406 protein-coding genes, 7 tRNA genes, 1 pseudogene and 1 riboswitch (2 of these 415 running past the window's edge) are annotated in these 461,373 nt (G+C 62.1%); of the genes and pseudogenes, 162 read left to right on the plus strand and 252 right to left on the minus strand.

From position 1 onward, the window contains the following. From M1D97_RS11040 to M1D97_RS11070, 7 genes are all read right to left on the minus strand, one after another. A protein-coding gene (locus M1D97_RS11040) for an ABC transporter permease (protein ID WP_456267780.1) crosses the window boundary here: on the minus strand, positions 1-354 show its 5' portion. Its footprint begins 420 nt before the window's first position; only the first 354 of its 774 coding nucleotides appear in the window; it begins with the start codon at positions 352-354; its stop codon lies off the left edge, out of view. Beyond that, a complete protein-coding gene (locus M1D97_RS11045; protein ID WP_456270215.1) occupies positions 354-1,307 on the minus strand; it encodes an ABC transporter ATP-binding protein in 954 nt (317 codons plus the stop codon). Before M1D97_RS11045 ends, M1D97_RS11040 begins: the two co-directional genes overlap by 1 nt. Positions 1,308-1,626: 319 nt before the next feature. Continuing rightward, positions 1,627-1,702: transfer RNA gene (locus tag M1D97_RS11050), tRNA-Glu, on the minus strand. 80 nt (positions 1,703-1,782) lie between these two features. Then, positions 1,783-1,857, minus strand: a tRNA-Gly gene (locus tag M1D97_RS11055). A gap of 13 nt (positions 1,858-1,870) precedes the next feature. Next, positions 1,871-1,946: transfer RNA gene (locus M1D97_RS11060), tRNA-Glu, on the minus strand. Between the two features lie 79 nt (positions 1,947-2,025). Further along, positions 2,026-2,100 (minus strand) — tRNA-Gly (locus M1D97_RS11065). 24 nt (positions 2,101-2,124) lie between these two features. Continuing rightward, positions 2,125-2,200 (minus strand) — tRNA-Glu (locus M1D97_RS11070). A 287-nt stretch (positions 2,201-2,487) separates the two neighbouring features. Here M1D97_RS11070 and M1D97_RS11075 point away from each other — a divergent pair. The 7 genes from M1D97_RS11075 (at position 2,488) to M1D97_RS11105 (ending at position 10,075) form a co-directional block, all read left to right on the plus strand. Further along, a complete protein-coding gene (locus M1D97_RS11075; protein WP_456267781.1) occupies positions 2,488-4,143 on the plus strand; it encodes a gamma-glutamyltransferase family protein in 1,656 nt (551 codons plus the stop codon). A 147-nt stretch (positions 4,144-4,290) separates the two neighbouring features. Continuing rightward, positions 4,291-4,689 (plus strand): peptide-methionine (R)-S-oxide reductase MsrB, encoded by a 399-nt coding sequence (gene msrB / locus M1D97_RS11080; protein ID WP_456267782.1) that lies wholly within the window; start codon positions 4,291-4,293, stop codon positions 4,687-4,689. A gap of 125 nt (positions 4,690-4,814) precedes the next feature. Next, positions 4,815-5,741, plus strand: a complete 927-nt coding sequence (ylqF, locus tag M1D97_RS11085) for a ribosome biogenesis GTPase YlqF (RefSeq protein WP_456267783.1) — start codon at positions 4,815-4,817, stop codon at positions 5,739-5,741. A 153-nt stretch (positions 5,742-5,894) separates the two neighbouring features. Beyond that, on the plus strand, positions 5,895-7,115 hold the full coding sequence (locus tag M1D97_RS11090) for a pyridoxal phosphate-dependent aminotransferase (protein WP_456267784.1): 1,221 nt from the start codon (positions 5,895-5,897) through the stop codon (positions 7,113-7,115). Between the two features lie 134 nt (positions 7,116-7,249). Next, on the plus strand, positions 7,250-8,152 hold the full coding sequence (htpX, locus tag M1D97_RS11095) for a protease HtpX (protein ID WP_456267785.1): 903 nt from the start codon (positions 7,250-7,252) through the stop codon (positions 8,150-8,152). 199 nt (positions 8,153-8,351) lie between these two features. Then, a complete protein-coding gene (locus tag M1D97_RS11100; protein ID WP_456267786.1) occupies positions 8,352-8,918 on the plus strand; it encodes a TetR/AcrR family transcriptional regulator in 567 nt (188 codons plus the stop codon). Next, on the plus strand, positions 8,915-10,075 hold the full coding sequence (locus M1D97_RS11105; RefSeq protein WP_456267787.1) for an MFS transporter: 1,161 nt from the start codon (positions 8,915-8,917) through the stop codon (positions 10,073-10,075). Before M1D97_RS11100 ends, M1D97_RS11105 begins: the two co-directional genes overlap by 4 nt. 171 nt (positions 10,076-10,246) lie before the next feature. Here the strand turns inward: M1D97_RS11105 and pdxB are convergent, their stop codons facing one another. Beyond that, entirely contained in the window at positions 10,247-11,401 is a 1,155-nt protein-coding gene (gene pdxB, locus M1D97_RS11110) for a 4-phosphoerythronate dehydrogenase PdxB (RefSeq protein ID WP_456267788.1), read from the minus strand. A gap of 174 nt (positions 11,402-11,575) precedes the next feature. Here pdxB and M1D97_RS11115 point away from each other — a divergent pair, with 174 nt between their 5' ends. Continuing rightward, entirely contained in the window at positions 11,576-11,860 is a 285-nt protein-coding gene (locus tag M1D97_RS11115) for a hypothetical protein (protein WP_456267789.1), read from the plus strand. Here M1D97_RS11115 and rlmKL read toward each other — a convergent pair. Next, positions 11,857-14,064, minus strand: coding sequence for a bifunctional 23S rRNA (guanine(2069)-N(7))-methyltransferase RlmK/23S rRNA (guanine(2445)-N(2))-methyltransferase RlmL (gene rlmKL, locus M1D97_RS11120; protein ID WP_456267790.1), 2,208 nt, complete (start codon positions 14,062-14,064; stop codon positions 11,857-11,859). The genes M1D97_RS11115 and rlmKL overlap by 4 nt on opposite strands. Before the next feature lie 199 nt (positions 14,065-14,263). Here rlmKL and rmf point away from each other — a divergent pair, with 199 nt between their 5' ends. Further along, on the plus strand, positions 14,264-14,473 hold the full coding sequence (gene rmf / locus M1D97_RS11125) for a ribosome modulation factor (RefSeq protein WP_456267791.1): 210 nt from the start codon (positions 14,264-14,266) through the stop codon (positions 14,471-14,473). A gap of 70 nt (positions 14,474-14,543) precedes the next feature. Here the strand turns inward: rmf and M1D97_RS11130 are convergent, their stop codons facing one another. From M1D97_RS11130 to trmA, 5 genes are all read right to left on the minus strand, one after another. Beyond that, the gene (locus M1D97_RS11130) at positions 14,544-15,593 is read right to left on the minus strand and encodes a quinone-dependent dihydroorotate dehydrogenase (RefSeq protein ID WP_456267792.1); all 1,050 of its coding nucleotides are present in this window, start codon (positions 15,591-15,593) and stop codon (positions 14,544-14,546) included. A gap of 65 nt (positions 15,594-15,658) precedes the next feature. Next, positions 15,659-16,834 (minus strand): hypothetical protein, encoded by a 1,176-nt coding sequence (locus tag M1D97_RS11135; protein ID WP_456267793.1) that lies wholly within the window; start codon positions 16,832-16,834, stop codon positions 15,659-15,661. Positions 16,835-16,949: 115 nt separating this feature from the next. After that, the gene (locus M1D97_RS11140) at positions 16,950-17,774 is read right to left on the minus strand and encodes an MOSC domain-containing protein (RefSeq protein ID WP_456267794.1); all 825 of its coding nucleotides are present in this window, start codon (positions 17,772-17,774) and stop codon (positions 16,950-16,952) included. 113 nt (positions 17,775-17,887) lie between these two features. After that, the gene (locus M1D97_RS11145; protein WP_456267795.1) at positions 17,888-22,732 is read right to left on the minus strand and encodes an NAD-glutamate dehydrogenase; all 4,845 of its coding nucleotides are present in this window, start codon (positions 22,730-22,732) and stop codon (positions 17,888-17,890) included. Positions 22,733-22,955: 223 nt separating this feature from the next. Next, on the minus strand, positions 22,956-24,065 hold the full coding sequence (gene trmA, locus M1D97_RS11150) for a tRNA (uridine(54)-C5)-methyltransferase TrmA (RefSeq protein WP_456267796.1): 1,110 nt from the start codon (positions 24,063-24,065) through the stop codon (positions 22,956-22,958). A 244-nt stretch (positions 24,066-24,309) separates the two neighbouring features. On the opposite strand from trmA, the gene M1D97_RS11155 reads away from it, so the two are divergent. After that, positions 24,310-24,894 carry a DsrE family protein gene (locus M1D97_RS11155; protein ID WP_456267797.1) on the plus strand — a complete coding sequence of 195 codons (585 nt, stop codon included), beginning with the start codon at positions 24,310-24,312 and terminating at the stop codon, positions 24,892-24,894. A gap of 107 nt (positions 24,895-25,001) precedes the next feature. Here the strand turns inward: M1D97_RS11155 and M1D97_RS11160 are convergent, their stop codons facing one another. The 5 genes from M1D97_RS11160 to M1D97_RS11180 form a co-directional block, all read right to left on the minus strand. Then, complete coding sequence (locus tag M1D97_RS11160) at positions 25,002-25,514, minus strand: hemerythrin domain-containing protein (protein WP_456267798.1); 513 nt, start codon at positions 25,512-25,514, stop codon at positions 25,002-25,004. A 233-nt stretch (positions 25,515-25,747) separates the two neighbouring features. Beyond that, positions 25,748-27,097: a replication-associated recombination protein A gene (locus M1D97_RS11165; protein ID WP_456267799.1), complete on the minus strand. Its 1,350-nt coding sequence runs from the start codon at positions 27,095-27,097 to the stop codon at positions 25,748-25,750. A gap of 57 nt (positions 27,098-27,154) precedes the next feature. After that, the gene (gene lolA, locus M1D97_RS11170) at positions 27,155-27,817 is read right to left on the minus strand and encodes an outer membrane lipoprotein chaperone LolA (RefSeq protein WP_456267800.1); all 663 of its coding nucleotides are present in this window, start codon (positions 27,815-27,817) and stop codon (positions 27,155-27,157) included. A 124-nt stretch (positions 27,818-27,941) separates the two neighbouring features. Beyond that, entirely contained in the window at positions 27,942-31,538 is a 3,597-nt protein-coding gene (locus tag M1D97_RS11175; RefSeq protein ID WP_456267801.1) for a DNA translocase FtsK 4TM domain-containing protein, read from the minus strand. Between the two features lie 275 nt (positions 31,539-31,813). Further along, positions 31,814-33,757 carry a methyl-accepting chemotaxis protein gene (locus M1D97_RS11180; protein WP_456267802.1) on the minus strand — a complete coding sequence of 648 codons (1,944 nt, stop codon included), beginning with the start codon at positions 33,755-33,757 and terminating at the stop codon, positions 31,814-31,816. A 164-nt stretch (positions 33,758-33,921) separates the two neighbouring features. Here M1D97_RS11180 and aat point away from each other — a divergent pair, with 164 nt between their 5' ends. From aat to infA, 3 genes are all read left to right on the plus strand, one after another. Continuing rightward, positions 33,922-34,611 (plus strand): leucyl/phenylalanyl-tRNA--protein transferase, encoded by a 690-nt coding sequence (aat, locus tag M1D97_RS11185; protein WP_456267803.1) that lies wholly within the window; start codon positions 33,922-33,924, stop codon positions 34,609-34,611. Positions 34,612-34,684: 73 nt separating this feature from the next. After that, positions 34,685-35,422, plus strand: coding sequence for an arginyltransferase (locus tag M1D97_RS11190; RefSeq protein ID WP_456267804.1), 738 nt, complete (start codon positions 34,685-34,687; stop codon positions 35,420-35,422). A gap of 153 nt (positions 35,423-35,575) precedes the next feature. Beyond that, positions 35,576-35,794, plus strand: a complete 219-nt coding sequence (infA, locus tag M1D97_RS11195; RefSeq protein ID WP_007111068.1) for a translation initiation factor IF-1 — start codon at positions 35,576-35,578, stop codon at positions 35,792-35,794. Positions 35,795-35,977: 183 nt separating this feature from the next. Here the strand turns inward: infA and clpA are convergent, their stop codons facing one another. The 3 genes from clpA to icd all read right to left on the minus strand — a co-directional run bounded on the left by clpA (position 35,978) and on the right by icd (position 40,185). Next, a complete protein-coding gene (clpA, locus tag M1D97_RS11200) occupies positions 35,978-38,251 on the minus strand; it encodes an ATP-dependent Clp protease ATP-binding subunit ClpA (RefSeq protein WP_456267805.1) in 2,274 nt (757 codons plus the stop codon). Positions 38,252-38,281: 30 nt separating this feature from the next. Then, a complete protein-coding gene (gene clpS / locus M1D97_RS11205) occupies positions 38,282-38,680 on the minus strand; it encodes an ATP-dependent Clp protease adapter ClpS (RefSeq protein ID WP_456267806.1) in 399 nt (132 codons plus the stop codon). A gap of 242 nt (positions 38,681-38,922) precedes the next feature. Beyond that, positions 38,923-40,185: an NADP-dependent isocitrate dehydrogenase gene (icd, locus tag M1D97_RS11210; protein ID WP_456267807.1), complete on the minus strand. Its 1,263-nt coding sequence runs from the start codon at positions 40,183-40,185 to the stop codon at positions 38,923-38,925. Between the two features lie 111 nt (positions 40,186-40,296). Between icd and M1D97_RS11215 the strand changes: the two genes are divergently transcribed. The 10 genes from M1D97_RS11215 to M1D97_RS11260 all read left to right on the plus strand — a co-directional run bounded on the left by M1D97_RS11215 (position 40,297) and on the right by M1D97_RS11260 (position 48,927). Continuing rightward, positions 40,297-40,905, plus strand: coding sequence for a pseudouridine synthase (locus M1D97_RS11215; RefSeq protein WP_456267808.1), 609 nt, complete (start codon positions 40,297-40,299; stop codon positions 40,903-40,905). Further along, entirely contained in the window at positions 40,902-41,384 is a 483-nt protein-coding gene (locus M1D97_RS11220; RefSeq protein WP_456267809.1) for an NUDIX domain-containing protein, read from the plus strand. Before M1D97_RS11215 ends, M1D97_RS11220 begins: the two co-directional genes overlap by 4 nt. A 105-nt stretch (positions 41,385-41,489) precedes the next feature. Next, positions 41,490-42,632, plus strand: a complete 1,143-nt coding sequence (gene mnmA / locus M1D97_RS11225) for a tRNA 2-thiouridine(34) synthase MnmA (RefSeq protein WP_456267810.1) — start codon at positions 41,490-41,492, stop codon at positions 42,630-42,632. Next, a complete protein-coding gene (gene hflD, locus M1D97_RS11230) occupies positions 42,629-43,240 on the plus strand; it encodes a high frequency lysogenization protein HflD (RefSeq protein ID WP_456267811.1) in 612 nt (203 codons plus the stop codon). The genes mnmA and hflD overlap by 4 nt, the downstream gene beginning before the upstream one ends. A 72-nt stretch (positions 43,241-43,312) precedes the next feature. Continuing rightward, a complete protein-coding gene (purB, locus tag M1D97_RS11235; protein ID WP_456267812.1) occupies positions 43,313-44,719 on the plus strand; it encodes an adenylosuccinate lyase in 1,407 nt (468 codons plus the stop codon). Next, a complete protein-coding gene (locus M1D97_RS11240) occupies positions 44,716-45,915 on the plus strand; it encodes a JmjC domain-containing protein (protein WP_456267813.1) in 1,200 nt (399 codons plus the stop codon). Before purB ends, M1D97_RS11240 begins: the two co-directional genes overlap by 4 nt. Before the next feature lie 2 nt (positions 45,916-45,917). Beyond that, positions 45,918-46,349 (plus strand): GNAT family N-acetyltransferase, encoded by a 432-nt coding sequence (locus tag M1D97_RS11245; protein ID WP_456267814.1) that lies wholly within the window; start codon positions 45,918-45,920, stop codon positions 46,347-46,349. A 191-nt stretch (positions 46,350-46,540) separates the two neighbouring features. Beyond that, a complete protein-coding gene (locus M1D97_RS11250; RefSeq protein ID WP_456267815.1) occupies positions 46,541-47,008 on the plus strand; it encodes a glycine zipper 2TM domain-containing protein in 468 nt (155 codons plus the stop codon). Between the two features lie 149 nt (positions 47,009-47,157). Further along, positions 47,158-48,135: a lipid A deacylase LpxR family protein gene (locus tag M1D97_RS11255; RefSeq protein WP_456267816.1), complete on the plus strand. Its 978-nt coding sequence runs from the start codon at positions 47,158-47,160 to the stop codon at positions 48,133-48,135. A gap of 219 nt (positions 48,136-48,354) precedes the next feature. Next, positions 48,355-48,927 (plus strand): OmpW/AlkL family protein, encoded by a 573-nt coding sequence (locus M1D97_RS11260; protein WP_456267817.1) that lies wholly within the window; start codon positions 48,355-48,357, stop codon positions 48,925-48,927. Between the two features lie 101 nt (positions 48,928-49,028). On the opposite strand, the gene M1D97_RS11265 is transcribed toward M1D97_RS11260, so the two are convergent. Next, a complete protein-coding gene (locus tag M1D97_RS11265) occupies positions 49,029-49,562 on the minus strand; it encodes a gamma-glutamylcyclotransferase family protein (protein WP_456267818.1) in 534 nt (177 codons plus the stop codon). Then, on the minus strand, positions 49,559-49,912 hold the full coding sequence (locus M1D97_RS11270) for a YqcC family protein (protein ID WP_456267819.1): 354 nt from the start codon (positions 49,910-49,912) through the stop codon (positions 49,559-49,561). The genes M1D97_RS11265 and M1D97_RS11270 overlap by 4 nt, the downstream gene beginning before the upstream one ends. A 284-nt stretch (positions 49,913-50,196) precedes the next feature. On the opposite strand from M1D97_RS11270, the gene M1D97_RS11275 reads away from it, so the two are divergent. The 4 genes from M1D97_RS11275 to M1D97_RS11290 all read left to right on the plus strand — a co-directional run bounded on the left by M1D97_RS11275 (position 50,197) and on the right by M1D97_RS11290 (position 53,179). Further along, the gene (locus tag M1D97_RS11275; RefSeq protein WP_456267820.1) at positions 50,197-51,216 is read left to right on the plus strand and encodes a DUF3549 family protein; all 1,020 of its coding nucleotides are present in this window, start codon (positions 50,197-50,199) and stop codon (positions 51,214-51,216) included. Beyond that, positions 51,209-51,646 carry an ATP-dependent zinc protease family protein gene (locus tag M1D97_RS11280; RefSeq protein ID WP_456267821.1) on the plus strand — a complete coding sequence of 146 codons (438 nt, stop codon included), beginning with the start codon at positions 51,209-51,211 and terminating at the stop codon, positions 51,644-51,646. Before M1D97_RS11275 ends, M1D97_RS11280 begins: the two co-directional genes overlap by 8 nt. 23 nt (positions 51,647-51,669) lie before the next feature. Further along, a complete protein-coding gene (gene rimK, locus M1D97_RS11285; protein ID WP_456267822.1) occupies positions 51,670-52,578 on the plus strand; it encodes a 30S ribosomal protein S6--L-glutamate ligase in 909 nt (302 codons plus the stop codon). A 157-nt stretch (positions 52,579-52,735) separates the two neighbouring features. Continuing rightward, a complete protein-coding gene (locus tag M1D97_RS11290) occupies positions 52,736-53,179 on the plus strand; it encodes a hypothetical protein (protein ID WP_456267823.1) in 444 nt (147 codons plus the stop codon). On the opposite strand, the gene M1D97_RS11295 is transcribed toward M1D97_RS11290, so the two are convergent. From M1D97_RS11295 to M1D97_RS11380, 18 genes are all read right to left on the minus strand, one after another. Further along, positions 53,164-53,976, minus strand: a complete 813-nt coding sequence (locus tag M1D97_RS11295; protein ID WP_456267824.1) for a SanA/YdcF family protein — start codon at positions 53,974-53,976, stop codon at positions 53,164-53,166. The two genes, M1D97_RS11290 and M1D97_RS11295, sit on opposite strands and share 16 nt — an antisense overlap. Positions 53,977-54,114: 138 nt before the next feature. After that, complete coding sequence (gene sufT / locus M1D97_RS11300) at positions 54,115-54,678, minus strand: putative Fe-S cluster assembly protein SufT (protein ID WP_456267825.1); 564 nt, start codon at positions 54,676-54,678, stop codon at positions 54,115-54,117. A gap of 22 nt (positions 54,679-54,700) precedes the next feature. Continuing rightward, positions 54,701-55,948: an aminotransferase class V-fold PLP-dependent enzyme gene (locus tag M1D97_RS11305; protein WP_456267826.1), complete on the minus strand. Its 1,248-nt coding sequence runs from the start codon at positions 55,946-55,948 to the stop codon at positions 54,701-54,703. After that, a complete protein-coding gene (sufD, locus tag M1D97_RS11310; protein WP_456267827.1) occupies positions 55,945-57,270 on the minus strand; it encodes a Fe-S cluster assembly protein SufD in 1,326 nt (441 codons plus the stop codon). The genes M1D97_RS11305 and sufD overlap by 4 nt, the downstream gene beginning before the upstream one ends. Beyond that, complete coding sequence (sufC, locus tag M1D97_RS11315) at positions 57,267-58,019, minus strand: Fe-S cluster assembly ATPase SufC (protein ID WP_456267828.1); 753 nt, start codon at positions 58,017-58,019, stop codon at positions 57,267-57,269. The genes sufD and sufC overlap by 4 nt, the downstream gene beginning before the upstream one ends. Positions 58,020-58,113: 94 nt before the next feature. Further along, positions 58,114-59,556 carry a Fe-S cluster assembly protein SufB gene (sufB, locus tag M1D97_RS11320; protein WP_456267829.1) on the minus strand — a complete coding sequence of 481 codons (1,443 nt, stop codon included), beginning with the start codon at positions 59,554-59,556 and terminating at the stop codon, positions 58,114-58,116. 79 nt (positions 59,557-59,635) lie between these two features. Beyond that, a complete protein-coding gene (locus M1D97_RS11325; protein WP_456267830.1) occupies positions 59,636-60,103 on the minus strand; it encodes an SUF system Fe-S cluster assembly regulator in 468 nt (155 codons plus the stop codon). Positions 60,104-60,271: 168 nt separating this feature from the next. Continuing rightward, positions 60,272-61,567, minus strand: a complete 1,296-nt coding sequence (locus tag M1D97_RS11330; RefSeq protein ID WP_456267831.1) for an adenylosuccinate synthase — start codon at positions 61,565-61,567, stop codon at positions 60,272-60,274. 50 nt (positions 61,568-61,617) lie between these two features. Then, complete coding sequence (locus M1D97_RS11335; RefSeq protein WP_456267832.1) at positions 61,618-62,808, minus strand: ATP phosphoribosyltransferase regulatory subunit; 1,191 nt, start codon at positions 62,806-62,808, stop codon at positions 61,618-61,620. 170 nt (positions 62,809-62,978) lie between these two features. Beyond that, a complete protein-coding gene (gene hflC / locus M1D97_RS11340) occupies positions 62,979-63,944 on the minus strand; it encodes a protease modulator HflC (protein ID WP_456267833.1) in 966 nt (321 codons plus the stop codon). Continuing rightward, positions 63,944-65,194 (minus strand): FtsH protease activity modulator HflK, encoded by a 1,251-nt coding sequence (gene hflK / locus M1D97_RS11345; RefSeq protein ID WP_456267834.1) that lies wholly within the window; start codon positions 65,192-65,194, stop codon positions 63,944-63,946. The genes hflC and hflK overlap by 1 nt, the downstream gene beginning before the upstream one ends. Before the next feature lie 177 nt (positions 65,195-65,371). Continuing rightward, positions 65,372-66,688, minus strand: a complete 1,317-nt coding sequence (gene hflX / locus M1D97_RS11350; protein ID WP_456267835.1) for a ribosome rescue GTPase HflX — start codon at positions 66,686-66,688, stop codon at positions 65,372-65,374. Positions 66,689-66,699: 11 nt separating this feature from the next. Further along, positions 66,700-66,951 (minus strand): RNA chaperone Hfq, encoded by a 252-nt coding sequence (hfq, locus tag M1D97_RS11355; RefSeq protein ID WP_456267836.1) that lies wholly within the window; start codon positions 66,949-66,951, stop codon positions 66,700-66,702. Positions 66,952-67,071: 120 nt separating this feature from the next. Then, positions 67,072-68,016, minus strand: coding sequence for a tRNA (adenosine(37)-N6)-dimethylallyltransferase MiaA (gene miaA / locus M1D97_RS11360; RefSeq protein ID WP_456267837.1), 945 nt, complete (start codon positions 68,014-68,016; stop codon positions 67,072-67,074). A gap of 12 nt (positions 68,017-68,028) precedes the next feature. Next, entirely contained in the window at positions 68,029-70,014 is a 1,986-nt protein-coding gene (mutL, locus tag M1D97_RS11365; protein WP_456267838.1) for a DNA mismatch repair endonuclease MutL, read from the minus strand. A gap of 34 nt (positions 70,015-70,048) precedes the next feature. Continuing rightward, positions 70,049-71,503: an N-acetylmuramoyl-L-alanine amidase gene (locus tag M1D97_RS11370; protein ID WP_456270216.1), complete on the minus strand. Its 1,455-nt coding sequence runs from the start codon at positions 71,501-71,503 to the stop codon at positions 70,049-70,051. Between the two features lie 70 nt (positions 71,504-71,573). Continuing rightward, the gene (gene tsaE / locus M1D97_RS11375; protein ID WP_456267839.1) at positions 71,574-72,059 is read right to left on the minus strand and encodes a tRNA (adenosine(37)-N6)-threonylcarbamoyltransferase complex ATPase subunit type 1 TsaE; all 486 of its coding nucleotides are present in this window, start codon (positions 72,057-72,059) and stop codon (positions 71,574-71,576) included. Between the two features lie 68 nt (positions 72,060-72,127). Beyond that, positions 72,128-73,627, minus strand: coding sequence for an NAD(P)H-hydrate dehydratase (locus M1D97_RS11380; protein WP_456267840.1), 1,500 nt, complete (start codon positions 73,625-73,627; stop codon positions 72,128-72,130). A 350-nt stretch (positions 73,628-73,977) separates the two neighbouring features. Between M1D97_RS11380 and queG the strand changes: the two genes are divergently transcribed. After that, positions 73,978-75,090, plus strand: coding sequence for a tRNA epoxyqueuosine(34) reductase QueG (gene queG / locus M1D97_RS11385; protein WP_456270217.1), 1,113 nt, complete (start codon positions 73,978-73,980; stop codon positions 75,088-75,090). A 10-nt stretch (positions 75,091-75,100) separates the two neighbouring features. On the opposite strand, the gene orn is transcribed toward queG, so the two are convergent. Next, entirely contained in the window at positions 75,101-75,646 is a 546-nt protein-coding gene (gene orn, locus M1D97_RS11390; RefSeq protein ID WP_456267841.1) for an oligoribonuclease, read from the minus strand. Between the two features lie 154 nt (positions 75,647-75,800). On the opposite strand from orn, the gene rsgA reads away from it, so the two are divergent. After that, on the plus strand, positions 75,801-76,817 hold the full coding sequence (gene rsgA / locus M1D97_RS11395; RefSeq protein WP_456267842.1) for a small ribosomal subunit biogenesis GTPase RsgA: 1,017 nt from the start codon (positions 75,801-75,803) through the stop codon (positions 76,815-76,817). Positions 76,818-76,872: 55 nt separating this feature from the next. Here rsgA and M1D97_RS11400 read toward each other — a convergent pair whose 3' ends face one another. Together M1D97_RS11400 and M1D97_RS11405 are read right to left on the minus strand one after the other, a co-directional pair. Next, positions 76,873-78,192: an IS4 family transposase gene (locus tag M1D97_RS11400; protein ID WP_456267629.1), complete on the minus strand. Its 1,320-nt coding sequence runs from the start codon at positions 78,190-78,192 to the stop codon at positions 76,873-76,875. A 126-nt stretch (positions 78,193-78,318) separates the two neighbouring features. After that, positions 78,319-79,647: an NCS2 family permease gene (locus M1D97_RS11405; RefSeq protein ID WP_456267843.1), complete on the minus strand. Its 1,329-nt coding sequence runs from the start codon at positions 79,645-79,647 to the stop codon at positions 78,319-78,321. A gap of 186 nt (positions 79,648-79,833) precedes the next feature. Here M1D97_RS11405 and M1D97_RS11410 point away from each other — a divergent pair, with 186 nt between their 5' ends. The 3 genes from M1D97_RS11410 to M1D97_RS11420 all read left to right on the plus strand — a co-directional run bounded on the left by M1D97_RS11410 (position 79,834) and on the right by M1D97_RS11420 (position 82,033). Beyond that, entirely contained in the window at positions 79,834-80,661 is an 828-nt protein-coding gene (locus M1D97_RS11410) for a sulfurtransferase (RefSeq protein ID WP_456267844.1), read from the plus strand. 87 nt (positions 80,662-80,748) lie between these two features. Continuing rightward, positions 80,749-81,627, plus strand: coding sequence for an archaetidylserine decarboxylase (gene asd, locus M1D97_RS11415; RefSeq protein ID WP_456267845.1), 879 nt, complete (start codon positions 80,749-80,751; stop codon positions 81,625-81,627). A 109-nt stretch (positions 81,628-81,736) separates the two neighbouring features. Further along, a complete protein-coding gene (locus tag M1D97_RS11420; RefSeq protein WP_456267846.1) occupies positions 81,737-82,033 on the plus strand; it encodes a YciI family protein in 297 nt (98 codons plus the stop codon). Between the two features lie 94 nt (positions 82,034-82,127). Here the strand turns inward: M1D97_RS11420 and epmA are convergent, their stop codons facing one another. Together epmA and efp are read right to left on the minus strand one after the other, a co-directional pair. Beyond that, positions 82,128-83,111, minus strand: a complete 984-nt coding sequence (gene epmA / locus M1D97_RS11425) for an EF-P lysine aminoacylase EpmA (RefSeq protein WP_456267847.1) — start codon at positions 83,109-83,111, stop codon at positions 82,128-82,130. A gap of 82 nt (positions 83,112-83,193) precedes the next feature. Beyond that, the gene (efp, locus tag M1D97_RS11430; RefSeq protein WP_456267848.1) at positions 83,194-83,760 is read right to left on the minus strand and encodes an elongation factor P; all 567 of its coding nucleotides are present in this window, start codon (positions 83,758-83,760) and stop codon (positions 83,194-83,196) included. Positions 83,761-83,878: 118 nt separating this feature from the next. Between efp and epmB the strand changes: the two genes are divergently transcribed. Continuing rightward, positions 83,879-84,925, plus strand: coding sequence for an EF-P beta-lysylation protein EpmB (gene epmB, locus M1D97_RS11435; RefSeq protein WP_456267849.1), 1,047 nt, complete (start codon positions 83,879-83,881; stop codon positions 84,923-84,925). A gap of 14 nt (positions 84,926-84,939) precedes the next feature. Here epmB and M1D97_RS11440 read toward each other — a convergent pair whose 3' ends face one another. The 3 genes from M1D97_RS11440 to M1D97_RS11450 all read right to left on the minus strand — a co-directional run bounded on the left by M1D97_RS11440 (position 84,940) and on the right by M1D97_RS11450 (position 87,850). After that, positions 84,940-85,266 (minus strand): protealysin inhibitor emfourin, encoded by a 327-nt coding sequence (locus M1D97_RS11440; protein ID WP_456267850.1) that lies wholly within the window; start codon positions 85,264-85,266, stop codon positions 84,940-84,942. Then, the gene (locus M1D97_RS11445) at positions 85,263-86,306 is read right to left on the minus strand and encodes a M4 family metallopeptidase (protein WP_456267851.1); all 1,044 of its coding nucleotides are present in this window, start codon (positions 86,304-86,306) and stop codon (positions 85,263-85,265) included. The genes M1D97_RS11440 and M1D97_RS11445 overlap by 4 nt, the downstream gene beginning before the upstream one ends. 161 nt (positions 86,307-86,467) lie before the next feature. After that, a complete protein-coding gene (locus M1D97_RS11450) occupies positions 86,468-87,850 on the minus strand; it encodes a lytic murein transglycosylase (RefSeq protein ID WP_456267852.1) in 1,383 nt (460 codons plus the stop codon). A 145-nt stretch (positions 87,851-87,995) separates the two neighbouring features. Here M1D97_RS11450 and M1D97_RS11455 point away from each other — a divergent pair, with 145 nt between their 5' ends. After that, entirely contained in the window at positions 87,996-88,466 is a 471-nt protein-coding gene (locus tag M1D97_RS11455; protein ID WP_456267853.1) for a DUF4385 domain-containing protein, read from the plus strand. Positions 88,467-88,487: 21 nt separating this feature from the next. Here the strand turns inward: M1D97_RS11455 and M1D97_RS11460 are convergent, their stop codons facing one another. The 6 genes from M1D97_RS11460 to pgi form a co-directional block, all read right to left on the minus strand. After that, a complete protein-coding gene (locus tag M1D97_RS11460) occupies positions 88,488-90,218 on the minus strand; it encodes an HD domain-containing phosphohydrolase (RefSeq protein ID WP_456267854.1) in 1,731 nt (576 codons plus the stop codon). An 89-nt stretch (positions 90,219-90,307) separates the two neighbouring features. Next, entirely contained in the window at positions 90,308-91,534 is a 1,227-nt protein-coding gene (gene serB / locus M1D97_RS11465; RefSeq protein WP_456267855.1) for a phosphoserine phosphatase SerB, read from the minus strand. Positions 91,535-91,622: 88 nt separating this feature from the next. Beyond that, entirely contained in the window at positions 91,623-93,869 is a 2,247-nt protein-coding gene (parC, locus tag M1D97_RS11470; protein ID WP_456267856.1) for a DNA topoisomerase IV subunit A, read from the minus strand. A gap of 2 nt (positions 93,870-93,871) precedes the next feature. Next, positions 93,872-95,752 carry a DNA topoisomerase IV subunit B gene (parE, locus tag M1D97_RS11475; protein WP_456267857.1) on the minus strand — a complete coding sequence of 627 codons (1,881 nt, stop codon included), beginning with the start codon at positions 95,750-95,752 and terminating at the stop codon, positions 93,872-93,874. A 136-nt stretch (positions 95,753-95,888) separates the two neighbouring features. Beyond that, positions 95,889-96,542: a YqiA/YcfP family alpha/beta fold hydrolase gene (locus tag M1D97_RS11480; protein WP_456267858.1), complete on the minus strand. Its 654-nt coding sequence runs from the start codon at positions 96,540-96,542 to the stop codon at positions 95,889-95,891. Positions 96,543-96,585: 43 nt separating this feature from the next. Continuing rightward, on the minus strand, positions 96,586-98,229 hold the full coding sequence (pgi, locus tag M1D97_RS11485; RefSeq protein WP_456267859.1) for a glucose-6-phosphate isomerase: 1,644 nt from the start codon (positions 98,227-98,229) through the stop codon (positions 96,586-96,588). Between the two features lie 191 nt (positions 98,230-98,420). On the opposite strand from pgi, the gene cmoA reads away from it, so the two are divergent. From cmoA to M1D97_RS11500, 3 genes are all read left to right on the plus strand, one after another. After that, positions 98,421-99,155, plus strand: coding sequence for a carboxy-S-adenosyl-L-methionine synthase CmoA (gene cmoA, locus M1D97_RS11490; RefSeq protein WP_456267860.1), 735 nt, complete (start codon positions 98,421-98,423; stop codon positions 99,153-99,155). A 34-nt stretch (positions 99,156-99,189) separates the two neighbouring features. Continuing rightward, positions 99,190-100,173 (plus strand): tRNA 5-methoxyuridine(34)/uridine 5-oxyacetic acid(34) synthase CmoB, encoded by a 984-nt coding sequence (cmoB, locus tag M1D97_RS11495; RefSeq protein ID WP_456267861.1) that lies wholly within the window; start codon positions 99,190-99,192, stop codon positions 100,171-100,173. A gap of 149 nt (positions 100,174-100,322) precedes the next feature. Further along, positions 100,323-101,297: a hypothetical protein gene (locus M1D97_RS11500; RefSeq protein ID WP_456267862.1), complete on the plus strand. Its 975-nt coding sequence runs from the start codon at positions 100,323-100,325 to the stop codon at positions 101,295-101,297. Here M1D97_RS11500 and M1D97_RS11505 read toward each other — a convergent pair. The 8 genes from M1D97_RS11505 to M1D97_RS11540 form a co-directional block, all read right to left on the minus strand. Further along, the gene (locus M1D97_RS11505; protein ID WP_456267863.1) at positions 101,232-101,792 is read right to left on the minus strand and encodes a methylated-DNA--[protein]-cysteine S-methyltransferase; all 561 of its coding nucleotides are present in this window, start codon (positions 101,790-101,792) and stop codon (positions 101,232-101,234) included. The two genes, M1D97_RS11500 and M1D97_RS11505, sit on opposite strands and share 66 nt — an antisense overlap. After that, entirely contained in the window at positions 101,789-103,282 is a 1,494-nt protein-coding gene (locus tag M1D97_RS11510) for an Ada metal-binding domain-containing protein (protein ID WP_456267864.1), read from the minus strand. Before M1D97_RS11510 ends, M1D97_RS11505 begins: the two co-directional genes overlap by 4 nt. Positions 103,283-103,358: 76 nt before the next feature. Next, on the minus strand, positions 103,359-104,513 hold the full coding sequence (locus M1D97_RS11515; RefSeq protein ID WP_456267865.1) for a porin: 1,155 nt from the start codon (positions 104,511-104,513) through the stop codon (positions 103,359-103,361). A 350-nt stretch (positions 104,514-104,863) separates the two neighbouring features. Beyond that, positions 104,864-106,288 carry a sulfate adenylyltransferase subunit CysN gene (gene cysN, locus M1D97_RS11520; RefSeq protein ID WP_456267866.1) on the minus strand — a complete coding sequence of 475 codons (1,425 nt, stop codon included), beginning with the start codon at positions 106,286-106,288 and terminating at the stop codon, positions 104,864-104,866. 7 nt (positions 106,289-106,295) lie between these two features. Further along, complete coding sequence (cysD, locus tag M1D97_RS11525; RefSeq protein ID WP_456270218.1) at positions 106,296-107,207, minus strand: sulfate adenylyltransferase subunit CysD; 912 nt, start codon at positions 107,205-107,207, stop codon at positions 106,296-106,298. Between the two features lie 209 nt (positions 107,208-107,416). After that, entirely contained in the window at positions 107,417-108,154 is a 738-nt protein-coding gene (locus M1D97_RS11530; RefSeq protein WP_456267867.1) for a phosphodiesterase, read from the minus strand. 106 nt (positions 108,155-108,260) lie between these two features. Then, positions 108,261-108,710: a DUF1249 domain-containing protein gene (locus tag M1D97_RS11535; protein WP_456267868.1), complete on the minus strand. Its 450-nt coding sequence runs from the start codon at positions 108,708-108,710 to the stop codon at positions 108,261-108,263. Positions 108,711-108,714: 4 nt separating this feature from the next. Next, positions 108,715-109,341, minus strand: coding sequence for an NUDIX domain-containing protein (locus tag M1D97_RS11540; protein ID WP_456267869.1), 627 nt, complete (start codon positions 109,339-109,341; stop codon positions 108,715-108,717). Positions 109,342-109,548: 207 nt separating this feature from the next. Here M1D97_RS11540 and greB point away from each other — a divergent pair, with 207 nt between their 5' ends. Beyond that, a complete protein-coding gene (gene greB / locus M1D97_RS11545; RefSeq protein WP_456267870.1) occupies positions 109,549-110,082 on the plus strand; it encodes a transcription elongation factor GreB in 534 nt (177 codons plus the stop codon). 15 nt (positions 110,083-110,097) lie between these two features. Here the strand turns inward: greB and M1D97_RS11550 are convergent, their stop codons facing one another. Beyond that, entirely contained in the window at positions 110,098-111,072 is a 975-nt protein-coding gene (locus M1D97_RS11550; protein WP_456267871.1) for a methyltransferase, read from the minus strand. Between the two features lie 111 nt (positions 111,073-111,183). Beyond that, positions 111,184-111,954, minus strand: coding sequence for a methyltransferase domain-containing protein (locus M1D97_RS11555; protein ID WP_456267872.1), 771 nt, complete (start codon positions 111,952-111,954; stop codon positions 111,184-111,186). A gap of 74 nt (positions 111,955-112,028) precedes the next feature. Here M1D97_RS11555 and M1D97_RS11560 point away from each other — a divergent pair. Then, positions 112,029-112,105 (plus strand) — tRNA-Arg (locus tag M1D97_RS11560). Positions 112,106-112,337: 232 nt separating this feature from the next. Here M1D97_RS11560 and M1D97_RS11565 read toward each other — a convergent pair. The 4 genes from M1D97_RS11565 to M1D97_RS11580 all read right to left on the minus strand — a co-directional run bounded on the left by M1D97_RS11565 (position 112,338) and on the right by M1D97_RS11580 (position 116,898). After that, positions 112,338-113,843: a tripartite tricarboxylate transporter permease gene (locus tag M1D97_RS11565; protein ID WP_456267873.1), complete on the minus strand. Its 1,506-nt coding sequence runs from the start codon at positions 113,841-113,843 to the stop codon at positions 112,338-112,340. Then, entirely contained in the window at positions 113,843-114,346 is a 504-nt protein-coding gene (locus M1D97_RS11570) for a tripartite tricarboxylate transporter TctB family protein (protein WP_456267874.1), read from the minus strand. The genes M1D97_RS11565 and M1D97_RS11570 overlap by 1 nt, the downstream gene beginning before the upstream one ends. A 9-nt stretch (positions 114,347-114,355) precedes the next feature. After that, positions 114,356-115,840: a sulfatase-like hydrolase/transferase gene (locus tag M1D97_RS11575; RefSeq protein WP_456267875.1), complete on the minus strand. Its 1,485-nt coding sequence runs from the start codon at positions 115,838-115,840 to the stop codon at positions 114,356-114,358. 86 nt (positions 115,841-115,926) lie between these two features. Continuing rightward, a complete protein-coding gene (locus tag M1D97_RS11580) occupies positions 115,927-116,898 on the minus strand; it encodes a Bug family tripartite tricarboxylate transporter substrate binding protein (protein WP_456267876.1) in 972 nt (323 codons plus the stop codon). Positions 116,899-117,143: 245 nt separating this feature from the next. On the opposite strand from M1D97_RS11580, the gene M1D97_RS11585 reads away from it, so the two are divergent. Then, the gene (locus M1D97_RS11585; RefSeq protein WP_456267877.1) at positions 117,144-118,028 is read left to right on the plus strand and encodes a LysR substrate-binding domain-containing protein; all 885 of its coding nucleotides are present in this window, start codon (positions 117,144-117,146) and stop codon (positions 118,026-118,028) included. Between the two features lie 135 nt (positions 118,029-118,163). Here the strand turns inward: M1D97_RS11585 and M1D97_RS11590 are convergent. Both M1D97_RS11590 and M1D97_RS11595 read right to left on the minus strand, forming a co-directional pair. Beyond that, positions 118,164-118,217 (minus strand): annotated as a pseudogene (locus tag M1D97_RS11590) (hypothetical protein); the annotation flags it as partial. Next, the gene (locus M1D97_RS11595) at positions 118,195-118,545 is read right to left on the minus strand and encodes a class I SAM-dependent methyltransferase (RefSeq protein ID WP_456267878.1); all 351 of its coding nucleotides are present in this window, start codon (positions 118,543-118,545) and stop codon (positions 118,195-118,197) included. The pseudogene M1D97_RS11590 and the gene M1D97_RS11595, both read right to left, overlap by 23 nt. 419 nt (positions 118,546-118,964) lie before the next feature. Between M1D97_RS11595 and M1D97_RS11600 the strand changes: the two genes are divergently transcribed. Next, a complete protein-coding gene (locus tag M1D97_RS11600) occupies positions 118,965-122,162 on the plus strand; it encodes a hypothetical protein (protein WP_456267879.1) in 3,198 nt (1,065 codons plus the stop codon). 474 nt (positions 122,163-122,636) lie between these two features. Here M1D97_RS11600 and M1D97_RS11605 read toward each other — a convergent pair whose 3' ends face one another. The 5 genes from M1D97_RS11605 to M1D97_RS11625 form a co-directional block, all read right to left on the minus strand. After that, positions 122,637-123,719: a hypothetical protein gene (locus M1D97_RS11605; RefSeq protein WP_456267880.1), complete on the minus strand. Its 1,083-nt coding sequence runs from the start codon at positions 123,717-123,719 to the stop codon at positions 122,637-122,639. A gap of 140 nt (positions 123,720-123,859) precedes the next feature. Continuing rightward, a complete protein-coding gene (locus M1D97_RS11610) occupies positions 123,860-124,282 on the minus strand; it encodes a GNAT family acetyltransferase (protein WP_456267881.1) in 423 nt (140 codons plus the stop codon). A 67-nt stretch (positions 124,283-124,349) separates the two neighbouring features. Further along, entirely contained in the window at positions 124,350-125,273 is a 924-nt protein-coding gene (locus M1D97_RS11615; RefSeq protein WP_456267882.1) for a SphA family protein, read from the minus strand. Positions 125,274-125,785: 512 nt separating this feature from the next. Then, the gene (locus tag M1D97_RS11620; RefSeq protein WP_456267883.1) at positions 125,786-126,295 is read right to left on the minus strand and encodes a GNAT family N-acetyltransferase; all 510 of its coding nucleotides are present in this window, start codon (positions 126,293-126,295) and stop codon (positions 125,786-125,788) included. A 36-nt stretch (positions 126,296-126,331) separates the two neighbouring features. After that, positions 126,332-126,592, minus strand: coding sequence for a hypothetical protein (locus tag M1D97_RS11625; RefSeq protein WP_456267884.1), 261 nt, complete (start codon positions 126,590-126,592; stop codon positions 126,332-126,334). Positions 126,593-126,744: 152 nt separating this feature from the next. On the opposite strand from M1D97_RS11625, the gene M1D97_RS11630 reads away from it, so the two are divergent. The 7 genes from M1D97_RS11630 (at position 126,745) to M1D97_RS11660 (ending at position 133,004) form a co-directional block, all read left to right on the plus strand. After that, positions 126,745-127,350, plus strand: a complete 606-nt coding sequence (locus M1D97_RS11630; protein ID WP_456267885.1) for an HAD family hydrolase — start codon at positions 126,745-126,747, stop codon at positions 127,348-127,350. 114 nt (positions 127,351-127,464) lie between these two features. After that, positions 127,465-128,646 carry a CynX/NimT family MFS transporter gene (locus M1D97_RS11635; protein WP_456267886.1) on the plus strand — a complete coding sequence of 394 codons (1,182 nt, stop codon included), beginning with the start codon at positions 127,465-127,467 and terminating at the stop codon, positions 128,644-128,646. Positions 128,647-129,043: 397 nt separating this feature from the next. After that, positions 129,044-129,910, plus strand: coding sequence for an ATP-grasp fold amidoligase family protein (locus tag M1D97_RS11640; RefSeq protein ID WP_456267887.1), 867 nt, complete (start codon positions 129,044-129,046; stop codon positions 129,908-129,910). Between the two features lie 82 nt (positions 129,911-129,992). Beyond that, the gene (locus tag M1D97_RS11645) at positions 129,993-130,856 is read left to right on the plus strand and encodes an ABC transporter substrate-binding protein (RefSeq protein WP_456267888.1); all 864 of its coding nucleotides are present in this window, start codon (positions 129,993-129,995) and stop codon (positions 130,854-130,856) included. A 55-nt stretch (positions 130,857-130,911) separates the two neighbouring features. Beyond that, positions 130,912-131,652: an amino acid ABC transporter ATP-binding protein gene (locus tag M1D97_RS11650; protein ID WP_456267889.1), complete on the plus strand. Its 741-nt coding sequence runs from the start codon at positions 130,912-130,914 to the stop codon at positions 131,650-131,652. Then, a complete protein-coding gene (locus tag M1D97_RS11655; RefSeq protein WP_456267890.1) occupies positions 131,652-132,323 on the plus strand; it encodes an amino acid ABC transporter permease in 672 nt (223 codons plus the stop codon). The genes M1D97_RS11650 and M1D97_RS11655 overlap by 1 nt, the downstream gene beginning before the upstream one ends. A 12-nt stretch (positions 132,324-132,335) precedes the next feature. After that, positions 132,336-133,004, plus strand: a complete 669-nt coding sequence (locus M1D97_RS11660) for an amino acid ABC transporter permease (protein ID WP_456267891.1) — start codon at positions 132,336-132,338, stop codon at positions 133,002-133,004. Between the two features lie 94 nt (positions 133,005-133,098). Here M1D97_RS11660 and M1D97_RS11665 read toward each other — a convergent pair whose 3' ends face one another. Then, positions 133,099-133,758, minus strand: coding sequence for a glutathione S-transferase family protein (locus M1D97_RS11665; RefSeq protein WP_456267892.1), 660 nt, complete (start codon positions 133,756-133,758; stop codon positions 133,099-133,101). Between the two features lie 386 nt (positions 133,759-134,144). Between M1D97_RS11665 and M1D97_RS11670 the strand changes: the two genes are divergently transcribed. Genes M1D97_RS11670 through M1D97_RS11680 form a run of 3 tightly spaced genes read left to right on the plus strand, consistent with a single transcriptional unit; the run spans position 134,145 to position 137,118 of the window. Then, the gene (locus tag M1D97_RS11670; protein ID WP_456267893.1) at positions 134,145-135,137 is read left to right on the plus strand and encodes a Bug family tripartite tricarboxylate transporter substrate binding protein; all 993 of its coding nucleotides are present in this window, start codon (positions 134,145-134,147) and stop codon (positions 135,135-135,137) included. Next, positions 135,137-135,589, plus strand: a complete 453-nt coding sequence (locus tag M1D97_RS11675) for a tripartite tricarboxylate transporter TctB family protein (protein ID WP_456267894.1) — start codon at positions 135,137-135,139, stop codon at positions 135,587-135,589. The genes M1D97_RS11670 and M1D97_RS11675 overlap by 1 nt, the downstream gene beginning before the upstream one ends. Next, positions 135,589-137,118 carry a tripartite tricarboxylate transporter permease gene (locus tag M1D97_RS11680; RefSeq protein ID WP_456267895.1) on the plus strand — a complete coding sequence of 510 codons (1,530 nt, stop codon included), beginning with the start codon at positions 135,589-135,591 and terminating at the stop codon, positions 137,116-137,118. Before M1D97_RS11675 ends, M1D97_RS11680 begins: the two co-directional genes overlap by 1 nt. 77 nt (positions 137,119-137,195) lie before the next feature. On the opposite strand, the gene nspC is transcribed toward M1D97_RS11680, so the two are convergent. Beyond that, positions 137,196-138,353, minus strand: a complete 1,158-nt coding sequence (nspC, locus tag M1D97_RS11685; RefSeq protein ID WP_456267896.1) for a carboxynorspermidine decarboxylase — start codon at positions 138,351-138,353, stop codon at positions 137,196-137,198. Next, positions 138,353-139,552: a saccharopine dehydrogenase family protein gene (locus M1D97_RS11690; RefSeq protein ID WP_456267897.1), complete on the minus strand. Its 1,200-nt coding sequence runs from the start codon at positions 139,550-139,552 to the stop codon at positions 138,353-138,355. The genes nspC and M1D97_RS11690 overlap by 1 nt, the downstream gene beginning before the upstream one ends. A gap of 344 nt (positions 139,553-139,896) precedes the next feature. Between M1D97_RS11690 and M1D97_RS11695 the strand changes: the two genes are divergently transcribed. Both M1D97_RS11695 and M1D97_RS11700 read left to right on the plus strand, forming a co-directional pair. Further along, entirely contained in the window at positions 139,897-140,172 is a 276-nt protein-coding gene (locus M1D97_RS11695; protein ID WP_456267898.1) for a metal/formaldehyde-sensitive transcriptional repressor, read from the plus strand. Positions 140,173-140,218: 46 nt separating this feature from the next. After that, entirely contained in the window at positions 140,219-141,328 is a 1,110-nt protein-coding gene (locus tag M1D97_RS11700) for an S-(hydroxymethyl)glutathione dehydrogenase/class III alcohol dehydrogenase (protein ID WP_456267899.1), read from the plus strand. A gap of 122 nt (positions 141,329-141,450) precedes the next feature. Here M1D97_RS11700 and M1D97_RS11705 read toward each other — a convergent pair whose 3' ends face one another. Beyond that, a complete protein-coding gene (locus M1D97_RS11705; RefSeq protein ID WP_456267900.1) occupies positions 141,451-143,787 on the minus strand; it encodes a putative bifunctional diguanylate cyclase/phosphodiesterase in 2,337 nt (778 codons plus the stop codon). A gap of 183 nt (positions 143,788-143,970) precedes the next feature. Here M1D97_RS11705 and M1D97_RS11710 point away from each other — a divergent pair, with 183 nt between their 5' ends. After that, positions 143,971-145,485: a methyl-accepting chemotaxis protein gene (locus M1D97_RS11710; RefSeq protein WP_456267901.1), complete on the plus strand. Its 1,515-nt coding sequence runs from the start codon at positions 143,971-143,973 to the stop codon at positions 145,483-145,485. Positions 145,486-145,577: 92 nt separating this feature from the next. On the opposite strand, the gene M1D97_RS11715 is transcribed toward M1D97_RS11710, so the two are convergent. Both M1D97_RS11715 and M1D97_RS11720 read right to left on the minus strand, forming a co-directional pair. Beyond that, the gene (locus M1D97_RS11715; RefSeq protein WP_456267902.1) at positions 145,578-146,150 is read right to left on the minus strand and encodes a gamma-glutamylcyclotransferase; all 573 of its coding nucleotides are present in this window, start codon (positions 146,148-146,150) and stop codon (positions 145,578-145,580) included. Between the two features lie 50 nt (positions 146,151-146,200). Then, positions 146,201-146,566: a hypothetical protein gene (locus tag M1D97_RS11720; RefSeq protein WP_456267903.1), complete on the minus strand. Its 366-nt coding sequence runs from the start codon at positions 146,564-146,566 to the stop codon at positions 146,201-146,203. A 318-nt stretch (positions 146,567-146,884) separates the two neighbouring features. On the opposite strand from M1D97_RS11720, the gene M1D97_RS11725 reads away from it, so the two are divergent. After that, positions 146,885-147,274, plus strand: a complete 390-nt coding sequence (locus M1D97_RS11725; protein WP_456267904.1) for a hypothetical protein — start codon at positions 146,885-146,887, stop codon at positions 147,272-147,274. A 74-nt stretch (positions 147,275-147,348) separates the two neighbouring features. Here the strand turns inward: M1D97_RS11725 and M1D97_RS11730 are convergent, their stop codons facing one another. The 10 genes from M1D97_RS11730 to lgt all read right to left on the minus strand — a co-directional run bounded on the left by M1D97_RS11730 (position 147,349) and on the right by lgt (position 159,515). Next, the gene (locus tag M1D97_RS11730; RefSeq protein WP_456267905.1) at positions 147,349-149,775 is read right to left on the minus strand and encodes a phosphoketolase family protein; all 2,427 of its coding nucleotides are present in this window, start codon (positions 149,773-149,775) and stop codon (positions 147,349-147,351) included. Positions 149,776-149,819: 44 nt separating this feature from the next. Beyond that, positions 149,820-151,091, minus strand: a complete 1,272-nt coding sequence (locus tag M1D97_RS11735) for an acetate/propionate family kinase (RefSeq protein WP_456267906.1) — start codon at positions 151,089-151,091, stop codon at positions 149,820-149,822. A gap of 149 nt (positions 151,092-151,240) precedes the next feature. Further along, positions 151,241-153,337, minus strand: a complete 2,097-nt coding sequence (locus M1D97_RS11740) for an FUSC family protein (protein ID WP_456267907.1) — start codon at positions 153,335-153,337, stop codon at positions 151,241-151,243. Positions 153,338-153,339: 2 nt separating this feature from the next. Further along, positions 153,340-154,317: an efflux RND transporter periplasmic adaptor subunit gene (locus M1D97_RS11745; protein ID WP_456267908.1), complete on the minus strand. Its 978-nt coding sequence runs from the start codon at positions 154,315-154,317 to the stop codon at positions 153,340-153,342. Positions 154,318-154,330: 13 nt separating this feature from the next. Then, entirely contained in the window at positions 154,331-154,540 is a 210-nt protein-coding gene (locus M1D97_RS11750; RefSeq protein ID WP_456267909.1) for a DUF1656 domain-containing protein, read from the minus strand. A 322-nt stretch (positions 154,541-154,862) separates the two neighbouring features. After that, positions 154,863-156,080, minus strand: coding sequence for a porin (locus tag M1D97_RS11755; RefSeq protein WP_456267910.1), 1,218 nt, complete (start codon positions 156,078-156,080; stop codon positions 154,863-154,865). 383 nt (positions 156,081-156,463) lie between these two features. Beyond that, positions 156,464-157,255, minus strand: a complete 792-nt coding sequence (locus M1D97_RS11760) for a ProQ/FINO family protein (protein ID WP_456267911.1) — start codon at positions 157,253-157,255, stop codon at positions 156,464-156,466. A 99-nt stretch (positions 157,256-157,354) separates the two neighbouring features. Beyond that, on the minus strand, positions 157,355-157,882 hold the full coding sequence (locus tag M1D97_RS11765) for a dihydrofolate reductase (RefSeq protein ID WP_456267912.1): 528 nt from the start codon (positions 157,880-157,882) through the stop codon (positions 157,355-157,357). A 20-nt stretch (positions 157,883-157,902) separates the two neighbouring features. Beyond that, positions 157,903-158,697, minus strand: coding sequence for a thymidylate synthase (locus M1D97_RS11770; RefSeq protein WP_456267913.1), 795 nt, complete (start codon positions 158,695-158,697; stop codon positions 157,903-157,905). 14 nt (positions 158,698-158,711) lie between these two features. Then, positions 158,712-159,515, minus strand: coding sequence for a prolipoprotein diacylglyceryl transferase (lgt, locus tag M1D97_RS11775; RefSeq protein ID WP_456267914.1), 804 nt, complete (start codon positions 159,513-159,515; stop codon positions 158,712-158,714). 175 nt (positions 159,516-159,690) lie between these two features. On the opposite strand from lgt, the gene M1D97_RS11780 reads away from it, so the two are divergent. Both M1D97_RS11780 and M1D97_RS11785 read left to right on the plus strand, forming a co-directional pair. Further along, a complete protein-coding gene (locus M1D97_RS11780) occupies positions 159,691-161,229 on the plus strand; it encodes an ATP-binding protein (protein WP_456267915.1) in 1,539 nt (512 codons plus the stop codon). Beyond that, positions 161,222-162,568 carry a sigma-54-dependent transcriptional regulator gene (locus M1D97_RS11785; protein WP_456267916.1) on the plus strand — a complete coding sequence of 449 codons (1,347 nt, stop codon included), beginning with the start codon at positions 161,222-161,224 and terminating at the stop codon, positions 162,566-162,568. The genes M1D97_RS11780 and M1D97_RS11785 overlap by 8 nt, the downstream gene beginning before the upstream one ends. Positions 162,569-162,604: 36 nt before the next feature. Here M1D97_RS11785 and M1D97_RS11790 read toward each other — a convergent pair whose 3' ends face one another. The 3 genes from M1D97_RS11790 to M1D97_RS11800 form a co-directional block, all read right to left on the minus strand. Continuing rightward, a complete protein-coding gene (locus tag M1D97_RS11790) occupies positions 162,605-163,633 on the minus strand; it encodes an acyltransferase family protein (protein ID WP_456267917.1) in 1,029 nt (342 codons plus the stop codon). A gap of 228 nt (positions 163,634-163,861) precedes the next feature. Then, entirely contained in the window at positions 163,862-166,123 is a 2,262-nt protein-coding gene (gene ptsP, locus M1D97_RS11795; RefSeq protein WP_456267918.1) for a phosphoenolpyruvate--protein phosphotransferase, read from the minus strand. Positions 166,124-166,202: 79 nt separating this feature from the next. Next, positions 166,203-166,703 (minus strand): RNA pyrophosphohydrolase, encoded by a 501-nt coding sequence (locus tag M1D97_RS11800; RefSeq protein ID WP_456267919.1) that lies wholly within the window; start codon positions 166,701-166,703, stop codon positions 166,203-166,205. A 171-nt stretch (positions 166,704-166,874) separates the two neighbouring features. On the opposite strand from M1D97_RS11800, the gene M1D97_RS11805 reads away from it, so the two are divergent. Together M1D97_RS11805 and M1D97_RS11810 are read left to right on the plus strand one after the other, a co-directional pair. Further along, positions 166,875-167,555, plus strand: a complete 681-nt coding sequence (locus M1D97_RS11805; RefSeq protein WP_456267920.1) for a histidinol-phosphatase — start codon at positions 166,875-166,877, stop codon at positions 167,553-167,555. Between the two features lie 241 nt (positions 167,556-167,796). Further along, entirely contained in the window at positions 167,797-169,266 is a 1,470-nt protein-coding gene (locus M1D97_RS11810) for an FAD-dependent oxidoreductase (protein ID WP_456267921.1), read from the plus strand. A gap of 72 nt (positions 169,267-169,338) precedes the next feature. On the opposite strand, the gene M1D97_RS11815 is transcribed toward M1D97_RS11810, so the two are convergent. The 6 genes from M1D97_RS11815 to M1D97_RS11840 all read right to left on the minus strand — a co-directional run bounded on the left by M1D97_RS11815 (position 169,339) and on the right by M1D97_RS11840 (position 177,285). Continuing rightward, the gene (locus M1D97_RS11815; protein ID WP_456267922.1) at positions 169,339-169,869 is read right to left on the minus strand and encodes a disulfide bond formation protein B; all 531 of its coding nucleotides are present in this window, start codon (positions 169,867-169,869) and stop codon (positions 169,339-169,341) included. A 32-nt stretch (positions 169,870-169,901) separates the two neighbouring features. Continuing rightward, complete coding sequence (gene gshA, locus M1D97_RS11820) at positions 169,902-171,503, minus strand: glutamate--cysteine ligase (protein ID WP_456267923.1); 1,602 nt, start codon at positions 171,501-171,503, stop codon at positions 169,902-169,904. A 216-nt stretch (positions 171,504-171,719) separates the two neighbouring features. Further along, positions 171,720-174,086 (minus strand): Tex family protein, encoded by a 2,367-nt coding sequence (locus M1D97_RS11825; protein ID WP_456267924.1) that lies wholly within the window; start codon positions 174,084-174,086, stop codon positions 171,720-171,722. 70 nt (positions 174,087-174,156) lie between these two features. Further along, a complete protein-coding gene (locus M1D97_RS11830) occupies positions 174,157-175,710 on the minus strand; it encodes a phosphoenolpyruvate carboxykinase (protein WP_456267925.1) in 1,554 nt (517 codons plus the stop codon). 215 nt (positions 175,711-175,925) lie between these two features. Further along, positions 175,926-176,813, minus strand: coding sequence for an Hsp33 family molecular chaperone HslO (gene hslO, locus M1D97_RS11835; protein ID WP_456267926.1), 888 nt, complete (start codon positions 176,811-176,813; stop codon positions 175,926-175,928). Positions 176,814-176,892: 79 nt separating this feature from the next. Then, complete coding sequence (locus M1D97_RS11840; RefSeq protein WP_456267927.1) at positions 176,893-177,285, minus strand: RNA-binding S4 domain-containing protein; 393 nt, start codon at positions 177,283-177,285, stop codon at positions 176,893-176,895. Between the two features lie 180 nt (positions 177,286-177,465). On the opposite strand from M1D97_RS11840, the gene nudE reads away from it, so the two are divergent. Beyond that, positions 177,466-178,050, plus strand: coding sequence for an ADP compounds hydrolase NudE (nudE, locus tag M1D97_RS11845; protein ID WP_456267928.1), 585 nt, complete (start codon positions 177,466-177,468; stop codon positions 178,048-178,050). Positions 178,051-178,154: 104 nt separating this feature from the next. On the opposite strand, the gene M1D97_RS11850 is transcribed toward nudE, so the two are convergent. After that, positions 178,155-178,547: a hypothetical protein gene (locus tag M1D97_RS11850; protein ID WP_456267929.1), complete on the minus strand. Its 393-nt coding sequence runs from the start codon at positions 178,545-178,547 to the stop codon at positions 178,155-178,157. Positions 178,548-178,905: 358 nt separating this feature from the next. Here M1D97_RS11850 and M1D97_RS11855 point away from each other — a divergent pair, with 358 nt between their 5' ends. The 4 genes from M1D97_RS11855 (at position 178,906) to M1D97_RS11870 (ending at position 183,737) form a co-directional block, all read left to right on the plus strand. Beyond that, positions 178,906-179,778: a hypothetical protein gene (locus M1D97_RS11855; protein WP_456267930.1), complete on the plus strand. Its 873-nt coding sequence runs from the start codon at positions 178,906-178,908 to the stop codon at positions 179,776-179,778. A 59-nt stretch (positions 179,779-179,837) separates the two neighbouring features. Continuing rightward, positions 179,838-180,986, plus strand: a complete 1,149-nt coding sequence (locus M1D97_RS11860; protein ID WP_456267931.1) for a glycosyltransferase — start codon at positions 179,838-179,840, stop codon at positions 180,984-180,986. Between the two features lie 109 nt (positions 180,987-181,095). Further along, positions 181,096-182,019, plus strand: coding sequence for a hypothetical protein (locus M1D97_RS11865; RefSeq protein WP_456267932.1), 924 nt, complete (start codon positions 181,096-181,098; stop codon positions 182,017-182,019). 77 nt (positions 182,020-182,096) lie between these two features. After that, positions 182,097-183,737 carry a dihydroxyacetone kinase subunit DhaK gene (locus tag M1D97_RS11870; protein ID WP_456267933.1) on the plus strand — a complete coding sequence of 547 codons (1,641 nt, stop codon included), beginning with the start codon at positions 182,097-182,099 and terminating at the stop codon, positions 183,735-183,737. A gap of 61 nt (positions 183,738-183,798) precedes the next feature. Here M1D97_RS11870 and lon read toward each other — a convergent pair whose 3' ends face one another. The 9 genes from lon to nrdR form a co-directional block, all read right to left on the minus strand. Further along, positions 183,799-186,138, minus strand: coding sequence for an endopeptidase La (gene lon, locus M1D97_RS11875; protein WP_456270219.1), 2,340 nt, complete (start codon positions 186,136-186,138; stop codon positions 183,799-183,801). A 273-nt stretch (positions 186,139-186,411) separates the two neighbouring features. Then, positions 186,412-187,752, minus strand: coding sequence for a DUF945 family protein (locus tag M1D97_RS11880; RefSeq protein WP_456267934.1), 1,341 nt, complete (start codon positions 187,750-187,752; stop codon positions 186,412-186,414). A 99-nt stretch (positions 187,753-187,851) separates the two neighbouring features. After that, positions 187,852-188,325, minus strand: a complete 474-nt coding sequence (locus tag M1D97_RS11885) for a phosphatidylglycerophosphatase A family protein (protein ID WP_456267935.1) — start codon at positions 188,323-188,325, stop codon at positions 187,852-187,854. Continuing rightward, positions 188,322-189,305: a thiamine-phosphate kinase gene (gene thiL, locus M1D97_RS11890; RefSeq protein WP_456267936.1), complete on the minus strand. Its 984-nt coding sequence runs from the start codon at positions 189,303-189,305 to the stop codon at positions 188,322-188,324. Before thiL ends, M1D97_RS11885 begins: the two co-directional genes overlap by 4 nt. Positions 189,306-189,441: 136 nt before the next feature. Further along, positions 189,442-189,948: a transcription antitermination factor NusB gene (gene nusB, locus M1D97_RS11895; protein ID WP_456267937.1), complete on the minus strand. Its 507-nt coding sequence runs from the start codon at positions 189,946-189,948 to the stop codon at positions 189,442-189,444. Continuing rightward, a complete protein-coding gene (gene ribH, locus M1D97_RS11900) occupies positions 189,945-190,460 on the minus strand; it encodes a 6,7-dimethyl-8-ribityllumazine synthase (RefSeq protein ID WP_456267938.1) in 516 nt (171 codons plus the stop codon). Before ribH ends, nusB begins: the two co-directional genes overlap by 4 nt. Positions 190,461-190,572: 112 nt before the next feature. Beyond that, positions 190,573-191,730: a bifunctional 3,4-dihydroxy-2-butanone-4-phosphate synthase/GTP cyclohydrolase II gene (ribBA, locus tag M1D97_RS11905; RefSeq protein WP_456270220.1), complete on the minus strand. Its 1,158-nt coding sequence runs from the start codon at positions 191,728-191,730 to the stop codon at positions 190,573-190,575. An 80-nt stretch (positions 191,731-191,810) separates the two neighbouring features. After that, a complete protein-coding gene (gene ribD / locus M1D97_RS11910; RefSeq protein WP_456270221.1) occupies positions 191,811-192,974 on the minus strand; it encodes a bifunctional diaminohydroxyphosphoribosylaminopyrimidine deaminase/5-amino-6-(5-phosphoribosylamino)uracil reductase RibD in 1,164 nt (387 codons plus the stop codon). A 79-nt stretch (positions 192,975-193,053) separates the two neighbouring features. Then, positions 193,054-193,563, minus strand: a complete 510-nt coding sequence (gene nrdR, locus M1D97_RS11915; protein ID WP_456267939.1) for a transcriptional regulator NrdR — start codon at positions 193,561-193,563, stop codon at positions 193,054-193,056. Between the two features lie 364 nt (positions 193,564-193,927). Here nrdR and M1D97_RS11920 point away from each other — a divergent pair, with 364 nt between their 5' ends. Both M1D97_RS11920 and M1D97_RS11925 read left to right on the plus strand, forming a co-directional pair. Next, positions 193,928-194,191 carry a GlsB/YeaQ/YmgE family stress response membrane protein gene (locus tag M1D97_RS11920; protein ID WP_456267940.1) on the plus strand — a complete coding sequence of 88 codons (264 nt, stop codon included), beginning with the start codon at positions 193,928-193,930 and terminating at the stop codon, positions 194,189-194,191. 173 nt (positions 194,192-194,364) lie between these two features. Continuing rightward, positions 194,365-194,613: a GlsB/YeaQ/YmgE family stress response membrane protein gene (locus tag M1D97_RS11925; RefSeq protein WP_456267941.1), complete on the plus strand. Its 249-nt coding sequence runs from the start codon at positions 194,365-194,367 to the stop codon at positions 194,611-194,613. A gap of 91 nt (positions 194,614-194,704) precedes the next feature. Here the strand turns inward: M1D97_RS11925 and M1D97_RS11930 are convergent, their stop codons facing one another. After that, positions 194,705-195,718, minus strand: coding sequence for a TerC family protein (locus M1D97_RS11930; protein ID WP_456267942.1), 1,014 nt, complete (start codon positions 195,716-195,718; stop codon positions 194,705-194,707). Between the two features lie 344 nt (positions 195,719-196,062). Between M1D97_RS11930 and M1D97_RS11935 the strand changes: the two genes are divergently transcribed. Both M1D97_RS11935 and M1D97_RS11940 read left to right on the plus strand, forming a co-directional pair. After that, positions 196,063-197,805: a sugar phosphorylase gene (locus M1D97_RS11935; protein ID WP_456267943.1), complete on the plus strand. Its 1,743-nt coding sequence runs from the start codon at positions 196,063-196,065 to the stop codon at positions 197,803-197,805. 128 nt (positions 197,806-197,933) lie between these two features. Further along, positions 197,934-200,486, plus strand: coding sequence for an ExeM/NucH family extracellular endonuclease (locus M1D97_RS11940; protein ID WP_456267944.1), 2,553 nt, complete (start codon positions 197,934-197,936; stop codon positions 200,484-200,486). 179 nt (positions 200,487-200,665) lie between these two features. Here the strand turns inward: M1D97_RS11940 and M1D97_RS11945 are convergent, their stop codons facing one another. The 8 genes from M1D97_RS11945 to M1D97_RS11980 all read right to left on the minus strand — a co-directional run bounded on the left by M1D97_RS11945 (position 200,666) and on the right by M1D97_RS11980 (position 210,449). Continuing rightward, positions 200,666-202,372 (minus strand): alkaline phosphatase, encoded by a 1,707-nt coding sequence (locus M1D97_RS11945; protein WP_456267945.1) that lies wholly within the window; start codon positions 202,370-202,372, stop codon positions 200,666-200,668. Positions 202,373-202,611: 239 nt separating this feature from the next. Beyond that, a complete protein-coding gene (locus M1D97_RS11950) occupies positions 202,612-204,177 on the minus strand; it encodes a TolC family protein (RefSeq protein ID WP_456267946.1) in 1,566 nt (521 codons plus the stop codon). A gap of 3 nt (positions 204,178-204,180) precedes the next feature. Continuing rightward, complete coding sequence (locus M1D97_RS11955; RefSeq protein ID WP_456267947.1) at positions 204,181-205,476, minus strand: HlyD family type I secretion periplasmic adaptor subunit; 1,296 nt, start codon at positions 205,474-205,476, stop codon at positions 204,181-204,183. Between the two features lie 50 nt (positions 205,477-205,526). Next, entirely contained in the window at positions 205,527-207,293 is a 1,767-nt protein-coding gene (locus tag M1D97_RS11960; RefSeq protein ID WP_456267948.1) for a type I secretion system permease/ATPase, read from the minus strand. Between the two features lie 174 nt (positions 207,294-207,467). After that, positions 207,468-208,688, minus strand: coding sequence for a glycosyl transferase (locus tag M1D97_RS11965; protein ID WP_456267949.1), 1,221 nt, complete (start codon positions 208,686-208,688; stop codon positions 207,468-207,470). Positions 208,689-208,709: 21 nt separating this feature from the next. Further along, positions 208,710-209,528: an HAD-IIB family hydrolase gene (locus M1D97_RS11970; protein ID WP_456267950.1), complete on the minus strand. Its 819-nt coding sequence runs from the start codon at positions 209,526-209,528 to the stop codon at positions 208,710-208,712. A 267-nt stretch (positions 209,529-209,795) separates the two neighbouring features. Next, complete coding sequence (locus tag M1D97_RS11975) at positions 209,796-209,978, minus strand: hypothetical protein (RefSeq protein WP_456267951.1); 183 nt, start codon at positions 209,976-209,978, stop codon at positions 209,796-209,798. A gap of 180 nt (positions 209,979-210,158) precedes the next feature. Further along, positions 210,159-210,449, minus strand: a complete 291-nt coding sequence (locus tag M1D97_RS11980; RefSeq protein ID WP_456267952.1) for a hypothetical protein — start codon at positions 210,447-210,449, stop codon at positions 210,159-210,161. A gap of 47 nt (positions 210,450-210,496) precedes the next feature. On the opposite strand from M1D97_RS11980, the gene M1D97_RS11985 reads away from it, so the two are divergent. Beyond that, a complete protein-coding gene (locus M1D97_RS11985) occupies positions 210,497-210,712 on the plus strand; it encodes a hypothetical protein (RefSeq protein ID WP_456267953.1) in 216 nt (71 codons plus the stop codon). Between the two features lie 231 nt (positions 210,713-210,943). Here M1D97_RS11985 and M1D97_RS11990 read toward each other — a convergent pair whose 3' ends face one another. The 10 genes from M1D97_RS11990 to glyA form a co-directional block, all read right to left on the minus strand. Beyond that, positions 210,944-212,368, minus strand: a complete 1,425-nt coding sequence (locus M1D97_RS11990) for a phosphomannomutase (RefSeq protein WP_456267954.1) — start codon at positions 212,366-212,368, stop codon at positions 210,944-210,946. Between the two features lie 65 nt (positions 212,369-212,433). Beyond that, the gene (locus M1D97_RS11995; protein ID WP_456267955.1) at positions 212,434-213,816 is read right to left on the minus strand and encodes an undecaprenyl-phosphate glucose phosphotransferase; all 1,383 of its coding nucleotides are present in this window, start codon (positions 213,814-213,816) and stop codon (positions 212,434-212,436) included. A gap of 21 nt (positions 213,817-213,837) precedes the next feature. Continuing rightward, positions 213,838-215,244, minus strand: coding sequence for a mannose-1-phosphate guanylyltransferase/mannose-6-phosphate isomerase (locus M1D97_RS12000; protein ID WP_456267956.1), 1,407 nt, complete (start codon positions 215,242-215,244; stop codon positions 213,838-213,840). A gap of 16 nt (positions 215,245-215,260) precedes the next feature. After that, the gene (locus tag M1D97_RS12005; protein ID WP_456267957.1) at positions 215,261-216,385 is read right to left on the minus strand and encodes a glycosyltransferase family 4 protein; all 1,125 of its coding nucleotides are present in this window, start codon (positions 216,383-216,385) and stop codon (positions 215,261-215,263) included. Beyond that, positions 216,382-217,395: a glycosyltransferase family 4 protein gene (locus M1D97_RS12010; protein ID WP_456267958.1), complete on the minus strand. Its 1,014-nt coding sequence runs from the start codon at positions 217,393-217,395 to the stop codon at positions 216,382-216,384. The genes M1D97_RS12005 and M1D97_RS12010 overlap by 4 nt, the downstream gene beginning before the upstream one ends. After that, on the minus strand, positions 217,382-218,686 hold the full coding sequence (locus M1D97_RS12015) for an O-antigen ligase family protein (RefSeq protein WP_456267959.1): 1,305 nt from the start codon (positions 218,684-218,686) through the stop codon (positions 217,382-217,384). The genes M1D97_RS12010 and M1D97_RS12015 overlap by 14 nt, the downstream gene beginning before the upstream one ends. 31 nt (positions 218,687-218,717) lie before the next feature. After that, positions 218,718-219,743: a polysaccharide pyruvyl transferase family protein gene (locus tag M1D97_RS12020; protein ID WP_456267960.1), complete on the minus strand. Its 1,026-nt coding sequence runs from the start codon at positions 219,741-219,743 to the stop codon at positions 218,718-218,720. Between the two features lie 2 nt (positions 219,744-219,745). Further along, entirely contained in the window at positions 219,746-221,215 is a 1,470-nt protein-coding gene (locus M1D97_RS12025) for an alkaline phosphatase family protein (RefSeq protein ID WP_456267961.1), read from the minus strand. Positions 221,216-221,225: 10 nt separating this feature from the next. Beyond that, the gene (locus tag M1D97_RS12030; protein ID WP_456267962.1) at positions 221,226-222,530 is read right to left on the minus strand and encodes an oligosaccharide flippase family protein; all 1,305 of its coding nucleotides are present in this window, start codon (positions 222,528-222,530) and stop codon (positions 221,226-221,228) included. A gap of 101 nt (positions 222,531-222,631) precedes the next feature. Further along, a complete protein-coding gene (gene glyA / locus M1D97_RS12035; RefSeq protein ID WP_456267963.1) occupies positions 222,632-223,894 on the minus strand; it encodes a serine hydroxymethyltransferase in 1,263 nt (420 codons plus the stop codon). A gap of 254 nt (positions 223,895-224,148) precedes the next feature. On the opposite strand from glyA, the gene M1D97_RS12040 reads away from it, so the two are divergent. Continuing rightward, positions 224,149-225,546 (plus strand): O-antigen ligase family protein, encoded by a 1,398-nt coding sequence (locus M1D97_RS12040; RefSeq protein ID WP_456267964.1) that lies wholly within the window; start codon positions 224,149-224,151, stop codon positions 225,544-225,546. A gap of 64 nt (positions 225,547-225,610) precedes the next feature. Here M1D97_RS12040 and M1D97_RS12045 read toward each other — a convergent pair whose 3' ends face one another. The 3 genes from M1D97_RS12045 to M1D97_RS12055 form a co-directional block, all read right to left on the minus strand. Then, positions 225,611-226,552: an ATP-grasp fold amidoligase family protein gene (locus M1D97_RS12045; RefSeq protein ID WP_456267965.1), complete on the minus strand. Its 942-nt coding sequence runs from the start codon at positions 226,550-226,552 to the stop codon at positions 225,611-225,613. Between the two features lie 582 nt (positions 226,553-227,134). Then, entirely contained in the window at positions 227,135-229,702 is a 2,568-nt protein-coding gene (locus M1D97_RS12050; RefSeq protein ID WP_456267966.1) for an ABC transporter permease, read from the minus strand. Continuing rightward, positions 229,702-230,514 (minus strand): ABC transporter ATP-binding protein, encoded by an 813-nt coding sequence (locus tag M1D97_RS12055; RefSeq protein ID WP_456267967.1) that lies wholly within the window; start codon positions 230,512-230,514, stop codon positions 229,702-229,704. The genes M1D97_RS12050 and M1D97_RS12055 overlap by 1 nt, the downstream gene beginning before the upstream one ends. A 1-nt stretch (position 230,515) precedes the next feature. Between M1D97_RS12055 and M1D97_RS12060 the strand changes: the two genes are divergently transcribed. Together M1D97_RS12060 and M1D97_RS12065 are read left to right on the plus strand one after the other, a co-directional pair. After that, complete coding sequence (locus tag M1D97_RS12060; protein WP_456267968.1) at positions 230,516-231,214, plus strand: arylesterase; 699 nt, start codon at positions 230,516-230,518, stop codon at positions 231,212-231,214. Positions 231,215-231,297: 83 nt separating this feature from the next. Then, positions 231,298-232,278 (plus strand): zinc transporter ZntB, encoded by a 981-nt coding sequence (locus M1D97_RS12065; RefSeq protein WP_456267969.1) that lies wholly within the window; start codon positions 231,298-231,300, stop codon positions 232,276-232,278. Positions 232,279-232,289: 11 nt separating this feature from the next. Here M1D97_RS12065 and M1D97_RS12070 read toward each other — a convergent pair whose 3' ends face one another. Continuing rightward, positions 232,290-232,574: a SelT/SelW/SelH family protein gene (locus M1D97_RS12070; RefSeq protein WP_456267970.1), complete on the minus strand. Its 285-nt coding sequence runs from the start codon at positions 232,572-232,574 to the stop codon at positions 232,290-232,292. A 262-nt stretch (positions 232,575-232,836) separates the two neighbouring features. On the opposite strand from M1D97_RS12070, the gene M1D97_RS12075 reads away from it, so the two are divergent. From M1D97_RS12075 to ettA, 3 genes are all read left to right on the plus strand, one after another. After that, on the plus strand, positions 232,837-233,274 hold the full coding sequence (locus tag M1D97_RS12075) for a PAS domain-containing protein (protein ID WP_456267971.1): 438 nt from the start codon (positions 232,837-232,839) through the stop codon (positions 233,272-233,274). A 176-nt stretch (positions 233,275-233,450) separates the two neighbouring features. Next, on the plus strand, positions 233,451-233,639 hold the full coding sequence (locus M1D97_RS12080; RefSeq protein WP_456267972.1) for a PA3496 family putative envelope integrity protein: 189 nt from the start codon (positions 233,451-233,453) through the stop codon (positions 233,637-233,639). A 188-nt stretch (positions 233,640-233,827) separates the two neighbouring features. Beyond that, entirely contained in the window at positions 233,828-235,489 is a 1,662-nt protein-coding gene (gene ettA, locus M1D97_RS12085; protein WP_456267973.1) for an energy-dependent translational throttle protein EttA, read from the plus strand. A gap of 75 nt (positions 235,490-235,564) precedes the next feature. On the opposite strand, the gene lpxL is transcribed toward ettA, so the two are convergent. The 12 genes from lpxL to M1D97_RS12145 form a co-directional block, all read right to left on the minus strand. Further along, the gene (gene lpxL, locus M1D97_RS12090; protein WP_456267974.1) at positions 235,565-236,491 is read right to left on the minus strand and encodes an LpxL/LpxP family Kdo(2)-lipid IV(A) lauroyl/palmitoleoyl acyltransferase; all 927 of its coding nucleotides are present in this window, start codon (positions 236,489-236,491) and stop codon (positions 235,565-235,567) included. 122 nt (positions 236,492-236,613) lie between these two features. Continuing rightward, positions 236,614-237,783 (minus strand): alanine racemase, encoded by a 1,170-nt coding sequence (alr, locus tag M1D97_RS12095; RefSeq protein WP_456267975.1) that lies wholly within the window; start codon positions 237,781-237,783, stop codon positions 236,614-236,616. A 30-nt stretch (positions 237,784-237,813) separates the two neighbouring features. Continuing rightward, positions 237,814-239,397: a TolC family outer membrane protein gene (locus M1D97_RS12100; protein WP_456267976.1), complete on the minus strand. Its 1,584-nt coding sequence runs from the start codon at positions 239,395-239,397 to the stop codon at positions 237,814-237,816. A gap of 297 nt (positions 239,398-239,694) precedes the next feature. Beyond that, positions 239,695-240,675 (minus strand): RNA polymerase sigma factor RpoS, encoded by a 981-nt coding sequence (rpoS, locus tag M1D97_RS12105; RefSeq protein ID WP_456267977.1) that lies wholly within the window; start codon positions 240,673-240,675, stop codon positions 239,695-239,697. Positions 240,676-240,785: 110 nt separating this feature from the next. Continuing rightward, entirely contained in the window at positions 240,786-241,886 is a 1,101-nt protein-coding gene (locus tag M1D97_RS12110; protein WP_456267978.1) for a peptidoglycan DD-metalloendopeptidase family protein, read from the minus strand. Further along, positions 241,883-242,848, minus strand: a complete 966-nt coding sequence (locus M1D97_RS12115; protein ID WP_456267979.1) for a DUF368 domain-containing protein — start codon at positions 242,846-242,848, stop codon at positions 241,883-241,885. The genes M1D97_RS12110 and M1D97_RS12115 overlap by 4 nt, the downstream gene beginning before the upstream one ends. 168 nt (positions 242,849-243,016) lie before the next feature. Further along, the gene (gene surE / locus M1D97_RS12120; protein WP_456267980.1) at positions 243,017-243,793 is read right to left on the minus strand and encodes a 5'/3'-nucleotidase SurE; all 777 of its coding nucleotides are present in this window, start codon (positions 243,791-243,793) and stop codon (positions 243,017-243,019) included. Between the two features lie 69 nt (positions 243,794-243,862). Further along, positions 243,863-244,915 carry a tRNA pseudouridine(13) synthase TruD gene (truD, locus tag M1D97_RS12125; RefSeq protein ID WP_456267981.1) on the minus strand — a complete coding sequence of 351 codons (1,053 nt, stop codon included), beginning with the start codon at positions 244,913-244,915 and terminating at the stop codon, positions 243,863-243,865. Continuing rightward, the gene (gene ispF / locus M1D97_RS12130; protein WP_456270222.1) at positions 244,912-245,397 is read right to left on the minus strand and encodes a 2-C-methyl-D-erythritol 2,4-cyclodiphosphate synthase; all 486 of its coding nucleotides are present in this window, start codon (positions 245,395-245,397) and stop codon (positions 244,912-244,914) included. The genes truD and ispF overlap by 4 nt, the downstream gene beginning before the upstream one ends. Positions 245,398-245,416: 19 nt before the next feature. Then, on the minus strand, positions 245,417-246,160 hold the full coding sequence (ispD, locus tag M1D97_RS12135) for a 2-C-methyl-D-erythritol 4-phosphate cytidylyltransferase (RefSeq protein ID WP_456267982.1): 744 nt from the start codon (positions 246,158-246,160) through the stop codon (positions 245,417-245,419). Next, positions 246,157-246,522: a cell division protein FtsB gene (ftsB, locus tag M1D97_RS12140; protein WP_456267983.1), complete on the minus strand. Its 366-nt coding sequence runs from the start codon at positions 246,520-246,522 to the stop codon at positions 246,157-246,159. Before ftsB ends, ispD begins: the two co-directional genes overlap by 4 nt. A 121-nt stretch (positions 246,523-246,643) precedes the next feature. Next, a complete protein-coding gene (locus tag M1D97_RS12145; protein WP_456267984.1) occupies positions 246,644-247,219 on the minus strand; it encodes an NUDIX hydrolase in 576 nt (191 codons plus the stop codon). A 117-nt stretch (positions 247,220-247,336) separates the two neighbouring features. Here M1D97_RS12145 and M1D97_RS12150 point away from each other — a divergent pair, with 117 nt between their 5' ends. From M1D97_RS12150 to M1D97_RS12170, 5 genes are all read left to right on the plus strand, one after another. Further along, on the plus strand, positions 247,337-247,966 hold the full coding sequence (locus M1D97_RS12150) for a CoA pyrophosphatase (protein ID WP_456267985.1): 630 nt from the start codon (positions 247,337-247,339) through the stop codon (positions 247,964-247,966). Continuing rightward, the gene (locus M1D97_RS12155) at positions 247,963-248,688 is read left to right on the plus strand and encodes a 2OG-Fe(II) oxygenase (RefSeq protein WP_456267986.1); all 726 of its coding nucleotides are present in this window, start codon (positions 247,963-247,965) and stop codon (positions 248,686-248,688) included. Before M1D97_RS12150 ends, M1D97_RS12155 begins: the two co-directional genes overlap by 4 nt. 162 nt (positions 248,689-248,850) lie before the next feature. Next, a complete protein-coding gene (locus tag M1D97_RS12160) occupies positions 248,851-250,011 on the plus strand; it encodes a porin (protein WP_456267987.1) in 1,161 nt (386 codons plus the stop codon). Positions 250,012-250,021: 10 nt separating this feature from the next. Next, positions 250,022-250,447, plus strand: coding sequence for a hypothetical protein (locus tag M1D97_RS12165; protein WP_456267988.1), 426 nt, complete (start codon positions 250,022-250,024; stop codon positions 250,445-250,447). A gap of 2 nt (positions 250,448-250,449) precedes the next feature. Beyond that, the gene (locus tag M1D97_RS12170; RefSeq protein WP_456267989.1) at positions 250,450-252,051 is read left to right on the plus strand and encodes a diguanylate cyclase domain-containing protein; all 1,602 of its coding nucleotides are present in this window, start codon (positions 250,450-250,452) and stop codon (positions 252,049-252,051) included. A gap of 9 nt (positions 252,052-252,060) precedes the next feature. On the opposite strand, the gene M1D97_RS12175 is transcribed toward M1D97_RS12170, so the two are convergent. Continuing rightward, positions 252,061-253,401: an MFS transporter gene (locus M1D97_RS12175; RefSeq protein ID WP_456267990.1), complete on the minus strand. Its 1,341-nt coding sequence runs from the start codon at positions 253,399-253,401 to the stop codon at positions 252,061-252,063. A gap of 174 nt (positions 253,402-253,575) precedes the next feature. Between M1D97_RS12175 and M1D97_RS12180 the strand changes: the two genes are divergently transcribed. After that, entirely contained in the window at positions 253,576-254,526 is a 951-nt protein-coding gene (locus M1D97_RS12180; protein WP_456267991.1) for a lysophospholipid acyltransferase family protein, read from the plus strand. Positions 254,527-254,541: 15 nt separating this feature from the next. Here the strand turns inward: M1D97_RS12180 and M1D97_RS12185 are convergent, their stop codons facing one another. Further along, positions 254,542-255,027: a YajQ family cyclic di-GMP-binding protein gene (locus M1D97_RS12185; protein ID WP_456267992.1), complete on the minus strand. Its 486-nt coding sequence runs from the start codon at positions 255,025-255,027 to the stop codon at positions 254,542-254,544. 309 nt (positions 255,028-255,336) lie between these two features. Between M1D97_RS12185 and M1D97_RS12190 the strand changes: the two genes are divergently transcribed. The 3 genes from M1D97_RS12190 (at position 255,337) to M1D97_RS12200 (ending at position 258,757) form a co-directional block, all read left to right on the plus strand. After that, positions 255,337-256,866, plus strand: coding sequence for an AbgT family transporter (locus M1D97_RS12190; RefSeq protein WP_456267993.1), 1,530 nt, complete (start codon positions 255,337-255,339; stop codon positions 256,864-256,866). A 56-nt stretch (positions 256,867-256,922) separates the two neighbouring features. Then, positions 256,923-258,245: an amidohydrolase gene (locus M1D97_RS12195; RefSeq protein ID WP_456267994.1), complete on the plus strand. Its 1,323-nt coding sequence runs from the start codon at positions 256,923-256,925 to the stop codon at positions 258,243-258,245. 143 nt (positions 258,246-258,388) lie between these two features. Continuing rightward, a complete protein-coding gene (locus tag M1D97_RS12200; protein WP_456267995.1) occupies positions 258,389-258,757 on the plus strand; it encodes a DUF4870 family protein in 369 nt (122 codons plus the stop codon). Positions 258,758-258,859: 102 nt separating this feature from the next. Here the strand turns inward: M1D97_RS12200 and M1D97_RS12205 are convergent, their stop codons facing one another. Next, positions 258,860-259,723, minus strand: a complete 864-nt coding sequence (locus M1D97_RS12205) for a pirin family protein (RefSeq protein WP_456267996.1) — start codon at positions 259,721-259,723, stop codon at positions 258,860-258,862. A gap of 93 nt (positions 259,724-259,816) precedes the next feature. Then, complete coding sequence (locus M1D97_RS12210) at positions 259,817-261,064, minus strand: MFS transporter (protein ID WP_456267997.1); 1,248 nt, start codon at positions 261,062-261,064, stop codon at positions 259,817-259,819. A gap of 179 nt (positions 261,065-261,243) precedes the next feature. Here M1D97_RS12210 and tenA point away from each other — a divergent pair, with 179 nt between their 5' ends. Beyond that, the gene (gene tenA, locus M1D97_RS12215; protein WP_456267998.1) at positions 261,244-261,909 is read left to right on the plus strand and encodes a thiaminase II; all 666 of its coding nucleotides are present in this window, start codon (positions 261,244-261,246) and stop codon (positions 261,907-261,909) included. 475 nt (positions 261,910-262,384) lie between these two features. Here tenA and M1D97_RS12220 read toward each other — a convergent pair whose 3' ends face one another. Next, positions 262,385-263,194: a hypothetical protein gene (locus M1D97_RS12220; RefSeq protein WP_456267999.1), complete on the minus strand. Its 810-nt coding sequence runs from the start codon at positions 263,192-263,194 to the stop codon at positions 262,385-262,387. An 87-nt stretch (positions 263,195-263,281) separates the two neighbouring features. After that, entirely contained in the window at positions 263,282-264,001 is a 720-nt protein-coding gene (locus tag M1D97_RS12225; protein WP_456268000.1) for a DUF4145 domain-containing protein, read from the minus strand. Positions 264,002-264,028: 27 nt separating this feature from the next. On the opposite strand from M1D97_RS12225, the gene M1D97_RS12230 reads away from it, so the two are divergent. From M1D97_RS12230 to M1D97_RS12245, 4 genes are all read left to right on the plus strand, one after another. Beyond that, positions 264,029-264,259 (plus strand): hypothetical protein, encoded by a 231-nt coding sequence (locus M1D97_RS12230; protein ID WP_456268001.1) that lies wholly within the window; start codon positions 264,029-264,031, stop codon positions 264,257-264,259. Positions 264,260-264,342: 83 nt separating this feature from the next. Then, a riboswitch (TPP riboswitch) is annotated at positions 264,343-264,466 on the plus strand. A gap of 84 nt (positions 264,467-264,550) precedes the next feature. Further along, the gene (gene thiC / locus M1D97_RS12235; protein WP_456268002.1) at positions 264,551-266,485 is read left to right on the plus strand and encodes a phosphomethylpyrimidine synthase ThiC; all 1,935 of its coding nucleotides are present in this window, start codon (positions 264,551-264,553) and stop codon (positions 266,483-266,485) included. A 185-nt stretch (positions 266,486-266,670) separates the two neighbouring features. Continuing rightward, the gene (locus M1D97_RS12240; protein ID WP_456268003.1) at positions 266,671-267,438 is read left to right on the plus strand and encodes a FadR/GntR family transcriptional regulator; all 768 of its coding nucleotides are present in this window, start codon (positions 266,671-266,673) and stop codon (positions 267,436-267,438) included. An 81-nt stretch (positions 267,439-267,519) separates the two neighbouring features. Next, on the plus strand, positions 267,520-269,496 hold the full coding sequence (locus tag M1D97_RS12245) for a beta-galactosidase (RefSeq protein WP_456268004.1): 1,977 nt from the start codon (positions 267,520-267,522) through the stop codon (positions 269,494-269,496). A gap of 109 nt (positions 269,497-269,605) precedes the next feature. Here M1D97_RS12245 and M1D97_RS12250 read toward each other — a convergent pair whose 3' ends face one another. The 3 genes from M1D97_RS12250 to M1D97_RS12260 form a co-directional block, all read right to left on the minus strand. After that, positions 269,606-271,198, minus strand: coding sequence for a solute:sodium symporter family transporter (locus tag M1D97_RS12250; RefSeq protein ID WP_456268005.1), 1,593 nt, complete (start codon positions 271,196-271,198; stop codon positions 269,606-269,608). A 275-nt stretch (positions 271,199-271,473) separates the two neighbouring features. Continuing rightward, complete coding sequence (locus tag M1D97_RS12255; protein ID WP_456268006.1) at positions 271,474-271,878, minus strand: glutaredoxin family protein; 405 nt, start codon at positions 271,876-271,878, stop codon at positions 271,474-271,476. A 73-nt stretch (positions 271,879-271,951) separates the two neighbouring features. After that, positions 271,952-273,001: a hypothetical protein gene (locus tag M1D97_RS12260; protein ID WP_456268007.1), complete on the minus strand. Its 1,050-nt coding sequence runs from the start codon at positions 272,999-273,001 to the stop codon at positions 271,952-271,954. A 143-nt stretch (positions 273,002-273,144) separates the two neighbouring features. Here M1D97_RS12260 and M1D97_RS12265 point away from each other — a divergent pair, with 143 nt between their 5' ends. Then, positions 273,145-274,080: an AEC family transporter gene (locus tag M1D97_RS12265; RefSeq protein ID WP_456268008.1), complete on the plus strand. Its 936-nt coding sequence runs from the start codon at positions 273,145-273,147 to the stop codon at positions 274,078-274,080. Here the strand turns inward: M1D97_RS12265 and M1D97_RS12270 are convergent, their stop codons facing one another. From M1D97_RS12270 to M1D97_RS12295, 6 genes are all read right to left on the minus strand, one after another. Continuing rightward, complete coding sequence (locus M1D97_RS12270; protein WP_456268009.1) at positions 274,081-275,073, minus strand: adenosine deaminase; 993 nt, start codon at positions 275,071-275,073, stop codon at positions 274,081-274,083. It lies immediately after the preceding gene. A gap of 221 nt (positions 275,074-275,294) precedes the next feature. Next, positions 275,295-275,573, minus strand: coding sequence for a peptidylprolyl isomerase (locus M1D97_RS12275; protein WP_456268010.1), 279 nt, complete (start codon positions 275,571-275,573; stop codon positions 275,295-275,297). Positions 275,574-275,725: 152 nt separating this feature from the next. Beyond that, positions 275,726-275,908 carry a CsbD family protein gene (locus tag M1D97_RS12280; RefSeq protein ID WP_456268011.1) on the minus strand — a complete coding sequence of 61 codons (183 nt, stop codon included), beginning with the start codon at positions 275,906-275,908 and terminating at the stop codon, positions 275,726-275,728. A 139-nt stretch (positions 275,909-276,047) separates the two neighbouring features. Next, positions 276,048-276,218 carry a hypothetical protein gene (locus tag M1D97_RS12285; RefSeq protein ID WP_456268012.1) on the minus strand — a complete coding sequence of 57 codons (171 nt, stop codon included), beginning with the start codon at positions 276,216-276,218 and terminating at the stop codon, positions 276,048-276,050. A gap of 138 nt (positions 276,219-276,356) precedes the next feature. Next, entirely contained in the window at positions 276,357-276,701 is a 345-nt protein-coding gene (locus M1D97_RS12290; RefSeq protein WP_456268013.1) for a glutathione S-transferase N-terminal domain-containing protein, read from the minus strand. Between the two features lie 33 nt (positions 276,702-276,734). Then, a complete protein-coding gene (locus M1D97_RS12295; protein WP_456268014.1) occupies positions 276,735-278,087 on the minus strand; it encodes a hypothetical protein in 1,353 nt (450 codons plus the stop codon). 205 nt (positions 278,088-278,292) lie between these two features. Here M1D97_RS12295 and M1D97_RS12300 point away from each other — a divergent pair, with 205 nt between their 5' ends. The 4 genes from M1D97_RS12300 to M1D97_RS12315 all read left to right on the plus strand — a co-directional run bounded on the left by M1D97_RS12300 (position 278,293) and on the right by M1D97_RS12315 (position 280,667). After that, complete coding sequence (locus M1D97_RS12300) at positions 278,293-279,339, plus strand: YihY/virulence factor BrkB family protein (protein ID WP_456268015.1); 1,047 nt, start codon at positions 278,293-278,295, stop codon at positions 279,337-279,339. A gap of 140 nt (positions 279,340-279,479) precedes the next feature. Continuing rightward, positions 279,480-279,698, plus strand: a complete 219-nt coding sequence (locus tag M1D97_RS12305; RefSeq protein WP_456268016.1) for a DUF2945 domain-containing protein — start codon at positions 279,480-279,482, stop codon at positions 279,696-279,698. A gap of 42 nt (positions 279,699-279,740) precedes the next feature. Then, positions 279,741-280,076: a DUF3140 domain-containing protein gene (locus M1D97_RS12310; RefSeq protein WP_456268017.1), complete on the plus strand. Its 336-nt coding sequence runs from the start codon at positions 279,741-279,743 to the stop codon at positions 280,074-280,076. Positions 280,077-280,160: 84 nt separating this feature from the next. Next, entirely contained in the window at positions 280,161-280,667 is a 507-nt protein-coding gene (locus tag M1D97_RS12315) for a PRC-barrel domain containing protein (protein WP_456268018.1), read from the plus strand. 8 nt (positions 280,668-280,675) lie between these two features. Here M1D97_RS12315 and M1D97_RS12320 read toward each other — a convergent pair whose 3' ends face one another. From M1D97_RS12320 to M1D97_RS12375, 12 genes are all read right to left on the minus strand, one after another. After that, complete coding sequence (locus M1D97_RS12320; protein WP_456268019.1) at positions 280,676-280,867, minus strand: hypothetical protein; 192 nt, start codon at positions 280,865-280,867, stop codon at positions 280,676-280,678. Positions 280,868-281,039: 172 nt separating this feature from the next. Then, positions 281,040-283,277, minus strand: coding sequence for a 1,4-alpha-glucan branching protein GlgB (gene glgB, locus M1D97_RS12325; protein ID WP_456268020.1), 2,238 nt, complete (start codon positions 283,275-283,277; stop codon positions 281,040-281,042). Next, positions 283,261-286,737, minus strand: coding sequence for a maltose alpha-D-glucosyltransferase (gene treS, locus M1D97_RS12330; protein ID WP_456268021.1), 3,477 nt, complete (start codon positions 286,735-286,737; stop codon positions 283,261-283,263). Before treS ends, glgB (M1D97_RS12325) begins: the two co-directional genes overlap by 17 nt. 133 nt (positions 286,738-286,870) lie before the next feature. Beyond that, entirely contained in the window at positions 286,871-288,904 is a 2,034-nt protein-coding gene (locus tag M1D97_RS12335; protein ID WP_456268022.1) for an alpha-1,4-glucan--maltose-1-phosphate maltosyltransferase, read from the minus strand. A 102-nt stretch (positions 288,905-289,006) separates the two neighbouring features. Then, a complete protein-coding gene (gene glgX, locus M1D97_RS12340) occupies positions 289,007-291,232 on the minus strand; it encodes a glycogen debranching protein GlgX (RefSeq protein WP_456268023.1) in 2,226 nt (741 codons plus the stop codon). Between the two features lie 51 nt (positions 291,233-291,283). Next, a complete protein-coding gene (locus M1D97_RS12345; RefSeq protein ID WP_456268024.1) occupies positions 291,284-291,850 on the minus strand; it encodes a DUF2934 domain-containing protein in 567 nt (188 codons plus the stop codon). A gap of 94 nt (positions 291,851-291,944) precedes the next feature. After that, positions 291,945-294,842, minus strand: a complete 2,898-nt coding sequence (treY, locus tag M1D97_RS12350) for a malto-oligosyltrehalose synthase (protein WP_456268025.1) — start codon at positions 294,840-294,842, stop codon at positions 291,945-291,947. Beyond that, positions 294,835-296,820 (minus strand): 4-alpha-glucanotransferase, encoded by a 1,986-nt coding sequence (malQ, locus tag M1D97_RS12355; protein ID WP_456268026.1) that lies wholly within the window; start codon positions 296,818-296,820, stop codon positions 294,835-294,837. The genes treY and malQ overlap by 8 nt, the downstream gene beginning before the upstream one ends. Next, positions 296,817-298,613 carry a malto-oligosyltrehalose trehalohydrolase gene (treZ, locus tag M1D97_RS12360; RefSeq protein ID WP_456268027.1) on the minus strand — a complete coding sequence of 599 codons (1,797 nt, stop codon included), beginning with the start codon at positions 298,611-298,613 and terminating at the stop codon, positions 296,817-296,819. Before treZ ends, malQ begins: the two co-directional genes overlap by 4 nt. After that, on the minus strand, positions 298,610-300,814 hold the full coding sequence (glgB, locus tag M1D97_RS12365) for a 1,4-alpha-glucan branching protein GlgB (protein ID WP_456268028.1): 2,205 nt from the start codon (positions 300,812-300,814) through the stop codon (positions 298,610-298,612). Before glgB (M1D97_RS12365) ends, treZ begins: the two co-directional genes overlap by 4 nt. Next, positions 300,814-302,409: a glycogen synthase GlgA gene (gene glgA / locus M1D97_RS12370; protein ID WP_456268029.1), complete on the minus strand. Its 1,596-nt coding sequence runs from the start codon at positions 302,407-302,409 to the stop codon at positions 300,814-300,816. The genes glgB (M1D97_RS12365) and glgA overlap by 1 nt, the downstream gene beginning before the upstream one ends. A 432-nt stretch (positions 302,410-302,841) precedes the next feature. Further along, the gene (locus tag M1D97_RS12375; protein ID WP_456268030.1) at positions 302,842-303,909 is read right to left on the minus strand and encodes a class I mannose-6-phosphate isomerase; all 1,068 of its coding nucleotides are present in this window, start codon (positions 303,907-303,909) and stop codon (positions 302,842-302,844) included. A 130-nt stretch (positions 303,910-304,039) separates the two neighbouring features. Between M1D97_RS12375 and M1D97_RS12380 the strand changes: the two genes are divergently transcribed. Together M1D97_RS12380 and M1D97_RS12385 are read left to right on the plus strand one after the other, a co-directional pair. Further along, positions 304,040-304,708: a DUF1007 family protein gene (locus tag M1D97_RS12380; protein ID WP_456268031.1), complete on the plus strand. Its 669-nt coding sequence runs from the start codon at positions 304,040-304,042 to the stop codon at positions 304,706-304,708. Continuing rightward, the gene (locus M1D97_RS12385) at positions 304,693-305,724 is read left to right on the plus strand and encodes a nickel/cobalt transporter (protein WP_456268032.1); all 1,032 of its coding nucleotides are present in this window, start codon (positions 304,693-304,695) and stop codon (positions 305,722-305,724) included. The genes M1D97_RS12380 and M1D97_RS12385 overlap by 16 nt, the downstream gene beginning before the upstream one ends. A 13-nt stretch (positions 305,725-305,737) precedes the next feature. On the opposite strand, the gene M1D97_RS12390 is transcribed toward M1D97_RS12385, so the two are convergent. Both M1D97_RS12390 and M1D97_RS12395 read right to left on the minus strand, forming a co-directional pair. After that, entirely contained in the window at positions 305,738-306,310 is a 573-nt protein-coding gene (locus M1D97_RS12390) for a fasciclin domain-containing protein (RefSeq protein ID WP_456268033.1), read from the minus strand. Positions 306,311-306,354: 44 nt separating this feature from the next. Further along, positions 306,355-307,497, minus strand: a complete 1,143-nt coding sequence (locus tag M1D97_RS12395; protein WP_456268034.1) for a GNAT family N-acetyltransferase — start codon at positions 307,495-307,497, stop codon at positions 306,355-306,357. A 165-nt stretch (positions 307,498-307,662) separates the two neighbouring features. Here M1D97_RS12395 and pncB point away from each other — a divergent pair, with 165 nt between their 5' ends. Beyond that, a complete protein-coding gene (gene pncB, locus M1D97_RS12400) occupies positions 307,663-308,829 on the plus strand; it encodes a nicotinate phosphoribosyltransferase (protein ID WP_456268035.1) in 1,167 nt (388 codons plus the stop codon). A gap of 75 nt (positions 308,830-308,904) precedes the next feature. On the opposite strand, the gene M1D97_RS12405 is transcribed toward pncB, so the two are convergent. The 5 genes from M1D97_RS12405 to M1D97_RS12425 all read right to left on the minus strand — a co-directional run bounded on the left by M1D97_RS12405 (position 308,905) and on the right by M1D97_RS12425 (position 312,592). Further along, the gene (locus M1D97_RS12405; protein ID WP_456268036.1) at positions 308,905-309,750 is read right to left on the minus strand and encodes a dienelactone hydrolase family protein; all 846 of its coding nucleotides are present in this window, start codon (positions 309,748-309,750) and stop codon (positions 308,905-308,907) included. Between the two features lie 170 nt (positions 309,751-309,920). Then, entirely contained in the window at positions 309,921-310,205 is a 285-nt protein-coding gene (locus tag M1D97_RS12410) for a hypothetical protein (protein ID WP_456268037.1), read from the minus strand. Between the two features lie 276 nt (positions 310,206-310,481). Next, positions 310,482-311,162: a haloacid dehalogenase type II gene (locus tag M1D97_RS12415; RefSeq protein ID WP_456268038.1), complete on the minus strand. Its 681-nt coding sequence runs from the start codon at positions 311,160-311,162 to the stop codon at positions 310,482-310,484. Positions 311,163-311,259: 97 nt separating this feature from the next. Continuing rightward, positions 311,260-312,261: a type I glyceraldehyde-3-phosphate dehydrogenase gene (gene gap / locus M1D97_RS12420; RefSeq protein WP_456268039.1), complete on the minus strand. Its 1,002-nt coding sequence runs from the start codon at positions 312,259-312,261 to the stop codon at positions 311,260-311,262. Positions 312,262-312,415: 154 nt separating this feature from the next. Beyond that, positions 312,416-312,592, minus strand: coding sequence for a hypothetical protein (locus M1D97_RS12425; RefSeq protein ID WP_456268040.1), 177 nt, complete (start codon positions 312,590-312,592; stop codon positions 312,416-312,418). A gap of 155 nt (positions 312,593-312,747) precedes the next feature. Here M1D97_RS12425 and glk point away from each other — a divergent pair, with 155 nt between their 5' ends. The 3 genes from glk to M1D97_RS12440 are packed head-to-tail and all read left to right on the plus strand — an operon-like array spanning position 312,748 to position 315,448. After that, a complete protein-coding gene (gene glk / locus M1D97_RS12430) occupies positions 312,748-313,710 on the plus strand; it encodes a glucokinase (protein ID WP_456268041.1) in 963 nt (320 codons plus the stop codon). Further along, the gene (locus M1D97_RS12435; RefSeq protein WP_456268042.1) at positions 313,707-314,576 is read left to right on the plus strand and encodes a D-hexose-6-phosphate mutarotase; all 870 of its coding nucleotides are present in this window, start codon (positions 313,707-313,709) and stop codon (positions 314,574-314,576) included. Before glk ends, M1D97_RS12435 begins: the two co-directional genes overlap by 4 nt. A gap of 5 nt (positions 314,577-314,581) precedes the next feature. After that, positions 314,582-315,448 carry an aldo/keto reductase gene (locus M1D97_RS12440; protein ID WP_456268043.1) on the plus strand — a complete coding sequence of 289 codons (867 nt, stop codon included), beginning with the start codon at positions 314,582-314,584 and terminating at the stop codon, positions 315,446-315,448. Between the two features lie 298 nt (positions 315,449-315,746). Here M1D97_RS12440 and M1D97_RS12445 read toward each other — a convergent pair whose 3' ends face one another. The 3 genes from M1D97_RS12445 to zwf (M1D97_RS12455) all read right to left on the minus strand — a co-directional run bounded on the left by M1D97_RS12445 (position 315,747) and on the right by zwf (M1D97_RS12455) (position 318,682). Then, positions 315,747-316,409, minus strand: coding sequence for a bifunctional 4-hydroxy-2-oxoglutarate aldolase/2-dehydro-3-deoxy-phosphogluconate aldolase (locus tag M1D97_RS12445; RefSeq protein WP_456268044.1), 663 nt, complete (start codon positions 316,407-316,409; stop codon positions 315,747-315,749). A gap of 124 nt (positions 316,410-316,533) precedes the next feature. Beyond that, complete coding sequence (pgl, locus tag M1D97_RS12450) at positions 316,534-317,214, minus strand: 6-phosphogluconolactonase (protein WP_456268045.1); 681 nt, start codon at positions 317,212-317,214, stop codon at positions 316,534-316,536. Next, complete coding sequence (zwf, locus tag M1D97_RS12455; protein WP_456268046.1) at positions 317,201-318,682, minus strand: glucose-6-phosphate dehydrogenase; 1,482 nt, start codon at positions 318,680-318,682, stop codon at positions 317,201-317,203. The genes pgl and zwf (M1D97_RS12455) overlap by 14 nt, the downstream gene beginning before the upstream one ends. 545 nt (positions 318,683-319,227) lie before the next feature. Here zwf (M1D97_RS12455) and M1D97_RS12460 point away from each other — a divergent pair. The 4 genes from M1D97_RS12460 (at position 319,228) to M1D97_RS12475 (ending at position 323,913) form a co-directional block, all read left to right on the plus strand. Beyond that, positions 319,228-320,670, plus strand: a complete 1,443-nt coding sequence (locus M1D97_RS12460; RefSeq protein WP_456268047.1) for a sugar porter family MFS transporter — start codon at positions 319,228-319,230, stop codon at positions 320,668-320,670. A gap of 166 nt (positions 320,671-320,836) precedes the next feature. Continuing rightward, entirely contained in the window at positions 320,837-321,688 is an 852-nt protein-coding gene (locus tag M1D97_RS12465) for a putative selenate ABC transporter substrate-binding protein (RefSeq protein ID WP_456268048.1), read from the plus strand. A 4-nt stretch (positions 321,689-321,692) separates the two neighbouring features. Further along, on the plus strand, positions 321,693-322,388 hold the full coding sequence (locus M1D97_RS12470) for an ATP-binding cassette domain-containing protein (protein ID WP_456268049.1): 696 nt from the start codon (positions 321,693-321,695) through the stop codon (positions 322,386-322,388). After that, a complete protein-coding gene (locus M1D97_RS12475; protein WP_456268050.1) occupies positions 322,375-323,913 on the plus strand; it encodes a PhnE/PtxC family ABC transporter permease in 1,539 nt (512 codons plus the stop codon). The genes M1D97_RS12470 and M1D97_RS12475 overlap by 14 nt, the downstream gene beginning before the upstream one ends. A gap of 21 nt (positions 323,914-323,934) precedes the next feature. Here M1D97_RS12475 and M1D97_RS12480 read toward each other — a convergent pair whose 3' ends face one another. Next, positions 323,935-325,587: a hypothetical protein gene (locus M1D97_RS12480; protein ID WP_456268051.1), complete on the minus strand. Its 1,653-nt coding sequence runs from the start codon at positions 325,585-325,587 to the stop codon at positions 323,935-323,937. A gap of 195 nt (positions 325,588-325,782) precedes the next feature. Between M1D97_RS12480 and M1D97_RS12485 the strand changes: the two genes are divergently transcribed. From M1D97_RS12485 to M1D97_RS12555, 15 genes are all read left to right on the plus strand, one after another. After that, complete coding sequence (locus M1D97_RS12485; protein ID WP_456268052.1) at positions 325,783-326,535, plus strand: beta-ketoacyl synthase chain length factor; 753 nt, start codon at positions 325,783-325,785, stop codon at positions 326,533-326,535. 117 nt (positions 326,536-326,652) lie between these two features. Further along, on the plus strand, positions 326,653-326,928 hold the full coding sequence (locus M1D97_RS12490; protein WP_456268053.1) for a phosphopantetheine-binding protein: 276 nt from the start codon (positions 326,653-326,655) through the stop codon (positions 326,926-326,928). 17 nt (positions 326,929-326,945) lie between these two features. Continuing rightward, on the plus strand, positions 326,946-327,500 hold the full coding sequence (locus M1D97_RS12495) for a hypothetical protein (RefSeq protein WP_456268054.1): 555 nt from the start codon (positions 326,946-326,948) through the stop codon (positions 327,498-327,500). After that, positions 327,497-329,224 carry an AMP-binding protein gene (locus M1D97_RS12500; RefSeq protein WP_456268055.1) on the plus strand — a complete coding sequence of 576 codons (1,728 nt, stop codon included), beginning with the start codon at positions 327,497-327,499 and terminating at the stop codon, positions 329,222-329,224. The genes M1D97_RS12495 and M1D97_RS12500 overlap by 4 nt, the downstream gene beginning before the upstream one ends. Next, positions 329,221-330,006, plus strand: coding sequence for a glycosyltransferase family 2 protein (locus tag M1D97_RS12505; RefSeq protein ID WP_456268056.1), 786 nt, complete (start codon positions 329,221-329,223; stop codon positions 330,004-330,006). Before M1D97_RS12500 ends, M1D97_RS12505 begins: the two co-directional genes overlap by 4 nt. Continuing rightward, positions 330,003-330,965, plus strand: coding sequence for an LpxL/LpxP family acyltransferase (locus M1D97_RS12510; RefSeq protein ID WP_456268057.1), 963 nt, complete (start codon positions 330,003-330,005; stop codon positions 330,963-330,965). The genes M1D97_RS12505 and M1D97_RS12510 overlap by 4 nt, the downstream gene beginning before the upstream one ends. Positions 330,966-331,020: 55 nt before the next feature. Next, positions 331,021-331,608 carry a LolA family protein gene (locus M1D97_RS12515; RefSeq protein WP_456268058.1) on the plus strand — a complete coding sequence of 196 codons (588 nt, stop codon included), beginning with the start codon at positions 331,021-331,023 and terminating at the stop codon, positions 331,606-331,608. A gap of 2 nt (positions 331,609-331,610) precedes the next feature. Further along, on the plus strand, positions 331,611-333,932 hold the full coding sequence (locus M1D97_RS12520; protein WP_456268059.1) for an MMPL family transporter: 2,322 nt from the start codon (positions 331,611-331,613) through the stop codon (positions 333,930-333,932). A 4-nt stretch (positions 333,933-333,936) separates the two neighbouring features. After that, on the plus strand, positions 333,937-335,223 hold the full coding sequence (locus tag M1D97_RS12525) for an NAD(P)/FAD-dependent oxidoreductase (protein WP_456268060.1): 1,287 nt from the start codon (positions 333,937-333,939) through the stop codon (positions 335,221-335,223). Continuing rightward, complete coding sequence (locus M1D97_RS12530) at positions 335,220-335,819, plus strand: DUF3261 domain-containing protein (protein ID WP_456268061.1); 600 nt, start codon at positions 335,220-335,222, stop codon at positions 335,817-335,819. Before M1D97_RS12525 ends, M1D97_RS12530 begins: the two co-directional genes overlap by 4 nt. Continuing rightward, the gene (locus tag M1D97_RS12535) at positions 335,816-336,994 is read left to right on the plus strand and encodes a beta-ketoacyl-ACP synthase (protein ID WP_456268062.1); all 1,179 of its coding nucleotides are present in this window, start codon (positions 335,816-335,818) and stop codon (positions 336,992-336,994) included. Before M1D97_RS12530 ends, M1D97_RS12535 begins: the two co-directional genes overlap by 4 nt. Beyond that, complete coding sequence (locus M1D97_RS12540) at positions 336,984-337,436, plus strand: ApeP family dehydratase (protein ID WP_456268063.1); 453 nt, start codon at positions 336,984-336,986, stop codon at positions 337,434-337,436. Before M1D97_RS12535 ends, M1D97_RS12540 begins: the two co-directional genes overlap by 11 nt. A gap of 57 nt (positions 337,437-337,493) precedes the next feature. Continuing rightward, positions 337,494-338,216, plus strand: a complete 723-nt coding sequence (gene fabG / locus M1D97_RS12545) for a 3-oxoacyl-ACP reductase FabG (RefSeq protein ID WP_456268064.1) — start codon at positions 337,494-337,496, stop codon at positions 338,214-338,216. An 85-nt stretch (positions 338,217-338,301) separates the two neighbouring features. Beyond that, positions 338,302-338,901, plus strand: coding sequence for a class I SAM-dependent methyltransferase (locus M1D97_RS12550; RefSeq protein ID WP_456268065.1), 600 nt, complete (start codon positions 338,302-338,304; stop codon positions 338,899-338,901). 97 nt (positions 338,902-338,998) lie between these two features. Beyond that, positions 338,999-339,466 carry an excinuclease ATPase subunit gene (locus tag M1D97_RS12555; protein WP_456268066.1) on the plus strand — a complete coding sequence of 156 codons (468 nt, stop codon included), beginning with the start codon at positions 338,999-339,001 and terminating at the stop codon, positions 339,464-339,466. A gap of 105 nt (positions 339,467-339,571) precedes the next feature. Here the strand turns inward: M1D97_RS12555 and M1D97_RS12560 are convergent, their stop codons facing one another. The 5 genes from M1D97_RS12560 to M1D97_RS12580 all read right to left on the minus strand — a co-directional run bounded on the left by M1D97_RS12560 (position 339,572) and on the right by M1D97_RS12580 (position 344,667). Continuing rightward, positions 339,572-340,429 (minus strand): universal stress protein, encoded by an 858-nt coding sequence (locus tag M1D97_RS12560; protein WP_456268067.1) that lies wholly within the window; start codon positions 340,427-340,429, stop codon positions 339,572-339,574. 82 nt (positions 340,430-340,511) lie between these two features. Then, a complete protein-coding gene (locus M1D97_RS12565; protein ID WP_456268068.1) occupies positions 340,512-342,011 on the minus strand; it encodes a SulP family inorganic anion transporter in 1,500 nt (499 codons plus the stop codon). 552 nt (positions 342,012-342,563) lie between these two features. Beyond that, positions 342,564-343,208: a YceI family protein gene (locus M1D97_RS12570; RefSeq protein WP_456268069.1), complete on the minus strand. Its 645-nt coding sequence runs from the start codon at positions 343,206-343,208 to the stop codon at positions 342,564-342,566. A 100-nt stretch (positions 343,209-343,308) separates the two neighbouring features. Beyond that, a complete protein-coding gene (locus M1D97_RS12575) occupies positions 343,309-344,058 on the minus strand; it encodes a slipin family protein (protein WP_456268070.1) in 750 nt (249 codons plus the stop codon). A gap of 30 nt (positions 344,059-344,088) precedes the next feature. Next, entirely contained in the window at positions 344,089-344,667 is a 579-nt protein-coding gene (locus tag M1D97_RS12580; RefSeq protein ID WP_456268071.1) for an NfeD family protein, read from the minus strand. 580 nt (positions 344,668-345,247) lie between these two features. Between M1D97_RS12580 and M1D97_RS12585 the strand changes: the two genes are divergently transcribed. The 5 genes from M1D97_RS12585 to M1D97_RS12605 all read left to right on the plus strand — a co-directional run bounded on the left by M1D97_RS12585 (position 345,248) and on the right by M1D97_RS12605 (position 350,593). Continuing rightward, entirely contained in the window at positions 345,248-346,375 is a 1,128-nt protein-coding gene (locus tag M1D97_RS12585; protein WP_456268072.1) for an ABC transporter ATP-binding protein, read from the plus strand. Between the two features lie 71 nt (positions 346,376-346,446). Then, the gene (locus M1D97_RS12590) at positions 346,447-347,733 is read left to right on the plus strand and encodes an extracellular solute-binding protein (protein ID WP_456268073.1); all 1,287 of its coding nucleotides are present in this window, start codon (positions 346,447-346,449) and stop codon (positions 347,731-347,733) included. Positions 347,734-347,823: 90 nt separating this feature from the next. After that, positions 347,824-348,705, plus strand: a complete 882-nt coding sequence (locus M1D97_RS12595) for a carbohydrate ABC transporter permease (protein ID WP_456268074.1) — start codon at positions 347,824-347,826, stop codon at positions 348,703-348,705. Next, the gene (locus M1D97_RS12600) at positions 348,705-349,604 is read left to right on the plus strand and encodes a carbohydrate ABC transporter permease (protein WP_456268075.1); all 900 of its coding nucleotides are present in this window, start codon (positions 348,705-348,707) and stop codon (positions 349,602-349,604) included. Before M1D97_RS12595 ends, M1D97_RS12600 begins: the two co-directional genes overlap by 1 nt. Positions 349,605-349,807: 203 nt before the next feature. Next, entirely contained in the window at positions 349,808-350,593 is a 786-nt protein-coding gene (locus tag M1D97_RS12605; protein ID WP_456268076.1) for a 7-cyano-7-deazaguanine synthase, read from the plus strand. Between the two features lie 9 nt (positions 350,594-350,602). Here the strand turns inward: M1D97_RS12605 and uxuA are convergent, their stop codons facing one another. The 6 genes from uxuA to manD all read right to left on the minus strand — a co-directional run bounded on the left by uxuA (position 350,603) and on the right by manD (position 357,664). Continuing rightward, positions 350,603-351,784, minus strand: a complete 1,182-nt coding sequence (gene uxuA, locus M1D97_RS12610) for a mannonate dehydratase (RefSeq protein WP_456268077.1) — start codon at positions 351,782-351,784, stop codon at positions 350,603-350,605. A gap of 58 nt (positions 351,785-351,842) precedes the next feature. Further along, on the minus strand, positions 351,843-353,342 hold the full coding sequence (locus M1D97_RS12615; RefSeq protein ID WP_456268078.1) for a mannitol dehydrogenase family protein: 1,500 nt from the start codon (positions 353,340-353,342) through the stop codon (positions 351,843-351,845). A 45-nt stretch (positions 353,343-353,387) separates the two neighbouring features. Further along, positions 353,388-354,674, minus strand: coding sequence for a TRAP transporter large permease (locus M1D97_RS12620; RefSeq protein WP_456268079.1), 1,287 nt, complete (start codon positions 354,672-354,674; stop codon positions 353,388-353,390). A gap of 4 nt (positions 354,675-354,678) precedes the next feature. Continuing rightward, positions 354,679-355,272, minus strand: a complete 594-nt coding sequence (locus M1D97_RS12625; protein ID WP_456268080.1) for a TRAP transporter small permease — start codon at positions 355,270-355,272, stop codon at positions 354,679-354,681. 97 nt (positions 355,273-355,369) lie between these two features. Further along, positions 355,370-356,290, minus strand: a complete 921-nt coding sequence (locus tag M1D97_RS12630; protein ID WP_456270223.1) for a TRAP transporter substrate-binding protein — start codon at positions 356,288-356,290, stop codon at positions 355,370-355,372. 162 nt (positions 356,291-356,452) lie between these two features. Beyond that, positions 356,453-357,664 (minus strand): D-mannonate dehydratase ManD, encoded by a 1,212-nt coding sequence (gene manD, locus M1D97_RS12635; RefSeq protein WP_456268081.1) that lies wholly within the window; start codon positions 357,662-357,664, stop codon positions 356,453-356,455. Between the two features lie 223 nt (positions 357,665-357,887). Between manD and M1D97_RS12640 the strand changes: the two genes are divergently transcribed. The 3 genes from M1D97_RS12640 to dps all read left to right on the plus strand — a co-directional run bounded on the left by M1D97_RS12640 (position 357,888) and on the right by dps (position 361,072). Beyond that, positions 357,888-358,661, plus strand: a complete 774-nt coding sequence (locus M1D97_RS12640) for an FCD domain-containing protein (RefSeq protein WP_456268082.1) — start codon at positions 357,888-357,890, stop codon at positions 358,659-358,661. Positions 358,662-358,809: 148 nt separating this feature from the next. Further along, a complete protein-coding gene (locus M1D97_RS12645; RefSeq protein ID WP_456268083.1) occupies positions 358,810-360,378 on the plus strand; it encodes a sodium:solute symporter family transporter in 1,569 nt (522 codons plus the stop codon). Positions 360,379-360,532: 154 nt separating this feature from the next. Continuing rightward, positions 360,533-361,072, plus strand: coding sequence for a DNA starvation/stationary phase protection protein Dps (dps, locus tag M1D97_RS12650; protein WP_456268084.1), 540 nt, complete (start codon positions 360,533-360,535; stop codon positions 361,070-361,072). A 99-nt stretch (positions 361,073-361,171) separates the two neighbouring features. Here the strand turns inward: dps and M1D97_RS12655 are convergent, their stop codons facing one another. Then, positions 361,172-362,098: a sugar kinase gene (locus M1D97_RS12655; protein WP_456268085.1), complete on the minus strand. Its 927-nt coding sequence runs from the start codon at positions 362,096-362,098 to the stop codon at positions 361,172-361,174. Between the two features lie 122 nt (positions 362,099-362,220). On the opposite strand from M1D97_RS12655, the gene M1D97_RS12660 reads away from it, so the two are divergent. From M1D97_RS12660 to M1D97_RS12670, 3 genes are all read left to right on the plus strand, one after another. After that, positions 362,221-362,907, plus strand: coding sequence for an HAD family hydrolase (locus M1D97_RS12660; RefSeq protein ID WP_456268086.1), 687 nt, complete (start codon positions 362,221-362,223; stop codon positions 362,905-362,907). A gap of 54 nt (positions 362,908-362,961) precedes the next feature. Further along, positions 362,962-363,681, plus strand: coding sequence for a DUF2076 domain-containing protein (locus tag M1D97_RS12665; RefSeq protein ID WP_456268087.1), 720 nt, complete (start codon positions 362,962-362,964; stop codon positions 363,679-363,681). A 103-nt stretch (positions 363,682-363,784) separates the two neighbouring features. Next, positions 363,785-363,874: transfer RNA gene (locus tag M1D97_RS12670), tRNA-Ser, on the plus strand. 67 nt (positions 363,875-363,941) lie between these two features. Here the strand turns inward: M1D97_RS12670 and M1D97_RS12675 are convergent. The 3 genes from M1D97_RS12675 to M1D97_RS12685 form a co-directional block, all read right to left on the minus strand. Then, positions 363,942-364,448: a copper resistance protein NlpE gene (locus M1D97_RS12675; RefSeq protein WP_456268088.1), complete on the minus strand. Its 507-nt coding sequence runs from the start codon at positions 364,446-364,448 to the stop codon at positions 363,942-363,944. A gap of 100 nt (positions 364,449-364,548) precedes the next feature. Further along, the gene (locus M1D97_RS12680; protein ID WP_456268089.1) at positions 364,549-365,841 is read right to left on the minus strand and encodes a sensor domain-containing diguanylate cyclase; all 1,293 of its coding nucleotides are present in this window, start codon (positions 365,839-365,841) and stop codon (positions 364,549-364,551) included. Between the two features lie 275 nt (positions 365,842-366,116). Beyond that, positions 366,117-366,356: a hypothetical protein gene (locus M1D97_RS12685; protein ID WP_456268090.1), complete on the minus strand. Its 240-nt coding sequence runs from the start codon at positions 366,354-366,356 to the stop codon at positions 366,117-366,119. Positions 366,357-366,668: 312 nt separating this feature from the next. On the opposite strand from M1D97_RS12685, the gene argC reads away from it, so the two are divergent. From argC to M1D97_RS12705, 4 genes are all read left to right on the plus strand, one after another. After that, positions 366,669-367,625: an N-acetyl-gamma-glutamyl-phosphate reductase gene (gene argC / locus M1D97_RS12690; RefSeq protein ID WP_456268091.1), complete on the plus strand. Its 957-nt coding sequence runs from the start codon at positions 366,669-366,671 to the stop codon at positions 367,623-367,625. 70 nt (positions 367,626-367,695) lie between these two features. Further along, positions 367,696-368,511, plus strand: coding sequence for an ion transporter (locus M1D97_RS12695; RefSeq protein ID WP_456268092.1), 816 nt, complete (start codon positions 367,696-367,698; stop codon positions 368,509-368,511). Positions 368,512-368,621: 110 nt separating this feature from the next. Beyond that, a complete protein-coding gene (gene zwf, locus M1D97_RS12700; RefSeq protein WP_456268093.1) occupies positions 368,622-370,202 on the plus strand; it encodes a glucose-6-phosphate dehydrogenase in 1,581 nt (526 codons plus the stop codon). Between the two features lie 17 nt (positions 370,203-370,219). Next, positions 370,220-370,519, plus strand: coding sequence for a chorismate mutase (locus M1D97_RS12705; RefSeq protein WP_456268094.1), 300 nt, complete (start codon positions 370,220-370,222; stop codon positions 370,517-370,519). 120 nt (positions 370,520-370,639) lie between these two features. Here M1D97_RS12705 and M1D97_RS12710 read toward each other — a convergent pair whose 3' ends face one another. From M1D97_RS12710 to M1D97_RS12750, 9 genes are all read right to left on the minus strand, one after another. Next, positions 370,640-371,530, minus strand: coding sequence for an NAD-dependent epimerase/dehydratase family protein (locus M1D97_RS12710; RefSeq protein ID WP_456268095.1), 891 nt, complete (start codon positions 371,528-371,530; stop codon positions 370,640-370,642). Positions 371,531-371,656: 126 nt separating this feature from the next. After that, complete coding sequence (locus M1D97_RS12715) at positions 371,657-372,607, minus strand: cyclodeaminase (RefSeq protein ID WP_456268096.1); 951 nt, start codon at positions 372,605-372,607, stop codon at positions 371,657-371,659. A 17-nt stretch (positions 372,608-372,624) separates the two neighbouring features. Beyond that, on the minus strand, positions 372,625-373,617 hold the full coding sequence (gene eutB, locus M1D97_RS12720) for a hydroxyectoine utilization dehydratase EutB (protein ID WP_456268097.1): 993 nt from the start codon (positions 373,615-373,617) through the stop codon (positions 372,625-372,627). A 137-nt stretch (positions 373,618-373,754) separates the two neighbouring features. Then, positions 373,755-375,221, minus strand: a complete 1,467-nt coding sequence (locus tag M1D97_RS12725; protein ID WP_456268098.1) for an NAD-dependent succinate-semialdehyde dehydrogenase — start codon at positions 375,219-375,221, stop codon at positions 373,755-373,757. 286 nt (positions 375,222-375,507) lie between these two features. Beyond that, positions 375,508-376,479, minus strand: a complete 972-nt coding sequence (locus M1D97_RS12730; RefSeq protein ID WP_456268099.1) for an ABC transporter substrate-binding protein — start codon at positions 376,477-376,479, stop codon at positions 375,508-375,510. A 100-nt stretch (positions 376,480-376,579) separates the two neighbouring features. After that, complete coding sequence (locus M1D97_RS12735; protein WP_456268100.1) at positions 376,580-377,254, minus strand: ABC transporter permease; 675 nt, start codon at positions 377,252-377,254, stop codon at positions 376,580-376,582. Continuing rightward, positions 377,254-377,889, minus strand: coding sequence for an ABC transporter permease (locus tag M1D97_RS12740; RefSeq protein ID WP_456268101.1), 636 nt, complete (start codon positions 377,887-377,889; stop codon positions 377,254-377,256). Before M1D97_RS12740 ends, M1D97_RS12735 begins: the two co-directional genes overlap by 1 nt. Next, a complete protein-coding gene (locus M1D97_RS12745; RefSeq protein WP_456268102.1) occupies positions 377,886-379,046 on the minus strand; it encodes an ATP-binding cassette domain-containing protein in 1,161 nt (386 codons plus the stop codon). Before M1D97_RS12745 ends, M1D97_RS12740 begins: the two co-directional genes overlap by 4 nt. Positions 379,047-379,108: 62 nt before the next feature. Next, positions 379,109-379,612, minus strand: coding sequence for a cupin domain-containing protein (locus tag M1D97_RS12750; RefSeq protein ID WP_456268103.1), 504 nt, complete (start codon positions 379,610-379,612; stop codon positions 379,109-379,111). A 183-nt stretch (positions 379,613-379,795) separates the two neighbouring features. On the opposite strand from M1D97_RS12750, the gene M1D97_RS12755 reads away from it, so the two are divergent. Next, the gene (locus M1D97_RS12755) at positions 379,796-380,926 is read left to right on the plus strand and encodes a glycosyltransferase family 4 protein (RefSeq protein ID WP_456268104.1); all 1,131 of its coding nucleotides are present in this window, start codon (positions 379,796-379,798) and stop codon (positions 380,924-380,926) included. Between the two features lie 27 nt (positions 380,927-380,953). Here the strand turns inward: M1D97_RS12755 and M1D97_RS12760 are convergent, their stop codons facing one another. Then, positions 380,954-381,670: a gamma-glutamylcyclotransferase gene (locus M1D97_RS12760; RefSeq protein ID WP_456268105.1), complete on the minus strand. Its 717-nt coding sequence runs from the start codon at positions 381,668-381,670 to the stop codon at positions 380,954-380,956. Between the two features lie 93 nt (positions 381,671-381,763). Continuing rightward, positions 381,764-383,077, minus strand: coding sequence for a solute carrier family 23 protein (locus tag M1D97_RS12765; RefSeq protein ID WP_456268106.1), 1,314 nt, complete (start codon positions 383,075-383,077; stop codon positions 381,764-381,766). Between the two features lie 283 nt (positions 383,078-383,360). Here M1D97_RS12765 and rutR point away from each other — a divergent pair, with 283 nt between their 5' ends. Together rutR and M1D97_RS12775 are read left to right on the plus strand one after the other, a co-directional pair. Then, positions 383,361-384,041, plus strand: a complete 681-nt coding sequence (gene rutR / locus M1D97_RS12770; RefSeq protein ID WP_456268107.1) for an HTH-type transcriptional regulator RutR — start codon at positions 383,361-383,363, stop codon at positions 384,039-384,041. 108 nt (positions 384,042-384,149) lie between these two features. Further along, a complete protein-coding gene (locus M1D97_RS12775) occupies positions 384,150-385,346 on the plus strand; it encodes an NAD(P)/FAD-dependent oxidoreductase (protein ID WP_456268108.1) in 1,197 nt (398 codons plus the stop codon). Between the two features lie 81 nt (positions 385,347-385,427). Here M1D97_RS12775 and M1D97_RS12780 read toward each other — a convergent pair whose 3' ends face one another. The 10 genes from M1D97_RS12780 to pilM all read right to left on the minus strand — a co-directional run bounded on the left by M1D97_RS12780 (position 385,428) and on the right by pilM (position 399,141). Further along, positions 385,428-385,682, minus strand: a complete 255-nt coding sequence (locus M1D97_RS12780) for a hypothetical protein (protein WP_456268109.1) — start codon at positions 385,680-385,682, stop codon at positions 385,428-385,430. A gap of 162 nt (positions 385,683-385,844) precedes the next feature. Further along, positions 385,845-387,281, minus strand: a complete 1,437-nt coding sequence (locus M1D97_RS12785) for an FAD-dependent oxidoreductase (RefSeq protein WP_456268110.1) — start codon at positions 387,279-387,281, stop codon at positions 385,845-385,847. 13 nt (positions 387,282-387,294) lie between these two features. After that, the gene (gene gltB, locus M1D97_RS12790) at positions 387,295-391,749 is read right to left on the minus strand and encodes a glutamate synthase large subunit (protein ID WP_456268111.1); all 4,455 of its coding nucleotides are present in this window, start codon (positions 391,747-391,749) and stop codon (positions 387,295-387,297) included. 681 nt (positions 391,750-392,430) lie between these two features. Beyond that, the gene (gene aroB, locus M1D97_RS12795) at positions 392,431-393,513 is read right to left on the minus strand and encodes a 3-dehydroquinate synthase (protein ID WP_456268112.1); all 1,083 of its coding nucleotides are present in this window, start codon (positions 393,511-393,513) and stop codon (positions 392,431-392,433) included. Between the two features lie 62 nt (positions 393,514-393,575). Then, positions 393,576-394,145 (minus strand): shikimate kinase AroK, encoded by a 570-nt coding sequence (gene aroK, locus M1D97_RS12800; protein WP_456268113.1) that lies wholly within the window; start codon positions 394,143-394,145, stop codon positions 393,576-393,578. Then, positions 394,145-396,310, minus strand: coding sequence for a type IV pilus secretin PilQ (gene pilQ, locus M1D97_RS12805; RefSeq protein WP_456268114.1), 2,166 nt, complete (start codon positions 396,308-396,310; stop codon positions 394,145-394,147). The genes aroK and pilQ overlap by 1 nt, the downstream gene beginning before the upstream one ends. Then, entirely contained in the window at positions 396,307-396,837 is a 531-nt protein-coding gene (locus M1D97_RS12810; RefSeq protein WP_456268115.1) for a pilus assembly protein PilP, read from the minus strand. The genes pilQ and M1D97_RS12810 overlap by 4 nt, the downstream gene beginning before the upstream one ends. After that, a complete protein-coding gene (locus M1D97_RS12815) occupies positions 396,834-397,475 on the minus strand; it encodes a type 4a pilus biogenesis protein PilO (RefSeq protein ID WP_456268116.1) in 642 nt (213 codons plus the stop codon). The genes M1D97_RS12810 and M1D97_RS12815 overlap by 4 nt, the downstream gene beginning before the upstream one ends. Then, positions 397,472-398,089, minus strand: coding sequence for a PilN domain-containing protein (locus tag M1D97_RS12820; RefSeq protein WP_456268117.1), 618 nt, complete (start codon positions 398,087-398,089; stop codon positions 397,472-397,474). The genes M1D97_RS12815 and M1D97_RS12820 overlap by 4 nt, the downstream gene beginning before the upstream one ends. Continuing rightward, a complete protein-coding gene (gene pilM, locus M1D97_RS12825) occupies positions 398,086-399,141 on the minus strand; it encodes a type IV pilus assembly protein PilM (protein ID WP_456268118.1) in 1,056 nt (351 codons plus the stop codon). Before pilM ends, M1D97_RS12820 begins: the two co-directional genes overlap by 4 nt. Positions 399,142-399,423: 282 nt before the next feature. On the opposite strand from pilM, the gene M1D97_RS12830 reads away from it, so the two are divergent. Continuing rightward, positions 399,424-401,955, plus strand: coding sequence for a penicillin-binding protein 1A (locus tag M1D97_RS12830; RefSeq protein WP_456268119.1), 2,532 nt, complete (start codon positions 399,424-399,426; stop codon positions 401,953-401,955). A 74-nt stretch (positions 401,956-402,029) separates the two neighbouring features. After that, the gene (locus tag M1D97_RS12835) at positions 402,030-402,863 is read left to right on the plus strand and encodes a DUF481 domain-containing protein (RefSeq protein ID WP_456268120.1); all 834 of its coding nucleotides are present in this window, start codon (positions 402,030-402,032) and stop codon (positions 402,861-402,863) included. 70 nt (positions 402,864-402,933) lie between these two features. Here the strand turns inward: M1D97_RS12835 and M1D97_RS12840 are convergent, their stop codons facing one another. Then, positions 402,934-404,205: a malic enzyme-like NAD(P)-binding protein gene (locus M1D97_RS12840; RefSeq protein WP_456268121.1), complete on the minus strand. Its 1,272-nt coding sequence runs from the start codon at positions 404,203-404,205 to the stop codon at positions 402,934-402,936. 231 nt (positions 404,206-404,436) lie between these two features. Here M1D97_RS12840 and M1D97_RS12845 point away from each other — a divergent pair, with 231 nt between their 5' ends. From M1D97_RS12845 to tatC, 13 genes are all read left to right on the plus strand, one after another. Further along, positions 404,437-406,671: a primosomal protein N' gene (locus tag M1D97_RS12845; protein ID WP_456268122.1), complete on the plus strand. Its 2,235-nt coding sequence runs from the start codon at positions 404,437-404,439 to the stop codon at positions 406,669-406,671. 208 nt (positions 406,672-406,879) lie between these two features. Continuing rightward, on the plus strand, positions 406,880-408,565 hold the full coding sequence (gene argS, locus M1D97_RS12850; RefSeq protein ID WP_456268123.1) for an arginine--tRNA ligase: 1,686 nt from the start codon (positions 406,880-406,882) through the stop codon (positions 408,563-408,565). Continuing rightward, the gene (locus tag M1D97_RS12855) at positions 408,566-409,441 is read left to right on the plus strand and encodes an SPOR domain-containing protein (RefSeq protein ID WP_456268124.1); all 876 of its coding nucleotides are present in this window, start codon (positions 408,566-408,568) and stop codon (positions 409,439-409,441) included. It begins immediately after the preceding gene. Between the two features lie 285 nt (positions 409,442-409,726). Continuing rightward, the gene (gene hslV / locus M1D97_RS12860; RefSeq protein ID WP_456268125.1) at positions 409,727-410,248 is read left to right on the plus strand and encodes an ATP-dependent protease subunit HslV; all 522 of its coding nucleotides are present in this window, start codon (positions 409,727-409,729) and stop codon (positions 410,246-410,248) included. Between the two features lie 2 nt (positions 410,249-410,250). Further along, entirely contained in the window at positions 410,251-411,615 is a 1,365-nt protein-coding gene (gene hslU / locus M1D97_RS12865) for an ATP-dependent protease ATPase subunit HslU (RefSeq protein ID WP_456268126.1), read from the plus strand. A gap of 138 nt (positions 411,616-411,753) precedes the next feature. Beyond that, positions 411,754-412,146 carry a gamma-butyrobetaine hydroxylase-like domain-containing protein gene (locus M1D97_RS12870; RefSeq protein ID WP_456268127.1) on the plus strand — a complete coding sequence of 131 codons (393 nt, stop codon included), beginning with the start codon at positions 411,754-411,756 and terminating at the stop codon, positions 412,144-412,146. Between the two features lie 167 nt (positions 412,147-412,313). After that, positions 412,314-413,060: a bifunctional demethylmenaquinone methyltransferase/2-methoxy-6-polyprenyl-1,4-benzoquinol methylase UbiE gene (gene ubiE / locus M1D97_RS12875; protein WP_456268128.1), complete on the plus strand. Its 747-nt coding sequence runs from the start codon at positions 412,314-412,316 to the stop codon at positions 413,058-413,060. Positions 413,061-413,189: 129 nt separating this feature from the next. Next, the gene (locus M1D97_RS12880) at positions 413,190-413,825 is read left to right on the plus strand and encodes a ubiquinone biosynthesis accessory factor UbiJ (RefSeq protein WP_456268129.1); all 636 of its coding nucleotides are present in this window, start codon (positions 413,190-413,192) and stop codon (positions 413,823-413,825) included. Then, the gene (gene ubiB, locus M1D97_RS12885) at positions 413,825-415,453 is read left to right on the plus strand and encodes a ubiquinone biosynthesis regulatory protein kinase UbiB (protein ID WP_456268130.1); all 1,629 of its coding nucleotides are present in this window, start codon (positions 413,825-413,827) and stop codon (positions 415,451-415,453) included. The genes M1D97_RS12880 and ubiB overlap by 1 nt, the downstream gene beginning before the upstream one ends. A 95-nt stretch (positions 415,454-415,548) precedes the next feature. Beyond that, a complete protein-coding gene (locus M1D97_RS12890) occupies positions 415,549-415,887 on the plus strand; it encodes a phosphoribosyl-ATP diphosphatase (protein WP_456268131.1) in 339 nt (112 codons plus the stop codon). Positions 415,888-415,991: 104 nt separating this feature from the next. Further along, entirely contained in the window at positions 415,992-416,243 is a 252-nt protein-coding gene (tatA, locus tag M1D97_RS12895; RefSeq protein WP_456268132.1) for a Sec-independent protein translocase subunit TatA, read from the plus strand. A 6-nt stretch (positions 416,244-416,249) separates the two neighbouring features. Beyond that, positions 416,250-416,840, plus strand: coding sequence for a Sec-independent protein translocase protein TatB (gene tatB, locus M1D97_RS12900; protein WP_456268133.1), 591 nt, complete (start codon positions 416,250-416,252; stop codon positions 416,838-416,840). Next, the gene (gene tatC / locus M1D97_RS12905) at positions 416,837-417,610 is read left to right on the plus strand and encodes a twin-arginine translocase subunit TatC (protein ID WP_456268134.1); all 774 of its coding nucleotides are present in this window, start codon (positions 416,837-416,839) and stop codon (positions 417,608-417,610) included. The genes tatB and tatC overlap by 4 nt, the downstream gene beginning before the upstream one ends. Positions 417,611-417,625: 15 nt before the next feature. Here tatC and elbB read toward each other — a convergent pair whose 3' ends face one another. Both elbB and M1D97_RS12915 read right to left on the minus strand, forming a co-directional pair. After that, positions 417,626-418,294, minus strand: coding sequence for an isoprenoid biosynthesis glyoxalase ElbB (elbB, locus tag M1D97_RS12910; protein ID WP_456268135.1), 669 nt, complete (start codon positions 418,292-418,294; stop codon positions 417,626-417,628). Between the two features lie 93 nt (positions 418,295-418,387). Next, positions 418,388-418,822: a hypothetical protein gene (locus tag M1D97_RS12915; RefSeq protein ID WP_456270248.1), complete on the minus strand. Its 435-nt coding sequence runs from the start codon at positions 418,820-418,822 to the stop codon at positions 418,388-418,390. Here M1D97_RS12915 and M1D97_RS12920 point away from each other — a divergent pair. Together M1D97_RS12920 and ppk1 are read left to right on the plus strand one after the other, a co-directional pair. Then, positions 418,743-419,078 carry a hypothetical protein gene (locus tag M1D97_RS12920; protein ID WP_456268136.1) on the plus strand — a complete coding sequence of 112 codons (336 nt, stop codon included), beginning with the start codon at positions 418,743-418,745 and terminating at the stop codon, positions 419,076-419,078. The genes M1D97_RS12915 and M1D97_RS12920 overlap by 80 nt on opposite strands. Before the next feature lie 77 nt (positions 419,079-419,155). Continuing rightward, complete coding sequence (gene ppk1, locus M1D97_RS12925; protein ID WP_456268137.1) at positions 419,156-421,348, plus strand: polyphosphate kinase 1; 2,193 nt, start codon at positions 419,156-419,158, stop codon at positions 421,346-421,348. A gap of 125 nt (positions 421,349-421,473) precedes the next feature. On the opposite strand, the gene M1D97_RS12930 is transcribed toward ppk1, so the two are convergent. The 9 genes from M1D97_RS12930 to M1D97_RS12970 all read right to left on the minus strand — a co-directional run bounded on the left by M1D97_RS12930 (position 421,474) and on the right by M1D97_RS12970 (position 430,600). Next, complete coding sequence (locus tag M1D97_RS12930) at positions 421,474-423,615, minus strand: PhoX family protein (RefSeq protein WP_456268138.1); 2,142 nt, start codon at positions 423,613-423,615, stop codon at positions 421,474-421,476. A gap of 113 nt (positions 423,616-423,728) precedes the next feature. Continuing rightward, positions 423,729-424,820 carry a 3-deoxy-7-phosphoheptulonate synthase gene (locus M1D97_RS12935; RefSeq protein WP_456268139.1) on the minus strand — a complete coding sequence of 364 codons (1,092 nt, stop codon included), beginning with the start codon at positions 424,818-424,820 and terminating at the stop codon, positions 423,729-423,731. Positions 424,821-424,836: 16 nt separating this feature from the next. Further along, the gene (locus M1D97_RS12940) at positions 424,837-424,962 is read right to left on the minus strand and encodes a hypothetical protein (protein WP_456268140.1); all 126 of its coding nucleotides are present in this window, start codon (positions 424,960-424,962) and stop codon (positions 424,837-424,839) included. A gap of 340 nt (positions 424,963-425,302) precedes the next feature. Beyond that, positions 425,303-425,428 (minus strand): hypothetical protein, encoded by a 126-nt coding sequence (locus M1D97_RS12945; protein ID WP_456268141.1) that lies wholly within the window; start codon positions 425,426-425,428, stop codon positions 425,303-425,305. An 84-nt stretch (positions 425,429-425,512) separates the two neighbouring features. Continuing rightward, positions 425,513-426,226 (minus strand): dihydromonapterin reductase, encoded by a 714-nt coding sequence (gene folM, locus M1D97_RS12950; protein ID WP_456268142.1) that lies wholly within the window; start codon positions 426,224-426,226, stop codon positions 425,513-425,515. Continuing rightward, on the minus strand, positions 426,223-426,966 hold the full coding sequence (locus tag M1D97_RS12955; protein ID WP_456268143.1) for an FAD-binding oxidoreductase: 744 nt from the start codon (positions 426,964-426,966) through the stop codon (positions 426,223-426,225). Before M1D97_RS12955 ends, folM begins: the two co-directional genes overlap by 4 nt. Before the next feature lie 67 nt (positions 426,967-427,033). Next, positions 427,034-428,503 carry a 4-hydroxy-3-polyprenylbenzoate decarboxylase gene (gene ubiD, locus M1D97_RS12960; protein WP_456268144.1) on the minus strand — a complete coding sequence of 490 codons (1,470 nt, stop codon included), beginning with the start codon at positions 428,501-428,503 and terminating at the stop codon, positions 427,034-427,036. 96 nt (positions 428,504-428,599) lie between these two features. Next, on the minus strand, positions 428,600-429,859 hold the full coding sequence (rho, locus tag M1D97_RS12965; protein WP_456268145.1) for a transcription termination factor Rho: 1,260 nt from the start codon (positions 429,857-429,859) through the stop codon (positions 428,600-428,602). A gap of 417 nt (positions 429,860-430,276) precedes the next feature. Then, on the minus strand, positions 430,277-430,600 hold the full coding sequence (locus M1D97_RS12970) for a thioredoxin family protein (protein ID WP_456268146.1): 324 nt from the start codon (positions 430,598-430,600) through the stop codon (positions 430,277-430,279). 170 nt (positions 430,601-430,770) lie between these two features. Here M1D97_RS12970 and M1D97_RS12975 point away from each other — a divergent pair, with 170 nt between their 5' ends. Beyond that, a complete protein-coding gene (locus M1D97_RS12975; protein WP_456268147.1) occupies positions 430,771-432,285 on the plus strand; it encodes a Ppx/GppA phosphatase family protein in 1,515 nt (504 codons plus the stop codon). Here the strand turns inward: M1D97_RS12975 and tilS are convergent. From tilS to rpsB, 18 genes are all read right to left on the minus strand, one after another. Further along, on the minus strand, positions 432,265-433,575 hold the full coding sequence (gene tilS, locus M1D97_RS12980) for a tRNA lysidine(34) synthetase TilS (protein ID WP_456268148.1): 1,311 nt from the start codon (positions 433,573-433,575) through the stop codon (positions 432,265-432,267). The two genes, M1D97_RS12975 and tilS, sit on opposite strands and share 21 nt — an antisense overlap. Positions 433,576-433,690: 115 nt before the next feature. After that, entirely contained in the window at positions 433,691-434,644 is a 954-nt protein-coding gene (gene accA, locus M1D97_RS12985; protein ID WP_456270224.1) for an acetyl-CoA carboxylase carboxyl transferase subunit alpha, read from the minus strand. A 199-nt stretch (positions 434,645-434,843) separates the two neighbouring features. Beyond that, entirely contained in the window at positions 434,844-438,353 is a 3,510-nt protein-coding gene (dnaE, locus tag M1D97_RS12990; RefSeq protein WP_456268149.1) for a DNA polymerase III subunit alpha, read from the minus strand. 112 nt (positions 438,354-438,465) lie between these two features. Then, a complete protein-coding gene (rnhB, locus tag M1D97_RS12995) occupies positions 438,466-439,107 on the minus strand; it encodes a ribonuclease HII (protein ID WP_456268150.1) in 642 nt (213 codons plus the stop codon). Next, positions 439,104-440,258: a lipid-A-disaccharide synthase gene (lpxB, locus tag M1D97_RS13000; protein WP_456268151.1), complete on the minus strand. Its 1,155-nt coding sequence runs from the start codon at positions 440,256-440,258 to the stop codon at positions 439,104-439,106. Before lpxB ends, rnhB begins: the two co-directional genes overlap by 4 nt. A gap of 31 nt (positions 440,259-440,289) precedes the next feature. Then, complete coding sequence (gene lpxA / locus M1D97_RS13005) at positions 440,290-441,060, minus strand: acyl-ACP--UDP-N-acetylglucosamine O-acyltransferase (protein WP_456268152.1); 771 nt, start codon at positions 441,058-441,060, stop codon at positions 440,290-440,292. Beyond that, a complete protein-coding gene (gene fabZ / locus M1D97_RS13010) occupies positions 441,057-441,500 on the minus strand; it encodes a 3-hydroxyacyl-ACP dehydratase FabZ (RefSeq protein WP_456268153.1) in 444 nt (147 codons plus the stop codon). Before fabZ ends, lpxA begins: the two co-directional genes overlap by 4 nt. A gap of 136 nt (positions 441,501-441,636) precedes the next feature. Next, positions 441,637-442,677 carry a UDP-3-O-(3-hydroxymyristoyl)glucosamine N-acyltransferase gene (gene lpxD / locus M1D97_RS13015; RefSeq protein WP_456268154.1) on the minus strand — a complete coding sequence of 347 codons (1,041 nt, stop codon included), beginning with the start codon at positions 442,675-442,677 and terminating at the stop codon, positions 441,637-441,639. Positions 442,678-442,699: 22 nt separating this feature from the next. Next, positions 442,700-443,206 carry an OmpH family outer membrane protein gene (locus tag M1D97_RS13020; protein WP_456268155.1) on the minus strand — a complete coding sequence of 169 codons (507 nt, stop codon included), beginning with the start codon at positions 443,204-443,206 and terminating at the stop codon, positions 442,700-442,702. A gap of 46 nt (positions 443,207-443,252) precedes the next feature. Continuing rightward, the gene (bamA, locus tag M1D97_RS13025; protein ID WP_456268156.1) at positions 443,253-445,586 is read right to left on the minus strand and encodes an outer membrane protein assembly factor BamA; all 2,334 of its coding nucleotides are present in this window, start codon (positions 445,584-445,586) and stop codon (positions 443,253-443,255) included. 307 nt (positions 445,587-445,893) lie between these two features. Then, entirely contained in the window at positions 445,894-447,243 is a 1,350-nt protein-coding gene (gene rseP, locus M1D97_RS13030; protein ID WP_456268157.1) for a sigma E protease regulator RseP, read from the minus strand. Positions 447,244-447,245: 2 nt separating this feature from the next. Further along, positions 447,246-448,436, minus strand: a complete 1,191-nt coding sequence (gene ispC, locus M1D97_RS13035; RefSeq protein WP_456268158.1) for a 1-deoxy-D-xylulose-5-phosphate reductoisomerase — start codon at positions 448,434-448,436, stop codon at positions 447,246-447,248. A gap of 115 nt (positions 448,437-448,551) precedes the next feature. Beyond that, positions 448,552-449,349, minus strand: coding sequence for a phosphatidate cytidylyltransferase (locus M1D97_RS13040; protein WP_456268159.1), 798 nt, complete (start codon positions 449,347-449,349; stop codon positions 448,552-448,554). Continuing rightward, on the minus strand, positions 449,342-450,085 hold the full coding sequence (uppS, locus tag M1D97_RS13045) for a polyprenyl diphosphate synthase (RefSeq protein WP_456268160.1): 744 nt from the start codon (positions 450,083-450,085) through the stop codon (positions 449,342-449,344). Before uppS ends, M1D97_RS13040 begins: the two co-directional genes overlap by 8 nt. A gap of 64 nt (positions 450,086-450,149) precedes the next feature. Beyond that, positions 450,150-450,707 carry a ribosome recycling factor gene (frr, locus tag M1D97_RS13050; protein WP_456268161.1) on the minus strand — a complete coding sequence of 186 codons (558 nt, stop codon included), beginning with the start codon at positions 450,705-450,707 and terminating at the stop codon, positions 450,150-450,152. Positions 450,708-450,734: 27 nt separating this feature from the next. Next, on the minus strand, positions 450,735-451,475 hold the full coding sequence (gene pyrH / locus M1D97_RS13055) for a UMP kinase (protein WP_456268162.1): 741 nt from the start codon (positions 451,473-451,475) through the stop codon (positions 450,735-450,737). 162 nt (positions 451,476-451,637) lie between these two features. After that, positions 451,638-452,507: a translation elongation factor Ts gene (gene tsf, locus M1D97_RS13060; protein WP_456268163.1), complete on the minus strand. Its 870-nt coding sequence runs from the start codon at positions 452,505-452,507 to the stop codon at positions 451,638-451,640. Between the two features lie 210 nt (positions 452,508-452,717). After that, the gene (gene rpsB, locus M1D97_RS13065; protein ID WP_456270225.1) at positions 452,718-453,461 is read right to left on the minus strand and encodes a 30S ribosomal protein S2; all 744 of its coding nucleotides are present in this window, start codon (positions 453,459-453,461) and stop codon (positions 452,718-452,720) included. Between the two features lie 299 nt (positions 453,462-453,760). On the opposite strand from rpsB, the gene map reads away from it, so the two are divergent. From map to M1D97_RS13095, 6 genes are all read left to right on the plus strand, one after another. After that, positions 453,761-454,549, plus strand: a complete 789-nt coding sequence (gene map / locus M1D97_RS13070; protein WP_456268164.1) for a type I methionyl aminopeptidase — start codon at positions 453,761-453,763, stop codon at positions 454,547-454,549. An 88-nt stretch (positions 454,550-454,637) separates the two neighbouring features. Continuing rightward, positions 454,638-457,337: a [protein-PII] uridylyltransferase gene (locus M1D97_RS13075; protein WP_456268165.1), complete on the plus strand. Its 2,700-nt coding sequence runs from the start codon at positions 454,638-454,640 to the stop codon at positions 457,335-457,337. A gap of 94 nt (positions 457,338-457,431) precedes the next feature. Then, complete coding sequence (locus tag M1D97_RS13080) at positions 457,432-457,776, plus strand: ArsC/Spx/MgsR family protein (protein ID WP_456268166.1); 345 nt, start codon at positions 457,432-457,434, stop codon at positions 457,774-457,776. 28 nt (positions 457,777-457,804) lie between these two features. Next, positions 457,805-458,830, plus strand: coding sequence for a 2,3,4,5-tetrahydropyridine-2,6-dicarboxylate N-succinyltransferase (gene dapD / locus M1D97_RS13085; RefSeq protein WP_456268167.1), 1,026 nt, complete (start codon positions 457,805-457,807; stop codon positions 458,828-458,830). Between the two features lie 65 nt (positions 458,831-458,895). Further along, entirely contained in the window at positions 458,896-460,068 is a 1,173-nt protein-coding gene (gene dapE / locus M1D97_RS13090) for a succinyl-diaminopimelate desuccinylase (RefSeq protein WP_456268168.1), read from the plus strand. A gap of 3 nt (positions 460,069-460,071) precedes the next feature. Next, the gene (locus M1D97_RS13095) at positions 460,072-460,476 is read left to right on the plus strand and encodes a hypothetical protein (protein ID WP_456268169.1); all 405 of its coding nucleotides are present in this window, start codon (positions 460,072-460,074) and stop codon (positions 460,474-460,476) included. Positions 460,477-460,556: 80 nt separating this feature from the next. Here the strand turns inward: M1D97_RS13095 and M1D97_RS13100 are convergent, their stop codons facing one another. Further along, positions 460,557-461,012 (minus strand): cold-shock protein, encoded by a 456-nt coding sequence (locus M1D97_RS13100; RefSeq protein ID WP_456268170.1) that lies wholly within the window; start codon positions 461,010-461,012, stop codon positions 460,557-460,559. A 175-nt stretch (positions 461,013-461,187) separates the two neighbouring features. Here M1D97_RS13100 and M1D97_RS13105 point away from each other — a divergent pair, with 175 nt between their 5' ends. After that, positions 461,188-461,373, plus strand: the 5' portion of a protein-coding gene (locus M1D97_RS13105; RefSeq protein ID WP_456268171.1) for a SlyX family protein. It continues 51 nt past the right edge of the window; only the first 186 of its 237 coding nucleotides appear in the window; its start codon is at positions 461,188-461,190; the stop codon falls past the right edge of the window.

Below are 461,373 nucleotides of genomic sequence, written 5' to 3' on the forward strand. Positions count from 1 at the left end.
ACCACGGGCGGCGCCACCAATGACGAAGCCTGAAAGCACCAAGGCGTTGGGCATCGGCGAGATGATCATCTCCTCGACGCTGCGCTGGAACTTGCTGCCGAAAAACGAGGACGCCACGTTGGAGTAGCTGTTGGTGATGACCGACATCATGATCAGACCGGGCACGATATAGTCCATGTAATCGACGCCATCCATCTGACCGATGCGCGACCCGATCAGGTTGCCAAAGATAATGAAATACATCGTCATCGTGATCGAGGGGGGCAGCAGCGTCTGGGGCCAGATACGCATGAAGCGACGAATCTCGCTGCGCACGATGGTCCACAGCGCCACCATCATCTGTCGAGCGTTCATCAGCGAATGCCTCCCTGCTGCCCTGCTTCTGTCTTGCTGCCTTCCACCATGCGCACGAAAAGCTCCTCGAGACGATTGGCGCGATTGCGCATCGAGACCACCTCGATGTTCTGCTCGCTCAGGCGCGCAAAGGCGTCGTTGATACGCTGCCCCTTGTCGATCGACAGCGTCAGCTGACTGTCATCAAGGCGTTCCACATCAAAACCTTCGATGGCCGGGCACTGCGCCACCGGCGAGGCCAGGTCCAGCACGAAGGTCTCGCGATTGAGCTGTCCGAGTAGCTCCCGCATGCTGGTGTTATGCACGATTTCACCGCCATTGATGATGGCGATGTTGCGACACAGACTCTCGGCCTCTTCCAGATAGTGGGTGGTCAGGATGATGGTGGTGCCTTCCTGCTCATTGATGCGCTTCATGTACTCCCACATGCTGCGGCGCAGCTCGATATCCACCCCGGCGGTGGGCTCATCGAGAATCAGCAGTCGCGGGCGATGAATCAGGGCGCGGGCAATCATCAGGCGTCGCTTCATGCCGCCGGAGAGCATGCGAGCGGCATCATGGCGCTTGTCCCAGAGACCGAGATCCTCCAGCAGCTGACGGGCGCGATCCTCGGCCTGGCGCCGCGGAATACCGTAGTAGCCGGCCTGGGTCAGAATGATGTCCTCAACCTTTTCAAACTGGTTGAAGTTGAACTCCTGGGGCACGACGCCGAGATAATAGCGCGCGCGGGCAAACTCACGATCGACGTCGATGCCGTAAATGGACACCTCGCCCGCCGTCTTTCTTACCAGCGAGCTGACCACACCGAGCGTGGTGGACTTGCCGGCCCCGTTGGGACCCAGCAGCGCAAAAAAGTCGCCCTGAGGGACTTCCAGATCGATGCCCTTGAGGGCGTGAAAACTATTGTCGTAAACCTTGGTCAGGCCTCTTATGGAGAGGGCAGCATGCACAATCAGAACTCCATGACGATCGAGGGTATCGCCGCGCATGAACGCACCGACAGGTGAGATATTTCACCCCGTGAAGACAGGGCAGAAAAGGCGGCGATGAAAGACGCCCGACAAGGGGCGTTGAAATGAAAGCACCCACTGCCAAAACGCCATCACTGGACGCTGACAGGGATATCTGTTGCCGGGCAGCAATGATAGTCGAACGCAGCGCGGACAGCACTGTTCAACCACAAAAAAGAAAGCGCTCGCCCCTGCCCTGTATGAACAGGCACGAATCGATATACCAGAGCGGAATATGAGAAGACTATCGAAAGCCGCGAAATGGCGTCCCGTAGGGGGTTCGAACCCCTGTTACCGCCGTGAAAGGGCGGTGTCCTGGACCACTAGACGAACGGGACGTATTGGCGCGAGCAGAAGGAACCGATCAGAACTGCCTGTCGGGCAGTGATTCGGATCATCTGATCCCTGCTACTGAAAATGGAGCGGGAAAGGAGATTCGAACTCCCGACCCTCGCCTTGGCAAGGCGATGCTCTACCACTGAGCTATTCCCGCTTGAAACAAGAAGTGGCGTCCCGTAGGGGGTTCGAACCCCTGTTACCGCCGTGAAAGGGCGGTGTCCTGGACCACTAGACGAACGGGACGCATTTGGGCGAAGAAGGAAGATCGACCGGGCTGGCGTCCAGCTCACGACCCATGCTACCTGACCTGCGCTACCAAAATTGGAGCGGGAAAGGAGATTCGAACTCCCGACCCTCGCCTTGGCAAGGCGATGCTCTACCACTGAGCTATTCCCGCACCGGTCATCGATGATAAGCGAAGTGGCGTCCCGTAGGGGGTTCGAACCCCTGTTACCGCCGTGAAAGGGCGGTGTCCTGGACCACTAGACGAACGGGACGTGACTGCCTCGCCTCACCGAGTGGCGCGCATATTACCCATGCCTTCCGGGCGTGTCAAGCATGTGACAATAATCAAAATCATTTTTGCCGATTCCTGTTGCCATGAAGCAAAACGACCCGTCGTTGCCCCAGGCACTGCCCTGGCGGTCTGATATCTGGCGCGTTTTTTGCATCGAATGACGCTCAATCAACAAGACACAGGTGCCCGATGTCCTTTACGCGTCGCAGATTTTTAAGCGCGACAGCCGCGTCCACCACGGCCGGGCTGACCATGGGATTTCCGCGAATGAGCAATGCGCAGCCTCAAGATGACCAACCGGCGCCGGCCACCACAGACTTTCAGCCCGATGCCGCCTTCAACACCCAGCGAAGCTACGGCGGTGGCAGCTGTGTCGCGCCGCACCGCCTGGCAGCCAGTGCCGGGCGCGACATCCTCAAACAGGGTGGCAACGCCATCGAGGCCATGGTGGCCGCGGCCTCGGCCATTGCCGTGGCCTATCCGCACATGAACGCACTCGGCGGTGACGGTTTCTGGCTGATCAGTGAGCCCGGCAAGGCGCCGGTGGCCATCGATGCCTGCGGCAATGCGGCCGGACTTGCCAGCACCGACTTCTACGCCGGGGCATCGAGCATTCCCGAGCGCGGCCCGAAGGCGGCCCTGACCATGGCCGGCACCATCAACGGCTGGCAAAAGGCGCTCGATATTGGTGCAGACTGGGGCAAGCCCCTGCCGTTGAGCACCATTCTGGACGATGCCATCCGTTACGCCGAGCAGGGCATTGCTGTCTCCCGAAGTCAGGAAGCGCTGGCGCGCAAGCATTTCGAGCGTTTGTCGCAGAGCCCCGGCTTCAACGACGCCTTTCTGCTGGATGGTGACATACCGCGGGAAGGACAGCGTCTGCGCCAGCCACGTCTGGCAGCCACGCTGCGACGCCTCGCCGATGCCGGGCTTGATGATTTCTACCGTGGCGAGCTGGCCCGGAGCATGGCCCGGGACCTCGAGTCGCTGGGCAGCCCCCTGCGCCTGCAGGACTTTCACGACTACCAGGCACAGGTGGTCACCCCGCTGGAGGTCGAACTGCAAAACGCCACGCTCTACAACCTGCCGGCCCCGACACAGGGCATGGCCTCGTTGATGATTCTGGCACTGTACGAGCGGCTCAATGTTGACCAGGGGGAAGGCTTCGCGCATCTCCACGGTCTGGTCGAGGCCACCAAGCGCGCCTTTTTGCTGCGCGATCGATATATCACCGAGCCGGGGCGCATGACGATGGATCTCCAGACGCTTTTGAGCAGTGACCGTCTGGACCGCGAAGCCGCCACCATCGATTCGCAAAGGGCCATGCCCTGGCCGCACACGCCCGAACCGGGCGACACCATCTGGATGGGCACGGTCGACAGCGAAGGCCGCTCGGTCAGCTTTATCCAGAGCCTGTACTGGGAATTCGGCAGCGGCGTGGTTCTGCCCGAAAGCGGGGTACTGTGGCAGAACCGGGGCGTCAGCTTCTCTCTCGATCCTGACGATCTGCGCGCCCTCGCCCCGGGTCGCAAGCCGTTTCATACCCTCAACCCGGCGCTGGCCCGCTTCCGGGACGGGCGCACCATGGTCTACGGCACCATGGGCGGTGAAGGCCAGCCGCAGACACAGGCGGCCATTTTCTCGCGCTACGCCCTGCACGGCATGCCCCTGCAACAGGCGATTGCGGCGCCACGCTGGCTTCTGGGGCGCACCTGGGGAGAAAACAGCACCAACCTGAAGCTCGAATCGCGCGTCTACACCCCGCTGGTGACCGAGCTCGAACAGGCCGGCCACGATGTCGAGGTCCTGCCCGACACCTTTACCGATACCATGGGCCATGCCGGCGCCATCGTGCATCACCCGGACGGCCTGCTGGAGAGTGCCCACGACCCTCGCAGCGACGGCGGCGCCGCGAGCCTGTAGACCGCTGTCTGCCATTCACCCTTGCGCTGAAAATGCCGGCCTGCCATGTCACCGCCGCGAACTGGCGTACGTCGGTCTATGCTGTCAGGATATCGGCCTGTCCGGGCAGCCGTCTGGCTGGCATGAACAAGGACCGAGGAGGACATCATGGACAAGGTACACAAAAGCGACAGCGAATGGCGCGAACAGCTCACCAACGAGCAGTATCGCGTGACCCGTCAGGCGGGCACCGAGCGCCCCTACACCGGCGACTATCAGGTGGAGCCGGTGCAGGGCATCTATCACTGCATCTGCTGCGGGGCGCCGCTGTTCGAGAACGAGCACAAGTTCGAGTCCCACTGCGGCTGGCCGAGCTTTGACCGGCCGCTGGCCGACGCCGCCGTGGAAGAACACACCGATGAAAGCCACGGCATGCGCCGCATCGAGGTGACCTGCCGACGCTGTGACGCCCACCTGGGCCACGTCTTTCCTGACGGTCCGCGCGACACGACCGGGCTGCGCTACTGCATCAACTCGGTGGCGATGACCTTTCACCAGGGCGAATAACCCGCCCTCCCTGTTGCCCGGTAAAGCGCTTCGGCATCGATGTCTGACGGGGTACACTGCGTGACCACTCCCCCTGGTGGCGCACGCCGTGTGCCCCTTCCACTGTATTGCAACAGGAGAGACCCATGCTGGGCTGGTTCCCGGGACACATGAACAAGGCCAGACGCCAGATCAGCGACGCCCTGCCCGAAATCGATGTGGTTATCGAGGTGCTGGACGCGCGCCTGCCCTACTCCAGCGCCAATCCCATGCTGGGCGATCTGATTCGCCACAAGCCGTCGCTGAAGCTGCTCTCGCGCGCCGACCTGGCCGACCCCGACAGGACCCGTGAGTGGATCGAACACTTTGACGCCCGGCCCGATGTGCGCGCCATGGCCGTGGTCACCACCGAGCCCCGGCAGCTCAAGCCGCTTTACAAGCTGTGCCACGAACTCGCCGGTCATGTCCGTGACGACCGCGACGTGCGCGTGATGGTGATGGGCATCCCCAACGTGGGCAAGTCCACCCTGATCAACACCCTGGCCGGCAAGAAGATTGCCAAAACGGGCAACGAACCGGCCGTTACCAAGCGTCAGCAAAAGATTCGCATCGGCCAGCGCATCGCCCTGACCGACACCCCCGGCGTGCTCTGGCCACGCATCGAGGACCAGAACAGCGCCTACCGCCTGGCCGCCAGCGGCGCCATCCGTGATACCGCGCTGGAATATGTCGATGTGGCCTCCGTCACTGCCCTGTCGCTGGCCGAGCGCTACCCCGAGGCGCTCCGGTCGCGCTACAAACTGGACACCCTGGGTGATACCGGCGAGTCCATCGTACGTGATATTGCCACCCGTCGCGGCGGCCTGCGTGCCGGCGGCGAAGTGGATCTGCATCGCGGTGCCGAGGTGCTGCTGATGGATCTGCGCGGCGGCAAGCTCGGGCGCATCACACTTGAAACCCCGCAGGACATCGCCGATGAGGAGGCGCTCGAGGCCATGCGTGCCGAGCGCGAGCGCTTCAACCGCGGCGAGACCTTTCCCGACGATGACACCCCGGCCGAACCGTCATCCTGACGCCGTGACACAGTGATGGCATCCCGGGCAGACAGCGCGGTATGCTGAAGTGACAGGCCTTTTCATGATGCCTGCCATCTTTTGTGACCGCGGCAGATACGCCGGCCGGACCGACGGCTGCCTTCTTTCATTTCAGCGGACCCCTTGAGCAGCATGACCACGCCGATCAAAAAATCCCACAAGCTAGACCACGTCTCCTATGACATTCGCGGTCCGGTACTTGAGCACGCCAAACGGCTCGAGGATGAGGGGCATCGCATCCTGAAGCTCAATATCGGCAACCCGGCGCCCTTCGGCTTCGAGGCACCGGAAGAGATCCTGCAGGATGTCATGCGCAATCTGCCCACCGCCCAGGGCTACTGCGACTCGAAGGGGCTCTATTCGGCGCGCAAGGCGATCATGCAGGAGTGCCAGCGCAATCGCGTGGAAGGCGTGGGCATCGAGGACATCTATGTCGGCAACGGCGTTTCCGAGCTGATCGTGATGGCCATGCAGGCCCTGCTCGATGACAGCGATGAAGTGCTGGTGCCCGCCCCCGACTATCCGCTCTGGACGGCGGCCACCAATCTCGCCAGCGGCCAGGCGGTTCACTATCTCTGCGACGAAGCTCAGGGCTGGGAGCCGGATATCGAGGATATCCGCCAGAAGATCACGGCGCGCACCAAAGCGATCGTGCTGATCAATCCCAACAATCCGACCGGCGCCGTCTACTCCAGAGAGGTGATCGAAAACGTGCTGCAGGTGGCACGCGAGCACGGCCTGATCGTCTTCTCCGACGAGATCTACGACAAGATCCTCTATGACGGCGCCTTCCATACCCCGACGGCCTCTCTTGCCGATGATCTGTTGATCATCACCATGAACGGGCTGTCCAAGAGCTATCGCTGCGCCGGCTTTCGCGCCGGCTGGATGATTGTCTCGGGTGAAAAGCGTCATGCCCGGGACTACATTCAGGGGCTGGACATGCTGGCCTCCATGCGCTTGTGTGCCAATGTGCCGGCACAGCACGCCATCCAGACGGCGCTGGGCGGCTACCAGTCGATCAATGACCTGGTCCTGCCCGGTGGCCGGTTGCTGGCGCAGCGCGACGCCGCCTGGGAGAAGCTCAACGAGATTCCCGGTGTCAGCTGCGTCAAGCCGCGCGGCGCCCTCTACATGTTCCCGCGCCTTGATCCGGCCATGTACGACATCAAAGACGATCAGCAACTGGTGCTCGACCTGCTGCTCGAAGAGAAGATGCTGCTGGTCCAGGGCACGGCGTTCAACTGGCCGACGCCCGATCACCTTCGCATCGTCACCCTGCCCTGGGCCGATCAGCTGGAAGACGCCATCGACCGGCTGGGACGCTTTCTGGCCCGCCGCCGCCAGGCGTGATCACCTAAACGATGCTTAAGGCGCAATTGAAACTCCCGGCGACAGCACTTATCTAAGGGCTGTCGTCGGCGACCCTTGCAGTCCCGATGGACGCACCCCCGATTGACGTATCATTCCAATGGAGACCACCGGTCATGATGAGGATCGTCCTCTTTCTTGCCACCAACCTGGCAGTAGTGCTGGTGGCAAGCATCACGCTGCGCCTTCTGGGCGTGGAGAGTTATCTCGCCGGCAGCGGGCTCAACCTGACCTCGCTGCTGATTTTCTGTTTCGTGTTCGGCATGGTCGGCTCGCTGGTATCGCTGCTGCTGTCCAAAAAGATGGCCAGGTGGAGCACCAAGGCGCAGATTATCGAGCGTCCGAGCAATGCCAACGAGCAGTGGCTGTATGACACCGTGGCCGAGCTGTCACGCGACGCCGGTATCAAAATGCCCGAAGTGGGCGTTTTCCCGGCACAGCAGGCCAACGCCTTTGCCACCGGCTGGAACAAGAACGACGCCCTGGTATGCGTCTCGGCCGGCCTGCTCAACCAGATGCGCCCCGAAGAGGTGCGCGCCGTGCTGGGCCATGAGATCGGTCACGTGGCCAACGGCGACATGGTGACCCTGTCCCTGATTCAGGGCGTTTTGAACACCTTCGTGATGTTTTTCGCCCGCGTCGCCGCTCAGCTGATCGACAGCTTCCTGCGCCGCGACGATGACGGTGGCGGACTGGGCTTCATGGGCTATTTTGCCGTGGTCATGGTGCTGGAGGTTGTCTTTGGCCTGGCCGCCTCGGTGATCGTTGCCTGGTTTTCGCGCTATCGCGAATACCGTGCCGATGAAGCCGGGGCAAGGCTTGCCGGCAGCGGCGCCATGATCAACGCGCTGGCGCGGCTCAAGGCGCAGCAGGAGATGCCCGACCAGATGCCGGACTCGCTGACCGCCTTTGCCATCACCACCGGTCAGACCCGCAAACTCATGGAAAAGCTCTTTGCCAGCCACCCGCCGCTGGATGATCGCATCGCCGCGCTGAAAAAGGCGGCCTACCAGCAGTAATATCACACCAGATGCATGACGAGAGCCCGCCCCATGGCGGGCTTTTTTATTAGCTTTTGCCCCGCGGTACTCCTTTGGGGAAGTTTCCCTTCCAGCTTTTACCACTCACACGCCAAAGGTCTGATTGACGAGCCTACCTGCCGAGCGCCATATAGCGTTCTTTATTTAGATAGATCGGTCTATACAGGAGAGCCGCAACATGCCCGCTTCGCGACGTGATCACCTGCTGGCCGTGGCCGAGCAGCTCTTTTATGAGGAAGGCTTCCACGCCACGGGTATCGATCGGGTCGTATCAGCGGCCGGCGTGGTACGCATGACGCTCTACAACCACTTCGGATCGAAGGAAGCGCTGATTCTTGCCGTGCTGGAAACGCGCCACCAGCGCTTCATCGCAAGTCTTGATGCCGCGGTATCACTGGCACCTGCCGGCCAGGCCACAAGGGCACTGGTCGAAGCGCATGGTCGCTGGCTGAAAGCCCATGGTCAGCAGGGCTGCATCATGCTCAAGGCGATGGGGGAGTTTGCCGAGCACAGCCCCGCCATTCACGCGATGGCCGTTCAGGCCAAAAACGACCTTCTACAGCGCCTCGAAGCCGCCGTGACCCGTGACGACATCCCACATGGCCCGAACGTGGCCCGACGCGTTTTCACGGTGCTGGAAGGCAGCAACGTCACAGTAGCGCTGATGGACGTGACAACGGCCCTGGCCGATACGCAGGACATGATCGACATGGTGCTGTCAGCGCCCGTGAGGACGCCGTCATGAGGCCGCTGACCTCGGTGGGCATGGCCCTTCTGGGCAGCGGCATCATTGCCATCACCTACGGTCTGGCGCGCTTTGTCTTCGGGCTGTTCCTACCCTCCATTCGCGACGAGATGACCATCGCGCCCACCATGGCGGGCGTGATCGGCGCGCTGCCGTTTCTGAGTTTCGTGATGGCCATCATTGTCGCCCCCGGCATTACCCGCTTTCTGGGCGTGCGACAAACGGCCGTGACGGCGACGGTGCTGGCCACGGCCGGGCTGATCATGATTGCGCTGGCCCCCTCCGCCCCGGTGCTGGCAGGCGGCGTGCTGGTCTGCGGCCTCAGCACGGGGCTCTCCTCCCCGGTGATGGCCGAGGCGGTCTATCGGATCGTGCCCGCCAGCCTGCGAGGACGGGTCAACGCCATGACCAACGCGGGTACCAGCGTGGGCATCGCCTTTGCCATGCCGGCCGTGCTGATCTGGGCAGAAGCGTGGCGCAGCGCCTATATCGGTTTTGCCGTGCTGGCAGCCCTGGGCGCGCTGGGGGCGCTTTACTATCTGCCGCGGGAACAACGCAATCAGGATGCGCCGCAGCGGCGGGCCGCGCTGTCATCAGTGGCGCGTGAACAGTGGCTGGATATTGGCCGTCTGAGCGGGCTGGCAGCTCTGATGGGCATTGCCAGCGCCGCCTACTGGGTATTTGCGCCCGACGCCGTCATGACCGGCGGTGGCATGGCGGCCCATCAGGCGGCATGGATGTGGCTGGCCGTGGGTCTTGGCGGTCTGGCGGGCGGCAGCGTCGGTGATCTCATCGCCCGCTTCGGGGCGATCGCAACGCATGCCGGCGGTCTTGTGGTCATTGCCGCAGCCCTGGCCCTGCTGGCGCTGGACCCGGGCAATCTTTTACAGGCCCTGCTCTCGGCGGCGCTGTTCGGCGCCGGCTACATGACCCTGACCGGCTTCTATCTGGTCCGCGGCACCCAGATCATGCTGGACACCCCGTCGCTTGGCCCCATTCCACCGCTACTGGCGACCTCGGTCGGCCAGGTCGCCGGCTCGCCGCTGGCCGGCTGGCTTGTCGGCGGTCAGGGGTATAGCGCCACCTTCACGATGCTGGCGCTTTTGAGCCTCTTCGTCAGCGTGCTGGGCATACGTCTGTTGCGCGTCAATGGTTGACCCACGGGTAACGGGAGGCCCTTGCCGCGATCAGAATCCTTTCGGGCCGTGGGCCGGTCCATCAAGTTGAGGAGAAATGATGCCATCAAAATACCGGAACGCCGACATCATTCGGCGTCCGGCATCAGACCGCTGCGCTTGAATATGGCACGAGCGCAGCGGTTCGATCGATCAGGATTTGCGCGGGGCGCGAATGGCGAAGCCGGCACTTTCCAGCACCTCCCGAACCGCCCCGGCACTGTGTTTGAGCTCCACTCGCAGGGTGGAAAACTCGCGACGCGATGGATATTCGCGCCGCATCAGATCAAACCCTTTCGCCATGCCGTACTGACGTCGATAGCGCTCGAACAGCAGTGTATCGCGGCGTACGTCATAGCAGGTCCGCGTACACAGCAACAGCGCCTCCTGCGGCGGCGCACGTCGGGAGATGGCAATACGGCGCAGCCAGTTTTCGGGCTTGAGCTGACCCAGCCGCTTGCGTACCGGCAGCCCGAAATGGCGGCTCATGGCCTGATAGAGCATTTCGGTGCCGCGCAGCTTGCCATCCAGGCTGTAGCCGGCAATATGGGGCGTGGCAAGGGTGGCCAGGCGATAGAGCGCTTCATCGATATCGGGCTCGTTTTCCCACACATCCAGCACCGCGCGCAGATCCGCGTCGCGCTCCAGCCGTGCCTTCAGTGCCCGACCGTCCACACAGTCGCCGCGCCCGGCGCTGATCAGGATCTGATCGCTGCGCAGCGCCTCGATGTGCTGCTCGCCCAGCAGATGCTGTGTGGGGTGGTCGCCATCCCGAATCAGCGGGGTATGGACGGAGACCACATCGGCCTGCTCGATCAGTGCCTCGAGACTGATGAATCCGTCACCGCCCTCCTGTTCGGCCCGCGGCGGGTCGCAGACCAGACAGCGAATGCCCAGCGCGCGCAGCCGCTCGACCAGTCGCCCACCAACGTTACCGGCACCGACCACGCCGACCACGCGATCGGTCAGCGCCACACCGTCCTGCTCACCGAACAGCAGCAGCGTCGAGATCACATAGTCACCCACCGAGTCGGCATTACAGCCCGGAGCGCTGGCAAAGCCAATGCCCTGATCCGCCAGCCACTGCTGATCCACATGGTCGCAGCCGATGGTCGCGGTGCCGACAAACCGCACGCGCGAGCCGGACAGCAGCTCGGCATCCACGCGGGTGACTGAGCGCACCAGCAGAATATCGGCCTGTCGCACCTGCTCGCGACTCATTTCACGGCCGGGCAGCCGTACCAGCTCGCCGTGATCTTCAAAAAAGGCCTCGGCCAGCGGAATATTCTCATCTGCCACAATACGCATGATTCAATCGATACCTGCACTGCCGTGAATGAATGGACGCACCGGCTCACGGACCGCTGCCGATGTGCCCTGCTTTGTCGAAACGCCCGTGACCGTTACAATCTGCGCCCTGTTGGCGTCAATGCCGGGTCTCTCCGGCCCTTTTCGCACTCAATACTACACAGGAGCGCTGCCGTGATCATCCGCTGGGAAAGCGAGCATGACTATGTGCTGGTCCATGTTCATCAGGACATGTTCGGCGACTGGATCTTTGTCCGCGCCTGGGGGCAGACCGGCACCGCCTACGGCGGCATTCAGCACGCCCTGGCCGAGGACTATACCCAGGCCATGACCTGGGTGAGCGATGTGGATCACATCCAGCGTCTGCGCGGCTTTACCAAGGTGCTGGAAACCAGCGACGACGATGCCCCGGAAGCCCGGGACGCCGTGCGCCAGCTCTCTCTGCTGGACGCCCACTAGCCGTTTCGATGCCCGATCCGATAGACGTGATGAATGTCCGGACGGCGCTCGAAGTCCGGGTCCAGCATCTGTTTTGACAGCGCCTTGACGTCAAAGCGCTCGCCAATGCTGTCATCCAGTTGAAAACGCCGCAGGTTGTTGGAAAACAACAGTGTCCCGCCCGGTGCAAGATGCGCCATGGCGCGCTCGATCAGGTGGCCGTGATCGCGCTGAATGTCCAGCACGCTGTCCATCTTCTTGGAGTTGGAAAACGTCGGCGGATCCATGAAAATCAGATCAAACTGCGGCCCCGACCTTTCAAGCCAGGCCATGCAATCCTCGCGCAGTAGCCGATGGCGCGACATGTCGAGCCGATTGAGCCGGAAGTTATCCTCTGCCCAGCCCAGATAGGTGTTGGACATGTCGATGCTCAGGCTCTCTTTTGCCCCGCCCAGGGCGGCCTGAACGCTGGCCGTGGCGGTGTAGCAGAACAGGTTGAGCACCCGCTGGCCGGCGGCGTTTTCGAACAGCCAGCGGCGTACGGGCCGGTGATCCAGGAACAATCCCGTATCGAGATAGTCGCGCAGGTTGACCCAGAGTTTCGCACTGCCCTCGTGGACCTGAAAACGCTGCCCGGTGCTGTCGCGGCGCTCGTACTGGGCGCGCCCTGATTGACGCTCGCGGCGCTTCAAAAAGACATGATCCGCCGGCACGTTCAACACTTCCGGCAGCACGCCCACCGCCTCCAGCAGGCGCCGCTCGGCCTGACCGGCATCGATCGAGCGCGGGGCGGCGTACTCCTGCACATGCACCCAGGCACCATAGAGATCGATGGCCAGCGCATATTCGGGCATATCGGCATCATAAAGCCGGTAGCACTCCACGCCCGAGCGCTTGAGCCATTTCGACAGGCGCTTCTGATTCTTTCTGATCCGGTTGGCAAACATCTGTGCGCCGGCCGAGTGGGTTACGGCGCCGGCGTCTTCGCGCTCCGGCGCTGCTTCCTGCGGCGTTTTCTCCGGCCGAGCGCGCTCGTGGACGTCAATCAGCAGAAGTTTGGTGTCCAGACTGCCATTCTTGAAGGCGTACTGGCGGTGGGCCTTCATGCCCAGCCGATGGCCGAGCTTCGGGTCACCGGTCAAAAGCGCCACCGACCAGCCGGCGAAATGCTCGCGCAGCAGCGCGCCCAGCCCCTGGTAGAGACTGATCAGCGCCGGCAGCTCGCCAAGACGCTCGCCATAGGGCGGATTGGTAATGACAAGACCGGGCGTCATGGCCGGCGGCGCCGAGAGCGCATCGCCCTGTTCGAGATGGACCAGCGCCTGCACCCCGGCGCGCCGGGCGTTGGCATGGGCCGCCTCGATGGCGCGCTGATTGTGATCACGCCCGCACAGGGTGAGCCGGCAGTCGCGCCGGCCGACGCGAGCGCGGTGGGCCGCCTCACCATGAACCGCCTGCCAGAGCGTGTCGTCATGGGCTGCCCAGCCGTGAAAACCGGATCGCTCGCGATGAAGATTGGGCGCCACATCACAGGCCATCAGCGCCGCCTCGATCAAAAGCGTTCCGGAGCCGCACATCGGGTCGAAAAGGCTCTCACCCTTTGCTGCACGCGCCGGCCAGCCGGCACGCACCAGCAGCGCCGCGGCCAGATTCTCCTTGAGCGGCGCACTGCCCCCCTCCAGCCGGTAGCCACGCAGATGCAGACTGTCGCCGGAAAGGTCGATCCCCAGCACCAGCCGTCCACGGTGCAGGTGAGCATACAGACGCAGATCGGCCGCCTTCGGATCGATGGTCGGCCGCGCCAGACCGTGATCGGCAAAGCGGTCGACCACGCCATCCTTGACGCACTGCGCCCCGAAACGGGTGTGGCGAATCTGCGCGCTTTCGCCATGAAAATCGACGCGCAGGCTGGCATCGGACGCGATCATGCGCTCCCACTCGATGCTGTTGGCGGCCGCGGTCAACGCGGACGCATCTTCAACCTCTTCAAAGCGACCGGCCACCAGGATGATGCGATTGGCCAGGCGCGACCACAGACACAGTCGATAGAGCCCCTCTCTGGTGGCCGTGCCGTGCACGCTGGCCACGCCGGTACGCTCGATGGTTGCCCCCAGCGCGGTCAGCTCATCGGACAGCAGGGTTTCCATGCTGCGCGGGCAGGTGGCCAGAAAGGCGTGTGCCTCATGAGCCGTCGCCGGGGTCGATTCAGTGCTGGTAGGCATCATGCGGTGTCATATTCCTGCAAAGATTAATAAGTGATTTGCTTAGATGAAAACGATTTTCGACAGCATCCTGCGGCTGCTGTAAAGGTATAGGGGTAGCTACGAAAGATCGCACGATCGCTGTCAACCTACGACCCCCGGGGTAGTGGCACCGCCGCCGCCACGGGATAAAACACTATTTTGTGTGACGCGAGGTTATCCAATGAAAAGACAGAAACGTGATCCCTCCCAGAAAGCCTATGTCAGTGGTTACAAGGCCGGTGTGACCGGACGCTCCAGAGATGACTGCCCCAGTCATGGTATCGAGATGCGCGAGTCCTGGATGAGCGGCTGGCGTGAAGGTCGTGAAGCGCAATGGTCCGGTATGACAGGGGTCTCGGGTCTGCACGTTAATCCGATGGCATCAAGGTGATTTGCCCTCGGGACCATTGAATCCATCGCATGACATGACATCCGGGTGCGCGGCCAGTGCACCCGGCCTTTTATGGCGCCGCTGCCTGCGCCCCGGCGTCTGCCGGACGATGCTCCTTCAGCGCTCTGGCGCACTGCTCCACCAGCGCCGGCCCCTCATAGATCAGACCGCTGTAAAGCTGAACCAGATCGGCCCCGGCCCGGTGCTTTTCCAGCGCCACCTCACCGCTGTCGATGCCGCCCACGCCAATCAGGGTGATGTCCGGCAGCTGCTCGCGCAGGCGCCGGACGATTCTTGTCGACGCGTGTCGCACCGGGCGCCCTGACAGGCCGCCGGCCTCGTCGGCATGGGGGCTGTCCGTGACGTCATTGCGGCTGATGGTGGTATTGGTGCCGATGACCGCATCGATATGGCAGGCCCGAAGACACTCCGCCACCAGATCCGTTTCCGGCTCGCTCATGTCGGGGGCAATCTTGACCGCCAGCGGCACCTGACGCCCCTGACGCTGATTGAGCGCCTGATTCTCCTGCTGCAGCGCGGACAACAGGCCATTGAGCTGCTCGCCGAACTGCAGGCTGCGAAGCCCCGGCGTGTTGGGTGAGGAGATATTGACGGTTACATAGTGGGCGTGGGCATGTACCGCATGCAGACAGGCCACATAGTCGTCCACCGCCTGCTCGACCGGTGTGGTCAGATTCTTGCCGATGTTGATGCCGATCACGCCGTCATAACGGCTGCGCACCACGTTGGCCACCAGTTGATCAACGCCCTGGTTGTTGAACCCCATGCGGTTGATGATGGCGCCGTGCTCGGGCAGTCGGAACACCCGTGGCCTGGGGTTGCCCGGCTGCGCCCGGGGCGTCACCGTGCCGACCTCCACAAAGCCGAACCCCAGCGCGCCCAGCGCATCAAGGTGCTCGGCATTCTTGTCCAGCCCGGCCGCCAGGCCGACCCGATTGGCAAAGCGAAGCCCCATCAGCGTGACGGGATCCTCGACGGGCGATGCTGCCAGCGCACGCGATACATGCAGGCGGTGCGCCAGATCCAGCGATGACAGCGTCAGGCCATGGGCCGTTTCAGGATCGAGACGAAACAGCAGCGCACGAGCGGCCTTGTACATGAACGACAAATCCTTGAAAGCGGATGGATCCGGCCCGGGGCAACCCCCGGGCCCTGCAGGCAAGCTCAGTTGCCGGGCTGCTCGATACGCAGCGTGAAGTTATTGGCCCCGCCGCGTACACCGCCGAACTTCTGGCCGCGCACGCGGACGCTGTAGATGCCGGGTGTCAGGGACTCACGGATGTGGAAATCGCCCTGGAAGCCGCTGCCGCTGTCACTGGCCACCACGTTGCCATCGCTGTCGACAAGCTCACCGGAGATGCGGTAGTTGCCGCTGCTGTCCATCGTGAAGCTGTCAACGGTGACAGTACCGGCCGAGACCACCTCAAACTTGAGCACTTCACCGTCGGTACGGATGGGGACATCGCGCAGGATACGCTCGCGAATGGGGGAGGCGTTTTCGTCTGCCGGCGTCGACTGCGCCGGGCGCGCGTCGCTGGCCCCGCTTGTCGCCACCTGCTCGCTGTCGCGGGCGGTATTGACGTCACCCTGTCCCGCCGTCAGACCGTCGCCCTGCTCGGCCGTGACCGACTGCGTGGCTTCCTCCAGCGCGCGACCGGACGGACCGGGGTCGGGCTTCGGGGCATCGGGCGCTGCCGTCTTGCTGGCGCTGCGCTGCGAGGCACCGGTACCGGCGACAGTGGCATCGCCCTGAACGGCGCCATCGCGTCCCAGTCGCGCCGGCGCCTCGTCCTGGCTGTCGGCGCTTGCCGCGCTGGCGCTGCCCAGTCGCTCGATGCGGTTGGCATCGGCCAGCCCCTCGCCGCGCGTATCGGCACCGGCGCGCTGGACCGACACGGTGACGGACTGGGTCTGATCGCGCGCCGGACTGCGGCTCTGGCCGGTAATCACCACGTGATAGGTGCCCGGCTCGAGCTGATGGCGCATCATCAGCCCGTTGGTCTGGTTGTTGCCGCTGGCCGTGGCCAGTGTCTGCCCCGTCTCGTCGCGCAGCTCGGCGTTGACCTCGTAACGCCCGGAGGTGCCGTGAAAGGCGCGCGCCTCGATCAGGTAATCGCCGCCCTGTCTGACGTCGAAATCGTGCGATACCGGTTTCGATCCCAGATAGATGGACCGGCTCATGGAATCCGTATCGCGCTGCAGGGCCCCGGAGATATCAACCTGGCTTGCGGCCTGCTCCGCGCGCTGCAGGGCCGGGCTTTTATCCGCCAGCACATGGCCTGACATGACGCTCAGTCCCACGCCCATCCCCAGCGTCAGATACAAGATCGTATGTTTCATGATGTCTCTCGTTGGAAGGATCCATTGATACCGATGCAGACAGCAGGTGCGATATCAGCCACTCGACAAAACGGCCACAGCATAACAAAGCCTGCGTATTTGGCGATGCTTTTGACTAGCCCATCCGTATCGGCATCCCCGCATACAGCAGCTGGCCGTCGCCCTGCATGACGACGGCGTTTTCACCGAAAAAGGCGCCGCTGGCGGACACATGGTCCATGGTCATCAGCGTTTTCAGCGGCTCGCCGGGCATGGCGATATCGCCGCTGCACTGGTTGATGGTGGTAATGCGACAGCGCTCGCAGGGCTTGCAGAGCCACAGCGACAGGTTGTCGCCTTCAAGCGTTGTGCTCTCGTGCTCGGCAAAGGCGGGCGTACCCTCGATCACGATATTGGGACGAAAGCGTGACATCGGCAGCGTCGGCAGCGAGCGCGCCTCGAGCCGTGCATTGAGCGCTGCCAGCGACGAGGTGGCCGCCACCAGCAGCGGATAACCATCGGCGAAACCGGTATGGGCCACATGATCGCCCAGTCGCTCCGGGCTGACGCGGCGCCGATTATCGCGGGGCACCCGCTTGAGCCTGACGGGGCGTTCGAAGAAGTCGCTCAGCCAGCGGGCCGCCTCATCGCCCTCATCAAGGCCCTGACACTCGCTGCCAAAGATGCGCACCCGCGACGGCGCGACATCCGGCGGTGTGAGCGCAATGAACAGATGGCGTCGGTCGGGCGCTCGAAGCACGAGATGGTGCTCATCCAGGGCAGGCACCAGGGTCGCCATGCGCGCGCAGCTTCGCTGGGTGATGAACTCGCCCTGCTCATCGGTGATGACCCAGCGCCGATCATGGATCAGGCCTTCGGCCGTCAGGACCGACCGGGATAGATCGATACCGGCCAGCGACTTGACCGGATAGATATGCAGCGAGCTGATACGAGACGTCATGGCTCACCCTCCGGAATCAAAACAACAAACGGCAACCCTAACACAGGAAAACGCCGCCCCGTGGGGCGGCGTTGGGTCGAATGACGGGCAGGCGCAGGCCGGTCCGTTCAACGTCAAACGCCGGACGGCGGGCGCTCGGCGAGCTCTCCCAGCGCGCGGACGGCGACGGTGAAGAGCGCATAGCCCAGCTCGTCGGTGGAGTGCACCTCTTCCAGCAGCGCACACCAGCGCGCGACAGGCGCCTTGTGCTGCTGCATCCACTGCTCGACGCAGCTATCGGCCGTCTGACACTCATCATTGCGCAGCACGCTGGCCGTCAACATGAGTTGCTGGCGGTCCAGATCATCACGAAGCGATTCGCGCGCGATCGTCTGCCAGCTGTCGTTGACCTCGAGACGATTGACCTGCTCCAGCATCCAGGGCAGCGACAGCCGCTCGCCGATGAGATGGTAGGTGCCGGCAACGCGCTCCAGCGACACGTCGGTCAACCGCGCCGTATCGATGATGCCAAGCCCTGCGTACAGGCTCTCGGTTGTCGCCACACGCTCGGCAAGCGATTCGGGCACTCCGGCCTCGATGTAGCGATCGCGCAGCGCCAGACTCTGACGCTGGGACTCGCCCTGCAGCCTGTCCCCGATATTCTCCCGTAGGCGCTCGAGCTCAGGCGCATACTGCTCGACCACGCTTTCGGCGTCGCTTTGCATGTGGTAGCGCAGGAAATAGCGCGTCGCGCGGCGCAGCAGGCGTACCAGCGACAGCATCATGTCGTACTGGATATCGGTATCGACACGGGTATCCAGCGCCTCGATCTGCTGCCACAGCGACTCCAGCCCAAAGCTGTCGCGCGCCATGACATAGGCCCGGACCACCTCGCCGGCACTGGTGCCGGTGATGTCCATCAGCCGTCGCACGAACGAGATGCCCATGTGATCGATGACATCGCCGGCGATCTTGGTCGCCACGATCTGATGGCGCAGCCGGTGATTAATGATCTCCTTGCCATAACGCTCGACCAGCGTGGCCGGGAAGGCGCGCTCGGCATGGTTGACGACCCCCGGCTCGCCGGGCACCTCGGACTCCACCAGCATGCTCTTGAGATCTATCTTGGCATGCGAGATCAGTGACGAGAGCTCCGGATGGGTCAGTCCCTCCCCGCGTTCGGCGCGCGCGGCAAGCGTGGCGTCGTCCGGCAGGGCTTCCAGCTCCCGGTCGAGCTGGCCGGTCTCTTCCAGATCGCAAATGAAGCGTCGGTAGGGCCCCAGATTTTCCATCGACAAAAGCCGTGACAGCGACAGCGCCTGGGTCTGGCGGTAGTTGTCATTCACCACCAGCTCCGCCACCTCATCGGTCATCTGCGCTAGCAGCTCATTGCGCTGCTTGCCGGTCATGTCGCCCCGCTCGACCACATCGTCCAGCAGGATCTTGATGTTGACCTCATGGTCGGAGCAGTTCACGCCGCCGGCGTTATCGATGAAGTCGGTATTAAGACGTACGCCATGCTGGGCCGCCTCACGACGCCCCAGCTGGGTGACACCCAGATTGCCGCCCTCACCGACCACGCGACAGCCCAGTTCGTGGCCGTTGACCCGCAGCGTGTCATTGGCCTTGTCACCCACATCGGCGTGGCTCTCTTCGCTCGACTTGATGTAGGTGCCGATACCGCCGTTCCAGAGCAGATCCACCTGCGCCTTCAACAGCGCATTGATCAGCTCGGCAGGGGCCATGCGCGACGCCGTGAGGCCAAAGCGCGATTTCATTGCCTCGGTAATCTCGATCGACTTGGCATCGCGTGAAAACACCCCGCCCCCTTCGCTGATCAGGGCGGTGTCATAGTCCGCCCAGCTCGAAGTGGCCAGCTCGAACAGGCGCTGGCGCTCCTTGAAGGAGGCCTCGCAGTCGGGCTCGGGGTCGATGAAGATATGACGATGGTTGAAGGCCGCGACCAGCTGAATCTTCTCGGAGAGCAGCATGCCGTTGCCGAACACATCGCCGGCCATGTCACCCACCCCGATGACGGTAAAGGGGTCCTCCTGGGTGTTGACGCCCAGCTCGCGGAAATGGCGCTTGACGGCCTCCCAGGCGCCACGGGCGGTGATCGCCATGGCCTTGTGGTCGTAGCCGTTCTTGCCGCCGGAAGCGAAGGCATCGCCCAGCCAGAAGTTGTATTCGCGGGCCAGGGCGTTGGCGATATCGGAAAAGGTCGCGGTGCCCTTGTCAGCGGCCACGACCAGATAGGGGTCGTCATCGTCATGGCGCACGACATGCTCGGGCGGCACGACCTGCTTGTCGACCAGGTTGTCGGTGATATCCAGCATGCCGCGGATCAAAAGCTGATAGCAGGCAATACCCTCCTTCTGGATCGCCTCGCGGCTGCCGTCCACCGGGGGCTGCTTGCAGATAAAGCCGCCCTTGGCCCCGCTGGGCACGATCACCGAGTTCTTGACGTGCTGCGCCTTGACCAGCCCGAGGATTTCGGTACGAAAATCCTCGAAGCGATCCGACCAGCGCATGCCACCGCGGGCAATATTGCTGGTGCGCAGATGCACGCCTTCCATGCGCGGCGAATAGACAAAGATTTCATACAGCGGGCGCGGACGCGGCACGTCACTGATCCGGCGCGGCGCCAGCTTGAAGGAGATGTAGGTTTTGGGGCCACCCTCGGCCGCCGGCTGAAAGTAGTTGGTGCGCAGCGTGGCGTCGATCAGCTCCATGTAGCGACGAATCAGCCGATCATCGTTGAGGCTGGTCACCTCCTCCAGATAGGCCTCGATGCGCTCGCGAACGCCCTTGAGTCCGTCGTCATCCAGCCTGTCCTGCGGGTCGAACCGGCCACGGAACAGCTTGACCAGCTCCCGGGTAATGTCGGCGTGCTGGGTCAGGGCGGTGGCGATATAGTCCTGGGACAGGCCGAAGCGGATCTGCTTGAGATAGTGCGCATAGGCCCGCAGCATCGCCACTTCGCGCCAGTCGAGCTTCGCGGAGATGATCAGGCGATTGAAGCTGTCGCTTTCGGCCGCGCCCGACCAGATGCGTCTGAAGGCATCGATGAAGTTGTCCCGCATGCCGTGCAGATCGACCCGCTCGCGCCCCGAGGTCTCCAGATTGAAATCGTGAATCCAGACCGCGCTGTCGGCGCGCTCGATCTCATAGGGGCGTTCGCTGATGACCCGCAGCCCCATGTGCTCCAGCATGGGCAGCACATCGGAGAGCGGGACCGGCTGATCGTGATGAAAGAGCTTGAGATTGACGTCGCTTTCGTGCTCGAGCTGACGATACAGGCTCAGACCGATCGAGGTCTCGCCATCCAGGCCTTCCATGTGGCCAATATCGTAGATGGCGGTACGCGGCGTGAAGTCTTCCCGGTAGCTGCTCGGGAAGGCGTCACGATAGCGCTCCATCAAACGGTTGGCCGGCTCCTCGCCGTAGCCTTCCACCAGCGCCTCGTGCAGATCGTCGCGCCAGCCACGGGCGATGGCGACCACCTTCTGCTCCAGCGCCCGGTTGTCGTACGTCACCGGCTTGTCGTGGTTGAAGCGCAGGATCAGCTGAATGCGGGCCAGCACCGATTCGGAGAGATAGGTGTTGAAATCGCCGAAGCTGGCATCGAGCTCTTCGCAGAGCATGTTCTGGATACGCATGCGCAGATCGGTCGAGAACACATCGCGCGGCACGTATATCAAGCAGGAATAGAAACGTCCGGAGCGATCCTCGCGGATGAAAAGCCGTACGCGGCGACGCTCGCGAATGCTGAAGATGCCCATGGCCGTGCGACAGAGCTCCTCCGTGCCCATCTGGAACAGCTCATCGCGGGGGTAGACCTCCAGAATCTGCTGGAGCTGCTTGCCGTTGTGCCCTTTCGGATCGATCCCGGAGGCGCTGAGCACGGTGTCGATCTTGCGGCGCAGCACGGGAATATTGACCGGGCGCTCATTGTAGACCGACAGCGTATAAAGCCCGAGGAAATGCCGCTCGCCGATGACATCGCCCTGCTCGTTGTGACGCTCGACGATGATGTAGTCCGGATAGCTGGGACGATGGATGCGCGAGGGCCAGGCGCTCTTGGCAAAGGAGATCAGCTCGGGAATCAGGACATATTCTCCCTGCTCCGCATCGCTGTCGTTGAACTGCTGGGGCTCTTCGCTGTAGCGCGGGCTGTTGAGCGTCAGTACGCCGAGCTCGCTGCCGCTGACGCGGACCAGCTGTGAATGGCCGTCCCGGGTCTGAAGCTCGTACTCTTCAAAGCCCAGAAAGGTAAAGTGATCATCCAGCAGCCAGGCCAGGAAGTCACGCGCCTCGTCGACATCGCGCTCCTCGACCACCCGGGGATGTCGCGTATTCATCTCCTCCAGGGCATCGCGGGCCTGATCGCGCATGGCATCGAAGTCGGAGACGGCGGCCCGGACATCGGTCAGTACGTCCTGGATATTGTCCCTGAGCTCGTTGAGCATGGCCGGGTCGGAGTGGCGATCGATCTCGATATAGATGATCGATTCACGCTCCGACGGGGCATCCTCGGCGCGCGGCGGCGTAAAGCGCACCAGCCGCTGGCGCTCGTCACGCTCGCTGGCCATGACCGTATTCAGGATGGCATGGACGGTAAAACCGCAGCGGTTGAGCTCGATACGCACCGAATCGACCAGAAAGGACATGTCCGGACTGACCACTTCCACGACCGTATGCGTCGACTGCCAGCCATGCTCTTCATAGTCGGGGTTGAAGACCCGCACCCGGGGTCGGCCGTCCTGCTCGCGCTGCTGCAGGAAAAACCAGGTGGAGAGCGTGGCGCCGTAGAGGTCCTCGAAATGGCGCTCTCGCAGATCCTCATGACTGGCACCGGCGTAATAGTGGCGCGCAAAGGCGCTGATGTTACGCGCCTGCTCGGGCGCCAGGCGCTCGTCCAGCAGCGCCTCGAGCGCCTTGAAAAAGTCTTCCTTGTTGTCCGGCACTGTACTCTGCATCGGTTCTCCTCGCGTCCCGAAAATGCCTGTGCATCCTGAAGGGGATGACCATCGTGACATCCTAGTTCAGCAAACGCTTTATCCCTACTGTATACGCATTTTTATCATGACCCATGACCAGGCGACATGGGCAGGTACCCGGCAATGACATGATCGGCATGGCAGCCCCCGAAACGCATCGGCCCCGCCGTGGCGGGGCCGGTCGACCATTCACCCGGTATTCTCAGCGTCGCTTGAGCAAAACCCCACACTCGCAGTGGTTGGTATAGGGAAACTGGTCAAAAAGCGCAAAGCGGTGGATGGCATGCGTTTGACCGAGCTGTTCCAGATTGACAGCCAGGGTGTCAGGGTTGCAGGAGATATAGACAATCTCGTCGAAACGGGCGATCTGCTCACAGCTGTCGGCATCCAGCCCGGCCCGTGGCGGATCCACGAGCACGGTCGAAAAGGCATGCGTGTCCAGCGCCATCTCGCTGACGCGCCGCCCGGCCTTCTCTCCCGACAGCGCCTGAGCGAACTCCTCGCTCGACATGCGGGTCACGTGGACATTGTCGATATGGTTCAGTACCAGATTGTGTCGGGCCGACGCCACCGAGGTCCGCGAGATCTCGGTGGCCACCACGCGCCGGAAATTATCCGCCAGCGCAATGGTGAAATTGCCGTTGCCGCAGTACAGCTCGACCAGATCGGTGCCGCGGCGCCGGCCATGGTCGCCCTGCGTCACCTCTCGGGCCCAGTTGAGCATGCTCTCGGCAATATCGGCGTTGGGCTGGGTAAAGCTGTTTTCGACCTGCTGATAGCTGAAGACGCGTCCGGCCACGGTGAGGTGTTCGGTGACCGACTCGCGCGTCAGCACCCGACGCTGCTTGCGTGCACGGCCGATAATGGCGACATCCAGCGTTCTTTCGAGCTCGCCGGCGGCCTGCTCCCACTCGTCATCGAGCTTTCGATGATAGACCAGCGTGATCAGCGCCTCGCCCTGTCGGGTGGTCAGATATTCGACCTGGAACAGGCGATGACGCAGCACGGGCCGGTCACGGATGGCGTCGATCAGCTGCGTCATCAGGTCATTGATGCGCCGGCTTGCCACGTCATACTGATCCATGCGCACGGTCTGTTTAACGCCGTCTGCATCGGTCTCGAACATGGCGTGAAAGAGATCGTCCCCCTCATGCCAGAGGCGAAACTCGCAGCGCATGCGGTAATGACTGGCCGGGGAGGCGAACACCTCGAGTGCCGGCGCTCCAAAACGGGCAAACTGATCGACAATGCGCTGGCGCTTGGCCTCCAGCTGCACGGAGTACTGGTCGGGATCAACGACGGGTACGCTCAATGTGAAATACCTGGTCCGGCCGTTGTGACAACGGTCATGATAAAAGAGCTCGCCAGTGTAGCGCCTGCCCGGCGCAGCTCAAGCCCCGCTGGAGTCCCCCGCTCTCGATCACACCGTCCTGACACTGCACTGCCCTGACAAAAGCGGTAGACTCCAGGCGCCCTTTTGGCTATACCTCGATCGACAAGTCCACGGGCATCCCGATCCCTACAACCATTACGCCTTCCGATTTCAGGAACTCGATATGCTGACTCTTCTCAAGCGGTACTGGATGCTGACAGCACTGGCAAGCGCTGCCGTTCTCATGGTGATTTTTGCCGCAGCCATCCCCCGCAAGCCGGAAGCGGGCCTTGATCATCCCCACTTTCCGGCCATCGAAAACTTCGGCGGTATTGCCGAGCGTCACGACACGGTAGATGTCCCCGACCCCGACAAGCACTATCGGGTCATCTTCGATGTGGTCAGCGGAAGCGATGATCCGCGCACCATCAATCCGGGGCTGATGCGCGTGGCCCGCGCCGTCAATATCTTCGCCGATGCCGGCGTGCCGCTGGAGAATCTGGACTTTATCGCCATCATCCACGGCAACGCGACACGCAGCGTGGTGAACTCGGCGCTGTATGAGAAGTGGTTCGGGTTTGACAATCCCAACGTGGCGCTGGTCAGCGCCCTGACCGAGGCAGGCGTTCATGTCCGGGTGTGTGGCCAGGTGCTCGACCACTGGAAAATTGCTGACGACGAGGTCAATGAAGAGATCGACATTACGCCTTCAGCGCTCAGCACACTGGCGATTTATGGCAACGAAGGTTACGCCTACGAGCGACTGTAGGCATCTGCCGGGGGATGATTCAAAAAAGCGGGGCGGCATCTCAAGGCCGCCCCGCCCATGTCCCTGCCATCGCCCACTCCGAATGCAGGGCTTCGGCGTTCGAGCACTCAGGCCACTGCCGGCCGAATCTCGCGAAACTCGGCGTAGAGGTCCGGATACTCCTGTTGCAGGCGTATCAGCCGCGTACGGGCCTGCAGCGGTAGCGTATCGCGCAGCTCCACGTATTCGTTTTCATCGAGGCTGGCATCCAGCAGCGGGAACAGATGCTCACGCTCCATGCGCAACACATGACGGTGCGCATCCAGATAGGCCTTGAGGCGCTCACAAAAGAGCGTCATGGGCATAATGGCGTCCATCAGGATATAATCGAGGTCCTCGCCCAGATGCTTTAGACGCTGCCTGAGTTCGCGGTATTCACCAGCCAGCGCGTAGATCTCCTGACCGGTCTGCGCACCACGCTCGGTCAGACGATGACCGCAGAGCGTCTCCAGTGGCACGATATAGTCATCCATATAGTCCATGATGTAATCACAGGCTTCCCGCATCAGGCGAAAGCTGGGGCGCTCTCCGGTCACAAGATAACGATGCTGCAGCGATAGCACATGAAGCAGTCGAGCCATGTGTGCATGATCCTGACGAAGCTGAGTCAACTTGAGCATGGCGGCGTCTCCGGCAAATTTGACGAGCTACCAGTCTTGTGCTTTTTGGCATCCATCGCCACTTACTTTGGTCGCATACCGGGCTCACTGAATGTAATACCCGCCACAGCAAGCCACGCCCGCAACAGCGCCTCTGCGGCCATGATCCCGCCATGGCGGGCATGAGACGGCAGGGCCGGTTCGATCATACTTTCTCATGATGATCCGGCGCTGCGTCGATGCGTCGCAGCCTGATCCAGCTCCTCCAGCCACTTGAGCTTTTCGGCGATACGTTTTTCAAGCCCTCGATCCACCGGCTGATAGTAACGGGTGCCCACCAGCGCTTCGGGGAAATAGGTTTCACCGGCCGCGTAGGCATGCGGCTCATCGTGGGCATAGCGATACTCCTGACCATGCCCCAGCGATGTCATCAGGGAGGTGGGCGCATTGCGCAGATGGACCGGAACGTCGTGCCCGGTAGTCGAGGCCACGTGGGCGCGCGCCTGATTGTAGGCCACATAGGCGGCGTTGCTCTTGGGGGCGCTGGCGAGATAGAGAATCGCCTGGGCGACCGCCAGCTCGCCTTCCGGCGTGCCCAGACGCTCCTGCACCTCCCAGCCGTCGAGCGCCAGCCGCAGCGCCCGGGGGTCGGCATTGCCGACCTCCTCGCTGGCCATGCGAACGACCCGGCGGGCAATGTAGAGCGGGTCCGCCCCACCATCGAGCATGCGACAGTACCAGTAGAGGGCGGCATCCGGGGCACTGCCGCGCACTGACTTGTGCAGGGCCGAAATCTGGTCATAAAAGAGATCGCCGCCACGGTCGAGTCGGCGGGTACTTTCGCCCAGCACCTCTTCGATGACGGCCTGCGACAGCATCGGCGCCTCGCCCTCGCGCTCCGCTTCGGCCATGTCCGCAGCAATCTCGAGCAGGTTGAGCGCCCGCCGCGCATCCCCGTCCGCCGCCTGCGCCAGCAGATCGCGCACATCGCTGGAGGCCTTGATGCCGGCCTCGCCCAGCCCGGCAGGCTCGACCAATGCCCGGTCGATCACCTGACGCAGTTCCTCGATACTCAACGGCTTGAGCACGTGGACGCGCGCCCGCGAGAGCAGTGCATTGTTGAGCTCGAAGGAGGGGTTTTCGGTGGTGGCGCCGACAAAGGTGAACACCCCCTCTTCGACCCACGGCAGGAAGGCATCCTGCTGCGCCTTGTTGAAGCGGTGTACCTCATCGACAAACAGCAGGGTGCGCTGGCCGGTCTGGCCACGCTGCTGCGCCTCGAATGCCGCGGCACGGATCTCCTTGACCCCCGCCGAGACAGCCGAGAGCGTGGCAAAGTGCGAACGGGTGTAGCCGGCAATCAGCCGCGCCAGCGTGGTCTTGCCCACCCCGGGCGGCCCCCACAGGATCATCGAATAGAGCTGATCCCGCGCCAGCGCCCGCGCCAGGGGGCGATCCGGCCCCAGCAGGTGTGACTGGCCGATGTAGTCTTCCAGCCGGGCCGGACGCAAGCGCGCCGCCAGCGGTTGCCCGGGCGGCGCGTCACGATCAAACAGATCACTCATGAGAAAGGCACCCTTGTGCAGGTCATGCCGCCATCATGACAGATCACGCGGTATCCATCAGGTGCCTTCGCGCATTACGTCGGCCCCCTCGGGAATCTCGAACTGAAACTGCGAGGCGCTGATGTCGGGATTGACCTCGATATTGCGAAACGAGATTTCGGTGCGCTGGCCGGTGCCGTCAGTGAGATCGATCCCCGACAGGCGTTCGTTGTTGAACACCAGCTCAAGCGATTCGAACAGCGTGTCATTGGAGCGCGGCGACAGCGCGAAGAACTCGGTGGTGCCCTGCTGACGACGCGACACGTTGTAGTTGTCGGTCAGTTCATTGGCCTGCCCTGACAACAACAGCGCCGGCGTATGCGTCACGCGTTGATCCAGCGGGCGAATACTGACCTGCTCGAGGTCGGGATCATAGAGATAGACCTGCTCCCCGTCGGAGACCACGGTCTGACGATAGGGGTCGGAGACCTCCCAGTGGAAGCGCCCGGGGCGCGACAGCCACATGTGGCCGCTGGCGTCCTGCATGCTGCCACCACCGCTGGCGATGTGCTGATTGAAATCGGCGGAATAGGTTCTGAGCGGCTCGAGCAGTGAGGTCAGCCGCTCGGCATCATCAGAGGCCGCCTGAGCCGGCAGTGTCATGCAGGCCGCCATCAGGGCAGCGCCCGTCAGCCCCAGTTTACGGGCAAGGCTTTTACGGCCATGAGTCATCAGTGTCATTGAAACATCCTGTCCTTGTTGGCAGAGCGTGCCGTGGTGTCCCTTTGACCTGCCACCAAAGGGCAGGTTCTATCGGCCGCCTCGCTGAAACTTAAGATTCAACGAGACGGCATGGATAGCACCGTCAGTGCGACGGTGGTGACGCCAGCACCTCTCTGGCGCCGTTGCTGCCCATGGAGGACACCACGCCGGCCATTTCCATGGCCTCGACGAGTCGGGCTGCTCGGTTGTAGCCGATCTTGAAACGACGCTGGACCGATGAGATCGACGCGCGCCGCGACTCGGTCACGTAGGCCACCGCTTCATCGTAAAGCGCATCCTGCTCCGGGTCGTCATTGCTTTCGCCTTCGGCCTCGAGGCCTGCCAGGGCATCGGCAGAGACCCCGCCGGAGAGGATTTCATCGATATATTCGGGTTCGCCGCGACGCTTCCAGTCATCGACCACGCGGTGCACTTCGTCATCGTCCACGAAGGCGCCATGCACGCGCATGGGAATACCGGCACCGGCCGGCAGATACAGCATGTCACCATGACCCAGCAGATGCTCGGCGCCACCCTGATCCAGGATCGTGCGCGAATCGATGCGCGAGGAGACCTGGAAGGCCATTCGCGTGGGGATGTTGGCCTTGATCAGACCGGTCACCACGTCCACCGATGGCCGCTGCGTGGCCAGAATCAGGTGGATGCCGGCGGCACGCGCCTTCTGGGCGATCCGGGCGATCAGCTCTTCGACCTTTTTGCCCACGATCATGAACATGTCGGCAAATTCGTCGATCACCACCACGATATAGGGCAGCTTTTCGAGCACCGGCGGCTGCTCATGCATCTCCCAGGGCTGCGGCTCCCACAGCGGGTCGGCGATCTGGGCGCCGGCCTCGGTGGCCTCATCGATGCGGGCATTGAAGCCGGCCAGATTGCGCACGCCCATGGCCGCCATCAGCTTGTAGCGCCGCTCCATCTCGGCCACACACCAGCGCAGCGCATTGGCGGCCTCCTTCATGTCGGTGACAACCGGCGCCAGCAGATGCGGAATGCCGTCATACACCGACAGCTCCAGCATCTTGGGATCGACCATGATCATGCGCACTTCATCGGGCGTGGCCTTCAACAGCATCGAGATCAGCATGGCGTTGACACCCACCGACTTGCCCGAGCCCGTGGTACCGGCCACCAGCAGGTGCGGCATCTTGTTCAGATTGGCCACGACCGGGTTGCCGCCGATATCCTGACCCAGCGCCACCGTGACCGGCGAGGCGGCATTTTGATAGACGTCGGAGTCGAAGACCTCGCGCAGGCGGATCATGGCCCGGTTGGGGTTGGGGATCTCGATACCCACTGTCGGCCGCCCCGGAATGATTTCGACCACGCGTACGCTCTTGACCATCAGCGAGCGCGCCAGGTCCTTGGCCAGGTTGCTGATCTTGGAGACCTTCACCCCGGGCGCCGGCTTGATCTCGAAACGCGTGATGACAGGCCCCGGCCAGGTATCGACGACCTCGGCCTTGACGCCATATTCGCGCAGGCGCACTTCCAGCAGCTCGGCCATCTCCTGAAGCTGCTCTTCGGTATAGGTCGGCTCGTGGGACGACGGCGGGGTCAAAAGCGACAGGGACGGCAGCTCGCCCAGTGGTTCATCGTCGGACTCGTGTGCCGGACGCTGGGTCTGCATCTGCTGCACGGTCCAGAGCGTGGGGCTGTTGCTGTCTTCATCGGCGCGGGACTCGAGTGCCCCGGCCTCCTCGACCGGCGCATGATCGGCAAGGCTTTCGTCCCGTGCCGGGCGCGGCTCGTCTGCCTGACCCGACGCTGACGACGGTGCTGAAGCCTCATCGGGAGGCTGAACCAGCGGCGCCGACTCGCTCGCGTCCGACCGTGGCGGCACCGGCCCTGCCTGACGAGGATCGTTTTCTTCCTCGAAGGTCAGCGTCGACGCAGCGTCCGGCTCTGCCGGCGCCGTGACCTCTTCCCGCGCACTCAGCGGCGTCGAGAGCTCGGGCTCGTCGTCTTCCCAGCTCAGTACCGGACGGTCCTGCTCCTGCATATCGTCGACGAGCGGCGCCGCACGCTCATGGGACGGCTCGGCTTCCTCCAGCGTCATGTCATCCGATGCGGGCGCCGCAGGCTCGGTTGGCGCCGATGAAGGCACGCTCCGATCGCGCGGCGCATCGGCCGGCGTCGCATGAGGGGCCGGTGCTGACGGTTCAGGCGATGGCGCTGCCGGGGACGCCGGAGTGTCTTCGTCATCCTCGGGCAGGTGCGGTTCGGGAATCACTTCCGGAATGCGCCGACGCGTGACATCGCTGTTTGGCGGCGCGGCGGCCCGGGGTGTTTCCATCGGTTGCTGTGGCGACCCGGCGGGCGTCGGGGCATCCGCTTCGGCACCGGCGTCGTCCACGTCCCGTGACGGCTCTGACGTGGCGACGGTGACGGGGGCTTTCTCCGGAGCATGCGCCGGCGGCTCATCGACGCCGAAGGCCCGGTCGGACTCGGCCCGGTCAGCGGAGACGGCCGATGAGGTCGGCACTGCCGGTGCGACGCTGGCGTCGGCGCGGTGCATCTCGTCATCGTCGCTCTGCGCCGGCTCGTCAGCGGCCTCCGGCGCGGCCACGTCTCGAGCGCTCATCGCGGTGCGGCAGTCGGCGGTAGCGGCATGCGACGGCGCAGAGGGCTGCTCATCAAATCGGGGGTGACGCACCGACGACGTCTCGTAGGGCTGCTCCCAGGGAATATCATCATCGTCGGTGCGCATGCCGGCCACCGCGCCGGGCAGATCATCAGCGTCATCATGACGCCGCTGATGCGTCGTGGCCGCCGGTTCGTCGTCATCTTCAAACGGCGCGTCATCATGGTCGTCGTGACGACGGCCGGGCATGAAACGGGCCAGCAGACCGGTACGCTCGCGGCGGGGACGCGCATCCTCGCCATCAGCCCGCAGCGTTGTGTCGGTGTCATCGTCGTCATGGCCGAAATCAAACTCATCTTCTGACTGAGCGGCAAGATACGCCTCGCGACGCTCCCGGGCCATTTCGCGACGGCGCTCGCGGAGTCTCGAACCGGCACTGCCAAGCTGCGACCCCGCCATGCCCAGGCGACGCGCACACCAGCGCACGCCACGCCAGATGCCGTTGCCCATTTCATCGATGATGGAAAACCAGGACATGCCGGTCAGAAGCGGCATGCCGCACAAAAAGGCCGCCAGCGACAGCAGCGTGGTGCCATGACGGCCCACCATTGACGCCAGCGCAGCCGACACGCCCTCACCCACGATGCCGCCCGAGCCGTAGGGCAGATCGTTGCTGGCATCCTGAAAATGCAGGGCGCCCACGTTACAGGTGGCCACCATCACCAGCAGCAGCCCACCGCCGCGCACGGCCAGCGCCGTCGGGTCCCAGACGACATGGGCTTCTCTGGCACGTATCAGCCGCCAGGCGCCCAGGCCCAGCATGCCGGGCGCCCACAGCGCACTGGCCCCGAACAGGGAATAGAGGACATCGGAAAGCCACGCCCCGACGGGCCCCATCCAGTTGGTCACCTGCTGATCGGGGCCGCTGTGCGACCAGCTGGGATCCGCCGGCATGTAGCTGAAAAGCGCCAGCAAAAGGAAGGCGCAAAGCGCCAGCATGACGATGGCAACCCCCTCCTTGGCAGCGCCCTGCAGTCGGGCACTGAAATGGCGGGCGTTATCACGGGCTTTGGTTACACGCTGTCGGGAGCGCTTCATGGTGGCGCTTTGACGCGTTGTTCGCGGGCTGGCGCCGCTTTTGCTGCGACGAGCCTGTGACTGTGACTGTCTGGTCTTGCTGGCGCTCAACGGCCATCCCCCCTGCACTCATGCGAGTGTTATGGCTGTACTCTGATGAAGCATTCGAAGGCCTGATAAAGGCATATTGGCAGGGTAATGACCTCGGGTCACACCCTGCCAGAGGCAGGTATCATACCTGGAGATGATGGTACGGCACAGACCCGGCAATTGCAGCCGGGAAATCGGAGGAAATATCAGGCCGGCAGATGAAAGACCCGCACGACCTCGCTGAGTTTGCGCGCCTGCTCGTCCAGATGGCCTGACGCGGCAGCCGACTGCTCGACCAGCGCAGCATTGTGCTGGGTGGTTTCATCCAGCGTCGCCAGGGCACTGCTGACCTGCTCGATGCCTTCCAGCTGCTCTTCGCTGGCACGGCTGATTTCGTTGACAATCACGCCCAGGTTTTCCATTCGCGTGGTGATCTCCTCGATCTGCTCGCCGCTTTGCTGAATATGGGCGCTGCCGGTAGTGATCTCCTCGACGGTATGTCGAATCAGCTGACCGATATCGGCAGACGCTTCGCTGCAGCGCACTGCCAGACGACGGACCTCATCGGCCACCACGGTAAAGCCGCGACCATGGGCGCCGGCACGCGCGGCTTCCACCGAGGCGTTGAGCGCCAGCAGATTGGTCTGAAAGGCGATGCCATCGATGGTGGTAATGATGTCGGACATCTTCGAGGCGGTGGCCTCCAGATCGCCAAGGGTGGTCACGGCACGCTCCAGGCGCTGCTGCCCCTCTCGGGCCGAGCCAACCACCTCTTTGGCCATGCTGTCGCCCTGCCGGGCACGCTCGGTATTCTGGCGTACGGTAGCAGTAAGCTCTTCGATACTGGCCGCCGTCTGCTCGAGACTGGCCGCCTGACTTTCGGTTCGGCGCGACAGGTCCATGTTGCCACTGGCAATTTCACCCGAGGCGTGGCCGATGCTTTCCACCGACTGCCGAACGCGACCGACAATATCGCGCAGCCCGTCGCTGATGCCGTTCATCGCACCGACCAGCGAGCCGATTTCATCCCGGCGATGGCTGTCAAGACGCTGCCTGAGATCGCCGTTGGCCAGATGGCCGGCCATGCCCTGCACGCTGGCCAGAGGGCGGCTCAGACTGCGTCGCAGCATGACATACACGCCCAGCGCCGCCGCCAGTGCCAGCCCCAGTGCGATCAGCAGGAACCGGTTACGCGCTGCGGCAATCTGGCCGTCGATATCATCATTGATGGCCGTGGCCGTGACGATCCAGTCCCAGTCGGGGTATTGCATGAAATAGGTCGTACGGTCGGCGTGTTCGCTATCGGCCAGCCGGTATTCAAATATTCCCTGCTGTTGTTGAAAGATCGGTGCAAGGGCCGGATCGCCGTCGACATCCAGCACCTCATTGAGCGATGTCCCTTCATGAGCACCGCCGGCCAGAATATTGCCCGTGTCGGCATTCACGATCATGAAAAAGCCGTTTTCGCCAACGCTCAAATCGCGTACACGTGTCTTGAAGTTTTCCAGGTCGGCGGTAATGTCCAGGCCGATAAAGCTGGCACCGATGACGCGGCCCTGCTCGTCATGAATGGGCTCATAGCGGGTGATATAGGGCGTACCGAACAGCGTGGCGATGCCCGAATAGACGCGATCGTCCATCAGGGCGCGATAGCTTGCCCCATCGCGATCCAGCAGGGTACCGACGGCACGTTCGCCCTGCTCGTCCTTGAGAGAGGTGTTGATGCGCACAAAATCATCGCCGGTACGGGCAAAGATGGTAATCGGGGTGCCGGTACGCTGGGTAAAGTCATCCACCCGCTGGGTGTCCATATTGAGCGCACCGCGCTGATCCATCAGCAGCGGCGTCTGACTGGATTGGATGGTCATGGTCTGTTCGGGATCGAGTACGAAGGGCGGGGCCAGCGCGTCGGTCTGAAACAGATCCAGAAAACGCGCGCTCTGCTGCTGCAGGCTCTGATCGAACAGCGTGACCGAATCGGTAAACTGCTGTGTCTGCTGCTGCATGCTCTGCGCCGCCTGCTCACGAAGGGCGCGAGCACTTGACGATGACAGCCCCCAGCTGAGTGCGATGAATCCTGCGATGGCCACCAGACCAATGACCAGCGCCAGGCGCGAACCGATGCTCATGCGCCGAAAATAATTTCCCATGACAAGTATCCGTATTTAATAATATTTTTCGACGGCCAGCACCTGGCACCCTTTTCTCCGTTCCAATGACGGCTATCGCGCCTGAAACTTGAGAGATATTGATTGCATGCGTTACCGGGTATATGGAATTGACGCGTCATGGCGCCCGGCACCGGGAGACGGTCATGATTGACTGGCTGCCTCGCCGCCCCGTTGGTTTCCCACCAGTAGATAGGGCGCTTGAAACGCCCAACGGCCTGCTGGCGGCAGGCGGTGACCTCACGCCGGACTGGTTACTGACGGCCTATCGACACGGCATTTTTCCGTGGTTCAATGAGGACGACCCCATCCTGTGGTGGTCCCCCGACCCCAGAATGGTGCTGTTTCCCGAAGAGCTTCGCGTGCGTCGCAGCCTGGCCAAGCGGCTTCGCAATTCAGGCATGACAGCGACCATGGATCAGGCCTTTGAGGCAGTGATCACACAGTGCGCCGCCCAGCGCGAAGCGCAGGAAGGCACGTGGATTTCATCGGAGATCATCGAGGCCTATGTCACCCTGCATCAGCTGGGACATGGCCATAGTGTCGAGATATGGGAGGGTGAGACCCTGGTGGGCGGCCTTTATGGCATTTTGCTGGGACGCGTGTTTTTCGGCGAATCAATGTTCTCGATTCGTCCTGACAGCTCCAAGATCGCGCTGGTGAAACTGATAGAATGGCTGATTGACCAGCACGATCTGGCGCTGGTGGACTGTCAGATGCATACCGCGCATCTGGCAAGCCTTGGCGCTCGTGATATATCGCGTCAGCAGTTCAATGCCCTGCTCGAACGCCATATCCCGACGGTCCGTCAAGAACCCCCGGAACGGTGCCGATAAGCATTACCGAATCATTGATGTCGCAGGCCCCGGCTCACCCTTTTGGACGTTGCCCCCGTTGAACAACTCAAGCATGCATTCACCCCTTCAGGATCTGCGGTTTTTCCTGACAGAGCCTCATGACTGCAGTTATCTGGGGGCTCATGAGGCGACAACGCTGTTCATGGATCCCCATGTCCCCGTGGATCACGACATTTACAGCGCCCTGACCCTCATGGGCTTTCGACGCAGCGGGACGCATCTCTATCGTCCGCACTGTCAGGAGTGCAACGCCTGTGTCTCGGTCCGGGTCCCGGTCAATGATTTCGCGCCCGACCGCTCGCTCAAGCGTACCGAGCGTGACAATCAGGATCTGAGCGTCATCGAGCGACCCGCCTGCTTCGATGAAGAGCACTATGCGCTTTATGAGCGCTATATCCGGGTACGCCACAGCGATGGCGAAATGTATCCCCCGAGCAGCACGCAGTACCGCGCCTTTCTAAGCACCGCCCATGAGTTTTCACGCCTGGTCGAATTTCGTCTGGAAGGACGACTGCTGGCCGTGGCGGCCGTGGATTTCCTGACCCATGGCCTTTCCGCCATCTACACCTTCTTCGATCCCGATGAGGCCTTTCAGTCACGCTCTCTGGGAAGCTGGGCCGTCATCTGGCAGATTCGTCGGGCACAGTCACTGGGACTCGAACACGTTTATCTGGGCTACTGGATCAACGAAAGCCGGAAGATGGATTACAAGCAGCGCTTCAAACCGCTTGAATATCTTCAGGGGCATCGCTGGCGCCGAAGCATTCCGGTGACGCCGACGCATCATTAAAGCACCGTGACACTGCAGCGGCTTTGCGCTTCAGGCGGGTATCAGGCAAAATATCGCACGTTCAGTCCGCCATCATTCAACTTGTCTGACCATCCGGCCAGCACGAATGCCCTGATGGCGTGCTCATATTACGATTATCGGGGAATACACCATATGGCAAGAGAAGATCATATCGAAATGGAAGGCGTGATCGTTGATACGCTTCCCAACACCATGTTCCGCGTCGAGCTGGAAAACGGCCACGTGGTCACGGCGCATATTTCCGGCAAGATGCGCAAGAACTACATCCGCATTCTGACCGGCGACAAGGTCAAGGTAGAATTGACGCCCTACGACCTCTCCAAGGGCCGTATCGTTTATCGCTCCCGCTAAGGACGCCACCACGTCCCTGCTTCAGAACGCCCCCTCCTTGCGCCCCTGATCGCTTCACGGCGCTTCGATCGCCCAATGGCTCGCCATCCGATGGATCGTCCCTGACCTGCCATCCATCCTCGCGCACAAAAAAACGCCCCGTCCGAAGACAGGGCGTCAGTGACAGCCGGCACGGCATGCCGATCAGGCGGGCTGTTCGGCTGCCGCGGAAAGCTGCAGCTCTCCATTTTCCAGCGTGACATGCACCGTGCCACCCTGCTCGGCCAGATCGCCGAACAGAATCATTTCGGCCAGCGGCTTCTTGAGCTTCTCCTGAATCAGGCGTGCCATGGGGCGAGCCCCCATCTGCGGGTCGTAGCCGTGCTCGGCAAGCCAGCCACGCGCTTCATCATCCACGTCCAGCTGAACACGCTTTTCATCCAGCTGCGCCTGCAGCTCGACCAGGAACTTGTCGACCACGCTGCGTACCACGTCGGTATCGAGATGGCTGAACTGGATAATGCTGTCCAGACGGTTGCGGAATTCCGGCGTGAAGGTCCGGCGAATGACTTCCATGGCATCCGTTGAATGGTCCTGGGTCTGGAAACCAATGGAGCGTCGCGATGCCTGCTCGGCGCCGGCATTGGAGGTCATCACAAGAATTACGTTGCGAAAGTCCGCCTCACGACCATTGTTGTCGGTCAGCTTGCCGTGGTCCATCACCTGCAGCAGCAGGTTGAAGACATCCGGATGCGCCTTTTCGATCTCGTCGAGCAGCAGCACGCAGTGCGGATTCTTGGTCACGGCCTCGGTGAGCAGACCGCCCTGGTCATAGCCGACATAGCCCGGCGGCGCACCGATCAGCCGTGACACGGTGTGGCGCTCCATGTACTCGGACATGTCAAAGCGCACCAGCTCGATGCCCATGATCTGGGAGAGCTGACGGGCCACTTCGGTCTTGCCCACCCCGGTCGGGCCGGCAAACAGGAAGTTGCCCACCGGCTTGTCGGGCGACCCCAGCCCGGCTCGGGACAGCTTGATGGCCGACGACAGGCTGTCGATGGCCTCGTTCTGCCCGAAGACCAGCATCTTGAGATTGCGATCCAGATCGGCCAGCAGCTTGCGATCGGAGCTGGACACGCTCTTGGGCGGAATCCGCGCGATCGAGGCGACGATCGATTCAATCTGCTCGACGTCAATCTGCGACAGACGCGCCTCGCTCGGCAGCAGCCGCTGGTGGGCGCCGGCTTCATCGATGACATCGATGGCCTTGTCGGGCAGGTAGCGATCGTTGATATAGCGCGAGGCCAGGCGCACGGCGGCTTCCATGGCGGCATCGGTGTACTTGAGCTGGTGGTGCTCCTCGAAGCGACCGCGCAGCCCTTTCAGGATGCGAATGGCATCATCGACCGTCGGCTCCAGCACATCCACCTTCTGGAAACGACGTGCCAGCGCGCGATCCTTTTCGAAGATACCGCGGAACTCCTGGAAGGTCGTGGAGCCGATGCAGCGCAGCTCGCCCGAGGAGAGCATGGGCTTGAGCAGGTTGGACGCATCCATGACTCCGCCGGAAGCGGCGCCGGCGCCGATGATGGTGTGAATCTCGTCGATGAACAGAATCGAATTGGGCTCTTTCTTGAGCTCGGCCAGCAGCCCCTTCAGACGCTTTTCGAAATCGCCGCGATACTTGGTCCCTGCCAGCAGGGCGCCCATGTCGAGAGAGTAGACCACGGCGTCACTGATGACGTCGGGAACATCCTCTTCCACGATACGCTTGGCCAGCCCCTCGGCGATGGCGGTCTTGCCGACACCGGCCTCCCCGACCAGCAGCGGATTGTTCTTGCGCCGACGCGCCAGAATCTGCACCACGCGCTCCAGCTCATGATCGCGCCCGACCAGCGGGTCGATGCGACCGATACGCGCCTGCTCGTTGAGATTGGTCGCATAGCCGGTCAGCGGATGCGACGAGGCATCGCCGGAGGCCTCTTCACTGTCTTCGGACTCGCCGCCGCTGTTGTGCTGGTTCTGCTGATTGTGACCCGAGACCTTGGCAATGCCGTGGGCGATGTAGTTGACCGCATCAACGCGCGCCACGTTCTGCTGCTTGAGAAAGTAGACGGCCTGGCTCTCCTGCTCGGAGAAGATGGCCACCAGCACATTGGCGCCGGTCACTTCCGATTTACCGGAAGACTGAACGTGGAAGACAGCGCGCTGAAGCACACGCTGAAAGCCCAGCGTGGGCTGGGTTTCGCGGTCATCCTGATCTTCGGGAATCAGCGGAGTGGTGGTGTTGATGAAATCCTGCAGGTCGGTGCGCAGCTTGTCGAGGTTGGCCCCACAGGCGCGCAGTACATCTGCTGCCGAGGCATTGTCCAGCAACGCCAGCAGAAGGTGCTCAACAGTCATGAACTCATGGCGCTTTGAACGCGCCACGGTAAATGCGGTGTTCAGGGTCAATTCAAGTTCTTTGCTCAACATGGCAGTCCCCTCTTGGCCGCTGCAGACAGCTCAGTCTGCCCGGTCGATATCGCACAGCAATGGATGCTGGCATTCTCGAGCGTATTGATTGACCTGCTGGCTCCTGGTTTCCGCAATATCACGGGTATAGATGCCACAGGTCGCCTTACCCTGAGTATGAACGGCCAGCATGATCTGTACCGCCTTCTCGTGATCCATGGCAAAAAAGGTTTGAAGTACTTCGACGACAAACTCCATGGGCGTGTAGTCGTCATTGTGAAGTACCACCTTGTAAAGCGGCGGTTCTTCAAGCTCGGGATCGCTCGTCTGCTCGGCAACATCGCCCTGTTCCTGCTGATCGGGTTGATCGGGATCGGGGGGTGTCATGCCTGCATGAGTGACCGTATTACGAAAATCGCAGTGAAGTGCCTCACTATCTATCTTGAACATATGTGCCCGGATCGATGAAAACAAGCGGAAAGATGATTGAATGCACTCATCGAGCTAACAGTTTGAGCGCTAACAAGCCTCAGTGTTCCCTTTAAAGATGGTGCTGCCCTGCCGACGATGCAAGCGCGCGGCGATAAAAACAGTATCTCATGGCAACAGGGGGCAACGAGAGCCAAAACGGTGCTTCATGTTATATACGTTGTGCTAACGGCCAGCGGGCACAATGCCTGACACTGGCCATTTCAGGCCGGCATGTTGCGTACCATGGCGTCGGCAAAGGCCGAAGTCCCCAGCAGGGTCGCCTCCGACATGACCTGATGAAAGTCTCCCGTTACTTCACCACGCTCGATCGTCGCCTCCATGGCGCTGATGATTCGCGCGGCAGCCTCGTCCCAGCCGAGATAGCGCAGCATCATTTCGGCAGAAAGGATCAGGGAGCCGGGATTGGCGCTGTCGTGGCCGGCCAGCGCCGGCGCCGTGCCGTGCGTGGCCTCGAACATGGCCACGGCGTCGCCGCGATTGGCACCGGGGGCAATACCGATGCCGCCCACCTGCGCCGCCAGTGCATCGGACAGAAAGTCGCCGTTGAGATTCAGCGTGGCGATGACATCGAACTGCTCGGGATGCAGCAGCACTTCCTGAAGCATGGCATCGGCGATGACATCCTTGATGACAATGGTGCTGCCATCGCGCGGGTTTTTCATGGAAAGCCACGGCCCGCCATCGAGCGGCTCGGCGCCAAATTCGTCACGCGCGACCTCATAACCCCACTGTTTGAAGGCGCCTTCGGTGAACTTCATGATGTTGCCCTTGTGCACCAGCGTCACCGACTCACGACCGTTATCGATGGCGTAGTGAATCGCCTTGCGCACCAGCCGCTTGCTGCCTTCTTCCGACACCGGTTTGATGCCGATCCCGCACTGTTCGGTGAAGCGAATGTTGTCGACCTGCATCTCTTCGCGCAAAAAATCGATCAGCTTTTGATTATCCGCGGTTCCGGCCTGCCACTCGATGCCGGCATAGATGTCCTCGGCATTTTCCCGGAAGATCACCATGTCGACGTTCTGCGGCTGACGTACCGGGCTGGGGACACCCTTGAACCAGCGCACCGGTCGCTCGCAGACATATAGATCCAGCGTCTGGCGCAGCGTGACGTTCAGTGAGCGAAAGCCGCCGCCGACCGGCGTTGCCAGCGGTCCCTTGATGGAGACCACATGATCCCGAACGGCCTCGAGCGTCTCCTGCGGCAGCCAGGTGTCCTCGCCGTAGACGCGCGTCGCCTTCTCGCCGGCATAGACTTCCATCCACTGGATGGCACGCTGCCCGCCATAGGCTGCGGTTACGGCGGCATCGACCACGCGCCGCATGGCCGGTGTGATATCAGCGCCGATGCCGTCGCCCTCAATAAAGGGAATGATCGGTCGATCCGGCACTTCAAGCGTGAAATCATTGTTGACCGTAATGGCCCGACCACTGTCGGGAATGCTGATATTGCCGCTGGACATGAGAATACTCCGGCGTGATGAGGACAGGGGGTCCTGTCCTGACATGAATGGCCTAATGTAGCATCAAGGCCCCGTTATTGCGTAGAAGTTGTCGACAATCAGGGCGCATTCATGAGCACACTCTATCTCTTTCACAAGCCCTTTCAGGTGCTTACCCGCTTCACCGATCCACAGGGTCGCGACACCCTTGCCCGCTGGCTTGATATTCCCGATATCTACCCGGCCGGCCGGCTGGACTACGACAGCGAGGGACTGCTTCTGTTGACCGATGACGGCCAACTGTCTCATCGCATCACGCATCCCGACCACAAGCAGCCCAAGACCTATCTTGTGCTGGTAGAAGGTCAGCCTGATGAGAGGGCACTCGAGGCTCTGAAAAAAGGGGTTACGCTCAAGGACGGGGCGACCCGACCGGCCGGAGTGAGGCGGGTAGCATCACCGGCAGTGTTCGACCGTGACCCGCCGGTACGCTACCGGGCCAGCATTGTCGACACCTGGCTGGAAATCACGATCAGCGAAGGCCGCAACCGACAGGTCCGCCGGATGACGGCGCACGTGGGCCACCCCACCCTGAGACTGATTCGCACCAGCATCGGCCAGTGGACGCTGGGAACGCTGGCACCGGGCGAGTGGCGGCGCGAGACCATTCATATGCCACGCGCCGCCCGAGCGACGCCTGCTCGCGCACAGCGCAATCGACCACGCAGGCAACCGCGATGAACCGATTTCTGCCCCACGTCACGGTCGCCGCCGTTGTGATCGATCACGGCCGTTTTTTGCTGGTCGAGGAGCGCGATCGCATGAATACGGCCTCTACCATTACGGTGTTCAATCAGCCGGCCGGCCATCTGGAAGCCGATGAATCCCTGCTCGACGCCGTGCATCGGGAAACCCTTGAAGAGAGCGGCTGGGAGATCACCCTGGAGGGCTATCTGGGCCTCTATATCAACACGGCACCCAACGGCGTGGTCTATCACAGCCATACCTTTCTGGCCCGCCCGGTACAGCGCGTGACCCGAATGCTGGATGAAGGTATCAGGGGCGCTGACTGGTACCATCCAGCGCAGATCGAGGCGCTGGCATGCGACGACCGGCTCAGAAGCCCGCTGGTGGCGCGGCGCGTTCACGATGCCCTTGAAGGCCATGCGTACCCCCTGACGCTGATCCGGGATCTGAACCATCCGGGAACGGCGTCATGAATCGTCGCCACCCGTGCCCTGTCACGATCGGCCTCCCCCGCCTGTCAAGGCAGGGGGCGGCTGGCGTATAATCACCGCCAAATGATTTCCGACGACGGGTACGCCATGACTTCCCCTGTCAACAATACAGCCTCCTCCGCCACCCCTTCCCGGGTCATCGTGGGCATGTCCGGCGGTGTGGACTCTTCCGTGACCGCCCTTTTGCTGCTTGAGCAGGGCTATCACGTGGAAGGCCTGTTCATGAAGAACTGGGACGAGGACGACGGTACCGAATACTGCACGGCCATGGCCGATCTGGCCGATGCCCAGGCCGTCTGCGACCGGCTGGGCATTCGCCTGCACACTGCCAACTTTGCCGCCGAATACTGGGACAACGTCTTCGAGCACTTTCTTGAAGAGTACCGGGCCGGGCGAACGCCCAACCCGGACATCCTTTGCAACCGTGAAATCAAGTTCAAGGTCTTTCTCGACTACGCGGAAATGCTGGGCGCCGAGCTGATTGCCACCGGCCACTATGTACGCCGCGAGGACCGCGGTGACCATACCCTGCTGTGCAAGGGCATCGATCCCGACAAGGACCAGAGCTACTTCCTTCATGCCGTCAGCGAGCAGGCCCTCGCCCGCACCCTGTTTCCGCTCGGCGAAATGGAGAAATCCGACGTACGGGCGCTGGCCGAACGCCACGGCCTGACCACGGCGCGCAAGAAGGACTCCACCGGTATCTGCTTTATCGGCGAGCGCCGTTTTGCCGATTTTCTCCGTCAGTATTTGCCGGCACAACCCGGCCGTATCCAGACCCCGGAAGGCGAAGACATCGGCGAACACATGGGGCTGATGTATTACACCCTGGGTCAGCGCCAGGGACTGGGCATCGGCGGCATCAACGGCTATCCGGAAGCACCCTGGTATGTGGCGGACAAGGACCTCGAGCGCAATGTCCTGATTGCCGTACAGGGCAAGCATCATGACCTGCTCTACCGACAGTCGCTGACCACCGAAGCCATGCACTGGATCGGCGAGGCGCCGGCATCCGGTGACTTCCGCGCCAGCGCCAAGATCCGCTACCGCCAGAGCGACCAGGCCTGTCGGGTCATCATCAATGAGGATCACAGCGTGACGCTGATCTTTGACGAGCCCCAGCGCGCCGTCACCCCCGGGCAGTCGGCGGTACTCTACGACGATAACGTCTGTTTGGGCGGTGCGGTGATTGCAGAAACATTCCACCAGGCGCTGGAGAGTGCAGCATGAACAGCGAGGCGCGTCAGGCACTGGCACTGGCCGGCGTTTTTCAGGCCGCGACCGTGGTCGATGAGCTTGCCCGTACGGGACATACCGACGAACGGGCCTGGTCGACCCTGATCCGGGCCACGCTGGATACCAATCCGGCCTCGTTCGAGGATGTCTATGGCGGTCAGATCAACAATCTGCGCCCCGGCATCGAAACGCTGGAGGGTGTGCTGACGCGCCAGCAGGTCTCGCCCAACGTCATGCGCTACGGCTTTTCGCTGATTCTTTTGATGCATCGCCTGCGCAAAAATACCGACATGATGAATACGGTGGGCCAACGCCTGGGCCGGGTGCAGGCCCAGTCCGAGCACTTTGGCGAGCTGCACGAGAACGTGATTGCAAGCCTTGGCGAGATCTATCAGGACACCCTGTCCACCTTTCGCTATCGCATCGTGGTACAGGGTGACCCTTCCCTGCTGCAGAGCCGACAGATGCCCGAACGGGTCAGGGCCATCCTGCTGTCCGGCGTGCGCTTTGCCCTGCTCTGGCACCAGCAGGGCGGCCGGCGCTGGAAGCTGATTGCCGGGCGCAGCGGCATCCGACGTGCGCTCAAATCAATCGACAACTAACCGCGTCTCGGGCAGCTCTCCCCGGGCTGCCCCTTTATTTCACAACGATTGGGCACAGACCCGGGAACCACGATGGAACTTTCTGCACTGACCGCTCTCTCTCCTGTCGACGGCCGCTACGGCAGCAAGACGATCGCCCTGCGTGAACACTTCAGTGAATACGGCCTGATTCGTGCCCGTGTCATTGTCGAGGTGCGCTGGCTGGAACGCCTGGCCGAACACGAGCAGATCGAGGAAGTCCCGCCGCTGTCGGATACGTCACGACAGTTTCTGGATCAGCTGATCAACGAGTTTTCCGTTGACGAGGCCGAGCGCGTCAAGACCATCGAGCGCACCACCAATCATGACGTCAAGGCCATCGAATACTTCCTCAAGGAGAAGTTCGAGGGCCATGCCGAGCTGGAAGCCATCAGCGAGTTCGTGCACTTCGCCTGCACCAGCGAGGACATCAACAACCTCTCCCATGCGCTGATGCTGCGCGCCGGGCTGGACAATGTCCTGCTGCCCGCCATGCGCGAGATCGTCGAGGCCGTGACCCGGCTGGCGCAGGAGCACGCCGAGCAGCCCATGCTGTCACGCACGCACGGCCAGACCGCCAGCCCCACGACGCTGGGCAAGGAGATGGCCAACGTGGTGCATCGCCTGCGTCGCCAGCTACAGCAGATCGAATCCATCGAGATGCTGGGCAAGATCAACGGCGCGGTCGGCAACTACAACGCGCATCTGGCGGCCTATCCGGAGATTGACTGGGCCGACAATGCGCGCGTGTTCATCGACCGCCTGGGGCTGAGCTTCAACCCCTATACCACCCAGATCGAGCCGCACGACTATATTGCCGAATTCTTTGACAGCGTCTGCCGCTTCAACACGATCCTGATCGATTTTGACCGTGACATCTGGGGCTATATCTCGCTGGGCTATTTCAAGCAGCGCACCGTGGAAGGGGAAATCGGCTCGTCGACCATGCCGCACAAGGTCAACCCGATCGACTTTGAAAACTCCGAAGGCAATCTGGGGCTGGCCAACGCCATCCTGGGTCATCTGGCCCAGAAGCTGCCGATCTCGCGCTGGCAGCGTGACCTGACCGACTCGACCGTGCTGCGCAATCTGGGGGTAGGCCTTGCTCACGGGCTGATCGCCTATCAGGCCACACTCAAGGGCATCGGCAAGCTGGAGAGCAACCCGGCCCGGCTGGAGGCCGATCTTGATCAGAGCTGGGAAGTGCTGGCCGAGCCGGTGCAGACCGTCATGCGCCGCTACGGCATCGAAAAGCCCTATGAAAAGCTCAAGGCACTGACCCGCGGGCGCCGGATCGACCAGCAGGGGTTTGCCGAATTCATCGACACGCTCGAGCTGCCCGAGGACGTCAGGGCGCGTTTGAAGACCATGACGCCGGCCACCTACACAGGCAACGCCGCCGAGCAGGCACACAACATCATCCATCCCGCGAGCGCGCCAGGAAGCAAGGATCCATCATGACAGATCAGACGCACCTTCCACTGGGCGGCATGTCCGCCGAGACCTTTCTGCGCGAGTACTGGCAGAAAAAGCCGCTGCTGATCCGGGGCGCCTTTCCCGACTTTCAGTCGCCGCTCGAGCCCGAAGAGCTGGCGGGACTGGCCTGTGAAGACAATGTCGAAGCCCGTCTGGTCGAGCTGGAAGGCCCGGACAAGGCCTGGCAGGTCTCCCATGGCCCCTTCGATGACGACACTTTCGCTCGCCTCGGGCGCAAGAACTGGTCGCTGCTGGTGCAGGCCGTGGACCACTACGTCCCGGAGGTGGCCGAACTGCTGGAGCACTTCACCTTCATTCCGCGCTGGCGTCTTGACGACATCATGGTCAGCTTCGCCCCGCCGGGGGGCAATGTGGGCCCCCACGTCGACAACTACGACGTGTTCCTGCTGCAGGCCAGCGGCCAGCGCCGCTGGCAGCTCGGCGATGTCATGCCCGAGGATGCCCCCATCATCGACGGCATCGATCTTCGCATCCTCGCCGACTTCCAGGTCACCAACGATCAGGAGTGGGTGCTCGAGCCCGGCGACATGCTCTATCTACCGCCGCGCGTGGCCCATCATGGCGTCAGCGAAAGCGAAGACTGCATGACCTTTTCGGTCGGCTTTCGCGCGCCCTCGATGGATGAAATGGTGACCTCCTGGGCCGATTATCTGGGCGAGCAGCTGGAAGATGCTTCGCGCTATCACGACCCCGATCTTGAAGCCTCCGGTGACAGCGCCCTGATCGACGACACTACGCTTGCCCGGGTACGCCAGCAGATGCTGGCGGCTCTGGACAATCCCGAGCAGATGGCCCAGTGGTTCGGACGCACCATGACCCAGGTGAAATACCCGGACCAGCTGATGCCGCCCCTGACGCCGGCCGATGAAGAGACGCTGCGCGGTGCCCTGTCAGACGGCGATCAGCTGGCGCCGGCGCCGGGGTCGCGTCTGGCGTGGCACCCGCATGGTGAACAGGCCACGCTGTTTGTCGATGGTGACGGCTATTCCTGCAGCCCCGAACTGGCCGGACACCTCTGCGGTGCCCGGGCCATCGATCAGGAGGTACTGGCGATTGAAGGGGCCGGGGCACTGCTCACCACCCTGATCAATCGCGGCAGTCTGCACTGGGTGGAAGATGATGACGACTTCGATGATGACGACGACATCACGGATGACTGAGCATGCCTGACGACGACATCGTGATCGAAACGGGCGACTGGACCACGCTGCAGGACACCTGCAGTCACATTCGACGGATCGTGTTCATTCAGGAACAGGGCGTGGACGAAAGCGAGGAGCTGGATGCCCTCGACTCCGAGTGCACCCACTTTCTGATACGTGACGGTGTCATGCCCTGCGGCACCGCACGGCTGCTGCCCGATGGCCATATCGGTCGCGTCGCCATTGTCGCTTCCCATCGCGGCCGCGGACTGGGCGCGCGATTGATGCATCACGTGATCGCTCATGCCCGCGCACAGCAGTTCACGCAGTGCGAGCTCAGCGCCCAGACCCGGGCCACCGGTTTCTATGAGCAGCTGGGCTTTGTCGCCCACGGCACGGTGTACATGGAGGCCGGCATCGCCCATCGCGACATGACCCTGAGACTTGCCTGAGCATTGAGATATCACCGGTGGCAGTGGAGATGGCCGCCAGGCTACAGTGTGGCAGAATACCCGGGGCGTCGCCCTGACAGGCCCCCCGGTCGCCCTTGCCAGTGATTTGAAACCTGTCCGCGTTGCAATTGTCAAACAGTGTTCCAGAACAAACAGCCCGCCGGCACGTTATGCCGGCGCAGGAGTGACCCATGAAGCGTTATCTTGTCGTTGCAGCCCTTGGTGCCCTGACTCTTGGAGGCTGCGCCAATAGCGATATCTACTCCGGTAATACCTATACCGGCAACCAGGCCAAGACCGCGCGCAATGTCACCTATGGCACGGTCACCGGTGTCCGCCCTGTCACCATCCAGGCCGGCAACGAAAACGACTCCGGACTGGGCGGCATTGGTGGTGCTGTCCTCGGCGGCCTGCTGGGCAACCAGTTCGGCGGCGGCTCCGGTCGCGTCCTGACCACGGCGGTCGGCGGTATTGGCGGTGCCATGGCCGGCAGCAGGGTCGAGGACCGGGCCAATCAGGTCAGCGCCTACGAGATTCAGGTACGCACCGATAGCGGCCAGGATATCGTGGTGGTGCAAAAGGCGGACACGCCCTATCAGCCCGGTCAGCGGGTCAGGCTTATCGGCTCCGGCAACAGCATGAGCATTGCCCCTGAATAAGGCACTCACAACCGCAGCGTTATCGTTGTCCTGAAAACCGCCCCTGTGGCGGTTTTTTTAGGTCACAAATGCGGGAGGCACCATTATCGATGATCGTCTAAAGTAAGCCCGTTAACGAAATGGCATCATTAAAAACGGGAACCCCATTCATGATCTGTCGCGCGATACTTCTGGGCAGCGGCCTGCTCCTTTCCGCCTCCGCCATGGCCGATGGCGTTTTGACCTTCAAGCTGACCAACGACTTCTTCACGGCTCGAAGCGATGACGGCCACTACACCAACGGCTTCGAGGGCAGCTGGAGCTTTGAGCCGGAAAGCGACCACTGGACCCGCTCGGTGGCCGGCTGGATTCCGGGCTGGGCGGCCGGAGACGTTGATGCGGCCTCCTACCGGTTCGGCCAGCAGATGTATACGCCGGAAGATACCGACCGCCGCGACCTGATCACCGATGATCGCCCCTATGCAGGCTATCTCTACGGCGGGCTGTCGCTGTATCGCCACGATGTCACCCCGCAACAGCGCGTCGACGATGTCCTCTCGCTGGATATCGGCCTTGTCGGGCCGGGTTCCGGTGCCAAGACAGTGCAGAAAAACTTTCACCACCTTGTCGACAGCGACGACCCCAAAGGGTGGCACAATCAGCTGCATAATGAGCCCACCGTGACGCTCACCCTGCAGCGCAGCTGGTGGCAGCGTCATCGGCTGGGTAGCCTGGCCCTGGAGTACGGCCCCAATGCAGGCTTCGCTCTGGGCAATCTGTACGATTATGCGTCCGCCGGGCTGGGGTTCCGACTGGGACGGCGACTGGACAACCAGTACTCCACACCCGGCATGGCGCCCTATACCTCCACCAACATGATGTTTTCCCGCGACCGCACCTTTAACTGGTACATCTTCGGCAACGCGCAGGGCCGCTTCATGGCACGCAACATGCTGCTGGATGGCAATACGTTCCAGAACAGTCACAGTGTCGACAAGCGCCAATGGGTTGGCGATCTGGAACTGGGGGGCGCCATCTCATGGGATCGCTACAATCTGAGTCTGACCACCCTGAAACGCAGCCGTGAGTTCGACCGTCAGGATAACGGTGATTACTTTGGTGTCGTGACGCTGTCCACCTGGCTGTAGGTCTGCGATATAGCGGGCGGCGGATAACGGGCTATCGTGTTAAATCACCGCCCGCTAAATCATAGTCTGTAATTATCAACATAATAAAAAACACTGTAAAAAAATAACGTGACAAATAAAACAGTGTTCTCTATAGTTGCAACCAAGCATTAGGAAACAGCGTTTCCCAACCACAACCCCTTCGATATGAGTACCTTCATTTCGAGCAAGGAGAAGATCATGACCCTGAACAAGATTTTTGCAGCTTCCGTTCTGGTAGGCACCAGCGTTTTCGCCGCTCAGTCTGCCATGGCCTATGGCCAGGGCGACATTTTCGTCCGCGGCGGTGTGGTCAAGTCCGAAACGACCGGCACCGGCAACTACAAGGATGACACCGGCTGGTTCGGCGCTGTTGGCGTCATGCCGACCGACAATCTGGGTATCGAAGTCAACGCCACCCAGAAATCCACCTTTGATGGTGACGGCGTCAGCGGCAAGTTTGAATCGCGTCCGGTCAGCCTGATGGCGCAGTACTACCCGCTGGGTGGCACTGACTCCAAGGTTCAGCCCTATGTTGGCGGCGGTGCAACCTACACCACCTTCACCAACTCCAGCGCTGAAAACGACACCAAAAGCCTCAAGAGCCGTCAGTGGGCCCCCTCTGCACAGCTGGGTGTTGATCTGCAGATCACTGACCACTGGGGTGTCGGCGGCTTTGCCCAGTACACTGACATCAGCGCCGAGTACAACGAAGGCGGCAAGCAGAAGCTCGACCCGCTCTCCGTGGGTGCCGGTGTTTCCTTCCGCTTCTAAGCGGATGACATGACAGCTTCTGCAGCATTGATGCAGAAGACAAAAGGCCACCTTCGGGTGGCCTTTTTACGTCCGGCTTGTTCCGGGCACTTCATTGATTATCAGCGCGGGGTATTACGCGCAATGCCCAGCGCCAGCAACGCCTCATCACTCAGTGTTTCCACGCACTGCTGCTGACGCAAACGCTCGAGATACGCCTGACTGAGAAAGCGCTCCCCAGCCAGCAGATGCGCCATGTACTCCCGTGCGGGCACACGTCCCGATGCCGTTTTGTCGGGCAGTGCCACATAGACCCATGCCGCCAGCTTTCCGTGAAACGTGTCGACCATCTCGACCTGACGGCAGTACTCGGCGGGATGCCCTTCAAAGGGATCCATCGCCCTGATCTGGGCGGGATGATCCAGCTCGTACAACACGCCCTCGACCTGACTGTCCGCTGCCATTCTGACATTGGCATGCGCCACGCCATCGACCCGGGAGGCCTTGTCGAAACGGAGCTGCCACCCCTTGAGCGTTGCGGCCAGCGCGCGCCGGGTCGCCCCGACGCGGGCCTGCATTCTGTCAACGTTCATGTTGCTGCCATAGGCAAAATAGTAGTGTACCGGCGCCTCGCTTTCGGCCACACCATCACTCATTGCGCCTCCTGTTCGCGCAGCTCCCCGTTGACCAGCACGTTGTCCACATCGCGCAGTGCTTCAAGGATGGGCAGGCGCACACTGGTCTTGCTGTCCTGCAGATAGACTTCGGCGGCCGGGGCGATATTGGCGCTGTCCGGCAGCGCATGCTCGCTCTCCATCAGGCTTCGCAGGCGGGGAATCAGCACGTAGCGCAGCCACTGCCCCAGAGTCATGGTATCGGCATAAAAGGGCTGTTCACTGTCGAAGGCGGACGGTTCCGGCCGGCTCTGGCTCTGCCAGAGATCGCCTGCGCGCATGGCGGCTTCAAGCCGGGTCAGGGCGACATCCAGCGATTCATATTGCGTCATGGGAAGTCCTGTTCGTGAAAGGATGATGTCGCTCATTATGCGTGCCCGCTACCATGAATAAAATGATGAACCACTGACACGAGTCTGCCATCAGGGTGTCATCCGCTTTTGCACAGATCGGCTGAACGAGACTGTGGATAAGATCGGGATAGTTTTGCCCGCCCCTGTTGACTCGCCGGCTCCAGAAAATTGTTTATTTTTTGCACAATACCGAACTGGCACACCGGCCATCAACACGGTACATTGCGCGGCCGCGCCGACATGAACCTTTCTGGAAACGCCTGATGTTAACGCCCACGCTTGTCGATCTTTTCGCCCATGCCGACATTACGCCTCGCATCTATCACCTCGGGCGTCGGGTGGTGCCCTGCCCCATCGAGCATTTCAGGGACTTCGAGGCACAGCAGGTGGCATGGTCACAGCCCTGGCAATCACAGGCCCGGGTAGCGCTGGTGTTTGCCCCCACCCCTGACAGTGACCCCATCATCTGGTGTCTGGCGCTGCCCCTGGATGAGCAGTCCATGCTCGTACCGGCGCTGCGCGACCAGTTCCTCGAACAGCTGATGAGCACCTTTCAGCGCACGCCCGATGGCAGTCTGGCACTCGACAGCGCTGCCGAGACCCTCAAGGACGTCGCGATCGCCCTTCAGCCCGACGATCTCACCCGAGCGCTTTTGCATGCGCGCATTGCCCACGATCTCGAGCTGCCCGCCAGTCGCTATCATGACACCGCCCGCGACTATTACCTGAAGAGTGACAGCCCGCAGGCCTGGCAGCAGCTGGGACTGCAGGGCATTGCCGATCTCGTCGTGCGCCGAACGGACGACGATGAGACCGCGCTGGCGCAGCGTCTGGCGGATCTTCCCGAGCAGGCGCTGGTGGCCCTGTGTGATTGTCTCGCCCACGCGCCCGTACGCCGGGAAATCCTGCTGGATGCCCTGATCAAACGCTACGAGGCCGATCCGGACGCCGCTCAAGGACAGGCCGTGGCGGGCGCCATTCTGGCCGGTGATCTGGCGCGGTCGGGTACCTGGCTGGAACGGTTGCTGGAGGACACTCCCGATGCGACAGCACTTGCCATCGTGGCCGCTCGCGGCTGGCATCATCTTGAGCACGAGCGCCGCTCCATCGACTATCTTGTTACTATCTCACAGCTTTCAGCGCACGATTTCAGGGTACTGGTTCGAGACCTCACCCGGATTCCGCGCCTTCGACTGCCCATGATCATGGCCATGAAACAGGCAAGCCCCGGCTCTACCCTGTGGCAGCAGATCGACGCGATACAGAGAGAACAGCATGGATGAGCTACCCTATACACCAAGAGCCATCGTGGGTCGTCGGGAGATGGTGGCCCTGCCCGAACTCGATCTGCGACTGGCCTGCAAGATCGATACCGGCGCCAGAACATCCGCCCTGCACGCCGACAATATTCATGCCTTCGAACAGCACGGCCAGTGGTGGATCAGTTTTGACACCTGGAGCAGTGAAAAAGCGCGCACGGCCGGGCGTTTCACCCTGCCGCTCAGCGACCGCCGCAGGGTCAGAAGTTCCAACGGTCACGCCAGCTGGCGGTATGTCATTCGCACGGCCATGCAGCTGGGGGAACTGACCCAGGAGCTGGACCTGACCCTGGTGGATCGCGCTGCCATGAAACATCCCATGCTGCTGGGGCGTCGTGCCATGAAAAGGGTGCTGGTGGCCCCGGGCGCCGCCTTCCTGCATGGCACACCCTGAGCCCGGCTCAAAAGGACGTCATCATGCATATCGCCCTGTTGTCCCGTAATCGCAACCTTTACTCCACCCGGCGACTGATCGAGGCGGCCGAGCAGCGCGGGCACACCGTGCGCGTCATCGACACCCTGCGCTGCTACATGAACATCGCCTCCCATCATCCGACCATCCACTACCGGGGTGAGCAGCTCGAGCCCTTTGATGCCGTGATTCCGCGCATCGGTGCTTCGGTCACCTTTTACGGCACGGCCGTTCTGCGCCAGTTCGAGATGATGGGGACCTATGTCCTCAACGACTCGGTCGGCATTACCCGCTCGCGGGACAAGCTGCGTTCACTGCAGCTGCTGTCGCGCAAGGGGCTGGGGCTGCCGATCACCGGATTTGCCCATTCCCCGGATGACATCCCTGACCTGATCAAGATGGTCAAGGGGACACCGCTGGTCATCAAGCTGCTGGAAGGGACCCAGGGCATCGGCGTGGTGCTGGCCGAAACCCAGCAGGCCGCCGAAAGCGTCATTCAGGCGTTCATGGGGCTCAATGCCAACATCATGGTGCAGGAGTACATCAAGGAAGCTCGCGGCGCGGATCTGCGCTGCCTTGTCATCGGCGACAAGGTGGTGGCTGCCATGAAACGCCAGGCCGCCGAAGGCGAGTTTCGCTCCAACCTGCACCGCGGCGGCAGCGCCAGCAGCATTCGCATCACGCCTGAAGAGCGCTCCACCGCCATTCGCGCTGCCAAGGCCATGGGCTTACAGGTCGCCGGCGTGGATCTTTTGCGCTCCAATCACGGCCCGGTGATCATGGAGGTCAACTCTTCCCCCGGCCTTCAGGGTATCGAAACCAGTACCGGCAAGGATGTGGCAGGCATGATCATCGAGCATATTGCCCGCAATGCGGCACCGGTCAAAAAGGCGCCACCACGGCCGAAGGGCTGACCGACCACCAGGGCGCTGATGTCCTCGAGCAGCGGCAACACCATCGGCAGGCATTTTCCGGAATAAATCCCTGCTGATGGATGTTACAAACTTTCCGGGCGCGTTAGAATTTTAATTCCTTCCCCCATTCTTCCGGTATCAGTGGAGATAGTCCCTCATGTTTCTCGACAATCGCCAGGCGGCGATGGATGGCCTGCTCGAGGCTCTGGCCGACAGCCTTGATTACTATCAGGATAATGCTGCCCGCCTGCGTAATGACATGCGTGAGGCCTTGACCCCCTGTTTCGAAGAGCGTCGTCAGGACATGCGCCTGTTACAGCAGCAGGCGCGACGTCATCTGGATCTTTTGCCCCGCGATGCCGACGTCGAACGCGATGACTATCTCTGGCTCTGGAGTCGACTCAAGAGTTTCGTGGTCAATAATGAGCACGTGCTGATCAACGAGCTGCTCGAGCAGGAGCGCATCATCATGCAGGCACTCTCCACCATGATGACCCATGCCCTGCCGGAAGAGATCGAACCCGTCATGGAACGGCTGTGGAAAAACTGTCGTGCCATCATTCGCGTGCTGCATCAATACCAGCATCAGAAAAGACGCTGAGCGCCCGGCCGAATTGGCTGGGTGGCGCGCCATTCGCTCTCATCCGGCGGCGTAAGCAAGGCACGCAACTCATCGAGAGCCTCCTCGGCAGGTGCCGGCATGGGCACGCGTCGATAGACGGGAATAATGCTGCCGGACGCTTTTTCATTGGTGGGCAGAAGAATGCTCGGGCCCAGAAAATAGGGACGACGCTCAAACAGATAGAGATCGGCAACGACCTGCACGCGCGCCAGTATTTCCCTGGCCCACATCCAGCGATCATCGAACAGCGAACGCTCCCGGGTGGCACATCCTGTCGCTTCCAGACCGAGATGCTGCGCGATAAAAAGCGCGCGCGGCAGGTGCCAGCGCTGTGAAATGAGCGTGACCCTTGAAACATTGAAAACATCCCGACTGCGCGCCAGCGTGTCGAAGGTGCTGAAACCGGCGTAGTCCAGCGTCATGGCGGTATCCGGTATCCGCTGCTGGCGCAGATCGCGCCACATTCTGATGGGCTCGTTGTAATAACGGGTATGGTTATCGCCCGACAGCAGCAGGTGATCCACCTGGCCCGACTTCCACAGGCGCGCGGCAAGATCCATTCTGGCCCGATACCAGGGGTTTTCGCCCCCGCCGCGCAATCCATGGGACGTGCCAAAGACCAGCCCGACCGGCTCAAAGGCGCATCGAGTGCTGTCCAGCGTGATACTGGCATGGGTCTTGCGCCACACCCAATAGTTGGCACCTGCCGTAACGACCACGATCGATACCAGCATCATGGCGCCCACGACTGCCATGCCCTTGAGCAACCCTGCCATGTATTTATTCATTCGACAAAAGAGCACCGAAACAGACCGCCCGCCAGCTTAAGCGAGTGCCCGCAACCGGGCAATCCCCATACAGCAACGCCCCGACAGCAGGGCTATCGGGGCGTTGAGTGGCGCATGGTGCGCTGTTCAAAACATGTTGAGCGCCAGTTTTGCTTCATCGCTCATCATCTCTCGGGACCAGGGTGGGTCGAAGACCAGCTCGACGTTGACTCGATTGATCTGCTCGGCCCCCAGGATCTTGTGCTTGGCATCCTCGGCAATGACTTCGCCCATGCCACATCCCGGTGCCGTCAACGTCATCTTGATCTGGGCCATCTTCTGACCATCGATCAGGGTCGTGATTCGACAGTCATACACCAGCCCCAGCTCGACGATATCCACCGGAATTTCAGGATCGAAACAGGTGCGAAGCTGCGCCCAGGCAAAGGCTTCCAGCTCCTCATCGGTCGCACCGTCGGGCAGGTGCGGACGTTCCATGGGCTCCATCCCGAAGGCGTCCAGATTGAACCCTTCGATCAGAAACATGTTGCCGCCATGCAGCACCGAGACCGAGGTCCCGAGCGCCTGCATGACCTGAACCGTTTCGTCCTCGTCCAGCTGGACCGGCTTGCCAAAGGGAATCGAGATCGCCTCGACACCACGCTGAAGCGGTAGCTGCTGGCCCTTTTGCAGGGACGTGATCGCGCTCATCAATAGCCCTCTCTGATCATGCTCAATCCCGCACCATGGTGACGACACGCTGCAGGGCATCGACGAAATAGTCCACTTCTTCCAGCGTGTTGTACGCAGCAAACGACGCTCGACAGGTGGCATCCAGCCCGTAATGATGCATCAACGGCTGCGCACAGTGGTGGCCGGTACGTATCGCCACCCCGAACTGATCGACCAGCAGGCCGATGTCCTGGGAGTGGGCGCCATCGACCACAAAGGAGATCACGGCCGCCTTGTGCGACGCATCACCGATAATGCGCATGCCCTCGATGCCTTTCATGCGCTCGGTGGCATGCGCCAGAAGACGCTGCTCCCACGCTTCCAGAAGCTCGAAATGCAGGTTGGTCACCCAGCGAATGGCCCGCTCGAGAGCGATCACCTCGGCGATTGCAGGCGTGCCCGCTTCGAACCGATGGGGCGGTTCGGCAAAGCGGGTGCCCTCTTCGAGACTGACGGTCTTGATCATCTCGCCACCGCCCTGCCAGGGCGGCATCGCTTCCAGCAGGGACAGGCGACCATATAGCACGCCGACCCCGGTCGGCCCATAGAGCTTGTGCCCCGAGAAGGCGTAGAAGTCGGCATCCAGTGCCTGCACATCGACACGGGTATGCGCCACTGCCTGCGCCCCGTCGACCAGAATACGGGCATCGTGCTCATGGGCGATGCGGGCCATATCGGCGATGGGGTTGATCGTGCCGAGGGCATTGGAGACGTGCGAGACACACACCAGACGGGTTCTGGCAGTGAACAGCGCCCGATAGGCCGCCATGTCCAGCTCGCCGCGCTCGTCCACCGGAATGATCCGGATGGTGAGCCCCTTTTCCTGCGCCAGCATCTGCCACGGTACGATGTTGGAGTGATGCTCCAGCCGGGAAATCAGGATCTCGTCACCCTCGACGAGCTGACTGCGCCCCCAGCTCTGGGCCACCAGGTTGATGGCTTCCGTCGTACCGCGGGTGAAGACGATTTCACGAACGTCTTCGGCATTGACGAACTCACGAACGGTGTCACGGCTGTGCTCGTAGGCCTGGGTGGCTTCATCGGCAAGGCGATGCAGCCCACGGTGGATATTGGCGTTGTAGCGCTCGAAATAATCCACCCAAGTATCCAGCACGGCCTTCGGCGTCTGGGTCGTGGCCGCATTGTCAAAATAGACCAGCGCCTTGTCCCCATGGACCTGGCGGCCCAGCACGGGAAATTCCGCGCGCAGGGCCTGAACATCCAGCGTGAGTTCGTCGGTCATGCTCATAGCGAAGTGTCTTCCACCAGGCTTTCGAGATTGAAGCGGTCAGGCAGTTTGCCCGCTACCGCGCGTTCGACACGGTCGGTCAGGGCGCTGTGACGGATGCGTTCCATGACCTCGTTGGCAAAGGCCAGGGTCAGCAGTCCGCGCGCCATCTGTTCATCGATCCCGCGGGCGCGCAGGGCAAAGATGGCGTTTTCGTCCAGCTGACCGGTGGTCGTGCCGTGAGAGCACTGCACGTCGTCAGCGTAGATTTCCAGCTCCGGCTTGGTATCGATCTCGGCACGATCGGAGAGCAGCAGGTTGGCGTTGTTCTGATACCCCAGCACCTGCTGCGCATCGCGCTTGATATACACCCGGCCATTGAAGACCCCGCGGGCACGACCGTCGAGAATACCCTTGTAATTCTCGTTGGAGTAGGTGCGCGGCGCGTTATGGTTGACCTTGGTGTGGTTATCGATGTGCTGACGATCCTGACCGAAAAAGAGCCCCAGCAGATCCACCGTGGCGTTCTCGTCGTTGAGATCGCTGATCAGATCGTTACGCACCACGGCGCCACCCAGATTCAGGTTGTGCGAGGTAAAGGTCGTGTCGCGTTTCTGATCCACCTGGATGCTGGCCACGTGATATTCACTCTGGCTGGCTTCCTGGAGCTTGTAATGCGACAGGCGCGAGGCCGGCGCCATGTCGATTTCCGTGACGACGTTGGTCAGATTGGCCGCGCCCTGCTCGCCCACGTAATGCTCGATCAGGGTCGCCTCGCTCTCGGCGGCACAGCGCACCAGAATCCGCGGGTGGCTCATCACCGGTGTCGCGTTGTTACGCGAAACAAACAGCAGATAGATCGGCGTCTCGATGGCCTGCCCCTTGCCGATGGTCACCACGGCCCCTTCTCCGGTCAGCGCGGTATTCAGCGCCGTGAAGGCAGAGAAGTCGATGGCAGTGAGATGTCCCAGCTGCTCGCTGATGGCGTGCTGATCATTTGCCATGGCCCGGGACAGCGGCGTGACATCCACGCCGTCGGGCAGCGTGTCGAGATCGGACAGCTCGGCATTGAACAGGCCGTCGACAAACACCAGCCGGCAGGCATCGATATCCAGCCTGAGCGCATCGAAGCGCTCTCGATCCAGCTCGGCGCTATCAGCCCGGTCGAAATCGGCGCTGGAAAGCCGCGACATGTCAGTGTATTTCCACGCCTCCTGACGACGCGTGGGAAAGCCATGCGCTTCAAAGTACGAAGCACCGGCACGACGCTTTTCGGAGAGCCACTCGGGCTCACCGGCAGGTGCCTCATGCAGACGCTTCATGAGTGTTTCGGGCAGACTCATGCGGCTGGCTCCTCGATAACCCATTCATAGCCGCGCGCTTCCAGATCCTCGGCCAGATGACGATCGCCGGATTTGGCAATGCGGCCATCGATCAGCACGTGCACCTGATCCGGCGCGATATGGTTCAGAAGACGCTGGTAGTGCGTCACCATCAAAATGGCGCGATTTTCGTCACGCAGTGAATTGACACCTTCGGCCACGATCTTCATGGCGTCGATATCAAGACCGGAGTCGATCTCGTCGAGCAGCGCCAGCTTCGGCTGTAAAACCAGCATCTGCAGGATTTCGTTACGCTTTTTCTCACCGCCCGAAAAGCCTTCGTTGACGGCGCGATGGAGAAAGCTCGAATCCATTTTCATGAAACCGATCTTTTCCTTGATCAGCTTCATGAACTCCGGCGCCGGCAGTTCATCAAGACCGCGCGCGGCGCGCTGGGCGTTGAGCGCCGACTTGAGCAGATAGATGTTCTTGACGCCCGGAATCTCGACCGGATACTGAAAGCCCATCAGAAGGCCCGCCTGAGCGCGCTCTTCGACTTCCATCTCCATGAGATCCTTGCCCTCGAACGTGATACTGCCCTGGGTCACTTCATAGCCATCGCGACCGGCCAGCACGGCTGACAGTGTCGATTTGCCCGCGCCGTTGGGCCCCATGATGGCGTGTACTTCACCGGGATTGATGGTCAGCGTGATTCCCTTGAGGATTTCGCTGCCTTCTACCGTGGCGTGAAGGTCCTTGATCTCGAGCATGTTGTAACCCTGATTCTGTAATGATGCGCCGCCGGGCGGCTGCACGAAAATTGCCGCACGGGCAGCCATCAAGGCTGCCCGTAAACCCCTGTGATTAACCGACCGAGCCTTCAAGCGTCACGCTGAGCAACGCTTCGGCCTCGACGGCAAACTCCATCGGCAGCTCCTGGAAGACGTCCTTGCAGAAGCCGTTGACGATCATGCTGACCGCATCCTCTTCGGAAATACCGCGGCTCTTGCAATAGAAAAGCTGGTCATCGCCGATCTTGGAGGTGGTCGCCTCGTGCTCGATGGTGGAACGGCTGTTACCGATCTCCTGATAGGGGAAAGTATGTGCACCGCACTGATCACCGATCAAAAGCGAGTCGCACTGGGTAAAGTTGCGCGAGCCGGTCGCGCGTGGCGATACCTTGACCAGGCCGCGATAGGACTGGTTGCTCCTGCCGGCGGCAATGCCCTTGGAGACGATCGTCGACGAGGTGTTTTGGCCGATGTGGATCATCTTGGTGCCGGTATCGGCCTGCTGGCGACCGTTGGTGACGGCCACCGAGTAGAATTCGCCCTTGCTGTCGTTGCCGCGCAGCAGGCAGGACGGATACTTCCAGGTGATGGCCGAGCCGGTTTCCACCTGGGTCCAGCTGATGCGCGAGCGGTCACCACGGCAGTCGCCACGCTTGGTCACGAAATTGTAGATGCCGCCCTTGCCGTCCTCGTCGCCCGGATACCAGTTCTGGACGGTGGAGTACTTGATATAGGCGTCTTCAAGGGCCACCAGCTCGACCACGGCCGCATGCAGCTGGTTTTCATCGCGCTGCGGCGCCGTGCAGCCTTCCAGGTAGGAGACCTGAGCGCGCTTGTCGCAGACGATCAGTGTCCGCTCGAACTGCCCGGTATTGGCGGCGTTGATACGGAAATAGGTCGACAGCTCCATCGGGCAGGTCACGCCCTCGGGAATATAGACAAATGAGCCGTCGGTAAAGACCGCCGAGTTCAGCGCGGCGAAGTAGTTGTCACCCTGCGGCACGACCGTGCCGAGATACTGGCGCACCAGTTCCGGATAGTCGCGAATGGCTTCCGAAATGGAACAGAAGATGACGCCCGCCTCGGCCAGCTTTTCCTTGAAGGTGGTCGTCACGGACACCGAGTCAAACACGGCATCCACTGCGACACCGGCCAGCGCGGCGCGCTCGTGCAGTGGAATGCCCAGCTTTTCATAGGTTTCCAGCAGCTTGGGATCGACTTCGTCCAGGCTCTGGGGACGATCCTCCGGCTTTTTGGGCGCGCTGTAGTACGAGATGGCCTGATAGTCGATCGGCGGATAGTCCAGATGCGCCCAGGAGGGCGAGGTCATCTTGAGCCACTGGTGATAGGCTTCAAGACGCCAGTCCAGCATCCACTGCGGCTCGCCCTTTTTCTGTGAGATAAAGGCGATAACGCTCTCGTCGAGTCCGGGCGGTACCGTATCGCTTTCGATATCGGTCACGAATCCCTGCTTGTACTCGCGCTGAGCGAGCTGCTCCATTGCTTCGGTTGCCATGATCCTCTCCCCTCAAACGGGTACTGTTCGTCTCATCGGTCGTTGGTCAAAACCGTCGTGTTATATCGTTGGCACTTCGTCAGACCCCGTGCGCCTCACCGAGCGCCACGCTCTGAATGGGCAGCTGTACGGGTAGCTTGATCGGTGTATCGTGCGCCAGATCGGCCAGCGTGACACTGTCCAGCAGCTGACGTACGGCCATCGATACGCGCTGCCAGTTGCTGGCCACACCACAGCTGGACATCAGGTCACAGTCGCCCTGACCGTGGCTGCACTCGGTCATGGCGACCGGACCATCAATGGCGGTAATGATGTCGCGTACGGTAATGGCGGTGGGCGAGCGTGCCAGCCGGTATCCGCCGTTGGCACCGCGCTGCGAGTTCAAGAGCCCGGCGCGCAGCAACAGCTTGAGCGTTTTGCTCACGGTGGGTCGAGGCAGTCCGACGCGGTCAGCGATATCGGCAGCAGCATGCGAACAGTCCGGATGGCGCGAGATCTGCGCCATCACTACTGCCCCGTAATCGCTCATTTTTGACAGCTTCAGCATGTCGGCCTCTTGCCTGACTGATTGCGTACTATTTTAGTCCTCATTATCTGCGGTGTGAACCCGCCGCCCTGCCAATCAGCATGATAGCTTCAGGCTTTAAAGCTTTTGACCGGACATTAAAAATCCCTGATGGCACATCAGGGATTCAAAGCGCGTCACCTGCAGGGATCAATCGTTGAAGGGATCACGCAGCACGATGGTTTCAATGCGATCCGGCCCGGTCGAAATGATGTCGATGGGCGTACCGATCTGCTCCTCGAGAAAGCTGATGTAGGCGCGGGCGTTGGCAGGCAGGTCATCGAGCGAGCGGGCGCCGACTGTCGACTCGCGCCAGCCCGGCAGATCGCGATACTCGGGATGGATCGCCTCATAGCCTTCGCTGTCCACCAGATTGTCGATCAACTCGCCATCCTTGGAGCGATAGCCGACACAGACCCGAATGTTTTCCAGCCCGTCCAGCACGTCGAGCTTGGTCAGACACAGCCCGGAGATGGAGTTGATCTGCACGGCATGACGCAGCGCCACGGCATCAAACCAGCCGCAGCGGCGGGCACGCCCGGTGTTGGAACCGAACTCGTGGCCGTGCTCGGCCAGATGGCGGCCGAACTCATCGAAGAGCTCCGTCGGGAACGGCCCGGAACCGACACGAGTGGTGTAGGCCTTGGTGATGCCCAGCACATAATCCAGATAGAGCGGACCGACGCCTGACCCGGTGGCCGTACCGCCGGCCGTGGTATTGGAGCTGGTCACGAACGGATAGGTGCCGTGGTCGATATCCAGCAGCGATCCCTGGGCGCCCTCGAACATGATGTGTTTGTTCTGCTTGCGCAGATCGTGCACGAAGGAGACCGTATCGCACACCATCGGACGCAGCTCATCGGCCATGGCCATGGCATGATCCAGCACTTCCTGGAAATCCACGGCGGGCTCGCCGTGATAGCGGGTCAGCACGAAATTATGATAGTCGAGCACCTCGCCCAGCTTGCTGGCAAAGCGTTCGCGGTGCAGTAGATCGCCCAGCCGCAGGCCGCGACGCGCCACCTTGTCTTCGTAGGCCGGGCCGATCCCGCGGCCGGTGGTACCGATCTTGGCCACGCCTCGCGCCTTTTCACGGGCCACGTCAAGCGCCACGTGATACGGCAGGATCAGCGGGCAGGCCGGCGACAGCCGCAGCCTTTCGCGCACCGGTACACCGCTCTCTTCCAGCTCGGCCATCTCGCTGAGCAAAGCTTCTGGTGACAGCACCACGCCATTGCCGATGACACAGGTCACGTCAGGACGCAGGATGCCTGACGGAATCAGGCGCAGGATGGTTTTCTTGCCATCGATGACCAGCGTATGGCCGGCGTTGTGACCGCCCTGAAAGCGAACCACGGCGGACGCCGATTCCGTCAGCAGATCGACGACCTTGCCCTTGCCTTCATCGCCCCACTGCGTGCCCAGTACTACGACATTCTTGCCCATTGTTTCATCTCTGATTCAAAGGCCTGCCCGGTGCGGGCAGACGCCGGGTGTCAAATTCGGTTGGCGAGCGGCTCGACCTGCCATGCGCCATCGCGCTGGATGAGCTGGCGATCGCAGAAATGGGCCGGCGCATCGGTGGACTGGCCCGGTAACTGTTGAACGACCCGCTCGCCGGCATCGCGCAGCTCGTGGATACGCCGACTCAAGGTCTCATCCTGTGCTACAGGCGCCCAGATGCCATCATGCGAGGGTGAACGCTGGCCAAGCGTGGCCAGCTGCTTGAGATCCATGGAGCAGCCGGTCGCCGGTCGCGGCCGACCGAATGCATGCCCCGTGTCATCATAGCGCCCGCCCTTGACCAGAGCCTGACCATAGCCCGGCACGTAGGCGGCAAAGACCAGCCCCGTGTGATACTGATAGCCACGCAGCTCTGCCAGATCAAAATAGAGCGTGACATCGCCATGCGCTGCACTCAGGACATTCTGTAGCGCCGTCAATTGATCAAGCGCCTCGACAATGGCCGGCGCGCCGTTGGCGAAGACCTGTCGGGCCCGCTCGAGGGCTTCAGCGCTGCCGTGCAGGCGCGGCAGCTGCTTGAACATGGCAGCAAGCGACACATCAGAAATGTAGCGCTCGATCAGCGCATCGACCTCCGAGACCGCCTTGCGCTCCAGCGCCTCGAAGATCAGCGACTCCGCGTCGTCTTCAAGCTGCGCCTCTTCGGCAAGCGCCCGGTAGATACCGATGTGGCCGATGGCCAGATGGACATCATTGGCCCCGGCAAAGGACAGGCTCGCCAGCGCCAGCTTGACGATCTCGATGTCGGCCTCGATGCCGGCATGCCCGAACAGCTCGAGCCCTGCCTGTACCGGACTGCGCCCGCCCTGGTGTTCGTCGGCCCGGGCGCGCAGTACGTGCGCGCAGTAGCACAGCCGTACCGGCCCCTGACGCCGCAGCGAGTGGGCATCCATTCTGGCCACCTGGGGCGTCACGTCAGCGCTGGCCCCCATCAGGCGACCGGTCAGCTGATCGGTCAGCTTGAACGTCTGTAAATCAAGATCGGTACCGGCACCGGTCAGAAGAGAGTCCAGAAACTCTACCGGCGGCGGCATGACCAAGTCGTAGCCCCAGCGATAGTAGAGATCCATCAGGCCGCGGCGCAGCGACTCCATACGCAGTGCCTGAGGCGGCAGCACTTCATCCATACCGTCCGGCAGCAGCCAGCGATCAGCAATGGTCATCGAACATGCCCTGACAGGAGTAAAAAACGGTGGTTCGGGCAGTGCCCGAAACAGGCACCCCATAACGGCCGTCGACAAACGACAGCCACAAAAAAACCGGGGGAAGGCCCCCGGTTAAAGGATACTATCACAACTCGTCAGCGGAGAAATCCCGCCAACGCGCTTTGGCGTCAGGGCGCTGCGGCCGGCTCACCGTTGCCCTGCTTGAACAGCTGCAAAAACCGGTTGCTTGCCGGGCTGAGCACCATCAGATCATCGTTGCCCTGGAAGCTTTCACGATAGGCCTGAAGCGTTCGATAGAAATCGAAGAAGCCGGCATTTTGCTGATAGGCCGCCGAATAGATCGCTGCTGCTGCCGCATCGCCTTCACCCCGGGTGGTTTCGGCAATCTGACGACCGCTGGCAAGAATCTCCTCACGCTGACGATCGGCATCGGCCCTGATCTCTTCGGCCTGACGCGTCCCTTCGGCGCGATAGCCGCGGGCGGCCTGCTCACGCTCGGAATTCATGCGTTCGTAGACCGCCTGGGTCACTTCGTTGGGCAGCTCGATACGCTTGACGCGGATATCGAGAATGCGAACGCCAAGTTCGCGTCGCATGGCCTGATCCAGCTGTGAGATCGGGTCGACCATCAGCTCGTCGCGCTCGGTGGCGACTTCGCTGTCCTCTTCCTGCACCTTCTTGACCACGTCCTGATCATCGCTTTGCGTCGCGGGACGCTCGCGAACGATCTGTGTCAGCGTCGTCTGGCCGAACTTGTTACGCAGTGCCTCGTCGGTACGCGGCGCGATCAGACGCTCGGCGGCCTGCTCGACTCCGCGGGTGGCTTCATAGAACTGTGCCGGATCCACGATCTGCCACTTTACGAACGAGTCCACGATAACGGCCTTGGAGTCGCTGGTCAGATAGCGCGTAGCGCTGGCATCGACCGACAGTACCCGGGTGTCAAAGATCCTGACGTTGTTGAGAATGGGCCACTTGAAATGCAGTCCCGGCTGAATATCGTTTTCGATGATTTCGCCAAAGCGCAGCTTGATGGCCCGCTCGGTTTCATTGACCGTATAAAAGCTGGCGCTGCCAACCCAGGCAAGAATGCCCAGCACGATCACGATGACAAGGGCGCGATTATTGAACATTAGCGTCCCTCCCGCAGGCTGCTGCGACCGTTGTTTTGCTGCTGATTGCTTCTCATGTGCTCGACGACCTGCTGAGAGAGCTGCTCAAGCTGACGCGCATCCACGTTGCTCTGGCTGCTGTCGCTGTTGCGATTGCCGCTGTTGCCACTGCGCCCCATCTGGTTGAGCGGCAGCACCGTCACCGCATCGTTGCCTTCACCCAGATCCACCAGCGCCTTGGGCGTATTGGCCAGAATCTCGGTCATGGTGTCCAGATACAGACGCTGCCGCGTCACGTCGGGTGCCTTCTCATATTCACCCAGAAGCGATACGAAGCGGTTGGTTTCACCCTGGGCGTCGGCCACCACGGCGGCCTTGTAACCCTGCGCCTCCTCGATCATGCGCTGACGCCGACCTTCGGCTTCGGGCAGAATGGCGTCGCGATAGGCGTTGGCACGGTTGATGGTGCGCTGCTGCTCTTCACGGGCACGGATAACGTCGTCAAAGGCATCCTGTACCTGATCCGGCGGTGCGGTGGACTCCATGTTGACCGTCTGAAGCCGGATACCGGTGCCGTAGGCTTCCAGATACGATCCCAGCCGATCATAGATATCGCCGGCCAGCTCTTCACGACCGGTCGTCAGGATCTGCTGCAGATCCATGTTGCCCACTTCCTGACGCAGGGCGCTGTCCATGGCGTTTTGCAGCGTCATTTCAGGCCCGCGAACGTTGACCAGAAACGCGTGCGGATCCGACACCACATACTGGGAAGAGATGCTGACACGCACGATGTTTTCGTCACGTGTCAGCATGGAATCCGTCTGGCTGGCAGAGCGAATCCGGGTCACGTTGACACTCTCCACCCGGTCAATCAGCGGCGGGTTCCAGTGCAGGCCCGGGCCGATGGTGTTGGTATATTTACCGAAACGGAACACAACGCCACGTTCGGACTGGTCGATCAGGTGAAACCCCGACCCCGCCCAGACCACACCGCCCACGATCAACACGATGATGGGCAGCAACAGGGCGCTGCGGCCGCCGCCGCCCCCTTGGTGATTGCCACCGTTGTCGTCGCCGTTGTTCACCGAGCGGAGCTGACGACGGCCCAGCAGCCCGTTGAGCTTGTTGCGCAGTTTCCTGATGACTTCATCGAGATCAGGAGGTCCACCACCCTGGTTATTGTTGCCACCGCCACCACCGCGGCGATCACCACCACTCCAGGGATCCTGCTGGTTATTGTTGCCGCCACCACCAGGCTCATTCCAGGCCATACATCTTCTCCACTGGGCAAGAGTTGCGAAACGCCAGCCTCATAACATCATTGCGCGCCATTCTTACGGTAGCGCTTCGAATATCCGATCATCCTGATAATGCCGGAAGCGTTCCTATTTGTAACATGTCGTCATGCCAAAGACCTGAAATTCTTCCTGGCATGACACGGTGGCCTGTTATTCCTGCCACTGCTCCCGGCCCTGCTCTGCCAAAGAGAGATAGTCGTCCGGGTTTTCATCGGCGTGGGAAAGAAGGCGCAACAGATCGCGGCGCGGCAGTCGAATCTTCAGATGCGTCCTGCCTTCTTCGTCGAAGGTTTCTTCCCGGACGGCATCGTGGGAAAAGAGCTGGGCGCGCAGCCAGCCCTGTGACGGCGCCAGCATGACCGTGGTTTCCACCAGGTCCGTGGCCAGCCGTTCGGAGAGGGCCTGCTCCAGCAGGTCAAAACCGGTTCCCTCGCGCGCCGAGAGCCAGACAGTAGAAACCTCATCACTACTGTCGCGCTCAAGACGCGGCGACATGCCCAGCAGATCGGTCTTGTTCATGACCAGAAGCCTGGGCACTTCGCCGGCGCCGATCTCGTCAAGCACCGCATTGACCTGCTCGATATGCGCATCACGCTGCGGGTCGGCCGCGTCAATGACATGCACCAGCAGGCTCGCCTCGGCGGCCTCCTGAAGCGTGGCGCGAAACGCCTCGACCAGCTTGTGCGGCAGATGGCGGATGAACCCGACCGTATCGGCCATGACAATGGGTCCGACATCACTGATCTCGAGACGTCTGAGCGTGGGGTCCAGCGTGGCAAAGAGCTGGTCGGCAGCATACACCTCGGCATCGGTCAGCGCGTTGAACAGCGTCGACTTGCCGGCGTTGGTGTAGCCCACCAGCGATACCGATGGAATCTCTGCCCGCGTACGCGATCGGCGATTCTGATCGCGCTGGCTGCGCACCCGATCGAGACGCTTGTGGATGGCCTTGATGCGCCCGCGCAGCAGTCGCCGGTCGGTTTCCAGCTGGGTTTCCCCGGGACCGCGCAGACCGATACCGCCCTTTTGTCGCTCCAGGTGCGTCCAGCCGCGCACCAGACGGGTCGACATGTACTCGAGCTGGGCGAGCTCCACCTGCAGCTTGCCTTCATGCGTTCTGGCGCGCTGCGCAAAGATATCGAGAATCAGGCCGGTACGGTCAAGTACGCGGCACTGCAGTATCCGCTCAAGGTTTCGCTCCTGAGACGGCGAGAGCGCATGGTTGAAGATGGCAAGCTCGGCGCGATGCGTGCTCAGCATGGCGCGCAGCTCTTCGAGCTTGCCTTCACCGATCATGGTCTTGGGGCTGGGAGAGCGCCGGCTGCCTGTCAAAAGCGCCGCTGGCACAGCACCGGCGCTGCGTACCAGCTCCATGAACTCTGAAGTGTCTTCGCGCTCGGTGCTGTCCTGGAAATCGATATGTACCAGGACAGCCGTTTCTCCCGACTCGGGACGTTCAAAAAACAATCAGCGCCTCTCTATTGGCTTTCCTGGCCGGGAGCAGCAGTATCCTGCGCCGGTAAGCGGACGTTACGCGCAGGCACGACCGTGGAAATGGCGTGCTTGTAGACCATCTGACTGACGGTGTTGCGCAGCAAAATGACAAACTGATCGAAGGATTCGATCTGGCCCTGAAGCTTGATGCCATTGACAAGAAAGATGGAGACGGGGATACGCTCCTTACGCAGGATGTTCAGATACGGATCCTGAAGGGATTGTCCTTTGGACATGTGGCTCTCCCAGAAATAGTAATTGCTGTATGTTTATCGGTTTTTAACTTGCTGAAAGCGCAAGAAAGATCCACGTCCCGGAGCCTCGCATGAAGCTCACTGGTAACCGACCATATTACGCTAAGTGCCGATGTCGCGCACGATTTTCAGCACTCGTGGCACAACCCCGGCCTCCTGCGGATCAAGCTGTAGAGCGCCCGGCCAGCGCCGCAACCAGGTGATCTGACGCTTGGCCAGCTGTCGGGTTGCGGTCAGCGCCCTGAACGCCATTTGGGGGCAATCGTCGCCGCGATCAAGTCCTTCCCACACCTGACGATAGCCAACACTTTTCATCGCGGGTAAATCGGGACTTAAATCGCCGCGCGCGCGAAGCGTTTTCACCTCTTCAACGAAGCCAGCGGCGAACATTTTGTCAAGACGCTGCTGGATGCGCGCATGCAAAAGCGACCGATTATTGGGCAATAGCGCAATCGGATGGGGCGTGAACGGCAGGGTGACCGGCGACTGACGCGCCCAGTGCGCGCTCAGCGTTTCCCCGCTGGCCCGATAGACCTCCAGGGCGCGCATCAGGCGCTGCGGGTCGTTGGGGTGCAGCCGCGCCGCGGCGTCGGGATCCACCCGGGCAAGCTCGGCATGCAGCGTCCGCGGGCCACCCTGTTCGAGCAGCTCGCCCAGCGCCTGACGGATAGCGGGATCTGCCTGAGGCATGTCGGCGGCGCCTTCCGTCAGCAGGCGGAAATAGAGCATGGTGCCCCCGACCAGCAGCGGCACTTTCCCCCGGGCGGCAATCTCCTCGATGCAGGCCAGCGCATCCTCGCGAAAGGCCACGCCGGAATAGGGCTCGGACGGGTCGCGAATGTCGATCAGTCGATGCGGCGCGCGGGCCAGCTCATGCGCCGACGGCTTGGCAGTGCCGATATCCATGCCCCGATAGACCAGCGCCGAATCCACGCTGACCAGTTCGACGCCCAGACGCTCGTGCAGTTCGATGGCCAGATCGGTCTTGCCGACGGCCGTGGGGCCCATCAGCATGATGACCGGCGGACGCGACGGTTCAGTAGTCATGAGACGCTCACCCTACTGGCCCCGCAGGAAAAGGCGATCAAGGTCACGCATCGACATTTCCGTCCAGGTGGGTCGGCCGTGATTGCACTGTCCGCTGCGTTCGGTGCGCTCCATGTCCCGCAGCAGCGCATTCATCTCCTCGATTTCCAGTCGTCGGTTGGCACGCACGCTGCCATGACAGGCCATGGTCGAGAGCAGATCGAAAAGATGATCACTGACCACCCGGCTGCGGCCGTAGCGCTCGAGCTCTTCCAGCATTTCGCGCACCAGCGTCTCGACGTTGCCGCTTTTCAAAAGGGCCGGCACCTCCCGGATCAACAGCGTTTCGGGGCCGGCGGCTGCCAGCGCCACTCCCATCGCCGCAATCGTTGCCTGCTCGCGCTCGGCCAGCTCGACCTGCGCCTCACTGACCGACATGGAGACCGGCACCAAAAGCGGCTGCGTATCGATCCCCTCGCCCAGATACTGCGCCTTCATGCGCTCATAGGTGATGCGTTCATGAGCGGCGTGCATGTCCACGACCACCATGCCGCGCTCGGTCTGCGACAAAATGTAGACGCCGTGCAGCTGCGCCACGGCGTAGCCCAGCGGCGGTGCGCGGGTGGCATCGACCGCCGGCCCGGCCGGCGCCTCGCTGGTCGATGCCGGACCGGGCGTTGATGATGACGCCGCCGCAGACGCTGCCTGGCGGTTATTGCCCTCAGGGTCGGTCGCACGGGAGGTTAGAAGCCGCTCTTCATGATCCGGATGCAGCGCGCGATAGCCGGCCATGAACTCCCGGACCTGCTGCTCCCCCGGCCGACTGCCGCGAGACGGCGCGCCCTGCGGCCGGCCACTACCGGCACCATCGCCTCCCTGTTCGCCGGTGGCGTCACCAAGCGCCATGCGCTGCTGGTCGAATGATGGCGCGGCCGGCGGCGCAGCAGCGGTGTCATCAAACGCCGCCTCGCCGGTCGTCTGTCCCTGCGGCCGCACCTCCGCCAGCGCCCGATGCAGGCTCGAAAACAGAAAGTCATGGACCAGCCGGCCGTCGCGAAAGCGCACCTCGTGCTTGGTGGGGTGCACGTTGACATCCACACCGTGGGCATCGAGCGCCAGATAGAGCACGAAGACCGGATGACGGCCGTGAAAGAGCACATCACGATAGGCCTGACGCACGGCGTGTGCCACCAGTCGATCACGGATGACACGGCCGTTGACGAAGAAATACTGCTGATCGGCCTGGCTGCGGGTGTGTGACGGCAGCCCCACCCACCCCTTCAGCGCCAGGCCGGTGGCGGCCATATCGACGTGAATGGCGTTATCCAGAAAGCTGCGCCCCAGCAGCTGGGCGATGCGTTTTTCCATCGCGGCCTGGCTGTGACCGCCCGTCAGCTGATGGACGGTCTTCTGGTTGTGGCGCAGCACCAGATCGATGTCCTGACGCGACAGGGCCAGCCGACGAAAGGCCTCCTCGACATGATTGAACTCGGTCTTTTCGGTGCGCAGGAACTTGCGTCGCGCCGGCGTGTTGAAAAAGAGATCACGCACCGTCACGGTCGTGCCACGCGGGTGTGGCGCCGGTGACAGCCGCGGCGACATCTCGCGGCCTTCTGCCACCACCCGCCAGCCGTTGACCGGATCATCGCTGGTGTTGGAATAGAGCTCGAGTCTCGAGACCGCGCTGGTGGCCGCCAGTGCCTCGCCACGAAATCCCAGACTTGCCACCCCCTCGAGATCATCCAGCGACATGATCTTGCTGGTGGCATGACGCGATAGCGCCAGCCCCAGATCATCGTGCTCGATGCCGCTGCCGTTATCGCGCACCCGGATCAGGCGACTGCCGCCGGACTCCAGCTCGATCTCGATGCGCGAACTGCCGGCATCGATGGCGTTTTCGACCAGCTCCTTGACGACCGATGAGGGGCGCTCGACCACCTCGCCGGCCGCGATCTGGTTGGCCAGACGCGGAGCCAGCGCCTGAATGCGACGGGCGTCGGTGACGGCTGTCTGATTCATTCATGCCCTCCTTGGGTCATCGACGACTGCGCCATCAGGGGATATTGAGCACCTGCCCCAGGCGCAGCACGTCGGTATCCAGATTGTTCGCCCGGCGCAGCGCCGCCAGTGAGACATTGTTGCGCGCCGCGATGCCCGAAAGCGTATCGCCGGGCTGAACCCGATACTCGTTGGACGCCCCGCCGCGATTCTGGTCACGCTGCCAGGCCAGCAGACTATCGGGCGGCGGACTGCGCGAGAAGTGCTGCCGGATGCCCTGGGCGATGGCATCGGCCAGCTTCTCCTGATGCGATGGCGTCTTGAGAAGCCGCTCCTCGGTGGGATTGGTCAAAAAGCCGGTCTCCACCAGCAGCGATGGAATGTCCGGCGACTTGAGAACCACAAAGCCCGCCTGCTCGACGCGCGAGTGGAACAGCTTGTTGAAATTCGAAACCCGACCGAGCACGTCGGTACCGGCCGACAGCGAGTCATTGACGGTGGCCGTCATGCTCAGATCCAGCAGCACCCCGCGCAGTACCTGATCCTTGTCATCAAGGCTGAGATCGCCATCGACACCGCCGATCAGGTCAGCGCGGTTTTCACTCTGGGCCAGCCAGCGGGCGCGCTCGGATGTGGCACCGTGCTGGGAGAGCGCATAGACCGAGGTGCCACGGGGGGCACTGGACCCGCCTGCATCGGCATGCACCGACACAAAGAAATCGGCGTGATGCTCACGGGCAATTCGCGTACGGCCACGAAGCGGTATAAAGGTGTCATCATCACGTGTCAGATAGGCCTTGAAGCCCTGCATGGCATCCAGCCTTGCCTTGACCCGCTTGCCGATCTGCAGCACCACGCTCTTTTCGTGGGTGCCGCCGGGGCCGGTGGCACCGGGATCCTTGCCGCCATGGCCGGGGTCCACTACCACGATAATATCGCGTCTCGGATGCGGTCTGGCCGCCTGTTTCGACGCCGCCGTGGGTTCATTGCTGACCTGCGGCGTTTCGGGGGTGCGGTTGCCGGCCAGTCGACTGCGGGCCGCGCGCTCCTGCTGCTGAATCATGGCGGTAATGGGGTCGTCATCGCCGGAGGCGTCACTGCCGCCGCCCGCCTCCGGCGCCAGATCGACCACCAGGCGATAGCCATGGCCACCCCCCGGCGGCAGCTTGAAGGCATTGGGCGTCGCCCTGCGATCGAGCTCCACGACGACACGCAGGTCGCTGCCCTCGCGCACCCCGGAGCGAACGTCCCTGACCATGCCGCGTCCGTCGACGGCACTGCCCAGGTTCGCGTTCAGGGTGGTATTGGCCAGGTCGATGACCAGGCGATCCGGACGCTCCAGCGTGAAGACGTCGGCATCGGTCTCGCTTGAAAGGTCAAAGACCAGCCGCGTGCCGTCACTGTCGGTCCACTGCCGCAGCCCCTCGAGCTGCGTGGCCTGAGCGGCGCCGGCCATGACGGTCAACGCCATCATGGCAAAAAGGGTTACAAGAGCTGCCGGAAACTTCATCACTGCCTTATCACTGTATTGATGTTCGTGGCGACTGTCTCGGGCAGGCCCGGCACAACATTTGATGCCATCATGACAACGCCCGTGACGACATCGCCAATCGTTGCAGGGCCTGTTCCCCGTGTTCGCTGCCGGCCTCCAGCACCAGACGTCGTCCCTGCTGGATCAGCGACAGTGTCATGACAACATCGGCAGCCGGCAGCCAGCCTTCACCGCGTACCGGCCACTCAACGAGCGTCAGCGCCTCATCGGTCAGCATTTCCCGGGCGCCCAGAAACTCGAGCTCCTCCGGATCTCCCAGACGATAGAGATCGAAGTGATAGACCCGCCCCTTCTCGAGATCATAGGGCTCCACCAGGGTGTAGGTCGGGCTCTTGACCGCCCCATCATGGCCCAGAGCCCGCAGCACACCGCGGGCCAGGGTGGTCTTGCCGGCGCCCAGCTCGCCGTTGAGATAGACGATGCCGCGCCAGGACAGCGCCTCGGCCAGCCGGCCACCGATGGCCACCTGGGCGGTTTCATCGCCGGCGTCCAGGGTTAAGGTTGTCTTGCACACGTTGTTCCACTCTGACCTGATAAGCGACCTTGCCGGTATCGGCAGGCCGTCATGTCAATGACATTCTTTCATTTGTCGGGATTAGCCCGACGGCGCGCGTAGCATGCCAGATCGCTTGCCAGCAGGCCACGCTCGCCATGGTCAGCCGCCGCGTCATCCGCAGCCAGACCATGCATCAAAACGCCACTGGCAGCAGCCTCCAGGGGCGAAAGCCCCTGCACCAGCAGCGCGGCGATCATGCCGCCCAGCACGTCGCCCATGCCGCCGGAAGCCATGCCGGGGTTGCCAAAGGGGCTGATAAAGCAGTCATCAGGGCCTTCACCGCCGACGACCAGCGTCCCGGCACCCTTGAGCACGATAACGCCGCCGTAGCGACGGTGCAGGGCCAGCGCGGCCTGATAGCGATCCTTTTGCACCTCGGCGACACTGCATGCCAGCAGCATGGCGGCCTCCCCCGGGTGCGGGGTCAGAATCCAGTCATCACGACGCTCGCCGGCGTAGCCTGCCGCCAGCAGATGCAGACCGTCGGCATCCACCAGTCGGGGCCCGGCAGCATTCATGACCGTCTGCATCAGCCCCTGCCCCCAGGCGCCCTGCCCCAGTCCCGGGCCGATCAATACGGCCGTGGCCCTGTCGACCAGGTCTTCGATATCCAGACCGTTGCGCGCTTCCCGTACCATCATTTCCGGGCAGCGCGTCAGCGCCGGCGGAATGTGGACGCTCGCCGTTGCCAGACTGACCAGACCGGCCCCCAGTCGCGCCGCCGTCTCGGCGCTCATGATGGTCGAACCGCCAAAGCCGGGCTGGCCGCCCACCACCAGCAGGTGACCGCAGTCCCCCTTGTGGGTGGTGGGGCGCCGCCGGGGCAATGTCTTTTGAAGCCGTTCGGCCACAAGCAGCTCGCCCACATGATCACTCTCGGCCAGCGTGGACTCGGCGACGCTCAGGGGCGCCAGCACGATCTCGCCGGTCACGTCCGGCGCCTGGCCGGTATATAGCCCGAACTTGCGCGCAATAAACGTGACCGTCAGCGCCGCGTTGACCGCTTCTCCCAGCAGCGCCCCGGTATCGGCATTCAGCCCCGAGGGAATATCCAGTGCCACCACCGGCCGCGACGCGGCATTGATGCGCGCGATGGCCGCATCGAACGGCGAGCGTATTTCGCCCCGGGTGCCGGTGCCCAGCAGCGCATCGACAATCACATCGGTGTCGGCCGGGATCTCGTTATCCGGCTGCCACGCATCGATGCGCACGCCGCTGTCGCGGGCCAGACGCACGGCGTCGCCGGCTTCACCCTGCAGCTGCTCCGGCGGGCGCAGCGCCACGAGCTGCACCTCAAGGCCCCGGCGGTGTGCCAGCGCTGCTACCACATAACCGTCTCCAGCATTGTTGCCGCTACCGCACATGACATACAGGCGTCGCGCTTCGGGCCAGCGCGTGACGATCTCGTCGAGCGCCGCGTGACCGGCCTGCATCATCAGGGCAAACCCCGGCACGCCCTGTTCAATGGTGCGTTGATCCAGGGCCTGGACCTGCCGGGCGCTGTAAAGTCGTGCGTTCGCCATCATGGCCTTGCTCCCTTGAAACCATCCATGTCATTGATTTGTATCGAGTCAGCCGCGGGGCATATTAAGCGGCAGGGGTGGACAGGCCATGTTGTGACCCCATTCTCCCCGGCGGGTTCCACTCCCGGGGAAGCCATCATGATCACGGCGAGCCGCTGCCTTTGGCCCCGAGCGCCTGCGCTGTCATAATACCCGTTCATATCGTGCCCATCCCTGCGGCCGCCAACGCGGCCCGTAATACCGAGCCCCGGGGCTCGAATACCATGACCACAGCTTCCCCGAATACCGACCGACCCGACGACGTCAGTGATCCAGCGTCTGCCGGCGCGTCCCACGCCCCTGATCCTGCCGGGATGGCAGAAAAACTGCGGCACTGGGCACGCGAGCTGGGCTTTCAGCAGCTGGGCATTACCGATACCGACCTCGAGGCGCACGAGGCCTGGCTGAACCAGTGGCTCGAGGCGGGGTATCACGGCGACATGGACTACATGGCACGCCACGGGACCAAGCGTACGCGCCCGGCCGAGCTGGAACCCGGCACCCTGCGCATCATCAGCGTGCGCATGGACTACCTGCCGCCCGAAATCGAGAGCACGCGCGTGCTGGGCCAGCCCGAGCGCGCCTATGTGGCACGTTACGCGCTCGGGCGCGACTACCACAAGCTGATCCGCAAGCGTCTGACCCAGCTGGCGCAAAAGCTGCAGGGCGAGATCGGCGAGTTCGGCTTTCGCGCCTTCGTGGACTCGGCCCCCGTCATGGAGCGGGCGCTGGCGCAAAAGGCCGGCATCGGCTGGTTCGGCAAGAATGCGATGATCCTCAACCCGAAAGCGGGGTCGCTGTTCTTTCTGGGCGAGCTCTATACCGACCTGCCCCTGCCGGTGGACGCCCCCTTCGAGAGCGATCACTGCGGCAAATGCACGCGCTGTCAGACCTGGTGTCCGACCGGGGCCATCGTGGACGACAAGGTGATCGATGCCCGCCGCTGCATCTCCTATCTCACCATCGAAAAACACGGCTCCATCCCGCTGGCGTTTCGTCGCGCCATGGGCAACCGCGTTTTCGGCTGTGACGACTGTCAGCTGGTCTGTCCCTTTACCCGCTTCACGCGCGCCACACGAGAGCCGGACTTCGCCCCGCGCCATGCGCTGGACCGTGCCCGGCTGGTCGATCTTTTCAACTGGAGCGAGCCCGAGTTTCTCGAGCACACCCAGGGCAGCGCCATCCGACGGCTGGGCTACGAGCGCTGGCTGCGCAATCTGGCCGTGGGGCTGGGCAATGCCCCCTTCAGCGAGGAGATCGTCTCGGCGCTGCGGGCACGGCTGGCCTGGCCCAGCGATACGGTGCGGGAACACGTGCGCTGGGCACTACAGGAGCAGACTCAAAAGCGCGACGGAGAACAGGACGTCCCGCCAGCGCCGCTGGTCGAGGCAGGCTACAACGACATCATCGCGCGTCAACCTGTCTGAGCAGGCGTCGTTACAGCGCCAGCAGATGGGCGCGGTAGTGGCGCAGCTCCTCGATGGAGTCGCGGATATCATCGAGCGCCAGATGGGTGCCCTTTTTGGTGAGACCTTCCAGTGCCGACGGCTTCCAGCGTCGTGCCAGCTCCTTGAGCGTCGAGACATCCAGATTGCGGTAGTGAAAAAAGGCTTCCAGCGCCTGCATCTCGTGCTGCATGAAGCGCCGGTCCTGATGGACGCTGTTACCGCACATGGGCGAGGCGCCCCTGTCGACATGCTGCTCCAGAAAGCGCAGCGTCGCCTCTTCGGCCTCCTGCGTGGAGACCGGGCTCTGGCGCACCCGCTCGGTCAGTCCCGTATTGCCGTGGGTGCGGGTGTTCCAGTCATCCATCAGCGCAAGCTGCTCATCGCTCTGATGGATGGCCATGACCGGGCCTTCGGCGATGATATTGAGCTGACTGTCGGTGACGATGGTAGCGATCTCGATAATGCGATCCCGCGCCGGATCCAGACCGGTCATTTCGAGATCGATCCAGATCAGGCGTTCGTTTTGAGTACTCATGACACTTTCCGGATAGACTTGAAGAAATATCTCTCACGGCGCACCACCGGCGGCCGGGATGAAACACGAATGCCCTCAAGCGTACAATTGCGCGACGTTTTCCACCAGCCGGGGTCGACTCCGGTGCGCGAGTCCACGACAGTCCGGGAGTGTCATGAGTCAACGCAAGCTATCCCGCCAGCAGCGCTGGCGCGTCGAGAAGGTCCAGGCCGAGCGTGCCCGACGCGCCGACAAGCGCGAACGGATCGATCAGCGCCAGCTGGCGGATGGTGAATACGGCTCCGAGCAGATCGGACGCGTCGTGGCCCATTTCGGCCGCAACATGGAGGTGGAGGATACCGATGGCGTGCGCCATTTGTGTCATCTGCGCGCCAATCTCGACACCCTGGTCACCGGCGATCGGGTCAGCTGGCGCGAGGCGAGCGATGGCACCGGCGTGGTCGAGGCGCGCCTTGAGCGGTCCTCGACGCTGGAACGCCCTGACGCCCGCGGCCGGCTCAAGAGCGTGGCGGCCAATATCGATCGCATCATGATCGTGTTTGCCGTGGAGCCCGAGCCCCACCCGTTTCTGATCGACCGCTATCTGGTCGCCGCCGAAGCCACCGGCATTGCCCCGGCGCTGGTGCTCAACAAGATCGACCTGCTCGATGAGCACCACGCACTGCATGCGCTGGCCGATCGCTACCGCGCGCTGGGCTATCCGGTCATCGGCGCCACCACCCGGGATGAGGTCGGTCTCGAGGATCTGATCACCGCCATGGACGACACCACCGCGGTGTTTGTCGGTCAGAGCGGCGTGGGCAAGTCGTCCCTGATCGATGCGCTGCTGCCCGATGAGTCGCTCGCCGTCGGCGCGCTCTCCGTGGACAGCCGCAAGGGACGCCACACCACCACCACGGCGCGGCTCTATCATTTCCGTCAGGGCAGCGGCGCCCTGATCGACTCCCCCGGCATCCGCGAGTTCGGCCTGGGTCACCTTGACGAATCACAGGTCGAAAACGGCTTTATCGAGTTTCGTCCGTATCTGGGACACTGCCGCTTTCGCGACTGTCGCCATCGCCATGAGCCCGGCTGTGCCATTCTCGAGGCGGCCGAGCGCGGCGAGATTTCTCCCGACCGGCTGGAGAGCTTCCGGCGCATCGTTCACGAGCTCAACACCCCGCCCCGGTAATCCCTTCAAGCGCTGAGCGAACACAAAAAAGGGCCGCCCTCGGGCGTAATGCCAGTCAGTTAGTGCTGACTGGCTTTTTCCTGACCGGATATTTCTGCGGTCGTGCCCGCACCGCTCGCGGGTACGATCTTTCTCGTCGATCGGGCAGTACAAAGGCCGGCGCCATCTCCGTGATCGACTGGACCACCGCCGGCACCCGACCCGACGATACCGCCGGCAGCATCGATAACTCCTTGATAATAAAGCTGGCCGCCTGGTGAAAGCTCAGCTGGTTGGGGTGAATGTTGTCCAGACTGTAAGCCATTCGCGCCATCTGAAAACGGATCAGGTTGTAGGCGAGCAGCGTGCCCCACAGCTCCTGACGCACCATCTCCGGTGTACGGCTGCGCAACGTAAGCCGATTGTCCAGCAGCGACTGCTTCATTTCCCGATATCCCAGCTCGATTTCCCAGCGGTAGCTGTAAAGATCCACGATGTCGGCGGCCGGAAAACGCATCGTTTCCGTCATCGAGGTCAATACCGCCACCTCCTTGCCCCGAACCTTGCGGCGCAGCAGGCGCGCCTCGAACGAGACCGGTAAATCCGGCCATTTGGCACGCGCCTGTGGCGAAGTGGTCAGCCGAACGAGACGGTCCTGGCGCCCCAGCGAGCGAATCTCCTCGTAGTGAGTTCCCTTGCGTAACGGAATCAGCCAGTGGCGCTGCTCGCCGGCCTGCTGCCAGGCATGCAAAAGGCCCAGTGAATAAAAGCCGCGGTCAAACAGCGTGAGCGAGTGATCCGGTGTGCCGGCGATCAGGTCTTCCGTCAGGGCCACTTCGCCGGTCGCGACACTGTCGAACGCGGCCCCCGTGATCAGGTGGCTGGTCACCTCCATCTGGCACACCATGCGTACCTGCGGGTAGCCGGCCTCACGCTGCGCATTACGCGTGCGCGCGAAGGCGGTCTGGTTGTCGGGAGAGTCCGGCGTTCGCCAGACCACGCCGTCCACGGCAAGCAGGCTGAGTCCGCACCAGTGAGGCTGAGGCGTTTGAGCATGCCACAGGGCCTGAGTCTGCTCGAAAACATGTCTGACTGCGTCACTACCCAGGCGCTGACGCGCCTGTACCACGGCGCTGGGGGCCACGAATGGACGCTTGCCCGGCAGGACGATATCAAGCTGGTTAACCACCTGCGCCATGGGGATATGGCGAAACAGGGCCATGCCGACAATCGACCAGACGACCAGATCCAGCGGCAGTCGCCGCTTGCGAAGGGTCGCCACGCCGGCCTGCTCCAGACAGGTGTCGATGAGCTCGGGGGAAAGGACGTCCGCCAAACTTGAAAAGCTGCCGGGCCTTACCCGGTTGATGGCATCGATGGCCTGACTGAAATGCATAAAAAAGTCCGGTATCAGCAAGTTACTGATACCGGACTATCGCATCGTCAGCCGGTGGGGGAAAACCTTAACTGACTGGCATTACGCCCTCGGGCGGCCCTTTTGATGCGTGATGCCGCAAGCCCCCTACTCCTGAAACAGCAGCAAAAGCGACAGCGCGGCCAGAATCCACATGGTCGGGCGAATCTCGTGACGCTTGCCCACCCCTGCCTTGACCACCACAAAGGCCAGAAAGCCAAAGACCACACCGTGAGTGATCGAGTAGGTCAGCGGAATCAAGATCATGGCGATAAAGGCCGGAATGGCGTCATCGAACTCGTACCAGTTGATATGGCGAATCGGGTCGAGCATGAATACGCCCACCATGATCAACGCGGGCGCCGTGGCGATCGAGGGCACCAGTGACAGAAGCGGTGACAGAAACAGAAACGGCAGAAAGAGCAGCGCCGCCGTCACCGCCACCAGTCCGGAGCGCCCGCCCTGGCTGATGCCGGCGGCCGACTCCACATAGGCGTTGGCCGGGCTGGTGCCCAGCGGTGCAGAGATCACCGCCGACATGGCATCGACCATCATGGACTGGCGAATGTTGCGCGGCTCGCCGTTGCGGTCCAGCAGCTTGCCGGCCTGACACACGCCCATGAAGGTCGACAGCGCATCAAAAAACGTGGTGAACAGCACCACAAAGATGAACGGCCAGTAGGCAATATTGAGCGCCCCGATCAGATCCAGCTGCCCCACGGCGCTGAAATCCGGTAGCGCAAAGATGCCATTGAAATTGACCAGCGTCGTCGTGCCCGCGGGCGAAAAGGCGCTGGCATCGCCCCAGAGCCGGCCGATGGCCGTGGCCATCATCGTGGTCGCAATGATGCCGATGATCAGCGCACCCGGCATGTTGCGTGCCACTAAAACGGCCGTAATGGCCAGGCCGATCAGAAAGGTCACAAGCGTTGGTGTCATCTCGCCCAGCCCCACCACGGTGGCCGGATTACTGACCAGAAAGCCCGCGTTGACCAGCCCGATCACCGTGATGAAAAGCCCAATGCCGCAGGAGATGGCATAGCGCAGCTGCGCCGGAATGGCATCGATGATGTAGCGGCGCACGTTGAGCACGGCCAGTACGGCAAAGAGAATGCCCGCCCAGAACACACACCCCAGCGCCGTCTGCCACGGGATGCCCGCCCCGACGACCATGGTGTAGGTAAAGAGCGCGTTGATGCCCATGCCCGGCGCCACCAGGATCGGGTTGCGCGCATAAAGCCCCATCATCAGGCTGCCGAAAAAGCTGACCAGCACGGTCGCGGTCAGGGCACTGGCGAAGGGAATGCCGGCCGCATTCATGATGGTCGGGTTGACCACGATGATGTACATGGCGGCCAGAAAGGTGGCGATGCCGGCCAGGATATCGCGACGGACACTGCTGCCCTGACTTGTTATTTTAAAGAATGATTCGAGCACGCTGACTCTCCACTTGCACTATTGTCCATCCTGATGTCTGTTGATTATCGATAGGCCATTGCAGGTGATGTGGTTCAAACACGACTGTTCCTGAAGACCGGCATTGCCACCGTTCGCGAGGTGCCATCGAGTATGCAATGCTTGGGCCCATGTTAACCCGCTGGCGTCGCCAAAAGGAGAGTGAGGATGTCACAGGATGAGGCAGGATTTCCCCGCATCATTGAGCCCCGAACGCTGTCGGAACACCTTGAAGCCCCCGATCTCTTGATCATCGATGTTCCCGCCAACGCGCAAAGCTACCGTGACGGCCATGTGCCGGGGGCAGTTTTCCTTGACCATCGCCGCCTTTTGTCGGGCCAGTCACCGGTCGCCAACGACGTGCCCGATGAAGCGGCGCTGTCGACGCTGTTTTCCGAACTCGGCCTGACACCGCATACCCACGTCGTTCTTTATGACGACGAAGGCGGCGGCTGGGCGGGCCGGCTGGCCTGGACGCTGACCCTGCTGGGACATGACCGGTGGTCCTATCTCAACGGCGGCATTCATGCCTGGCGGGGAGACAACCTGCCCGTCACGACTGAAGAAACCGTGCCCGCGCCCTCGCGTTTCGAGGCCCGGATCGAACGTCCGGAGCTGATCATCCGTCGCGACGAGCTTCTCGAGCGCCTCGAGGACCCGGGCCTTGCCATCTGGGATGCGCGCAGCCCCGATGAATACGACGGCCTCAAGGGCAACAATCAGCGGCTGGGCCACATCCCCGGCGCGGTCAACCTGGAGTGGACCAGCACCATGGACAGGAACCAGCAGCTGCGCCTGCGCGATCTATCGGAACTGGTGGGCGAGCTGGTCGCCATGGGCATCGATGCACAAAGCGAGATTGTCACCCACTGTCAGAGCCATCACCGCAGCGGCCTGACCTGGATGATCGGTCACGCGCTGGGCTACAACATCCGCGCCTACCCCGGCTCATGGCAGGAGTGGGGCAACCGGGACGACACACCCATCGAGACCTGATGCCCCGCCCCTGCCGGCGGCACGCTTGAGCCCCCGGCAGGGGTATGACACATTGCCTCCATTCATGACTGCTTCCGGGTGCCCCCTTTGAATCGTGATCGTCTGTTTGCCCTGCTGCAATATCCCCTGCCCCAGCACGCCATCTCCCGACTGGCGGGGCGGTTTGCCGATGCACGCACGCCCTGGATTCGCGATACGTTCATCCAGCGCTTTGCCCATCACTACGACGTTGACATGAGCGAGGCCCTCGATCCGGATCCGAGCAGCTACAAGAGCTTCAACGAGTTCTTTACCCGGCCGCTGCGCCCCGATGCCCGCCCGATCGAATCCGGGATTGTCTCACCGGCCGACGGTGTACTCTCCCAGTTCGGGCGCATCGATTACGGCACGCTCATGCAGGCCAAGGGCCACGCCTACTCGCTGACCGCCCTGCTCGGCGGCGATGACGCTGCCGCGGCCGAGCTGCGCGACGGCAGTTTCGCCACCGTCTATCTCTCCCCGCGGGACTATCACCGTGTGCACATGCCGCTCGAGGGCCGCCTGATCCGCACCATCTACGTGCCCGGCCGGCTCTTTTCGGTCAATCAGGCCACCGCCCGCGAAGTCCCGGGACTTTTTGCCCGCAACGAGCGGCTGGTGTGTCTGTTCGAGACCGAGCTGGGCCCCATGGCGCTGGTACTGGTAGGGGCGATGATTGTCGCCGGCATCGAAACCGTCTGGGCCGGCCAGGTCACGCCGCAGTCCCGCCAGCCGCAGGGCACTGCCTGGAACAACGCTGACATCACACTGGGCAAGGGCGATGAAATGGGCCGCTTTCACCTGGGCTCCTCGGTCGTCATGTGTCTGCCCAGGGCCTATACCTTCAACGACCACCTGACGCCCGGCATGAAGATTCGTCTGGGCCAGCAGCTGGCGCCTGATCCCGATATCCCGGCCGATACGCTTATTCCGGAAGAGCTGGCCTGAGCCGTTACCCCGGCCGACAGGCAACGGTGCCCGGCGTCCTCCAGGCCCACCGGTCACCGTTTTGATCGATTAACCCTGTGACGATTGACCTTCTGACAAGGAGCACGACATGAAGCAGTTCACCCTGGTGGCCCGGGACCATACGGATGAAGGGGCGCTCGAACGCCGCATGGGCTGTCGCGAGGCGCATCTGGACGGTCTGCGCCGGCTCTACCAGCAGGGGCATTTCGTCAGCGGCGGGGTCATGCTGGATGATGACGGCAAAATGATCGGCTCCAACGCCCACTTCCGGTTCGAAAGCCGGGACGCCATGGACGCCTGGCTCGAAACGGAGCCCTACGTGACTGAAAGGGTGTGGGAGCATATCGAGATCCACGAGATCAAGCTCTTCGATCCGAACGCCTGATTCCCCGGCATCGGGCGCCCCGCGGCGTGATGCTCGCGGGGCATGGCGCGCCCTTCGGGATCACTCCCGCCGCCTGCCGGCACTGACAGGTCGATCAGCACCGGCCGGTGGCAAAGGCCATGACGCTGTCGATTTCCTGTCGCCCCAGTGCCAGCATGATCAGACGATCCACGCCCAGCGCCACGCCACAGCTCGGCGGCATGCCGGCCCGCAGCGCCGCAATCAGCCTTTGATCGGCATCCACCGGCGGTTTGCCCAGCGCCAGACGGTTCTGATTGTCCACCTCAAAGCGCGCCTGCTGCTCATCGGCATCGGTCAGCTCGTCAAAGCCGTTGGCAAGCTCGACGCCTTCGAGATAGACCTCGAATCGCGAGGCCACCAGTGCGCCATCCTCATCGGGTCGCCGTCGCGCCAGCGCCGCCTGGGAGGCCGGATAGTCCACTACCACATCAAGACCGTCCCGCCCCAGCCGTGGCTCGATGACCAGCGACATTAAAAGATCGCAGCAGTCATCGCGCGACCATGACGCTGTATCGGCGCCGGCATGACGGGCAGCGCGGTCACGCAGAGCCGCCAGCGCCCCGGGGGTCTCTGCCAGAGGGTCGACCGACAGGTATTCCCTGAACAGCGCCCGGTAGGGGCGCGTGCGCACCGCTGTCAGCGGCGCGCCGAGCACGGTATCGATCAGCGCGGCCACTTCCCGGATCAAATCATCGAGTTCAAAACCGGGCCGATACCACTCCAGCATGGTGAACTCGATATTGTGTCGCCGCCCCGTTTCGCCGTCGCGAAAGACCCGGGAGAGCTGAAAGATGGGGCCGCTGCCGGCCGCCAGCAGGCGCTTCATGTGGTATTCGGGGGAGGTCTGCAGCCAGAACCGCTCGTCTCCGGCTGCCGTACGGGCCTGCAGGGAAAGCGATTCCAGATGCACGTCGCTGCTGCCGGCGTGCCCCAGAACGGGCGTTTCCACCTCGAGCACGTCACGGGTCTCAAAAAAGTCCCGAATGCGGCGCATGAGACCCGCACGCGCGCGCAACACCTCGATGGTGGCGCCGGGACGCCAGTCATCAGCACTCATGGCGGTCATCCATTGATGCAACGGTTACCAGTAAAAACGCCGGGCCATGGGGCCCGGCGTCTGCCGATGGTCGCGAGACGATTTACGCGCGGCCGACGTATTCGCCGTTGCGGGTATCGACCCGGAGCTTTTCGCCCTGGTTGATAAACAGCGGGACGCGCACCGTGGCCCCGGTGGACAGGGTCGCCGGCTTGGAGCCGCCCTGCGCCGTGTCGCCCTTGAGGCCGGGGTCGGTTTCGACCACTTCCAGCTCGATGAAGTTGGGCGGGGTGACCGAGATGGGGTTATCGTTCCAGAGCGTGACGGTGTAGACCACCTGTTCCTTGAGCCATTTTTCCGTATCGCCCACGGCCTTTTTGTCGGCAGCGAACTGCTCGAAGGAGCCATCGGTTCTCATGAAGTGCCACATCTCGCCATCGTTGTAGAGATACTCCATGTCGATCTCGAGCACATCGGCGGCTTCCAGCGATTCACCGGACTTGAAGGTACGCTCCCAGGTACGACCGGTCATCAGATTGCGCAGCTTGACGCGGTTGAAGGCCTGACCCTTGCCGGGCTTGACGAACTCGTTGTCGACGATGTTGCAGGGATCGCCGTCGAGCATCACTTTCAGACCGCCCTTGAATTCGTTGGTAGAATAGCTTGCCATAACGCCTCGTTGTGTTCGCAGTCGCCCGGAGCATCGGGTACTGCTGGGACAGTGAATGACCACAAGGCGCCGGATTCCGGTCCGGCGCATCAGAATGTGTGCGATGATAACGCGAACCATGCAGCCTGTGCAGACTATCTCTTCTTCCACCGCCGACGATGACGGCCCCGCCGGGCAGCGCTGGCAGGCCCAGCTCTCCGGTGCCATTCGCGACCCGAAGGCGCTGCTGGCCGCCGTCGGTCTCGACGAGCGCTGGCTGGCGGGCGCCCGTGACGGCCATCATGCCTTTGAGGTGCGGGTACCGCAGGCCTATCTCTCCCGCATCAGCAAGGGAGATCCCGATGATCCCCTGCTGCGTCAGGTGCTGCCGCTGCAGGATGAAACGCAAACGGTGGCAGGCTATGTGACCGACCCGCTGGAAGAGGCCGACCATACCCCGGCGGCCGGGCTGATTCACAAGTACGCCGCGCGCGTTCTGATGATTACCAGCGGCGCCTGCGCCATCAACTGCCGCTACTGCTTCAGGCGTCACTTTCCCTACGAGGACCACGCCGCCTCCCGCGCGCAGTGGCACCAGACGCTGGACTATCTGCGCGAGGATGACTCGCTGATCGAGGCGATCCTGTCCGGAGGCGATCCGCTGGTCTCCAGCGATACGCGCCTTGCCTGGCTGGTCGGCGAACTTGACGCCATTCCCCACCTCAAGCGACTGCGCCTGCATACCCGCCTGCCGGTGGTGATTCCCGATCGGGTCGATGAGGCCATGCTGGCATGGCTTGCCAGAACGCGGCTGCAAAAGGTGATGGTGCTGCACATCAACCACGCCAACGAGATCGATGACGCCGTGGTGCAGGCCTGTGAAAGGCTCAGGGGCGTGGGCGTGACACTGCTCAACCAGAGCGTGCTGCTGCGCGGCGTCAATGATGATGTGGACGTGCTCGGAGCGCTTTCCGAGCGTCTGTTCGAGGCCGGTATCCTGCCCTACTACCTTCACGTGCTGGACCCGGTGGCGGGGGCGGCACACTTTGATGTACCGGACCAGGAAGCCGAGCAGCTGCACAACCGGCTCAGGGAAACCCTGCCCGGCTTTTTGCTGCCACGCCTGGTGCGCGAGGTCCCGGGCGCCGGGGCCAAGAGTCCGGTTCAGACACGGGGCACGCCCTGACCGGGGGCGTCGCTTCAGGCGCCGGGGCCGCTCTTCCACAGCGTGACCAGCGCCTCCGGGGCCCGATGCTCGGGCACATGCAGATCGATCACATCGCTGTCGTTGCCCGCCGGCATGATAAGAATACGAAAATAGCGCTGATCCCCCTGCCCGGCCTGGTCACCGGGACACTTCAGCTGTTCGGCCTCATCCAGCAGCCTGCAGACCCGCTTGCGCTGCGACAGGGAACAGTCGTGAAAGGCGATCTCACGGGGACGGGCCAGTGCCGGCACATAGGCCACCCCCCCCTCCCGCGCCAGGCGAACGCGAGCGCGCTCGCCCAGTGAGTGTTGATAGCTCACACCCCGACTCCCACGCCCCGCCAGCCGTCACGAACGGCATCACGCACCTCGCTGCCATCAAAAAGACGTTCAGCGTTGTCCAGCGTCAGGCGGGCAAAATCCTCGAATTCGGCATCGTTGCTCAGCCGGTCATCGATGAGCGTGGCGTACCAGACGCGTCCGGCCCGCTCCCAGCTGTAGCCGCCCAGCGCCATGGCGGTCAGATAAAAGGCGCGGTTGGGAATGCCCGAATTGATGTGCACGCCGCCGTTGTCCTCGTTGGTTTCGACGAAATCGCTCATGTGCGCCGGCTGCGGATCGCGGCCCAGCAGCGGGTCATTGTAGGCCGTGCCCGGCTCGGACATGGACCGAAGCCCCGTGCCATTGATGCCGGGTGCCAGCAGATCGCGACCGATGGACCAGTCGGCCTCTTCCACCGTCTGATTGGCATCGTACTGGGCCACCATGACGCCGAAGACATCCGAGATGGACTCGTTCAGGGCCCCCGACTGGTTGTAGTACACCAGTCCGGCCTCACGTTCGGTGATGCCATGCGTCAGCTCATGGGCCACTACATCGAGGGCGCGGGTAAAGGAGAGAAAGATCTCGCCATCGCCGTCGCCAAAGACCATCTGATAGCCGTTCCAGAAGGCGTTCTGGTACTCCTCGCCGTAATGCACCGTGCCCAGCAGCGCCCCGCCTTCATCATCGATGGCATTGCGCTCGAGCACTTCCCAGAAAAAGCGATAGGTGGCGCCCAGATCCTGGTAGGCTTCATCCACGGCCTCGTCGCCGGTCTCGGGCTGCCCTTCGCGTCGGACCTGAGTCCCCGGCAGTTCCATGGTATTGCCGGCATCGAAGATATAGCGCAGCGGCTGCCCTTCTTCACCCCGGCGGGCATCGGTCGGGGCCGTATGGCGCTCGGTGCGGGCTCTGAAGCGCGAATCCAGCGTGAGGGTATTCAACGCGCAACGGCGATGGCGGTCGTTACCGTTTTCAATCAGATGATTGAGAAGATGCGGAGGGATGACCCCGTAAGGGTTGTTGCGCGTCGCCTTCATGATGATTCTCCGGCTGTGCGTGGCGACGACAGCAAAGCGCTGTCGAACGGCCAGTGCTTATAAGTGATTCCCTTCATTCATCAGCCTAGTCGATGATGAACAGGAGAGACTTTCATGTGTGATGAACCGCCACATCGACTTTTGTCTAACCTGCCCGCCCCCTAGGGTTGACGCAGTGCCTCCAGTACGCTGCTGCTGGAAAAGCCATCCGGCGTTCTGCCGACACTGCGCTGCCATGCCCGCAGCCCTTCCCGGGTATTGGGGCCCATGATGCCGTCCGGTGTTCCGGTGCCGAATCCCTTCTGGTTCAAAAGGGTTTGCAGCTCCCTGGTCTGCGAGCGCGTCAATGGTCTGACATCACGCGGCCAGTCGGCCTGTACGCCAGGGCCACCGTCGATGCGCTGCGACAACAGCGCCACGGCCAGGGCGTAGCTGGTGGCGTTGTTGTAGCGCATGATGACGCGAAAGTTGGGGCCGACCAGAAAGGCGGGCCCCCGGGCGCCGGCGGGTGCAATGATCGAGGCCTGATCGAAATCCGGCAGCGATTGCCCTTGCACGGCGCGAACCCCTTGCGTGCGCCAGGCGTTCGTGGACTGACGCGTGGAGAGCTCGGTGCGGCTGTAGTCGAAATCCTCCGGCAGGGTCACTTCAACGCCCCAGGGCTGACCGCGCTGCCAGCCGTTTTTGGCCAGATAGTTGGCGGTGGAGGCCATGACGTCGGGAATGCTGCCCCAGATATCGCGCTTGCCGTCATCATCGCCATCCACGGCATAGGCCAGAAAGCTGGTGGGGAGAAACTGGGTGTGACCCATCGCGCCGGCCCAGGAGCCCAGCATGTGCTCGCGGTCGATATCGCCTTTTTGAATGATGCGCAGGGCCGCGATCAGCTGCTCCCGGGCAAAGGCGTGGCGACGCCCTTCATAGCCCAGTGTGGCGAAGGCATCGATGGTCGGGAAGCTGCCGAAATTGCTGCCGTAGTTGCTCTCGATGCCCCAGATGGCCGTGATGACCGAGCCCGGCACACCGTAGCGCGACTGCATCCGGTCGGCGGTACCGCGATGCTCGGCCAGCTTCTGCCGGCCGTTGTCGACCCGGCTCGAGGAGACCGCACTGTCCAGGTACTCCCAGATGGCCCGGGTAAACTCCGGCTGCGAGCGGTCGAGCTCGATAATGCGCGGCTGATAGCGCACCTCTGCCAGCGCCTCGTCCAGCGTGATCGATGTAATGCCTTCAGCACGCGCCTTCTGGCGAAACTCGCTGACCCACTGCTCAAAGGATTCACGCTCGGCAGGCGTTTGCGCCTCGTTTTGCGTCGAGGCGGCCCCGTCGTTCGATTCGGCCTGCTGCGCTTTTGTCTTTTCTGCAGCTTCTTCCGATGAACCGGAGGCTCCCGAGGCTCCCTGCGACGATGGCGCGGCACCGGCCTGGCAGCCCTGCATGGCGCCGCTGCCCAGCAGCAGTGCCAGTATCAGCATGCGGGCCCGCGTCATGGATACACCGGCGTTGCGGTGTGACACCCCTTTTCTCTGAAATCGTAATGGCATTGCCGCTTTCCTGTCCGTTGAGCTGGACTATCATGGCTGATAACGCATGCCATTGACCACTTTCAAATCAGTGGGATGGATGGTCATTTCAGCATGAATTCATGAAAGCACGGCAGAGCGACATGATGGACCACGGGAGAACGACATGAGCACCTCGAAGGACGCCCTGACCGGCCAGCCGCAGCAGGATGATGGTGACAAGCCGGACTGTCGCAAGCACCCGGAGCATTACCGCGTCGGCCGCGGCGAACAGGGCGTGTTGACCGTTGAGCCCTACAAGGGCGAGCTGCTGCCCCACTGGCGCTTCAAGACGCCGGATGACGCTCGCGCGTCATCGCAAAAGCTGCTGGAAATGTTTGAAGATTATCGCGCCCGTGATGATTTTGTCGGCATGGACATGGCGCGCAAGTTCATCCAGATGGGCCACACCCGCGCCCGGCGCTATGCCAACTACCCCGGCGGGCGCAAATACGATGAAAACGGCGAGGTTCGCGAGCGCGACATCGACGAGGAAAAGGCCGAATCGGCGGCCATTTTCGAGAAGGTCTGGAAACAGGTTCGCGAAGACAGGGACTATCTGAAACGCAAGAAGGCCCATCAGCGCGCCCACGGCTGACGGACCTTCAACGCGACAGGCTCACCAGGGGGTCATGGCATTGTCATGGCGCCCGACACATCCCTCGAGCGTGCCCAGCTGTACCATATCGGTACCTTCAAGCACCTGATTCATGCTCCGGTCACGGGTCAGCTCATACACGACCCGGACCCGCGACGGCTGCCCTTTGGCATCAAGGCGCATCACCCAGGCATGGAATCCGCTTGAAAACGCTACCAGCGAACCGATCGGCGTAAAACCGTAGCGCTTGACGTAGCGATTGATACAGGCGGCATCCAGGCGGGCACCGGCGTTGAAGATGTGACGATAGATGTCCAGCGCCAGCCAGGCCGGGCGGTCACTGCGGGGTCGACTCATGGCATCGACGACGTCCACGATGGCGGCCATGCGCGCCAGTCGGCTCAGCGAGTGACCGTTCAGCCCGCGGGGATAGCCGCTGCCGTCAAGGCGCTCGTTGATGCTCAGCAGCACGTCACGGCGCAGATCGGCGGCGAGCCCGTCACGCTCGATGCGAAAGCGCAGAAGCTCCACGTGGGCGTGCAGGTGCGACAGCATCGCCGTCTCCATGACCCCCTGATGCAGCCGCACCTCCTCGGGCAGCAGTATCTTGCCAAAGTCGTGCACCAGCGCACAGGCCATCATCTGTACGACCTGCTCCGTGGTACGGTCACCGCTTTCCAGATCGGCCAGCCGTACGGCCACGACCATACCGTGACACACCAGTGGCGTGGCGTGGTGCTCGACGCAGGCCAGCGCATAGAAAAGCGCCTGGCGATCCTCCTGCAACAGCGACAGCAGCCGACGTGCCTGCTCACACAGCACCGCCGTTTCCAGACTCAGCCCGGCCTGCAGATTGATCAGCTGAACGCCCAGAGCGCGAGCAATATTTTTGACGTTATCGAACAGGGGCAGTACTGCCAGGGCTTCTTCCTGAGGGGTGGCCACGGCCGCCATCTCAAGGGCAGCACTGCCTTCGTTAAAAAGCCGCGACGGTGCCACCTCACGCTCGGCGGACGCCTCCAGGCGGGCGGCTTCCCGCTCGATCTCGCGCACGTAGAACCAGACCTGGCGCTCGAAATCCGCCTGACTGGCGTCGAAGACCACGCCGACCAGCACATCGTCACTGTTGTCGCTGCAGCGCATGTGACGCACGCAGCCACTGGCATCAAAGGCTTCCGAACTGGGAAAGACCGCGCGCAGCCGATACAGCGGCATGCCGATCTGAAAATGGATGGCGTCGTTGACCGATACCGCGATCAGACAGCCGCCGATGGAGAGATCCACCAGTCGTCCCTCGACCTCGCTGCCGCCGCGCTGCGCGGTCATCAGCATGTTGACCTTCATGCCGCGTTCGAGCGTGGCCCGGAACAGATGGCGCTGACGGGTCAGCTTGAGCGACACGGGCAGCGCCGCGCGAATATCGAGCCGGTCTGCCTGGCTGCTGACCTTGAGCGGACGCATCACGGGACTGGTCATCGACATCGAGGTGTACTGGATGTCCAGATAGAACGGCAGACGCTGCGCCAGCAGCGTATCGAGATCCTCGAGGTAGCTGGCCCTGAGCACACACTGATGCAGGTCGCGGTCCAGCAGGGCCAGCGTGACGGGATAGTGAACATCGAGCCCTTCAAAACGGATCGACAGCCGGGCATCGCTGCCGGTCAGGTCGGCGAAGGTCTCGACGATTTGATCCGGCGCCCCGATATCCAGGTGGCGCGCCTTGCTTGCATTGAGATTGGAATCCGGAAACATGAGATTGTCCACCGAGCAGGCCTGAGTACCTAAATGCTCCAGATATCGGCATGTTACCGTCTTTCTTGAACGACGCCCCTGCCGCGCGGTCAATCCTGCTGCAGCGAATGCTCGTCGTGGCCCAGTAGATACAGGAGGGCATCCAGCCCCTGCGTCGACAGCGAGATGCGTGCCTTTTCGCGCACCAGCGGCTTGGCATGAAAAGCGATGCCCATCCCGGCAGTGGCCAGCATTTTCAGATCGTTGGCGCCATCGCCCACGGCCACGGTCTGCTCGGGGGCGATGCCGTGGCGTTCGGCCATTTCCCTTAACAGCACGGCCTTGCGCTCGGCGTCCACGATCGGCAGCTGCACCTCACCGGTGACCACGCCGGCATCATCGATGATCAGCTCATTGGCGTGAATTTCGTCAAAGCCGAGACGCGCTTGCAGATAGCGGGCAAAGTAGGTGAAGCCACCCGACAGGATGGCCGTGCGATAGCCCAGCCGCTTGAGCTGCGTCATCAGCCGCTCCAGCCCGTCCATCAGCTCCAGCCCCTCGGCGATTTCCGCGAGCACCGACTCATCGAGCCCGTTGAGCATGGCCATGCGCTCGCGAAAGCTCTGCTGAAAATCGATTTCGCCGCGCATCGCCCGTTCGGTAATCGCGGCGACCGCGTCAAAGACGCCGTGACGGCGCGCCAGCTCGTCGATGACCTCGGCCTTGATCAGGGTCGAATCCATGTCGAAGCAGACCAGACGGCGCTGATGGCGCCAGCGGCTCTCTTCCTGCAGGGCGATATCGATGCCCTGCTCGGTGGCCAGCGCCAGCAGTGCCTGACGCAGCGCCCCGGCATCCACCGATTCCCCGCGCAGGTGATATTCCAGACAGACACCGTTGGCAGGCGCCGCCTCGCTCGATGCGCCAGGGCCGGACAGGCGCCTGATCCGCTCGACCACAAGGCCCCGGTGAGCCGTCAGCGCATCGACCTGCGCCAGCAGCATCGGTGACAGCTGATCGGCCATGAGCGTCATGATCAGGGCCGGGGAATGTTCCAGCGTCTGCCAGCGCTCATGGGCTGACGGGTCGATCTCGTGAAGGGTCAGCGCAAGCCCTGTTTCGGCCTCGACCGGTGGCCAGGCAGTCTCAAGGCGCGGTGCCAGTGTCGATACGCTGTCATCATGGGTTACCAGCGCCTCGATCACCGTCTGCCCCAGCGTGACCCGCTGATCGATGTCCAGCAGCCGAACACCGCTGTCATCCAGCATCCGGCCGATACTCGCCAGCTGGCCCGGCCCAGCCTGACCGGTTGCCCGTACCAGCAGCCTTTGCGTCATGTTGTTCTCTCACACATCCTGGAAAAAACCCAGGGCCGGGAGTGCCCCACCGGCCCTGCGAACAGCCTCCGACCGGCCACGTGACCGACTATTCGACGGCCAGCCGGTCCACCTTCTGAAAGCCCTGCGGCAGCTTCACGCCGCGCTTGCCGGCACTGCCCACATACTTGGCAAGCTCTTCGCCGACCAGACGCTTCTTGCGCTTGCCGGCGTGCACCACCAGCGCCTGATCGGCGTCCAGCACGAGCCAGTCGCGCACGAACTCCTCGCGATTGGCGGCGCGTGTGCCGGTGATATCCATCATGCGCGCGCCCTTGCCCTTGCTCATCGCCGGCAGCTCAGCGGCGTCGAACACCAGCAGGCGCCCCTCATTGGAGACCACGGCCACCCGTTGCGCTTGCTTCGAGAGCACCAGCGGCATCAGCACATCGCAGCCCTTCGGGATGCTGACCACCGCCTTGCCGGACTTGCTGCGTCCGGTCATCTCCTCGAGCGCAATGCTGAAGGCGTAACCGCCATCGCTGCCCAGCAGATAGCGCTGATCGGGGGCGCCGATCATGGCGGCCCGGAGCTTCGAGCCGGCGGCCAGATTGACCCGGCCCGAGACCGGCTCGCCCTGCCCGCGGGCCGAGGGCAGCTGATGGGCGGCGAGCGTATAGGCGCGCCCGCTGTCCTCCAGCAGCACCAGCGGCTGATTGGTCTTGCCGTGGGCGGAGAAGGCGTAGCTGTCGCCGGATTTATAGGAGAGACTCTTCGGATCGATGTCGTGCCCCTTGGCCGCCCGGATCCAGCCTTTTTCGGAGACCACCACGGTGATCGGGTCGGCACCGAGCAGGTCGACCTCGGAGAGCGCCCGCGCCTCCTGGCGCTCGACCAGCGTGCTGCGGCGCTCATCGCCGTAGGCTTTTGAATCGGCTTTCAGTTCACGCTCGATCAGCTTCGTCATTTCCCGTTCGCTGCCCAGAAGCTTCTCGAGCTGCTGGCGCTCACGCTCCAGCTCATCGCGCTCGCTTTTGAGCTTCATCTCCTCGAGCTTTGCCAGATGGCGCAGACGCAGCTCCAGAATGGCATCGGCCTGGCGGTCGCTGAGGCCGAAATGGGCGATCAGGGCCGGTTTGGGTTCGTCCTCCTCGCGGATGATGCGGATCACCTCATCGATGTCGAGATAGGCGATCAGCAGGCCTTCGAGAATGTGAAGGCGATCCTCGACCTTGCCCAGCCGGTGCTCCAGCCGCCGGCGCACGGTATTGCGACGATACGTCAGCCACTCATCGAGCAGATGATCCAGCGACATGACCTGCGGGCGGCCGTCCAGCCCGATCAGGTTCATGTTGACGCGCGAGCTCTTTTCCAGGTCGGTAGTGGCGAAGAGATGGTCCATCAGCGCTTCGACATCGACGCGATTGGAGCGCGGCACGATTACCAGCCGCGTGGGCTCCTCATGGGTGGACTCGTCACGCAGATCCGCCACCATCGGCAGCTTCTTGGCCTGCATCTGGGCGGCCATCTGCTCCAGCACGCGCGCGCCGCTGACCTGCCAGGGCAGCGCGTTGATGATGATGTCGTTGTCTTCCCGGGTATAGCGCGCGCGCATTTTCACCGACCCGCGACCGGTGCTGTAGATTTTTCGCAGGTCGGCTTGTGGTGTGATGATTTCGGGCGCCGTGGGGAAGTCCGGCCCCGGCAGCCGCTCGCAGAGCGCTTCCACGCTGCAGTCGGGATGGCGCAGCCGGTGAATGGTGGCCTCGACCACTTCACGCACGTTGTGCGGCGGAATGTCGGTGGCCATGCCGACCGCGATGCCGGAACCGCCGTTGAGCAGCACGTGCGGCAGCCTCGAGGGCAGCACCGCCGGCTCGTTCATGGTGCCATCGAAGTTGGGCACCCAGTCCACGGTGCCCTGCCCCAGCTCGGCCAGCAGCACTTCGGAAAAGCGCGTCAGGCGGGATTCGGTGTAACGCATGGCGGCGAACGACTTGGGGTCATCGGGACTGCCCCAGTTGCCCTGGCCGTCCACCAGCGGGTAGCGATAGCTGAAGGACTGCGCCATCAGCACCATCGCTTCATAGCAGGCGCTGTCCCCGTGGGGGTGGAACTTGCCCAGCACGTCGCCGACGGTACGTGCCGACTTCTTGTACTTGGCGCTGGCCGTCAGCGACAGCTCGCGCATGGCGTAGACAATGCGGCGCTGCACCGGCTTCATGCCATCGCCGATATTGGGCAGCGCGCGATCAAGAATGACGTACATCGAGTAGTCGAGGTACGCCTTTTCGGTATAGCTTCGAAGCGCCAGGCGCTCGACGTCCCCTTCGCGGACGTGAATATCCATGGTCATCTTTAGACTTCCACCTCAGCCATGTTGCCGTAACGCTCCAGCCAGCCGCGACGGTCACCGGCACGTTTCTTGGCCAGCAGCATATCCATGAGTTCCATCGTGTCGTCACCGGCCTCCCGCGTGAGCTGCACCAGTCGGCGCGTGTCCGGCGCCATGGTGGTCTCGCGAAGCTGTACCGGGCTCATTTCGCCGAGTCCCTTGAAGCGCTGCACGCCCGGCGTACCACGACGGCCGGCGAGTTTCTTGAGAATGGCGGCCTTTTCGCTCTCGTCCAGGGCATAAAACACCTCCTTGCCCAGATCGATGCGATACAGCGGCGGCATGGCGACAAACACATGGCCGGCATCGACCAGCGACGGAAAGTGGCGCACGAACAGCGCGCACAACAGCGTGGCGATGTGCAGCCCGTCGGAATCGGCATCGGCCAGAATGCAGATCTTGTGATAGCGCAGGCGCTCGAGATTGTCGCTGCCCGGGTCCATTCCCAGCGCCACGGCGATATCGTGAATCTCCTGCGAGCCCAGCACCTCCTGCGGGTCCACCTCCCAGGTGTTCATGATCTTGCCCTTGAGCGGCAGGATCGCCTGGGTCTCGCGGTTGCGGGCCTGCTTGGCGCTGCCGCCGGCCGAGTCGCCCTCGACCAGAAAGAGCTCGCCGACGCTCGGGTCCTGGCTGGAGCAGTCCGCCAGCTTGCCGGGCAGGGCCGGCCCCTGGGTGACCTTCTTGCGCGCGACCTTTTTCGAGGAGCGCTGACGGCGCTGGGCGGCGCTGATCACCAGCTCGGCAAGCTGCTCGGCCTGGGCGGTGTGCTCGTTGAGCCACAGCGAGAAGGCATCCTTGACCACCGCCGAAACGAAGCCTGCCACGGCGCGCGAGGAGAGGCGCTCCTTGGTCTGGCCGGCAAACTGCGGCTCGAACATCTTGATCGACAGCACAAACGCCACCCGCTCCCAGAGGTCCTCCCCCGAGAGCTTGACGTTACGCGGCAGCAGGCTGCGGTAGTCGCAGAACTCGCGCAGCGCCTCCAGCAGGCCGGTGCGAAAGCCGTTGACGTGGGTGCCGCCCAGGGTGGTGGGGATCAGATTGACGTAGGACTCGACCAGCGCCTCGCCGCCTTCGGGCAGCCACTGGATCGCCCAGTCGACGCTGTGCTCGTCATCCTCGAAGCTGCCGACAAAGGGCGTGGCCGGCAGCGGCTCAAACCCGTCGGTGGACTGGGCCAGATAGTCGCGCAGGCCGTCCTCGTAGCGCCAGGTGCTGACATTGCCGTTGCTTTCGGTCAGCACGACCTCAAGCCCCGGGCAGAGCACGGCCTTGGCCCGCAGCAGATGGGAAAGACGCGCCACCGACACCGTGGCGCTGTCAAAATAGGCCGCTTCCGGCCAGAAGCGCACCGTAGTGCCGGTCAACTTTTTGGGGCAGTCGCCGATGACGGCCAGCTCTTCGATCTTCTCACCAAAGGCAAAGGCCGTACGGTAGCGCTTGCCGTCCTTGCACACCTCGACCTCGAGGCGCTCGGAGAGCGCGTTGACCACCGACACCCCGACGCCGTGCAACCCGCCGGAGAAGCGGTAGCTGGACTGGGAGAACTTGCCCCCGGCATGCAGGCGGGTCAGGATCAGCTCGATCCCGGAGACCCCGTGCTCGGGGTGGATATCAATGGGCATGCCGCGGCCATCATCGATGACCTCGATGGCGCCGTCATCGCGCAGATTGACGGCAATTCTGCGGGCGTGACCGGCCAGCGCCTCATCGACGCTATTGTCCACCACCTCCTGAACGAGATGGTTGGGGCGGGTCGTATCGGTATACATACCGGGGCGCTTGCGCACCGGCTCAAGGCCGGAAAGCACCTCGATGGAACTGGCACTGTACTGGGTCATACGTGAAATCGCGTCAGAAATGAACGAGAAGCGCTCATCGTCAAGCGCCGAAGGGGCTCTCTGGAACAATCAGCGCTGTCGCAACGAACCGGACAGGTCGTCCGGCCCGTGATGTCAGCGTTGCCGGGCCGTGATGTCAGCGTTGCCGGGCCGTTGGCGCGACATCCCGGGGCTCGGGGCTGAAATCTTCCGGCAGCGTCAGGCCGCCATGGGCCAGCACTGTCGACAAAAGCTCAGGATACCGGCTCAGGCCGTGATCATCACCTTCATTGATCACGAATCGGCTGCCTTCCAGCATTTCAAGTGCCTGACGGTAGTCGAGGATTTCATCCTCGCTGCCCAGCAGCACCAGAAAACGGTCGGTATTGACCACCTCGGCCTGCTGCTCGCGCAGAGCCGTGGCATAGCTCTCGTCGATCACGAACGTCTCACCGGTCTCGACATGCTCGATCTCGGCGCCCATGCGTTCCTGCGCGATACGCAGCGGATCGACGGCCGGATTGATCAGCACTACCCGTTCGACGTCATGGGTACGGGCAAGCCCCATGGCGAGAAACCCGCCCATGGAACTGCCGATCACCATGGTGCGCCCGGTCAGCGAGCTCATGACCTCCTGAGCCGTCTGCCAGGCAGGCCCGGGATGGTGTGACAGGGCCGGGGCGATAAAGCGCGGCTGCGGTCGGGCCTGCTCGCAGGCCCGACGCGTCAGCTCGGCCTTGGCCGAACCGGGATGGCTGTTAAAACCGTGCAGATAGAGCACGTTGTCAACGGCATTGGCGTGATCATTCATGACATCAGCATAACGCAATTACTGTATAAATAAACAGCCGTTTTTAAGCGCCGCCACGCTGGCCCAACACGGTCTCGATCAGATGACGGCTCGAGTCATCCAGCTTGTCGGCGCCATGGCCGCTTTCAAGAATATCGGCCGTTTCATTGGCAATCTTCTTGCCCAGCTCCACGCCCCACTGATCGAACGAATCGATATCCCAGATGGCGCCCTGCACATAGACCTTGTGCTCGTAGAGCGCGACCAGCGCACCCAGCGACTCGGGCGAGAGCGTATCGAACAGGATGGTGGATGACGGCTGGTTACCGGCATAGCGCTTGTGTGCCGGCGGCGTCTCGGAGCTGTCGATGGCGTCATCACCCAGCATCAGCACCCGCGACTGGGCAAAGCAGTTGGCCAGTGACAGGCGGTGCTGGCGCTCGAGGCTGTCGCGCACCGAGGCGCTTTTGACGTGGTCATAGCGCTTGATGGGCGCAATGAAATCACAGGCCACCGACCGCGTGCCCTGGTGGAGCAGCTGATAGAAGGCGTGCTGGCCGTTGGGACCGATTTCGCCCCACAGGATCGGGCAGGTGTTGTAATCGACCTTCTCGCCGTCGTTGGTCGACGACTTGCCGTTGGACTCCATCTCGAGCTGCTGGAGATAGCCCGGCAGATGCTTGAGGCGACCGTCATAGGGCAGCACCGCCAGCGACTCGATATCCAGGAAGTTGGTGTTCCAGATGCCCAGCAGACCGAACAGCACCGGCAGGTTGTCTTCCAGCGGTGCCGAGGCAAAGTGCTCGTCCATGGCGTGGCCACCGGCGAGCAGACGACGGAAGTTGTCCATGCCCAGACGAATGGCGATGGGCAGACCGATGGCGCTCCAGAAGGAGTAGCGACCGCCGACCCAGTCCCAGAACAGCAGCTGGTGATCCGGCGCGATGCCCCACTCGGTCATCTTCTCGGGTTTGGTGGACACCCCGATGAAGTGATGGCGCTTGATGCGCTCGATGTCGCTGCCGGTCTGCTCGGCCAGCCAGGCCAGCGCCGTATCGGCGTTGGCCGAGGTATCGATGGTGCCAAACGACTTGGAGGAGTAGATGAACAGCGTCTCGTCGGCATCCAGCGTCGGCAGCATTTCGGCCAGCTGGGAGCCGTCGATGGTCGAGGCAAAATAAACGTCCAGCGCGTTCGGCGACACGAAGGCGTCTTCCAGCGCCTTGACCACCATCAGCGGCCCCAGATCGGAGCCGCCCACGCCCAGATTGATGACCTGCTTGATGGCCCGACCGTTGGCACCGCGCCACTGGCCGGCCTGAAGCTTTTCGACCATCTGCTGCATGCGATCAAGACTGTCATGCACGCCGGCCTGGACGTCCTCGCCCTCGACGTGAAACTCGCCGCCCTGCGGCAGACGCAATGCCGTATGCAGGGCCGGGCGATCTTCTGTCAGGTTGACGCGACGACCCGACAGCAAACGCTCGATGGCCTCTTCGACCTTCGCTTCACGGGCCAGGTCCAGCAGATGATCCAGCGTTTCTCGTTGAATGCGCTGCTTGGAAAAATCCAGCGTCAGCCCGGCGGCCCGGCGAGAGAAGGCATCAAAGCGCCCGTTTTGCTCAAAAAGGGTCGTGAGATGCACATCGCGCATCGTGTCGCGATGACTTTCCAGCGCCTTCCACGCCTTGTTGTGACGAATCGACATCCTGGCTCTTCCTCCGTGATGGGTGCAGCTTTAGCGCTCAAAGCGTAACATGGTCGGCCATGAAGACCGCCCTGTTCGATGTTCATTCATTCTGGCAGATGGCGTGTCCGGCACACAGCGGGTCCCTATCAGACCACTGTCTGCATGACCGAACAACCTCCTTCAGAGCCTGACAGATCGTGGGTACCCCGATGACCGACGCCTCCCGACGCGACGCCCTTTTTTCGACACCGCTGGATCAGGTCGCCGATTTCTCGTTCGACGAGCGTGTGGTGGACTGCTTTCCCGACATGATTCGTCGCTCGGTGCCGGGCTATGCCCAGATTACCAGCATGGCTGGTGTGATTGCGGCGCGCCACCTGCGCCCCGGTGCGCATGTGCTGGATCTGGGCTGCTCGCTGGGCGCCTCGACCCTCTCCCTCTGCCAGCGCCTTGCCCCGGAGGCCTTCACCCTGGAGGCCATCGACCTCTCCCAACCCATGGTGGACAAGGCCCGCGACCTGCTGACGCAGCAGGCGAGCGAGCACCGCATCACCCTGCGTCAGGGCGATATTCGCGACTGCCCGTTGCCGCCTGCCGGCATGATCATGGTCAATTTTACGTTACAGTTTCTTGACCCCGGCGAGCGTGATGCCGTGATGGCCCGGCTTTATGAGGCACTCGAGCCCGGTGGCGTGCTGCTGCTGTCGGAGAAAATCCTGGGGGAACCGGGTCAGGAGCAGCTGCTGATTGATCTGCATCACGACTTCAAGCGCGCCAACGGCTACTCGGAGCTCGAGATCAGCCAGAAGCGTACGGCGCTGGAGGAGGTCATGATTCCGGACCGCCTCTCCACTCATCACGAGCGCCTGGCCCGCACCGGCTTTTCGCGCCATGACACCTGGTTCCAGTATCTCAACTTCGCCTCGATGCTGGCCTTTAAATAACCTCTCTTCACGCTTTCACAACGCCGGACCCTGCATGTCGATCGATCCCCGTCACCTTCCCCTCTATCACGCCTTTGTCGAACAGGGGCTGGAGAGCTGGCTCGCCCGCCTGCCCGAGCAGCTTGCCCGCGGTCTGGACCGCCAGCGCTTTGGCGATTTGCCCGCCTGGGAGCGGGCCGTCGGGCGCCTGCCCCGGCTCGAGCGCCGGGCCGTGCATCTCGACGAGGACACGGTCAGCGTGGACGTGGTGATGGATGATGCCGGCCGTCGCCAGTGCGACAACCTCTTGAAGATTCTCTCCCCCTGGCGCAAGGGACCGTATCGCATCGGCGACGTTACCATCGATACCGAATGGCGTTCGGACTGGAAGTGGCAGCGACTGGCGCCGCATCTGAGTGATCTCACGGGGCGACGCGTGCTCGATGTGGGCGGCGGCAACGGCTATCACGGCTGGCGCATGGCGGGCGCCGGTGCCGATTTCGTGCTGGTGATCGACCCCTCGCCGCGCTTTTACTGGCAGTTTCACGCCATGCGCCATTTCATCGGTGACACCGGCGCCGGCGTGCACTTTCTGCCGGTGGGCATCGAAGAGGTGCCACCGGGCCTGGCCGCCTTTGATACGGTCTTCTCCATGGGCGTGCTCTATCACCGTCGCTCGCCCATCGATCATCTGCGCGAGCTGTATGACACGCTGCGCCCCGGCGGCGAGCTGGTACTGGAGACCCTGGTGGTGGAAGGCGACGAACATCAGGTGCTCATGCCGGGCGAGCGCTACGCGCAGATGCCCAACGTCTGGTTTCTGCCCTCCTCGAAGGCCCTCATGCACTGGCTGTCGCGGGTCGGCTTTGACAGGGCGCGCGTGGTCGATGAGGCCGACACCACGCTCGATGAACAGCGCGCCACCGAGTGGATGACCTTCCAGTCGCTGAGCGATTTTCTCGACCCGAATGACCCGAGCCGCACGATCGAGGGCCATCCGGCGCCCCGGCGCGCGGTGGTCATCGCCCGAAAGCCCTGACCGAAGACCTCCCGGGCCCGACGTGATGCCCTCTGGCGCCCACCGGCGGTGGGCATTGCCGGCTTTCTGGCCTTGCAGCATGGATGTAAATGGTTATCATTAACAAAACGATGCCATTCAATGACCCGCCACGTCACGAGGGCTGTCCCATGCATCAGGCCAGCGCCCTGCTCGAAGCCTTTGAAGAGACACGTCTGCGCGCCCCACACATGGCGTGTCACACGCTGGCCGTCCGGCTCGGCTGTAGTGAAGGAGAGATTCAGGCCGCGCGCCTGGGTCGTGGCGTGCAATCACTGGCCCTGACCCCCTGTGATCTGATCATGATGCTGCCGCAGCTGGGGCGGATCCGGATGGTCACCCGCACCGCCCATGCGGCGCTTGCGAGTCGGCTGGAGGACTGTGTCATCGACACCGACCGGCGCCATGCCAGCATTGTTGATCATCAGACGCTGACCATGCAGCTGGTGCTGTCCTGCTGGTACTGGGTCTGCCTGTCGCGGGAAGCGCCGAGCCCGGGTGCCGAGCCGGTGCCCTGTCTGCAGGTATTCGACCGTTGCGGTGGCGTGCTGCATCAATTCCATGGCCTGACGCCCGACGCTCCCGGCTGGAGACTGCTCGAGTACTTCGCCGCGCTGACACCGCCCCGCTTTACGCGTCGTATCGATATCGCCAACGTCTGTACCCGGGGACATCGTCCGGCCCTGCTCAGGGCATGGCGCGCCCTGCGCAGCGACGAGGACTTCTCGAAGCTGTTGTCACGCCATCATCTGCGACGCGTGGAAGCCAACCGCGCCGTGGCCGGGCATTTCACCACGCCCGTGGCCCCCGAGCGTTTCATCATGGCGCTGGCCGACACCTGCCGGCGCCCCCGGCCCACCCGCGTCAGTCTGATCCACGGCGGTGGCGCCCATCACCAGCGCGCCCGCTTCAGATATTTCCACCAGGACCGCCACGGCACCCTGCACCTTGAAAGCGATCCGCTGACCATTGCCTTCGACAGCAGCGCCCTTGCGGAAGTGTGGCAGGTCGAACGGCCCGGCGCCGAAGGTTTAAGCACCTCACTGGAGGCCTTCGACCCCGGTGGCGAGATGCTCCTCGCCCTTGAGACGGCGCAGGGCAGCTGATCCTTCCGGGCGCCCCTCCAGGGTGAGCAGATGCGCCTTGCGCTCGAGCCCGCCGGCATAGCCGTTGAGCCCGCCGCTGCCGGCCACCACGCGATGGCAGGGCACAATGATCGATACCGGATTGCGCCCGACCGCGCTGCCCACCGCGCGCGCATGGCCCCGCGGCAGTCCGAGCGCATCGGCCAGCGCCCCGTAGCTCAGCACCTCGCCGAAGCCGATGGCGGCAAGGCGCTGCCAGACCCGCTGCTGGAAGGGGCTGCCCGGCAGCGACAGCGGCAGATCAAAGCGCTGGCGCGCGCCGGCCAGATACTCTTCGAGGGCGTCGCGGGTCTGACGAATCACCCTCGACGGACTCTCCCCCGCCGGCGTCAGCGCGCCGCGTGCCGAGGGTGGAAAATGCTTCTGATCGTGAAAGAAGACGCCGGTCAGGTCATTCGACTCGACGCGCAGCACGATATCGCCCAGCGTAGAGGGCATGACGGCATGCTCGATCATTGCGGTGACTCCTCGTTTGACGGGGCGGCCGGCGGGGCGCCCCCTTCCCGTGGCGTGACACTGGACGACGCATGCCAGAGCCGGATGGCGGCATAGGCGCGCCACGGCGACCAGCACGCTGCGCGCTGCGCTGCCTCGCGGGCACTGCGGCATCCGAGCGCTTTCTTGAGCACCAGATCGCCGGCTGGAAAGGCATCCGGCCAGGCCAGCGCGCGCATGGCAATATATTGTGCTGTCCAGTCACCGATGCCGCGGATATCGCGCAGCGCTGCCATGCTCGCGGCCACCGGCGCCCCCGGTGACAGCCGCAGCGACCTGCTGTCCATGGCACTTGCCACGGCGATGATCGCCTCGGCGCGAATGCGCAACAGCCCCAGCGACATCAGGGCGTCCGGCGGCTGACCGGCCAGTGTCGCGGGGCGCGGAAACACATGACGGCCGGGATGGCCGGCGAGCGGCTCACCCAGGCGTGTCACCAGCGCCTGCAGGATGTGTCGTGCCCGAACGGTCGATACCTGCTGACCAACGATGGCGCGCACCGCCATTTCAAAACCGGTCACGGCACCGGGCACACGGAGACCGGCTCCCGTCAATTCCTCGAGATGCGAGTCGATCAGGGGCATGGGCGCGTCCAGATCAAACAGATGACGCACAATGCGCAGCACCTCGCCCATCACCGGCACCAGCGTCACCGGCAGGGTCAGCGCCAGCTGCTCTGGTCCGACGTGGGCCACGGTGACCCAGCCTGTATACACGATACGCCGGCTGCCACTGTCCTTTTCGATCATCAGGCTGCGCTGCCAGACCCCGGCCTCGATCTGCTCGAGCGCCTCGACCTGACGCGCGGCCAGAAAGTCGAGCATCGCCGTCCAGTCCAGCGGCGGCTGATAGGCCAGCGTCAGCGTGACCGGCGAGCCGGCAAGGCTGCCCGCCCCGGCGCGACGCAGGCGGCTCGGCGACAGTCGATAGTGCGCCTGGAACAGCGCGTTCAGCCGGCGCTGGCTGCCAAAGCCGGCGGCCAGGGCGATCTCGCTGATGGGCAGGTCGGTATCGGTCAGCAGCCGTTTGGCCAGCAGCAGACGCCGGGTTCTCGCCACCTCTGCCGTGGTCACCCCGAACGCGGCCCGGAACAGACGGCGCAGATGGCGCTCGCTGACCCCGATCCGGCCCGCCAGCGCGGCGGTATCATGGTGATCCAGAAAGCCGTTGTCGATCATCACCATCGCCGCCCGGGCCAGCTGATCCCGGGCATCCATCATGGCCAGTCCCGGCGCCAGCTCCGGCCGGCAGCGAAGGCACGGTCGAAACCCGGCCTGCTCGGCACCGGCCGGATGGGCGAAAAACCGGCAGTTGTCAGGCTTGGGGCAGCGCACGCGACAGATCGGCCGGCAGTAGATACCGGTCGAGGTCACGCCGACGACAAACTGGCCGTCGAAGCGGCGATCGCGAGAGGCCAGGGCCTGGTAGCAGACATCGGGAGCAAGGTTCATGCCCCCAATATATCGCGTCTCACGCCAGGGGACCGGCCGTTTGCGGACATGTGGATGGCGCTACAGGCCGCCCGACTCAGAAATCGTAGCGCACCCGGGCCAGCACCGAGTCGGGCTCGCTGTCCGAGGTGTTGGCAAATATTCGCTCGAGATCGAGGCGAAAGCCGTGGTTGAACTGGGTGGTCACCCCCAGCACCTGATGATTGGTCTGGGAATCGGCACTGCCCAGGCGCTTGAGGCGGTCGCCGGCGAGAAAGGGCTTGATGCTCTGTACCCAGTCGTTATCGAGCTGAAAGCTGTAGCGGGCGATGTACTCCACCCCGTAGGCATCGCTGGCGAAGTAGTCCTCCAGGCCGCCGGCCGGGTCCGGCACGAAATCCTCGTAGTAGCCGGCCCCTACGGCGAGATACCAGTTGCCGCCGGTCCAGGTCAGGGAGCTGCCGGTCAGCTGCTGTCGAAAGGATTGCTGGTCGCCCTCGCTTTTGACCTCGGCCGAGGTATTGGCATAGGCCCCGCCCAGCGTCAGATCATCGGTCAGATGCCATCGAAAGCCGATCGACGCCCCGGTGCGACGACGATAGTCATACGGTTTATCGTCCAGATGGAGATCGTCGTCGGGAAACAGCCAGCCCGCAAAGACCGTGAAGTCCTCGGTGCCGTTGGAGTAGCGCAGGCTCTTGCGGGCGCGATAGGAGCCGTCATGGCTGCCATCCACGCCCACACCCGGCGCCTGGGCAAACTGGTTGTAGTCCCAGACGTCGGTGCTGACGCCCACGGTGTCGTAATAGACACTGTTCTGCTTGCCGGCGGTCAGCCGGCCGTAATGGTCGCTTTCAAAGCCGAAGTAGACCTGCCGGCGGGTGGTCGCGCTGTCACTGCTGTCCCGGTCGTAGTGGTCGTGCCAGCCCATGACCTTCGCCGTGTTCACGCCCAGCTCGCCGTAGCTCAGAAGCGTCAGGTCATCGCTGACATGGTAGTTGACGTGCAGGCGAAAGCGCGTGCCGCCATCGTAACCGCGGTGCTTGTAGCTGCCGTCGTCCGTACCACCCGTTTCATTGAAATACTGCGCCCTGATGCTGCCGCCCACCTGGACCTCGACCCGCTCCAGCGGCCCCCGGGGTGACTCGTCAGGCGATAGCAGCGTGACCTCTGCCCGGGCAGCACCGGCCTGTGCCAACGCCAGACTGCCTGTCATCATCCACAGTACACGCCGCCCCTTCCCGATAGTCATGTCACATCCTGGTCCGTTCGATAAAGGACGCCATACCGGACAGGGCATGCCCGGCCGGACGGCATTAAATGGATGGGCAGTATAGAGATGCCGCGCGTCTGTTTGAAAGCAAACTTAATACCGCAATGGTGGCACACGATATCGCCGTCGACGTCAGCCAGCCGGGGCCATCACGACAAGACGCCTCGCCCCTTTGCGAGGCGACCGTAACGTTGTGGCCGGCAGCGAACACCTCAGGAAGCGACTGGATGCCGGGCGCGTGATAACCGTCGTCGCTGGCGCGTTGTCGAAGGCCGGATACAACAACGCCCGGCACAAAGCCGGGCGCGGATCGAACGCTGACGGTGCGCTCAGCGCGTAAAGATGTCGCGAACGTCTTTCGCTTCCCAGTGCGGGAAGTGGCGACGAATCAGGTCATTGAGCTCGACCTCGAAGGCCTGCCAGTCAACGCTGCCACCGCCCTGGGCGCTGTCGGCCGCGCTGCGGATCATGCCAGCGCCCACCGTCAGGTTGGTCAGCCGGTCGATGACGATGAAGCTGCCGGTTCCCGGGCTGGTGTCATAGGCATCCACCGGAACCGGCTGGGTCAGGGTCACCTGACAGCGGCCGATCTCGTTGAGCGCCAGTCGCTCGGCATCGTGATGCGCCAGCGTATTGACGTCGATGCCGTAGTCGATGGCGCTGATCTGACCGCTGACATCGCGCGTGGCGAGCTTGAAGTCGTAGCCGCGACCGGGCGTCATTTCCCGCTCGTTCATCCAGACAATGTCGGCAACAAAGGCATTGGACATCGGCAGTTCGGTATCGGCCGCCACCAGCCAGTCACCACGGGAGACATCCACCTCGTCGGCCAGCGTCACGGTAATGGCCTGACCGGGCCATGCCTCATCAAGATCACCGTCGAAGGTCACGATGCGCTCGACCGTGGAGACCTTGCCGGAGGGCATCACCTTCACCGACTGGCCCGGGCGCATGACACCGGCGGCCAGCGTGCCGGCATAACCGCGAAAGTCCAGATTGGGACGATTGACGTACTGAACTGGAAAGCGCAGGTCCGTCAGGTTCTGGTCGCGCGAGATCTCGACATTTTCGAGCTGTTCCAGCAGCGGCACGCCCTCATGCCAGGGCATGTTGACGCTCGGATTGACGACGTTGTCGCCTTCCAGCGCCGACATCGGCACGAAGCTGATATCCCGCGCCTTGAGGTTCTCGGCAAAGCTCAGGTAGTCGCGCTTGATCTCTTCAAAACGATCCTGCGAGTAGTCGACCAGGTCCATCTTGTTGACCGCGATCACCAGATGCTGGATACCCACCAGATCGGCGATGAAGCTGTGGCGGCGCGTCTGCACCTGCACGCCGTAGCGCGCATCGATCAAAATGACCGCCAGGCTTGCCGTGGAGGCACCGGTCGCCATGTTGCGGGTGTACTGCTCGTGTCCGGGCGTGTCGGCGATGATGAACTTGCGCTTGTCGGTCGAGAAGAAGCGATAGGCCACATCGATGGTGATGCCCTGTTCGCGCTCGGACTGAAGGCCGTCCACCAGCAGGGCCAGATCCACGCGCTCGCCGGTGGTGCCGCGGGTCTTCGAGTCCCGCGACAGCGCTGCCAGCTGATCCTCGTAGATCATTTTCGAGTCGTGCAGCAGCCGCCCGATCAGGGTCGACTTGCCGTCATCGACGCTCCCGCAGGTGATGAAGCGCAGCAGGTCCTTGGCTTCGTGCTCCTTGAGATACGCCTCGATGTTGTCGGCGATCAGAGATGATTGGTGTGCCATATGCGCCTCAGAAGTAACCTTCGCGTTTCTTGCGTTCCATGGAGCCGGCCTGATCGTGATCAATGGCGCGCCCGGAGCGTTCACTGGTACGGGTCAGGAGCATCTCCTGAATGATGTCCGGGAGCGTGGCCGCCTCGGACTCCACCGCCCCGGTCAGCGGATAGCAGCCCAGCGTTCGAAAACGCACGGACTTCATCTCGGGCACTTCGCCCTCTTCCAGCGGCATGCGCTCGTCATCAACCATGATCAGCGTGCCGTCGCGCTCGACCACCGGCCGCGGGGCGGAGTAATACAGCGGCACGATCGGAATCGATTCGAGATAGATGTACTGCCAGATGTCCAGCTCGGTCCAGTTGGACAGCGGGAAGACGCGAATCGACTCGCCCTTGTTCACGTGGCCGTTGTACAGGTTCCACAGCTCCGGACGCTGATTTTTCGGGTCCCAGCGGTGGAACTTGTCGCGGAAGGAGTAGACGCGCTCCTTGGCCCGCGAGGCCTCTTCATCGCGACGCGCCCCGCCAAAGGCGGCATCGAAGCCGTACTTGTCCAGCGCCTGCTTGAGCGACTGGGTCTTCATGATATCGGTGTACTTGGAGCTGCCGTGGTCAAACGGGTTGATGCCCGCCTCACGACCTTCCTCGTTGATGTGCTCGATCAGCTCCATGCCGGTCTCGGCCGCCATGCGATCGCGAAACTCGATCATCTCCTTGAACTTCCACGTGGTATTGACGTGCATCAGCGGAAACGGCGGCGTACCTGGATAGAACGCCTTGCGCGCCAGATGCAGCATGACCGAGGAGTCCTTGCCGATCGAGTAGAGCATAACGGGGTTGCGAAACTCGGCGGCAACCTCGCGAATGATATGAATCGACTCGGCTTCGAGCTGTTTCAGATGTGTTTGCCGCTCGGGGGAAAGCATGCGTGTCACAACCTCTCATGACCAAACGTCATCGCCGGGTGACGATGACGCTGTAAACAGGATGTCTCGCGATAGACAGCGTCACGAGTCAATAATGATGCCTCACGTTAGCGAGCCGCCTTCATAACGTCAAAGAATCAACTTTTCTTCCTTTAGACGATCCGGGTATAAAAAAGCGGCGCGCCGATACACCGTTTATCAGTGCCGTTTCAGTCCGGCACATACTCGACCCGGCTCGATACCAGAGGCTGCGGTGACGCATGGCGGGACAGGCGTATCAGGCGAAAACCACCCGGCGCGCGCTCATCGACGGCGAAATCGCGGCTATCGGGCACGAACTGCGCTGCCACGGCCGGCACCGACATGACCGGCACCTTGTGCTGCAGACAGGTGCGCTCGTGATGGATGTGACCACACAGCACGGCGTGCACATGCTCATACTGGCCCAATATGGCCCAGAACGCTTCGCGATTCTCGAGGCCGATCTCGTTCATCCAGGCCGCCTCCACCAGCACGGGTGGGTGATGCAGCACAATCAGCGCCGGCGAATCATCGTCTGCCAGCTGCGCCTCGAGACGCGTCAGCTGTGCCTGCCCCAGTCGCCCGCCTTCTTCGCCCTCGATCCAGCTATCGAGCAGAATGATCTGCCAGCCGTCGAGATGAACGACCGGCACCAGGGGGCGGACCGTCGCCATGGTGGCGGGATGGTCGTGGTTGCCGGGCAGCCACACCCAGTCACAGCCGAGCGCGTCGAGCTGCCCGGCGGCTCGCTGATAGGAGGCGATCGAGCCGTCATCGCTGACATCGCCGCTGACGATGACCAGATCCGGCTGGCAGGCGCCCACGCGTGCCAGCATCGCGTTCAGACGCGCCTGAACATCCACGCCCCGATAGGGCTGCGCGGGGTCGGCATACAGATGGCTGTCCGAAAGCTGAACAATCAGCATGGCGGGCTCCTGAAAACGACATTACCGCCATGCGGCGGCCGGGGTGAAGCGGTGCAACGGACAGGGACAGGACGGGCCAGCGGTGAACCGATGAGTGCCGCCCGGTTCAGGGCGTCTCGAAAATACGAGTGTCATGACCGTGGGCCAGACCGTGCTCCAGCCACTCGCCCAGAAAGCGGTTGAGCTGCAGCTTCTCATCGGGCTGGTGCATATGAGCGTTGGGGTAGCGATAGCGCCCCTCAAAATGACGCTTGCGCTGAAAATCGGTCACTTCCGCCATCTGCACATCGTGATACAGGTGCACCACCATGCGCGGCGCATCGATCATGTCATCGAGCACGCCACTCTGGAACACGCGTACGACCGTCGTATAGGGCGCACGCTCGACGACCTCGAGATGCAGTGTCCCGAAGCGTTCGGTGTGACTGGCCAACGGCAGCTCGAGGCGCTCGCCCGCAGCGATATCGCCCAGCAGCCGGTCCAGACGCACAAAGTTGGCCGTACACTCGGCCTGTAGCGTTTTGAGATCGGTAACGTAAGCGGTTCGTTGACTCAAATGACTATCTCCTTGCTCTGAGGGCCGGACGCTCCCGGGCCAGCCAGTACAGCGCAATCAGTAACATGGCATTGTTGATGGTGCCGTCTTCCAGTAATCCCCAGGCATCGCGAAAGGGTAACACACGCACCATGATGTCCTCGTGCTCCTCTTCAAGCCCATGTATGCCCCCCAGGTTGCCGGCATCTACCAGCGCACAATAAAGCGTGATGTATTCATCACAGGCGCCGGGACTGGGGAAATAGCGATGAATCTCCAAAAGCGATTCGGTGTGGCAGCCGGTCTCTTCATGGACCTCACGACGGGCCACCGCTTCCGGCGACTCGCTGGAATCGATCAGCCCGGCGGCCGGTTCCAGCAGCCAGGGGCTGAAATCCCGCCCCATCGCGCCGGCGCGAAACTGTTCGACCAGCACGACCGCATCGCGTTCCACGTCATACAGCAGCACCCCCACGGCGTCATGGTGACGAAATACCTCGCGCGAAACGGTCTCGCTCCAGCCGCCCCGATACTGGCGATAGCGCACATCGACCCGGGCCAGGTCGAAAAACCCGCGGTGCAGCGGGGTATCGCCGAGATGTTCAACATCGTCGGCATCAAAGCGCGGTAGCGGCGTCGTGTCCTGAGTCATCGGCGTTTTCCCGGAATACATGAGCGCTGGTGGCCGGTAACAAGCGTTACGCCTTCGGTGACGAAGCGACGACCGGTACCGGTAGTAGAAGCAGTGTGGGCAAGGTTATGGATGCCGCGCCAGCCACTTTCAAGCTTGCGGCGGCCTTGGCAGCACCCTGCGAGGCGATTATGGTAATCGCCCCATTGTCATACGGACACCGTCGGCATGAAAGGACGCAACATGACCCGCTGGCGCGACCCGGCGAAGGACCCGCGCCAGGAGAAAAAGACCGACCTGATCACGCCGGAAGGGTTTGAGTCGATCCAGAGCCTGCTGGATCACCTGGTGCGCGTGCGCCGCCCCGAGCTTTCCCGCAAGACCGGCGAAGCCGCCGCCCAGGGCGATCGCAGCGAAAACGCCGACTACACCTACAACAAGAAGGCGCTCAACAGCACCATCGCCCGCATTGCCTATCTGCAAAAGCGCCTCGACGCCCTGACCGTGGTCGACCGCCTGCCCGAAGACCGCAACAGGGTCTTTTTCAGCGCCTGGGTGACGCTGGAGGATGACGACGGCGAAGAGATGCGCATCCGCATTGTCGGTCCCGACGAGACTGACAACAAAAAGCACTGGATCAGCGTGGATGCCCCGCTGGCGCGCGCTTTGCTCGGCAAGGCGCTGGATGCCGAAGTCACTGTGGACGCCCCGGGTGGCGCGACCACCTATATCATTACCGACATCGCCTACGCCGAGCGCTAGCGCGGCCGGCGACGTTCAACGCCGGCTGGCGCGATAGACCCGGAAGCGGCTGGTTTCCTGCAGCACCTCGACGCGGCCGAAGTGCTTTTTCATCAGATCCATATAGGGCAGGAAGCTGTTGGCGACCAGATAGAGCGTGCCCTTCGGGGCCAGCTTTTTGCTGGCCTGCTCGACCAGCTTGCGGGCCGGGTCGATCGACACACTGCGTTCCTGATGGAAGGCCGGGTTGCTGACGATGGCGTCAAAGGGGCCTTCGACGGCGGCCAGCATGTCACTGGGCAGCACCTCGGCCGTCAGGTCATTGGCCGCCAGCGTGCGCCGGGTGGCTTCCAGCGCCAGATGGTTGATGTCCACGGCCGTGACATCCGCCCCCTGGCGTGCCAGCCAGGCGCTGATCACACCGTCGCCGCAACCGGCATCCAGCACCTGCCCTTCCAGCGCCGGCAGCACCTCCAGCAGCATACGGGTGCCATCATCCAGTCGCCCGTGACCAAAGACGCCCGGGTGACTGACCAGGGTGAGATCCAGCGCCTCGAACCGCGACCAGTGATCGCCCGCCTCTTCCGCCACGGTCGTGGCCTGATACAGCGAGCAGCGCCGCGCGTTATCCAGCCGCTGATGCGCCATGCCGCGCGCCTTCAACTCCCCCGGCACCCGCTTGCCACCGCCGTGATGCTCGCCAACGATGCGAATCGTGCTGTCCGGTGCGCAGTGAGCATTGATCTGATCCAGCCACCAGCGCCCCAGATCCATCGTTTTGGGCCAGAACAGCAGCGCGGCGCTCATCGCCTCCGGCGGTGCCAGCCCCTCGACCACCTCATGGCCGTGCTGGCGCCATACCTCGGCAATCAGATGATCCAGGCTCCAGATGTGCCGTGCCGGCCCGTTCAGAAGCCCCTCATCCAGCGGCGGTGCAATCAGCCACTCCCCATCCCTGATGACGGGTGACTGTCGATCCAGCAATTGCCCCATGGGCGTGGAAAAACTCATGAATCCCCTGCTCTACTCAAATGATGACCGGCCTGTTCAGTAACAGACTCATGAAGATAACGGTATATTCCCGGCTGCCCCCGGAAGACGTCTCGAATGGGAGCAAGAATATCAGCCCGGACGGTAAACGCTGTAATGAAGATAGCGTCCCAGCCGCCAGTAAGGTTCTTTTTGACAATAGCGATGCTCCAGTTCGAAAAGCCGCTCAAGGGTCGCCTCATCCGGGTCGCGCTCGCGCAGATAGTCATGGAACACGCGGATGCCCGTGACCGAGCGGACCTCCAGCCCGGCCTCGCCCAGCCAGCGCACGACATCGTCATGGCGCAGCGGCGAGATCGGCGTCAGGCGCTTGCGGGTGCCCAGACCTGCCAGCTGATCATCCAGCACCCGCTGCAGATTGCCCTTGACCACGTTGGAAAGGCGCAGCGCATCCTCGTTGAACACCATCAGCGACAGCCAGCCGCCGGGGGCGAGCTGATCGGCCAGTAAATGGATCGCCGCCTGCGGGTCGATCAGCCACTCCAGCACCGCATGGCAGAACATCAGCGGCCACGGGCCGGGCGCCACCTCGGGCAGATGCTGCAGGTCACACTGATGAAAGCGGGCATCGCTTCCTGCAAGGCGCTCGCGGGCCGCGGCGAGCATGTCCTCGGCCGGCTCCAGCAGGGTGACCGGATGACCCTGCGCGTTTGCCCAGTGCGACATCTGCCCCAGGCCCGCGCCGACATCCACCAGCGGCTGCCCCTGCATCGGAATGGAAGACTCGATGGCATGCGTCAACAGCGCCAGACGCAGCCGGCCGCGGGCGTGGTGATACAGGGCGGTTTCAAACTTCTCGGCCATGCCATTGAAATGGCGGTCCGTCGTGATGCGTTCTTTCATGCGGGCTCGATTGCAGGCGTGGATGCGTCAGGGTTTCACTATACGCATGAAATCCCTATAATGGCGCCCGCTTCGCCCCCGTAGCTCAGCTGGATAGAGCGTCCCCCTCCTAAGGGGAAGGTCTCAGGTTCGAATCCTGACGGGGGCGCCAGCGCCTCCCCTTCCTAATTATCTTCTCCTCTGTTCCTGATATTGCTTTTTTGAGGTGCATCAGCACTCAGCACCATGTTGACAAGCTCTGGGGCTCTAGCCGGGCACGTCTGCTGCTGACGCTTCAACAAGCGTAAGGGGCTGCTCTGCAACTCAATATCAGGATGCAGGGCAAGCCCTTTGTCGTTCAAACAAGCGACTCTGACCGAACAGGCTTCGTGACAAATACGGCGTCACGCCCTGTCAGCACGTCGCGACTTCATGGCCGTTCTGAATGCCATCGCCACTGCCAGCACCAAAATGCCCATCGAGAGCGCGAGAAAAGCGCCGCTGATGGGGCTGGTCACAAAGACACTCCAGTCACCTCGCGACAGTAACAACGCCCGGCGGAAGTTTTCCTCCAGCATCGGGCTCAGGATGAAGCCAAGAATCAATGGTGCCGGGGGGAAGCCCAGACGCAGCAGACCATAACCGATCAGACCGAAGATCATGACCACGAAGATATCGAACATGGCGCTGTTGATGCTGTACACACCAATGCAGATCAGAGTCAGTATGGCCGGATAAAGCACCGAATAAGGTATCTGAAGCAGCCGGGTCCAGAGGCCGATCAGCGGGATATTGAGCACCAGCAACATCGCATTGCCGATCAAAAAGCTGACGACCAGACCCCAGAAGAGATCAGGATGATCGGCAATCAGCCCGGGGCCCGGGTCAATACCGTGAATCATCAGCGCCCCGAGCATGACCGCCATCACGGCGTCACCGGGTACCCCAAGCGTCAGTGACGGAATAAAGGCTGCCTGCGCTGCGGCATTGTTGGCCGACTCCGGCGCCGCCAGCCCTTCTACCGCGCCTTTGCCAAAACGCTCCGGGGTTTTGGTCAGACGCCTTTCCAGCGCATAGGCCAGAAAAGCGGCCATCGCGGCACCGGCCCCCGGCAGCACGCCGCAGCCGGCTCCCAGGGCAGAGCCTCGCCCGGTAGAAGGCAGTGATCGCCTGATATCGTCACGGCTGGGCAACATGCTGCGAAATCCAAAGCTCTCCTTTTGAGTACTGCGACGGCGATGCGCTGTCGCCATGACCTCGGAGACGCCAAAAAGTCCCATGGCGACAGATACGATATTGAGACCGTCAGCCATATAGGGAATGCCCAGGGTATACCGGAACTGTCCGGAGTTGACGTCCTGTCCCACGATGCCCAGAAACAGACCGAGCGCGACCATGAACAGCGAGCGCAGAAAGGTCCCGCCGCCAATCGCTGCCGCGCCAATAAGTGCCAGCAGCAACAGCGAGAAATACTCTGCCGCCCCGAACTCCAGCGCAAAGGACGCCAATAGCGGCGCAAATCCGCCAACCAGAACAACGGCGAAGATGCCGCCCACGAAAGAGGCGATCGCGGTCAGGAAAAGCGCGATACCGCCCCGCCCCTGCTGGGCCATGGGATAGCCTTCCAGTGCCGTGACCGCCGCCGCCGGTGTACCGGGTAGATTGAGCAGTATGGAGGCCGTTGAACCACCGTACTGACCACCGTAATAGATACCCGCCAGCATGATGATGGCTTCGGTCTGGGGGATATAGAACGTGATGGGCAGCAGCATGGCGATTGCCGGCAACGGACCGACGCCCGGCAGCACCCCCACCACCATGCCCAGAAACACGCCGAGAAAGCAGTACATCAATGCCGACCAAGTCAGCGCAACCGACGCCCCCTGAGCGAGGTTGGAAAAAAGTTCCATTACCACACTCCCCGAATGAGCGTGAAGGGCAGGCCGAGACCGACCACAAAGATCAACACCACCAGCAGCGGCACCCCGATACACAGCCCCACGAGCCGTTGAATACTAAAGGTTGGCGCCGCCAGCGTACTCACGACTACCAGCGCCAGACAGGCCGGAATCAGTCCTGCCGGTTGAAGCAACAGCCCGAAAAGGGCGATCGACAGCGGCACGCAGATGAGAGAACGCCAGCTGCTCCCGGCCTCTTCCCGGGCATCGTCAGCAGCCTTGTCTTCGGACGTGGAATCAGTGGATTTCCCGAAAAGCGCCCTGAGAGCAACGCCCATCCCCAGCAGTACCATGAGGCCTCCCAGCAGCATGGGATAAAACCCCGGCCCCATTCGACCTGCCGTCCCGAGGCGATAATCCAGCGCCCCCACAACGACGGCAAGACCCGATACAATCATGACCAGTGCTGAAATCCAGTCGATCGGCGCCAGTGCCTTCGCGGACCGCATTTTCATGGCACGCTCCTACCAGGAACCAACAGGTTTGGAGGGGTCGGTTCGAGGCGGCTCGGGATAGTGAAGCCCGCGCTGCCCCGAAAGCCCCCGGTTATGATGCGTCTGGTGCGCCGGCGCCTCGGTGCCGACCAGCTGGCCATCGCGCACCCACGCCAGATCTTCGCCATACAGATGCTCGATCAGCCCCTCCTTGAGGCGTTCCACGATATCGGCATGATCGGACGCGTGGATTCGGTCAACCTCCTCCCCGGGGTCCTCCTGCAGATCAAACAGCTGGAAATGATTGCCCGCGGGGTACCAGATCAACTTGTAGCGCTCATCGCGAATCATTCTGGTGGCCCGCACTCCGGTAGACGCCTCCCCGTAGAAGAGGTGTCGGCGTTCACCGTTCACCGCACTCCTGCCATCGCCGCCTTCGGGCATGGGGATACCGGCCAACTCCAGAAGACTTGGCATGATGTCCTGAAGCCCCATGAGACGATCATCGGTCGCCCCGGGCGCCACTCGCCCACCATCGCGCTGGTCGATGAGCATGAACGGCACGCGTGCCGAGCCTTCATACATCAGTCGCTTGGCATAAAAGCCATGATCGCCCAGCATGTCGCCATGATCGCCGGTAAAACAGATGATGGTGTTGTCGAGCAGCCCTTCTTCCCTCAGCGTCCCGATCAGAATGCGAATCTGATGATCGATATGCGTACACAGGGCGTAGAACGCCCGCAGCATGTTGGCATGCTGCACCGGGGCCAGATCCCGCCAGTACTCCTGCACGGCGCGCAGCACATAGGGCAGGTTTTCCGCATCCCGGGACCAGTCGGACTCGGTCGGCGCCGGCATGTCGCGGTCGCGATAGCGCTCCAGATAGGAAGCAAGCGGCACCAGCGGCGGATGCGGCGCTGTGTAGGAGACATACCAGAACCCGGGACGGGTGGGATCGCGACGTTTGATCATGCGTGCCGCGGTGGTGGTCGTCCAGGACGTGACATGCGTGTGCTCCGGCAGATGCCAAGGTCGCCATTCATATTCGTTGTTGCTCATGCCGTGCAAAAACTGCTGCCCGACATATCCTGAATCCGCCAGATATATCTCGTAGTCATCCGGACCATCGATCTGCCCGCGCCCTTCCTCGGCAAGCCATGCCTCTTCAAAGCCGATGCGATCACGCGTTGGATAGACGTGCAGCTTGCCCGTCATGGCGGTCTGGTAACCGTTGTCCTTGAAGCACTGCGGCAGCGTGGGTAGATCCTTTGGCATGGGCAATGAAGGTTGAAATTCCCGATCACCATGCAGCCGGGAGCTGGCACCGGTCATGATCGACCGCCGTGAAGGAATGCAGATCGGCGTCTCGGCATAGCACCGGGTATAGCGCGTGCCCAGTTCCGCCAGCCGATCCAGCGTGGGCGTCTCGATGACGGGATGGCCGGCACAGCTCAGCAGATCGGCCGGCCATTGATCCACGCAGATAAATAAAACGTTGGGCCTTGAGTCAGACATCGATGATCTTCCATGAAAGAGTGAGCGCCGCCGCAGATCGATGTTGAGACCGATCCGCGACAGATTCGACGTGATCCGTTCCGGAACTAGTGCGTTGACACATCAGCCATCTCGACCAGCTCGCCAAGTGTTTCGGACTGTATGTCAACAAAGGTGGCGAACTCATCCGCGGTACCGCCGATCACTTCAATGCTGACTGCTTCCAGGCGCTGACGAACAGCCGGCTCATCAAGCACCTTGTTCATGGCTTCATTGAGCCGCTCGGCAATCGCGGGATCGATATCCGCCGGCGCAAACAGGCCATGCCAGGACGTGAACACCATATCGACCCCCAGCTCGGAGAGTGTCGGGACATCCGGCAGCGCCTGTGCCCGTTCTGCGCTGGTCACCGCCAGTGCCTTGATCGAGCCTTCCCGAACGGCGGGCACCATCGTGCCATCGATAAAGGCACCGACTTCACCGCCAATCAGAGCCGTACGGGCAGGAGAAGATCCCTGATAGGGGATGTGCAATCCCTCAAAACCAAGCAGCGATTCAAGGTATTCAAACGACAGGTGCTGAGGCGTCCCGATCCCTGCCGAAGCGTAATCGATGTCTTCCGGACGAGACTCCGCAAGCTCCCTGAACTCCTCGAAGGTGGACACGTCGAGCCGGGGGCCAACCCCCAGTACCAGTGGCACGGAGGTAATCTGAACGATAGGCGTGAAATCGGCGACCGGGTCGTAGGCAAGGTCGTCGTAGACATGCGGGTTAATACCATGCGTCGCGATGTCACCAAGCAACAGCGTATAGCCGTCAGCGTTGGCGCGTGACACCTCGCCACTGCCGATGGTGCCACCGGCGCCGGCCCGATTTTCCACGACTACCGGCTGGCCCAGCTCCTTGCTGAGCGGTTCACTCAATGTTCGGCCGATAAGATCAACATTACCGCCGGGCGAATAGGGCACGATCAGATGAATCGGCTTTTGCGGCCAGTCTCCCTGGCCGGCCTGTGCACCTGAAAACGCCAGGGACCCCAAGAGTATGCCCACCAGAGGCAAGGCAATGCGTTTGAACATGATGTTGTTCCTTTTGGTCATGTAGAGTGACGCGCCTTTTCCAGACCCTTTATCAGTTTTATAAGCGCTGCTGATGAGAGATTCTTTTTTGAATCAGCCCATGAAGACATCCGACAGCGTTATCGCTCCATTCTGGAATCGACCAGGATGGAATCTGACATGCAGAGATGGCTTTAAATCCACAATAACCAATAGAATTTGATAATCTAATAAGAATCACTTATTTGAGACGCAAGTTTAACGCCGTGAATTTAAACTACCTTTTATCGATCGCCGTACTGGCGGAAGAGCGTCACTTTGTCAGGGCGGCTGCCAAGCTGGGCATCAGCCAATCGGCGCTGACACAACAGGTACAGAAAATCGAGCGCGAGCTGGGGCTGACCCTGTTTTCACGCACCCAGCGTCAGGTCATGATTACCGAAGCGGGCAAAGCCTTTGTGGAGGAGGCTCGGCGCGTCCTGACGCAATATGACATTGCCATCGATGCCGCGCGCCGAGCATCAAAGGGAGAGATCGGAAAACTTCGGCTGGGGTTCGTGGAAAATGCCGCGCTTCACCTGCTACCCCGAACGGTATCGCGCTTTCGACGTCATCATCCCCATGTGCGACTGGAGTTGAATGAGCTGATCTCTGCCCAGCTTGTTCAGGCGCTGCAGGAAGAAACGCTCGATGCCGCCCTGATGAGGCCCATTGCAGGCCTTGATGCCCTGAAGACCATGACGCTGCTGCGCGAGCCATATCATGTCGCGCTGCCCGCCGATCATCCGCTGGCACAAAGGACCGCCATCGCCTTCGCGGATATCGTGACCGACGGCATGATCATCGCGCCGGCCAAAAAATCGACCTACCTGCTCTCGGTCTTCCGGCCTCTCTGTGAGCGCCACAATGTGGAATTCACCATCGCCCAGGAGGTTGAACAACTTCATGCGATCATCGGTCTGGTCGGTGCAGGCCTTGGGTATACGTTGCTGCCCCGCTCAGCTGCTGCCCTGTCGATAGAAGGTGTGGTTTACCGCCCACTGGACGACCCTGAAGCCCCACAGGCCGAACTGGTTCTGGCCTGGTCGGCAAATGCCACCAATCCAGTGCTGAACAACTTTCTGGCCGTCGCCAGAGACGCGTCCCGGTAATAGGCCCGACATGTTCAAAAGGCAGGAATACACTGAACCTTTCAGGGCCTCGGCAATCGGCGTCAGAATAAAACCGATAACGAAAGGCGCAATTGGTAATCTCAGCCCTCGGAAAACCAGCTCAATGATCCCGAAAGCGAGCATGACCCAGACATCGAAGAAACGGTTATTGACAGCGTAGGTTCCCAATATACAGCACACTAAAAAGATCGAAGCGATAGCCAGGTGTGCGAACCTGATTCAGTCCGGGCAGAGCATCATCGAGCCACTGCACGGACAGGCCGGCAGTGCTTTCCTCGCCCAGAGCACGCAGGCCGGCCGCCGGCTCAACGGCCAGCACTTCCCAGCCCCTTTGCGCGAGTGCCGCCGCATCGCGCCCACTACCCGCCCCTACATCCAGTGCCAGTCCAGCGCGCTCAGGGAGATGTCGCAGCCAGTCGCCATGCACCTCATCGAAGGCGAGCTGCTGATACTGAGCAAAGAACCGTTCCGCGTTTTCCGAATACAAATTTTTCATGAATCAGGCATTGCTTATGGGGCGGATGTTCGAGACATTCTACTCCGGCATTAAGTCTTTTGTGAGAACGCCGTGGACTACAGAAGATGGCAGGAGATACCCGATGACGGCTGCCTGCACGGATTCGAAGGTAAAAGGCACCTGACACGCTCACAGGCACCTGTCGCGGCAGTGTGAAATGCAAGGAAACGCATGATTTTTTCGAGCCGCTAAACCGTCATGCAGCCCGGCACTGGGGCGGGCTGGCGCCTACTGCAAGGGTGCAATAAAACCGACCCATTTAGCGCGCAGGCGGGGCGGGGAGTCGACAGCGCGACAAGGGCTGAAGTCAACGAGAAAAAAGTATTGCTCCAAGAGTGTTTTTTCATCAACATTTTTGATACTTACTAAATCTTTTAAAATAGAAAGTTGAGCGATTAATGAATATTTTAAAAAAATGCCGCTTCAAAAGTCTTTCTAGTCGCGCTAACCAAGAAATAAAAGAATCACTTCATAAAAACAAATATTTTCTAAACAGCCGCTTCAATTTTATCGAAAAAAGCGTGATACGATGGTCTACCGAGTTTAAGAAATATGCTTTATTGTCTTTAATCCTAGCCTCATTAATAGTTTCTAACTTAATTTTGTGGGGGCCCTTAACTAAATCTAGTTTTATAAGCCACTTCCAAGATTGGAAAGAATTGCTTGAATGGCAGGATACTTTTCTTTCAGGGCAGCTAACTGTTGTGGGTGTCGTTTACCCGTTAGTTGTCGGTCTCGTTAGCATACTTTTTCAGAACAAATCAGCAAAAAAGGTTATGTTTCCCGTTTATCAGAAATATTCTGGTTTCATGTTTGCAGGCTTAAGCGGCCTTATGCTGTCGCTATTTATAGTTATTGGTTATTTCCTAAGACCTATAGTAGGAGAAAAAATATTTTTGGCCATCTGTGTTACAACAGCATTATGGCTTTCATCAAACTTGGCTTTAACAGCGTGGTTTTTTGTCAAAACTTTTAGAACACTAGATGAAAACTCACGTGAAAAAATATTATTCCGCTTCTCCATACACGAACTAGTTAAAAACAATATTTATAAAAGAATAAAGGATATTTTGCTTGAAAATGCAGTAGACCATAATTTAATTATAAATCCTAACAAAACAATAGTTAACATTGCCACACATAAGCACTTCGCCGACACCAGCGATTTTCGAAGCATAGAGCGCAATATCAAGCATGACCGTGAATTAAAAAACGTTAGATTTTGGCTGCTCAACATTGGCATAAGAGCTCAAATATTGGCATCAAAGCTCAAAAAAAATCAGGATGGTGAATTAATCATCCGTCCAATCCGAAGCAAACCGACAAGCAATACCATAACAATTGCTCAATACAAAAACTTTAAGGCAAACAGCTTTGCGATATTTTTGATTAAAGCAGCATTTTCTTACAAAAAAAAAGCTCCGCAGGAAGATATCGGCTTATCAACCGTTCTAAATGGATTTATTGGGCCTGCAAATGATGCCCTTAAAGAAAATGACTCAAAAGAGTTTTTAGACGCTTTAGACAATTTAGCTTCGTGGCATACAGAATTGGCTCAAGCGTTATCATTTAAAAATGATAGCGGGAACTTAGACAACTGGTTAATGTTACAGACTACCGGTTTTTTACCTAAAAATTATTTAGACGAACTATTAAGTGAATATTATCGCCTAGCTAAAGAAACTGTTGAACGAATACCTAGTAATTCTCGATTTTACGTAACGATGCTGCATTTTTATCAGCGCATATTTTCTGGTCGAGAGCACCTATTGGATCAAGAGATGAAATCACTGATTCAAGGGAGCTATTATATGTGGTATTTACTGGTTGAATGGCGTTCGTATAGCTCAGAGTCAAGCGATTTAAGAGTCGCTAGCAAATATGAAGACATTCTTTACGATTTTGTAGGCACTTGGGAAAGTTGGCTGTTTTACATTGAACCTCGCACAAAGCGGACCAATGATATCAAAAAAACATATCCAGCATTTTTGGTGCACTTAGAACATACAGCGTCTACTATAATCTCTGCACTCCGGTTTAATAATTTTGAAGCAGCTGGATGGGGCATCGATATGCTCATCAACTGGCTTAATCAAATATCCAATGATGACTATTGGCATGCTGAATACAGTTGGCGATCAATATTGGTTAATCACTCCCATCTATTGCTAGAGTCAAACAGCGATATCTGGCAAACAATACTCAAACAAAATGACTGTGAATATAATCACATAACTGCTTTTAATATCGCTTTTAAAAACGCTTATGTTGATCTAAGGGTTATTACAGCTTGCTACATACTTTTAAAGCCCGGGAAAGAAAAGCATGATGTTATAGTTGAATATATCAAAGCACTCTTAAATGGAACACGTATTCATCCTACAGGTACAATTGACCCACATTATAGAAATATTTTCAAAGCCGGTGAGATATTAGGCATATACATCCGGCATCGTGACTATGGCCATCATGGTAAAGAGTCTTATGGGGGATGGTTATCATCAATATTAGAGTCTTTTGGAAGAATATATGATGAAAGGAAAATTTCCGGACGTATTTATTCAGGATGGGGAGCAAGCGGCATACAAAGCATGAACATAGCTTATGTTCAAATTATACTTTCCTTGTCGAGCACAATTTGGGATCTGCCCCATGACTGGGAAGAAGCTATTTTTTCTAGTTATTTTAGCCACATAGATCGAGAAACGATTATTTCAGATCTTAGTGACTGGATTAAAATTGTTAATGAAATCCACAATTCTATTTTAATCAATCCAGATGACCTAGAAAATTTAAAGGAAAATTTCATTTCTTCTGTAGAAAAAATTATCCAGCGAATCAGCAGCTCTCAAAAGCAAGTAGTAATTAAAGCTCAGATTGATAAGGATCAGCTTTCCAAAATCGGCGTAGCAAGTTCAGCCATATTGAACACTAAAAAAGATTTTCCATTCCCTTTAAGATTTTTTAAATATCTTGCCTTGAAGGAAAATCTTGAAGACAAAAACTCTTTTAAAGTATCGCTAAGCAACTATGACAAAAAGCTCGTCGCTATAGATATAAAAGCAAACCGAGCGATTAACGAAAATGAATATCTTGCCGATCTTGTTTTGAGAAGCATTAAATCTAATATATTAAAATATTTAATTAGATACCCTCAATCGATATTAAAAACATATACTGATATAGAAAGCCTCCTGTTCGATATAAAAAATTTTTCTAGGCAAATGACAGATCCATTACTATTTATCGGCAACCAAAACTTAAAAATCACATTACGCAGATACTTATTAGATTCACAAGCATCAGACGGACAAAAAATTAGCCGCTATGATGGATATGGCAATGAATATATTTGCCATATTGGAAACTGTGAAGTTTATACGTTAGGATTTAGCGATATAGATTATTGCATACTTACAAACAAAGAATTATTCGAAAAATTAAGTTTTAGAGAAATCGCACAAAAACAATATGTAGATGCTAAATTTGAAGTTGATGATAATGACCAAACTATTGGAAATTTAGTGCTTACATATCGAATGAAAGTAGAGCTATGTAAAAACGTAACAAAAATTAAACTCAAAATAGACTTTTAGATAAAAATAGTCCTTTTATGATCTTCAATGAGTGCATACATCGTATGATGACAATACCGAACACCAAATTCCCAGCATTAGTGCTTAGCTCTTGCTGGCCGTTTTTATGCAGGTAGGTGTATGAGCTGCTAAAAAGGATAATGGTATACAGGTTGGTATAAGGCAATTTTTAAGCTATATAATTTTCCATAAAAATCAAACATCTATAACTTAAGATAGAATCCTGACGGGGGGGGCGCCATCATAAGTGCTCTCCCGTATCACGCCGTCTCTTGTGTCCCTCCCTGTCCGGCACCTGTCTTGCCAGCCCTGCGTACCAGAGCACAGGCCCTGTTCTCTTGATATCGACCGTGACGCCCTGCGTTTGCTGTCACCGCACCACGCCATGATCGCCCTTTCGCAGCCATGAAAACGTGAAAACGCCCCGCCAGGGCGGAGCGTTTCACTGACAGACTTCTCCAGACGACCGGCTCGTCAACCGAACAGAAAGTCTTCCGGGCCCATCGCAGAGTGCAGCTCGCCCATTGGCGCGCCCGGGTCGTACTTGGGAATGCCGATCAGCGTGACCGTATTGGTCCCTGCCCCGTCGTCGATGCGCAGATCCGTGCCGCTGCCGTTGTACATCACATGGATATCGTTGAACGCGAGCGCCTCGCCGTCTGCACCGGTCAGATCGGAGACGTCGATGCGATCAATGCCCAGTTCAAAATCAGTGATGACACTGCCCCACCAGGCGTCATCGTCTGCCAGCACAAAATTGTCGGGCGCATTGTCGGTACCGCTGACCTGCCCCTCGACCATTACGTCCGTAAAGGGTCCTTCAGGTGCCGGTGCCATCTTGGAAATCATGTCACGACGATCCGACAGGGTGTTGGGCCCACCGGCCAGCTCGCTCAGGCGCAGGACAAAATCGTTGTCATCCAGCCCGGCAGGGCCACTGTCGCGGTAGAGATAGACATCGTCTTCAAAAAACACGGGGATCACGGCATCGCCGCTGTCCATGTCGCCGGCCATGGTGAATACCTCTTCCAGCGAATCGGCCTCCCAGGCGGTGACGGCATGGTTGAAATCGATGGTCTCAAAGGAGGTCATGATCTCACCGTCTACAAACAGCGTGTCCTGCATGCCATCAAAGCCGACCAGCGTGTCGATGCCGTCGCCATCCTGACCGTAACAGGACGCATCCCCGGCGAAATACAGCACATCCGCGCCGCTGCCACTACCGCCCAGCACGATGGTCTCCTGCACGTCAGCCGAGGCCGTGTACTCAAGCCCGCCTTCCAGTGCGCTGGCATCCGTATGGGTCACCGCCGTGGTTTCGGTGGCACTGTTGTCCCATTCGACGCGGCCGTTGCCGCCCAGCGTCAGCGTCTCGAGCGCATCACCCCAGGCGGTGGCCGACAGCGTCTCGCCGGATCTGGCGCGACTGTCATTAAACTGCGCGCTCAACTCCAGCGTATCGACGTCTTCCGGCAGGACAAACGTCATGGCCCCGCCCCTGTCGAAGGCGAAGGACTGGGACTGGGACTGAGGCTGGTATCCGGTCAGCTGTGACATGTGTTCAACTCCCTTGAACGTCTTCTTTTTAACAGCAGGCTCTTGAATGTAGTCCGTGGCTCAAAAAGAACTACACCTTTTCCTGATATTTTGACGTTCCCGGGATGAACCCGCCGCTGCCCCGGCGTCAGGACCGAGTACTACGCATCCCTGATCAACCGCTTGCCCATCGTCACGGCCTCGTTTTCTTCAAAACCCAGTGCGCGGTAATACGCCTCGAGTTCCGGCTGGCCGCGACGCACCATCAGCATGATTTTCGGGCAGCCCCGCGCGATCAGCAGCTGTTCGGCATGCTCGACCAGGGCACGGCCATGGCCGCGTCGCTGCCACGCCGGGTCGACGGCGAGGTAATAGAGCCAGCCGCGGTGGCCATCAAAGCCCACCATGGCGGAGGCCATGACGCCGCCCTGCTCATCGGTGCCGACCAGCAACAGCGTCGGATCTTCACGGCGCTTGCGCTCGATATCCCGCGCGGGGTCGTTCCAGGGGCGCGTCAGGCCGCAGCGTGTCCAGAGCGCGATGACGGCGCCTTCGTCGTCGGGGTCAAACGTTCGAATCTTCAAGACCTGCTCCTCTCTGTCTGCCCACGCTCGCCCACGCCCCGCCACACTTTTCGGTACCAGGCAGGACTTAAAAGCTATAGCCGGTACGAATCGCGATATTATATCCCTCGGTGCGATTTTTGGCGCCGAACTCCTGGTAGGCATGCAACCAAACGGTCGGTAACCCGGGTGAAAAGAAGCTGGCGGCCGGCCCGGCTGCCCAGACACGGGCGCGATTGCCTTCTCCCGAGGACAGCGAGGGGCTATCGTCGTCACTCAACTGAGCGTAGTAATACCCTCCCAGACCGAGCGTCCACGCATCGACATGCTGCCCGGCAGCGAATTCGTTGCGATACTCGATGCCGCTGCGATAGTCGGTGTCCGTATTACGGGTATTGAAGTCCAGCTGTGACGATGTCGACACTTCAAATCCACCTGACGTGATATAGCTAAAGCCCACGATGGGCGAAAAGGCCCAGTGATTGAGGCCGGGGTTGATCAGGCGATCTTCCTTGTATTCGCCGGTAGGTGCCTGCACCTGAAACTGCGCACTGACCCCCATGTTGGGTGCGGGAGTCCACGCCAGCATTAAAGGAACCAGCTGGATATCGCCCTGTGCGAGGACATGGGCATCGTCTTTAAATACGGTTTGCCCGCCGGCATTGACATCCAGCGATGCCTTCATATCGAAAAAGGGGATCACCCCACCGAAACCATAACGCCCGCCCAGCAGCGTCTTGTCCGTCATGCGGATATAGGCCGCGCCTACTGAAAGGACATTGACTGAAAAATCGTTATCGGACCGAGAACCATTGCTGACCATCAAATCATCGGAGGAATACCAGGCGGCGCGCATGCCAAAGGTGCCGTTAGGTGTCGCGGGTGGAAGAAAACCGGAGCCAAAATCGTAGACCCCCATGGGGGTGGTAGGCGCCCCGTTTTCGGTGGCCAATGTCGGTGCGGCAGATACCAGGCCAGTCAGCGCCAGATACAGGGTGAGCGTTTTTTTCATCGTGGGCCTTTTGATACACATCAAGGGAGATACCAACGCCTGGCTCAGCACTGGTCTGGATGACGAGACTTTCATCGCCATGTGATTCGGCAGACATCGTTCATGGTCGTGCCAATGGTCCTTGCGACAAGAGATCAAGCCGGAAGCTTTCGCTGTTTATCGTGATCCGCCGCCTTCCCGGCCAGGGCGCAAGTTTGTGCGGGGTATTGGATATCGACACGCGGCATGACTTCTTTAACGCCCCATGTCCTGGCTGGTCTTGTCGAAAGGCCGGCTGATCTGCTGATGGTGTCAGCCCGGGCCTCCTCCGCTTCCCAACAGATCAGTACCTTGTGGTGCGGCCCTGCCTGCATAAAAAAGCCTCGCATTGAGCGAGGCTTTTACGGATGCCGGGATCAGCAACCTGACGCTTGCCGTCTCCCTGTTAAGCGCCTTCAGCCGGCTGGCGATCGGCATGTGGCAGTAGAAGGCGGGGAGGAAATCCTGTCCCCTGCCGGACCGCGCCACCGGACTCAATCCCCGGGCCAGGAATGCCCACACGTCAATTTGAACACCTTCTGCTCGCCCATCGCGCCCGTTACTGTCCTGCCGGTGTCTTCAAACCCGGTTTTCTCGTACAGGGACTGCGCTGCCGGGTTGTTGACGTTAACGCCGAGCACAACGCTTTTGATCCCTGGAAACGCGCTTTCGACGTAGCCTTTCAAAAGACGCATGCCCCTTTTGGCATGCCCTTTTCCCTGGTCGCCGGCATTGATCGAGAGTGCCGACAGGACAAGCGTCTCGTTTTCGACATACGGTCCCAGGCCAGTGGGATCGTGCTTGAGCACAAAAAAGCCGACCGGTCGCGCTCCTTCCAGAATCACCATGAAGCGATCCCGGGGATAGCGTTTTGTGTGATCCAGAAAGGTCGCCGGCAGGCTGGTATAGCGCGCCTGTTCCTCCGGAAGCGAGAACGCTTTCAGTGCTGGCGTGTCCTGTTCCTCGCAGGAGCGAAGGCTGATGTCCTGAGGGTCAGAGGTCATGGGTTTCCTTGCGTCGGTGCCGGTACGCTAGTGTATTTATCCATCCTTGCCATCGCGGCCATCCTGTCCATCGATGCCGCCGTCACCGCCGTCGCCTCCGCTTCCGCCATTTTCCCCGGCCACCCCTGCACCGCCGTGGCCGCCCTGTGGGCATGCCGCCGTGCCGGCCCGGCCATCTTCGCCCGGGGCGCCATCGAGCCGGCGACAGTCGGCGGCCCTGTCCGCCGCGAGTGTCGATCCGGCCACGGCCGTCAGCATCATGGCGCTGATCAGAAGCACTGCCCTGGCAGCGTTCATTGAAGACTCCTTCGTGCGGTGCGGCGCACGCTTGCGTCAATTTTAATCCGGCATTCGACTATCGCGCCGGCTGCAGAAATCTGCAAGACAGGCCCTGCCAACATTGCGCCAGCGTGCCACCATGACACTCTCTCCCTGACCATCGGTGTCTCATGACCATCGCTTCTCTCAACGACTGCCGGCACTGGGTATTCGACATGGATGGCACGCTGACCGTGGGCGTGCATGACTTTCAGCTCATCCGGCGCGAGCTGGGGGTGCCGGAGGACAGTGACATCCTCGAGCATCTTGAATCGCTGCCCGAGCCGCAGCGCCGCGCCGGCCACGCCTGGCTGATGGACCACGAGCGCGAGCTGGCCGGGCGCTCCACCCCGGCCGAGGGCGCGGTGGCGCTGATCCGGACCCTGTGCGAGCGCCGGTACCGGCTGGGCATTCTGACCCGCAATGCGCGCGAGCTGGCGTGGATCACGCTGGAAAGGATCGGGCTGGCCGACTGCTTTGCCGATGCGGATGTGCTGGGCCGCGAGGATGCGCCGCCCAAGCCGCATCCGGGCGGGCTCGAGTACTTCATCGAACGCTGGGCGGTGACACCTGCCGGCATCGTGATGGTGGGTGACAGCCCGCTGGACATGACCTGCGGCCGCGAGGCGGGCGCGCGTACCGTCATGGTCAACGTGCCGGACAATACCTGCCCCGAGCATGCCGACTACCACCTGAAGGACTGCCATGCCCTGAAGGCGGCGCTGTTCCCCGGCTGAGCCCGGAGCCACTGTTTATGACACCGGATGGTGCAGCCGGCTATCCTGATGCGACATCCTGCCCCAGAATGGGGCACTTTTTTGTTTTGAAGGGAATGTCGCGGCATGTCATCGGTGAGCTATACAAGGAAGGGATCTCAGGCAACGCTGGCGCTGGTGGGGCTGTTGCTGGTGGCCATCAACCTGAGACCGGCGTTGACCAGCGTCTCCCCCGTGCTGAAAAACATCGCCGCAGGGCTGTCGCTGTCGCCGGCCGCCCAGGGCGTGCTGACCACGCTGCCGGTGGTCTGCCTGGGGCTGGCGGCGCCGCTGGCCCCCAGGCTGTCGCGGCGCATCGGCCCCGAGCGCACCATCTTCGTCATCCTTGTCCTGCTGGCGATCACGCTTCTGGCACGTTCCTTTACCGGCACGCTGGGGCTTTTTTTGTTCACGGCGCTGGCCGGTGGGTGTATCGGCATCATGAACGTGCTGCTGCCGGGCATCGTCAAGCGCGACTTCCCGACCCGGGTCAGCCTCATGACCGGGCTGTATACGGTGGCGCTCAACCTCGGCGCATCGCTGGCCGCCGGGGCCACCGAGCCGCTGCGTCAGGCCTTCGGTGACCAGTGGGCGCCTTCTCTCGCCTTCTGGCTGATCCCGGCTGTCATTGCTGCACTGGTATGGATTCCCCAGCTTCGCAACGCCCCTGCCGTGCGCGCACGGCCCCGCGGCGGCTCTCCCCTGTATCGCAACGCCCTGGCCTGGCAGGTCACGCTGTTCATGGGACTGCAGTCGTCACTGGCCTACACGGTGTTCGGCTGGCTGCCAACCATCCTGCAGGACCGCGGCGTGGCCCCGGTCACGGCCGGCCTGGCCCTGTCGGTCTCGATTCTGTGTCAGGTGATCACCGCCATCGTGGCGCCGTTGATCGGTGGGCGCATGAAGGATCAGCGCACCGTGCTGATCAGCGTGATGCTGCTTACCCTCTGCGGTCTGGCGGGCTGTTTGTATGCCCCCACACAGGGCCTGTGGCTGTGGGTCGTGATTCTGGGACTGGGCCAGGGCGGCACATTCAGCATGGCGCTGACGCTGCTGGCCCTGCGTGCGCCGGATGCCGATACGGCCGCCGAACTCTCCGGCATGGCGCAGGGCATCGGCTACGTGCTGGCCGCTTTCGGCCCGCTGCTGGTGGGCCTTTTGCATGACTGGTCCGGCGGCTGGGACGTGGTGGGCATTCTACTGGGGCTGATCGGCCTGGGGGCGATGGCCGTGGCCCTGGGCGCCGGGCAGGACCGTCTCGTCAGGCCGCACGACTGAACCGATCTCGGCGGGGCGCATCATGAGCGCCCCAGGGGTAGCCGCCTTCCTTGTTGTCACGCTTCAGGGCCTGCTGCCTTCGCGTTTGATGCCAACCGCACCCTCACGTCGACCGCCCTTGCGGCGGTCTCATCTTCTTCCCTGTCACCGAGTCGCAACATCATTGATGTCATGATCTGCTGCCGGCACGGTCTGCGGCGCCGGGATCGACCGGATCACCGCAAGCGACATTAATTCAAAATAATATCCCGCCAAATCAGTTACATATTGGCACAATAACGGCATGTATCCTGGCAGGATTGTTCTATACTGCCGCGTACCTTTATCCCTAAAACAACGATCATCAGAGGATCCCTTGCGCTCAGTCTTTTGGCGACAAGCACTGACCCGGTTTGTCATGTCGCGTCTTTCCGACCGTCATTTCACCATGCTGCGCCACCGGCGCGCTTTTGGCGTGCTGCCCGACCTTTCAGATCCCAAAACCTTCAGCGAGAAGATCGGCTATCGCAAGCTCCATCCGACGCCGTCGATGTCGGTACTGAGCGACAAGATTGCCGTGCGGGACTACGTGCGCGAACGTATCGGCGAGCAGTACCTGATCCCCTGCCATGCCACCGCCGATGAGCTGACGCCCGAACTGCTGAAGGCACTGCCCGAGCGCTTTGTCATGAAGGGCAACCACGGCAGCGGCTACAACCTGCTGGTCGAGGACAAGTCCCAATGGACGTTTCCCGAGCTCTACGACATCTCCCGGAACTGGCTGGATGACGACTTCTCGCGCGTCAATCGCGAAACCCAGTATCGCGCCATCAAGCCTCGGCTTTTGTTCGAGGAGCGTCTGGGCAGCGACCCGGTCATTCCGCCCAGCGACTACAAGTTTCACTGCTTTCGCCGTAACGGCGAACTGACCGTCATCGTTCAGATCATGGTGGGACGCTTTCAGGAAGGCGGCCATCAGCGCGTGTGCCTGACACCGGACTGGCAGCCCATCCGCGTGGAAACCCGGGAAATCGAGGACGTCTCCACTGTCGAGAAACCGGCCGGCTTTGACCGGGCACTGGCACTGGCCGAGACGCTGTCGGAAGGTTTCGATTATGTCCGTGTGGATTTTTACATCCTCGGGGACGCCATCTATTTCGGCGAGCTGACCTTCACCCCCGGCGGCGGCTTCATGGAGCTGATCGACCGTCAGGTGGATCACTATCTGGGCAGTCTTTTCACCATCGATCGCGAAATGGCCCGGGCCCGTCAAATCGCGCTATAGCGCCCGCGCAGCAATACACCGGCAGGGCCGTGTCGTGCCTGCGTGTTTACAACACCTTTTCAATACTATTCAGGGAACGCTCATGACTTTCAGCACAACGCTTCGCATGCTGGCGCTGGCCGGCGCCACTGCTCTCCCCCTCATCTCTCAGGGGGCGCTGGCCGAGTCGGCCTCCAAAACGCTGCGCGCCGCCTCCGATGTCGGCTATCCCCCGTTTGCGATGGTAGACCCGGGCGGCGGCTATCGCGGCTTTTCGATCGATCTGATCGACGAGCTGGCCGACCGTCTGGGCTATGACGACGTGAATGTCATGGACGTGCAGTTCAGCGGCATCTTTTCCGGGCTGTATGCCGACCGCTACGACATGATTCTGGCGCCCACCGACATCACCCGTGAGCGCGCCGAAAACATGCTCTTTACCGAAGGCTACATGGACAATCGGCTCGGATTCCTGACGGCCGCCGATGCCAGCATCGAGGGTCCTGAAGGGCTCGAGGGCATGACGCTGGCCGTTAACAGCGGCTCGGTGGCGGAAGGCTGGGCCAGCGAGCATCAACAGCAGTACGGCTTTGACGTGCAGCGTTACGACAAGAACACCGACGCCGTACAGGCGGTCATGAGCGGTCAGGCCGACATCAACCTGGCGGGCAATCCGACGGCCAGCCATATCGCCCGGGAGCAGCCGCGCCTGGCCGTGGCGTTCGAGGCCAGCACCGGCACCACGGTCGGTCTGGCCTTTTCCCAGGACAATCGCGAGCTGCGTGACCGCGCGGATCGTGCCATCGAGCAGATGAAGGCCGACGGCACCCTGGCAGAGCTCTACGAGACCTGGTTTGACAGCAAGCCGACGCCGGGCGATGCGATGACGATGATCTCCGTCGGCCGCGGCGAGCCCGGCATGCCCGGCTATGAGCTGACCTTTGATCAGGATAACCAGACACCCTGAGGCGTCGTGACGCTCTGATGATCAAACACATGGAAAACCGTATGGATACGACCCCATGAGTCCGATACTGAGTGCTCGGGGTATCAGTCGACACTTTGGCAGCATTACGGCGCTGACCCCTTCCGATCTCGATGTGGCACCGGGCGAGGTCGTGGTCCTGATCGGCCCCTCGGGGTCGGGCAAGTCCACGCTGTTGCGCTGTCTGAATCTGCTGGAGCCCCCCGACAGTGGCGAGATCCACTTCCGGGAGCAGTGCATTACCGAGCGGGGCGTCAACCTGGATCAGGTGCGTCGTTCGATCGGCATGGTCTTTCAGCAGTTCAACCTCTATCCGCACATGACAGCGCTGGGCAACGTCACGCTGGCGCTGCGCCGGGTTCATCGCCTGAACAGGGAAGATGCCCGGGCACGCGGCATGACCGCCCTCGAGGAGGTCGGGCTCGCCGATCATCATGATGCCTACCCGGGGAAGCTCTCCGGGGGTCAGCAGCAGCGCGTCGGTATCGCCCGTGCGCTGGCGCTGGCGCCTGACATCATGCTCTTTGACGAGCCGACCTCGGCGCTGGACCCGGAGCTGGTCGGGGAAGTGCTTGCGGTGATGCGGCGGCTGCGCGACAGGAAGATGACGATGGTGATCGTCACCCACGAGATGGGGTTTGCCCGTGACGTGGCCGATCGGGTGGTCTTCATGAACGAGGGCGCCATCATTGAGCAGGGGCCACCCGAGACGCTGTTCACGGCACCTTCCCAGCCGCGTACCCGGGAATTCCTGAGCCGTCTGATGGAGCATCGCTGATGGATCAGGTCCTCGGTCTTTATTTCGATCTTGACACCATGCAGCGCTTTTTCCCGATGCTGTGGGAAGGGTTTGTGCTGACGCTGCAGATGACGCTGCTGGTGGTCAGCATCGGCATCAGTACGGGACTGCTGCTGGCGCTGGTGCGCACCTTCGGGGTGCGCCTGATCAACTGGCCCATGCAGTTTCTGGTGGATTTTCTGCGCGCCGTACCGCCGCTGGTGGTCATCATGTGCACCTATTTTGCCCTGCCCTACGCCGGGTTGAGCCTCTCTCCCTTCGTGGCGACAGTGGCCAGCCTGGCGCTGATTCTGGCGGCATTTGCCGAAGAGATCTTCTGGTCCGGCATTACCTCGGTCAACCGCGGCCAGTGGGAAGCCGGGCGCGCCACCGGCCTGAACTTCTTTCAGACGCTGTCGCATATTGTGCTGCCCCAGGGGGTACGCCTCGCCGTGCCGCTGTTGACCAACCGCACCATCGAGATCAGCAAGTCGACCTCGCTGGGCAGTGCCATTTCGGTGTCCGAGATTCTCAATCAGGCGACCAGTGCGCAGTCCATTGTCGCCAACCCCTCGCCACTGACCCTGGCAGCGCTGATGTATGTGGTGCTTTTCGTGCCGCTGGTGGCCATGAGCCGCTGGGTCGAACGCCACTATCGCTGGCAGCATTAAAGGAATCGGCCGATGGGGTCTTTCACGGAACTGTTTTTCAATCTGCAGACACTGATCGAGTACTGGCCGATCATGCTGCGCGGGCTGGGCTGGACGCTGCTGCTGTCCCTGATCATCGTGCCCATGGGACTGGCCGCCGGCATGCTGATCGCCACGCTCAACTTTCTGCGTCGGCGCTGGCTGACGCCCTTTCTGATTGCCTATGTGGATTTTTTCCGCGCCTTTCCGCCGCTGGTGCTGCTGATCTTCATCTACAACGGCGCGCCCTTTCTGGGCGTGACGCTGTCGCCCTTCACGGCCGTGGTGGTCGCGCTGACGCTCAACAGCGCCGGCTACTATGGCGAGATACTGCGGGCGGGCCTGGCCTCCATCGGTCGCGGGCAGATGGAAGCCGCGCGTTCTACCGGGCTTTCCCGCCTGCAGGCGTTGCGTCATGTCGTCGCCCCGCAGGCCCTTCGCAATGTATTGCCGGAGCTGGTCAGCAACACGCTCGAACTGGTGAAGGCCACCTCGCTGGCCTCGGTGGTCACCCTGCCGGAACTGCTGCGCTCGGCGCGCATTGTCCAGGGCATGGCCTACAATCCGACGCCACTGATCGCGGCGGCGCTGATCTATTTCATCATGCTCTGGCCGCTGGTGCGGCTGCTGTCGCGTCTCGAGCGACGCGTGGCCGGCCACTGACGACAACAGGCAGCGCCCACTCAGGGCGCATAAAAAACGCCCCGCGGATGCGGGGCGTTTTCATGTGAACCACACCCATATGGCCGGCGGCGCTTCAGTCGCCGGCTACCCCGGCATCAATCAGCACCCTGCCTGCCGAGGGGCGCGCACGCAGCCGCTCGACATACACCTGCAATCGCGGCGTGTCAGCCATCAATGCGCCGGCGGCAGGCAGGCCGGCGATGTAATCGAGCATCGGCGCGGCAATGGCATCGGCGATGGTGAAATGGTCCGTGACCAGATAGTCCCTGTCCCCCAGCTGCGCCTCCAGTAGCGTCAGCGCCCGGATGGCTTCCGGCTCGGCGTCCCTGACCCTGTCCATTCGCACCGTGCCGTCCTCCCCCTTCGGGAAGGCGAACTCCAGCAGGTAATCACGCACCAGGCGCCGATCGATATAGAGCGACAGGGTGGCTGCCCACTGATCGACCTGTGCTCGCTGCCAGGGATCATCGGGCTGAAGTGCCGGGCCATCAAACACGGCATCGAGATAGCGGCAGATGCTGGCGGTCTCGTAGAGCCGATGATCACCGTGAAGCAGCACCGGCACCTTGCCGAAGGGGTGCCAGTCGAGATGCCGGGCGCCCTTGAACTCGACGTCTCCCCCGTTCACACGCGTCCCGACCGTGTAGGGAATTCCCTTCTCTTCGCAGCATAGCTGCACGCTGCGCACGAACGTGCTGAACTGTGGACCAAAAATATGGATCTGGTGGGTCATGCCTTTCACTCGCAGGGCTGATGGGAAGAGACAAGCCTATCAGCGATGCATCATGTGCTGTGAAGGGTACGAGCCGATCGCCCAATTCCTGCCGGGGCGCTTGCCACCTATCGCCCTCGAGCACCCGGGTCCCTTTCGAGAGGCATTTTTCATGCACTGACAGCCCTTGTCCCGTCGAGGGTCGTGTCAGTAACGACATGGCATATCGCGGTGCCTGAACGCGCCAACCTTTCGGAATTGAAAGATTCGCGCGTTTTTATAGTCAACTTTGGTAGTGGTTTTCATGTCGAGCGTTGACGGCCTGTCCCGCCCGTCTATAGCTTGCTTGCAAACCAAAACATCGTATTAAAACCCTGCAATGACGGGAATCACCAAAGGGACACACAATGAAAAAATCGCTTTCTGCGCTTTTGATGCTGGCGGGCACGTTAGCCCTGCCCATGGCCGCTCAGGCAGCCGACGACTACCAGCCCACCGGCAAGATCGAGTGCATCGCCCCCTCGGATCCGGGCGGCGGCTGGGACTTCACCTGCCGCAATGTCGGTAATGTACTTCAGGACCTTGATCTGGTACCCGGCAATGTCCAGACCATTAACATGGCGGGCGCCGGCGGCGGCGTTGCCTATGCCCATACGGTCAGCAAGCGTGCCGGTGACGAGGACCTGATTGTCGCCGCATCGACCGCCACGACCTCACGTCTGGCGCAGGGGCAGTTTCAGGGCATGGATGCCGATATGGTCAACTGGATCGGTGCGCTGGGCGCTGACTATGGAGTCATTGCCGTCTCGGCAGACTCCGAATATCAGAACCTGAACGAGCTGATGGATGCCCTGAAAGAGAACCCGCGCAGCGTCAAGTTTGCAGGCGGCAGTGCCAAGGGCGGCTGGGACCATCTCAAGGTATTGATGGCTGCCCGAGCGGCCGGCGTCGACAGCCTGCCGCGTATTCCCTACCTCTACTACAACAACGGCGGCGAAGCGCTGACCCAGGTCGTGGGTGGCCACGTGGATGCCTTTACCGGCGATATTACCGAGGCCCAGGGGTTCATGGAGTCCGGCGATCTGAAGGTTCTGGCGGTGCTGTCGGAAGAGCGTCTGCCGGGTGAGCTCAGCGATATCCCTACGGCCAGGGAGCAGGGTATCGATGCTGTCGGCCCCAACTGGCGCGGCTTCTACATGCCGGCGGATATTTCCGACGAGGCGAAGCAGTACTGGATCGATGCCATGGATACGGTCTATGCCAGCGACCAGTGGAAAGAGATCATGAAAAACAACGGTCTGATGCCCTTCCACGCCACCGGCGAGGAGTTCGAGACCTTTGTGCATGACCAGATTGAAGAGATCCGAGCGCTCTCGCAGGACATCGGGCTGATCAAATAATGGCCATCAATGATCGTATCTTCGGCGTTGTGCTTCTGATAGTAGCCGTTGCCTACGGTTGGACGTCCACGCAGTTCCCCGAGCCCTTCGGGGGCTCGGAAGCCGTGGGTCCGGATTCATTCCCGAAGGTCATTGCGGTGGTCATGGCGCTGTCGAGCCTGTATCTGATCGTGAAGCCGGATCCGGATAATCCCTGGCCCGCCACCAGCATTGCGCTGGAGCTTGCGCTCGCCGTGGGCGTTCTGATCGCTTACACCCTGCTGCTCGTGCCACTGGGGTTCATTCCCGCCACGCTGCTGGCCGTCGGCACCCTGTGCTGGCGCATGGGGGCGCCGCCACTGCGTGCCTATATTACCGGAGCGGTCGCCGGCATCGTGGTGTATCTGCTGTTTACCTACGCACTCGGACTGGCGCTGCCGGCAGGTGTGCTTGAAGCCCTGGAGATCGGCTGATGGAAACGCTTGGCTTCCTGATGGATGGCTTCAGCGTTGCGCTGCAGCCACAGAATCTGATGTTTGCCCTGATCGGGGCCTTTCTGGGCACCCTGATTGGCGCCCTGCCCGGGCTGGGCCCGGCCAACGGGGTCGCCATCCTGATACCGCTGGCCTTCACGCTGGGTCTGGCGCCCGAAACGGCGCTGATCATGCTGACCTCGGTCTATGCCGGTGCCATGTATGGCGGGCGTATCTCGTCAATCCTTCTCAACATCCCCGGCGATGAGCCGGCAATGATGACCTGTCTTGACGGCTACCCCATGGCACAGCAGGGCAAGGCTGCTGAAGCGCTGGCCATCTCGGCCCTCGCCTCCTTCGCAGGCAGCCTGATCGCCACCATCGGTCTGATCATTCTGGCGCCATTGCTGGCACGCTTTGCACTGACATTCGGCCCGGCGGAATATTTCGCGCTGTTCGTGCTGGCGTTTGCAACGCTGGGCGGCATTACCGGCAAGAACCCGGTCAAGACCATTGTCGCCGCCTCGATCGGCCTTGCGATCGCCACGATAGGGATCGACTCTACCGGGACACAGCGCTACACCTTTGGTGTTCTGGAACTGTATGAAGGGGTCGACTTCATCATTGCCATTGTAGGGCTTTTTGCCATCTCCGAGCTGCTCTTTTTCATTGAAAGACGCGCCGGCGGCGGCACCACCAAAATGGCGGTCAACAAGCTGAAGATGTCCTTCAAGGAGTTTCGCGGCATCCTGCCCTCCAGTATTCGTGGCGGTGTCATGGGCTTCATTTCGGGCGTTCTACCGGGAGCGGGTGCCTCCCTGGGCAGCTTTATCAGCTACACGATCGAAAAAAGAATCGTGGGAAAGAAGGGGTATTTCGGCAAGGGGGATCCTCGCGGTGTTGCGGCCCCCGAGGCCGGGAACAACGGCGCCTCTTCCGGCGCGCTGGTCCCCATGCTGACGCTGGGGGTCCCCGGCAGTGGTACGACGGCCGTGCTGCTGGCCCTGCTGATTTCCATGAACATCACACCGGGCCCCTTGATGTTCACGCAGAATGCCGACGTGGTCTGGGGCGTCATCGCCGCGCTTTTGATCGGCAACTTCCTGCTGCTGGTACTCAATATCCCGATGGTCGGCATTTTCGTCAGACTGCTGTCGGTACCGCCGATGTATCTGCTGCCCATCGTGACCATGGTGGCCTTTGTCGGCATCTACTCGATCAGCAATTCGGCATTCGATCTCTATTTCATGGTCGCGTTCGGCGTCTTTGGTTATTTCATGCGCAAGCTTGAAATTCCGCTGGTTCCCATCATTCTCGGCCTGCTGCTGGGCCCGGAAATGGAAAACAACCTGCGCCATACGCTGGATATCGCCGACGGCGACTGGACCGCGCTGTGGAACAGCGGTCTGGCCATCGGTCTCTGGATAGCCGCCATCGCCGGTCTGGTACTACCGGTCGTCGTGGGGCCGATCCTGCGCCGACGGATGCACAACGCCGCCGCAGGCAAGGATCAGGGGCCGGTGGACTGACCCGGACATGACCTGCCCGTCATAAAAAACGCCCCGCGGATGCGGGGCGTTCTTACGTGACCATAACAGATACCCGGTCAGCTCAGACGCTGCATGTAGTCGACATAGCCAAAGGTTCTGACCGTGCGCACTTCGCGGCTTGTTTCATCGACCCGGCAGATCGAGGGCAGGCGAATGCCGTTGAAGGTGGTGGTCTTGACCATGGTGTAGTGCGCCATGTCGGTAAAGACCAGCCGATCGCCGATTTCAAGCGGCACATCAAAGGCGTAGTCGCCGATCACATCGCCGGCCAGGCAGGTCATGCCGCCCAGGCGATAGGTGTGCGCCTTCTTCCCCGGATGGGCACCGCCGATGATGTCGGGGCGATACGGCATCTCCAGTACGTCCGGCATGTGCGCCGTGGCGGAGGTGTCGAGAATCGCGATCGGGCCATTGTTGTCGACGATATCCAGCACGGTGGCGACCAGATAGCCGGTATTGAGCGCGATCGCCTCGCCCGGCTCCAGATAGACCTCCAGATGCGGATGGCGCGCGCGGAAGTCGCGAATCACGCGCACCAGCCGCTCGACGTCGTAGTCATCACGCGTGATGTGGTGCCCGCCGCCGAAATTGACCCAGCGCATCCCGCTCAGATACTGACCGAATCTTGCCTCGAACGCCGCCAGCGTCTCTTCCAGGGCGTCGCTGTTCTGCTCGCACAGGGTGTGAAAGTGCAGCCCTTCCAGCCCGTCGAGATCGCCGGGAGCAAGATCGCCGGCGCGTGTGCCCAGCCGGGAACCCGCGGCACAGGGATCATAGAGGGGCACAGCGCCGGTGGAGTGCTCGGGATTGACCCGCAGTCCACAGGAGGGGCGCCGCGGGGCCGCCGCGATGGTGTCGCGATGGCGCCGCCATTGACCGGGCGAGTTGAAGCTCAGGTGATCGGCGTAGCGCAGCACTTCCGCCATTTCGGCCTCGTTGAAGGCCGGCGAGTAGACATGCACCTCGCCACCGAAGGTCTCGGCGCCCAGACGCGCCTCATCCTGACCGCTGGCCGTGGTGCCGACCAGGTACTGGCGCACCAGCGGGAAGCTGTCCCACAGGGCAAAGCCCTTGAGCGCCAGCAGGATTTTCGCGCCACTGTCGCGCTGCACCTGTCCGAGCCGCTCCAGATTGCGCCGGAGCAGCGCGTCATCGAGGACGTAGGCCGGCGATGGGCACGCGTGGATGTCGAAATCGAGGCCGTGATCGGTCATCAGCCCAGCGGGTCCTGATCGGGATCGAGCTCGACCATCTGCCAGGGCAGGCCCATGTCGCCGATGCGGTCCATGAAGGGGTCGGGATCGAGCTGTTCGACGTTGTAAACGCCGTCGCCCTTCCAGAGCCCTTCGAGCATCAGCATGGCACCGGTCACCGCCGGCACGCCGGTAGTAAACGAGATCGCCTGGGACTTCACTTCCTCATAGCTCTTCTCGTGATCGCAGATGTTGTAGATGTGCACCTTGCGACGCTTGCCATCCTTGATGCCGTCGAGAATGACGCCGATGTTGGTCTTGCCCGTCGTGCGCGGGCCGAGCGAGGCCGGGTCCGGCAGCACGGACTTGAGAAACTGCAGCGGCGAGACCTCACAGCCGTTGACGTTGATCGGCTCGATGCTGGTCATGCCGACGTTTTCCAGCACCTTAAGATGGGTCAGGTACTTCTCGGAGAAGGTCATCCAGAAGCGGATGCGCTCGACGCCCTTGATGTTCTGCGACAGCGATTCCAGCTCTTCGTGATAGAGCAGGTACAGATCCTTTTCGCCGATGCCGTCGAAGTTGAAGGTGCGCTTTTCCGCCAGCGGCGCGGTTTCGACCCACTCGCCCTTCTCCCAGTAGCGCCCGTTCGCGGTGATCTCGCGAATGTTGATCTCCGGGTTGAAGTTGGTGGCAAAGGGATAGCCGTGATCGCCGCCGTTGGCATCCAGAATGTCGATACGATGAATCTCGTCGAACAGGTTTTTCTGGCCCCAGGCGCAGTAGATGTTGGTCATGCCCGGGTCAAAACCGCAGCCGAGCGTGGCCATGTTGCCGGCATTCCTGTAACGCTCCTGGAAGGCCCACTGCTCCTTGTACTCGAACTTCGCCTCGTCGGGATGTTCGTAGTTGGCCGTATCCAGATAGGGCACGCCGGTGCGCAGGCAGGCGTCCATGATGGTCAGATCCTGATAGGGCAGCGCCACATGGATCAGGACATCCGGTTTGAAGGACTCGATCAGCGCGACCAGCGCGTCGACATCATCGGCGTCGACCTGCGCGGTTTCGATGGGACGCGAGAGCTGATCGGCGATCGCCCTGCACTTGTCCTCGTTGCGACTGGCCAGACAGATCTCGCCAAAGACTTCAGGATGCTGCGCACACTTGTGGGTAACAACGCCACCGACGCCGCCGGCGCCAATAATCAGAACCTTGTTCATGGAGTCGATTCCAGATCGGGAAAGTCAACAGTGGTAAGGGTCTTATCGGTAGTGGGCAACCGATCCTGCCTTGAAGGGGATCGAGCGCACCCCGACCCGATGCCACCCCGGTCGTGGTTTCGCCGCCCCGTGTGGGTGACGGCGAAGGCCGCCGATGATGGCCTTGCCGGGCGCCGGTCTCAAGTGTTTTTACATTAATATGTGGCTACCACGCGTCGTCGTTGACGCTCCCTGCAGGCATTTGTCCGATTCCGGTCGAGAGACGGCCATCTCCCACCTTCGAAGGATGCATTCGTGTCCTGATGCCTTTACCATACTGGGGTATAGTATATAGAGACGTTGTCATGCCGCATTCACCCGCTGCCAAAAAGCGTGTTCTTGCCCGGGTGCGTCGCATTCGGGGCCAGTGTGAGGCGCTGGAACGTCAGCTGGAAGCCGGCACCGAGTGTGCCCCGATCCTTCAACAGATCGCGGCCATGCGCGGTGCCGTCAACGGTCTGATGTCAGAGATGATGGAAACGCATATTCGTGAGAGCTTCGGGGATGCCGACGCCAGCGACGAAGAGCGTACGGCGCGCGCCGATGAGATGGCGTCACTGATCCGTTCCTATCTGAAATAGCCTGTGGTCCGATAGTCGGGCCCTTCGCAACCTCAAGGAGAGTCAATTGAAATCACGTGCTGCTGTCGCCTTCGGGCCGGGCAAACCGCTCGAAATCGTGGAAATCGATGTCGAACCGCCCCGCAAGGGGGAAGTGCTGGTGCGCATCACGCACACCGGTGTCTGCCACACGGATGCCTTTACGCTCTCCGGCGATGATCCGGAAGGCATCTTCCCGGCCGTGCTGGGCCACGAAGGTGGCGGGATCGTTGAAGCCGTTGGCGAGGGCGTGACCAGCGTCAAGCCGGGCGATCACGTCATACCGCTCTACACCGCCGAGTGCGGCGAGTGCAAGTTCTGCCGCTCCGGCAGGACCAATCTGTGCTCGGCCGTGCGCGCCACCCAGGGCAAGGGCCTGATGCCGGATGGCACCACCCGTTTCTCCTACAACGGCGAGCCCATCTATCACTACATGGGCACCAGTACCTTCAGCGAGTACACCGTGGTGGCCGAGGTGTCGCTGGCGGTGATCAACGAAGAGGCGCCGCTGGAAAAGGCCTGCCTGCTGGGCTGTGGTGTCACCACCGGTATCGGTGCCGTGCACAACACCGCCGGTGTCAAGGAAGGCGATACGGTCGCCATCTTCGGTCTCGGCGGCATCGGGCTTGCCGCCATCCAGGGGGCAGTGCAGGCGAAGGCCTCGCGCATCATTGCCATCGACACCAACCCGGACAAGTTCGCACTGGCCGAGTCCATGGGCGCGACCGACTTCGTCAATCCGAAGGATCATGACCGCCCGATTCAGGAAGTGATCGTCGAGATGACCGACGGCGGCGTGGAGTTCAGCTTTGAGTGCATCGGCAATGTCGATGTCATGCGCTCGGCGCTGGAGTGCTGCCACAAGGGCTGGGGCGAGAGCATCATCATCGGGGTGGCCGGCGCCGGTCAGGAGATCCGTACCCGTCCCTTCCAGCTGGTGACCGGTCGCGTCTGGAAAGGCTCCGCTTTCGGTGGCGTCAAGGGCCGCTCGCAGCTGCCGGGCATGGTCAACGACTATCTGGGCGGCAAAATCGACCTGGATCCGTTCGTGACGCACACCATGCCGCTGGAGCAGATCAACGAGGCCTTTGAGCTGATGCACGAGGGCAAATCGATCCGCAGTGTCATCCACTACTGATCGCCTTGATCGATCAGTAATACAAGGGGCAGAACGGGACATCATCCGTTCTGCCCTGTCGTCGTTATCCATGGCCCGTTCACCGCTGACGATCGTCCTCGGCGATGAACGGGCCGTCGCCGTCATGACTGGCAGGCACAGTCGCCCGGGTCGCCACTCGACACCGACCACGACGTGACCTGCGGCAGCGCCGAGCGCGCGCCGGACGGCACCTTCTGCCGCCTTGCCAGCAGCGTAGCGATCTGCTCGGGGGTCATGGGGCGGGAGAGAAAATAGCCCTGCGCCAGCGGGCACCCGAGGCGTTGCAGCATCTCCAGCTGCTCCAGGGTTTCCACGCCCTCGGCCACGATATCCAGCTCAAGTGTTTTTCCCAGCCACAGCAGACTCTGCATGATCGCCATGGAGCGCTGATGCAGTACCATGCGCAGCACAAAGGCACGGTCCACCTTGATGGCATCGATCTCATACTGATCGATATAGCTCAGCGCCGAATAGCCGGTGCCGAAATCATCCAGCACGATGCTTACGCCCAGCGCGCGGATGTCGTGGAGCACCTGACCAATGATGTCGGGATGATAGCGAAACACCCCTTCGTTGATCTCGAGCTGCAGTCGATGAGCGGGAATGCCACTGTGCTCGAGCGCCGAGACGAGATCGCGCTTGAAGCTGTGATGCTTGAGCTCCTGCGCTGATACGTTGATGTTCAGCGTCAGTAACTCACAGCGTTCCGGGTCGCTGCGGCGCCACTGTGCCAGCTGCTGACAGGCCTCCTGCATGACCCAGCACCCGATGTCGCGCAGAATCCCCAGCTCCTCGGCCATGCCAATAAAGACTTCCGGCGCCACCCTGCCGCGCTCGGGGTGTTGCCAGGTCAACAGTGCCTCGATGCCCCGGATGACACAGGTGTGCGGCTCATGAATGGGCTGATAGCACAGCGTGAACTCGTTGCGGCTCATGGCATGGCGCAGATCATTCTGCAGTGCCAGCGTCTCCACCACGCTATCGCGCATTGAAGGTGTAAAGAAGACGTAGCGCCCGATGCCCTCCTCCTTGGCCACATACATGGCGGTGTCAGCATCGCGCAGCAGCTCTTCGGGCGTGTGGTAGTGCGCCTCCAGCAGCACGATGCCGATACTGCTGGAGGAGAAAAGATTCTGCCCCTGAATCCTGAAGGGTTTTTGCAGGCACTCGGCAATACGGTGAGCCACTTCTCCGGCGGCCTGCTCCGGCGCGGCATCCTCGATCAGCACCACGAACTCGTCGCCGCCCACGCGGGCCAGGGTATCGGTACTGCGCAGACAGGATTCGAGCCGCCGGGCCATGTCCGTCAGCAGCTGATCCCCGGCGCGATGGCCGAGGCTGTCGTTGACGAGCTTGAACCGGTCCAGATCCATGAACAGCACGGCCGCTTCAGGGTGCGATGACGGCGTTTTCGACAGCAGATCGCGCAGTCGACCCATGATCCAGGCGCGGTTGTAGAGCTCGGTCAGATTATCATGGGTGGCCGCCCAGGAGAGCTCCTGCTCGATCCGCTGGCGCTCCAGCAGCCGCGCTTCCAGCGCCATGTTTTCCGCCTGCGCCCGGCGTGCCTGCTGCTCGATCTCCTCGGCGCGCTTGCGCTCACTGATATCGCGCTGCACCGAAACCCAGTGCGTAAACCAGCCCCGCTCATTGGCCACCGGCACGATACTGAGCTCAACCCAGAATTCGGTACCGTCGCGACGGGAATTCAAAAGCTCGACTTCAACGGGCTGCCACTTCTCCAGTGACGCCCTCAGGCGATCCAGCGCCTTGCGATCGGTGCGCTCGTTTTGCAGGATGCGGGGCGTTTTGCCCAGCACGTCGGCTTCGCTGTAACCGGTGGTACGGGTAAAGGCGGCGTTGCAGTAGACGATACGCGGTCCGGGCAGGCCGACCGGTTCGGCCTCGGTAATCAGGATGGCATCATTGGCGTGCACCACGACCGACTCCAGCAGCCGCAGGCGCTCGCCACTATCGGTATTGGCGATCTCGACCGATTCGCGGACCTGCCGACAGTCGTGATGATAGCCAATCTGGGCGGCATGCGTATGCAGTACGTAGCGCTGGGCCGTACTCAACCCCCGGCGCGGTCGACCATCACAGACCAGAAGAACGCCCAGCAGCTCATTACCGCTCGATCGCACAAGCGTCAGCGCTGCAAAGCCGGTGTCGTCCGGCCAGGGCAGATCGGACAGGGGCGCCTCGGTCCGGCGCACATCGTCGATACACAGGTAGCCTTCACCGCCACTGTCGATCAGGTCACGGAGCATGATAATCCTGTCACGCGACATGGCCGGCAACAGGGTGCTCTCGTATCCCGCCATGACCTCACCGTAGGCGCCGTAAAGAACGCTGCATGCGCAGTCGGCCGCATGCGCGGCACTGCGCAGCAACTGCTGTAATACGGGAGCGCCCTTTTGGTCGTAGGATACGGTCATGGTAGGTCAATCATCTCTTTTGAGCCTGCTGCGTGGATAACGGCACGTGTTCACTTTTCTGAAGTGTATTTCACGCGTTTTGACATCACACGCCCCCTGACTGCTTCAGTTCTGCCGGTCATGGCCGATAACCCTGCATCATCAGACAACTCCCGCGACGTCAAAAAAGGGTGCAGAGAGACCATGAAACTGATCGATGACATGACCGTCAGAACAAGCTGGACACTGGTGGTTGCCGTATTTCTGGCGCTGATCATGGGCGTCAGTGCTCTGGGGCTCTACGGACTTCATTACAGTGAAGGCATTCTTGTGCAGTCCGCTGCCGATAGCGCCGGTCAGCTGCCAGGCGGTTTTGACACGACCGCTACCGTGTTGCGCTCGGCCATGGTGCTGGCCGTGGTGGTCGCTTTCATCATCAGCGCCGTGGTGATGTGGGGGGTGACGGTCAATGTCATCAACCCGCTCAAGCGGCTGGTTACTCATTTCGAGCGCATGGCCGAGGGGGATCTGTCCCGGGTCGACGAGCAGCGCGGCGACAACGAGATCGGCCGGCTCTTCAAGGCCCTGGCGACCACTCAGCAGAGCCTGTCTCATACGGTCAGTTCCGTGCGCGAGGGCAGTCACCGCATCAATGACGATGCGCGTCTGATTGCCCGTGACAACATGGACCTGTCCGCCCGCACCGAGCAGCAGGCCGCCTCGCTCGAGCAGACCGCTGCCAGCATGGAAGAGCTGACGGCCACGGTATCGCAAAATGCCGAGAACTCGCGCCAGGCCAGCCAGCTGGCCCAGGAAGCATCACGCCAGGCGCAGCGCGGTGGCGAGGTCATCGTTGAAGTGCAGCAGACCATGCAGGGGATCAACCAGAGTTCACAGCAGATGGGCGATATCATCGCGCTGATCGACTCCATCGCCTTTCAGACCAATATCCTCGCGCTCAACGCCTCGGTCGAGGCCGCCCGCGCCGGCGAACAGGGCAAGGGCTTTGCCGTGGTGGCCGGTGAAGTGCGCGCCCTGGCCGGACGCTCGGCCAGCGCCGCCGGCGATATCCGCGAGCTGATCGACAATTCGCTGAAGCGGGTAGGCGATGGCTCGGATCTGGTCGAGCAGGCCAGCAGCACCATGCAGGTCATTGTCGAATCGGTCCAGCGGGCCACTGAAATCATCGCCGAGATCGCCTCGGCCTCACAGGAGCAGAGCAGCGGGATCGGTCAGGTCAATCAGGCGATCTCCCAGATCGACCAGGTCACCCAGCAAAACGCCGAGCTGGTCCAGAATGCCGCCCGGGCCGCCAGCGAGCTCGAGCGCCAGGCCCATGTCCTGCGCGATTCGGTCAACCTGTTCACCCTGACTGACGAGGGTGCCGCCAACTCGACGGACCATGACGCTGCAGCAGAACACGTGCATGGCGCAGTCCAATCGGTCGAGAGCGCCGAGCAGCCTGCCGCGGGCCACAGAGAGCGCCACGAAGGCCCTTCAAACAAGGCAGCGGCTTCTGCGTCCACCTCTTCTGCCAGTGCCGCCGCATCTCAAAAGAGCAGTCAGCGCAGTGAGGGCCGCGAGAGCAACGACACCTCAACGACATCGACCACCTCGTTTGATACATCGACCACCAACAGCTCAAAGGCCGGGGAGCCGTCTGCCGCCACGCAGAGCCATCGCGTCACCCATGATGAGGATGAGTGGGAGACCTTCTGACATCCCGTAGACACCCCAGTCGTCCGTCACGAAAAAGGGGCCGCGTATGCGGCCCCTTTTTCATGAATGCTTACCGACAACAGCCCGGGGCTTCATGTCCCCGCCTCCAGGGCCAGCAGCGCCTCTTCGATGGCCGCCACATGGGGGTCATCATGGCCCATGTCACGCAGCGAATCGGCCAGCAGCAGCAGATAATCGCGATTGGGGCCGCTGGGGCCTTCGGCGGTCGATATCTGACGGGCGATCTCGAACGCCGATGCTTCTCCCAGCCAGGCTTCGTTGCCTTCGGTGGCCATGTAGACCAGCGCTTCACTGCGCTCACCGTCATCAAGATAAAGGTCGGTCACGACGCGCCGATAGCCGTTTTTCTCGCGCACATCGAGGGCCTCGAGCACGTCGGGAGTGATGCGATACGCCATGCCGTGGCAGATGGCGCCTTCGCCGGGCACCAGCGTGGCCACCCGCCCCGGTGACTCGAGCGTGCCGCGGTGGTCATGGGAGCCCTGCCAGAAACGGCGCGTCCAGCCGTGAATGCTGGCCGGTCGGCGCTCCTGCCAGGCAAAGCCGGCCTTGTAGATCAGCGAGCCATAGCCGAACAGCCAGATCGGCTGTCCGCTGGCGACAAGCGCCTCATGGCGGCGGGAGGACACTTCATCATGGGTCATGCGACACACTATCCTGCTTTATCAACGTGTGATGCCGAGCCCCGGCCGTATCAGCCGGTGTGCTCGGCATCCGCTTCATCATTATCGGCGACCAATGCATCACTACGCTGCAGGAGCCGCTCGACTTCCGGGCTGCCGGGCACCTCGACCGTCTCGTCGGACTCAAGCAACGCATCGGCATCATCGATCGTACAGACAACACCTTCCACCACGACAAAGGGCACGCTGCCGTATTTCCGGACCTGATGTACCAGCGTCATGGAGGCGGGAACGCATTTCAGCGCCGGACTGGCCTGCCAGGCGGAGGGCACATTGGTCATGGCCTCCTGCTCATCCCGGCCACCGGCCAGGACATGGTCACCTTCAAGCACAACCACGCCCGCAACAACCGCGTCTGTCGTAAAAAGGTCGTTCATCGGTTCATTTCCTCGTGTGCTCGGCAAGAGCGATTATTCTAAACGGCCGGGGCAAAATCATCATCTTTCGATGATTCTCGAGGGGATTCATTGTCATGACGGTCACGTCGCCGGCACCGTCGAGGGTCTTCCGACCGATCGCGGCCCTTTCGCGCAGCCGGGCCTTGACCCCGGTGTGGTGTTTTTACACCGCCCTGATCACAGACGGTGTTGAAGAATCTACAAAAGGTCACCACATCCTCGAGGGTAACGGCCCGTAATGTTCTAGACTCGGGATAACGGATGTCGATCATCCCCTGACAACGATGGAGCGTACTCATGGACGAGGAAAAGAAGGGACCCAGCGATAACCGCCCGGCACGCGATGGCCGTGACGTGACCGCCGCCACGCCGGAAACCGACGCCTGGACCGATGATCTGGAAGATCTCAACGACGGCACGGGTTCCACCGAGGACGCTTCCGTGCTGCCCGATGAAAACGATGAATACGCCGATCTGATGGAAACCGGCGCGCTGGATGACGATGAGCAGCTTCTGGAGGAAAAGGACGCCGAGCTCGAAAACGAGCTGGAGGTGACCGAGGCCGACGAGGAAGGCGTCGAGGCCAGCATCAAGTCGCTTGATTTCGAAGAGCCCGACGGCGGCGACCACGTCGATCCACAGCGCACCCGCCCGGATGCGGAAAGCCGTGACCCGGACGATCTTTAACGGCTGACACTGTCAGACCGATGACGCCAGCAGGGGCCGATGACCATCGGCCCCTTGTCATGTGCGAACAGGGACTACTGCGCCGGCGCGGTCTCCAGCGGATTCTGTCCCCCGCTCCAGCGCCACGCGGTAATGTCCGGCATGTCATCGAAGTGTTCGCGAATGTAGTCGTGGTGACGCACCAGCAGCCCTTCGAGTTCCTCGATGATGCCCACGGCGTCCTTGAGATGGCCCGGCGCGTAACGCAGCGCATCGAGCGCCAGATGGATACGGCTCATGCGATTGAGCACCACCATATCAAACGGCGTGGTGGTGGTCCCCTCTTCCCGATAGCCCCGTACGTGAAAGCGCTCGCTGCTGGAACGGCCGTGCAGCAGCTGATGCACCACGCCCGGGTAGCCATGAAAGGCAAAGAGCACGGGCTTGCCGACCGTAAAGAGTTCCACGAACCGCTGCTGACTCATGCCATGGGAGTGCGCTTCCTGCGGGGGCAGGCTCATCAGATCCACCACATTGACCACACGCAGGCTGAGCCCGGGCATGTAATAGCGCAGCAGATCGGCCGCGGCCAGCGTCTCCTGGGTGGCAATATCACCGGCGCATGCCAGCACAATGTCCGGGTCTTCCTGATCCTCGCGCTCGTTGCTGGCCCAGTGCCAGGTACTGGCGCCCCGGGCGCAGTGCTCGCGCGCCTCATCAACGCTCAGGTACTGCAGCTGCGGATGCTTGTCGATCACGATGGCATTGAGGTAGTCGGTGCTGCGAAAGCAGTGATCGGCCACGGACAGCAGACAGTTGGCATCCGGCGGCATATAGATGCGCACCACTTCCGGCTGCTTGTTCAAAAGGTTATCGATAAACCCCGGTCCCTGGTGACTGAAGCCGTTGTGGTCGTTGCGCCAGCAGGTCGAGGTCAGCAGATAGTTCATGGCAGGAATCGGCTCGCGCCAGGCAACATCGCGGGCGTGCTCGAGCCACTTGGCGTGCTGCATGGCCATCGAATCGACGATGGTGGCAAACGCCTCGTAGCTGGCAAAAAGCCCGTGGCGACCGGTCAGGATGTACCCTTCCAGCCAGCCGTGGCAGTTGTGCTCGCTGAGCACCTCCATGACCCGACCATCGGGCGAGGTGCCCTCATCCTCCTCGTCGACCGGACTCATCAGACACCGATCCGATGCCTCGAATACCGCGCCGAGCTTGTTGGAGTTGGTCTCATCCGGGCAGAACAGGCGAAAACCGTGCGGATTGTCGCGATAGATATCGCGCATGAACTGCCCCAGGCGCTCGGTGGAGCTGGTCATCTCGCGACCGCGATTGTCGTCATCCACCGAGACACCATAGTCCCCCCAGTCGCGCAGCGTCAGGGGCTTGCGCAGCCGCCCGCCATTGGCATGCGGGTTGGACCCCATGCGGCGCTCGCCCTGCGGCGCCTGATCGGTCAGTGCCGCCTGCGGGCGTCCCTGGTCATCGAAAAGCTCCTCGGGGCGATAGCTTTTGAACCATTCTTCCAGCAGCTTGAGATGTTCGGGGTTGTCCCCCAGTCCGCCCAGCGGCACCTGGTGAGAATGGTAGCTGCCGGCGATCGGTACCCCATCCACCCGATCCGGACCGGTCCAGCCCTTGGGCGTGCGCATGACGATCATGGGCCACTCGGGCGTCTCCCGGCAGCCGTGCTCACGCGCCTGTCGCTGAATCTCGTGAATATCGTCCAGCGCCTGTGAGAGGGCCTCATGCATGTCGCGATGCACCTGCATCGGATCATCGCCTTCGACAAAGCGCGGCGAGTAGCCGTGCCCCTTGAAGTAGTGTGTCAGGGTCTCGTCACTCTGGCGTGCCATGACCGAGGCGCTGGCGATCTTGTAGCCGTTGAGATGAAAGATCGGCAGTACGGCGCCGTCCCGCGTCGGGTTGAGAAAGCGAATGCCCTTCCATGACCCTTCCAGCGGACCGGTTTCGGCTTCCCCGTCGCCGACCACGGCAGCGGCAATCAGTCCCGGATTATCAAATACCGCGCCGAAGGCGTGCGTCAGCACATAGCCCAGTTCGCCCCCTTCGTGAATGGACCCCGGGGTGGGGACGCTGACGTGGCTGGGAATGCCGCCGGGCGTCGAAAAGCGGCGAAAGAGTGCGCGCATGCCGGCTTCATCGCGGCTCACCTGCGGGTAGTGTTCGCTGTAGCTGCCCTCCAGCCAGACGTTGGCCAGCACGGCCGGGCCACCATGCCCGGGGCCGGCCAGATAAATCATGTCGAGATCACGCGTCTTGATCTGATGATTGAGGTGGGTATAGATCAGATTGAGCCCCGGCGAGGTGCCCCAGTGACCCAGCAGACGCGGCTTGATGTGCTCGATCTTGAGCGGCTCGCGCATCAGGGGATTGTCCCTGAGATAGATCTGGCCGACGGCGAGATAGTTGGCGGCGCGCCACCAGGCATCCAGATGTTCCAGCGTCTGTGTGTCCACGGTGCTTTCCCCTGTCTTCGCCTGGGTGGTGGCTGACATGAACTTCCTCCCTGAAATCGCGGGTATTTAAACGACTGACCGAGTCATGGGTGATGGTCGGTATGCTGGCGCAGAAGACTGACGGTATGGCGCGCCAGCATGCCCTCCTCATCGGTGGGGATGACCCTGACGGTAATGGCGCTATCGCGACTCGAAATGGTATCGGGGGCCTCGCTTTCATTCGCCTGTTGATCCAGCGCGATCGGAAAGAGCGCTTCGAGTTTTTCCACGATGGCCCGGCGAATGGGGGCGGCGTGCTCGCCGATACCGCCGGTAAACACGAGACCGTCAAAGCCGCCCAGCGCCACGGCCATGCGACCGATCTCCTGCGCGGTGCGGTAGACAAAAAAGTCGATGGCACGACGAGCGTCTTCGCCCTCCTCTTCCAGCAGGGTCTGCATGTTGCTGCTGATGCCCGAGAGGCCCTTGAGCCCCGATTCCCTGTAGAGCATGTCCTGCAGGCCGTCGTGATCGAGCCCGTGCTGCTGCTGGAGATAGAGCACGGTGCCGGGGTCCAGCGCGCCGCAGCGGGTTCCCATGGGCAGGCCGTCCAGCGCCGTGAAGCTCATGGTGGTCTCCATGCTCCGGCAGTCGCTCATGGCGCACAGGCTCGCGCCGTTGCCCAGATGGGCGACGATGACATGCCCTTTCGCCAGCGCCGGATCAAGTTCGGGCAGACGGCTGGCGATATATTCATAGGAGAGACCGTGAAAACCGTAGCGCTGCACGCCCTTTTCAAACCATGACCACGGCAGCCCGGTCATCATGGAGACTTCGGGACGCTGATGATGAAAGGCCGTGTCGAAGCAGGCCACCTGCAGTACGTCAGGGGCATAGCGCGACACGGCATCGATCCCGGTCAGGTTGTGGGGCTGATGCAAAGGCGCCAGCGGGCTCAGTTCCTCCAGCCGCCGGCGAACCTGCTCGTCAATGACCACCGGGGCGCTATAATCGCGCCCGCCGTGCAGCACGCGATGGCCGACGGCCACCGGGCGCACGTTATCCAGCGCCTGCGTGACCCGCTCGCGCAGCACCTGATAGGCGGTGCGATGATCGCTCACCTGCTGCTTCGACAGGGTCTCATCGGCAATGCCGCTGCCATCGGCCATGTGGGCCTGCAGATGCACGTCATCGGCCCCGATCTCCTCAATGGCGCCGTGCGCTGCCGGACGCAGCGCATCATCATCTTCCAGATAATAGATCGAAAGCTTGAGACTCGATGAACCCGCATTGACCACGATAATGACCGGCGCTGCCTCTTGTGCCATGGCGTTGTTGTCCTGCGTGGGGTGGCTGATCTTCGTCCGAATCGGCAAGCGGCCCTCAAGGACCTTCCAAAGGATTAGTGCACACGGCCAATCGGGTCAAAGCGTCGGCCGCGGGAACTGCCCCGGGGTTATCCCACATTAAAAAAGGCGATGTACATGCGTACACCGCCTGTGGTCACTCCCGACCGATGCGGGCGTCATGACGTTTTTTCCAGCGCGCTGTCGATATCGCTTTGATCCCGGCTGCTGCTCAGCGTGGCAAAGCGATGCAGCGTGATATTCAGCCGCTTGATCATGCCATCGACCAGCTCGATCTGCTCCTGCTCCATCTCGCCGGCCTCGCGCAGACGCCTCAACAGTGCCTGACTGGCGTCGGTAAAACGCTCGTCAAAGTCGCCCCAGGCGCAGGCCTGATAGGCATGGGCCAGCGCCGTCTGCCACTGTCTCAGCGCTTCCCGGGTCGCAGGGGTGTCATCGAGACTGGTCACACGGCGATAGTTGGCCAGAATCAGATGCCCCAGGTTCAGGCCGGTCATGCCCAGATCCAGCAGGTAGCGCTCCGCTTCCGGCAGCTGACTGTCGAAATTGGCCAGACGCTGGACACGCTCCACCATACGGCCGTTGAACCAGTCGGCGGCCCTTTCCCGCGAGTTCCGGCAGGAGCGGTCCCACAGCTGATCCAGATCATCGGTAATGGCCCGGATGACACGGCGACGCAGCACCAGCGCATTGGGTGAGGGAACGATCCGAAAGACGGTATAGAGAATGGTCAGACCCAGCGCGATCGCCAGCGTGCGATCCATGAAGCTGCTGATGTCGAAGGCCATGCTGTTACTGGGCATGGTCAGGATGGTGTAGATGATGCAAAAGCCCAGTCCGTTGGCCAGTATCGGCCGGTTATTGAGCGCCATCAGCCCCAGAAAGAGCGGTGCCCCGAAGACCACAACCAGCATGATGTATTCGTGAGGCGCCTGCGCCAGCAGGATGTTGCCAAACACGAAGGCCGCCAGGGCACCGACAACGCCCCCTTTCATGACGTTTTTCAGCATGGCGGTGGGCGAGGGAAAGGAGGCGAACATGGTGCCGAAAATGACGGGCATCACCATCATCAGTACGCCCGAGCCCCACTGGGTCGAGACATAGATGACCGCGCCGATGGCAAACAGCAGGCTGGAGCGAATACCGATGGTCAGCGCCGGCATGTAGTCGCGATGGCGTGACAGTCGCGGGGCCTTGAGCCGGGTGTTTTCGGCATCGTCGATGGCATGATGGGCCTCGACCATGACGCTGGCATAGCCCAGCAGCATCATCAGCCCCTGCGCCATGCGCCGCGCCAGCGGTGTACCGTGACGCTGCAGTTCGGCCTTCTGGATGCGCTGTCGCAGGCTGTTGATCTCGCGCTTGCGCTCGCTGTAGGTCTGGCGCGAGCGGACCCGCTCCATGGTATCGCGAATATCCTTGAGCGCCTCATCAAAGGCTTCGCTGGCCAGCGTCGGACGCTCGCGCACCAGGCGTCCGTAGGTCTGCATTTCGGCCATCATCGACAGTGCCCGCTGGGACAACAGGTAGGCGGCGCGGGCCCGCCCCGGCCCGTGCGGACCCTCATAAACCACGGCGCTGCTGTCATTGTTGAGCGTCAGCGCCTGCCCCAGGGCGGACATGATCTGTTGGCGGGCGTCATGCATCGACACGCCGGCATCCAGGTGCATGGCAAGCGCCTGAAAGGTCTGGTCGATCACCGTATTGGCGTGACCGTGAATGATGTTCCGGACCCGCTCGGGCCAGAGCAGCATGCTGACCAGGGTGGCACAGGTGGCCCCCAGCACGATCTCGCTGACGCGCGCCACGGCAATGTCGAATACGCCCTGGCTCGAGTTATCATTGACGATGGTCAGCACCACGACAAGGATGGCCGTGGCAGCCCCCATCGCAAAGCCGTAGGTCAGATTGAAGTTGCGGGTCAGCGCCGAGGACGTGGCACAGACAAAGACCCAGACCATCAGCAGCATCAGCGCCATGGCCGGCATCTGCATGCTCAACGCCATGATCACAATGCCGATGCCCCCACCGATGAGGGTACCGCCGATCTGACAGACGCCCTTTTCGATGACCAGCCCGCTTTGCGGACGAATCTGCAGAAACACGGCCGAGATCAGCGCCCAGTAGGGCCGATCCAGCTGCATCTCCATGGCCAGATAGAGCGACAGGGTCATCGCCACCAGACCCTTGGTCGCAAACTTGAGGGTGCTGGTATCAGGCGTCAGATAGACCCGCCCCCAGGTGCCCAGCGCCATGGTCAGGGCGCCTGCTGCCCGGCGCTGTCGGTCGCCGCCGGCGGAATGTCGGGATCACGGGCCTGCCTGCCGGCATTGCCCATGCCCTGGGGTCGCACGCCATCCACACCCTCATCCTTTCGGTGCTGGTCGTTGATGCGCACGCTGGCGGTCATGCCCGCGCTCAGATAGACGCCGTCGGGGATGTGATCGATGGCGATGTCTACTGGAATACGCTGGGACAGGCGCACCCAGGTAAAGGTCTGTTGAACCTGAGGCAGAAGCTGCCCGTCAGGCGTGGTATTGGTATTGGCAATCCCGCGGCCGATGCTGACCACGTGCCCCTGCATTTTCTGATCGCCCCCCATCAGCCAGATGCTGGCGCTGTCACCGATATCGATCGAGGGGATCTTGGTCTCCTCGAAATAGGCCGTAATGTAAAAGGAGCCGTCGCGCACGATCGACATCTGGGCGCTGCCCTGGCTGACATAATTGCCTTCACGCAGCTGCAGGTTGATCACCGAGCCATCGACCGGTGATGTCACCACGCTGCGCTCGAGATCAATCTGCGCGCTGTCGAGCTGCGCCTGCGCCAGATCCCGCTGGGCCCTGGCGATCTGCGCGTTGAGTCTTGCCGTCTGGCGATCCTCGCTGCTGATGGCGTTGCTGCCCAGATTGCGGCGGCGCTCATACTCGTTTTCGCTGAGCTGATACGAGTATTCCCGGTTGGCAAGCCTCGCCTCGGCCTGGCGTACGGCCGCTTCATAGCGCTCGTGGTTGACGGTAAAGAGCACATCCCCTGCCCTGACCTGCTGGTTGTCATGGGCATTCAGGTCCATCACCCAGCCCGAGACATCGGGCGCGATGGTGACGATATCGGCCCGAACACGAGCATCACGCGTCCACGGGGTATACATGTAGTACTGCCACAGCCAGACACCGAGTGCGATGGCAACGGCGGCCAGCACCAGTGTAATGAAGACTCTAATAATCGTGCGCATTCAGGTTTCGCTTCTACAACACATGACTTGAAAGGTAGGTCACCACGGCCAGCACGATCACAAACAGGCTCACATCGAACCACGCCTCCTGCCATACCCAGCGTGTCAGACCTGCCTTGTGCATCATGGTTCGCAGCAACGCCGCAATCACCAGAGACACCAGCGTAAACAGCAGCATCGGGCTGATGAAGACACCCCCCATGGAAAGTTCACGCAGTAACACGCCTTTCTCCTGTCTTGATGCCATCGACTGTCTCGGCCATGGGACACTCCACCGGTGGCCACCCCGCCGGCCGAGCAGAGCCACGGGCCTGATACCACGCCACCCGGTCGGCGCCATTGGAAAGGTCCCGTGAACGAATCGCTGCATTGTACGCCCCATACTTCGGGAAGGCATCGCGGAATAAGAACCCATTCTCGCCATGGTTTTCGAATATGCCGATGGCGCGACACGCCTGGCATGGATGCATAAAAAAAACCGGCCTCCCAGGGGAGGCCGGTTCTTTTGATGTCATGGCAGTCATGCCGACTGTCAGGACAGGCGCTTAGAAGCTGTAGGCGATACCGGTGGCCACACCATCACCTGTATTTTCTTCTCGGTCATACTTGGCGCCTTCCAGCCATACGTACATCTGGCTGCTCAGGTTATAGGTCGCGCCCAGGATAAACTCGTTGTAGCTCTCGCTGTCACCCTGATCAACGCCAGCAAAATTGCTGGGATCAATCAATGCTACGGCGTTGCGGTCCGCATCAACATACTGATAGGAGCCGTAAATGTCGCCCACGCCATAGCTGTAGCGAGCACCAATGCCATAGCGATTGGCATCGGCGTCATCTTCCCACTGTCCGTGCAGCTGCTCCCACTTGGCAGCAACACGCAGATCGTCACTCATCTGCCAGGTCGCGTTCAGACCAAATTGCTGACCGTAGTCGTGATCGTCACCATCGACATCTACATACTTGAAGTTTTTCAGATCGTCGTAAACGGCTGCCAGAGTCCAGTCGCCGACCATGTAACGCAGGCCGCCAAACAGGGAAGCACTGCCGCCTTCATCAACTACGAAATCACCAGTTTGAGTAGCCGGGTCAGCGACGGTCCCATCATCGTTTCGTATTGTCGTACCACCGTTGAGGTACTCATCCTGGAATTCCTGGGTATTTTCAGCGTCACCATAGTAGCGAGTACCGATGGCGAACTGCAGGCCGCCGGTAATCGGTGAGGTGTAAGTAACCTTGTTACCTTCCTGCCAGGTGCTACCGCCGATATCACCGCTGCTGTCAGTGTTATCAAAATATTCGTTGTTGGAGACCGGATCCTGAACCCAGTCGTCAATCAGGTTATCCCAGGAACCGACACGGACGTCACCAAAGTTACCGGTCAGTCCCAGATAGGCCTGGTCGCCCTTTGAGAGGCCTGAAGCATCGGAGTTGGATCCAGCTGTGTCATAAAAGCCTTTTTGACGATCAGCGTTGAACTCGAATTCCGCGCGGAAGTAGCCGGTCAGGTCCGGGTTGATAATGTGCTCGCCACGGAACCCGATGGTCGAGCCGTTGTCAAAAAGATCATCTTCTGCTGAAGATTGCCCCGTAAAGTTATCATCAGCATCTACCTGAGCATTTTTGATGCTTCGCCAGCCCAGCTGAACGTTACCGTAAACGTCCAGCTTGGAGCCGTCCTGATTGTAAACCGTGGCGGCCTGGGCACCGGCCGCCATCGTGCCGAGCGCACCGGCAATCGCAGTCGCTAAGAGCGTCTTTTTCATCGTGATTTTTCCTTAACTGGCTAACTGTTCGATTGTCTGCCGTGGCAGATGCCCGACGCCGGTGGCGTTCGAGCTTTTATTGTTTGTTGCTCGCTGGGCTACCTTATAACGGCGTTTTCACTAACGCAACAAGAAAAAAACAGCGTTTTCGTTCTTTTTACCATTGGACTAGAAGGCCGCTGTCAGGCCTCCATCCTGAGGCAGAATCGTTACTCTTGTGTGACAGATCCTTTATCAGAATCAAAAAAAAAGAGCGCCCTTTCGGGCGCTCTTTTTATTAAAAACAAAAGTCATCAAAGCGTTACAGCGGCACAATAATACAGGCAAAACATGTGCCATTTCGTTTGCAGTATAACGATTAAATCCCTGATCGCTGTCTCGGACTATCGCTGATGACGATGAGCAAGCTCGGACATCTTCTGTGCCATTCTGCGCTTTTGCTTTTCTGCCTCTCGCTGTTGCTGGCGCTCCTGAAGACGCTTGAGCTGCTCCTGGGCGTGCCGGGCATCCTCCTCTTCGACCCGACCGGCCTCCTGCCCTTCCAGGTCGATACGCGCGGCATTGGCCCGTACGGACTTGAGATAGCGCGGCAGGTTGACGTAGCCCGCCAGCGCCCGACGAATCAGCTTTTCACTGAAGGGCTCGCGAGCTGCCAGCGCCTCATGGATACCGATGGCCAGCGGGCGAGTATGCCGCTCGAAAAAGGTATTGGGGTAGCGGCGATACCACTGCTTGAGCAGGGCCTGGGGCGAAATCTCCTCCCGCACGGGCCCGGATGCTGCTGCCTCAGAAGTGTCGGACACTGTGTCCTCGTCGGGCGTTGATGGGTTGTCCTCTGCTACCGACGAAAAAGACCGGTGCTCTGTCGTGGTTTCTGAAACCTCGGGTGTCGAAGTGCCGGAAGCATCGCTGTCGAGTGTCTCGATACTGCCGGTCTCTGCCCCCTCAAACGCGACGGGGACGGCCTGCGCGGTGTCCTCCGCCGGCGAAGGTGCCACGGGCGGGTGTTCGCTTTCGGCGCCCGACATCTGCTGAATGCGTGTCAAACGCGACGTCAGCTGCCGATTGGTGTTTTCAAGCTCCCGAATGCGGGCCCTTGCGCTTTCCAGACGTGCTGTCAGATCGCTTGCCTGCTGCTCCAGCGCTCTGAACACTTCATCAAAACGGTCGCTCACGCCCATCTCCCAGGGGTTTTCACAATGGCGCCTGCCGCCGACACCATCGAAACATACATTATTTTATGGGGCCTGCCGCCATCACCCGGCAGGTAACGCTCAGCTGTCTGCAGCGTTATCCCTTTCATAGCGTACAAAATCATAGCCGGGCCGGCCCTCGGCGGGAGAGCCTGACACCCGCTCCTGCTCCTGCCAGCCCGCATCCAGCTCGGGGAAGAAGGTGTCCCCGTCAACCTCGATATCAATTTCTGTCAGATAAAGACGCGAGGCGCAAGACAGTGCCTGTCGATAGATCTCGCCGCCGCCGATGACCATGATCTCCTCCACGCCCTCGATCATGGCCTGATCGTCGGCCAGTGCCAGGGCACTATCAAGATCATGACAGACCCGGACGCCGGGGTGTTCGAAGGTCTCATCACGGGTGACCACGATATTGAGACGATCGGGCAGCGGTTTGCCGAGGGAGGCAAAGGTAGCGCGTCCCATGATCAGGGGCTTGTGCAATGTGACTGCCTTGAAGAACTTCAGATCCTCGGGCAGATACCAGGGCAGATTGCCTTCCATGCCGATGACACGATTGCGTGACACGGCAGCGATCATGGCAATGGGGACCAGTGTTTCCTGCATTATCTCGCTCTCCGGTCGCATCAGACGGCCACGCTGGCACGAATATGCGGATGGGGGTCATAGTGTTCGATAGCGATGTCTTCAAAGCAAAAGGCAAAGATGTCCTTCACCTCGGGGTTGAGCCGCAGGGTCGGCCTCTCCCGGGGCGTACGCGCCAACTGAAGGCGCGCCTGCTCCAGATGATTGCTGTAGAGATGCGCATCACCCAGCGTATGAATGAACTCGCCCGGCGCCAGATCACAGACCTGCGCCACCATATGCGTCAACAGCGCATAGCTTGCGATATTGAAGGGCACGCCCAGAAAGATATCGCCGCTGCGCTGATAGAGCTGACACGAGAGTCTGCCGTCGGCCACAAAGAACTGGAAGAGCGCGTGACACGGCGGCAGTGCCATCTCATCCACCAGCGCCGGGTTCCAGGCCGAGACAATCAGGCGTCGGGAATCCGGGTTGGTCCTGATCTGTTCGATGACCCGGCTGATCTGGTCGACATGGCCGCCCCCCGGTGCCGGCCAGCTGCGCCACTGATAGCCATAGACCGGGCCCAGCTCGCCCGCCTCGTCAGCCCACGAGTCCCAGATGGACACGCCATTGTCCTTGAGATAGCCGATGTTGGTGTCACCGCTCAAGAACCACAAGAGTTCATGAATGATCGAGCGCAGATGCAGCTTTTTGGTGGTCAAAAGCGGAAAGCCCTGCGAGAGGTCAAAACGCATCTGATGGCCGAAGATGGCGCGCGTCCCCACGCCCGTACGATCATGCTTTTCCACGCCATGATCGAGCACCTGCTGCATGAGTTCGAGATAGGGCTGCATGTATTGGAAACCGTTTATACCTGTGAAGAAGAACGTGCGTCGTCGACGCTCTGGTGACGCGACCAGGCCACCAGCACCGCGCCCAGCACCAGCATGGGAATGCACAGAAGCTGCCCCATGGTCAGCCAGTCGAAGGCGATGAACCCGAGCTGCGGGTCCGGGCGTCGAAAGAATTCGACAAAAAAGCGAAAGGCACCGTAAAGCATCAAAAACAGCCCCGAAACCAGCCCGCGCTGACGCGGCTGTCGCGACACGCCCCAGAGAATGGCAAAGAGCACCACCCCCTCAAGGGCAAACTCATAGAGCTCGGAGGGGTGACGGGTCTCGGGTCCGTACAGGGGATACACCATGCCCCAGGCCACATCCGTGACGCGCCCGGGCAGCTCCTGATTGATGAAGTTGCCCAGACGCCCCGCGCCCAGACCGATGGGCACCATGGGGGCGATGAAGTCAGTCAGCTGAAAGAAGGTCAACCGATGGCGGCGTGCATAGAGCAGCGAGGCGATGAGCACCCCGATGAGACCGCCATGGAAGCTCATGCCGCCTTCCCATACCTTGAAAACCCAGAGCGGGTTGGCCAGAAACTGCTCCCAGCCATAGAACAGGGCATAGCCGATGCGCCCGCCCAGCACCACGCCCAGCGCCCCGTAAAAGATCATGTCACCGACCTGGTCCTTGGTCAGACCCAGACGGTCGGCGCGCACGCGGGCCAGCCACCAGGCGCCCACGAACCCGATCACATACATCAGGCCATACCAGTGAATGGCCAGCGGTCCCAGTGAAATCGCTACCGGATCAAATTGCGGATGATGAAACATGCAACCTTCCCTGCCGAAGAGCCATACCAGACCCGATCACACCCCCCTTTTCGGGCGATGCCAATGACAGCGGCGAGTTTATCAGAAGCCAACCGGGCTCGCCCCTTTACAGCAGCGCTCGTCTGCCCGCGCATGCCGCGTTAAGGTAGCGGCCTGATTACGGAACAGAACCCTTATGCGACTGCGCACCACCATACTGCTTTCCATCATCACCCCCCTGCTACTGATCCTGATTACGGTCAGCGCCGTGGCGCTGTGGGTGCTGGAGGACAACATGCAACAGCGCCAGCAGGAAGAGGTGCGTCTCATTGCCCACGGCATACGTCTGCCCCTGGCGCAGGCACTGGCCCGCCAGGACCCGCAGGCCCTGCAGGAAGGCCTGAGCACCACCTTCTCGCTGTCGCGACTGTATGGCGCCTTCGTACTGTCGCCGTCCGGCCAGCAGATCGCCGGTGTCGGCCTTGCCGGCGGCCTGCAGGATAACGCCCTGCTGGAACAAGCGATCAGCACGACCCGGGAAGCTGCCGGCTACGCCCGGCAGGACGGCCAGACCTTTTATACCTATCTATTGCCGATGACGGACGCCCGGGGCGAGGTGCTGGGCATTTTGCAGATCAACCGGCTGGCCACCGGCATCGAGCGCTACATGAGCCTGATGACCACCGTGGCACTGCTGCTGGCCGCGCTTCTGGGCATTCTGGTGGTGTTGATGGTGTGGTGGGGCTTTCGCCGCTATGTCGACCGCCCGGTCAACCGGCTCTATCGCAGCATGAAGGCCGTGCAGGGGGGCAATCGGCTGCACCGCATGACGCCCGGGGGCGCGCGGGAGTTTCGCGAGCTCGGCGAGGCGTTCAACGCCATGCTCGACGCCGTGTCCCACAAGGAGCAGGAGGTGCGCGAGCAGCAGCAACAGCAGCTCGCACTGGAGCGCCGCCTGAAGAAATCCCGCCGGCTGGCCGAGATCGGCGTTCTTGCCGCCGGGGTGGCGCATGAACTCGGCTCGCCGCTGACGGTCATCGATGGGCAGGTACAGCGTCTGCAGCGCCACGACGATCTGCCCGACGATGCCCGCCAGCGCCTGACGCGCATTCGCCACGAGACCCGGCGCATGGAAGACACCATCCGCCAGCTGATGGACATGGGCCGCCGTCACACGCTGCACCCGGAGCAGTGCTCACTGCGCCGGATGATCGATGCAGCGGAGCAGCTGGCCCGCGATGCGCTGGCGCTTGAAACACCGCCGCTGCTGGTGACCGACCTGCCCGCAAGGGATGGCATCACCGTGGATCGACAACGCTTTCAGCAGCTGCTCGACAACCTGATCAAAAACGCTTTTCAGGCCGGCAGCCATCGGGTCACCGTGTCAGAGAACCATTCGGCGCAGGGGGTGGTCCTGCGCATCGAGGATGACGGGCCGGGCATCGAGGCCGACCACCGCGGTCAGATCTTTGACCCCTTCTACACCACCCGGGGCGGCGGCAAGGGCAGCGGCATGGGACTGACCATCGTGCATCGCGCGGTCGAGGATCACGGCGGACACATTGCCCTTGAAGAGAGCCCTCTCGGGGGCGCGGCCTTTATCATCACGCTGCCACCCGACGTGCTGTTGCCGCCGGAAGCCATCACCGCCGATGACCCAATCCCTGACGACGCTCGGGACGACGCCCCGAACCACGGAGAAGACACCATGTCAGGACAACACGGCCATGACTGATCGCATTCTGATCGTCGAGGATGATGCCGCTATCCTCGAGCTGTTGACCGAGGAGCTCGAGGACGCCGGCCATCTCGTGACCGGCGTCGACAGCGCCGAGCAGGCACTGACACTGTCTGACACCGCCTTTGACGTCATCATCAGCGACATTCGCCTGCCCGGCATGGATGGCATGACCTTGCTGGACACGCTGACACGACAGGACGGCCATCCCGCCATGATCATCATCACGGCCTTCGGCAGCATCGAACAGGCCGTGGACGCCCTGCAGCGCGGAGCCGAGGACTTTCTGACCAAGCCGCTGGATCTCGACCAGGTGCGCGCCAGCGTTGCTCGCCTGACCCGGCGCCGGGCGCTGACAACGCACCAGCGCAGCGGCGAGATGCGCAGCACGGTTCACCTGGACCAGCTTTCGAGCTGTACTGCCAGCATGGCGCAGCTTTTCGACCAGGCGCGACGGCTCGCCGCGCAGCAGGCCGCCGTTTTGATCGAGGGCGAGAGCGGCACCGGCAAGGAGCTGCTGGCGCACGCCCTGCATCGGGAAGGCCCCCGCCGGGCAGGCCCCTTGATCGCCGTCAACTGCGCCAGCATCGCCGCGGATGTGCTCGAAAGCGAGTGCTTTGGTCATGTGAAGGGCGCCTTTACGGGCGCCATCTCGAATCGTCGCGGCCTGTTTCAGCAGGCGCACGGCGGGACGCTCTTTCTCGACGAGATCGGTGACATGCCGCTCGCCCTGCAGGCCAGGCTGCTGCGCGTGCTGCAGACCCATCGCGTCAGGCCCGTGGGCAGTGAGGAGGAGCAGCAGATCGACATACGCATCGTGGCGGCGACCAACCGACCGCTCGAAGAGCTCATCGAGGCAGGGCTTTTCCGCGAGGATCTGTTTTACCGGCTGGAGACCTTCCGTCTGACCCTGCCGCCGCTGCGGGAACGCCCCGATGACATCGCCCTGCTTACCGAGCAGTTCCTCGAGCGCTACAGCCGCGAGCAGGGGCGCGAGACCATGACCCTGTCACCCTCGGCGCTGTCGCTGCTGCGGGCCTACCCCTTTCCTGGCAACGTCAGGGAGCTGGACAACGCCATTCTGCGCGCCGTCACGCTCGCCCGAACGGACGTGCTGGAACCCGACGACTTTCCGGAACGCTTTCGCCATGCAGTGACCCGGGGCGGCAGCACGGATGCCCGGGCCCGGGAGTGGCTCAGTCTGGAACAGATGGAGCAGCGCTATATCGAGCGCGTGCTCGAAGCCGTTGACGGCAACAAGCGTCGCGCCGCCGATATTCTGGGCATCGGCCGCAAGACGCTTTATCGGCGCCTCGAGGGGCGGACATCGTCCTGACCTGTCCTGTACTCGACCCTCGAGGCATGTTCCGCCTTAACCAGAGGCCAGCGCGTACGCCTTCTGACGCCGTTCCCGCCGGCGCGCGCGCCGCTCGGCCAAAACTGTGGCATCCCCGAGACACAACAGCCGTGTCCATTTATTGTGGCGCACCAGCAGATAAAACAGGATCGGCAGCGCCATCATCAAAAGCCAGCGCGGCGCCGGTGCCGCTACCAGACCGTGGTGGTCGAGCGTGACCTGAATGCTCAGGTGCAGGAACATGATCACCATGGAGGCTTCGCCCGCCAGCCCCACGACCTTCGAAACGACCGGGACACGCGCAAGCTGACGGGACAGCACCATCAGCACCAGCGTGACGGCAAACGCAGCCAGAAGGCTGGCCACCGGCATGCCATAGTCGGCGTATTTCATGTCCATCCTGAAGTGGACACCGCCCTTTACCAGCGCCATGGCGAGCAGCCCGACGCCCAGCGCCGGCAGCAGCACCCGCGGCGTTTCGATCTCGACTCGATGATGCGCCACCAGATACCCCAGATAAAAACAGGGGGCGGCCATCAGGACCACGTTGAGGTTGCCGACCAGCCAGAGCTCCCTGAGAAAGAGCTGGTTGATCGTGGCAAGGCCGAGCATGACCAGCATCACGCCCCCGGTGGCGCGTACCGACAGCCGCGTCAGCAGCACATTGACCAGCTGCTGCGTGGCCCAGAAACAGGTCACGAACCAGAACGGCGCCAGCCCCGCTATCAGGGCACGCCCGCCCAGCACCATGTCGAGCAGCGCTGTGGAAAGGGAGCTGCCCTCCCCGAGCGCCTGATGAAGTACCGGCGCATAGAGAAGCACCATGAAAAAACCATAGGGCACCAGCAGGTGCAGGCTTTTTCGGCCGAGATAGGCCTTGAGGTCGGCACTGGGCCTGAAGAGATAGCCGGCAATGATGAAAAACAGCGGCATGTGAAACAGAAAGAAAAAGTCCCGCCAGAACCCGGTGGTCATGTGGCCATAGACCACCATCATGATGCCGAGTCCTTTCAGGGTATTGATCCATTCGAGCTTTTTGACCATGAGCAGCCACTATCCGTTGACGACATTGCCCCTGACAGGAGCAACGTTCATGCCAACACGACACGCCGTGGCAGGAAAAACCCGAACGCTTGTTTTTAAAGGCTTTTTTCAAAAAAAAGCGGCCGACACACCGCCTGGAGCACGCAGTAGCGGTGTATCAGAACGACACATGGGCCGTCACGACACACCACCGGAAGGGGTCAAAATGACATGCGCCTGGGTGGCAGCTCAGTCCCGCGGTGGCAGTAGATGGGCCAGTTCCCACGCCTGCATGCGCTGATAGACCAGCTCGCGCGTCTCGGTCAGCGAATGCAGCGCCAGCACATCGCTGACCAGCTTCTGCGCCCCTTCCAGCGACACACGACGGATCGCGGCGCGCACGCGCGAGAGGTTGGGCGCGTTCATGGAGAGCACCTGGTAGCCCATGCCCACCAGCAACAGGGCACCGACCGGATCCCCTGCCAGCTCACCGCATACCGAGGCGGAAATGTTCATTCGCCGGCATTCCCGCGCGATATGATCCAGCGCCCGGAGCACCGCCGGCTGACAGGCATCATAAAGCCCCATCACACGGGCGTTGTTGCGATCCACGGCCAGCAGATACTGGATCAGGTCATTGCTGCCCACCGAGAAGAAATCGACACGCGAGGCCAGCGCCTCCAGCTGATAGATCACCGCAGGCACTTCGAGCATGACGCCCAGCAGCGGCCGCTCGACCTGAATGCCATCGTCACGCAGCTCCTGGATGGCGCGGTCGAGCAGGCGACAGACCGTGTCGACCTCCTCCACGCTGGTCACCATCGGCAACAGGATACGCAGGTTATCCAGCCCCTCGGCCGCCCGGAGCATGGCGCGCAGCTGTACCATCAGTACCTCGGGGTGATCCAGCGTGACCCGGATACCGCGCCAGCCCAGAAAGGGATTGTCTTCCTCGATGGGAAAATAGGGCAGCGACTTGTCGCCACCGATATCCAGCGTGCGCATGACCACCGGCAGCGGCGCAAAACCCTGGAGCTGCTCGCGATAGATCCGCGTCTGCTCCTTCTCGCTGGGGAAGCGCTGATGCATCATGAAGGGTACTTCGGTGCGGTAGAGTCCTACGCCATCGATGCGGGCGGCCGGCGAGCCGCTCATTTCCACCGCCAGCCCGGTATTGATCATCAGCCGGATACGATAGCCGTCACAGGTTTCACTGGGCAGGGACTGCTCGCTTTCGAGCATCGAGGTGAGCGCCTGCTCCTCCTCGATCATGCTCTCGTAGCGTACCAGCAGATCCTGCTGTGGACGCAGGATCAGCCGTCCGCGGTGGCCGTCCACGATCATGGGCGTGCCGGCCAGCCGCGAAATGGGCAGATCGCTCATGCCCATCACCGCGGGAATGTCCATGGCGCGTGCCAGTATCGCCACATGGGAGGTGCTCGAGCCTCGCAGGGCAACCAGCCCGACCAGCTTGTCGCGCGGGATCTCGCCCAGCTGCGCGGCGCTGATCTCGTCGCCGACCAGAATGGTCCGGTCGGGATAGACCGGCTTGCGGGCCTCGCTGTCCTTTTGCAGATGTGCCAGCACACGGCGCCCCAGATCACGAATATCCGCGGCACGCTCGCGCAGATAGTTGTCATCCACGCGCTCGAGATAGTTGACGTGGCGCTGGACGACCCTTGAGAGCGCGTAGGGCGCCCACTGCCCGTCGCGAATGCGCTTTTCGACCTCGTTGCCCAGCGCCGCGTCCCCCAGCATCTGCTGGTAAACGTCAAACAGCGCCTGCTCCTGCTCCGAGATACGACTGGCCAGGCGCTCGGCCGCCTGACGAATATCGTGGCGCACGCAGTCGATGGCTTCGCGCAGGCGCATGACCTCGGCCTCGATGTCGTCGGGCACCCGCTCGGGCACCGCCTCGAGATTGGCCGAGGGCACCACCACAAAGGCTTCCCCGATGGCCATGCCGGGGGCCGCTGCGATGCCGTTGAGAAGCGCCTGGGAGCCCGGATCACTCAGGCGCGCCAGCGCCCCCGTCGACAGGGCATGCACCAGCACGCCGGCCAGCTGCGCGGCCATGGTGATCAGAAAGGCTTCTTCCCCCTCGCCAAACTGGCGTTTATCGCGCTGCTGTACGACCAGCACGCCCAGTACACGACGCTGGTGAATGATGGGGACGCCCAGAAAGCTTGAATAGCGCTCCTCGCCGGTCTCGGCGAAGTAGCGAAAATGGGAGTGAGACGGGGCCTCCTCGATATTGAGAGGCTCTTCACGCTGGCCGACCAGTCCTACCAGCCCCTCCCCCGGTTTCAGGGTCACCTGCCCGATGGCCGAGGCATTGAGACCGATGGTATCCATCAGGATGAAGCAGTCACGCTCATCATCGCGTAGATACACCGAGCAGACATCGGTCTGCATGGCCTTGCGTATGCGCCGCACAATGATCGACAGCGCCGCATCCAGGCTGCGGGCGCCGTTCACCTCCTGAACAATGCGGCGAAGAATTTCGAGCATGGCGTTATGTTTTCATCCCTGTATGTCTGCCATGTCCGGGCGCCCGCTCACGGCAGGCGCCCGACCACGTCGATGGCCGCTATTGGCCGGCCGCATCCACCGGGCCCTCTCCCGGCAGACGCGGCGCCAGCTCTCGCAGGGCGCGCCGATAGACGTCACGCTTGAAGGACACCACCTGACCCAGCGGGTACCAGTAGCTGACCCAGCGCCAGCCATCGAACTCGGGCTTGGGCGTGGTGTCCACGCAGATGCTGGATTCCTGACATCGCATGCGCAACAGGAACCACTTCTGCTTCTGGCCGATGCAAAGCGGGCGCGAATGGGTGCGAATCAGTCCCTTCGGCAATCGATATCTGAGCCAGCCACGTGTACAGGCCAGTATATCGACGTCATCGGGATGCAGGCCGATCTCCTCTTTCAGTTCTCGATACAAGGCGTCATGAGGCGTCTCATCTTCCTTGATCCCACCCTGTGGAAATTGCCATGCATTCTGTCCCACCCGTCGTGCCCACAGCACCTGGCCACCGCAATTGGCAATAATGATGCCAACGTTGGGCCGGAAACCGTCGGGATCGATCACGACTTGCCACCTTTTGAAAATAGATTACAGGCATTCTTCCACAAAGCGAGAAAGCGCATCAATATGCTGCGCGCCGGCAGGCACCCTGTGGTCACACATATTAAAGTGCGGTCATATTTGTCATAATCGATCTTTGACAAACCGACCCCCTGCCTGAACGGGAGCCCTCCCTTGACGCTGGCCATTTTCGATCTCGACAACACACTGCTGGGCGGCGACAGCGATCACGCCTGGAACGATTTTCTGGTTGAACAGGGCATTGTCGATCGTGAACACTTTCGCCGGGAAAACGATCGGTTTCACCGCGCCTATGAGGCCGGCACGCTGGATATCCATGAGTATCTGGCCTTTGCCCTGGCACCGCTGACCCGTCACACCGGCGAAGCGCTCGATGCGCTGCATCAACGGTTCATGAGCGATCGGATCGAGCCCATCATCCTGAGTCAGGGCGAGGCGCTGCTGGAAAAGCATCGCGCCCGCGGTGACCGGATCCTGATCATTACGGCGACCAATCGCTTCGTGACAGGCCCCATTGCCAGAAGGCTCGGTGTCGAGCATCTGATCGCCGTGGAGCCTGAAATGGTGGACGGCCGTTATACCGGGCGCATTACGGGCACTCCCAGCTTCCGCGAAGGCAAGATCACCCGGCTGGAACAGTGGCTTGACGAGCACGGGGTCTCGCTTGAGGGCGCCTTTTTTTACAGCGACTCTCAAAATGACCTGCCGCTGCTCGAGCGGGTCGATAACCCCGTGGCCGTCGATCCGGACCCGGTACTGGCCGACATTGCCGGCGCGCGAAACTGGCAAATCATTACCCTGCGGGATCGCGACGAACGGCGTGATTCCCTATAATCGACATATCCATCGCGGAGTGTGTCACTTTGACACCATTGGCTGCGCCGGCAGGCACTCCCTTCGGGACCTCCCCGATCGCGCAACCCGGCCTCCGGTCAGACAATGGAAATGCCGTTTGACCCAGCGTGTCCTGCCTTGTCACCCCATCATCTGCGACGATGATCCTTCGGTGGCAAGCCCCCATGTCGGACTGACAAGACAGGACGCAAATCTCGCATCAAACCGAGCGTGAGAAGCCATGGCAGCAACGACGTATGATGTTCTTATCGTGGGTGGCGGCGTATCCGGCACTGCCCTTTTATACGAACTGGCCCGATATACCGATCTGAATGCCATCGGTCTGGTCGAGAAGTATGACAAGGTTGCCATCGTCAATTCGCATGGTCGCAACAACAGCCAGACCATCCACTGCGGCGATATCGAGACCAACTACACGCTGGAAAAGGCGCGCACGACCAAGCGTACTGCCGGCATGGTGGTCAATTTTGGTACCAAGCTTCCGGACGAAGAGCGCGACAACATCATCTATCGCTACCCCAAGATGGTGCTGGGCGTCGGCGACAAGCAGTGCGATTTCCTGCGCAAGCGTTTTGAAAGCTTCAGTGAACTCTTCCCTCAGATGCGTCTTCTGGAACGCGATGATATCGCCGCCCAGGAACCCAGGGTGGTAGAGGGCCGTGACCCGTCCGAAAGGATTCTGGCACTGGGCTCGCCCGACGAGTATACGGCCGTCAACTACACCACGCTGTCAGAGGCGTTCGTCAAATACGCCGAGCAAGATGCCGAAAAAAAGGGCATGGCCTGCGATCTGCACCTCTCCACGCCGGTGCACAAGATCGAGAAGGAAGGCGATCTTTTCAAGATCACCACGCCCAACAAGGGCACCCTGCAGGCCCGCTATGTGGTCGTGGCTGCCGGCGGCCATTCGCTGCTGTTTGCTCACCAGATGGGCTACGGTCTGGACAAGTCGTGCCTGCCGATGGCCGGGTCGTTCTATTTCACACCAAAGGTGCTCAACGGCAAGGTCTACACCATCCAGAACGAGAACCTGCCCTTCGCCGCCGTCCACGGTGACCCGGACGTTCTGGTCGACGGCAAGACCCGCTTTGGCCCCACGGCCCTGATGCTGCCGCTGCTCGAGCGCTATAACAGCAAGACCTTTACGGAGTTTCTGCGCGTCTTCCGCTTTGACGGCAGCGTGGCAAAGGTCTTCTGGGACCTGCTCAAGGTCCGCGATATCCGCAACTACGTCTTCAAGAACTTCCTGTACGAGGTGCCGGTTCTGCGCGAAAAGCTCTTTTATCAGAGCATCAAGAGCATCGTGCCGAGCCTTCGCCCCGACGACGTCGAGTTTGCCAAGGGCTTTGGCGGCGTACGCCCTCAACTGATCGACAAGAGTGCCAAAAAGCTGGTCATGGGCGAGGCCAAGATCAATCCGGGCACCGGAATCGTCTTCAACATGACGCCCTCGCCGGGGGGCACCAGCTGCCTGGGCAACGCCGAAAAGGATCTGTATCTGGCGCAGGAGTTTCTGGGTTTCAACATCGACAAGGAAACCTTCGAGCGCGATCTCCTGATGGGAGAGATCGAGCTTCGCGGCCTTGATGAAGCCCCGCAGCTGTCGCCCGAGAAATCATCCCACGGTGAAAACCTTGACCGCGAGCAGCAAAAGGAAAAAGAGGGCAAAAGCGTCGGACCCGAAGCCTGACTCCAGGGCATGACGATGACATGAAAAAGGCACCCCCGGGGTGCCTTTTTTGCATCAGGATTCATCAGTCCTTCAGGCAGCGCCGCCTTTCAACCGCTGGCGCTGGATGGCGCCAGCAATCAGACCGATCGTGAGCAGGGCCAGCACGATGAAGCCGACCAGCGTCCAGCCGGGCAGGGACACGCCCAGAAAGCTGCCCTCAATCTCGGCGCACTCGCCCGAGGCATTCAGCACGGTGGCGATCACGCTCTGCAGGGGCAACACTTCCATCATGTAATCCAGCCCCGGGCCGCAGCTGGGCACCTGATCGGCGGGCAGATTCTGCAGCCAGACATGTCGACCGGCCAGAAAGATACCGGTTCCGGCCCCGATCAGCGCCAGTACCCCATAGACGCTACCGCCCCACCCTTTCGGGTTATGCAGGGCGCCCACCAGCAGGGGCACCAGCGCCGCCAGCACGGCAACGCGCTGAAAGGTGCACAGCGGGCAGGGCTCAAGCCCGACGCCATACTGCAGCACCAGCGCGAACGCCAGCATGAAAATACAAAAGGCGCTGCCGGCAAGACACCACTGGCGCGCTGATCGGCTCAACAGATTCGACATGCATTGCTCCACAATTTCACATTGTTACGTCGTCATGAGGCGTCACTATTGACCTTCAATCGACGCGCCTGTTCGAAATAACGCTGTAAAAAGGTGGAAAAATCAACATCGTCCCCCGCTTCCGTTTCACGCTGCTGCTGGTGGGAGGTATCGACCAGCTGGTCGAGCAGCGTATCCCGCGCCGGGTCCATGGCCGTGTCTGCAAACCAGCGAGCCTGTTCACGCGCCTGCGCCAGTGACCAGGTCACAAAATCATCGCCACTGTCCTGCATCTGCTGATGCATGCGCCCGGCCGGCGTCTTCTCGGGGTGATGCACCCGCTCCCGCAGTTCGGCGACGGCCGCCTGGTGCGGCGCCTCCCCGTCGGCGCTGTCCATCAGCGCTGCAATGGGCGCCATGGCATCAAAAACCTCTTCCAGGCACTCGACCATCGAACGTTCGCCATCGGCGAAGGAGAGCATCAGCGCGGGGTCCCGACCGTTGCGTACCACGTTTGCCCGGTTGTCATCGAGGCGGTCGCACTCCTCGTCACTGATCCAGGGGCTCGGCGAGAGCAGACACCAGACCAGAAAGGTATCGATAAAGTGAATCTGCTGCTCATCGATCCCCAGCGGTGTGAAGGGATTGATGTCCAGGCAGCGCACTTCGATATATTCCACGCCGCGCGACTCCATCGCCTGGGTCGGCGTTTCATCGTGGCGCGCCACGCGCTTGGGGCGAATATCGCTGTAATACTCGTTTTCGATCTGCAGCATGTTGGCATTGAGCTGGCGCCACTCGCCCTCCTTCTCAACGCCTTCACGCTCGTAGTCGGGCCACGGTGTGACGATGGCATGGCGCAGGGTGCCGATATAGTTTTCAAGCGAGTTGAAACAGATGCGCAGCTGCGACTGCACCTTGTTCTGATAGCCCAGATCGCTCATGCGCAGCGTCGAAGCCGTCTCCGAGAGCAGGGTCTGCTGGCCGTGAGGCTTCAGTCCGGCATCGCGCCCTTCCAGGAAACTGCGATCCACGGCAGGCGATGCACCAAACAGATACATCAGCACCCAGCTGTTACGGCGGAAATTTCGGATCAGATCAAAATAGGCCCGCGACCGGAACGCCTGTGCCGAGACCGCCTGCTGACCGTCGATCTCCTGGAGATGTGTCCAGAGCTCATCGGGCAGGGAGAAGTTGTAGTGGATACCGGCGATCGACTGCATGATGCGTCCGTAGCGCATATCCAGACCGTTGCGATAGATCCGCTTCATGGTCCCCACGTTGGAGTTGCCGTAGTCGGCAATCGGGACGCTATCGTTGCCATCAAGCTCGGCCGGCATGCTGGCAGGCCAGATCAGCTCCCGGCCCAGATAGCGATAGCTGTAGCGATGCAGATCGCCCAGAAACGCCAGCGCATCGGATGGCCGGGAAAAGACCGGCGTGATGTACTCCAGAAGCGACTCTGAATAATCGGTGGTGATATAGGGGTGGGTCAGCTTCGAACCAAGCGCATGCGGATGAGGCGTTGCCACGATGCGCCCCTGAGAATCCACGCGCAGCCCTTCCTTTTCAATGCCCCGGCGAATGCGGCCAAAAAGGCCCTGCTGCGCCGGTGCGCTCAGTCCATCGATGCGGCGAGTGAATTGCTCGGACAAGGTTGAACACCTTCTCTTGCGGGAGCCCGCACGCCAGTCATCTGATGGCGCACATGTCGGCCTGCTGCCGACCCGGGCTCCGGAACTGTTTTCGTCGACCGGCCCCTGCTGACCTTGCATCCGTCAGGCGCCGATATCTGCCAATGGTGCGACCATTATGAAGCGCGACCCGGGCCTTTCAAGCGCCAAAGTGCGCATGCTAACGAGTCTATCATGTCAGCGCCGGCCATCGCCCGACCTGCCGGCCCCTGCCTTCAAAAGCGCCGCGCCCAGTGCGCCAACCGGCTCCTGTGAAGCGGCCCTTTCCTTCTCCTTGCCCCGCGGTCGAGAGCTGTCACGATCGCGGGGCCGGGATTTGTCAGTACTGCTGCCCTGCCCGGTCTCCGGCGTGTCATCCAGACGCATGGACAGCCCGATACGCTGGCGCGCCTGGTCCACGCTCATGACCTTGACCCTGACCACATTGCCGGCCTTGACCACCGAGCGCGGGTCCTGCACGAACTGATGCGACAGCGCCGAAATATGCACCAGACCATCCTGATGAACGCCAACATCCACAAAGGCCCCGAAGTGCGTCACGTTGGTGATCACGCCCTCCAGTATCATGCCGGCGACCAGATCGCTGACCTTCTCCACGCCTTCCTGGAACTGCGCGGCGCGAAACTCGGGTCGCGGGTCACGCCCCGGCTTTTGCAGCTCCTTGAGCAGATCATTGACTGTCGGCAGGCCAAAACGTTCATCGGCGTAGTCCGCCGGGCGAACGCTGCGCAGAAAATCGCTGTCACCGATCAGGCTCTGCAGGTTGCGGCGGCTGGCACTGGCGATCCGCTCTGCTACCGGATAGGCCTCGGGGTGAACCGCCGAGGCGTCCAGCGGGTTGCTGCCGCCGGTAATGCGCAGAAAGCCGGCACACTGCTCAAAGGTCTTCGGTCCCAGCCGTGTCACCTCAAGGATCTGACGACGGTTATCAAAGGCGCCATGGCTGTCACGCCAGGCAACGATATTATCGGCCAGCGTGCTGTTGAGACCGGAAACCCGGGCCAGCAGCGCTGAAGAGGCCGTATTGAGATCCACGCCCACGGCGTTGACGCAATCCTCCACCACGGCATCCAGCGAGCGCGCCAGCATCACCTGAGAAACATCATGCTGGTACTGCCCCACGCCGATCGACCTGGGGTCAATCTTGACCAGCTCTGCCAGCGGGTCCTGCAGACGACGGGCAATCGACACGGCCCCGCGAATGGTGACATCCAGCTCCGGCAGTTCGCGCGAAGCAAACTCGGAGGCGGAATACACCGAGGCGCCCGCCTCGCTCACCATGACCTTCGCAATGTCGTGCCCCTTGAGCCGCGCCAGCAGGTCCGCGGCCAGCCGGTCGGTTTCGCGACTGGCCGTGCCGTTGCCGATGGCCACCAGCCCGACATCGTGTTTTTTGCACAGTGCTGTCAGCGTCTCCAGTGACGCTGCCCACTGGTTTCGCGGCGCATGGGGATAGATGGCCGTGTGATCCATCACCTTGCCGGTGGCATCCACCACGGCCACCTTGACCCCGGTACGAAGCCCCGGATCGAGCCCGAGCGTCGCACGGGCCCCGGCCGGCGCGGCCAGCAGCAGGTCCTTCAGATTATCGGCAAAGACGCTGATGGCTGTAGCCTCGGCCTGTTCCCGCAGTTGCCCCAGCAGTTCGGTTTCCAGATGCGTATAGAGCTTGACCCGCCAGGTCCAGCGCACGACTTCCTTCAGCCAGCGATCGGCCGGACGCGCGTGATCGCTGATGCCGAACTCGCGAGCAACCTCGACCTCACATGGATGCACGCTCGCCTCGTCTTCATCGGGCAGCCTGAGGGCCAGTCCCAGCACGCCCTCCTGACGGCCGCGAAACATGGCCAGCGCCCGGTGCGAAGGCGTTTTGGCGAGTTTTTCACGATGATCGAAATAGTCGGAAAACTTGGCCCCGCTGCTCTCCTGACCGGCCAGCACCGTCGAGACCAGCTCCGCCTCCTGCCACAGGCGATCGCGCAGCCGACCGACCAGTGCCGGCGACTCGGCAAAACGCTCCATCAGAATCTGTCTGGCGCCATCGAGTGCAGTGCGGGCATCCGTAATGCCGTGCTCGTCGTTGAAGTACTCGGCCGCCAGCTGCTCGGGCACCAGGGAAGGGTCGTTCAAAAGCGCCTCGGCCAGCGGCTCGAGCCCCGCCTCGCGGGCAATCTGTGCCTTGGTGCGACGCTTTTTGCGATAGGGCAGATAAAGGTCTTCCAGCCGCTGCTTGGTGTCAGCCGCCACAATGCTGGCACGCAGCGTCTCGTCGAGCTTGCCCTGCTCCTCGATCGAGGCCAGTACCGTGGCGCGGCGCTCATCGAGTTCGCGCAGATAGCGCAGGCGACTCTCCAGCAGGCGCAGCTGGCTGTCATCCAGCCCGCCGGTCACCTCCTTGCGGTAGCGCGAGATGAACGGCACGGTGGCACCCTCATCCAGCAGGGCGATGGTGGCCTCGATCCGGGCAGGAGCAACGGCAGACGCACCGGCAACTTCACCAAGCTCGGCTGCCAGGCGCTCTGCCATTGAAGAAATCTGTGTCATGAAAACGCCTTCCCTTTCAAACAGGGCGCCAGGGTATCACAAACCATGCATCGACGGGACAACACCGCGGTTACGCCCCGATCAGGCTCGGCCCGGCGCGGGTGATGGCGGCATCCACGCTCTCAAAGCGACTGAAGTTGTCGATGAACTGCTGAATCAAACGACGCGCCTGTGCTTCAAAATCGGCCCCGTCCTGCCAGCACTGGCGCGGGTCCAGCAGCGCCGCCTCCACCCCCGTAACGGCCACCGGTATCGACAGATTGAGCCCGGGAATCGTCACCGTGTCGACGTCCTTCAGCTCGCCACTCTGGATGGCACTGATGATGGCCCGGGTGGTGGCAACGCTGAAACGCTTCCCGCCCTGCCCGGAGGCGCCGCCGGTCCAGCCCGTATTGACCAGATAGACCCGGGAATCGAAGGCCTCGAGGCGCTTGAGCAGAAGCTCGGCATACTCATGCGCCGGGCGCGGAAAAAACGGCGCCCCGAAGCAGGTCGAGAAGGTCGCTTCCATCGCACTATCGTCGTCGATCCCGGCCGATTTGAGCCGCGCGGTATAACCGGAGAGAAAATGATAGGCGGCCGCCTCGCGCGACAGAATCGAGACCGGCGGCAGCACACCGCTCATGTCACAGGTCAGAAAGACGATGGCCTCGGGCTCGCCGGCGCGCTGGTCTGTCACACGCCTGTCGATGTGCTCCAGTGGATAGGCGGCCCGGGTATTCTGCGTCAACGAAGCGTCGTCGTAGACGGGCGCCCGATCGTCATCGAGCACCACGTTTTCAAGCACCGCCGGAAAGCGAACGGCCCGATGGATAATGGGCTCGCTTTTGTCGCTCAGATCGATGGCCCTGGCGTAGCAGCCACCCTCGAGATTGAACACGCTCCCCTCGCCCCAGCCATGCTCGTCATCACCGATCAGATAGCGCGACGGGTCAACGGCAAGCGTGGTCTTGCCGGTACCGGACAGGCCGAAAAAGAGCGTGGTCTCGCCGTTATCGCCGGCGTTGGCGCTGCAGTGCATGGGCAGCACGTCCTTTTCCGGCAGCAGGAAATTCTGCACCGTGAACATCGCCCTTTTCATCTCGCCGGCGTAGTGCATGCCGGCGATCAGCACCCGGCGCCGCGCAAAGTTGATGATGACCGCGCCATCGGAGCCGGTCCGGTCCCGCTCGGGCTGACAGACAAACGTCGGCGCACTCAGGATCTGCCATTCACGCTTGTCGCGCGGATTGAACGGCTGTGGGCGCACAAAGAGGTGGCGGGCTACAAGACTGTGCCAGGCATACTGGGCCATGACCCGGATCGGCAGGTAGTGCTCGGGGTCTGCGCCGACGTGCAGCTCGGTCTCGAAGGACCCCCTGTCGTCGGCCAGAAACTCCTCGACCCGCTCCCAGAGAGCATCAAAGTCCTCGACGGAAAAGGGCCGATTGACGCTGCCCCAGTCGATTTCGTGGCTGGTGGAGGGCTCGTCGACAATATAGTGATCATTGGGCGAGCGGCCGGTGCGATGCCCGGTTTCCGCCACCAGCGCCCCGTTGGCCGCCAGCCTTGCCTCACCACGCGCAATGGCATGTTCCACCAGCTCGGCGGCACTGGCATTGATACGGGGGGGGCTCACGGTCATTGTCACGTCTCTGCCGGGCATGGGCTGCTCTCTCTTTCAGCGGATGGGCGCCTGGTCACTGCCTCTCGCGTCATGAGGCTGTCCCGGCGAGCGCTGCGCGAGGCAGGGCTCGCCGAATGGAAAAGCGTATTATGACCGGATCCCTTCAGGCGAAAAATGCATCACGGCAGAATGCAACGAAAGGGCACAGCGTGCCGGTCCGGGATGACCATCGATCAATGCAGCGTGGGAGAAGGGGCATCGGGTGACTCGATCAGCGCTTCGATATCGGCCGCGCTGAAGGTGTAGTCCGTATTGCAGAAATGGCAGGTCGTGTTCAGCTCGCCCTGCTCTTCCACCACCGAGCGCAGCTCGTCGGCGCCCAGCTGATGCAGCGCACTGGCAAAACGCTCCCGCGAGCAGGTGCAGCCAAAGCCGATCGGGTTCGGCTCGAACACCCGAATCTGCTCTTCATGGAACAGACGCACCAGGATATCGCGGGCCGGCAGCTCCAGTAGCTCCTCGGACTTGAGAGTGTCGGCCAGCATGTTGAGTCGCGGCCACGCGTCCGTATCCTTGAGCGCGTCATCGCCGGGCAGGGTCTGCAGCATCAGCCCGGCGGCATGGGTTTTCGAGGCGGAGAGCCACAAACGGCTGGGCAGCTGCTCGGAGCGCTCGAAATAGTTCTCGAGGCACTGCGCCAGCGTCTCTGCCTCCAGCGCCACGATGCCCTGATAGCGCTGCCCCTCGTGCGGGTCCAGCGTCATGACGATATGCCCATCCCCCATCAGCGCCTGAAGCGAGGCACCTTCTTCCGGCAACGGCTGATTATCATCAAGACGAGCAATGGCCCGCAGACGCTGGCCGCCCTCGTCATGGCCCGGGTTGGACTCTGCCATCAACAGGCTGACCGGGCCGTTTCCCTTGACCTCAAGGGTCAGTACGCCATCCAGTTTGATGGTGGCCGTCAAAAGCGCCACGGCCGCCAGCATCTCGCTGAGCTGACGGTTGACCACCTCGGGATAGCCGTGGCGGTTGATGATCTCCCGGCAGGTGTCATCGGCCTTGACCAGTTCGCCGCGAACATTGGTGTCGTCAAAGATAAAGCGTTGAATGTGATCCATGAATCGCTCGATAGGAAGAATTGGGTGCTGGGCGCGGCAGACAGGATGAGGGCGCGAGGAGCAACGCCCGGTCTACGGGTCACGAGTCGTCGTACTCGTGACGCTGAAAGTTCTGGATATCACGGCGGGCCCGGCGATCCGGGCGCCCTTTCGGGGGCTGCACACTCTTGTCCATTCGGCGGATCTCGGCTTCGCGGGTGCGCCGCTCGATACTGGCCGACGTTTCACGATAGAGCGCCCGGGCCTCGGGTGCCCCGCGACGCTTGTCGCTGACATCGACCACCTCTACCTCGATGCGGTCCCACCCTTGAGGCAACGACAGCAGCGCCCCGGACTCCACGATCTTGCTGACCTTGGTGCGCGCGCCATTGTAGTGAACCTTGCCACCGTCAATGGCCTTCTGTGCCAGCCCGCGCGTCTTGAAAAACCGGGCGGCCCAGAGCCATTTATCGAGTCGAACCTGTTCGCTCATGCCATGTCTCCACACCGTGTTCTGATGCTGATATGGGGGCGAAAGCCGTGCTCTCAAGCCCCCGTCATTGCAGCAACACACGGATGCCGCCGACACCACAATGCGATAATCTGTGCAGCACGGCATCGAGGTCGCGCCGAACCCGCCGCTTTCGTTTTTGAAGCCTCCGGAGGTAAAGACATGTCCCCAACTGGAAAGCCCGAAATCGGACGGCGGCGCAGCATCGCCCGAAGCCGGCTTTTTGCCATCGAAGCGCTGGAACTGGAATTTTCCAACGGTGAGCAGCGTACCTTCGAGCGTCTGGTCAGCAACGGGCACGGGGCCGGTGCCGTCATGGTGGTGGCCATGCCCGACCCCGATCACGTCCTGTTGATTCAGGAGTACGCGGTGGGTATCGAGGACTATGCCCTGACCCTGCCCAAGGGCGTCGTGGATCCGGGGGAGGACATCATTACAGCAGCCAATCGCGAGCTTCGTGAAGAGTGCGGCTATGGTGCCCACGTCATCGAACCGCTGACCGAACTGACGCTGGCGCCCAATTACATGACTCACCGCATTCACGTGGTCATGGCGACCCAGCTTTATGAAGAGCGTCTGCCGGGTGATGAACCCGAGCCTCTGGTGGTTGAAAAACATGCCATCGAGGACATTGGCGCCCTGTTGGCGCGGGGCGATTTTCACGAAGGGCGCGCCATTGCGGCACTGTTCATTGCCAGAGAACGGCTTCGTGAGCGACAGGAAAGGCCCGATCCCATGTTCTGGTAGCCGGCACCGACTTGTCGGTCACCGGCGACAGGGCCTGACAGCAAAGAACCCGGCAGCGCTGGCTGCCGGGTTCTTCAGGGCATTACGCTTGAGGCGTATGGGGATCAGTTACTGGACGGGCTTGCACCGTGCTCGGTCTGATCACCGGATTCCATCGGCTCGGTGGACTCCATCTGCGCGGAGTGTCCCTGCCGGCCCGTCATGGTCTCATCGGCATTCTGAGCGCCCATGGTATCCATCGAGCTGCTGCTGGATTCGCTCATGCCGTCCATGTCGTTCATCTGGGCGGAACCACCGTTGCCACCCTGGCCGGTCGGCGTGGTATCAGTGCTGGTGGCACTGTTGTCCATCGTGGTCGAGGACTCGTTGGCTGCCGCGCCGGTCATTTCCTGACCGTCACTGCCGGCACTGTTCTGTGTTGCTTCTGTCGACGCCATGGCCGACATGGCAGGGAAGACAAAGGCGGCGCAAAACATGGTGGCGATAACTTTCTTCATGAATACTTCCTCCAGGATTCTGATTCTTGCCCTGACAGCCGGGCACGAGCATGGCCTGCCATCAGGTACACACATACTTGCTGCAATAAGCATCAACTGGTATTGCAGTCTGTTCTCCGGAGCAGGAGAAGCAGTCGCGGCAGACCGAACAGGGCGCTACCGGGTAAGTACCCGTAAAGTTAGGGCACAAAATGCTTGCTGTCAAAGTTATGTACAAAACAAGGTAAAGGCTGGATAAAGAATTTCATCGCCTGTAGAACACGGCGTAGCACTTCGTAGCCCCGTTTTTTGACAACAGGGCAAGACAGGATTGATATCGTACCCTTTCAGGGTATTTTACCGCAGCGGACGGGAAAGGATGGCTTCCTACTACACCAGGCAGCAGCGCAAGTTAAAGTCATGGCTTCTTTCAAGCTATCTGCATGGCCTGAATCTTGCTCGCAGACAGCAACACGCCAGCGGTGACGGCCGTCTGATCGTGTCGTTGACGACACATCTGCCCCGGATACGCGATGTTTATCTGACCATCGAATCCATTCTCCGGCAGCAAATCAGCGGCTTTGAAGTCCATTTGTATATCTCCGAGCAGGATATGACGGCTCTCGGGAAACTGCCTGCCACGTTGCAGCGACAGGTCGAGCGCGGCGTCAGGGTCATTACTACCGCCGAGGATTATCGCTCCTATGACAAGCTCGTTCATGCCCTCAAGGCACACCCTGACGCCACCATCGTGACCGCCGATGACGATGTGATCTATCCACGCGACTGGCTCGCACGCCTGCTGGAAGGCTCAAGGCAGTATCCCGACTGTATTATCTGCCACCGTGGTCATCTTCTCAGGGAGTCCAGCCCCGGGTCGGGTCATATCTGCTATCAGGCTTCCCGTACAGGCGTCCAGGTGCCGGTCGATCGACCTCTTTTCAATCTCATGCCGACCGGCAACGGCGGTATACTCTATCCACCGGGCTCGCTGGCCCCCATGGCCGTTGACCCTGCAGCCTTTCAGACGCTGGCGCCCAATGCCGATGATATCTGGTTCAAGATGGCCTCTCTGAAGCAGGGGACGCGCTGTTTTCGTGTCAATCCCTATAATGTCAATTTTCTGCCGACCCGGGCCGCTCACCATCAGCCGTTGCACAAGGAAAACGTAAAAGGCGACGGCAATAATCAGAAATTTGATAACTGTCTGAGACACCATCCGGAGCTCATGACGAGGCTTCTGGCCTCATGAGCGGGTAACATGACGCCATCTGGTACTGACTACATTCTTGAATCCGTTGGCTCGACTCCATGACACAGCGTGTTTTACTAATCGTTCGCAAACTTAATATCGGTGGCATCCAGCGCGTCACCATCAACCTTGCCAACGTCCTCCATAGAGCCGGTCACAAGGTGCATGTACTGGTGCTCAAGGGCGGTGACGAACTGCTGCCGGACCCCGGGGTCACCCTGCATTACGTGGATTTTGACAAGGCCTTTCGCCGCACCGGTACAGGGCTTGCGTATGATCTGGTCACCCGTACCCTGCTCAAGCCGCTGCTGCCCGGTTCCGGGGTGATCTGGCGGGGCTACTACGGCGGGCGCTACCTGAGGCAGTTCGTCCAGCGGCTGGAACGCGATTACGGGCCGGTCGATCGTATCATCGCGCGCGGCCAGGGGGCCTTTGAAACGGTCTGGTCCTGGCAGGACCCACGCTTCTGGCAGGTCACCGTGTCCTGGCCGGGCGACTACGGCGGCCGGCTCAAGGGGATCTATCTGCGGCGCCTTTATGACGGCAAGCGCGTGGTCTGCAATACACCCAATGTTCGCGAACAGCTAAAGCAACAGCTCGGGCATTACGATATATCGCCCTCGCACTGGGCCACGATCGGCAACCCCTGCGATATAGAAGCCATCCGCACCATGGCCGATGAGAGCCCGGATGATCTGCCCACCCGCCCCTACGTGGTGCAGGTCTGTCGACTCTCCAGGGTCAAGCGTCAGGACTTTCTGATTCGCGCCTACCTGAAGTCGGGTATCGAGGAGGATCTGGTCATCGTGGGCGACGGCCCGATGCGGGAGAGCGTCGAGCAGCTCATCGATGAGCAGGGCGTGCGTGATCGGGTGCATGTCATCGGCAGCCGCACCAACCCCTACCCCTGGATGAAGCATGCCCGCCTTTTTGTCCTGAGCTCCATGAGCGAGGCCTTTGGCATCGTACTGGCAGAGAGCATGATCTGCGGCACGCCCTGCGTGGCCGTGGATGCCCCCGGCGGTATTCGCAATGTCCTGATCAACGATCAGCGTCGTCTGATCGTCGACAATACCATCGATGGCCTGGCCGAAGGCATTCGCGAAGGGCTCAGGCACCCACCAGTGCTGGAAAGGGATCCGGAGCTCGTCGAACGATACCGTGATACCCGCATCATGCAGCAGTTTCTCGAGCTGCCTACGACATGAAGACGAGCGCTGCGAATGACCATATCGGCACTGCCCGCTGTGGGCGAGCCTGGTAAGCTTTGCTCTCGCGATTGACAGCGCTTTTTAATATAAGCCACCGGTCTGGTTCATGTTTTCAAGGTCTTCCCAAAACGCCTCTGCCCCTTGCGATGACAAGGCGTTTACCGATCTGGGCAGCCCCGCCCTTCGCTGGTCGATTCGCCGCGTTCGCTGCCAGGAGTGGCTCAAGGCCTCGTTTCAGCAGCGCGTGGGGGTACCGCTTGAGGAGTCCTGGTTTCAGCGCTGGCTGAAAGGACAGCCCGGCGGTGCCCGTCTGGAAAAGGCGGGACTGCCCCGGCGCTCCATCGAGAAACGCCTGGGAGACCGGCTGGTCGTGCACATCAACCCCCGGGAGATGATTCGCGACATCAACTTCAAGGGCGTCGGTGGCGTGCGACCGTCAACATCGGCCTTTATCTGGGATGGCGACTGGGATGAAAGCCGCGGTGATCTGCGTCACGGCTCTCGCTACAGATTCATCACCGATCTGGACGTGCACCGTGACGATCTCACCCGGACCCGGCGCTTTCAGGAGCACGCCGCGGACCTGAAGGCAGGCACCCCGTGGGTCTCGGCGCATGAAGGCATTCTGCTCGATAGCGAAGAGAAGATTCTGACCTACCTTGGCATTTATCTGCGCTTTCTGGATGACATGGCACAACATGGCTTCGACACCAACAGGGGCAAGGATACGCTGGGCGTGGTCGTCACCCGTGACGGCCGTCTGCTCAAGGTCAACCGCGGGCTGCATCGTCTGGCCATGGCGCAGCGCCTGGGTCTACCCGCCATTCCGGTCACCGTGCGTGCCGTACATCGCCAGTGGTGGGAAAGCGTCACGGCAGGCACGACCGGACAGGCGGCGCTGGATCGGCTCGCACGGGCGCTTGAAGGCTGTCGCCCTGAAACACGCCCCGGCCGGCTCGACCCCAGAACCGACCAGGGGCCGATCGAGTGGCCGGCCCCGCGCGGACCACAGTCGATGAAAGCCTCCTGAGCCCCGAGTGACATAACGCCTTCCTGTTGCCATCCGGAACGCTCTACGCTGAAAGCGCCCTCTCAAAGGAGCCTTTTATGCACCACTTTTACAATCAGCCGGACAATCTGGTCAACGAACTGCTGGAAGGGCTGGCCATGTCAGCCGCCGTCACCCTCTCCGATCATCGCGATGCGCGCATCGTCATGCGCTCGGACTGGCACCCGGACCGCAACGGCCGCCAGCAGGTCGCCGTCATCTCGGGCGGCGGCTCGGGGCATGAGCCGGCGCACGCCGGGTTCGTGGGCAAAGGCATGCTCACGGCGGCCGTGGCCGGCGACGTTTTCGCCTCGCCGGGCGTGGAAGCCATTCTGGCCGGCATCCGCGCCTGCTGCGGTGAGGCGGGCTGTCTGTTGATCATCAAGAACTACACCGGCGACCGGCTCAATTTCGGCCTGGCCGCCGAGCGCGCCCGGGAAGAAGGTTTCCGGGTGGCAACGGTGATCGTGGCCGACGATGTGGCCCTGCCGGATGCGCCCCAGCCGCGCGGGCTGGCCGGTACCCTGCTGGTTCACAAAATGGCCGGCTACTGCGCCAGCCGCGGTGATGATCTTGAAACGGTCCATCAGGCGGCCGATGACATGGCAACGCGCGTACGCTCCATGGGCATGGCCCTTTCAAGCGCCACCCTGCCCGGCCAGGAAGCCGCCTCGCGAAAGTCACCCGAGCTGGGACTGGGCATCCACAACGAGCCCGGCGTTCGCCAGGTTACGCCTGACAGTGCCGATGACGCTGTCACACAGGTGCTCGAGGCGCTGGGTCGACCCGACGATGGCCCCTGGGTGGTGCTGCTCAATAATCTGGGCGGCTGTGCGCCGCAGGAGATGCAGATTCTCAAGCGCGCCTGTCTTGAGCAGCTCGGCCGTGACAACGTGGCGCTGATGCTGGGGCCGGCCGCGCTGATGACCTCGCTGGACATGCACGGCTTTTCCATCACGCTGGCGCCGGCGAACGAGGCCACGCTTGAGGCGCTGAACGCGCCGGTTCCCCTGCCGGCCTGGCCGACCCCGCAGGCCGTGCACGATATCGACACCTTCTCGCCGCGCTTCAGCCAGCGTCCACCAGCGGGTGAAGGTCACAAGGACGAGACGCAGGCCCGCCTGATCCAACGGCTTGCCACCACCCTGCGCGACAGTGAGAAGGCGCTGGATGAGCTCGATTCAAAAGTCGGTGATGGTGACGCCGGCGCCACCTTCGCTGCAGGCGCCCGCGCCGTTTTGAAGGCGCTGGATGAGGGGCAGCTCTCCACCGGTGACGATGCCCGTCTGGCCAGCGAACTGGGTCATCTGTTTGCCACCGCCATGGGCGGCTCCAGCGGCGTGCTGCTATCGATTCTGATGACCAGTGCCGCGCAGCAGCTGGAAAAAGACGCCGATTGGCCGAAGGCGCTGCAGGCCGGCGTCGAGCGCATGCAGCACTACGGCGGCGCGCAGCAGGGCGATCGCACCATGCTGGATGCGCTGATGCCCGCCATCGAGACGCTGGCCGACGGCAAAAATTTCGAGGCGGCAGCGCGCTCGGCACGCTCGGGCGCAGATGAAACCGCCGGTATGCGCAAGGCCGGCGCCGGGCGCGCCTCGCTGGTGCCCGAGCAGGCGCTTGACGGTGTGGTTGATCCGGGCGCCGAGGCCATGGCCCGTCTGTTTGAAGCGCTGGCCCATAACGACAGCCAGGGCTGAAACGCACCGGCGATATAAAAAAGCCGCCCGATCAGGGCGGCTTTTGCTTTCAAAGGACTCGTCAGTCAAACACGACCTTGGCCACATCCTGATAGGTGCGGGCAAAGTTCACCGTCATGCCCTCCTTGAGATAGTCCGGCAGCTCATCAAAGTCGCGCTGATTGGCCTGCGGCAGGATCAGCTCGAAAATGGCACTGCGCCGCGCGGCAATCACCTTTTCACGGATGCCGCCAACCGGCAGCACCTGCCCGGTCAGCGTGATCTCCCCGGTCATCGCCAGCGGCCGATTGATGTCCTGCCCGCGGGCCAGTGACAGCAGCGCAGTGGTCATGGTCACCCCCGCTGACGGGCCGTCCTTGGGCGTGGCGCCTTCCGGCACGTGCAGGTGGATGAAGGCCTGATCGAAGTAGCCCGGCTGCGCGCCATACTCCTGCAGATGACCCAGCACGAAGCTGTAGGCCAGGTTGGCGGACTCCTGCATGACGTCCCCCAGCTTGCCGGTCAGCTTGATGCCACGCTGCAGCCCGTGCACCCGGGTGGCCTCGATGGGCAGGGTCGCCCCGCCCATCGCCGTCCAGGCAAGGCCGGTGACCACGCCCACGCCCTTGAGCACCTTCTCCTTGCGGAAAATCGGCGCGCCCAGAAACTCTTCCAGGTTATTGACCGACACCTTGACCGTTTCCAGCTCCTCCTCGAGCAGTTTGACGGCCGCCTTGCGCACGATCCGGTGCAGCTGCTTTTCCAGCTGGCGCACGCCGGACTCCCGCGCATAGCCCTCGATGACGTGCTTGAGGGCGGCATCGGTCAGGTTGATGCGCTTTTTGGGGATGCGATCGCGTTCCAGCAGCCTCGGCCAGAGGTGATGCTTGGCGATCGCCACCTTCTCCTCGGCGATGTAGCCGGCCAGCCGGATCTGCTCCATGCGGTCAATGAGCGGCCCCGGGATCGTATCGAGCTGGTTGGCCGTACAGACGAACAGCACCTTGGAGAGGTCCATGCGCACGTCGAGGTAGTGATCAAGGAAATCGACGTTCTGCTCCGGGTCGAGCACTTCCAGCAGCGCCGAGGCCGGATCACCCTGAAAGGACTGGCCCAGCTTGTCGATCTCATCAAGCATGATAACCGGATTTTCGACATCGACCTCTTTCATGGCCTGCACCAGCTTGCCGGGCATGGCGCCGATGTAGGTCCGACGATGGCCCTTGATCTCCGCCTCGTCGCGCATGCCGCCCACCGAGAAGCGATAGAATTTGCGCCCCAGTGCTTCGGCAATCGAGCGGCCGACCGAGGTCTTGCCCACCCCGGGCGGGCCGACCAGCAAAAGGATCGAGCCGCCGACATCCCCCTTGAAGGCGCCTTCGGCGAGAAACTCGATGATGCGATTCTTGACGTCCTGCAGACCATCGTGATCGCGATCCAGCACGTGGCGCGCATGGGGCAGGTCGAGCTGATCCTCGGAGGTGATGCCCCAGGGCAGTGCCGTTAGCCAGTCGAGATAGTTGCGCGTGGTGCCGTATTCAGGCGAGCCGGTCTCCAGCACGGACAGCTTGCCCAGCTCGTCATCGATGCGGGCCTGAACATGCTCCGGCACGACCTTGCCTTCCAGACGCTCGCGGAAGGTATCCACGTCGTTTTCCCGGTCATCCTTGGAGATGCCCAGCTCCTTCTGGATGACCTTGAGCTGCTCGCGCAGGAAGAACTCGCGCTGGCGCTCCTGCATCTGCGCGTTGACCTGCTCGGAGATTTCGCTTTGCAGCTGGGCAACCTCGATCTCCTTGCGCAAAAGCGGCAGCACCACCTGCATGCGCTCCAGCACCGGCAGGGTCTCCAGCACCGACTGAAGCTCGGGGCCGCGCGCCGAGGTGATGGCGGCGGCAAAGTCGGTCAGCGGCCCGGGCTCGTTGGGGCTGAAGCGGTTGAGATAGTGCTTGAGCTCCTCCCCGTAGAGCGGGTTGATGGGCAAGAGCTCCTTGATGCCATTGATGATGGCCATCGCATAGGCGCGGGTTTCGTCGTTTTCCTTCTCGACCGGCTCTTTCGGGTAGTGGACCTCGACCAGATAGGGCGGCTCCTGGGAGAGCCAGCGGGTAATCTTGAAACGACGCAGCCCCTGAGCGATGAACTGCAGCTGCTCGTCGTTGTTTTCCGCGCGATGCACGCGCACGGCGGTGCCATGGACCGGAAATGTCTCCGGCGACGGGTCCGAACCGGTATCGCCGATAAAGGCCAGCCCCACGATGTGATGCGACGTGTTACCGACCTGCTCGAGCGTATCGCTCCAGCGCTTGCGGTTGAGCACCAGCGGCTGAACCTGGGCCGGAAAAAAGGGGCGATTGTGCACCGGCAGCAGATAGAGCCGCTCGGGCAGATACTCGCTGGCCGGTACCACGGCCTGCGTCATGGCACTGGCGTTGTCATCACCGGCTTCGATGGTGTAGTCGGACTGATCTTCTTCACTCATGGGCTATCCTGCTCTCGCGTAGCAAAACCGTTCACCGGGTATGATGCCCGGACGGCACCACATGTCCGGCGTCACCTGTTGTTTCTGGCAATGCGGGCACCAGACAGCGTTATCAAGTCCGGCTGCGCGCTCGAATCAGCGACGGATCAAAATGACAGCGGCTGCCAGTGGCAGCCGCACGATACTTCCCGGGGAACCCGTCTTCTTCAAAGCCTAGTTCAATAGAAACCAGGGCTCATCATTGATCAAAAAGACGCCCTTGCGAATGGCCAGCTCCAGCGTACCCTGCTCGGGTGCCTGGCCGGCCACCAGCGCCAGAAGCGGCGGCGCATTGTGCAGCGTGAACTGTCCATCCAGCCGGCGCTTGAAGGCCGCCCGGCCCCAGGACGTCTTCAGCCGTTCGATGCGACTCGAGGCAATATCGGTGCCATCGAGTGTCAGCTCGCCCTCCAGATGCATCTGCTGATCCAGCATCGGACTGTCCAGCCGCAGCTGGTGGATTACCAGCCGGGGAGAGTCGCTCAGCACGGCAAAAAGGTCCTGCTGCCAGGACGCCATCAGCGCGGCGGGATCGTGCACGCTGGTATCACTGTCCCCGTCGTCCACGCTTTGAGGCGCGCCCTGCCCGGGCGCCGGACGCTCACGCGCGGTCTTCCAGCGCCGTTTGATATCGCGCGCGATGGTCTGCAGCAGGGCACGGGCGGCAGGTTCGTTGATCCGCCTGATGGCGGCATCAAGCGAGGCACTGCCCAGCTGCTGTTCGGAGAACGCGGTATTGCCCAGCCGTGCCGTCAAAAGATAGCTGAGCTCCTGCTGATCATGATGGGTACTGCCCTCGACATGCAGATCGCTCAGCGTCAGGGGCAGCCCACCCTGTCGCTGCAGCCGGGCAGCGCTGATATCCACGGTATCGAGTCGGCCGGGGCTGTCGCTGTCGGATACCGATGCATCATCCCGCGCCGGGAAGCGCATCGACCAGTGCGTCTCGCCCAGGCGCACATGACGCAGGGGGCTTTGCCGCGCCAGCGCCGACCACTGCCCTTCAAGGTGCAGCCCACGATCATCGTCGGTAACCCTTAAACCGGCATCGGACAGGAAAAAGCTCGAGTCCTGTTTTTGATAGTGCACGTGCGCTGGCAGCCGGGCGTTGAGCGTCAGACCGTGCTGCAGATGCCTGATGCGGGCATCGAAACTGACCTGATCACCGTCGGACAGCTCATCGGCCAGCAATGCTCTGCCCTCCCGGGTTTCGAGATCGCCCTGCCCTGAAAAGCGGGTGCTCAGAACACCATAATTGACGCGCCAGTCGATGACGGCAGCGGGCGCGGGCGCATCACTGTCGGCCATGATGACCCGGAGCGTTCCGCGAGAGGAAAAAAAACCGTCATTTTCGATGGCATTGATGGCGCGGACCCCTGACAGCGCACCGATGTCGGCGACCCGTTCGGCCATGCGGGAGCGCACCTCATGACGGCTCCAGGCCAGCGCTCCCAGCCAGAGCACCAGTGCCAGTACCCCAAGGGCCATCAGCGATATTGCGACCTTTCTTTTCATCGACGCCCCCGGAGATGAACGCGGCAGGGGGCCGGCCCCGCATGAGTACGGCCGATACGAAAGGCCCCTGCCGTCGTCATACTTGTGATGCACAGGGTATTAATGTAGCCAAAGCCACACGTGCATCACACTCCAGGCATAGATACCGGCCAGTACGTCATCGGCCATGATGCCGAAACCGCCTGCCACGCGGCGGTCCACCGTGCGCACCGGCCAGGGCTTGATGACATCGAAGACCCGGAAGAGGACAAAGCCCCACAGGGCCGACTGCCAGGAAAACGGCACGGCGGCCATGGTCAGCCAGTAACCGACAAATTCGTCCCAGACGATGCCCGAGTGATCATGTACTCCCAGATCCTTCGAGGTGCGATCACACAGATAGATGCCGATGATGGTGGCCACACCCAGCACCGCCAGGTAGATGCCCAGCGGCAGCGTCGACATCAGCCAGTAGAAGGGAATGGCCGCCAGGGTACCGAAGGTACCCGGGGCAAAGGGCGCGGCGCCGCTGCCAAGCCCGAAGGCCAGAAAATGAACCGGGCGGCGCCAGACGCTGGCAGGTGCACGGTTCATGGCGTGGCTCCCGTCTCGGGATCTTCGGCGTGCCGATCCTGTGCATGGAAGTGCTGCCAGCCCTGCCCCGTGGAGGTAATGCCGGCAATGCCGCGTTCGCTCGTGACCCGGCCGATGACGTGCAACGCACCGCCCTGTGCCTCGAGCGCCTCACGCACTGCCGCTTCCTGCGCCGGGGCCAGTGCCAGCAAAAGCTCATAGTCATCGCCGCCGTTGAGCGCGGCCTCAAGCGCCTCGTGCGCTCCCAGCGATTCGACCAGCGCCTGATCCAGCGGAATGGCACCCGCCTCCAGATACGCTCCCACGCCCGAGCGCGCGCAAAGATGCCCCAGATCGGCCAGCAGGCCATCGGAAATATCGAGCCCGGCCGACACCAGCCGGCGAATCCGCATGGCTTCGCTGACCCGCGGCGCGGGACGGAGATAGGCGGCCAGCAGCGGCTGGCACTCGTCCCGCTGCCCCTCGAACCAGGCGCGCAGACCGCCATGGGCGCTGCCCAGCGTGCCGGTCACGGCCAGAAGATCGCCGGGGCGGGCCCCGTGACGGGTGATGGCACCGCCCTCGGGCACATCACCGTGGACGGTAATGGTGATGGAAAGCTCCCGGCCGCGGGTGATATCGCCCCCGACCAGGGCAATGTCATGCTCGCGCGCCAGATCATAGAGTCCGCGCGCGAAGTCCTCCAGCCACTGCTCATCGACTTCGGGCAGCGTCAGCGCCAGCACAAACCAGCGCGGTCTGGCGCCCATGGCCGCCAGATCGCTTAGATTGACCGCCAGCGCCCGGTGGCCGATCGCCTCGGCGGAGGCATCGCGCGGAAAATGCACATCAGCCAGCGACGTATCCACACTGACCGCCAGCCGGTGACCGGTGGCAGGCGCCAGCAGTGCGCAGTCGTCACCCTGCCCCAGCACGACACCGGCACGGGCCTGGTGCGGCGACACATGATCCGAGCTGCGGACGTGCTCGACATCCTGCATGAAATAACGCCTGATGAGTTCAAACTCACCAGGAGCCGCTGCATCGCTCATCGCCCGGACATCTCCCTGACAGGTGAAGGAAAGCACTGATCAGTGGTGGTCCTCATGCACAGGCCATGTTTCGAATGGACCATGATCAGTCACGGCGCTTTCGCGCCCGGACCTCGACCGCACGCAGCTTTCCGGCCAGTCGATCAAGAATGGAATTGATGTATCTGTGCCCTTCGGTCGCCCCGAAGGCGCGAGCCAGCTCAATGCCTTCGTTGATCACCGAGATATAGGGCACCTCCGGACGGTGCGCCAGCTCATAGGCGCCGAGTCGCAGAATGGAGAGCTCGATGCGATCGAGCTCATCGAGTTTGCGATCCAGCGCCGGGGCGATCAGCTCATCCATCTCGCCGCAGTGTCCGGCCACACCGTGGAGCAGCTGGTGAAACAGCCCCAGATCGGCGATTTTCATGACCTGAACCCAGTTTTCATGCGGCTCCAGATCATCATCGGCGGTCTGGGCGCGAAACTCGGTTTCCAGTCGGGTAATCGACGTGCCCGTCATTTCCCATTGATACAGCGCCTGTACCGTCAGCTCGCGTGCTGCCCTTCGGGCCTGCTGCTGCTTTGAAGGCGCACGTTTGGGCTGGGTCATGCCGCACCACCCTGGTCGGCATCGTCTCCCGCGCTGCTGCCCCCCATCTGACGCAGCAAGGAGACCATTTCCATGGCTGCCATGGCCGCTTCAAAGCCCTTGTTGCCGGCCTTGGTACCGGCCCGCTCGATGGCCTGTTCGATCGAGTTGACCGTCAGTACGCCGTTGGCGATGGGCGTATCAAAATCCAGCTGCAGGCGGTTGAGCGCCGCGTTGCACTGCCCTGCCACATGCTCGAAGTGCGGTGTGCCGCCGCGAATGACCGCGCCCAGTGCAATGACGGCGTCCGGGTGGAGACGATTCATGGCCTGCTTGACGGCCAGCGGCAGCTCCCACGCGCCGGGCACATGGAGGATGTCGATATTGGCATCGTCAACGCCGTGACGCACCAGCGCATCCACGGCGCCCTCGACCAGCGAGTCGACCACGTGATGATTGAAGCGCCCGACCACGATGACGTAGCGGCCATCGATCTCGTTGAAATGCCCTTCCAGTTGTGCAATCGGTTGCATGTCATGAAATCCTGTTGTCTCTGATAAAACGCATCAGCGTGTCATGTCGGGCCCTCGAGCCCGTAGCGTTACAGGCCCGTCAAGGGCCTGTCGTTACTGTTGGTGGCTATTGTCACTGCCGCGCCGTGCGGCTGTCATCAACGCTGCTGATCTGTTCGATGACTTCAAGACCAAAGCCCGCCAGCGCCGAAAAGCGCCAGGGAGAGCTCAAAAGCCGCATCCGACCGACCCCGAGGCTGCGCAGAATCTGCGCCCCGGTGCCGATACTCAGATAGTTGCCCGCCCCGTCGGTCTGCGGGTCCCGGGCACTCGGGCGCCGCGCCAGAAAGAGATCCAGCTGATCACGAAAATCCGTCATGCCGCGCTGGTCGGCCAGCAGCACCAGTACGCCGGTCTCGCTGGCCGCGATCTCTTCCAGCGCATCGCGCGATGACCAGCTCTGCTGGCCGTCACGACGCAACCCCAGCAGATCGCGCAGGGCGTCGGCCACGTGAACGCGCACGGTCGTGGCCCGGTCGCTTTCGGGCGAGCCCTTGACCAGCGCCAGGTGATGCGAGCCCTGAATCCGGTCGCGAAAGCAGTGCAGCTGGAAGGGACCGGCATCCGTTTCCACCGGATGAGACTCGACGTGCTCGACGGTCTGCTCGTTGTGGATGCGGTAGTGAATCAGATCGGAGATGGTGCCGATTCTGATATCGTGGCTGGCCGCAAAGCGCTCGAGCTCCGGGCGCCGCGCCATGGTGCCATCCTCGTTCATGATCTCGCAGATCACCCCGGTCGGCTCGAAGCCGGCCATGGCCGCCAGATCACAGGCCGCCTCGGTATGCCCGGCGCGGCGCAGCACGCCGCCGGCTTCCGACATCAGCGGAAAGATATGCCCGGGCTGGACGACATCGCCGGGCCCGGCATCGCGGGCGGCAGCAGCGCGCACCGTGCGCGCCCGGTCGGCGGCCGAAATACCGGTGCTGACGCCGGTGGCAGCCTCAATGGAGACCGTGAAGCGGGTGCCAAAACCCGCCCCGTTGTCGTTGACCATCAGCGACAGGCCGAGCTGCTCACAGCGCTCGCGCAGCATGGGCTGACAGATCAGGCCGCAGGCGTAGCGCGCCATGAAATTGATATGCGAGGCCTCCACGCACTCGGCGGCCATGATCAGGTCGCCTTCGTTTTCGCGGTCCTCGTCATCCATGAGAATGACCATCTTCCCCTGACGAATATCTTCAATCAGCGCTTCTACGGAAGCGATGTTGCCCGTTGACTGAGTCATGATGCTTGCCGGCCAGGCCGCTCCTTTCAATGCAGGGTAGCTGGGATGAATACTTGCAGTCGCTGGCAGCGAACCTGCACGCGTCAGGATGTTTCGTGATCATTGACGGGGCGCGCGATGATACGCCAGTCGGGACCGAAAGCGCGAACATCGACAATGGAAAGCTGTCGCCGCTGAGACAGCTTCTCAAGCCCCGGCAGGGTCAAGAGCCCGCGCGCCTCATCGCCCATCAGAATCGGCGCCATGTAGATGACCAGCTCATTGACCAGCCCCGCATCCAGCAGGGCCCCGCTGAGGCGCGAGCCGCTCTCGAGCAGCACCTCGTTACACTGCTCGACATCGGCCAGATAGTGCAGCAGGGCTTCCAGATCGACCTGGCCGGCGGCGCTTGCGGCCAGCGTCACCACCTCGGCGCCTGCCGCCACCAGCGTCTCCCGGCGACGAAAATGGTCACGATTGTCCAGCGCCCCGGGCCCGGTCGGCGAGACCGTGGCAACCAGCGTGTGGCCCGGCTCCGTCAAACAGCGCGCCGTGGGCGGCAGCGACAGCGTTGAATCGACGATGACCCGCAGCGGCTGACGCACGCCCCGTTCATGCGATACCTGAACGGCCTGGTTGTCCGGCCGGCTGCCGAGCTGTTCGGCACGCACGGTCAGGCGGCTGTCGTCGCGAATGACCGAGGCCACGCCGCTGAGAATGGCGCTCGAGCGCGCACGAAGATGCTGCACATCGCGGCGCGAGCGCTCACCGGTAATCCATTTCGATTCGCCACTGGCCATGGCCGTACGGCCGTCCAGACTCATGGCCATCTTGAGCCGGACGTGCGGCAGGGAGCGCGCCATGCGGGAGATAAATCCCACGTTGAGCTCGCGTGCGTCCTCTTCCAGCATGCCGACCCGGGTGCCCACGCCTGCCGCTTCAAGCATGGCAATACCGCGGCCGGAGACCTGCGGATTGGGGTCGAGCATGGCCGCCACCACCGTATGCACGCCCGCCTCGGCCAGCGCCTTGGCGCAGGGGCCGGTGCGGCCGTAGTGCGAGCAGGGCTCCAGCGTGACATAGGCCGTGGCCCCACGCGCTGCCTCGCCGGCGGCCCGCAGGGCGTGAATTTCGGCATGCGGCTCGCCGGTCAGTTCGTGCCAGCCCTCTCCCACGATCTGACTACCGCGTACCAGCACACAGCCCACGCGCGGATTGGGATCGGTCGTATAAAGACCGCGACGCGCCAGATGCAACGCGCGAGCCATGTAGTCCTCGGGTTGCCGTGTCACGTCCGACCTTCCCTCTATGCTGCCAAAGGGTACGACCGCACTGTCTGCGGTGTCCTCAATGCTCATGAGACTCCTGATCCCTGTCCGTGGCGTCACTTGCCGGTGACGGCGCAGACTCACTGGACAGGCGTTCGATTTCGGCGCGAAACTCGTCGATGTCCTGAAAGCGCCGATAGACTGAAGCAAAGCGGATATAGGCGATCTGGTCCAGCGCCCTGAGCTGGCCCATTACCTCCTCACCGATGGCCAGCGCATTGACTTCGCGCTCGCCGCGGGCACGAAGGCGCTGTCGGATACGCTCGATGGCCGCCTCGATGTGCTCACTGGAGACCGGGCGCTTTTCCAGCGCCCGCAGCATGCCGGCACGCAGCTTGGCCGGCTCGAAGCTCTCCCGCGACCCATCGGCCTTGACGACCCGTGGCATGACCAGCTCGGCGGCCTCATGCGTCGTGAAGCGCTCGCCACAGGCCAGGCACTGGCGACGCCGACGGACCTGATCCCCATCGGCCACCAGCCGGGAATCAGTGACTCGCGTATCCTGCGCACCGCAAAAGGGGCAATGCATGACTGTTCTCTGTCCCGTCGATGAAAGGTCCGATATCCGGTGCCCGGGCATCCCCGTTTGCCCGCAGGGCATTGAACCCCCTGCATGGGCAGCGGTTTTGCGCCTGCATGACATGATCCGTGCGACAGGGATCTGTTGCGACATGTCGACGCATACACAAGCCCGATATTGTAACGTTTTACCCCGGGTTCGGAAACGCACGCCCCTGCCCGGGGCGCGAACGAGCATGATTGTTCACAAAAGGGACGCTCTGAACGCCTCCCTGTTCGACGCGACGGGAACGCCGTGACAGTGGCCGCACAGTTGAGCGCCCCTGCCTGCGGCGCTATCTTGAATCGGGCACGCCTACCGACAGAGAGCGCACATGAACATTATCTCCTGGATTTTCGCAAGCATCGCTGTGGGCATGCTGGTCAATCTGATCATCCCGCGGCGTCTGAGCGTCGGTTTTCTCGGCACGGCCGGCATGGCCGTCCTCGGCGGCGTCGTGATGGCCTTCACGGTCACGATCTTCGGGTTTGCCGCCGAGCTCGAATTCGATGTTCGAAGCCTTGTGGCCGCGGTGGTCGGAGCGCTGGGGGCCATCGCTGTCATGACGCTCTGGATGCTGCGCTACAGCAAGCGCTAGTTCGCGATAATACTTTGCAATCAGTGACATGCTGCAATACAGCCTGCTTGCCAGTTTCGGATGCCCCATCTAGTCTTGAGGGCGGCCAGGGACCGTGCGGAAAGGCAACGCCACTCTGAGGCCCGTAACCGCTTGAAAATGCAGGACCCGACAACAGCAAGGAGCAGCTGATCATGGGTATTATCGCGTGGATCATCTTTGGCCTGATCGCAGGCGCCATCGCCAAACTTCTGATGCCCGGCAAGGATCCCGGCGGCATTATCGTCACCATCATCATCGGTATCCTGGGTGCCGTGGTCGGCGGCTGGATCGGTACTGCCCTGGGCTTTGGCAGCGTCGACGGGTTCAACATCGGCAGTTTTGCCGTGGCCGTCATTGGCGCCTTGGTGCTGCTGTTTCTCTACCGCGTGGTCAAGAAATAACAGCTGCTGCAGCCCGCCGAATCAAAAACGTCGCCCCGCTGTTTGCGGGGCGACGTTTTTTTATCATGACTGCCCGGCGCGCTTGGGACGCCTATTCGGCCGTATCAATGGTTCGATCAAGGCGCCGGTCGTGACGGCTTTTCAAAAGACTGGCCACGGTCGTCACCACCAGGATGCCGACAATGACCGACAGCGACAAAACGGTCGAAATGTGCGGCACCCATTCCAGCGGCTGCCCATCGTTGATAAAGGGCAGCGTGTTTTCGACCATCGCATGCATGACCAGCTTCACGCCGATGAACCCCAGAATCAGCGACAGCCCGAAGCCCAGATACACCAGCCGGTCCAGCAGCCCCCCGAGCAGGAAATAGAGCTGCAAAAGCCCCAGCAGCGCGAAGGCGTTGGCGGTGAAGACGATGTAGGGCTCCTGCGTCAGACCGTAAATGGCCGGAATGGAGTCCAGGGCGAACAGAAGATCGGTCACCCCCAGGGTCAGCACGACCAGAAACAGCGGCGTCAGCACGCGCTTGCCGTTTTCCTTTGCCAGCAGACGCTGCTCGTGGAATTTTTCGGTGATCGGCAGGTGGCGCTGGGCAAATTTCACCAGCGCATTGGGCTCGAAATCATCAGCCCCGTCACTTTTGTGCTGCGCGCTCTCGATGGCCAGCTTGAAGGCGGTATAGAGCAGAAACAGCCCGAAGATGTAGAAGACCCAGCTGAAGCGGTTGATGGCCGCCGCGCCCACGGCGATGAAGATACCGCGCATGATCAGCGCCATGATGATGCCGATCAAAAGCGCCTTTTGCTGGTAGATTCTGGGCACCGCAAATTTGGCCATGATGATGGCAAAGACAAAGAGGTTATCGACCGACAGGCTCTTTTCGGTGATAAAGCCGGCAAAGTACTCCACGCCGCGGTCATGGCCCCACACCATCCAGAGCCCGGCGCCGAAGATGGCGGCCAGGCTGATGTAGAAGACAGACCAGAGCGCGGATTCACGCAGGGTCGGCGCATGCGGCTTGCGCACGTGCGAGAAAAAATCGAAGACAAAAACGGCTGCGAAGCCCGCAATGGTGACTTCCCAGATCCAGGCTGGAACGTTCATGCACAGTTCTCCGGCAAAGACGATTTACCGGAGGTCTCTTCCGCCCGGCGCCGGCCACATCCTTCATGGCACACCACAGGACCAGCGGCACCGGGCGACTGCCTGATGGCCACAGTCAACCGTGATGACGACACCGCTGTAGAAAAAACGCAGGCCTGATAGCAGGCACCGCGCCCCGCAGGGAATACTCCCCTCCTTCAACAGCGGCAAGTGTCAGTCAGGTTTTATATCGGCGCAAGCTGATAATTAAGTCTTAATCTTTTTTCAGACCCGATACAGTTTGAATTCCCGCGCATCACCGGCTTTGATGAAGCAATGACAACAAGACAAACCGGAGTCCTGCCATGTCCGCCGCCCCCCTGGTTACCGTCCTCTCCCGCGATGAATTTCACACTCGTGCCCGTGCCGAGCTGGCCCTGGTCTATGGCCAGCAGGCCCCCGACATCCTGCAGCGCCTGGAGGTGCTGATTGACCAGCACCAGACCGGCATCGCCTGCGAGCCGCGGCCGCTGTGGAGCGAGCAGACCCAGATGATGATCACCTACGCCGACAGCATCATCGACGATGAGGACAGCATCCCCCTCGAGGTGCTCGATCGTTTCATGCGCGAGCATCTTGAGGATACCTTCAGTGCCGTCCACATCCTGCCCTTTTTCACCTGGAGCAGCGATGACGGCTTTTCGGTCATCCACTATCGAAAGGTCAGCCCTGCTGTGGGTGACTGGCCGCAGGTCCGCCGCCTGGCCGGGCGTTTCAACCTGATGTTTGATCTGGTCATCAACCACGTCTCGCGGGAATCGCTGTGGTTCATCGACTACCTCGCCGATACCCCGCCCGGGCGTGACTACTTCATCGAACTGCCCGAGGAGACCGACGTAACCAGCGTCACCCGTCCGCGCAACACAAGACTGCTGGCGCCGGTGTCGACGCGGCGTGGCATGCGCCATGTCTGGGCGACCTTCTCCGAGGATCAGATCGATCTCAACTTTGCCAACCCCGACGTTCTCATCGAGATGGTCGGTGTTTTGCTGTACTACCTGGACCAGGGCGCGCGTCTGATCCGACTCGATGCCATTGCCTATCTGTGGAAGGAACTGGGCACAAGCTGCATTCATCTGCCCCAGACTCATGCCATCGTACGGCTGCTGCGCGCCATCATGGAACGCGTCGCCCCCGGTGCACTGCTGCTGACCGAGACCAACGTGCCGCATCAGGAAAATCTGAGCTACTTCGGCGAGGGCGATGAGGCGCACATCATCTATCAGTTCACCCTGCCGCCGCTGTTGCTGCACACCCTGACCACCGGCGATGCCGGCGCCCTGACCGAGTGGGCCGCCACCCTGCCGCCACTGCCGAGCGGCTGCACCTATCTCAACTTCACCGCCAGCCATGACGGCGTCGGCGTCCGGGCGCTCGAGGGCCTGCTGCCGCAACACGACATCGATACCCTGCTGGCGCTGATGCAGCACTTTGGCGGTTTCATCAGCATGAAGACCGGCCCGGACGGCCGGGACTCGCCCTACGAGATCAACATCACCTACTTTGACGCCCTCAAGGGCACGCGACGCGGTGCCGATGCGTGGCAGATTGCCCGCTTTATCTGCTCCCAGACCATCATGCTGGGTCTGCAGGGCATTCCGGCAGTGTATGTCCACAGCCTGCTGGCCACGCTCAACGACCACGAAGGCGTGACCCGCACCGGTCGGCTGCGCGCCATCAACCGCAAGCACTGGCAGCGCGAGGCGCTGGAGCCGCTGCTGGAGGCCTACAGCACGCCGACGCATATCGTGTTCGAGGCGCTGACGAAGCGCTTGAAGACCCGTCGTCAGGAGCCCTGCTTTCACCCCGATGCGCCACAGAAGATCATCGATCTGGGCCCGCATTTTTTTGCCTTCCTGCGCGGTCCGCTGCCCGATGGCCGACGGCTGCTGGCCGTCCACAACGTCACCGACCGCTCCCATCCCCTGAATCTGCCCGAGGCGTATGCCGGACACCGCTGGCGCGACCTGCTCGGGCGCATCGACCCCGGAAGCGACCGACCGGTGCTCAAGCCCTACCGCAGCTGCTGGCTCGTCACCGAGGACTAGTTCTAAAGTGGGGCTGCAACTACCGCTTCACCGGTCTGCAACAACCACCGCTCAGGATGCAGGGTGCCCGGTGTCGTCCGTGATCGGCCGGGCCATGACCATCGACTACCACCTGCAAGGACGCTCCCATGTCATTGTTCTCCCGTCTTCCCTCCCCCTGGAGTTTTCATCAGGACACCCAGCAGCTCAACCACGGCCTTGAGCTCGTCACGAGCTGGACCGAGCAGTGGCGCTCGCCCTTCGAATCACTGCGCACCCGTCTCGACAGCCTGCTCGACAGCGTCGGCAACAAGCTTTTCCCCGAGACGCCCACCCCGCAGCCCGACCCGCAGGAGCCGGCAGCGCCGGAGTCACTGTTGATCAGCGAATACGTCGAAGGCAGCGGCTACAACAAGGCGATCGAGCTGACCAACCGCGGCGGCAGCGATCTGTCGCTGGAAGGCTTCACGCTGTCGCTCTACTCCAACGGCAATACCGAGGCCAACGCCACGCAGGCACTGGGTGAGTACGGCAGCCTGGCGCCCGGTGAGACGCTGGTGCTGGCCAACAGTCAGGCCGATCAGACCGTGCTGGATCGCAGCGATGCCACCAGTGGCGTAACCAGCTACAACGGCAACGATGCCCTCGTTTTGACCAACGCCGAAGGCGACACGCAGGATATCGTCGGCATCGTCGGTGATGACGCGTACTTTGGCCGCGATATCACCCTGCGCCGTGACGAGGCCGTCACCGAGGGCAGCGACCGCTTCGAGGCGTCTCAATGGCAGGAGTACCCACAGGACACCGTCGACGGCCTCGGCAGTGAGGGTACCGGCAATGCCGACACGCCAGCGGACGACACCCCGGAAGAGACACCCCCGGACACCCCTGACAACAATGGAGACGACATGGATCTACCGCCCGTGGAGCTGATTTCCACCATTCAGGGCAGCGGCATGAGCAGCGAGCGCGTGGGCGATGAGGTCAGCCTCGAGGCGATCGTGACGCTGGATGCCCGCGACGGCCTGGACGGCTTTTTCCTGCAGGAAGCCGACGCCGACCGTGACGGCGACGAGACCACCTCCGAGGGCATCTTTGTCTACCTGCCCGATGACAGCAACGTCGCCGATTTCACCGTGGGTGACCGGGTCCGCCTGACCGGCACGGTCGAGCAGTACCAGGGCAAGACACAGTTGAGCGATATCGCCGCCCTGGAAGTGACCGAACGGGATCAGCCACTGCCCAGCCTCACCGAGCTGGATCTGCCCATCGATGACAAGTCGACCCTGTCCGCCTACGAAAGCATGCGGGTCAGCTTTCAGGGCGCCGACGGCGAACCGCTGACGGTGACCGACACCTATGAGCTGGGCCGCTACGGCACCGTCACGCTCTCGAGCGGCGGGCGTCTGGAGCAGTTCACCGAAGTCAACGCACCGGATCAGGCGGGCCATCAGCAGTGGCTGGACCAGCTCGAAAGCCGCTCGATCATCCTTGATGACGCCAGCAGCGTGCAGAACCCGGAGGAGATCCTGTTCGGCCGCGGGGGCGAACCGCTGTCGGCGAACAACACCCTGCGCGGCGGCGATACGCTGGACCAGGCCACCGGCGTGCTCGATTTCGCCTATCAGCAGTGGCGCATCCAGAATGACGAAGGGCTCGACTTCCAGCCCGCCAACGCGCGCCCCGACCAGCCCGACGCTCAGGCGCTGAATGATGCCCCGCTCAAGGTCGCCTCCTTCAACGTGCTGAACTATTTCGAAACGCTGGACCAGTCGGGCAATCAGATCACCACCCCCGAAGGCACCGAGCACGGCCCGCGCGGCGCCAACAGTGAGCAGGAGCTGACCCGCCAGCAGGACAAGCTGGTCAACGCCATCAATGACAGCGGGGCCGACATTGTCGGTCTCAACGAGATCGCCAACGACGGTTTCGGCGGTGACAGCTCGATCGCCGGGCTGGTCGAGGCGCTCAACGCCCGCAGTGATGCTCAGTGGGACTACATTACCCCACGCGATGACGACGGCAACGTGGTCTCCCCCGGCAGCGACGCCATTGCCGTGGGGCTGATCTATCAGCCCACGAGTGTCGCCCCCGAAGGGGAAGCGGCCATCAACACCAGCGGCGCCTTTGCCACCGGTAACCGGGCGCCCATGCTGCAGACCTTTCAGGACAACGACAGCGGCGAGACCTTCTCGATCGCGGTCAACCACTTCAAGTCCAAGGGCAGCGTCATCAACGGCGAAGAGGCGATCGGCGACGGTCAGGGCAACAACAACCCGACCCGGGTCGAAGCCGCCGAGCAGCTGGCTGCCTGGGTCGAGACCGACCCGACCGACAGCGGCAACAGCGATGTTCTGATCATCGGCGATCTCAACAGCTACGCCATGGAAGACCCTATCACCACGCTGACCGGTGAGGGCTACACGCTGCTGGATGACGACTACTCCTACAGCTATGACGGCCAGTGGGGCTCGCTGGATCACGCCCTGGCCAGTGAGTCGATGAACGATCAGGTCACCGGCGTCACCACCTGGCACATCAACGCCGATGAGCCGACGGTGCTCGACTACAACACCGAGTACAAAAGTGATGAGCAGGTCGAGTCGCTCTACGGTGACGGCCCTTTCCGCGCCTCGGACCACGACCCGATCCTCATCGGTATCGATCCGGGAGCGGATGCCCAGCCGGCTACCGGCTTCTGAGCGCTGCTTCAATGCAGACCCATAAAAAAGGGCGCCTTCGAGGCGCCCTTCCTGATGCTGTTTTTCTTGTTATCGGAGGCATTGCGTCGTTATTGTTCTGACCGGATTATTTTGATCAGGCTGTTTTGATCGTTCGACACCGGCGCCCCGGGCGGGGCCGCCGGCTCGTTGATCGATGATCAGGCCACGGCCATGTCATTGGCCTGGAGCTGGGTATCCACACCCATCACCTCGGCGCTGCCCGCGTCCGAAAACTCGAGCCCCATGGCTGTGGCCAGTCCCTGGCCGACTTCGGTGTTGTCCAGCAGTCCTTCAAAGATGTCGGCCCCCGGGCCGGAGGCGTACAGCGGCACATTTTCCGCCGTGTGATTGCCCGAGCTGAAGCTGATGCCGCCATGATCGTTGAGCGTCTGCGTCAGGGCTGCCAGGCCGGCGTCGGCATCCTCGGCCGCCAGGACCGTGGACAGTGCTTCGTCGGTAAGCATCACTTCACCGCCGGTCATCTCTGCCACGGTGTCCTGCATGATGCCGGCGGCACCGGCCTCATCACCGCTCATGCCGGCCGCTTCAATGCGAGCATTGGCCTCGTCGTACATCTGCTCGTAGGTGCCGGTGAAGTTCTGATAGATCGAGGCGTTGTTGTCCTGCGTGGACTGTGCCGACATGCCGCCGGTCTCGTGGTCCGGGGCGATAACCAGCAGCGTATCCGGGTTTTCCGCGGAGAACTGCTGGGCCGTCTTGACGGCATCTTCAAAGGCCAGCGAGTCGTTCATGGCCCAGCCGGCATCGTTGGCGTGGCCGGCCCAGTCGATCTGGCTGCCCTCGACCATCATGAAAAAGCCGTCTTCGTCCTGTGACAGCGTGTCCAGCGCGGTCTGCGTCATTTGTGCCAGCGTCGGCTGGTTGTCACCGCTTTCGCCATAGCTGGTGTCCAGGGCGTCATCGGCAAACAGGCCCAGCAGGCGATCGCCTTCAACATTGTCCAGATCGCTGGCGCTGTCGAGCAGGGTATAGCCCTGCGACTCGGCCTGGGTCAGCAGATCGGCCACGCCGGCACCGCCATCTTCCTCGGCGACAAAGTAGTCGCGTCCGCCGCCAAGCATGACATCCAGCTTGTTGTCGTCGATGTACTGCTGGGCGATCAGATGCTGATCATTGCGATCCTCGACATTGGCGCCGAATACGGCAGGCGTGGCGTGGGTGATGGTCGAAGTCGCAACGACCCCGGTGGACTTGCCGGCCGCATTGGCCAGATCGACCAGCGTGGTCAGATCGGCGCCATCCGGCGCCGTCGAAATACGACCGTTGTCGGTTTTCTGACCCGTGGCAAAGGCTGTCCCCGCGGCCGCAGAATCGGTGATCAGCGAATTGGCAGATTCCGTCTTGATGGCACCGGTCAGCATGTCCTCGGCTTCCCAGGCCGGCAGCTCTTCACCGCCCTTGAAGGTCCGAAAGGCCGTGGAATAGTCCGTACCGAAACCGTCCGGCACCATGAAGATGACATTCTGCGCCATGTCATCATTGGCCGGCACTTCCGGCTCGGGCGCTTCGGGGGACTGACCGGGCATCTCGGGCGACTGGCCGGGCATCTCGGGCGACTGGCCGGGCGTGCCGTTCTGGCCCGCCAGCACATCACTGAAGGCACTGCTCAGCTGACCCAGTGCCTGGCTATAGCCGTCCAGAACGGATTTTGTGGCATCCAGAAAGGCCGGCACCAGTGCCGGCTCGGCCGACCAGGGCATATCGTTGCCGGACCACAGGCTGGAAATCGGTGACAGGGACTGGAAGGGAGAGAACATGGCGGACGACGCATTGTTCATGGTCATCGCATTGCTGCCATAGAGTGAACCGGTGTTGCCGTACATGCCGTTGCTGTAGCCGAACATCGTCATTCTCCTGAATCGTTATGTGCCCGAAACCGGGCCATGCGCGCTTTAATGAGAGTGACCTTCTCCATGACAGGTCCGGAGGACGGGGTTTCCGGATGAAAGGGTCTGGAGTTCAAGGCCCGGGCGCTGAGCCACCCGCCCATTCATGTTCGCTCGTCACTCATGACGATTTGCCTGCAACCGGATGACCACGGCGTTTAAAGAGGCAATGATTGGCAACAGTATGTAAGTGTTTTTTACGATGACGCTTCAACACCGCTCGGCAGCGGTGTGTCATCACGCGGCGGTCCGATGATGCGTCCGATCAGGGTCATGGCGTCGGTCATGTCCTCACTGACCAGCGGCCCGGCCGCGGCCTGGAGATTGAGTCGATCCAGCAGCAGCTGACGAAAGGCATCGACATACTGGATGCGCTGGTCATAGAGATCGGCGCGGGCATCCAGCACATCGACGAGATCGCGCAGCCCCAGCGCCGCGCCGCGGTCGGCGGCCTCCAGATAGAGCTCGCTGGAACGGATCGACTGGGACAGCGCCTTCAGGCGCGAAAGATCGCCCTCGATGCTGCGATGGCGGCGCCGGATCTCCTCCATTGCCAGGCGCTTTTGCTGCTGCACGTCGGCGCTCTGGGCCTGACGGCGCAGATCGGCCTGGCGTATTCCGGCGCTGGTCGCCCCGCCCTGATACAGGTTCATGCGCGCCTGGACCACGGCCGAGCGATCCTCGCTTTCGCGATAGGGGTCGTCGCTGTTGCGATCCATCCATGACAGATTCAGCGTCACTTCGGGGTAATACCCCGCCTGACGTACGGCCTGAGCGGCGTCGGCCACGGCCAGCTGCTGTCCGGCCAGACGGACCCGAACGTTGTCACTGATGGTGGCCTCGGCGTCCTCGAGGGCCTCGGGTGCCGGCCACCGGGCCTCGGAAAGCTCCTCGAGCGCAAACCGGGTAAAGTCCGGCGTCCGGCCGGTCAGCCGCTCCAGCCGGGCGATGGCATCGGCATACTGATTGTCGGCCACGGCAAGTTCGGCCCCGGCCTGATCCAGTCGCGAGCGCGCCGCCAGCAGATCGATACGATCGCCGATACCCAGCTCATAGGCACGCTGCGCCTGCGTCACCTGCAGCTCCAGCGAGCGCTGCTTGCCGGCCAGCAGACGCTTTTGCTGAGCGTTGTAAAAGCCGTCCATATAGGCTTCGGCCGTCTCCAGCGCCAGCTGCTGCTCGGCGACGGCCAGCTGCAGCTGCGCGGCCTCTACCTGCTCGCGCGACTGGGCAAGGGTTCGCCAGCGCTCCATGGAAAACAGCGGCTGGGTGAGCTGTACCTGTGCGGTGGTATCGGTGGAGTGGCCGCGACAGCGCGCTTCAAAATCCTCCCCGCCAAACAGTTCGCCGGTACGGGGGTTCTCCTCGCAGGAGTCGGCGCCATCGGAGTAGTAGTTGTCGCTGTCGGTATAGCCCACGGAGTAGCTCAGATCGATCGAGGGCAGCAGTCCGGCCCGGGCCCGCGTCGTCTCGAGCCCGGTCGCCTCGGCGTTCAGCGTCTCGCGGCGCAGCTCGGCATCATGGTCGCGTGCGTGGGCATAAAGGGCCGGCAGGGACGGAATGATGGCCCGGGTCGAATCGGCACCGGCCCGGTCGCCGGTCGCCCGGCCGGTGTCGGCCTGTGCCGAACCATACATCGTTAGCGGTTCGAAACTCGTTGCGGTATCCGACTGCGGCGAGGCCAGCGCGGCCGCCGGCAGCCACAGTATGCCCACCAGCAGGGCCCGCAGGGTCTGATGAGAAGCACGATCTGTCATGAGCATGGATCAGTCCTGCCGCATGGCACGCGCGAGCATGTCGGTGACCGGCTGCATGACATAGCCCATCAGGGTCTTCTCGCCGGTGCGCAGCATGACCTCGGCCGGCATACCGGATAAAAGCTGCATCTCTTCATCGCTCATGCTCTCCTTCCCGGCTTCCGAGACCCGGACCCGGCCGCGGTAATAGGACTCACCGGTGGACTCATCCTGAAAGCTGTCGGCAGAGACATTGACCAGCTCCCCTTCCACCACGCTGGAGCGGCGCTGATTGAAGGCGCTGAAGCGGATCTCGGCCGGCTGGCCCACATGCACACTGTCGATGTCCTGGGCGGCGATCCGGGTCTCGATCATGAACCCTTCGGCGTTGGGCACGATGCTCATCACCGGCTTGCCGGGCTCGATCACCGCGCCGATGGTGTGGGTCTCGAGCCCCACCACGGTGCCGGCGACCGGGGCCCGCAGCTCGGTGCGGCGCATCTGATCGGACAGCGCCGTCATGCGCTCGGACGTATCACCGATATCGGACTGCGCCTGACGCAGCCCCTCGCCCACCTCCTGCTGCCAGGACTGGCGCCGCGTCTCCATGCTGACGCGATTTTCGCTGATTCGTGAGCGCAGCTGGGCGACCTGCGCCTTCGACGAGGCGTTATCCGCTTCGAGCTGCATGCGCTGACGCTCGAGTTCCCGCACGCGCTGATTATTGCCCAGTCCCTCGCGGAACAGGGCTCGGTAGTCATCGGCTTCATCGCTGAGCGAAGCGATACGACGCGCGTTGATGCGCATGGTCTGCTCCAGACCGGCGATCTGCTCGCGCAGCTGCTGGTTCTGCTCATCGAGCCCCTCGATCTCTCCCTGCAGGGTCTGGCGCCGCGAGAAAAAGAGGCTGCGCTGCACGTTCAGGATCTGCTGCAGACGCGCCTGTTCATCGGCCATATCCAGCAGTTCCCGAGGGAATTCCAGCCGGTCGAGCTGCTGCTGCTCGGCCATCAGCCGCGCCTCCTGCGCACTGGCAATGAACCAGCCGGTACGGGCAATGGCGTACTGCGAGCGCGCCTGGGTGGCGTCCAGCACCATCAGCACATCACCGGCTTCGACGTGATCACCATCGTCGACGTTGATCTGCGAGACGATGCCGCCTTCCAGATGCTGCACGGTCTTTTTGAACGACTCGACCGAGACGGTGCCGGTGGCCACAACCGCCACCGCCAGATTGGCCAGCATGGCCCAGCCGCCGAAGATGCCAAAGGCCACCAGCACGATCACGAGCCCGACGCGACGCGGGCCGCGATCGCTGGTCGGCAAGGAGGCTGTGGTCGTCGGTGAGGATGCGTCCGTTGTGCTGGTTGAGGTGCTCATTGGTTGCCTGCCGCAGCTGTCTGAGGGTCCGACGTTTCGGAGGTGCCGGAAGCCGGAGAGTTCATGGGTCGAACGGTACTCGACTTCTGTGATTGAAGATGCGCCACGACCTGGTCACGGGGGCCGAAGGCACTGACCTGCCCCTCCTTCATGACCAGCAGTCGGTCGACGGCCTTGAGCGTGGCGGGTCGATGCGAGATGACAAAGACGGTGGTTTTCATCTGACGCAGCCGCGCCAGGGCCTGAATCAGGGCGCGCTCGCCGCTGTCGTCCAGGTTGGCGTTGGGCTCATCCAGTACCACCATGACCGGGCGGCCATAGAGGGCGCGCGCCAGCCCGATACGCTGGCGCTGGCCGCCGGAGAGCGCCCCGCCGCCGGAGGAGATCGGCGTGTCATAGCCTTGCGGCTGCTGCAGGATCATGTCGTGAACGCCCGCCATGCGGGCGGCTTCCACCACCTTCTCGGCATCAACCTCGCCCAGACGAGCGATATTCTCGCTGATGGTGCCGTCAAAAAGCTCGATGTCCTGCGGCAGATAGCCGATATGAGGGCCCAGCTCCTCGCGCGGCCACTGGGCCACATCCACGCCATCCAGCCGCACGGTGCCTACCTGGGTGGGCCAGATGCCCAGCAGCACCCGCGCCAGGGTCGATTTCCCCGACGCGCTGGGACCGATAATGCCCACCTGCTCGCCTCGCGCCAGCGTGAAATTGATGCCGCGCAGGGTCGGCAGACGCACACCCGGCGGAGCCGCCGAGACACCTTCCACGCGGATATCGCCCTGGGGGGCGGGCAGGGACATGCGCTCGCTGTCGGCCGGCACTTCGTCCAGCAGGGCGGTGAGACGCTGGTGCGCCGAACGGGCCCCAACAAAACCCTTCCAGGCATTGATCATCTGATCGATGGGCGCCAGCGCTCGCCCCATCAGGATGGAGCCCGCGATCATCATGCCGGGCGTGATGCTGTCCTGCAGGACCAGCCAGGCTCCCAGCCCCAGAATCAGGGACTGAAAGGCCAGACGCAGCACCTTGGAGAGATTGGCCAGCGTCCCCGAGCGGTCGCTGGCCTGCGACTGGCGAACCAGATAGTCGTGATGGCGCTGCGCCCAGCGCGACTGGATGCCGGACACCATGCCCATGGCATGCAGGACCTCGGCATTGCGCAGGTTGGCATTGGCCAGCTCCTGGGCCTGAATCTGTTCGGTGCCGGCCTCGGCCAGCAGCCGGCGCGTGGCGCGCTCGTTGGCCAGCGCCAGCGCCAGCAGTACCAGCCCCGCCACAACAGCGAAGACACCAAACCAGACATTGAAGAGAAAGAGCACGCCGATGTAGATCGGTATCCAGGGGGCATCGAAAAAGGCAAACAGCCCGTTGCCGGTGAGAAACTGGCGAAGCGTGGTGAGATCGTTCAAGGGCTGCGCCGTCTGCTGGCCCGAGCGCAGCAGGCTGCGGCGAAACATGGCGCGGTAGATGCGCGTATTGGTCAGCGTTTCCAGCCGGTTGCCGGTCCGCACCAGGATACGCGAGCGCACCAGCTCGAGACCGCCCATGACCAGAAACAGAAATACCACGATCAGTGTCAGCATGATCAGAGTGTCGACACTGCGGGTGGTGATGACCCGGTCATAGACCTGCAGCATGTAAAGCGGCGGCACCAGCATCAAGAGATTGATGCCCATGCTGAATCCTCCTACCGACACAAACGAGCGTCGACAGGCCTTCAGCGCCAGTGCCAGATCATTGGACGTTCCTGCTGCTGCCATGAAAAACCTCTAATGCCCGGGCGGGTGACCTGGGTATCGTGGGCAGCAGGTATGACAGAACCATGACAGCCCCCGAGTCCCCCTGACACTATCGCGTTTTAAAATGTAACGTTAATCGGTATGCCCATGGACCGGCCCCGCCAGGGCGAGGGCCGGTTTCCAGACGCCATGGCGCTACACATCGCCGCGGTTGTCGGCTTCCACGGCGTCATACATGCGCTCGAGCATATCGGGAAAGGCGGACTGCACCCGGCTCCAGCTCGGGATGAAGGGCTTGTCGCGGGGGCTATCCAGAAAGGCAACGCCGGCATCCATGATGCTCTGGGCGAAGAGCTCCACGGCCTGCTCCTCGCTGTGGCGATCGACTCTGAGACCATTCATCATCGCATCATGGTAGTAGTTCTCGATGATATCGAGGGCGGTTCGGTAGTAAGTCGCCTTGAGCGTTCGAAAGTGCGCCTCGTTCATGGTGACGCCAAGCGTGGCCAGCTTGCGATACAGCGCCTTGGCGATGTCGGTGCTCATGCGATAGAGCCCGGTGGAGGCGTCTTCCGGCGACAGCGGCTGATGCTTGTGATCGTAGTTGTCGGCGATATCCACCTGACACAGGCGCTTGGTCGAGTAGTTGCGGTGGACTTCGGAGAGCACGCCGATCTCGAGCCCCCAGTCGCTGGGAATGCGAATGTCGTTCAACACATCGGCGCGCATGGCGAACTCACCCGATAGCGGGTAGCGATAGCTGTCGAGATAGTTCAGATAGTCCAGCGGCCCGTGGATCCGCTTCAGTGCGCGCAGCAGCGGCGTCACCATCAGCCGCCCGACACGCCCGTTGAGCTTGCCCTCGGCGATGCGGGCGTAATAGCCCTTGCAGAACTCGTAGTTGAAGTGCGGATTGGCGACCGGATAGAGCAGCCGCGCCAGCATCGAGCGGTCGTAGGTGGTGATGTCGCAGTCATGCAGCGCGATCGCCTCGGTGCGGCCTGATGAGATGGCGTATCCCGAGCAGAACCACACATTGCGCCCCTTGCCCGGTGCCTGCGGCGACAGCGATTCGGCGGCCAGCGCGTCATCCAGCGCCTTCAGACGCGGGCCGTCGTTCCAGAGAATACGATGGCGCTGGGGCAGGCGGGAGAAGAACTCCCGGGCATGGAGAAACTGATCCCGGTTGGCCCGGTCCAGCCCGATGATGATTTCGCTGAGGTAATCGACCTGCGAGATCTGGTCGATGATGCGCGTAAGCGCCGGACCTTCCAGTTCGGAATAAAGCGAGGGCAGGATCAGCCCCATTGGGCGGCGCTTCGAAAAACCCGCCAGCTCCGCCTCCAGCGCTTCCAGCGGGCGCCGCGTGAGATTGTGGAAGTTGGTGATGATGCCGTTCTGGTAAAAATCGCTCATGGCGTCTCTCCCCTGTCGCTGTCAGCCCAGCCAGTGATCAAGACCCTCCGACCAGCCCGCCGGACCCTTTTGTGTTGTTGTATAGAGCTGAACAGTATCCGCGATGTGGATGTCGAGGTTATGCTCGCCGCGAATCAGCACCGCCCGATCGACGCTTTCCAGCATCGCCACATCGTTGGGGCCATCCCCCAGCCCCACCGTCAGGGGGCGCTGTCCCTTGAGCAGATGATAGCGATCCACCAGCCAGGCGATGGCACGCCCCTTGCTGGTGTTATCCCCCAGCACGTGATAAAAGCGCCCGCCCCGGCTCAGCGACAGCCCGGCGCCGATCAGCAGCCGCTGAAAACGCTCGAGCGCCTCATCGCTGTCTTCCCAGATCAGTGGCTCGGAGGCGTCTCGAAGGTGGGCCAGCTCGGCATCCGGCGCCTTCAGGCCGGTATGCTCGGCCACTTCCTCGATACTGAAATCCCCGAACCCGCGGAACCGGAATCGCTCGGTGTTTCTGACGGCCTCCAGGACGCTGCGAATGCGGCGATAGGACTCTCCCAGCACGATATCCGCCCAGCCCCGCTCGTCGGGCGTTTCATCCAGACACCAGAAGGCCGGTAGATAAATGGCGGCGCCGTTTTCGGTGATAAACGGCGCACCGAGCCCCAGCGCCTGATGCAGCACCATGACCTCGGCCGCCGTCTTGCTGGTGTTGATGATCAGCGGCACGGACCGCGCCTTGAGACGCTTAAGCCAGGCCATGGCGGGGGTGTAATCGTAAGTGACATGGTCCAGCAGAGACCCGTCCAGGTCCGTAAACACCAGCAGCGGCGATTGTGGCGTGGTTGTCATGGCATCCGCTCTATAAGAAAAGGCCGTTATTGGCGACAGGGGTCGTCAGAATAGCCTCTTTGGATACCGGCACACCATACGCTGCCGGAACGACTCGAAGGGTTGGCGCGTGACATCAGGGGGCGCTGCCACGGCACGGGCCGCATTCGAGTGACAGCGCCTCAAACACAAAGGGCCCATCGCAATCAAGCGATGGGCCCCTTGCTGTCCCCCGGGCAACGGCGGTGTGGCCTCAGCGACGAGCGGATTCTGTCAGCCGGCGTGCCTTCAGGAGCACTGCTGCGGATCAGGATAATTGATGTTGCCACCGCCACTACCGCTGCCGTGACCGCTGTCCTGGTGATAGCCGGAGTGGCCACCGCTGCTGCCACTGTCGCGGTTGCCGTTCCACCATGCAACAGTCCCGCCCAGAAATAGAATGATAAGAAGTGCAATGGTTGCCTGACTCATTTTCCCTGTCTCCACCGTCGGTGCGGTAAATGTGAACGAGGGAAAGATGACGCAACACAAGGTAACAATATGTGCAGATTTGCGGGCTAATCATCAAAATAAGCCAGCAGTATCAAGGGGTTTATCAGGTGCTTTAACCGGTTTATGCCAAAAGATATCCGGCCGTTTCATACTCCTCGATCAACAAAGGAATGAGAGATTTTTGAGCCATTCCACACCAATGACTGACGATGATGCTGAAAGAATGATGCCACTGGTCACCCGACAACCAGTCATCAGGATAACGCCCTGATGCCAAAGGCTGTTTTCCGAGAACGCCACCACGTCATCAGCAGGGGCTTTTGAAGGCGTGATACGTTCCCGAAAAATTTCCACTGCCCTGAGGAGGTCGGCCACGCCGGAAACGCGGTCATGGGCCCTGAATGGCACAGTATTCACCAAAGCGTCATCTGTCTGACGCCGTGACGTCATCTCGAGAGGTCATCCTGCGTGGCAATATCCCACGCAGGAGAGCCTTCATGACTTCCTTGTTGATGACGATGGCAGTAGCAATGGTGGTCTGGTGTGGTATCAGCCTGTGGCTGGCCAGCCGCTTCGGGCGCGCCGTGAAGACCCGGCAGCGTGTCATGGGCGATGAACACGCCCTGATCATCATGGGCGCTGCCAAGCCACGCTCGAATACCGACAGCGCCAACGATGATGACTATGACGTCTCGGCGATGCGCAGTCTTTGAGCATGATAGTCAGATGGGCCGCCCTTTGATGTTGATGTACGGCGCTTTTTTAAAGCAAAGAGATCATCCCTGATAAAAGCGCTTAAGCGGCTTGTACCAGGCGATAAAAAACGGCACCCGGAGGGTGCCGTTTTCGAAGGCTGACTGAACACTATAGGGACATTGCTCGAGCTATTTCAATGCCTTCAATCAGAACACGATGGCACCTTTGACGCAGCAAGATCGACATAATCAACTCGGCATTTCGTACAGTCGTTTCAGCACATGGGCCACCCACTCTTGCGCCTTCTCTTCGCTTGACGCTTCGGCGTAGCAGCGCAGCTCTGGCGCATTACCAGAGGAGCGCAAATGAATAATGTCGCCACCTTCCAGAGTCACACGCAGCCCATCCGTCACATCCATTGTACTGATTGCTTCACCCAGGCCCAGGGTGTCACACATTTCCTGCGGATGAATTTCCCAGCGAGCGATCATTGATCGGCTACGTTCAACGGGAAATTCCTTTAATCGATCACTGGCAGTATAACGCGCTGGCAAACCGGCCACGAGCGCTGATAGCGGCTGTTGGTGGCGTGACGCAGCTACCATCAGGGTCAGAGCTGGTAACAGCGCATCGCGGGTCGGTAGCGCCACCATTTGGCAATCACCTTTTTTAAGGCTAGTCCCCAGCAGAAATCCGCCATTGGCCTCAAAGCCGGCCACCCGCTCGTACCGAGCAGACAGCTGGGCCATGCCTGCAAGAACATATGGAGAACCGATACGGGTACGTGTTACCTCATCAAAGGCCCCGCAGCCTTCGATAGCGGTATTGCAGCTTGCCGGTACGGCCAGCGCCTGGATCTGAAGCTCGCGAGCGCAAAGCAGCCCCAGAATATCACCACGCAGCCACTCACCCCGCTCATCGGCCAATAGCGGCCGATCACCATCACCATCCGTGGTCAGCAGAGCATCCAGCCGGTGCTCACGGGCCCACAGGCGCGCCTGTAGGCGGTCTTCTTCGCCGACCGCTTCCGTATCTACCGGTACGAACTGTTCGCTGCGGCCCAACACGATCACTTCAGCGCCCAGCGCTTCGAGCACCTGCCCATTGAGATCACGTCCGGCAGCAGAGTGTTGATAAAGCCCCACTCGCTTGCCAGTCAGTGGTTTACCTTCAAACCAGTCAATGTAGCGCGCGGTATAGTGAGTGCGTGCCTCGTCTTTTTCTGGTTCCCTGGTAATGCCATCCGGTTCGGGAAGCTCTGCTGTTACTTCAAGAATCGCCTGTTCATCCTGCTTGGTAATTTCCCCCTGCGGTCGGTAAAACTTGATGCCGTTGCGGTCGAAGGGAATATGGCTACCGGTGATCATGATGGCGGGAATGCCATCGGCCATCGACTGCAATGCCAGTGCCGGCGTGGGCAAAATGCCGTAATCGGTGACTTCGAACCCCATACTACGTGCCGCCGCCGTACAAGCTGCCGCCATGGCCGGGCTGCTCGGACGTCGATCAAATCCGATGGGCACTTTCGAAGCGCCTTCCTGCTCACGCATCAGGGTCAAAAACGCAGCTGTAAATGCCGCGCAGACTTCATCAGTGAAATCTTCCACAAGACCGCGGGCACCGCTGGTGCCAAAGGCTATATTTGAATTTTGTAAAATTAAATCGACCTGCATTCTATAAAGCCCAGCCCTTAAAACATTCGGCACCGAGCACCTTATGCTCAGCACGGTTCTATCCACTAATAGGCATTCTTGCCAACAAACCCTTTGATAAAGGTCAGGAGAATAATCTTTAAATCGAGCCCAAGCGACCAGTTATCGATATACCAGAGATCATGCTGAACGCGCTTCTGCATTTTCTCCAGAGTATCCGTTTCGCCACGAAGGCCACTGACCTGCGCCCAGCCAGTAATACCGGGCTTTACCTTGTGGCGCTGCATATAGGACTGCACCAGCTCCTTGTAATGCTCATTGTGAGCCAGCGCATGCGGCCTTGGTCCCACAATCGACATACGGCCCTGCAGGACATTGTAAAATTGCGGCAGCTCGTCCAAAGACGTGCGGCGCAAAAAGGCGCCTATCAAGGTAAGACGACTATCTCCTTTTCTCGCTTGAGTCACCTGATCATTATTTTCCTTATGGACTTTCATCGAGCGAAACTTGTACACCTTGAAACGCTTTCCGTTGAAACCGGTACGATACTGTTTGAACAGTATGGGCCCCGGTGACGAGTATTTAACGGCAATAGCAATGAAGATGCAGACCGGTAATGCCAGAACGGACAGGATCGTCCCAAGAACAATATCTTCCAGTCGCTTGATGAGACGCGCGCCACCCGCCATGGGGCTAACGCTCAGGTCGATGCTATACAGCCCCACTATTTCGCTGACACGATGATTAAGTAGTGGCAGATCAGAAAGCTCCGGGAAAAAACGAATCTCCACCGTCTGATAACGCAACGCATACATCAGGCTCTGAACCACACTCCCCATGCTCAATGGCATACAGATCCAGACTTCACTACAGCCAGATTGCGCAACGCGACGTGATATACAGGCCAGGTTTTCTGAATCGGTATCACTGCTTAAACGATGTACGCCAGCCACGGAATAACCGACGACCTGCTGAGCACGCATATGACGTGTAATGCTTAATAAAGTCGCCCCGGGACCAACCATGAAAACATGGCGTCGATGGCGGCCACGCAGCCTGTATCGGGCCAGTATATTTCTGGCAGCCCAACGCACGCCCATGGCAATGACAAGTGAAAATGCCATGGTCATTACCAGCCATAAGCGGGAATAGCGCTCGGCGACGTGAACGAAATAGATGATAGAGGTGGCAAAAACCGTCACGCCGCCCCAGACCAGCATCAGCTTGAAAAGAATGTCGTACAGGCTGCGAGTACGCCAGCGTCTATAGGCATCCGCTGAGCTGTTCAGCATCAACGATAAAAGAGTGATGACGGTCAGCGCCCAAAAGTAGCGCTCTTCAACATCCCAGTGACCAAATCGATAGAAATAAGCGGCCATACCGCCCGCTAAAATTGCGACGGCATCGAGCACCATTGCCAACAGTGGCAGTGGTGCTCGTTCAATTAATAGTGCGCCTTTGTTAGCCACAACCCCGATTACCTCACAACACTATTGACGCCCGTACAGATCCTCGAAGCGCACAATATCATCTTCCCCCAGATAGGCGCCCGACTGCACTTCGATAAGCTCCAACGGGATTTTTCCCGGATTCGCCATGAAATGGGTCGCGCCCAAAGGGATGTAAACGGACTCGTTTTCGGCCACCAGCCGTTCCTCACCGTTGATACCCACCAGTGCAGTCCCAGAAACAACGACCCAGTGCTCCGAGCGGTGATGATGCATCTGCACTGAAAGCTTTTGGCCGGGGTTCACCGTAATACGCTTGACCTGATAACGCGCTTCGCAATCGATCGCATCGTATTTTCCCCAGGGCCGATACACTTCGCGATGCTGGGATACCTCCTTGCGGCCCTCGGCCTTGAGCCTCTCCACAAGCGTCTTGACCTCCTGAGCATTGTCACGGCTCGCGACCAGTACAGCATCCTTGGTTTCTACCACCATGATGTTATCCAGCCCCACCAGGCTCACAAGGCGGCTTTGGGAATAGGCCAGACAGTTGCTGCTTTGATGGATGGCCACATCGCCATGACTGACGTTACCGGCCTCATCCTTGTCGTTGACCTCCCAGACGGCCGACCAGCTACCGACATCGCTCCAGCCGGCCTCCATGGGCACTACCACGGCGCTATCGGTATGTTCCATCACCGCATAATCAATGGATTCCGACGGGCAAGTTTCAAACGCAGCCGCATCAATGCGCAGAAAATCCATGTCAGAGCTGACATGAGCCATGCTACGCTGACAGGCTTCAAGAATATCCGGTCGGTATTTACCCAGTTCTTCCAGATAACGGCTGGCCCTGAACATGAACATGCCGCTGTTCCAGTAATAGCCCCCTTCCTCAAGATAGCGCTGCGCTGTTACCTCATCAGGCTTTTCCACGAAAGACTGTACGGGGGCATAGCCCTGTGTCCCGCCTTCGCCGGCCTTGACATAGCCATAGCCGGTTTCCGGATACGTCGGCTTTATACCGAAAGTGACCAAGCACCCTTCTTCAGCCGCCAATTGAGCCTTGAGCACAGCCTCCTGAAAAGCAGCAACGTCGTCCATGTAATGATCCGCTGCCAGAACCAGTAAAACGGGATCCTCACCGTTGGCCATACTTTCCATAGCGGCAAGGGCGATAGCTGGCGCCGTATTACGTCCAAAAGGCTCCAATAAAATACCGCTGTGCTGCGTACCCATCACACGTAGCTGCTCAGCCGCCAAAAAACGATGCTCTTCATTACAGATTAGTAACGCCGGCTGATGCTCTATCTCCTCCAGGCGTTTAATGGTCTGCTGCAGCATGGACCTCCCATCATCCGTCAGAGCAATAAACTGCTTCGGGTAATGAGGCCGTGAGAGCGGCCATAAACGCGAGCCGGAGCCACCTGCCATAATGATGGGCAACATATCTATATATCCTGTTTTAAAAACCGCGCTGGTTGCAAAGATCTTTGTAATGCGTATCGATAAGCACTTTGAATTCACGTTGAAAACGCTCTGTTGAAAAGCGTTCTGCATTCTTCCTTATGGTCTCATGAGACCATGGTTCCTGACGCGCTTCAAAGGTAGACACCGCATCACAGATAGAAATTGCTGTTTGTTCATGTAGAAAAGTACCTGTTTGACCTTCAACCACTGTTTCCAGAGAACCACCGCGTCCATAAGCAATCACTGGCGTACCACAGGCCTGAACTTCAACAGGCATAATGCCGAAATCTTCTTCAGCAGCAAAAACGAAAGCTTTTGCACGCGACATGTGCCCCTTGAGCACATCAAAATTCTGGTATCCCATCAGGGTGACATTACTGCCAGCCTTTGCACGAATACTCTCCATTTGAGGGCCATCGCCAATAACAACAAGCGTTTTATCTGGCATTTGACTAAAGGCTTCGACGATAAGATCGACCCTTTTATAGGGAACCAACCGAGAAGCTGCTAGATAAAAGTCTTCCTTATTCTGATTTACTTGAAAATCATCAATAGCAACATTTGGGTAAATTACGCTGGCCTTACGCCCATAGACCTTATTAATTCGACGCGCGATATACTTCGAATTGGCAATAAAGACATCTACGCCATTTGACGTGCGTACATCCCACAACCTGATTCGGTGAAGCAACCACCTGGCAACCCAACTTTTAATGCCTTTCGACATACCTGCTTCTCGCAAGTACTGGTGTTGAAAATCCCAAGCATACCGAATGGGGGAATGGCAATAGCAGACATGTAGCTGATCAGGCCCTGTAATGACACCCTTGGCTACTGCATGCGAACTGGAAATGACGACATCATAGGATGAAAGATCCAGTTGCTCGATAGCCAACGGCATTAAAGGCAAATACTTTTGGTACCACTTTTTAGCCTTGGGAAGTTTTGATATAAAAGTTTCATACACTTTGAAATTGTTTATCTTTGAGTTTTTCATACCCTTGGCATCATATACTGTCGTATAAATATCTGCTTGAGGGTAAATCTCTATTATCGCCTCAATTACTCGTTCGGCACCTGCATATGCAGTCAACCAATCCGCAACTACTGCAACTTTCATGGCTCTATTCTCTTGAAAAGATTCTCATATGCTTTTGCTGACTCTTCCCATCTCATGGATTTTGCAATAGCGATTCCTTTTCGAGAGAAATCCTCACGCCTCGATTCATTTTCAAGCATAAATTCTAATGAACCTTTGATATCTGAAATATTTTTTGGATCGACCATTATGCCAGCTTCAGCAGCAAACTCTTCCATCGGGCTATTTATAGAAGTTATAACAGGCGTACCGCTGGCCATCGCTTCTAAAACCGGCAGACCAAATCCTTCATAAATAGATGGATATACAAAAACCTGCGCATGCCTGTACAATAGAATTAGCTCTTCGTCACTTACGTAACCGGTGAAAACAACACCTCTATCGTTTGAACCAATATCATCCTGATTGAAATTTTTGCCTCTTTCGCCGACAAAAACCAAGGTAACATCAGGATACCTTTCTTTTATATCCTGCCATGCTTCTAGCAAAACACTTTGGTTTTTCCTTGCATCAAAACTTCCAACACATAAAACATAATTATCCAAAAAATAAAATCGACTCTGAACAATTGATATCGTTTGCTTGGCATAAAACGACTCAGATACTCCATTCGGTATAATTTCGATGGACTCATGAGGTATACCCAAGCAGATGACCATTCTTTCTTTAGAAAAATGAGAAACCGTAGTAAATTGCTTAACGGTATTTTTCATTTTAGACCATACAAAATTATAATACTGCGCAAACTTTTTATTGTACCATTCAGGGTGTTCAAGAACTCCTACATCGTGAATGCATACGACCTGATTTTTATGGCTGATTGGTCCTATATTGCATGGTGAGAATAGAAGGTCGTTTTTTTTAATTTTTGCGGGTAGCGCAAATTGTTCCCAAGCAATCCCGTACCATCTGTTATGGTAAGCAGGAACAAACTCTTCATAAGGTTGTTCAAACCTATCAATTAATTCCTTTGCTGTCCGCTGAACGCCTGTCAAGCGCTGAGACTTAAATTTAGAGTTAATAACCAGCATCAGTTAATACCCCTTTATTATTGTGCATATATTTTCTGCAAGAAAACAAAAGGCCTGTTATTAACATAATTGGCAAAACCTGTGACGGCGTTGTAAGTCTATGTTCTGTTAGAGAAGAGAACAAAACAATCAGCCATGATAGCTCCAATGCTTTTGAAATATAAACCGGCCTAACCTTTAAAACAATGCTATGAATAACCAAAGAAAAAATTAAAACTATTATAATGCCTACCAATCCCATTTCTGCCGCAAAATTTAAGAAACTGTTATGCGCATGAGATGATGTATGCCTTACGTTACCGCTAGAGTAAACATTATTAAATTCTAAGCTAGAGTTAAATTTATAGGGTTCGTAGGGACGATCATCATAACTACCAAACCCATATCCTATATATGGGTTTCTATAAAACAAATCTATTGCGCGAGGCCAAAGCGTGCCCATCCTTATTAGGATAGTATTAACATTTTCACGCTCCAACACGCCAAAATTCATGTATTGAGAAGCATTATTATAATTTTTTATCTCAACACTTGGCTCATCTCCGGGATAATATTGAGAACGAGGAATCATGCTATGAGCATACATGCCTATTGCGAACGAAAAAAACAAGCAAGAAAATATTGTTAAATATATTCTAAACTCTCTTTTTTTTACCAAACTCATGACTAGAGCTGCAGCTATGACAGCTAATATAGTGCCTCTAGACTCAGTAGATATAAAACAGACTAGAGCGAAAAACATTATGGCAAAGTAAAATTTATTCTTTTTTTCACTCCAAAAAAAGAAAGATAACGATAATATCAATGCCAAAAATCCACCGGCTGCATTATGTGACTTAAACAACATACTATATTCGCTTGGTCCCACATTAAAGACACCAGTTCCCCACAAAACGAAAGTAAAAACTGCAACTGCGCATGACCATATTAAAAATTTATTGATCACTTTAACAGGGTTGAAATTAAAATCAACAACTAAAAAAAATAACATGGCGCTATAAGTAACAAAAACATTGCCATCTCTTCTATAAAAATCATAGTTGTATATTTGCTTGTAATAATACATAGCAGAAAAAACAAAGATAATCGCTAGCAAAGAAAACATAATTTTAAAGCACTTGTCTGTACACTCCTTTTTATTCAAAAAATAAAATGGAATAGCGGCGATTAAAATATCAGGTAAGGCTACCAGAGGAATCAAATTAGTAACCGAAGAAAAAATACCTATGAGAATAACAGCCAATGCAAAACATTCGAACTTTCTATTTTCGGAACAAATTAAGTAATACATATATTTTCCCAAACAACCTTGATTTAGAAAATTACAATGTTCCCAAACTAGTTTTTAAGTAATCTTCACCTTTTTCTCTAAAATTTTTTTTTTGATTATCAAAGTTATTAATACCCACTTCTATATCAATGACTTCTAAATCGCTAATCAAGTTTTTTCCAATTGAAAAAAAATCAACCGTAGCGCTAAACTTTTTTTCTCTATATTTAGTAAGTATTGTTTTGAAATCTTTATTGAAAATAATTGAAAAAACGGTTCCATGAAACATGCTTGTTATTATTTTTTCTGCATGCTTTATATAACCAAGCCATTCAAAAGGATCCGCATCTAATATATTATAATCTGCTACATCCTGCTTAAAGCCTATCGATATTATTTTTTGGTTTTTGGTTTTAGCTTCCTTTAATATTTTGGCCGCGGCTTCACCTTTAAATTTAAATGGTGCATATAGAAGAATGTAATTTTCAAACGGCGATATTTTGACGTAAGGCTCATGATCGATTAAAAATGTTGGATCTGGAACTACAGGTGGCTCTGCTCCCAACAGCTCTTTAATAATAGCTTTTGAATTATAATCTCTTACAGCTATATGGGAAAAATCTCGCAAAAGCTCTTTTACGTTTTCAAGGTTTGAGTCATTTAGATCTGTGCTGCCAAAACTAGGAGCATAAGCTATTTTTTTAGAATCTATATTTTTACCAAAATAAGTCAAATCTGTTTTTAATGCAGCATTGTTAATATTCCATATTTCATCGCTGCCGAAAAACACCGCATCATAATCTCTGTTTATTTTTTGGGGACTTAGTGTTAAAGGACCTAAATCCAGATATTCTTTATGGAACTTCAGAAACTTCTTTATTTTTCTTATGTTAGCACTAATATCGCCATCTTTTTTTGCATAATGCACGAATTCTTTTATATAAAAAGCTGCATTTTTATAATTAATTACCTCGCATTCAACGCCTAAACCTTCTATAGCTTTTTTCAATGAAAAAACTTGCATGAAAGCCCCATAGTTAAAGCCATCATGGAACGTAATAATACCTACCTTTTTCATATTTACTCTATCTCATTCAAAATTGTTTGATATGTCATAGTTAAGTCGCGACATTTCACCTGATCAAGGTCGATCATTTCAGAATGTTTAAACTTTAAAAACAAGGGATGATAGCCTTTAACGCCTGTCCAATTATCGTCCTTTACTTCTGTAAGATCTATACTTTTCAGAGATGGCTTATACTCTGTCACTAATGCTTCATTTTCATTACTAGGCATGCATCCTTCGGGCATTGTAACAATAATATCTGGCAAGATGTCGAAATTTGAAGAAGGGGATGCATTATAGAAACTTTGTTTCGGGTAAAAAGTTAACCCTACTCTTTGGGCTTCATCATCCTTGTTCAAACAGGAAATAATTTCATTAACCCAAAACTCTTTTCGATCTGCGGGAACACTTCCCCCAAACCTGTCGACATCATTTATGTAGTATCCATAACCTGCGCCCATCTGAGTTACATTAAAAGCAACGCTTTTTTTATGATCAAACGGAACTATACTTTGATAGCTTTTTTTAACAGCATTGCTTTTTTTTATCCATTTTCGAAAACCATACGGTATCAAATGCCTTTTCTTTTTTAAATACGCAGCTACTTTTTTATTACTTTTTCCCTCTTTCTGGAATCCATGCTTTTTTAAAAGACTGTTCAAATTAACGCTTTTTGAATAGGTTTTTATACTATGATCGGATACAAATAAAGCTTTTTCTGGCTTAACACTACTGAAAAGCTTTTCAACTTGCTCATCAAAAAACCGGTAAAACCCTTTTATCTCTTTTACTAGAATTTCATTGAAAGGCTCAGAAGAACCTTTCATATGCTTTTCAACATCAGAGATGGCTAAATATTCTATTACTACTGGAGCCCGAAATACGATAAAGCCAAAGTCAACGGGATTTTGCTCGTATAATGCAATGTATCCTTCTACTCTCTTCCTAACCATTTCCTTGAGCCTTTCGATCAATTTCGGAATATCGAAAAGCTTTTCTTCCCACAGCAAGGAAGGCACACGTTCATCCAAGATGTATCCTAGATCGTTCAAAACTTTTGCAGTGGCTTTGGGATAACATAATTCTTCAGGCACATTATCCTTTATTTGAGCTCCTCCACCGCCTCCCGAGATAAAGAAACCGTTAATTTCCGGCGTTGGGTAAGTTGTCGGCACATTCATGATTCCTACTGAAAAATTGCGGTCGTTTAAAACCTTCCAGATAGGAATAATATTTTTATCAAGATTGTTTAAATTAAAACTTTTGGACCATTCCATATTACCTTTTGCTACAGGCCTTTCGTAGTAACCACCGCTACTACATGCATGTTGTCCTGTATAAATTTCTACCCATCCACGACTAATCAAGTCTTCATGTAATTCTTCCTTTTCTCCAGTTTCGAGCATCTTTTTCATAAATGGCATTTCATATTTTTCTATTAACTCTTCGCTAGCACCGTCAATGCCAATGACAAAATATTTCATGATAAACCTTTTATTTAGACAACATTTTTTTTGAGATCAGCGGTATTGGCCAAATACCCAAATTTCGACGCACAAAGAAAAGGGTTACAACATTTTGTATTATCAACGTCGACATGGCACCTACTGCTGTACCGTTAAAACCCATGATTGGAGTCAATAAAACAATCATTATCAAGCCGATAAGACTGCAGACAAGGGCAATGTTTTTCATGACTTTTTCGTTTCCAGTCATATTGAGTAAATAGCCTACCGAACCTGTCGATACGTTAATCAAATGTCCTATCGCTAAAAGTCTCAGAGCGAGAGCGCCGTTTTCAAACTGCTCTCCGAAAATACTCAAAACCAGATCAGGTCTAATCATGCACAACAGGCTGATAGGTGCTGTTGTTATAAACCCGATAAATGCACTGTATTTTGCCAGCTTTTCCAAGCTTGAATAATTGCCTTCGTAATATAATTTTGCAAAACGAGGTGGAAAAACGGCATTAATTACGATCAAAGAAAAACTTATTAAAACGGCTATTCTTTCAACATTTCGATATATGCCAATTCCCGCATTATCAAGAAAATAAGCAGCGATCAAAACGCTAACCACAGTATTTATAAACGTTGAGAATCGCAATATAAAAAAAGAACCTGACACTTTACCAAATTCTTTTCTTTGCTCTTTTTTCAAAGAAACATTTAAATTGTTCCATGGGAGAGAGCGTGCCATTAAAAAACCGATTAGCATCGTTATCCATGATGCAGCAACAAAAGCGATCGATGCTTCCCATAAGCCATCCTCAATCGGTAAAAAATGAACAACTGTAACGATAATTGCACAAATTAGAGAAACAAAGCCGTTTTCTAAAAAACAAGAACTTGCTGGCTTTCCCATCCCTTTCATTAACCCTGCAAACAAGTATGCACTAGTAAAAGCTGGTATCGAAAGACAAAAGAATGGCAGTATGCTAACTAATTCTGCACCTGAAAATAAAAAACTTATTTTTTCTCTAAATAAAAATAGGGTAATCGCAAACAATGAGCTCCAAACAAGAACTTTTATCAAAGCAAATTTAAAATAAGCTCGACAATGAACTCCTGTCGGATCTTTCCCAATAAACCTGATTAAGGACTCATCCATTCCATACCTGGTGACTATGGAGCTACCCAGTACGATACTTTGAGCTAACGCGAATACGCCAACACCACTCGGGCCATAAAGCCTTGCAAGCAAAACACCTAATATCAATCCGCCCAAGGCTGCTATGCCTCTTGCAGCAAAAGTTTTAGCAAGCGATAACAAAAGTTCGTTTTTCGTACTGATCAACACTTTTTATTCCCTGTATCACCTTGCTTTGCCGAAATTGTATTCCTAATGAGAAAAGCCACGCGCTAGGCGTGGCTTTTTAGAAAATTAGCAAAATTAACAGATCATGAATAGACCGGCAGCTTTTCGCAGACTTTGGCGACCCGGCTCTTCACTGTATTTTCCGCCTCAGTGCTGTCACCCTTTTGCATGGCATCGAGGATGTCACAGATCCAGCCGGCGAGCTCGCGACACTCGTCTTCTCCGAAGCCACGTGTGGTCACGGCAGAGGTGCCGATACGCAGACCGGACGTCACGAACGGGCTCTGCGGGTCGCCCGGTACGGCGTTCTTGTTGACCGTAATATGGGCGCGACCAAGTGCGGCATCGGCGTCCTTGCCGGTCAGACCCTGCTTGACCAGCGAGAGCAGGAACAGGTGGTCTTCCGTACCGCCGGAGACCACATCAAAGCCACGCTCCATGAACACGCCGGCCATGACCCTGGCATTCTTGACGACCTGCTGCTGGTAGGCCTTGAAATCGGGCTCCAGCGCTTCCTTGAAGCAGACGGCCTTGCCGGCGATGGCGTGCATCAGCGGCCCGCCCTGCACGCCCGGGAAGATAGCAGCGTTAAGCTTCTTGTAGAGATCGGCATCGCCGAAGGCGGAGAGAATCAGGCCGCTGCGCGGGCCGCGCAGGGTCTTGTGGGTCGTCGTGGTGACCACATGGGCATGCGGCAGCGGGCTGGGGTACACGCCTGCTGCGACCAGACCCGCGATGTGGGCCATATCGACCAGAAACCAGGCACCCACTTCGTCAGCGATCTCGCGGAAACGCGCCCAGTCGATGATTTGCGAATAGGCCGAGAAGCCGGCGATGATCATTTTCGGCTGGTGCTCGCGGGCCAGACGTGCGACCTCGTCGTAGTCGATCAGGCCCTGATCGTTGAGCCCGTACTGCACGGCGTTGTAGTGCTTGCCGGAAAAGTTGGGTTTGGCACCGTGGGTCAGGTGGCCACCGGCATCCAGGCTCATGCCCAGTACGGTATCGCCCGGCTTGACCAGTGCCTGGAAAACGGCGCTGTTGGCCTGAGAGCCGGCATGAGGCTGGACATTGGCATAGTCGCAGTCAAACAGCTCGCAGGCGCGGGCAATGGCGAGCTCTTCGACCTGGTCGACGAATTCGCAGCCGCCGTAGTAGCGCTTGCCGGGATAGCCTTCGGCATACTTGTTGGTCAGCTGAGAGCCCTGGGCGATCAGTACGCGCGGACTGGTGTAGTTCTCGGAGGCGATCAGCTCGATGTGATCTTCCTGACGGGCGTTTTCCTGTTGCATGGCCTGCCAGAGCACATCGTCATAGCCGGCAATGGTCATATCGCGTGTGAACATGAACTTCCTCGGTACCATAGGGTGGATAACGCACCGGACGGGCTGGACAGGCGCGCGGATGAAGAAAAAACATTGCTTGTCATCATACACAACGCTTTTTTTGCTTTCACTTGAAACGCGGCCATGTTGAACCTGAGAGCGACATCCTTCGACAAGAGTTTTTAGAAAATCCCTTCTCGACATTCTGTCAAAGTCTTAAGCGTTTCGTTATATTGCGCCGGCAGTTATTAAACTCTTCTCAATCAGGTCGCAGCATGGTCGATACGTCCTCCCTACCCATATGGTCCCACAGTGCGACGACTCGCTGGTGCCACCGCATTGGTATTGCCGCGCTGTTGCTTTACATGTTTACCTGGGTATTGAGTCTGGATGTCTCGCGCTCCCTCGAACCCCTTCTAATGCTGGTCTATCTGATTGCCCTGTCGGCTCAGCCACGGCGTCTACGAACCTTTCGCGATCCGTTATGGCTGATCCTTGTGCTCTGGCTGTTACTGCAGCTGATTACCCTGCCCCCGGCCATGGCCATGTTTCCGGACTATGCAGGCGATCAGATCAAGAGTATGCGGGGACTGACCAAGGTATTTTTGATCCTGCCCATCGCCTGGCTGATGGCCGGCAGTACACGGATTGCGCTATGGACACTGGGCGCACTGATCCTTGGCATGATGGTGGGATCGCTATTGACCGGAGAGACACCAGCGACACTCGTCCAGTATATCGAGGCAGGTACCCGCCCTACACTGGGCTTCAAGAACTGGCAGCATGCTGGCGTGTGCGCGGGCATCATCCTGATTTCCCAGGCCTGTTTTGGCTGGCGTTTTTTCATGCAGACCGCTGTCTGGTCGTTCTGGAAACGTTGGCTGGCAAGGACCCTATTTGCAGTGGTAGCCCTCTGGGCGCTGATGGCCTGGGCGATTACCATGACCCGCTCGGCTTGGCTAGGTATTGGTGTAGTGATTCTTGTCGCATTTTCAAGCTTGCTGATGTTACTGGCTCAGGGCCGTCTAAATACGGCGCAAGCCAAAAAACGGATCATCTGGACGCTTTGTGCCAGCGCTCTGCTGGGGCTGTTGCTGGGGCTATTTTTTGGTCCAGAGATCGTATCTCGCATTTTCGCTGAACATGATGTAATACTGGAAATACTCGAAGGTGATCTGTCCAGTGTTCCCTATTCCAGCATTGGTTTTCGTATCCATGCCTGGCACTATGCACTTCAGCTGGTCGCCGAACAGCCCTGGTTTGGCTGGGGACCCAAGAGCCACATTCCTCTGCTGCTACAGAGCACCAACCCGGTCGAAAATACAACACTTGGCGCTATCGCAACGCATGCAAACCTGACTCACTTCCACAGCAGCTATGTCACGGTTCTGGTGGCCAATGGAATTACCGGCTTTATGGTGTTTCTGACAACGGTTGTGGTGATCGCCGTGGCTGCCTTTCGCAGCTGGCGGCGTGGTGATATGCCCAGCGATGTCATGATCTTTCTAGCGCTGTTTTTTATCTTCTGGGCCATCGTCAATCTGTTTGAAAGCTATATGGCGTACCGCACCGGGGTTTATGTCATCGGCGCCGTGGGCAGCATGGCCTACACCTACAGCATGCGACGCCGCCTTGCCTGCCACACGCAGCTCTCTTCTCAACCCCCGAGCTGAGGTATCGACCAAAAAAACGGCAGCCTCATGGGCTGCCGTTTTTTATAGGTCATCGAGCCGGTGTTTATACCGAAATACCTTCGGCCGTCTGGGAGGCCGTGGTCCTGACCGACTGCCGGGACGGCTGGTTCAGGTCGATATGTTCCGGGAAACCGATCTTGCGCCCCAGTTCGACATCGGCGCTGACCGGGTCGAGCACGAACTCCCCGGCCACGGGAGTAAAGGTCAGTTCGCCGACATAGAAGTGCTCGCCGACCACAAAGAAGTCCACGCGGCAGAAACTGAACGGCTCGGCGAGCGCTTTCGCCACCCGGACCATCTCGTCAAGACACGCCGGCGCCTTGAGATCATCGCCCTGCAGGGGTTTGAAGCCGCGGCGGTTGAACGGGGCAATCTCCCAGTCTTCGGTGAAGAACTGGCAGCGAATGTCGGTAAAGCGCCCGGCAATCAGCTGAATATAGACTTCCTGCTCGTCACCGTTGTTGAGCACCAGCACCTTGTAATCGGCCGGTACTTCTCCATCGACCAGCAGCGCCTTTTCAATCACCAGCTGCGGCTTGATATCACGGTAGTGCTTTTCACGGTGCAGACCGGCGTAGTCATAGTTCAACCACTGATTGGCCTCGCAGGCCAGCTGGAACATGTCCGTGTGCCAGGGCTTTTTGACCACATGGACCTGGCCGGCGCTGTGATTGGCCTTGATCACGAACGGCTCTTTGATACGGCTTAACTCGCGCTCCGTAATCGTGTCGTACACGCCGATAAAGGGCACCAGATACTGCGAGCCTGCTCGTTCCGTCACATAGTCGCGGACGGCCACTTTATCCGCCAGACGTGAAAAGGCAGGGTCCGGATAGCGCATGCGATAGAAGATCTTTTCGCTGACCCTTTCCGGGGCGCTGAAATTACAAAAGCGTCCATGGAGACGCAGGTAATTCAGATTAAAATAAATGATGTCCGGCATCTTCTTGAACAGCTGATAGATCAGGCTTCGCAGCTTTTTCATGCTTCCTACCCCTGGTGATCTCAACGCTAATGACGACGACCCGTCCGGGCGTCATGGCATATCGTCATCCCTGCCCTTGTGTATCGGCCCGGACGAATTGACGGTGTCAGACCAGCCGACAAAATCTCGATGCCCTGTTGACTAAAAAAGCCGGGTCTTGACGAGGGAAGCGTGCTAAGCGGGAAAAATGTATCCATGGGCTTCGGTGCCTGCTATGCAGAAGCGTCTTTTTCAGCACCGGGAGAGTGCACTCATGCCCCAAAACAGGGCAGTCCGAGACTCATCTGGTATTTTATTCGCAGCAAAAGAATGACTCTGACGCGCGCTTGATACAAAAGCATCAGCGGCTTTCATCAGCTGTTTTGCGGGACATTAATCTGCTCTGTGGCGCATGAATCGCCATACCGGCGGGATTGGAAGGCAACCAGTAGAGTGGACCGCCGGCACGGCCCTGGTTGGTGGGAAGGCGATGAGAGAGGCGATAATCTTCTTTCGCAAACGTGCTGAAGGCCTGAACACTGCCGGCCGGCGATGCGCCGAAGTACCGGCCGGGGGCAGGATACCCGGCCGGCGGGCAAGGGATTATCCCTCGCCCAGCAGTTTCAGGCTCTCCATCGGCGCCTGGCGACGCAGCGGTGTGCTGAGCAGGTAGCCGATGCCGCCGATCAGAAGGGCCCCGCCCAGCGGCATGACAAGCCATATGCTTAGGTGCACTCGTACATCGAGATCCAGCCAGACGCCGTACAGCAGCGCACTGGCCCCTTCCGCCAGCATCGCGCCCAGCAGACCGCTGGAGAAGCCGAGCCAGCCGAACTCTGCCAGCTGTGTCCGTACCAGCCGTCGATCGCCGGCGCCAAACACCCGCAGCAGCGCCCACTCATGGGCGCGTGCCGGGCGGGTGGCCGTCAGCGCGGCATAGAGCACGGCCACGCCGGCCAGCAGCACGAACAGCAGCACCAGCTCCACGGCCCGGGAGACCTGGCGCAGCAGATCACGCACCTGCTGCAGGATGGCATCGATATCCAGCAGCGAGACCGAGGGATATTGCTGAACCAGCGGCCCCAGCGCCTGCTGCTCATCGGTGGGAAGATGAAAGGCAGTAATGAAACTGTGGCTGAAGCGCTCGAGCGGCCCGGGCGGAAAGATCACGAAGAAGTTGGGCTGAAACGACTCCCACTCCACGTGGCGCAGGCTGGTAATTTCGGCGGCCACCTCACGCCCGCCGATGTCGAAGGTCAGCCGGTCGCCGATGTCGAGCGACAGATCCTGCGCCATGCTTTCCGCCACCGACACACCCACCGGACCATCACGGTCAGCCGATCCATCGCCCTGCCCGTCGTCATCCTGAAACCACGTGCCCTCGGTGAGGGTGTTGTTGTCGGGCATGGTCTCCGACCAGGTCAGGTTGATTTCGCGGCGCAGATTGCCGTCGTTGCGGGCCGCTTCGGGCACCGCGTCACGAGCGGTGACGCCGTTGATCTCGACCAGCCGGCCGCGGACGAGGGGATAGACCGCCGAGCGGCTCTCGGTAATCTCATCCAGTGCGCTGATAAAGCCGTCGCGCTGGCTGGGCTGAATGTTGATGGCGAACTGATTGGGGGCATCCGATGGCAGCTTCGACTGCCAGTCATCGATCAGATCGGTGCGCACCAGCGCGATCAGCGCCATCAGGGCAAAGGTGACGGCAAAGGCCAGAATCTGGCCGATGCTGGACCGGCGCCGCCGCGCCAGCTGTCGACTGCCCATGCGCCAGTGCTGCGGCAGCAGTCTTGCCCCCGCCAGCAGCAGCGACAGCATCCCCTGCGCCACGACCCACAGCACGACCAGCGCCACGAGCCCGCCGATCAGCAGCCCGATCGAGAGCCAAAAATCGCCGCTATAGAGCCAGAGCAGCGCGCCGAACATGAGACTGGCACAGGCGATGATGACCCAGCCGGCGGCCGGCAGCGGCGCCAGTTCGCGACGCAGCACCTTGAGCGCACTGACCTGCTTGAGGCGCAGCAGCGTCGGGCCGGCAAAGCCGATCAGAATCGCCACGGCCGTCAGCATGCCCAGCAGCAGCGGCAGCACACCCGGTGGCGGCAGCTCCAGCGGCAGAAACTGCACCAGCAGGCGCAACAGGGCCCACTGGCCGACCAGCCCCAGCACGGCGCCTGATGCGGCAGCGGTGAGGGCCAGCAGGGCCAGCTGCGCGGCGAAGATGCGCGACAGCTGTTGCTGGCTGGCGCCAAAGCAGCGCATCAATGCCGCAGTATCCAGATGGCGGTCAACGTAGCGGCGGGTGGCCATCGCCACCGCCACCCCGGCCAGCAGCACGGCGGCCAGCCCCGACAGGCTCAGATACTGCTGGGAGCGCTCCAGCGCCCGCCCGATGCGCGGGCTGTCCTCGCGCACGTCGATGACGCGAATGCCGCGGTCCTGCCACGCCTCCAGCTGGTCATCCAGCGAGCTCACCGCCTCCGGCGGGCCGGCGGCCAGCAGCCGCCAGGTCAGGCGGGCGCCGGGGGCGATCAGCCCCGAGCGCTCCAGATCCGGAATATTGATCATGATCCGCGGATTGAAGCTGGCCAGGCCCACATCCTGATCCGGCTCCTCGAGAATCCAGCCACTGATCCGGAACGGCTCATCGCCCAGCGTGACAGAATCGCCCAGCGTCAGTCCCAGGGCACTGCCCAGCCGCGGCTCGATCCAGACGGTGTGCCGCTCCGGCAGCCGGGTGGTGGTCTCGGCGCCATCACCGAAATCGACCTGAAAGCTGCCGTACAGCGGATAGGCCGGCGCCACCCCCTTGAGACTGGCCAGCTGGAAGCGATCATCGGCGCCGGCCATCGACACCGTATTGACCTGGCGCGCCGTGGTCATGCCGGCGTCTTCCAGGGTATCCAGTACCTCGGTGTCGAACGGGTTGCCCTGTACCAGTACCAGATCACCGCCGAGCAGCTGCCCGGACTGGCGCTCCAGCGCGCTGCCGATGCGATCCAGAAAGAAGCCGATCATGGTGGTGGCCGCCACCGCCAGCACCAGGGCCAGAAAGAGCGCGCGCACATCCGCGGCGCGCAGATCACGCTTGAGCCCGGTCGCCCCCAGGCGCAGCGTATGAAACGCGCCGGCCAGCGGCTGACGGCGGGCAGCGGTCGATCGGTCATTCATCAGTGATCGGCTCCATCGGGGGCATGAGAGGCCGCAGGCGTATTGATGCGCTCGTGCAATTGCCCGTCATCAAGCGTCAGGGTACGATCACAGCGCGCCGCCAGCTGCGGGTCGTGAGTAACCAGCACCAGAGTGGTGCCGGACTCGCGATTGAGCGTAAAGAGCAGCTCCGCGATCCGGTCTCCCGTGGCGCGATCAAGATTGCCGGTCGGCTCATCGGCAAACACCAGCGCCGGGTTGGTCACGAAGGCACGGGCGATCGCCACCCGCTGCTGCTCGCCGCCGGAAAGCTGTTTGGGCAGGTGCTGGATGCGCTCGTCAAGCCCCACCCGCGCCAGCCACTGCCGTGCCTGGTCGGTATCGATGCCGGTCTCGCTCAGCTCCAGCGGCAGCAGCACGTTTTCCAGCGCCGTCAGCGTGGGCAGCAGCTGAAAGTTCTGAAACACGAAGCCGACCTGGCCGGCCCGCAGCCGGGCGCGCCCGTCTTCATCCAGCGATGACAGCGACGTGCCGAACAGGGAGAGCTCGCCCCGGGTGAGCGTGTCCAGTCCCGCCAGCAGGGCCAGCAGGGTGGATTTGCCCGCCCCCGAGCTGCCGACGATCGCCACGCTTTCGCCGGCATGAATCGCCAGATCCAGACCCTGTAGAATGGTGAGCCGGCCCGAGCCGCTATCGACGGTCTTTTCAAGCTGGCGCGCCGTCAGTATCGGTGTTCTATCCTTTGGATGAGCGCTTCGTGCCTGGTCGCCCCGAGGGCGCGTGTCCTGCCCGGGGTGCTCAACGTTCTGTTTTCTGGCTTCTGGAGTCGACATCTTGCGCTACCTGAATTGGATGAATGTGTCATGCCGCATCGGCTCGAGCGCCCGACGCCCATTGATGATGCTGCTGGTGATGCTGGCCGCGGCCCTGCAGCCGGTGCATGCCGATACCCTCATGGTACTGGGTGACAGCTTGAGCGCCGCCCGCGGTATCGACCGCGACGAGGGCTGGGTCAATCTGATGCGTCAGCGACTGGACGCCGAGGCGCCGGGCGAGCATACGGTCATCAACGCCAGTATCAGTGGCGACACCACGGCCGGCGGTCTCGAACGGCTGCCCGAGGCGCTCGAGACCCACCATCCCGATATCGTGCTGCTGGAGCTGGGCGGCAACGATGGCCTGCAGGGGCTGCCACCGGAGCGCATGCAGGATAACCTGGCGCAAATGATCGAGAAGAGCCAGGCCAGCGGCGCCCGTGTTGCCCTGCTGGGCATCATGATTCCGCCCAACTACGGCCAGGCCTATACGAAGGCGTTTGCCGACGTGTTCCCGGCGCTGGCCGACGAGTACGAGGTACCGCTGGTGCCCTTTATCCTCGACGGCGTGGCGCTCAACGAGGCGCTGATGCAGGATGACCGCATTCACCCGAACGCTCAGGGCCAGCCCATCATCCTCGACAATATCTGGCCGACGGTAACCGCCATGCTCGATGAAGCATCGTCGGGCGACACGGCCCATGCCAGCGGTCATTAAGTAGTGGTTCAAGCACGGCGGCCGCGCCGCCGTGTCCCTTGTCCCGTATATTTCGCAACCCGATTCATGGTGACACCGCCGTCATGACCCCTGCGTCTCTCTCCTCCTTTGTCGCGGCCTATCGTCTGGATGGTCAGGGCAGCGGCACACCCCTGGCCCCCGAGGACCTGTCACGCGTCTGGCATCACGATCCGGCGCAGCTCTGGATGCATCTGGACTTTACCCATCAGGATGTCGACCACTTTCTCGGCACCGTTGCCGCCCTCGACGAGGACATCATCGAGGCGCTGACGGAAGAGGACACGCGCCCGCGCGTGGCCGTTTTCAAGGGTGGCAGAATCACGACCCTGCGCGGCATCAACCTGAACCCCGGGGCCGACCCCGACGATCTGGTGTCGCTGCGGGTCTGGCTGACCGACAACCGCCTGATCACCGTGCGCCGGCGGCCGCTGCAGTCGATCACCCGGGTGCGCACCTATCTGGATGCCGGTGAAGGCGCCCGCAACGTGGGCGAGCTGCTGGCCGGCATGGCCGATACACTGGTCGATCGCGTCGGGGAGTTGACCCATCAGCTGGATGACGCGCTGGGGGAGCTGGAGGAACGTCAGGCCGACCGGGAGGCCGCCACCATCACCAACGAGGCGCTGACCGATATTCGCCAGCCCCTGATCACGCTGCGCCGCTTCATGGAGCCGCAGTATCACTGCCTGATGCGGCTGGCGGAGGATGACATCTTCGACGAGACCGCCCGGTTGTGGCTGCGCGAGGCGGCCAACCAGCTCTACCGCTATGTCGAGGACTTTCGCGCCATGCAGGAGCGCGCCCTGATCCTGCAGGAGCAGATCTGGAACTCGCACAACGAGCGGCTTAACGAGCGCATGTATCTGCTGGCGATCATCACCGCCGTATTCCTGCCCCTGACCTTTCTGACCGGGCTTTTGGGGATCAACGTCGGCGGCATCCCCGGTGCCGACAGCCCGGCAGGCTTTATCGTGGTAGTGCTGCTGTCGATGCTGGTAGGCGCCGGCGTCATGGCGCTTTTGAAAAAATGGCGCTGGTGGTAGCGCACAAGGCGTCAGCGGTCGAGATGCCCCAGATCACGCTCGGGATCGAGCCGGTCGCGCACCCGGCGCTTGAGCTCCTTGATATCGGGGAAGCCGCCATCGCGCTTGCGCTCCCAGATCACCTCCGGCGTGGCCTCGTCACCGGTCATGACCACGACCTCGAAGTGGCCGCCGTGGCTCGGCGCCAGTGCCACCTGCTCCAGACTCTCGCCAAAGGTGGACAACAGCTCCTGGGCGTACCATCCGGCACGCAGAAGCCACTGGCATCCGGTGCAGTAGTGAATGACAACCTTCATGACGTCTCCTTTCGATCATTACCGCCGGCGGAATGCCGGCCCTGCCGCTCGTTGATACAGATTACATTGAGCAACAGAAAACCTTAAAAAAACTGGTTTGCCATTAGCTTGTCTAATAAACCCCCGCCGGCAGTCCATTTTTACTACTCATTGTGCTGGCATCGCCCCGGCTGGACTTCCTATCATGTCACTTTATCTTTCATGACCGAAAAGTCGCTACCTGCACATCAGGGCAGCATTTTCATTTGAGGAAGCATCGATCATGCAAACACAGCGGATGATCAGCCCCGAGCTGCTCGAACGTGTCGTCAACGCCTCGGGTGACGGTATTGTCGTGGCAGAACAGGAAGGCAACGAAAACATCCTGATCTACGTCAACAGCGGCTTTGAAGCGCTGACCGGTTATAGCGCCGATGAAATTCTCTATCGGGACTGCCGCTTTCTGCAAAACGGCGACAATCAACAGCCCGGTCTTGACCGCATTCGCGACGCCCTCAAGGAGGGCCACACCTGTCGCGAAATCATCCGCAACTACAAAAAGGACGGTTCGCTGTTCTGGAATGAACTCTCCATTACGCCCGTTCATGATGAAGAGGACCAGCTGCTCTATTTCATCGGCGTCCAGAAGGATGTGACCCGGCTGGTCGAGGCGCAGCAGGAGCTCGAGCGTCTGCGCGCGCGCGTCGAAGAGATGTCCTGAGTCACATTTGTCGCAGAGTTTCAACGATATCCGTCGAGGCCCGCCATGTGCGGGTCTCGCTGTTTTTTCCAGAGCGGATGCCGTGTCAGGAATCGCTTGCCGGAAAAGTAAAAACCACTTGCCCACCCCGTCAAACGGCGTTATATAGCCCTTTTTTGCAGCTGAGGGCAGCCGCCATGAGTACCGAGCTGTATGAAGAAGCCTACAATGCGCCGGAAGCAGTCAACGACGACGCCTGGACCCTCCCCGGGCGTCCCGCCAGGGGGGCGCTCTGCGCGCGCCGACGCGTCGAAGCACTGCTGGAAGAGCGCCGTCTCGCGCGCGATCTGAGCGATGACTGGGCCGCGTGGGACGAGGAGGAGTAGCCTCGCCTGCCACGCCCTTCTCCCCCTGCAGGGCGCCCGTGTGGCGCCCTGCGCGTTCTTGACCGTCATGAGGTGTCTCGCCCGGTGCTGGCCGTGGCCTGCCCTGATCACTATCATCACGGTACTGGCAGACGATTGCCTCTGGTACCCTGCCCATCACCACCCAATACGAGGCTGAATCCATCCCCATGGCGCAATACGTATATACCATGAATCGGGTGGGCAAGACCGTGCCCCCCAAGCGTGACATCCTCAAGGATATTTCCCTGTCGTTCTTCCCCGGCGCCAAGATCGGCGTGCTCGGGCTTAACGGTTCGGGCAAGTCATCACTGCTGCGAATCATGGCGGGCGTCGATCAGGATTACCACGGCGAGGCCCGGGCCATGCCCAACCTTAACGTGGGCTACCTGCCGCAGGAGCCGGAGCTCGACGACAGCAAGACGGTCCGCGAAACCGTCGAGGAAGCGCTGGCCGAAATTACCGACGCGCAGGCCAGACTCGATGCGGTCTATGCCGCCTATGCCGAGCCGGACGCCGACTTTGACGCCCTGGCCGCGGAGCAGGCCCGCCTCGAGAATCTGATCGAGGCCAGCGACGCCCACAACCTGGAGCGCAAGCTGGAAGTGGCCGCCGAGGCGCTGCGCCTGCCGCCCTGGGACGCCCGCGTCGAGCACCTCTCCGGCGGTGAGCGCCGCCGTGTCGCCCTGTGCCGGCTGCTGCTGTCCGGCCCCGACATGCTGCTGCTCGACGAGCCGACCAACCACCTGGACGCCGAGTCCGTGGCCTGGCTGGAGCGCTTTCTGACCGAATTCAGCGGCACCGTGGTGGCGGTCACCCACGACCGCTACTTCCTCGATAACGCCGCCGGCTGGATTCTCGAGCTCGACCGCGGCCAGGGCATTCCCTGGGAAGGCAACTACTCCACCTGGCTCGAGGCCAAGGAGAAGCGCCTGGAGCAGGAGGCCAAGCAGGAGGCCTCGCGTCAGAAGGCGATCAAGCAGGAGCTCGAGTGGGTGCGTCAGAATCCCAAGGGGCGTCAGGCCAAGAACAAGGCACGCCTCGACCGCTTTGACGAGCTGCAGTCCGGCGACTTCCAGAAGCGCAACGAGACCAACGAGATCTACATTCCGCCGGGACCGCGTCTGGGCGACAAGGTCATCGAACTGCACAACGTCACCAAGCGCTTTGGCGACAAGGTACTGATCGATGATCTGTCGATGTCCGTCCCGCCGGGTGCCATCGTGGGCATCGTGGGCGGCAACGGCGCCGGCAAGTCGACCCTGTTTCGCATGATCGCCGGTCAGGAGCAGCCCGACAGCGGTGAGGTGGTGCTCGGCGATACCGTCGATGTTGCCTATGTCGAGCAACTGCGCGAAGCGATGGACGATCGCCAGACCGTCTGGGAAGCCGTCTCCGGCGGCCAGGACATGCTCAACATCAACGGCTACGAGGTCTCCTCGCGCGCCTATGTGGGTCGTTTCAACTTCAAGGGCAACGACCAGCAGAAGTATCTCAAGGACCTTTCCGGCGGGGAGCGCGGGCGTCTGCAGCTGGCGCAGACCCTCAAGCAGGGCGCCAACGTGCTGCTGCTCGATGAGCCCTCCAACGACCTGGACATCGAGACCCTGCGCGCCCTGGAAGAAGCGCTGCTGGCCTTCCCGGGCTGCGCTTTGGTCATCAGCCACGACCGCTGGTTCCTGGACCGCGTGGCCACCCATATTCTGGCCTACGAAGGCGAGTCGCACATCGAGTTTTTCGAGGGCAACTACACCGAATATGAGGCGGACTACCACAAGCGTGTGGGCAGCGACACGCCCAAACGCGTGAAGTACAAGCGCATCGACGCCTGATCCGGGCCACGCGCTGCACCATCAAAAAGGGCCACCCTGTCGGGGTGGCCCTTTTTTGTCCTGCTGCCTGCGACGCTAGTCGTAGAAGGACGCTTCTCCTTCCGGGCGGGTCTTGAAGCGTCGATGCAGCCAGAGGTACTGCTCGGGATGCTTGCGAATGGCGGTCTCGATGAAGGCGTTGACCTGGGTGGCGTCGGCGACCTCATCGCCGCTGGGGAAGTTTTCCAGCGCCGGCAGGTACTCGAGCGTGTAGGTGCGATTGTCCGGGTTGCGATGAAACATCAGCGGCATGACCGGCGCGCCGGTCATGCGCGCGATCTTGGAGGTCAGCCGGATCGAGGCGGCATCAATGCCGAAAAAGGGCGCGAAGACGCTCGCTTCGCGGCCGAAGTCCTGGTCCGGCGAGTACCACACCGCATGCCCCCCCTTGATGCGCCGCACCACGCCGCGCAGATCATGGCGATCGATGGCCGCGCCGAAGATGCCGCGCCGCGCCTTCGTCATGAAACGCTCGAACAGCGGGTTGTTGTGCGGGCGATAGACCACGTCGGCATCGAAAAACAGCGAGTGCAGCGCCCCGCCCAGATCCAGCGTCGAGAAGTGAATACCGATGATCAGTACGCCCTTCCCCTGCGCTTTCGCCGCTTCCATGTGCTCGGTGCCCTTGAAGCTGACCCGGTGGCGCAGATGTTCGGGGTCACGACACCAGCCGGTGGCGGTTTCCAGAATGCCGATACCGTTGGCGTGAAAGGTGCGCCGCACCAGTCTTGCCAGCTCGCGCTCATCGAGCTCGGGAAAGCACAGCCGCAGGTTGGTCTCGGTGATGTGGCGACGGCGCTTGACGAAGCGCCAGACCAGCTCACCGATGGCGGTGCCGATCCACAGCTTGAGCCGCCAGGGCAGAAAGGCGCCCGCGCGCATCAGACCGATCGCGCACCAGGTCGGCCAGTAGCGCGGGTGAGCGAAGGACTCGGGATATTCGTGACGTTTGCGTTTGCTCATCAATCAGCCTGTATCACTTCCTTGTCTGTCGACGCGATGGCACATCGCCTCGCGGCCGCCAGACGCTCATCGGCCATTCCGGCAGAGGCACCGCCCCGCCCTCAGGGGCCGGCGAATTCCGCTCAGGAGGGCGTGCCGGCGGCCGACATCGGATCGTTCGAGGATACTGTCGGGTCGCTGCCCGGATGATAACGGCGCGGCACCCGCGGCAGTATACCGGTCAACAGCGTATAGGCGATGGTATCGCACCACTGCGCGACTTCGCTGACCTCGAGCACGGCACCACTGGCGTCGCGCCCCCACAGGGTCACGCGTGAGCCGATCGCCGCCCCGGGGATATCGGTGATATCCACCGTCAGCATGTCCATCGACACACGCCCGGCAAGGGCAGCGCGCTGGCCGTCCACCAGCACCGGCGTGCCCTCCCGGGCGTGACGATCATAACCATCGCCGTAGCCGCAGGCCACCACACCGACCCGCGTGGGTCGATCGGTCACGTGACGCGCGCCATAGCCGATGGGCTCGCCGGCGGAGAGCTCGCGCACGGCGATGATCCGGCTTTCCAGCGTCATGACAGGCTGCAGCGTCCGGCTGATCTCATCATGGCGTGCCTGTTCGGGGGCAAGCGGGTTGACGCCGTAGAGCATGACGCCCGGCCGTACCCAGTCATGGTGGGCTGCCGGCGCGCTCAGGGTGGCCGGCGAGTTGGCGAAGCAGCCGGGCAGCTCGAGGCGATGGCGCAGGGTCTGGATCGTCTCCAGCTGCGCGGCGAGAAGCGGGCTGTCCGGGGTGTCGGCAGTGGCAAAATGGGTCATCAGCAGCGTCTGCCCGATGCCGGCGTGCGAGCGCAGACGGCGGCAGACATCTTCGACCTCGTCAGGGGCAAACCCCAGCCGGTGCATGCCGCTGTCGCACTTGATCAGTACGGTGATCCGGTGCTGCGGCCAGTGCTCGAGCCGGCTCAGCAGCGCATCCACCTGCCAGGGCGTGTGCAGCACGCTCCAGTAGCCGCCGGTGATGATCTCATCAAGCTCGGCGGCCTCGAAAAAGCCCTCCAGCAGCACGATCGGACACGTCATGCCGGCCTGGCGCAGCGCCTGCCCCTCTTCCAGACAGGCTACCGCCATGGCCGGTGCCAGACCCTGCAGCGCATGGGCGCACGCGGCGGCGCCGTGACCGTAGGCATTGGCCTTGAGTACGGCCATGGCCCGGGCCCCGGGCGCATGGCGGCACGCCTGACGGTAGTTGTGACGCAGCGCATCCAGATCAATATGCGCCGTCAGCGGCCTCATGCGATCGATCCCCGTACCAGGAAATGGAACTCAGTAGCCGGTGTTGCCGGGCATGTCACGACCCGGGCCGCCGCGACCCAGACCACCGCGACCCAGGCCGTTGAGGCCGTTGTTGTCCGGCATGGCGGTGCGATTGGGCGGCGGCAGCTCGCGCTGGCCACTGCGCCCCTGACTGCCTTCCAGCGGGCTGGGCCCGTTCATGCCGGGGTCCGGCTGATCATCGCCGATCCCCAGCCCCGTCGTCCCCTGCGACCGAAAGTTCAGCGACACGGCCTGGTCGGCACGCAGCCAGCTGTTGAGCACTTCCAGGGTGTCGACATCCAGAATACCGGCCTCCTGACGCAGGCTCAGCATGTTGAGGACGTAGTCGTAGCGCGCGTCGGCGTAGTTGGAGATCGCGGTAAAGAGATTCTGCTGGGCCTGCAGCACATCGACGATGTTACGCGTGCCGACTTCATAGCCGTTGCGCGTGGCTTCCAGCGCGCTGCGGTTGGATTCGATGGAGCGCTGCTGTGCCTGCACGCTCAATACGTTGTTGAGCGCCCGGGAGTAGTAGGAGCGCACCTGCTGAACAGCCGTGCGCAGCTGCGACTCCTGCTGATACTGGGTCTGTTCCAGCGAGTACGTACTCTGACGCACCTGGGCGCTGGTCGAACCGCCGGTGTAGATGGGGACGGTCGCTTCCAGCCCGAGCTGATTTCGCTCGTTGTGACCGCTCAGATTCTGGCTGCTGTCACCGTAACTGTAGTTGGCGAAGGCGGACAGCGTCGGCAGGTGCCCCGAACGCGAGGTATCGAGATTGGCGCGCGCCACGTCGACACCGGCACGCGCGGCCAGCAGGTCCAGATTCCGGCTGGAGGCCATCTCGACCCACGCCTGCTGGCTGGCCGGCGTCGGGCGCTCGATGGGCATGTCGTCGGCCAGGCCATCGATGCTGGGATACTGCTTGCCGGTCAGCTGCTCGAGCGCTTCGAAATTGACCTGCAGCGTGCTCTCCTGGGAGATGCGCTGCGAGCGGGTCAGATCATAGGAGGCCTGGGCTTCATAGACATCGGTGGCCGCCACGATGCCGACATCGAACTGCTGGCGCACCTGCTCGAGCTGGCGCTCGATGGCCTGCTCTTCGGCGCGCAGGGTATCAAGCTGCTCCTTGGCGCGCAGCACATCGAAATAGGCCTGGGCCACGTTATAGAGCAGCTGCTGGCGATCCGCACGCAGGTTCAGGGCTTCCTGAGCGGTCTGGCGCTTCGAGGCTTCCAGCTGATACCAGTTGGTGGCATCAAACAGGGCCTGGGTGGCCTGCACCTGCACTGAAGTATCGGTATAGTGATTGTCGCCGCCCGGGCCACCGCCTTCGGTTCCATCACCTCCCGCGGCTCCCCCGCCGGAGGTAATATTGCTGCGCGTGACGCTGCCGCTGGCGCTGACCTGAGGCAGCAGATCGCCCCGCTCGATATCCTCGCCGGCCTGGACGCTGCTGTAATTGGACCTTGAAGCGGCAAGGTCGGCATTGTTGACCAGCGCATCGCGCGCGATGGTCATCAGATCCGCCGCCTGAACCTGGCCTGCAAGCGAGACGGCAAGCACCAGTGGCAGTACTCTGAACTTACGCATCGAATGATTCCCTGTCTAAAACGGTTATGGCCGTCTCTGGTCAGCGTCTTGTGACCGGCTGGCAACCTTTTGGCACTATCGAGTGCACTGTCATGATCACAGTGCAGCTACCTTATGGGGCGGCGAGCTTAACACACTGCCCGATCTTACATACATTCCTGAATGTTTAAAGGCGCGCGTCGAAACGTCACGATAGCGCCCTCGAGCAAAAAAAACAGCGCCAGGGTTGGCGCCGTTTTGATGATCCGCTGATCCGGCAGCGGATGGCTGGCCCGAGACCATCAGGCCATGAGAGGGTCACTCAAAGATGGCATCCAGCGACAGGCCCTGCTTTTCCAGCATGCGGCGCAGCTTCTTGAGCGCCTCGACCTGAATCTGGCGCACCCGCTCGCGGGTCAGGCCGATCTCTTCGCCCACCTCTTCCAGCGTGGCCGCCTCGTGCCCGCGCAGCCCGAAGCGGCGCACGACCACTTCCATCTGCTTTTCGGTCAGCTCGCCAAGCCACTCGTCGACATGCGCCTTGACGTCGAAATCGACCAGCTCGGACTCCGGACCGGCCTCGTTGTCATCGGCCAGCGTGTCCAGCAGCGGCTTGTCGTTTTCGTTGCCGACCGGGTAATCCACCGAGGAGACGCGCTCGTTGAGCCCCATCATCCGCTTGACCGACTCGACCGGACGGTCCAGATGCGTGGCGATGTCGTCTGCGGTGGGTTCATGATCAAGCTTTTGCGTCAGCTCGCGCGAGGCGCGCAGATAGACGTTGAGCTCCTTGACCACGTGAATGGGCAGACGAATGGTCCGGGTCTGATTCATCAGCGCCCGTTCAATGGTCTGGCGAATCCACCAGGTGGCGTAGGTCGAGAAGCGAAAGCCGCGCTCGGGATCGAACTTCTCTACCGCGCGAATCAGGCCCAGATTGCCTTCCTCGATCAGATCGAGCAGGGTCAGGCCGCGATTGAGATAGCGTCGTGCGATCTTGACGACCAGACGCAGGTTGGACTCGATCATGCGCTGACGCCCGGCAGGGTCACCCTGGCGCGCCAGACGGCCGTAATGGACTTCCTCTTCCGGTGTCAGAAGCGGAGAAAATCCGATTTCGTTGAGATAAATCTGGGTCGCATCAAGACTTTGATGCTGCTGTTGGCGTTCTTCCCGGTTCAGGGCCTTTTCGAACGCGTCTTCGTTGTCCACTTCCTTGTTATTATCGTCGAGCGAGAGCTCGTTTTCGTTCTCTTCCAGTTCAACGTCGTCGTGCAATCCCTGTTCAACCACGCTCATATCGACTTCCCCTTTTCGTTTGAGGTTCCCGCATCATCGACGATGTCGATGTTCCCCCGGGTCTCATAACACCGCTCATCTCGATAGGGATGAGCGGTCTCCCTGGTGCCTCAGCGATCCGGCAGATACTGCATCGGATCCTTCGGTTGGCCATCCTGGCGTATTTCAAAATGCAGCTTGACGCTGTCGGCGTCGGTCGACCCCATGGTGGCAATCGTTTCACCCTGGCGAACAACATCGTTCTCCCTGACGTTCAGGGCGTCATTATGCGCATAGGCGCTGAGGAAGTGATCGTTGTGCTTGAGGATGATGAGGTTGCCATAGCCGCGAACACCATCTCCGGCGTAGACGACAATACCGGGACCGGCTGCCTTGACAGGTTGCCCCTTTTGACCAGCAATATCAATCCCGGCCGTGAGATTTGTCTCGTCGCCGAAACTACCCACGACGCTGCCCTCGGTGGGCCACTGCCAATCAATATTGGTGGTAGGGGTATAGGTGCGATCGGAGCGGTCCTCACTGGTGGTCTTGCCGGCTACCGCCGTGCCGCCGGTGTCGGCCTGAGTGCCACTGTCGGCAGAGCCGGTAGAGGCGGCGTCGCTGCCCTGTGACGGCGCCGGACTCTGGCTGCTGCCGGCATCCTGACCGCCACCGGTACTGTTTGCGGAACCGTCGGCGGCGCTGCCGGCCGCGGCGCCCACGCCGGTGGCTGCCCCGATCGCGCTCTGCGACACCTGCTCTCGCGACGTGCCCTGCGCGCCGGCACCGGTCGTGCGGTTGCGATCGATGGTGTCTTCATCGGGGGAGAGCCAGCTGTCATCGCCACCGCCGCTGTCGCTGCCCGGTGCCCCGCTGAGCGCCGTGGCCCGCGTGCCGCTGGTGCCCGAAGACGCCACGGATGAAGACGGCCCTGACGGGGCACTGACATTGTCATTGAGCCGCAGCGCCTGGCCGGGCTCGATGTTGTAGGGCGGTTCGAGATTGTTCAGCGAGGCCAGCCGGCGGAAATCGATGCCGGTTTTCCAGCCGATCGAGTAGATCGTATCGCCACGCTGGACGTGGTAGATGCCGCTGGCCATCGAACTCTGATTGAACGAGGCCTCTTCCACGGCCGGCGCGTTATCGAGCTGGGCACAGCCGCCCAGCACTGCCATTAACACCACGCTGCTGCCCAGCGTGACCTGCCGCATGCGCGGATAAAATCGAATCATGTCCTGTCCTGCTCCCCTGACATTGATTGACTATTTGTCGGTGCCCGTGACAAGACCGCGCCGGAGCGCTCTCCCACGGCCACCACCATCACGAACCCGATCAGCGCCAGTGCCAGTGCCGGCCACAGCTGCGACGGTTCACCGGTCACCGCCGTATAGGCTTCCGGCGACAGCAGCTGATACTGCAGCGGCACCACTTCGCCATCCGACGACATCGTGTAGCTCTCCAGCGAACGCCAGGGCCAGAGCACCGGTAGCGACCCCAGGATAAAGCCGATCAGAAGATACAGCGTGCTGGAATAGTGATGCCTGAAAAGCCATGACAGCAGGCGTGAAAAGGTAAACAGCCCCAGCAGACAGCCCAGCGCAAACTGCGCCATGGTGACGAGATCAAACGCCTTGATGGCGTCGATGACGGTGTGATACATGCCCATGGTCAACAGCAGAAAGCTGCCGGACACGCCGGGCAGCAGCATGGCGCTGATGGCGATGGCGCCTGCCACGAACAGCATCGGTGCGCCGCTGCCGCTGGGCAGAAGCGCCGGCAGATAGTGCGCCAGCAGCGCCCCCAGCGCCAGCGGCACCAGAAACACGAGGCGCCAGCGATCCAGCCGGCGGGCCACCACGATTGCCGAGGCGACCACCAGCCCGAAAAAGAAGGCATTGAGCAGCAGGGTCTGGTGTTCCAGCAGATAGCTCACCAGATGCGCCAGACTCAGCACGCTGGCGGCGACACCGACCAGCAGCGGGATTAGAAAGCCGAGATTGAGATGAACGATCAGTCCCTTGAGCCCGTGCTCGCGCAGCGCGCCGATCGCGCTGGGGCCGAAACGCCGGATGGTCTCGATCAGCTCTTCATAGATGCCCGTTACAAATGCAATGGTACCGCCGGACACGCCGGGCACGGAATCCGCCGCCCCCATGCCCATGCCTTTCAGAAAAAGCGTCACATGCCTTTTCACTTGTTCTACTCCAGATAAATGGGCGGCCCGGGGACCGACTCGGGATACTTGCAAGGGGCGCCGCCGGTGCTGGCTCCAGGCCAGCACCGGTGCGCCCCTGTCGATTCAAGGGGCGCGAGTATCGCATCACCCCTGGTGGCTGTCTGCCCCGAGGCGTTCAACAAGGACTCAGGACAGATCGCCGCCGCGCTGGCGCTGACTGGTGAGCGCCTCGAGCCAGCCGTGCACATCGCTGATCGAGGCGTGGCGGGTCAGATCCGTCTGCAGCGGCGTGATCGAAACGTAACCGGCCTCGATGGCCGCGAAATCGGTGTCTTCGCCCATGTCGGAACTGGTGCCCGAGGCCGCGATCCAGTAGCGGGTGCGCCCCCGCGGGTCCTGCAGCCGCAGGGGCTGACTGCCCTGACCGCGCTGGCCCTGTCGGGTCACCCGGAAGCCCTTGAGTTCCTCCCAGGGCACATCGGGCACATTGACGTTCAAAAGGCTGCGCGGCGGCAGCGCCAGCTGATCCACGGCGCTGACCAGGGTCGCGGCCACCCGGCCGGCCGTTTCGAAATACTGATGGCCCGCCAGCGACATGGCAATCGCCGACAGCCCCAGCGAGCGCCCCTCCATGGCAGCGGCCACGGTGCCGGAATAGAGCACGTCATCGCCCAGGTTGGCGCCGTGATTGATGCCGGAGATGACCATGTCTACCGACTCATCAAACACATCGCTCACGCCCAGATAGACGCAGTCCGCGGGCGTGCCATCCACACTGTAGAAACCGCTGTCCAGCGGGGTCAGCGACAACGGATAGGAGAGCGTCAGCGAATTGCTGGCGCCGCTGCGATCGCGGTCAGGCGCGATCACCCGCAGCCGGGCCTGATCGACCAGGGCATCATGCAGCGCTTTGAGCCCCGGTGCATGAACCCCGTCGTCGTTGGATAGAAGCAGTCTGCGCATTGGACGTCCCTGTTCATGTCAGTAAAAAATGGATGAAATGGCGCCGGTTCAGGCCATTTTCCCGTAGCGTTAGAGCGCCGGGTGTTGAAACAGCTCCCGCAGCACCGCCGTGGCAAAACCGCCGCGCGCCAGGGAGAAATGCAGCCAGATACCATCACCCTCGTGCTCAAGCGCAGGCGATTGAAGGCAAAGGCGCAGGGGGCGGCGCATGGGTGTTGCGCCCGCCTTTTCGATGCCCGCACACAGCATTGATTCACGCTCGGCAATGGTCTGCTCGAGTCCCCGGACCGCACCGCCGGCCTCGCTCTCCCCCCGCCCCCACAGCGGACCGGTAGGATGAATGTCCAGCGCGGCCAGCCGTCCTTTCAGCGCATCATCCAGCGTCTCGCCGGCAAACCGGCTGGCGCTGCCCTCCAGATTGAATACGTCACCGTCCAGTCCGCTGGCCCAGCTGCCCTGCTCGATGCGCGCCTCGAGCACCTGATTGAACAAAAAACTGCGCGCACTCGACAGCAACAGACCGTCGCGATCCTGTTTCTTCTTCCAGCCGCGTGCCATCAGCGCTCTGGCCCGCGTGAGGTTACTGCCCTGATGGCCGAAGCGCTGCGGCCCGAAATAGTTGGGCACCCCGCGCTCGACCAGCGCGTGCCAGCGCGTCTCGAGCGAGCCTTTTGTGACGGCATCGCCGGTGACATACAGGGCAAAGCGATTGGCGCGATGCACGCCGCGCCGCAGCTTGCGCGGATGCCGACCAAAGCTTAAAAGCCGCACCCCGTCTTTCTCGACCAGATCCGACAGCGCGGTCGGCGTGGCACGCCCGGCCAGCGCCACCGACACCCACTGCCGCGTCAGCGCGGTGTGATCCTTGAGCCCGCTGACGCCGATATCGCGTGGCGCCACCTCGAGCTGATGTGACAGGTGGCGAATCAGCTGCGCCGTGGATAGATTGCGCTTTTCACAGTGCAGCCACAGGTGCTCGCCCTCCCCTTCGGGGGTAAAGGCCATCTGCTCTTCGACCCGGAAGGCCTCGGGAAATTCACGAAACCGCCCCGCATGCGGCGGTGTGCCGAGGCTTCTGGCCCAGTCGGGTAGCGTCGGCGTCTCACTCGTGTCCGGCGTCATGACGCCTCATCGACGTGCATCAGCATCGCCACGGCTTCCACGGCAATGCCCTCGCCGCGCCCGGTAAAGCCGAGCTTTTCGGTGGTCGTGGCCTTGACGTTGACACGGGACGGCGAGAGGGCGAGGTCCTCGGCAATCACGTCGCGCATGGCATCAACATGCGGCGCCATTCTGGGAGCCTGGGCCAGAATGGTGATGTCGGCGTTGATCAGGGCAAAGCCTTCCCGGTTGATCAGCGACACCACGTGACGCAGCAGCGCGCGGCTGTCGGCGCCGCGCCACTGCTCGTCGGTATCGGGGAAGTGCCGGCCGATATCCCCCAGCGCGGCGGCGCCCAGCAGCGCATCGCTCAGGGCATGAAGCACCACGTCACCATCGGAGTGCGCCACAAAGCCCTGGTCGAAATCCACGCGTACGCCGCCCAGCATCAGGTGGTCGCCCTCGCCGAAGCGGTGCACATCAAAGCCGTGACCGATACGCAGCCGGGCGAGCATGGAAGAATCAGACAGGCTCATGGCCGGGCTCCTTGTCGGACAGGGATAAATGAAGGCTTTGGCGCTGGGCGGCCAGAATCTGCGAGGCCAGCGCCAGGTCTTCGGGATGGGTAATCTTCAGGTTGTCGCTGCGCCCGGTTACCAGTAGCGGCGCATGACCGAGCTGCTCGACGCCCGAGGCTTCATCGGTCATCAGAAACCGGTCCTGACCGGCGCGCTCGAAGGCCTCGCGCAGCACGCCGTAGCGAAAGCCCTGCGGGGTCAGGGCGCGCCAGAGGCCCTGGCGCGGCACGGTGTCGTCAACGCGCTGAGCGCTGTCCTGACGCTTGAGGGTATCGGTCACCGGGGCGGCCAGCAGCCCGCCCACCGGATCCTCATGGATGGCCTCCATCAGGTGGTGCAGATCCGCCACCGTCACGCAGGGACGCGCCACGTCATGCACCAGCACCCAGTCATCGTCGTGAGCCCGTCCGGCCAGCCAGTCAATCCCTGCGCGGACCGAATCGACGCGCTCGTCACCGCCATCAAGGCGCTGCCAACGCTCGAAGGGGACCATGGACTCATGGAACCACTGATCCTCGCCGTCCAGACACAGCAGCAGGGTCGCCTCCGGAAAGGCCTCGTGCAGCCGCGAGAGCGTACAGGCGAGCACCGCCCGCTCCTCGAGCAGCAGATACTGCTTGGGGCAGGCTGCGCGCATGCGGGTGCCTCGCCCGGCCGCCGGCACGATCAGCCACTGCGGGGTAGTCATGACTCCCTCCCGGCAAACTCGTTGCGGGTTTCATCGGCACTCTGGTCGGCGCCCGGCGGGGCTACCGGGGTGGGGTTGCGGCTGGCCTTTTCGCTGGGCACCCAGAAAAACTGCTCATCGTTGCGGATCATGCCCAGATCGTTGCGGCCGCGCTCCTCGATCGCGTCGAGACCGTTTTTCAGATCCACCACCTCGGCGGCCAGCCGGTCGTTGCGATCGCTCAGCAGCTGATTGCTCTGTTGCAGCTCATCGGCACGCGATTTGACGCGGCTGTGCTCCAGAAGGCCGCCATCTCCCAGCCAGAGCTGGTACTGCAGCGCCGCCAGCACGACCACCAGCGCGATTGAAATCCATTTGAGCATCGTGATCTATATCGTTGTCGGCCGGGCCGGCCTCGGAAAAGCCGCAATTATGCCATTACCGGGCACTGGATCGTCCAGCAGACGACGCACAATGCACCGGTCCGCTCCCTTCCAGCCGGCACTACCAGCGACGGATCACATCGGTGTGCAGCGAGTAAAGATCCAGGGTCCGGACATCGTGCGCCTCCTTTTCAAGGCGGGCGCGATCGCGAAAGTAGTTCTCGAGGGTTTTGGTGATGGTCGAGAAGGCAAGCTCCGACCAGGGGATGTCCGCCTCCTGAAACAGGCGCACCTCAAGACTTTCCGGCCCCGCGGCGAAGGCCGGGACCCGATCATCGCGCAGCCGGGCCAGATAGATCATGTAGACCTGATTGATATGGGGCAGATCGACCATGGTATAGAGTCCGCCGAGCTCGATCTCGGCGCAGGCCTCTTCGCGGGTTTCGCGAATGGCCGCCTCGGGCGTGGTCTCGCCGTTTTCCATGAAACCGGCCGGCAGGGTCCAGCACCCCTCGCGCGGGGCGATGGCGCGGCGACACAGCAGCACCCGATCGCCGACGATGGGTAGACTGCCGGCCACGATGCGTGGATTCTGATAGTGGATGGTGCCGCAGTTATCACACAGATAGCGCGGACGATCATCGTCCGATGGTATGGCAAAGCGCACCGGCGCGCCGCAATGGCTGCAAAAATTCATGCTTTCCTCGTCGCTTACGGCGAGTGACCGAACGCTTTACACTACGTCTGATCACCTCATGTGTCGATTGGCGATTTTGCCACGACACGCTGCTCTTTTGGCTGGACGGTGTCCCTCATGCTGCGACAGGCACAACATCGACTTGAAAGTTACCGGCCGGCGCGCCTTGACGGTCATCATCCGCGTGCGGCCGTACTGATGCCGATCATCAACCACGATTCGCCGACGCTGTTGCTGACGCGGCGCAACGCGCGGCTGAGCTCCCATGCCGGCCAGGTCGCCTTTCCCGGCGGCAAGCTGGACCCCGGGGACGACAGTCTCGAGGCCTGCGCCCTGCGGGAAAGCTTCGAGGAGATCGGCCTGTCCCCCGAGCAGGTGCGCCTGCTGGGCCGGCTGTCCGATCGCTTTTCTGCCAACGCCATGATCGTGACGCCCTTCGTGGGGCTGATCGAGCCTGATACCCCCTTCACCCCCAACCCGGACGAGATCGACACCATCTTCGAAGTCGAGCTGGCCCGGCTGATGACCGACCCGCGTCAGCACACCGACGTCATTCATGATGACGACGAGCGCTGGTACGTTCCCAGCTACACGATCCTTGAACACACGCTCTGGGGGCTGTCGGCCATGATGGTCGTCGAGCTTTTGAACGTGGCCTTTCAGGTGGATATCGGCCTTGATCGCTACCCTGAAACCTCGACCCTTCGCCATCTTCCCCCTCGACCGTCACGCAGGCGCCCCTCATGAGCACGGTGACCGATGATTTCAACCAGCACTACCGTACCCTGCTGGCCGCCTCCCCTCTGGACCCCGAGCGCATCGAGGCGCTCATCGAGGATCTGATCGAGCAGGGCTTCAGCTGCCAGCGCGACTTTTTTGCACCGGCCCTGATCGATGCCCTGCTGTCTGATCTCGAGCGTCTCGAGGCCCGTGACGCCCTGGCCAGCGCCGGCATTGGCCGGCTTCAGGAGCACCAGCTGGCCAGCAGCATTCGCGGCGATGCGATTCGCTGGCTGAACCGGGAGAGCCCGGCCCAGCAGGTCTATCTCGAGCGTCTGGACGAGCTGCGCAGCCGGATCAACCAGACCCTTTTCATCGGGCTTTTCGAGTTCGAGGCCCACTTTGCCCGCTACCCGCCGGGCGCCTTTTACAGGCGTCACGTGGACAGCTTTCAGGGCCGCGCCAACCGTGTCATCTCGACGGTGACCTATCTCAATCGCGACTGGCCGGCCGATGGCGGCGGCGAGATGGTGCTGTTTGAACGCCAGCCGCAGGGTCCGGACGGTTTCGACCCGCACGCGCCGATTCGCGAGATGACTCGGGTAATACCCGAGGCCGGCACCCTCGCCTGCTTTCTGTCGGACGCCGTCCCCCATGAGGTACTGCCCACCCGCCTGCCGCGTGCCAGCATCGCCGGCTGGTTTCGACGCAATGCGTCAATCAACGGCGTGGTCGACCCGGCCCGCTGAAGCCATCACTGCCTGCCACGATGCCGGACAGACCTTCGGCATCGCCGCCCCTGCGCCCCTAAAGTCCGGCGCCGCGCGGCCGACATAATGAAATAATTGCCGCCCGGCAGCCGCTCATGGCCGGGGGTAGCACAACGTCTTTTTCTCGAGAAAGCCCCATCAATGAAACCCTTGTTCATTGCCCTCACGACGGTTTTTTTAGCGTGCAGCACCAGCGCGCTGGCACATACCCGTGTTCTGGATGACCGGGTGACGCTGAGCGGTTTCGGCACCCTGGGGCTCATCCATAGCGATCAGGGCCGTGGCGACTTTGTACGGGATACCGGTCAGCCCAAAGGGGCCGAAAAGGGCTGGAGCGGGCGAACCGATACGCGCCTGGGCCTGCAGGCGAACGCTCGCCTGACCGACGAACTCGACGTCGTGATGCAGGGCATGAGCCAGTATCACAGCTCGGGCGATTTCAGCCCCGAACTGATGCTGGCCTTCGTACGCTACTCACCTGACCCGGAGCTTCAGCTGCGTGTGGGGCGCCTGGGCTGGGATGTGGATTTGATCTCGGAATCGCGCTACGTCGGCTACGCCTATCCATGGATTCGCCCCCCCGTGGATCACTTTGGCGTGCTGCAGATGCCCTGGATCGACGGCGCCGATGCAACCTTCACTCACCCGGTGGGCAGCGATCTGATCTGGGCTCGCGTGTTCGCCGGCACCTCCGACAGCCGGTTTTTCATGACGGACACACTGGAGGCCGACTTTGACGTCCACAACGTGGCAGGCGGACATCTCAATTACGAGACCGGCCCGTGGCGGTTTCGCGCCGGCTACACAAGGATTCGATCCAACGTCAGTTTCAGCGGCGACGATGCCGACCTGATCGGTTTGCTTTTCAATGTCGATGCCGATGACTATCTCAATCGCCTGACCGGTTTTGACGATCTGAAGATCTACTCGCTGGGCGCGGCCTACAGCTCGGGGCCCCTGCAGCTACAGGCGATCTGGAATCGCAACCTCCTTGGCGGTGGCGATAACTGGGTCGATACCGGGTTTGTATCCGCGGCATGGCGCATGAATCGATGGACCCCCTACGCCATGGTGTCGGGCATCACAACGCATGACACCCAAAAGGGGACGATCGGCGCCAGTGTCGAACAGACTACCCGATCGCTGGGGCTTCGCTACGACGTGACTCCACAGCTGGCCCTCAAGGCCCAGTTCGATCACATCGATACGCAGTTGCCGGGACTTTTCTGGCGTGATGCAGACGGCGGCTGGAAGGATGAACACTCCAATCTTGTCAGCCTCGGGCTGGATGTCATCTTTTGAGGATATGTCCATGACCCGTTTCATGCGCCTGATGCGCGTCACCACGATCATTTTGCTACTCATCGGCTCACCGGCCCGGGCCGATATCGCCATCGTCATCAATGAGGCCAGTGCCATTCGCCGGATCAGCCACAGCGAAGCGGTCAATATCTTCATGGGGCGCTATCGCCGGCTGCCGGACAACAGCGTGGCCCTGCCGATCGACCAGGCACCGCTCAAGGCGCGCTTCTACAGGGCGCTGGTGCAAAAGGACGTGGCCGAGATCAACTCCTACTGGGCACGACTGGTCTTTTCGGGTCGCGCCTCGCCGCCACAGCAGGCCACCACGGCCAATGATCTCGTGGAGATTATCATGCACAACCAGAACGCACTCGGCTATGTGGACGCCGCCCACACGCCGCCCCACATGCGCGTGCTGTTAACACTGAGCGAATAGTCATGACACGCCTCGCAACGCTCTTTCGCAGCCGTCTGGCCCTGCGGTCGGCCGCCAGCATCGTGGCCATCGTGAGCGTGCTGGGGGTCGCCTTTCTGCTGTCGGCCGTTCACTTGCGCGGCGAATCCGAAAAGAAAAACCAGCAGACGCGCCTGGAAGGCCTGATCTCGACGGTCGAACGCACGGCCCAGATCGCCTGTTTTCTGGAGGATGCCCAGCTGGCCGATGAGGTGACCCAGGGGCTTCTGAGCAACCGCATCGTGCGCGAGGCGCGCCTGGTCCGTGTCGATGGCACGACACTGGCCGACCGCATCACGGCCACCGACCATGAGCGTGGCACACCGCTGTCCCGAAGGATCGACTCGCCCTTCGAACCGGGTCAGCAGCTCTGTAAGCTGACGCTGGTGCCGGATCAGGACTGGATCGACAGCATGGTCAACGACGCCACGCGGTTCCTGTCCGTTGCCCTTGCCCTGCAGCTTCTGGGGATCGGCCTGAGCGTGATTCTGGTGGTGTTTTATTTCGTGACCCGCCCCATCAGCGATATTTCCCGCAAGCTGCACATTCTGGAAGCGGAAACGGGACAGAAGCTGTCCATGCCCGGCGGGCACAACAGGGATGAAATCGGCCGGCTGGTGGCCAGCGTCAACGCCATGATCGACCGGCTGGTCAGCAGCCTGAGCGAAGAGCGCCGGCAGCGGCAGGCCCGGGAAGTCGAGCAGCGCCGCTATCGCACCCTGTTCGACAACGTCGAGGCCGCCATTTTCGAGCTGGACGACAAGGGGCAGCTGCTGTCGGCCAATCCGGCCTTCTGCCGCCTGTTTCTGGCGGGCCGACCGCTGGATCCCGACGGCGCCCCCATTGCCTTTACAACGCTTGCCGGCGAAGGCGGTCCAACGACGCAGGAGCTGACCAGCCGTCGGGCGCGCCGGGACGGCGCTCGCCAGTGGGAGATGGCCGTGGGCGACGATGCGCAACGTCGCTGGGTCAACGTCATGGTCAGCCCTCTCGAGGAGGGCCGCCTGCAGGGTGTGGCACACGATATCACCGAGCGGCGCCGCGCCGCCGAGGCGGCCGAAAGTCTCGCCGTGACCGATGTGCTGACGAATCTGGGCAATCGACTGGGGTTGGAGCGCCGCCTGGGCGTGATCGGGCGCTACCAGCGTCTTCATCCCGACGCCCGACATGCACTGATGGTGCTCGACTTCGATCACTTCAAGCAGGTCAATGACGTGTACGGCCACCATGCCGGTGATGACGTGCTCAGACAGATTGCCGATATGCTGCGCGACATATCGCGCCAGCATGACTATCCGGCGCGGCTGGGCGGTGACGAGTTCGTGCTGCTGCTCGATCATCGAACGCCCCTGACGGATCTGACCAGCCTGGCACGGCGGTTGATCGACCGAATCAACCGGCCCTTGATGTTGGAAAACGGCCAACAGGTACAGCTGGGCATCAGTATCGGCATTGCGGTGCTGGGCAGCGACACGCGCGATGTGCAGACACTGCTTCAGCTGGCCGATCAGGCGATGTACCGGGCCAAGCGCGAGGGCCGTAACACCTGGCGTTTTCACGGCCGCGACATCCCCTTCGATATCTGATCAGCCGCCTCATGACGAGGTACGCGACTCCTCCCCGTTGAGCGCCGCCGCGTCAAAGCGCGCGTTGTCCCGATGCGCGGCCTCCTCGGCGTCATCCTTGTCCGCCCGGGTCTCGGCGCCGCTCACCATCTTCTCGGTGACCTCAAGCTCGGCCCCCACCACCGACTGCACCGGGTGCGCGGCAAAGGGCGCCACCGGCTGCGGTGCCGGGCGCACGCTGCGCCGCCACATGAAAAACAGCGCCATGGCGGCCGAAATGATGGCGAACCCGTAGAACAGGCCGTTGTCGCCCGTTTTTCCCATCAGGCCGGTGAGTATCGGCGCGCTGATCGTGCAGCCCACCGCATTGATCAGCAACAGCCCCTGGCTCATGCCCACCAGCGCCTGGGGCGGCGCCCGGTCGGCGGCATGACTCATGGCCACCGGATAGAGCGAAAACGCCACACCGCCGAACAAAAACAGCACGATGCCCAGCGCCAGCTCGCTGATGGCCGCCGCCATCGGCAGGGCCAGCGACAGGGCGATCAGGGTCATGCCCAGAATGATCAGCACGATCTGGCGGTCGTGGCGATCCGACCAGCGCCCCATGGGGTACTGCAGCGCCATGCCGCCGACAATGACCACCGCCATGAACTGTCCCAGTCGCTCAACCGACAGCCCCGACTGCTGCAGATACAGCGGCAGCAGCGAATAGAGCGCCGCCACGATCAGCCCCGAGCCGAACACCCCCATCACGCCGGTCGGCGTCACCCGTACCAGCCGCCAGGGCGGCAGCGGTACGGCGTGTTCCAGCAGCGGCGAGACGCGCGGAATGATGCAAAGCGGCAGCAGCGACAGCGTGGCCAGTATGCCGATCAGGACATAGGGCGTGGCATCAAAGGGCGCCTCGAAAAGCCCCAGCAGGAGCTGGCCCAGCGCCAGTGCGGCGTAGAGCGAGATCATGTAGAAGGCCAGTATCTGACCGCGGCGGGTCGAATCACTGCTGGTCAACAGCCAGCTTTCGATGACCAGATAGACGCCCACCGTGGCCCAGCCACCGATCAGGCGCATGGCAAACCACCAGCCGGCATCGAGCCACAGCGCCTGAGCCAGTGCCGCGGCGGCCACCAATGAGGCAAAGCAGGCATAGGCCCGGATGTGGCCGATGCGCAGCAGCAGCCGGTCGTTGAGTACCGCCCCCAGCGCCAGCCCGACGTAGTAGGCTGCCGATACCCAGCCGATGGTCTCCACCGAAGCGCCGGCGTTGTCGAGGCGCAGCGTGACCAGCGTCGAAAGGAAGCCATTGCCGAGGGCCAGAATGAAAAGCCCCAGCAGGGGCGGTAGTATCAGCGTCAGCAGTGGACGAGCCATGGTTTCCTCACGGAGCAGGGAACAATCAGGAATCGGAGGGTAGCGCCCGGCATCGTCGTCCCGGCAATCCATCAACGGACGGGGCGGCCGGCCGGAACTGCACCATCCCACCATGAAGGCGCGGATTCAACTGGTTATACTCCCCGTCGACTTCGACACCATGAAAGCGTAGCAATGACGATGAAAGACAACTGGCAGGCGCGCCTTATCACGCGTCTCTGGCAAGTGCTCTCGCAACGCCCGCCGCGCACGCTGTGGCGTCTGGCCTCGCGGTTCGAGCCCTTCTACAGCCTGATCGGTGTGCGCGAACGCCGTGTCACACGCATGAACCTGCGCCAGGCCTTTCCCGAGGTCAGTGAACAGACGCGCCGGAAGCAGATTCATGACAGCCTGCGCCACTCGATCGCCACCATGATGGAGCTGGGCTTTGCCTGGCAGGGCGACCCCGGGGCGGTGGGGAAATCGATTGTCGAGGTACACGGCCGGGAACTGCTCGACGACGCCCGCGCCGAGGGCCGCGGCGTGATCGTGCTGGCGCCCCACTTCGGCAACTGGGAAATCCTCAACTTCTGGCTCTCCAGCCATTTCCCGTTCACCGCCATGTACGAGCCGCCCAAGATCAGCGCGCTGGACCCGATCATTCGAAGCGGGCGCGAGCGCATGGGCGCCAGCCTTGTGCCGACCACGTCCCGCGGCGTGGCGGCGCTTTTGAAGGCACTCAAGCGCAGCGAGGCCATAGGCATTCTGCCCGATCAGGTCCCCGACTGGGGCAGCGGCGAGTTTGCCGACTTTTTCGGCCATCCGGCCTATACCGCCACCCTGCTGCCGCGGCTGGTGTCGCGCACCGATGCCCGGGTGGTCACGGGGGTGGCCAGACGGCGCGAGGATCGCCAGGGCTTTGACATCCACTTTCTACGCGCCGATGAGCGGGTCTATGCCCAAAAGGACGAGGCCCTGTCGGCACGCGGCGTCAACGCCAGCGTCGAAGCCGCCATCGCGCTGGACCCCATGCAGTATCAGTGGGAGTACAAGCGCTATCGGCGCACGCCGGGCCAGCGCGAAAACGTGCCCGGCTGGCGCGAGCGGCGGTTTTACAAGCAGGGGCGCGGCGGCCACAAGCTCTGAGCCCCGAACGCCGGGTCAGTCGCGAAAGTTGTCGAACTGCAGCGGCAGATCCGGCCCCTCCTCGCTTTTCAACAGCGCAATGGCCTCCTGCAGGTCATCGCGTTTCTTGCCGGTCACGCGCACCTTGTCGCCCTGAATGGCGCTTTGCACCTTGAGCTTCGACGCCTTCAACTGCTTGACGATCATCTTGCAGTCCGCCTGCTCCAGCCCCTGCTTGAGCTGAACCTCCTGACGCGCCTTGACCCCGGACAGCACGGGCTCCTGCTCCTCCATGCAGCGCGCATCAATGCCACGGGCCACCAGCCTGGTGCGCAGGATGTCGAGCATCTGTCTGAGCTGAAAGTCGGCATCGGCTTCCAGCAACACCTTCTCGCCTTCCAGCGTGAAGCTGGCGTCCACGCCGCGAAAGTCAAAGCGTGTCTGTACCTCGCGATTGGCCTGATCCACGGCGTTGGTCGCTTCATGCTTGTCGAATTCGGACACGATATCGAAAGAGGGCATGGCTGATCTCCTGAGTGCGCCAAAAGGGGGGATTCTAGCCGAGTCCGGCAGCAAGGCCCATTGATCCGGTGCGGCGTTCGTGGTCGGAGGGCGTCTTCCACCGCCCGTTGGTCGGGCCATCATGGCGATACCGGGCAGCATCATGCGACATCTATCGCTCAAGCGCCGTTTTCTCATACAGTGTCCCGAGCCGTCTGATCCGACGCTGCCACCGGGGACAACAACCAATGGCGCGTACCGGGCCAGCGGGTCAATAACAATCGCCGGCTCGACACGGCACACAACAATACGTTATCCGGGAGTGCCCGCATGGTGGCCACCACGCAACACAAGGCGCGTGATCAGCGCCGTTCGACGCGATGGCTCAACGCCATCGAGCGCATCGGCAATCGCCTGCCCGACCCCTTCATGCTGTTTGTCTCACTGGCCGTGATCGTTCTGATCGCCTCCACGATCTTCGCCGCTGCGGGCGCCACCGTGGTGCTGCCGGCCACCGGCGAGACCCAGCCGATCCGCAGTCTGATCTCGAGCGATGGCATCCGCTTCATTCTGGAATCGATGCTGACCAACTTCACCGGCTTCGCCCCGCTGGGGCTGGTGCTGTCGATGATGCTGGGCATTGGCCTTGCCGAAAAGATCGGGCTTCTGGACGTGCTCATTCGGCGTACAGTGATGTCGGCACCGCAACAGCTGGTCACCTATACGGTCGCCTTTACCGGCATCATGATGAACGTGGCCTCCGATGCCTCGATGATCCTGCTGCCGCCGCTGGCCGCCATGGTCTATCACGGCCTGGGGCGCCACCCGGTGGCGGGGCTGGCGCTCGGCTTTGCCAGCGCCGGCGCCGGCTTTACCGCCAATCTCCTGATTGTGGGCACCGACGCCCTGCTCTCCGGCATCTCCACGGAAGCCGCGCGGTTGATCGACCCCGACATGGTGGTCACCCCGGTCGACAACTGGTACTTCAACTGCCTGTCGGTGGTGGTGCTGACCGTGGTCGCCGCGCAGATCAGCGAGCGGATTATCGAGCCGCGCCTGGGCACCTACGACGGCGATGTCGAGCAGGTCGAACACGATGAGCCGTCAAATGCCGGGCGCGGCCTGCGCCATGCCGGCATTGTGGCGCTTCTCTATCTGGGCGGGCTGGCCACGCTGGTGCTCTGGCCCGAATCACCGCTGAAAAACGACGACGGCGGCCTGATCCCCTCGCCGTTTCTCTCCGGCATCATCCCCATCATCCTGCTCTTTTTCATTGCAGTCAGCGTGGCCTACGGCGTCACCACCGGCAGGATCAAACACTCCCGGGATGTCTCGGAGCGCATGGCCGAGGCCATGCGCGACCTGAGCGGCTATATCGTATTGATCTTTGCCGCCTCGCAGTTCATCGCCTGGTTCGGCTGGACCCACATCGGCAGCTGGCTGGCGGTCAACGGTGCGGAGATGCTGACCTCGATCAACTTCACCGGGCTGCCGGTGATCCTCTGCTATATCCTGTTTACTGGGTTCATGAACCTGCTGATCTTTTCGGGATCGGCCAAGTGGGCGCTGGAGGCGCCCATTTTCGTGCCGCTGTTCATGCAGCTGGGCTACCACCCGGGCTTTATCCAGATGGCCTACCGCGTGGCGGACTCCTCGACCAACATCATTTCGCCGCTCAATCCCTATATGGTGGTGGTGCTGACGTTCATCCGGAAGTATGACCGCGAGGCGGGCCTGGGCACGCTGATCTCGCTGATGCTGCCCTATACGCTGGCCTTTCTGACCGTTTGGATCATCATGCTGGTGAGCTTCTATCTGCTGGGGCTGCCCTTCGGCCCGGGTGTTCACGGCCGACTGTAATCCGCCCACCCATCGAGGCAGGTCGTGACCTGCCCCGTCATGAAAGGAGTATTGTCATGTCACGGATGCTTGACCCCCATATCGACGCTCTGACACCGCAGCTGACGGCCTGGCGGCGCGACTTTCACCGGCACGCCGAATCGGGCTGGGTCGAGTTTCGCACCGCCTCACTGGTCGCCGAGGAGCTGGATCGGCTGGGCTATCAGGTGACGCTCGGGCGCGAGGTGGTCGACGAGGTGGCCCGCATGGGTGTACCGAATGCCGACACCCTGGCCCGAGAAGAGGCGCGCGCCCGGCGTCAGGGCGCCATCGAGCGCTGGCTGCCGCAGCTCTCCGGCGGCTTTACCGGCGTGGTCGGCGTGCTCGACACCGGCCGCCCGGGGCCGACCGTCGGCTATCGCATCGATCTGGACGCGCTGGATCTCGACGAGTCCACCGAGGCGACGCACCGTCCCGCCCAGCAGGGCTTTGGCTCGCAGAATGCCGGCATGATGCACGCCTGCGGTCACGACGGGCACACCACCATCGGGCTGGGGCTGGCCCGGCTGTTCAAACAGCTCGAGAGTGATCTCTCCGGGCGCATCAAGCTGATCTTCCAGCCCGCCGAAGAGGGCGTGCGCGGCGCCCGCTCGATGGTGGCCGCCGGCGCACTCGATGACGTCGATATCTTCATCGCCACCCACATCGGCACCGGCGTGCCCCGCGGCGAGGTGGTCTGCGGTCAGGACGGCTACCTGGCCACCACCAAGCTCGATGTGACCTACACCGGCGTGCCGGCCCACGCCGGCGGCAAACCCGAAGAGGGGCGCAACGCGTTGCTGGCCGCCGCCCAGGCCGCAGTGGGGCTGCACGCCATCCCGCGCCACAGCGCCGGCGCCTCGCGTATCAACGTGGGTGTCCTCAACGCCGGCAGCGGTCGCAACGTCGTGCCCGCCAGCGCCACCATGAAGATCGAGACGCGCGGCGAAAACACCACCATCAATGACGAGATGCGCCGCCGCGCCGTCGACGTGATCGAAGGGGCCGCACGCATGCACGGCGTCAGCGTTGACTATCACCTGACCGGTGAGGCGGACACCTGCACGTCGAGCCCCGAGCTGGTCGATTATATCCATGGCCGACTCCAGGGGCTGCCGGGCATCGAGGTGATCACACCGCGCATCAGCGAGCCCTCGGGCTCGGAAGATGCCACCTGCATGATGAAGCGGGTCCAGGAACGTGGCGGGCTGGCCACCTACATGGTGTTCGGCACCGAGCTGGCCGCCGGTCACCATCATCAGTGCTTCGACTTTGATGAGGACGTGCTGCCGCTGGCGGTGCGCTCACTGGCCCATCTCGCCTTCAGCCCCGACCTGCCCGGCGCCCGCCACCACCGCTGAGGCCGTCTTCGGCAACCCGACCGCGCGCCCCGGCGCGCGGCTCGAAACGCCCGCACCGCCGATAACCGAAGTCGATCCGGCGCGGACAGCCCTGCCCCTGTCGGGTTATGATGATGCCCTCTCATCACCCCGAGGAGCGTTTCGTGACCGACAGGGACCCGGTAACTCATGGCGACCCCGCCCCCGATGACGACCCGATGATGGTACGCATCGGCTATGCCCTCTATCTGGCCAGTCTTTTGACCGGCATTACGGCGCTGGCCGGACTGGTCATCGCCTATATCTATCGCGGCCGCTCGCCGGCCTGGCTGGCCGATCACTACACCTTTTTGATTCGCACCTTCTGGATCGGACTGCTGTACATGGTGCTGGCGACCGTGCTGTCGGTGCTGGGCATCGGTGTTTTGCTGTTTCCGTTGATCACGGTATGGCTCATCGTGCGCTGCGTGCGCGGCTGGCGGGAACTGGAGCGGCGTCGCGCACCCTCACCGCTGATGAACTGGGCCTGGTAGACCGGCTCACTGGCCCTGCTGCCTGCCCTGCACAACAAAAGGCCCGCAACTGACGTTGCGGGCCTTTTATCATGCGTTTAAACCAACGGTGTCAGTCGGCCGTCATGGCCCGAAACGGCCGTTCTGGTAGTCGCTGACCGCCTGATCGAGCTCTTCACGCGTATTCATCACGAAGGGGCCGCGCGACACCATGGGCTCCTTCAGACGCGGTGAGTGGCCAAAGATCAGCGTGGCATCGCCCGAGCCGCGAATCTCGACATGATCGCCCTGCGTGTTGAATTCGATGAGATGGCAGGGGCGAATCGCCTGCTCCGAGATCATGATATTGCCGCGCACCACATAGCAGAATATTTCATGATCCTCGGGCACCGGCAGCTGAATCAACGACCCTTCCTTGATGCTGATGGTCGACATGAAGCTGGTCGTTGGCGTCTCGACAGGGCCGCGGAAGGTGCTGCCATGCTGCTCGAAATCCCCGGCAATCAGGGTCATGTGGCCGCGCCCTTCATCCAGCTCGATCTGCACCAGATCATCGGCCTGAAGCCCGGTATAGCGCGGCTCGGTCATCTTGAGCTCCGCCGGCAGGTTGATCCAGAGCTGGAGAATCTCCAGGCGCCCGCCGCTGCGGCGAAAGGCTTCGGGAGAGACCTCCGAGTGGACCAGGCCGCGTCCGGCGGTCATCCACTGCACGCCGCCGGTCTCGATGACGCTCTCATGGTCATCGCTGTCCGAATGGGCCAGCGAACCATCGAGGATAAAGGTCACGGTCTCGAAGCCGCGGTGCGGATGCGGGCCGAACGGCAGCCCCGTATTGTTCTCCGAGTACACCTGCGGGCCGTGATGATTGAGGAGCAGATAGGGATCGAGGTAGTCGATCGAGGGGCCGGGCAGCGGGCGATGCGTGATCAGATCGCCGATGTCATCGCGAATGGCGGTATGCAGGTGCCTCACTTTGCGCGCAGTCATGGGTGTAGTGTCCTGTCGTTAAATGAAACGTTAATGCTCCCAATTGTAAGACATATCCCCTCGCCATGCCGTAAGCGACCGGTGAAATCGCCGTTACCCGGCAGCGCCCTCGGTCAGCCGGCGCAGTCGCAGCCCCACCAGCAGCGCGATCAGCAGTAGCGCAGCAATGAAGGCCGCCACGCCGTTCCAGCCACCCATTGTCCAGAAGGCGCCCCCCAGGGTGCCGGCCAGGCTCGAGCCGAGGTAATAGCTGAACAGATAGAGCGAGGAGGCCTGCCCGCGCGCCTGGGTGGCACGCTGACCGACCCAGCCGCTGGCAATCGAGTGGGCGGCAAAAAAGCCGAAGGTAAAGATCAGCATGCCGATCAGAATGACGGCCACCGGCGAGGCCAGCGTCAGGCCAAGGCCCGCGAGCATCACCACCACGAAGACCCAAAAGGTACGCGGGCGCCCCAACCGGTCGGCGAGCCCGCCCGCCCAGGCGGAGCTGTAGATGCCGGAGAGATAGACGATCGACAACAGCCCGATCACCGTCTGGCTGAAGTGATACGGCGCGTCCAGCAGTCGGTAGACAATGTAGTTGAACAGCGTCACGAAGCTGCCCATCAGCAGAAAGGCTTCGAGAAACAGCCAGGGCAGCCCGGCATCGCGAAAGTGCAGCCGAAAGGCGCCGACCAGATTGGCCACGCTGAGCCGCCGGGGCTCGAAATGACGTGAGGCCGGCAGCATCTTCATGAAGGCGATCGCACTGATCAGCGAGATGATCCCCATGGTGGCCAGCGTCACCCGCCAGTGGACGAAATCCACCATGACCCCGCTGATCAAGCGCCCGCTCATGCCGCCGATGGCATTGCCGCCGATATAAAGTCCCATCGACACGCCCACAAAGCTCGGGTGAATCTCCTCGTTGAGATAGGCCATCGCCACGCCGCAAAGGCCGGCCATGGCCAGCCCGGCCAGCGCCCGCATGACCAGTATGGTGCCCCAGTGCTGCATGAACGCCGCCCCGATCGTCAGTATTGAGGCGACCAGCAGCGCCAGCGACATCATCTTCTTGCGCCCGACGGCATCGGAGAGGGGACCGGTCATCAACAGCCCCACTGCCAGCATGCCGGTCGACACCGACAGCACCAGGCTGGTGCTGGCCGGATCAATGCCGAAGGCCTCGGACAGGATCGGCAGCATCGGCTGTACGCAGTAGAGCAGTGCGAAGGTGGAAAAGGCGCCCAGAAACAGCGCCAGCATGGTGGGGCGATAGTTGCGGTCACCGCGTTCGATGAACGGCGCCGTTTCACCGGACGTCTGTGCGGCGCTACTGTCCGGATAACCCGTACGGGACATGCTCTCCCCCTGTGACCGCTGGCGCCGGTCGTCGGCGTCAGACCATGAATCGTTAAACTCCACATTATAAGACGACTGGCCATTTTCCGTACCACTTCTGGAGCCAGGCCACCTGTCGGACGCCCTGTCGCATGGGTTATCCTGGAGACACCCGACCAACCCCTCATGGTGACTTCGACATGGCTCAGGATTTCGACACGCTCAAAAACGCCTGCAGCGATCAGTGGCAGGCCTACATCCAGCATCCTTTCGTCGTTGGGATCAGCGAAGCGACGCTGCCCACCCCCGCTTTTCAACACTATCTGCAGCAGGATTATCTGTTTCTGATCCACTTTGCCCGCGCCTGGGGGCTGGCGGTCTACAAGAGCCGCGACATGGCCGAGCTTCGCCACTCACTGGACAATTTAAGGACCATCGTGGATACCGAGATGGGACTGCACGTCGAGTACTGCCGGCAGTGGGGGATTGACGAAAAGAGCCTTCATGACCTGCCGGAAGCCCATGAAACCCTAGCCTACACCCGCTTCGTGCTGGACTGCGGCCACCGCGGCGAGCTTCTGGATCTGCATGTGGCCCTCGCCCCGTGCCTGATCGGCTATGCCGAGATCGCCGACTGGATCGCCACGCGGCCGCAGACCGTCACTACCGACAACCCCTATCAGGCGTGGATCGACATGTACCGCGACGAGGAATATCAGCAGGCCGCGCGCCTGGAGCGGGCGTGGCTGGATACGCGACTGGCCGAGGTCTCCCCGAGCCGTTTTGAGCAGTTGATCATCACCTTTCGTGATGCCACGCGTCTGGAACGGGCCTTCTGGCAGATGGGGCTTAATGTGGCAGGCTGAGGGGTTGACGAGGTGACGATGGCACCGGCTGAGGTCATCGTGGTATCGCCAAGCGAGATCACGATGGGTCCCGATGAAGCTGGTGAGTAGCGTCAAGGCTACCCGACGGGTAAAGCGCTATCACCTTGCGCCCCGAGGAAAGCTGCGGACGTTCATTGGAAGCGCGTCTTCTTTCACTTTTGTGGCATACCGCACCCTCCCCTTATGGCAGAAGCGGAGGTGAAATCGTTACTTGCTAGGGAAGAGAGGCATGTGGCGAGCGTCACACAAAGCCTGTTCGGCGGTATTGGAGCATAGGTGCGTAACGCCCGATCGAATAGCCAAGACTTTGGATAGTTTCTTTCTCCAGTTTCAGGAAGATTAGAGACTAAAGGCAGCAAGGGTTAGAGCATGTCTGCACCCTTTTTTATACTTAACTCCAGTGGCAACAGGCAGCAATGAAGCGCAGCTTAGTTGGTGCACGTTGACCACCTTATTAGCTATACTGAGTAGTAAAGTATTGATACACGGTCCCATCCAAGGAAAAGTAAGTAACAACTCCTAAAACAGAAAGAAAAACCCATGCAAATCTTCCAGAAAAAGCGTTTGTGAACAAAAAAACAGACTGCCAAAAAGGCTGCATAAAACCGTTATAGATGACCTGCAAAGCGGCTATATTATGAACGACTAAAACTATTGAAAAAAATAAAAATACAATTGTTCCAAGCAACCCGAAGAGCTGAGCTATAACCCAATACCTTTGTTCGTCATCAAGTACATCGAAATAGAATCTGTAAGCTCCAGCTGACTCAGCAGCTTCTTTAGCACCAGGCAAAATCCCAAGATCTGCCCTATGTAAAAGTAAAAGGCTACAAGATACGAAGACAATTGGTATGAAAGTGTAAGCAATCCATTCGCCACTATTAAGGCGCCCTTTTATTGCCGAAACAATCAGTACGGAAAAACCAAATGCAATCACATTTAAAGCAGCAATCGATGCATATTCAATGATTGACTTAGCATAAACCGCATAAAGATAAATAGAGAAAACCGTCACAACTAACAGAAAGAATAGTAGCACCATCGGATCATCATTGGATGCGCCTCCTTTTCGACCACCACCATCTCGAATAGTTATTCTTTCTTTAATTATTATTATTGTCTCTCGGACAGAAGTTTTACCGACCTCTCTGTTACCTACAGTTAAACCTGAAAAAATAGTTCCAAAAACTAATCCCATCAATGGAGATAACAAAAGACTCTGTATCAAAGAATCTCTTAGCCAAAACTCTATTGTTTCCAACATTACTGCTCAATTCTCCTTTTTATCTAAAGCCTGCATACTCAGCTAGTTTGAAACGCAGAGGAAAACCATTCCGTCAACATGTGCTTATTAGCTATCACTCGTTTCTTCTTCTGATTCACGATCTTCTTCTGGAACCCTTCCGGCTTCCCTTAAAAGAGTTAGAACGGATCCACGATCGTCATAAAAATCCTCAAGTATTCTCTGGCAATAATGTCTTGCTGCATCTACATCTTCTTCCGGAATTTCATGCCAATCGTCATGTAAAACGTCGTTACCCAAAACTCGAATCTCATCATGAGCCCTACGTTTTCTCGCTTGTGTTATGACACCATCCTCAGCAGCTGCCTCAATTTGTTTATATAGGTTGAATTCCTTCTTAGTTTTATAGCCATTGGTGCGTAGAGTCTTATCAAGCACAGAACGGATTAGTCCTGCAGAAGCCCTAATGCACTGATTCTCCAAGCATGTCTCAGCTTCACGAAATTCCGTAACTATTCCCTGTGGCACTGAATTTGGAATAGATAGGCGTTGCTTTGTTTCGGGAAAGAACTTTAATAGACGATTATACGAGCCAGGATAGTTACCTCCACCTCCCATTTTTATGACGCCAAACGCCCCCATTCCGCAGCCAGCGCATTTAAAAACCCTGTAGGAGACAACACAGTCTCCCCAGTGACGATCTTCTTCCCTTCTCTCATGCGCTCCAATTTCACGGCCGTTCACGTGCCACTCGAAAGTACTTCGGCCACCGCGACAACCAGGACAATGACTAACAATAGAGCCTTCTTTTTCATTTAAATGTGCCATGATTCTCCTTGGGAGATAACAGTGATTATGCAGCCACTTCGTACAAAACTATCCCATCGATTACAAAGGCGGCAAAGCAAATTTTTGCTGCGAGCTGGCATTGGGAAAGAGGAGCTGTCCGAAGGGCCGGCGGCAATGGCCTGCATCCGCTACGCGCTGAGAACCGACAACCATTTTGTTCAGCTGATCATCACCTTTCGAGATGCCACGCGCCTTGAAGCTGCTTTCTGGCAGATGGGGCTCGATGCGGCACACTGAATCGAGGGGCAAACACCCGGATGTGAGACTTGACCGGGCACCTTTGCCCAGCACAGACTGACTCCGGCGATGGCATAGCCATCGCTTGCTTGACGGGGTGCCGGTGGAACCGGCTGAGATCATCCTGTACCGCATGCGGTACCACGATGGATCCCGATGAACCTGATCCGGCTAATACCGGCGTAGGGATTCAAGCGAAGGGTCCGCGCTGCCGCTCTGGCATCCTGTAATACCGCCCCTTCCTGCCTACGCTGTGCGCCGGCTGACAACTGTCACGCTCTGGAGCACATCATGACCGATACCACGGTATCCCACGACGCGCGTTCACCGCGCCGCGATCGGAAATCCCCGACCTTTCTGGCCGACAGCGCCCGCGTCGACAGCGCCTCCGTATCCCCCCTGCCGGCCTCGCGCAAGGTCTTCGTCGAAGGCTCACGCCCGGACATTCGCGTGCCCATGCGCGAGATCAGCCTCTCCCCCACCACCACCCGGGACGGCGTCGAGGACAATCCGCCGCTGCTGGTCTATGACACCTCCGGCCCCTACACCGACCCGGCGGCCGATATCGACATTCGTCGCGGCCTTGCAGACCTGCGCCGCGCCTGGATCGATGAGCGCGATGACACCGAGTGGCTGGATGGCCCAACTTCCGAGTACGGCCAGCGCCGCGCCAATGACCCGCAGCTGGCGACCCTGCGCTTTGACCTGAAACGCACCCCGCGCCGCGCGAAAGCCGGACGTAACGTCACCCAGCTGCACTATGCGCGCCAGGGAATCATCACACCCGAAATGGAATTCATCGCCCTGCGCGAGAACCAGCGCCGCCAGCAGCTCGGCAGTGACGAGGTCGAGCGCATTCTGGGTCATCAGCACAAGGGCGAAGGCTTCGGCGCCAGCATTCCTGACGAGATCAGCCCCGAGTTCGTGCGTGAGGAAGTGGCCCGCGGCCGCGCGATCATCCCCAACAACATCAACCACCCGGAAAGCGAGCCGATGATCATCGGACGCAACTTCCTGGTGAAGATCAACGGCAATCTGGGCAACTCGGCGGTGACCTCCTCGATCGAGGAAGAGGTCGACAAGATGACCTGGGGCATCCGCTGGGGTGCCGACACCATCATGGATCTCTCCACCGGTCAGAACATCCACGAGACCCGCGAGTGGATCATCCGCAACTCGCCGGTGCCGATCGGCACGGTGCCGCTCTATCAGGCGCTCGAAAAGGTCGGCGGTGTGGCCGAAAACCTCACCTGGGAGATCTTTCGCGACACGCTCATCGAGCAGGCCGAACAGGGCGTGGATTATTTCACCATTCACGCCGGCGTGCGCCTTCACCACGTGCCGATGACCGCCGAACGCACCACCGGCATCGTCTCCCGCGGCGGCTCGATCATGGCCAAGTGGTGTCTGGCCCATCACGAGGAGAGCTTTCTCTACACCCGCTTTGAAGAGATCTGCGAGATCATGACGGCCTATGACGTGGCCTTCTCGCTGGGCGACGGCCTGCGCCCGGGATCGATTGCCGATGCCAACGACGCCGCTCAGTTTGCCGAGCTGGAAACCCTCGGTGAGCTGACGCAGATCGCCTGGAAGCACGACGTACAGGTGATGATCGAGGGGCCCGGCCACGTGCCGATGCACCTGATCAAGGAGAACATGGACAAGCAGCTCGAGTGCTGCGACGAGGCGCCCTTCTATACCCTCGGACCGCTGACCACCGACATCGCCCCGGGCTATGACCACATCACCTCCGGCATCGGTGCGGCCATGATTGGCTGGTACGGCTGCGCCATGCTCTGCTATGTCACGCCCAAGGAGCATCTGGGCCTGCCCAACCGCGATGACGTCAAGACCGGCATCATCACCTACAAGATTGCCGCCCACGCCGCCGATCTGGCCAAGGGCCACCCGGCCTCGCAGCGCCGCGACAACGCGCTGTCCAAGGCGCGCTTCGAGTTTCGCTGGGAGGATCAGTTCAACCTCGGCCTCGACCCGGATACTGCCCGGGAATATCACGACGAAACCCTGCCCAAGGACTCGGCCAAGGTGGCGCACTTTTGCTCCATGTGCGGGCCGAAGTTCTGCTCGATGAAGATCAGCCAAGAGGTACGGGACTACGCCCGAAGCAACGGCCTTGAAGGCGATGAAGACGCGATGCGCCGCGGCATGGCCGAGCAGGCGGAGAAGTTTCGCGACAACGGCAGCGAACTCTACAGGGAAGTCTGACCCATCGATATGAAAGACCCCGGCAGGCCGGGGTCTTTCATGTATTCAGGCTCCGTTGTTCAGGGCTGCTGCCCGAGCCGGCGCCCTGTCACGCTCGACCAATGTCTACCCCTTCCGGGGCACCCCGGCATTGAGCCAAATATCAGACATTATTATATTTATATCTGATATTTGGAGGCATGCCCGTGACCGAGCTCAAGCATCTCCCCCAGGCCACTGCCAACGCGGATGCCGATACACTCGCCGCGATGCTGGCTCATGCCATCCTGTCCGGCCAGTGGGCCAGCGGCGATACCTTCCCCCGGGAACTGGACCTGTCGCGTCACTTTGACGCCAGCCGCAACCGGATACGCAACGCCCTGGCGACCCTGAGCAGCTGCGGTCTCATAGAGCGCACTGCCGGGCGCGGCACCATCGTACGCGATATTTCACAGTGGCATCTGCTGGACCCCAACATGAGCCGCTGGCTCGCCGGGCTGGACACCCCGCACCCCCAGCTGGTGCATGAAGTCTTCGCCTTTCGCCTGGCCGTCGAACCCTATGTCAGCGAGCTGGCGGCACTGGCCGCCACGGCCCGGGATCTGGCGCAGATAGAGGACGCCTTTAACGGCATGTGTGAAACGGCGAACGATCCGGACCAGCGCAACGCCCACATTGATAACGACATTGCCTTTCATGAAGCCATTTATAGCGCCAGTCACAACCTGGTATGGCGTCAGATGGGGCGTTTGCTGCGCCCCTCGATCGTGGCCCTGATCGCGCGCTCCCATCATCGCGTTGACCGGCTCGACGACAGCCTGGAGCGTCATCGCCGGGTACTGGAAGCCATCCGGATGCGACAGCCGGCGGCGGCCCGCGAAGCCACCGAGCATATGCTGGCCCGAACGGCCGCCGATCTTGAGCTTTCCAGCAGCCCGACCGCGCTGCGCCCCGGCCCTCTGACCTCCCTCTGAACAGACCTCATCACGCTCTGCGCTTCATGCCAGCGCATGGAGCACTTCCTGCCATCGACACCCACACCCCAGGAGCAAGTCATGCAAACAGGTGTCTGTTATTACCCGGAACACTGGCCCCGACAGCGCTGGGCCGACGACGCGCGCGCCATGGTCGAGGCCGGCATCAGCGTGGTCCGCATCGGCGAGTTCGCCTGGAGCCGGCTGGAGCCACGCCCGGGCGAGCTTCAGTTCGACTGGCTCGATGACGCCGTGGCCACGCTGGCAGACGCCGGCCTCTCCATCGTCATGGGCACCCCCACCGCGACCCCGCCCAAATGGCTGGTCGATGCCCATCCGGAGATACTGGCCGTGGATGAACATGGCCGACCGCGAGGGTTCGGCTCACGCCGCCACTACTGTTTCGCCTCACCGGTCTATCGCTCACAGAGTGAGCGCATCACTCGCCTGATGGCCGAGCGCTACGCCGACCACCCGGCCATCATCGCCTGGCAGACCGACAACGAATACGGCTGCCATGACACCATCCTCAGCTACTCGGCGGCGGCCCGTCATGGCTTCGGGCACTGGCTCGAGCAGCGCTACGGCGATGTCGACACGCTCAACGAGACCTGGGGCAGCGTGTTCTGGAGCATGGAGGTGACCGACTTCGCTCAGGTCGAGGCACCGGTGGGGACGGTGACAGAGCCCCACCCGGCGATTGTGCTCGATTATCGCCGCTACTGTTCGGATCTGGTGGTGACCTACAATCGCCTGCAGGTCGATACCCTGCGCGCCGCCGGCGTCTCGGTGGACATAGTTCATAACTTCATGGGGCTTTTCACGGCGTTCGATCATTTCGATGTGGCCCGCGATCTCGATATCGCCAGCTGGGACAGCTACCCGCTGGGCTTTCTGGAGCGCGGCGCGCATGACGAGGCCACCCGGCATCGCTACCGCCAGCAGGGCCATCCGGATTTTGCCGGTTTTCATCACGATCTCTACCGCGCCATGTGCCGGGGGCGCTGGTGGGTCATGGAGCAGCAGCCCGGCCCCGTCAACTGGGCCGTCAGTAACGCCGCCCCGCTGCCCGGCATGGTGCGCCTGTGGAGCCATGAAGCCTTCGCCCATGGCGCCGAGGTCGTCTCCTACTTCCGCTGGCGCCAGGCCCCCTTCGCTCAGGAGCAGATGCACGCCGGTCTGCTGCGCCCCGACGGTACCCCCTCGGCCGCCTGGCCGGAGCTTCTGGCGGTTCGTGACGAACTTCCCGAACTCGGAAAATACGACATCACCACAACGCAGGCCTCGGTGGCCCTGATGTTCGACTACAGCGCCATCTGGGCCTGCCAGATTCAGCCCCATGCCGCCGATTTCGATGCGCTGGAGCTGCACCTGAGCTGGTACAGCGCCCTGCGCCGGCTCGGGCTGGATGTCGATATCGTCTCCCCCAGAGACACACTGGACGGCTACGCTCTGGTCGTGCTGCCCTGCCAGGTCATCGCCGATGAAGACCTCGCAGCAAGACTTGAAACCGCCCGCGACGCGGGCACGCGCCTGATCATCGGCGCCCGTTCCGGCTCACGCACGGTGGACTTTCAGATTCCCGCCCGGCTGGCACCAGGCGCGCTGACCACGCTGGCCGGCGTGACGGTCGATCAGGTCGATGGCATGCGCCCCGGCACCCATCCGCGCCTGCATCTGCCGGGCAGCCCACAGGGTCACGGCCTGCGCTGGCGCGAGCAACTTGATGCCCAGCGACAAAAGGCCCGGGTCGTGCATCGTTTTGAAGATGGCCTGCCCGCCGTCACCGACCACCAGGGCGTGGTCTATCTGACCGCCTGGCTGGATGAGGACAGCATGGTGGCAGTTTTCGACGAGGTGTGTCGCGCCGCGGATATTGCCACCACCGTGCTGCCCGAAGGCGTCAGGCTGCGCCGGCGCGGCGCGCTCTGCTTTGCCTTCAACTACGCCGCCGAGCCGCGTCATCTTCCGGATGATCTGGTACCGGCATCAGGTTACCTGGTCGGCTCAACGACGCTCCCGCCCGCCGGGGTCACTATCTGGTCGACGACACACTGATCCTGACCGCCTGATAACGCACTGTCCCCGCATCGGTTTCCCGAGCGGGGACAGTGCCTTCATGCGCGACTGAATCAGCGCCTGCACGTCACAGACGCCGTATAGCGGCCTAGATAAAGGCCAGATAGATGGTGACCACCAGGACCAGCAGCGCGATGCTCGCCGGCCACGCCTTGCTCCAGGGCGTCATGTCGATCACGCCGGCATCCTGCTGCACCCAGGGCTCGGCACGCGGTGCCACCCGCCCAATGGTCAGCATCATCAGCACCAGCAGGACCATTACGATCGCGATGAAGTGAAAGTTGGATACCGTATCGACCACACCGGCCAGCGGCGGCACGAAATAGAACGCACCGATAATGGCACACCCCAGCACCAGCGCCAGATTGGCGGCGATCGCCGGCACGCGCCGGGTCAAAAAGCCGACCAGAATGACCGACAAAAGCGGTACGTAATACAGCGAATTGACCTTTTGCACGTAGACAAAAAGGCTCTCCTGACTGGCCATCAATGGCGCAATGCTCATGGCGGCAATGGCCATCAGCCAGCCCGACCACTTGGAGGCCCGAACCACCTGAGCCTCCGTGGCCTCCGGTTTCAGGCGGGCCTTGTAGACATCCAGACTGAACAGGGTGGCCGTCGAGTTCAGGGCCGAATTGAACGAGGACAGGATGGCGCCGACCATGGCGGCGGCAAAAAAGCCGGTCAGCGGTGCCGGCAGCACATCATGGACCAGCTGTCCGTAGGCGGCATCGGCCTTGACGCCGTCGCCCACGTACATATGAAAGGCAATAATCCCGGGCAGCACCAGATAAAGGGGGCCAAGCAGTTTGAGAAGGCCGGTCAGCAGAACGCCCTTTTGCCCTTCCGCCAGGGTTTTGGCCGCAAAGGTACGCTGAATGATCTGCTGGTTGGTGCACCAGTAGAACATGTTCAAAAGCAGCACACCGGTAAAGATGGTGGAGAAAGGGACCGACTGATCCTCGGTGCCCCAGGAGCGCATTTTTTCCGGATGACTGGTCTTGAGCGTCTCCCACCCCGCCAGAACCCCCTGGCCGTCACTGATGGCATTGAGGCCGAAAAAAACGATCATCAATCCGCCGATCAGCAGCCCGACACCATTGATGGTGTCGGAAATCGCAATCGAGCGAAGTCCGCCAAACAGCGCATAGATGGCCCCGCCCACGCCGACGGCGATAATGGTCAGTACCAGCAGCACCATGCTGGATTCGATACCGGTCAGCGTCTGCAGATCCAGCAGCCCCATAAGGCCGAGAGCCCCTGAATAGAGAATGCTGGGAAGAAGAATGGCGGCATAGGCCACCACAAAGATGATATTGGCCAAAAGCCGTGTGGTGCGGTCAAAGCGCAGCGCCAGCAGCTCCGGTACGGTCGTTACGCCGCTTTTCAGAAAGCGTGGCAGAAAAAACATGGCCATGGTGACCAGGGTAACGACCGCGATGACTTCCCAGGCCATGACCGACAGTCCATCGGTAAATGCTGCCCCGTTGAGCCCGACCATCTGCTCGGTCGACAGGTTGGTCATCATCAACGAGCCCGCAATGACCGGGAAGGTCAAACTGCGCCCGGCCAGAAAATAGCCGCTCGCATGGCGATGATCATCGTGGCGGGTCATGCGCCAGGTCACGACGGCGACCAGTGCGGTAAAGAAAAAAAACGAGGCCAGGGTCAACGCATTCATGGGGCTGCCTTATGGGAATACGGAGAGGTCTTGCGCGAAGCCACCGAGTCTATCGCCCTGAACAACAAAGGCCATTCGCAATTTGTCTTACCTATTCATGCAAAATGTCCGACAATTTCCAACATTTCGGCGCGTGTCACCCGTGGTCGGCCCCGAATGCCTGAAGACGCCGATACGAAAGGGTCCGAAATGCCTGCCCCTCACCGCTACCCTGCTTCTGAAACGTAAAAGACCCCGGCAGGCCGGGGTCTTTCATGGACTCGTGTTGCATCTTCTCATGCCGCGGCGGCGTCGGGCTCGAAGCGCTTTTGCAGATAGCCCTTGATGGCGTCGGACTCGTACATCCACTCGGTCTGGCCGCTGTCACGCTCGATGCGCAGACACGGCACCTTGACGCGACCGCCGCCTTCCCTGAGCGCTTCGCGATGGGCCGGATCATGCTGGGTATCGCGCAGTTCGATCGGCAGGGCGAGCCGGTGCATCTCCTGGCGCACCTTGATACAGAAGGGGCAGCTGCGAAACTGATACAGCGACAGCTGCTCGCAGGCCTGATCCACGGTCTGCTGCGCCTCGCCGGAGCGGGATACCGGGGTGGGGCGAGTGAGCTTTTCCCGCATGAGCATGACGGGCGCCAGCACCAGTCGCACGGTTTTGAAAAAATAGCGCATGACGATTTTCATGATGACCCCGCAGGAAGATGGGACAGGAAGGAACAGTCCCCATGGTATCAGGCCCGGCCGCCGGGGTTGACCCTTATGCCGGCGGGATCATCTGCAGCAGGGTCCAGGGCGCTTCGCAGGCATATTTCTGCTCGCGCGCCCGGTCATGCGCTCCCAGCGCCAGCTCCCGGTCGTTGTCATACACCACGAACAGGCGATCGTGATCCAGCACCGCCAGCCCTTCGGCCTTGTGTTCAAACACCAGCGCCTCGCCATCTTCCTCTGCCACCAGCTCGGGTGCCCTGCCACGCGCCAGATCCGCCATGTCGATGACCCAGAGATAGCCGCCGATGCTGTCGATCCCTTCCTGCTCGTTTTCAAAGCTGGTCATCAGATAAAGGCGATGGTGATACGGGTCATATTCGAGACTCGACAGCCCGCAGACATGCCTGACGGCTTCGAACTGCCCCGGGTCAAAGGCGTAGTGCTCGCGCATCTCGTCGAGAAACACCAGCTGCCCCTGCGCATCGATGCGGTAGTGGGCGCCGACGACGCGGCAGACATAGCTGAAATCATCGTAATGATGGCCCTGCTCGCGTACCCCGAACAGCAGCAGACCATCGCCTTCGTCGCTCGGAACGGCCGCCAGCCCCTCGATCTTGTAGTAGGGCATGCCGATGGCGGCCGTGAGGCGCTGGCGCAGCTCCAGCGAACCCGGGACGCCATCGCGCGGATCCGGGTCCACCACCTGCACCCGGTCGGGATCACCCAGCGGCCAGATCAGCAGATGGTTATAATCGTTGAGCGAGTGATCCTCGGGATGAAGGCGATCAAAGCCGGTGGTGGCCAGTACGTAACGGCCGTCCACGGTCAGGGCGAAATCCTCGTATTTGATCGCCTGACGGATCAGCGGCTGGGTATAGTAGGCCAGTGTCTCTTCCCGTGGATGCCCCCGCTCATCGATATCGACGGCAAAGACCGAGGAGCGCTCGGCGCCGGGAATCGGCTTGTCGCTGCCGAGAATCAGTCGCCGGCCGTCGTGCACCACGGCGGAGACTTCGGCATGGACCGTTTGATGCCGGTCATCCGTCAGCCCGGCCGGAAAGCAGTGCAGCGTCGCGTGATGGATAAAACGTGCGCGCATGGTCGTTCTCCTCTGCAGGATGGATGACGCCGATTTGACGCCGTCATCCGTTCAATACAACCTTTCAGCGCCCCGACAGCCGCTGGCCGATCAACGCCTGCGCTGGCCGTTCGGGGCCCAACGCCTGGCCCGGAGTCGGATTCTTGAATGTACTGAGCATTACTGCCCCGATCTTCATGCTGATCGCCCTGGGCTACGTCGCCGTCATGATGAATGTGGTATCAAGGGAGCATATCCAGGGGCTGGGGCGTCTGGTGGTCAACTTTGCCCTGCCGGCGCTGATCATTCGCGCCCTCAGCCAGCAGCCGCTGACCGAGGTCCTTGATGCCCACTATCTGCTGGCCTATGGGCTCGGCTCGCTGCTGACGTTTTCAGCAGGGCTTTTTCTGGCCCGGGGCCTGCAGCGTCATCGTCTGGATCACGCCGCCATTACGGCCATGGGCATGGCCACCGCCAACAGCGGCTTTATCGGCTATCCCATTGCGGTGATGGTGATCGGCCCCACCGCGGGCGTGGCACTGGCGCTGTGCATGCTGATCGAGAACATGCTGATGATGCCGCTGGCACTGGCGCTGGCGGAAGCGGGCAGCCAGCAGGGTATCTCCCTTCGCCGGACAATTTTGACCACGGCCCGGCGTCTGGTGCGCAACCCGATCATTATCGCCATCGTCAGCGGCGCCCTGATCTCGCTGTCGGGACTGTCGATTCCGGCGCCATTCTACAAGGCGCTGGACATGCTCGCCGATGCTTCGGCCCCGGTCGCCCTGTTTGTCATCGGCGGCACGCTGTATGGCCTGAAAATACAGGGCATGTATCGCGATATCGGCCAGATCACACTGGCCAAGCTGGTCTGCCACCCGCTGCTGGTGCTGCTGTGCTTTCAGCTGTTTCCCATTGACAACGCCGAGCTGATGACAGGCGCCCTGCTGATCGCCAGCGCCCCCATGCTGAGCGTCTACCCCATCTTCGGGGTGCGCTTTTCCATGGACAAGCTCTGCGCGGCGGCGCTACTGGCCGCCACGGTCACTTCGTTTTTCACCATCAGCGCCATGCTCTGGATGATCCATCATGGCGTCTGATCAGCACTCGGCCAGCGCCTGCAGCAGCGTTTCACGACGCTGCTCGCTCATGAAGGCGGCTTCGATGGCGTTACGGGCCAGCGTTCTGAAGGCGTCCTCGTCCCAGCCAAAGGCCTCGTGACAGGCCACGAAGTTGTTGAGCATGCCGCCGCCGAAATAGGCCGGATCGTCGGAGTTGAGGGTGACACAGAGCCCGTGATCGAGCAGACCGGGCAGGGTGTGATCCTCCAGCCGTTCGAACACCTTGAGATAGACATTGGAGAGCGGGCAGACCGTCAGCGGAATCTGTTCGTTGGCCAGTCTTGCCGTCAGTGCCTCGTCTTCCAGACAGCGCACGCCGTGGTCGATACGACACACATCGAGGGCGTCCAGCGCGCCGCTGATGTAGGCGGCCGGCCCCTCTTCGCCGGCATGCGCAAGCCTTGCGATGCCCAGCGTGCGGGCCTGCTCGAAGACGGCGGTAAACTTCTCCGGCGGGTTGCCCAGTTCCGCGCTGTCCAGCCCCACGGCGTCGATCCGGTCATGCCAGGGGGTGGCCTGCTCCAGCACGTCCATCGCCTCCTCGGCGCTGCGATCGCGCAAAAAGCTCATGATCAGGGCCGTCGACATGCCGAAGCGGCGCCAGGCCTCTTCCCGCGCCTGCCCCAGACCGGCAAACAGGGTACGCATGGCCACGCCACGGGCCAGATGCGGCTGCGGGTCAAAGGAGAGTTCAACGTGGACCACGCCGTCGCGGTGGGCGCGCTCGAAATAGGCCATCGCCAGGTCAAAGAAATCCTGCTCGGTATGCAGGACGTTCATGCCCTGGTAGTAGAGATCGAGAAAGGATTGCAGGTTGGTGAAGTTATAGGCCGCGCGTACCTCGTCGATGGAGCCATAGGGGAGCGTCACATCGTTTCTGGCGGCCAGCTCGAACATGAGCTCGGGTTCCAGCGTGCCCTCGATATGCAGGTGAAGCTCCGCCTTGGGCAGCGTTTGTAGCCAGTCTTTCATGAGCACTTCCTCACAGTCCTGCCGTCAATCAGCACCAGAGTGCCGGATGATTCATCAAATAATACGACCGGGGTCGTTTCACAGCGGGCAGGATAAACCAGCCGACCCATGGTGTCGCGCCTCAGCACTGTCGCATCGACGAGCGTCATGACAACGAGCGCCATGAAAAGAGGCTGCCATGACAGGCAGCCCCGAACGCATTAAACGGTGTGAGCGCCTGATCAGCTGCGGCTGGTGACTTCCAGCAGGTGATAGCCGAACTGGGTTTTGACCGGGCCGTGGATCTTGTTGAGGTCGCCGGTAAAGACGACTTCATCGAACTCGCGCACCATCTGACCGCGGCCAAAGGTGCCCAGATCGCCCCCCTGCCGGCCGCTGGGGCACTTCGAGTGTTCGCGGGCGACATCGGCAAAGTCCCTGCCCTGCTCGATCTCGTTTTTGAGCGCTTCGCACTCGGCTTCGCTGTTGACCAGAATATGACGCGCACTTGCCTGGGCCATGATACCTCTCCGAAGAATAAAACCGCGATTGTACGATGGGGACGGCGCAGGCCATAGCGCTGCCGGTGCATCGAGTACAAAAGAGAGCGACCGACAAAAAGCAGGGGCCGCTCGATGAGCGGCCCCTGCGTTAACTCGTGATGTCAGACGCGTTACTTCTTGGCGGCGTCCTTGACATTGCCCTTGGCGCTTTCGGCATGCCCCTTGGACTGCTGGGCCTTGCCTTCGGCTTCGGTGCCGGGCTTGTCGGTTGCCTTGCCTACGGCTTCCTTGAGCTTGCCCGTTGCCTTGTCGATTGCGCCTTCAGCCTTGTCGGACTTGGAATCTGTAGCCATGACAATTACCTCCATGTAGAAAATATGATATCTGCCCATCAGGGCGATATCCGCGTATCCAAGATACGCGTGAGTCAGTGTAGACGATCATGCCGCATTGCCAATGTCATGTCGGCACAGAAGATGTGGTTAACGCCTGTCAATCCTTGCTGTCACTACCGGATTTCGCCTTGCGTTCACCCTTGGCCAGATCCTTTTCACCCTTTCGGATCTGGTCCTTGTCGCCGGCGGCCTTGCCGGTCTCCTTCTGGATCTTGCCACCCAGCTTGTCGATCATGCCTTCGGCCTTGCTGCCCTTTGACTCTGCCATGCCAACCTCCCGTTCTGCATGATGGCCCCGACGTCTCCTGATACTGCGCTGCCATGTGTCGGTACCTTTCTACAGCATAGACAGTGCCGGCCACGCGTCAGCCGACGTTTTGTAACATGGAGTAACTGACCCGGCTTATCACGGGTTATCCTTTTTGCGATCGCTATCTCGGCCGAACTGCCCGCGCAGCCAGGCCACGATATCGGCGGATTCATACATCCAGTGGGTCTCCCCGGTCTCCTGCGTGATACGCAAACAGGGCACCGTAGGGCGACCGCCGCCCTCGAGCAGCTCTTCACGGGCGCTTGTGTCCTCACGCGTATTGCGAAGCTCGATGTTGAGCGACAGCCGCTCGATTTCGTGCAGCACGCGCCGGCAAAAGGGGCAGCTTTCATATTCGTAAAGCGCCAGATTGCGACACTGCTGATCCACCTCTGCCTGCGACTGGGGCGTTCGCACCACCTGATCGATATCGTCCTGCATTGACGTCTCCTTGCATGGATAATGCGCCGTGCCTTACCGGGGCGTGGACTCCTCGATATCCACGATGCCCGAGCGGCTCATGTTGATCTTCCAGCGCTGTACGGTTGTTTCCCGGGCGCCGCGAATGCTGCGCGCGACCAGATTGAGCTGATAGCGTCGCTCGACCATCTCGCGGCTGACTTCGCCATCCTGTAACTGATAGACATGATGATGGCTGTCCTCGAGCAGATTCGCGATCATGGACAGATCGAGCATCATGATCTCGCGGGTCTCTTCATAGCCGCTGAGAAACCGAATCGGCAGCATTCTTGAACGGCTGCGGTACTGCAGGATGACCTCTTCACGCTGGGTCACGCTACCGCCCCGGGTCGCGCGAATGTCGTCATCGAGGCGCTTGAAGCGAACATAGTCGAGCCACTCGCGCTGCTGACCGACCATCTCATTGCTGTGCACGTCGAAATACTGACGCCTCCATTTGGGACGCCCCCGGCGCAGCCAGCGCCACAGCGTATTGCGCAGATCCTCCTTGAATACCTCACGCATGGCGTACAAAAGCGCCAGTATCAGCACGAAGCGCAGGGTCAGATCCCCCACCAGGCTGCGCGCCTCGATCATCATGACCGAGATCACCAGCATGACCAGCCCGGTCGCCAGCGCCTTGACCCCGCGCTCCTCCCAGGCCCCCAGCTCGCGGTTTTTCTGCTTGAGCGTGACAGGATATTCGATCAGCCGGCGCAGCAGTCGCATCTTGTTGGAAATGCGCGACGGATTCCGGGCGGCGCGGCTCGAGTTGTACTGACGCTCATGGCGATAGCGGTTTTCGAACCGGCAGATTTCCAGCAGCGAGTGGCGCAGTCGCGCCTGCGCGTCATCATCGCCGGGCAGGCCGGCCACCAGTTTCAAAAGCCGCTGCTCGGTGATCCATGACATATAGTTGTCGATATTGATGAAGTACTTGAGCTGATTATCATCCTCGGGGCGGTTGCGCCGCATGCTCCTGGGCACGTTACGCGCCAGCTCGACAATCTCCTCGAGAGCCTCGGCATCCACCCGGTCGGGATCGCCTTCCAGCGGGGCGATCAAACGCTCCAGCGCCACCACGTACTGATAGGCATACAGGCTCAGGCTCAGCCGATAGCGCTCCGGTGAGCTGCGATCGCGCCGCGCCAGCCGGCTATGGGCCAGCGGCAGATGACGCTGATTGCTGTAGTAGGTGCGCTTTAAATGGATGGCGTTGTGGTAAAAGCTCCCTTCCGGGACGACATTGCGATGCAGATCGATTTCGCCGGGCACGAACAGATACAGATCCAGCCCGTGCTCGGTGGCTTCCTTGAGCACCCGCGAGATCTTGATGTTGAAACCTTCCCTGCGCTCTACACTGACCAAGAACGTGACCCTTGAAACAAGACATGACAACGACACTGGCGTATTCGACGCATGAACACGCTCGCGTCGCGACCCGGCCGGGCCTCAATGATGGCATGATCGACATGACACCGGGAGACGCCACCCAAAGCATATGTCATTGACAGGTCGGGCACCCGACAACATCAACTCTCAGCCTGAATCGTTCAACCGGGGTAACCAGACCATGCAGGACACAACCGACAAGCCGCGTGGCGGCGACCGGGGCCGGGACACGATCTCGCCATTGGCCATGCCCGGACGCGGCTGGAAGGACACGCTATTGCGCGTCAGGCGGCAGGTAGAAGCCAACCATGCCACCCTGATTGCCGCCAGCATCGCCTTTTATGCCTTTCTGGGGATCTTTCCGGCCATTGCTGCCTTCATTTCGATCTGGGGTCTGGCCTTTGACCCGCAGCAGGTGCAGGGCCAGATCGAAATGCTCAGCAGTGTGCTGCCCGAAGACGCCGCCAGCATCATTCGGCAGCAGGCGCTATCGGTCAACAACAGTGCCGGCGCCGGCATGAGCATTACGGCCGTGGCCGGCCTTGCCTTTACGGTCTACAGCGCCTCCAAGGGCATGCGCGGGTTGATGGCGGGTTTGAACATCGTCTACGGCGAAAAGGAAGAGCGCGGGCTGATCAAGCTCACCCTGATGACCTGGGTGCTGACCGGCGCCATGATAGTGATGACGATTCTGACGCTGGGCACCATCGCTCTGCTCCCGCCGCTGATCGCCTGGCTGCCCTTCGGGGACACGCTGACGGCGCTTTTGACCTATATTCGCTGGCCCATCCTGCTGCTGCTGGTAATCAGCGCCATCACCATCCTCTACCGCTACGGCCCTGACCGGGCACCGTCGCGCGTCGGCTGGCTCAGTGTCGGCTCGGTGACGGCCACCCTGCTCTGGGCGCTGGGGTCGGTCGGCTTTTCCATCTATGTGCGCAACTTCGGCAACTATAACCAGACCTACGGCACCATCGGGGCGGTCATGGTACTGCTGCTGTGGTTCTGGCTGTCGGCCTTTATTGTCCTGCTGGGGGCGGCACTGAACTGTGAGCTCGAGCGACAGACCCGGGAGGACACGACCACCGGCAAGCCGCAACCGATGGGCAAGCGCGGCGCCTGGGCAGCCGACACCGTAGCGCAGGATGATCGCGACATCGGCACCAACGCCTTTACCGAAGCAGGCCAGACATCGGACGAAGAGGATCAAAAGAGGCGTCAGAACTGAGCCGCCCGGCGCCTCGCCGGGTTATACAAAAGCGCCGCCCGATGTTGTACAAATCGGGCGGCACTTTTGACTTTCTTGTACAAACGCCTTGTACAGGCCAGGCTATCGCTGTTACGACAGAGCAGACAGGGAGCGTCGTCATGAGTGAGCACTATCGCCAGCGTCAGCGTGTGAAATGGAAATGGGGCGATCACTGGACCGAAGGCAAAATCACCCGCAAGTACACCCAGAAGGTGACCCGACGCATCAAGGGCAGTGATGTGACCCGCAATGCCACCGAAGACGAACCGGCCTACATGATCAAGCAGGATGACGGCGACCGTGTGCTCAAGCTGCACAGGGAACTGCGCAAGGCCTGAGCCGCCGCACCGTTCAATATTCAACGTGTCAGGGAGGACACCATGAGCGATGACAATGAAGCGATCTATCAGGACTTCAAGGAGAGCGTCAACATGGCGCCGAAAGAGCTTGAGGAGTGGCTGGAAACCGACGAGTCAAAATCGGTGGGCGACAGCAGTGACGGTGAATCCACCGGTCATCAGTCGGGTCGGCGCATCGTCGAGATCAAGAGAAAGCGCAAGGCAGAGCTTGATGATGATGACTTCAGCCACATGAAAAAGGTCAATCAGTACGTGGCCCGCCATCTGAAGCAGCCCCCACAGAAGGAAGACAGGAAGACGTCGCGCTGGCGCTACTCCCTGATGAACTGGGGCCATGACCCGCTCAAGTCGTCATGAATATTTAACTCAAGCTGAAGGGATGGGCACGCCCGCCCCGCAAGTGCCATGATTCTGCGGACACATGACACAAGGATGACACTCATGCTCTATCGTTCCCTCTTCGCCGGCGTTGTCATGATGGGCGCCGCCTCTGTTGCCCAGGCGGATCAGCCTGCCACTCAGGGACTCTACTCCGCCGACAGACTGATGGATGCCGATGTGCATCTGCAGGGCGACAGCGAGACCATCGGTGAGGTCGAGGATCTGCTGTTTGGTGATGACATGACCCTGCAGGCCATCGTGATCGAAACCGAGGGTGGCAGCATCAATCCGGAAGATCACGGCTATGTCATTCAGCGCGGTGACTTCACGGTAGACACCAGCAGCGATACCGATCTGGACGAGATCGAATACAACGTTACCGTCAATCTGGATCGCGACGCCCTCAAACAGCAGCCCACCTGGAGCAACGACTGGTGGCAGGACGCGCGTCAGCAGGCCTCGCAGACCTGGCAGCGCACCAGCAATGCTGCCAGCAGCGCCTGGGAGGACACCCGTCAGGCGACCTCCAATCTGCTGCAGCGTGCCGGCGACGCTCTCGAGAACTGAGCGCGGCGCTAGCCTTCCAGACTGCGCACCGGGTCACCTGATGTCCCGGGACAATGCCCGTCGTGGTGCTCGCACCAGGCGGGCATATTATTGCCCCGATCGGACGTCAGGGGACTGCCACCGACCAGGACCAGAAGAGCGAGCAGCAGCACCAGAATGACAATGGTGATGCCGCCAATGGGATAGTGTCGATGATGCATGGCGACCTCCCGTCTCGTGGACCGGAAACAGCCGCCAGCGGCTGATGTTACAAGGCGGCTGCCTCTGCCTTCATGAGCCTGCCCTTGTATTAAAGAAGTTTTAACACTTCAGTGCGATGCACGTTTTGTCGCACACGGCGTAGCAGCACTACGCCATATGCCCCCTCACGTGTTATTCCAGTGCGCTACTGCCGGGTTTGAGGATCACCGCGCCCAGCGGCGGCAGATGCAGTGACAGCGTAAACGGATGACCGTGACTTTCACGCGCCTCGGCCTCGCGCCCGCCATCGTTGCCGGCCCCGGTGCCGCCGTAGAGCGTCGCGTTGCTGTTGAAGCGCTCCTGCCAGTAGCCCGCCATGGGCACGCCGACGCCATAGCCCGACTGCGCCTGCGGGGTGAGATTGACCACCACCAGCACGGGCTGACCATCGCGACTCCAGCGCAGCCAGGCCACCACGCTGTTCTGGGCGTCATCACCGACCACCCACTCGAATCCTTCGGGCACGCAGTCCTGCTCGTGCAGCGCCGGCTCCAGGGTGTACACGGCGTTGAGATCGCGCACCAGATTCGAGATGCCCTGATGCTCGGGATGGGCCAGCAAAAACCAGTCCAGCTCGCGGTCGTGGCTCCACTCGCGGAACTGCGCCAGCTCACAGCCCATGAACAAGAGCTTCTTGCCCGGGTGTGTCCACATCAGCGACAGCGCAGCGCGCAGGTTGGCAAACTGCTGCCAGCGATCGCCCGGCATCTTGTTGATCAGCGAGCCCTTGCCATGCACTACCTCGTCGTGGGAGATCGGCAGCATGAAGTGCTCGGAGAAGGCATACACCAGCGAAAAGGTCAGCTCGCCGTGATGATAGCTGCGATACAGCGGGTCCTCGCTCATGTAGGTCAGGGTGTCGTGCATCCAGCCCATGTTCCACTTGTAGCTGAAGCCAAGACCGCCTTCCGACACCGGACGGCTCACGCCGGGCCACGCCGTGGACTCCTCGGCGATCATGATGGCGCCGGGGGCTTCCTCACCAACCACCTCGTTGAGATGGCTCAAAAAGTCGATCGCTTCCAGGTTTTCCTGACCGCCGTGGCGATTGGGAATCCACTCGCCCTCCTCGCGCGAGTAATTGCGATAGAGCATCGAGGCCACCGCATCGACACGCAGGGCATCGACGTGGAAATGCTTGAGCCAGTAGATCGCCGAGGCCAGCATGAAGCCGTGGACCTCGTGACGACCGAGGTTGTAGATGTAGGTGTTCCAGTCCTGATGGAAGCCTTCGCGCGGGTCCTGATACTCATACAGCGCCGTGCCGTCAAAGCGGGCCAGCCCGTGCGGATCCGTCGGGAAGTGCGCCGGCACCCAGTCGAGGATGACGCCGATACCGGCCTGGTGGCAGGCATCGACAAAGGCGGCAAACTCCTGCGGCTTGCCGAAACGGCCGCTGGGCGCGAACTGTGACAGCGGCTGATAGCCCCAGGAGCCGCCAAAGGGGTGCTCCATGATCGGCAGCAGCTCGATATGGGTAAAGCCCATCTCCTGCACATAGGGAATCAGCCACTGCGCCAGATCGCTCCAGCTGTAGAGCTCACCCTCATCGCCGCCATGACGCCGCCAGGACGCCGCATGCACCTCGTAGACCGAGATGGGCGCATCGGCCGCGTGACGGTCGGCCCGGTCGGCCATCCACGCCTGATCCTGCCAGGTGTGGTCCAGCGGTGCGGCCACGACCGAGCCGGTTGCGGGGGGCGCCTGGGTGGCCCGCGCCACCGGGTCGGCCTTGAGCGGCAGAAGGCCCTCCTGCCCCAGAATCTCGTATTTGTAGACGCTGCCTTCGGGCAGGCCGGGAATGAAGATTTCCCAGACGCCGGTGGGCTGGCGCTGACGCATCGGATAGCGCCGGCCATCCCAGCCGCAGAACTCGCCAACCACCGAGACACGCCGGGCATTGGGGGCCCAGACGGCAAAGCGCACGCCTGCCACGCCGTCGATCGTCATCATCTGCGCGCCGAGACAGGTGCCCAGTTCGCGGTGATTGCCCTCGCCGATCAGATAAAGATCCAGCTCGCCCAGCAGCGGCCCGAAGGCGTAGGGGTCCTCGACCACCTCCTCCCCGTGGGGCCAGCGGATGCGCAGTCGATAGGGTGTGAGCCGGTCCAGCCGGCCCACGAAAAGATCCGGCACCTGCCCCGGCTGCAGCCGGGTCAGGACGCGGTCGCTGTCGCGCTCGAGCAGTTCCACGCCGATGGCACGCGGCAGAAAGGCGCGCACCACCATGGCGTGATCCACCTCGTGGGGCCCGAGCACGGCAAAGGGATCGCCATGCGAGCCTTCGACCAGGGCCTGGGCGGCGTCAGGGTGCAGGGATGTGGTATCGATTGACGCGCTGCGAACGTCCTGTTTACTGCGAGTCGTCATGGTGACCCTCCCCTGATTGGGACATGTCATTGCCCGAATGTGTGCTCAGTTCTTCGAAGAGTGCGACCAGACCGCGCATTGGCACGCTCAGCCAGGCCGGACGGTTGGCCGCCTCGTAGGCGATCTCGTAGGTCGCCTTTTCCAGCGTGAACAGCGACAGCGCGGCGCTGGCGCCATCCTCGAACTGCCACTGATGCCCCACCTGGTGGGTGGCCTGGCGATAGGCCAGCAGAAACGACTGGGTGACCCGGTGGCGATAGTCCTCGATGACTTCCTGGCTGACCGCCTCGCGCTCGTGCGCCACATCGGCCTTGTAGGCATTATCCAGTGCCATGGCCGAAGCGTAGTCAAAGGAGCGCACGACGCCTGCCACATCACGCAGCGGGCTGCTTTTCATGCGGCGCTCGTCGAGTGAGCGGGCCGGCTCGCCTTCAAAGTCGATGATGTAGGCATCGTCGTGGGAGACCAGTATCTGCCCCAGATGCAGATCGCCATGGGTGCGCGTGCAGAGGCTGCCCCGGGCGTGATGGGCAAACGAATCCGCCATGTCACAGAGCGCCCCGCGCCGCTGCAACAGCCAGTCGGCCAGCTGCTGATCCTCTTCACTGGCGCTGCCCTTGTGATGTTTTAGAACCTCCATGGCATGGTCGATCTGGGCACGGACGCTGCCGGCCCACTCTTGCGTACGGGCCTCGTCGGCGATCTCGGGCGCAAAGTCGGCTTCCGGCGTCTCCATCGCCAGCAGAGTGTGCATCTCGCCCAGCCGCTGCCCCAGCAGACCTGCAAAGCCGGTGATGGTGGCCAGCGGGTCGTAGGCGTCGTGCTGATCGGCCTGTACCATGTCGCTGATATCGCGAATGGCCCGCTCGAGCGTGTTGAGCGTCCACTCCCAGGCATCGCCCTGGTTGTCGATATAGCCCTGCAGCACCATCAGCACATGCGGCACGCCCTGATCGTCGATGCGGGTCACCTCCCCCAGCATGGGGGCGATATGGGTGAAGCCACGCTCGGTCAGGTAGCGTCCCATCTCCGCTTCGGGATGGATGCCGCTCTCGATGCGACGGATCAGCTTGAGCACCATCCGGTCATCGATGATCACGGAGCTGTTGGACTGCTCGGCGCTGAGATAGCGCATCTCGGCGTCCTCCGGCACCCGCTCCATCTCGTCCAGAAGCGACGTGGCACGGAAATGCAGCTCGCCGGGGTGCGGGGCATCGGCCTCCATTTCCACCACGCTGCGGCTCAGATCCTGTACCGTACCGGCCCGCAGCGCCTGAATGACTGCCATGGGGAAGCCCGGCATCGCAAAGGCATCGGTCAGGTAGCCGACTTCCCGGCCGCGACGAATGCGTGCCATGGCCAGCTGCTGGGGCAAAAGCGCCCCCTCGTCCTCGTTGATCATGCCCAGTGGCAGCACATAGCGCTCGTGGGACGATGCCTCGTTGTCCTGATGCGCCTGCACCTCGATCTCGGCCAGCAGCACCGAGGGCGAATTGGCGGCATGTTCGTTGACGACTGCGCTGTCCAGACCCACCGCCCAGGCAAGCCGTACCCGATCGATGGTGCTGTTCTTGGCGGCAAACCAGCGCCGCCGCGGCAGATACTGCACCAGGCTTTCATTCTCGAGCGAGCGCCGCGTCTTGCCGGTGCCGATCTCGTCCAGACGCTGTTTGATCACCAGGGTCAAAAGATCCGGCATCATCTCCTGAGCCGGTGCATGCCAGTGCGGCATGGCACTCTCCGGCGCCAGCAGGAACCAGTAGAACCCGTAGGGCGGCAGGGTCAGCAGGTAGCTGAGCTGGCCGATGGGCGGAAAGCTGCTGCCGCCGAGCATTTCCACCGGCACATGGCCTTCCCAGTTGGACAGATCCAGCTCCACCGCCTGCGCCGAACGCGACACGTTGGCCACGCAGAGGATGGAATCTACCTGACCGCTCTCTTCGTGCGTGTACTCGCGGATGTAGGCCAGGATGCGCCGATTGCTGGGATACAACAGCTTCATGACGCCGCGGCCGAACGCCTTTTGCTGACCGCGCACGGCCAGCATGCGCCGCGTCCAGTTGAGCAGCGAGTGCGGGTCGCGGGTCTGCGCCTCGACGTTGATGGTCTGAAAGCCGTACAGCGCGTCCATGATCGGCGGCAGCACCATGCTGGCCGGGTCGGCGCGCGAAAAGCCGCCGTTACGGTCCATGGTCCACTGCATGGGCGTGCGCACGCCGTCGCGGTCACCCAGGTGGATGTTGTCCCCCATGCCGATCTCGTCGCCGTAATAGACCGTGGGCGTGCCCGGCATCGACAGCAGCAGGCTGTTGAGCAGCTCGATACGGCGACGGTCACGCTCCAGCAGCGGCGCCAGCCGGCGCCGAATGCCCAGATTGATGCGCGCGCGCCGGTCGGAGGCGTAGTGGTTCCAGAGATAGTCGCGCTCGCGGTCGGTCACCATCTCGAGCGTCAGCTCGTCATGGTTGCGCAGAAAGACCGCCCACTGACAGTTCTCGGGAATCTCCGGGGTCTGGCGCAGGATATCGGTGATCGGGAAGCGGTCTTCCTGGGCCAGCGACATGTACATGCGCGGCATCAGCGGGAAGTGAAACGCCATGTGGCACTCATCGCCATCCCCGAAGTAGGGGCGCGTGTCCTCGGGCCACTGATTGGCCTCGGCCAGCAGCATGCGGTCGGGGAAATGCTCATCGATCACGGCACGAATGCGCTTGAGCACCTCGTGGGTCTCGGGCAGGTTCTCGTTGTTGGTGCCCTCGCGCTCGACCAGATAGGGAATGGCGTCCAGGCGCAGGCCATCCACCCCCATCTCCAGCCAGTAGTGCATCACCTTCATCACCTCGTCGAACACGACGGGGTTGTCGAAGTTCAGATCGGGCTGGTGCGAGTAGAACCGGTGCCAGAAGTACTGACCGGCCACCGGGTCCCAGGTCCAGTTGGAGGTCTCGGTATCGAGAAAGATGATGCGGGTGTCGCTGTAGTGGCTATCGCTGTCCGACCAGACATAGAACTCGCGCTCGGGCGAGCCCTTGGGCGCATGCCGGGCGCGCTGAAACCACGGGTGCTGATCGGAGGTGTGGTTGATGACCAGCTCGGTAATAACGCGCAGCCCGCGGGCATGCGCCTCGCTGATAAACTGCTGGGCCTGCTCCAGCGTGCCGTAATCCGGGCTGACCGCGCAGTACTCGGAGATGTCATAGCCGTCGTCGCGGCGCGGTGACGGATAAAACGGCAGCAGCCAGATGGTATTGACGCCCAGGCCCGCGATGTAGTCGAGCCGCTCGATCAGACCCTGAAAATCGCCGATGCCATCGTTGTTGGCATCGTAGAAGGACTTGACGTGCACCTGGTAGATGACCGCGTCCTTGTACCACAGCGGGTCGTTGATAAAGGCGGGCTCGCCCTCGCCGGCGGTCATGGCCTGCTGGGACGAACCGGAAACATTATTGGCATTCATCATGAGACAGTATCCTCCTCGCCCCGACCAGGGGTCGCAGGCGATCGTGTTGCGTCATGCCCGACCGGGGAGCCGCCACGCCATCGCCGCGTCGGGACAGCGAGTGCGGCGTGCGACGCCCCGGCCTTCTGTCGGGTTACTGCGCCGGACGCAGGCGCCATATCCCGAAGGGCATCTGCGGTGTCAGGTGCGTGCTCTGCCACTTGCCGTGCCACGTCCATCGATGACCGGTCATCAGATCCTCGCCGTTCATGTCGGCATGGTCATCGAGCCCGAACTCCCACAGCGGCAGCTCGAAATGGCCGGACTGCTCATGGAAGGGATCCAGACTGACGGCCACGAGCACCACGTTGTCCATGTCGGGCGTCGCTTTGGCAAAATAGAGGATGCGATCGTTGTCGATGGTGTAGAACCGGATGCCGAGATGGCTCTGCAGCGCCGGGTTCTGGCGCCGGATCCAGTTGAGCCGGGCAATTTCGGCGCTGATATTGCCGGGCGCAAAGTAGTCCCGCGATTTCAGCTCGTACTTCTCGGAGTCGAGATACTCCTCCTTGCCCGGCACCGGCGTCGCCTCACAGAGTTCAAAGCCCGAGTACATGCCCCACAGCCCCGACCCCATGGTCGCCAGCGCCGCCCGGATCAGAAAGCCCGGTCGGCCCGATCCCTGTAAAAAGGTCGGGTTGATGTCCGGCGTATTGACGAAGAAGTTGGGCCGGTAACACTCCCGCAGCGGCGACTCGTTGAGCTGAGTCAGATATTCGGTCAGCTCGGGTTTGGTGTTGCGCCAGGTGAAGTAGGTGTAGCTCATGTTGAAGCCGATCTTGCCCAGCCGCGCCATGATGGCCGGACGGGTAAAGGCTTCGGCAAAAAAGAGCACGTCCGGATCACGCGAGCGAATATCGGCAATCAGCCACTCCCAGAACGGGAAGGGCTTGGTATGCGGATTGTCCACGCGAAAGATCTTCACGCCTTCATCCACCCAGCCCTGCACCACATCGCGCAGTGCCAGCCACAGCGACGGCACGGCGTCTTCGGCGTAGAAGTCGACGTTGACGATGTCTTCATACTTCTTGGGCGGGTTTTCGGCGTAGCGGATCGTGCCATCCGGGCGCCAGGCGAACCAGCCGGGGTGCTCGGCAAGCCAGGGGTGATCCGGCGAGCACTGGATGGCGAAATCCAGCGCAATCTCGAGCTCGTGTTCACGGGCGGCCGCCACCAGAGCGCGAAACTCCTCGAGCGTGCCGAGCTGCGGATGGATGGCCTCATGCCCGCCGTGCTCGTTGCCGATGGCGTAGGGGCTGCCCGGGTCATCGGGGCCGGGGGTCAGCGTGTTGTTGGGCCCCTTGCGATGGGTATGGCCGATGGGATGGATGGGCGGAAAATAGAGCACATCAAAGCCCATGTCGCGAATCATCGGCAACCGGGCGTGCACGTCGTTGAAGGTGCCGTGCTGACCGGGGGTCGGGCTTTCGGAGCGCGGAAAAAGCTCATACCAGCTGCCAAATTCGGCCAGCGGGCGATCAACTTCCAGCGGCATGAAAGCACTCTGGCTCAGATGGTGCTGCGGATCGCACTGCTGCATGAGCGACAGGGTGTCCCTCGAGAGCAGAAGCGCCACCTGCTCGCTCTCATCAGCTGCGCCGTCAAGCTGCGTCATCAGCGTCTTGAGGGCATCGGCCTGCTCGCTGCCGGGCGTGGCGCGCTCGAGCGCCCGGGCCACGTGGTCATGGCCTTCCCGCAGCTCGAGCGAGACCGACACGCCGGCAGCATGCTTTTTGCTCAGCTCATGGTGATAGGTGCCGTAAAGGTCCCACCACGCCTCGATCACGAACTCGTGCCTGCCGGGCGTGGCAGGAACAAAGGTGCCTTCCCACAGGTCATTGCCCAGCGGTCTGACCAGCGTCAGCGTCTCGCTGTGCCAGCCCTGCTCTGACGCCTGGTCCTGCGTGCAGCGCCAGCGCACGCGCGCGGCCAGCACGTCGTGACCGTCGGCAAAAATGACTGCGGTGACATTGACCGGTTGTCCCACAATGGCCTTGGCGGCAAAGCGACCCTGCTCGACGCCGGGGCCAATCTCTTCGATGGCAATGCGATCGGCCATCGCGGCCTGCATCACCGGTGCGTCTTCCGGCACACCGTTGGGGGATGTATTGCGTTGCACCATTGACATTGCTGCTCGCTCCTTTCCCTGGGCGCAGCCCGTCGCATCCGGATGATGCGACGGGCTGGCGGCAATCCGCCGATGACCGGGGTCATCGGCCACATGGTTTGATTACCCGTTGCGGCCTGCGCCGCCGTCGTCACGTACCAGCTCCAGCAGCACCATTGAACGGCTCTCGACCTCATAGGTCGTGCCGAAATCGAAGTGCCCGCCTTCCCGGCTGTCGGGCTCGGCCGTGTTGAGCCGGAAGATCCAGTGTTTGCCGGAGGAGACTTCCGGCAGTGTCCAGGTGATCGGCTCGTGATGGGCGTTGATGACCATCAGCAGCGTACTGTGCGAGCCGGCCCGACGGATGCCGGTGGGCTGGGCGCGACCGTCCAGCAGCACCCCGATGGCGCGGGAGTGTTCCGACTCCCAGTTGCCGACATCCATCTCTTCGGCGTCCGGCGTCAGCCAGGTCACGTCGCGAACTTCCAGCTCATCGTTCCACTCACCGGTGAGGAAGCGGCTGCGATGCAGCATCGGATAGCGGCGGCGCAGGGCAACGATGTGGCGGGTGAAATTCAGCAGGTCACGCCCTTCCTCGGAGAACTCCCAGTTGACCCAGCCGATTTCGCTGTCCTGGCAGTAGGCGTTGTTGTTACCGCCCTGAGTACGTCCGAACTCGTCGCCGGCCAGCAGCATCGGCGTGCCCTGGGAGAACATCAGGGTAGCCAGCATGTTGCGCATCTGACGCATGCGCAGCGCGCGAATTTCCGGATCGTCGGTCTCGCCTTCCACCCCATGGTTCCAGGAGTAGTTGTCGTCGCTACCGTCGTTGTTGTCCTCGCCGTTGGCCTCGTTGTGCTTGTCGTTGTAGGTCACCAGATCACGCAGGGTGAAGCCGTCATGCGCCGTGATGAAGTTGACCGACGAGTACGGCTTGCGTCCGCGGTGGTTGAACAGATCCGCAGAGCCGGTCAGGCGGGTGGCGAACTCGGCCAGCTGCCCTTCATCGCCCTTCCAGAACGAGCGCATGGTGTCGCGGAACTTGTCGTTCCACTCCGCCCAGCCCGGCGGGAAGCCACCCACCTGATAGCCACCGGGGCCGCAGTCCCAGGGCTCGGCGATCAGCTTGCACTGCGACAGCAGCGGGTCCTGACGGCAGGAGTCGAGGAAACCGCCCCCCTCGTCAAAGCCGTGCGGCTCGCGCCCGAGAATGGTGGCCAGGTCGAAACGGAAACCGTCCACACGCATCTCGTCGGCCCAGTAGCGCAGCGAGTCGGTGACCATCTGCAGCACGCGCGGATGCGACAGGTTCAGCGTGTTACCGGTACCGGTATCGTTGATGTAGTAGCGCTTCTCCTCCGGCATCAGGCGGTAATAGCTGAAGTTGTCGATGCCCTTCCAGGAGAGCGTCGGCCCCATCTCGTTGCCTTCGGCGGTGTGGTTGTAGACCACATCCAGAATGACCTCGATACCAGCGGCGTGGCAGCTGGCCACCATCTGCTTGAACTCGCTGATGGTGTTGGTCGCCATGTAGGAGGGGTGCGGCGCGAAGAAGGCCAGGGTGTTGTAGCCCCAGTAGTTGTGCAGCCCCTTCTCCTGCAGATGGCGGTCATCGGCAAAGGCGTGAATCGGCATCAGCTCCAGCGAGCTCACGCCCAGACCCCGCATGTGATCCAGCACGGCCGGGTCGCTGAGGCCCGAAAAGGTGCCCCGCATCGACTCATTGACCTTCGGATTCATCATGGTCAGGCCGCGGACATGGGCCTCGTAGAAGATGGTGCGATCCCAGGGCACATGAATCTCGCGCGAGCGTCCCCAGGTAAAGGCCGGATCGATCACGCGGCACTTGGGAATGAAGGGCGCACTGTCACGCTCGTCAAAGCTCAGGTCGCCATCCTCGTGCCCGATGGTGTAGCCATAGAGGGCGTCGTCCCACTGAAGCTCGCCCACCAGCTGGCGCGCACAGGGGTCGATCAAAAGCTTGTTGGGGTTGAAGCGATGGCCCTTTTCCGGCTCGTAGGGGCCGTAAACACGATAACCGTAGAGCTGACCGGGGCGGGCATCCGGCAGATAGCCGTGCCACACCTCGTCGGTGAACTCCGGCAGCTCGATACGCTCGAGCTCTTCCATGCCGTCGTCGCTGAAAAGACACAGCTCGACCTTCGTGGCATGAGCGGAAAAAAGGGCGAAGTTGACGCCCAGGCCGTCCCAGTTGGCGCCCAGCGGATAGGGCAGGCCTTCACGGACCCGGCTTTGCTGTTTGCCGGATGAAGCATTCAGCGGCGACTCACGGCCGCCGGAGTTGATGCCGGGCGTAGGGGCGCCGGGATGAATCGGTGTTGTGGTCATGCATTACTCCCGAAAGGGATCATCAGGGGCTCAGGCCGTACAAAAACACGACTACTGGCTCGAAGGATCGTCGTTGCTGCTATTGCGTTTGCGTTTGGCCGTCGTCTCGGTATCGGCGGTACGCTTCTTTTTGGCGGCCCCGGTTTTGGTGGCCGATGTCTTGCCGGCCGATGTTCTGGCAGTCGTCGTCTTGCGACTGGTCGTGGCCTTTTTATCCGCGCTGTCGGCCGTGCTACGCCGTCTGGTGGTGCTGGCACGTTTGGCCGGCGTTTTTTCAGGGACCGGCTCGGCGGCGGTGTCGTCAGGCAGCTCCTGCGCGCCGGCCGCGGGCGCCGGCTCGGCGCTTGTTTCGGACACCGCCTGCGCACTGTCGGCAGGTGTCGGGTCGGCGCCCGCCCCGGAGATATCCTGTGCGTTGGCGGCAGGTGCCGGATCGACGGTCCTTTTGCTGCGCGGCGCCGGACGAGGCGGCGCCTCCTGGGGCACATCGGTGATGCGCTCGGCGGCTACCATGCGACAGGCCATGTGCCAGTGACGTTCGGCCTGACCATCCGGGCAGCCTTCGGCCTCCCAGATTCGGTAGGCCAGCAGGCGAATGCGAAGCTGATCATCTGCCATGGGATCCATTCTCCTTCATGAGTCATGCCCCTGCTGTCCGGCAGACCCGTATTGTCTGAAAGGCGCCGTGTCATGCCGGCGCCTGTGGTGATGGTTACATCGGCTGACCCTGATCGCTGCGCGCCACACTGGTCTGTGTCGTTTCCGCCTGCAGGGTCTGCCCTTCGGGAGCCGCGGCAGCCTCGCGAAACAGCACGCAAAACGGCATCGACGCCATGAGCTCCGACATCGGCGCCCGCGGGTCGACAGACGCCCCGGTGAGCAGCGACTGCCAGCCACCGCCGGCGTCCGCTGCGGACGTCACGTGCGTATTGCCCCAGCGCTGCGGCGCGACGCGCAGCGAGTCATCCGCCAGCAGCGAGCCCCCGTGACGCACGGCGATGACCATCACGGCCCCGTCCTCATGCTCACGCGTGAAGCCGATCAGCTGTCCGGCGCGCTCGCCGTCGAAATCCAGCGCCTGATAGTCGCCCTGCCGGAAAACGCCCGGCAGACGCTGTCTGAGCCCCAGCACCTGCGTAATCAGCGCCTGCTTGATGCGCCCATCGCGCCAGTGGTCGATCAGTTCTTCCAGCGGCGGATTGTGCGACAGCTGTTCGCGACGCACGCCGAAATCCACCGGACGACGGTTATCGGGGTCGACCAGCGACAGGTCCCAGCGCTCGGTCCCCTGATAGCAGTCCGGCACGCCCGGCACCGTCATGCGCAGCAGGGCCTGCACCAGGCCGTTGAGGGCCCCCGCCGGGCTGATCGTGCTCACGACATCAAACATCGACTGACGCAGGGACGCGCCCCGATCGTCGGTCAAAAGCGTCATGACAAAGTCGCGACACTGGCGCTCATAGGTCTCGTCGGTATGGAGCCAGTGGGTATTGAGCTTGGCCTCGCGCAGGGCCTTCTCCTGCCAGTCGGCAATACGACCGGCAAACTGCTCGAGCCCCGACGCGTCATCGGGGGCAAGCGCCATCGGCCAGGCGCCCACAATGATCTGATACAGGATCATCTCTTCGGCGGTGGAAGGACCGGCAAGCGTGCCCTCCTCATGAGACGGCTGGCGCAGCGACGAGGACGCCGTCAGCCACTCCCGCACGCGCTCGGCCCAGAGATCGCCCCACTCCGACAGCGCCGCCAGCCGCGCGCGCACATCCTCGCCGCGCTTGTGGTCGTGGCTTGCCGTGGTCACCATCGTGGCGGGGAAATGGCGCGCCTGCCAGGCGTTGAAGCGGTGGAACTCCTCCGCCGAGCCGGCAAAGCGCGCGCCGTCAAAGCCGACGTCATTGCGCGAGATGAGCACGGCGCCGCGATAGCCGGCCGTATCCTCCACGGCCTTGGCCGCCAGCGGCGAGGTCAGCTGGGCAAAGCGGACGATGGCGTTGCGCCGCAGCCGGCAGCCCGGCTCGTCATCCTCGGCGGGCGCCTCGCCCCCCAGCCAGCCGTAGACCTGATCCAGCACCCCCTGCTCCGGCGGCGTCAGGGCCTCCCGCGCCGCTTCCACGGCATGGGCAAAGAAGTTTTCATCGCGCGGCGCCAGCCCCTGGTCATCGGCGTAGGTGCGATAGACCGGGAACTGTACCGCCAGCTCGCGCAGCACACGCCGAATCATGTCCGGCGTCGTGTCGCGGGTCATGGGGTCATGTCGCGCGACATCGGACAGCGCCCGCACCGCGCGCTCGAATTCGGTCACCAGCGCCGTGGTGACGATCTCGCGCCGGGCGCGGATGACTTCCTTGTCGAAACTGTGCTCGCGGCCCGACAATGAGTGCCACAGCGCCTTGAGCGGCGCCTCGCCGTCCGGGTCATGCTGAAGCTTCGAGACGGCGTTCATGAACTCGTAGCCGGTGGTCCCGGTCACGCCCCAGTCCAGCGGCAGCGCCTCGTTGCCCTCCAGAATCTTCTCCACGAAGATCGGCAGCGGCGTGTCGGGCGCGCCACCGGGACGGCGCGACGCCGCCTCATCGACACGGGCACGCAGCAGGCGACAGTAGCCGGCCGGGTCGGCCAGACCGTCGATGTGATCGAGACGCACGCCATCGACCAGCCCGCGCTCGATCAGCTCCAGCAGATAGACGTGGGTCTGGGCAAATACCGCCGGGTCATCGACGCGCAGGGCGCCCAGCTCGGTAATGTCGAAAAAGCGCCGCCAGTTGAGGCTGTCGTTGGCCGTGCGCCACCAGGCCAGCCGATAGTGCTGACGCTCCAGCAGAACGTGCAGCCGCTCGGCCCCTTCCGGCGTTTCCGGGTTGTAGCGTGCCAGCAGGGCATCAAGCTCGGCGCGGCCTTCATTGGTGCGCACGTGCTCGGCCAGCGCCAGCCCGGCCCGCTCGGCGCCCTCTTCCAGCGACACGGCGCTTTCGATCTGCTCGAACAGCCGGGCCTGCTCGCCCATGCCGTTTTCCAGCAGCATCAGCGCATGACAGCGCGGGTCGATGGGAAAGCAGTGCTCGAAATAGTCGACGTGAAACAGCCCGGTGGTCTCATCCAGTGCCAGCCTCATGTCCCCCGAGACCAGCGCCTGGCCATAGGGTTCGCCCAGAAACGGCACCAGCAGGCGCCCGTCGAGCGTCGGATCACCGTTGTCGCGCCAGTTGATATCGAACATGTCGGCAAAGCGACCGGAAGGTCCCCAGCGCAGCACGTCCAGCCAGTACGGGTTTTCCCGGCCGCCCACGGCGAGATGGTTGGGCACGAAATCCACGATCAGCCCCATGCCGAAGGACCTGAGCTTGTCGACCAGCCGGGTCAGCGCTGCTTCATCGCCGATCTCGGGATTGAGGCGGGTGGGATCGACGCCGTCATAGCCGTGGGTCGAGCCGCTGCGCGCCGCCCACAGCGGGGAGGCGTAGAGATGGGTAATGCCCAGTCCCGCGAAATAGTCGACCAGCGTCTCGGCATCCGCGAGCGTGAAGTCCTGGTGAAACTGCAGACGCAGACATGACAGCAGCGCCGGCTGCTTCGACCCGTTCGATGATGCCTCCATGGACAGTTCACTCATGCGGCCCTGCTCCTGCGCGTGCGGTGGTCATGGCCCGAAGCCTTGCCAGCACTTCGGGGGTGTCAAACATCTCGTCCACCGTGAGCGGTAGACGACGGCGCCAGTTGGGATGCTCATCCAGCGTCCCCGGCAGATTGGGCTGCTCCTCGAGGCCCATCAGGTCCTCGAGCTGCAGCAGCACCAGCGGTGACGGGGTCGCACCGATATGCCGCGCTGCGGCTTCAAGCCAGGTGTCGCGGTCGGCATCCGGTGCGATCCCGAAGGTGTCGGCCAGCGCGGCGATATCCTGCTGGCGCGCCTGACGCTGCTGCGCCGACGTTTCCCCCTCGCCGAGCATGTCGAGCTCGATGCGCCAGTCCAGATCGCGCCCGATGCGCCAGCCGGCCACCGTGGGCAGATCGTGGGTGCTGGTCATCGCCACGGCCCGTGACGGGTAATCCGCGGCCGGGGTGAAGGTGTCGTCGTCACGCTCGAACCACAAAACGCCCATGCCCAGAATGCCGCTTTGATCCAGGCGCTCGCGGAACTCCGGTTCTACCGTGCCCAGATCCTCGCCGATGATCAGGGCGCGATGGCGCCAGGACTCCAGTGCGATCAGGCGCAGCAGCGACTGCTCGGGGTAACGCACATAGGCGCCTTCGGTGGGCGAGGCGCCTTCGGGAATCAGCCACAGGCGGGAAAGCCCCATGATATGGTCGATCCGCAGGCCGCCGGCGCCGTGCAGACAGGCCCTGAGCGTGGCGATAAAGCCGTCGAAGCCATGCTCGATCAGCCCCTGCGGCGAGAAGCCGGTCACGCCCCACTCCTGGCCGTTGGCGTTGAAGTCATCCGGCGGCGAGCCGATGCGAAGCTTGCCCAGCATCTCCTCCGGACGGCTCCAGGCCTGACTGCCGTGCGGGTCGACACCGACCGCGATATCGGCAATCAGACCGATGCGCTGGCCGGCGTCAAGGGCGCGCTGCTGGGCATTCTCGAGCTCGCGGGCGATCTGCCACTGAGCGAAGGCGTAGAAGGTGACGCGATCGGCATGGTCCTGGCTGAAGGTCTCGACCGCCTCGCTGTTGACGTTCTGCATGTCACTCGGCCACTCGTGCATGGGCCCCAGCGCCTCGCTGATGGCCTCGAAGCGACAGTGGTTCTCCAGCGTCTCGCCGCCGTGCTGGCGAAAGGCGGCCAGCGCCTGTCGGTCTTCGTCGGAGAGCGCGGCAAAATCACGCTCGAGCGCCTGCCAGCGCATCCGGCTGACGTGGTCGTAATCCACCAGTGACGCGGGCTCATCATCACTGGCCACGTTACTCGAGGCGCTATAGAGCGGGTTGAAGGCCAGCCGCGTCGAAGGCGAATAGGGAGAAAAGCGCTCGGGCTGATGCGGAAACAGGGCGTGGACCGGGCTGATGGCCAGCGCGTCCAGCCCTTTCTGGCCGGCGCGCTCGGCCAGACGCCCCAGCGCCTCGCTGTCGCCGATGCCGCCATCTTCCGGACGACGCAGGCTGTAGAGCTGAACCCCAAGGCCCGACATCGACTGCGGACCGTCTCCGGCAAGGGTTGCCACGTCCATGCAGCGATGCGGCGCTACCGCCAGGCGCCGCTCCTGGCCCTCGATCTGGAGGCGGTAGTACCCCGGCGTGGCCACTGCCTCCAGCTGCCCGCGCGGATCGGCATGGCCCGACGTGGTGCCCCCCTGCTCATCGATCAGGGTATAGGCCGTGCCGGCCGTGACCCGACCCGGCAGCTCGATGGCCCGACCGATCTCGCCGACGATCAGCGGCGGCCAGTCGGCCACGCGCTGCGGCTCATGCAGCCGTTTGATGGCGGCCAGACTCTCTTCGATGTCGTCAGACGAGCCGGTCGAATACCCCAGGCCTTCCAGAACGCCCCGAACGGTGGCGTCATCCAGACGCTGCATCCGGTCCTGGCTGTCCTGCCAGTCGATAACGATGCCGGCGGCTTCGGCCAGCGAGTGCAATGATTGATTCATAGATGGCTGCTCAGACAGGCACGAACCGCACCCGGTGCCAGCGTATGGGCATCGTCCGATTCGCCGAGTTCATAAAGTCGCTGCCCTTCCGGGGCATCGATGCTGACACGCTGCGTGCCCAGGTTGACGGCAATGCCCAGCACGGTGCCATCGCCCATACGCCAGTGCGCCAGTACGGCGCCCTCGCCCAGCGCCACGGCGCCCATGGGCCGGGTGCCCGGCAGGCGCGGCACGATTTCGGCATGACGAAGGTCGAGCAGCGTCGTGTAGCGGGAGTGCCACATGGCCGCTTCGGGGTCGTCATCCCCAGGGGCGGGCGGTACGGATTGTTCAAAGGTCGAGACGGCGTTGGGATCGGGGATCTGCGCGCGCGTTTTCTCGTCCTTGAAATGCGAGAAGTCGGCAAACTCGCTGCGACGACCCTCGCGGACGGCGTCGGCCAGCTCGTCGCGGTGATCGGTAAAGAACAGAAACGGACTCTGTGCGCCGTGTTCTTCACCCATGAACAGCATCGGGATCATCGGGCACAGCAGCAGCAGCGCGGTGGCGGCCTCGAGACGCTCCTGCTCGACCAGCGAGATGAGCCGCTCCCCCAGCGCCCGGTTGCCCACCTGATCGTGGTTCTGCAAAAAGGCGATAAAGGCGGTGGGCGAGAGATGGCCGCTGGGCTCGCCGCGCGAGTGACCGCGACGGTCGTTCTGGCCCTGAAAGACGAAACCGCCGTGCAGGGCACTGGCGAGCTTGTCGGTGGCGTGGTCGCAGTAGTCGGCGTAGTAGCCTTCATGCTCGCCGGTCAGCAGGGCGTGCAGCACGTTGTGAATGTCGTCGTTCCACTGGGCGGTGTAGGCGTTTTCCAGCAGCGAGGCGCTGTTGCGCTCGTTTTCAAGCATCAGGTGAACATGGCGCATCTCGCCGACCCGGGCCCTGATCCGCTCGCTCATCTCCACCAGAAAGGCGTCGTTATCGATGGCGTGCACGGCGTCAAAGCGCAGGCCGTCAAAGCGATACTCCTCGAGCCACATCACGGCGTTGTCGGTGAAGAAATCCTTCACCTGCGGCTGGTTGAAATCGATCGCATCGCCCCAGGGCGTGTTCGTGCCGGTAAAGAAGTCGGGGGCGTAATGCGGCAGATAGTTGCCATCCGGGCCGAAGTGGTTATAGACCACGTCCAGAAAGACCATCAGCCCCAGGCCATGGGCCTGATCGATCATCGCCTTGAGCTGGTCCGGCGTGCCGTAGGAGGCTTCAACCGCATAGGGCAGCACGCCGTCATAGCCCCAGTTGCGGGCGCCGGGAAATTCATTGACGGGCATCAGTTCGATGGCGGTAATGCCCATGGCGGCCCAGCCCTGCAGCCGCTGGCGGACGCCGTCAAAGCCGCCCAGTATCCCGACATGAATCTCCAGAATCACGGTTTCATGCCAGGGCCGGCCCTGCCAGCGGGCGTTTTCCCAGGCGTAGGCGCGTGGGTCCACGACCACGCTGGGCCCGGTCACGTCCTCGTGCTGGGCACGCGCCGCCGGGTCGGGCACGGTCAGCTCGTCGCTGATGCGGTAGCGATAGTGCGCGCCCGGCGGGCACGCGATGTCCAGGGTAAAATCGCCGTCGCTGTTTTTCTCCATGGGCAGTCGTTCGGGGGCCTCACCCGGCGAGCGCGACAGTTCAAGCGTGACCGTCTCGACGCCCGGCGCCCAGAAGGTAAAGCGGCTGCGCTGACCATCCAGCACGGTCGCACCGTAATGGCAGTCGCTGGAAAACCGCTCTCCGGCGGATTCGGATGTGGAAGCACTCATGTCGGCCAGTCTCCCTGACGCAAGTAAAGCGTACTTAATGGTGGAAGCGTCAAAAGCAGTGACGCCGGATGGCCATGGCTGGGGTCGGGATGCGCGTGTATGGCGCTGCCGTTGCCCTGGTTGCTTCCAGCGTAGAAGACGCTGTCGCTATTGAATATCTCGCGCCAGACACTCATGACCGGCACCCCGATCCGGTACTGATGCTGCACGACGGGGGTCAGATTGCAGATCACCAGCAGCGGCGCCTGACCGGTTTCGGCATGGCGCAGAAAGGCCACCACGCTGTTGGCGCTGTCGTCGCCAACCACCCACGAAAAGCCGGCCGGCTCCCCGTCGCAGACATGCAGCGCCGGATCTTCGACATAGATGCGGTTGAGATCGGCAATGGCCCGCGACAGCCCGCGCGGGCCGGCCTCATCCAGACGCTCCCAGTCGAGTTCACGGTCGTGGTTCCATTCATGCCACTGCCCCAGTTCGATCCCCATGAACACGAGCTTCTTGCCGGGATGCGCCCACATGAAGGCCAGATAGGCCCGCAGCCCGGCGAGCTTTTGCGTGTCGTCACCGGGCATTTTCGACAGCAGCGAGCCCTTGCCGTGGACCACCTCGTCGTGGGAAAGCGGCAGGATGAAATGCTCGGAGAAGGCGTACTGGAGTCCAAAGGTCAGATCACCGTGATGCCAGGCGCGGTAGAGCGGATCACGCGACATGTAGGCCAGCGTGTCGTGCATCCAGCCCATGTTCCACTTGAAGGTGAAACCGAGCCCGCCGGTGGCGACCGGCGCGGTCACGCCCGGCCAGGCGGTGGACTCCTCGGCGATCATCATGACCCCCGGGCAGCGCTCGGCGATGGTGGCATTGAGCTCGCGCAGAAAGTCGATGACTTCCAGGTTCTCGCGGCCGCCGTGAATATTGGGCACCCAGGCATCATCGGCGCGGCTGTAGTCGCGATAGAGCATCGAGGCGACGGCATCCACGCGCAGCCCGTCGATGTGAAAGTGTTCGAGCCACTCCAGCGCACTGGCGATCAGAAAGCCCCGGACCTCGTTGCGCCCGACGTTATAGATCAGCGTATTCCAGTCGGGATGAAAGCCTTCGCGCGGGTCGTCGTGCTCATAGAGCGCAGTACCATCAAAGCGCACCAGGCCGTGCTCATCGGCCGGAAAATGGGCCGGCACCCAGTCCACGATGACGCCGATACCCGCCGCGTGGCAGGCGTTGATGAACCGGGCGAAGGCCTCGGGCGTGCCCATGCGGGCCGTCGGGGCAAACATGCCGATGGGCTGATACCCCCAGGAGCCGACAAAGGGATGCTCGCTGATGGGCATCAGCTCGATATGGGTAAAGCCCATGTCGGCCACCCAGGGGATCAGGCGGGAGGCCAGGGCGTCCCACTCCAGGATGTTGCCGCTCTGATCATGCTGCCAGGACAGGACATGCAGTTCATAGATGGACAGCGGCGCCGTGCGGATATTGCTGGCATCACGGCGGCGGAGCCAGGCATGGTCATGCCAGCTGAAAGGACGATTGCCGGCCACCACGGCCACATCCGACGTGTTGGCGTCCGTTCGGCGGGCCAGCGGATCCACCTTGTGGCGGAGCCGGTCATCGCAGTCGAGGACTTCGAAACGATAGCGCTCACCGGGGCCGAGATGGGGCACAAAAATGGCCCATATGCCGCTGCCATCGTGACACTGCATGGCATGCCGACGCCCGTCCCAGGCGTTGAAATCGCCCACGACCGACACCCGTCGGGCGTTGGGCGCCCAGAGCGTAAACCGTACGCCCTCGATGCCATCGATCGCCGTCGGGCAGGCCCCGAACACGCGCGCCAGCTCGCGGTGGCGCCCTTCGCTGAACAGGTGCAGGTCGAGCTGGCCCGGCATGGGGGCAAACCGGTAGGGGTCTTCACTGATCTGACTCACGCCCTCCGGCCAGCCAATGCGCAGGCGATAGCGCGCCCCTGCCGGGATGTGCGCGCAGAAAATGCCGCTTTCCACGTGCTCGGCCACGGCCAGCACCTGATGGACGGCATCGATCAGCTCGACGCTCTCCGCCCCGGGCAGCAGCATCCGCACCAGGGTCCGGTCGCCCTGTTCATGCGGCCCCAGCCAGCGAAACGGCTCATCGTGTCGTGCCTGTGCCAGGCGTGACAGGGCATCACGCTCGCTCGGGCAAGCGCTGGAAAATGCTGTCGCCATTATATGCTCACATGTCTTAACGAATGGGCCGTTACCCCTGCAGGAACCATCAGCTGATGATAGAGGCGCCGGTAGGGCGTGACCGACAGCCGCCACTGGTAGTGGATGGCCATGGCGGCACGGCGCATGGCGTAGAACAGCTCGGTGCAGCCGAAGATGCGAAAGGCGCGGTCGATGGCCTTCTGGAAGTCCTGCAGCGAGAGCTCGTCAAAGAGAAAGCCGGTCACGCCGTCCTCGATGGTGTCCGCCAGGCCGCCGGTGCGGTGCGCGATCGGCAGCGAGCCGAAGCGCTGGGCGTACATCTGCGACAAACCGCAGGGTTCAAAGCGTGACGGCATCAACAAAAAGTCGCTGCCAGCAAAGATGCAGCGCGCCTCGCGCTCGCTGAACCCGATGTGGACGCCAATGGCGCCCGGAAAGCGCGCTTCCAGATTGCGCAGGGCATTTTCGATGGCGGGCTCGCCGCAGCCGATCACGACCAGCTGACCGCCGGCGCGCACGATCGACTCGGCCGCCGCAATGGTGAGATCGAGTCCCTTTTGATGCACCAGCCGGGAGACCACGGCGAACAGCGGCCCGTGGCTCACGGCCAGTCGAAACATGCGTCTGACATGGTCGGTATTGGCGCGCTTGCCCGCCCAGTCGTTGGTGGCAAAGGCGCAGGCCAGATAGGCATCCGTCTGCGGGTCCCAGCTGTCATCGATGCCGTTGGCGATACCGCTGAGACGCCCGTCCCGGGCACAGTCCGACAGCAGCCCTTCCAGCCCGCAGCCAAAGGCAGGCGTGGTGATCTCGCGGGCGTAGGTTTCGCTGACCGTGGTGATGTGATCGCTATAGATGATACCGGCCTTCATGAAGGAGAGCCGGTCGTAAAACTCGAGCCCCGCCGGGGTGTAGGCGCTGTCGGGAATACCCAGCCGGCTCAGATGTTCAGGGCTGTAAAGCCCCTGATAGGCCAGGTTGTGAATGGTATAGACGCAGGGCGTATTGTCGCCCTGCCAGCGCAGATAGCCCGCTGCCAGCCCGGTCTGCCAGTCGTGCAGATGCAAGAGATCCGGATGCCAGCCCTGATCCTCGAACCGGCCCCCGGGCGCCTCCATCGCCATCTGCGCCGCCGCCAGCGACAGCCGCGCAAAGCGAATGGCGTTGTCCTCCCACTCCCGGCCCTGTTCGTCGAGATAGGGACTGCCGGGACGGTCATAGAGTTCCGGACAGAGCAGGACATAGACGGTCAGCCCTTCGGGCAGCTCGATACGGCCCAGATCACAGGCCGGAATATCGGCAAGTCCGGGCAGATGACCGATGACATGAATCGGCCAGATGCTTTCGAGCACCTCGCGATAGGCGGGCATCAGGACACGCATGTCGTAATGATTGAGCAGTGCGCGCGGCAGGGCTGCCGAGACATCGCCGAGACCGCCGACCTTGACGAAATCGGCCAGCTCCGAGGTCACGAATAAAACGGGATCGGCCGGCTCGCTCTGTCCGGCAAAGACGCCGTGCTGTGCGAGAGAGGCAGGTGTCGGTGTAACGGATGCAGTTGTTGTCGCCCGGGCGGCGTGGGTCAGCGTGGCATCAACGGCTGAATGAGACATGCGCAACCTCCTTTCGAAGTGCGCTGACGCCGAAGTGTCGCGAGCCATCAAACGGTACAGCCGACAAACCTTCAGGGCGCCGGCCCTGCGGGCGGCACCATCCTGGACGCTGTACGGACATCGTTTCTATCGACATTCCTTATCGATAAACGATCGCTTGATGGTCGGCTGTGCATCCGGCACCACCGCTACCTGATAAATCCACCAGAAAATGGCGCCGGAGCATCACGGCCATGCCGGCACCATGCGCCAGATATAGCGTGAACCGCCAGCAGCGTCAAAGCCCTTTTAAGCGCGCTGTTACCAATTTTGTAACTTTGTTTATCAACATAATCTGGATTAAAAATTTTGATGAAAGAAACGCTGTTTTAATTCAATTGATGAACAATCGCCCCCTCTTTGCGGACAATTCAGACGGCAACCGTCGAAGCGCTACAGCGGTTCAATCCCGTCAATATCGCCGAGGCGTCGATAGTCGTCGGCCGTATAGCCGGCACGCTCGAGACGCGCTTTCAGCGCCGCCAGATCGGGGACATAGCTCATCAACACCTCGGCGCGCCCGTCCAGGGTCACCTCGCCCAGCGCCGCCGGCAACAGTACGGATTCACCGCGCTCGAGAGCCACTGTCTCGCCACCCGCGTGAAGGGCACAGGGCGCTCCCAGGTTAGAGACCAGGGTGGCGCGGTCGATCGGCCGGGTGTATACGGTGTCGATCGCCACGCGCTCCAGGGCAAAGAAGGGACCCGCGCAGCAAAACCGTCGTTCCACGCCCGGCGCCTCGTACACGCTCAGAGGCGTTGAAGGTGTGGCCTCAAGCGTCAGGTCGATCTCGTCGAGCAGGGCATCGATATTGGCCTCGCGCTGCGCATGGCTGATCCCGCTGCCGTCCTCCATCTGCCAGGCCATGGCGTGCTGCTGATGATCGGCCTGCTGCTGCACTTCATGGATCAGCGTGTCCGGGCCAAAGCTGTGCAGAAGCCCGGCCTGCACGTACAGCGTATCGCCGGGGCGAATCTCGATACGGTGCATGACATCGTCAAAGCGCTCTTCCCAGAGCGCCGTGCGCAGCGTGTCATGATCCACGCCGTCCCTGACGCCTGCCAGCAGCGTGGCGCCGGGCGCGGCATGCACAATGTGCCAGGCCTCGGTCTTGCCATGCGACCAGGTCTGCTTGCGTCGAGCCGTGGGCCCGTTGGCGTGCAGATGCACCGGCAGCATGCCGGTGGCATCGATGAACTTGGCCAGTACCGGAAAATGCGGCCCGTCAAAGCCCTCTCCCACCAGGGCCTCGGGGTACTGCTCGACCAGCGCATGCAGGGACTCGCCTGCCAGTTCACCGTTGACCACCCGGGCGCCCTTGCCCTCGATATCGCTGCTTTCCCAGCTTTCGGCAACCCGGCCCTCGGGCAGGTCCTGACGGCCAAGCACCTGCGCGATCTGACGGCCGCCAAAAATGTGCGGGGCGTAAAAGGATGTCAGTTTCAGGGGATACCAGCGCATGCCACTCTCCTTGTCAGCGCACAACATGTACTCCGGGAGTCTGGACGATATGGCATGATCCTGCCCGGGGCTCGCCACGCCGCCATGGCTGGGGCAACATGGCGTTTCGATCACGAGCAGAGGTTATAACGTGTCACTTCCTTCCCGATATTTGACCTGCGGTCTCGCCCTGCTGACAGGGCTTGTCATGCTGGCGGGGGCCACCTCGGCCATGGCACACCCCCACGGCTGGGTCGATTACCGCGTTACCGCCGTGATCGACGATCAACAGCGCATGACCGCGCTCGAACAGTCCTGGAAGATGGACCCGTTTCAGAGTCTGACCATGGTGGAGGGCCTTGAAGGTGTGGCGGGTGACACCAGCATGGCGCAGCGGCTGGACGCCCTTGGCCATGAGATCGCGGCGAATCTGGCGACCCGGCACTACCTGACCCATGTCTACGATGGCGACCGGGAGCTGGCGCTGGGCGGCATCGAGGACTACACCACCCGTCTGGATGACAATCGGGTCGAATTCTCCTTCATCCTGACGCTGGCCGAGCCGCAGCCGCTTGGCGAGTCGCTGCGCTGGCAAATTTACGATGGTACCTACTTCATCGAGTTTCTATACGACGACCGGGTCGAAAATCCCATCGAGCTGGTCAATGCGCCTTCGCAGTGTCACGCCGAAATAGAACATGCCGACCCCGACCCGGCGGTCGTGGCCCGGGTGTCGGCCATCGATGTCACCGGTGACACGCCCGACGGCATTGGCAAACTTTTCTCGGATACCGGAGTGATCAAGTGTCAGGACGTCTGACCCTGGTGTGGCTGGCGCTCGCCCTCGCGCTTCTGACGGCGCTGTCGCTTTCGAGCGCCGGTCAGGCGCTGTGGCACTCGCTGGTCGCGGAAATCATGACGCAGCAACGCACGCTGCACCGGGGGCTGGCCGGCGCCATGATGGCGCTTTCCAGACGCGAGGGCGTGGGCGACTGGTGGGACCTGATGGTACTGAGCCTGGGCTACGGGATTTTCCACGCTCTCGGCCCCGGTCACGGCAAGGCCGTGGTCGCCACCTATCTGCTGACCCAGCGCGCCGCCCTGGGGCGCGGGCTGGTCATGACCGCCAGTGCGGCCCTGCTGCAGGGCGTGGTCGCCATTGTGATGGTCACGGTACTGGTGCTGGGATTTGGCTGGCTGACCCGAGAGGCGATGGCCGGTACGGCCTGGGTCGAGAAGGCAAGCTTTGTCGCTGTCACGGCGCTGGGACTGTGGCTCGTGGTTCGTGCCGGTCGCGGCCTCTACCGGCTCAGGGCCCGGGCCTCCCTGCCGGCCGCCACCGACAGCGTGCCACCCGCGGCCCTGCGCCTGACCCCGACCCGACGTGACAACGCCGCTGCCATGACGCCGCTGTCGCATGTCAGCAGCGGCCCCTGTCACTGCGGCCGAACGCATCATATCGACCCCATGACCAGCGGCCGGCACTGGCGCGACATGGCGGCCGCCATCCTGTCGATCGGGCTGCGCCCGTGCAGCGGTGCGGTAATGGTACTGGGCGTGGCGGCCATGCTGGGCTTCTGGTGGGCCGGCGTGCTGGCGGTTCTGGCCATGTCGGTGGGCACGGCGCTGTCCACTTCTGTGCTGGCGGCCCTGACGGTGCTGGCACGTCGGCACATGGCGCACCTCTTTCAGCGTGCCGGTAGCCGTCAACCCCTGGGGCTGGGGCATCTTCTCGCCCTGCTGGGCGGGGTGCTGATCACGCTTCTGGGCATAACGCTTTTGATCAACGCCCCCGATACCGCCCTGTCGCCGCTGATGCAGGGGCCGCTGCGCTAGCCGGACCCGTGTCTCAGGAGTCCGGGCGCAGGCCGGTGGCATCCCAGGGGATCAGAACGCCTCTGATGGGATGAATGACCCCGTTGCTGGCGCGGATTTCTTCCCGGTCGACGGCGATCTCGTTGACCCGGTACCGGCCGTTGTCCACGCGCAGGCTGAGCTGCCCCACCAGGGCCTGGGGTCGACCAAGTGCCTTGAACTCGCTGCCCGGCACCATCCCCGGCAGCAGATGGTATTCGAGCACCTTACTGAGCCACTCCTTGTGCTCACCATCCAGCAGCGCCTGACGCTCGCTGTCCGGCAGCTGTGCGAAGGCTTCGTCGGTGGGGGCAAACAGGGTATAGGGCCCGCGCCCGTCAAGCATGTCGCTCATGTCGGCGTCATCAAGTGCCTGCACCAGGGTGTTGAAATCACCGCGGGCCTTCAGCGTTTCCAGAAGCGTCTGATTTTCATGATCGGTGCGGTCGCCGGGCTGCTGCTGCGGCGCACTCTGCGACGGCGATTGTGCCTGTGCCATCGACGCCATGCCGCTGCCCGCCAGGGCCAGACAGGTCGCCAGCCATACACTGCGATACAAGGTTTTCATCGTCTCTCCATGACATGAACAAGGGATCGGTTGCCACCCGGGGATCAGCGCTCTTCGTGGCGAAAGGGCAGCATGGTGGCCGCCTCGAGACGCATCTGCGCCATGACCGTCTCCTCGCGTTCCAGAAAGTCCGCCACGGCGTCGCGAAACCCCTCATGGGCCAGCCAGTGCAGGGAACGCGTGGCCGTCGGCTCGAACCCACGGGCGATCTTGTGCTCTCCCTGGGTGCCCGGGTCAAAGCGTGACAGCCCGGCGGCCAGACAGTGTTCGATCCCCTGATAGTAACAGGCCTCGAAATGCAGGCAGCTGGCCTCGACTTCGCTGCCCCAGTAGCGTCCGTAGAGCGTAGTCGAACCGCGCAGGCACAGCGCTGCGGCGACGGGTCGCGATGTCTCGTCCAGCGCCTGCACCAGCACCAGGGCGTCAGGCATGTCGTGGAGAAGACGATAGAAAAAGTCGATATCCAGATAGCCGCGCTGACCGTGCTCCAGATAAGTGATCTGGTAGCAGCGATAAAAGTGCTGGATGGCCGTTCGGTCGATCTCATGGCCGACCAGCCGGCGCATGGTCAGCCCCTGCTCGGCCACACGGCGGCGTTCGCGACGCACTTCCTTGCGCCGCTTCGAGGTCATGGCACCCAGAAAGCCCTCGAAATCGCCATAGTCGCGATCGAACCAGTGATACTGCATGCCGCTGCGCTGGAGCAGATCGGGCCAGCACTGGCGCCACTGCTGTGCAAGCGACGCCTCCGGAAAAAGCAGATGCCACGACAGCACCCCGGCGCTTTCAAGATGCTCGGCCATGCTGCCAAGCGCCTCGTCGACATCGATATCGTCCGCGAGCAACAATCGCGGACCGGTGGCGGGCGTAAAGGGAATGGCGCTGAGCTGTTTGGGGTAGTAGGCCCCCCCGGCACGCTCCCAGGCGTCGGCCCACTGCCAGTCGAAGACGTACTCGCCCCAGGAGTGATCCTTGAGATAGCGCGGCATGGCGCCCACCAGTCGATCGCCCTGCCACAGCGTCAGGTGATGCGGGGTCCAGCCGGTGTGCGACGAGACGGCACCGGTCACTTCCAGCGCATTGAGGAACTCATGACGAATGAAGGGATAGTCCGAGCCTGCCAGCGCGTTCCACTGCGGCGCATCGATATCGGCCATCGCACCGATATCACGAATATCCAGACTCATGGCGCTTCTCCAGCCGGGTACGTGACAAGGATACAGGATAGAAGGTGCTGACACGTTCAGGGCGGCCCCGGGTGTCTTCGCTTCGGGATGGAGTCAGCCTGGCGGCTGCGCTATGCTGTCGAGCTATCATTTAGATGGCCATCAACAGAGATGCCGACCCGCTCAATGCTGCATTCGATTCTTGATAATGACTTCTACAAGTTCACCATGCAAAACGCCGTGGTGAAACTGTTTCCCAACGCTTACGCGCGCTACAGCTTTATCAATCGTGGCGAGCATGACTTCCCGCCCGGCTTTGGCGAACGACTCAGGGAGCAGGTCGACGCCATGGCCGCACTGCGACTGACGAGCGAGGAGCGTCATTTTCTGGAGGTCACCTGCCCCTATCTCGACCCGACCTATCACGACTTTCTGGAGGGCTTTCGTTACAAGCCCCAGGAGGTCACCATCGAACAGACCGGCGGTGAGCTGAGCGTCGCCATCGAGGGACTCTGGTATCGCACCATCCTGTGGGAAGTCCCCCTGATGACGCTGATCAGCCAGATCTGGTACGAGATGCTCGGCGAGCCGCGCGACAGCGACGAGCTGGTGACCCAGCGCACGCGGGAAAAGATCGAGCATTACGGCGAGCTGGGCGTACGCATTGCCGAATTCGGTACCCGCAGGCGTCACTCCTATGACGTGCACGACCTGGTCGTGGGCACGCTCAAGCGCTACGGGGGCAGCACCTTTACCGGCACCAGCAACGTCCATATGGCCCATCGCCACGGGGTCAAGCCGCTGGGCACACACGCCCACGAGTGGTTCATGTTCCACGCCGCCCGCTTCGGCTTCAAGATGGCCAACACGCTGGCACTGGAGCACTGGGTGGAGGTCTACCGGGGCGATCTGGGCATTGCCCTGTCGGATACCTTTACCACCCAGGTCTTTTTCGAGAGCTTCGACAAGATGTTTGCCAAGCTGTTCGACGGCATTCGCCACGACAGCGGTGACCCCATCGAATTCGCCAAGGCCACCATCGATCACTACGAGCACTACGGCATCGACCCGCGCAGCAAGACCATCATCTTTTCCGATGCGCTCGATACCCACAAGGTCGAGAAGATTACGCGCTTTTGCGAAGGCCGCATCGGCATGTCGTTCGGCATCGGGACCAACTTCACCAACGATGTCGGCCTTAAGCCGATGAACATGGTGGTCAAGATGACCGAAACCCGCCCGCAGGGAGATCAGTGGCTGCCGGTGGTCAAGCTTTCCGATATTCGCGCCAAGAACACCGGCGACCCGGGCATGATCCATCTGGCGCGACGTATCCTGTCGCTGCCCCAGTAGCGCCAGCGTCCGATACGGTACAAAAGGGGCCGGCACGGCAATCACCGTGTCGGCCCCTTTTTTGTTGATGCACGCTTATTTCGCGTTCGCGCCGGGCTGGGGTGCGGCAAACACCTTGTTGAACACGTTGAGCATGACCTGCCAGCTGGCGGCATCGGCCGCGGCGTTATAGGCCAGCGGCAGATCGAACTCGCGTGCCTTCGCATCGACATACGGGTTGGTGAAGGCGTGCATGGCATCGGGATACTGAATCAGGGTGGCTTCGGTCTCCACGCTTTCAAAGGTAGCGAGCAGCGACTCGAGTGCCGACTGCTCCACCATCTGATCGTTCAGACCGTTCTGGATGATGACCCGCCCATCGAAATGCTCGGGCGTGTCGACCACCTGGCCGGGACTGCCGTGAAAGCTCACCGCGGCCTTGAACGGCATGCCGGCCAGTGCCGCATTGAGCGCCACGCCGCCGCCAAAGCAGTAGCCGATAATGGCCATGCGCGAGGCATCCACGCCCTCGGCATCCCCGAGCGCATCGATGGCGGTCTCGAGGTTCTGGCGGGCGCCGGGCCAGTCATTCATGACAGCGCTCGAGAAGCGGCCGGCCTCATCGGGATGAGTAGCCGTTTTGCCGCTGCCGTACATGTCCACGGCAAAGGCCACATAACCCAGCGCCGCCAGCTGTTCGGTGCGCTGGCGGATATAGTCGCTCAGCCCCCACCATTCATGCACCACCAGCACCAGCGGGCGCTTGCCATCCATCTTCGTATCCCGGGCCAGATAGCCGGTGTACTGCTCGCCATCCACGCTGTAGGTCAGGGTCCGCGTTTCTACCTTTGGCCCCATCTGCCCCGGCGTGCCTTCTTCCCCCCAGGTATTGACGCTGGCCAGCATCAATCCCATGCCAAGTCCCAGCAACATGGTTCTCATGACCCCTCCCGCTATCAGTGTCCGTTTTTGTGTACGTCGTGATGACGATCAGTATAGGAAGCCACCGTGCCGGCCGGTATTATCCTGACGGCTCATGGCATGACAACATGAAAAAGGGGCCTGCCGACGACGGCAAGGCCCCTTTTTCATGACAGGAATCGACGGGACAATCAGGCGCGACGCTGCTCGGCGAGCATGACCGGGTCGTCATCACGTGTCTGCTCGGTTGACCCATCACTCGAGGCCTTTTTCGACGCTTGCGACGCCTCGCGTTCATGGCTTGCCCGAACCAGATCACGCAGCTGATCGCAGGTAATGATGATACGTTCCGCGCGGGGCTGCCCCTGCCAGATCACATCGATGACCGGATGTTCCCGCGTTTGATCGATACCGACAATACGCCCCTGCCGCTCCCGACGTGCATCCTTCAGCGTTGATCCCAGAAGCTGATGCACGCCGCTGACACATTGTTTTCCGGATACATATGGCATGGCTGGCTGACCTGTTGCTGCTCTTCAACGGCAGTCATTTCGGGTGCTTTGCTGCACGCAGACAGATAAATCAAGGTTGACAGGCTCGTCATTCTGGATCGCAACCCTAACATAAAGAACTGATCAGAACACGGGATATTTGTCAATTAAATTGTCGCCATAATGCGACACCCGCGCCATTGTCAGGTCCGTCGGCGTCACACTACCAGGGCCCTGAAAGGCCCTGATGATCACCCGTAATCAGGTGTTTTCCGCCAGCTTTCCGGCCAGCTCATCGAGCCGATCCACTTCAACGAGCGGCGCCAGTGACGGGTCTTCTATCAGAGCGGTTTTATCGCGATGAATCCAGGCCGCCTTCAGTCCGGCATGGCGAGCGCCCTGAATGTCCCAGTTGTTGCTCGAGACCAGCCAGATATTGTCATGTGCCAAGTTCATGCGCCGCGCCAGATGGTGATAGACCACCGGGTCGGGCTTGAAGCGCTTGACGTCATCGACGCTGACCAGCGCCTCGAAATGATGATCGATGCCGGCATTGCCCAGCACCTTCTGCATGGCGTCCTCCGTGCCGTTGGAGAAGGCCACACAGCGATAGCCGGCGGCCACCAGTGCGGCCAGTGCGGCATCGACCTCCTCGAAGGCGGGCAGCCGGGAATAGGCATCCATCCACGCCTCGCGGGTGTCGCAGGCCACCTCGACCTGCTGTGCTGCGATGGCGACATCAAGGGCATCGCGCGTGCAGGTCGAAAACTCGACATAGCGCCCCATCAGCCCGCGGCGAAAGGCCAGCTGCAGCTGACTGGTCCGCCACTGGGCAGCAACGGCTTCTGCCTTCCCGCCCAGCGTCGGGCGCAGCATGTCGGCCATGGCGCCCGGATTGATCAATGTACCGTAGACATCAAAGGCCAGTAGTGTCCTTGTCATTTTCTCCTCCCTGAGAAAGCTTTAATCAAGAAAATGGCGTTAAAAAAGGACGCCCGCAGGCGTCCTTTTAAACAACGGCAATATCGAACGATGCCACTTAGAGCGTCTTGCCCATCGACAGGGCCGTATCCAGCATACGGTTGGAGAAGCCCCACTCGTTGTCGTACCACGAGAGCACCTTCACCAGACGACCATTGGCACGGGTATGGTTGGTGTCAAAGGTCGAGGAGCTGGGGTTGTGGTTGAAATCGATCGAGACCAGCGGTTTGGCATTGATGTTGAGTACCGGCGATTTTTCGGCGGCCTCTTCCATGATGCGATTGATCTCTTCGCGGCTGGTGTCGCGCGAAGCGGTAAAGGTCAGGTCCACAACCGACACGTTGACCACCGGGACACGGATGGCAAAGCCGTCCAGACGCCCTTCCATCTCCGGCAGCACCTGCGCCACGGCGGATGCCGCACCGGTTTTGGTCGGAATCATCGACTGGGTCGCGCTGCGCGCCCGGAAGGGGTCCTTGTGGTAAACGTCGGCCAGATTCTGGTCGTTGGTGTAGGCGTGAATGGTGTTCATCAGCCCGTTTTCAACGCCCACCGTATCGTTGAGCGCCTTGACTACCGGTGCCAGGCAGTTGGTGGTGCAGGACGCGTTGGAGACCACGGTCTGATCGGCCGTCAGGGTCTGCTCGTTGACGCCATAAACAATGGTAGCGTCGGCATCGCCGCTGGGACCTGAAATCAGAACGCGTTTGGCGCCGGCTTCAATGTGCTTGGCGGCATCGGCGCGCTTGGTGAAGATGCCGGTGCACTCCATCACCAGGTCGATCTCCATTTCTTTCCAGGGCAGCTGGGCCGGATCCTTTTCGGAGAGGATGCGTACGCGGTCGCCGTTGACGGTAAAGCTTTCATCGTCATGAGTGATGTCAGCGTTGAAATGGCCGTGCGTACTATCATTTTCCAGCAGCAGCGCATTCAGCGCCGGGTCGCCCAGATCGTTGATGGCCACGACTTCGATACGGTCACGGTAGCCACTTTCATACAGTGCACGAAAGGTGTTGCGCCCGATACGTCCGAACCCGTTGATTGCGACACGAAGCGTCATGTTGTCTCCTCCTGCGATATTGGATAAAGCTCATCACCAACCGGTCAATGAGCCGCAATTCTCTCGGTTTTCGGCCCCTGACCCCCTAACGTGGGGTCATTTTTTGCGACCTCAATGGCCTGTTACAAGACACGGCCCGTATTGATGCCATCGATCAATCGAAAGAGCGGGCATCAATACCGCCCTGTTCGATACTATCCGGTGCCCGGATCAGTCTGGTCAGAAACGCCGGATTATGCCAGAGCCCATCTCCCCCGGAGTGACCATGCGCTCGCCCGCTACCACAGACCATGCCCGACGGCGCGGCGGCAAAGCGGGTGAATCGTGTCAAACCAGGCGCAACCCGGTAAAGTCCTGCCCACGGAACATGCCTTATGCTGTGCGACCACTTGCGTCAGCGTGTCGCTACAATGACTGATATTCTGGCGACATTAGCGAGCAGAACATGTTTCAAAGACCTATAGAACCTCAGGAGTACCATTCGCCATGACACGCCCCGCCCTGGTCGGCGATATCGGTGGCACCAATGCGCGCTTTGCCCTGGTGACCCCCGGCGCCTTCGATCTGCACGACATTCAGACGCTGGCCTGTGCCGATCACGCCAACCTTGATGACGCGGTCAATGCCTATCTTGCCGGTGTCGATGGCGAGCGCCCGATCGAAGCCTGTCTGGCCTTCGCCTGCCCGGTACACGATGACGAAATCAAGATGACCAATAACCCGTGGCAGTTTTCGAAAACGGCCATGAAACAAAGCCTTGGGCTCGAGAATTTCAAGGTCATCAACGACTTTACCGCCATGGCACTGGGTCTGCCCCATATTCCCGACGAAGAGCTGGTCAATCTGGGCAATGGCCACAGTGAAGCCGGTCGCGCGCGCCTGGTGATCGGCCCGGGCACCGGCCTCGGGCTGGCAGGTCTGGCGCCGAGTCAGCGCTTCTGGATTCCCCTGTCGGCCGAAGGCGGCCATGCCAGCTTCGCGCCGGTCGATGATTTCGAAATCCTGCTGCTGCAGTGGTTCCGGGAACGCTACGGTCGTGTCTCGATCGAGCGCGTGCTGTGCGGCCAGGGGCTACTGGACATCTACACGGCCATGTGTGAATTCGAAGGGCACGACTGCGACCTCAATACGCCGGCCTGCGTGACAGACGCCGCTCGCGGCGAACAGGACACCGTGGCCTATCAGGCCGTGTTGCGCTTTTGCAAGATCCTCGGCGATGCCACCGGCGACGCCGCCCTGATGCTGGGCGCCCGCGGCGGCGTCTATCTGTGCGGGGGCATCCTGCCACGCATTCTCGATACCCTGCGGACCAGCGATTTTCGCAAGGCCTTTGCCGACAAGGGACGCATGAGCCCCTACAATGCCGATATTGCGACCTGGGTGGTGACCGCCAAATGGACCGGACTGCTGGGCGCTGCCGAAGCACTGCACAATGAGGAGGTGACATGATCCCGGATGGATTGAGCGAGCTTTTGTCGGCGACCCGGGGCCAGCGTGACGCCACCTGGGAGGGTCGCTCGCTGCTGGTCATCAACGATGACTGGGGAGAGCTGATCCTCTCCCGCCACGGTGGCCATCTGCTGCACTACGCGCCGGCCGGAGAGCGCGGCTGGCTGTGGACCACCTCGACGCCCAAGGCGCCGCCGGGTGCCCTGCGCGGCGGGGTGCCGCTGTGCTGGCCCTGGTTTGGCGAGCCCGATGACGGTGACGGCCCGACACACGGCCTGGCCCGCACGGCCGACTGGCGCATCGATGCCGTCGATGACGATGTGGAAGGCGGCGTCGAAATCCATCTCTCTCCCGAAACGCGGCTGCACGAGATGCTCTCGCCCCGGCTGGTGATTCATGCCAATGCGCAGCGGCTGGCCATGGAGCTTGTCACCGAGCACACCGGCGAAACGCCGGTGCGCCTGACCCAGGCCCTGCACGCCTATTTCGCCGTGCCCGACACCCATCAGTGCCGCATCGAGGGCCTGGGCGGGGCACGCTATCTCGACAAGCTGGCCGACTACGCCGAGGCGGAACAGACCGGCGTGCTGGGCATTCGCGGCGCACTGGATCGCATTCACCACTCCAGCCGCCCGCTGGTGCTCGATGACGGCCATCGGCGTCTGAGAATCGCCAAGCAGGGCAGCGACTCGAGCGTGGTCTGGCATCCCGGTGACACCCTGCCGTCCGACATTCCCGATCGTGAACGCCTGAACTTCATCTGCATCGAACCGGCATGTACCCGGCTGGATCCGGTCTGGCTCGCCCCCGGCGCCCAGCACATCCTGTCGATGCATGTGAGCCCTGAATCCTCCGACGGGGAATGACCCTGATGAGCACGACAGCTGCAGCGCCCTTCGTGATCGGTCTGCGTCAGTTACCATACTACGACAGCCTGAAAACCCCGGAGGCACTGGCCGCCTGGTGCCAACAGCGCCTGGACGAGGGGCTTTGTGAATTCGATCACAGCGACCTCGAACGGGATCAGGAAGCCCTGCTGGGACAGGCCATCAGGCGACTGGCCGGGGATGATGCCCGACGGCTGCAGCTCGACATGCGCGTGGGCGTGGTGCCGGCACGCCGCAACGAGGACCGCTTCGGCGCCAAGTACTACGACACGCGCCCGGCGTATCTCGATGAGGTCGTGGATCGCACCCTGAAGCAGCTGGGGCTTGAGCAGCTCAATACCCTCATGATCATGCGGCCCGACCCGCTGATGGATGTCGAGGCCACCGGGCGGGCGCTCGATGCCATGGTCGCAAGCGGTCGGGCGCGCCGGGTGGGCGTGGCCAATTTCCTGCCGGCCCAGTGGCGGCATCTGCAGACCGCCATGCAGACCCCGCTGGCCTGCCAGCAGATGGAGATGTCGATCGCCCGCAGCCAGATGCTCTTTGATGGCATGTGGGACAGTCTGCTGAGCGACAACATGGCAGGCCTTGCCGGTTCCCCGCTATGGGGCGGGCGCATCTTCGAAAACCAGCTCGGCCAGGTCCTCGGGACACTGGCCGAGACGCATCAGGTCAGTCCGGCCGGTATCGCCCTGGCCTGGCTTCACACCATCCCGGGACAGCCCAGAGCCGTGGTGGGTACCCTGCGCCCCGAGCGGCTGCAGACGCTGGCACACGATGCCGGCCTGACGCTGAGCCGGCCGGAATGGTTCGCCCTGCTGGAAGCCGTGCGCGCCTGTCGCGTGCCCTGATACCGACCGTCATTGACTCCCGGGGCTGCTCATCCCGTGATGGGCAGCCCCTTTTATTTGCCCACACCTGCCATTTGCCCACACCCGCATCGCTCACCGGATGGATCGGACGACAGCTCGATGTTCGCAACGACAGCACGGGGCGCTTTCGCCCCACCGAAGCCCCATGGCGATGGACTGACCAGTGGCCAAAAAAAAGCCCGCCTCAAGACGAGACGGGCAAAACAACAGCCGAGGCTGCCGAGAGAGCCGGTAGCGGCAGGATCCTTCAGGCCCTGCCGTCGGTCATTCAGTAGAGTCAGTGCTTGATGGTCTCGACGGTCTCACGAGCGATGGCGCGAATGCCGTCCCAGTCCTCGTTCTCGATCAGTTCCTTCGGGGTCACCCAGGTCCCGCCGACGCACATGACATTGCGAAGTCTCAGATAGTTGGCCGCGTTGTCAGGGGTGATACCGCCGGTCGGGCAGAACTGGACATCGCCCAGCGGACCCGCCAGGGCCTTGAGCGCGGCCACACCGCCACTGGCTTCGGCCGGGAAGAACTTGAAGCGGCGATAGCCGTACTGCCAGCCGGTCAGAAGCTCGGTCGCTGTGGCGATGCCCGGCAGCAGCGGTACCGGGCTCTGGATGCCGTATTCGTAGAGACGGTCGGTGGTGCCGGGGGTGACCACGAAGTCCACGCCGGCATCCTCCGCACGGCGATACTGCGCGGGCGTCAATACCGTGCCGGCACCGATACTGGCCTCGGGCAGCTCATCACGCAGCCGATACAGCGCTTCCATGGCACAGTCCGTGCGCAGGGTCACTTCCAGCACGGTCAGACCGCCGTCATACAGTGCGCGGCACAGCGGCACGGCATCCTCGATACGATGGATGGTCAGCACCGGAATTACCGTGGTTCGCTGACAGATGCTGTCAATTTCGGTCGTACGTGTGGACGGGAGCTGCTTGTCCGATGCCATGAAACCTCCTGATCATCACCCCGGCGGCATGCGCCGCACTGAACGGGCCGGGGAATGATATCCCCGACCCGGCCCTGTTCGTTTTCCCGGCGCCGTCCGAGGCGCCGGGACATACTTTATCGTGTCATGGCGCCCAGTAAAGTGCCAGTGGCGCCTCAAGAAAAGCCCGAATCGGCAGCTCATGACGATCATCACCCGCCATGGCACGAGCCAGCACGCGTTTCTTGTCGTCGCCGTTGAGATGCAGATAGCGCCGACGCGAACGCATGAGGCGATCCCGCGTCAGGGAGATGCGCGGCTGCCCCACGCTCGGGGCATGCGCGGCAATGACCATCGAGGCGCTTTCAAGACCGTCATCCAGCTCGGCACTGTCCGGAAACAGCGACGCCGTATGGCCGTCACCGCCCATGCCCAGCACCACAACGCTGGCCGGCCAGGCAAGGGCCGTCAGACGCTGCGCCACTTCTTCCGCCCCTGCCTCGGGGGTTGTCTCGTCGTTGACGAGCGGATGAAAGCGGGCCTCGGCGGCAGCATTGATCAACATGTGGGTACGCACGAAGCGATCGTTGCTGTCGTCGTGGTCGGTCGGTACCCAGCGCTCGTCGGCCAGCGTAATGTCCACACGCGGCCATGCCAGCGCCATCCGGCTCAGCGCCTGCATGAACGGCTTCGGGGTGCTGCCACCGGACAGCACCAGCGTGACCCGCTCCTGCTGCTCCAGATCCTCCCGGAGCGCGGCGGCAACGCTGGCCGCCAGATCGTGGGCCACGCGTGTGCGGGCATCTTCCGCTTCAGTAATCTTCATACCAGCTGCGTCCGTCCTGGGTGATCATGGCAATGGAGGAGACCGGGCCCCACGAGCCCGCCGGATAGCGTTTGGGCATGATGTCGCGGGCTTCCCAGCCCTGAATCAGCTGATCGATCCAGCGCCAGGAGTATTCGATCTCGTCACGACGCACGAACAGATACTGCTGACCCTTCATGACCTCGAGCAGCAGGCGTTCGTAGGCATCGGGGATACGCGCCGACGGGAAGGCCTGATGAAAGTCCAGATGCAGTGGCCCGGTACGCAGACGCATGCCCTTGTCCAGACCGCTGTCCTTGGTCAGCACCTGCAGGGCGATGCCCTCATCGGGCTGCAGCCGGATGATCAGCTTGTTGGCCGCCATGCTGCGCTGGTCGTTATCAAAGATGTAGTGGGACTGCGGGCGGAAGTGAATCACGATCTGCGAGAGCTTTTCCGGCATGCGCTTGCCGGTACGCAGATAGAAGGGCACGCCGGCCCAGCGCCAGTTCTGGATCTCGGTCTTGAAGGCCACGAAGGTTTCGGTACGCGAATCGATATTGGCGCCCTCTTCCTCGAGATAGCCCGGCACCGACTTGCCGCCGATGGTACCGGCGATGTACTGCCCGCGAACCACATCGGTGGTGAGCTGTTCGCCCTCGAAGGGACGCAGCGCCTTGAGCACCTTGACCTTCTCATCGCGGATGCTGTCGGCATCGAGATTCGAGGGCGGGTCCATGGCGATCATGCACAAAAGCTGCATCAAATGGTTCTGGACCATGTCGCGCAGCTGGCCGGCCTGATCGAAATAGCCCCAGCGCCCTTCAATACCGACCGTTTCCGCCACGGTAATCTCGACGTGCGAGATGTGGCTCTGGTTCCACTGACTGCCGAACAGCGGATTGGCAAAGCGCAGCGCCAGCAGGTTCTGCACCGTCTCCTTGCCGAGATAGTGATCGATGCGGTAGATGCGGCTTTCATCAAAGACGGCGCCGATGGCGTCGTTGATCTCTTCCGAGGACTGGAGCGAATAGCCGATCGGCTTTTCGACCACCACGCGGGATTCGTCATCCAGGCAGCCGGCACTGGAAAGATTGGCGCAGATGTCGCCATAAAGGCGGGCCGGCACCGACAGATAGATGGTCAGCGGACGCGAGCTGCCGCCGTGCCACTGGGCAATCCGGCTGTAGCTCTCGGGGGCGCCGAAATCGATTTCAATGTAGTCAAGCCGCGCCAGAAACCGGTTCATGCTCTCTTCGGTACGCTCGTCGGGGCGTACGCGGGTTTCCAGCGCATCGCGTACGCGCGCACGGAAGGCATCGTTGTCATATTCCTGACGGGCCAGTCCCAGAATGCGGGTTTCAGGCGCCATCAGCCCTTCTCGATCCAGATGGTAGAGCGCGACATAGAGCTTGCGCAGGGCCAGATCGCCCAGCGCACCGAAAAGCGCCAGATCGACAGCAGTACTGTTGTCGTCATTCACACTCATGCCGTGCTCCCTTCCCGGTTTGGTAGATTTCCGACAACGTTAGACATCAGGACATCATCCTCGCAACACATTGATCGCTTCCATCAGGACAGCCGTCATGGCTGGCAGAGCGCTGGCACAGGCGTGGCTGTACGCGGTCCCGATCATGCGATATTTGACAGGGTAGTTCGATGGTATCAGGGCTGCACAAGCGCCCAATGATATCAGCACTCTCCTGCCCTGGGGTGAGATTTTCAGAACCCGCTGATCGTGAAGATTGACTTACCATGCCTGCCACCTACGCCTTTGGTCTAATAAGGCGTGACAATCGCTGGCCTTACTCTACCTTAACAACTTTATTATGGTGCGTACGATCGGCGCCGTCACCGTCGTCGATCGCTGACCATTTCTCCCGGATTTCTGAAAGTGGTGCCTCTCATCGCCCTCGCCCCTGCCGTGACACCGGATGCCCATAATGGCGCAGCACACGGTCAGGGGCGCTGGTAGATTACGGCTGACACGATTAAGCAATTCCCTTTCATCGTTGCTGGACTAAGGAAAATGACATGGTAGGTCACTCGGGGGGCAGCTCAGGGGCTGCACAACAGGGTCAGGAGAAGCCGGACGCCGTCATAAATGCCGATATCGTTCCCATGGTATGGCTGAGCTGCGGCCTGGCCGCACTGGCGGGTCTGCTGTTCGGCATGGATATCGGGGTCATCTCCGGCGCCCTGCCCTTTATCGTCAATGAATTTCAGATTTCCACTCTCATGGAAGGCTGGATTGTCAGCTCCATGATGGTGGGAGCGGCGCTGGGCGCCATGGGCGCCGGGGCCGTTTCGCAGCGCTTCGGGCGCAAGAAGGCACTGCTGTACAGCTCAATGCTGTTTTTCGTCGGCGCACTGGTCGCGGTCGTGGCGACAAGCCCCCACATTCTGGTTATTGCCCGCATCCTGCTGGGCCTGGCCGTGGGCGTGGCCTCCTTTACGGCGCCGCTGTATCTTTCCGAAGTGGCGCCCGAGCGTATCCGCGGCACCACCATCTCCTTTTATCAGCTGATGGTGACCATCGGTATTCTGGCCGCCTTTGTCTCGAATCTGGCCTTTAGCTACATCGAAAGCTGGCGCTGGATGTTCGGCGTGTTGATGATTCCGGCCGCCATGCTTTTTATCGGGGTGCTCATGGTACCCAACAGCCCGCGCTGGCTGGCCTCGCGGGACCGCTTTGAAGAAGCGCGTGAAGTGCTCACCAAGCTGCGCAGCAGCAGAACCGAAATCGATTACGAAATGGGGGAAATCGAGGAGAGCATTCAGGCCGAGCAGAAAAGCCGCGGCTTCCAGATGTTCAAGGAAAATCCCAATTTCCGTCGCTCCGTCATGCTGGGCATCTGCCTGCAGCTGGTACAGCAGTTCACCGGCATGAACGCCATCATGTACTTCGCCCCGCAGATCTTCCAGATGTCCGGCTTTGAAGGCACCGCCGCCCAGCTCTGGAGCACGGTCGCCACCGGTCTGGTCAACGTGCTGGCCACCTTCATCGCCATCGGCTTCGTGGATCGTCTGGGCCGCAAGCCGATTCTCTATGCCGGCTTCACCGTCATGGCCGCCAGCATGGCCGTGCTGTCCACGATCCTGATCATCGGTCCCACCACGGCCTTTTTGCAGTACACCGGCATGGCGTCGCTTCTGATCTTCGTGGCCGGTTTTGCCATGTCGGCAGGCCCGCTGATCTGGACCCTGTGTGCCGAGATTCAGCCACTCAACGGCCGCGATTTCGGTCTGAGCTGCTCCACGGTGGCCAACTGGGTAGGCAACTTTGCCATCGGTCAGTTTTTCCCGGTGATGATCGCCGCCATCGGCGGGGCCATGACGTTCGGCATCCTTTCGGTGCTCAACGTGGTCTTTATCGTCTTCACTCTGCTGCTGATCCCCGAAACCAAGGGCATCTCGCTCGAGAAGATCGAAAAGAATCTGATGAGTGGCAAATCGCTTCGAAATATCGGCAGCTGAGCGATATCGCCCGGCCTGTTACATCAGCCCCTTTCCTGCGAGAGGGGCTTTTCGTTTCAGCATCATTCATCGGCATTCATGAAAATATCAGCAGCGACGTATATAGGAACAAGGCATGCTACCATTCGCGCTCATCCCTACTTGACGCTTCTGAGGAGTTTCCCCGATGCGCAGGCTCGCTGCTCTCTCCCTGGTACTGCTGAGTACCCCCGCTCTGGCCGACACCTTTCGTTTCACCGCCATTCCCGACGAGGATGAATCACGGCTGGTCGAACGCTTTGACAAGGTGGCCGATTATCTTTCCGAGCAGACGGGTCTGGAGGTCGAGTATGTCCCGGTCAAATCCTACGCCGCCGCGGTCAGCGCCTTTCGCAACGACCAGGTCCAGCTGGCCTGGTTTGGCGGGCTGACCGGCGTTCAGGCGCGCCAGCTCGTGCCGGGCTCCAGGGCCATCGCCCAGGGAGAGGAAGACGCCGAATTCAGGACCTACTTCATTGCCAATGCCGACACCGGGCTCGAGGCGGACCAGTCCGAACTGCCGGACACACTGGAGGGCAAAACCTTTACCTTCGGCGCCAAGACCTCGACTTCGGGGCGTCTGATGCCCGACTACTATCTGCGCGAGCGCTTCAATGAAGCGCCGGAAGACGTGTTCTCCCGCGTGGGCTATTCCGGCGATCACTCCCGGACCATGGCGCTGGTCGAGTCGGGTGCCTTTGATATCGGCGCGCTCAACTACACCGTCTGGGAAGCCGCAGTGGCCGATGGCCGCGTGGACACCGACAGGGTACATGTCATCTGGTCAACGCCGACCTATCCGGACTATCAGTGGACCATTCGCGGCGATGTCGACGAGCACTACGGCGACGATGCCACGGCGCACGTCCGGCAGGCGCTGCTGGACATGACCGATCCCGACCTGCTGGCCAGTTTCCCGCGGGAAGGCTTCATCCCGGCCGACAATGAAGACTATGCGCCCATCGAGACGGTCGGTCAGGAGCTGGGGCTGCTGCGCTAGGCTCATGCTGGACACTGCTACTGCCGGCCCCGGCACGGCTACCGTACTTGCAGGCTTTGACCATGCCCGGCTGGGGCATGACCACCAGGTGGTCTTTCCCGACCTGACCCTGCGCATCTCACAGGGCGAGCGCATCGCCCTGCTGGGCCGCAGCGGGGTCGGGAAATCCACGCTGCTGGCCGCCCTGCGTGCGCAGCTCGATGATCAGGGCGCGTGGTGCCCGCAGGCCAACGCACTGGTGCCGGTGCTGTCGGCCTATCACAACATCTACATGGGCCGGCTGGCCCACTTTTCACGCTGGCAGAACCTGATCAATCTGCTGCGCCCCAACCGGGCCTGCTGGCAGGAGATCAGCGAGCTGGCCGGGACCCTGGGTCTTGATGGGCTGCTGCGCCGGCCGGTCGACCAGCTCTCCGGCGGCCAGCAACAGCGCGTGGCGATTGCCCGCGCCCTGTACCAGAAGCGTCCCGTGTTCATCGGTGACGAACCTGTCTCCAGCGTTGACCCGCGTCAGGGGGCCCGGCTGCTCGAACTGATCAAGGCGCGCCATGCTACCTGCGTGGTGGCCCTGCATCAGCGCGAGCTGGCACTGTCCCATTTCGACCGCATCATCGGTCTGGATGATGGCCGCATCACCCTGGATGCCCCCGCGCGCGCGCTGACCCCGGACGATCTTGACGTGCTGTATGTCCCGGACTGATCTGCCGGCCGGCTGGTTCACCTGGCTGCGCGGCGAGACCCCGGGCGCCCGACTGCTGCGCCTGACGCTGGCCATGGTGGCGACCCTGCTGGTGCTGCTGCCGCTGGCGGATCTGTCGATCACCACGCGCGACCCCTGGCGCGAGCTGGGGCGCATGCTCCAGGGGCTGATCCTGCCGGATGTCACGGCCACCGAGTCGCCGCTGCGGGCGCTTTTGCTGACCATCACCTTTGCCCTGTGGGGCGTGGTGCTGGGCATGGTACTCGGGTTTCCGCTGGCGCTGATCTTCATGCGCTCGCGGCTGGTGCGCGCCGCCTGCGCCTTCGTGCGCGCCATTCACGAGCTGTTCTGGGCGCTGCTGTTTCTCCAGGTCTTCGGGCTGTCCGCCGTGACGGCGCTGGCCGCCATCGCCCTGCCCTATGCCGCGACCTTTGCCAAGGTCTATGCCGAGATTCTGGCCCAGATCGATCGCCGCCCGGCTCGCATGCTCTCCCCTCGCACCGACCGGCTGTCACGCTTTGTCTACGCCGAGCTGCCGCTGGCCTGGCAGCGCCTGTCGGGCTACACCCGCTATCGTTTCGAATGCGCCCTGCGCGCCAGCGTACTGCTGGGGTTCGTGGGGCTGCCGACGCTGGGCTACTATCTGGAGAGCGCCTTTCGTCAGGGGCGCTATCATGAAGGCGGCGCCCTGCTGTGGGCCTTTTATCTGCTGATCGCCACGCTGCCCTGGTGGGCCCATCGCCGTCTGCTGCTGCCCTGGCTTCTGGGCACGGCGTTTCTGCTCGGCCCCTGGCCCAGCGTCAACCCGACCCTGCTCTGGCAGTTTCTGAGTCATGACATCTGGCCGCAGCCGCTGCTGACCGGCGATCTCGCCGCCCTGCCGGAGTGGTTTGCCGGACTGCCGGACCTGCTGCCCGCCATCGGCAACACCCTGCTGCTGGGGCTGATGAGCACGGTGGGCTCGCTGCTGGTCTGCCTGCTGGCGTGGCCGCTGGTCAGCCGCCATTTCGGCAACCGCGCCACCCGCACCGCCGGGCGCGGCACGCTGATTGTGATGCGTTCGACGCCGGAGCTGCTGCTGGCCTTTATCCTGCTGTTGCTGACCGGCCCGTCGCTGCTGCCGGCCTGGATAGCGCTGTCGCTGCACAATGGCGCCCTGATCGCCTTTCTGGCCGCCCGCCATGCCGATGAGATCCGACCGGGGCTGCCCGGCATTGGCGGCATCAATCTCTACAGCCACGAGCTGCTGCCGCGCATCTATCCCGGCATCCTGGCGCTTTTGTTCTATCGCGCCGAAGTCATCATGCGCGAGACGGCGCTGCTGGGGATGCTGGGCGTGGTCACGCTGGGCTTTCACATCGACTCAAGCTTCGAGTACCTGATGTTCGATCAGGCCGTCGCCCTCCTGCTGGTGACGGCCGCCATCAACATGGCAGTCGACGGGCTGTCACGTCGTCTGCGCCCGGACGCCCTGCCCGAGCGGCGAAACCCGCCGCGTCCGGCGCCGGTCGGTGACAGTGTCTAGCGCCCTGGCGCGCGCGATCACTCAGTGGGGGTGGAAGATCGACAGGCTGAAGCTCTCGGGCAGCGCCGGTCGGCCGCTTTCACGGTCGATAAAACGGACCCGAAACCCCTTCCAGGCCTGGTATTTGCTTGAGCCGGAGTAGGCCGACAGATATTCGATGCCGTCATGAACAATGCCGGCATCCTCCACCGTGACCGTAATGATCGGGTCGCGCAGCTCGACCTCGCCCTCGGGAAAGGAAAATTCCACCCTGCCGTCATCGACCGCCTCGCAGCGACTGAAAAAGTCACAGCCCGGCCCGCCGCCCTCGCGCCACTTGACGAACTGGGGGATACCGGTCAGGGCGTGGCGCACTTTGCCGTTTTTATCCACCAGCGAGGTCTCGCCGATCATGCCCGGGCGGTTGCGATTGACGCGGTAGTCGTCGTACAACAGGCTGTCGTCGCCATCGAGCTGGGAGGCAAAGCGCAGGGCACCATCCCACACGCCCTTGTTGCTGGTCTCGCGATCGGTATCGAACACCACCGCGCCCGACGGACCGCTGTGGCGCAAAACGATCGGGTTGGTCTGACGGTTTTTGGCGGAGTGACTCGACTGAATCACCAGCGGTGTGGCCGGCTTCCATTCATCCGCCTCGGCACGCAATGAATCCGGTGACAGGCGCAGGGCGTTACCGGTCGGGTTGCGAACCACCACCTCGCCGCCATCCAGCGATACCCCGCCCATGCTGCCGCTGTGCTTGCTGTCCTTGAAGACGTTGGTCCAGCCGTAGACACAGGTATTGGATGAGGCAAAGCAGCGCATGAACTGCTGATTTTTGGTGATCCGGACGCAGGGCCAGGGCGACTCGCCGCCATTGCGCCCCTCCCACCAGTTGCCGATAAAGCTGGAGCGATAGATCAATCCGGCCCGGATGGCATCGCCCTTCATGGCCTCGAAGATGTTGTCCTGAAAGGTCGCGCCGTAGAGATTTTTATCAAAAATAATCGCATTATCGGTGTAGTTGAACTCGTTACCGATAAAACGCGCCGTGGTGGAATTTTCGTTTTTCTGGTCTTCAACCCGCACACCGATGTGTATGCCAATAAAGGTACAGCGCAACAGGCTGTAGTTGACCATGATTTCTCTAACCCGGATGGCCATGGGAGCTGAAGAGAAGTGAACATTTTCGATCACGGTGTTGTAACCGTGACTATCGATATAGAAGCCTTTCCAGTTCCTGTGACCCTCCCTATTGGAAAAGCTGAGATCACGTATGACCGGTCCATGACCGGTGAACATGGCCTCATCACCCAGCGTATGAAATGGCATCAGCATGGCATGCGCTTCACGCTTGTTTCGCTGCCTGCCGGGACCGATAAGATTCTTGCCCTTGAGATCGACCGTCTGGCCGATCGCGTAGCGCCCCGGCGGCACGTACAGGCTGTTGACGATGCTGGAGCGCGCGGCCTTGATAAAGGCCGACGAGCTGTCGCGCTTGCCGGTAGGGTCGGCCCCCCAGTAGAGAATGTTGTTGCGGGCGGTCATGTCGAGCGCTTCGGACCGCTCGCGTGACTCGCTGGCCCGGGCCTGTCCGGAGGTGGTCATGGCCCCCGCCATGCCGGCGACAGGCAGCAGGGCCAGGGCGCGACGCATGAAGCGTCGACGGTTGCGATCGTCTGTGGAAAGCGACATTCAAAACTCCGTAGAAAGCCTTGCAGGGCCTGTATCAGGGTGTCATCAAACCTGTTTTGAGCATGCACCGCCATGCCATTGTGGCGGTAATACTGCACGCCCTGTCGGAATGACGACCTGTCATGTTTGTCATACCCCGGTTTATGAATCCTCGTCTGCCGCTTACAATCAGATGTCATTTTCCGGGAGGCTCGCATGGACTGCCCATCCCATGCCGATACCGCACTACCCACGCTCTATCTCCATCGCTGGCGCACCTGGCTTCCCGAGCGCGCCGGCGAGGACATGCCGGCGTGGATCATGACCGACGAGAAGCCGGCCGCCACCAGCGTGCCGGCGCTGCTGCGACGGCGCCTGACACCGCTGGGCCGCGCCGTGTGCACGCTGCTGGGCGAGATGACAGCGCATGAGCGCCCCACCATGCCGGTGCTGCATGCCTCGCGCCACGGTGATGGCCACCGTCCGCTGGACATGCTCGACACGCTGTTCGAGGGGGAGCCGCTGTCGCCGGCCCGATTCGGCCTGTCGGTGCATAACGCCATTCTGGGTGTCTACTCGATCGCCTTTGATAACCACACTTCGATGGCAGCCCTGGCCGCCGCCGGCGAAGAGTTCGAGGCGCTCTTGAGCGAGGCCCGCGGCTATCTGTTCGATGGCTGCGACAGCGTCATGCTGGTGCTGACCGACTCGCCGGTACCCGAGCGCTATCGCATCCAGACGCAGGCGCCGAGCCACCCTTCCGCCATGCTGATGGAGCTGTCGCTGGCCCCCGCGCCCGATGCCATCCGCCTGCAGGCCTGTTCCGTCGAGACGGGGGATGCACCGACCCCGACCGTGACACCGCCACGGCTGACGGACTGGCTGCTGGGTCGTGGCGATCTGATCACGCGCGCCCCACCCCTTCGCTGGCAGGCCTTAGAGACGGCGCACACGGCGCCGGTCGGATAGAGCCCAAACCACGTCCGGTTCTGGCATCATATGCCGCCCGCCCGGGCGGGGCCGACAAGGGTCCAGCGACGTAACCGTCTGTTCGGACACGACAACAAGGATCTGGAGAACGTCACAATGGCCGAGACAGCATTGACCGAACTTGAACGCGATGTCGCCAACATGATCATCGAAGCGCTGGAGCTTGAAGATATTACGGCGGACGATATTGAACCTGAAGCGCCCCTGTTCGGCGAGGGGCTGGGGCTTGATTCCATCGATGCGCTGGAGCTGGGACTGGCGCTGCAAAAGCGCTACGGCATCCGCCTTGACAGCGATGCCGAGGAAAACCGGGAGCACTTTGCCAGTCTCAGACAGCTCAGTGCGCTGGTTGCCGAGCGCCGCAGCGACTGAGGTCCATGATGGGAGGCATGCCTGCCGGGCAACCCGGCGTACGTCACTGGTCATCACCGCTTGCGATGATGCTGTTTCCGGCGGCCCTGTGGATCGTTTTGCCGCTTCTGGGCGTGCAGGCCCTGCTGATCACCTTCATGGGGCTGGCAGCGGCCCAGTGGCTGGCGGGCGCTCATCGTCTTCGCTGGAGCCTGGTGCTGGTGGCCCTGCTGGCGCTGCTGCTGGGCGGCCGCGCCGAGCTGGGCGTGCGTCTTTATCCGGTGGTGATCAATCTGTCGCTGGCGCTGCTCTTTCTGGGCAGCCTGCGCACCACACCCCTGATCGAGCGTCTGGCACGGCTGTCGGAGCCCGACCTGCCCGCCAGCGGCGTGCGCTATACCCGTCGGGTCACCTGGCTATGGGGCCTGTTTTTAAGCCTCAACACCGTGGTGGTGCTGGTGCTGGCGCTGTGGGCGCCGCTGCCCGTCTGGCAGTATTACACCGGCGCCATCAGCTACGGCCTGGCCGCCCTTTTGATGGCGGGGGAGTGGCTGGTGCGCCAGCGCGTGCGGCGCCGGGCGGTGAACGCATGACCCCGCATCGTGACGCCGGCTCCTCACTGATGTACTGCCCCTGGCTGTCAGGGCGGGCCACCGACATCGTGGCCCGCTCGGGACAGACGGTGCGCACCCGCGGCGAGCTGTGGGACGCCATCCGGGCCTGGGCGCACGCCCCGCTGCCGGCCGGTCAGGATGTGGCCCTTTATGACAGCGACCCCTGGCGGTTTACGGCCGCCCTGCTGGGGCTCTGGCACGCCGGACACCGGGTCTGGCTGCCCGGCGACAACCTGCCCGAGACCGTGGCGCATCTGCGCCGACACCGCCTGGTGCTGCTCGGTGAGCTGCCGGGCGCCCGGCCGGCACCGCCGCCGGCCGAACACGCGACGCTGACGCCTGAACTTTCCCCCCATCAGGATGCCGTGGTGCTGTTCACCTCCGGCTCCAGTGGCGAACCGACGCCCATTTCTCGCACGCTGGGCCAGCTCGACGCCGAAGTGGCCGCCTTTGAGCGGCACTGGCCCCTCGCCGACGGGGTCGTCATCAGCCAGGTCAGCCACCAGCACACCTGGGGGCTGACCGCCGGACTCCTGAGAGCGCTGGCCACCTCGCATCCGTTCGGGCTTGCCATCGTGGCCTGGCCGGAAACGCTGGCCGAGTGGCTCATGACGATGCCGGTCAGCGCCCTGATCAGCTCGCCACCGCAGCTCTCCCGTCTGCCCGGCGCCGCAATCGCCATGCCGGAGCGCGGCCCGGCGCGCCTCTTCAGTGCCGCCGCGCCGCTCGATCAGGACGCGGCGATCCAGGCCGAAGCGCTGCTGGGCAGCGAGCTCATCGAGATCTACGGCAGCTCGGAGAGCGGCGCCATTGCCTGGCGTCGGCCCGGTCGGGACACGACCTGGCAGGCACTCGATGACGTCATGCTTCGCGGCGATGGCGAGCGTACGCTGCTGCAATCCGCTCGCCTGCCCGACCCCGATCAGTGGCATGAACAGGCCGATCATATTCAGCTGCTCGAGACGCACCCACCACGGTTCACCCTGCATGGCCGCGCCGATCGTATCGTCAAGATTGGCGGCAAGCGCGTCTCGCTGGCGGGGCTGGCCCATCACCTCGAGACCTTTCCCGGCGTGCAGGCGGCTCGCTGTCTGACCATCGACCACTCCGGCGGACGCATCGGGGCGGTCGTCGCCATGGCGCCCGAGTGCATTGCCCATGATCATGACACGCGACGCGCGCTTGTCAGCGCCCTGCGACGGCATCTGGCCGATGCCTTCGAGCCGGTAGTGCTGCCGCGCTTCTGGCGCTTTGTGCACCATCTGCCGGTCAACGCCCAGGGCAAGCTGACCCACGCCATGGCCCGGCGTCTCTTTGACGACCTGGATGACCGCCGCCAGCCGCGCTGGCTGGATCTCGAGTCGCCGGCCCCCGACCAGTATCGCCTCACGCTGGAAATCCCCGAGCGTCTGGCGTCGCTTGCGGGGCACTTCCCGGGGCGGCCGATCGTGCCCGGCATCGCCCTGATTCACTGGGCCCGCCAGCAGGCCGGGCGCCTGTTCGAGGCCCCGGATCAGTGGCGCGACATGCGCCGGGTGCGCTTTCCCGCGCCGCTACTGCCCGGCGATCGGGCCGTCATGACGCTGAGTCGCCAGCATGACGCCCTGACCGTGACCGTGACCGTGACCTCGCATCGCGGCCAGCATCTGCAGCTGCGCCTGCCGGGTGTCGCCCCTGCCACCGACCGTCGGGAGCTCTCATGACCCATGCCCACGACGGCGCCGCGTTTGCCCCCTGCGTGCTGGTGCCGGTGTACAACCATGAACATGCCATTGTGGCGACCTGCGAGGGGCTGACGTCGCTGGGCCTGCCCATCGTGCTCGTCGATGACGGCAGCCACGCCGCCTGCGCCGCGGCGCTGGATCGGCTGGCGCAGGCAGAGGATGTGCATCTGCTGCGCCTGGCGCGCAACCGGGGCAAGGGCCATGCCGTCCGCCGCGGACTGTCACACGCGCAGACACTCGGATTTACCCACGCCCTGCAGGTCGATGCCGACGGTCAGCATGACTACAGGAGTCTGCCGCCCTTTATCGACGCGGCGCGGCAGCAGCCCGAGCGCCTGTTGATCGGCTATCCGCGCTTTGATCACAGCGTGCCGCTGCACCGCTTCATCAGCCGCTACATCACCCACGTATGGGTCTGGTTCAACACGCTGTCCACCGCACTGCGCGACACCATGTGCGGCGTGCGTCTCTATCCGCTGACGCCCATTAACGCCATGCTCGCGCGCCACGGCTGCGGCGATCGCATGGAGTTCGATACCGAGGTGCTGGTGCGCTGGTTCTGGGCCGGTCATGCGGTGGCCAACCTGCCGGTGCGGGTCACCTATCCCACTGACGGGGTATCCCATTTCCGCCTGTTTCGCGACAATGTTCTGATGGCGCGCATGCACCTGCGCCTGACGCTGGGCATGCTGATCCGATTGCCGAAGCTGCTCGGGCGACGGCGAACGCCTTACGATGCGCAAGACGAGAGCGCCTCATGACGTCACCACAACGCCCGCGTCCCCGACGCCACTGGTCGGCCATCAGCGAGTCCGGCTCGCTCGGGGGCATCAAGTTGATGCTCGCCATTCACGACCGCTTCGGCGCCCGCGCCTATCAGGGCGTGCTGTTTTTCGTCGGCCTCTACTACTGGCTGCGCCGACCGGTCGCACGGCGCGCCTCACGCCAGTATCAGCAGCGCCTGAAGGCCTTCTGCCCATCGGTGGCGCTGCCGCGCCTGGCCACCGTGCGCCATTTCACGACCTTTGGCACCGCCATTCTGGACAAGGTGCTGGCGCTCTACGGGCGCATTGCGCCCGAATCCATCCATATCGAGCAGCGCGACACGCTCCGGGCGGCCATCGATGCCGGCCGAGGCGGCATTATCGTGGTCACGCATCTGGGCAGCCACGAGATCTGTCAGGCGCTGGGACGACGGCGCGGCGACCTGAAAATGAGCATCGTCATGCACACGCAGCATGCCCGACGCTTCAACTCGCTGTTTGCCGGGATCGACCGCCCCATGCCGGTGGAGATGATCGAGGTCAGCGACATGGGCCCGGCCACCGCCCAGCGACTTCAGGCCCGCGTGGCCGAGGGCGGCTTTGTGGTCATCGCCGCCGACCGCGAGCCCATCGAGGCGGGCGCCCGGCGTCGCTGGATCGATTTTCTCGGTCACCCGGCCCCCTTCCCCGAAGGCGCCTTCCGACTCGCCACGCTGCTGCGCTGCCCGCTCTATCTACTGATCGGCGCCCGTCAGGGGCATACGCACCATGTGCATTTCGAACCGCTGGGCGACGCCGAGGGGCTGTCGCGCCGGGAGCGCGAGGCCTGGATGACGGACACCATGGCGCATTTCGTCGCCCGTCTGGAGCATTTTTGCTGTCGTTATCCGCTACAGTGGTTCAATTTCTACCCGTTCTGGCAGTCCGAAACACATTACGACCGTCCACCCCGTTAGCCCACGGACACCGCTGTCCTGCCGGCCCAGGAGCTTGAGTTACATGGCTTGTTGCATGCGCTTACGATCACTGTTTTTTCTCATCGCCTCGCTGCCGCTGTGGCTGGCGGCCGCGTCGGTCCATGCCATGAGCCTCGAGGCGCTGGCCGACCATCTGGCCGCCCCGGATGACGTGACCGGCCGCTTCGAGCAGACCCGCTACCTGGCCGATCTGGAGACACGAATCGACGGCCGCGGCCACTACCGCTTCGAGCAGGGGGATCGCGTGATCTGGACGCTGGAGTCCCCGGTAGAAGAGACCATGGAGCTCTCCCGGGACGGCATCCGCCGCAACGGCGAGCGGATCAATGATGACCCTGCCGGGGTGGCCACGCTGATCATGCAGCTGCTCAACGGCCGGCTCTCGTCACTGTCGGATCGCTTCGAGGTCACGCTCGAGGGCGACGAACAGAACTGGCACGCCACCCTGGTCCCGCGTCAGCAGGGGCTGGCCAGCTATCTCGACAGCATCGACATGCGCGGGGACAAGCGCCTTGAGCAGATCAACATGGCCATGGCCGACGGCGACCGGCTCGATATCCATCTGCTGCCTCCCGGCCACGACGACCCGGCGACTGACACTTCCTCACGGCAGGCACCGTAATCATGATACGCACCACGCGCCTGCCAGCCCTGCTGTGGGGGCTGGTGCTGCTCGCCTGTCTGGTATTTGCCGGCTGGCAACTGCTGGGTGGAGCGAGCCTTGATACCCGTATCACGGCGCTGATGCCCGAGACGCACCAGTCCGACGAGATAGACCGCGCCAACGATCAGCTCGGCGCGCCCTTTGCCCACCGCTTCGTGCTGCTGCTGGAGGCCGAACCGCTGGATGAGTCGGCCGAGGCACTGGCAGACGAGCTCGAGCGCGCCGATGTGGTCAGTGAGCTGCGCTATCGCCCGGGCGACTATCAGCTCGACAGTCTACTGGAGGTGCTGGGGCCATCGCGTTACCGGCTGCTGGGGGACGAGCTGCGCGCCACCCTCGACAGCGGCGATACCGACGCGCTGCGCCGTCAGGCGCTGAGCTCACTGGTCATGCCTGCCGGCATCGATCAGCATCCGGTACGCGATCCCTTCGGGCTGCTGAATCGCTGGCTCGACAGCCAGCTCTCCACCCGCTTCGACACCCGGGGCGATCTGGTCACGCTCGACGTGGATGGCCGCGCACTGGTCGTCATGACCGGGACACTGTCGGGCAATGCCTGGGACACCGGCCTGCAGGACCGGCTTACCAGTGCCCTCGCGCAGTTTCGAAGGACGCATCCCGACGCCCATCTGTGGCGCTCCGGCATGGTCTTTCACGCCGCCGATGGCGCCCATCAGGCCAGAAGCGAGATCAGCACCATCGGGCTGGGCTCACTGATCGGGGTGCTGCTCATCCTGCTGGTGGTGTTTCGCTCGCCGCTCACGATCGCCACCCTGCTGCTGCCACTGGCGAGCGGCGGCGTGCTGGCGCTGGCCATCACGCTGTGGTGGTTTCAGGGCATTCATCTGCTGACCATTGCCTTTGGCAGCAGTCTGATCGGGGTGGCCATCGATTATGCGCTGCATCTGCAGTGCGCCCGCACGCTGGCCGGCGGTCAATTCCGGCTGCGCCGCATGCTGCCGGGCCTGGCGCTGGGGCTGATGACCAGCGTCATGGCCTACGTGGTGCAGGCCTTCACGCCCATGCCGGGGCTTCGTCAGATGGCCGTATTCGCCGGCTGCGGGCTGGTGGGTGCCTGGCTGACGGTGGTGCTGTGGCTGCCGCTGACGCGCATCCACGCCACCCCTGGCACCCGGGCCCTGGCAGAAAGGCTCTGGCGACTGCTGGGGCTGCTGCGCGGCCGGCTCGGACCGCGAACGGCGCTGGTGCTGGCCCTGGCGGCCGCCGCCGTGGCCGGCGTGCGCCTTGAAAGCGATGACAGCCTGCGCCTGATCAACACCTCCTCACAGCAGCTGCTGGGCGATGAGGCGCTGATTCAGCGCGAGCTGGGCCGCGATACCGGCACTGTCTATCTGCTGATCACGGCCCAAGACAGCGAGGGCCTGCTCGGCCGGATCGAATCGCTGGATCCCCTGCTCAATGGTCTGGTCGAAGCGGGCCATCTGGGCAGCCATACCAGCCTCGCCGATCACGTGCCCTCCCGATCGCGCCAGAAGGCCAACCTCGAACGCACCCGCAGACTCTATCGGCAGCAGCTCGATCAGGTATATCAGTCGGCGGGGCTGCCGCCGGCCCTTTACGAGCGCGCCATGGAGACGCTGGCGCAGTCACCGCCGCTGACGCTGGCGCGCTGGCTCGAAAGCCCGCTGGGAGAGAGCGACCGACGCCTCTGGCTCGACAACATCGACCACGACCGGGTCGGCGGCATGATCACTCTCAATGGTGGGGTGGATGACCACGCCCGCCGGCAGCTGGCACGCCTCGCGCGCAGCGATGACAGCATCGAGCTGGTCGACCGGGTGGAGCAGATCAGCAGCGTGCTGGGCCAGCTGCGCCGCCAGATCGCGCAGTGGGTGGCAGGCGCTCTGGTGGCACTGACCCTGATTCTGGCCCTGCGCTATCGCTGGCGCACCTGGCGCGTGATCGCCCCGGCCGGCGGTGCCATTCTGACCGTACTGACGCTCTATGCCCTGCTGGGCGTACCGCTCAATCTGTTTCATCAGCTGGCGCTGTTGCTGGTACTGGGCATCGGGCTGGACGCCGGCATCTTCATGCAGGAACATCCCAGAGCCCATCACGCCTGGCTTGCGATCACGCTGTCGATCATCTCGAGTCTGCTGGCCTTCGGGCTTCTGGCCTTCAGCGCCACGCCGGTACTGCATCACATCGGCATGACCACCCTGATCGGCCTGGCCGGCGTCTGGCTGCTGACGGCCCTGGTACAGCACCGTCTGCCCGGGGATCAGACAGCGCTTCATGACACGACCCATGACGATGGATAACGCCATGACCACTTTTTCCGCTCCCCTGTCCGATGCCGCGCTCCCCGAAGAACAGACCGAAGTGGCGGTGATCGGCGCCGGCCCGGCAGGCGCCGTCGCCGCCGCCATGCTGGCCGGGGCCGGCCATCGCGTCGTCGTGATCGAGGCGGCGCACTTTCCGCGCTTCTCCATCGGCGAGAGCCTGCTGCCGCAGTGTCTGATGGATCTCGAGCGCGCCGGCCTTTTCGGGATGATCGCCGACGCCGGCTATCAGATGAAAAACGGCGCCCGCTTTGTCCGCGGCGATCAGCGCGTGGATATCGACTTCCAGGACAAGTCGAGCGAGGGCACGGGCCGGGCCTGGCAGGTCGAGCGTGCCGACTTCGATCAGCGCCTGATCGAGGCGGCACAAACGCGCGGTGCCGAGGTGCGCTTTGGCCAGCGGGTCACGGCCTTTACCAGCCACCCGCAGACGCCGGTGCTGACCCTGTGTGATGAGCAGGGCCGGTACTATCGCCTGAAGGCGCGTTTCGTACTGGATGCCAGCGGTCTGGCGCAGGTGCTGGCCCGCCTGGAGGGGACGCTGGAAGAGACCCACCTGACGCAGCGCCGGACCCTGTTTACCCATCTGTCGCTCAAACCGGAAGCCTGCGAAACGCACGCGTTTGACCGCACCAAGATCCAGATCGGGCTGCATCCGCACGCCAGCGTCTGGTACTGGGTGATCCCTTTCGCCAATGGCCGCGCCTCGACCGGTTTCGTCGGCGCCCCGGACGAGCTCTCGCGCCTGACCGGCCCTGAAATCGATGAGGCGCAGGGTTTTCAGACCTGCTTTGCGGCCTTTGACGAGCTTGACGACTGGCTCGATGTCGACACGCCGCACCGCCCCATCGAGGCACTGGGCGGCTACAGCCGCAATGTCAAAAGCCTCACCGGCCCGGGCCATGCGATTCTCGGCAACGCCGGCGAGTTTCTCGATCCCATCTTCTCCTCCGGTGTAACCGTCGCGGTGCGCTCGGCCTGTCTGGCCGTGCCGCTGGTCAGGGCGCAGCTGGCAGGCGATACGCCGGACTGGCAGGCGGATTTCGAACGGCCGCTGCGCCACGGCATCGATACCTTTCGCGCCTTCGTGGAGGCCTGGTATGACGGCCGACTGCCGGCCATCATCTTTCATCCCGAGCCGCCGGCCTATCTGCGTCGCATGATCAGCGCCGTGCTGGCAGGCTACGCCTGGGACAACGACAACCCCTTCGTCAGCCAGCCGCGTCGTCATCTCGACACCCTGGCCCAACTGTGTGGACACGCCGCATGACAGCACTGCCCCCGCAACGCCTTGCCAGACTCGGTGCCCTTTTGATGCTGCTGGCCCTGCTGGCCGGCTGCAGCGCACCGGCCATGGCGCCCCGGACCGCGCCCGGCTGGGAGGGCGAGGCGCAAACGCTCAAGCGCAAACTGACCATTACGCCCTTTGACGATGCGCGCGATGCGCAGACGCTGCTGTCGGTCATTCGCCTCTCCGCGGAGGGCCTGCGCGTGGTGATCGCCACGCCCACCGGCCAGCGCCTGGTCACCCTGGTGCGCGACGATCAGGGGGCGCGCTACACCCAGTCAATCATGGAAGAGCCGCCCTTCCCGGCCGAGTGGTTTGCCCAGCGCCTGGCGTGGAGCCTGCAGTCGGAGGCGGCCCTGCAGGCGGCCTTCCGGGGCAGTGCGTGGCAGGTGCGCGAGCAGCGCTTTGAACACGGCCGGGTGCGCGAGATTCTCGACGGCGACACCCTCATCGCCCGCATCGATACCATTGACCGGCCCGCCGATCAGGCCCATGACGTGCTGACCGACTTCCAGATCGGCTATCGCATGGTCATCACGCCCTTCGGCGAGACGCCGGGCACCGGAGACACACCATGACGCCCGTCCCCTGCCGACTCTCATCACCGGCCGTGATCTGCAGCCTCGGCGATGATCACGCCACCCTCGTGGACGCCCTGGCCGCGGGCCGGCGCGGGCTGACCGACAGCGAGCGCCATACGCCCGGGCGCATGCTGGCGCTGGGCGATGTCACGACGCCACTGGTGACCTCCGATGACTGGCCGGTCGAGCTTGCCAGTCGCAACAACCGGCTGATCGCCACGGCGCTCAAGGCGCTCGGGTCGCCGCTTGACGAGGCACTGACGCGCTACGCGCCGCACCGTATTGCGGTGGTCATGGGCACCAGCACCTCGGGCATTTCGGAAACCGAGGCCGCCATTGCCCGGACCGGCCCCGGCAACGACTTTGACGAACACTACCGCTACGCCCACCAGGAGCTCGGCGCGCCGGCGCATTTCATTCGCGCCCATCTGGGGCTTGCGGGACCGGCCTGGACGATTTCCACGGCCTGCAGCTCCGGCGCCCGGGCGCTGAGTGCGGCGCGCCGGCTGCTGCGCTCCGGCCAGGCCGACGCCGTGATTGCCGGCGGCGCCGACACCCTGTGCCATCTGACCATCCACGGCTTTGATGCGCTGGGGGCGATCAGCGATACGCCGTGTCAGCCGTTCACGGCCGAGCGAGGCGGCATCAACATCGGCGAGGCCGCGGCGCTGTTTGTCGTGACCCGCGAGGCCGGCGGCGTTCAGCTCACCGGTTACGGCGAAAGCTCGGACGCCCACCACATCTCGGCCCCGGCGCCGGATGGCGTGGGTGCCATCGCCGCCATCCGGCAGGCGCTGGCCATGGCCGGTCGGACACCCGGTGACATTGACTATCTCAACCTGCACGGTACGGCCACCCCGCACAACGACGCCATGGAAGCCCTGGCGCTGCATGACGTGTTCGGCAGCCGTCAGCCCCCCGCCAGCTCGACCAAGGCGCTGACCGGCCACACCCTGGGCGCGGCCGGCGCACTCGAGGCGGCCTTTTGCTGGCTGGCACTGGAACACGGCTTTCTGCCCCGACATGTCCATGACCAACCGCTGGACGAGACACTGATGCCGCTGTCGCTGGTGGACGGCAATACGACCGGGCAGCCGCGCGTGGCACTCTCCAACGCCTTCGCCTTTGGCGGCAACAACGCCGCCCTGGTCCTGGAGCGCCATGATGACTGAGTCAGCCTCCTGGCCGGCCATGGCGTCGCTGGTGCCGCATCAGGGGCCGATGTGCCTGCTCGATCACGTCGTGGATGCCGATGCCGAGCGCATCGTGGTAGCCGTGATGCCATCGGCATCGGCGCTTTTCGCCGACGATCACGGCGTTCCCGTGCAGGTGGCGCTGGAGTGGATGGCCCAGGCCTCGGCCGCCTGGTCGACCCTGCAGCCCCGCGACGGCGGCACACCCCGGCAGGGCATGCTGCTGGGCGCCCGCCGCTTCGAGGCGCAGCTCGATCATCTGGCATTCGATCAGCCGCTGGAGATCGTGGTGCATGTGGACACCGTCGCCGACAGCGGCCTGGGCACCTTTAACGGTGTACTCTATCGCCCCGGCGAAGACCCGGAGACCCGGTGGCTGGCGCGTGCCAGTCTGAGCGTGCTGCAACGGGATGGCGTGTGACGCTCGCCACCCCTGAAGCGCGATCCTTTATTTCCTCACCTGCTACCGGAACGTGACATGTCACAGACCATCCTGATTACCGGCGCCGGCCGCGGCATCGGCCGGGCCGCCGCCCTGCGCCTGGCCCGCGACGGCTTCGATATCGTCGTTCACTATCGCAACAGCGAGGCGCAGGCCCGCGCGGTGGCCGACGAGATTACCGAGCTGGGGCGCAGTGCGCGGCTTCTGCAGTTTGACGTCGGTGAGCGCGACCAGGCCCGCGCCTGTCTGGAAGCCGATATCGCCGAGCACGGCGCCTACTATGGCGTGGTGCTCAATGCCGGGCTTCATCTGGATGCGCCCTTCCCCGGCATGAGTGACATGCAGTGGGACAGCGTGCTCAACGTCGATCTGGGCGGGTTTTACAACGTGCTCCGGCCGCTGGTCATGCCCATGATCCAGCGTCGAAAGCCCGGGCGCATCGTGGTGCTCTCTTCCGCGGCCGGCATGATCGGCAATCGCGGCCAGGTCAACTACGGCGCGGCCAAGGGCGGGCTGATCGCGGCCAGCAAGTCGCTGGCACTGGAGCTGGCCAAACGCAAAATCACGGTGAACTGTATTGCCCCGGGCTGGGTCGATACCGACATGACCGATGAGGTCGATGTGGACATCAGGAAAATCGTGCCCATGCAGCGTATGGGCCGGGCCGAGGAGGTCGCCGGCGTGATCAGCTTCCTGTGCTCCGGCGACAGCAGCTATGTGACCCGCCAGGTGATTGCCGTCAACGGCGGATTGTTCTGATCGCGCTTTTTCAGACCGGCCTCAGGCAAGGCGCTGCCCCGGCGTGTTTCGTATAGCGTCACGACAACAATCAGAGAGACCACGCATGACGTTCAAGGCAGCGCTGTATGACTGGACGGCCACCACCCTGCGCACGCTGGACCATCACGGCGTTCGACTGCGCTATCCGTACCGTGACCGCATCATGTTTGAAAACGCCATTCTGCCGGCCCTGGCAAATGATGAGAGCATCCGGCGCGTACTGATGGTGGGCTGCGGCTGGTATACCCATCACTACCCGTCCCTGCTTGGCGACGCCGAGGTCACGACCATTGACCTGGACGCGGCCAAGCGCCCCTTTGGTGGCGACCGCCATATCGTGGGCAACCTGACCGCACTGGGTGAACACATTGCCGATGGCGCCCTGGACGCCGTGCTGTGCAACGGCGTCCTGGGCTGGGGCCTCAACGAGCCGACCGATGTCGAGCGGGCCTTTGGCGCCTGCGTGGACTGCCTGCGCCCGGGGGGCCTGCTGCTGCTGGGCTGGAACGACCGGGCGCCCTACAACCGGGTGGCACCCGGCGACATTCCGGCCTTCTCCCGGCTCGAGGCGATCAACGTGCCGGGGCTGGACGCCCACCGGGTGGTGGCGCTGCCGCGCAACCAGCACTGTTTCCAGGCCTTTCGCAAACCGCTGCTGGAGTGAGGCGCGCCGGCGTGCGCATGGCACGGTCTTTCGCAAACCCCTGTGACAGGCTACATTGTGCACCCTGCCTTTTTTGATACCTCCCGGAGGATGTTCGATGACCTTCCACCTGCCCTTTAAAGTCTCCATGGCGGCTGCCATGACTGGCGCCCTGATCATGCTGGCCACGGCAGGCCCTGCACAGGCACGTAATACCTTCCTGATGCAGCCACTGGCCGAGGTCATGACCCAGCCCGAAGCGCAGGAAAAGCTCGACCCCTCGATCCGGCTCTACTTTGCCGATCAACAGCATCCGGCCATCGAGACACGCCGCGGCGGCTATTACAGCTCCAACAAGGTACGTGCCGCCTTTCGAACCGATGACGAATCCTGCCGTCTGGCGGCGCTTCAGTCGCTGCTGGCCCTGCAGGAGCGTGCCCGTCAGGTCGGCGCCAACGCCATCGTCAATATCACCAGCTACTACGAGCAGCGGGCCAACCCGAACAGCCAGCGCTATGAGTGCCACGCCGGCAACGTGATCACCGAGGTGGCCTTCAAGGGCGACATGGTCACGCTCGGCCAGTAAGCACGGCATGGCGCATTGCGCTATTGAAACGGGGCGCCTCGAGAGGCGCCCCGTTGGCGTCCGGTCCTGCTGACACCGGCAATGGCATGGCTGCCCCCGCCCTGCTCAGATATGCCGCATCAGCAGCACCGCGCTCGGCATGGCTTCCAGCAGGGTGTGGGTGGTGCTGCCCTTCAAAAAACGACGCAGCGAGCTGTGTCCGTAGGCCCCCATGGCCACCAGATCGACCTCGTGCTCCTGGGCATAGGCCGGCAGCTTGCGCCCGGCATCACCTTCCAGGGTCACCGCCAGGGCATCGAGGCCTGCCGCCTTCAGCAGTTCGGCGCCGCGCTCGGCCGCCCGGGAATCGGCCGGCTCGCCGACGTGCACCACATGCGTCTCCAGGCCTTCAAGCCAGCCCCGCTGCACCAGCCGCGACAGCTGCTCGAGCCCGCGCTCGCTGCCGTCCAGGGCGACCATGGCACGGGCCGGCACCTGAAACCGTGCCGGGGCGATCAGCATGGGGACGTCCAGATGCTGCGCCAGATCCTCCAGATGCGCGCCCAGTGAGGCCGTGCCGTCACCGTGGTTGTGGTCGCGGCCACAGCGACCCAGCACCAGCAGATCATCAGACGTGCATATCCCGCGCAGCGTGGGCGCCAGCGCCCCGTGGCGCTGCTGAATCTCGGGCGTCAGGGTGTCATCCGTGAGGCGTGTCCTGAGCGCCTCGAGCATGCGCTTGCCCTCTTCCCGGGCCTGACGAGCGGCCCGACCTTCCTCTTCGGTGCGCGCCTCCAGCATTCGCTCCCGGGTGCCCAGTCCGATCTGACCGGAATAGTCCTCGTGGGTGATGGTCTGCTGTTCGAGCACATGCAGAAGACACAGGGGCGCGCCGACCCGGCGCGCCGCCCAGGCCGCGTAGTCACCGATGGCGCTGTCGGCGCGTGCCTGATCATCGAAGCAGGCAATGATGGTTCTGCTCATGGGAGTCTCCCGAAACGCGTGTCGTTGTTCGAGTGTGGCTCATCCCGGACGCCAGTGCCGCCCGGGATCATGAAGGCGCCGCTCAGTGGCCGCCCGGCTCGATGATGCCATCGGTCTTGTCGTGCACGCCGAAGCGATCGACCATGGTCTGACTGGCTTCGTTGAGCCCGACCACCTCGACATCGATGCCTTCGCGGCGGAATTTCATGACAATCCGGTCAAGCACTTCAACCGCCGTAATGTCCCAGAAGTGGGCATGGGTGACGTCAATACGTACCCGATCCACGCCCTCCTTGACGTCAAAGGCGTCGGCAAAGCGGGTGGTCGAGGCGAAAAAGACCTGACCGCGCACGTGATAGTCACGCTGCTGGGTGCCGTCCTGCTCGGCAAGGGTGCTGTCGATCTGCAGGATGCGGCTGATCTTGTTGGCAAAAAACAGCGCCGCCAGCAGCACACCCACCAGAACGCCCATCGCCAGGTTGTGGGTCGCCACGGTCACCGCCACGGTGGCGAGCATCACGATGTTGGTGGTCAGCGGCTTTTTGGGCAGATCACGAATCGAGCCCCAGTCAAAGGTGCCGATCGAGACCATGATCATGACGGCCACCAGTGCCGCCATGGGAATCTGCGCGACCAGCGGCCCCAGAAAGACCACCATGATCAACAGGCCGATCCCGGCGGTCATGGTCGAGAGTCGGGTAAACCCGCCGGACTTCACGTTGATCACGGTCTGGCCGATCATGCCGCAGCCGGCCATGCCGCCCAGAAAGCCGGTCGCCACGTTGGCGATGCCCTGGCCGCGGCACTCGCGGTTCTTGTCGCTGGGCGTATCGGTCAGATCATCCACGATCGTGGCGGTCATCATCGACTCCAGCAGCCCCACTACCGACAGCGTCAGGGCATAGGGAAAGATGATCAGAAGGGTTTCGAGGTTGAGCGGGATATCGGGGATCAGAAACACCGGCAGGCTGTCGGGCAGGCTGCCCATGTCACCCACGGTGCGCACATCAAGACCGAAGGTCATCGCGATGGCCGTCATCAGTACAATACAGACCATCGGCGAGGGGATGGTCTTGCCCACCTTCGGCACATAGGGAAAGAGATAGATGATGGCAAGGCCACCGAGCATGATGGCGTAGACCGTCGGCGTGGCATTGGCGCCGGTGATCTCCGGCAGCTGCGCCATGAAGATCAGAATGGCGAGCGCGTTGACGAACCCGGTCACCACCGAGCGGGAGACGAAGCGCATCAGGCTGCCCAGTTTCAGCACGCCCCAGAGGATCTGCAGGATGCCGGTCAGAATGGTCGCGGCAAAAAGGTATTCAAGGCCGTGATCGCGCACCAGGGTGACCATCAAAAGTGCCATGGCGCCGGTGGCGGCCGAGATCATCGCCGGGCGGCCGCCGGCAATCGAGATCACCACGGCCATTGAAAAGGAGGCGTACAGCCCGACCTGGGGGTCAACGCCGGCGATGATCGAAAAGGCGATCGCCTCGGGGATCAGCGCCAGCGCCACCACCAGCCCCGAGAGCACATCGGGGCGCACGTTGGAAAACCAGTTCTGTTTTATTGAGCCCATCATGCTCATCTTTCCCTTCTGCGGTTGAAAATTCATCGCGCCTCGAGAGCGCACGTGATTGTTCCCGGGGCCCCGCGCCGCGCGCCGGCGTTCCCCGTGAAGACGCTGGCCCGAACCCGGCCGGCGCGCCGGTGACGCCGGAAACCGGGTCGTGTCACGCGATATTTCGAATGTCGTTTGCCCGTTAGACGCCTGACAAAAGGTGCGGGTCGGCCGACTTCGGCGCGCCACGGCCAATACATTATTTCAAAAGGACTACGGAGATTTGACGCCGGAAACGTCACGACTGAAGCGCTCGTGCGAGCGCGCCGCTCGGGTGAGCGGTGATCCCTGAAAGGCTCAGGGTGGCGTAGGGCGCCGAAAGGTCGTGACAGGCATCGGGGTCATTGCGTCAACCATTTGTTGAGATCATCAATGGCGGCGCAGTCTAACAGGGCGACAGGGATCATGCATCCCGGAGAATGCCGGGCCAATCGGACAAAGGGCCGTGATCGATCAGGATCACGGCCCTTCAGTTGCGGACGCGGCGCCGGTGGCGCCTCGCTCATGCCGGCGTTACTGGTCCTGATCCTGCTCGGGCACGAACTCGGCCTCGATGCGCAGCGTCACCTCGTCGCTGACGCCCTGCTCGTCATCCGTGGGCAGCAGGTAATCGATGGCGTAATCGCTGCGCTTGATGGTGGCTTCACCGCTAAAGCCGATGTGATACTTCTCGTCAAAGGCGTAGACCCCGCCGCGATTGAACTCGGCCTCGATCTCGACCGGGTGGGTCTGGCCGTTGAGCGCCAGATCGCCGGTAATGGTGGCTTCGTCGTCATCGTCGATTTCGATGCTGGTCGAGGTGAAGGTGGCGGTACCGTACTCTTCGCTGTTGAAGAAATCCTCGCTTTGCAGATGCTCGGTCAGATCGCTGCCGGTCAGCACGCTGTCCAGCGGAATCTCGATCCTGAGATTGCTCTCTTCAGGATCTTCACCGAGTCTCAGCGAACCGGACAGATCCACGAACTGGCCTTCATAGGTCGAAAAGCCGTAGTGATCCACGCCCCAGGTGATCTTGGAGTGCAGCGGGTCGATCATGTAATTACCGGCCGGCACATCGTTGATATCGTCGGTCTCGGGCGTCTGCTGCGCGGCCATCGCCGGTGCAGCGCTTAACATGCCCGCCACAACGGCGGCGCTCAATGCGGTCCTTTTTTGCACGTGACACTCTCCTTCGTTGATGCCTGATACAACTTTCACAGCATAGGTTAAATCAGCGCGGGGTGCGGCACCGTTTCCGATCTGACACAGCGCCCTGTCATCAGGAATTGCCGCGCATCTGCTCGAAGATTTTGGTGATTTCCAGCGGCAGCGGGAACACGATGGTCGAGGCATTCCTGTTGCTCATGTCGCTCATGGTCTGCAGATAGCGAAGCTGCAGTGCCGCGGGATTTTTCGACATGATCTCGGCGGCCTCCACCAGCTTCTCGGACGCCTGCATCTCGCCCTCGGCGGCGATGACCTTGGCACGACGCTCGCGCTCGGCCTCGGCCTGGCGGGCAATGGCGCGCACCATGTCCTCGCTGATATCGACCTGCTTGATCTCGACGTTGGAGACCTTGATGCCCCAGGCCTCGGTCTGCTGATCGAGAATCACCTGGATGTCATCGTTGAGACGATCACGCTCGGAGAGCATCTCGTCCAGATCGTGCTTGCCCAGTACCGAGCGCAGCGTGGTCTGGGCGATCTGGCTGGTGGCCATGCCGTAATTTTCGATCTGAATGATCGCCCTTTCGGGGTCGACCACCTTGAAATAGACCACCGCGTTGACGCGTACGGTAACGTTGTCACGGGAGATGACGTCCTGACCCGGCACATCCAGCGTGACGGTGCGCAGGTCCACGGCCTCCAGCTTCTGGATCACCGGCAGGATCAGAAAGAGCCCCGGCCCCTTGACGCCCTGAAAGCGCCCCAGAAAGAACACCACGCCGCGCTTGTACTCGGGCAGTACCTTCACCGAGGCGGCAAGAATGAACACAACGACAACAACAGGAATCAGATAGGTCAGCATGCGGCATCTCCCTGACTGGGACGGGTAAGTTTACTCTGGTGAGGCGGTGGGGTGATGCGTGGCGGTCTCCGCGTCGCGTGCCAGAATCAGCACCAGCCCCCGGACCTCGCTGACCCGACGCTGCTCGCCTTCTGCCACGGGCGTGGTGCTCCGGGCCTGCCACCGCTCGCCCCTGACGTGCACATAGCCGTGATAGTCGCCCTGATGGTGCTCGGTAAACTGGCGCGTGGCGTCGGCCACCGCCCCGATTACCTCCTCGCGTCCGCCCATCGGGGTGACACGGCGAAAGCGCAGAAAGCGCCTTACCACCCACAGCAGGAAACCGCCGAGCAGCAGCGCCGCAGCAGCGACCAGCCCCATGCCCAGCGCACTGTCACCGCCGGGCAAAAGCCCTGCGTTGACCATCATCGAGGCGCCGATGACAAAGACCAGCAGACCCAGCAGCCCCACGACGCCGAAGGTCGGCGTAATGGCCTCGACGGCGATCAGCACCAGACCCAGCAGCACGATCAGAATCCCGTCCTCGACGGCCAGCGGCGTGGCCGCCCGGGCAGGCAGCGCCACCAGCAAAAGACAGAGCAGGATCAGTATACGGGACAGGGCGGTCATGGAATCTCCCGGCAGGTGCGAGGCATCCGGTATCGGTCGTTAACAGCGTACACCCGCTGACGGCATCGTGCCTGAACGGATCGTCGAATGGCGCCCTGTGTTGTCGAGCCGACGCGCAAAGCGGATGACGCGGCGCGTCCAGCGCCCGATACCGTCGAAAATGGCGCAACTTTAGTCGTGGCGCCCGGGCGCCGACTGGCGCCGGAAACGCCCGTGGCACAGGCCTTGCGCCGTGACGGGTAACCAAAAGCATATCGGTATTGGCTTATTTTTATATTGGCCGGTCCTCAAAAGGCATGTTTACTGTAACAACGACATCGGTGCCGGTGACCCGGCAGGCACGGGGCCTGGCAAGCCGTTTGCAAGGAATGCCCGGGATGGTGCGCCGTGTCTGTGTGCCGTGCACCACCAGGCGTTCGCGCCTTTTCCATCACGCAGCCGGGTCCAATGCCATGTATGCCACCAGAGTCACGATCCTGCACCGCGGCCTGCTACCACAGCCGGCCCCGGGCCGGTCAGCCGCCGACAGCGTGTCGGTCGATTGCCACGTCCGCCCGGATGTGATGCCGGGAGAGCGCTCATGAGTGGCGTCACGCTGTGTGAAGTCGAAAAATCGTTTGGCGGTACCAACGTCATCGACCGGGTCTCCATGGAGATTGCCCAGGGCGAGTTTGCGGTGTTCGTGGGGCCCTCCGGATGTGGCAAATCCACCCTGTTGCGCATGATCGCGGGACTGGAAGAGACCAGCGCCGGGACAATCGACATCGGCGGACGGGACGTGACCCGGGTGGAGCCCGCCGAGCGCGAGGTGGCCATGGTCTTTCAGTCCTACGCGCTCTACCCGCATCTGAGCGTTTTCGACAACATGGCCTTCAGTCTGAGCCTTGCCAGGGTACCAAAGGCCCGGATCAAGGCGCAGGTCGATGAAGCCGCGCGCATCCTGAAGCTGGGCAATGAGCTGCACAAGAAGCCGGCTCAACTCTCGGGCGGACAGCGCCAGCGAGTGGCCATCGGCCGGGCCATCGTGCGCAAGCCCCGGGTGTTTCTCTTCGACGAGCCCCTCTCCAATCTGGACGCCGAGCTGCGCGTACAAATGCGCCTTGAGCTCTCTCGCCTTCATCAACAGCTCGGTTCGACCATGATCTACGTCACCCACGATCAGGTCGAGGCGATGACGCTGGCCGACAAGATCTTCGTGCTGCGCGATGGCGTAGTGCAGCAGTCAGGCACCCCCCTGTCGCTTTATGACGATCCCGACAATCGCTTCGTGGCCGGTTTTATCGGCTCACCGGCCATGAACTTTCTGTCTGCCACGGTGGCCGAGGTCACATCAAACGGGGTGGTTGCCGCCATCGAGGGCGCTCCCGATCAGACGCTGGCGGCACGGCTGGATGGTGCGTCTCTGGACAAGGGACAGGTCATCACCCTGGGCGTTCGTCCCGAGCATCTGCATCTTCAGGCCGACAGCGGCGATCAACCGGGCGCGGGCGCTGGCGATACCCATCGCGCCAGCGGCGTCACCACCCGGGTCGAAATGACCGAAAACCTGGGCGGCGTCGCCTATCTGTATACCCGCATGGCCGACGGTCAGGAGGTTGTCATCGAGCGTCGCGGAGAACGCCGGGCCCATCGCCGGGAGCACGTCACCTTTACCGCCGAGGCCGGACATGTGCTGGTGTTTGATCAGCAGGGCAGACGCCTGCGCTAGTACCGGTCGGCGACGCGGCGCGGCCTGCGCTGCGCTGCGCTCTGACGCGACAACACCCGAGGAGAACGACAATGAAACGGCTTGCATCGATGGTATTGGCGACTGCCACTGCGACCTGCCTTGCGGCTCCCCCCGCCATGGCGCAGACGCAGGTGGTCTGGTGGGACTTTTTCGTGGGCGGTGACGGGCAGCGTCTGAAGGCCCTTATCCATCAGTTCAACGAGGAACACCCCGACATCAACATCGATGCCACCTCCTCCGAATGGGGGGTACCCTTCTACACCCGGGTACGTACCGCCGCCACCGTCGGACAGGGGCCGGATGTCGTCAGCTACCACCTGTCGCGGTTACCGCTGGCGCTCACCGAAGACGTTCTGACGCCCATCAGCGACAGCGACCTTGAAACGGCCGGTCTGTCCCGCGACGACTTCTTCGAGCGCTCCATCAGTGCCGCCTCCGACGATGACGGCACCCTCTATGCCGTTCCCTTCGATATCCATTCGATCGTTTTGTACTACAACAAGCGCTATTTCGAGGGGACCGACTACCTGGATGCGCAGGGCCGGCTGACGGGCATTGATGACCTGGCGGATCTGAATGCAGCACTGGCCGTGGCACAGGACAACGGCTCCCGTACGCCGCTCTCCTACCAGACAGGCGGCCCCGGCGGTATCTGGCGCGTCTTCTATACCCTCCTGAGCCAGCAGGGAGGCGTTCTCATCGACAATGGAGAGGTGCTGCCCGGCGACAATCTCGACAAGGCAGCCCGGGCCATCGAGGTCATGCAGACATGGGGAGACAACCGGTATCAGCCCGAGCATGCCGAATACGAGGCATCAGTGGCCCTGTTCACCTCCGGTCGCTCGGCCATGTTTCTGAACGGCGTCTGGGAAGTGCCCACGCTGGTAGACCTGGAAAAAAGCGGCGAACTGGGATTCGAATGGGGCGTCATTCCGGTGCCGACGCTGCTCGACCAGCAGGCCGTCTGGGCGGACAGCCATGCCTTTGCGATTCCCGTTCAGGGCGACAGGGAGATGTCTGCCGAAAAGCGTGACGCGGTCATGACCGTGATCGGCTGGATGGAGCGCCACTCGATCGACTGGGCGGCGGCCGGTCATATACCGGCCTATCTGCCCGTGGCCGAAAGCGAGGCCTTTATCAACATGGCGCCCAACGCCAATTACGTCTCGCTGGCCGATCAGGCGGTCTATGATCCCCGTTCTCCCATTGCCGGGGTGGCCTCACCGGTCTATGACGCCGGGCTCAATGTCATTGCGCCCGCCATCCACGGCTTTCTCGAGCCGGAACAGGCGGCCCGGCAAATGCAGCAGGAACTACAGGCGTTGCTGGCTCGATAACGACTCGGCTGACAACGATAACAACAGCGTACGTCCTGTGGCCGAGCCAACACGCTGCCTGGCGGCAGGGCGATCAAGGGAGTCGGGCCATTGGCGATAATCTCCAATCGGCGCAGGCATATCGCGGTGGCGATAACGCTGGTTGCGCCCTTCGTGCTGGTGTTTGGACTGGTCTTTCTCTACCCCACCCTGCGCATGGTGGAGCTCAGCTTCACCAACGCGCCGCTGATCGGTTCAGGCGAGTGGGTGGGACTGGACAACTACCGGCGGCTTTTAAGCGACAACCTGTTTTATACCTCGCTTAAAAACAACGGCTACTTTGTCCTGCTGACTGTGGTGCCCACCACCGTGATCGCGCTGGTGATCGCCCTGGCGGTCAACCGGCTGACCGGGCGCATGCAGGCGCTGGTGCTGGCGATCTTTTTTCTGCCCTACATTCTGCCGGTATCGGTGGTGACCCAGATCTGGGCATGGATGCTCGATTTTCAGTTCGGCATCCTGCAACCGCTGATCGAGTGGATAACGGGACGCCCGGTGGCGGTGTTCAAACACCCGGCCTGGGTGATGCCCACGATAGCGGCCATCACGATCTGGTGGACCAACGGCTTTAACGTTTTGCTGTTCATTGCCGGGCTGCGCAATATCTCCCGGGATCTTTATGAGGCCGCCGCCCTGGATGGCGCCTCGCGCCGCCAGCTGTTCACACGGCTCACCTGGCCTCTGCTGTGGCCGGTCACCGCGCTGGTTTTGACGCTTCAGCTCATTCTTCAGCTCAAGCTGTTTGATCAGGTGTATCTGCTCAGCGGCGGCGGGCCCTTCAACTCTTCCTACGTCCTGCTGATGATGGTCTACCGCGAAGCCTTTCAGCTCAATCAGGGCGGCTACGCCTCGGCCGTGGCGCTGGTGCTGTTTGTTCTGATCATGGTGGTCTCCGTGCTGCAATTTCAGCTGCTCAAAATCAGGAGGCGCTAATGAGCACAAGAGAAGCGGCCCGCCGCCAGCCGCGCCAGACCTCTGCCAAATGGCTCAGGGTGGGGGACAGCGTGACCCGACGAAGGATTGAACGCCGACTGTTGCTGGTACTGACGCTGCTGGCAGCCGTGATCTGGATATTTCCCCTCTACTGGGCACTGGTCACGTCGCTGCGTCGGGAAAACCACGTGGTCAGTGACAACGCCGGGCTTTTGCCCGATATGCTCGACGTCACCGCCTACAAGGAGGCGCTGTTCGATTCGAACCTGCTGGCGTGGTATGTCAACTCCATCGGCACCTCGCTGATCATCACGGTCCTGGTGCTGGTCTCGGGCATGATGTGCGCCTATGCCCTGTCGCAAATGCGTTTTCCCGGGCGGCGGGTGCTTTACGGGGTGGTGCTGGCCAGCTTCATGATTCCGTCGCAGGCGCTGGTCGTCACCCAGTTTGTCCTGATGAGCGATATGGGGCTGGTGAACACCTGGGCCGGCATCATTTTGCCGCAGCTGATCGTTCCCGTGGTGATCATCGTCTACAAGCAGTTTTTTGATGCGGTACCCGGCGAGATGCGCGAAGCCGTTTTACTGGATGGCGGCAGCGAATACACGCTACTGTTCAGGATCTATCTGCCGCTCAATTGGGGCATTACCAGCGCCCTGGCCATCATCACCTTCATCATGGCCTGGAACCAGTTCTTCTGGCCCTTTCTCGTCACAACTTCCGAAGACATGATGACCATTCCGGTCGGCATCACCCAGGTGCGCGATACCTTCGGCGTCAACTATGCCCGGGTGATGGCGGTGGCGCTGCTGGCTGCAGCGCCGGTGGCCATTGCCTATCTTGTCTTCCAGAAAAAGGTCACCGAGGCGGTCATGATCTCGTCCGGCGTCAAGGGGTAGGCCGTGCGGCCGGCAGAGGCAAGGTTCGCCGACCCTGTCGATCTCTCCCCTCGGGCGACCCGCCTTGACAGGGAAGGGAGATTCCTCGTCGCGCCGTGTGGCGCGATGAGGCTCCGGAAGATGCTCGAAACGGCCTAATGGCCGGGGCACCGGATGCGATAGCGTTGGCGTGGTTTTATAGCATTCGGCTTATGGAGGCCATCATGCGATCCCGGATCGATGTGCTGTGGACGGGCGGCTGGGACTCGACCTATCGGGTGCTCTCGACCGCCATGGTCGAGAAGCGAACGGTCGTGCCGCACTACATTGTTGATCTGGGGCGGGGCTCCAGCCTGCGCGAGCTGCAGGCGATATCCGAGGTGCGGGCCACGCTGGCCGACATCGATTCCGAGGCGGCCGCCCGGATCGAACCGCTGCGGATCACGCCGGTCACGGAAATCGCGGCAATCCCCGAGCTGAGTGCGGCCTACCACCGGCTGACACGGCAGGCGCACCTGGGCAGCCAGTACGACTGGCTGGCCCGCTACGCCAAAAGCCAGGGCATCGACCATCTGGAGCTGAGCGTTCATGTGGACGACAAGGCCTATCACTTTCTGAAGGGCCGGGTGGTGGCCACCGAGGATGGCAGCTGGACCTTCGATGATCGGGTCGACACCGACGAGGCCATTTTCCGCTTCTTTGACTTCCCCCTGCTGGAAATCTCCAAGACGCAGATGAAGGCCGAGGCCGAGCGCCATGGCTTTATCGAGGCGCTGGAGAAGTCATGGTTCTGCTACAGTCCGATCGATCAGGCCCCCTGCGGGCTCTGCAACCCCTGTCGCTATACCATCGAGGAAGGCATGGAATACCGCCTGCCAGAGAAGGCGCTGCGCCGCCACCGCACCCGCCATCTGCGCCGTGTTGCCCGGGCACCGCGGGCGCTGTGGCGCCGGGCTGCCCGGGTCATGTCATCGCGCACCGGAACATCCGGCACGGGGGAAGCCGGCTGACGACGCGGGTTACAAAAGCGCCTGCACGGCGCGCTCCACCCCGCGCAGCTCCGCCAGCCCCTTGAGACGCCCGATCAACGGATAGCCCGGATTGGTCTGACGCGAGCTGTCATCACAGAGCCGGTGGCCGTGATCGGGCCGCAGCGGCAGTCCTGCACCGCCCTCCTTGGCGCGACGACGCTCCTCCCGCACCAGCTCGCCGATGACGCCGACCATGTCGACGTCCCCATCCAGGTGGCCCGCCTCGATAAAGCTTGCGGGGTCATCGGCGTCGCGCCGCGTGGCGCGCAGATGCACGAAATGAATGTGCGGGCCGAACTCACGGGCCATGGCCACCAGGTCATTGTCAGCGCGCACCCCATAGGAGCCGGTGCAAAACGTCAGGCCGTTGGCCGGACTCCTGACCTGATCGAGCACCCAGCGAGCGTCCTCGGCCGTCGACACGATGCGCGGCAGGCCCAAAAGCGGGCGCGGCGGATCATCCGGATGCACCGCCAGACGCAGCCCCGCTCGCTCGGCCACCGGCACCACCTTTTGTAAAAAATGGCGGTAGTTGTGGCGCAGTTGATCCTCGCCGATGGCCTCATAGGCGCGAAGGTGCTCGAGAAACTGCGCCAGGGTGTAGTGCTGATCCGCCCCCGGCAGTCCGGCAATCAGCGTGGTGACCAGCCGCTCGCGCGCGATGTCGTCCATGGCCTCGACACGCTGTCGCGCCGCCTCGATCTCCGCCTCGCTGTAGAGGGTACGGGCGCCCGGACGCTCGAGAATGAACAGCTCAAAGGCGGCAAAGTCCGTCCGGTCAAAGCGCAGCGCCTGTCCGCCCTCCTCCAGCGGCCATTCAAGCTCGGTGCGCGTCCAGTCCAGAATCGGCATGAAGTTGTAGCACACCGTATTGATGCCGCAGGCCGCCAGGTTCTCGAGCGTTGCACAGAACACCTCGATGGCGCGGTCGCGCGCCGGAACATCGAGCGCCTGCTTGATCGCCTCCGGTACCGGCACGCTTTCCACCACCGACCATGACAGCCCCGCGGCCTCGATCAGATGCTTTCGTTCATTGATGGCCTCGACCGACCAGGGCGTGTGCGGGTCGTGCCCGTGCAGGGCGGTGACAATGCCGGTCGCGCCGGCCTGGCGAATCTCTGCCAGCGTCACCGGATCATCGGGGCCGAACCAGCGCCAGGTATGTTCCATGTCCTGTGTCTCCTTCTGTCGTCAACCCTGAAAACTGCCCAAAGGCTGCTGGAACCGCTCAGACCTTCGCCAGATGCTGCTCGAGCGCCGCGCGCATGCCGAGGCGTTCGATCGCCTCCAGTGCCTGCTGCACCTGTTCCCCGAAACGCGGTGCGCTGACCAGCGTCGGCGAGAAGATCGCTTCGAGACTCATGGCGGCGGCGGCCCGATCCGCGCTGCGCTCAAAAGCGTGACACTGCGCCAGTTGATCCGCCATCGGATCGTTGACCGGGTAGGCATGGCCCTGTTCGTCAACGCCGCGGGTATAGCGAATCCAGGCCGCCACGCCGAACACGGTCGCGCTCAGCACCTTGTCATCGTCGCTGGTGGCCAGGCGCTCTTCGCCGCCGCGCAGCCAGCGCTGGGGCAGCTTCTGCGAGCCATCCATGGCGATCTGATGCAGCCGGTGGCGCAGGCTGTCGTTGCCAAAGCGCGCCATCAGCGCGTCGGCGTAGTCCTGCAGCGACACGCTCTCCGGCATCGACAGGGTCGGCGCCGCCTCCTCGAGCATGTAACGGCGCAACAGCGTCTGCAGCAGCGGATCGGCCACCGCCTCCGACACCGTCTCCAGTCCCATCAGGGGGCCGGTATAGGCCAGCAGCGAGTGCGCGCCGTTGAGCATGCGCAGCTTCATGGTCTCGAACGGTGCCACGTCCTCGACCATCTCGACCCCGGCCTGTGCCCAGTCGGGTCGGCCCTGGGGGAAGTGATCCTCGATCACCCACTGCAGAAAGGCCTCGCTGACCACGGCCGCCGGGTCGTCACAGCCAAGCCGCCGCAGACGGGTGAAGGCCTCGTCGTCCATCGCCGGCACGATGCGATCCACCATGCTGGCGGGAAAGGCGACCTGCGTGTTGATCCAGTCGGCCAGCTCACGATCGCGCCGCTCGGCCAGCGCCACCACCGCCCGGCGGGTGCGCTCGCCGTTGTCCGGCATATTGTCGCAGCAGAGCACCGTGAATGGTGGCAGACCGGCCTGCCGGCGCCGGGCCAGCGCCTCGACCAGAATGCCCGGCGCCGTGCGGGGTGTCTCCGGACGGGCGATATCGGCGGCGATGGCCGGATCGTCGACCAGCAGCGTCCCCTCGCTGGGGCTCAGATAATAGCCCTTCTCGGTCACCGTCAGGGTAACGATGCGGGTATCGGCCTCGCTCAGACGGCTCAGCAGCGCGGGGAGATCCTCGCCCTGCTGCCCCTGCGAATCCGTGCCGGTAAACAGCGTCTCGCTGATGGCGCGAATCTCGCGCAGGGTGACGTGGGCCCGGTCGGTATATTCGGCCAGGTGGTAGCGAAAGTCCTGCTCGCGCAGGGTCTCCACCAGTGCGCGGTTGCCGCGGATGTTGACGCTGCAGATGCCCCACTCCCGCTCGCCGCGGGCAATACACTGCTCCACCACCTGCGCCTGATGCGCCCGATGAAAGGCGCCGAGGCCCAGATGCACGATGCCGAGACGCTCGGGGGCATGATCCGAGGCGATACGTGTCACCTCGGGCGTGTCGTGGGTGTCGGATGAACTCATCAATGTCTCCTTGTCTATGGCGCCGCAACCATGCCCGACGCCACGTTATCCGGCCGGCCCCATGATCAGATCGGGCAGCCACAGCGACAGCGCCGGGATGTACATCACCAGCAGCAGCACCGCCAGGTTGCACAGCAGAAACGGGATGATGGCGCGCGCCACGTCACTCATGCGGATCTCGCCGATCCCCGCCACCACGAACAGACAGATGCCCACCGGCGGTGTGGTCAGGCCGATCATCAGATTCAGGACCGCCATGATGCCAAAGTGCACCGGATCGACACCGACGCCGGTGGCCACGCCCAGCAGCGCCGGGAACAAAATGATCAGGGCGGCGATGGTTTCCATGAAGGTGCCGACAAACAACAGGATCAGGTTGAGAATCAGGATTACCATCAGCGGATTCTCGCTGATGCCCAGAATGCCGTCGGCAATCATCTGCGGCACGCGCTCGCTGGTCAAAATCCAGCCGAACAGATTGGCCAGCCCCACCAGCATCATCAGTGCGGCGGAGGTCAGGGCGGCCTCGACAAACAGCTTTGGCAGGTTGCGCCAGTTCAGCCCCTTGTAGACGAACATGCCCACCACCATCGCGTAGATGCAGGCCACGATCGAGGCCTCGGTGGGCGTAAAGAAGCCGCCGATGATCCCGTAGAGGATGATGAACGTCATCAACAGCGCCCAGAACGCGCTCTTGCCCTCCACCAGAATCGCCTTGAGCGTGGCGCGCTTCTCCTTCGGATAGCCCCGTTTGATTGCCAGTACGTAGACGGTGAGCATCATGCCCAGCGCCAGCAGGATGCCCGGCACCACGCCGGCCATGAACATGCGCCCGACCGAGATCCCCGACAGCGACCCCACGATGATCATCGGCACGCTGGGCGGGATGATCGGGCCGATGGTCGAGGAGGCCGCGGTGACGGCCGCGGCAAAGGGCTTGTCGTAGCCGGCCTTTGACATGCCGGGAATCATGACCGAACCGACACTGGCGGCATCGGCCACGGCGGTGCCGGAAATGCCGCCAAAGATCATCGAACCGCCGACGTTGGCCAGCCCCAGACCGCCACGGATGTGACCGACCACGGCGTTGGAAAAGCGCACGATGTGTTCGGTGATATTGCCCACGTTCATCAGGTTGCCGGCCAGAATGAAGCCGGGGATACACAGCAACACGAACGAATCCATGCCGGCAAACATGCGCTGGGGCACGATGGTCAGCGGGATACCGGCAACAAACAGATAGGCCGCCGAGGAGATGCCGAGCGCAAAGGCGATCGGAATGCCGGCAAACAGCAGCACGAAAAATACGGCAAACAGCATCAGGATTTCCATGGTGCTACCCCTGCCCGGTGCCGGGCGTTGCCTTGTTGTCGCGGGACAGGCCCACCAGCCCGGCCACGGCCTCGATGGCACCGATCACGCCATAGACGATGACCATGCCAAACAGCACCACCGTGGCGCCGAATATCCACTGCATCGATACCTTGAGCGCCGGTGAGGTCTGGAAGGCACCGATGCTTGAGTACTGCCAGGCATAGGGCACGATCACCCACGCAAAGCCCAGCAGCACCACGCTGATCAACAGCTGATAGAGACAGGCCCCTCTGACGCCGAAGCGGTGGTGAAAGAGCTCCAGACTGATGTGCTTGCCGCGGCGCATGACAAGACCGGCGCTGACGGCAATCATCATGATAAAGAGATAGCGCGACAGCTCCTCGGTCCAGACCGGCGCGGCCGGCAGGATCAGACGTCCCAGAATCTGCACCACCACCACGCCGGCAATGGTCACCAGCAGCAGGCCGGCAATGGTGGCCAGCACCCGATCCAGGCCATTGACCAGGGCGCCGAGCACGCCCCCCAGGCGCGGCACGCGGCCCAGCACATCGAGCGCTTCCAGCGCCTCGCTGGCTCGCTTTTCAGTGTCACTCACGTTGTCTCTCCCCTGCGGTCACGCCCTTCGGGCCGAGGGCACGAAGGGCGTGACGGTCAGCGATAACCCCATGGGCCCGATCGCGGGCGGGCCACGATCAGAGCTGTTCGATGCGCTCGAGAAGCTCGGTCTGCTCGGGATCCAGCACCTCCTTGACGGCCGGCATGGCCTTGTCGGCGAACGCCTCGGTGTCGACCTCGACAAAGGTCATGCCCTTGTCTTTGAGGGCCTGTTCCAGACGCTTTTGATCCTCGGCAAAGAGCTCACGCTCGTAGCGCTGCATGTCGCCGGCGGCGTCTCTGACCACCTGCTGCAGATCATCCGGCATGCCCTCGAGCTGGCGCTTGCCGATCACGACATAGATCCAGCTTCTGACGTGATTGGTCATGTTCACCACGTCCTGCACCTCGGACAGGCTGGCGCTTTCGATCAGCGACAGCGGGTTTTCCTGACCATCGATGGTGCCCTGCTGCAGCGAGGTGAACACTTCGCTGAAGGCCATGGGCGTGGGGCGTGCGCCCAGTGCCTGCCAGGTATCCACGAACAGCGGCACGTTGGGCACGCGCAGACGCAGGCCCTTCAGGTCATCGGGAGTTTTGATCTCGCGATTGGCGGTCAGCTGACGGGCGCCGCGCTCGAACCAGGTCAGCGGCACCAGCCCGGTGCGCTCGGTGATCTGGGCCTCGATTTCGCTGCCGATGTCGCCGTCGACGGCCCTTTCCAGCTGCTCGCCGTCGCGGAAGGCGTAGGGCACCGCCATCATGGCGGCCTTGGGCGCCCAGTTCTGCAGGCTCTCGCCGGTGATGGTGATATCTGCCGTGCCCAGCTGGATGGAGTTGATCATGTCCATCTCGTTACCCAGCTGTTCGTTGGGATAGACCTGCACTTCGATACGGCCGTCGGAATTCTCCTCGACTTCTTCCTTGAAGTGCATGGCGGCCTTGTTCCAGATGTTCTGCTCGTTGGCCAGATGGCCGAACTTCAGCGTGTAGTCGGCCGCCTGTACCGGCGCGGCCATCGCCAGAACGCCCGCGGCCAGCGCGCCGGCGGTAATGAGCTGCGACAGGCGCAGACGGGACAGTTGACGCATCGACATACCTTGCTCCTCCAGGGCCCGGGCCCTGATCAAGACGTAGCAGTGGGATCATTGGCTGCTCGGCGACAGCCCGCATTCATCGGCCTACCAGTGCCAGAGCGTGCCATCCTCGAGCCGGTTGACCGGCAGGCTGGCGCGCTTGTAGGGGTATTTCGCCGCCAGTTCTTCATCGATGTCCACGCCGTGACCGGGGGCGTCCCCCGGTGTGAAGTGGCCATCCTCGAAGCGGTAGGCGTGCGGGAAGACGGCTTCAATCTCCTCGCTGTGCGGCATGTACTCCTGAATGCCGAAGTTGGGCACCCAGGTATCGAAATGCAGCGCCGCGCCCATGCAGACCGGTGACAGGTCGGTCGGGCCATGAAAGCCGGTGCGCACGTGGTAGAGCTCGGCCAGGGCCGCGATGCGGCGCAGGTGCGTGATGCCGCCGGCATGAGTCAGGGTGGCGCGGATGTAGTCGATCGACTGCGACTCGATCAGCTCGCGGCAGTCGTGGATGGAGTTGAACACCTCGCCCACGGCCAGCGGCGTGGTGGTGTGCTGGCGAATCATTTTGAAGGCGCTCTGGTTTTCGGCCGGCACGCAGTCCTCGAGCCAGAACAGATGATAGGGCTCGACCTCCTTGCCCAGCCGCGCCGCCTCGATCGGGGTCAGGCGGTGGTGGACATCATGCAGGACGTGCAGGTCATCACCGAAGCGCTCGCGCACGGCCTGGAAGAGCTTGGGCACGTGGTTGAGATACTTCGAGGTGCTCCAGACGTTTTCACTCGGCAGGCTCGAATCGGCCGGCTCATAGCGCTCGCCGGCCTTTTTGGCCACGCCGTAGGTCGAGGCGATGCCGGGAATGCCGCACTGCACGCGCACGGCGCGATAGCCCTGCTCGACGTGGCGGGCGACCTCTTCGAGACAGCCCTCGATGTCATGACCGGTGGCGTGGCCGTAGACCATCACCCGGTCGCGGCTCTTGCCGCCCAGCAGCTTGCAGAGCGGCAGGCCGGCGACCTTGCCCATGATGTCCCACAGCGCCATGTCCACCGCGCCGATCGCCGACATGGTGACCGGGCCCCGGCGCCAGTAGGCGCCGCGGTAGAAGAACTGCCAGATATCCTCGATATTGGACGGATCGCGTCCGATCAGCGCCGGCGCCACGTGCTCCTCGAGATAGGCCACGACCGCCAGTTCCCGACCGTTGAGCGTGGCATCGCCGATGCCGTAGACCCCTTCATCGGTGTCGATCTTCAGCGTGACCAGGTTGCGACCCGGGCAGGTCACGATGACGCGTGCATCCACAATCTTCATAAGGTTCTCTGGTTCTCTGCCTGTGTACATCAATGCCGCCAGGCTACCTGTATTGTGATTGGTATACCAAATAGACATTGGTATACATCGGCGTCGCCAGGCTTCACAACGCGCTTTGATATGTTGTCAGATAGGCGCCACCAGAAGATCATGTTGAATATGCCGAAATTGGCATGCCAGTAAAGGCGTCCGGTAACCGGACCGGCGCCCTGGAGAGAGCAGGATGCGCCGACAGTATCAGAGCATTGGGGAACAGATCGGTCAGCAGATCGACCTTGAGGGCTACCGCCCCGGCGACCGGCTGCCCACGGAGCGCGAATATGCCGAGCGCTTTGATGTCAGCCGCACGGTGGTGCGCGAGGCCTTCATCATGCTGGAGCTGGCCGGTCGCGTGGAGGTGCGCAAGGGCTCGGGCACCTATGTCTGCCAGACCGACGAAACGCCCCTGCCCTCGGCGCCGGCCACCGCCTCCGGCCCTGGCGGGGATATCGGCCCCTTTGAGCTCTTGAAGGCGCGCCAGGTGGTGGAAAGTGCCGTGGCGGCGGCCGCCGCCGAGCTGGTCACGCCGGGTGACATGCGCGCCCTGTCGGCGCTGCTGACCCGGGAGCGTCAGGCGCTGGCGACCTCTCTGGGTGGTCAGGAGCTGACCAACGCACCCGACCAGGCCGATCGCGCCTTTCATCTACTGATTGCCCGCGCCAGTCAGAACACATTGCTGGAGGATGCCGTCACCCGGCTCTGGGAGCAGCGTGACCGCAGTCCCATGTGGCGGCGCCTGCACGGGCGCATCATGGACTTTTCCTATCGCCGCAGCTGGCTGGATGACCATGAGCGTATTCTCGCCTGTCTCAAAAAGCGCGACGCCACCGGCGCCCATGACGCGATGTGGCACCATATCGAACATGTGATGCACACCCTGTTCACCCACTCCGATACCGATGACCCGGGCTTTGACGGCTATCTCTTCACCCGCGGCATCGACCGTTTTTCCTCCTGAAGCGCCACCTCGCTCATGACCGGAGCATCGCGCCCGGGTCGCCAGACCCATGCATCTGACCTAATGTAGATAGCGACAGCGCGTCATATAACAACACCAATACGACTCAACGGCAGCGCCACCGTGCTGACCGTGACGGGAGGGTGGCATGGTCTGGCTGGATTATGCGGTGATCGCGGCGTATCTGGGCGGCTTTTTGCTGCTGGGGCAGCTGTTCCGACAGCAGCACTCCGGCAGGGACTATTTTCTGGGCAGTCGCAGCTTCGGCTGGTTCCCGCTGTCCCTGTCGGCGGCGGCCACGCAGCTGTCGGCGGTCAGCTTTATCTCCGCACCCGCCTTTGTCGGCATGAAGGACGGCGGCGGGCTGATCTGGCTGACCTATGAATTCGCCGTACCGCTGGCGATGATCGCGCTCATCGTGCTCTTTTTTCCGACCCTCTACGCCGCCGGCGTGGTCAGCATCTACGCCTACCTGGAAAAGCGCTTCGGGCGCAGCACCCGCATTCTGCTGAGTCTGGTCTTTCAGCTCTCGCGCGCCTTTGCCACCAGTGTCATGGTCTACGCCATCGCGCTGATTCTCACTCACGCCATCGGCCTGCCGCTGTGGGCCACCATCGTGGTGATCGGTGTGGTTACACTGGTGTATTCGTGTCAGGGCGGCATGAAGGCCGTGGTCTATGGCGATGTCATCCAGATGGTGCTGCTGGTGATCGGCCTGGTGGTCTGTCTGGTGTTTGCCCTGTCGCTGATCGGCGGCTGGGACGTCTTCGTGGCCAGCGTGGACCCCGCGCGCCTTGAAACCGTGCGCTTTGACGATTTTGGCATCAATCGCGACAGCAACGGCTTTGGCTTCTGGCCCATGGTGATCGGCGGGCTGTTTCTCTACGCGTCCTACTACGGCGCCGATCAGAGCCAGGCCCAGCGACTGCTGTCGGCCCGCGATCACCGCACCGTGCGCCATACCCTGCTGGCCAACGGACTGCTGCGCTTTCCGATCACGCTATGCTACTGCCTGCTCGGCCTGGTGCTGGGCACGCTGGCCGTGACGCATCCGGAGTTTCGCGCCCTGATCCCCGCCGATGAGCCGGATCTGATGGTGCCGCTGTTCATGCGCGACTATCTGCCCGCGGGACTGACCGGCATTTTGATCGTGGCGATCTTCTCGGCGGCCATGTCCTCGGTCAGCTCGGCGATCAATTCACTCTCGGCGGCCAGCGTCGAGGATCTTTTTGTACGCGGTCGCCATATCGATCAAAAGCGCTACATGCGTCTGTCCCGACTCACCTCGCTGTTCTGGGGCGTGGTCTGCATCGCCCTGGCCTTTTTCACCGGCAACATCGCCTCGACCATCATCGAGGCGATCAACAAGGTGGGCTCGCTCTTTTTCGGCCCGATGCTGGCCACCTTCCTGGCCGCCATTCTGATACGCCCGATCAACGGGCTCGGGGCCAACTGCGGCCTGATCGCGGGCGTGGGGCTCAATGCCTTTTTGTGGCTATTCGTGCCGGAGCTTTTCTGGTTCTGGTGGAATCTGACCGGCGCGATCACTACCCTGGTCGTCGCCCTGATGGTGAGCGCCGTGACGCAACGTCGCACGCACGCTGATGTCATGCCCCGCCCCGTTCTGGATATTCACGTGCCCACGATCGCGATACTGGGCGCGTTTTTTGTGGTGATTGTGGGATTCAGCGTGTGGCTGCCGACACTTTTAACCTGAGCCGGGCGGGCCGGTTTCTGAATCGAGCCTTGATATCGGGGCGGAACGTACCAAAATTCATTATTGCCAACATGCCATGACGTGCCGTGAAGACACGCCATGCCGTCCGCAGGCGCGGGCCGTTTTCACCGGTTCAGACAAAAGGATGTGACTCATGAGCAGTGCCACCACACGCAGCATCAAGGACGCCAACCAGAAGACCGCCACGAGGCTCTACCCGACGCGCAACGATATTCCCGAGGGCGAGCGCGAGAAGGTCGTGGCGCTGATGAATGCTCGCCTGGCCGAGCTGATCGACCTGGCGCTGGTAATCAAGCAGGCCCACTGGAACCTCAAGGGGCCGCAGTTCATCGCGGTACACGAGATGCTGGACGGGTTCAGAAGCAGCATCGATACCCATGTCGATGAAGTCGCCGAGCGCCTGGTTCAGCTGGGCGGTACGGCACTGGGGACGGTGCAGCAGGTGTCCCAAAACACCAGCCTCGAGACCTATCCGGCCGATATTCATCGCATCGAGGACCACCTCAGGGCGCTGGCCGATCACTATGCCGGCGTTGGCGCCACGGTGAGAAAGTCCATTGGTGAGGTCGATGAGCTGGGGGATGCCGACTCCTCCGACCTGCTGACCGGCGTGTCTCGCACGCTCGACAGCAACCTGTGGTTCATCGAGGCCCACATGCAGGAAGGTGCCTGAGTCAAGGGCACCTGACCCGGGCCCCTGTCGGGTCCTGACAATGACAACGGGCGCGTCCCATGGGGCGCGCCCGTTTTTTATGCCGTCTCGCCAGCCGCCTCAGGGCATGTCGGGCATGTGCTCGACATCGATAATGGCGCCGCGATGGCCGATCACGGTCGCCGCCAGTCGATGGCCCCAGCGCGCGGCCTGCTCGACGTCGCCCCCGGTCAGGCGACAGGCCAGATAGCCGGCGCTGAAGGAGTCCCCCGCCGCGGTGGTATCCACGACGGTCTCGACTTTCTCACCGGCCACCTCATGACGTACGCCATCACACTCGATCAGGCAGCTCTCGGCGCCACGCTTGATCACGATCTCGCCCACGCCCAGCTTGCGATAGAAATCGAACAGGGCCTCGGGCGTGGCCAGGCCAAACAGCGCCTGATCATCCTCGAAGGTGACAATGGCCAGATCCACATGGGCCAGCAGCGTCCGGTGGGCCTGACAGGCACTCTCGATGTCCTGCCACAGCCGGGGCCGGTAGTTGTTGTCAAAGACCACCGTCACCCCCTGCGCCCGCAGCATCGGCAGCCGCGCCAGCAGTCGCTCACGCCCCTCCGGGGTCAGGATGGCCAGACTGATGCCGCTGAGATAGAGCGTCTCGCAGTCCGCCAGGCCCTCGAGCAGCTGCTCGCCGGCCTCGCCATCGAACATGACGCGCGCCGCGGCTTCGCTGCGCCAGTAGTGAAAGCGTCGCTCGCCGGCCTCATCGGTTTCGATGAAATAAAGCCCCGGCAGACGCGACGCCAGGGTTCTGACGTTGTCGGTGCCAACGCCCTCGCGGGCAAAGCGCTCGCGCATGGCCTGGCTGAAGCCGTCGCTGCCCAGCGCCGTCACGTATTCAACGTTGAGCGCCGTACCTGCCAGGCGGGCCAGATAGGCTGCCGTATTGAAGCTGTCGCCGCCGAAGGTCTGATGGATGGACTGACCCGGCCGACCATGCATTTCGATCATGCACTCACCCATGAGCGCGATGGTTGATGACAAGATGGTTCTCCCTTTCCGGCATTGTGTTTTGCGACGATGCACCCGAAGCTTGCATGACTCAAGCAGTATCAATACATCCCAAATTTCATGACATTCCCGCGGGAACAGCTTCAGGAGCCCTCATGGCACGCATCAAATGCCTGATTTTCGACTGCGACGGCACCCTGGTCGACAGTGAACCCCTGCTGGCCGAGGTGCTGGCGCAGTCCCTGCCCGAGGCAGGCCTGCCCTTCACCGCCAGCGATTACATGAACGAATTTCGCGGCGTGATCTATGCCCATATCGTGGCAGCGCTTGAACAGCGTTACGGTGCCGTGGATGAGGCGCTGAAACGGGAGACCGAAACGCGCATGCGGGCCCGCCTGATGGCAGGCCTCAAGGATCATCTGCAGATCATCGAGGGCATCGAGATGACCATGGAGACCCTGTCACCGGATTACCTGTGCTGCGTGGCCTCCAATGGCCCCCTGACCAAGATTCGTCAGTCCATGGAGGTCTCCGGGCTGGGGCGCTTTTTCGGCGACCACCTCTTTTCGGCCTACGACGTGGGTCACTTCAAGCCGGACCCCGGTCTCTTTTTGCATGCCGCCCGCACCATGGGCGCGGCACCCGAGGAGTGCCTGGTCATCGATGATGCCCCGGTGGGGGTCACCGCCGCACTGGCCGCCGGCATGCACGTGGCCCATATCAATCACTTCCCCGAGGAAGAACAGACGCCGGAGCGGGCGCATGAACTCCTTCACATGAAGGATCTGCCCGAGCTGGTGCAAAGGCTCAATCAGACCCGAAACGGGCACCATGGCGCCTGACAACAGTCAAAGCAGTGGACGGACCCAGCGTATTGCCGAACAGGGAGATACCTCATGGCACGCAGCGAACAGGAAATGATCGACGGTCTGTTTTCCCGCCTGAAGGAGGCCGAGGAACAGACCGGCGAGCGTGATGAACAGGCGCAGGAACGCATTGATGCCCACGTGCGCGATCAACCCGGCGCCCCTTACTATATGGCGCAGACCATCCTGGTGCAGGAAGCGGCCATCAAGCGTCTCAACGCGCGTATCGAGGCGCTGGAGAAGCAGAAAAGCGAGAAGCGCAGCAGCGGCGGCTTTCTGGCCGGCATCTTCGGCGCCGGTCAGGATGAGGAAACACCCACCGAGCGGGGGCGTCGGGCCCCTGCCTCCTCAGGACCCACGGCCGCCAGCGGGCCGGGCCGGAACTGGCAGACCAACGGCCCGGCCGCCAGCGCACCCGGCGGTGCCATGCGGGGCGGCGGCTTTCTGGGCGGCGCCCTGCAAACCGCAGCCGGCGTGGCCGGGGGCATGATGCTGGGCAACATGCTGATGGGCATGTTCGGTGGCCACAGCGGTGAAGAGATGGGCGATGTCTTCGAGGACCCGGTCGGCACCGATCAGGGAGACGCGATGGACACTCAGGCCCCGGGCGAGGGCCACGAGCCCCAGGGCGGGTTCGAACAGGCCGATTATTCGCCGCAGGAGGATGGTGGCTTCGACCCGGGCCCCGGCGACGAGGATTCGTTTTTCGGCGGCGATGCCGGCGGCTTCGATGATTTCGATGAGCTCTGACCCTTTACAAACGCCGGGCCGGTGCTGATCGACGCGCCCGTGTCATCATCGTCTTGATGGGCATGGACAAGGCGCAACGACATCAGTACCATATGCCGCCTTCGGAGAGGTGGTCGAGTGGTCGAAGGCGCCGGTCTCGAAAACCGGAGTGGGTTCACGCCCACCGAGGGTTCGAATCCCTCCCTCTCCGCCAGATATGAAAAAACCGGCCCTTGTGGCCGGTTTTTTTATGGGTCCCCTGCGCACACCCGCGCCGAGCGTCACTCCCGATAGGGCATGGACTGCGCCGCCGAGCCCGAAGCGGGCTGCGTCGGCTCGGCCACACGACGCAGTTCAACGTTGTGTGTGGTGTTGATGGGCTGACCGTTGCAGTCGAGCTGTCTCAGACGGTGGTCGCCGATGGCCTGAAAGCTCATGCAGCTGTCGTCACTCTCCGGATCAAGTCGATAGATGGTGGCCTGCGGATCAACCTGGTTGCCGCGGGCCACGACCCAGTTGCCGGTGCGCGTGTGAACCTCACGGTCACTGTCGTCTCCCAGGTAGCGCTGTTGAAGCGTATAGGTTGCGCCAAAACCGGTCATGCCCGAAGAGACCAGCGTCAGTCGGGTATCGATGCCTTCACAGTCAGCGCAGGGCAGTACACCCTGAAAACTCTGTGCCACGGACATGACCTGCGGTGCCGACGACATCTCCGGCTGCTGGCTACATCCTGCCAGCACCAGCCCTGCTGCCGTCAGCATGACGCCTCTGGAAAACGTTTTTTTCATGACGCACTCCCGTTTGCCCTGGATACCTGATCGTTGTCGAGCCCTGACTGCGCATGGCTATAGGCAAACGTAGTCGAGTCATGCCGCGCTGTCGTGGCCTTCAGGAGACGATCCGGTCGCGCCCGCGCCCCTTGGCCTGGTAAAGCTTTTGATCCACGCTTTCCACCAGATCGTTGCTGTTCAGGCCGCGCGCATTGACGATGCCGGCCGAAAAGGTGACCTGCAGCCCACGCGGGCTCAGATACTCCAGCGCCAGGGACTGACGCAAGCGCTCGAGCGCCTGAAGTCCCCCTTCCGGATCGATGCCCGGCAGGATCAGCATGAACTCCTCCCCGCCCCAGCGCACCAGGATATCGCTGGCGCGCAGCTGACGTGACAGCACCTCGGTAAACTGCTGAAGCACCTGGTCGCCCACGGTGTGGCCGTAGTCATCGTTGACGCGCTTGAAATGATCGATATCGAGCAGGGCCACGCTGATGTCCATGCCCTGACGCTCGGCCTGCTCGAGCGCCGCCTCGAGCGTGCTGATGCCAAACCGGCGGTTGCGCATGCCGGTCAGCTCATCGTGCGTGGCGAGATATTCAAGACGCACGTTCTTTTCTTCCAGCGCCGTCTCGAGCTTCTTGCGCTCGCTGATGTCGACCAGAAAGACCACATCCCGCGGCCGGCCGTCTTCCCCTTCGATGCGCACACTTTCAACGATGACCGTATGGCGTTCACCGCTGCGCGCCACCAGCTCGCATTCGCCGAACTGCTGGGTATGACCGGGACGGCTGCCCTGCGCGCCGTGCTGCTGACGCCGCAGGTACTGATGGCTGCTGTAGGGCACGACCATCGAGAAGGGGCGCCCGATCAGTTCATGCTCTTCGTAGCCATGAAAGCGACAGTAGGCCGGATTGACCATTTCGAAACGGCCATCCTCGGTCAGTACGCAGATGCCCATGGGCGTGGCATTGATGATGCTCGAGATGCACTCCTGGCTGCGCCGGAGCTCTTCATGCTGAAGGATCTGCTGGGTACAGTCCTGCAGTACCATCATCACCCGGTGCGCGCCGCCGTCGTCCGGCAGCCGACAGCCGGTCAGCCCGAGCGCCATGCGCTTGCCCCCGTCATTGAAGCGGAGCCAGCGCACCCGCCGGGTCTGCTCCCGACCGGACTCCTCGTCACCATCGCACCAGTAGTCGGCAGGGTGGCCCTCCTCGTCATCCGGATACCATTGCCAGGGCTCGTCCTCCCCCAGGGGCTCAAAGTGGTTCAGCAGGCGTCGGGCAGCATGGTTGGCGCCTTCAAGCGTTATGCGCTCGCCGCATCGGTAGACCAGAGCGGCGATGTTCAACCGGTCGAGTGCTTCGATGGACGGGCTGTCGTCAGTGGGCGTCGGACAATGACTCATCTCGTGATGATTACCTTTTTTTACGTAAGCATTACTCATGGTCACATCATGAACGCTGCTCCCATCTGCTTCCTGTCTGATTAATGCATTAATCATTTTTGAGCCGAAAATGCAGGTCAAAGGATTAAAATGGCACAGATTATATGAACGAAAGCGCCAGAAACGGATGAACCCATTGACCTGAAAAAAAGAAAAAGGAATGACCGGATTCAGCGTCCTTTTGTCAGTCGAAAGAGTGATCATTCAGATTTCGAATGATAATTCCGCCGACAGGATCAGATACGCGACCAGAGCGGTTTTCCCTGTCGATCGGTCGCGGGTGACGTCTGATCAAAGATGTAATCCTGACGACCATCCGTCTTGCATACCCTGACACTGCCCTGCATGGCCAGCGCCTGTTTTTCCGCCCACTGGGCCGCGGTACGCTTGGTATAAAAGCGCTTGATAATCTGGTTGTCACCATCGTATACCAGCCATCGGCCCTTTTGTTTTCTTACCAGATAGTCGAAAGACATCGCGCCCCCTCCCTGGCAGAGTCATGTCCGTTATCGTTGGATGAAGGCCTGTTTTACAAGGATTACTATAAGTCACGACCCGTGTTTTGCCAGACGCTTTTTGCCTCAGCCTTCAGCATTTCAACCGGTTAATTACCTGACCGAATCACCATACCGGGTAATGACCCTGCCGGCTCATGGCCCTGACCGGCTGTTGACGGGGTCGACCTTCGGCCTGTCCGGACATCTGCCCCTTCAGCAGATGCACACGCGTGCTGAAGGCGTACAATGACGGGTCAACCGCTTCATATCATTACTCCCGCGAGGTAGACCATGACGTTCAGGGTATTTGTGGATGGTCAGGAGGGCACGACCGGCCTGAGAATCTTTGACTATCTGCAGGCACGCGAGGATATCGAGCTGCTGCGTATCGACAGCGACCGGCGCAAGGACCGTGACGAGCGCGCGCGCCTGATCAACCGGGCCGATGTCGTCTTCCTCTGCCTGCCGGATGAGGCCTCGCGGGAGGCGGCATCGCTGGTCGACAACCCCGATACCTGTCTGATCGATGCCAGCACCGCCTTTCGTACCGACCCCGAATGGACCTACGGACTGCCGGAGCTGATCCCGGGGCAGCGCGAGCGCATTCGCGAGAGCAAGCGCATCGCCAACGTGGGCTGCCATGCCAGCGCCTTCATCATGCTCATTCGCCCGCTGATCGATGCCGGTCTGCTGCCATCGGACTACCCCTGTTCGGCCTTTTCGCTGACCGGCTACAGCGGTGGCGGCAAGAAGATGATTGCCGATTACGAGGCCGCAACGGACGGCGCACTGGACGCCCCGCGCCCCTACGCCCTGACGCTTTCCCACAAGCATCTGCCGGAAATGCGCATTCACGGCGGCCTGGACCGCTCGCCGGTATTCACCCCGATCGTGGGCCATTTTTTGAAGGGGCTGTCGGTCAACATTCCGCTGCAGCGCTCCCATCTGCCTGAAGGCACGACGGCCGAGCGCATCACCCGCGCCTGGCAGGCCCACTATGACGGCGCGCCCTTTGTGAACGTGATGTCGGCCCGCGACAGCGACGCGCTGGACAACGGCTTTTTCGACGTCACGGGGTGCAACGACACCAACCGGGTCGATCTGTGCGTGTTCGGCAACGACGAAAGACTGGCGCTGGTGTCCCGCATGGACAATCTGGGCAAGGGGGCGGCCGGTGCCGCCGTGCAGAACATGAACATTCACCTCGGGCTCGAGGAAACCACCGGCCTTTCCCGCCGGCACGACTGATCTCCCCTGCGCCCGGTACGCCATCGGCGCATCGGGCGCCTTCGCGGTTCAGGCATGACGGAAGCCTTCGATGAAAGAGCGCGTGACTCCCTTTCAGCTGTTCGTTCTGGTGCTATCGATCTATGTCATCACCGCCATGGCCGTCAGCATGCTGGTGACGCTTCCCCCGGAACTTGCCCGCCTGCTGCAGTACATGGACTACATCGTCTGCTTTTTCTTTTTCATCGATTTCTGTCAGCGCTTCATGCGCGCCGAGAGCAAGCTGGCCTACATGCGCTGGGGCTGGATCGATCTGCTGGCCTGCATCCCCGCGGGGCTGTTTCAGGGCGCCCGCCTGTTTCGTGTGGTGCAGGTACTGCGCGTACTACGGGCCATCAAGTCGATGGAGATGATCTGGCGCCTTCTTTTTCGCAACCGCGCCGAAGGCGTTTTTGCCTCGGCGGCCACCGCCACGATCCTGCTGGTGGCCTTTGGCGCCATCACCATGCTGATGGTGGAAAGCCCCAACCCGGCCAGTCCGATCGAGACCGCCGAGGACGCGCTGTGGTGGGCGATCGTGACCGTCACCACCGTGGGCTACGGCGACTACTATCCGATTACCACGCTGGGGCGGGTAGTGGCCGTTTTGCTGATGATCGGCGGGGTGGGCCTTTTCGGCAGCTTTGCCGCCTACATCGGCTCGATCTTCATTGCCGATGACAGCGAGCGCGAATCCCGCGAGGCGCGCGCCCAGCGCGACATGACCCGCGCTTTGCATGAGCAGATTCGCGAACTGACCGGCGAGGTACGTGAGCTGCGTGAGCGGCTGGACCGGCTGCATGACAACTCCGAACCTCCTGCCCGGCGCCCGCCTGACGACTCAAAACGCCTCGACGATGATTCATGACCCGGGCTTTTATCGATCCATGAGGCATAACGTCGCAATTGCATTACGCTTTATGAAGAGGGAGCGACGCGTTGCCCCCGGTCCACATGCACCCATGCAAAGGCGATGACATGACCCAGACCGACAGCGAGCATCAAAAGGCTGCCCCACCGGCCGACGACACCACCATGTTCATCTTTGGCGCCAGCGGCGATCTGGTAAAGCGACTGCTGGTGCCCTCGCTTTACAACCTGGACCGCGACGGCCTGCTGGATCGCGGCATGAACATTGTCGGGATCGATATTGCCGAGCACGACGACGACAGCTTTCGCCAGCATCTCAAGGACTTCATCGCCGACAAGGCCGCCGACAGGCACGCCGAAGGCGGCGGTCAGGAGGTCGATGAGGCGCACTGGCAGGATTTCGCCCAGCGCATTCACTATCTTCAGGGCGATTTCACCGACGGCGACGTCTATGCCCGGATCAATGAGTATCTGGACGGGGCCACCAGCGACAACGCCATCTTCTACTGCGCCACTGCCCCGCGCTTCTTTGGCGAGATTGCCGACCAGCTGGGTCAGGCCGAGCTGATGAAGGAAGGCGACAATCGCTACCGCCGCGTGGTGGTGGAAAAGCCCTTCGGCCATGACCTCGAGTCGGCAAGGGCACTGAATGCCCGGCTGCTGGAGGTCATGAAGGAAGAGCAGATCTACCGGATCGATCACTTTCTGGGCAAGGAGACCGTGCAGAACATTCTGGTCGCCCGCTTTGCCAACGTGCTGTTCGAACCCTTCTGGAACAATCACTACATCGACCATATCCAGATCACGGCCGCCGAGACCGTGGGCGTCGAAACACGCGGCAGCTTCTACGAAAAGAGCGGCGCCATGCGCGACATGGTGCCCAACCATCTCTTTCAGCTGCTGGCCATGGTGGCCATTGAGCCGCCGGCCGCCTTTGGCGCCGACGCCCTGCGCAGCGAAAAGGCCAAGGTGCTGGGCGCCCTGCGTCCCTGGCCGCGGGAAAAGGTCCGCGAAAACTCGGTACGCGGACAGTACCGTGCCGGCACCGCCCATGACGAGGAGGTTCCGGGCTATCGGGACGAGCCCGACGTCGACAAGGACAGCAACACCGAAACCTATGTCGCCATGAAAATGATGATCGACAACTGGCGCTGGGTGAACGTGCCCTTCTATCTGCGCACCGGCAAGCGTCTGAGTGCCCGCGACACCGAGATCGCCATCTGCTTCAAGCCGGCGCCCTACGCCCAGTTCCGCGGCACCGATGTCGACCGTCTGACCTCCAACTGGCTGATCATTCAGCTGCAGCCCAACGAGGGCATGTGGTTCGACTTCCAGGCCAAGCGTCCGGGGCCGGAGCTGGAGATGGATACGGTCAAGATGGGCTTTGCCTACAAGGACTTTTTCGACCTGCCGGCAGCCACCGGCTATGAAACCCTGATCTACGACTGCCTGACCGGCGATCAGATGCTGTTTCAGCGCGTGGACACGATCGAGAACAGCTGGCGCGCCGTGCAGCCCTTCCTGGACGCCTGGGCCGAGGACGACAGCGTCGAGGGCTACGAGGCCGGCTCCGAGGGTCCGCAGAACGCCGATGACCTGCTCGAGCGCGACGGTCGGACGTGGCACAAGATCGGCGAGGTTACCGGCCCGGGCGTAGCACCGGTACCGGGCGATTCGAGAAGGCAATAGCGCATCAGGGGGTCGCAATGAAGGAAGTACAGACCTGCCATGACCTGCAGGCCGTTCGCTACCATATTGACCGCATTGATCGGGACATCGTTGCCGCTCTGGCCGAACGGGGTGACTACGTAAAGCAGGCCGCCGCCTTCAAGCGCAACGAGCAGGAGGTGCAGGCACCGCAGCGCGTCGAGGAGGTCATTGCCGGCGTACGTGCGCTGGCGCAGGAGAAACGGGCTGATCCCGACGTCGTCGAACAGGTCTACCGGGCCATGATCACGGCGTTCATCGACGCCGAAACGCGTACGCACCGGCACGACAGCCACTGATCGCGCTTTTGAATCGGGCGGAAAAGACCAGGGGGCGCGGCCGACCGCGCCCCCCGGTGTCGTCAAGGACGCCGGAAGCACCGACCTCCCCGACAGCGTCACTGCTGCCGCGCGCCGGTGCTACTGATCCAGCTCGTCGCGCCAGGAGTGCTGCGGCACGAAACCGACCAGACGGCGCGCCTTTTCGTTGCTGTAGAAGGTCTCGAACTCGCCCATCTCGCGCCTGAGCGGCACTTCCGGGTAGAAACGCTCGATCACCTCACGGCTGGTCAGCCCCACCGACAGATCGTCATTGGCCACGTTGAACACCTCGTAACCCAGACCATCCGTTTTCAGGCAGCAGTCGACCATCTGCCCCAGGTCGCGGGCATCGATATAGGCAAAGATGTTACGCCGGCGCAGGGCGGGGTTTTCCATGAACGCCGGAAACGCCTCGCGATACTCATGGGGTTCGATCACGTTATTGATGCGCAGCCCGTAGATGTCGATGCCCGAGCGCGCCTGAAAGGAGCGCGCGGTGACCTCGTTGACCACCTTGCTCATGGCGTAGCTGTCCTGCGGGACGGTGGGGTGTTTTTCGTCCACCGGCAGATAGTCCGGCTTGACCTCACCATCGGCAAAGCAGATGCCATAAGTGGTTTCACTGGAGGCAAAAATCACCTTGGGAATGCCCAGTTTTGTAGCGGCATCCAGCACGTTGTAGGTGCCCAGCGTATTGATGCGGTATGTCTCGTTGTCCGGCCGCAGCAAAATGGCCGGTATGGCCGCAAAGTGGACAATGGCATCGTATTGCGGCACGCCGGTGCCCGGTTCCAGCTCGTCATGACGGGCGTAGGCCCGGCAGGCGTTGAACACCTGGCCTGCGTCGGTCAGATCGGTGGTCAGATGCGCGATGCCGGGCGTGTCGGACGGCGCCCAGTCCAGATTGGTGACCTGATGTCCCTGGTCGCGAAGATAGGCGGTCGCATGGCGGCCGGCCTTGCCGCTGCCCCCCGTAAACAGAATGCGCATGGGTTCTCCCGATTGATGAAACAGTCATGACACCCTGGCAAGGCGCGACTCAATGCGCCAGTAAACACACCTGCCATCAAGGCGTTCGCTCGACGCTGACAGCCCGGCGCCCGAACGCTCTGCGCGCTACGCCACCAGCCTTTGCAGGGCAAAGCCGGCAATGGCGGTGTCCTGCACGCCGGTGCCGGTCAGATCGCATACCGTGATCTGATCATGCATCGCACGCGGTGACTGCCCCGAGGCGATGATCTGTCCCAGCTCCTGCACTTCGAACGAGGGCGCCCTGCCGGCATAGGCCTTGAGCTCGCCGTTGGTCTCGCTCTGGGCACGGGTATCGGCCACGAAGGCGTCGGCGCGGGTCATCACGGATTCGTCCAGCTCGCGCTTTTCCGGGCTGTCCGAGCCCATGGCGGTGACATGGACGCCGGCGGGCAGATGCGAGGCTTCCAGCAGCGGCGACTTCGACGGCGTAGTGGTGATGATCACGTCCGCCTCGCGACAGGCACTCTCGATGTCGCCGTGAACATTGACGGTGAGATCGTCAAACCGCGCGCGCATGCGCTCGGCGTACGCCTCGGCACGATCGGTGTCGCGCGCCCAGACATCGACGGTATCGATCTCGCGCACCAGTTTAAGGGCCGCCACCTGCAGCTCGGCCTGCACGCCGGCGCCGAGCACGGCCGCACGTCGACTCTCCTTGCGTGACAGATGCTTCGCGGCAATGGCGCCGGCCAGCGCGGTGCGGATGTCGGTGAGATAGCCCTCGTCAAACAGCACCGCCTCGACCAGCCCGGTCTTCGCCGAGAAGACGATCATCAGCCCGTTGAGACTCGGCAGGCCGATGGAGGGGTTATCAAAAAACCCGGGGCTGACCTTGATGGCAAAGCGGTCGTTGCCGCGAATGTGGGCGGTCTTGACGTCGACCTCGCCGTTGGCCTCCTCGATCGCCATGGAGAGAATCGGCGGCTGCACCACCTCGCCCTGCCCCAGTGCCCGAAAGCCGGCTTCCACGGCATCCAGCGCATTGTGGTCCAGCGGTACGACGTCCTGAATCTGCGTGCGGTTGTAAAGCTCCATGCCCGCTCCCTGTGTCCTCAAGTGGTGGTGTTTGTCTCGACCATGTTTTTTGCCCGCTGCCAGGTGGCCATGTCCACGCCGCTGCCCGAGACGATCAGGGCGACCTTCTCGCCGCGAATGTCGATGGCGTGCTCCTCGAGTGCGGCCAGCCCCACGACCGCCGCGCCCTCCACGAGCATCTTTTCGGTCTCCAGAAAGTGCACCATGGCGGATGCGATGGCGCGCTCGCTGACCTGGCAGTGATCGCTCATGACCTCGCGCACCAGCGCCCAGGTGCAGCGGTTTTCAAGCCCGATGCCGCCGCCGAGGGAGTCCGCCAGCGTCTCGACCTCCTCGACCGCCACCGGGTGCCCCACCGCCAGGCTCTCGATCATCGCCGCCCCTGCCATCATGCTCACGCCAGTGACCTGCACCCGCGGGTTGATGGCGCGCACGGCACGGCCAATGCCGCCCAGCAACCCGCCGCCGGAGAGGCCGATCAGCACCCGATCGAGATCGGGCACATCCTCCATCAGCTCCAGGCCGATGGTGCCCTGTCCGGCCGCGATCAGCGGGTCATCAAAGGGCTCGATCAGCGTCATGCCGTCGTCTTCCACCAGCCGGCGCGCCTCCACGAAGGCGTCATCCTGACTGCGTCCGATCGTGCGCACCTCGGCGCCCAGCGCCTCGATGGCGGCCACCTTGTTGGCCGGCACCAGCCTTGATACGCAGATGATGGCGCGCGCCCCCAGTCGGGACGCCGCCCAGGCCACCGCACGGCCGTGATTGCCGGTCGAAGCCGTGGTCACCCCGCGTTCAAGCGCGGCGTCATCCAGTGCGGCAATGGCGTTGAGCGCGCCCCGAAGCTTGAAGGCGCCGCTGGGCTGCAGGGTCTCGAGCTTGAGATGGACCTCGGCGTCAAAGCGGCTGGAGAGCGCCACGGATTTGATCAGTGGCGTTCTGGCCGCCTGACCCGCGATCCGGGCGCGGGCGAGGTAGATATCGTGCAGGGTGACAGGGTCGCAGATCATGAGGCTCTCGATCGGTGAAGGCGCGTGCGCCACGGTCTTTCACGCTGGAACAATCCACCCTGGCGCATGGCCCCGGCAGCTTCAAGGGAGCAGGCGTTGCGAGCTTTCCCCGGCAATGCCGCATCATTGATACCGGTTCAGCTGCCCGAGGGCCCCGGCATGTTGCCCAGACAGAAGTACTTGGTGTCCAGATACTCCTCCAGCCCCTGGGCGCCGCCCTCGCGGCCCAGCCCCGACTGCTTGACCCCGCCGAAGGGGATCGGCGCGCCGGTCATCTTCAGCGTGTTGACGCTGACCATGCCGTACTCGAGCCCGCGCATCATCTTCCAGATGCGCTTGACGTCGTTGCTGTAGACATAGGCCGCCAGGCCATACTCGGTATCGTTGGCCGCCGCCACGACCGCCTCGTCATCGTCGAAGGCGCATACGCCCGCCACCGGCGAGAAGGTCTCCTCGCGAAAGACGCGCATGTCCGGGGTAATGTCAGCCAGCAGCGTGGGCATGAAGAAGTTGGCCCCCGGCGCCATCGACTGGTTGCCGGCCACCAGCCGCGCCCCCTGTTGCACGGCGTCATCGACAATGGCATGGGCCGCCTCGACCGCGCGGCGATGAATCAGCGGGCCGATATCGACCTCCATCATGCCGCTGCCGACCCGCAGCGCCTTCATGTGGGCGGCAAAGCGTTCCAGAAAACGATCATGGATGCGCCGGTGCACGAAGATGCGGTTGGCCGCCAGACAGTCCTGCCCCGCGGTCTGGAATTTCGCCGCCACCGCATCACGAGCCGCTTCATCGACGTCCACATCCTCGCAGACAATGAAGGGCGCGTTACCGCCCAGCTCCAGCGACATGCGCTTGACGCTGCCGGCGCTCTGACGCATCAACAGCTTGCCGACCCGGGTCGAGCCGGTAAAAGAGACCGAGCGCACCCGGCTGTCGGTACACAGCACCTCGGAGACGGTGGCCGGCTCACCGGTTACCACGTTGAATACCCCCGGTGGAATGTCAGCGCGTTCGGCCAGCTCCGCCAGTGCCAGCGCCGTGAACGGCGTCTCGTTGGCCGGCTTGACGATCACCGGACAGCCTGCCGCCAGCGCCGCGCCCGCCTTGCGGGTGATCATCGCCAGCGGAAAGTTCCAGGGGGTGAACATCGCCGACACGCCCACCGGCTCCTTGAGGGTACCCAGCATGGCGTTGGGGATATGGCTGGGGATCGTCATGCCGTAGGCGCGGCGCGCCTCTTCGGCAAACCACTGGATGAAGCTGGCGCCGTAGTCCACCTCACCGCGGGCATCGCGCAGCGGCTTGCCCTGCTCCAGCGTCATCAGATGGGCCAGATCCTCGCGGTGCTCGTGCAAAAGCTGATACCACCGGCTCAGCCGCCGGCCACGCGCCTCCACCGACAGCGCCCGCCAGCCGGCAAAGGCGTTCTCGGCTGCCGTAACGGCGTCGGTAATCTGCTCGGCGTCCAGCAGCGCACAAAAGCCCAGGGTTTCGCCGTTGGCCGGATCCAGTACGATTTCGTCACGGTTGCTGGTGCCGGCCGTCCATTGGCCATCGATATAGGCCAGCTGGCGAAAAAGGCGGGGGTCATTGAGCTGCATGTCACCTCCTGGACGCCAGGGCGTCATGGATGCACATCGAAAGGGAAACGGTGAGAACGCCCTCTAAAGGCCGTATCGCCACCTGCCTTCCAGCGTGGCAGATCCGGCGCGGGTCTTTTTTCTGTCCCGCCTCACGTTGTCGTGGATTTTTTTCCTTGTGCGCGGTGCAACCTGGCGTTTTTTCGGTCGATGCCGGTGCAGGGTCGGGCGGGGTAAAGGAGTACGGACAGCAAAACGCCGCCCCGGGGGCGGCGCTGACAGCCATGGCAGCAGCCTGCCTGTGGCGTTAATCGGTCGTTTGATCGCCGGTCATGTGCTCGTCGACCCACTGGCCGGCCACCTCGGCCGGATCGGCCTTGTCGATCTCGACGCGGTGGTTCATGGCCTGCAGATCCTCCGTCGACAGCGCCGCGGAGACGCGATTGAGGCTGTCGCGCATCTCATCGGTCAGGGCTTCACTGCGACCGACCGGCACGATGTTCTGGGCCGGCTCCAGATCCTGGTCATCACGCAGTGCCACCCAGTCATTCTCGGCGATCGCCCCCTGGGAGGAGAACATGCGCGCTACGTCGATATCACCGTTGGTCAGTGCACCGCGGGTCAGCGGCCCGCCGGCATCCAGAGAGCGGAAGCCGGCAAACTCGATGTCATAGACCCGCTTGAGCCCGGGAATGCCGACATCACGGGTGCGCGTCTCCGGCGGCCCGCCCAGCGTCAGCTCGCCGGAGACGGGTGCCAGATCGGAGAAGGTTTCAAGGTCGTACTGATCGGCCGTCTCGCGGGTGACCACCAGAACGTCGCGATCCTCGGCCGGGGAAGCCTCCAGCGCCTCGAGTTCCTCGGGCAGTACCTCACGCAGGGCCGACATGACATCGTCACTGCTGCGGGCATCGACATGCGCCTCATCCTGATCGAGATAGGTCATCAGCGCGCCGGAATACTCCGGCAGCAGATCGATCTCGCCGCTGGTCAGCGCCGGGAAGACCACTTCGCGTGAGCCCAGATTGAGACGGGTGTTGACGTTGACGCCGTCATTGCGCAGCACGTCGGCATAGATGTTGGCCAGAATCAGCTGCTCGGGGAAGTTGGTCGAGCCGATGGTGAGACTTGCCTGATCGCCCTCGCCGGTCTGCGCGGTGTTGTCATCGGCGCTGTCATCATCGCCGCCCGAGCAGCCGGCGAGTGCCGCCAGCGCCAGCGCGCCGAGTCCCAGTTTCCAGCCACGGCCCATGTTCATGGTTCCGATTCCCTTGATCATGTTGAGCATTCCCTTGTGTTCATCTTTTGTGTTCATCATCGGCCCTGCCGATTCTGGCCCAGACCGGCGCGTCGTGCATCCAGCTATTGCACTCATTCCTTTATTGCAGTCCTTTGGCCGTGATCAGCTTCTGGACCCCCGCCAGCAACAGCTCGGTCACGATCGCCAGTACAGCCACCAGAATCGCGCCGACCAGCACCTGGGCGAGATCGCGCACGGCAAGGCCATCGATGAGATAGCGCCCCAGACCGCCGAGGCCCACATAGGCGGCAAGCGTCGCCGTGGACATGACCTGCACGGCCGACGTTCGCACCCCGGCCATGATCAGCGGCATGGCGATCGGCAGTTCGACCTGCCACAGCCGCTGCCAGCCGGTCATGCCCAGCGCCACGGCGGCCTGGCGCACGGCCGGGTCCACCTCGCGCATGCCCACGAAGCTATTGGTGACCATCGGCGGAATCGCCAGCGCAACCAGCGCCACGATCACCGGAATCACGCCATAGCCTGCCAGCAGAAAAACCAGGATGATGACCCCGAAAGAGGGAATGGCGCGGCCGATGTTGGAGATATTGATCGCCATCAGCCCGCCGCGGCCGCTGTGGCCCAGACCGATGCCGATGGGCAGCGCAATGGCCGCGCCGATCAGCGTCGAGATCACCACATAGGTGACGTGCTCGACCACGTGGGCCGGAATGCTGCCGGGCCCCTGCCAGTTTACGGGCTGGGAAAACCAGTCGATCACACCGGCGATCAGCGTCATGAAATCACCGTTCATCAGCTCCCTCCCCGCTGCCACGGCGTCAGCCAGTACAAAACGGCCACCAGCGCCAGATCCACCGCCACCGCCAATAGCACCGACAAAACGAAGCCGAGGATCAGGGGCGTTGCAAAGCTCAGGGTAAAGCCGGTGATAAACAGCTGCCCCAGACCGCCCTGGCCGATCAGGGCCGTGACCGTCACCATGCCGATAATGGTCACCGCCGCGATACGAATGCCGGCCACGATCACCGGCAGCGCAATCGGCAGTTCCACGGCAAACAGCCGCCGGGCGGGCGTATAGCCCAGCGCCCGGGCCGCTTCCCGCACGCTGGGCGAGACGCCGCGCAGCCCCTGAACGATGTTGCGAAACAAAATCAACAGCGTATAGAGCGTCAGGCCGATCAGCGAGGTCGCCATCGACAATCCCGTAAAGGGCATCAGCAGAATGAACAGCGCCAGCGAGGGAATGGTGAACATGACCCCGGTGACGGCCAGCGACGGGCCGTAGAGCCGCGGCCAGCGCACCGCCAGCAGCGCCAGCGGAAAGGCGATCAGAAAACCGAACAGCAGCGCCAGAGCGACCAGCTGCACGTGCTGCAAAAGCGCCGCCGTGATCTGATCCGTGTTGGACGCCACCCAGCCCCAGTTCATGACAGCCGCCTTGTCAGCTGCCGCTGATCGATCACGCCCTCGTAGCGCCCCTGATCGTTGAGCACCGGCATGACCTCGCCGGGCGCACTGATCAGGGCATTGAGGGCGCTGCGCAGGTTGTCGTGCAGATACAGGCGGTGGCGCCAGGGCTTGAGGGGCAGCGAGTCGATCCGCGCCCGGTCGTCGGCCTGCTTGAGAGTTTCCCAGTCCAGCCAGCCCAGCGGCGCGCGCTGCTCGTCGAGCACCACGATGCCGCCGTTGCCTGCCTGCTGCAGGTAGCTGCGCGCCCGGGCGACGATCTCGTCCCGCGGTGCCGTCAGCCCCGCATCCAGTTCCAGGCTGTCGAGGCGCTCCAGCGCCAGCCGGCGCAGCTCGCGATCGGCGCCGATGAAATCGACGACAAAGTCGCTGGCCGGCGCCGACAGCAGCCGCGCCGGGGTATCGAACTGGGCCAGTTTGCCGCCCTGGGCAAAAATCGCCACGCGATCGCCGAGCTTCATTGCCTCGTCGATGTCGTGGGTCACCATCACGATGGTTTTCTGCACCCGGCGCTGGAGATCGAGAAATTCGGTCTGCAACCGGGCGCGCACGATGGGGTCGACCGCAGCAAAGGGCTCGTCCATCAAGAGAATCGGCGGGTCGGCGGCCAGCGCCCGCGCCAGCCCGACGCGCTGCTGCTGTCCGCCGGAGAGCTGATGCGGATAGCGTGCGGCGAGCGCCTCGTCGAGACCGACCATCTCGACCAGTGATGCCACCCGCTCGCGGATGCGCTGCCTGTCCCAGCCCAGCAGGCGCGGCACGACGGCAATATTGTCGGCGATCGTCTTGTGGGGAAAGAGTCCCGAATGCTGCATCACATAGCCGATCTGGCGGCGCAGCCGGGTTTCATCCACCGACATGACATCACGATCGCCGATCAGCAGCCGCCCGTCGCTCAATGTTTCCAGCCGATTGATCATGCGAAGCGTGGTGGTCTTGCCACAGCCCGACGGGCCGACCAGCACGGTCAGCTCCCCGGCCGGCAGGGTCAGATCCAGCGACTCGACCGCCACCGTGCCATCGCCATAGCGTTTGCTGACCCTCTCAAACACGATGGCACTGCTGTCATGGGTATCCCGATCGACCGCGCTGTCGCCCTGGCGATGATCCTTCGTCAACGGCGTATCCTCCTGGAGTCAACCAGCGCTGCGCCACCCGGGCAGCGCGCTATCGATGGGGGTCAGGTCCAGTCGCTGACCACGCCGCCCGCGTCGCCGGCCACCGGGTCAAGCGCCGGATTGGACACGGCCTCGATACGGCGCTGCACGGCGGGCGTATTGTCACCGCTGCGGCAGATGTCCCAGTCGCCCTCGCCGCGCGGGTACCCTGCCGTCAGGGCGAAGTCATTGCTGGCGCTGACGCGACAGTGGCCGGTGCCGGCCGGCAGCACGATCACGTCGCCGGCGCTGACCTCGATATCCTCGCCCTGCTCGCCGCCCAGGCGCAGCGTGGCAGCGCCATCGTACACGCCCAGCACCTCATGCGCCGTACTGTGAAAATGATGGTAGTCGAACACGCCCCCGCGCCACTGCACCGGCCAGCCGTTGTGTTCGAACAGCGCCTCAAGGGTGTCCACCAGCGCACGGCCGTTGTCCGAGGTCACACCGCGATAGAGCAGCACAGGGTAGCGACTGTTGGGAATGTTGCCATCGTCCTGAAAAAAAAGGGTCTGAGGCTTTTTCATGCATCTCTCTAACGGCTTGTTATAAGAAGGTGGCATCGCGAGCAGTACAGCAGGAATTCTGTGCCATTTCGACGGTTTTATTCCCCGAACAATGAAAAAGGCGATTCAGGCAAATTTCACTTATTCAAAAAAAATAAAATACAGAAAAATCTTTAATTCCTGTCCTGGGGGCCTTGTCTACCCATGCGTATATGTTTCTTTTTACGTAATGTTTCCCTGCCTTCCGGCATAGAGCGTGTCACGTCGGTGGTGGCCAACCGGCTGGCAGAAAAGGGAGTCGATGTATCGATTGTCAGCCTTTGGGGAGGTCTGGAACCCTTTTATGAAAAAAACGAAAACGTAAAACTCTATCAACTCTTCCCGGAACAGGTAACCGAAAAAAACAAATCGCTTGCACTGGGTAAACGCCTGGGCCGCTTTCCTGCTGCATCCTGCAGGTTGCGCAGGCTTCTTAAAGAACACCCTCAGGATATTGTGATTGATACGGATTATCTCCTCGGGCAGGTTGCTTTACCTGCACTGGCAGGCCTGCCGACAAGACATGTCCACTGGGAGCACTTCTGTTTCAATCTTGATCTTGGCCGTCCTCACAAACTCATGGGTCGACGTCTGATCGCGCGCCAGACAGACGGAATAATTACCCTGACCGAGCGGGATGCGGGATACTGGCAGCAGGGGGCCCGGCCCAACGGGCCGATTCGTGCCATTCCCAACCCCGTCCCCTTCGACCCTCCCGAGCAACATTACAACCCCGACTCAAAAACGGTACTTGCCGTGGGGCGGCTCAATCACCAGAAGGGATTTGACCGCCTGCTCGAAGCCTGGGCGCAGATCAGGCATCAGACCGGTGCCGACCATGATGAATGGCAGCTTGTCATACTCGGCAGCGGTGAAGAAGACAACGCCCTCAAAGCCAGCATTGCCCGGCTGGCTATCGAACAGAGCGTTACCATGGTGCCTGCCACATCGGATGTGAGCAGCCATTATCACCGGGCCGCCATTCTGGCCATGACGTCACGCTTTGAAGGGTTCCCGATGGTACTGCTGGAAGCTCAGGCCCATCGTCTGCCCATTGTGGCCTTCGATTGCGATACAGGACCGGCTGAAATCATCGAACATGACCAGAGTGGCTATCTTGTCGAACAGGACAATATCGCCGATTTTGCACGACAGCTCGGCAAACTGATGGGCGAAAAGGACAAGCGCATCGAATTTTCGAATCATGCAGCACAGTCCATTCAACGCTTTGACATCGAGCCCATCGCCAACCGCTGGATCAGCTATCTTCAACACGTCCTTGATGTCAGGCAATAGCCCGACAGCACCAGCAGCAATCGCTGATCAACGCACGCGCCCCGTACGGTCATGGGCATGCACGGCGCGCTGGAGCCGCCCCAGATAGCCATCCTCGATACCCAGATCGCGCAGCCCGGCGACCGTATTGTCAAGATATTCAAGACAGCTGCCCAGTACGCCACTGGCCGTGGCGAGCCGGCCCACGATGTCGGCATCCGACAGACCCGGCAGATAGCGCGGATGCTCGGGGTTGGCGATAAAGGCGATGCCCGGCAGTTCGCCCTCCTCGGTGGCCAGCGTCACCCAGCGCGGCACATAGGCGCCGGTGATCATTTCACGCCGCCAGACCAGCAGCAGCTCATGCGTCAGGTGCTGCTCCCTGATGCGCAGCGCCATGCCCTCGCTGTCGCCACCGGGCACCAGCGCCAGCATCAGCCCGGGACATTCGGGCGTGCCGCGGCCATGCTCGAGATTCAGGCAGAAGTCACGATGATACCCCTCCAGGCGCACGCGACGACGCTCCTCGATCTCGATGCACGGATTCCATACCAGCGAGCCGTAGGCGAATAGATAGACGCCGTCGATCTGCTCGGCGCCGGGCGGACGGTGCGCGAGCATCGCGGCAATCGAGTCGCGGAAGGTGTCGTTGGAGACCAGCGTCTCCTGCGGATAATGCTTCTCGTAGTGGGCGCGAAGACGATCGGCTTCGAGCACCTCGCGGGTCATGGCCAGCGGTCTTTCATCGTCCGGCTGTTCATTCATCAGGCGGCCTCGTTCATGACAGTCATCTTATCAAGCCTAACGTGACCGGGCGCCGAACACGACAGCGCCGCAGCGTTTCGACCGATGCGATGGTCAATGGCCCTCTTCCAGCGCCCTGCGAGACGTACCGCAACGCAGGATGGCATGCAGGATGACGGCGCCAAAGGTGGCCGTGCCGATGCCATCAAGGGTGAACTGACCGAGACTGAGCGAGAAGTTGCCGGCGCCCAGCACCAAGGTCACCGCCACCACGATCAGGTTGGCGTTATCGCCCAGATCCACATTGTTTTCGATCCAGATGCGCGCACCGGCCACGGCGATCAGGCCGAAGACCACGATCGAGGTACCGGCCAGCACCGGCTCGGGGATGGTCTGGATGACCGCCCCGAAACGCGGCGAGAAGCCCAGCAGAATCGCAAAACCGGCCGCGGCGACGAAAATCAGCGTCGAGTAGACCCGGGTGACCGCCATCACGCCGATGTTTTCGGCATAGGTCGTCACGCCGGTGCCGCCGGCCGAGCCTGAGAGCATGGTGGCCAGCCCATCGCCCACAAAGGCGCGGCCGATATACGGGTCCAGATTGCGCCGGGTCATCGCCCCGACCGCCTTGATGTGCCCTAGGTTCTCGGCGACCAGAATCACTGCCACCGGCGCGATCAGGACCATCGCATGCGCATTGAATTCGGGCGCCGTGAACGTCGGCAGCCCGAACCAGGCCGCGTTTGAGACCACCGAGAAATCAATCGGCGTGCCCCAGCCCAGGCCGTTGGTGACCACGGCATAGATGATATAGGCCGCCACCAGCCCCACCAGGATCAGCAGCCGCTGCAGCATGCCGCGGGTGAAGACCGCCGCCAATCCCACGCAGAGAATCGTGACCAGCGCCATGACGCTGTCAAAGCTGGAATCGGCCACGCTCGACACCGCCACTGGCGCCAGATTGAGGCCGATGGTCATGACGATCGCCCCGGTCACCACCGGCGGCAGCAGCACCTCGATCCAGCGCGTGCCCAGCGCCATGACCACCAGCCCCACCAGCGCATAGATCGCCCCGCAGACGATGATGCCGCCCAGCGCCAGGCCGATATTGGGGTTGCTACCACTGCCGGCATAGCCGGTGGCGGCAATCACCACGCCGATAAAGGCAAAGCTCGAGCCCAGATAGCTCGGCACGCGCCCGCCCACGACCAGAAAAAACAGCAGCGTGCCGATGCCGGACATCAAAATGGCCAGATTGGGATCAAAGCCCATCAGAAGCGGTGCCAGCACGGTCGAGCCGAACATCGCCACCGCATGCTGAATGCCCATGACCAGCGTCTGGCCGGCGCTCAGGCGCTCATCGGGGGCGACCAGCCCGCCCTTGCCGGCATCGGCCGGGTGCCAGCGTGGAAACCAGGATTGTGCCATTGCTTGTCTACTCCAGCCTTGTCATCAGATGCGATCCGGCGCGCATTCTATCGTCCCGGGCGATTCGATGCGCCCCTTCGTCCCACGAGACACCGAATACCGGTGCAGGCCCGGTCGACTCTCCGGACACCATGCCGGTCGCCTGACATCGAACGCCACGGCGAAGCATTCACTTCATGACACCTGTCGATTTTTTAAACAACGGTATAAAAGGGATCAAAACGGCACGCTGCCCTGCCGCTACCCGCGACAACTTCTGATATCGTGGGGGACTCTACAGGCGATGACGAATGACGTGCCGATGACCGATGACCTGCCACGCCCCGATCACACGGTGTCCGCAACAGGCAAACGCCGCCGCGCCATCAAGCAGCGCCGCGCCGGCATGCGCCAGGCCGCGCTGCACTTTTTCTCCCGCTTTGGCCTGCACGGCACCAGCCTGGATCAGGTGGCCGAGCATGCCGGCGTTTCCAAGACCAACCTGATCTATCATTATCCCACCAAGGAAGCGCTTTACACCGCGGTCCTGCGCGAAACGCTCAATATATGGATCGCGCCCTTTCAGGCGCTGCAGTCCGACGCCGATGCCCTGCCCGCCATTCGCCACTATATTCGGCTCAAGCTGGAGCTCTCGCGCGATCACGCCGAGGCCTCGCGGCTTTACTGTCTGGAGATGGTGCAGGGTGCCCCACTGCTGGGCGACATGCTTCAGGGCAGCGTGCGCACACTGGTGGATGACAAGGCAGGTGTCATCGAGCAGTGGATCGAGCGCGGCGATATCGCCCCGGTCAACGCCTGGCACCTGTTTTATCTGCTGTGGGCCACCACCCAGCACTACGCCGATTTTGCCGTGCAGATCGAGGCCATTTCCGGGCAGACGCTGGACGACCCCGACTTTCTGGACACCGCGGTCGATAATATCCAGGGCATTGTCATGGCCGGCCTGACACCCCGCAAATCCTGACCGGGGTCGATTCGCGACCCGACACGTCCCCTGTCCTGGACTACGCTTGAAACATCAGGTGCCCGGCCGGATGCCGGCGCCCCATTCAATCCGGGACAGGGAGTCGATATGCAACGCCATGATTATCTGATCATCGGGGGCGGCATGGTGGCCGCCAACGCCGTCAACGGCATTCGCGAGCACGACCAGCAGGGCAGCATTGCCATTCTGGGCGCCGAGCCCGACGGCCCCGTCACGCGCCCCGCCCTGTCCAAGAAGCTCTGGACCGACCCCGATTTCACGTATGACAGGATCTGGATGCAGCCGGAGCAGGATGAGCACACCACGCTCTACACCGGTACGCGCGTGCAGAGCATCAATCGCGACGAGAAGAGCGTGACCATCGAAGACGGCGAGGTGCACGGCTACGGCCAACTGCTGCTGGCCACCGGCGGTACGGTGGTGACGCTGGATGACCTGCCGGCAGGCGATCGCGTGCTCTACTTTCGCACCGTGCGCGACTACGATCGCCTGCGCGAACTGGCCGGTGACCAGCGCCATGTCGTGGTGGTGGGCGGCAGCTACATCGGCACCGAGATCGCCGCGGCGCTGGTACAAAACGACACCCGTGTCACGCTGGTCTATCCCGAGGAAGTCCTGGGCGGCAGGATGTTCCCGCCGTCGCTGGCCAGCCGCTACCACCAGACCTATCTGGATCGGGGCGTGAAACTGCTCGGCGGGCGCAGCGTCGAGACCGGTCGGGTCAACGGCGACCACGTGACCCTGACACTGGATGACGACAGCACGCTGGAAGCCGACGCGGTGGTGTTCGGGCTGGGCGTGACGCCCAACGTCGAGATTGCAGAAACCGCCGGCCTCGAGGTGGACGGCGGCGTGGTGGTCAACGAGCGACTGCAGACCGCTGACAAGGCGATCTTCGCCGCCGGTGACGTGGCCTGCTATCCGGACCGCATTCTGGGCCGTCGGCGCATCGAACACGTCGATCACGCCAACCAGTCCGGCATGACCGTGGGCCGTATCATGGCCGGCAGCAGTGACACCTACGACCATACGCCCTATTTCTACTCCACCGTGTTCGACATGGCCTACAAGGCCGTCGGCACCCTCGACAGCTCGCTCGAGACCCTCGAGGACTGGGCCACACCGCAGGAGCAGGGTGTGGTGTATTACCTCAATGAAGGCAAGGTTCAGGGCGTGCTGCAGCTCAACATGGACCCGGACAAGCTCGATGAGGCGCGCGCCGTGCTGGCCGACACCGCCGAACAGAGCGAAGAGACGCTGATCGGGCGCATCGACATCGCCTGACCGGCCATGCCGGTGATCGGTCCATAAAAAACGGGCGCCCCGCTGCCGGGGCGCCCGTTTTCAAAAGGCCTGCCGAATGCCTTAAATGCTGAAGCGGCTGTCCTGAAGCTTGGAGACCACCAGCTTCGAGCGGCGCTCGATCTCTTCGAGCATGCCGGCACACTCGTCGGACATGCCGCTGTCGTTGATCTCGGCCAGCGCCAGCAGCGCCTTGAGCTGGCTGCAGGTGTCTAGCGCCTTGTCCTGGTCACCGTCGTTGTTGCCCATGACATGATCTTCCAGCTCACGCAGATGGTTATTGGCCTGATCCAGAATATTGCGTTCCAGCCTGATCATGTTCGTTACCCCTGGTGTTTCGTTGCGGTGTGTTGCGAGGGACGCCACTGTATAGAATCGAGGGCGCACATACCACCGGCGCAGGGGCAAACGGCACCGGATTCATGACGAAAGGGGGACGCCGGCCCCATCGCCGACGCTCCCTGCACAACAGCACGCTGATCAGACCTGCAGATAGTCCAGCATGCCTTCCGCGGCCTGGCGACCTTCAAACACGGCGGTCACGACCAGATCCGAGCCGCGCACCATGTCGCCGCCGGCGAAGATCTTCTCGTTGCTGGTCTGATAGGCAAAGCGCTTCATCTCCATGTCGCCCTGCTCCGGGGCCAGCACGCGACCGCGATCGTCGATCTCGACGCGCTGGTCGCTGTACCAGTCCACCTCATGAGGCTGGAAGCCAAAGGCCACCACGACCGCCTCGCACTCGATGATCTCCTCGGAGTCCGGCACCACCTCGGCACGCTGGCGGCCATTCTCGTCCGGGTCGCCCATGCGGGTGCGCACCACCTTGATGCCTTCGACCCGGCCGTTTTCACCCAGTACCGCAATGGGCTGACGATTGAAGAGAAACTCGACGCCCTCCTCGCGGGCGTTTTTCACCTCGCGACGCGAGCCGGGCATATTGGCCTCATCACGACGGTAGACGCAGGTCACCTCCTCGGCGCCCTGACGCAGGGCGGTGCGGTTGCAGTCCATCGCCGTATCGCCGCCGCCCAGTACCACGACCCGCTTGCCCTTGAGCGAGACAAAATCCCTGGCCGAGTCCGAAAAGCCCAGATTGTGGTTCACGTTGCCGATCAGATAGTCCAGCGCCTTGTAGACGCCGTCGAGCTGCTCGCCGGGGAAGCCGCCTTCCATGTACTTGTAGGTGCCCATGCCCATGAACACCGCATCATGGGTTTCCAGCAGCTCGTTGATCGAGACGTCGGTACCGATGTTGACGCCGAGACGGAACTCGACGCCCATCTCCTCGAACACCTTGCGACGGCGCTGCATGACGTGCTTTTCGAGCTTGAATTCGGGGATACCGAAGGTCAACAGCCCGCCGATTTCCGGATAGCGGTCATAGACCACCGGTTTGACGCCGTTGCGCACCAGCACATCGGCGCAGCCCAGACCGGCCGGGCCGGCGCCGATCACGGCGACACGCTTGTCGGTCCACTCCACGCCCGCCATGTCGGGGCGCCAGCCCATCGCAAAGGCGGTATCGGTGATGTATTTCTCGATCGAGCCGATGGTCACCGCGCCGAAGCCGTCATTGAGCGTGCAGTCGCCCTCGCACAGACGATCCTGGGGGCAGACACGTCCGCACACTTCCGGCAGCGAGTTGGTGCGGTGCGAAAGCTCCGCGGCTTCCAGAATATTTCCCTCGGTGACCAGCTTCAGCCAGTTGGGAATGTAGTTGTGCACCGGGCACTTCCACTCGCAGTACGGATTGCCGCAGTGCAGGCAGCGGTGCGCCTGGCTTGCGGCGTCGCGCGGGCGATACTCTTCATAGATCTCGCCGAACTCCTGCACGCGCAGGTGCGCTTCCTTTTTCTGCGGGTCCTGGCGACCCACATCGATAAACTGAAAATCGTTGGAGAGCTGTTCTGCCATGTGACATCACTCCTTATTCGGGCCGGCGGCGGGATTCGGCCAGAAGGCTGCCAAGACTTGCGGCCTTGGGCTTCACCAGCCAGAAATAGCGGACAAATTCGGCGAAATCCTCGAGGATCTCCTGACCCCAGGCGGACCCGGTCTCGGACACATACGCCTCGAGGGTTTCACGCAGATAGCGCCGATAGGCTTCCATGTACTCGGTGTTGACGCGCTGAATCTCGACCAGCTCGTGGTTGTAGCTGTCCACGAATTCGCGCTCCAGATCGAGCACGAAGGCAAAACCGCCGGTCATGCCGGCCCCGAAGTTGAGCCCGGTCCGGCCCAGCACGGTCACGACACCGCCGGTCATGTACTCGCAGCAGTGATCGCCGGCGCCCTCGATGACCGCAAAGGCGCCGGAGTTGCGCACCCCGAATCGCTCGCCGGCCGTCCCCGCGGCGTAAAGGGTGCCACCGGTGGCGCCATACAGGCAGGTGTTGCCGATGATCGCCGTATGACGGCTTTCAAAGCGGCTCGCCTTCGGCGGCGTAATCACCAGCCGCCCGCCGTTCATGCCCTTGCCGACGTAGTCGTTGGCATCGCCTTCGAGATACATGTTGAGGCCACGGGCGTTCCACACCCCAAAGCTCTGGCCGGCCACGCCCGTCAGGCGCAGCGTGATGGGGGCATCCTCGAGCCCCGCTTCACCGTAGCGTTTGGCAATGGCCCCGGAGAGCGTCGCGCCGATCGAGCGGTCGCAGTTGGTGGTGGTGAGATGAAACTCGCCGCCACTCTGGTTCTCGAGCGCCTCACGGGTCATCGCCATGATCTCGAGATTCTTCTCGCCGCCGTCGTGGGGGGCGTTGCGCTCCACCTGACAGAACTGCGGCGCGTCATCGGGCACGAAGTCGTTGTGCAACAGCGACTCGAACTCGAGCGCGCGCTGCGAGCGCGTCTCGCCTTCGATCTTCTCGAGCAGGTCGACCCGCCCGATCAGATCGGTCAACTGGCGCACGCCCAGCATCGCCATCAATTCGCGCACTTCCTCGGCAATGAAGCGGAAGTAGTTCTTGACCATGTCCACCGTGCCGCGGAAATGCTCGTCGCGCAGCCCCTGATGCTGGGTGGCCACACCGGTGGCGCAGTTGTTGAGGTGACAGATCCGCAGATACTTGCACCCCAGCGCCACCATCGGCGCGGTGCCAAAGCCGAAGCTTTCGGCGCCCAGAATCGCCGCCTTGATGACATCCAGCCCGGTCTTCAGCCCGCCATCCGTCTGCAGACGAATCCGTCCGCGCATGCCGTTGATGCGCAGCGCCTGATGCACCTCGGGCAGGCCCAGCTCCCAGGGGGAGCCGGCGTGCTTGATGGATGTCAGCGGACTGGCCGCGGTACCGCCGTCATAGCCCGACACAGTGATCAGATCGGCGTAGGCCTTGGCCACACCGGTGGCGATGGTGCCGATGCCGGGCTCGGAGACCAGCTTGACCGACACCTGCCCGTCCGGATTGACCTGCTTGAGATCAAAGATCAGCTGGGCCAGGTCCTCGATGGAGTAGATGTCGTGGTGCGGCGGCGGCGAGATCAGCGTCACGCCGGGCACCGCGTAGCGCAGCCTGGCGATCAGCTCGTTGACCTTGCCGCCGGGCAGCTGACCGCCCTCGCCGGGCTTGGCCCCCTGGGCCACCTTGATCTGCATGACCTCGGCGTTGACCAGATAGGCCGGCGTCACGCCAAAGCGCCCGGAGGCGATCTGCTTGATCTTTGACGAACGGATGGTGCCGTAGCGCGCCGGGTCTTCCCCGCCCTCGCCGGAGTTGGATCGCCCACCCGACTCATTCATCGCCTGAGCGAGTGACTCGTGCGCCTCGGGCGACAGCGCGCCGAGCGACATGCCGGCACTGTCAAAGCGCGGCAGCAGGTTTTCCACCGGCTCGACCTCGTCGATCGAAATCGGCTCGGCGCCGGGTTTCAGTTTGAGCATGTCGCGAATGGTGGCCACCGGGCGCTCGTTGACGAGCTGTGCAAACACCTTCCACTTCTCGAAGCTGCTCTCCTGCACCGCCTCCTGAAGCTTTTTGACCACGTCCGGGTTGTAGGCGTGGTACTCGTGACCGTGCACGTAGCGGTAGATGCCGCCCTGGCGGATCGGCTTGCGCGGCAGCCAGGCATCGCGGGCCAGCATTTCCTGCTGCAGCTGCAGCTCGGCAAAGCCGGTGCCCTCGATGCGCGAGGCCATGCCGTGAAAGCATAGATCCATGATCTCGGACGACAGTCCCACCGCCTCGAACTGCTGCGAGCCGCGATAGGAGGCGATGTGCGAAATGCCCATCTTGGACAGGATCTTGAAAAGCCCCTTCTGCAGACCGCGGCGATAGTTCTCGCGACCGTCCGCCGGATTGCCGGTCAGCTCGCCCGAGCGGTACATGTCCGCCATGGTCTGATAAGCCAGCCACGGATAGACTGCCGTGGCGCCCACGCCGAAAAGTACCGCCATCTGATGCGCGTCACGGGCAAAGCCGGTCTCGACCACAATATTGATTTTCGGGCGCAGCGCCAGACGGCCCAGATGCTGATGTACGGCGCCCACGGCGAGTGCCGGATGGATCGGCAGCTGGCCCTTTTCGAGGCCGTTGTCGGAGAGCACCAGTACCACGCAGCCGGCGCGCGCCTTCTCCTCGGCCTGCTGGCACAGCTGCAGGATGGCTTCTTTCAGGCTCATGGCCTCGCCGTCGTACATCGTCGGCAGGCGGCAGCTGGCGAAGGCCGGGTCCTCGTGCTCGGTCAGCGCGGTGAACTTGCGCGGCGAAAGAATCGGCGTGGTCAGGATCAGGCGATGGGCGTGATCGGGCGTGGCCTTGAAGACACTGCGCTCGGCACCCAGACAGGTCTCCAGCGACATGACGATCGCTTCCCGCAGCGGATCGATGGGCGGATTGGTGACCTGGGCAAACTTCTGCCGGAAGAAGTCACTCAGCAGTCGCGGCTGACGCGACAGCACCGCCATGGGCGTATCGTCGCCCATCGAGCCAACCGCTTCCTGACCGGTTTCGGCCAGCGGCCGCAGCACCTGATCACGCTCCTCGTTGGTAACGAGAAACATCTTCTCCATCGCCAGCAGCTGCTTGTCATCCACCGGCTTGAATTCGGCCAGTTCGGTCAGCGCCGACTCCAGATAGTGGGCGTTGTCCTTGAGCCAGCGCTTGTAGGGGTAAGCCTGCTTGAGACGGTCATCAACATCGGCGGTGTGCAGCACCTCACCGGTATGGGTATCCACCGACAGGATCTGGCCCGGCCCGACGCGGCCCTTGGCCACCACGGATTCGGGCTTGTAGTCCCACACGCCGATTTCGGAGGAGAGCGTGATATAGCCGTTGTCGGTGATGACCCAGCGCGCCGGACGCAGACCGTTACGGTCGAGCATGCACACGGCGTGGCGTCCGTCGGTCAGCACGATACCGGCCGGGCCGTCCCAGGCCTCCATGTGCATGGAGTTGTATTCGTAAAAGGCGCGCAGCTCGCTGTCCATGGTCTCGACGTTCTGCCACGCCGGCGGCACCATCAGGCGCACGGCGCGGTAGAGCTCCATGCCACCGGTCAGCAACAGCTCGAGCATGTTGTCCATGCTGGAGGAGTCGGAGCCGGTGGTATTGACGATCTCCTCGAGGCCTTCGATCTCCTTGAGTCGCTCGGTCGCGAAGTTTCCCTTGCGCGAGTTGGCCCAGCTGCGGTTGGCCTCGATGGTGTTGATCTCACCGTTGTGGGCCAGAAAGCGAAACGGCTGGGCCAGCGGCCAGCGCGGCGCGGTGTTGGTCGAAAAGCGCTGGTGAAAGACGCAGATCGAGGTCTCCAGGCGCTCATCGCCCAGGTCGTGATAGAAGGTCGGCAGGTCCGCCGGCATCATCAGACCCTTGTAGGAGACCACTTTCGAGGAGAGCGAGCAGACGTAGAACTCCTCTTCGCGCTTGAGCTTTTGCTCGGCAAACCGGCGCGCCATGTAGAGATCGACGTTGAAGTCGAGATCGCTGTCGCGCCCTTCGGCCGGAGAGACAAACATCTGGCGGATGCGCGGCATGCAGGACTGCGCCAGCGGTCCGCACACGCTCGAGTCCACCGGCACGTCGCGCCAGCCATGAAAGACCAGACCCCGGGCGGCGAGTTCTTCCTCGACAACGCCTCGCGCCTTCATTTCACGGTCGTCGTCGTCGGGGAAGAACACCACGCCCACGGCGAAGTTATCGTCCAGCTCGGTGTGCAGCGATTCCCGGGCAATATCGCGCATGAAGCCGGTCGGCATGCCCAGCAGCAGGCCGCAGCCATCGCCGGTCCTGCCATCGGCGTTGATGCCGCCGCGGTGGGTCATGCAGGTCAGGGACTCGATGGCAGTCGCCAGCAGGTCATGGCTTGCCTGCCCCTCCATGTGGGCAATCAGGCCAAAACCGCAGTTGTCTCGGAACTCGTCGGGCCGATGAAGACCTCTTGTCATGAACATGCCTCTCCGTAAACGCTAGAAAGCGAAGCATCAAGAAATTGACACGGTTGTAATGGGTCTAAAAGAAGGATACTCTGCCCGGTTGTTCTTGTTTCAGACAGCGCCTTTTGAGCGCCCGAGGTGGGAAAAGAGCTGATTCGAGCATACGATAGTCGCCCTTCGAGGCAAACCCCCTGCCGTTCTCATAATCCCGCAAAAAACCGCTCATTTTCGAAAGGTTACGACACTCTCCCGGTCAAAAAAGACAGCCTTCTCAAGACGTTAGGTCTGCACCCCGATAGCGCCGGCGTGATTTTTTCGCCCCATAAAAGTGCGCATTGCCCCATGCCGTTTGTGCATGACCCATGCCTTTTTTGGTTATGGGGCTGTTGCTGGCCACGCCATGAGCTTCACAAGCCCCGGACGCACGACCAGGGCCACAATCAATATCGTTTAAAAACAGGGCTCAAGACCAGCCGGCCCGAGTGCCCACCAGGGGACCGAGAACGCTCTGATGAAGAGGATTCCGCTGGCTGCTGATCGACATGGAAGGCGCCACCGAATCTGCTGCGACCCGACCCCGCTGGATGACCGACAGCAGCGCCATGGAGAGCGATGGCATGACAACAAGGCAAAAAAAGGCCGGTGCGCTATCGCACCGGCCATCGACAGGGAAGACACGACACAGGTACCGCCCTACTGTCGCTCCCATTGCGTCAGAAGCGCATGAACCTGTGCCTCATCGACCTTGTCGGTAATGCAGGCATCACCGAGGGCCCCGAGCAGTACCAGTCGCAAGCGCGCGTCCATGACCTTCTTGTCCAGATGCATCAGCTCCAGAAAGCGCTCGGCGCTGACCCCGGCCGGCGCATGGCGCGGCAGACCGGCCGCCTCGAGCAGGGCCGCCACGCGCGCAACGGCCGCCTCATCCAGCCAGCCCAGACGGTGCGACAGGGCCGTGGCCATCATCATGCCGGCCCCGACGGCCTCACCGTGCAGCCACTTCCCATAGCCCATCGCCGTTTCGATGGCGTGGCCGAAGGTATGGCCCAGATTGAGATGGGCGCGCACGCCCTGCTCGGTCTCGTCTTCCACCACGATGTCGGCCTTGATGGCGCAGCTTCTGAGGATCGCCTCGGTCAGAAGCGGCGCCTCCAGCGCGCGCAGGCCGGCCATATTGTCTTCCAGCCAGGTCATGAAGGCCTCATCGCGTATCAGGCCGTACTTGATCACCTCGGCAAGCCCCGCCGTCAGCTCGCGCGCCGGCAGGGTCTTCAGGGTATCGGTATCGACAATCACCACGCGGGGCTGGTGGAAGGCGCCGATCATGTTCTTGCCACGAGGATGGTTGACGCCGGTCTTGCCGCCCACCGAGGAGTCCACCTGCGCCAGCAGCGTGGTGGGCACCTGGATAAAGGCGATGCCGCGCTGATAGCAGGCCGCCGCGAAGCCGGTCATGTCACCGGTCACGCCACCGCCCAGCGCGATCAGCGTTGCGCGCCGGTTGAAGCCGGCCGCCAGCAGGGCGTCCCAGATGCGTTCGACGTGCTCGAGATTCTTGGTCGCCTCGCCGTCGGGCAGAACCACCTCACGCACCTCGTAATCCGCAAGCGTCGTCTTCAACCGCTCGAGATAGCGCGGCGCCACGGTCTCATTGGTCACGATCATGACCTGACGCCCGGCCAGATGCGGGGTCAGAAGCGAGGCATCATCCAGAAGGCCGGGGCCGACATGAATGGGATAGTGACGATCCGGCAGTTCCACCGTAAGGGTCTGCATCTCTGGCATCCGTTGTCAGTAGGCAATCCGTGGCGGTGCGGGCACCGCCGCGGCGGTATTGGCTAGAGCGAATAGCCCGACAGTCCGGCGTGGCAGTCATGGGCACTGCTGCCGGCATAGCGTCGGGTGCGCCGTCGAATCTCGGCAACCACCGAACGCGGGCTGCGCCGGTCGGTGCTGACCATCAGGGTGGCGGTTTCGCGATACAGCGGGTCGCGCAGCTCCAGAAGCTCGCGCAGGCGCTGCTCGGGATTGTCGCACTGCAAAAGTGGCCGGTTTCGGTCCCGCGAGGTGCGCTTGAGCTGCTGCTCGACGGTGGTAGAGAGATAAATCACCACGCCGCGCTCGCGCAGCAGGCGCCGGTTGGTCGGATGCATGACCGCGCCGCCACCGGTGGCCAGTACAATGCCCTGATGGTGGGTCAGCTCGTCGATGACCCGGGTTTCGCGCATGCGAAAGCCGGCTTCCCCCTCGACATCGAAGATCCAGGGGATATTGCAACCGCAGCGCTTTTCGATCACGTGGTCGCTATCGAAGAAGTCGCGATGCAGCTCGGCCGCCAGCGCGCGACCGATGGTACTTTTGCCGGTCCCCATGGGACCGACCAGAAACAGATTGGGTAAAGCCTGCATTAGCGCACCGTCAGGGTGTCCTCAAGGATCCTTGGCGTAATGAACACCAGCAATTCTACCTTTTCATTGGACTGTTCGGTATAGCGAAACAGTCGACCAAGGCCCGGCAGGTCGCCCAGAAAGGGGGTCTTGTACAGATTGTTGACCTGCTCGGTAGAGAGGATACCGCCAAGTACAACCGTTTCACCATCATTGACCAGCACCTGGGTCTGAATCTGATTGGTATCGATGGCCGGTACGCCGTTGTACTGACTGCTGGAGACGTCGTCGTTATTGACGATCAGATCCATGATGATGCGATTGTCCGGCGTGATCTGCGGCGTCACCTCCAGCGACAGCACCGCCTCCTTGAACTGCACGGTGGTGCCGGTCAGGGTGTTGTCGCCGCCCTGCTGATAGGGGATCTCCTGGCCCTGCTTGATCAGCGCCGGATGCTGGTTGGCGGTAATCACCCTGGGCTGGGAGATGGTCTGGCTCTTGCCCTCGGACTCCAGCGCGTTGAGCTCCAGATCCAGCAGCACGTCACCGGAGAGATAGCCGAAGCTGAAGCCGGTGGAGGGCGCCACGGCACTGCCCAGATCCACGCTCAGCCCGCCGTTGGCGGCCACGCCGCTGGACGCCCCGGCCACATTGATGCCGCTCGACGGCGTGCCCGGCTGCGACAGCCCCCAGCGCACCCCCAGCTGATTGACCACCCGATCACGGGCGATCACGATGCGCGCCTCGATCTGGACCTGACGCACCGGCACATCCAGATGGTCGATGGTGCGCCGGATCGCCTCGATACGCTCGCGGGTATCCTGCACCAGCAGCGTATTGGTGCGCGCATCCACCGACACATGGCCACGCTCGGACAGGATGCCCAGCCCCTGCTCGCCGCGCAGCAGCGCGGCCATGTCGACCGCCTTGGCATAGCGCATCTGCAGATAATCGGTGGTCAGTGCCTCGTTGGCAGACAGGCTCTGATCGGCCTGCGCAACGCGCTGCGCCATGCCGGCCAGCTCCTCGCCGGGCGCCACCAGCAGTACATCACCGCTACGCCGGCTGGCAAGCCCCCGGGTCTGAAGAATCAGCTCCAGCGCCTGGTCCCACGGTACCTGGCGCAGATTGATCGTCACGTTGCCGCTGACGCTGTCACTGACCACCAGATTGAGCCCCACCTCATCGGCCAGAATCGACAGCACCGTGCGCACATCGATGTCCTCGAAATTCAACGAGATGCGTCGGCCATCAAAGGGGAACTGCGACTGCTGGCGCTCGGCGGCGGCGGAGCTCGCCGGCGAGACCCGAATCACTGCCTCACGGCCGCGCTGAGTCGCCATCGCCACCGCCCCCGGCGCCATGGCCAGTGTCAATACCACATCCTCGCCCGACTGCGAGGGGGTCACGCGCGACACGGGCGTGGCAAAATCGCTGACATCCACGATGCGCTGCCACTGCGGGGTCAGACGCACGCCGCTCAGGCGCACGCGGGCCTGGTTGCCCTGCACGTCCAGCTGCGGCGAGATGCCCGACCGATCCAGCGTCACGATCAGCTCCCCGGCGCCCTGCCCGGCGACGCGATAGTCAATATCCTCGATCCGGGCACGGGCATCGCCGACATCCTGCGCCCCCGGGTCACTGTAGGCGCGGGCGCTCGCACCGCCGGCCTGAACGGTGGCGATACGCTGCAACAGCGTGTTGGCCTGTCCTGCGCTGCTTTCCCGGACACCCTCGCCCAGCCTGACCTCCAGTACATTACCCCTCGCTGACAGCTGCCAGCCGGTCGGGCGCGCCATGGTCAGGATGACGCGCAACCGGTCTCCCGAGACACGCGCCTCGGCTCCGTCGACATGGGTACCGGCCAGCGAGACGCGCGGTGACAACAGTCGGCTGCCGGCGCCGTCGAAATCCAGTACCAGCCGCTGCGGCGCGCTCAGCAGGGTGGACTGCGGTACGTTAACGGCGCCGTCGAAGGTCAGCCGAACGATTTCCCGGCCCTGTCCCGCCGGGCGCTGCGAGATATCGGTGAGTGTTGCCGCGCTTGCCAGCGTCGCGCCCAGAAGCAGCACAAGCCCCGTCAGCAGAGCGGCAAGGCATGGCCAGCGCCGTCCCCCCATGACGGTCACCTGTCGCAGGCCGCTTTTCAATCGTCCGCAGTAGCAATGATGATTCATTGATGTCATGAGGTTGCTCCCAGCGTCAGCGTGCGGCTGACTTCAATGAAACCGCCGCTGCCATTCGGCGCCAGCTCCGTAATCTCGATATGGTCACTGCCGATGCGCGTGACGCGTCCACTGTTTTCACCGATGTGCTGATGGCGCTTCAACCGCACGACTCGCCCCTCCGGCGTGCGAATCAGAGCAATGGTGCGACCGTCCACGCTCAGGGTGCCGACCAGCCGCAGGGCGCCGAGCGCATACCCCTCCAGCGGCTCGCGCGCGCGGTCGGGGTCCGGCACGGCACGCGTCGATGCTGATGTCTCGGCAGGCAATGCAGCGACCATGCCGGGCGGCGCAGCAAAGGGGCTGCGATGACCGTCTGCCACATAGCGCAGGGGCTGATACACCGGCTGCTCGGGCAGCGCGTCCAGGTGGCCGGCGGGGCGATGGCGCAGCGTCTCGAGCTCGGCATCGAGCTGCGCGGTTGTGTCGCGCTCGCAGCCCCAGAGCCCCAGACACAGCACCAGCATGATCAAAACGGGGGCTTTCATGGCGTCCCCGCCCCGGCCCGCTCGGCCTCATAGCGGTAGGTCTCGGCCTGCAGCGACAGCACCAGCGCCCCGTCGGCATCGCTGTCCGGCGGGGCCAGGGTGAAATCATGCAGCGTCACGATGCGCGGCAGCTCCGCCACCCGCGATACGAAGGCCGCCAGGCGGTGGTAGTCACCGCGCACCCGGATATCCAGCGGCTGGATGATATAGAAGGGCCGCACCTCGAGCGGTGCCAGCCGGATAAAGTCGATCTCGAGCTGCTGACCGCGGGCAGCATCGCTGATGTCATCCAGCAGCGCCGGGACTTCGCTGTCCGTGGGCAGCATGCTCAAAAGCGTGCTCATGCGCGCGTCCAGCGCCTGCATGCGCCGTTCCAGCAGCGGCAGGTTGGCCGCCTGAAAGGCGCGCGTGGCGTATTCCGACTTCAATGTCTCGACCTGCTCGCGCGCCGTCTCCACCTCGCGCGCCACGGGCGCGGCCAGAAACCACTGTGCCCCCAGCGCCGCGACCAGAGCCACCACGCCACAGGCAAGCACCCGCAGAAGCCAGGGCCAGCTGCCCCCCTCTTCCAGACTCAGCTCGGACAGTCGGGTCTGGCGCAGGCGCTGCCACTCGAGCTGCCAGTCGATACGGTTCATGGCGACGCCTCCGACGCCGGCGCCCCTGTCGCTGGCGCAGTATTCAGGGGGCGCTCCGGCACCTGCAGATTGAAGCGACGGCGATCGGAGCGCTCGCTTTCCACACGCACATCCAGCAGCAGCGGCTCACCCAGCACCGGGGCGCCGGCCAGCGCGCGCATCTGATCGGAGACCTGACGATTGGTAGCGGCCAGCCCACTGATATCGAGCTGGCCATCATGACGATGGACGCGGTCGTAGACCACTCCCTCGCCCAGGGTATCGGTCAGCGCCTGAAAAAGCGCCACCGTCTGAGGACGGGAGAACTGCAGCCGGCGAATCAGCTCGATGCGCTCCTGCATCTGCTGGCGCTGCTCATCCAGTGCCTGCCCCTGGGTAATGTCCTGCTCGAGCGCTTTTGTGTGCTGCTGGATGTAAGCGATATCGGTCTCGATACGACCAAGCTGATACTGCTGCCAGAGCTGGCACAAAAAGCCGATGCCCACGCCGAGCAGCACACTGAGCACCAGCCAGAGGTGAAAGCGGCGGGTACGGCGCTCGCGCGCCTGCTCGCGCCACGGCAGCAGGTTGATATCGATGCTGACATCGCCGGGCGTTTCGATCACCGTGCTCATGACAGCGACCTCATGGCCAGGCCGCAGGCGGTCATCATGGCCGGGGCATCCAGGGTAAGGCGGGCATTGTCGATACCGCTGCCGATACGCATGCTGGCAAACGGATTGGCCGGCACCACTTCCAGCCGGCTCTCCTCGGCCAGTCGCTCGGCCAGCCCCTCGATGACGCTGGAGCCGCCGGCCAGAATCAGCCGCTCGATTTCACAGGCTCCGGCCGTGGTGTAGTAAAGCTTCAGCGATCGCATGATCTGCTGGACCAGCGATTCGCGGAAGGGATACAGGATGCGCTGTCGGTACTCGGGCAGGTCATTGGCTTTCTTGGCGCGCCCGGCCTCGTCGAAGGTAAGGCGGTAGTGCTGGCGAATCTCGTCGGTCAGCTGGCGCCCGCCCATGACATTGTCGCGGGTATGCACGATGCGCCCCCGATGGAAGATGTGAAAGGCGGTCATGCTGGCCCCGATATCGACCAGCGCGCTGCCCCGGTCGGGATGAGGGGTCAGGCGGGAAAGTACATAGCGGGTCGCGCGCTCCATGGCGAACATCTCGACATCCACCACCGCAGGCTCGAGCCCCACCTGCGTCAGCACCTCGGTAAGCAGCTGCATGTCCTGACGCCGGCAGGCCACCAGCAGAATGTCCTGCTGGTCGTCATAGCGGGCGTTGACGCCCAGACGCTGAAAGTCGAGCGTCACTTCATTGAACGGAAACGGAATGTGCTTGTCCGATTCCATGGCAATACGCTGAGCGATATCGTTGTCGTCAAACGACACCGGCATGCTCAGCACCTTGGTGATCACGGCGCCGGTGGGCACCGCCACCACGGCCCGGCGCGCACGCGGCCCGGCATGGTCGATGGCACGCGACAGCGCCATGACCACCTGATCAATGTCACGAATGCGTCGCTCGACCACGGCACGATCCACCAGCGGGCGTACGGCCCAGGAGGCGACCCGCCAGTGATCACCATGACGCTCCAGCTCAAGCAGCTTGACGGTGGCAGACGTAATATCCACCCCGATCATGCCCTGCGTTGCCCGTCCAAAACCCAGCACGTCAGCTCTCCAGCCAATGACCCGCCTTATGCGGACGTTGTTTATAACGCTTCAAACACCATCATGAAGGGACGAATAGCGAGGTTTACGGACGCTTTAAACGGTTTTAAAAGCATTCACTCTGTGCTCGACTACCCATTAACGCTGGTCGCCCTGGGACAGGCTACTTATAATGCCCGGCTTGCCGGTACCACAGACCCGCGCGGTCTTCGACGACGACGCCAGACAGTCACCGATATCCTGCGGACCCAAGCCCGCCTCATTTGACGGAACACGTGTTACATGACGTTCATCAAGCGCCTGGTCTTTCACCTCTTCTTCCTGCTGCTGGCCATAACGGCGGGCATTGCACTTTCTGTAGCTGGCGCTGCACTCTACTTTGCCCCCAGCCTGCCCGACGTTCACCAGCTACAGGACTACCAGCTCGAGATGCCGCTGCGGGTCTATACCAGCGATGACAGACTCATCGGCGAGTTCGGCGCCCAGCGCCGCCAGCTGGTCAAGGGCGACGAGATTCCGCAGGATTTCATCAACGCGTTGCTGGCCGCCGAGGACGGTGGGTTCTATCAGCACCCGGGCGTCGATCCGCGCGGGCTGATGCGCGCCGCCCTGGAGCTGGGCACCAGCGGTCGCATCCGCTCCGGCGGCAGCACCATCACCATGCAGGTGGCGCGTAACTATCTGCTCACCCTGGATCAGACCTTCACCCGCAAGATTCGCGAGATTCTGCTGTCGCTGCAGATGGAGCAGATCCTTTCCAAGCAGCAGATCCTCGAGCTCTACGTCAACAAGATCTATCTGGGCCAGGGCGCCTATGGTGTAGGCGCCGCCGCCGAGACTTATTTCGACAAACCGCTCGATGAGCTCAGCCTGCCGGAGATGGCCACCATCGCGGGGCTGCCCAAGGCGCCGTCGAGCCTGAATCCGATCAGCAACCCGCAGCGCTCGCTGATTCGCCGCAACTGGGTGCTGCTGCGCATGAATCAGCTGGGTCTGATCGATCAGGGCACCTATCAGGAGGCCGTACAGGCACCGATCGAAACCCGGCGTCATCACACCCAGCCGGACGTCCAGGCACCCTGGGTGGCCGAGATGGCACGCCAGTACGCCGTCGAGCGCTTTGGCGACGAGGCCTACACCGGCAACTACCGCATCGTGACAACGCTCGACAGCGAGATGCAGGAAGCCGCCCGCAATGCGCTGGTCAACGGTCTGGTGGACTACGACACCCGCCATGGCTGGCGCGGCGCCGAAGAGAGCGATATTCCGGCCAGCCTCTCCGAGGCCCAGGACCGTACCGACCGCGCCGGTCTTGAAGAGGAGCTTTCCGAGTCGCCGGAGGTCGAAAGCACCGCGCGCGAGGCCGCCGCCCGCAGCAAGACCACCGTGCCGGGCATCGAGGGTGATGTCAGCAACTGGCAGCGCGTGCTGGACGCCACGCCGCGTCTGGGGCCGCTCCAGCCGGCCATCGTGATCGACACCGACGGGCGCACCATGCGTGTGCTCACCGACGATGACGAGGTCATCACCATCGAGTGGCCGGGCCTTGAATGGGCCGCGCGCTATCTGAGCCCGCGCGGTCGGGCGGCGGCGCCGAGCAGTGCCGGACAGATCGCCGACCGCGGCGATCTGGTGCGCATCATGGCGCGCACCCAGGGTGACGGCTGGCGTTTGGCGCAGATGCCGCAGGCCGAAGGCGCACTGGTATCGCTGGACCCGCAGACCGGTGCGCTGCAGGCGCTGCAGGGCGGTTTCAGCTTCGCCAGCAGCAAGTTCAATCGCGTCACCCAGGCGCGCCGCCAGCCCGGTTCCAACTTCAAGCCCTTTATCTATCTGGCCGCACTGGAAAGCGGCATGACCCCGGCCACCATCGTCAACGATGCGCCGATCGTACAGGCCGGCAATGGCAATCAGGACACCTGGCGCCCGGAGAACGCCGAGCGCAGTTTCGGCGGTCCGACCCGATTGCGCGTGGGCCTGTACCGCTCGATGAACCTGGTGACCATTCGCACCCTGCAGTCGGTGGGGCTGGACAACACCATCGACTTTCTGGTCAACATGGGCTTTGAGCGCAACCGCCTGCCGCACGGTCTGTCACTGGCGCTGGGGACGGCCGAGCTGACGCCGCTGGAGATCGCCCGCGGCTACGCCCAGATCGCCAACGGCGGTTTCCGCATCCAGCCGTGGTTCATCGAGCGTGTAAGCCAGGGTGAGGACGGTCCCAACCTGATGGAAGAGACCAACCCGCCGGCCGCCTGTCGCGACTGCGACCCGATGGACGCCACCGTGACCATCGATGGGCGCACCTATCCGATCGCCGAGCGCATTGCCTCGCCCGAATCGGTCTACATGCTGCGCACCATGATGCGCGATGTGATCGAGCGCGGTACCGGCCGTGGCGCGCTGTCACTCGACCGCGGTGACATCGCCGGCAAGACCGGCACCACCAACGATCAGCGCGATGCCTGGTTCTCGGGCTTCAACAACCACGTCGCCACCAGCGTCTGGGTCGGCAAGGACACCAACGAGACCGTTGCCGAATACGGCGCCCAGGCCGCCCTGCCCATCTGGAAGGACTACATGGGGGCGGTGCTGGCCGGCACGCCGGAAGCCACGCCGAGCATGCCCGACGACATGGTGACGGTGCGCATCGACCCCGATACCGGCAAGCGGTTGCGTGACGAAGACGGCGGTGGCATTACCGAGATTTTCCGCAAGGACAATCTGCCGCCTTATCAGCAGCGCTCGATTCGCCCCGAACTGGAATCGGAAAGCGGCTCTCAGGGCACCGGCAGCTACGACGCCATTTTCTGATTCTGATCGCGCCTACCTGCCTGTCCGGGCCCCTGCCCGGACAGGCATTCAAACCGCAGTGAAAGACCATGACCATGTGCCCACCCGCTCACGTCAACAACGATGCCATGACCGTGTCAGTGCCGGCTGCCCTGTCCCGCTCGGTGCCCGCACTGCGCCGGCGTTTCGGGCTGGCCGTACTGGTCGTGCTGGCCTGCTGGCACTACAGTGCCCGGGCCGCCGACTCGCTGTTCTACGCCCCGCCGCCACCCAGCGATGATGCCGTGCCCTTTTCCGGCGCCATCGAGCTGGGCTATACAGCGCTGTCCGGCAATACCAATACCGAGACCCTGCTGGGCAAGGGCCGTATCACCTGGTATAACCAGGCCTGGACGCATACCACGCGCGCCGAGGTCAAAAGCGTCAGCGACAGCGAAAACACCACGGCCGAGCAGTATCTGTTCAGTCAGCGCGAACGCTACTCGCTGGAGGACTCCTCCAACTATCTCTTCGGCCTGGGGCGCTATGAAAAGGAGCGCTTCTCGGGCTATGACAATCAGTTCACCACCATTGGCGGCTACGGTCGCCAGATCTTCGATACCGACCTTCAGGCCCTGTCGCTGGAAGCCGGCCCCGGCTATCGCTTTGATGACTACGAAAACGGCGGCAGTCGGCATATGCTGCTGGGCTATCTGGCCGCCGACTATTCCCTGACGCTGTCGGATACCGCCAGCTTCATCCAGCAGTTCTCGGTCGAGGGGGCCGAAGACAACGTCACGATCCGCTCCTACTCGGCCATTTCGGTCGCCATCAATTCAAGCCTGTCGCTGCGCGTGTCCCACGACATCAAGAGCAACTCCAGCCCGCCGCGCGAGGCGGATGCCCACACCGATCGCACCACGGCGGCCTCGGTGGTCTACAACTTCTAGCGTGACGTCCCGACATGAAAAAACCCCGCACCAGTGGTGCGGGGTTTCTGGTGTTGCCCGGGGCAATCCATCAGCCGCCGTAGACATCCTCGACGCTGGTCAAGGGGTAGTGGCCGGGATAGCCCTTCGTGGCCGCGCCCGAATCCACCGCAGCCCGGGCCACGGCCGAGGAGACCCGACCCAGCAGGCGCGAATCCATCGGCGTGGGAATGATATAGCCGCGACCGAATTCGAGCGACTCGAGCTCGTAGGCGGTCAGCACTTCCGGGGTGACCGGCTCGCGGGCGAGGTCCTTGAGGGCATGAACGGCGGCAACCTTCATCGCCTCGTTGATCTCGCGGGCGCGAACGTCCAGCGCCCCGCGGAAGATGAAGGGAAAGCCCAGCACATTATTGACCTGGTTGGGATAGTCCGAACGGCCGGTGGCCATGATCACATCGTCCCGGGTGGCGTGCGCGGTGTCGGGATGAATCTCCGGGTCCGGGTTGGAGCAGGCAAACACCACCGGATTGGCGGCCATTTTTTTAAGCTGCCCGGGCGCCAGCAGGTCAGCGCCGGAGAGTCCGATAAAGACATCGGCCCCGTCGATGGCATCGTCCAGATGGCGCTGGTTGGTAGTAGCCGCGTAGCGGGCCTTGAACTCATTGAGATCCTCCCGACCGTCGTGAATGACGCCGCGACTGTCGAGCATGCGAATGTTGTCACGCGACGCACCGCAGGCGATCAGCAGATCCATGCAGGCGATGGCGGCAGAGCCGGCGCCCAGGCAGACGATTCGCGCCTCTTCAAGGCGCTTGCCGGCGATATCCAGCGCGTTGAGCAGCCCCGCCGCGGTGACGATGGCCGTGCCGTGCTGGTCATCATGAAAGACCGGAATGTCGCAGCGCGCCTTGAGCTCACGCTCGATCCGGAAGCACTCCGGCGCCTTGATGTCTTCCAGATTGATGCCGCCCCAGGTCAGGGCGATATTGGCCACGGTATCGATAAAGGCGGTCGGGTCGGCCGTATCGACTTCGATATCGATGGCATTGATTCCGGCAAAGCGCTTGAACAGCACGCCCTTGCCCTCCATGACCGGCTTGCCGGCCAAAGCGCCCAGATTGCCCAGACCGAGGATGGCGCTACCATTGGAGATCACGGCGACCAGATTGCCCTTGCCGGTATAGCGATAGGCGGTTTCGGGGTCGCGGGCGATCTCCCGCACCGGCTCGGCCACCCCCGGGCTGTAGGCCATGGCGAGATGTTTCGACGAGCTGGTGGGCTTGGTGATTTCAACGCTCAGCTTTCCCGGAATCGGGTAGGCGTGATAATCCAGTGCTGCCTGTTTCTTGTCCTGAGACATGTGCTTTATCCGATTGAAAATCAACGATCAATCCGGCGCAGCCTATCCAAAAAGCCCCCTGCTCACAAGCTGACAGGGCCGATCAACACGGGGATACACGAGCACTACATTAGTGCATTCCGGCATGCGTCTCACGGCCGGCACGCAACGTGATACCCTGCCGCGGCCCACAGGATTTCCCCTGACCAACGAGCCGACACTTTCCTTTTTGACTTCTGGAGCAAGCCGACCGTGTCCACGTCCGGACCTGACCGCGTGATTCTGGCAGTGGCCGTCGCCTCGCCGCTCAAGCGGCTGTTCGACTACCTGCCCGATCGCGAGATGCCCGACAATGGCTGGGAAGCCGGCGTGCGCGTGCGCGTCCCCTTCGGGCGGCGGTCGGTCATCGGCGTGGTGATCGAGATTCGACGCCACAGCGAGGTACCGCGCGATCGCCTGCGCCGCATCGAGGCATTGATCGATCGCACCCCCCTGCCGGAGGACTGGCTGTGGCTGTGCCGCTTTGCGGCGCGCTATTACCAGCATTCGCTGGGCGAAACGCTCGCCAGCGCCATGCCCGCCCTGCTGCGTCAGGGCCGGCCGCTGGAGGCACGTACCCGGGCCCGCTGGTCGATCACCGACCGGGGGCGCTCGCCGGGAGACGCCCTGACTCGCGCGCCCCGCCAGGCCGAACTGCTCGCGGCCATCGCCCAGCACCCGCGTGGGCTGGTGGCCTCGGCGATTACCGCGCTGGGATTCAGTCGGCCACAGCTCAACGCCCTGCGCGACAAGGGGCTCATCGACTGCCGTGAAGAGAGCGTGGCGGCACCGGCCAGCGAGCGCCCCGCCACGACGCTGGCCGAACCCACGCTGCCGCTCAATCGGGAACAGTCGGGTGTACTGGCCGAGCTTCATCAGGACATGGACCGGTTTCAGGTCTCGCTGCTGCACGGCGTCACCGGCAGCGGCAAGACCGAGGTCTATCTGCAGCTCATCGAGGCGGTCATTGATCGCGGGGGCCAGGCGCTGGTGCTGGTGCCCGAGATCGGCCTGACCCCGCAGACGCTGTCGCGCTTTCGCAAGCGCTTCAATGCCCCGGTCATCGCCCTGCACTCGGGGCTCAACGACGGCGAGCGCCTCGACAGCTGGGAGGCCGCCCGCTCCGGGCGCGCCGCCGTGCTGATCGGCACCCGCTCGGCGGTATTCACGCCGCTGGCGCGCCCCGGCGTCATCATCGTGGATGAAGAGCACGATGGCTCCTTCAAGCAGCAGGACAGCCTGCGCTATCACGCCCGCGACCTGGCCATTGCCCGCGCCCAGCGTCACGGCATCCCCATCGTGCTGGGCAGCGCCACGCCGTCGCTGGAGAGCCTGTCGCGGGCCCGGGACGGCCACTATCGCCACCTGCGACTGACCACCCGCGCCGGCAACGCCGCCCCGGCGGCCCTGTCGCTGGTGGATCTGCGCGGCAGGCCGCAGCGCGGCGGGCTGGGGCCGCAGGCGCTGTCGGCGATCCGGGAGCACCTCGAGGCGCAGCGTCAGGTGCTGGTGTTCGTCAACCGCCGCGGCTTTGCGCCGACGCTGGCCTGCCATCAGTGCGGCTGGCTGGCCGAGTGTCCGCAGTGCGATGCCCGCATGACCCTGCACCGCGACCCGCACCGCCTGATCTGTCACCACTGCGAGCAGCAGCGCAGCGTGCCGGATGCCTGCCCCGCGTGCGACAGCGCCGATCTGCGCCCCCAGGGCGCCGGTACCGAGCGCACCGAGGAGGCGCTGCAGGAAGCCTTCAGCGACACCCGCATCCTGCGCATCGACCGCGACAGCACCCGGCGGCGCGAGGCGCTGGAGCAGACGCTGACCGAGATTCGTCAGGGCGAGCCCTGCCTGCTGGTCGGCACCCAGATGCTGGCCAAGGGCCATCACTTTCCCCACGTGACGCTGGTGGTGGTGGTCAATGCCGATGGCGGGCTCTACAGCGCCGACTTCCGCGCGCTGGAACACTCGGCCCAGCTGCTCACCCAGGTGGCCGGCCGGGCCGGCCGCGCCCAGCACCCGGGACGCGTGCTGATCCAGACCCTGCACCCCGAGGACCCGAGCCTGAGGCTGCTGATCGAGGAGGGCTACGACGCCCTGGCCGAGTCGCTGCTGACCGAGCGCCGCCTGGCCGGCCTGCCGCCCTTTCGCTTCATGGCCCTGATGCGCGGCGAGAGTGCCCGCATGGAGGCCGTTATCGAACTGTTCACCCGGGCCGGCGAGGCCATACGGGCGTGGCTGGACGAGCGCGGTCTGGCCGTGCACTGCCTGGGGCCGGTGCCGGCGCCCATGGAGCGACGCCAGAATCGCTATCACGCCCAGCTCCTGTTGAGCGCCGATCGGCGCAGCGCCCTGCACGAAGCCAGTGCCTGGCTGGATGAGTGGATGACGCAGCAAAGCGACGCCCGGCGCCTGCGCTACAGCATCGACATCGATCCACAGGAAATGTACTGAACCGGGCACGCCGGCGGGCAGGGCCCGATACACGCCGGACACAATACCGGTTTTGACACTGTCTGCCGTTGAACGATAATGGCGGGCCCAAAGCGCCTGCCCCCGCCTGATGCAGCGATACGTCAGCGCGGACGTTTTGACACGGGGCGCGCAGTTCCAGACCTGGCCGAATGCGTCGGGCCAGCCATCCACGACCATAGATGCCAGCATGAAAGAGACGATCACCCTACTGCTCGATACGGCGCTCGAAGCGCTCAAGGCCGAAGGCGCCCTGCCCGTCGACACCCGCCCCGACATTCGTGTCGATGTCGCGCGTGACCGGGCCCATGGCGACTACGCCAGCAATCTGGCCATGATGCTGGCCAAACCGGCCGACATGAAGCCACGCGATCTGGCCGAGCGCCTGATCGCGGCCATGCCGGCCTCCCACGCTGTCTCGAAGGTCGAGATTGCCGGCCCCGGCTTTATCAACTTCTTCGTCAACACCAGTGCTGCCGGCGAAGTGCTTTTCGACATTCTCGACGCCGGTGACGAGTTTGGTCGCAACCGCGACGGCGCCGGTCAGAAGGTGCAGGTCGAGTTTGTCTCGGCCAACCCGACCGGCCCGCTGCACGTGGGCCACGGTCGCGGCGCGGCGGTGGGCGACAGCCTGTGCCGCCTGTTCGAGGCCAACGGCTATGACGTCACGCGCGAGTTCTACTACAACGATGCCGGCGCCCAGATCGACAATCTGGCCCTGTCGGTAGCGGCGCGCATCAAGGACATTGAACCCAACGATCCGGCCTGGCCGGCCGATGGTTACCGCGGCGAGTACATTCAGGACGTGGCGCGGGCCTACATGCAGGGCGCCACCGTCACCGCCGACGACCGTCAGGTGACGGCCGCCGCCGACCCGGATGACATGGCCGCCATCCGCGCCTTTGCGGTGGCCTGGCTGCGCCACGAGCAGGATCTTGACCTCAAGGCCTTCGGCGTCGCGTTCGATGTCTTCTCGCTCGAATCGGCGCTCTACGAAAGCGGCCGGGTGGAAGACACCGTCGAGCGCCTGATCCAGGGCGGTCACACCTATGAGTCCGACGGCGCCCTGTGGCTCAGGACCACCGACTTCGGCGATGACAAGGACCGCGTGATGCGCAAGCGCGAGGGCGGCTACACCTACTTCCTGCCCGATGTCGCCTATCACCTGGACAAGTGGCAGCGCGGTTTCACCACCGTCATCAACGAGCAGGGCGCCGATCACCACTCCACCGTCACCCGCGTGCGCGCCGGCCTGCAGGCGCTCAATGCCGGCATCCCGCAGGGCTGGCCGGACTACGTGCTGCACCAGATGGTGCTGGTCACCCGCTCCGGGCAGGAGGTCAAGCTCTCCAAGCGCGCCGGCAGCTATGTCACCCTGCGCGATCTCATCGATGAGGTGGGTCGGGACGCCACGCGCTACTTCCTGGTGTCGCGCGCGGCGACCTCGCAGATGACCTTTGATATCGATCTGGCGCGCTCGCAGTCCAGCGACAACCCCGTCTATTACGCCCAGTACGCCCACGCGCGCGTGTGCAGCGTCGAGAAAAAGGCCAACGACCAGGGCCGGGCCTTTGACGCGGAACTGGCGCGGGCCTCGCTGCACCTGCTGGAAGACGCCCGCGAGCGCGATCTCATCAATCGCCTGAACAGCTGGCCCGAGACGGTCCGTCGCGCCGCCGGTCAGCGCGAGCCGCAGCAGATTGCGCTGTATCTGCAGGAGCTCGCCAGCGAATTCCATACCTGCTACAACGCCGTCAAGGTCATGGTCGAGGACGACAGCCTGCGCAACGCGCGCCTGGCGCTCGGTCTGGCCGTACGCCAGGTCATGCGCAACGGGCTTGATCTGCTGGGCGTGTCGGCCCCCCGGGAGATGTAAATGGCACAGCGCCAGAGCAAGCAGGCGCCCTCGAGCAAGGGCGCCACCTCACGCAACAAGGCAAAGCGTGGCACCAGCGGCGACGGCTTCCATATCCCTGGCTGGCTGTGGGGGCTGGTGGGTCTTGTCGCGGGCTTTGCCATCGCCCAGTATTTCCAGAGCGATGCCCCGTCACAGCGCGACCAGGTGGCCGCCGTGGTCACCAAAAAGCGCGCCGACACCGACGCTCAACAGCAGGAAGGCGACAGCGCACCGCAGCCCGCCGATGAGGGTCAGATGCCGACGTTCGAGTTCTACACCCTGCTGCCCGAATCGGAGGTGATCGCGCCGAACGTGGAGGACTACAGTTCGTCGCCGCGCCCCGGTACCGAAGGCGCGGTGCTGGAACAGCATGCCCGGCGCATTGCGGGCAGCAACGGCACCTCGTCGGTGAGCAACCCCGAGGGCGAGACGGCGGCGGCATCACAGCAGCAGAGTGCGCCAGCACGCAGCGCCGATGCCACGCCCGAGCGCTCGGACAGCGCCGGCAGCGAGGACGCCATTCAGCAGCTGGCATCCCGCCATGAATCTGCCGGCAACCGCCAGAGCGCGTCTGCCGGGCAGGAAGGCTCGGCCGGCAGCAACGCCGGCTCGGGCAGCGGTCCCAGCTATATGCTGCAGGCGGCGTCGTTCCAGTCACAAAGCGATGCCAACGCCATGGCCGGCAAGCTGCGTGATCTGGGCCTTGTCACCCAGGTCAGCCAGGTGCAGACGGCGGACAGCACCACCTGGTATCGCGTGCAGGCCGGCCCCTATCAGGATTCCGGCGAGCTTGCCCGCGCACGCGGGCTGATGCAGACCCGCGGCATCGACCCGATGCAGATTCAGCAGCGCTGACACCGGGGCGGCGCGGATCAGGGGCGTTCGTTGCCATGCAACGAACGCCCCTTTTTCATGTGCCGGATCGATTCCCCGGCCTCCGGTGATCGGCAGCGAAGACCGCCCGTGCCGGGCACGCCCTGCACACTTCAGACAATTTCCCTGCCGCCCATGGCTTGATTTGCGCCGCGAACGCCCGCATTTCAGGGGAAAGTTTTCACAACGCAGATCGTTTTTGCGCTTTTTGCATCGTCTGCGCGCAAGTCACCAGGTGCATGTCACCAACGCATTGGAGTAGCGCCGATGACCACGATTGTTTCCGTTCGCCGTGGCGAACAGGTCGCCCTGGCCGGCGACGGCCAGGTCTCGCTGGGCGATACGGTCATGAAGGGGAATGCCAGCAAGGTCCGCCGTTTTCACCGCGGCCAGGTACTGGCCGGCTTTGCCGGCGGCACGGCAGATGCCTTTACGCTGTTCGAGCGCTTTGAGGCGCAGCTGGAGAAGTATCAGGGCCATCTGACCAAGGCCGCCGTGGAGCTTGCCAAGGAGTGGCGCACCGACCGTGCCCTGCGCAAGCTGGAGGCGATGCTGGCCGTGGCCGATCGCAACGCTTCCCTGATCATCACCGGCACCGGCGATGTGCTGGAACCCGAACACGGCATCATCACCATCGGTTCGGGCGGTCAGTATGCCAACGCCGCGGCACGCGCCCTGCTGGACAATACCGACCTGTCAGCGCGTGACATCACCGAAAAGAGCCTCGCGATTGCGGCCGATATCTGTGTGTACACCAACCACAACGTGACGCTCGAATCACTGGACTGATCATGACCGAAACTTCCATATCCTCTCAAAACGCCAGCAGCAATCACATGACCCCGCGCGAGATCGTGCACGCGCTGGATCAATACATCATCGGCCAGGCCGAGGCCAAGCGCGCCGTGGCCATCGCGCTGCGCAACCGCTGGCGTCGCATGCAGCTCGATGACACGCTGCGCCCGGAGGTCACGCCCAAAAACATCCTGATGATCGGCCCGACCGGCGTGGGCAAGACCGAAATCGCCCGCCGCCTGGCCAAGCTGGCCAATGCGCCGTTTATCAAGATCGAGGCGACCAAGTTCACCGAGGTCGGCTATGTCGGGCGCGATGTCGAATCGATCATTCGTGACCTGGTGGAAGCCGCCATCAAGCTGGTGCGGGAGCAGGCCAAGTCGCAGGTCGGCCACAAGGCCGATGACGCTGCCGAAGAGCGCATCCTCGACGCCCTGCTGCCGCCCGCCCGCGGCAACGAGTACGACAGCGGCAAGAGCCGTGACAGCGCCACGCGTCAGACCTTTCGCAAGCAGCTGCGCGAGGGCAAGCTCGATGACAAGGAGATCGACATCGAGCTGTCGCCGGCCGGCCAGGGCATGGACTTTCAGGCCCCGCCCGGCATGGAAGACATGGCCAACCAGCTCTCCAGCATGTTTTCGAACATGGGCAAGCAGAACAAGGAGACACGCCGCCTCACCGTAAAGGAGGCGTTCAAGCTGGTGCGCGATGAAGAGGCCTCCAGGCTGGTCAACGATGACGATCTCAAGGCGCGGGCCATCGAGGCCGTCGAGCAAAACGGCATCGTGTTCCTCGACGAGATCGACAAGGTCGCCAAGCGCGCCGAATCCGGCAGCGGCGGCGATGTCTCCCGCGAAGGGGTGCAGCGTGACCTGCTGCCGCTGATCGAGGGGTCAACGGTGTCCACCAAGCACGGCATGGTGCATACCGATCACATCCTCTTCATCGCCTCGGGCGCGTTCCACCTCTCCAAGCCCTCGGATCTGATTCCGGAGCTGCAGGGGCGTCTGCCGATCCGCGTGGAGCTTTCGGCGCTGTCGCCGGATGAGTTCAAGCGCATCCTGACCGAGCCGTCCGCGTCGCTGACGCGCCAGTACGAGGCGCTGATGAAGACCGAAGGCCTGGACGTGCAGTTTACCGATGACGGCATCGAGCGCATCGCGCAGACCGCCTGGCAGGTCAACGAGGGCACCGAGAACATCGGCGCCCGTCGCCTGCACACGGTCATGGAGCGCCTGCTGGAAGAGGCGCTGTTTGACGGCAGCGACATGGAAGGCCCGCTGGTGATCGACGGCGCCTATGTCGACGAGCGGCTGGGGGAACTGGCCCGCGATGAGGATCTGTCGCGCTACATCCTCTGAGCATCTTTATCGTTTGACGCCAACAGCGTATCCTGGAGGGCGGCCCGAGCAACGGGCCGCCCGCTTTTTTGACATGATGGCGCCCGAGCGTTTGAAGCGCGCATCATCAAGTGTTGTCCAACATCATGGAGACGTCCCATGAGTGCTCCCATGCCCACCGGCGTTCACTATCATCAGCGCAGCCGCGAGCTGGCGCTGACCTATGACATCGACGGCGAGCAGCAAAGCTTTCGCCTCAGCGCCGAAATGCTCCGGGTGTATTCGCCGTCGGCCGAGGTGCGAGGCCACAGCCCGGAACAGGCCGTTTTGCAGACCGGCATGAAGTACGTCGGTCTGAAAAACATCACCCCGGTCGGCAACTACGCGCTCAAGCTGCATTTTGATGACGGCCATGACAGCGGGTTGTATACCTATGCCTATCTCTGGGAGATGATCGAAAACCGCGAGCTGTGGTGGGACGACTATCTTCACGAGCTCAAAAAGGCCAATGCCTCGCGCGAGCCGCTGGGCATACCGCTGCAGAGCCAGTGACCCGGTGCCCGTATGGCCGTCAGGACAAACGACGTCCTGAAAGCTACAATGGCTGTCGACAGGCGCCGCCTGCCCGACCGGATTGATGCCGTATCGGGTTGTGCAGGGCCGGCAGCGCCGCTGACGATACCAGAACACATGATTTGCAAACGCTGACAGGGGAACGCATGGACAAGCAGACAACGCACTTCGGCTATGAGGAAGTCCCTGTCGAGGAGAAGGCCGGCCGCGTCGAGCAGGTCTTCGATAGCGTGGCGCGCCGCTATGACGTCATGAACGATCTGATGTCAATGGGCGTTCATCGCTACTGGAAGCGCGTGGCGCTGGAGCGCTCCGGCGTACGCCGCGGTCATGCCGTACTGGACATCGCCGGCGGCACCGGCGACCTGACCGCCAAATTCGTGGAGCGGGTCGGCCCCACCGGCCGGGTGGTGCTGGCCGACATCAACGCCTCCATGCTGCAGGTCGGCCGCGATCGGCTGCTGGATCGCGGTATCGGTGCCCGGGTGGAGGTCGTGCAGGCCGATGCGCAGGCCCTGCCCTTCCCCGACAACACCTTCGACTGCATCACCATTGCCTTCGGCCTTCGCAATGTCACCGACAAGGATGCCGCACTCGCCTCCATGGCGCGCGTGCTCAAGCCGGGCGGACGACTGCTGATTCTCGAATTCTCGAAACCCGTCAATGCGGTCTTCGAGAAGGTCTATGATCAGTACTCCTTCCATGTTCTGCCCCGCATCGGCAAGTGGGTGGCCAACGATGCCGACTCCTATCGCTACCTGGCCGAATCGATCCGCATGCATCCCGATCAGCCCACGCTCAGGGCCATGATGGAAAATGCCGGACTCGAGCGCGTCGAGTACACCAACATGACCGGCGGTGTGGTCGCCCTGCACCGCGGTATCAAGTTCTGAACGTCCTGCGCGGGTGGTGCCTTTCATTTGGCAGCACCGGCCGGGCCGCTCTCCCGACAGGGTCAATGGCATGACACACGCGTACTTCATGACTTTTCGTCATTGCATACCTCGAGGGCAGTCCCGCTGATGTCCTTTCTAACCCCCGTACTGCTGGCCGGCATCGAAAAGAGCATCAATCGCCTGCTGGCACGCGACCCGGCGGCGCCGTCCCGTCTGGCGGCCATGGCCGGGCAGCGCCTGTTGCTGCGACTTGAATCCCCCCGGATTGAAGTGCTGGTCATCTTTCACATCCACGGTCTGACGCTGGCCTCGCTGCCCGAGGGCGAGGACCGGGATGCTGACACGACCATCGAAATCGATGCCGACACGCTGGGCGCCCTGCTGGGCGGTACGCCGATCCAGTCGCTCATGACCGACCACAAACTGGTCGTGCGCGGCCAGCTCGGGCTTTTGATGCAGGCGCGCGAACTACTGATGGATCTGGATGTCGACTGGGAGGGGGCCTTTGCCGAATGGTTCGGCGATGCCCCGGCCCACAGCCTGGCCACCGGGCTGCGTCGTCTGGGACACTTCGGCGTCCACTCATCAAGGAGTCTCGAGCAGGATCTGCGCGAGTATATCCTCGAAGAGGGCCAGTGGCTCGCCGGCCGCGCCCGCTTTGACGTGGCCCGCGAACATCTCACCGAACTCGAAATTGCGACGGACCGGCTGGAAGCCCGGCTTGAACGTCTCAACCGTCGTCTGCGAGGGCACCACTCTTGATGACGCTATGGCGCCTGATCCGTATTGCCTGGGTGGTGACCCGCTATCGGCTCGACAGTCTGATCCCTGCCGAGCGACTGCCGGGTTATGCCCGCTTCGTGATGGCCATTGCGCCCATCCGGCTGTTCCCGAAGGGGGACAAAACGCGCGGTGAGCGCCTGCGGCTGGCGCTGGAGGATCTGGGCCCCATTTTCATCAAGTTCGGACAGATGCTGTCGACCCGGCGCGATTTGATGCCGCCGGACATCGCCGTGGAGCTCAAGCGGCTGCAGGATCAGGTACCGCCCTTTCACAGCGACACGGCGCGCACGATCATCGAGGAGGAGCTGGGCGCCCCGGTCGGCGAGCTCTTTGACCACTTCGAACCCGAGTCGATGGCCTCGGCTTCCATTGCCCAGGTGCATGCCGCCCGTCTTCACAGCGGCGAAGAGGTCGTGGTCAAGGTTATCCGGCCCGGCATCGACAGCGTCATGCGCAACGACATGGCGCTTTTGTATACCTTTGCCCGGCTCCTTTTGAAGGTCTGGCCCGAAGCCCGTCGCCTGCGCCCGGTGGAAGTGGTCAAGGACTACGAGTCCACCCTCTTTGATGAGCTTGATCTGCAAAAGGAGGCGGCAAACACCTCCCAGCTCAAGCGCAATTTCCAGCACTCGCCGCTGTTGCATGTCCCGACCATTTACTGGCCGCTGACGCGCCGGCGCGTCATGACCCAGGAGCGGGTCACCGGCGTGCCGGTGGCCAATACCGACGCGCTGGAAGCCCAGGGGGTCGATATGCGCCTGCTGGCCGAGCGCGGCGTGGAAATCTTTTTCACCCAGGTGTTTCGCGACAACTTCTTCCACGCCGACATGCACCCGGGCAATATCTTTGTGGATATCAGCAATCCACAGGACCCCAGCTACATTGCCATCGACTGCGGCATCGTCGGCAGTCTGACCCGTGAAGACCAGGACTATCTGGCGCGCAATATCATCGCCTTCTTTCGTCAGGACTATTACGAAGTGGCCATGCTCCATATCGAGTCCGGCTGGGTGGGCGAGGATACCCGCGCCAACGAGTTTGCCGCCGCCATTCGCTCGGTCTGTGAGCCCATTCTTGAAAAGCCGCTCAAGGACATCTCCTTCGGTCAGGTGCTGATGGGGCTTTTCCAGACGGCGCAGCGCTTTCACATGGAGGTGCAGCCGCAGCTGGTCCTGTTGCAGAAAACGCTGCTCAACATCGAGGGCCTGGGGCGAACCCTGTATCCCGAGCTTGACCTGTGGCACACCGCCAAGCCCTTTCTGGAGCGCTGGATGCATGAGCGGGCCGGCCCCAAGGGGTTCTGGGAGGAGCTCAAGCGCCAGGCGCCGGATCTGGCCCAGCGCATCCCGCAGCTGCCGGTACTGGCCCACCAGGCCCTGTCCCAGGTCGAAAACGAGCGCAAGCATCGCGAGCAGCAGACAGCCGCCTTCGTAACCCTTCAAAACTCCTTTTCAGGGGTGCGCAAGGGAGCACGCCGGATCAGGATCGGACTGGTACTGATCGCGGGGGCGCTGGCCTGGCAGCCCATTTCCCAGTGGGCGATGCAGCAGCACTGGAGCATCCTGATCGCTGCCGGCATCGGCCTGGCCCTGGTGATCTGGCGCTGAGCGGTACCGATAACATCGACAGATTGCAGGCGGTGATGATATAAGCTCCCATCGTCCTGACACGCCCTGGCATGACACATCAGGAACCCATCTCAATGAGCACTATTCTCGATCAGCTCGATCAACGCCTCGCCGATCGGCGCCATGGCGACGCTGATACCTCCTACGTCGCCGGCCTGCACCAGCGCGGTCTCAACAAGATTCTGGAAAAGGTGGGCGAAGAAGCGGTCGAAACGATTCTGGCCGCCCGCGACGCCGAGCATGGCGATGACCGGGCCCGACAGGCCCTGATCAGCGAGACGGCCGATCTTTGGTTCCATTCGCTGGTCATGCTGTCCCACCTGGATCTGGACCATCAAAGCGTGCTTGACGAGCTGGCACGCCGCCAGGGCCTTTCAGGGCTCGAGGAAAAGGCATCACGCACCGACGGCTAACGTTTGGCCGTGTTGCCTGTCCTGACATTACAATGAGGGTGTTGCCGCAGGCAGCACCGGATCCATCAATGACCGTGTCCTGTCGGACACCACGGAGAAACGCCATGTTGGGTGGTATCAGTATCTGGCAGCTTCTGATCGTTCTGGGCATCATCATCCTGATTTTCGGAACCAAGAAGATTCGCAATCTGGGCGGCGATCTGGGCGGCGCCATCAAGGGCTTCAAGCAGGCCGTCAACGAGGATGACGAGACAACCAGCAAACCTCAGCAGCGCGTCAAGCACGACGAGACTCCGGGCCACGAGACTATCGATAGCCAGACGGATACGCGCGAAAAAGAAGACACCCGGAAATAATCCGTCATGTTCGATATCAGTTTTCCCGAGCTGATCGTGATCGGCGCCATCGCCCTGGTGGTGCTGGGTCCCGAGCGGCTGCCGACGGCAGCGCGCACGGCCGGTCTGTGGCTGGGAAAGATCAAGCGAACGGTCTCGAGCGTACAGCAGGAGATTACCTCCCAGCTCGAGACCGAAGAGCTGCAGCGCAAGATGAAAAGCCAGCAGGACCGCTTCGATCAGGGGCTGAAAAAGGCCCGGGATGATATCGAGAGTCTGGGGGATGACCCGTCTGCCAGCAGCCGAAAGCTCTCGGACAGGGCCCTTTCCGATGATCGCTCGGCGGCCCGACACAAGGAGACATCCGATGCCGAGTCGGCGTCGGATCGTCACGCGCCTGCCGCTGCCCCATCGACCGAGTCGGCGTCGGATCGTCACGCGCCTGCCGCTGCCCCATCGACCGAGCCGGCGCCGGATCGCCACGCCCATACGGCCGATCCATCCACCGCGCCGGCACCGGCCTCCGAGGCCGACTCTGACGAGCAGAAGACATCCGATACCGCAGCGTCCCGGACACCGCCATCGGACCGCCATGACAGGGATAACCACGATCGATGAGCCCACAGGACGATAATCAGTCGCAGACACCGCTGATCGATCACCTTATCGAGCTTCGTTCACGACTGCTGCGTGCCATGATCGTCATCGTGGTCGCGTTTGCAGCGCTGTACGCCTTTTCCAACCAGATCTATACCTTTGTGGCCGAGCCGCTCATGGCGCTTTTGCCGCCCGGCTCGCAGATGATCGCCACGGAAGTGGCCTCGCCCTTTCTGGCGCCCTTCAAGCTGACACTGATCGTGTCGCTGTTTCTGGCCATCCCCTTTGTGCTCTATCAGGCCTGGGCCTTTATCGCACCGGGCCTTTATGCGCATGAAAAAAAGCTGGCCCTGCCCATTCTGGGCTCGAGCGTGCTGCTGTTTTATGGCGGCGCGGCCTTTGCCTACTACGTGGTGTTTCCGCTGCTGTTCCAGTTTTTCACCACGGCAGGCCCGGCCAACGTGCAGGTCATGACCGACATCAATGCCTATCTGTCCTTTGTCCTCAAGCTGTTCATGGCATTCGGGCTGGCCTTCGAGATTCCGGTTGCCACCTTTTTGCTGGTGCTGACCGGGGCGACCACGGTCCAGGCGCTGTCGGCCAAGCGCCCCTATGTGGTCATTGCCTGCTTTATCGTGGGCATGATGCTCACCCCCCCCGATATCATCTCCCAGACGCTGCTGGCCGGCCCGATGTGGCTTTTGTTCGAGATCGGCATTCTCTTTGCCCGCATGATCCGGCGCCCGCGCGGCGGCCGTGACGATGTCGAGATGAATGACACCGGCAGCTGATGCCCGAGCCGCGTCTCAGCGCGGCTGCTCCATCAGCGTACTGATCCGCTCCACCAGCTTGAAAAGCCCCCGGGCAATCTCGGAGGGCCGCTTGCCCAGCAGCCAGCCGGGCGTGGTGAGCACGCGGTGCTCGAGATCCACCACGATCTCGCCAACGCCGGCACTCTTGTGCAGCCCGCCCATGGCGCTGACGGTACCGGACAGCGCCGCACTCTGCCCCAGCGTCACCGGGATGGCCTCTTCAAAGAGTCGCGGCACCAGCAGCGCCGCCATGCCGACCAGCGCAATGGGCTTGCGCGCGTCATGAAACTCGTGAAGCCGTGACACAAGCTGCTCGAGCACCTGCATGGAGGAGCCGCTGACGGCAAAATCGCTCAGCTGATTGATAGCGCCATGCCCGCCGGGAATGATGATGGCGCCAAATGCCGATGTTTCCAGACGGTCCAGCGGATAGATGCGCTCGTGCACCATGCGACACGACTCCACCATGGCGTGGCGGTGTTCATCGGCCGTGGGCTCGCCGCTGGTGTGATCGATCACATGATGCTGCGCCACATCCGGGGCGAAACAGCTCCACTCGATGCCCAGCTGATCCAGCCGCAAAAGCACCATCGTCAGTTCCTGCACATCGGTGCCATCCAGCCAGCCACATCCGGAAATCACGACTGCTACACGCTTTTTCATGCTGCTGCTCCCATGTGATACATGACATCCGCCTTCCGGGCAGACAGTGGCGACCGACGTCCCGTCCGGTCGTATTGAATGCGACGATCATCGTCACTGCTGCCGGAAAGGCCAGCTATTATTGTTATGGTCGTTCATGTCACTACCGCGTTGCAGGAGGTCTCTCGTGACCGCCCTTGCCTTGCGTCGTTTGCCGGCCCCCGCCTGCGCCGTGATGACGTTGCACGCCGCATGAGACGTGAACACACGCTGACGGGAGACGAGCCGATTCTGCCGGTATTCGTTCAGAAAGGCGATCGCTGTTGCGAGGCCGGCGCGCGAGCCGACCCTGTCGGGTCCTTCAACGGGACAGGCAAGCGTATCGGTGCCATTCGGGATGTATCCGAGGCAAAAGGAGTGATCAATAAGCGCCTCATGGCCTGCTCGGTCAGGCAGAACCGTCACTGTGATGGCCCCGGCCAACAGAGGTGAAGGGCTGCACAAGGCCGTCGTGGGTATCGCCGAAGGGGCTGAAGCGGTCATGATCATGCCGGGCCTGCCCTGCCCGGACGTACTGTATCGCGTCAGACGGATGCTGCGTGTCCCGACTTTCGTCTACCGACTCGGCAGTGCATACACCCTGCACCGGACCACCCCTGACAATGGCGGCTTGTCGGCTGCAGGAAGGGACGCGCATGATGGCATTGCGGCGCTGCTTCAGGCCAGCCGGTGCCGATGGCATCCCGATTCGGTGCGCCGGATGCACTGCGCAGGCGCCAAAGCAGCCTCGAGACTACTGTCATGAAACGGTCATGAGAGTTTCTCAAACTCGGGCATGCGGCCCTTGCGGAGTGTCGCACGCCATTTGCCGGAGAGATCTCGATGTCAGAAACACCTTCCAACGCTACCGAGGCCAACACCCCGGCCGACAATGACGCTACCCCGGCACTGAGAATCAACCATACCCATGCCGGCATTCGCGCCCGGGCCGCCGCCAATGCCGAGCGCAGCCTCGATGACGCCGGGCTCTATTTCAACCGTGAGCTCTCGACGCTGCGCTTTCACATTCGCGTGCTGGAGCAGGCGCTGGACGAGACGCATCCGCTGTTGGAGCGGCTGATGTTTCTGCTGATCTTCTCGTCCAACCTGGATGAGTTTTTCGAGATTCGCGTCGCCGGCCTCAAGCGCCGCATCGCCTACGGCAATGAAGAAACCGGTATCGATGGCCACTCGACGTCCAGCATCTTCCATCAGCTGGCCACGACCGCCCATGAGCAGGTCGAGCGTCAGTATCACATTCTCAATACCCAACTGATTCCGGCGCTCGCCGACCAGGGCATTCACTTTCTGCGCCGCCATGTCTGGAACAAGGCGCAGCGAGAGTGGGTCAGCGCCTACTTCGATGACGAGATCATGCCCGTGATCAGTCCGATCGGGCTGGACCCGTCACATCCCTTTCCGCGACTGGTCAACAAGAGCCTCAACTTCATCGTCGAGCTGGAAGGACGCGATGCCTTCGGCCGCGAAGGCGGCATGGCCATCATCCCGGCGCCCCGCTCCCTGCCCCGCCTGATCAGGCTGCCCCGGGAGCTGGAACGCGAGGGCTGCCAGGAGTATGTCTTTCTCTCCTCGATGATTCATGCCCACGCCGAACAACTGTTTCCCGGCATGACCATGCGCGGCTGCTATCAGTTTCGCCTGACCCGTAACGCCGACCTGTCGGTGGACACCGAGGATGTGTCGGACCTGGCCACGGCACTCAAGAGCGAGCTGCTGGCCAGGCGCTACGGGGACGGCGTACGTCTCGAGATGGCCAACAACTGCCCGACGCACCTGAGCGACTTTCTGCTCCGACAGTTCAAGCTCGAGCATGAAGATCTCTATCTGGTGGATGGTCCGGTCAACCTGAGCCGGCTGATGGCCATGATCGGTGACAGCGAGCGGTTTGACCTGCGCTACACGCCGTTCGCGCCGGGGGTACCAAAGGCACTGCGCAAGGACGAGAGCCTTTTCAATCTGGTGGGGCGCCAGGACATCCTGCTGCTGCACCCCTGGGAGTCGTTTGGCGTGATCGAGAACTGGCTGTCCGAGGCCGCCCACGACCCCGCCGTACTGGCCATCAAGCAGACGCTCTATCGTACCGGCGCGGACTCCGGCGTGGTCAGCGCGCTGGTCGATGCCGCGCGCAGCGGCAAGGAAGTCACCGTGGTGATCGAGCTGCGCGCCCGCTTTGACGAGGCCGACAATATCGCACTTGCCTCCCGGCTTCAGGAGGCCGGGGCCAACGTGATCTACGGCGTCATGGCCTACAAGACCCATGCCAAGATGCTGCATATCGTGCGCCGCGAGGCCGGACGCATTCGCCACTACGCCCACATGGGCACCGGCAACTATCACTCAAAGACGGCGAAGCTCTATACCGACTACAGCCTGCTGACGGCCCGCGAAACCCTGTGTGAGGACGTCCATCATGTCTTTCAGCAGCTCTCCGGCATGGGCGAACCGCGCCACACCGAACATTTGCTGCATGCGCCCTTCACGCTGCACAAGCGCCTGGTCGAGCTGATCGACCGGGAAGCAGGCCACGCCCGCAAGGGACACAAGGCCACGCTGACCATCAAGTGCAACTCCCTGACGGAACCCAAATTGATTCAGGCGCTGTATCGCGCCTCCCAGGCCGGCGTTATCTGTCAGCTGATCATCCGGGGCACCTGCTGCCTGCGCCCGGGCATCCCCGGGGTCTCCGACAACATTACGGTGCGTTCGGTGGTGGGCCGCTTTCTGGAACATACCCGGGTCTTTCATTTTCACAACGCCGGCAAACCCGAGGTCTGGTGCTCCAGCGCCGACTTCATGGAGCGCAACATGTTTCAGCGTGTGGAAACCTGCTTTCCCCTGCTGGACAAGAAGATCGCCCAACGGGTCAGGAAGGATCTGGATACCTACATGCTGGACAACTGCCAGAGCTGGACGCTGCAGTCGGACGGCCACTATGAGAAGCGTTGTCCGGGCAACAATGAAGCCGCCATCAGCGCGCAGGAGACTCTTCTGTACGCCTACGCCGTACAGCCCTGAATCGGATAGATGGATTGCTCGCGACTGCACTGACTGAAAGACCCATGAAAAAGTCCGGGCACCTGATGTGTCCGGACTTTTTGTTTTCCTTTCAGCATGCCATCGTCGCGGCCGATGCCATGGTGTCAGACACCAATCATGCCGCCGTCGCGTTTCTGGATCACCACCGTCGATGAACGCGGACGCACCTGCCCTGACGCTACCTGCGTGGCATCATCGGTATTGGTCGCCGGCCAGTTGGCCGGATGCTGAATATTGATAAACAGCGCCGTCCGATCAGGTGTGGCAAAGATGCCGGTGACTTCGGCCTCATCGGGGCCGATGGCGAAACGCTTGAGCTGTGCCTGGTTCCGGACATTGATGGCAGGGTAGTCATCACCTCCCATCGCCCCCGGCACGACGGCCAGCACCTGATCGTTGGTGATTTCGGCCACTGCATTGTCACGCCCCTTGTCCAGACCGTTGTCTGTTTCGATCCAGAGAATGCCCTCGCCGTTGTCACGCTCGTCAAACCAGAGGCCATCGGGGCTGGCAAAAGCGTTAACATCGGTCAGTCCTGAAAGATTGCTGTCGGCATCACTGGCGCTACCGCCAAAGACGAAAGGCTCCCAGCGCATGCGGGTCGGGTCGTCACTGTTCTCCTGCCAGCGAATGATATGCCCATAGGTATTATCCGGGCGCGGATTGGCGGCATCGACCGGCGCAGTGGCATAGCCGCTGCCCATGGCGGCAACGTGATCGCCATGACCGGTGACGCCTGGTTCACTTTCTGCGTCAGTGCGTTTCGAGTTGTTGGTCAGCGTCATGTACACCATGCCCGAATGCGGATCGACCGTCCCCCATTCGGGGCGATCCATGGGCGTGGCGCCCATCATGTCGGCCGCGTCGCAGGTATTGATGATAATGCCGGCCTGATCCTCGAAAAGCTCCCCCAGCCGACGCCCCTTGTGCTCCCCGCGGGGGATGATGGCGTCCACGGTCAGCGGCAGCCACTCCCCTGTTCCATCGGCATCAAACCGGGCCACATACAGCGTGCCGTCATCCAGATAGCTGGCGCCTATCGCCTGGCGGTCATAGACTTCGCCCGGGCGGTTGGCATCGCTTTGCTGCCAGCGTTTTGTCGTCACGAACTTGTAGATGTATTCGTTGCGGCTGTCGTGGCCGGTATAGAAGGTCAGCGGCATACCTTCGACCACACGACCGGGCCAACACCCCTCGTGACGAAAACGCCCCAGCGCCGTGCGCTTGTAAACGACACTGTCAGCATCGTAGGGATCAACTTCCACGATGTAGCCAAAGCCACGGGCCTCGTTGCGGTAATCCTGCGCGGGATTGTCACCTTGCGGGGTATTGTCGAAACGGCTGAACTCGCCCTGCTCGCCGGCGTCGGCACTTTCCCAGCCGTAGCGGCCCCGCTCACCGTTGATGCCCAGACGGGCCTGATCGGGCGTCAGCTCACCCCGGTTGATAAATACCTCGGGCCAGTTTTCTTCACAGGTCAGGTAGGTGCCCCAGGGGGTATGGCCACAGGCGCAATTGTTATTGGTACCGCGAACGTGCGTCCCTTCGGGGGACCAGGCAGTGACTACCCATGAGGTGCCACGAACGGGGCCGGCAAGCGCCATGGGTGTCGCCGACGTAATACGACGGTTGCGGGCATCACCGGCAACAACTGTCCAGTGCCCCTGATCATCGCGCCGCAGACGGACAACCGCCACGCCATGGGCATTGATCTCGGTACGCACCTCGTCAGCCGGACGAGCGCCTTCATCATTGTTGGTCGGGCCATTCCGGGGCGCCCAGAGGGCTTTCTGATCGATATATTCGTGATTGATGGCCAGCAGGAAATCACGCGAGGCGTGTCTTGTGTCCAGCGGGAAGTGGTACATGCCATCGTGATGCATCCCCATGGCACGTGCCTGAAAGGCCGGTGTGACGCGCATGTCCGGTTGCCAGCCGGCAGCGCCACTATCCAGCGGTGTTCCCCATGGGGCCAGGACCTGAGCGGTATATCCCTCAGGGACCACGATGGCATCCGTCATGCTGCCGGGCAGCGATTCAAACCCCAGGGTGAGCCGACGTTCCGTCTCGGCACCGGCCCGGCGAATGGCAGCGCTCAGGCCGAAATCGGTCAACAAGGTGGCGGCGGCCAGCCCCAGACTGCCCTGCAACATGCGACGACGCGACAGGTAGCGCGTCAGCACGGATGAGAAAGGACGATTACCGCTATCGTTGTGGTTGTCATGATTTTCAATTTCCTGGCTCATGTCATCGTCTCTCGAGGGCTTGATCGATGGCCGAGATTACGACGATATCATGACAGGTGTTTGACATTTTCAGGATCCGGGGCGGCTACGGCGCCGTCCCGGTCCTGAACGATTCAGATAGGCTGTGCGGCCAGACGCTGCGCCGCCAGACGCAGATGGTGTTCGCTGTCCGTCCAGCCCAGGCAGCCATCGGTCACGGAGACGCCGTAACGCAGCGACCCGCCCAGGGCCTGTTTGCCCGCTTCCAGATGACTTTCCAGCATCACGCCGACCAGTGATGACGCCCCCGCCAGACGCTGGCGAATGACCTCGTCGAGCACCAGCGGCTGTCGGGCAGGGTCCTTGCTGCTGTTGGCATGAGAGCAGTCCACCATGATGGCACTCGACACGCCGGCCTTTCTCAGGGCCTCGCTCGCGTTTTCCACGCTTTGCGCGTCAAAGTTGGGGCCGTGATGGCCGCCACGCAGTACGAGATGGGTATGGGGGTTGCCGCTGGAGTGCAACAGCGCCGGGCAGCCGTTGTCGTCGAAGCCCGGGTAGCGGTGGCCGTGGCGGCTGGCACCCATGGCGTCGATGGCGACCTGAATGCCGCCATCGGTGCCGTTCTTGAAGCCCGTGGGCATGGGCAGCGCACTGACCATTTCACGGTGGATCTGTGACTCGGTGGTACGCGCCCCGACCGCTGCCCAGCTGATGAGATCATCCATGTAGGCGCTCAGCATGGGCTGCAGCAGTTCGCAGGCGATCGGCATGCCCAGTTCGGTGATGTCGCGCATCAGCCGGCGCGTACTGGCAAGCCCTTCGGCCATGTTGTCGCTGCCATCAAGATGCGGATCATACACCAGCCCCTTCCAGCCCACCGTCGTACGCGGCTTTTCGACATAGACCCGCATGACCAGCAGCATGCTGTCGGCCACTTCGTCGGCAAGCTGCTTCAGCCGCCGGGCATAGTCCAGCGCGCTGTCGCGGTCATGAATGGAGCAGGGTCCCATTACGACCAGCAGGCGCGAATCCCGCCCGTCGAGAATGTCCCGGATGGCCTGACGATGCCCGGCGATCTGCGCTTCCCGTGCAGGCTCGAGTGCAATGGCGTCCTTGAGCGCGCCCGGCGTGGGCAGGGGCTGGGCGACGCCCGGGCCGCCGACATGGTCGGATTCGACGGTAGAGACCGGGGAGAGTTCGGCGGTATTGAGTGAGGCGTTCATGGCGTCTTTCGATCCTTTAACAGCGTAACAAGGGGGCGTGGGGAGCGCCCTGTGTCAGCACACCGGCGGCCAGCGCTCGGTACGCCGCCAGCGTGTGGCTGAATCGCCAGTCAAGAATCGGGTAGCGGTAGGTCATGGTCATGTTGCTCTCCTGATGGCTGCCGGATCATCTGCCGGTTGCATGAAACATAAAAAACCCCCGGTGGCATGCTGCCGACCGGGGGTTTCATGGGTGGGCAGCACGGTAGACACCGGCACGCCCTGACAGATCAGGCGTGCCTGTCTCTAAACCAATAGCCCACTGGATAACCGACCTCGTTCAACGCACGCGACGACACCGCCGGCGCCTTTCGCGCCAGCGGTGTCGTCGTGTCATTGACCGGAAGATGCGTCATGCCGGGTTATCCTGATTGAATCCGCTGGTTCACTGCTTCGAGGGTCAGCGCCCCCGTGATCGATCATTCGAGGTTAGCACGGCCGGCTCAGATGAGAAACTCCCTCAGAATAAACAGTGCCGGCAGGGCCGCCGCCAGCGATATCGCCACCACACCTGCCACAATGCCGACCAGCAATGCCCGATCCTTCAGTAGCGTCGACGCCGATGTCATGATGGTCACCTGTTACGGTTGTTGGCACAGTACGGTACCCGGATATCGTGGTTGTTGCCCGGCGACGCGGTCGCCGCCATCAGTTCACTTCACATGACGCCCGCCGTCAACCGGCAATATGGCCCCTGTGACGAAAGCACTATCGAGGAGATAGCGCACGCTCTGCCAGATCACCCGCGGGCCCGGAACGGCCGGCAGCGCCGATCGACTGTTGAGATGCACCAGATAGTCATCGCCATCGTCGGCATTGAGCATGATGCCGGCCGGCGCAATGGCATTGACCTTGATGTCGGGGGCGAAGCGCCCGGCCATCGACAGGGTCAGATTCTCGAGACCGGCCTTGGTGGCCGCATAGGCCATGTGTTTTCTGGAGCCATGAGAGGCGCTGTAGTCCGTGATATGGATGATATCGCGCATCGGCTCGGGGCAGGCCGTCAGCAGCTCATGAGCGTGCAGATTGATGAGATACGGCGCCTGCATGTGGACCTGAAACATCAGGGCGAAATCCTCGCCGCACGAGGCGCCATCGTCATCCTGCTGCCAGTGCGAGGCGTTGTGGATAATGGCCCGGAGCGCGCCGGTCCGTGCCTTCAGCCGGTCAATGAACGCCAGAATGGCCGCCTCGCTGGAGAAATCGGCATACAGCGCCGTGATGCCCCGGGCGCGCAGCGCCTCGATGGCCGGCCGCTCCCGCCGATAGGTGATGATGACCGGATGGCCATCATCATGAAGCCGTTCGGCACAGTAGCGGCCCAGTCGCTGACCGCCGCCGGTGATCAGTATGGGCGCCTGACTCATGATCCGTCGCCCTGCCCCTGTCCCTGCGTTCGGGGCGCATAGCTGAAGACATCGGAAAAGAGGCGTTTGGCCATCGGCTCGATCCGGGCCAGCGTGTCCACCACGGCATAGACCATGCCGGGCGAACCGGCAATGAAGATGCTCGCCTCGTCGGCGCGCTGAACGCGATCGTGCAGGGCGTTGTCGATGCGCTCGACCACGCCGTCGAAATCCTCTTCTCCCGGCAGCTCGATGACCGGCGTAAAGCTGAAGTGGTCATGCTGGTCGGCCCAGAGGCGTGCCTGCGACTCCATGTAGAGCTCGCTGCGCGAGCGCGCCGCCCACCAGAGATGGATGGGACGTTCGGGATGCAGCGCCAGCGAAGCCTCGATGATGGACTTCATCTGGGCAAAGCCGGTACCGGCGGCGATCAACAGCAGCGGCCGCGGGTCATCGAGTTCCAGCACGGACTCGCCGCCGCCCAGCGATACCTCGATATCGGCACCGACATGAAGCATCTCGAACAGGGCCCGGGAATTCTCGCTTCCCGCCATATACTGGATGTGCAGCTCCAGAATGCCATCACCGTTGGGCGCATTGGCAATCGAAAACGGCAGATGATGGCCCTGTACCGAAAGCGTCAGATACTGCCCCGGGGCAAACAGGATCCGTTGCGGGTCGCCACGCAGAAAAAGGCGATAGACATCGGCCGATAGCGTTTCCATGGTCTCGACCCTGCAGGTCAACGTCCTGGCAGACATGGTGCTTCCTTCAATCGATAGAAATGCAGCAGTGCATTGTGTCAGTAACTCCCGAGCCCTCGATCGCTCAGGTATTGATGCCGTAGCTGTCCCAGCGCTCGTCCACCCGCGCCTTGATCTCATCGCTCATCACGATGGGCGTGCCCCACTCGCGCTGGGTCTCGCCCGGCCACTTGGTGGTCGCATCCAGCCCCATCTTGGAGCCCAGCCCGCTGACCGGCGAGGCAAAATCGAGATAGTCGATCGGCGTATTGTCCACCATGACCGTATCGCGGGAGGGGTCCATGCGCGTCGTGATGGCCCAGATCACGTCCTTCCAGTCGCGCGTATTGACGTCATCATCCACCACGATCACGAACTTGGTGTACATGAACTGGCGCAGAAAGCTCCAGACCCCCATCATCACCCGCTTGGCATGCCCCTGATACTGCTTTTTCATCGACACGACGGCCAGACGATAGGAGCACCCCTCGGGCGGCAGATAGAAGTCCACGATCTCGGGAAACTGGCGGCGCAGAATGGGCACAAAGACCTCATTGAGGGCCACGCCCAGTACGGCCGGTTCATCCGGCGGACGCCCGGTATAGGTGGAATGATAGATGGGATCGCGCCGATGGGTCATGCGCTCGACGGTAAAGACCGGGAAGGTATCGACTTCATTGTAGTAGCCGGTGTGATCACCGAAGGGACCTTCCTGCGCCATGTCGTCAGGATAGATATGACCTTCCAGCACGATTTCGGCACTGGCCGGTACGCTGAGATCAGCGTGGTGACACTTGACCAGCTCGGTTTTTGAACCGCGCAGGAGCCCGGCGAAGGCATACTCGGACAGCGTATCGGGCACCGGGGTGACCGCCCCCAGAATGGTGGCCGGATCGGCGCCCAGCGCCACTGCCACGGGGAAGGGCTCACCCGGGTGCGCCTGCTGCCAGTCACGAAAATCCAGCGCGCCGCCGCGATGGGAGAGCCAGCGCATGATCAGGCGGTTTTTCGACAGCTTCTGCTGGCGATAGATGCCCAGGTTCTGGCGCTCCTTGTGCGGCCCCTTCGTAATGACCAGCGGCCAGGTGACCAGCGGCGCGGCATCGCCCGGCCAGCAGTGCTGAATGGGAATGGCATCGAGATCGACATCGTCGCCTTCCAGCACAACCTCCTGACAGGCAGCCTTTTTGACATATCGGGGCCCCATGCTCATGACCTGCTTGAAGATGGGCACCTTCTGCCAGGCATCGCGAAACCCCTTCGGCGGCTCGGGCTCCTTCAGAAAGGAGAGCAGCTCCCCCACCTCACGCAGGGCGCCCACACTGTCCTGGCCCATGCCCAGCGCCACCCGGCGCGGTGTGCCAAACAGGTTGGCCAGCACCGGCATGCGGCTGCCGCGCACGTTCTCGAACAGCAGGGCCGGCCCTTCATCGCGCAGCACGCGATCACATATCTCGGTCATTTCCAGATGGGGGTCCACTTCCGCCGTCACGCGCTTGAGCTCCCCCATCTTCTCGAGCTCCTGGATAAACTCCCGCAGATCGCGATACTTCATGCCGGTCCTTCCCGTAATAAAGCAAAGGGGCAGCATAGCATGCTGCCCCTTTCATGCAGGCGCCCCGAGAGGCGCCTCTCAAATCCAGAAAGCGTGTTAGCGACGTTTCATGGCCTCGAAGAATTCCAGATTGGTCTTGGTATCCTTCAGCCGGTCGATCAGAAACTCGGTGGCCGCCACGTCTTCCATCGGATTGAGCAGCTTGCGCAGGATCCACATGCGCTGCATTTCATCCTCGGAGGCGATCAGGTCTTCACGACGCGTGCCGGAGCGGCGGATGTTGAGCGCCGGATAGACGCGCTTCTCGGCCAGCTTGCGGTCCAGATGCGCTTCCATGTTGCCGGTCCCCTTGAACTCCTCGAAGATGACTTCGTCCATCTTGGAGCCGGTATCCACCAGCGCCGTGGCCAGAATGGTCAGGCTGCCGCCCTCTTCGATGTTACGCGCGGCACCGAAAAAGCGCTTGGGCTTTTCAAGGGCGTGGGCATCCACACCGCCGGTCAGCACCTTGCCGGACGACGGCACCACGGTGTTGTAGGCGCGCGCCAGTCGGGTAATGGAGTCCAGCAGGATCACCACGTCCTTTTTGTGCTCGACCAGGCGCTTGGCCTTCTCGATCACCATCTCGGCAACCTGGACGTGTCGCGCCGGCGGCTCATCAAAGGTGGAAGCCACGACTTCGCCGCGCACGGTACGCGACATCTCGGTCACCTCCTCCGGACGCTCATCGATAAGCAGCACGATCAGATGACATTCGGGATTGTTGCGGGTGATCGAGTTGGCGATGTTTTGCAGCATCATCGTCTTGCCCGCCTTGGGCGGCGAGACGATCAGGCCGCGCTGGCCCTTGCCGATCGGGGAGGTCAGGTCAATGACGCGCGAGGTAATGTCCTCGGTGGCGCCGTTGCCGATCTCCATGACCAGACGCTCCTGGGGAAACAGCGGCGTCAGGTTTTCAAACAGGATCTTGTGCTTGGCGTTTTCGGGTCGATCAAAGTTAATCTGATTGACCTTCAAAAGCGCGAAATAGCGCTCGCCTTCCTTGGGCGGCCGAATCTTGCCGGCGATCGAATCGCCCTTGCGAAGATTGAAGCGGCGAATCTGCGAGGGCGAGACATAGATGTCATCGGGGCCGGCCAGATAGGAGGAGTCGGCACTGCGCAGGAATCCAAAGCCATCCTGAAGGATTTCGAGTACGCCATCGCCATAAATGTCCTCACCGCTTTTGGCGTGCTTTTTGAGGATGGCGAAAATGATGTCCTGCTTGCGCGAACGAGCCAGGTTGTCGATGCCCATTTCCTGGGCAACTTCCAATAGCTCGGGAACAGTCTTTTGCTTGAGTTCGGTTAGATTCATCGGCTTGATTCGGAAATCGCTTTAATCAGCATGGCTGTAAGAGATGCGGCCGGGACAGGGAACGGTATCCTGAATACCGCCTGAATTGTCATCAGAGCCCGCGGGGTCTCGACGCCTGATGGTTATTGAAACCCCGGCAGTGGAGATAAACCCGAAAAGCGCCTCGTTCGAAGGAAAGAAGTAATATGACGGTAAACCCCGAGTTCAGCACCGAAAGCTTCAGGATCCGTTCGTCTGCTTGAGAAATGGCGTGGCAGACTGGGAGAAAAGCGGTATGACCCTGATGGCCCGCTCGGCGGCTGGAATACAGCTGAAATCAGGCGAACGCACCGATGTTAGACAACGCTGATCACTGACGCAAGCCCTTTTGTCGCATCAAAAACCGCCTCATTGGGGCATTATCGACCAAAGCAGCATTTAAAGATGCTCATCAAGCAGTTGCTGCAACTGTTCGCGGGAAAGTGCCCCAACGCGCGTGGTCTCGAGCGTGCCGTCAATGAACAGGCACAGCGTCGGCACGCCGCGGGCGCCAAGGCGCACTGCCAGTGCCGGCGAAGCGTTGATGTCGACATGATAGACCCTGACCCGGTCGGCGTAATGCCCGGCCACCTCCTCAAGCACCGGCATCAGCGTACGACAGGGACGACACCAGTCGGCGGTCAGCACCACCAGTGCCGGCTCGTGCCGATCGGCGACCTCCTGGTCGAAACGGCTGTCGTCCAGCCCGATGATACTGTTCATGTCCCCTTCCCCCTTCGATGTGGTGTCACCACCTGCCTGTCAGATCCGCCTGCCCGCTCGAGCCATTGACATGATATCAGCCCCGCACCACTCTTTGGCGAACCGATACCTGACCGGATGGGCCTGATGCGCGAGGCCCGAAAGGGCAGCAACGCCATGGATACAGGCTCATGACGCATTCTCAGACACTACCTTCTTCCGTTCCCCTGCGCCTGGCCGCCGTGGATCTGGGGTCCAACAGCTTCCACCTTTTAATCGTCGATGCCGACAACGGCCACTTTACCGAACTTGAAAAGTGCAGCCGGAAGGTCCAGCTGGCCGCCGGACTCGATGACCAGGGCCGGCTTGACGATACCGTCATGAAGCGGGCACTCGAATGCCTGGAGGCGTTCGGCACCCTCATCGATGAACACCGGGTCGACCGGCTGCGGGTCGTGGGGACCAACGCCCTGCGCTCGGCGGCCAACAGCCTCGACTTCGTGATTCGCGCCGAGCAGTGTCTCGGTCAGCGCATCGAGACCATCTCGGGGCGTGAAGAAGCCCGACTGATCTATCAGGGCGCCTCGACCGCCTGGCAGGACGATACCGCCAACTGCCTGGTGACCGATATCGGTGGCGGTTCAACCGAGCTGATCGTCGGTGTCGGCACTCGCTCCTTGGCGCTGGAAAGCCTGGAAATGGGCTGTGTGGCCTACACGCGCCGCTTTTTCGACAGCGGCGAGATTAATGAGGCGACCATGCAGGCAGCCGAGCAGGCCGCCCTGCTGGAACTGGCCAACATCACCACGCACTACCGCCGTCTGGGCTGGCAGCGGGCCATCGGCTCCTCCGGCACCATCAAGGCTGCGGCTGCCACGATCAGAGCGATCCATCCGAGCCTCAAAAAGGGCGAGATCACGCGCGAAGGCCTGGTCGAGCTGCGTCATAAACTGATCGAGCTGGGCCATCTGGACCATGTCAGCATGGCGGGGCTCAAGAGCAACCGCGCCCGGGTCTTTCCGGCCGGCGTGGCCATCCTGAACGCCATCTTTCAGGCGCTGGATCTGACGCGGATGCAGCATACCAGCGGCGCCCTGCGTGACGGGGTACTGCTGGATCTGCTGTCACGCGATACCCGAAACGACGTGCGCTACACCACCCTGGGCGACATGCAGCGCCAGTATCAGGTCGATACCGCGCATGCCGATTACGTCGCCACCACCGCTCTGGCGCTGTTCGATCACATTGCCACCGCCCGGGCGCTGGACGACGAGGCCCGGCAGCTGCTGGAGCAGGCGGCCATGATGCATGAGATCGGCCTGGGCATTGCCCATAACCGCTACCATCAGCACGGCAGCTATCTGCTGGCCAACAGTGACATGCCGGGCTTTTCGCTGCCCGACCAGCTCACCCTGGCCTGGCTGGTACAGGCGCACCGCCGCCAGTTCCCCGAACCGCCGCCGGAACACCGGGCGACGCTGCCCTCGGATACGCTGGTCTGGCTGGCGCGTCTGTTGCGCCTGGCCGTGGTGCTCTGTCGCGCGCGCGATGTGTCCAATGACTGGCAGCCGGCGCTGCACGCCGCCGACGACAGCCTGACGCTGGGCTTCCCGCAGACGATACCCGATCTGCTGCGTCAGGACCTGGCGCTGGAGCAGCAGTGGCAGCAGCGGGCAGGGCTGGCGCTAGCGATCAACGCCCCCTGAGTCGTCATGACGCCCTGTCAGCCTCCAGCCATCGGCTGCCAGCCGCAGCGGCCCCAGCACGCCCACCGGCGTATCGCCGTGCCACACGACCATGATCCGGTCGCGCTGCCACGGCGGGATGGCATGCTCCTGCAATAGCTTTTTGAGCGGGCGCTGCTGCCCGTTCAACCGCAGCGTCTCGCCGCCGGCGCGGGGCGCCAGTCTCAGCGCCACCCCACCGCCCGCCTGCGGCCCCAGCCGATCCGCAAGCGTGCCCAGCGGCGTATCGATCGGCGTGACCCCGTCCCAGTCAAGCGCCCGGTCCGGCGCCGGTACCACGGTATCGTCCGGCGCCAGCAGAAACAGCGTTTCACGCCAGAGACGCGCCCGGCCGCCGGGCCAGTCAATCTGCACCTGACGATCGACACCGGCATCGGCGAGCTGATCCAGCAGGGTCTCCAGCCGCCCGCGCGGCGGCGGGGTCAGCGCCAGAAGCGCCAGCGCCGTATGGATGACCAGCCGCTGTCTTGGTCGGCTCAGTGCACACAGCGGTGCGCGCGGCAGGCGCTCGGGCGCATCGCCCAGCGCGGCCAGATCGATCGCCGCCAGCGCCTGCAACAGCTCATCCGCCTCGCGCAGATAGTCGGCGCTGCGCGCCATCTGCTCGACGGCGGCCGGCCAGCGCTCGGTCAGGGGCGTCATGACACGGTGGCGCAGATAGTTGCGGTCCTGCTGATCATCCTCGTTGGTGGGGTCGTCACACCAGGCAAGGGAGGTACCGGCCAGACAGGCATCGATCTCTTCGCGCGCGGCCGCCAGCAGCGGCCGTTCCAGCCAGCCCGCCCCCAGCGCCCGGCGTGCCGGCATGCCGGCCAGCCCGCGTACGCCGCTGCCCCGCGTCAGGCGATACAGCAGCGTTTCGGCCTGATCCGCGCGGTGATGCGCCATCCACAGGGTGTCACCGGGCGCCAGCAGCGCCTCGAACACGCCGTAGCGGGCCCGACGTGCCCCGGCTTCAAGGCCGTCATGCCGCCCGGGCGTAACCCGCTCGACATGCAGGGCAACATCCAGCTGCTCGCAGGCACGCTGCGCCGTCGCCGCGAAGGTATCGGCCGCCGGCTGCAGCCCGTGATGAACATGAACGGCGCGCAGGGTCAGATCGGGATAGTGTCGAATCGCCCGCGCGGCCAACAGCACAAGGCAGCTGCTGTCACGACCGCCCGACAGCGCGACCCAAAGCGTGGATGCCGGCGCGCGCGCATGCAGCGCCGCCATGGCCTGATCGATACGAGCCTCGAGCGTTGGCGTCATGGCCGGGCACTCCATGATAATCGGGTATTGCCGGCAGATGTGACCGGGTCACCATCAAAAACGGGAAGGCAGTGCCTTCCCGTCTTGCGTGACCGGCTGTCTGCCGCTGCGTGGCTCAGTCGAGCGCGCCGTAGCTCATCAGGCGCTCGTAGCGACGCTCCAGCAGCGACTGGGTATCCATGGCCTGTAGTACATCCAGCTGATGCAGCAGGGAGGTCCTGAGACGCCGTCCCATGTCGGACACGTGACGGTGCGCGCCGCCCAGCGGCTCCTCGATCAGCTCATCCACGAACCCGAGCTCCTTGAGCCGGGTGGCCGTGATGCCCATGGCCTGAGCGGCATCCGAGGCCCGATCGGAGCTCTTCCACAGTATCGAGGCGCACCCTTCCGGCGAGATGACCGAATAGGTGGAAAACTGCAGCATGGCGAGCGAATCACACACGCCGATCGCCAGGGCGCCACCGGAGCCGCCCTCGCCGATCACGGTCGAGATGATGGGCGTTTTCAGCCGCGACATGACCGCCAGATTGCGGGCGATGGCCTCGCTCTGGCCGCGCTCCTCGGCATCGATCCCCGGATAGGCCCCCGGGGTGTCGATAAAGGTCAGAATCGGCATGCGAAACCGCTCGGCCATCTCCATCAGGCGACAGGCCTTGCGATAGCCTTCCGGACGCGGCATGCCGAAGTTGCGGCGTACCTTGTCCTTGACCGTGCGACCCTTCTGATGCCCGATGACCATGACCGGGCGATCATCCAGACGCGCCACGCCGCCAACCAGGGCGGCATCATCGGCGAAGCTCCGATCGCCGTGGAGCTCGTCGAATTCGGTAAAGATTTCGTCAAGATAGTCCAGCGTATAGGGGCGCTGGGGGTGACGGGACAGCTGGGACACCTGCCACGAGGTCAGATCGCGAAAGATCTGCTCGGTCAGCTTGCGGCTCTTGTCCTCAAGCTTGGCGATCTCGTCACTGATGTTGATCTTGCTGTCGTTGCCCACCAGCCGCAGTTCTTCGATCTTGGCCTGCAGTTCGGCAATCGGCTGTTCAAAGTCGAGATAATTCGGATTCATAGGGGTCGTCACAAAGCTCTTTCATCAACGCGAGCAGCGCAGGGCGTGCACGACAGTATCGGCCTGGACCGTCGCAGCACAGGCAGGCAGCGCACGGCGTCGGTGAATCGGTGGGCCATTATCCCATTGTGGGCGTTGGGTGCAACCATGAGACGACATCCTTTGCCGGTGAGGTCGTCCCCGCATCTCGTGACTGTCATCAGCGGTAGCACAGCCGCACTTCGGGATGGCCTTCCACGCCCTCCTGAAGGCCGGTAATCAGCTCGTCACAGGGCGATACCCGCCACTGCGGATCGAATTCGAGACAGCCGCCGGCCCGGCTGTTGCGATATTGAAGCCGGATCGGCAGCCCCTGCTGATCCAGATGCGGCGTCAGTCGCTCCATGAGCGTGCGGCTGAAGCGCCCGTTGATGCGCTCGGCATCGATGCTGATTTCGAGCGCCTCGCCAAAGCGGGCGCGCGCCTCGACCATGGGCGTGACTTCCTTCGCCCGCAGCCGCAGACCGCCCGAGTAGTCATCCAGGCTGACCTCGCCTTCCAGAATCACCACCCGGTCAGCGGCCAGATGCTGGCGCACCTGGTCATAGAGCTCGCCGAACAGCGACGCCTCGATACGGCTGGTGCGATCATCCAGGGTGACAAAGGCGATGGTGTCGCCACGCTTGGATTTCATGGTGCGCATGGCCACGATCAGCCCGGCCACCCGCTGGGGCTCGCGCGCGGGCTTGAGATCGACGATGCGGGTGGAAACGAAGCGCTTGAGCTCGGCCTCGTACTCATCGATCGGATGGCCGGTCAGATAGAGCCCCAGGGTGTCCTTTTCACCGGCCAGCCGGTCCCGGTCGCTCCAGTTGCGCACGCCGCGATGGTCACTGTAGACATCGCCGCCGCCGGCCTCCTCGCCGACAAACGCCTCGCCGAACATGTCCATCATGCCGATGCTGGCATTGTTCTGACTCTGCGATGCCGCCCGCAGGGCATCCTCCAGCGCCGAGAACAGCACCGCCCGCGACGGGCCCAGATGATCCAGTGCCCCGGAACGAATCAGCGCCTCCAGGGTGCGCTTGTTCATGCGCTTGCCGTCGATGCGGCGGCAGAAGTCGAACAGATCCTGGAAGGGGCCGCCGTCATCGCGCGCCTCGACGATGGCGCCGATCGGGCCTTCGCCCACACCGCGAATCGCGCCGAGACCGTAGACCACCTCGCCCTGCTCGTTGACGCTGAAGCGGTAGCTGCCGACGTTGACATCCGGCGGCGTCACACTCAGCCCCATGCGCCGGCACTCCTCGATCAGCGGCACCACCTTGTCGAGATTGTCCATCTCGGTGGAGAGTACCGCCGCCATGAAGGGCGCCGGATAGTGCGCCTTGAGCCAGGCGGTCTGATACGACACCAGACCGTAGGCCGCCGAATGCGACTTGTTGAAGCCGTAGCCGGCGAACTTCTCCACCAGATCGAAGAGGTTGCCCGCCAGGTCGGCATCGATGCCGTTGCTGGCACAACCTTCCAGAAAGCCGGCGCGCTGCTTGGCCATCTCCTCGGGCTTTTTCTTGCCCATGGCGCGGCGCAGCATGTCCGCCTGACCCAGGCTGTAGCCGGCCAGCACCTGGGCAATCTGCATCACCTGCTCCTGATAGAGGATGATGCCGTAGGTGGGCTCCAGCACGCTCTTGAGCAGTTCGTGCTGATAGTCCGGATGCGGATAGGCAAGCTCCGCCCGTCCGTGCTTGCGGTTGATGAAGTCATCCACCATGCCGGACTGCAGCGGGCCGGGACGAAACAGCGCCACCAGGGCGATCATGTCTTCCAGCGAGTCGGGCTGCAGGCGCTTGATCAGCTCCTTCATGCCGCGCGATTCCAGCTGAAACACCGCCGTGGTCTCGGCCTTTTTGAGCATCTCGAAGGTCGGCCGGTCGTCCAGGGGGATGGTGGCAATGTCGAGCGCGCCCCGGCCTTCCCGAGCGCGCACTTCATCGACCATCTCCAGCGCCCAGTCGATGATCGTCAGCGTACGAAGCCCCAGGAAGTCGAACTTGACCAGCCCGGCCTCCTCGATGTCGTTCTTGTCGTACTGCACCATCAGACCGCTGCCGTCCTCGTCGCACAAAAGCGGCGAGAAATCGGTCAGGCTGGTCGGGGCGATGACCACCCCGCCGGCGTGCTTGCCGGTGCCGCGGGTAATGCCCTCGAGCCTGAGCGCCATCTCCCAGATCTCCCGGGCATCCTCATCGGCTTCGAGAAACTCGCGCAGGGCACTCTCCTGCTCGTGCGCCTTGCCCAGCGTCATGCCCACTTCAAAGGGAATGAGCTTGGAGAGCTTGTCGCCCAGCGAATAGGGTTTGCCCTGGGCGCGCGCGACATCGCGGACCACGGCCTTGGCGGCCATGGTGCCGAAGGTGACGATCTGCGAGACGGCGTCGCGGCCGTAACGGTCGGCCACGTAGTCGATGACCCGGTCACGCTTTTCCATGCAGAAGTCGACGTCAAAGTCGGGCATCGACACACGTTCGGGATTGAGAAAACGCTCGAACAGCAGGTCGTATTCCAGCGGGTCGAGGTCGGTGATCTCGAGGGCATAAGCCACCAGCGACCCGGCGCCGGAGCCGCGCCCAGGCCCGACGGGCACGTCGTTCTGCTTGGCCCAGCGAATGAAGTCCATCACGATCAGGAAGTAGCCGGGAAAGCCCATCTGATTGATGATGTTGAGCTCGAAATCCAGCCGCTCGCGATACGCCGGCTCGTGCTCGTCACGCGAGCGGCCCGGATAGATGGGACGCTCGCCGCCAAAAAGCAGATCCAGACGCCGGGTCAGCCCCTCATGAGAGAGCTCGCAGAAGAACTCCTCCATCGTCTGCCCCTCCGGCACCGGATATTCGGGCAGAAAGATCTCGCCCAGACGCATCTCGACGCTGCAGCGCTCGGCAATCCGGACGCTATTGTCCAGCGCCTCGGGAATATCGGAGAAAAGCTCTGCCATCTCCTCGGGCGTCTTGAAATACTGCTCTTCGCTGTAGCGGCTCTCGCGACGCGGGTCATCAAGCGCCTTGCCCTCGCCGATCGAGACGCGGGTTTCGTGCGCCCAGTACTCTTCACGCGACAAAAAGCGCACGTCGTTGGTCGCCACTACCGGTGTGCCGGTCTCCATGGCGAGCTCCACGCAGAGATGCAGGCACTCTTCGTCGTTGTCCCGCGCGGTGCGCTGCAGCTCCAGATAAAAACGGTCGGGGAAGAATCGCTGCCACTCGGCAAGCAGCTCGCGGGCCGTGTCGGCGTGGCCGTGCAGCAGATAGCGGCCGATCTCGCCTTCCCGCGCGCCGGACAGCGCAATCAATCCGTCGCTCTGCTCGAGCACCCACTCCTTGTGCAGATAGGCCCGGCCCTGCTGCTGGCCGTGCTGCCAGGCGCGTGAAATCAGCTCGGTCAGGTTGCGATAGCCGGTCTGATTCATGGCCAGCAGGGTCAGCCGATAGGGATGCGCCGTGTCCTGGGCGTTGTGCAGCCACACGTCGGTGCCCACGATCGGCTTGAGCCCGGCCCCCTGGGCCTGCTTGTAGGCCTTGACCAGCCCGAACAGGTTGGTCTCGTCGGTAATCGCCAGCGCCGGCTGGCCGATCTCGACCGCCTTCTGCGTCAGCGCCTTGAGCCGAATCAGCCCATCGGTCAGCGAATATTCACTGTGCAGTCGCAAATGTACAAAGGGGGTGGTCATGGGGCAGCTCGCTATGATCAACGAAGGACGTCGGGGAACACCGGACAGGCAACGCCATGGTACCGATGAACGCCGGGGCCGGGCCAGTGGCCCGACAAGAGACAGGCATCAGCTATCGGGCCTGGCCCGGCAGCAGCGCCCTGACGGGGCGAAAGGAGCGGCGGTGCTCGGGCAGCGGCCCGAGGCGCTCCAGCGCGTCCAGATGCGCGCGGGTCGGGTAGCCCTTGTGGGCAGCGAAGCCGTAGTCCGGGTAGCGGGCGTCAAGCGAGTGCATCTGGGCATCGCGGGCCACCTTGGCGACGATCGAGGCCGCGGCGATGGCGGCCACCCGGCCATCGCCCTTGACGATGGCCTGACCGGGCAGGGAATGCCCCGGCATCCGGTTGCCGTCGATAAGCAGGTATTCCGGCGTGATCGACAGGCCATCAATGGCACGACGCATGGCCAGATGCGTGGCGTGATGGATGTTGAGCGTATCGATTTCGCCGGGAGTCGCCTCGCCCAGCGACACGGCCAGCGCCTGCTCGCGAATCTGGCGGTCCAGCTGCTCACGACGTTTGGGCGTCATCTTCTTGGAGTCCATCAGCCCCTTGATGGGGCGGCCCGGGTCCAGTATCACGGCACAGGCGACCACGGAGCCGATCAGCGGTCCGCGACCGACCTCGTCAACGCCGGCCAGCCGCCAGCCGTCGTAGGGAATGACCAGCGGCGGATGTTCCGACGCCGGTGTGGCAATTTCGGGAATAAAGTTCATGGGTCTATAGCGCCGCTGTCTCGGTTGGGCCGGGCCATCAGCTGTGTAATGACCCGGGCGGCCCGCGCGCTGGCACCGCGCTGCAGTGTGCGGTGCATGTCGACAAAGCGCTCGGTCAGCGCACGGGCGTCACTATCGTTGTCCAGCATGGGGGCCAGTGCGGCCGCAATGGCCTCGCCCGTGGCGTCATCCTGAATCAGCTCGGGCACCAGGTGCTCCTGGGCGATCAGGTTGGGCAGCGAGATCCAGCGTGTTTTCACCATGCGCCGGGCAATCTGCCAGGTCACGGGGGCCATGCGATAGGCCACGACCATCGGGCGGTGACAGAGCATGGCCTCCAGTGCCGAGGTACCGGACGTGAGAAGCACCGCATCGGCGGCCGTCATGACCTCCCAGGCACGGCCGTCTACCACCCTGACGCCCTGCTCCGCCACGCCGTGTGTCAGCAGCTCATCGCGACGCGCGGGGGTGGCGGCGGGGATGACCACCTCGAGTTCGGGCAGGCGCTGTCTCAAAAGCCGTATCGCCTCCAGAAACACGGGCGTCATGAAGCCGATTTCACTGCTTCTGGAGCCGGGCAGTACGGCCAGCATACGCGCCTGCTCGTCGAGACCCAATGCCCGACGCGCCCCCTGTCGATCATCGGCAAGCGGCAGCTCTTCGGCCAGCGGGTGCCCCACGAACCGGACGGGCACATCGTGGCGCTCGTAGAAATCGGCCTCGAAGGGCAGAAAGGTCAGCATCATGTCGACGGCGCGACGGATCCTTTTGACCCGCCCCTGACGCCAGGCCCAGACCGAGGGGCTGACGTAGTGCGCCGTGGTCATGCCCTGTGCCCGGAGCTGCGCTTCCAGCCCCAGATTGAAGTCCGGCGCATCGATGCCGATCATGATGTCGGCCGGCCAGGCCTGCGCCTCGCGTTTCAGGTGTCGGCGCACACCCACCAGTCGCGGCAGATGCCTGAGCACCTCGACCAGCCCCATGATGGACAGGGTTTCCAGCGGATAGAGGCTGTCCAGCCCCTCCTCGATCATGCGGGGGCCGCCGATGCCGCGAAAGCGGATGTCACCATGATGACGCTTGAGCTCGCGCATCAGTGTCGCCCCCAGGATATCCCCCGAGAGCTCACCGGCTACCAGAAAAACACGCATCGTGGCCCTCTCCGGCGAGCGGCTGTCGGCATCAGCGCGTCAGGCCACGCGATGAGCTTCTCAGCGATTCGATGAAGACGTCGAGCCAGGCGCTGCGATGGGTCTGCTGATCCAGCTCTTCGAGCGCCTGCGCCAGCGTCCGCTGGCTGCGAAACACCAGCTTGTAGGCACGGCGCAGCTCGCTGACCACGTCATTGTCGAAGCCGCGGCGCTTGATGCCCTCGGCGTTGAGCCCGTGGGTGGCCGCCGGATTGCCGGTCACCATGACAAAGGCCGCAATGTCCTTGGTGATGATGGAACCACCGCCGCACATGGCGTAGGTGCCCACATGGCAGAACTGGTGAACGGCGGACAGCCCGCCCAGAATCACGTTGTCACCGATATGGACGTGGCCGCCGAGCGTGGCCTGGTTGGCCAGGATGACGTTATCTCCCAGCACGCAGTCATGGGCAACATGAGCGTAGGCCATGAACAGACCACCGTTGCCGATCCGGGTCACGCCCTGATCCTGCACGGTGCCCCGATGAACGGTGACGCCTTCACGGAAGATGTTGTTGTCGCCGATCTCGAGGCGGGTGGCCTCTCCCTGATACTTCTTGTCTTGGCAATCCTCACCGATGCTCGCAAACTGATAGACGCGATTGTTGCGTCCCATCGTGGTTGGCCCCCTGACCACCACGTGCGGTCCGATGACACTTCCGGCCCCGATGTCGACGTCGGCCCCGATCATGCTGAACGCACCGACTTCGACATCGTCAGCCAGGCGCGCAGCAGGATCGATGATGGCAGATGGATGGATCAAGAGACTTTCCTCTCGGCACAGATGATATCGGCTTCACAGACAACCTCGCCATCGACGTGCGCCCGGCAGGAAAACTTCCAGATGCCGCGACGCGCCTTGAGCATGCGTGCCTCCAGCGTCAGCTGATCGCCCGGAAATACCGGACGCTTGAGGCGAACATTGTCACTGCCGACATAGTAGTAGATGTAGCCATCGGCAGGTCGCTTGTCGACGGTCTTGAAACCGAGGATGCCGGCCGCCTGTGCCAGCGCCTCGATGATCAGAACCCCCGGCATGATGGGGTGTCCCGGGAAGTGCCCCTGAAAGAAGGGCTCGTTGTAGCTGACGTTCTTGCAGGCCGTAATGCATTCGCCCAGTTCCAGCGCGGTAACGCGATCCACGAGCAAAAACGGGTAACGATGGGGAAGGTATTCCTGGATCTCGTTGATATCCATGACCATGGGCTCACAACCTCTGACATAACGAAATGCCTGCCGAACCGGCAGGCATGTGACTGGCGGCCGCATGGCCAACCATGATGATGTTTGCTACCGCAGCAACAATGGGAAACCATTGGCGCCAGCAATCCGGGAGCGCCTATTCGCCCTTTTGATGGCGTTCAAGACGGGTGATTCTTTTGGCCAGCTGATCCAGCTGCTTGAAGCGCACGGCGTTCTTGCGCCACAGCGCATTGGGCATCGAGCCGGTACCGGAGGAGTAGATTCCGGGCTCTTCGATGGAGTTGGTCACAAGGCTCATGCCGGTGACATTGACGCCGTCACACAGCGTCAGATGGCCGGCAAGCCCCACGCCCCCGCCGAGCTGGCAGTGACGACCGACATGCGTGGATCCGGCAATGCCGACACAGCCGGCCAGAGCGCTATGATCACCGATATGCACGTTGTGCGCGATCTGGACCTGCGAGTCGATCTTGACGTTGTCACCGATGATCGTGTCATCGAGTGCGCCGCGATCAATGCTGGTGCAGCTGCCCACCTCCACGTCATCACCGATGATCACGCCGCCGAGCTGCTCGATCTTGTGCCAGCGACTGCCATCATGGGCAAAGCCGAACCCGTCGCCCCCGATGACGGCGCCGCCGTGAACGATAACGCGCGATCCGATGACGATACCGTGATAGAGCGTCACGCCCGCCTGGATGAGACAGTCCTCGCCGATCGTGCAGTAGTCTCCTACAACGCTGTTGGCACCGATCGTGACCCGGTCGCCCAGGGTCACACCAGCCCCCACCACGGCATGGGCGCCCACGGTGACGTCACTGCCCAGCCGGGCACTGCCATCGATCACGGCCGTGGGGTGAATGCCGCCGCTCTGGCTGGGCAGTATCGGGGCAAAGCAGCGCGACAGATGCGCATAGCCCAGATAGGGATTATCGATGGCCAGTGCCGGCACGGGGCACCGGGAGACCAGATCCGGATGCAGCATGACGGCGGCGGCATGCGTGCTGGCCAGATCCTTCAGATAGGCACGGTTGGCCAGAAAGGCAATGTCGGTGGTGCCGGCATCCTGCAGCGTTGCCAGCCCCTCGACACGCACGGTGCCATCGCCATGAAGAGTGGCCCCCAGACGCTGGGCAAGTTCGGCGAGTGTATAACTTTGGCTTGAATATCTTGTCATCGTGGTGGAGCGACGCGCGCCTTCAGTTGAGCGAGTTGAAGGTTTGGGTCACTTCACGGGTCAGATCCAGCGAATCCCCGGCATAGATCACGCTGTTGCGATCGACCAGCACATCCACATTGTGACGCTTGACCACCTGCTCGATGGCACGATCAAGTTTGGGACGAGCCTGTTTCAGGAAGGCCTCTTCCCGCTCGGCGCGCTGCTGTTCGAGCTGACCCCGCTGCTGCTGGAACTGACCGCCCTTCTGACGCAGCTGCTGCATGACGTTTTGCCGCTCGCTATCGGACATGACGTCGCCATCGCTTTGCAGCCGCTGCTGCAGACGCTGAACCTCTTCGCCGAGCGCCCTGACCTGCTGCTGCTGACTCCCCAGCTGGTTCTTGAGCTGGTTCATCGACTGCTGCGCCGAGCTGGTATCCAGCAGCGCCTGCTGCCAGTCCAGTACCGCCACCTCATTGGCCTGCGCAGTCGCCGCAGTTGTTCCAAGCGCTCCGGTCATTGCCAGAGCCAGCATCCACTTACGCATTACTCAACTCCTGAATTTCGCATCATTGTAACGCAATGGCCAATGATCAGAAGGTCTGACCCAGCGAGAACTGGAAGAACTGTGTATCGTCATCGTCCTTCTTGCTGATGGGACGCGCCACCGAGAAGGTCAGCGGGCCGACCGGCGTCAGCCAGGAAAGGCCCAGACCGGCGCTGTAGCGCAGATCGCCCAGATCGACACCGGAGCTGCACTCGGAAGTCCGGTTTGATTCTACCGGATAGCAATCGCTCAGGAAGGTATTACCGGCATCGATGAAAAAGGAAGTCTGCACCTGGCGATGATCGTCGATAAACGGCGTCGGGAAGATCAGCTCGGCGGAGCCTTCCATCAGGATGTTGCCGCCCAGGGTATCGTCATCGCCATCGTTGCGCTCGGTGGTCGGCTGCCCCAGCGTGTTGCTGCGATAGCCGCGTACCGAACCAAGACCGCCGGCATAAAAATTCTCGTAAAACGGCATGTTGTCGGTGCCGCCGAAGCTGTCGGCATAGCCGAGCTCGGTACGGAATTTCAGTGCCCACTCCTCGGTCTTGATCGGGAAGAGCTTCTGGCCCTGGTAGCGCAGCTTGTAGAACTGGGCATCGCCGCCGGCCGTCTCGAGAGAGGCGTTCTGATAGCTGCCGGCCGTAGGCAGCACACCGCGGTTGAGGCTGTTGCGGGACCAGCCGGCCGTCAGGCTGTAGGTATTGAAGTCCTTGCCCTCATCGTTGATGAACTGAACGATCTCCGAGGGGGAGTCGTCGTAGTCATCGACATGGAGGCTTTCAACGTTGAGACCGAAGTTCAGGCGCGACAGATCGCTGATCGGGTAGCCGAAATTCACCCCGCCGCCGAAGGCATCGGTCGAATAGGTCGAAATATCGGAGTCTTCGTAATCGGTGGACCGGTAGTAGAGGTTATAGCCGCGCGAGATGCCGTCCAGCGTCCAGTAGGGATCGGTAAAGCTGAAACGCAGGTTCTGATAATACTTGCTGGTCTGCGCGCCGATATCCACGCGATTGCCCGTGCCCAGAAAGTTGCGCTGGGAGAGCGACGCGCCATAGATCAGGCCCTCGGACTGGGCAAAACCAAGGCTTGCCGAAATACTGCCCGAGGGCTGCTCTTCGACGTTGTAGGTGACATCCAGCTGATCCGGCGTATCGGCCACCGGCTGGGTATTGACCTCGACCTGACGGAAAAAGCCCAGCCGCTCGAGGCGCGCCTGAGAGTCACTGATGGCATCGGTGGACGCCGGCGCCCCCTCAAGCTGGGTCATTTCGCGACGCAGCACTTCATCGGCGGTGGTGGTATTGCCCCGGAAGTTGATACGCCGGACATAGGCACGACGTCCCGGGTCAACGTTGAAGGTGACGTCGACCCGATCGTCATTTTCATGAATATCGGGCATGGCTTCGATACGGGCAAAGGCAAAGCCCTGTGCACCGAGCGCCTTGCGAAGCGCCTCGGAGGAGGCCGTCAGATCCGACTGGGAGAAGGTCTCGCCGCTTTTGGCCTGAACCAGACTGCGCGCCTCGTCATCGGACATTTCGATGTTGCCGGCAAAATTGATATCGCCAAAGCGATAGCGCTGGCCCTCATCGACATTGATCGTGACATAGATGGAGGACTTGTCGGGGCTGATCGAGACCTGGGTGGAGTCGATGGAAAAATTGACGTAGCCGCGATCCAGATACCAGGAGCGCAGGCGGTCCAGATCGCCCTGAAGCTGCTCGCGTGAGTACTGATCGGACGAGAACCAGCCAAGGAACCAGCCCGGCCGATCCTCGAGCTCGAACTGCTCGCGCAGGGTGTCATCATCAAAATCCTGGTTGCCCACGATATTGATCTGCTTGATGCGCGCCACGTTGCCTTCGTTGATATCGATATCAACCTGTACGCGGTTCTGGTCGCGCTGGTGCACGGAGGTCGAAATACTGGCGCTGTAGCGCCCCTGCCCCTGATAGACCCGCTCCAGCTCGCGCTGCATCTCTTCAAGCGTCGAGCGCTGCAGCACCTGCCCCTCGGACAGGCCGGCATCGCTCAGGCCCTGTCTGAGCTGATCCTCGGGAATCTGGGAGTTGCCATCGATGTTGATACTGGCAATGGAGGGGCGTTCATCGACATCGATGACCAGTACGTCACCGTCCCGACCCAGCTGCACATCATCAAAAAGGCCCGTGCGAAACAGCGCCCTGCCGGCGTTGGAGATCGAGTTGTCGTTGACCGTGTCATGGGCGGAAATGGGCAACGCGTTGAACACGGTTCCCGCAGACACTCGCTGCAACCCTTCCACGCGAATATCGGAAACCTCGAAGGATACGGCAAACGCCGCCTGGGAGGCGCCCATCAACAACACCGCCCAACCTGTAGCTCTAATCTTCATGCCGTCATTTCGCTTGTTACAGAATTCCGCCCACTCGGGGCCCGCTTTTGCTCAAGATTCATGCCAACGCCCACAGGGTCCAACAAAAGGGAAACCGTTTCGTTTATCGACATCGATGCTCCGAGCGGGAAGGCAAGTATGACATCCGGATACGCCAGCAGCAGCCATCGACCACCCTGACGGGAACAGGCACCTTATACACAACCCCACCACCCTGACAAGCGCGGACGCTCCGGGCCCGGTACAGAATTTGTAATAACGGGGACACCAATCACCAGGCTCGTCATGGTCGAGACCCGCAGTGCCTTTAGAGGCGCATGATGTCAAAATAAAAGGCCATCAGCATCAGCGAGGCGATCAGCGCCACGCCAATGCGCATGCCGAACGCCTGCACACGTTCCGAGACCGGCCGACCCCGCACGAGTTCAATGACGTAATACACCAGATGACCTCCGTCGAGCACCGGTACCGGCAAAAGATTCAGCACCCCGAGACTGATGGAGAGATAGGCCAGAAAACTGATAAAGGTTTCAAACCCCGACCGGGCCGAATCCCCTGCCACGCGGGCAATCGTGATCGGCCCGGACAGGTTGGAAGGGGAAATCAGCCCCGTGATCATCTTGCCGATGGCGCCCACGGTCAGGGAGGTCATTTCACCGGTACGCGACAGCGACTGACCCATGGCGCCCAGAGGCCCCCACGACAGCGTACGCTGATACTCCGGCGGCCAGCTGATACTGTCGGCGCCGGCCCCCATGAAACCGGTGGTGTTGCCGTTGTGCTCGCGCGCTTCGGGCGTGATCGTCAGCGAGATGTCGCGACCGTCGCGCTCTACCTGCATCTCGAGCGGCGTACCCGCAGAGGCCTGCACCCGGGACACCAGCGTCTCCCACTGCGAGACCGGCTGGCCGTCGACCGCCCTGATTCGATCACCCGCCTGCAGCCCGCCCCTTGCTGCCGGGCTGTCATCAAGGACCTGTCCGATCACGGGCGCCACGTCGGGCCGCCAGGGTGTAAAGCCCAGCGTACGCAGCGGCTCGGGTGGATCCTGACGCACCATGAAGCGGTCCACAGGAACCTGATGCGTCTCGAGCTGTCCCCGGTCATCGCGTGTTGAAATCTCGAGATCACCGCTGGTACCGATTTCGGCCACCAGCGCCAGATTGACGCCGTTCCAGTCCGGCGTCTGCCGTCCCTGAACGGCCACGATCTCCTGACCGCTCTGCAGGCCGCCGCGAGCGGCGGGCGAGTCCGGGCTGACCTCGCCCACCATGGGCACAATGGCCGTGGTGCCGACCATGAACATGATCCAGTAGGCCGCCACGGCCAGGATAAAGTTGGCCAGCGGCCCCGCGGCGACCACGGCAATGCGCTTGAGCACATGCTGACGATTGAAGGCCAGATGCTGCTCATCGGGGGCAACCGGGCCCTCACGCTCATCGAGCATCTTGACGTAGCCACCCAGCGGAATGGCCGCCAGGGCAAACTCGGTGCCATGGCGGTCAACGCGCGAGATCAGGGGCTTGCCGAAACCGACCGAAAAACGCAGCACGCGAACACCGCAGCGCCGCGCCACCCAGAAATGGCCGAATTCGTGAATCGTGATCAAAAGCCCCAGAACCACGATGACAGCCACGATGTTCTGCAGGATCCCCATGGTTATCCTCCGGCCGCCGTGACGGCGAGCCCGGCAATCACGCTTCGCGCCTCGTCACGGGCCAGGCGGTCATGCGCGAGAATGACATCAAGTTCATCGGCATCCTGCCTGTCGATGCGCCCCATAACGGTTTCGACCACGCCCGGAATGTCGGTAAAGCCGATGGCTCCTTCCAGAAAGGCATCCACCGCCACCTCGTTGGCCGCATTGAGCACTGCCGGCGCCGTGCCGCCGGTCATCATGGCCTCGCGGGCCAGCCGCAGGCAGGGAAAGCATTCGAGATCGGGTGCCTGAAAGTCAAGGCGTGCCACCGCGAAGAGATCCAGCGGTTCAACGCCGGCATCGATACGTTCGGGCCAGGCCAGGGCGTGCGCGATCGGCGTGCGCATATCGGGGTTGCCCAGCTGCGCCAGTACCGAACCATCGCTGTAGGCGGCCATGGAGTGGATCACGCTCTGCGGATGCACCACCACCTCGACCTGCTCGGGTGTGGCGTCAAACAGCCAGCACGCCTCGATCAGCTCGAGGCCCTTGTTCATCAGCGTGGCGCAGTCGACCGAGATCTTGCGTCCCATGGACCAGTTGGGATGGGCGCACGCCTCGGCCGGTGTCACCTGCGCCAGCGCTGCCAGATCGCGATCCCGGAAGGGACCGCCCGAGGCCGTCAGCAGCAGTCGGGTGATGCCATGCTGCTCGAGACCGCCGCGATGCTCGCGCGGCAGGCATTGAAAGATGGCGTTGTGCTCGGAGTCCAGCGGCAGCAGAACGGCACCGGAGCGTGCCACTTCACGCATGAACAGCGCACCGCTCATGACCAGCGCTTCCTTGTTGGCCAGCAGGACGCGTCGACCGGCGCGCACGGCTGCCAGCGTCGGCATCAGCCCGGCCGCTCCCACGATGCCGGCCACCACGACATCCGCCTCGCCGGCCACCTCGCACAGCGCCTGCTCGCCCCAGCTGACCCGGGTGGCCACCCCCTGCGCCTCGAGCGCCCGGCGCAATTGTTGAGCGGCTTCCTCGTTTCCCAGCACGGCATGTTCGGGCCGATGCTTCAGACACAGCGCCAGCAGCTTCTCAACGCTCGAGTGCGCTGTCAGCGCATATAGCCGATAGCGGTCAGGATGGCGTTCGATGACATCAAGGGCACTGGTACCGACCGAGCCGGTGGCCCCCAGCAGGGTGACAGTCTGCATGAAAGAGATCCTGAAAGCTGAAACGGATGGGAGGCACTAATAAGTGTGGTCCGGGCCGACTCGATTGCCCTCATCGATCGTCGAGCGCGGACCACAGCAGGCATACCGGCGGCGCTTAACCGATCCAGGGCGCCAGCAGGGCAAAAATGGGAATGGCGGCCGTCAGGCTGTCGATCCGGTCCAGCAGCCCGCCGTGGCCCGGCAGCAGGTTGCCGGAATCCTTGATGCCCCGATAGCGCTTGAGCATGCTCTCGTTGAGATCGCCCAGCACCGAAGCCGCCGTCACCACGGCACTGATGACAATCAGCACCAGCGTCTGACCGACCCCCATGCCCTGCCATAGTGCCATGAGCAGGGCCAGAACGACCGTGCCGCCCAGCGCCCCGTAGACGCCCGCCCAGGATTTACCGGGGCTGACACGGGGTGCCAGCTTGCGGTTGCCATAGGCGCGTCCGGCAAAATAGGCCGCAATATCGGCTCCCCAGACCAGAAACAGAACGTACAAAAGCCAGATCGGCGACTCACGCAGCAGCAGCAGGCCCACCCAGCAGGGCAGCAGCGCCCACAGCCCCATGGCATAGCGAACGCCACGACTCTGCCATTGATCAGCCTGCTCCGGGTAGCTGACCACCCAGTACAGACACAGCAGCCAGCCCGCCAGCGCAATCCACAGGGGCCAGGTGTGCAGGGCCGCTCCGGATGACCAGCCCAGCGCCATCAGGGCGATCACCGTGATGGTGAAAAGTGCCCGGTCCTTGAGGCTCTCACCACCGGAGAGGTTGGACCACTCCCAGGCCGAGGCTGCGACCAGTATGCCCACGAAGGTGGCAAACCAGCCGCCGCCCAGCACGAACAGCAGTACCAGTGACGTGGGTCCGATGGCCAGCGCTGTCATCACCCGTTGTTTAAGCACCCTGAACCTCGATCTGTTCGTCGGTCATGCCGAAGCGCCGCTTGCGGCCGGAATAGATGCCCAGCGCCTCGTCGAAGGCCTCGGCATCAAAGTCGGGCCAGTAGAGCGGTGAAAAGTAGAACTCCGCATAGGCCATCTGCCAGAGAATAAAGTTGCTGATGCGCTGCTCGCCGCTGGTGCGAATACACAGATCCACTTCCGGAATGCCTGTCGATGCCATTTCCCGGTCAAAGAGCGTCTCATCGATATCATCTGCCGCCAGCTGGCCGGCTTCCACCTGACGGGCCAGCCGCTGCGCCGCGCCGGTAATATCCCAGCGGCCGCCATAGTTGACCGCCACGATCAGTTTCAGGCCCTGATTGTGGCGCGTCAGCTGCTCGGCCTTGTCGATGGCGCGATTGAGTGACGACGACAGTTTCGAGCGGTCGCCGACAATGCAGAGGCGGATGCCATTCTTGTGCAGCCGGGACACTTCACGCTTGAGCGCCATGATGAACAGTTCCATCAGGGCGTTGACTTCCTGCGCCGGGCGCTTCCAGTTTTCACTGGAGAAGGCAAACAGCGTGATGGCCTCGAGATGATGTTCGGCCGCGCGCTTGATCACGGCCCTGACCGACTCTACACCGGCATGGTGACCGCGTACTCCGGACAGCCCCCGGGACTTGGCCCAGCGGTTGTTGCCGTCCATGATGATAGCCACATGCCGGGGCATGTTTAAAAACTTGTCAGGCGTCATGACTTCTCACTGCAGGCACGGCAGCGGCGCCGCGCCCTGAGTCGGATGGTTTCGGGCCCGGCGTTCAGACCTGCATCAGATCGCTTTCCTTCTGCTCCAGCGATTTATCGATCTCGGCAATGAAACGGTCGGTCAGCTTCTGGATGCCGTCTTCGGCCTGACGCTCTTCATCTTCCGAAATTTCCTTCTTCTTGAGAAGGGACTTGATGTCACCATTGGCATCACGACGGATGTTGCGTATAGCCACACGAGCGTGCTCGGCCTCGGAGCGCGCCTGCTTGATGTAGCCCTTGCGTGTCTCTTCGGTCAGGGGCGGCATCGGCACGCGGATCACGGTACCGGCGCTGGACGGGTTCAGCCCCAGATCGGCCATCATGATGGCCTTCTCGACCTTTTGCACCATCGACTTTTCCCATGGCACTACCGCCAGCGTTCGGGCATCCTCGACGTTGATGTTGGCCACCTGGGACAGCGGCATGTCGGAGCCGTAATACTCAACACGCACGGCTTCGAGAATGCTGGGGTGAGCACGCCCGGTGCGAATCTTGCCAAAGGTCGAATGCAGCGCGTCCACGCTTTTCTGCATTCGGGTTTCGGCGTCCTTCTGGATCTCGTTGATCACTTTGTAAATCCTCTGCTCAGCCTTGTGTTACGCCGGGCCGTTGTCGACGATAGTGCCTTCACGACCACCCATGACAAGATTCAACAGTGCGCCGTGGCGTGTCATGTCAAAGACGCGAACCGGCATATCATGGTCACGCACCAGACAGATGGCGGTCAAATCCATGACGCCGAGCTTCTGGTCGAGTACATCATCGTAGCTGAGTCGCTCATACTTGGCGGCATCGGGATTGTTGACGGGGTCCTTGTCGTAGACGCCGTCGACCTTGGTGGCCTTGACGACCACGTTGGCATCGATCTCGATACCGCGCAGGCAGGCAGCACTATCGGTCGTAAAGAAGGGGTTGCCGGTGCCTGCCGAGAAGATCACGACATCACCGGAGGTCAGGTAGCGGATGGCCGTGCGGCGATCATAATGCTCGACCACACCGCTCATCGGAATGGCGGACATGACGCGCGAGCGGATATTGGCGCGCTCCAGCGCATCACGCATGGCCAGCGCATTCATGACCGTGGCCAGCATGCCCATGTGGTCACCGGTCACCCGGTCCATGCCGGCTTCGTGCAGCGCCGCTCCGCGGAACAGGTTGCCACCGCCGACCACGATACCCACCTGGACACCAATGCCCACCAGCTGGCCGATTTCAAGCGCCATGCGATCAAGAACCTTGGGATCAATACCGAAATCCTGTTCGCCCGTCAGCGCCTCACCCGAGAGCTTGAGCAGAATACGCTTGTACTTGGCGCTACGTTCAGTATTGGGGGGCATGTGACATCCTCCTGATGGCCCGAGGGGAGAAAACGTGAGGTGTATTGCCGGCCATGTCGATCATGTGTCATGGCCGGTCAGATACGCGAAGGCGTGCGCGAACGCACGCCTTCAAAACATCTGTCGCCAAACCTGACGACAGACGGGAAGCGGCACGCGCAATCAGCTGCGACGCGCCTGCTCCATGACTTCCTTGGCGAAGTCGACTTCTTCCTTCTCGATACCTTCGCCGACTTCAAAGCGCACAAAGCTAACAACTTCAGCGCCTGCCTGCTTGGCGTATTCGGCCACGGTCACATTCTGATCCTTGACGAAGGGCTGATTGATCAGACTGTTCTCGGCAAGGTACTTCTTCAGACGACCCTGTACCATCTTTTCGGCGATTTCGGCAGGCTTGCCGGCCATGTCGGGCTGCGCCAGGATAATCGCCTTCTCGCTGTCGAGCTCGGCCTGGGGCATCTTCTCGGGATGCGAGACCGACGGATTGATCGCTGCCACGTGCATGGCGATATCGCGAGCGACGTCCTGGTTGCCACCGTCGAGTACCACGACCGCACCGATACGATCGCCGTGGACGTAGGCACCGACGCTGCCGCCTTCAGGCGCATCGATCACGGCCGCGCGACGCACGGTAATATTCTCGCCGATCTTCTGCACCAGCTGTGCGCGGGTATCTTCCAGCTCGCCTTCCATGATGGCAGCGACGTCTTCACTGCGGGTGTCGAACACCTTGTTGACGACTTCGGTGGCGAAGTTGCGGAAATTGTCATCGCGGGAAACGAAGTCGGTCTCGGAGTTGACTTCCAGCATTACCGCGGTGCTGCCGTCTTCGGCAACACGGGTCAGCACGGCGCCTTCGGCAGCCACGCGACCCGCTTTCTTGGCGGACTTGAGGCCTGCATTCTTGCGCAGGTTTTCAATCGCGGTATCGATGTCACCATCGGCTTCGGAGAGCGCCTTTTTGCACTCCATCATGCCAAGCCCGGTGCGCTCGCGTAGCTGCTTGACCAGAGATGCGCTGATAGCTGCCATGTCATGAACCTCTGTTGAATCATGTATTCGGTTCCGGACACGCCGGAACGAGAAGAAAAATCGGTAGCATCGTAAAATGACAGCCTCGAGACAAGCGGCGGTCGCCGTGACCGACGCGGTGTGCTGCCTCAAAAAAGGGGCCCTTGAGCCCCCTTGTGCACTGTCATTGACAGACACCGGCAGCGGACTCACCTGCCGGTGCTGATGACATTACTCGGAAGTCGTCGATGCCGCTTCGGCAGTTTCGTCGACTTCAACGAACTCGTCCGGACGCCCTTCCTTGGCCTTGGCGCAGGCGTTGGCAATGGCCTGCACGTAGATCTGGATGGCGCGAATGGAGTCGTCGTTACCCGGGATGATGTAGTCAACACCGTCCGGATCGGAGTTGGAATCCACCACACCGATGACCGGAATTCCCAGCTTGTTGGCTTCGTTGATCGCGATGCGCTCGTGATCAACGTCCACCACGAACATCACGTCCGGCAGGCCGCCCATGTCCTTGATGCCGCCGATGGAACGCTCGAGCTTGTCCTGCTCGCGCGTGGCCATCAGGACTTCCTTCTTGGTCAGCTTGTCGAAGGTGCCGTCCTCGTGCATGGCTTCAAGCTCACGCAGACGCTTGATCGACTGACGAATGGTCTTGAAGTTCGTCAGCATGCCGCCCAGCCAGCGATGGTTGACGAAGGGCTGACCCACGCGGGTCGCTTCTTCGGCAACGATCTTGGCAGCCGCACGCTTGGTGCCGACAAACATGATCTTGTTGTTGTTGGCGGCCATGCGCTCGACCACGGAGACGGCTTCGTTGAGTGCCGGCAGCGTATGTTCGAGGTTGATGATGTGAATCTTGTTACGAGCGCCGAAGATGTACTTGCTCATCTTCGGGTTCCAGTAACGGGTCTGGTGACCGAAGTGGGCACCTGCCTTGAGCAGGTCACGCATATTGACTGACATGATGACTCTCCTGAGTATCGGGTTAAGCCTCCACGTACCCCATGGGTCCGACCGTTGTCACGGCACCCGGGACCATGTGTCGGTACATGTGTGGTCTCTTTGGTGGTTCAGACGCTTTCGCATGCATCTGCCACGGCACAAGTCTGTCATACCGGGACACGGATTGCAGGAAAACGCGCGGCTTTATACCATATAACGCTGTCAGGATGAAGCCGAACCTTTGTTGATCACTGTCCCGCCTGCGCGCGGACGTGGTTCCCTCGCCCTTGCACGGCTTCCCATTTCGCTTACCACGAGTTGCCATGAACATCCCCATCCATAATGCCGAAGATATCGACAAACTGCGCACTGCAGGCCGCCTGGCCGCCAGCGTACTGGAGATGATCGAACCCCACATCCGCCCGGGCATCTCCACCGGCGAAATCGACCGCCTGTGTCAGCACTACATCGAAAACGACATCGATTCCATCTCGGCCACCATCGGCTATCACGGCTACCAGCATGCCACCTGCATCTCGCTCAACCATGTGGTCTGCCACGGCATTCCCGACTTCGGCAAGAAGCTCAAAAAGGGCGACATCTTCAATATCGATGTCACCATCATCAAGGATGGCTACTACGGCGATACCAGTCGCATGTTCGTCGTGGGCGACAACATCAAGGGCGAGCGCCTCTCGCGCGTGGCGCAGGAATGCCTGTATGAAGCCATGAAGGTCATGCGACCGGGCGTGTGGCTCTCCGATATCGGTCGTGCCATCGAAACCCACGCCAATGACAACGGCTACAGCGTGGTCCGCGACTTCTGCGGTCACGGTATCGGCCGCAGCTTTCACGAAGACCCGCAGGTGCTGCACTACGACGGCTACAATGAGCACAACGACGCCGAACTCAAGGAAGGCATGTGCCTGACCGTCGAGCCGATGATCAACGCCGGCGGCTGGCAGACCCGGGTACTCAGGGATGGCTGGACCGCCGTCACCCGTGACAAGAGCCTCTCCGCCCAGTGGGAGCACACCCTGATCGTCACCGCCGATGGCGTGGAAGCCACGACCGTGCGCCATGACGAGGACCTGGGCTTTCTGACAGACTGACCTGCCGGTTGTCGTGTTTTTCGACCCGCTGCCCCGAATCAAAAAACACGATAAACGCTGTCGCTCACTGCCACCGGAGTCATGATCCATGCTGCTGCATCACTATCGGTTCACTCCGGATACCACCCTGATCGATATCGGGGCCCTGAAGGCGCGCCTTGACCGGGACGCCTCCCCCATCGGGGCCGTTCGGGACGTGCTGGCCGACATTCGCACGCGTCTGGATGAGCGCTTTCGCGGCGGCGCGGATATCCGCGACCTGGTGCACGGCCGGGCCTGGTGCATCGATCAGCTGCTGGCCCTTTTGTGGTCACGTTTTGACTGGGATGATGACGGCATCGCCCTGGTTGCCGTGGGCGGCTACGGCCGCGGTGAGCTGCACCCGCACTCGGACATCGACCTGATGATCCTGCTGGCAGACGATGACGACACACCCTATCGGGAATCGTTGACCGGCTTTATCACGATGCTCTGGGACATCGGTCTCGATATCGGCCATAGCGTACGCTCGCTGGCCGACTGCGAGCGCGAGGCGCGCGACGATGTCACCGTCATTACCAATCTACTGGAAACACGCTGTGTTGCCGGCTTTGAGCCGCTGCTGGAACGCATGCGCGAGCGGCTGAACCGGCTGGAGACCTGGAACAGCGAGGCCTTTTTTCAGGCCAAGCTGGATGAACAGAAGGCGCGTCACCAGCGCTTCAACAACTCCGAGCATCAGCTCGAACCCAACATCAAGGGCTCGCCCGGCGGTCTTCGTGACCTTCAGACCGTGACCTGGATCGCCAAGCGCCACTTTGGCACCAACATCATCGACGTTCTGATGCAGCGCGGCTTCATGACCGATGCCGATGTCCGCATTGCCAGCCAGAGCCGCGCCTTTCTATGGCAGGTGCGCTACGCCCTGCACATGATCAACGGCCGTGCCGAGGATCGACTGCTGTTCGATCACCAGCGCACCATCGCAGCCCTTTTCGGCTATCACGACACGCCCGAGCGGCTGGGCGTCGAAGAGTTCATGCGGCGCTATTACCGGGTGGTGACGGCGCTGGTCGAACTCAATGACATGCTGATCCAGAACTTCGAGGAGAATATCCTCCAGCATGGCCGGGACCCCGACGTCGTACCGCTCAACAATCGCTTCGAACTGCACGGGCGCTACCTGCGCATCCGCTCGCCCGGTGTTTTCAAGCGCCGCCCGTCCGCCCTGATCGAAATGTTCGTGCTGCTGGCCCAGCATCCCGACATCGAGGGCGTGCGCGCCGCCACCATTCGCGCCATCCGCGACCATCGCCATCTGATCGACAATGGCTTCCGGGCCGATCTGCGCAATCGCGGCCTGTTTCTCGAGCTGCTGCGCGGCGGCGGCATGGTGTCGCGAGAGCTGGGGCGCATGGCGCGCTATGGCATTCTGGGCAAGTACCTGCCCCGCTTTGGCCACATCATTGGCCTGATGCAGCACGACCTGTTTCACATCTACACGGTCGATGCCCATACCCTGCGCGTGCTGGATGTCATCCAGCGCTTTCGAACGCCCGAAGGGCGCGAGGAGTACCCCCTGTGCGCCACGCTCATGACACGCGTGCCCAAGCTCGAACTGCTGTGGATCGCCGGGCTCTATCACGATATTGCCAAGGGCCGCGGCGGCGATCACTCGCAGCTGGGGGCGCGCGATGTTCAGGGCTTTTGCAACCGCCACGATGTACCGCGGCGCGATACGCATCTGGTCAGCTGGCTGATCGAGCATCACCTGCTGATGTCCACCACCGCCCAGAAGCGTGACATCAGCGACCCGGAAGTCATCCGTGAATTTGCCGCCATCGTTCATGATGAAGTGCATCTCGACTACCTCTATCTGCTGACGGTGGCCGACATCAACGCCACCAATCCCACGCTCTGGAACAGCTGGCGCGCCGCGCTGCTGCGCCAGCTGCACGGCGAGACGCGACGCGTACTGCGACGCGGGCTTGAAAATCCGCTGGACCGCCAGGAGTGGATCGAGGAGACGCGCGAGGAGGCCCGTGCCCTGACCCAGTGCATGGGCAATGAATGCCGGGCCGTGGATGCCCTTTGGAAAACTCTGGGCGATGATTACTTCCTGCAGTACAGCGCCAGCGAAATCGTCTGGCACACCCAGGGGATCCTGCAGGCCGGCGTCGAGGTCATGCCGCTGATCCTGATCAGCGCCCCGACCGAGGACATGACCGACGGCGGCACCAAGGTCTTTATCCATACCCGCTCGGTCAACAACCTGTTTGCCGCCACGGCCGCGGCCATCGATCAGCTGGATCTGTCCATCCACGACGCCCGCATCGCCACCTCAAGCAATGACTGGACACTCAACACCTTCATCCTGCTCGACGGTGACGGCCAGGCCATTCGCGACCCCGACCGGCTCAAGGAGATTCAGGCGCATCTGGTCGAGGAACTCGACGACCCCGACGATTACCCGCGCATCGTCAAGCGTCACACCTCGCGCCAGCTCAAGCACTTTCGGGTGCCGACCCGGGTGCTCATCGAGCAGGACGAGGCCAACCAGCGCACGGTGCTGGAGCTGATCGCGGCCGACCGCCCGGGGCTGCTGGCCCATGTGGGACAGATTTTCATGAGCTTCGATATCGCCCTGTCCGGTGCCAAGATCGCGACCCTGGGCGAGCGGGTCGAGGACGTTTTCTTCATTACCGACACGACCGGCGCCCCGCTGACGGACCCCGGGCTTCAACAAGCGCTGAGCGATCGCCTGCGCAGCGTGCTCGATGCCGAGGCCGGTATCGCCACGACCGGATAGACATCGACGATCGATAGCAGCGTTTTTACCGATTTGAGCCCTGCCATACAGGGCGCCTATAATCGCCGCCCAATGCGCCACAAGAGACATTGCCATGCTGAAGCTTTATGGTCTTTCCAACTGTGACCGCTGCCGGCGCGCCCGCCGTCGACTCGAAGACGAAGGGCACGACGTCGAAATGATCGACCTGCGTCGCCTGGCCGATCAGGGCAAACTGGAAGCGGCCCTTCAGCATCTTCTGACGCACGTGGACTGGTCCACGCTGCTCAACCGGCGCAGCACCACCTGGCGCGGACTGGATGAGCACGAGCGCACCGATCTGGACCAGAGCCGTGCCGTTGGGCTGCTCGGGACACACCCGAGCCTGATCCAGCGCCCGGTGCTTGATACCGGCACTCAGGTACTGGTGGGCAAGGCCGCCGACGACTGGACGGCCTGACCCTCCCCGTTGATTCAAGGAGTTTTTCATGCTGAGTTTTGCACTGGGTATCGGTACCCAGAACCGCCAGGGCGACTGGCTCGAGGTCTACTATCCCGCCCCGCTGCATACCCCGGACCGCGCCCTTGTCGACACCGTGCGCCAAACGCTCGGCGCGCCCGAAGGCAACGTGGCAGTGAGCTTTCTGCCCGAGCACTGCGACAGCCTGGCCGAGGCCCTGAGCCACGCCGGCAACGACGCGCAGGCCGATATCGCCCGCGCCATGGCGGACAGCCGTCGGCCGCTGGTCGCCATGATCCTGGAAGAGGATCGCGCCCCGGAAAGCGTCCCCGAGGTGTATCTCAAGCTGCATCTGCTGTCGCATCGTCTGGTCAGGCCTCACGGCCTCAAGCTCGACGGCATGTTCGGTCTGTTGAAGAACATCGCCTGGAGCAGCGAGGGGGCCATCGATATCGAGGAGCTCGACGATCGCCGCCTGAAAGCGCGTCTGGAAGGCCGTGCCCTGTCCGTTGACTGTGTCGACAAGTTCCCGAAGATGACCGACTACGTGGTCCCGAAGGGCGTGCGCATCGCCGACACGGCGCGCGTTCGCCTGGGCGCCTATCTGGGCGAAGGCACGACCGTCATGCATGAAGGCTTTTGCAACTTCAATGCCGGCACTGAAGGCCCGGGTATGGTGGAAGGGCGCATCGCGGCCGGCGTCATGCTGGGCAGCGGCTCTGACCTGGGCGGCGGCGCTTCGACCATGGGCACGCTTTCCGGCGGTGGCAATATCGTCATCGGCACCGGTAACAACTGCCTGATCGGCGCCAACGCCGGCATCGGCATTCCGCTGGGCGATCGCTGCACCGTCGAAGCCGGCCTCTACATCACCGCCGGCGCCAAGGTGGCAGTGCTCGACGACCAGGGCGAACTGGTAGAGACCGTGGCGGCGCGCCAGCTGGCCGGACAGAGCGATCTGCTGTTTCTGCGCCACTCCCAGACGGGCCGCCTGGAGTGCCGCACCAACAAGAGCGCCATCGCACTCAACGACGCCCTGCACGCCCATAACTAAAGGGCCGTCAGCACTGTCCATGCATCCGGGCGCTCCCGAGAGCGCCCGTTGACCGAACGAGAGCCATGCAAAAGGTTTCCGACAACACCGCTGCTGACAGGCAGGTACCGGGCGAGACACTATCGCTGGCGCTCGATCTGATCTCGAGACCCTCCGTCACCCCGGAGGACGCCGGCTGTCAGACGCTGATCGGCGAACGGCTCGCGCAGCTGGGCTTCGAGCTGGAGTGGCTGGACCAGGGCGGGGTGCGCAACCTCTGGGCCGTGCGCGGCCACAGCGGCCCTACGCTGGTACTGGCAGGCCATACCGATGTCGTACCGACCGGCCCCGAGCATCTCTGGCAAACGCCGCCCTTCTCGCCCTGCATCGATGACGATGGCTATCTGCGCGGACGCGGCGCGGCCGACATGAAGGGGTCACTGGCGGCGATGGTCACGGCCGTCGAGCGTTTCGTGACCGCCCATCCGGATCATCCGGGGCGCATCGCCTTTTTGCTGACCAGCGATGAGGAGGGCCCGGCCCGGGAGGGGACCCGCGCGGTGGTGGAGATCCTGCGGGCACGGGGCGAGAGCATCGACTACTGCATTGTCGGCGAGCCCTCCGCCGAGGCGCACTTTGGCGATGTCATCAAGAATGGCCGCCGCGGCTCGCTCAACGGTGTGCTGCGTATCCAGGGGGTGCAGGGCCACGTGGCCTATCCCCAGCTGGCGCGCAACCCCATTCACCAGGCCATGCCGGCGCTGGCGGCACTGGTCGCCGAACAGTGGGACAGTGGCAACGCGTTCTTTCCGCCGACCAGTTTTCAGATCTCCAACCTTCACGGCGGCACCGGGGCCAACAACGTCATCCCCGGGGAGCTGGAGGTTACCTTCAACCTGCGCTTTTCCACCGAAGTGACGGCGCAGGCGCTCAAGGCGCGCATCGAGGCCCTGCTCGATACCCATGAGCTTGACTGGCATATCGACTGGCAGCTCTCCGGTGAGCCCTTCATGACCGTACCGGGCGCGCTGACCGAGGCCGTCAGCGCGGCGCTGGCCGATATCACCGGATCAGCCCCCCGACTCTCCACCGGCGGTGGCACCTCCGATGCCCGCTTTATTGCCACACTGGGGCCGCAGATCATCGAGTTCGGCCCGCGCAACGCTACCATCCATCAGCGTGATGAGCGCATTCTCGCCTCGGACCTTGACCTGATGCGTCAGGCCCTTGAATCCACCCTTGACCGGCTGCTGCGATAACCCATGGAGCACTATCCAGATATCGAGGTCTACCTTGCCTGCAATGATGCCAGCCGCATCTCGCAATGGCTCGGTCAGGCGCTCGACACCCCCGTCACGCTCGAACGCGCCGGCAAACAGCAATGGCGGGCAGCGCCTGTCTACAAGGGGCAGCGCCTGCCCGTGCTGCTGGTCGAAAATGCCGCCGACCGTCTGGCCAGTCTCTGGTTCGACAGCGACCTCACACCCTGGCCGCGGGATGTTGACTGTGCCCGCGCGGCCAGTGCCGCGCTTGAGTGCGAGGTGCGCTGTTCGCTGGGCGGCTGGCAGCCCGGCGATGACCCCGACCGGTTTTTCCGGGTGCTCGCCGATGGCAGTGAGGGCGTGATCCACTGGCCCGATGCCGGCGACCAGCCCAAAAGGAAGTGACAGCCGCCGGACAAGAGAACGCCCCGCGACGCGGGGCGTTTTCACGAGGCATCAGGCACTCGACAGGGCAGATATTCCCGTCAGGTAATGACGGTCACATCCTCGGCCTGCAGACCGCGTTCGTTTTGAATGGAGTGGTAACGTACCCGCTGTCCCTCGGCGAGCGTACGGTGGCCCTTGCCGCGAATGGCACGAAAATGGACGAACACGTCCTCGCCACCATCGCGGGTGATGAAGCCGTAGCCCTTGTTGACGTTGAACCACTTGACCACGCCGATCTCGCGATCATCCTTTTCGACTTCCATCACGCTGGAAAGCGTGGGAGTCAGCACATGCATGGCAAGTGTTGCGGTCTCGAGCGCCACAAAGGCCGCCACGGCAGACAGCGCCCAGACAACGACCAGGCCTGAATCGGCGGCCATGTTTTCGATAACGACAGGACTTGCAAGATAGACAAGAAAACCTGCGAGAAGCGGCGTTAAAAGCGCCAGCAGCAGGCTGATAACGGTACAGCGCCAGATGGTTTTTGCACTCATGACGATACTCTGTTCCAAACGTTTATCGGATTGTTTAACCAGCGGTTCGCACCCCGACTATTCCCGTAATGCCCTTGTTCACGGGGTGTGAACCCAGCCACCGGCTTTTTGGCCGGATGTTTAACGTACGGAGATCAACGACATGACAACACCTCCGCAACATGATGATTCTAACATGTACATTGACACTACGCTTAAGCAGGTGATAGAGCGCATCAACGACATGGAGAGCCGTCTTGCCTGGCAGGAGGACTGGCTGGAGCGTCTGGACGAGACCCTGATCACCCAGAACGCCACCATTGAAAGGCTCGAGCGTCTGTGCAATCTCATGGCTCAACGTCTGGGCGAGCAGCGCGAAAGC

This window comes from Kushneria sp. AK178 (assembly GCF_053903105.1).

What these genes read in the sequence shown, in the direction of transcription:
- M1D97_RS11075 (WP_456267781.1), top strand. Translation starts at nt 2,488, where the DNA reads ATGAGCAATGCGCAGCCTCAAGATGACCAACCGGCGCCGGCCACCACA.
- msrB (WP_456267782.1), top strand. Translation starts at nt 4,291, where the DNA reads ATGGACAAGGTACACAAAAGCGACAGCGAATGGCGCGAACAGCTCACC.
- ylqF (WP_456267783.1), top strand. Translation starts at nt 4,815, where the DNA reads ATGCTGGGCTGGTTCCCGGGACACATGAACAAGGCCAGACGCCAGATC.
- M1D97_RS11090 (WP_456267784.1), top strand. Translation starts at nt 5,895, where the DNA reads ATGACCACGCCGATCAAAAAATCCCACAAGCTAGACCACGTCTCCTAT.
- htpX (WP_456267785.1), top strand. Translation starts at nt 7,250, where the DNA reads ATGATGAGGATCGTCCTCTTTCTTGCCACCAACCTGGCAGTAGTGCTG.
- M1D97_RS11100 (WP_456267786.1), top strand. Translation starts at nt 8,352, where the DNA reads ATGCCCGCTTCGCGACGTGATCACCTGCTGGCCGTGGCCGAGCAGCTC.
- M1D97_RS11105 (WP_456267787.1), top strand. Translation starts at nt 8,915, where the DNA reads ATGAGGCCGCTGACCTCGGTGGGCATGGCCCTTCTGGGCAGCGGCATC.
- pdxB (WP_456267788.1), bottom strand. Translation starts at nt 11,401, where the DNA reads ATGCGTATTGTGGCAGATGAGAATATTCCGCTGGCCGAGGCCTTTTTT.
- rlmKL (WP_456267790.1), bottom strand. Translation starts at nt 14,064, where the DNA reads ATGATGCCTACCAGCACTGAATCGACCCCGGCGACGGCTCATGAGGCA.
- rmf (WP_456267791.1), top strand. Translation starts at nt 14,264, where the DNA reads ATGAAAAGACAGAAACGTGATCCCTCCCAGAAAGCCTATGTCAGTGGT.
- M1D97_RS11130 (WP_456267792.1), bottom strand. Translation starts at nt 15,593, where the DNA reads ATGTACAAGGCCGCTCGTGCGCTGCTGTTTCGTCTCGATCCTGAAACG.
- M1D97_RS11135 (WP_456267793.1), bottom strand. Translation starts at nt 16,834, where the DNA reads ATGAAACATACGATCTTGTATCTGACGCTGGGGATGGGCGTGGGACTG.
- M1D97_RS11140 (WP_456267794.1), bottom strand. Translation starts at nt 17,774, where the DNA reads ATGACGTCTCGTATCAGCTCGCTGCATATCTATCCGGTCAAGTCGCTG.
- M1D97_RS11145 (WP_456267795.1), bottom strand. Translation starts at nt 22,732, where the DNA reads ATGCAGAGTACAGTGCCGGACAACAAGGAAGACTTTTTCAAGGCGCTC.
- M1D97_RS11155 (WP_456267797.1), top strand. Translation starts at nt 24,310, where the DNA reads ATGCTGACTCTTCTCAAGCGGTACTGGATGCTGACAGCACTGGCAAGC.
- M1D97_RS11160 (WP_456267798.1), bottom strand. Translation starts at nt 25,514, where the DNA reads ATGGCTCGACTGCTTCATGTGCTATCGCTGCAGCATCGTTATCTTGTG.
- M1D97_RS11165 (WP_456267799.1), bottom strand. Translation starts at nt 27,097, where the DNA reads ATGAGTGATCTGTTTGATCGTGACGCGCCGCCCGGGCAACCGCTGGCG.
- lolA (WP_456267800.1), bottom strand. Translation starts at nt 27,817, where the DNA reads ATGACACTGATGACTCATGGCCGTAAAAGCCTTGCCCGTAAACTGGGG.
- M1D97_RS11175 (WP_456267801.1), bottom strand. Translation starts at nt 31,538, where the DNA reads ATGAAGCGCTCCCGACAGCGTGTAACCAAAGCCCGTGATAACGCCCGC.
- M1D97_RS11180 (WP_456267802.1), bottom strand. Translation starts at nt 33,757, where the DNA reads ATGGGAAATTATTTTCGGCGCATGAGCATCGGTTCGCGCCTGGCGCTG.
- aat (WP_456267803.1), top strand. Translation starts at nt 33,922, where the DNA reads ATGATTGACTGGCTGCCTCGCCGCCCCGTTGGTTTCCCACCAGTAGAT.
- M1D97_RS11190 (WP_456267804.1), top strand. Translation starts at nt 34,685, where the DNA reads ATGCATTCACCCCTTCAGGATCTGCGGTTTTTCCTGACAGAGCCTCAT.
- infA (WP_007111068.1), top strand. Translation starts at nt 35,576, where the DNA reads ATGGCAAGAGAAGATCATATCGAAATGGAAGGCGTGATCGTTGATACG.
- clpA (WP_456267805.1), bottom strand. Translation starts at nt 38,251, where the DNA reads ATGTTGAGCAAAGAACTTGAATTGACCCTGAACACCGCATTTACCGTG.
- clpS (WP_456267806.1), bottom strand. Translation starts at nt 38,680, where the DNA reads ATGTTCAAGATAGATAGTGAGGCACTTCACTGCGATTTTCGTAATACG.
- icd (WP_456267807.1), bottom strand. Translation starts at nt 40,185, where the DNA reads ATGTCCAGCGGCAATATCAGCATTCCCGACAGTGGTCGGGCCATTACG.
- M1D97_RS11215 (WP_456267808.1), top strand. Translation starts at nt 40,297, where the DNA reads ATGAGCACACTCTATCTCTTTCACAAGCCCTTTCAGGTGCTTACCCGC.
- M1D97_RS11220 (WP_456267809.1), top strand. Translation starts at nt 40,902, where the DNA reads ATGAACCGATTTCTGCCCCACGTCACGGTCGCCGCCGTTGTGATCGAT.
- mnmA (WP_456267810.1), top strand. Translation starts at nt 41,490, where the DNA reads ATGACTTCCCCTGTCAACAATACAGCCTCCTCCGCCACCCCTTCCCGG.
- hflD (WP_456267811.1), top strand. Translation starts at nt 42,629, where the DNA reads ATGAACAGCGAGGCGCGTCAGGCACTGGCACTGGCCGGCGTTTTTCAG.
- purB (WP_456267812.1), top strand. Translation starts at nt 43,313, where the DNA reads ATGGAACTTTCTGCACTGACCGCTCTCTCTCCTGTCGACGGCCGCTAC.
- M1D97_RS11240 (WP_456267813.1), top strand. Translation starts at nt 44,716, where the DNA reads ATGACAGATCAGACGCACCTTCCACTGGGCGGCATGTCCGCCGAGACC.
- M1D97_RS11245 (WP_456267814.1), top strand. Translation starts at nt 45,918, where the DNA reads ATGCCTGACGACGACATCGTGATCGAAACGGGCGACTGGACCACGCTG.
- M1D97_RS11250 (WP_456267815.1), top strand. Translation starts at nt 46,541, where the DNA reads ATGAAGCGTTATCTTGTCGTTGCAGCCCTTGGTGCCCTGACTCTTGGA.
- M1D97_RS11255 (WP_456267816.1), top strand. Translation starts at nt 47,158, where the DNA reads ATGATCTGTCGCGCGATACTTCTGGGCAGCGGCCTGCTCCTTTCCGCC.
- M1D97_RS11260 (WP_456267817.1), top strand. Translation starts at nt 48,355, where the DNA reads ATGACCCTGAACAAGATTTTTGCAGCTTCCGTTCTGGTAGGCACCAGC.
- M1D97_RS11265 (WP_456267818.1), bottom strand. Translation starts at nt 49,562, where the DNA reads ATGAGTGATGGTGTGGCCGAAAGCGAGGCGCCGGTACACTACTATTTT.
- M1D97_RS11270 (WP_456267819.1), bottom strand. Translation starts at nt 49,912, where the DNA reads ATGACGCAATATGAATCGCTGGATGTCGCCCTGACCCGGCTTGAAGCC.
- M1D97_RS11275 (WP_456267820.1), top strand. Translation starts at nt 50,197, where the DNA reads ATGTTAACGCCCACGCTTGTCGATCTTTTCGCCCATGCCGACATTACG.
- M1D97_RS11280 (WP_456267821.1), top strand. Translation starts at nt 51,209, where the DNA reads ATGGATGAGCTACCCTATACACCAAGAGCCATCGTGGGTCGTCGGGAG.
- rimK (WP_456267822.1), top strand. Translation starts at nt 51,670, where the DNA reads ATGCATATCGCCCTGTTGTCCCGTAATCGCAACCTTTACTCCACCCGG.
- M1D97_RS11290 (WP_456267823.1), top strand. Translation starts at nt 52,736, where the DNA reads ATGTTTCTCGACAATCGCCAGGCGGCGATGGATGGCCTGCTCGAGGCT.
- M1D97_RS11295 (WP_456267824.1), bottom strand. Translation starts at nt 53,976, where the DNA reads ATGGCAGGGTTGCTCAAGGGCATGGCAGTCGTGGGCGCCATGATGCTG.
- sufT (WP_456267825.1), bottom strand. Translation starts at nt 54,678, where the DNA reads ATGAGCGCGATCACGTCCCTGCAAAAGGGCCAGCAGCTACCGCTTCAG.
- M1D97_RS11305 (WP_456267826.1), bottom strand. Translation starts at nt 55,948, where the DNA reads ATGAGCATGACCGACGAACTCACGCTGGATGTTCAGGCCCTGCGCGCG.
- sufD (WP_456267827.1), bottom strand. Translation starts at nt 57,270, where the DNA reads ATGAGTCTGCCCGAAACACTCATGAAGCGTCTGCATGAGGCACCTGCC.
- sufC (WP_456267828.1), bottom strand. Translation starts at nt 58,019, where the DNA reads ATGCTCGAGATCAAGGACCTTCACGCCACGGTAGAAGGCAGCGAAATC.
- sufB (WP_456267829.1), bottom strand. Translation starts at nt 59,556, where the DNA reads ATGGCAACCGAAGCAATGGAGCAGCTCGCTCAGCGCGAGTACAAGCAG.
- M1D97_RS11325 (WP_456267830.1), bottom strand. Translation starts at nt 60,103, where the DNA reads ATGCTGAAGCTGTCAAAAATGAGCGATTACGGGGCAGTAGTGATGGCG.
- M1D97_RS11330 (WP_456267831.1), bottom strand. Translation starts at nt 61,567, where the DNA reads ATGGGCAAGAATGTCGTAGTACTGGGCACGCAGTGGGGCGATGAAGGC.
- M1D97_RS11335 (WP_456267832.1), bottom strand. Translation starts at nt 62,808, where the DNA reads ATGACCATTGCTGATCGCTGGCTGCTGCCGGACGGTATGGATGAAGTG.
- hflC (WP_456267833.1), bottom strand. Translation starts at nt 63,944, where the DNA reads ATGTTCAATAATCGCGCCCTTGTCATCGTGATCGTGCTGGGCATTCTT.
- hflK (WP_456267834.1), bottom strand. Translation starts at nt 65,194, where the DNA reads ATGGCCTGGAATGAGCCTGGTGGTGGCGGCAACAATAACCAGCAGGAT.
- hfq (WP_456267836.1), bottom strand. Translation starts at nt 66,951, where the DNA reads ATGTCCAAAGGACAATCCCTTCAGGATCCGTATCTGAACATCCTGCGT.
- miaA (WP_456267837.1), bottom strand. Translation starts at nt 68,016, where the DNA reads ATGACTACTGAACCGTCGCGTCCGCCGGTCATCATGCTGATGGGCCCC.
- mutL (WP_456267838.1), bottom strand. Translation starts at nt 70,014, where the DNA reads ATGAATCAGACAGCCGTCACCGACGCCCGTCGCATTCAGGCGCTGGCT.
- M1D97_RS11370 (WP_456270216.1), bottom strand. Translation starts at nt 71,503, where the DNA reads ATGAAGTTTCCGGCAGCTCTTGTAACCCTTTTTGCCATGATGGCGTTG.
- M1D97_RS11380 (WP_456267840.1), bottom strand. Translation starts at nt 73,627, where the DNA reads ATGATGGCGAACGCACGACTTTACAGCGCCCGGCAGGTCCAGGCCCTG.
- queG (WP_456270217.1), top strand. Translation starts at nt 73,978, where the DNA reads ATGGCAGAAAAACTGCGGCACTGGGCACGCGAGCTGGGCTTTCAGCAG.
- orn (WP_456267841.1), bottom strand. Translation starts at nt 75,646, where the DNA reads ATGAGTACTCAAAACGAACGCCTGATCTGGATCGATCTCGAAATGACC.
- rsgA (WP_456267842.1), top strand. Translation starts at nt 75,801, where the DNA reads ATGAGTCAACGCAAGCTATCCCGCCAGCAGCGCTGGCGCGTCGAGAAG.
- M1D97_RS11400 (WP_456267629.1), bottom strand. Translation starts at nt 78,192, where the DNA reads ATGCATTTCAGTCAGGCCATCGATGCCATCAACCGGGTAAGGCCCGGC.
- M1D97_RS11410 (WP_456267844.1), top strand. Translation starts at nt 79,834, where the DNA reads ATGTCACAGGATGAGGCAGGATTTCCCCGCATCATTGAGCCCCGAACG.
- M1D97_RS11420 (WP_456267846.1), top strand. Translation starts at nt 81,737, where the DNA reads ATGAAGCAGTTCACCCTGGTGGCCCGGGACCATACGGATGAAGGGGCG.
- epmA (WP_456267847.1), bottom strand. Translation starts at nt 83,111, where the DNA reads ATGAGTGCTGATGACTGGCGTCCCGGCGCCACCATCGAGGTGTTGCGC.
- efp (WP_456267848.1), bottom strand. Translation starts at nt 83,760, where the DNA reads ATGGCAAGCTATTCTACCAACGAATTCAAGGGCGGTCTGAAAGTGATG.
- epmB (WP_456267849.1), top strand. Translation starts at nt 83,879, where the DNA reads ATGCAGCCTGTGCAGACTATCTCTTCTTCCACCGCCGACGATGACGGC.
- M1D97_RS11445 (WP_456267851.1), bottom strand. Translation starts at nt 86,306, where the DNA reads ATGAAGGCGACGCGCAACAACCCTTACGGGGTCATCCCTCCGCATCTT.
- M1D97_RS11450 (WP_456267852.1), bottom strand. Translation starts at nt 87,850, where the DNA reads ATGCCATTACGATTTCAGAGAAAAGGGGTGTCACACCGCAACGCCGGT.
- M1D97_RS11455 (WP_456267853.1), top strand. Translation starts at nt 87,996, where the DNA reads ATGAGCACCTCGAAGGACGCCCTGACCGGCCAGCCGCAGCAGGATGAT.
- M1D97_RS11460 (WP_456267854.1), bottom strand. Translation starts at nt 90,218, where the DNA reads ATGTTTCCGGATTCCAATCTCAATGCAAGCAAGGCGCGCCACCTGGAT.
- serB (WP_456267855.1), bottom strand. Translation starts at nt 91,534, where the DNA reads ATGACGCAAAGGCTGCTGGTACGGGCAACCGGTCAGGCTGGGCCGGGC.
- parC (WP_456267856.1), bottom strand. Translation starts at nt 93,869, where the DNA reads ATGACCATGGATATTCACGTCCGCGAAGGGGACGTCGAGCGCCTGGCG.
- parE (WP_456267857.1), bottom strand. Translation starts at nt 95,752, where the DNA reads ATGACCCAGTACAGTGCCAGTTCCATCGAGGTGCTTTCCGGCCTTGAG.
- M1D97_RS11480 (WP_456267858.1), bottom strand. Translation starts at nt 96,542, where the DNA reads ATGAATGATCACGCCAATGCCGTTGACAACGTGCTCTATCTGCACGGT.
- pgi (WP_456267859.1), bottom strand. Translation starts at nt 98,229, where the DNA reads ATGTCGATTCGTCACAACAAGGCGTGGAAGGCGCTGGAAAGTCATCGC.
- cmoA (WP_456267860.1), top strand. Translation starts at nt 98,421, where the DNA reads ATGACCGACGCCTCCCGACGCGACGCCCTTTTTTCGACACCGCTGGAT.
- cmoB (WP_456267861.1), top strand. Translation starts at nt 99,190, where the DNA reads ATGTCGATCGATCCCCGTCACCTTCCCCTCTATCACGCCTTTGTCGAA.
- M1D97_RS11500 (WP_456267862.1), top strand. Translation starts at nt 100,323, where the DNA reads ATGCATCAGGCCAGCGCCCTGCTCGAAGCCTTTGAAGAGACACGTCTG.
- M1D97_RS11505 (WP_456267863.1), bottom strand. Translation starts at nt 101,792, where the DNA reads ATGATCGAGCATGCCGTCATGCCCTCTACGCTGGGCGATATCGTGCTG.
- M1D97_RS11510 (WP_456267864.1), bottom strand. Translation starts at nt 103,282, where the DNA reads ATGAACCTTGCTCCCGATGTCTGCTACCAGGCCCTGGCCTCTCGCGAT.
- M1D97_RS11515 (WP_456267865.1), bottom strand. Translation starts at nt 104,513, where the DNA reads ATGACTATCGGGAAGGGGCGGCGTGTACTGTGGATGATGACAGGCAGT.
- cysN (WP_456267866.1), bottom strand. Translation starts at nt 106,288, where the DNA reads ATGGCACACCAATCATCTCTGATCGCCGACAACATCGAGGCGTATCTC.
- cysD (WP_456270218.1), bottom strand. Translation starts at nt 107,207, where the DNA reads ATGCTTTCCCCCGAGCGGCAAACACATCTGAAACAGCTCGAAGCCGAG.
- M1D97_RS11530 (WP_456267867.1), bottom strand. Translation starts at nt 108,154, where the DNA reads ATGCTGATTGTTCAGCTTTCGGACAGCCATCTGTATGCCGACCCCGCG.
- M1D97_RS11540 (WP_456267869.1), bottom strand. Translation starts at nt 109,341, where the DNA reads ATGACTCAGGACACGACGCCGCTACCGCGCTTTGATGCCGACGATGTT.
- greB (WP_456267870.1), top strand. Translation starts at nt 109,549, where the DNA reads ATGAAAGGACGCAACATGACCCGCTGGCGCGACCCGGCGAAGGACCCG.
- M1D97_RS11550 (WP_456267871.1), bottom strand. Translation starts at nt 111,072, where the DNA reads ATGAGTTTTTCCACGCCCATGGGGCAATTGCTGGATCGACAGTCACCC.
- M1D97_RS11555 (WP_456267872.1), bottom strand. Translation starts at nt 111,954, where the DNA reads ATGAAAGAACGCATCACGACGGACCGCCATTTCAATGGCATGGCCGAG.
- M1D97_RS11565 (WP_456267873.1), bottom strand. Translation starts at nt 113,843, where the DNA reads ATGGAACTTTTTTCCAACCTCGCTCAGGGGGCGTCGGTTGCGCTGACT.
- M1D97_RS11570 (WP_456267874.1), bottom strand. Translation starts at nt 114,346, where the DNA reads ATGAAAATGCGGTCCGCGAAGGCACTGGCGCCGATCGACTGGATTTCA.
- M1D97_RS11575 (WP_456267875.1), bottom strand. Translation starts at nt 115,840, where the DNA reads ATGTCTGACTCAAGGCCCAACGTTTTATTTATCTGCGTGGATCAATGG.
- M1D97_RS11580 (WP_456267876.1), bottom strand. Translation starts at nt 116,898, where the DNA reads ATGTTCAAACGCATTGCCTTGCCTCTGGTGGGCATACTCTTGGGGTCC.
- M1D97_RS11595 (WP_456267878.1), bottom strand. Translation starts at nt 118,545, where the DNA reads ATGAAAAATTTGTATTCGGAAAACGCGGAACGGTTCTTTGCTCAGTAT.
- M1D97_RS11600 (WP_456267879.1), top strand. Translation starts at nt 118,965, where the DNA reads ATGAATATTTTAAAAAAATGCCGCTTCAAAAGTCTTTCTAGTCGCGCT.
- M1D97_RS11605 (WP_456267880.1), bottom strand. Translation starts at nt 123,719, where the DNA reads ATGTCACAGCTGACCGGATACCAGCCTCAGTCCCAGTCCCAGTCCTTC.
- M1D97_RS11615 (WP_456267882.1), bottom strand. Translation starts at nt 125,273, where the DNA reads ATGAAAAAAACGCTCACCCTGTATCTGGCGCTGACTGGCCTGGTATCT.
- M1D97_RS11620 (WP_456267883.1), bottom strand. Translation starts at nt 126,295, where the DNA reads ATGACCTCTGACCCTCAGGACATCAGCCTTCGCTCCTGCGAGGAACAG.
- M1D97_RS11625 (WP_456267884.1), bottom strand. Translation starts at nt 126,592, where the DNA reads ATGAACGCTGCCAGGGCAGTGCTTCTGATCAGCGCCATGATGCTGACG.
- M1D97_RS11630 (WP_456267885.1), top strand. Translation starts at nt 126,745, where the DNA reads ATGACCATCGCTTCTCTCAACGACTGCCGGCACTGGGTATTCGACATG.
- M1D97_RS11640 (WP_456267887.1), top strand. Translation starts at nt 129,044, where the DNA reads ATGTCGCGTCTTTCCGACCGTCATTTCACCATGCTGCGCCACCGGCGC.
- M1D97_RS11645 (WP_456267888.1), top strand. Translation starts at nt 129,993, where the DNA reads ATGACTTTCAGCACAACGCTTCGCATGCTGGCGCTGGCCGGCGCCACT.
- M1D97_RS11650 (WP_456267889.1), top strand. Translation starts at nt 130,912, where the DNA reads ATGAGTCCGATACTGAGTGCTCGGGGTATCAGTCGACACTTTGGCAGC.
- M1D97_RS11655 (WP_456267890.1), top strand. Translation starts at nt 131,652, where the DNA reads ATGGATCAGGTCCTCGGTCTTTATTTCGATCTTGACACCATGCAGCGC.
- M1D97_RS11660 (WP_456267891.1), top strand. Translation starts at nt 132,336, where the DNA reads ATGGGGTCTTTCACGGAACTGTTTTTCAATCTGCAGACACTGATCGAG.
- M1D97_RS11665 (WP_456267892.1), bottom strand. Translation starts at nt 133,758, where the DNA reads ATGACCCACCAGATCCATATTTTTGGTCCACAGTTCAGCACGTTCGTG.
- M1D97_RS11670 (WP_456267893.1), top strand. Translation starts at nt 134,145, where the DNA reads ATGAAAAAATCGCTTTCTGCGCTTTTGATGCTGGCGGGCACGTTAGCC.
- M1D97_RS11675 (WP_456267894.1), top strand. Translation starts at nt 135,137, where the DNA reads ATGGCCATCAATGATCGTATCTTCGGCGTTGTGCTTCTGATAGTAGCC.
- M1D97_RS11680 (WP_456267895.1), top strand. Translation starts at nt 135,589, where the DNA reads ATGGAAACGCTTGGCTTCCTGATGGATGGCTTCAGCGTTGCGCTGCAG.
- nspC (WP_456267896.1), bottom strand. Translation starts at nt 138,353, where the DNA reads ATGACCGATCACGGCCTCGATTTCGACATCCACGCGTGCCCATCGCCG.
- M1D97_RS11690 (WP_456267897.1), bottom strand. Translation starts at nt 139,552, where the DNA reads ATGAACAAGGTTCTGATTATTGGCGCCGGCGGCGTCGGTGGCGTTGTT.
- M1D97_RS11695 (WP_456267898.1), top strand. Translation starts at nt 139,897, where the DNA reads ATGCCGCATTCACCCGCTGCCAAAAAGCGTGTTCTTGCCCGGGTGCGT.
- M1D97_RS11705 (WP_456267900.1), bottom strand. Translation starts at nt 143,787, where the DNA reads ATGACCGTATCCTACGACCAAAAGGGCGCTCCCGTATTACAGCAGTTG.
- M1D97_RS11710 (WP_456267901.1), top strand. Translation starts at nt 143,971, where the DNA reads ATGAAACTGATCGATGACATGACCGTCAGAACAAGCTGGACACTGGTG.
- M1D97_RS11715 (WP_456267902.1), bottom strand. Translation starts at nt 146,150, where the DNA reads ATGACCCATGATGAAGTGTCCTCCCGCCGCCATGAGGCGCTTGTCGCC.
- M1D97_RS11720 (WP_456267903.1), bottom strand. Translation starts at nt 146,566, where the DNA reads ATGAACGACCTTTTTACGACAGACGCGGTTGTTGCGGGCGTGGTTGTG.
- M1D97_RS11725 (WP_456267904.1), top strand. Translation starts at nt 146,885, where the DNA reads ATGGACGAGGAAAAGAAGGGACCCAGCGATAACCGCCCGGCACGCGAT.
- M1D97_RS11730 (WP_456267905.1), bottom strand. Translation starts at nt 149,775, where the DNA reads ATGTCAGCCACCACCCAGGCGAAGACAGGGGAAAGCACCGTGGACACA.
- M1D97_RS11740 (WP_456267907.1), bottom strand. Translation starts at nt 153,337, where the DNA reads ATGGCGCTGGGCACCTGGGGGCGGGTCTATCTGACGCCTGATACCAGC.
- M1D97_RS11745 (WP_456267908.1), bottom strand. Translation starts at nt 154,317, where the DNA reads ATGCGCACGATTATTAGAGTCTTCATTACACTGGTGCTGGCCGCCGTT.
- M1D97_RS11755 (WP_456267910.1), bottom strand. Translation starts at nt 156,080, where the DNA reads ATGAAAAAGACGCTCTTAGCGACTGCGATTGCCGGTGCGCTCGGCACG.
- M1D97_RS11765 (WP_456267912.1), bottom strand. Translation starts at nt 157,882, where the DNA reads ATGCAGGAAACACTGGTCCCCATTGCCATGATCGCTGCCGTGTCACGC.
- M1D97_RS11770 (WP_456267913.1), bottom strand. Translation starts at nt 158,697, where the DNA reads ATGCAGCCCTATCTCGAACTCATGCAGCAGGTGCTCGATCATGGCGTG.
- lgt (WP_456267914.1), bottom strand. Translation starts at nt 159,515, where the DNA reads ATGTTTCATCATCCGCAATTTGATCCGGTAGCGATTTCACTGGGACCG.
- M1D97_RS11780 (WP_456267915.1), top strand. Translation starts at nt 159,691, where the DNA reads ATGCGACTGCGCACCACCATACTGCTTTCCATCATCACCCCCCTGCTA.
- M1D97_RS11785 (WP_456267916.1), top strand. Translation starts at nt 161,222, where the DNA reads ATGACTGATCGCATTCTGATCGTCGAGGATGATGCCGCTATCCTCGAG.
- M1D97_RS11790 (WP_456267917.1), bottom strand. Translation starts at nt 163,633, where the DNA reads ATGGTCAAAAAGCTCGAATGGATCAATACCCTGAAAGGACTCGGCATC.
- ptsP (WP_456267918.1), bottom strand. Translation starts at nt 166,123, where the DNA reads ATGCTCGAAATTCTTCGCCGCATTGTTCAGGAGGTGAACGGCGCCCGC.
- M1D97_RS11810 (WP_456267921.1), top strand. Translation starts at nt 167,797, where the DNA reads ATGGCAGCAACGACGTATGATGTTCTTATCGTGGGTGGCGGCGTATCC.
- M1D97_RS11815 (WP_456267922.1), bottom strand. Translation starts at nt 169,869, where the DNA reads ATGTCGAATCTGTTGAGCCGATCAGCGCGCCAGTGGTGTCTTGCCGGC.
- M1D97_RS11825 (WP_456267924.1), bottom strand. Translation starts at nt 174,086, where the DNA reads ATGACACAGATTTCTTCAATGGCAGAGCGCCTGGCAGCCGAGCTTGGT.
- M1D97_RS11830 (WP_456267925.1), bottom strand. Translation starts at nt 175,710, where the DNA reads ATGACCGTGAGCCCCCCCCGTATCAATGCCAGTGCCGCCGAGCTGGTG.
- hslO (WP_456267926.1), bottom strand. Translation starts at nt 176,813, where the DNA reads ATGGATCACATTCAACGCTTTATCTTTGACGACACCAATGTTCGCGGC.
- M1D97_RS11840 (WP_456267927.1), bottom strand. Translation starts at nt 177,285, where the DNA reads ATGAGCGAACAGGTTCGACTCGATAAATGGCTCTGGGCCGCCCGGTTT.
- nudE (WP_456267928.1), top strand. Translation starts at nt 177,466, where the DNA reads ATGTCCCCAACTGGAAAGCCCGAAATCGGACGGCGGCGCAGCATCGCC.
- M1D97_RS11850 (WP_456267929.1), bottom strand. Translation starts at nt 178,547, where the DNA reads ATGAAGAAAGTTATCGCCACCATGTTTTGCGCCGCCTTTGTCTTCCCT.
- M1D97_RS11855 (WP_456267930.1), top strand. Translation starts at nt 178,906, where the DNA reads ATGGCTTCCTACTACACCAGGCAGCAGCGCAAGTTAAAGTCATGGCTT.
- M1D97_RS11860 (WP_456267931.1), top strand. Translation starts at nt 179,838, where the DNA reads ATGACACAGCGTGTTTTACTAATCGTTCGCAAACTTAATATCGGTGGC.
- M1D97_RS11865 (WP_456267932.1), top strand. Translation starts at nt 181,096, where the DNA reads ATGTTTTCAAGGTCTTCCCAAAACGCCTCTGCCCCTTGCGATGACAAG.
- M1D97_RS11870 (WP_456267933.1), top strand. Translation starts at nt 182,097, where the DNA reads ATGCACCACTTTTACAATCAGCCGGACAATCTGGTCAACGAACTGCTG.
- lon (WP_456270219.1), bottom strand. Translation starts at nt 186,138, where the DNA reads ATGACGCAGGCCGTGGTACCGGCCAGCGAGTATCTGCCCGAGCGGCTC.
- M1D97_RS11880 (WP_456267934.1), bottom strand. Translation starts at nt 187,752, where the DNA reads ATGAAAAGAAAGGTCGCAATATCGCTGATGGCCCTTGGGGTACTGGCA.
- M1D97_RS11885 (WP_456267935.1), bottom strand. Translation starts at nt 188,325, where the DNA reads ATGAACCGTGCACCTGCCAGCGTCTGGCGCCGCCCGGTTCATTTTCTG.
- thiL (WP_456267936.1), bottom strand. Translation starts at nt 189,305, where the DNA reads ATGCAGGATGTCGAGCACGTCCGCAGCTCGGATCATGTGTCGCCGCAC.
- nusB (WP_456267937.1), bottom strand. Translation starts at nt 189,948, where the DNA reads ATGACCCAGCCCAAACGTGCGCCTTCAAAGCAGCAGCAGGCCCGAAGG.
- ribH (WP_456267938.1), bottom strand. Translation starts at nt 190,460, where the DNA reads ATGCAACCGATTGCACAACTGGAAGGGCATTTCAACGAGATCGATGGC.
- ribD (WP_456270221.1), bottom strand. Translation starts at nt 192,974, where the DNA reads ATGGCTCGCGCGTTGCATCTGGCGCGTCGCGGTCTTTATACGACCGAT.
- nrdR (WP_456267939.1), bottom strand. Translation starts at nt 193,563, where the DNA reads ATGCATTGCCCCTTTTGCGGTGCGCAGGATACGCGAGTCACTGATTCC.
- M1D97_RS11920 (WP_456267940.1), top strand. Translation starts at nt 193,928, where the DNA reads ATGAACATTATCTCCTGGATTTTCGCAAGCATCGCTGTGGGCATGCTG.
- M1D97_RS11925 (WP_456267941.1), top strand. Translation starts at nt 194,365, where the DNA reads ATGGGTATTATCGCGTGGATCATCTTTGGCCTGATCGCAGGCGCCATC.
- M1D97_RS11930 (WP_456267942.1), bottom strand. Translation starts at nt 195,718, where the DNA reads ATGAACGTTCCAGCCTGGATCTGGGAAGTCACCATTGCGGGCTTCGCA.
- M1D97_RS11935 (WP_456267943.1), top strand. Translation starts at nt 196,063, where the DNA reads ATGTCCGCCGCCCCCCTGGTTACCGTCCTCTCCCGCGATGAATTTCAC.
- M1D97_RS11940 (WP_456267944.1), top strand. Translation starts at nt 197,934, where the DNA reads ATGTCATTGTTCTCCCGTCTTCCCTCCCCCTGGAGTTTTCATCAGGAC.
- M1D97_RS11945 (WP_456267945.1), bottom strand. Translation starts at nt 202,372, where the DNA reads ATGTTCGGCTACAGCAACGGCATGTACGGCAACACCGGTTCACTCTAT.
- M1D97_RS11950 (WP_456267946.1), bottom strand. Translation starts at nt 204,177, where the DNA reads ATGCTCATGACAGATCGTGCTTCTCATCAGACCCTGCGGGCCCTGCTG.
- M1D97_RS11960 (WP_456267948.1), bottom strand. Translation starts at nt 207,293, where the DNA reads ATGGCAGCAGCAGGAACGTCCAATGATCTGGCACTGGCGCTGAAGGCC.
- M1D97_RS11965 (WP_456267949.1), bottom strand. Translation starts at nt 208,688, where the DNA reads ATGAGCGATTTTTACCAGAACGGCATCATCACCAACTTCCACAATCTC.
- M1D97_RS11970 (WP_456267950.1), bottom strand. Translation starts at nt 209,528, where the DNA reads ATGACAACCACGCCACAATCGCCGCTGCTGGTGTTTACGGACCTGGAC.
- M1D97_RS11975 (WP_456267951.1), bottom strand. Translation starts at nt 209,978, where the DNA reads ATGAGTCAGGCAACCATTGCACTTCTTATCATTCTATTTCTGGGCGGG.
- M1D97_RS11980 (WP_456267952.1), bottom strand. Translation starts at nt 210,449, where the DNA reads ATGACGTCACGGCGTCAGACAGATGACGCTTTGGTGAATACTGTGCCA.
- M1D97_RS11985 (WP_456267953.1), top strand. Translation starts at nt 210,497, where the DNA reads ATGACTTCCTTGTTGATGACGATGGCAGTAGCAATGGTGGTCTGGTGT.
- M1D97_RS11990 (WP_456267954.1), bottom strand. Translation starts at nt 212,368, where the DNA reads ATGCAGGTCGATTTAATTTTACAAAATTCAAATATAGCCTTTGGCACC.
- M1D97_RS12000 (WP_456267956.1), bottom strand. Translation starts at nt 215,244, where the DNA reads ATGTTGCCCATCATTATGGCAGGTGGCTCCGGCTCGCGTTTATGGCCG.
- M1D97_RS12005 (WP_456267957.1), bottom strand. Translation starts at nt 216,385, where the DNA reads ATGAAAGTTGCAGTAGTTGCGGATTGGTTGACTGCATATGCAGGTGCC.
- M1D97_RS12010 (WP_456267958.1), bottom strand. Translation starts at nt 217,395, where the DNA reads ATGCTGGTTATTAACTCTAAATTTAAGTCTCAGCGCTTGACAGGCGTT.
- M1D97_RS12015 (WP_456267959.1), bottom strand. Translation starts at nt 218,686, where the DNA reads ATGTATTACTTAATTTGTTCCGAAAATAGAAAGTTCGAATGTTTTGCA.
- M1D97_RS12020 (WP_456267960.1), bottom strand. Translation starts at nt 219,743, where the DNA reads ATGAAAAAGGTAGGTATTATTACGTTCCATGATGGCTTTAACTATGGG.
- M1D97_RS12025 (WP_456267961.1), bottom strand. Translation starts at nt 221,215, where the DNA reads ATGAAATATTTTGTCATTGGCATTGACGGTGCTAGCGAAGAGTTAATA.
- glyA (WP_456267963.1), bottom strand. Translation starts at nt 223,894, where the DNA reads ATGTTCACACGCGATATGACCATTGCCGGCTATGACGATGTGCTCTGG.
- M1D97_RS12040 (WP_456267964.1), top strand. Translation starts at nt 224,149, where the DNA reads ATGGTCGATACGTCCTCCCTACCCATATGGTCCCACAGTGCGACGACT.
- M1D97_RS12045 (WP_456267965.1), bottom strand. Translation starts at nt 226,552, where the DNA reads ATGAAAAAGCTGCGAAGCCTGATCTATCAGCTGTTCAAGAAGATGCCG.
- M1D97_RS12050 (WP_456267966.1), bottom strand. Translation starts at nt 229,702, where the DNA reads ATGAATGACCGATCGACCGCTGCCCGCCGTCAGCCGCTGGCCGGCGCG.
- M1D97_RS12055 (WP_456267967.1), bottom strand. Translation starts at nt 230,514, where the DNA reads ATGTCGACTCCAGAAGCCAGAAAACAGAACGTTGAGCACCCCGGGCAG.
- M1D97_RS12065 (WP_456267969.1), top strand. Translation starts at nt 231,298, where the DNA reads ATGACCCCTGCGTCTCTCTCCTCCTTTGTCGCGGCCTATCGTCTGGAT.
- M1D97_RS12070 (WP_456267970.1), bottom strand. Translation starts at nt 232,574, where the DNA reads ATGAAGGTTGTCATTCACTACTGCACCGGATGCCAGTGGCTTCTGCGT.
- M1D97_RS12075 (WP_456267971.1), top strand. Translation starts at nt 232,837, where the DNA reads ATGCAAACACAGCGGATGATCAGCCCCGAGCTGCTCGAACGTGTCGTC.
- M1D97_RS12080 (WP_456267972.1), top strand. Translation starts at nt 233,451, where the DNA reads ATGAGTACCGAGCTGTATGAAGAAGCCTACAATGCGCCGGAAGCAGTC.
- ettA (WP_456267973.1), top strand. Translation starts at nt 233,828, where the DNA reads ATGGCGCAATACGTATATACCATGAATCGGGTGGGCAAGACCGTGCCC.
- lpxL (WP_456267974.1), bottom strand. Translation starts at nt 236,491, where the DNA reads ATGAGCAAACGCAAACGTCACGAATATCCCGAGTCCTTCGCTCACCCG.
- alr (WP_456267975.1), bottom strand. Translation starts at nt 237,783, where the DNA reads ATGAGGCCGCTGACGGCGCATATTGATCTGGATGCGCTGCGTCACAAC.
- M1D97_RS12100 (WP_456267976.1), bottom strand. Translation starts at nt 239,397, where the DNA reads ATGCGTAAGTTCAGAGTACTGCCACTGGTGCTTGCCGTCTCGCTTGCA.
- rpoS (WP_456267977.1), bottom strand. Translation starts at nt 240,675, where the DNA reads ATGAGCGTGGTTGAACAGGGATTGCACGACGACGTTGAACTGGAAGAG.
- M1D97_RS12110 (WP_456267978.1), bottom strand. Translation starts at nt 241,886, where the DNA reads ATGATTCGATTTTATCCGCGCATGCGGCAGGTCACGCTGGGCAGCAGC.
- surE (WP_456267980.1), bottom strand. Translation starts at nt 243,793, where the DNA reads ATGCGCAGACTGCTTCTATCCAACGACGACGGGGTTCATGCACCGGGG.
- truD (WP_456267981.1), bottom strand. Translation starts at nt 244,915, where the DNA reads ATGACGCCGGACACGAGTGAGACGCCGACGCTACCCGACTGGGCCAGA.
- ispD (WP_456267982.1), bottom strand. Translation starts at nt 246,160, where the DNA reads ATGACTACCCCGCAGTGGCTGATCGTGCCGGCGGCCGGGCGAGGCACC.
- ftsB (WP_456267983.1), bottom strand. Translation starts at nt 246,522, where the DNA reads ATGCTCAAATGGATTTCAATCGCGCTGGTGGTCGTGCTGGCGGCGCTG.
- M1D97_RS12145 (WP_456267984.1), bottom strand. Translation starts at nt 247,219, where the DNA reads ATGAATTTTTGCAGCCATTGCGGCGCGCCGGTGCGCTTTGCCATACCA.
- M1D97_RS12150 (WP_456267985.1), top strand. Translation starts at nt 247,337, where the DNA reads ATGCTGCGACAGGCACAACATCGACTTGAAAGTTACCGGCCGGCGCGC.
- M1D97_RS12155 (WP_456267986.1), top strand. Translation starts at nt 247,963, where the DNA reads ATGAGCACGGTGACCGATGATTTCAACCAGCACTACCGTACCCTGCTG.
- M1D97_RS12160 (WP_456267987.1), top strand. Translation starts at nt 248,851, where the DNA reads ATGAAACCCTTGTTCATTGCCCTCACGACGGTTTTTTTAGCGTGCAGC.
- M1D97_RS12165 (WP_456267988.1), top strand. Translation starts at nt 250,022, where the DNA reads ATGACCCGTTTCATGCGCCTGATGCGCGTCACCACGATCATTTTGCTA.
- M1D97_RS12170 (WP_456267989.1), top strand. Translation starts at nt 250,450, where the DNA reads ATGACACGCCTCGCAACGCTCTTTCGCAGCCGTCTGGCCCTGCGGTCG.
- M1D97_RS12175 (WP_456267990.1), bottom strand. Translation starts at nt 253,401, where the DNA reads ATGGCTCGTCCACTGCTGACGCTGATACTACCGCCCCTGCTGGGGCTT.
- M1D97_RS12180 (WP_456267991.1), top strand. Translation starts at nt 253,576, where the DNA reads ATGACGATGAAAGACAACTGGCAGGCGCGCCTTATCACGCGTCTCTGG.
- M1D97_RS12185 (WP_456267992.1), bottom strand. Translation starts at nt 255,027, where the DNA reads ATGCCCTCTTTCGATATCGTGTCCGAATTCGACAAGCATGAAGCGACC.
- M1D97_RS12190 (WP_456267993.1), top strand. Translation starts at nt 255,337, where the DNA reads ATGGTGGCCACCACGCAACACAAGGCGCGTGATCAGCGCCGTTCGACG.
- M1D97_RS12195 (WP_456267994.1), top strand. Translation starts at nt 256,923, where the DNA reads ATGTCACGGATGCTTGACCCCCATATCGACGCTCTGACACCGCAGCTG.
- M1D97_RS12205 (WP_456267996.1), bottom strand. Translation starts at nt 259,723, where the DNA reads ATGACTGCGCGCAAAGTGAGGCACCTGCATACCGCCATTCGCGATGAC.
- M1D97_RS12210 (WP_456267997.1), bottom strand. Translation starts at nt 261,064, where the DNA reads ATGTCCCGTACGGGTTATCCGGACAGTAGCGCCGCACAGACGTCCGGT.
- tenA (WP_456267998.1), top strand. Translation starts at nt 261,244, where the DNA reads ATGGCTCAGGATTTCGACACGCTCAAAAACGCCTGCAGCGATCAGTGG.
- M1D97_RS12220 (WP_456267999.1), bottom strand. Translation starts at nt 263,194, where the DNA reads ATGTTGGAAACAATAGAGTTTTGGCTAAGAGATTCTTTGATACAGAGT.
- M1D97_RS12225 (WP_456268000.1), bottom strand. Translation starts at nt 264,001, where the DNA reads ATGGCACATTTAAATGAAAAAGAAGGCTCTATTGTTAGTCATTGTCCT.
- M1D97_RS12230 (WP_456268001.1), top strand. Translation starts at nt 264,029, where the DNA reads ATGCAGCCACTTCGTACAAAACTATCCCATCGATTACAAAGGCGGCAA.
- thiC (WP_456268002.1), top strand. Translation starts at nt 264,551, where the DNA reads ATGACCGATACCACGGTATCCCACGACGCGCGTTCACCGCGCCGCGAT.
- M1D97_RS12245 (WP_456268004.1), top strand. Translation starts at nt 267,520, where the DNA reads ATGCAAACAGGTGTCTGTTATTACCCGGAACACTGGCCCCGACAGCGC.
- M1D97_RS12250 (WP_456268005.1), bottom strand. Translation starts at nt 271,198, where the DNA reads ATGAATGCGTTGACCCTGGCCTCGTTTTTTTTCTTTACCGCACTGGTC.
- M1D97_RS12255 (WP_456268006.1), bottom strand. Translation starts at nt 271,878, where the DNA reads ATGAAAATCGTCATGCGCTATTTTTTCAAAACCGTGCGACTGGTGCTG.
- M1D97_RS12260 (WP_456268007.1), bottom strand. Translation starts at nt 273,001, where the DNA reads ATGCGCGCACGTTTTATCCATCACGCGACGCTGCACTGCTTTCCGGCC.
- M1D97_RS12270 (WP_456268009.1), bottom strand. Translation starts at nt 275,073, where the DNA reads ATGAAAGACTGGCTACAAACGCTGCCCAAGGCGGAGCTTCACCTGCAT.
- M1D97_RS12275 (WP_456268010.1), bottom strand. Translation starts at nt 275,573, where the DNA reads ATGGCCCAGGCAAGTGCGCGTCATATTCTGGTCAACAGCGAAGCCGAG.
- M1D97_RS12280 (WP_456268011.1), bottom strand. Translation starts at nt 275,908, where the DNA reads ATGGCTACAGATTCCAAGTCCGACAAGGCTGAAGGCGCAATCGACAAG.
- M1D97_RS12285 (WP_456268012.1), bottom strand. Translation starts at nt 276,218, where the DNA reads ATGGCAGAGTCAAAGGGCAGCAAGGCCGAAGGCATGATCGACAAGCTG.
- M1D97_RS12290 (WP_456268013.1), bottom strand. Translation starts at nt 276,701, where the DNA reads ATGCAGGACGATATCGATCAGGTGGTGCGAACGCCCCAGTCGCAGGCA.
- M1D97_RS12300 (WP_456268015.1), top strand. Translation starts at nt 278,293, where the DNA reads ATGCAGGACACAACCGACAAGCCGCGTGGCGGCGACCGGGGCCGGGAC.
- M1D97_RS12305 (WP_456268016.1), top strand. Translation starts at nt 279,480, where the DNA reads ATGAGTGAGCACTATCGCCAGCGTCAGCGTGTGAAATGGAAATGGGGC.
- M1D97_RS12310 (WP_456268017.1), top strand. Translation starts at nt 279,741, where the DNA reads ATGAGCGATGACAATGAAGCGATCTATCAGGACTTCAAGGAGAGCGTC.
- M1D97_RS12315 (WP_456268018.1), top strand. Translation starts at nt 280,161, where the DNA reads ATGCTCTATCGTTCCCTCTTCGCCGGCGTTGTCATGATGGGCGCCGCC.
- M1D97_RS12320 (WP_456268019.1), bottom strand. Translation starts at nt 280,867, where the DNA reads ATGCATCATCGACACTATCCCATTGGCGGCATCACCATTGTCATTCTG.
- glgB (WP_456268020.1), bottom strand. Translation starts at nt 283,277, where the DNA reads ATGACGACTCGCAGTAAACAGGACGTTCGCAGCGCGTCAATCGATACC.
- treS (WP_456268021.1), bottom strand. Translation starts at nt 286,737, where the DNA reads ATGATGAATGCCAATAATGTTTCCGGTTCGTCCCAGCAGGCCATGACC.
- M1D97_RS12335 (WP_456268022.1), bottom strand. Translation starts at nt 288,904, where the DNA reads ATGTCAATGGTGCAACGCAATACATCCCCCAACGGTGTGCCGGAAGAC.
- glgX (WP_456268023.1), bottom strand. Translation starts at nt 291,232, where the DNA reads ATGACCACAACACCGATTCATCCCGGCGCCCCTACGCCCGGCATCAAC.
- M1D97_RS12345 (WP_456268024.1), bottom strand. Translation starts at nt 291,850, where the DNA reads ATGGCAGATGATCAGCTTCGCATTCGCCTGCTGGCCTACCGAATCTGG.
- treY (WP_456268025.1), bottom strand. Translation starts at nt 294,842, where the DNA reads ATGAGTGAACTGTCCATGGAGGCATCATCGAACGGGTCGAAGCAGCCG.
- malQ (WP_456268026.1), bottom strand. Translation starts at nt 296,820, where the DNA reads ATGAATCAATCATTGCACTCGCTGGCCGAAGCCGCCGGCATCGTTATC.
- treZ (WP_456268027.1), bottom strand. Translation starts at nt 298,613, where the DNA reads ATGAGTGCTTCCACATCCGAATCCGCCGGAGAGCGGTTTTCCAGCGAC.
- glgB (WP_456268028.1), bottom strand. Translation starts at nt 300,814, where the DNA reads ATGGCGACAGCATTTTCCAGCGCTTGCCCGAGCGAGCGTGATGCCCTG.
- glgA (WP_456268029.1), bottom strand. Translation starts at nt 302,409, where the DNA reads ATGTCTCATTCAGCCGTTGATGCCACGCTGACCCACGCCGCCCGGGCG.
- M1D97_RS12375 (WP_456268030.1), bottom strand. Translation starts at nt 303,909, where the DNA reads ATGCGCTGGTATCCCCTGAAACTGACATCCTTTTACGCCCCGCACATT.
- M1D97_RS12390 (WP_456268033.1), bottom strand. Translation starts at nt 306,310, where the DNA reads ATGAAAACCTTGTATCGCAGTGTATGGCTGGCGACCTGTCTGGCCCTG.
- M1D97_RS12395 (WP_456268034.1), bottom strand. Translation starts at nt 307,497, where the DNA reads ATGAGTCTGGATATTCGTGATATCGGTGCGATGGCCGATATCGATGCG.
- pncB (WP_456268035.1), top strand. Translation starts at nt 307,663, where the DNA reads ATGCTGCATTCGATTCTTGATAATGACTTCTACAAGTTCACCATGCAA.
- M1D97_RS12405 (WP_456268036.1), bottom strand. Translation starts at nt 309,750, where the DNA reads ATGAGAACCATGTTGCTGGGACTTGGCATGGGATTGATGCTGGCCAGC.
- M1D97_RS12415 (WP_456268038.1), bottom strand. Translation starts at nt 311,162, where the DNA reads ATGACAAGGACACTACTGGCCTTTGATGTCTACGGTACATTGATCAAT.
- gap (WP_456268039.1), bottom strand. Translation starts at nt 312,261, where the DNA reads ATGACGCTTCGTGTCGCAATCAACGGGTTCGGACGTATCGGGCGCAAC.
- glk (WP_456268041.1), top strand. Translation starts at nt 312,748, where the DNA reads ATGACACGCCCCGCCCTGGTCGGCGATATCGGTGGCACCAATGCGCGC.
- M1D97_RS12435 (WP_456268042.1), top strand. Translation starts at nt 313,707, where the DNA reads ATGATCCCGGATGGATTGAGCGAGCTTTTGTCGGCGACCCGGGGCCAG.
- M1D97_RS12440 (WP_456268043.1), top strand. Translation starts at nt 314,582, where the DNA reads ATGAGCACGACAGCTGCAGCGCCCTTCGTGATCGGTCTGCGTCAGTTA.
- M1D97_RS12445 (WP_456268044.1), bottom strand. Translation starts at nt 316,409, where the DNA reads ATGGCATCGGACAAGCAGCTCCCGTCCACACGTACGACCGAAATTGAC.
- pgl (WP_456268045.1), bottom strand. Translation starts at nt 317,214, where the DNA reads ATGAAGATTACTGAAGCGGAAGATGCCCGCACACGCGTGGCCCACGAT.
- zwf (WP_456268046.1), bottom strand. Translation starts at nt 318,682, where the DNA reads ATGAGTGTGAATGACGACAACAGTACTGCTGTCGATCTGGCGCTTTTC.
- M1D97_RS12460 (WP_456268047.1), top strand. Translation starts at nt 319,228, where the DNA reads ATGGTAGGTCACTCGGGGGGCAGCTCAGGGGCTGCACAACAGGGTCAG.
- M1D97_RS12465 (WP_456268048.1), top strand. Translation starts at nt 320,837, where the DNA reads ATGCGCAGGCTCGCTGCTCTCTCCCTGGTACTGCTGAGTACCCCCGCT.
- M1D97_RS12470 (WP_456268049.1), top strand. Translation starts at nt 321,693, where the DNA reads ATGCTGGACACTGCTACTGCCGGCCCCGGCACGGCTACCGTACTTGCA.
- M1D97_RS12475 (WP_456268050.1), top strand. Translation starts at nt 322,375, where the DNA reads ATGTCCCGGACTGATCTGCCGGCCGGCTGGTTCACCTGGCTGCGCGGC.
- M1D97_RS12480 (WP_456268051.1), bottom strand. Translation starts at nt 325,587, where the DNA reads ATGTCGCTTTCCACAGACGATCGCAACCGTCGACGCTTCATGCGTCGC.
- M1D97_RS12485 (WP_456268052.1), top strand. Translation starts at nt 325,783, where the DNA reads ATGGACTGCCCATCCCATGCCGATACCGCACTACCCACGCTCTATCTC.
- M1D97_RS12490 (WP_456268053.1), top strand. Translation starts at nt 326,653, where the DNA reads ATGGCCGAGACAGCATTGACCGAACTTGAACGCGATGTCGCCAACATG.
- M1D97_RS12495 (WP_456268054.1), top strand. Translation starts at nt 326,946, where the DNA reads ATGCCTGCCGGGCAACCCGGCGTACGTCACTGGTCATCACCGCTTGCG.
- M1D97_RS12500 (WP_456268055.1), top strand. Translation starts at nt 327,497, where the DNA reads ATGACCCCGCATCGTGACGCCGGCTCCTCACTGATGTACTGCCCCTGG.
- M1D97_RS12505 (WP_456268056.1), top strand. Translation starts at nt 329,221, where the DNA reads ATGACCCATGCCCACGACGGCGCCGCGTTTGCCCCCTGCGTGCTGGTG.
- M1D97_RS12510 (WP_456268057.1), top strand. Translation starts at nt 330,003, where the DNA reads ATGACGTCACCACAACGCCCGCGTCCCCGACGCCACTGGTCGGCCATC.
- M1D97_RS12515 (WP_456268058.1), top strand. Translation starts at nt 331,021, where the DNA reads ATGCGCTTACGATCACTGTTTTTTCTCATCGCCTCGCTGCCGCTGTGG.
- M1D97_RS12520 (WP_456268059.1), top strand. Translation starts at nt 331,611, where the DNA reads ATGATACGCACCACGCGCCTGCCAGCCCTGCTGTGGGGGCTGGTGCTG.
- M1D97_RS12525 (WP_456268060.1), top strand. Translation starts at nt 333,937, where the DNA reads ATGACCACTTTTTCCGCTCCCCTGTCCGATGCCGCGCTCCCCGAAGAA.
- M1D97_RS12530 (WP_456268061.1), top strand. Translation starts at nt 335,220, where the DNA reads ATGACAGCACTGCCCCCGCAACGCCTTGCCAGACTCGGTGCCCTTTTG.
- M1D97_RS12535 (WP_456268062.1), top strand. Translation starts at nt 335,816, where the DNA reads ATGACGCCCGTCCCCTGCCGACTCTCATCACCGGCCGTGATCTGCAGC.
- M1D97_RS12540 (WP_456268063.1), top strand. Translation starts at nt 336,984, where the DNA reads ATGATGACTGAGTCAGCCTCCTGGCCGGCCATGGCGTCGCTGGTGCCG.
- fabG (WP_456268064.1), top strand. Translation starts at nt 337,494, where the DNA reads ATGTCACAGACCATCCTGATTACCGGCGCCGGCCGCGGCATCGGCCGG.
- M1D97_RS12550 (WP_456268065.1), top strand. Translation starts at nt 338,302, where the DNA reads ATGACGTTCAAGGCAGCGCTGTATGACTGGACGGCCACCACCCTGCGC.
- M1D97_RS12555 (WP_456268066.1), top strand. Translation starts at nt 338,999, where the DNA reads ATGACCTTCCACCTGCCCTTTAAAGTCTCCATGGCGGCTGCCATGACT.
- M1D97_RS12560 (WP_456268067.1), bottom strand. Translation starts at nt 340,429, where the DNA reads ATGAGCAGAACCATCATTGCCTGCTTCGATGATCAGGCACGCGCCGAC.
- M1D97_RS12565 (WP_456268068.1), bottom strand. Translation starts at nt 342,011, where the DNA reads ATGATGGGCTCAATAAAACAGAACTGGTTTTCCAACGTGCGCCCCGAT.
- M1D97_RS12575 (WP_456268070.1), bottom strand. Translation starts at nt 344,058, where the DNA reads ATGCTGACCTATCTGATTCCTGTTGTTGTCGTTGTGTTCATTCTTGCC.
- M1D97_RS12580 (WP_456268071.1), bottom strand. Translation starts at nt 344,667, where the DNA reads ATGACCGCCCTGTCCCGTATACTGATCCTGCTCTGTCTTTTGCTGGTG.
- M1D97_RS12585 (WP_456268072.1), top strand. Translation starts at nt 345,248, where the DNA reads ATGAGTGGCGTCACGCTGTGTGAAGTCGAAAAATCGTTTGGCGGTACC.
- M1D97_RS12590 (WP_456268073.1), top strand. Translation starts at nt 346,447, where the DNA reads ATGAAACGGCTTGCATCGATGGTATTGGCGACTGCCACTGCGACCTGC.
- M1D97_RS12600 (WP_456268075.1), top strand. Translation starts at nt 348,705, where the DNA reads ATGAGCACAAGAGAAGCGGCCCGCCGCCAGCCGCGCCAGACCTCTGCC.
- M1D97_RS12605 (WP_456268076.1), top strand. Translation starts at nt 349,808, where the DNA reads ATGCGATCCCGGATCGATGTGCTGTGGACGGGCGGCTGGGACTCGACC.
- uxuA (WP_456268077.1), bottom strand. Translation starts at nt 351,784, where the DNA reads ATGGAACATACCTGGCGCTGGTTCGGCCCCGATGATCCGGTGACGCTG.
- M1D97_RS12615 (WP_456268078.1), bottom strand. Translation starts at nt 353,342, where the DNA reads ATGAGTTCATCCGACACCCACGACACGCCCGAGGTGACACGTATCGCC.
- M1D97_RS12620 (WP_456268079.1), bottom strand. Translation starts at nt 354,674, where the DNA reads ATGGAAATCCTGATGCTGTTTGCCGTATTTTTCGTGCTGCTGTTTGCC.
- M1D97_RS12630 (WP_456270223.1), bottom strand. Translation starts at nt 356,290, where the DNA reads ATGGCCGCGCCGGTACAGGCGGCCGACTACACGCTGAAGTTCGGCCAT.
- manD (WP_456268081.1), bottom strand. Translation starts at nt 357,664, where the DNA reads ATGAAGATTGTGGATGCACGCGTCATCGTGACCTGCCCGGGTCGCAAC.
- M1D97_RS12640 (WP_456268082.1), top strand. Translation starts at nt 357,888, where the DNA reads ATGCGCCGACAGTATCAGAGCATTGGGGAACAGATCGGTCAGCAGATC.
- M1D97_RS12645 (WP_456268083.1), top strand. Translation starts at nt 358,810, where the DNA reads ATGGTCTGGCTGGATTATGCGGTGATCGCGGCGTATCTGGGCGGCTTT.
- dps (WP_456268084.1), top strand. Translation starts at nt 360,533, where the DNA reads ATGAGCAGTGCCACCACACGCAGCATCAAGGACGCCAACCAGAAGACC.
- M1D97_RS12660 (WP_456268086.1), top strand. Translation starts at nt 362,221, where the DNA reads ATGGCACGCATCAAATGCCTGATTTTCGACTGCGACGGCACCCTGGTC.
- M1D97_RS12665 (WP_456268087.1), top strand. Translation starts at nt 362,962, where the DNA reads ATGGCACGCAGCGAACAGGAAATGATCGACGGTCTGTTTTCCCGCCTG.
- M1D97_RS12675 (WP_456268088.1), bottom strand. Translation starts at nt 364,448, where the DNA reads ATGAAAAAAACGTTTTCCAGAGGCGTCATGCTGACGGCAGCAGGGCTG.
- M1D97_RS12680 (WP_456268089.1), bottom strand. Translation starts at nt 365,841, where the DNA reads ATGAGTCATTGTCCGACGCCCACTGACGACAGCCCGTCCATCGAAGCA.
- M1D97_RS12685 (WP_456268090.1), bottom strand. Translation starts at nt 366,356, where the DNA reads ATGTCTTTCGACTATCTGGTAAGAAAACAAAAGGGCCGATGGCTGGTA.
- argC (WP_456268091.1), top strand. Translation starts at nt 366,669, where the DNA reads ATGACGTTCAGGGTATTTGTGGATGGTCAGGAGGGCACGACCGGCCTG.
- M1D97_RS12695 (WP_456268092.1), top strand. Translation starts at nt 367,696, where the DNA reads ATGAAAGAGCGCGTGACTCCCTTTCAGCTGTTCGTTCTGGTGCTATCG.
- zwf (WP_456268093.1), top strand. Translation starts at nt 368,622, where the DNA reads ATGACCCAGACCGACAGCGAGCATCAAAAGGCTGCCCCACCGGCCGAC.
- M1D97_RS12705 (WP_456268094.1), top strand. Translation starts at nt 370,220, where the DNA reads ATGAAGGAAGTACAGACCTGCCATGACCTGCAGGCCGTTCGCTACCAT.
- M1D97_RS12710 (WP_456268095.1), bottom strand. Translation starts at nt 371,530, where the DNA reads ATGCGCATTCTGTTTACGGGGGGCAGCGGCAAGGCCGGCCGCCATGCG.
- M1D97_RS12715 (WP_456268096.1), bottom strand. Translation starts at nt 372,607, where the DNA reads ATGGAGCTTTACAACCGCACGCAGATTCAGGACGTCGTACCGCTGGAC.
- eutB (WP_456268097.1), bottom strand. Translation starts at nt 373,617, where the DNA reads ATGATCTGCGACCCTGTCACCCTGCACGATATCTACCTCGCCCGCGCC.
- M1D97_RS12725 (WP_456268098.1), bottom strand. Translation starts at nt 375,221, where the DNA reads ATGCAGCTCAATGACCCCCGCCTTTTTCGCCAGCTGGCCTATATCGAT.
- M1D97_RS12730 (WP_456268099.1), bottom strand. Translation starts at nt 376,479, where the DNA reads ATGATCAAGGGAATCGGAACCATGAACATGGGCCGTGGCTGGAAACTG.
- M1D97_RS12735 (WP_456268100.1), bottom strand. Translation starts at nt 377,254, where the DNA reads ATGAACGGTGATTTCATGACGCTGATCGCCGGTGTGATCGACTGGTTT.
- M1D97_RS12740 (WP_456268101.1), bottom strand. Translation starts at nt 377,889, where the DNA reads ATGAACTGGGGCTGGGTGGCGTCCAACACGGATCAGATCACGGCGGCG.
- M1D97_RS12750 (WP_456268103.1), bottom strand. Translation starts at nt 379,612, where the DNA reads ATGAAAAAGCCTCAGACCCTTTTTTTTCAGGACGATGGCAACATTCCC.
- M1D97_RS12755 (WP_456268104.1), top strand. Translation starts at nt 379,796, where the DNA reads ATGCGTATATGTTTCTTTTTACGTAATGTTTCCCTGCCTTCCGGCATA.
- M1D97_RS12760 (WP_456268105.1), bottom strand. Translation starts at nt 381,670, where the DNA reads ATGAATGAACAGCCGGACGATGAAAGACCGCTGGCCATGACCCGCGAG.
- M1D97_RS12765 (WP_456268106.1), bottom strand. Translation starts at nt 383,077, where the DNA reads ATGGCACAATCCTGGTTTCCACGCTGGCACCCGGCCGATGCCGGCAAG.
- rutR (WP_456268107.1), top strand. Translation starts at nt 383,361, where the DNA reads ATGACGAATGACGTGCCGATGACCGATGACCTGCCACGCCCCGATCAC.
- M1D97_RS12775 (WP_456268108.1), top strand. Translation starts at nt 384,150, where the DNA reads ATGCAACGCCATGATTATCTGATCATCGGGGGCGGCATGGTGGCCGCC.
- M1D97_RS12780 (WP_456268109.1), bottom strand. Translation starts at nt 385,682, where the DNA reads ATGATCAGGCTGGAACGCAATATTCTGGATCAGGCCAATAACCATCTG.
- M1D97_RS12785 (WP_456268110.1), bottom strand. Translation starts at nt 387,281, where the DNA reads ATGGCAGAACAGCTCTCCAACGATTTTCAGTTTATCGATGTGGGTCGC.
- gltB (WP_456268111.1), bottom strand. Translation starts at nt 391,749, where the DNA reads ATGACAAGAGGTCTTCATCGGCCCGACGAGTTCCGAGACAACTGCGGT.
- aroB (WP_456268112.1), bottom strand. Translation starts at nt 393,513, where the DNA reads ATGCAGACCCTTACGGTGGAACTGCCGGATCGTCACTATCCCATTCAT.
- aroK (WP_456268113.1), bottom strand. Translation starts at nt 394,145, where the DNA reads ATGCAGGCTTTACCCAATCTGTTTCTGGTCGGTCCCATGGGGACCGGC.
- pilQ (WP_456268114.1), bottom strand. Translation starts at nt 396,310, where the DNA reads ATGACATCAATGAATCATCATTGCTACTGCGGACGATTGAAAAGCGGC.
- M1D97_RS12810 (WP_456268115.1), bottom strand. Translation starts at nt 396,837, where the DNA reads ATGAAAGCCCCCGTTTTGATCATGCTGGTGCTGTGTCTGGGGCTCTGG.
- M1D97_RS12815 (WP_456268116.1), bottom strand. Translation starts at nt 397,475, where the DNA reads ATGAACCGTATCGACTGGCAGCTCGAGTGGCAGCGCCTGCGCCAGACC.
- M1D97_RS12820 (WP_456268117.1), bottom strand. Translation starts at nt 398,089, where the DNA reads ATGAGCACGGTGATCGAAACGCCCGGCGATGTCAGCATCGATATCAAC.
- M1D97_RS12830 (WP_456268119.1), top strand. Translation starts at nt 399,424, where the DNA reads ATGACGTTCATCAAGCGCCTGGTCTTTCACCTCTTCTTCCTGCTGCTG.
- M1D97_RS12835 (WP_456268120.1), top strand. Translation starts at nt 402,030, where the DNA reads ATGTGCCCACCCGCTCACGTCAACAACGATGCCATGACCGTGTCAGTG.
- M1D97_RS12840 (WP_456268121.1), bottom strand. Translation starts at nt 404,205, where the DNA reads ATGTCTCAGGACAAGAAACAGGCAGCACTGGATTATCACGCCTACCCG.
- argS (WP_456268123.1), top strand. Translation starts at nt 406,880, where the DNA reads ATGAAAGAGACGATCACCCTACTGCTCGATACGGCGCTCGAAGCGCTC.
- M1D97_RS12855 (WP_456268124.1), top strand. Translation starts at nt 408,566, where the DNA reads ATGGCACAGCGCCAGAGCAAGCAGGCGCCCTCGAGCAAGGGCGCCACC.
- hslV (WP_456268125.1), top strand. Translation starts at nt 409,727, where the DNA reads ATGACCACGATTGTTTCCGTTCGCCGTGGCGAACAGGTCGCCCTGGCC.
- hslU (WP_456268126.1), top strand. Translation starts at nt 410,251, where the DNA reads ATGACCGAAACTTCCATATCCTCTCAAAACGCCAGCAGCAATCACATG.
- M1D97_RS12870 (WP_456268127.1), top strand. Translation starts at nt 411,754, where the DNA reads ATGAGTGCTCCCATGCCCACCGGCGTTCACTATCATCAGCGCAGCCGC.
- ubiE (WP_456268128.1), top strand. Translation starts at nt 412,314, where the DNA reads ATGGACAAGCAGACAACGCACTTCGGCTATGAGGAAGTCCCTGTCGAG.
- M1D97_RS12880 (WP_456268129.1), top strand. Translation starts at nt 413,190, where the DNA reads ATGTCCTTTCTAACCCCCGTACTGCTGGCCGGCATCGAAAAGAGCATC.
- ubiB (WP_456268130.1), top strand. Translation starts at nt 413,825, where the DNA reads ATGACGCTATGGCGCCTGATCCGTATTGCCTGGGTGGTGACCCGCTAT.
- M1D97_RS12890 (WP_456268131.1), top strand. Translation starts at nt 415,549, where the DNA reads ATGAGCACTATTCTCGATCAGCTCGATCAACGCCTCGCCGATCGGCGC.
- tatA (WP_456268132.1), top strand. Translation starts at nt 415,992, where the DNA reads ATGTTGGGTGGTATCAGTATCTGGCAGCTTCTGATCGTTCTGGGCATC.
- tatB (WP_456268133.1), top strand. Translation starts at nt 416,250, where the DNA reads ATGTTCGATATCAGTTTTCCCGAGCTGATCGTGATCGGCGCCATCGCC.
- tatC (WP_456268134.1), top strand. Translation starts at nt 416,837, where the DNA reads ATGAGCCCACAGGACGATAATCAGTCGCAGACACCGCTGATCGATCAC.
- elbB (WP_456268135.1), bottom strand. Translation starts at nt 418,294, where the DNA reads ATGAAAAAGCGTGTAGCAGTCGTGATTTCCGGATGTGGCTGGCTGGAT.
- M1D97_RS12920 (WP_456268136.1), top strand. Translation starts at nt 418,743, where the DNA reads ATGGCCCCGGCCAACAGAGGTGAAGGGCTGCACAAGGCCGTCGTGGGT.
- M1D97_RS12915 (WP_456270248.1), bottom strand. Translation starts at nt 418,822, where the DNA reads ATGATCATGACCGCTTCAGCCCCTTCGGCGATACCCACGACGGCCTTG.
- ppk1 (WP_456268137.1), top strand. Translation starts at nt 419,156, where the DNA reads ATGTCAGAAACACCTTCCAACGCTACCGAGGCCAACACCCCGGCCGAC.
- M1D97_RS12930 (WP_456268138.1), bottom strand. Translation starts at nt 423,615, where the DNA reads ATGAGCCAGGAAATTGAAAATCATGACAACCACAACGATAGCGGTAAT.
- M1D97_RS12935 (WP_456268139.1), bottom strand. Translation starts at nt 424,820, where the DNA reads ATGAACGCCTCACTCAATACCGCCGAACTCTCCCCGGTCTCTACCGTC.
- M1D97_RS12940 (WP_456268140.1), bottom strand. Translation starts at nt 424,962, where the DNA reads ATGACCATGACCTACCGCTACCCGATTCTTGACTGGCGATTCAGCCAC.
- M1D97_RS12945 (WP_456268141.1), bottom strand. Translation starts at nt 425,428, where the DNA reads ATGACATCGGCGTCGACGCTACTGAAGGATCGGGCATTGCTGGTCGGC.
- folM (WP_456268142.1), bottom strand. Translation starts at nt 426,226, where the DNA reads ATGAGTCAGGCGCCCATACTGATCACCGGCGGCGGTCAGCGACTGGGC.
- M1D97_RS12955 (WP_456268143.1), bottom strand. Translation starts at nt 426,966, where the DNA reads ATGTCTGCCAGGACGTTGACCTGCAGGGTCGAGACCATGGAAACGCTA.
- ubiD (WP_456268144.1), bottom strand. Translation starts at nt 428,503, where the DNA reads ATGAAGTATCGCGATCTGCGGGAGTTTATCCAGGAGCTCGAGAAGATG.
- rho (WP_456268145.1), bottom strand. Translation starts at nt 429,859, where the DNA reads ATGAATCTAACCGAACTCAAGCAAAAGACTGTTCCCGAGCTATTGGAA.
- M1D97_RS12970 (WP_456268146.1), bottom strand. Translation starts at nt 430,600, where the DNA reads ATGAACAGTATCATCGGGCTGGACGACAGCCGTTTCGACCAGGAGGTC.
- M1D97_RS12975 (WP_456268147.1), top strand. Translation starts at nt 430,771, where the DNA reads ATGACGCATTCTCAGACACTACCTTCTTCCGTTCCCCTGCGCCTGGCC.
- tilS (WP_456268148.1), bottom strand. Translation starts at nt 433,575, where the DNA reads ATGACGCCAACGCTCGAGGCTCGTATCGATCAGGCCATGGCGGCGCTG.
- accA (WP_456270224.1), bottom strand. Translation starts at nt 434,644, where the DNA reads ATGAATCCGAATTATCTCGACTTTGAACAGCCGATTGCCGAACTGCAG.
- dnaE (WP_456268149.1), bottom strand. Translation starts at nt 438,353, where the DNA reads ATGACCACCCCCTTTGTACATTTGCGACTGCACAGTGAATATTCGCTG.
- rnhB (WP_456268150.1), bottom strand. Translation starts at nt 439,107, where the DNA reads ATGAACTTTATTCCCGAAATTGCCACACCGGCGTCGGAACATCCGCCG.
- lpxB (WP_456268151.1), bottom strand. Translation starts at nt 440,258, where the DNA reads ATGCGTGTTTTTCTGGTAGCCGGTGAGCTCTCGGGGGATATCCTGGGG.
- fabZ (WP_456268153.1), bottom strand. Translation starts at nt 441,500, where the DNA reads ATGGTCATGGATATCAACGAGATCCAGGAATACCTTCCCCATCGTTAC.
- lpxD (WP_456268154.1), bottom strand. Translation starts at nt 442,677, where the DNA reads ATGACAAGATATTCAAGCCAAAGTTATACACTCGCCGAACTTGCCCAG.
- M1D97_RS13020 (WP_456268155.1), bottom strand. Translation starts at nt 443,206, where the DNA reads ATGCGTAAGTGGATGCTGGCTCTGGCAATGACCGGAGCGCTTGGAACA.
- bamA (WP_456268156.1), bottom strand. Translation starts at nt 445,586, where the DNA reads ATGAAGATTAGAGCTACAGGTTGGGCGGTGTTGTTGATGGGCGCCTCC.
- rseP (WP_456268157.1), bottom strand. Translation starts at nt 447,243, where the DNA reads ATGGGGATCCTGCAGAACATCGTGGCTGTCATCGTGGTTCTGGGGCTT.
- ispC (WP_456268158.1), bottom strand. Translation starts at nt 448,436, where the DNA reads ATGCAGACTGTCACCCTGCTGGGGGCCACCGGCTCGGTCGGTACCAGT.
- uppS (WP_456268160.1), bottom strand. Translation starts at nt 450,085, where the DNA reads ATGACGCCTGACAAGTTTTTAAACATGCCCCGGCATGTGGCTATCATC.
- pyrH (WP_456268162.1), bottom strand. Translation starts at nt 451,475, where the DNA reads ATGCCCCCCAATACTGAACGTAGCGCCAAGTACAAGCGTATTCTGCTC.
- tsf (WP_456268163.1), bottom strand. Translation starts at nt 452,507, where the DNA reads ATGGCAGCTATCAGCGCATCTCTGGTCAAGCAGCTACGCGAGCGCACC.
- map (WP_456268164.1), top strand. Translation starts at nt 453,761, where the DNA reads ATGAACATCCCCATCCATAATGCCGAAGATATCGACAAACTGCGCACT.
- M1D97_RS13075 (WP_456268165.1), top strand. Translation starts at nt 454,638, where the DNA reads ATGCTGCTGCATCACTATCGGTTCACTCCGGATACCACCCTGATCGAT.
- M1D97_RS13080 (WP_456268166.1), top strand. Translation starts at nt 457,432, where the DNA reads ATGCTGAAGCTTTATGGTCTTTCCAACTGTGACCGCTGCCGGCGCGCC.
- dapD (WP_456268167.1), top strand. Translation starts at nt 457,805, where the DNA reads ATGCTGAGTTTTGCACTGGGTATCGGTACCCAGAACCGCCAGGGCGAC.
- dapE (WP_456268168.1), top strand. Translation starts at nt 458,896, where the DNA reads ATGCAAAAGGTTTCCGACAACACCGCTGCTGACAGGCAGGTACCGGGC.
- M1D97_RS13095 (WP_456268169.1), top strand. Translation starts at nt 460,072, where the DNA reads ATGGAGCACTATCCAGATATCGAGGTCTACCTTGCCTGCAATGATGCC.
- M1D97_RS13100 (WP_456268170.1), bottom strand. Translation starts at nt 461,012, where the DNA reads ATGAGTGCAAAAACCATCTGGCGCTGTACCGTTATCAGCCTGCTGCTG.